Origin of the sequence: Pasteurella sp. XG20, from assembly GCF_018968665.1 — a bacterium.
Classification (GTDB): Bacteria; Pseudomonadota; Gammaproteobacteria; order Enterobacterales; family Pasteurellaceae; genus Pasteurella; species Pasteurella multocida.
Map to the genome: position 1 here is coordinate 1,730,144 of NZ_CP076656.1, position 461,373 is coordinate 2,191,516.

Annotated in this window: 432 protein-coding genes, 8 tRNA genes, 10 rRNA genes, 1 other RNA gene, 5 pseudogenes and 1 riboswitch (2 of these 457 only partly in view); of the genes and pseudogenes, 211 read left to right on the forward strand and 245 right to left on the reverse strand. The window is 41.4% G+C overall.

Going from position 1 to position 461,373, the window contains the following annotated elements; genetic code table 11:
* The 32 genes from ileS to hemB form a co-directional block, all read left to right on the forward strand.
* Positions 1-1,556, forward strand: partial view of an isoleucine--tRNA ligase gene (gene ileS / locus KPF51_RS08025; protein WP_061406390.1) — the 3' portion only. It extends 1,243 nt beyond the left edge of the window; 1,556 of the gene's 2,799 nt are visible here — the last part of the coding sequence; the start codon falls outside the window, past its left edge; the stop codon is at positions 1,554-1,556.
* 110 nt (positions 1,557-1,666) lie between these two features.
* Complete coding sequence (gene lspA / locus KPF51_RS08030) at positions 1,667-2,164, forward strand: signal peptidase II (protein WP_005724521.1); 498 nt, start codon at positions 1,667-1,669, stop codon at positions 2,162-2,164.
* 12 nt (positions 2,165-2,176) lie between these two features.
* Positions 2,177-3,121 (forward strand): 4-hydroxy-3-methylbut-2-enyl diphosphate reductase, encoded by a 945-nt coding sequence (gene ispH / locus KPF51_RS08035; RefSeq protein ID WP_010907279.1) that lies wholly within the window; start codon positions 2,177-2,179, stop codon positions 3,119-3,121.
* 278 nt (positions 3,122-3,399) lie between these two features.
* Positions 3,400-3,747, forward strand: a complete 348-nt coding sequence (locus KPF51_RS08040; protein WP_005724530.1) for a ComEA family DNA-binding protein — start codon at positions 3,400-3,402, stop codon at positions 3,745-3,747.
* Between the two features lie 120 nt (positions 3,748-3,867).
* Positions 3,868-4,476 carry an RdgB/HAM1 family non-canonical purine NTP pyrophosphatase gene (gene rdgB, locus KPF51_RS08045; protein WP_005724531.1) on the forward strand — a complete coding sequence of 203 codons (609 nt, stop codon included), beginning with the start codon at positions 3,868-3,870 and terminating at the stop codon, positions 4,474-4,476.
* A gap of 2 nt (positions 4,477-4,478) precedes the next feature.
* Positions 4,479-5,159 carry a hypothetical protein gene (locus KPF51_RS08050; protein WP_005724532.1) on the forward strand — a complete coding sequence of 227 codons (681 nt, stop codon included), beginning with the start codon at positions 4,479-4,481 and terminating at the stop codon, positions 5,157-5,159.
* A gap of 9 nt (positions 5,160-5,168) precedes the next feature.
* Positions 5,169-5,492 carry a YbjQ family protein gene (locus KPF51_RS08055; RefSeq protein ID WP_005718569.1) on the forward strand — a complete coding sequence of 108 codons (324 nt, stop codon included), beginning with the start codon at positions 5,169-5,171 and terminating at the stop codon, positions 5,490-5,492.
* Between the two features lie 5 nt (positions 5,493-5,497).
* A complete protein-coding gene (gene hemW / locus KPF51_RS08060) occupies positions 5,498-6,646 on the forward strand; it encodes a radical SAM family heme chaperone HemW (protein WP_095261644.1) in 1,149 nt (382 codons plus the stop codon).
* A 151-nt stretch (positions 6,647-6,797) separates the two neighbouring features.
* Positions 6,798-7,457, forward strand: a complete 660-nt coding sequence (rpiA, locus tag KPF51_RS08065) for a ribose-5-phosphate isomerase RpiA (RefSeq protein ID WP_005718572.1) — start codon at positions 6,798-6,800, stop codon at positions 7,455-7,457.
* A 17-nt stretch (positions 7,458-7,474) separates the two neighbouring features.
* Positions 7,475-8,707 (forward strand): phosphoglycerate dehydrogenase, encoded by a 1,233-nt coding sequence (serA, locus tag KPF51_RS08070; protein ID WP_005718573.1) that lies wholly within the window; start codon positions 7,475-7,477, stop codon positions 8,705-8,707.
* Between the two features lie 132 nt (positions 8,708-8,839).
* Positions 8,840-9,886: an endolytic transglycosylase MltG gene (mltG, locus tag KPF51_RS08075; protein WP_061406388.1), complete on the forward strand. Its 1,047-nt coding sequence runs from the start codon at positions 8,840-8,842 to the stop codon at positions 9,884-9,886.
* Between the two features lies 1 nt (position 9,887).
* On the forward strand, positions 9,888-10,517 hold the full coding sequence (tmk, locus tag KPF51_RS08080; RefSeq protein ID WP_005718577.1) for a dTMP kinase: 630 nt from the start codon (positions 9,888-9,890) through the stop codon (positions 10,515-10,517).
* Positions 10,518-10,521: 4 nt separating this feature from the next.
* On the forward strand, positions 10,522-11,505 hold the full coding sequence (locus KPF51_RS08085; RefSeq protein ID WP_042742731.1) for a DNA polymerase III subunit delta': 984 nt from the start codon (positions 10,522-10,524) through the stop codon (positions 11,503-11,505).
* Between the two features lie 3 nt (positions 11,506-11,508).
* Entirely contained in the window at positions 11,509-12,291 is a 783-nt protein-coding gene (locus KPF51_RS08090; RefSeq protein WP_005718583.1) for a YchF/TatD family DNA exonuclease, read from the forward strand.
* Between the two features lie 44 nt (positions 12,292-12,335).
* Positions 12,336-12,860 carry a DUF1523 family protein gene (locus tag KPF51_RS08095; RefSeq protein WP_005718585.1) on the forward strand — a complete coding sequence of 175 codons (525 nt, stop codon included), beginning with the start codon at positions 12,336-12,338 and terminating at the stop codon, positions 12,858-12,860.
* A 90-nt stretch (positions 12,861-12,950) separates the two neighbouring features.
* Entirely contained in the window at positions 12,951-14,255 is a 1,305-nt protein-coding gene (locus KPF51_RS08100; RefSeq protein ID WP_005724544.1) for a hemolysin family protein, read from the forward strand.
* Between the two features lie 307 nt (positions 14,256-14,562).
* Positions 14,563-15,654: an anaerobic sulfatase maturase gene (locus KPF51_RS08105; protein WP_005752200.1), complete on the forward strand. Its 1,092-nt coding sequence runs from the start codon at positions 14,563-14,565 to the stop codon at positions 15,652-15,654.
* A 129-nt stretch (positions 15,655-15,783) separates the two neighbouring features.
* A complete protein-coding gene (locus KPF51_RS08110) occupies positions 15,784-16,743 on the forward strand; it encodes a tripartite tricarboxylate transporter substrate binding protein (RefSeq protein ID WP_005724546.1) in 960 nt (319 codons plus the stop codon).
* A 64-nt stretch (positions 16,744-16,807) separates the two neighbouring features.
* Complete coding sequence (locus KPF51_RS08115; RefSeq protein WP_005724548.1) at positions 16,808-17,260, forward strand: tripartite tricarboxylate transporter TctB family protein; 453 nt, start codon at positions 16,808-16,810, stop codon at positions 17,258-17,260.
* Between the two features lie 8 nt (positions 17,261-17,268).
* Positions 17,269-18,765 (forward strand): tripartite tricarboxylate transporter permease, encoded by a 1,497-nt coding sequence (locus KPF51_RS08120; protein ID WP_005724552.1) that lies wholly within the window; start codon positions 17,269-17,271, stop codon positions 18,763-18,765.
* Positions 18,766-18,778: 13 nt separating this feature from the next.
* Entirely contained in the window at positions 18,779-20,140 is a 1,362-nt protein-coding gene (locus KPF51_RS08125; RefSeq protein WP_005752203.1) for a sulfatase-like hydrolase/transferase, read from the forward strand.
* A 231-nt stretch (positions 20,141-20,371) separates the two neighbouring features.
* Positions 20,372-22,321 (forward strand): LTA synthase family protein, encoded by a 1,950-nt coding sequence (locus KPF51_RS08130; protein WP_211599563.1) that lies wholly within the window; start codon positions 20,372-20,374, stop codon positions 22,319-22,321.
* Between the two features lie 179 nt (positions 22,322-22,500).
* On the forward strand, positions 22,501-23,682 hold the full coding sequence (nhaA, locus tag KPF51_RS08135) for a Na+/H+ antiporter NhaA (RefSeq protein WP_005724556.1): 1,182 nt from the start codon (positions 22,501-22,503) through the stop codon (positions 23,680-23,682).
* 129 nt (positions 23,683-23,811) lie between these two features.
* Entirely contained in the window at positions 23,812-24,513 is a 702-nt protein-coding gene (locus KPF51_RS08140; RefSeq protein WP_061406387.1) for a pirin family protein, read from the forward strand.
* Positions 24,514-24,587: 74 nt separating this feature from the next.
* The gene (ubiE, locus tag KPF51_RS08145) at positions 24,588-25,394 is read left to right on the forward strand and encodes a bifunctional demethylmenaquinone methyltransferase/2-methoxy-6-polyprenyl-1,4-benzoquinol methylase UbiE (protein WP_005718653.1); all 807 of its coding nucleotides are present in this window, start codon (positions 24,588-24,590) and stop codon (positions 25,392-25,394) included.
* Positions 25,395-25,412: 18 nt separating this feature from the next.
* Positions 25,413-25,568: a hypothetical protein gene (locus tag KPF51_RS08150; RefSeq protein ID WP_162879359.1), complete on the forward strand. Its 156-nt coding sequence runs from the start codon at positions 25,413-25,415 to the stop codon at positions 25,566-25,568.
* Between the two features lie 160 nt (positions 25,569-25,728).
* Positions 25,729-26,361, forward strand: a complete 633-nt coding sequence (locus KPF51_RS08155; protein WP_015691114.1) for an SCP2 domain-containing protein — start codon at positions 25,729-25,731, stop codon at positions 26,359-26,361.
* Between the two features lie 17 nt (positions 26,362-26,378).
* The gene (ubiB, locus tag KPF51_RS08160) at positions 26,379-27,962 is read left to right on the forward strand and encodes a ubiquinone biosynthesis regulatory protein kinase UbiB (RefSeq protein WP_061406386.1); all 1,584 of its coding nucleotides are present in this window, start codon (positions 26,379-26,381) and stop codon (positions 27,960-27,962) included.
* Between the two features lie 108 nt (positions 27,963-28,070).
* Positions 28,071-28,301 carry a Sec-independent protein translocase subunit TatA gene (tatA, locus tag KPF51_RS08165; RefSeq protein WP_005724565.1) on the forward strand — a complete coding sequence of 77 codons (231 nt, stop codon included), beginning with the start codon at positions 28,071-28,073 and terminating at the stop codon, positions 28,299-28,301.
* Positions 28,301-28,876: a Sec-independent protein translocase protein TatB gene (gene tatB, locus KPF51_RS08170; protein WP_005724566.1), complete on the forward strand. Its 576-nt coding sequence runs from the start codon at positions 28,301-28,303 to the stop codon at positions 28,874-28,876. The genes tatA and tatB overlap by 1 nt, the downstream gene beginning before the upstream one ends.
* Positions 28,876-29,613, forward strand: a complete 738-nt coding sequence (gene tatC, locus KPF51_RS08175; protein WP_005724568.1) for a twin-arginine translocase subunit TatC — start codon at positions 28,876-28,878, stop codon at positions 29,611-29,613. Before tatB ends, tatC begins: the two co-directional genes overlap by 1 nt.
* 71 nt (positions 29,614-29,684) lie before the next feature.
* Complete coding sequence (hemB, locus tag KPF51_RS08180; RefSeq protein ID WP_005724570.1) at positions 29,685-30,710, forward strand: porphobilinogen synthase; 1,026 nt, start codon at positions 29,685-29,687, stop codon at positions 30,708-30,710.
* Between the two features lie 75 nt (positions 30,711-30,785).
* Here hemB and cysK read toward each other — a convergent pair whose 3' ends face one another.
* Together cysK and cysZ are read right to left on the reverse strand one after the other, a co-directional pair.
* Complete coding sequence (gene cysK, locus KPF51_RS08185; RefSeq protein ID WP_005724573.1) at positions 30,786-31,733, reverse strand: cysteine synthase A; 948 nt, start codon at positions 31,731-31,733, stop codon at positions 30,786-30,788.
* A 109-nt stretch (positions 31,734-31,842) separates the two neighbouring features.
* Positions 31,843-32,646, reverse strand: coding sequence for a sulfate transporter CysZ (gene cysZ, locus KPF51_RS08190; protein ID WP_005724575.1), 804 nt, complete (start codon positions 32,644-32,646; stop codon positions 31,843-31,845).
* 120 nt (positions 32,647-32,766) lie between these two features.
* Between cysZ and zipA the strand changes: the two genes are divergently transcribed.
* Positions 32,767-33,789, forward strand: coding sequence for a cell division protein ZipA (gene zipA, locus KPF51_RS08195; RefSeq protein WP_370597396.1), 1,023 nt, complete (start codon positions 32,767-32,769; stop codon positions 33,787-33,789).
* A gap of 55 nt (positions 33,790-33,844) precedes the next feature.
* On the opposite strand, the gene plsY is transcribed toward zipA, so the two are convergent.
* On the reverse strand, positions 33,845-34,450 hold the full coding sequence (gene plsY / locus KPF51_RS08200; RefSeq protein WP_005718674.1) for a glycerol-3-phosphate 1-O-acyltransferase PlsY: 606 nt from the start codon (positions 34,448-34,450) through the stop codon (positions 33,845-33,847).
* A 105-nt stretch (positions 34,451-34,555) separates the two neighbouring features.
* Here plsY and folB point away from each other — a divergent pair, with 105 nt between their 5' ends.
* Together folB and KPF51_RS08210 are read left to right on the forward strand one after the other, a co-directional pair.
* Positions 34,556-34,912, forward strand: coding sequence for a dihydroneopterin aldolase (gene folB / locus KPF51_RS08205; protein WP_010907294.1), 357 nt, complete (start codon positions 34,556-34,558; stop codon positions 34,910-34,912).
* Positions 34,909-35,814 (forward strand): DMT family transporter, encoded by a 906-nt coding sequence (locus KPF51_RS08210; protein WP_005724581.1) that lies wholly within the window; start codon positions 34,909-34,911, stop codon positions 35,812-35,814. Before folB ends, KPF51_RS08210 begins: the two co-directional genes overlap by 4 nt.
* A 21-nt stretch (positions 35,815-35,835) precedes the next feature.
* Here KPF51_RS08210 and KPF51_RS08215 read toward each other — a convergent pair whose 3' ends face one another.
* The 5 genes from KPF51_RS08215 to dapF form a co-directional block, all read right to left on the reverse strand.
* The gene (locus KPF51_RS08215) at positions 35,836-36,258 is read right to left on the reverse strand and encodes a nuclear transport factor 2 family protein (RefSeq protein WP_005724583.1); all 423 of its coding nucleotides are present in this window, start codon (positions 36,256-36,258) and stop codon (positions 35,836-35,838) included.
* 22 nt (positions 36,259-36,280) lie between these two features.
* Positions 36,281-36,991, reverse strand: coding sequence for an HAD-IA family hydrolase (locus tag KPF51_RS08220; RefSeq protein WP_005724584.1), 711 nt, complete (start codon positions 36,989-36,991; stop codon positions 36,281-36,283).
* A 9-nt stretch (positions 36,992-37,000) separates the two neighbouring features.
* Positions 37,001-37,888, reverse strand: coding sequence for a tyrosine recombinase XerC (gene xerC, locus KPF51_RS08225; protein ID WP_005718677.1), 888 nt, complete (start codon positions 37,886-37,888; stop codon positions 37,001-37,003).
* A gap of 42 nt (positions 37,889-37,930) precedes the next feature.
* Positions 37,931-38,629, reverse strand: coding sequence for a DUF484 domain-containing protein (locus KPF51_RS08230; protein ID WP_005724587.1), 699 nt, complete (start codon positions 38,627-38,629; stop codon positions 37,931-37,933).
* Positions 38,630-39,156: 527 nt separating this feature from the next.
* Positions 39,157-39,981 (reverse strand): diaminopimelate epimerase, encoded by an 825-nt coding sequence (gene dapF, locus KPF51_RS08235; protein WP_005724589.1) that lies wholly within the window; start codon positions 39,979-39,981, stop codon positions 39,157-39,159.
* A gap of 278 nt (positions 39,982-40,259) precedes the next feature.
* Between dapF and clpB the strand changes: the two genes are divergently transcribed.
* From clpB to KPF51_RS08250, 3 genes are all read left to right on the forward strand, one after another.
* The gene (gene clpB / locus KPF51_RS08240; RefSeq protein ID WP_211599562.1) at positions 40,260-42,827 is read left to right on the forward strand and encodes an ATP-dependent chaperone ClpB; all 2,568 of its coding nucleotides are present in this window, start codon (positions 40,260-40,262) and stop codon (positions 42,825-42,827) included.
* A gap of 155 nt (positions 42,828-42,982) precedes the next feature.
* Entirely contained in the window at positions 42,983-43,357 is a 375-nt protein-coding gene (locus KPF51_RS08245; protein ID WP_005718682.1) for a thioredoxin family protein, read from the forward strand.
* A 15-nt stretch (positions 43,358-43,372) separates the two neighbouring features.
* Positions 43,373-44,101, forward strand: a complete 729-nt coding sequence (locus tag KPF51_RS08250; RefSeq protein WP_005718684.1) for a cytochrome c biogenesis CcdA family protein — start codon at positions 43,373-43,375, stop codon at positions 44,099-44,101.
* A 92-nt stretch (positions 44,102-44,193) separates the two neighbouring features.
* On the opposite strand, the gene KPF51_RS08255 is transcribed toward KPF51_RS08250, so the two are convergent.
* From KPF51_RS08255 to KPF51_RS08265, 3 genes are all read right to left on the reverse strand, one after another.
* On the reverse strand, positions 44,194-45,336 hold the full coding sequence (locus KPF51_RS08255) for an N-acetylneuraminate epimerase (protein ID WP_005724596.1): 1,143 nt from the start codon (positions 45,334-45,336) through the stop codon (positions 44,194-44,196).
* Positions 45,337-45,464: 128 nt separating this feature from the next.
* Positions 45,465-47,348 (reverse strand): TRAP transporter large permease subunit, encoded by a 1,884-nt coding sequence (locus KPF51_RS08260; RefSeq protein WP_005752220.1) that lies wholly within the window; start codon positions 47,346-47,348, stop codon positions 45,465-45,467.
* A 68-nt stretch (positions 47,349-47,416) separates the two neighbouring features.
* Positions 47,417-48,400 carry a sialic acid TRAP transporter substrate-binding protein SiaP gene (locus KPF51_RS08265; RefSeq protein ID WP_005724599.1) on the reverse strand — a complete coding sequence of 328 codons (984 nt, stop codon included), beginning with the start codon at positions 48,398-48,400 and terminating at the stop codon, positions 47,417-47,419.
* A gap of 243 nt (positions 48,401-48,643) precedes the next feature.
* Here KPF51_RS08265 and KPF51_RS08270 point away from each other — a divergent pair, with 243 nt between their 5' ends.
* The 6 genes from KPF51_RS08270 (at position 48,644) to nanA (ending at position 53,298) form a co-directional block, all read left to right on the forward strand.
* Positions 48,644-49,258, forward strand: coding sequence for an SGNH/GDSL hydrolase family protein (locus KPF51_RS08270; protein WP_005724601.1), 615 nt, complete (start codon positions 48,644-48,646; stop codon positions 49,256-49,258).
* 166 nt (positions 49,259-49,424) lie between these two features.
* Positions 49,425-50,111 (forward strand): N-acetylmannosamine-6-phosphate 2-epimerase, encoded by a 687-nt coding sequence (locus tag KPF51_RS08275; protein WP_005724602.1) that lies wholly within the window; start codon positions 49,425-49,427, stop codon positions 50,109-50,111.
* 21 nt (positions 50,112-50,132) lie between these two features.
* Positions 50,133-51,026 (forward strand): N-acetylmannosamine kinase, encoded by an 894-nt coding sequence (locus KPF51_RS08280; protein WP_010907298.1) that lies wholly within the window; start codon positions 50,133-50,135, stop codon positions 51,024-51,026.
* Between the two features lie 9 nt (positions 51,027-51,035).
* Positions 51,036-51,503: an N-acetylneuraminate anomerase gene (gene nanQ, locus KPF51_RS08285; protein ID WP_005724604.1), complete on the forward strand. Its 468-nt coding sequence runs from the start codon at positions 51,036-51,038 to the stop codon at positions 51,501-51,503.
* Positions 51,504-51,529: 26 nt separating this feature from the next.
* Positions 51,530-52,396 carry a MurR/RpiR family transcriptional regulator gene (locus KPF51_RS08290; protein ID WP_005718698.1) on the forward strand — a complete coding sequence of 289 codons (867 nt, stop codon included), beginning with the start codon at positions 51,530-51,532 and terminating at the stop codon, positions 52,394-52,396.
* Positions 52,397-52,416: 20 nt separating this feature from the next.
* On the forward strand, positions 52,417-53,298 hold the full coding sequence (gene nanA, locus KPF51_RS08295) for an N-acetylneuraminate lyase (RefSeq protein ID WP_005718701.1): 882 nt from the start codon (positions 52,417-52,419) through the stop codon (positions 53,296-53,298).
* Between the two features lie 92 nt (positions 53,299-53,390).
* On the opposite strand, the gene ligA is transcribed toward nanA, so the two are convergent.
* The gene (gene ligA / locus KPF51_RS08300; RefSeq protein WP_005724606.1) at positions 53,391-55,412 is read right to left on the reverse strand and encodes an NAD-dependent DNA ligase LigA; all 2,022 of its coding nucleotides are present in this window, start codon (positions 55,410-55,412) and stop codon (positions 53,391-53,393) included.
* Between the two features lie 196 nt (positions 55,413-55,608).
* On the opposite strand from ligA, the gene KPF51_RS08305 reads away from it, so the two are divergent.
* Positions 55,609-58,167 (forward strand): autotransporter outer membrane beta-barrel domain-containing protein, encoded by a 2,559-nt coding sequence (locus KPF51_RS08305; RefSeq protein WP_064972586.1) that lies wholly within the window; start codon positions 55,609-55,611, stop codon positions 58,165-58,167.
* Between the two features lie 84 nt (positions 58,168-58,251).
* Here the strand turns inward: KPF51_RS08305 and pgeF are convergent, their stop codons facing one another.
* Positions 58,252-58,986, reverse strand: coding sequence for a peptidoglycan editing factor PgeF (gene pgeF / locus KPF51_RS08310; RefSeq protein ID WP_005724616.1), 735 nt, complete (start codon positions 58,984-58,986; stop codon positions 58,252-58,254).
* Positions 58,987-58,997: 11 nt separating this feature from the next.
* Entirely contained in the window at positions 58,998-59,972 is a 975-nt protein-coding gene (rluD, locus tag KPF51_RS08315) for a 23S rRNA pseudouridine(1911/1915/1917) synthase RluD (RefSeq protein ID WP_005724618.1), read from the reverse strand.
* Positions 59,973-60,077: 105 nt separating this feature from the next.
* Here rluD and KPF51_RS08320 point away from each other — a divergent pair, with 105 nt between their 5' ends.
* The gene (locus KPF51_RS08320) at positions 60,078-60,860 is read left to right on the forward strand and encodes an outer membrane protein assembly factor BamD (RefSeq protein ID WP_005718725.1); all 783 of its coding nucleotides are present in this window, start codon (positions 60,078-60,080) and stop codon (positions 60,858-60,860) included.
* 59 nt (positions 60,861-60,919) lie between these two features.
* On the opposite strand, the gene KPF51_RS08325 is transcribed toward KPF51_RS08320, so the two are convergent.
* The 3 genes from KPF51_RS08325 to KPF51_RS08335 form a co-directional block, all read right to left on the reverse strand.
* Entirely contained in the window at positions 60,920-61,492 is a 573-nt protein-coding gene (locus KPF51_RS08325; protein ID WP_005724621.1) for a 5-formyltetrahydrofolate cyclo-ligase, read from the reverse strand.
* 17 nt (positions 61,493-61,509) lie between these two features.
* Positions 61,510-61,691, reverse strand: a non-coding RNA gene (ssrS, locus tag KPF51_RS08330) — 6S RNA.
* Positions 61,692-61,771: 80 nt separating this feature from the next.
* Complete coding sequence (locus KPF51_RS08335) at positions 61,772-62,074, reverse strand: cell division protein ZapA (RefSeq protein WP_005718731.1); 303 nt, start codon at positions 62,072-62,074, stop codon at positions 61,772-61,774.
* 143 nt (positions 62,075-62,217) lie between these two features.
* On the opposite strand from KPF51_RS08335, the gene KPF51_RS08340 reads away from it, so the two are divergent.
* Genes KPF51_RS08340 through KPF51_RS08355 form a run of 4 tightly spaced genes read left to right on the forward strand, consistent with a single transcriptional unit; the run spans position 62,218 to position 66,504 of the window.
* Entirely contained in the window at positions 62,218-62,766 is a 549-nt protein-coding gene (locus KPF51_RS08340; protein WP_005724622.1) for a YecA family protein, read from the forward strand.
* A 23-nt stretch (positions 62,767-62,789) separates the two neighbouring features.
* Positions 62,790-64,115: a Xaa-Pro aminopeptidase gene (gene pepP / locus KPF51_RS08345; protein WP_061406383.1), complete on the forward strand. Its 1,326-nt coding sequence runs from the start codon at positions 62,790-62,792 to the stop codon at positions 64,113-64,115.
* A gap of 11 nt (positions 64,116-64,126) precedes the next feature.
* Positions 64,127-65,332: a 2-octaprenyl-6-methoxyphenyl hydroxylase gene (gene ubiH / locus KPF51_RS08350; protein ID WP_005724626.1), complete on the forward strand. Its 1,206-nt coding sequence runs from the start codon at positions 64,127-64,129 to the stop codon at positions 65,330-65,332.
* A 2-nt stretch (positions 65,333-65,334) separates the two neighbouring features.
* A complete protein-coding gene (locus KPF51_RS08355) occupies positions 65,335-66,504 on the forward strand; it encodes an FAD-dependent 2-octaprenylphenol hydroxylase (RefSeq protein WP_005724628.1) in 1,170 nt (389 codons plus the stop codon).
* Between the two features lie 267 nt (positions 66,505-66,771).
* Here the strand turns inward: KPF51_RS08355 and KPF51_RS08360 are convergent.
* The 8 genes from KPF51_RS08360 to gmhB form a co-directional block, all read right to left on the reverse strand.
* Positions 66,772-66,847, reverse strand: a tRNA-Trp gene (locus KPF51_RS08360).
* A 34-nt stretch (positions 66,848-66,881) separates the two neighbouring features.
* A tRNA-Asp gene (locus KPF51_RS08365) sits at positions 66,882-66,958 on the reverse strand.
* A gap of 12 nt (positions 66,959-66,970) precedes the next feature.
* Positions 66,971-67,086 (reverse strand): 5S ribosomal RNA (rrf, locus tag KPF51_RS08370).
* A gap of 52 nt (positions 67,087-67,138) precedes the next feature.
* Positions 67,139-67,254: ribosomal RNA gene (rrf, locus tag KPF51_RS08375) — 5S ribosomal RNA — on the reverse strand.
* A 164-nt stretch (positions 67,255-67,418) separates the two neighbouring features.
* Positions 67,419-70,324: ribosomal RNA gene (locus KPF51_RS08380) — 23S ribosomal RNA — on the reverse strand.
* A gap of 225 nt (positions 70,325-70,549) precedes the next feature.
* Positions 70,550-70,625: transfer RNA gene (locus tag KPF51_RS08385), tRNA-Glu, on the reverse strand.
* A gap of 93 nt (positions 70,626-70,718) precedes the next feature.
* A 16S ribosomal RNA gene (locus KPF51_RS08390) occupies positions 70,719-72,260 on the reverse strand.
* Together the 16S, 23S and 5S rRNA genes with 3 tRNA genes alongside form the textbook arrangement of a ribosomal RNA operon.
* Positions 72,261-72,597: 337 nt before the next feature.
* Positions 72,598-73,152, reverse strand: coding sequence for a D-glycero-beta-D-manno-heptose 1,7-bisphosphate 7-phosphatase (gmhB, locus tag KPF51_RS08395; RefSeq protein WP_005755313.1), 555 nt, complete (start codon positions 73,150-73,152; stop codon positions 72,598-72,600).
* Positions 73,153-73,344: 192 nt separating this feature from the next.
* On the opposite strand from gmhB, the gene metN reads away from it, so the two are divergent.
* From metN to KPF51_RS10890, 4 genes are all read left to right on the forward strand, one after another.
* The gene (gene metN, locus KPF51_RS08400; RefSeq protein WP_005718783.1) at positions 73,345-74,379 is read left to right on the forward strand and encodes a methionine ABC transporter ATP-binding protein MetN; all 1,035 of its coding nucleotides are present in this window, start codon (positions 73,345-73,347) and stop codon (positions 74,377-74,379) included.
* The gene (locus KPF51_RS08405; protein ID WP_005718785.1) at positions 74,372-75,061 is read left to right on the forward strand and encodes a methionine ABC transporter permease; all 690 of its coding nucleotides are present in this window, start codon (positions 74,372-74,374) and stop codon (positions 75,059-75,061) included. Before metN ends, KPF51_RS08405 begins: the two co-directional genes overlap by 8 nt.
* Before the next feature lie 43 nt (positions 75,062-75,104).
* Positions 75,105-75,935, forward strand: a complete 831-nt coding sequence (locus KPF51_RS08410) for a MetQ/NlpA family lipoprotein (protein WP_005718787.1) — start codon at positions 75,105-75,107, stop codon at positions 75,933-75,935.
* Positions 75,936-76,276: 341 nt separating this feature from the next.
* Positions 76,277-76,528 carry an alkaline phosphatase PhoX gene (locus KPF51_RS10890; RefSeq protein ID WP_371743789.1) on the forward strand — a complete coding sequence of 84 codons (252 nt, stop codon included), beginning with the start codon at positions 76,277-76,279 and terminating at the stop codon, positions 76,526-76,528.
* 132 nt (positions 76,529-76,660) lie between these two features.
* Here the strand turns inward: KPF51_RS10890 and glmS are convergent, their stop codons facing one another.
* The 9 genes from glmS to rplJ all read right to left on the reverse strand — a co-directional run bounded on the left by glmS (position 76,661) and on the right by rplJ (position 91,302).
* Positions 76,661-78,493: a glutamine--fructose-6-phosphate transaminase (isomerizing) gene (gene glmS, locus KPF51_RS08420; protein ID WP_005718791.1), complete on the reverse strand. Its 1,833-nt coding sequence runs from the start codon at positions 78,491-78,493 to the stop codon at positions 76,661-76,663.
* Between the two features lie 203 nt (positions 78,494-78,696).
* Positions 78,697-78,969 carry an HU family DNA-binding protein gene (locus KPF51_RS08425; protein WP_005724684.1) on the reverse strand — a complete coding sequence of 91 codons (273 nt, stop codon included), beginning with the start codon at positions 78,967-78,969 and terminating at the stop codon, positions 78,697-78,699.
* A gap of 151 nt (positions 78,970-79,120) precedes the next feature.
* Positions 79,121-79,711, reverse strand: coding sequence for a YjaG family protein (locus tag KPF51_RS08430; protein WP_005718796.1), 591 nt, complete (start codon positions 79,709-79,711; stop codon positions 79,121-79,123).
* A gap of 14 nt (positions 79,712-79,725) precedes the next feature.
* On the reverse strand, positions 79,726-80,790 hold the full coding sequence (gene hemE / locus KPF51_RS08435; protein WP_005736025.1) for a uroporphyrinogen decarboxylase: 1,065 nt from the start codon (positions 80,788-80,790) through the stop codon (positions 79,726-79,728).
* A complete protein-coding gene (nudC, locus tag KPF51_RS08440; protein WP_005724685.1) occupies positions 80,787-81,581 on the reverse strand; it encodes an NAD(+) diphosphatase in 795 nt (264 codons plus the stop codon). The genes hemE and nudC overlap by 4 nt, the downstream gene beginning before the upstream one ends.
* 142 nt (positions 81,582-81,723) lie before the next feature.
* Complete coding sequence (gene rpoC, locus KPF51_RS08445) at positions 81,724-85,977, reverse strand: DNA-directed RNA polymerase subunit beta' (RefSeq protein WP_005724687.1); 4,254 nt, start codon at positions 85,975-85,977, stop codon at positions 81,724-81,726.
* A 110-nt stretch (positions 85,978-86,087) separates the two neighbouring features.
* Positions 86,088-90,116 carry a DNA-directed RNA polymerase subunit beta gene (gene rpoB / locus KPF51_RS08450; RefSeq protein WP_005724689.1) on the reverse strand — a complete coding sequence of 1,343 codons (4,029 nt, stop codon included), beginning with the start codon at positions 90,114-90,116 and terminating at the stop codon, positions 86,088-86,090.
* Positions 90,117-90,390: 274 nt separating this feature from the next.
* On the reverse strand, positions 90,391-90,759 hold the full coding sequence (gene rplL / locus KPF51_RS08455; RefSeq protein ID WP_005724690.1) for a 50S ribosomal protein L7/L12: 369 nt from the start codon (positions 90,757-90,759) through the stop codon (positions 90,391-90,393).
* A gap of 51 nt (positions 90,760-90,810) precedes the next feature.
* Positions 90,811-91,302 (reverse strand): 50S ribosomal protein L10, encoded by a 492-nt coding sequence (rplJ, locus tag KPF51_RS08460; RefSeq protein WP_005718814.1) that lies wholly within the window; start codon positions 91,300-91,302, stop codon positions 90,811-90,813.
* Positions 91,303-91,856: 554 nt separating this feature from the next.
* Here rplJ and KPF51_RS08465 point away from each other — a divergent pair.
* Together KPF51_RS08465 and KPF51_RS08470 are read left to right on the forward strand one after the other, a co-directional pair.
* A complete protein-coding gene (locus tag KPF51_RS08465; protein ID WP_005724691.1) occupies positions 91,857-93,233 on the forward strand; it encodes a GntP family permease in 1,377 nt (458 codons plus the stop codon).
* A 12-nt stretch (positions 93,234-93,245) separates the two neighbouring features.
* Complete coding sequence (locus KPF51_RS08470; RefSeq protein ID WP_005724693.1) at positions 93,246-94,391, forward strand: glycerate kinase; 1,146 nt, start codon at positions 93,246-93,248, stop codon at positions 94,389-94,391.
* Between the two features lie 66 nt (positions 94,392-94,457).
* Here the strand turns inward: KPF51_RS08470 and rplA are convergent, their stop codons facing one another.
* From rplA to fkpA, 13 genes are all read right to left on the reverse strand, one after another.
* Positions 94,458-95,147: a 50S ribosomal protein L1 gene (rplA, locus tag KPF51_RS08475; RefSeq protein ID WP_005718821.1), complete on the reverse strand. Its 690-nt coding sequence runs from the start codon at positions 95,145-95,147 to the stop codon at positions 94,458-94,460.
* Positions 95,148-95,151: 4 nt separating this feature from the next.
* The gene (rplK, locus tag KPF51_RS08480; RefSeq protein ID WP_005718823.1) at positions 95,152-95,580 is read right to left on the reverse strand and encodes a 50S ribosomal protein L11; all 429 of its coding nucleotides are present in this window, start codon (positions 95,578-95,580) and stop codon (positions 95,152-95,154) included.
* Between the two features lie 158 nt (positions 95,581-95,738).
* Positions 95,739-96,290 carry a transcription termination/antitermination protein NusG gene (gene nusG, locus KPF51_RS08485; protein ID WP_005718825.1) on the reverse strand — a complete coding sequence of 184 codons (552 nt, stop codon included), beginning with the start codon at positions 96,288-96,290 and terminating at the stop codon, positions 95,739-95,741.
* Position 96,291: 1 nt separating this feature from the next.
* Entirely contained in the window at positions 96,292-96,702 is a 411-nt protein-coding gene (gene secE, locus KPF51_RS08490) for a preprotein translocase subunit SecE (protein WP_005718827.1), read from the reverse strand.
* A 258-nt stretch (positions 96,703-96,960) separates the two neighbouring features.
* On the reverse strand, positions 96,961-98,145 hold the full coding sequence (gene tuf, locus KPF51_RS08495; RefSeq protein WP_005751979.1) for an elongation factor Tu: 1,185 nt from the start codon (positions 98,143-98,145) through the stop codon (positions 96,961-96,963).
* Between the two features lie 60 nt (positions 98,146-98,205).
* Entirely contained in the window at positions 98,206-100,308 is a 2,103-nt protein-coding gene (gene fusA / locus KPF51_RS08500; RefSeq protein ID WP_005717860.1) for an elongation factor G, read from the reverse strand.
* A 101-nt stretch (positions 100,309-100,409) separates the two neighbouring features.
* Positions 100,410-100,880, reverse strand: coding sequence for a 30S ribosomal protein S7 (gene rpsG, locus KPF51_RS08505; RefSeq protein ID WP_005717859.1), 471 nt, complete (start codon positions 100,878-100,880; stop codon positions 100,410-100,412).
* 136 nt (positions 100,881-101,016) lie between these two features.
* On the reverse strand, positions 101,017-101,391 hold the full coding sequence (rpsL, locus tag KPF51_RS08510) for a 30S ribosomal protein S12 (protein WP_005717858.1): 375 nt from the start codon (positions 101,389-101,391) through the stop codon (positions 101,017-101,019).
* A 209-nt stretch (positions 101,392-101,600) separates the two neighbouring features.
* Complete coding sequence (locus KPF51_RS08515) at positions 101,601-101,888, reverse strand: DsrH/TusB family sulfur relay protein (RefSeq protein ID WP_005723963.1); 288 nt, start codon at positions 101,886-101,888, stop codon at positions 101,601-101,603.
* Between the two features lie 9 nt (positions 101,889-101,897).
* Positions 101,898-102,257, reverse strand: coding sequence for a sulfurtransferase complex subunit TusC (gene tusC, locus KPF51_RS08520; protein ID WP_016533029.1), 360 nt, complete (start codon positions 102,255-102,257; stop codon positions 101,898-101,900).
* Positions 102,257-102,637 carry a sulfurtransferase complex subunit TusD gene (tusD, locus tag KPF51_RS08525; RefSeq protein ID WP_005723957.1) on the reverse strand — a complete coding sequence of 127 codons (381 nt, stop codon included), beginning with the start codon at positions 102,635-102,637 and terminating at the stop codon, positions 102,257-102,259. The genes tusC and tusD overlap by 1 nt, the downstream gene beginning before the upstream one ends.
* Entirely contained in the window at positions 102,637-103,308 is a 672-nt protein-coding gene (locus KPF51_RS08530; RefSeq protein WP_005723955.1) for a transcriptional regulator, read from the reverse strand. The genes tusD and KPF51_RS08530 overlap by 1 nt, the downstream gene beginning before the upstream one ends.
* Positions 103,309-103,381: 73 nt before the next feature.
* Positions 103,382-104,098, reverse strand: a complete 717-nt coding sequence (gene fkpA, locus KPF51_RS08535) for an FKBP-type peptidyl-prolyl cis-trans isomerase (protein ID WP_005717853.1) — start codon at positions 104,096-104,098, stop codon at positions 103,382-103,384.
* Between the two features lie 91 nt (positions 104,099-104,189).
* Between fkpA and KPF51_RS08540 the strand changes: the two genes are divergently transcribed.
* A complete protein-coding gene (locus tag KPF51_RS08540) occupies positions 104,190-104,411 on the forward strand; it encodes a SlyX family protein (protein WP_005717852.1) in 222 nt (73 codons plus the stop codon).
* Between the two features lie 56 nt (positions 104,412-104,467).
* Here KPF51_RS08540 and KPF51_RS08545 read toward each other — a convergent pair whose 3' ends face one another.
* Positions 104,468-105,193 carry a glutathione peroxidase gene (locus tag KPF51_RS08545; RefSeq protein ID WP_005723952.1) on the reverse strand — a complete coding sequence of 242 codons (726 nt, stop codon included), beginning with the start codon at positions 105,191-105,193 and terminating at the stop codon, positions 104,468-104,470.
* 135 nt (positions 105,194-105,328) lie between these two features.
* Between KPF51_RS08545 and oxyR the strand changes: the two genes are divergently transcribed.
* Together oxyR and fabR are read left to right on the forward strand one after the other, a co-directional pair.
* Positions 105,329-106,225 (forward strand): DNA-binding transcriptional regulator OxyR, encoded by an 897-nt coding sequence (gene oxyR / locus KPF51_RS08550; protein ID WP_005723950.1) that lies wholly within the window; start codon positions 105,329-105,331, stop codon positions 106,223-106,225.
* A 24-nt stretch (positions 106,226-106,249) separates the two neighbouring features.
* The gene (gene fabR, locus KPF51_RS08555; RefSeq protein WP_005717847.1) at positions 106,250-106,861 is read left to right on the forward strand and encodes an HTH-type transcriptional repressor FabR; all 612 of its coding nucleotides are present in this window, start codon (positions 106,250-106,252) and stop codon (positions 106,859-106,861) included.
* 38 nt (positions 106,862-106,899) lie between these two features.
* Here the strand turns inward: fabR and deoR are convergent, their stop codons facing one another.
* Together deoR and deoC are read right to left on the reverse strand one after the other, a co-directional pair.
* Complete coding sequence (gene deoR, locus KPF51_RS08560; protein WP_005754870.1) at positions 106,900-107,652, reverse strand: DNA-binding transcriptional repressor DeoR; 753 nt, start codon at positions 107,650-107,652, stop codon at positions 106,900-106,902.
* Between the two features lie 18 nt (positions 107,653-107,670).
* Positions 107,671-108,342 carry a deoxyribose-phosphate aldolase gene (gene deoC, locus KPF51_RS08565; RefSeq protein ID WP_061406381.1) on the reverse strand — a complete coding sequence of 224 codons (672 nt, stop codon included), beginning with the start codon at positions 108,340-108,342 and terminating at the stop codon, positions 107,671-107,673.
* A gap of 439 nt (positions 108,343-108,781) precedes the next feature.
* Between deoC and rfaD the strand changes: the two genes are divergently transcribed.
* The 5 genes from rfaD (at position 108,782) to KPF51_RS08590 (ending at position 114,912) form a co-directional block, all read left to right on the forward strand.
* Positions 108,782-109,714 (forward strand): ADP-glyceromanno-heptose 6-epimerase, encoded by a 933-nt coding sequence (rfaD, locus tag KPF51_RS08570; RefSeq protein ID WP_005723946.1) that lies wholly within the window; start codon positions 108,782-108,784, stop codon positions 109,712-109,714.
* Positions 109,715-110,042: 328 nt separating this feature from the next.
* Positions 110,043-111,422, forward strand: coding sequence for a hexose-6-phosphate:phosphate antiporter (gene uhpT / locus KPF51_RS08575; RefSeq protein ID WP_005723944.1), 1,380 nt, complete (start codon positions 110,043-110,045; stop codon positions 111,420-111,422).
* A 70-nt stretch (positions 111,423-111,492) separates the two neighbouring features.
* Entirely contained in the window at positions 111,493-112,092 is a 600-nt protein-coding gene (locus KPF51_RS08580; protein ID WP_005723942.1) for a response regulator, read from the forward strand.
* Entirely contained in the window at positions 112,055-113,620 is a 1,566-nt protein-coding gene (gene uhpB, locus KPF51_RS08585; protein WP_015691039.1) for a signal transduction histidine-protein kinase/phosphatase UhpB, read from the forward strand. The genes KPF51_RS08580 and uhpB overlap by 38 nt, the downstream gene beginning before the upstream one ends.
* Positions 113,620-114,912: an MFS transporter gene (locus tag KPF51_RS08590; RefSeq protein ID WP_005723939.1), complete on the forward strand. Its 1,293-nt coding sequence runs from the start codon at positions 113,620-113,622 to the stop codon at positions 114,910-114,912. Before uhpB ends, KPF51_RS08590 begins: the two co-directional genes overlap by 1 nt.
* A 46-nt stretch (positions 114,913-114,958) precedes the next feature.
* Here the strand turns inward: KPF51_RS08590 and KPF51_RS08595 are convergent, their stop codons facing one another.
* The 12 genes from KPF51_RS08595 to KPF51_RS08650 form a co-directional block, all read right to left on the reverse strand.
* Complete coding sequence (locus tag KPF51_RS08595) at positions 114,959-115,540, reverse strand: cation diffusion facilitator family transporter (protein WP_005723937.1); 582 nt, start codon at positions 115,538-115,540, stop codon at positions 114,959-114,961.
* Between the two features lie 280 nt (positions 115,541-115,820).
* Complete coding sequence (gene mnmA / locus KPF51_RS08600) at positions 115,821-116,972, reverse strand: tRNA 2-thiouridine(34) synthase MnmA (protein ID WP_010907131.1); 1,152 nt, start codon at positions 116,970-116,972, stop codon at positions 115,821-115,823.
* A gap of 131 nt (positions 116,973-117,103) precedes the next feature.
* A complete protein-coding gene (nqrM, locus tag KPF51_RS08605; RefSeq protein ID WP_005723934.1) occupies positions 117,104-117,358 on the reverse strand; it encodes a (Na+)-NQR maturation NqrM in 255 nt (84 codons plus the stop codon).
* A 9-nt stretch (positions 117,359-117,367) separates the two neighbouring features.
* Positions 117,368-118,408 (reverse strand): FAD:protein FMN transferase, encoded by a 1,041-nt coding sequence (locus KPF51_RS08610; protein WP_174823087.1) that lies wholly within the window; start codon positions 118,406-118,408, stop codon positions 117,368-117,370.
* 168 nt (positions 118,409-118,576) lie between these two features.
* The gene (nqrF, locus tag KPF51_RS08615) at positions 118,577-119,800 is read right to left on the reverse strand and encodes an NADH:ubiquinone reductase (Na(+)-transporting) subunit F (protein WP_005717819.1); all 1,224 of its coding nucleotides are present in this window, start codon (positions 119,798-119,800) and stop codon (positions 118,577-118,579) included.
* A gap of 15 nt (positions 119,801-119,815) precedes the next feature.
* The gene (gene nqrE / locus KPF51_RS08620; protein ID WP_005717818.1) at positions 119,816-120,412 is read right to left on the reverse strand and encodes an NADH:ubiquinone reductase (Na(+)-transporting) subunit E; all 597 of its coding nucleotides are present in this window, start codon (positions 120,410-120,412) and stop codon (positions 119,816-119,818) included.
* 3 nt (positions 120,413-120,415) lie between these two features.
* A complete protein-coding gene (locus tag KPF51_RS08625; RefSeq protein WP_005717817.1) occupies positions 120,416-121,042 on the reverse strand; it encodes an NADH:ubiquinone reductase (Na(+)-transporting) subunit D in 627 nt (208 codons plus the stop codon).
* Positions 121,035-121,817, reverse strand: coding sequence for a Na(+)-translocating NADH-quinone reductase subunit C (locus KPF51_RS08630; RefSeq protein ID WP_005723929.1), 783 nt, complete (start codon positions 121,815-121,817; stop codon positions 121,035-121,037). The genes KPF51_RS08625 and KPF51_RS08630 overlap by 8 nt, the downstream gene beginning before the upstream one ends.
* The gene (locus tag KPF51_RS08635) at positions 121,810-123,042 is read right to left on the reverse strand and encodes an NADH:ubiquinone reductase (Na(+)-transporting) subunit B (protein ID WP_005723927.1); all 1,233 of its coding nucleotides are present in this window, start codon (positions 123,040-123,042) and stop codon (positions 121,810-121,812) included. The genes KPF51_RS08630 and KPF51_RS08635 overlap by 8 nt, the downstream gene beginning before the upstream one ends.
* 2 nt (positions 123,043-123,044) lie before the next feature.
* Entirely contained in the window at positions 123,045-124,385 is a 1,341-nt protein-coding gene (locus tag KPF51_RS08640; RefSeq protein WP_005723925.1) for a Na(+)-translocating NADH-quinone reductase subunit A, read from the reverse strand.
* A gap of 545 nt (positions 124,386-124,930) precedes the next feature.
* On the reverse strand, positions 124,931-125,959 hold the full coding sequence (locus KPF51_RS08645; protein WP_005723924.1) for an ABC transporter permease: 1,029 nt from the start codon (positions 125,957-125,959) through the stop codon (positions 124,931-124,933).
* Positions 125,960-125,966: 7 nt separating this feature from the next.
* Complete coding sequence (locus KPF51_RS08650) at positions 125,967-127,463, reverse strand: sugar ABC transporter ATP-binding protein (protein WP_005751967.1); 1,497 nt, start codon at positions 127,461-127,463, stop codon at positions 125,967-125,969.
* Positions 127,464-127,607: 144 nt separating this feature from the next.
* On the opposite strand from KPF51_RS08650, the gene KPF51_RS08655 reads away from it, so the two are divergent.
* Positions 127,608-128,549, forward strand: coding sequence for a sugar ABC transporter substrate-binding protein (locus KPF51_RS08655; RefSeq protein WP_005723919.1), 942 nt, complete (start codon positions 127,608-127,610; stop codon positions 128,547-128,549).
* Positions 128,550-128,618: 69 nt separating this feature from the next.
* Here the strand turns inward: KPF51_RS08655 and KPF51_RS08660 are convergent, their stop codons facing one another.
* Entirely contained in the window at positions 128,619-128,930 is a 312-nt protein-coding gene (locus KPF51_RS08660) for a BolA family transcriptional regulator (protein ID WP_005723917.1), read from the reverse strand.
* A gap of 136 nt (positions 128,931-129,066) precedes the next feature.
* On the opposite strand from KPF51_RS08660, the gene KPF51_RS08665 reads away from it, so the two are divergent.
* Positions 129,067-129,660, forward strand: a complete 594-nt coding sequence (locus KPF51_RS08665) for a YajG family lipoprotein (protein WP_005723915.1) — start codon at positions 129,067-129,069, stop codon at positions 129,658-129,660.
* Positions 129,661-129,822: 162 nt separating this feature from the next.
* Positions 129,823-130,652: pseudogene (locus tag KPF51_RS08670) on the forward strand (class I SAM-dependent methyltransferase).
* A gap of 190 nt (positions 130,653-130,842) precedes the next feature.
* On the opposite strand, the gene KPF51_RS08675 reads toward KPF51_RS08670, so the two are convergent.
* The 6 genes from KPF51_RS08675 to KPF51_RS08700 all read right to left on the reverse strand — a co-directional run bounded on the left by KPF51_RS08675 (position 130,843) and on the right by KPF51_RS08700 (position 134,256).
* A tRNA-Asn gene (locus KPF51_RS08675) sits at positions 130,843-130,918 on the reverse strand.
* Positions 130,919-130,922: 4 nt separating this feature from the next.
* Positions 130,923-130,998 (reverse strand) — tRNA-Phe (locus tag KPF51_RS08680).
* A 218-nt stretch (positions 130,999-131,216) separates the two neighbouring features.
* The gene (gene mltC, locus KPF51_RS08685; RefSeq protein WP_005723912.1) at positions 131,217-132,293 is read right to left on the reverse strand and encodes a membrane-bound lytic murein transglycosylase MltC; all 1,077 of its coding nucleotides are present in this window, start codon (positions 132,291-132,293) and stop codon (positions 131,217-131,219) included.
* A gap of 6 nt (positions 132,294-132,299) precedes the next feature.
* Positions 132,300-132,572: an oxidative damage protection protein gene (locus KPF51_RS08690; protein ID WP_010907124.1), complete on the reverse strand. Its 273-nt coding sequence runs from the start codon at positions 132,570-132,572 to the stop codon at positions 132,300-132,302.
* Complete coding sequence (mutY, locus tag KPF51_RS08695) at positions 132,550-133,686, reverse strand: A/G-specific adenine glycosylase (RefSeq protein ID WP_061406378.1); 1,137 nt, start codon at positions 133,684-133,686, stop codon at positions 132,550-132,552. The genes KPF51_RS08690 and mutY overlap by 23 nt, the downstream gene beginning before the upstream one ends.
* A 78-nt stretch (positions 133,687-133,764) precedes the next feature.
* Positions 133,765-134,256: a cytochrome b gene (locus KPF51_RS08700; protein WP_005754843.1), complete on the reverse strand. Its 492-nt coding sequence runs from the start codon at positions 134,254-134,256 to the stop codon at positions 133,765-133,767.
* 123 nt (positions 134,257-134,379) lie between these two features.
* Between KPF51_RS08700 and trmB the strand changes: the two genes are divergently transcribed.
* From trmB to yggU, 5 genes are all read left to right on the forward strand, one after another.
* Positions 134,380-135,147, forward strand: a complete 768-nt coding sequence (trmB, locus tag KPF51_RS08705) for a tRNA (guanosine(46)-N7)-methyltransferase TrmB (protein ID WP_064661054.1) — start codon at positions 134,380-134,382, stop codon at positions 135,145-135,147.
* Positions 135,148-135,229: 82 nt separating this feature from the next.
* A complete protein-coding gene (locus tag KPF51_RS08710) occupies positions 135,230-135,574 on the forward strand; it encodes a YggL family protein (RefSeq protein ID WP_005717803.1) in 345 nt (114 codons plus the stop codon).
* Between the two features lie 405 nt (positions 135,575-135,979).
* Complete coding sequence (corA, locus tag KPF51_RS08715) at positions 135,980-136,930, forward strand: magnesium/cobalt transporter CorA (protein ID WP_061406375.1); 951 nt, start codon at positions 135,980-135,982, stop codon at positions 136,928-136,930.
* A gap of 17 nt (positions 136,931-136,947) precedes the next feature.
* Positions 136,948-137,514: a YggT family protein gene (locus KPF51_RS08720; protein WP_005717801.1), complete on the forward strand. Its 567-nt coding sequence runs from the start codon at positions 136,948-136,950 to the stop codon at positions 137,512-137,514.
* A gap of 32 nt (positions 137,515-137,546) precedes the next feature.
* Entirely contained in the window at positions 137,547-137,846 is a 300-nt protein-coding gene (yggU, locus tag KPF51_RS08725; RefSeq protein ID WP_061406374.1) for a DUF167 family protein YggU, read from the forward strand.
* A gap of 129 nt (positions 137,847-137,975) precedes the next feature.
* Here yggU and KPF51_RS08730 read toward each other — a convergent pair whose 3' ends face one another.
* Positions 137,976-138,410, reverse strand: a complete 435-nt coding sequence (locus KPF51_RS08730) for a hypothetical protein (RefSeq protein ID WP_016504381.1) — start codon at positions 138,408-138,410, stop codon at positions 137,976-137,978.
* A gap of 177 nt (positions 138,411-138,587) precedes the next feature.
* Between KPF51_RS08730 and tpiA the strand changes: the two genes are divergently transcribed.
* Entirely contained in the window at positions 138,588-139,373 is a 786-nt protein-coding gene (tpiA, locus tag KPF51_RS08735) for a triose-phosphate isomerase (protein WP_005717798.1), read from the forward strand.
* 68 nt (positions 139,374-139,441) lie between these two features.
* Here the strand turns inward: tpiA and KPF51_RS08740 are convergent, their stop codons facing one another.
* The 5 genes from KPF51_RS08740 to KPF51_RS08760 all read right to left on the reverse strand — a co-directional run bounded on the left by KPF51_RS08740 (position 139,442) and on the right by KPF51_RS08760 (position 143,949).
* The gene (locus tag KPF51_RS08740; protein ID WP_216711811.1) at positions 139,442-140,254 is read right to left on the reverse strand and encodes a class I SAM-dependent methyltransferase; all 813 of its coding nucleotides are present in this window, start codon (positions 140,252-140,254) and stop codon (positions 139,442-139,444) included.
* Positions 140,247-141,002: an ABC transporter ATP-binding protein gene (locus tag KPF51_RS08745; RefSeq protein WP_005723880.1), complete on the reverse strand. Its 756-nt coding sequence runs from the start codon at positions 141,000-141,002 to the stop codon at positions 140,247-140,249. Before KPF51_RS08745 ends, KPF51_RS08740 begins: the two co-directional genes overlap by 8 nt.
* The gene (locus tag KPF51_RS08750; RefSeq protein WP_005723877.1) at positions 140,999-141,991 is read right to left on the reverse strand and encodes an iron ABC transporter permease; all 993 of its coding nucleotides are present in this window, start codon (positions 141,989-141,991) and stop codon (positions 140,999-141,001) included. The genes KPF51_RS08745 and KPF51_RS08750 overlap by 4 nt, the downstream gene beginning before the upstream one ends.
* Before the next feature lie 6 nt (positions 141,992-141,997).
* Positions 141,998-143,026 (reverse strand): iron ABC transporter substrate-binding protein, encoded by a 1,029-nt coding sequence (locus KPF51_RS08755; RefSeq protein ID WP_005723875.1) that lies wholly within the window; start codon positions 143,024-143,026, stop codon positions 141,998-142,000.
* A 158-nt stretch (positions 143,027-143,184) separates the two neighbouring features.
* Positions 143,185-143,949: a glycosyltransferase family 2 protein gene (locus KPF51_RS08760; RefSeq protein WP_005723874.1), complete on the reverse strand. Its 765-nt coding sequence runs from the start codon at positions 143,947-143,949 to the stop codon at positions 143,185-143,187.
* An 82-nt stretch (positions 143,950-144,031) separates the two neighbouring features.
* On the opposite strand from KPF51_RS08760, the gene waaA reads away from it, so the two are divergent.
* Together waaA and coaD are read left to right on the forward strand one after the other, a co-directional pair.
* Positions 144,032-145,315, forward strand: coding sequence for a lipid IV(A) 3-deoxy-D-manno-octulosonic acid transferase (gene waaA, locus KPF51_RS08765; RefSeq protein ID WP_005723871.1), 1,284 nt, complete (start codon positions 144,032-144,034; stop codon positions 145,313-145,315).
* A complete protein-coding gene (gene coaD / locus KPF51_RS08770) occupies positions 145,312-145,788 on the forward strand; it encodes a pantetheine-phosphate adenylyltransferase (protein WP_005723869.1) in 477 nt (158 codons plus the stop codon). Before waaA ends, coaD begins: the two co-directional genes overlap by 4 nt.
* A gap of 37 nt (positions 145,789-145,825) precedes the next feature.
* Here coaD and KPF51_RS08775 read toward each other — a convergent pair whose 3' ends face one another.
* Positions 145,826-146,548, reverse strand: a complete 723-nt coding sequence (locus tag KPF51_RS08775) for a 3-deoxy-D-manno-octulosonic acid kinase (protein WP_005723866.1) — start codon at positions 146,546-146,548, stop codon at positions 145,826-145,828.
* A 91-nt stretch (positions 146,549-146,639) separates the two neighbouring features.
* Between KPF51_RS08775 and KPF51_RS08780 the strand changes: the two genes are divergently transcribed.
* The 5 genes from KPF51_RS08780 (at position 146,640) to KPF51_RS08800 (ending at position 156,235) form a co-directional block, all read left to right on the forward strand.
* Complete coding sequence (locus tag KPF51_RS08780; protein ID WP_061406439.1) at positions 146,640-147,683, forward strand: glycosyltransferase family 9 protein; 1,044 nt, start codon at positions 146,640-146,642, stop codon at positions 147,681-147,683.
* 70 nt (positions 147,684-147,753) lie between these two features.
* On the forward strand, positions 147,754-149,598 hold the full coding sequence (locus KPF51_RS08785; RefSeq protein WP_061406373.1) for an ABC transporter ATP-binding protein: 1,845 nt from the start codon (positions 147,754-147,756) through the stop codon (positions 149,596-149,598).
* A 144-nt stretch (positions 149,599-149,742) separates the two neighbouring features.
* Complete coding sequence (locus KPF51_RS08790; RefSeq protein ID WP_005719820.1) at positions 149,743-150,219, forward strand: hypothetical protein; 477 nt, start codon at positions 149,743-149,745, stop codon at positions 150,217-150,219.
* A 10-nt stretch (positions 150,220-150,229) separates the two neighbouring features.
* The gene (locus tag KPF51_RS08795) at positions 150,230-152,236 is read left to right on the forward strand and encodes a TonB-dependent siderophore receptor (RefSeq protein ID WP_005725294.1); all 2,007 of its coding nucleotides are present in this window, start codon (positions 150,230-150,232) and stop codon (positions 152,234-152,236) included.
* A gap of 252 nt (positions 152,237-152,488) precedes the next feature.
* Positions 152,489-156,235, forward strand: a complete 3,747-nt coding sequence (locus tag KPF51_RS08800; RefSeq protein WP_005725293.1) for a hypothetical protein — start codon at positions 152,489-152,491, stop codon at positions 156,233-156,235.
* 84 nt (positions 156,236-156,319) lie between these two features.
* On the opposite strand, the gene KPF51_RS08805 is transcribed toward KPF51_RS08800, so the two are convergent.
* From KPF51_RS08805 to rpsP, 6 genes are all read right to left on the reverse strand, one after another.
* Positions 156,320-157,588, reverse strand: a complete 1,269-nt coding sequence (locus tag KPF51_RS08805; protein ID WP_061406372.1) for a M20 family metallo-hydrolase — start codon at positions 157,586-157,588, stop codon at positions 156,320-156,322.
* Positions 157,589-157,608: 20 nt separating this feature from the next.
* Complete coding sequence (gene dcuC / locus KPF51_RS08810) at positions 157,609-158,907, reverse strand: C4-dicarboxylate transporter DcuC (protein WP_005723851.1); 1,299 nt, start codon at positions 158,905-158,907, stop codon at positions 157,609-157,611.
* Positions 158,908-159,274: 367 nt separating this feature from the next.
* A complete protein-coding gene (gene rplS, locus KPF51_RS08815; RefSeq protein WP_005717782.1) occupies positions 159,275-159,625 on the reverse strand; it encodes a 50S ribosomal protein L19 in 351 nt (116 codons plus the stop codon).
* Positions 159,626-159,661: 36 nt separating this feature from the next.
* Positions 159,662-160,399, reverse strand: coding sequence for a tRNA (guanosine(37)-N1)-methyltransferase TrmD (gene trmD, locus KPF51_RS08820; protein WP_064661055.1), 738 nt, complete (start codon positions 160,397-160,399; stop codon positions 159,662-159,664).
* Between the two features lie 53 nt (positions 160,400-160,452).
* Entirely contained in the window at positions 160,453-160,980 is a 528-nt protein-coding gene (gene rimM / locus KPF51_RS08825) for a ribosome maturation factor RimM (protein ID WP_061406371.1), read from the reverse strand.
* 46 nt (positions 160,981-161,026) lie between these two features.
* Positions 161,027-161,275 carry a 30S ribosomal protein S16 gene (rpsP, locus tag KPF51_RS08830; RefSeq protein WP_005717779.1) on the reverse strand — a complete coding sequence of 83 codons (249 nt, stop codon included), beginning with the start codon at positions 161,273-161,275 and terminating at the stop codon, positions 161,027-161,029.
* Between the two features lie 255 nt (positions 161,276-161,530).
* Here rpsP and KPF51_RS08835 point away from each other — a divergent pair, with 255 nt between their 5' ends.
* On the forward strand, positions 161,531-162,577 hold the full coding sequence (locus KPF51_RS08835) for a glycosyltransferase family 9 protein (RefSeq protein ID WP_061406370.1): 1,047 nt from the start codon (positions 161,531-161,533) through the stop codon (positions 162,575-162,577).
* Here the strand turns inward: KPF51_RS08835 and KPF51_RS08840 are convergent.
* On the reverse strand, positions 162,521-163,189 hold the full coding sequence (locus tag KPF51_RS08840) for a YitT family protein (protein WP_010907114.1): 669 nt from the start codon (positions 163,187-163,189) through the stop codon (positions 162,521-162,523). The two genes, KPF51_RS08835 and KPF51_RS08840, sit on opposite strands and share 57 nt — an antisense overlap.
* Positions 163,190-163,422: 233 nt before the next feature.
* Between KPF51_RS08840 and KPF51_RS08845 the strand changes: the two genes are divergently transcribed.
* A complete protein-coding gene (locus KPF51_RS08845; RefSeq protein ID WP_010907113.1) occupies positions 163,423-164,685 on the forward strand; it encodes a NupC/NupG family nucleoside CNT transporter in 1,263 nt (420 codons plus the stop codon).
* A 205-nt stretch (positions 164,686-164,890) separates the two neighbouring features.
* Complete coding sequence (deoD, locus tag KPF51_RS08850) at positions 164,891-165,607, forward strand: purine-nucleoside phosphorylase (RefSeq protein WP_005717770.1); 717 nt, start codon at positions 164,891-164,893, stop codon at positions 165,605-165,607.
* A gap of 75 nt (positions 165,608-165,682) precedes the next feature.
* Here deoD and metJ read toward each other — a convergent pair whose 3' ends face one another.
* The 5 genes from metJ to uspA form a co-directional block, all read right to left on the reverse strand.
* A complete protein-coding gene (metJ, locus tag KPF51_RS08855) occupies positions 165,683-166,000 on the reverse strand; it encodes a met regulon transcriptional regulator MetJ (protein WP_005723835.1) in 318 nt (105 codons plus the stop codon).
* A gap of 168 nt (positions 166,001-166,168) precedes the next feature.
* A complete protein-coding gene (gene galU / locus KPF51_RS08860) occupies positions 166,169-167,056 on the reverse strand; it encodes a UTP--glucose-1-phosphate uridylyltransferase GalU (RefSeq protein WP_005723833.1) in 888 nt (295 codons plus the stop codon).
* Between the two features lie 275 nt (positions 167,057-167,331).
* A complete protein-coding gene (gene csrA, locus KPF51_RS08865; RefSeq protein WP_061406369.1) occupies positions 167,332-167,520 on the reverse strand; it encodes a carbon storage regulator CsrA in 189 nt (62 codons plus the stop codon).
* A gap of 133 nt (positions 167,521-167,653) precedes the next feature.
* Complete coding sequence (gene alaS, locus KPF51_RS08870) at positions 167,654-170,278, reverse strand: alanine--tRNA ligase (RefSeq protein WP_211599561.1); 2,625 nt, start codon at positions 170,276-170,278, stop codon at positions 167,654-167,656.
* Positions 170,279-170,517: 239 nt separating this feature from the next.
* Positions 170,518-170,943, reverse strand: a complete 426-nt coding sequence (gene uspA, locus KPF51_RS08875; protein WP_005717764.1) for a universal stress protein UspA — start codon at positions 170,941-170,943, stop codon at positions 170,518-170,520.
* 185 nt (positions 170,944-171,128) lie between these two features.
* On the opposite strand from uspA, the gene mazG reads away from it, so the two are divergent.
* Entirely contained in the window at positions 171,129-171,929 is an 801-nt protein-coding gene (mazG, locus tag KPF51_RS08880; protein WP_061406367.1) for a nucleoside triphosphate pyrophosphohydrolase, read from the forward strand.
* 28 nt (positions 171,930-171,957) lie between these two features.
* Here the strand turns inward: mazG and ilvC are convergent, their stop codons facing one another.
* A complete protein-coding gene (gene ilvC, locus KPF51_RS08885) occupies positions 171,958-173,433 on the reverse strand; it encodes a ketol-acid reductoisomerase (RefSeq protein WP_005757467.1) in 1,476 nt (491 codons plus the stop codon).
* Positions 173,434-173,685: 252 nt separating this feature from the next.
* On the opposite strand from ilvC, the gene ilvY reads away from it, so the two are divergent.
* Positions 173,686-174,567, forward strand: coding sequence for an HTH-type transcriptional activator IlvY (gene ilvY, locus KPF51_RS08890; protein WP_061406366.1), 882 nt, complete (start codon positions 173,686-173,688; stop codon positions 174,565-174,567).
* 59 nt (positions 174,568-174,626) lie between these two features.
* Here ilvY and KPF51_RS08895 read toward each other — a convergent pair whose 3' ends face one another.
* A complete protein-coding gene (locus KPF51_RS08895) occupies positions 174,627-176,963 on the reverse strand; it encodes a TonB-dependent receptor (RefSeq protein WP_061406365.1) in 2,337 nt (778 codons plus the stop codon).
* Between the two features lie 147 nt (positions 176,964-177,110).
* On the opposite strand from KPF51_RS08895, the gene rarD reads away from it, so the two are divergent.
* A complete protein-coding gene (rarD, locus tag KPF51_RS08900; RefSeq protein WP_005723811.1) occupies positions 177,111-177,986 on the forward strand; it encodes an EamA family transporter RarD in 876 nt (291 codons plus the stop codon).
* 48 nt (positions 177,987-178,034) lie between these two features.
* Here rarD and KPF51_RS08905 read toward each other — a convergent pair whose 3' ends face one another.
* From KPF51_RS08905 to lsrA, 7 genes are all read right to left on the reverse strand, one after another.
* Positions 178,035-178,730, reverse strand: a complete 696-nt coding sequence (locus tag KPF51_RS08905; protein ID WP_061406363.1) for a ribulose phosphate epimerase — start codon at positions 178,728-178,730, stop codon at positions 178,035-178,037.
* Positions 178,717-179,031 carry a (4S)-4-hydroxy-5-phosphonooxypentane-2,3-dione isomerase gene (gene lsrG, locus KPF51_RS08910; protein WP_005723808.1) on the reverse strand — a complete coding sequence of 105 codons (315 nt, stop codon included), beginning with the start codon at positions 179,029-179,031 and terminating at the stop codon, positions 178,717-178,719. Before lsrG ends, KPF51_RS08905 begins: the two co-directional genes overlap by 14 nt.
* Before the next feature lie 91 nt (positions 179,032-179,122).
* Positions 179,123-179,995, reverse strand: a complete 873-nt coding sequence (gene lsrF / locus KPF51_RS08915) for a 3-hydroxy-5-phosphonooxypentane-2,4-dione thiolase (protein ID WP_005723806.1) — start codon at positions 179,993-179,995, stop codon at positions 179,123-179,125.
* A gap of 14 nt (positions 179,996-180,009) precedes the next feature.
* Positions 180,010-181,026 (reverse strand): autoinducer 2 ABC transporter substrate-binding protein LsrB, encoded by a 1,017-nt coding sequence (lsrB, locus tag KPF51_RS08920; protein WP_005723803.1) that lies wholly within the window; start codon positions 181,024-181,026, stop codon positions 180,010-180,012.
* A 29-nt stretch (positions 181,027-181,055) separates the two neighbouring features.
* Positions 181,056-182,048: an autoinducer 2 ABC transporter permease LsrD gene (gene lsrD, locus KPF51_RS08925; RefSeq protein ID WP_371743745.1), complete on the reverse strand. Its 993-nt coding sequence runs from the start codon at positions 182,046-182,048 to the stop codon at positions 181,056-181,058.
* A gap of 22 nt (positions 182,049-182,070) precedes the next feature.
* The gene (gene lsrC, locus KPF51_RS08930) at positions 182,071-183,063 is read right to left on the reverse strand and encodes an autoinducer 2 ABC transporter permease LsrC (protein WP_005754805.1); all 993 of its coding nucleotides are present in this window, start codon (positions 183,061-183,063) and stop codon (positions 182,071-182,073) included.
* Positions 183,064-183,075: 12 nt separating this feature from the next.
* Positions 183,076-184,593 (reverse strand): autoinducer 2 ABC transporter ATP-binding protein LsrA, encoded by a 1,518-nt coding sequence (gene lsrA, locus KPF51_RS08935; protein WP_061406362.1) that lies wholly within the window; start codon positions 184,591-184,593, stop codon positions 183,076-183,078.
* 252 nt (positions 184,594-184,845) lie between these two features.
* On the opposite strand from lsrA, the gene lsrR reads away from it, so the two are divergent.
* Positions 184,846-185,811 (forward strand): transcriptional regulator LsrR, encoded by a 966-nt coding sequence (gene lsrR / locus KPF51_RS08940; RefSeq protein ID WP_005723795.1) that lies wholly within the window; start codon positions 184,846-184,848, stop codon positions 185,809-185,811.
* Positions 185,812-185,857: 46 nt separating this feature from the next.
* Positions 185,858-187,426, forward strand: a complete 1,569-nt coding sequence (lsrK, locus tag KPF51_RS08945; protein ID WP_005754801.1) for an autoinducer-2 kinase — start codon at positions 185,858-185,860, stop codon at positions 187,424-187,426.
* Positions 187,427-187,491: 65 nt separating this feature from the next.
* On the opposite strand, the gene aroE is transcribed toward lsrK, so the two are convergent.
* Genes aroE through KPF51_RS08965 form a run of 4 tightly spaced genes read right to left on the reverse strand, consistent with a single transcriptional unit; the run spans position 187,492 to position 190,033 of the window.
* Entirely contained in the window at positions 187,492-188,301 is an 810-nt protein-coding gene (gene aroE, locus KPF51_RS08950) for a shikimate dehydrogenase (RefSeq protein ID WP_059246443.1), read from the reverse strand.
* Between the two features lie 3 nt (positions 188,302-188,304).
* On the reverse strand, positions 188,305-188,856 hold the full coding sequence (locus tag KPF51_RS08955) for a Sua5/YciO/YrdC/YwlC family protein (protein ID WP_005723790.1): 552 nt from the start codon (positions 188,854-188,856) through the stop codon (positions 188,305-188,307).
* A complete protein-coding gene (locus tag KPF51_RS08960; protein ID WP_005723789.1) occupies positions 188,856-189,413 on the reverse strand; it encodes a type I DNA topoisomerase in 558 nt (185 codons plus the stop codon). The genes KPF51_RS08955 and KPF51_RS08960 overlap by 1 nt, the downstream gene beginning before the upstream one ends.
* 17 nt (positions 189,414-189,430) lie before the next feature.
* Positions 189,431-190,033: a nucleoside triphosphate pyrophosphatase gene (locus KPF51_RS08965; RefSeq protein ID WP_005723788.1), complete on the reverse strand. Its 603-nt coding sequence runs from the start codon at positions 190,031-190,033 to the stop codon at positions 189,431-189,433.
* Positions 190,034-190,139: 106 nt separating this feature from the next.
* On the opposite strand from KPF51_RS08965, the gene rmuC reads away from it, so the two are divergent.
* The 10 genes from rmuC to KPF51_RS09015 all read left to right on the forward strand — a co-directional run bounded on the left by rmuC (position 190,140) and on the right by KPF51_RS09015 (position 200,005).
* A complete protein-coding gene (gene rmuC / locus KPF51_RS08970) occupies positions 190,140-191,777 on the forward strand; it encodes a DNA recombination protein RmuC (protein ID WP_061406361.1) in 1,638 nt (545 codons plus the stop codon).
* 87 nt (positions 191,778-191,864) lie between these two features.
* Positions 191,865-191,968, forward strand: a riboswitch (TPP riboswitch).
* Between the two features lie 80 nt (positions 191,969-192,048).
* Positions 192,049-192,777, forward strand: coding sequence for an ABC transporter ATP-binding protein (locus KPF51_RS08975; RefSeq protein ID WP_005723787.1), 729 nt, complete (start codon positions 192,049-192,051; stop codon positions 192,775-192,777).
* Positions 192,767-193,519 carry an ABC transporter permease gene (locus tag KPF51_RS08980; RefSeq protein ID WP_005723785.1) on the forward strand — a complete coding sequence of 251 codons (753 nt, stop codon included), beginning with the start codon at positions 192,767-192,769 and terminating at the stop codon, positions 193,517-193,519. Before KPF51_RS08975 ends, KPF51_RS08980 begins: the two co-directional genes overlap by 11 nt.
* 72 nt (positions 193,520-193,591) lie before the next feature.
* A complete protein-coding gene (gene tenA / locus KPF51_RS08985; RefSeq protein WP_005717734.1) occupies positions 193,592-194,245 on the forward strand; it encodes a thiaminase II in 654 nt (217 codons plus the stop codon).
* Between the two features lie 22 nt (positions 194,246-194,267).
* Positions 194,268-195,215 (forward strand): ABC transporter substrate-binding protein, encoded by a 948-nt coding sequence (locus KPF51_RS08990; protein WP_005723783.1) that lies wholly within the window; start codon positions 194,268-194,270, stop codon positions 195,213-195,215.
* 486 nt (positions 195,216-195,701) lie between these two features.
* A complete protein-coding gene (gene thiM / locus KPF51_RS08995; protein ID WP_061406360.1) occupies positions 195,702-196,505 on the forward strand; it encodes a hydroxyethylthiazole kinase in 804 nt (267 codons plus the stop codon).
* Complete coding sequence (thiD, locus tag KPF51_RS09000) at positions 196,498-197,319, forward strand: bifunctional hydroxymethylpyrimidine kinase/phosphomethylpyrimidine kinase (protein WP_005723780.1); 822 nt, start codon at positions 196,498-196,500, stop codon at positions 197,317-197,319. The genes thiM and thiD overlap by 8 nt, the downstream gene beginning before the upstream one ends.
* A 9-nt stretch (positions 197,320-197,328) precedes the next feature.
* A complete protein-coding gene (thiE, locus tag KPF51_RS09005) occupies positions 197,329-197,994 on the forward strand; it encodes a thiamine phosphate synthase (protein WP_015691009.1) in 666 nt (221 codons plus the stop codon).
* Positions 197,984-199,288, forward strand: a complete 1,305-nt coding sequence (locus tag KPF51_RS09010) for an MFS transporter (RefSeq protein ID WP_005754787.1) — start codon at positions 197,984-197,986, stop codon at positions 199,286-199,288. Before thiE ends, KPF51_RS09010 begins: the two co-directional genes overlap by 11 nt.
* Before the next feature lie 138 nt (positions 199,289-199,426).
* The gene (locus KPF51_RS09015; protein WP_005717722.1) at positions 199,427-200,005 is read left to right on the forward strand and encodes a TIGR00645 family protein; all 579 of its coding nucleotides are present in this window, start codon (positions 199,427-199,429) and stop codon (positions 200,003-200,005) included.
* Between the two features lie 76 nt (positions 200,006-200,081).
* Here KPF51_RS09015 and KPF51_RS09020 read toward each other — a convergent pair whose 3' ends face one another.
* On the reverse strand, positions 200,082-200,891 hold the full coding sequence (locus KPF51_RS09020) for an IclR family transcriptional regulator (RefSeq protein ID WP_005723771.1): 810 nt from the start codon (positions 200,889-200,891) through the stop codon (positions 200,082-200,084).
* Between the two features lie 216 nt (positions 200,892-201,107).
* Between KPF51_RS09020 and yiaK the strand changes: the two genes are divergently transcribed.
* The 13 genes from yiaK to araD all read left to right on the forward strand — a co-directional run bounded on the left by yiaK (position 201,108) and on the right by araD (position 213,836).
* Complete coding sequence (gene yiaK / locus KPF51_RS09025; RefSeq protein WP_005717718.1) at positions 201,108-202,106, forward strand: 3-dehydro-L-gulonate 2-dehydrogenase; 999 nt, start codon at positions 201,108-201,110, stop codon at positions 202,104-202,106.
* A gap of 9 nt (positions 202,107-202,115) precedes the next feature.
* Entirely contained in the window at positions 202,116-202,592 is a 477-nt protein-coding gene (locus KPF51_RS09030) for a YhcH/YjgK/YiaL family protein (protein ID WP_005757426.1), read from the forward strand.
* A complete protein-coding gene (locus KPF51_RS09035) occupies positions 202,589-203,071 on the forward strand; it encodes a TRAP transporter small permease (RefSeq protein ID WP_005748645.1) in 483 nt (160 codons plus the stop codon). Before KPF51_RS09030 ends, KPF51_RS09035 begins: the two co-directional genes overlap by 4 nt.
* Positions 203,068-204,348: a TRAP transporter large permease subunit gene (locus KPF51_RS09040; protein WP_005723763.1), complete on the forward strand. Its 1,281-nt coding sequence runs from the start codon at positions 203,068-203,070 to the stop codon at positions 204,346-204,348. The genes KPF51_RS09035 and KPF51_RS09040 overlap by 4 nt, the downstream gene beginning before the upstream one ends.
* Positions 204,349-204,367: 19 nt before the next feature.
* Positions 204,368-205,354, forward strand: a complete 987-nt coding sequence (locus tag KPF51_RS09045; protein WP_005717703.1) for a TRAP transporter substrate-binding protein — start codon at positions 204,368-204,370, stop codon at positions 205,352-205,354.
* Between the two features lie 77 nt (positions 205,355-205,431).
* Positions 205,432-206,949 carry a sugar ABC transporter ATP-binding protein gene (locus tag KPF51_RS09050; protein WP_005723761.1) on the forward strand — a complete coding sequence of 506 codons (1,518 nt, stop codon included), beginning with the start codon at positions 205,432-205,434 and terminating at the stop codon, positions 206,947-206,949.
* Positions 206,950-206,992: 43 nt separating this feature from the next.
* Positions 206,993-208,039, forward strand: coding sequence for an ABC transporter permease (locus KPF51_RS09055; RefSeq protein WP_005723759.1), 1,047 nt, complete (start codon positions 206,993-206,995; stop codon positions 208,037-208,039).
* A gap of 39 nt (positions 208,040-208,078) precedes the next feature.
* On the forward strand, positions 208,079-209,188 hold the full coding sequence (locus KPF51_RS09060; RefSeq protein ID WP_061406358.1) for a substrate-binding domain-containing protein: 1,110 nt from the start codon (positions 208,079-208,081) through the stop codon (positions 209,186-209,188).
* Between the two features lie 62 nt (positions 209,189-209,250).
* Positions 209,251-210,138: an SMP-30/gluconolactonase/LRE family protein gene (locus tag KPF51_RS09065; RefSeq protein WP_005723756.1), complete on the forward strand. Its 888-nt coding sequence runs from the start codon at positions 209,251-209,253 to the stop codon at positions 210,136-210,138.
* Positions 210,139-210,147: 9 nt separating this feature from the next.
* Positions 210,148-211,599 carry an FGGY-family carbohydrate kinase gene (locus KPF51_RS09070; RefSeq protein WP_061406357.1) on the forward strand — a complete coding sequence of 484 codons (1,452 nt, stop codon included), beginning with the start codon at positions 210,148-210,150 and terminating at the stop codon, positions 211,597-211,599.
* Between the two features lie 18 nt (positions 211,600-211,617).
* Complete coding sequence (locus tag KPF51_RS09075) at positions 211,618-212,262, forward strand: 3-keto-L-gulonate-6-phosphate decarboxylase UlaD (protein WP_061406356.1); 645 nt, start codon at positions 211,618-211,620, stop codon at positions 212,260-212,262.
* Between the two features lie 24 nt (positions 212,263-212,286).
* Positions 212,287-213,147: an L-ribulose-5-phosphate 3-epimerase gene (locus KPF51_RS09080; protein WP_061406355.1), complete on the forward strand. Its 861-nt coding sequence runs from the start codon at positions 212,287-212,289 to the stop codon at positions 213,145-213,147.
* Positions 213,141-213,836 (forward strand): L-ribulose-5-phosphate 4-epimerase, encoded by a 696-nt coding sequence (gene araD / locus KPF51_RS09085; RefSeq protein WP_005723749.1) that lies wholly within the window; start codon positions 213,141-213,143, stop codon positions 213,834-213,836. Before KPF51_RS09080 ends, araD begins: the two co-directional genes overlap by 7 nt.
* Positions 213,837-213,894: 58 nt before the next feature.
* On the opposite strand, the gene KPF51_RS09090 is transcribed toward araD, so the two are convergent.
* Positions 213,895-214,710, reverse strand: coding sequence for a pyridoxal phosphatase (locus KPF51_RS09090; RefSeq protein WP_005751916.1), 816 nt, complete (start codon positions 214,708-214,710; stop codon positions 213,895-213,897).
* Between the two features lie 171 nt (positions 214,711-214,881).
* On the opposite strand from KPF51_RS09090, the pseudogene tkt reads away from it, so the two are divergent.
* The 3 genes and pseudogenes from tkt to KPF51_RS09105 all read left to right on the forward strand — a co-directional run bounded on the left by tkt (position 214,882) and on the right by KPF51_RS09105 (position 219,421).
* Positions 214,882-216,887 (forward strand): annotated as a pseudogene (gene tkt / locus KPF51_RS09095) (transketolase).
* A gap of 329 nt (positions 216,888-217,216) precedes the next feature.
* Entirely contained in the window at positions 217,217-218,326 is a 1,110-nt protein-coding gene (asd, locus tag KPF51_RS09100) for an aspartate-semialdehyde dehydrogenase (RefSeq protein WP_061406353.1), read from the forward strand.
* 141 nt (positions 218,327-218,467) lie between these two features.
* Positions 218,468-219,421 (forward strand): alpha/beta fold hydrolase, encoded by a 954-nt coding sequence (locus tag KPF51_RS09105; RefSeq protein WP_005718501.1) that lies wholly within the window; start codon positions 218,468-218,470, stop codon positions 219,419-219,421.
* On the opposite strand, the gene crcB is transcribed toward KPF51_RS09105, so the two are convergent.
* Both crcB and KPF51_RS09115 read right to left on the reverse strand, forming a co-directional pair.
* Entirely contained in the window at positions 219,399-219,785 is a 387-nt protein-coding gene (gene crcB, locus KPF51_RS09110) for a fluoride efflux transporter CrcB (protein ID WP_005724493.1), read from the reverse strand. The two genes, KPF51_RS09105 and crcB, sit on opposite strands and share 23 nt — an antisense overlap.
* A gap of 33 nt (positions 219,786-219,818) precedes the next feature.
* Positions 219,819-220,637 (reverse strand): Cof-type HAD-IIB family hydrolase, encoded by an 819-nt coding sequence (locus KPF51_RS09115; RefSeq protein WP_211599560.1) that lies wholly within the window; start codon positions 220,635-220,637, stop codon positions 219,819-219,821.
* A gap of 359 nt (positions 220,638-220,996) precedes the next feature.
* Between KPF51_RS09115 and ilvG the strand changes: the two genes are divergently transcribed.
* From ilvG to ilvA, 5 genes are all read left to right on the forward strand, one after another.
* The gene (ilvG, locus tag KPF51_RS09120) at positions 220,997-222,646 is read left to right on the forward strand and encodes an acetolactate synthase 2 catalytic subunit (protein WP_005724491.1); all 1,650 of its coding nucleotides are present in this window, start codon (positions 220,997-220,999) and stop codon (positions 222,644-222,646) included.
* A gap of 37 nt (positions 222,647-222,683) precedes the next feature.
* Entirely contained in the window at positions 222,684-222,914 is a 231-nt protein-coding gene (gene ilvM / locus KPF51_RS09125) for an acetolactate synthase 2 small subunit (RefSeq protein ID WP_005718478.1), read from the forward strand.
* An 18-nt stretch (positions 222,915-222,932) separates the two neighbouring features.
* Entirely contained in the window at positions 222,933-223,625 is a 693-nt protein-coding gene (locus KPF51_RS09130; RefSeq protein WP_005724490.1) for an aspartate/glutamate racemase family protein, read from the forward strand.
* Positions 223,626-223,884: 259 nt separating this feature from the next.
* Positions 223,885-225,720, forward strand: coding sequence for a dihydroxy-acid dehydratase (ilvD, locus tag KPF51_RS09135; RefSeq protein WP_061406352.1), 1,836 nt, complete (start codon positions 223,885-223,887; stop codon positions 225,718-225,720).
* 109 nt (positions 225,721-225,829) lie between these two features.
* Positions 225,830-227,371: a threonine ammonia-lyase, biosynthetic gene (gene ilvA / locus KPF51_RS09140; protein ID WP_005718461.1), complete on the forward strand. Its 1,542-nt coding sequence runs from the start codon at positions 225,830-225,832 to the stop codon at positions 227,369-227,371.
* A gap of 67 nt (positions 227,372-227,438) precedes the next feature.
* Here ilvA and KPF51_RS09145 read toward each other — a convergent pair whose 3' ends face one another.
* The 4 genes from KPF51_RS09145 to rpe form a co-directional block, all read right to left on the reverse strand.
* The gene (locus KPF51_RS09145) at positions 227,439-228,074 is read right to left on the reverse strand and encodes a hypothetical protein (protein ID WP_010907260.1); all 636 of its coding nucleotides are present in this window, start codon (positions 228,072-228,074) and stop codon (positions 227,439-227,441) included.
* Positions 228,075-228,172: 98 nt separating this feature from the next.
* Complete coding sequence (gene trpS / locus KPF51_RS09150) at positions 228,173-229,174, reverse strand: tryptophan--tRNA ligase (RefSeq protein WP_005724484.1); 1,002 nt, start codon at positions 229,172-229,174, stop codon at positions 228,173-228,175.
* Positions 229,175-229,183: 9 nt separating this feature from the next.
* Complete coding sequence (locus KPF51_RS09155; RefSeq protein ID WP_005724482.1) at positions 229,184-229,858, reverse strand: phosphoglycolate phosphatase; 675 nt, start codon at positions 229,856-229,858, stop codon at positions 229,184-229,186.
* A gap of 31 nt (positions 229,859-229,889) precedes the next feature.
* Positions 229,890-230,558, reverse strand: coding sequence for a ribulose-phosphate 3-epimerase (gene rpe / locus KPF51_RS09160; protein WP_005718449.1), 669 nt, complete (start codon positions 230,556-230,558; stop codon positions 229,890-229,892).
* A 103-nt stretch (positions 230,559-230,661) separates the two neighbouring features.
* Between rpe and KPF51_RS09165 the strand changes: the two genes are divergently transcribed.
* From KPF51_RS09165 to dtd, 4 genes are all read left to right on the forward strand, one after another.
* On the forward strand, positions 230,662-231,294 hold the full coding sequence (locus tag KPF51_RS09165; RefSeq protein ID WP_005724481.1) for a LysE/ArgO family amino acid transporter: 633 nt from the start codon (positions 230,662-230,664) through the stop codon (positions 231,292-231,294).
* A 95-nt stretch (positions 231,295-231,389) separates the two neighbouring features.
* On the forward strand, positions 231,390-231,863 hold the full coding sequence (locus KPF51_RS09170) for a YchJ family protein (RefSeq protein ID WP_005724480.1): 474 nt from the start codon (positions 231,390-231,392) through the stop codon (positions 231,861-231,863).
* On the forward strand, positions 231,860-232,810 hold the full coding sequence (locus tag KPF51_RS09175) for a virulence factor BrkB family protein (RefSeq protein ID WP_005735753.1): 951 nt from the start codon (positions 231,860-231,862) through the stop codon (positions 232,808-232,810). The genes KPF51_RS09170 and KPF51_RS09175 overlap by 4 nt, the downstream gene beginning before the upstream one ends.
* Positions 232,807-233,241, forward strand: coding sequence for a D-aminoacyl-tRNA deacylase (gene dtd, locus KPF51_RS09180; RefSeq protein WP_061406351.1), 435 nt, complete (start codon positions 232,807-232,809; stop codon positions 233,239-233,241). The genes KPF51_RS09175 and dtd overlap by 4 nt, the downstream gene beginning before the upstream one ends.
* A gap of 66 nt (positions 233,242-233,307) precedes the next feature.
* On the opposite strand, the gene nlpD is transcribed toward dtd, so the two are convergent.
* The 10 genes from nlpD to icd all read right to left on the reverse strand — a co-directional run bounded on the left by nlpD (position 233,308) and on the right by icd (position 240,789).
* The gene (gene nlpD / locus KPF51_RS09185; RefSeq protein WP_061406350.1) at positions 233,308-234,711 is read right to left on the reverse strand and encodes a murein hydrolase activator NlpD; all 1,404 of its coding nucleotides are present in this window, start codon (positions 234,709-234,711) and stop codon (positions 233,308-233,310) included.
* A gap of 37 nt (positions 234,712-234,748) precedes the next feature.
* Positions 234,749-234,910 (reverse strand): hypothetical protein, encoded by a 162-nt coding sequence (locus KPF51_RS09190; protein WP_005724476.1) that lies wholly within the window; start codon positions 234,908-234,910, stop codon positions 234,749-234,751.
* Positions 234,911-234,923: 13 nt separating this feature from the next.
* Positions 234,924-235,499, reverse strand: coding sequence for a YqaA family protein (locus tag KPF51_RS09195; RefSeq protein WP_005724475.1), 576 nt, complete (start codon positions 235,497-235,499; stop codon positions 234,924-234,926).
* Between the two features lie 39 nt (positions 235,500-235,538).
* Positions 235,539-236,279, reverse strand: a complete 741-nt coding sequence (surE, locus tag KPF51_RS09200) for a 5'/3'-nucleotidase SurE (protein ID WP_005724474.1) — start codon at positions 236,277-236,279, stop codon at positions 235,539-235,541.
* 71 nt (positions 236,280-236,350) lie between these two features.
* Positions 236,351-236,869, reverse strand: coding sequence for a tetratricopeptide repeat protein (locus tag KPF51_RS09205; protein WP_005724472.1), 519 nt, complete (start codon positions 236,867-236,869; stop codon positions 236,351-236,353).
* A gap of 29 nt (positions 236,870-236,898) precedes the next feature.
* Positions 236,899-237,906, reverse strand: a complete 1,008-nt coding sequence (truD, locus tag KPF51_RS09210) for a tRNA pseudouridine(13) synthase TruD (protein WP_005724471.1) — start codon at positions 237,904-237,906, stop codon at positions 236,899-236,901.
* The gene (gene ispF, locus KPF51_RS09215) at positions 237,906-238,382 is read right to left on the reverse strand and encodes a 2-C-methyl-D-erythritol 2,4-cyclodiphosphate synthase (RefSeq protein WP_005724470.1); all 477 of its coding nucleotides are present in this window, start codon (positions 238,380-238,382) and stop codon (positions 237,906-237,908) included. Before ispF ends, truD begins: the two co-directional genes overlap by 1 nt.
* 8 nt (positions 238,383-238,390) lie before the next feature.
* Positions 238,391-239,107, reverse strand: a complete 717-nt coding sequence (ispD, locus tag KPF51_RS09220) for a 2-C-methyl-D-erythritol 4-phosphate cytidylyltransferase (protein ID WP_061406349.1) — start codon at positions 239,105-239,107, stop codon at positions 238,391-238,393.
* Complete coding sequence (gene ftsB, locus KPF51_RS09225) at positions 239,107-239,385, reverse strand: cell division protein FtsB (protein WP_005718421.1); 279 nt, start codon at positions 239,383-239,385, stop codon at positions 239,107-239,109. Before ftsB ends, ispD begins: the two co-directional genes overlap by 1 nt.
* 156 nt (positions 239,386-239,541) lie before the next feature.
* The gene (gene icd / locus KPF51_RS09230) at positions 239,542-240,789 is read right to left on the reverse strand and encodes an NADP-dependent isocitrate dehydrogenase (RefSeq protein ID WP_005757808.1); all 1,248 of its coding nucleotides are present in this window, start codon (positions 240,787-240,789) and stop codon (positions 239,542-239,544) included.
* A 188-nt stretch (positions 240,790-240,977) separates the two neighbouring features.
* On the opposite strand from icd, the gene KPF51_RS09235 reads away from it, so the two are divergent.
* Genes KPF51_RS09235 through KPF51_RS09245 form a run of 3 tightly spaced genes read left to right on the forward strand, consistent with a single transcriptional unit; the run spans position 240,978 to position 243,037 of the window.
* The gene (locus KPF51_RS09235; protein ID WP_061406348.1) at positions 240,978-241,703 is read left to right on the forward strand and encodes a pseudouridine synthase; all 726 of its coding nucleotides are present in this window, start codon (positions 240,978-240,980) and stop codon (positions 241,701-241,703) included.
* 12 nt (positions 241,704-241,715) lie between these two features.
* The gene (locus KPF51_RS09240; RefSeq protein WP_005718418.1) at positions 241,716-242,168 is read left to right on the forward strand and encodes an NUDIX hydrolase; all 453 of its coding nucleotides are present in this window, start codon (positions 241,716-241,718) and stop codon (positions 242,166-242,168) included.
* A gap of 20 nt (positions 242,169-242,188) precedes the next feature.
* The gene (locus KPF51_RS09245; RefSeq protein WP_061406347.1) at positions 242,189-243,037 is read left to right on the forward strand and encodes a PIN domain-containing protein; all 849 of its coding nucleotides are present in this window, start codon (positions 242,189-242,191) and stop codon (positions 243,035-243,037) included.
* Positions 243,038-243,174: 137 nt separating this feature from the next.
* On the opposite strand, the gene tal is transcribed toward KPF51_RS09245, so the two are convergent.
* Entirely contained in the window at positions 243,175-244,128 is a 954-nt protein-coding gene (tal, locus tag KPF51_RS09250; protein ID WP_005755204.1) for a transaldolase, read from the reverse strand.
* Positions 244,129-244,285: 157 nt separating this feature from the next.
* On the opposite strand from tal, the gene KPF51_RS09255 reads away from it, so the two are divergent.
* Together KPF51_RS09255 and lptD are read left to right on the forward strand one after the other, a co-directional pair.
* Positions 244,286-244,837: a DNA-3-methyladenine glycosylase I gene (locus tag KPF51_RS09255; protein WP_061406346.1), complete on the forward strand. Its 552-nt coding sequence runs from the start codon at positions 244,286-244,288 to the stop codon at positions 244,835-244,837.
* Between the two features lie 63 nt (positions 244,838-244,900).
* Positions 244,901-247,249, forward strand: a complete 2,349-nt coding sequence (gene lptD, locus KPF51_RS09260; protein ID WP_061406345.1) for an LPS assembly protein LptD — start codon at positions 244,901-244,903, stop codon at positions 247,247-247,249.
* Positions 247,250-247,354: 105 nt separating this feature from the next.
* On the opposite strand, the gene dprA is transcribed toward lptD, so the two are convergent.
* The 8 genes from dprA to napF form a co-directional block, all read right to left on the reverse strand.
* On the reverse strand, positions 247,355-248,476 hold the full coding sequence (gene dprA / locus KPF51_RS09265; RefSeq protein ID WP_061406344.1) for a DNA-processing protein DprA: 1,122 nt from the start codon (positions 248,474-248,476) through the stop codon (positions 247,355-247,357).
* 152 nt (positions 248,477-248,628) lie between these two features.
* Positions 248,629-249,222 (reverse strand): cytochrome c3 family protein, encoded by a 594-nt coding sequence (locus KPF51_RS09270; protein ID WP_005718382.1) that lies wholly within the window; start codon positions 249,220-249,222, stop codon positions 248,629-248,631.
* Positions 249,223-249,237: 15 nt separating this feature from the next.
* Positions 249,238-249,663, reverse strand: coding sequence for a nitrate reductase cytochrome c-type subunit (locus KPF51_RS09275; protein WP_005718380.1), 426 nt, complete (start codon positions 249,661-249,663; stop codon positions 249,238-249,240).
* Between the two features lie 5 nt (positions 249,664-249,668).
* The gene (napH, locus tag KPF51_RS09280; RefSeq protein ID WP_005724438.1) at positions 249,669-250,544 is read right to left on the reverse strand and encodes a quinol dehydrogenase ferredoxin subunit NapH; all 876 of its coding nucleotides are present in this window, start codon (positions 250,542-250,544) and stop codon (positions 249,669-249,671) included.
* Positions 250,544-251,296, reverse strand: coding sequence for a ferredoxin-type protein NapG (napG, locus tag KPF51_RS09285; protein ID WP_005752143.1), 753 nt, complete (start codon positions 251,294-251,296; stop codon positions 250,544-250,546). Before napG ends, napH begins: the two co-directional genes overlap by 1 nt.
* Positions 251,297-251,359: 63 nt before the next feature.
* Positions 251,360-253,846: a nitrate reductase catalytic subunit NapA gene (gene napA, locus KPF51_RS09290; RefSeq protein WP_005724436.1), complete on the reverse strand. Its 2,487-nt coding sequence runs from the start codon at positions 253,844-253,846 to the stop codon at positions 251,360-251,362.
* Positions 253,847-253,886: 40 nt separating this feature from the next.
* Positions 253,887-254,162 (reverse strand): chaperone NapD, encoded by a 276-nt coding sequence (locus tag KPF51_RS09295; protein ID WP_005718372.1) that lies wholly within the window; start codon positions 254,160-254,162, stop codon positions 253,887-253,889.
* A complete protein-coding gene (gene napF / locus KPF51_RS09300; RefSeq protein WP_005724435.1) occupies positions 254,163-254,702 on the reverse strand; it encodes a ferredoxin-type protein NapF in 540 nt (179 codons plus the stop codon).
* A 195-nt stretch (positions 254,703-254,897) separates the two neighbouring features.
* Here napF and narQ point away from each other — a divergent pair, with 195 nt between their 5' ends.
* From narQ to KPF51_RS09345, 9 genes are all read left to right on the forward strand, one after another.
* Entirely contained in the window at positions 254,898-256,604 is a 1,707-nt protein-coding gene (gene narQ / locus KPF51_RS09305) for a nitrate/nitrite two-component system sensor histidine kinase NarQ (RefSeq protein WP_005724434.1), read from the forward strand.
* Positions 256,601-257,224 carry a peptidase E gene (locus KPF51_RS09310; RefSeq protein WP_064972588.1) on the forward strand — a complete coding sequence of 208 codons (624 nt, stop codon included), beginning with the start codon at positions 256,601-256,603 and terminating at the stop codon, positions 257,222-257,224. Before narQ ends, KPF51_RS09310 begins: the two co-directional genes overlap by 4 nt.
* A gap of 3 nt (positions 257,225-257,227) precedes the next feature.
* The gene (gene murB, locus KPF51_RS09315; protein WP_010907240.1) at positions 257,228-258,253 is read left to right on the forward strand and encodes a UDP-N-acetylmuramate dehydrogenase; all 1,026 of its coding nucleotides are present in this window, start codon (positions 257,228-257,230) and stop codon (positions 258,251-258,253) included.
* 12 nt (positions 258,254-258,265) lie between these two features.
* Positions 258,266-258,577 carry a DUF2322 family protein gene (locus KPF51_RS09320; RefSeq protein ID WP_005718363.1) on the forward strand — a complete coding sequence of 104 codons (312 nt, stop codon included), beginning with the start codon at positions 258,266-258,268 and terminating at the stop codon, positions 258,575-258,577.
* Complete coding sequence (gene tehA / locus KPF51_RS09325) at positions 258,574-259,533, forward strand: dicarboxylate transporter/tellurite-resistance protein TehA (RefSeq protein WP_042742725.1); 960 nt, start codon at positions 258,574-258,576, stop codon at positions 259,531-259,533. Before KPF51_RS09320 ends, tehA begins: the two co-directional genes overlap by 4 nt.
* Before the next feature lie 187 nt (positions 259,534-259,720).
* Positions 259,721-261,265 (forward strand): phospholipase D family protein, encoded by a 1,545-nt coding sequence (locus KPF51_RS09330; protein ID WP_005724429.1) that lies wholly within the window; start codon positions 259,721-259,723, stop codon positions 261,263-261,265.
* 263 nt (positions 261,266-261,528) lie between these two features.
* Positions 261,529-262,854: a DASS family sodium-coupled anion symporter gene (locus KPF51_RS09335; RefSeq protein ID WP_005718359.1), complete on the forward strand. Its 1,326-nt coding sequence runs from the start codon at positions 261,529-261,531 to the stop codon at positions 262,852-262,854.
* Between the two features lie 230 nt (positions 262,855-263,084).
* Positions 263,085-263,930 carry an RNA polymerase sigma factor RpoH gene (gene rpoH, locus KPF51_RS09340; RefSeq protein ID WP_005724428.1) on the forward strand — a complete coding sequence of 282 codons (846 nt, stop codon included), beginning with the start codon at positions 263,085-263,087 and terminating at the stop codon, positions 263,928-263,930.
* Positions 263,931-264,058: 128 nt separating this feature from the next.
* Positions 264,059-264,673, forward strand: a complete 615-nt coding sequence (locus KPF51_RS09345) for a hypothetical protein (protein ID WP_005752133.1) — start codon at positions 264,059-264,061, stop codon at positions 264,671-264,673.
* A gap of 48 nt (positions 264,674-264,721) precedes the next feature.
* On the opposite strand, the gene KPF51_RS09350 is transcribed toward KPF51_RS09345, so the two are convergent.
* Positions 264,722-266,644, reverse strand: coding sequence for an ABC transporter ATP-binding protein (locus KPF51_RS09350; protein ID WP_061406343.1), 1,923 nt, complete (start codon positions 266,642-266,644; stop codon positions 264,722-264,724).
* A gap of 71 nt (positions 266,645-266,715) precedes the next feature.
* On the opposite strand from KPF51_RS09350, the gene KPF51_RS09355 reads away from it, so the two are divergent.
* Positions 266,716-267,333, forward strand: a complete 618-nt coding sequence (locus tag KPF51_RS09355) for a MarC family protein (RefSeq protein WP_005718347.1) — start codon at positions 266,716-266,718, stop codon at positions 267,331-267,333.
* 101 nt (positions 267,334-267,434) lie between these two features.
* Here the strand turns inward: KPF51_RS09355 and KPF51_RS09360 are convergent, their stop codons facing one another.
* The 4 genes from KPF51_RS09360 to KPF51_RS09375 form a co-directional block, all read right to left on the reverse strand.
* Positions 267,435-269,417: a TRAP transporter permease gene (locus tag KPF51_RS09360; RefSeq protein WP_061406342.1), complete on the reverse strand. Its 1,983-nt coding sequence runs from the start codon at positions 269,415-269,417 to the stop codon at positions 267,435-267,437.
* Positions 269,407-269,886, reverse strand: coding sequence for a DUF1850 domain-containing protein (locus KPF51_RS09365; RefSeq protein ID WP_061406341.1), 480 nt, complete (start codon positions 269,884-269,886; stop codon positions 269,407-269,409). The genes KPF51_RS09360 and KPF51_RS09365 overlap by 11 nt, the downstream gene beginning before the upstream one ends.
* 9 nt (positions 269,887-269,895) lie before the next feature.
* Positions 269,896-270,915: a TAXI family TRAP transporter solute-binding subunit gene (locus tag KPF51_RS09370; RefSeq protein ID WP_061406340.1), complete on the reverse strand. Its 1,020-nt coding sequence runs from the start codon at positions 270,913-270,915 to the stop codon at positions 269,896-269,898.
* 182 nt (positions 270,916-271,097) lie between these two features.
* A complete protein-coding gene (locus KPF51_RS09375) occupies positions 271,098-271,958 on the reverse strand; it encodes a MurR/RpiR family transcriptional regulator (RefSeq protein ID WP_005724422.1) in 861 nt (286 codons plus the stop codon).
* Positions 271,959-272,077: 119 nt separating this feature from the next.
* Here KPF51_RS09375 and murQ point away from each other — a divergent pair, with 119 nt between their 5' ends.
* Both murQ and murP read left to right on the forward strand, forming a co-directional pair.
* Positions 272,078-272,983, forward strand: a complete 906-nt coding sequence (murQ, locus tag KPF51_RS09380) for an N-acetylmuramic acid 6-phosphate etherase (RefSeq protein ID WP_005724421.1) — start codon at positions 272,078-272,080, stop codon at positions 272,981-272,983.
* An 11-nt stretch (positions 272,984-272,994) separates the two neighbouring features.
* On the forward strand, positions 272,995-274,425 hold the full coding sequence (gene murP / locus KPF51_RS09385) for a PTS N-acetylmuramic acid transporter subunit IIBC (protein WP_005724420.1): 1,431 nt from the start codon (positions 272,995-272,997) through the stop codon (positions 274,423-274,425).
* 182 nt (positions 274,426-274,607) lie between these two features.
* On the opposite strand, the gene asnA is transcribed toward murP, so the two are convergent.
* Entirely contained in the window at positions 274,608-275,600 is a 993-nt protein-coding gene (gene asnA, locus KPF51_RS09390) for an aspartate--ammonia ligase (protein WP_005724417.1), read from the reverse strand.
* A 157-nt stretch (positions 275,601-275,757) separates the two neighbouring features.
* Between asnA and asnC the strand changes: the two genes are divergently transcribed.
* The 6 genes and pseudogenes from asnC to KPF51_RS09420 all read left to right on the forward strand — a co-directional run bounded on the left by asnC (position 275,758) and on the right by KPF51_RS09420 (position 283,511).
* Positions 275,758-276,210, forward strand: a complete 453-nt coding sequence (asnC, locus tag KPF51_RS09395; protein ID WP_005718316.1) for a transcriptional regulator AsnC — start codon at positions 275,758-275,760, stop codon at positions 276,208-276,210.
* 22 nt (positions 276,211-276,232) lie between these two features.
* Complete coding sequence (gene udp / locus KPF51_RS09400) at positions 276,233-276,991, forward strand: uridine phosphorylase (protein WP_005718315.1); 759 nt, start codon at positions 276,233-276,235, stop codon at positions 276,989-276,991.
* 195 nt (positions 276,992-277,186) lie between these two features.
* On the forward strand, positions 277,187-278,527 hold the full coding sequence (rimO, locus tag KPF51_RS09405; RefSeq protein WP_005724416.1) for a 30S ribosomal protein S12 methylthiotransferase RimO: 1,341 nt from the start codon (positions 277,187-277,189) through the stop codon (positions 278,525-278,527).
* A gap of 178 nt (positions 278,528-278,705) precedes the next feature.
* Positions 278,706-282,617: pseudogene (locus KPF51_RS09410) on the forward strand (YadA-like family protein).
* Positions 282,618-282,731: 114 nt separating this feature from the next.
* Positions 282,732-283,202: pseudogene (locus KPF51_RS09415) on the forward strand (low molecular weight protein-tyrosine-phosphatase).
* A 96-nt stretch (positions 283,203-283,298) separates the two neighbouring features.
* Positions 283,299-283,511: a YdcH family protein gene (locus tag KPF51_RS09420; RefSeq protein ID WP_005718289.1), complete on the forward strand. Its 213-nt coding sequence runs from the start codon at positions 283,299-283,301 to the stop codon at positions 283,509-283,511.
* Positions 283,512-283,564: 53 nt separating this feature from the next.
* Here KPF51_RS09420 and slyD read toward each other — a convergent pair whose 3' ends face one another.
* The 14 genes from slyD to KPF51_RS09490 all read right to left on the reverse strand — a co-directional run bounded on the left by slyD (position 283,565) and on the right by KPF51_RS09490 (position 297,091).
* Positions 283,565-284,164: a peptidylprolyl isomerase gene (gene slyD / locus KPF51_RS09425; RefSeq protein WP_005724401.1), complete on the reverse strand. Its 600-nt coding sequence runs from the start codon at positions 284,162-284,164 to the stop codon at positions 283,565-283,567.
* 63 nt (positions 284,165-284,227) lie between these two features.
* Complete coding sequence (locus KPF51_RS09430; RefSeq protein WP_005724400.1) at positions 284,228-284,941, reverse strand: SIMPL domain-containing protein; 714 nt, start codon at positions 284,939-284,941, stop codon at positions 284,228-284,230.
* A 119-nt stretch (positions 284,942-285,060) separates the two neighbouring features.
* Positions 285,061-285,486 (reverse strand): ribonuclease E inhibitor RraB, encoded by a 426-nt coding sequence (gene rraB, locus KPF51_RS09435; RefSeq protein WP_005718277.1) that lies wholly within the window; start codon positions 285,484-285,486, stop codon positions 285,061-285,063.
* A 134-nt stretch (positions 285,487-285,620) separates the two neighbouring features.
* Positions 285,621-286,022 (reverse strand): large-conductance mechanosensitive channel protein MscL, encoded by a 402-nt coding sequence (gene mscL, locus KPF51_RS09440; RefSeq protein ID WP_005718275.1) that lies wholly within the window; start codon positions 286,020-286,022, stop codon positions 285,621-285,623.
* Positions 286,023-286,104: 82 nt separating this feature from the next.
* Positions 286,105-287,481, reverse strand: a complete 1,377-nt coding sequence (trkA, locus tag KPF51_RS09445; RefSeq protein WP_005724399.1) for a Trk system potassium transporter TrkA — start codon at positions 287,479-287,481, stop codon at positions 286,105-286,107.
* A complete protein-coding gene (locus tag KPF51_RS09450; RefSeq protein WP_005724398.1) occupies positions 287,481-288,305 on the reverse strand; it encodes a glycosyltransferase family A protein in 825 nt (274 codons plus the stop codon). Before KPF51_RS09450 ends, trkA begins: the two co-directional genes overlap by 1 nt.
* Complete coding sequence (gene rsmB / locus KPF51_RS09455) at positions 288,302-289,642, reverse strand: 16S rRNA (cytosine(967)-C(5))-methyltransferase RsmB (protein ID WP_005724397.1); 1,341 nt, start codon at positions 289,640-289,642, stop codon at positions 288,302-288,304. The genes KPF51_RS09450 and rsmB overlap by 4 nt, the downstream gene beginning before the upstream one ends.
* Entirely contained in the window at positions 289,642-290,595 is a 954-nt protein-coding gene (gene fmt, locus KPF51_RS09460) for a methionyl-tRNA formyltransferase (protein ID WP_211599559.1), read from the reverse strand. The genes rsmB and fmt overlap by 1 nt, the downstream gene beginning before the upstream one ends.
* A 62-nt stretch (positions 290,596-290,657) precedes the next feature.
* Complete coding sequence (def, locus tag KPF51_RS09465; RefSeq protein WP_005718266.1) at positions 290,658-291,170, reverse strand: peptide deformylase; 513 nt, start codon at positions 291,168-291,170, stop codon at positions 290,658-290,660.
* Positions 291,171-291,764: 594 nt separating this feature from the next.
* Positions 291,765-291,880, reverse strand: a 5S ribosomal RNA gene (gene rrf, locus KPF51_RS09470).
* A gap of 154 nt (positions 291,881-292,034) precedes the next feature.
* Positions 292,035-294,934: ribosomal RNA gene (locus KPF51_RS09475) — 23S ribosomal RNA — on the reverse strand.
* Positions 294,935-295,253: 319 nt separating this feature from the next.
* A tRNA-Ala gene (locus KPF51_RS09480) sits at positions 295,254-295,329 on the reverse strand.
* 61 nt (positions 295,330-295,390) lie between these two features.
* Positions 295,391-295,467: transfer RNA gene (locus KPF51_RS09485), tRNA-Ile, on the reverse strand.
* 83 nt (positions 295,468-295,550) lie between these two features.
* Positions 295,551-297,091 (reverse strand): 16S ribosomal RNA (locus KPF51_RS09490).
* 684 nt (positions 297,092-297,775) lie between these two features.
* Here KPF51_RS09490 and KPF51_RS09495 point away from each other — a divergent pair.
* Positions 297,776-298,417: a TfoX/Sxy family DNA transformation protein gene (locus tag KPF51_RS09495; RefSeq protein WP_061406337.1), complete on the forward strand. Its 642-nt coding sequence runs from the start codon at positions 297,776-297,778 to the stop codon at positions 298,415-298,417.
* A 57-nt stretch (positions 298,418-298,474) separates the two neighbouring features.
* Here KPF51_RS09495 and nfuA read toward each other — a convergent pair whose 3' ends face one another.
* The 13 genes from nfuA to yrfG all read right to left on the reverse strand — a co-directional run bounded on the left by nfuA (position 298,475) and on the right by yrfG (position 309,816).
* Positions 298,475-299,059, reverse strand: a complete 585-nt coding sequence (nfuA, locus tag KPF51_RS09500) for a Fe-S biogenesis protein NfuA (protein ID WP_005724395.1) — start codon at positions 299,057-299,059, stop codon at positions 298,475-298,477.
* 97 nt (positions 299,060-299,156) lie between these two features.
* The gene (locus KPF51_RS09505; protein ID WP_005724393.1) at positions 299,157-299,843 is read right to left on the reverse strand and encodes a ComF family protein; all 687 of its coding nucleotides are present in this window, start codon (positions 299,841-299,843) and stop codon (positions 299,157-299,159) included.
* A gap of 107 nt (positions 299,844-299,950) precedes the next feature.
* Entirely contained in the window at positions 299,951-300,763 is an 813-nt protein-coding gene (locus KPF51_RS09510; protein ID WP_005724391.1) for a Cof-type HAD-IIB family hydrolase, read from the reverse strand.
* A gap of 206 nt (positions 300,764-300,969) precedes the next feature.
* A complete protein-coding gene (gene gnd / locus KPF51_RS09515; protein WP_005752107.1) occupies positions 300,970-302,424 on the reverse strand; it encodes a decarboxylating NADP(+)-dependent phosphogluconate dehydrogenase in 1,455 nt (484 codons plus the stop codon).
* Between the two features lie 87 nt (positions 302,425-302,511).
* Positions 302,512-302,904, reverse strand: coding sequence for a GNAT family N-acetyltransferase (locus tag KPF51_RS09520; protein WP_005724388.1), 393 nt, complete (start codon positions 302,902-302,904; stop codon positions 302,512-302,514).
* A 259-nt stretch (positions 302,905-303,163) separates the two neighbouring features.
* Entirely contained in the window at positions 303,164-303,502 is a 339-nt protein-coding gene (locus KPF51_RS09525; protein ID WP_061406336.1) for a hypothetical protein, read from the reverse strand.
* Positions 303,503-303,685: 183 nt separating this feature from the next.
* Entirely contained in the window at positions 303,686-304,294 is a 609-nt protein-coding gene (locus tag KPF51_RS09530) for a glutathione S-transferase family protein (protein ID WP_010907224.1), read from the reverse strand.
* A gap of 165 nt (positions 304,295-304,459) precedes the next feature.
* Entirely contained in the window at positions 304,460-305,158 is a 699-nt protein-coding gene (gene pgl, locus KPF51_RS09535; RefSeq protein ID WP_014668466.1) for a 6-phosphogluconolactonase, read from the reverse strand.
* A gap of 62 nt (positions 305,159-305,220) precedes the next feature.
* Entirely contained in the window at positions 305,221-306,711 is a 1,491-nt protein-coding gene (gene zwf / locus KPF51_RS09540; RefSeq protein ID WP_005757743.1) for a glucose-6-phosphate dehydrogenase, read from the reverse strand.
* Between the two features lie 67 nt (positions 306,712-306,778).
* A complete protein-coding gene (cysQ, locus tag KPF51_RS09545) occupies positions 306,779-307,606 on the reverse strand; it encodes a 3'(2'),5'-bisphosphate nucleotidase CysQ (protein ID WP_061406335.1) in 828 nt (275 codons plus the stop codon).
* Positions 307,607-307,779: 173 nt separating this feature from the next.
* Positions 307,780-308,646: an Hsp33 family molecular chaperone HslO gene (hslO, locus tag KPF51_RS09550; protein WP_061406334.1), complete on the reverse strand. Its 867-nt coding sequence runs from the start codon at positions 308,644-308,646 to the stop codon at positions 307,780-307,782.
* An 84-nt stretch (positions 308,647-308,730) separates the two neighbouring features.
* Complete coding sequence (hslR, locus tag KPF51_RS09555; RefSeq protein WP_059245872.1) at positions 308,731-309,153, reverse strand: ribosome-associated heat shock protein Hsp15; 423 nt, start codon at positions 309,151-309,153, stop codon at positions 308,731-308,733.
* A 6-nt stretch (positions 309,154-309,159) separates the two neighbouring features.
* Positions 309,160-309,816 carry a GMP/IMP nucleotidase gene (yrfG, locus tag KPF51_RS09560; RefSeq protein ID WP_005724374.1) on the reverse strand — a complete coding sequence of 219 codons (657 nt, stop codon included), beginning with the start codon at positions 309,814-309,816 and terminating at the stop codon, positions 309,160-309,162.
* Between the two features lie 86 nt (positions 309,817-309,902).
* Here yrfG and nudE point away from each other — a divergent pair, with 86 nt between their 5' ends.
* From nudE to pckA, 3 genes are all read left to right on the forward strand, one after another.
* A complete protein-coding gene (gene nudE / locus KPF51_RS09565; RefSeq protein WP_005718226.1) occupies positions 309,903-310,454 on the forward strand; it encodes an ADP compounds hydrolase NudE in 552 nt (183 codons plus the stop codon).
* A gap of 191 nt (positions 310,455-310,645) precedes the next feature.
* The gene (locus KPF51_RS09570) at positions 310,646-311,344 is read left to right on the forward strand and encodes an outer membrane beta-barrel protein (RefSeq protein WP_016533597.1); all 699 of its coding nucleotides are present in this window, start codon (positions 310,646-310,648) and stop codon (positions 311,342-311,344) included.
* 184 nt (positions 311,345-311,528) lie between these two features.
* Entirely contained in the window at positions 311,529-313,145 is a 1,617-nt protein-coding gene (gene pckA, locus KPF51_RS09575) for a phosphoenolpyruvate carboxykinase (ATP) (protein WP_005724363.1), read from the forward strand.
* A gap of 175 nt (positions 313,146-313,320) precedes the next feature.
* Here pckA and KPF51_RS09580 read toward each other — a convergent pair whose 3' ends face one another.
* The 13 genes from KPF51_RS09580 to hpaA all read right to left on the reverse strand — a co-directional run bounded on the left by KPF51_RS09580 (position 313,321) and on the right by hpaA (position 325,899).
* Positions 313,321-314,766 carry an NAD-dependent succinate-semialdehyde dehydrogenase gene (locus KPF51_RS09580; protein WP_005724353.1) on the reverse strand — a complete coding sequence of 482 codons (1,446 nt, stop codon included), beginning with the start codon at positions 314,764-314,766 and terminating at the stop codon, positions 313,321-313,323.
* 18 nt (positions 314,767-314,784) lie between these two features.
* Positions 314,785-315,591, reverse strand: coding sequence for a 4-hydroxy-2-oxoheptanedioate aldolase (hpaI, locus tag KPF51_RS09585; RefSeq protein WP_005724351.1), 807 nt, complete (start codon positions 315,589-315,591; stop codon positions 314,785-314,787).
* A 19-nt stretch (positions 315,592-315,610) separates the two neighbouring features.
* Complete coding sequence (hpaH, locus tag KPF51_RS09590; RefSeq protein ID WP_005724348.1) at positions 315,611-316,414, reverse strand: 2-oxo-hept-4-ene-1,7-dioate hydratase; 804 nt, start codon at positions 316,412-316,414, stop codon at positions 315,611-315,613.
* A 13-nt stretch (positions 316,415-316,427) separates the two neighbouring features.
* On the reverse strand, positions 316,428-317,627 hold the full coding sequence (locus KPF51_RS09595) for a Bcr/CflA family multidrug efflux MFS transporter (RefSeq protein ID WP_211599558.1): 1,200 nt from the start codon (positions 317,625-317,627) through the stop codon (positions 316,428-316,430).
* 42 nt (positions 317,628-317,669) lie between these two features.
* Positions 317,670-318,053, reverse strand: coding sequence for a 5-carboxymethyl-2-hydroxymuconate Delta-isomerase (locus tag KPF51_RS09600; RefSeq protein WP_005724344.1), 384 nt, complete (start codon positions 318,051-318,053; stop codon positions 317,670-317,672).
* Positions 318,054-318,131: 78 nt separating this feature from the next.
* The gene (gene hpaD, locus KPF51_RS09605) at positions 318,132-318,977 is read right to left on the reverse strand and encodes a 3,4-dihydroxyphenylacetate 2,3-dioxygenase (RefSeq protein ID WP_005724341.1); all 846 of its coding nucleotides are present in this window, start codon (positions 318,975-318,977) and stop codon (positions 318,132-318,134) included.
* 18 nt (positions 318,978-318,995) lie between these two features.
* On the reverse strand, positions 318,996-320,456 hold the full coding sequence (hpaE, locus tag KPF51_RS09610; RefSeq protein WP_005724339.1) for a 5-carboxymethyl-2-hydroxymuconate semialdehyde dehydrogenase: 1,461 nt from the start codon (positions 320,454-320,456) through the stop codon (positions 318,996-318,998).
* A gap of 20 nt (positions 320,457-320,476) precedes the next feature.
* On the reverse strand, positions 320,477-321,241 hold the full coding sequence (locus KPF51_RS09615; protein WP_005724337.1) for a fumarylacetoacetate hydrolase family protein: 765 nt from the start codon (positions 321,239-321,241) through the stop codon (positions 320,477-320,479).
* 13 nt (positions 321,242-321,254) lie between these two features.
* Complete coding sequence (locus KPF51_RS09620; RefSeq protein WP_005724335.1) at positions 321,255-321,929, reverse strand: fumarylacetoacetate hydrolase family protein; 675 nt, start codon at positions 321,927-321,929, stop codon at positions 321,255-321,257.
* Positions 321,930-321,940: 11 nt separating this feature from the next.
* Positions 321,941-323,269, reverse strand: coding sequence for a TRAP transporter large permease (locus tag KPF51_RS09625; protein ID WP_005724333.1), 1,329 nt, complete (start codon positions 323,267-323,269; stop codon positions 321,941-321,943).
* Positions 323,270-323,273: 4 nt separating this feature from the next.
* Positions 323,274-323,801: a TRAP transporter small permease gene (locus KPF51_RS09630; RefSeq protein WP_005724331.1), complete on the reverse strand. Its 528-nt coding sequence runs from the start codon at positions 323,799-323,801 to the stop codon at positions 323,274-323,276.
* Positions 323,802-323,819: 18 nt separating this feature from the next.
* Entirely contained in the window at positions 323,820-324,842 is a 1,023-nt protein-coding gene (locus KPF51_RS09635) for a TRAP transporter substrate-binding protein (RefSeq protein ID WP_005724329.1), read from the reverse strand.
* 154 nt (positions 324,843-324,996) lie between these two features.
* Complete coding sequence (gene hpaA, locus KPF51_RS09640) at positions 324,997-325,899, reverse strand: 4-hydroxyphenylacetate catabolism regulatory protein HpaA (protein WP_005755118.1); 903 nt, start codon at positions 325,897-325,899, stop codon at positions 324,997-324,999.
* Between the two features lie 267 nt (positions 325,900-326,166).
* Between hpaA and hpaB the strand changes: the two genes are divergently transcribed.
* A complete protein-coding gene (hpaB, locus tag KPF51_RS09645; RefSeq protein ID WP_061406333.1) occupies positions 326,167-327,765 on the forward strand; it encodes a 4-hydroxyphenylacetate 3-monooxygenase, oxygenase component in 1,599 nt (532 codons plus the stop codon).
* Positions 327,766-327,795: 30 nt separating this feature from the next.
* Positions 327,796-328,302, forward strand: a complete 507-nt coding sequence (gene hpaC, locus KPF51_RS09650; protein ID WP_211599557.1) for a 4-hydroxyphenylacetate 3-monooxygenase, reductase component — start codon at positions 327,796-327,798, stop codon at positions 328,300-328,302.
* Between the two features lie 75 nt (positions 328,303-328,377).
* Here the strand turns inward: hpaC and ftsX are convergent, their stop codons facing one another.
* The 3 genes from ftsX to ftsY are packed head-to-tail and all read right to left on the reverse strand — an operon-like array spanning position 328,378 to position 331,405.
* Positions 328,378-329,313: a permease-like cell division protein FtsX gene (gene ftsX / locus KPF51_RS09655; protein ID WP_061406332.1), complete on the reverse strand. Its 936-nt coding sequence runs from the start codon at positions 329,311-329,313 to the stop codon at positions 328,378-328,380.
* A gap of 11 nt (positions 329,314-329,324) precedes the next feature.
* Positions 329,325-329,975 (reverse strand): cell division ATP-binding protein FtsE, encoded by a 651-nt coding sequence (ftsE, locus tag KPF51_RS09660; RefSeq protein ID WP_061406331.1) that lies wholly within the window; start codon positions 329,973-329,975, stop codon positions 329,325-329,327.
* A gap of 50 nt (positions 329,976-330,025) precedes the next feature.
* On the reverse strand, positions 330,026-331,405 hold the full coding sequence (gene ftsY / locus KPF51_RS09665) for a signal recognition particle-docking protein FtsY (RefSeq protein WP_061406330.1): 1,380 nt from the start codon (positions 331,403-331,405) through the stop codon (positions 330,026-330,028).
* A gap of 217 nt (positions 331,406-331,622) precedes the next feature.
* Between ftsY and KPF51_RS09670 the strand changes: the two genes are divergently transcribed.
* The 4 genes from KPF51_RS09670 (at position 331,623) to KPF51_RS09685 (ending at position 336,132) form a co-directional block, all read left to right on the forward strand.
* Positions 331,623-332,654 carry a hypothetical protein gene (locus KPF51_RS09670; RefSeq protein ID WP_061406329.1) on the forward strand — a complete coding sequence of 344 codons (1,032 nt, stop codon included), beginning with the start codon at positions 331,623-331,625 and terminating at the stop codon, positions 332,652-332,654.
* Between the two features lie 235 nt (positions 332,655-332,889).
* On the forward strand, positions 332,890-333,900 hold the full coding sequence (locus tag KPF51_RS09675; RefSeq protein ID WP_061406328.1) for a hypothetical protein: 1,011 nt from the start codon (positions 332,890-332,892) through the stop codon (positions 333,898-333,900).
* Positions 333,901-333,950: 50 nt separating this feature from the next.
* A complete protein-coding gene (rsmD, locus tag KPF51_RS09680) occupies positions 333,951-334,553 on the forward strand; it encodes a 16S rRNA (guanine(966)-N(2))-methyltransferase RsmD (RefSeq protein WP_081106276.1) in 603 nt (200 codons plus the stop codon).
* 58 nt (positions 334,554-334,611) lie between these two features.
* The gene (locus KPF51_RS09685; protein ID WP_061406327.1) at positions 334,612-336,132 is read left to right on the forward strand and encodes a surface lipoprotein assembly modifier; all 1,521 of its coding nucleotides are present in this window, start codon (positions 334,612-334,614) and stop codon (positions 336,130-336,132) included.
* 54 nt (positions 336,133-336,186) lie between these two features.
* Here KPF51_RS09685 and KPF51_RS09690 read toward each other — a convergent pair whose 3' ends face one another.
* On the reverse strand, positions 336,187-336,513 hold the full coding sequence (locus tag KPF51_RS09690; RefSeq protein WP_005757699.1) for a HigA family addiction module antitoxin: 327 nt from the start codon (positions 336,511-336,513) through the stop codon (positions 336,187-336,189).
* A 107-nt stretch (positions 336,514-336,620) separates the two neighbouring features.
* On the reverse strand, positions 336,621-336,947 hold the full coding sequence (locus KPF51_RS09695) for a type II toxin-antitoxin system RelE/ParE family toxin (protein WP_061406326.1): 327 nt from the start codon (positions 336,945-336,947) through the stop codon (positions 336,621-336,623).
* Positions 336,948-337,104: 157 nt separating this feature from the next.
* Between KPF51_RS09695 and trmL the strand changes: the two genes are divergently transcribed.
* Positions 337,105-337,581: a tRNA (uridine(34)/cytosine(34)/5-carboxymethylaminomethyluridine(34)-2'-O)-methyltransferase TrmL gene (gene trmL, locus KPF51_RS09700; RefSeq protein WP_042742721.1), complete on the forward strand. Its 477-nt coding sequence runs from the start codon at positions 337,105-337,107 to the stop codon at positions 337,579-337,581.
* 73 nt (positions 337,582-337,654) lie between these two features.
* Here trmL and KPF51_RS09705 read toward each other — a convergent pair whose 3' ends face one another.
* Positions 337,655-338,524, reverse strand: coding sequence for a VirK/YbjX family protein (locus KPF51_RS09705; RefSeq protein ID WP_061406325.1), 870 nt, complete (start codon positions 338,522-338,524; stop codon positions 337,655-337,657).
* 110 nt (positions 338,525-338,634) lie between these two features.
* Here KPF51_RS09705 and yihA point away from each other — a divergent pair, with 110 nt between their 5' ends.
* The gene (gene yihA, locus KPF51_RS09710; protein ID WP_005724253.1) at positions 338,635-339,252 is read left to right on the forward strand and encodes a ribosome biogenesis GTP-binding protein YihA/YsxC; all 618 of its coding nucleotides are present in this window, start codon (positions 338,635-338,637) and stop codon (positions 339,250-339,252) included.
* Between the two features lie 108 nt (positions 339,253-339,360).
* Positions 339,361-340,890 carry a YifB family Mg chelatase-like AAA ATPase gene (locus KPF51_RS09715; RefSeq protein ID WP_061406324.1) on the forward strand — a complete coding sequence of 510 codons (1,530 nt, stop codon included), beginning with the start codon at positions 339,361-339,363 and terminating at the stop codon, positions 340,888-340,890.
* Positions 340,891-340,943: 53 nt separating this feature from the next.
* On the opposite strand, the gene KPF51_RS09720 is transcribed toward KPF51_RS09715, so the two are convergent.
* From KPF51_RS09720 to envC, 3 genes are read right to left on the reverse strand one after another with little or no spacing between them, the layout of a single operon-like run.
* Positions 340,944-341,630: a hypothetical protein gene (locus KPF51_RS09720; RefSeq protein ID WP_061406323.1), complete on the reverse strand. Its 687-nt coding sequence runs from the start codon at positions 341,628-341,630 to the stop codon at positions 340,944-340,946.
* Positions 341,631-341,650: 20 nt separating this feature from the next.
* Entirely contained in the window at positions 341,651-342,493 is an 843-nt protein-coding gene (locus KPF51_RS09725) for a divergent polysaccharide deacetylase family protein (RefSeq protein WP_061406322.1), read from the reverse strand.
* Entirely contained in the window at positions 342,490-343,719 is a 1,230-nt protein-coding gene (envC, locus tag KPF51_RS09730) for a murein hydrolase activator EnvC (protein WP_151244430.1), read from the reverse strand. Before envC ends, KPF51_RS09725 begins: the two co-directional genes overlap by 4 nt.
* A 182-nt stretch (positions 343,720-343,901) precedes the next feature.
* Between envC and KPF51_RS09735 the strand changes: the two genes are divergently transcribed.
* Positions 343,902-344,585 carry a 2,3-diphosphoglycerate-dependent phosphoglycerate mutase gene (locus KPF51_RS09735; RefSeq protein ID WP_005718066.1) on the forward strand — a complete coding sequence of 228 codons (684 nt, stop codon included), beginning with the start codon at positions 343,902-343,904 and terminating at the stop codon, positions 344,583-344,585.
* A 100-nt stretch (positions 344,586-344,685) separates the two neighbouring features.
* Here the strand turns inward: KPF51_RS09735 and carB are convergent, their stop codons facing one another.
* From carB to carA, 4 genes are all read right to left on the reverse strand, one after another.
* Positions 344,686-347,892 (reverse strand): carbamoyl-phosphate synthase large subunit, encoded by a 3,207-nt coding sequence (gene carB / locus KPF51_RS09740; protein WP_061406320.1) that lies wholly within the window; start codon positions 347,890-347,892, stop codon positions 344,686-344,688.
* 71 nt (positions 347,893-347,963) lie between these two features.
* On the reverse strand, positions 347,964-348,587 hold the full coding sequence (locus KPF51_RS09745; protein WP_061406319.1) for a DJ-1/PfpI family protein: 624 nt from the start codon (positions 348,585-348,587) through the stop codon (positions 347,964-347,966).
* Between the two features lie 28 nt (positions 348,588-348,615).
* A complete protein-coding gene (locus KPF51_RS09750; RefSeq protein ID WP_061406318.1) occupies positions 348,616-349,485 on the reverse strand; it encodes a PhzF family phenazine biosynthesis protein in 870 nt (289 codons plus the stop codon).
* Between the two features lie 84 nt (positions 349,486-349,569).
* Complete coding sequence (gene carA / locus KPF51_RS09755; protein WP_005752067.1) at positions 349,570-350,727, reverse strand: glutamine-hydrolyzing carbamoyl-phosphate synthase small subunit; 1,158 nt, start codon at positions 350,725-350,727, stop codon at positions 349,570-349,572.
* Positions 350,728-351,074: 347 nt separating this feature from the next.
* Here carA and KPF51_RS09760 point away from each other — a divergent pair, with 347 nt between their 5' ends.
* The 3 genes from KPF51_RS09760 to KPF51_RS09770 all read left to right on the forward strand — a co-directional run bounded on the left by KPF51_RS09760 (position 351,075) and on the right by KPF51_RS09770 (position 352,934).
* Complete coding sequence (locus tag KPF51_RS09760) at positions 351,075-351,815, forward strand: VacJ family lipoprotein (RefSeq protein ID WP_061406317.1); 741 nt, start codon at positions 351,075-351,077, stop codon at positions 351,813-351,815.
* Positions 351,816-351,827: 12 nt separating this feature from the next.
* On the forward strand, positions 351,828-352,322 hold the full coding sequence (locus KPF51_RS09765; protein ID WP_005718061.1) for a YfbU family protein: 495 nt from the start codon (positions 351,828-351,830) through the stop codon (positions 352,320-352,322).
* Positions 352,323-352,493: 171 nt separating this feature from the next.
* Positions 352,494-352,934: a hypothetical protein gene (locus tag KPF51_RS09770; RefSeq protein WP_005724242.1), complete on the forward strand. Its 441-nt coding sequence runs from the start codon at positions 352,494-352,496 to the stop codon at positions 352,932-352,934.
* Positions 352,935-353,172: 238 nt separating this feature from the next.
* On the opposite strand, the gene rrf (KPF51_RS09775) is transcribed toward KPF51_RS09770, so the two are convergent.
* The 7 genes from rrf (KPF51_RS09775) to KPF51_RS09805 form a co-directional block, all read right to left on the reverse strand.
* Positions 353,173-353,288: ribosomal RNA gene (rrf, locus tag KPF51_RS09775) — 5S ribosomal RNA — on the reverse strand.
* 154 nt (positions 353,289-353,442) lie between these two features.
* Positions 353,443-356,340: ribosomal RNA gene (locus KPF51_RS09780) — 23S ribosomal RNA — on the reverse strand.
* 225 nt (positions 356,341-356,565) lie between these two features.
* Positions 356,566-356,641: transfer RNA gene (locus tag KPF51_RS09785), tRNA-Glu, on the reverse strand.
* Between the two features lie 93 nt (positions 356,642-356,734).
* Positions 356,735-358,275: ribosomal RNA gene (locus KPF51_RS09790) — 16S ribosomal RNA — on the reverse strand.
* 419 nt (positions 358,276-358,694) lie between these two features.
* Entirely contained in the window at positions 358,695-359,207 is a 513-nt protein-coding gene (hemG, locus tag KPF51_RS09795) for a menaquinone-dependent protoporphyrinogen IX dehydrogenase (RefSeq protein ID WP_005718059.1), read from the reverse strand.
* Positions 359,207-360,670 carry a TrkH family potassium uptake protein gene (locus KPF51_RS09800; protein ID WP_010907193.1) on the reverse strand — a complete coding sequence of 488 codons (1,464 nt, stop codon included), beginning with the start codon at positions 360,668-360,670 and terminating at the stop codon, positions 359,207-359,209. The genes hemG and KPF51_RS09800 overlap by 1 nt, the downstream gene beginning before the upstream one ends.
* A gap of 3 nt (positions 360,671-360,673) precedes the next feature.
* Positions 360,674-361,282, reverse strand: coding sequence for a YigZ family protein (locus KPF51_RS09805; protein ID WP_005749369.1), 609 nt, complete (start codon positions 361,280-361,282; stop codon positions 360,674-360,676).
* Positions 361,283-361,359: 77 nt separating this feature from the next.
* Here KPF51_RS09805 and tusA point away from each other — a divergent pair, with 77 nt between their 5' ends.
* A complete protein-coding gene (gene tusA / locus KPF51_RS09810; RefSeq protein ID WP_005718056.1) occupies positions 361,360-361,599 on the forward strand; it encodes a sulfurtransferase TusA in 240 nt (79 codons plus the stop codon).
* A gap of 57 nt (positions 361,600-361,656) precedes the next feature.
* Here the strand turns inward: tusA and KPF51_RS09815 are convergent, their stop codons facing one another.
* The 13 genes from KPF51_RS09815 to zapB all read right to left on the reverse strand — a co-directional run bounded on the left by KPF51_RS09815 (position 361,657) and on the right by zapB (position 372,450).
* Positions 361,657-362,085 carry a F0F1 ATP synthase subunit epsilon gene (locus KPF51_RS09815; protein WP_005718055.1) on the reverse strand — a complete coding sequence of 143 codons (429 nt, stop codon included), beginning with the start codon at positions 362,083-362,085 and terminating at the stop codon, positions 361,657-361,659.
* A 40-nt stretch (positions 362,086-362,125) separates the two neighbouring features.
* Positions 362,126-363,499: a F0F1 ATP synthase subunit beta gene (gene atpD, locus KPF51_RS09820; protein ID WP_130561999.1), complete on the reverse strand. Its 1,374-nt coding sequence runs from the start codon at positions 363,497-363,499 to the stop codon at positions 362,126-362,128.
* A 17-nt stretch (positions 363,500-363,516) separates the two neighbouring features.
* A complete protein-coding gene (atpG, locus tag KPF51_RS09825) occupies positions 363,517-364,386 on the reverse strand; it encodes a F0F1 ATP synthase subunit gamma (protein WP_005718053.1) in 870 nt (289 codons plus the stop codon).
* 26 nt (positions 364,387-364,412) lie between these two features.
* Entirely contained in the window at positions 364,413-365,954 is a 1,542-nt protein-coding gene (atpA, locus tag KPF51_RS09830) for a F0F1 ATP synthase subunit alpha (protein WP_005724203.1), read from the reverse strand.
* A 12-nt stretch (positions 365,955-365,966) separates the two neighbouring features.
* Positions 365,967-366,500: a F0F1 ATP synthase subunit delta gene (atpH, locus tag KPF51_RS09835; RefSeq protein ID WP_005752058.1), complete on the reverse strand. Its 534-nt coding sequence runs from the start codon at positions 366,498-366,500 to the stop codon at positions 365,967-365,969.
* Between the two features lie 13 nt (positions 366,501-366,513).
* Positions 366,514-366,984: a F0F1 ATP synthase subunit B gene (gene atpF / locus KPF51_RS09840; protein WP_005718050.1), complete on the reverse strand. Its 471-nt coding sequence runs from the start codon at positions 366,982-366,984 to the stop codon at positions 366,514-366,516.
* Between the two features lie 79 nt (positions 366,985-367,063).
* On the reverse strand, positions 367,064-367,318 hold the full coding sequence (gene atpE, locus KPF51_RS09845) for a F0F1 ATP synthase subunit C (RefSeq protein WP_005718049.1): 255 nt from the start codon (positions 367,316-367,318) through the stop codon (positions 367,064-367,066).
* A 56-nt stretch (positions 367,319-367,374) separates the two neighbouring features.
* Positions 367,375-368,169 (reverse strand): F0F1 ATP synthase subunit A, encoded by a 795-nt coding sequence (gene atpB, locus KPF51_RS09850; protein ID WP_005724193.1) that lies wholly within the window; start codon positions 368,167-368,169, stop codon positions 367,375-367,377.
* 10 nt (positions 368,170-368,179) lie between these two features.
* A complete protein-coding gene (locus KPF51_RS09855; protein WP_005718047.1) occupies positions 368,180-368,587 on the reverse strand; it encodes an ATP synthase subunit I in 408 nt (135 codons plus the stop codon).
* 137 nt (positions 368,588-368,724) lie between these two features.
* On the reverse strand, positions 368,725-369,357 hold the full coding sequence (rsmG, locus tag KPF51_RS09860; RefSeq protein ID WP_005724190.1) for a 16S rRNA (guanine(527)-N(7))-methyltransferase RsmG: 633 nt from the start codon (positions 369,355-369,357) through the stop codon (positions 368,725-368,727).
* Positions 369,357-371,246, reverse strand: a complete 1,890-nt coding sequence (mnmG, locus tag KPF51_RS09865) for a tRNA uridine-5-carboxymethylaminomethyl(34) synthesis enzyme MnmG (RefSeq protein ID WP_005724188.1) — start codon at positions 371,244-371,246, stop codon at positions 369,357-369,359. The genes rsmG and mnmG overlap by 1 nt, the downstream gene beginning before the upstream one ends.
* Before the next feature lie 487 nt (positions 371,247-371,733).
* Positions 371,734-372,177 carry an FMN-binding protein MioC gene (gene mioC / locus KPF51_RS09870; RefSeq protein ID WP_005724185.1) on the reverse strand — a complete coding sequence of 148 codons (444 nt, stop codon included), beginning with the start codon at positions 372,175-372,177 and terminating at the stop codon, positions 371,734-371,736.
* A 54-nt stretch (positions 372,178-372,231) separates the two neighbouring features.
* Positions 372,232-372,450, reverse strand: coding sequence for a cell division protein ZapB (gene zapB, locus KPF51_RS09875; RefSeq protein WP_005718043.1), 219 nt, complete (start codon positions 372,448-372,450; stop codon positions 372,232-372,234).
* 215 nt (positions 372,451-372,665) lie between these two features.
* On the opposite strand from zapB, the gene glpX reads away from it, so the two are divergent.
* Positions 372,666-373,679, forward strand: coding sequence for a class II fructose-bisphosphatase (gene glpX / locus KPF51_RS09880; RefSeq protein WP_005724182.1), 1,014 nt, complete (start codon positions 372,666-372,668; stop codon positions 373,677-373,679).
* 80 nt (positions 373,680-373,759) lie between these two features.
* Here glpX and KPF51_RS09885 read toward each other — a convergent pair whose 3' ends face one another.
* The 5 genes from KPF51_RS09885 to KPF51_RS09905 all read right to left on the reverse strand — a co-directional run bounded on the left by KPF51_RS09885 (position 373,760) and on the right by KPF51_RS09905 (position 377,515).
* A complete protein-coding gene (locus KPF51_RS09885) occupies positions 373,760-374,047 on the reverse strand; it encodes a helix-turn-helix transcriptional regulator (RefSeq protein WP_005757665.1) in 288 nt (95 codons plus the stop codon).
* A 305-nt stretch (positions 374,048-374,352) separates the two neighbouring features.
* Complete coding sequence (locus tag KPF51_RS09890) at positions 374,353-374,877, reverse strand: rhodanese family protein (RefSeq protein WP_005724180.1); 525 nt, start codon at positions 374,875-374,877, stop codon at positions 374,353-374,355.
* Positions 374,878-374,895: 18 nt separating this feature from the next.
* Positions 374,896-375,774 carry an MBL fold metallo-hydrolase gene (locus KPF51_RS09895; RefSeq protein ID WP_014668425.1) on the reverse strand — a complete coding sequence of 293 codons (879 nt, stop codon included), beginning with the start codon at positions 375,772-375,774 and terminating at the stop codon, positions 374,896-374,898.
* Between the two features lie 16 nt (positions 375,775-375,790).
* On the reverse strand, positions 375,791-376,153 hold the full coding sequence (locus KPF51_RS09900; RefSeq protein ID WP_005724176.1) for a DUF5368 domain-containing protein: 363 nt from the start codon (positions 376,151-376,153) through the stop codon (positions 375,791-375,793).
* A 12-nt stretch (positions 376,154-376,165) separates the two neighbouring features.
* Positions 376,166-377,515 (reverse strand): NAD(P)/FAD-dependent oxidoreductase, encoded by a 1,350-nt coding sequence (locus KPF51_RS09905; RefSeq protein WP_061406316.1) that lies wholly within the window; start codon positions 377,513-377,515, stop codon positions 376,166-376,168.
* Between the two features lie 305 nt (positions 377,516-377,820).
* On the opposite strand from KPF51_RS09905, the gene gyrB reads away from it, so the two are divergent.
* The 4 genes from gyrB to cydC all read left to right on the forward strand — a co-directional run bounded on the left by gyrB (position 377,821) and on the right by cydC (position 384,704).
* On the forward strand, positions 377,821-380,241 hold the full coding sequence (gene gyrB, locus KPF51_RS09910) for a DNA topoisomerase (ATP-hydrolyzing) subunit B (RefSeq protein ID WP_005724172.1): 2,421 nt from the start codon (positions 377,821-377,823) through the stop codon (positions 380,239-380,241).
* Positions 380,242-380,319: 78 nt separating this feature from the next.
* Positions 380,320-381,180: a DMT family transporter gene (locus KPF51_RS09915; protein ID WP_005724170.1), complete on the forward strand. Its 861-nt coding sequence runs from the start codon at positions 380,320-380,322 to the stop codon at positions 381,178-381,180.
* Positions 381,181-381,304: 124 nt separating this feature from the next.
* Positions 381,305-383,053 carry an ABC transporter ATP-binding protein/permease gene (locus KPF51_RS09920; RefSeq protein WP_061406315.1) on the forward strand — a complete coding sequence of 583 codons (1,749 nt, stop codon included), beginning with the start codon at positions 381,305-381,307 and terminating at the stop codon, positions 383,051-383,053.
* Positions 383,046-384,704: a thiol reductant ABC exporter subunit CydC gene (cydC, locus tag KPF51_RS09925; protein ID WP_005757657.1), complete on the forward strand. Its 1,659-nt coding sequence runs from the start codon at positions 383,046-383,048 to the stop codon at positions 384,702-384,704. The genes KPF51_RS09920 and cydC overlap by 8 nt, the downstream gene beginning before the upstream one ends.
* A gap of 128 nt (positions 384,705-384,832) precedes the next feature.
* Here the strand turns inward: cydC and KPF51_RS09930 are convergent, their stop codons facing one another.
* Complete coding sequence (locus KPF51_RS09930; RefSeq protein WP_005724164.1) at positions 384,833-385,375, reverse strand: NADPH-dependent FMN reductase; 543 nt, start codon at positions 385,373-385,375, stop codon at positions 384,833-384,835.
* Positions 385,376-385,525: 150 nt separating this feature from the next.
* Between KPF51_RS09930 and KPF51_RS09935 the strand changes: the two genes are divergently transcribed.
* Positions 385,526-385,882, forward strand: a complete 357-nt coding sequence (locus tag KPF51_RS09935; RefSeq protein WP_005752046.1) for a helix-turn-helix domain-containing protein — start codon at positions 385,526-385,528, stop codon at positions 385,880-385,882.
* A 49-nt stretch (positions 385,883-385,931) separates the two neighbouring features.
* Entirely contained in the window at positions 385,932-386,429 is a 498-nt protein-coding gene (locus KPF51_RS09940) for a YbhB/YbcL family Raf kinase inhibitor-like protein (protein ID WP_005724161.1), read from the forward strand.
* Between the two features lie 91 nt (positions 386,430-386,520).
* Here the strand turns inward: KPF51_RS09940 and KPF51_RS09945 are convergent, their stop codons facing one another.
* Complete coding sequence (locus tag KPF51_RS09945) at positions 386,521-388,254, reverse strand: DUF4153 domain-containing protein (RefSeq protein WP_064661057.1); 1,734 nt, start codon at positions 388,252-388,254, stop codon at positions 386,521-386,523.
* Between the two features lie 367 nt (positions 388,255-388,621).
* Here KPF51_RS09945 and KPF51_RS09950 point away from each other — a divergent pair, with 367 nt between their 5' ends.
* Positions 388,622-390,574: a site-specific recombinase gene (locus KPF51_RS09950; protein WP_061406437.1), complete on the forward strand. Its 1,953-nt coding sequence runs from the start codon at positions 388,622-388,624 to the stop codon at positions 390,572-390,574.
* A gap of 52 nt (positions 390,575-390,626) precedes the next feature.
* Here the strand turns inward: KPF51_RS09950 and KPF51_RS09955 are convergent, their stop codons facing one another.
* The 4 genes from KPF51_RS09955 to KPF51_RS09970 all read right to left on the reverse strand — a co-directional run bounded on the left by KPF51_RS09955 (position 390,627) and on the right by KPF51_RS09970 (position 393,122).
* The gene (locus KPF51_RS09955; RefSeq protein ID WP_005718023.1) at positions 390,627-390,971 is read right to left on the reverse strand and encodes a hypothetical protein; all 345 of its coding nucleotides are present in this window, start codon (positions 390,969-390,971) and stop codon (positions 390,627-390,629) included.
* A gap of 139 nt (positions 390,972-391,110) precedes the next feature.
* Positions 391,111-391,500, reverse strand: a complete 390-nt coding sequence (locus KPF51_RS09960; RefSeq protein WP_005718022.1) for a RidA family protein — start codon at positions 391,498-391,500, stop codon at positions 391,111-391,113.
* 62 nt (positions 391,501-391,562) lie between these two features.
* The gene (locus KPF51_RS09965) at positions 391,563-392,144 is read right to left on the reverse strand and encodes an aminotransferase class IV family protein (RefSeq protein WP_005724155.1); all 582 of its coding nucleotides are present in this window, start codon (positions 392,142-392,144) and stop codon (positions 391,563-391,565) included.
* A 3-nt stretch (positions 392,145-392,147) separates the two neighbouring features.
* Positions 392,148-393,122, reverse strand: a complete 975-nt coding sequence (locus KPF51_RS09970; protein ID WP_005724154.1) for an aminodeoxychorismate synthase component I — start codon at positions 393,120-393,122, stop codon at positions 392,148-392,150.
* A gap of 108 nt (positions 393,123-393,230) precedes the next feature.
* Here KPF51_RS09970 and KPF51_RS09975 point away from each other — a divergent pair, with 108 nt between their 5' ends.
* Entirely contained in the window at positions 393,231-393,797 is a 567-nt protein-coding gene (locus KPF51_RS09975) for an anthranilate synthase component II (RefSeq protein ID WP_005757641.1), read from the forward strand.
* Between the two features lie 214 nt (positions 393,798-394,011).
* Complete coding sequence (locus KPF51_RS09980) at positions 394,012-394,563, forward strand: hypothetical protein (protein WP_015690934.1); 552 nt, start codon at positions 394,012-394,014, stop codon at positions 394,561-394,563.
* Between the two features lie 459 nt (positions 394,564-395,022).
* On the opposite strand, the gene KPF51_RS09985 is transcribed toward KPF51_RS09980, so the two are convergent.
* From KPF51_RS09985 to KPF51_RS10000, 4 genes are all read right to left on the reverse strand, one after another.
* The gene (locus tag KPF51_RS09985; RefSeq protein ID WP_061406313.1) at positions 395,023-396,033 is read right to left on the reverse strand and encodes a YeiH family protein; all 1,011 of its coding nucleotides are present in this window, start codon (positions 396,031-396,033) and stop codon (positions 395,023-395,025) included.
* A gap of 167 nt (positions 396,034-396,200) precedes the next feature.
* Entirely contained in the window at positions 396,201-397,454 is a 1,254-nt protein-coding gene (locus KPF51_RS09990) for a sigma-54 dependent transcriptional regulator (RefSeq protein WP_005752036.1), read from the reverse strand.
* Entirely contained in the window at positions 397,447-399,429 is a 1,983-nt protein-coding gene (locus KPF51_RS09995) for an ATP-binding protein (protein WP_005752035.1), read from the reverse strand. Before KPF51_RS09995 ends, KPF51_RS09990 begins: the two co-directional genes overlap by 8 nt.
* The gene (locus KPF51_RS10000) at positions 399,426-400,661 is read right to left on the reverse strand and encodes an ABC transporter substrate-binding protein (protein ID WP_061406312.1); all 1,236 of its coding nucleotides are present in this window, start codon (positions 400,659-400,661) and stop codon (positions 399,426-399,428) included. The genes KPF51_RS09995 and KPF51_RS10000 overlap by 4 nt, the downstream gene beginning before the upstream one ends.
* A 379-nt stretch (positions 400,662-401,040) precedes the next feature.
* On the opposite strand from KPF51_RS10000, the gene KPF51_RS10005 reads away from it, so the two are divergent.
* From KPF51_RS10005 to KPF51_RS10020, 4 genes are read left to right on the forward strand one after another with little or no spacing between them, the layout of a single operon-like run.
* Entirely contained in the window at positions 401,041-402,030 is a 990-nt protein-coding gene (locus KPF51_RS10005; protein ID WP_005724123.1) for an ABC transporter substrate-binding protein, read from the forward strand.
* Positions 402,031-402,044: 14 nt separating this feature from the next.
* Positions 402,045-403,133, forward strand: coding sequence for an ABC transporter ATP-binding protein (locus KPF51_RS10010; RefSeq protein WP_010907172.1), 1,089 nt, complete (start codon positions 402,045-402,047; stop codon positions 403,131-403,133).
* Between the two features lie 2 nt (positions 403,134-403,135).
* On the forward strand, positions 403,136-404,830 hold the full coding sequence (locus KPF51_RS10015) for an iron ABC transporter permease (RefSeq protein WP_005752033.1): 1,695 nt from the start codon (positions 403,136-403,138) through the stop codon (positions 404,828-404,830).
* A gap of 21 nt (positions 404,831-404,851) precedes the next feature.
* A complete protein-coding gene (locus KPF51_RS10020) occupies positions 404,852-405,910 on the forward strand; it encodes an ABC transporter ATP-binding protein (RefSeq protein ID WP_211599595.1) in 1,059 nt (352 codons plus the stop codon).
* A gap of 110 nt (positions 405,911-406,020) precedes the next feature.
* Here the strand turns inward: KPF51_RS10020 and adhE are convergent, their stop codons facing one another.
* Entirely contained in the window at positions 406,021-408,645 is a 2,625-nt protein-coding gene (adhE, locus tag KPF51_RS10025) for a bifunctional acetaldehyde-CoA/alcohol dehydrogenase (RefSeq protein WP_005724120.1), read from the reverse strand.
* Positions 408,646-408,890: 245 nt separating this feature from the next.
* On the opposite strand from adhE, the gene KPF51_RS10030 reads away from it, so the two are divergent.
* Both KPF51_RS10030 and KPF51_RS10035 read left to right on the forward strand, forming a co-directional pair.
* On the forward strand, positions 408,891-409,457 hold the full coding sequence (locus KPF51_RS10030; protein WP_061406310.1) for an acetate uptake transporter family protein: 567 nt from the start codon (positions 408,891-408,893) through the stop codon (positions 409,455-409,457).
* A 205-nt stretch (positions 409,458-409,662) separates the two neighbouring features.
* Positions 409,663-410,472: an alpha/beta hydrolase family protein gene (locus tag KPF51_RS10035; RefSeq protein ID WP_059246360.1), complete on the forward strand. Its 810-nt coding sequence runs from the start codon at positions 409,663-409,665 to the stop codon at positions 410,470-410,472.
* 33 nt (positions 410,473-410,505) lie between these two features.
* Here KPF51_RS10035 and greB read toward each other — a convergent pair whose 3' ends face one another.
* Positions 410,506-410,982: a transcription elongation factor GreB gene (greB, locus tag KPF51_RS10040; RefSeq protein WP_005724117.1), complete on the reverse strand. Its 477-nt coding sequence runs from the start codon at positions 410,980-410,982 to the stop codon at positions 410,506-410,508.
* 139 nt (positions 410,983-411,121) lie between these two features.
* Between greB and KPF51_RS10045 the strand changes: the two genes are divergently transcribed.
* Genes KPF51_RS10045 through yqfB form a run of 3 tightly spaced genes read left to right on the forward strand, consistent with a single transcriptional unit; the run spans position 411,122 to position 414,367 of the window.
* Positions 411,122-411,664, forward strand: a complete 543-nt coding sequence (locus tag KPF51_RS10045; protein ID WP_211599556.1) for a hypothetical protein — start codon at positions 411,122-411,124, stop codon at positions 411,662-411,664.
* Between the two features lie 60 nt (positions 411,665-411,724).
* Positions 411,725-414,043: a Tex family protein gene (locus KPF51_RS10050; protein ID WP_061406436.1), complete on the forward strand. Its 2,319-nt coding sequence runs from the start codon at positions 411,725-411,727 to the stop codon at positions 414,041-414,043.
* A gap of 9 nt (positions 414,044-414,052) precedes the next feature.
* The gene (gene yqfB / locus KPF51_RS10055; RefSeq protein ID WP_005749202.1) at positions 414,053-414,367 is read left to right on the forward strand and encodes a N(4)-acetylcytidine aminohydrolase; all 315 of its coding nucleotides are present in this window, start codon (positions 414,053-414,055) and stop codon (positions 414,365-414,367) included.
* A 70-nt stretch (positions 414,368-414,437) separates the two neighbouring features.
* Here yqfB and glpK read toward each other — a convergent pair whose 3' ends face one another.
* From glpK to glpT, 4 genes are all read right to left on the reverse strand, one after another.
* Positions 414,438-415,946 carry a glycerol kinase GlpK gene (gene glpK / locus KPF51_RS10060; protein WP_064972579.1) on the reverse strand — a complete coding sequence of 503 codons (1,509 nt, stop codon included), beginning with the start codon at positions 415,944-415,946 and terminating at the stop codon, positions 414,438-414,440.
* Positions 415,947-415,977: 31 nt separating this feature from the next.
* Entirely contained in the window at positions 415,978-416,766 is a 789-nt protein-coding gene (locus KPF51_RS10065) for an MIP/aquaporin family protein (RefSeq protein ID WP_005724110.1), read from the reverse strand.
* Positions 416,767-416,929: 163 nt separating this feature from the next.
* On the reverse strand, positions 416,930-418,006 hold the full coding sequence (gene glpQ, locus KPF51_RS10070; protein ID WP_005724108.1) for a glycerophosphodiester phosphodiesterase: 1,077 nt from the start codon (positions 418,004-418,006) through the stop codon (positions 416,930-416,932).
* A gap of 148 nt (positions 418,007-418,154) precedes the next feature.
* The gene (glpT, locus tag KPF51_RS10075) at positions 418,155-419,600 is read right to left on the reverse strand and encodes a glycerol-3-phosphate transporter (RefSeq protein WP_005724105.1); all 1,446 of its coding nucleotides are present in this window, start codon (positions 419,598-419,600) and stop codon (positions 418,155-418,157) included.
* A gap of 300 nt (positions 419,601-419,900) precedes the next feature.
* Here glpT and glpA point away from each other — a divergent pair, with 300 nt between their 5' ends.
* The 3 genes from glpA to glpC are packed head-to-tail and all read left to right on the forward strand — an operon-like array spanning position 419,901 to position 424,142.
* Positions 419,901-421,592, forward strand: coding sequence for an anaerobic glycerol-3-phosphate dehydrogenase subunit A (gene glpA / locus KPF51_RS10080; protein ID WP_005717979.1), 1,692 nt, complete (start codon positions 419,901-419,903; stop codon positions 421,590-421,592).
* Positions 421,582-422,868 carry a glycerol-3-phosphate dehydrogenase subunit GlpB gene (glpB, locus tag KPF51_RS10085; RefSeq protein ID WP_005724104.1) on the forward strand — a complete coding sequence of 429 codons (1,287 nt, stop codon included), beginning with the start codon at positions 421,582-421,584 and terminating at the stop codon, positions 422,866-422,868. Before glpA ends, glpB begins: the two co-directional genes overlap by 11 nt.
* On the forward strand, positions 422,865-424,142 hold the full coding sequence (glpC, locus tag KPF51_RS10090; protein ID WP_005724102.1) for an anaerobic glycerol-3-phosphate dehydrogenase subunit GlpC: 1,278 nt from the start codon (positions 422,865-422,867) through the stop codon (positions 424,140-424,142). Before glpB ends, glpC begins: the two co-directional genes overlap by 4 nt.
* Positions 424,143-424,193: 51 nt before the next feature.
* Here glpC and KPF51_RS10095 read toward each other — a convergent pair whose 3' ends face one another.
* Positions 424,194-424,952, reverse strand: a complete 759-nt coding sequence (locus KPF51_RS10095) for a DeoR/GlpR family transcriptional regulator (protein WP_005724100.1) — start codon at positions 424,950-424,952, stop codon at positions 424,194-424,196.
* A 59-nt stretch (positions 424,953-425,011) separates the two neighbouring features.
* A complete protein-coding gene (locus KPF51_RS10100; RefSeq protein ID WP_005724098.1) occupies positions 425,012-425,887 on the reverse strand; it encodes a rhomboid family intramembrane serine protease in 876 nt (291 codons plus the stop codon).
* A 57-nt stretch (positions 425,888-425,944) separates the two neighbouring features.
* Between KPF51_RS10100 and KPF51_RS10105 the strand changes: the two genes are divergently transcribed.
* Positions 425,945-426,256 carry a DUF5389 domain-containing protein gene (locus tag KPF51_RS10105; protein WP_005717973.1) on the forward strand — a complete coding sequence of 104 codons (312 nt, stop codon included), beginning with the start codon at positions 425,945-425,947 and terminating at the stop codon, positions 426,254-426,256.
* Here KPF51_RS10105 and glpE read toward each other — a convergent pair.
* Positions 426,253-426,576: a thiosulfate sulfurtransferase GlpE gene (glpE, locus tag KPF51_RS10110; RefSeq protein WP_005724096.1), complete on the reverse strand. Its 324-nt coding sequence runs from the start codon at positions 426,574-426,576 to the stop codon at positions 426,253-426,255. The two genes, KPF51_RS10105 and glpE, sit on opposite strands and share 4 nt — an antisense overlap.
* A gap of 176 nt (positions 426,577-426,752) precedes the next feature.
* Between glpE and KPF51_RS10115 the strand changes: the two genes are divergently transcribed.
* Positions 426,753-428,252 (forward strand): helicase HerA-like C-terminal domain-containing protein, encoded by a 1,500-nt coding sequence (locus KPF51_RS10115; RefSeq protein WP_061406306.1) that lies wholly within the window; start codon positions 426,753-426,755, stop codon positions 428,250-428,252.
* A 105-nt stretch (positions 428,253-428,357) separates the two neighbouring features.
* On the opposite strand, the gene KPF51_RS10120 is transcribed toward KPF51_RS10115, so the two are convergent.
* Positions 428,358-429,671 carry an anaerobic C4-dicarboxylate transporter gene (locus KPF51_RS10120; protein ID WP_005717965.1) on the reverse strand — a complete coding sequence of 438 codons (1,314 nt, stop codon included), beginning with the start codon at positions 429,669-429,671 and terminating at the stop codon, positions 428,358-428,360.
* 211 nt (positions 429,672-429,882) lie between these two features.
* Here KPF51_RS10120 and KPF51_RS10125 point away from each other — a divergent pair, with 211 nt between their 5' ends.
* The 6 genes and pseudogenes from KPF51_RS10125 to KPF51_RS10150 all read left to right on the forward strand — a co-directional run bounded on the left by KPF51_RS10125 (position 429,883) and on the right by KPF51_RS10150 (position 436,313).
* A complete protein-coding gene (locus KPF51_RS10125; protein WP_005717964.1) occupies positions 429,883-430,323 on the forward strand; it encodes a rhodanese-like domain-containing protein in 441 nt (146 codons plus the stop codon).
* 17 nt (positions 430,324-430,340) lie between these two features.
* The gene (gene secB / locus KPF51_RS10130) at positions 430,341-430,853 is read left to right on the forward strand and encodes a protein-export chaperone SecB (RefSeq protein WP_005717963.1); all 513 of its coding nucleotides are present in this window, start codon (positions 430,341-430,343) and stop codon (positions 430,851-430,853) included.
* Between the two features lie 105 nt (positions 430,854-430,958).
* Positions 430,959-431,972 (forward strand): NAD(P)H-dependent glycerol-3-phosphate dehydrogenase, encoded by a 1,014-nt coding sequence (gpsA, locus tag KPF51_RS10135; RefSeq protein ID WP_061406305.1) that lies wholly within the window; start codon positions 430,959-430,961, stop codon positions 431,970-431,972.
* 27 nt (positions 431,973-431,999) lie between these two features.
* Complete coding sequence (cysE, locus tag KPF51_RS10140; protein WP_005717958.1) at positions 432,000-432,794, forward strand: serine O-acetyltransferase; 795 nt, start codon at positions 432,000-432,002, stop codon at positions 432,792-432,794.
* Positions 432,795-432,871: 77 nt separating this feature from the next.
* Complete coding sequence (locus KPF51_RS10145; RefSeq protein ID WP_061406304.1) at positions 432,872-433,684, forward strand: shikimate 5-dehydrogenase; 813 nt, start codon at positions 432,872-432,874, stop codon at positions 433,682-433,684.
* A 211-nt stretch (positions 433,685-433,895) separates the two neighbouring features.
* Positions 433,896-436,313, forward strand: a pseudogene (locus KPF51_RS10150) (TonB-dependent receptor).
* Positions 436,314-436,411: 98 nt separating this feature from the next.
* On the opposite strand, the gene recQ reads toward KPF51_RS10150, so the two are convergent.
* From recQ to cyaY, 3 genes are read right to left on the reverse strand one after another with little or no spacing between them, the layout of a single operon-like run.
* The gene (gene recQ, locus KPF51_RS10155) at positions 436,412-438,310 is read right to left on the reverse strand and encodes a DNA helicase RecQ (RefSeq protein WP_005724086.1); all 1,899 of its coding nucleotides are present in this window, start codon (positions 438,308-438,310) and stop codon (positions 436,412-436,414) included.
* Positions 438,300-439,172 (reverse strand): phospholipase A, encoded by an 873-nt coding sequence (gene pldA / locus KPF51_RS10160; RefSeq protein ID WP_005724084.1) that lies wholly within the window; start codon positions 439,170-439,172, stop codon positions 438,300-438,302. The genes recQ and pldA overlap by 11 nt, the downstream gene beginning before the upstream one ends.
* Positions 439,173-439,185: 13 nt before the next feature.
* Entirely contained in the window at positions 439,186-439,494 is a 309-nt protein-coding gene (cyaY, locus tag KPF51_RS10165; protein ID WP_005735315.1) for an iron donor protein CyaY, read from the reverse strand.
* Positions 439,495-439,615: 121 nt separating this feature from the next.
* Here cyaY and KPF51_RS10850 point away from each other — a divergent pair, with 121 nt between their 5' ends.
* Both KPF51_RS10850 and lysA read left to right on the forward strand, forming a co-directional pair.
* Positions 439,616-439,732, forward strand: a complete 117-nt coding sequence (locus tag KPF51_RS10850) for a lipoprotein (protein ID WP_005717943.1) — start codon at positions 439,616-439,618, stop codon at positions 439,730-439,732.
* Positions 439,733-439,745: 13 nt separating this feature from the next.
* Positions 439,746-440,996 (forward strand): diaminopimelate decarboxylase, encoded by a 1,251-nt coding sequence (gene lysA / locus KPF51_RS10170; RefSeq protein WP_005757601.1) that lies wholly within the window; start codon positions 439,746-439,748, stop codon positions 440,994-440,996.
* Positions 440,997-441,118: 122 nt separating this feature from the next.
* On the opposite strand, the gene KPF51_RS10175 is transcribed toward lysA, so the two are convergent.
* Genes KPF51_RS10175 through KPF51_RS10185 form a run of 3 tightly spaced genes read right to left on the reverse strand, consistent with a single transcriptional unit; the run spans position 441,119 to position 444,513 of the window.
* On the reverse strand, positions 441,119-442,423 hold the full coding sequence (locus tag KPF51_RS10175) for a sodium ion-translocating decarboxylase subunit beta (protein WP_042742713.1): 1,305 nt from the start codon (positions 442,421-442,423) through the stop codon (positions 441,119-441,121).
* A gap of 10 nt (positions 442,424-442,433) precedes the next feature.
* Entirely contained in the window at positions 442,434-444,242 is a 1,809-nt protein-coding gene (gene oadA, locus KPF51_RS10180) for a sodium-extruding oxaloacetate decarboxylase subunit alpha (RefSeq protein WP_005724078.1), read from the reverse strand.
* Between the two features lie 19 nt (positions 444,243-444,261).
* On the reverse strand, positions 444,262-444,513 hold the full coding sequence (locus tag KPF51_RS10185) for an oxaloacetate decarboxylase subunit gamma (protein WP_005724076.1): 252 nt from the start codon (positions 444,511-444,513) through the stop codon (positions 444,262-444,264).
* Between the two features lie 402 nt (positions 444,514-444,915).
* Between KPF51_RS10185 and tnaC the strand changes: the two genes are divergently transcribed.
* The 3 genes from tnaC to KPF51_RS10200 all read left to right on the forward strand — a co-directional run bounded on the left by tnaC (position 444,916) and on the right by KPF51_RS10200 (position 447,802).
* A complete protein-coding gene (tnaC, locus tag KPF51_RS10895) occupies positions 444,916-444,993 on the forward strand; it encodes a tryptophanase leader peptide (RefSeq protein WP_223251351.1) in 78 nt (25 codons plus the stop codon).
* A 94-nt stretch (positions 444,994-445,087) separates the two neighbouring features.
* Positions 445,088-446,503, forward strand: coding sequence for a tryptophanase (gene tnaA, locus KPF51_RS10195; protein ID WP_005754976.1), 1,416 nt, complete (start codon positions 445,088-445,090; stop codon positions 446,501-446,503).
* A 72-nt stretch (positions 446,504-446,575) separates the two neighbouring features.
* Positions 446,576-447,802 (forward strand): aromatic amino acid transporter, encoded by a 1,227-nt coding sequence (locus KPF51_RS10200; protein WP_005752009.1) that lies wholly within the window; start codon positions 446,576-446,578, stop codon positions 447,800-447,802.
* A gap of 120 nt (positions 447,803-447,922) precedes the next feature.
* Here the strand turns inward: KPF51_RS10200 and dusA are convergent, their stop codons facing one another.
* Positions 447,923-448,906, reverse strand: coding sequence for a tRNA dihydrouridine(20/20a) synthase DusA (gene dusA / locus KPF51_RS10205; protein ID WP_014668392.1), 984 nt, complete (start codon positions 448,904-448,906; stop codon positions 447,923-447,925).
* Positions 448,903-450,273, reverse strand: coding sequence for a chloride channel protein (locus tag KPF51_RS10210; RefSeq protein WP_005757596.1), 1,371 nt, complete (start codon positions 450,271-450,273; stop codon positions 448,903-448,905). Before KPF51_RS10210 ends, dusA begins: the two co-directional genes overlap by 4 nt.
* Positions 450,274-450,299: 26 nt before the next feature.
* Here KPF51_RS10210 and KPF51_RS10215 point away from each other — a divergent pair, with 26 nt between their 5' ends.
* From KPF51_RS10215 to rpsQ, 12 genes are all read left to right on the forward strand, one after another.
* A complete protein-coding gene (locus KPF51_RS10215) occupies positions 450,300-450,461 on the forward strand; it encodes a hypothetical protein (protein ID WP_162879358.1) in 162 nt (53 codons plus the stop codon).
* A 146-nt stretch (positions 450,462-450,607) separates the two neighbouring features.
* The gene (rpsJ, locus tag KPF51_RS10220; RefSeq protein ID WP_001181005.1) at positions 450,608-450,919 is read left to right on the forward strand and encodes a 30S ribosomal protein S10; all 312 of its coding nucleotides are present in this window, start codon (positions 450,608-450,610) and stop codon (positions 450,917-450,919) included.
* A gap of 16 nt (positions 450,920-450,935) precedes the next feature.
* A complete protein-coding gene (rplC, locus tag KPF51_RS10225) occupies positions 450,936-451,565 on the forward strand; it encodes a 50S ribosomal protein L3 (RefSeq protein WP_005724032.1) in 630 nt (209 codons plus the stop codon).
* Positions 451,566-451,579: 14 nt separating this feature from the next.
* Positions 451,580-452,182: a 50S ribosomal protein L4 gene (rplD, locus tag KPF51_RS10230; RefSeq protein WP_005717930.1), complete on the forward strand. Its 603-nt coding sequence runs from the start codon at positions 451,580-451,582 to the stop codon at positions 452,180-452,182.
* Positions 452,179-452,481, forward strand: coding sequence for a 50S ribosomal protein L23 (gene rplW / locus KPF51_RS10235; protein WP_005724030.1), 303 nt, complete (start codon positions 452,179-452,181; stop codon positions 452,479-452,481). The genes rplD and rplW overlap by 4 nt, the downstream gene beginning before the upstream one ends.
* Positions 452,482-452,500: 19 nt before the next feature.
* Positions 452,501-453,322 (forward strand): 50S ribosomal protein L2, encoded by an 822-nt coding sequence (gene rplB, locus KPF51_RS10240; RefSeq protein ID WP_005724028.1) that lies wholly within the window; start codon positions 452,501-452,503, stop codon positions 453,320-453,322.
* 25 nt (positions 453,323-453,347) lie between these two features.
* The gene (gene rpsS / locus KPF51_RS10245; RefSeq protein WP_005539416.1) at positions 453,348-453,623 is read left to right on the forward strand and encodes a 30S ribosomal protein S19; all 276 of its coding nucleotides are present in this window, start codon (positions 453,348-453,350) and stop codon (positions 453,621-453,623) included.
* Between the two features lie 10 nt (positions 453,624-453,633).
* Positions 453,634-453,966 carry a 50S ribosomal protein L22 gene (rplV, locus tag KPF51_RS10250; protein ID WP_005724025.1) on the forward strand — a complete coding sequence of 111 codons (333 nt, stop codon included), beginning with the start codon at positions 453,634-453,636 and terminating at the stop codon, positions 453,964-453,966.
* A 17-nt stretch (positions 453,967-453,983) separates the two neighbouring features.
* Complete coding sequence (gene rpsC, locus KPF51_RS10255) at positions 453,984-454,691, forward strand: 30S ribosomal protein S3 (RefSeq protein ID WP_005717926.1); 708 nt, start codon at positions 453,984-453,986, stop codon at positions 454,689-454,691.
* 13 nt (positions 454,692-454,704) lie between these two features.
* Positions 454,705-455,115, forward strand: a complete 411-nt coding sequence (gene rplP / locus KPF51_RS10260) for a 50S ribosomal protein L16 (RefSeq protein WP_005717925.1) — start codon at positions 454,705-454,707, stop codon at positions 455,113-455,115.
* On the forward strand, positions 455,115-455,306 hold the full coding sequence (gene rpmC / locus KPF51_RS10265; RefSeq protein ID WP_005717924.1) for a 50S ribosomal protein L29: 192 nt from the start codon (positions 455,115-455,117) through the stop codon (positions 455,304-455,306). Before rplP ends, rpmC begins: the two co-directional genes overlap by 1 nt.
* Entirely contained in the window at positions 455,306-455,560 is a 255-nt protein-coding gene (gene rpsQ, locus KPF51_RS10270; protein WP_005754956.1) for a 30S ribosomal protein S17, read from the forward strand. The genes rpmC and rpsQ overlap by 1 nt, the downstream gene beginning before the upstream one ends.
* 128 nt (positions 455,561-455,688) lie before the next feature.
* On the opposite strand, the gene araA is transcribed toward rpsQ, so the two are convergent.
* The 5 genes in view from araA to KPF51_RS10295 are tightly spaced (at most 13 nt apart) and all read right to left on the reverse strand, a layout consistent with a single transcriptional unit that may run on beyond the window.
* Positions 455,689-457,179, reverse strand: a complete 1,491-nt coding sequence (gene araA, locus KPF51_RS10275; RefSeq protein WP_226887989.1) for an L-arabinose isomerase — start codon at positions 457,177-457,179, stop codon at positions 455,689-455,691.
* A 13-nt stretch (positions 457,180-457,192) separates the two neighbouring features.
* A complete protein-coding gene (locus KPF51_RS10280; protein WP_061406301.1) occupies positions 457,193-458,788 on the reverse strand; it encodes a xylulokinase in 1,596 nt (531 codons plus the stop codon).
* A 13-nt stretch (positions 458,789-458,801) separates the two neighbouring features.
* Positions 458,802-459,749, reverse strand: a complete 948-nt coding sequence (locus tag KPF51_RS10285; RefSeq protein WP_061406300.1) for an ABC transporter permease — start codon at positions 459,747-459,749, stop codon at positions 458,802-458,804.
* 9 nt (positions 459,750-459,758) lie between these two features.
* Positions 459,759-460,718 (reverse strand): ABC transporter permease, encoded by a 960-nt coding sequence (locus KPF51_RS10290; protein WP_005754948.1) that lies wholly within the window; start codon positions 460,716-460,718, stop codon positions 459,759-459,761.
* Positions 460,705-461,373 carry the 3' portion of a sugar ABC transporter ATP-binding protein gene (locus KPF51_RS10295; RefSeq protein ID WP_061406299.1) on the reverse strand. Its footprint extends 819 nt past the window's final position, so the window shows 669 of its 1,488 coding nt (coding positions 820-1,488); its start codon lies beyond the right edge, outside the window; the stop codon is at positions 460,705-460,707. The genes KPF51_RS10290 and KPF51_RS10295 overlap by 14 nt, the downstream gene beginning before the upstream one ends.

Genomic DNA, 461,373 nt, shown 5'->3' on the forward strand with positions numbered 1-461,373 from the left:
TCTTCCGCGCCACACCACAATGGTTTATCGGCATGGAAAAACAAGGCTTACGCCAACAAGCCTTAAGTGAAATCAAAAAAGTGCGTTGGATTCCAGATTGGGGTCAAGCGCGAATTGAAAAAATGGTGGAAAATCGTCCAGATTGGTGTATTTCTCGTCAACGTACATGGGGCGTGCCGGTTGCGTTATTTATCCACAAAGAAACAGAAGAACTGCATCCACGCACCGTTGAACTTGTCGAAGAAGTAGCAAAACGTGTTGAACAAAAAGGGATTCAAGCATGGTGGGATTTAGATACGGCAGAATTATTAGGTGCAGATGCCGACAACTACATCAAAGTACCGGATACCCTTGATGTCTGGTTCGACTCGGGATCAACCTATTATTCCGTGGTGAAAGATCGTCCTGAATTTAATGGTCAAGAAGCGGATATGTATTTAGAAGGTTCTGACCAACACCGTGGTTGGTTTATGTCTTCCTTAATGCTTTCTACCGCAACCGACAATAAAGCACCTTATAAACAAGTCTTAACGCATGGTTTCACCGTTGATGGTCAAGGTCGTAAAATGTCAAAATCTATCGGTAACATTGTGACGCCACAAGAGGTGATGGATAAATTCGGTGGCGATATTTTACGTTTATGGGTTGCTTCCACTGACTATACCGGCGAGATTTCTGTGTCGGATGAAATCTTAAAACGTGCAGCCGATGCTTATCGTCGTATTCGTAACACCGCACGTTTCTTACTGGCGAACTTAAATGGTTTTGATCCAAAACGTGATCTGGTTAAGCCTGAAGAGATGATGGTGCTCGATCGTTGGGCGGTGGATTGTGCATACCAAGCACAGAATGAAATTAAAGATGCCTACGATAACTATCAATTCCATGCAGTAATTCAACGTTTAATGAAATTCTGCTCAATTGAAATGGGTTCATTCTATTTAGATATTATTAAGGACCGTCAATATACCACTAAAGCAGATAGCCTTGCACGTCGTAGCTGTCAAACGGCGTTATGGCATATTGCAGAAGCGCTTGTTCGTTGGATTGCCCCAGTGTTATCCTTCACTGCGGATGAAATCTGGCAGTATATTCCGGGTGAGCGTGGTGAATTTGTGTTTACTGAAGAATTCTACAACGGTTTATTTGCGTTAGATGCAAATGAACAAATGAATGATGCTTACTGGCAACAAGTCATCACTTTACGTAATGAAGTTAACCGCGTATTAGAGCAAGCACGTAACGATAAAATTATCGGGGCTGCCCTTGAAGCGGAATTGACCATTTATGCGAATGACACTTATGCTCCACTCTTAGCCAAATTACAAAATGAATTGCGTTTTGTGTTACTTACCTCAAAAGCAGAAGTCAAACCATTGGCAGACGCTGATGTGGCGGAAGGTGAAGTGAAAGGCTTTGCAGTAAAAGTGGTACGTTCAGCGAATCACAAATGCCCTCGTTGTTGGCATTATTCTGACAGCAAAGATGCTGAATCGCTCTGCTCTCGCTGTGATGAAAACGTCAACGGTCAGGGCGAAGTCAGACAATTCGCATAATCTTGCACAAAGGCAGTTTATCCTGCCTTTGTTGTGCATGCTCGAATTTATTCTTACAGGCGAACATGAACGTTCGCCTCTTGCAATATTGAAACGATGTAAAGGTTATTATGACAAAATCGAAAAGTGGGCTTTCATTTCTTTGGTTAAGTGCGGTGACATTTTTATTAGATTTAAGCAGCAAATATTTCGTCGTAAAAAATTTTGAACTGTATGAAAGTATCAATATTCTTCCCGTGTTTAATTTAACTTATGTGCGGAACTATGGCGCAGCATTTAGCTTCTTAGCCGATCACGATGGTTGGCAAAAATACTTTTTTATTGTGCTTGCCATCGCGATTTCACTGATGTTGTGTTATTTTCTCGCAAAAAATCAAGCAACACAGAAATTACAGAATATTGCCTACGCACTGATTATTGGTGGGGCATTAGGTAATATGATTGATCGTTTATATCATGGTTTTGTTGTCGATTTCTTTGATTTTTACTGGGATATTTATCACTACCCAGTTTTCAATGTTGCCGACATCGCCATTTCCCTTGGTGCAGGATTGATGATTCTTGATGCGTTCAAAAATCGCCATGAACCTGAACAACGTACAGAATAATAGAGGACGATGATGAAAATTATTTTAGCCAATCCACGTGGTTTCTGTGCCGGTGTTGATCGTGCGATTAGTATCGTAGAATCTGCGTTAGAGATTCACGGTTCACCTATTTATGTGCGTCATGAAGTGGTACACAACCGCTTTGTTGTTAATGGGTTACGCGAACGTGGGGCAATTTTTGTAGAAGAATTACATGAAGTACCGGATGGTGCGATTGTGATTTTCTCAGCTCATGGTGTTTCACAAGCGGTCCGCCAAGAAGCCAAAAATCGCAATCTCAAAGTGTTTGATGCGACCTGTCCTTTGGTGACAAAAGTCCATATGCAAGTGGCAAGGGCAAGCCGTAAAGGCACCAAGGCGATCTTAATTGGTCACGAGGGGCATCCAGAAGTCGAAGGCACGATGGGGCAATATGACAACCCTGAAGGGGGCATTTTCTTGGTGGAAAGTGTAGAAGATATTGCTAAGTTAGGGTTAAGACAAGAAGATGATTTAACTTTTATGACGCAGACTACCTTGTCAATTGACGATACCAGTGAAGTGATTGAAGCACTCAAACAAAAATACCCAGCTATTCAAGGTCCGCGTAAAAACGATATTTGTTATGCCACCACCAACCGCCAACAAGCTGTGCGTGAACTGGCACAACAATCCGATTTAGTCATTGTCGTTGGTTCTAAAAATTCGTCTAACTCTAACCGGTTAGCTGAGCTTGCCTCTCGTATGGGCGTCGTCTCCAAACTGATTGATGATGCAAATGACATTGATCCAACTTGGCTAGAAAATGTAACTACCATTGGGATTACTGCCGGTGCCTCTGCCCCAGAAGTGTTAGTCCAATCGGTCGTCAAACGTTTGCAAGAGTTAGGTGTTACCCGTGTAGAAGAGCTACAAGGGTGTGAAGAAAATACGGTGTTTGAAGTGCCGAGAGAACTGCGTATTACCGAAGTCAATTAGCCTCCCTCATTGCTTAATTTATCCAGACATGATGAAAACCACGGATTGAATACCCGTGGTTTTTTTATTGGCTCAACAACATGATTCAATCCTATCATCAGATGGCGATCTTTCACTCAAGGATGAAAAATTCTGGCAACAATAATTTTCTTTTTCGATCTTCATCTCAAAAAAACACCCTATTTTAGTCAAAGACCTTTCTGATCGAGAAAATAGCCCCTGTTGAATTTGTTCAACACCTTCTTCTTATTAACCTCAAATATTTTTAAGGAAGACTTATGAAATTAAAATCTCTTTTATTTTCTGTTTTTGTCTTTGTTTCTCTTTCTAACAGTAGCAATGTATGTGCTGAATCAGCAAACATGACAAAAGCGAAAACAGAACACGCTGTAGTACAAAACATACAAAGCAAACCACAGGATACGCTTAATGAAAAAGTGAATATTAATACAGCCAGCGCAACTGACTTGCAACAAAAGCTACTTGGCATTGGCACGAAAAAAGCTGAAGCCATTATCCAACACCGAGAAAAGCATGGTCCGTTTACTGACATTGAACAATTACGTGATATTCAAGGTATTGGTCAAGCTATCTTGGAAAAAAATAAAACACGCCTTCAACTCTAACCCTCCTCATCACCTCATTTTATTCACATGCGGAATCTTAGGATTCCGCTTTTGTCATTTGGCTTTATGTCGTAGAAAAGCGTATAATTTCCTCACATTTTCTTCAGTACAAGGTCTCAAATGAAACAAAAAATCGTCTTAGCAACAGGTAACTTAGGAAAAGTCAAAGAAATGTCAGATGTCCTGGCTGATTTTGGTTTTGAAGTGATTGCTCAAACAGAACTCAACATTGAAAGTCCAGAAGAAACTGGTTTGACATTTGTGGAAAATGCACTATTAAAAGCACGCTATGCCAGTAAAATGTCAGGCTTACCCGCCATTGCTGATGACTCAGGGTTAGTCGTGCCTGCCCTTGGTGGCGCACCAGGTTTATACTCTGCACGCTATGCGGGGGTAGATGGTCCTGATGCAGATGCGAAAAACCGTGCAAAATTATTACACGCGCTACATCATATCGCGCCAACACATCGACAAGCAAAATTTGTCAGCTGTATCGTCATGTTACAACACGAACACGATCCTTCTCCAATTATTGCCGAAGGAGAATGTTATGGTGAAATTGGCTTTGCAGAAAAAGGCGAAAATGGCTTCGGCTATGACAGCCTGTTCTTTAGTCCTGAAGTAAACTGCACTTTTGCAGAGTTAGCAACAAGTGAAAAGAAAAAAATTTCCCACCGAGCAAAAGCGCTATCTGTGTTACAAACTAAATTAGCAACAAAAGGAGCTTAGTTATGTGGAAAAAGTGCAGTCTATTTTTAATGAGCTTTACTTTATCTCATACAGTTTATGGACTAGATTATTTACCTGAGCAAATTGAATTACTAAAAGAGGCTCAGAAAGGCAACCCAGAAGCACAATACGATTTAGCCATGAGTTTGCAGACAACTACTGATATGGCACACTTAAAACAAAGTGACTTTTTCTACTGGTTGGAACAAGCTGCCAATAATAAATACGACGTTGCGCAAGATTTATTAGACGATATTTTGGCAGAATATGATCCGAAATTATTACAAGACTTGGCACCAAATGGGAGTCAAAAAATCTTCGATGAAGTGTATCAATTAGATAAGCAGCAACCTAAAAATTACGCGCTGATTGTGAGCAAACTCAAACAAGCCGCAGAATTAGAAAACTACACGGCACTTGCCCAATTGAGCTGGATTTACGGTGACAGTCGGCTAGCCAAAAATTATGGTGTAGCATTTTCTACCATTAAGGCCTGCACTCTAGCAACGTATAACAATTTGCGCCATGGTGATATCAATAAAGAAGATATGGAGTATTTATGCAGTGGCGATGTCCTCAATCGGGCTGATTGGCCACAAGCACAAAAGCTAGCCAACAAAATGGCAGTTGAAATTAAACAAAAACCAACCGCACTTTTTTCACTGTTAGACCAACTTAAATAAGGAATACCTATGCTTATTACCACGACGCCAAGCATTGAAGGAAAACAAATCATTGAATACAAAGAGGTGGTATTCGGTGAAGTGGTTGCAGGCTCAAACTTTATCCGTGACTTTTTTGCGGGCATTACTGATATCATTGGTGGACGCTCTGGGGCATACGAGTCCAAAATTGCGCGTGCTCGCAAAGAAGCCTTAGAAGAATTACAACAGCAGGCAAAACGTTTAGGCGCCAATGCGGTTGTGGGTGTCGAAGTCAATTACACATCAATCAATGGTGAAGGCAAAAGTATGTTTATGATTGTGGCAAGTGGAACAGCCGTGGTGGTACGTTAGTGAATATAAACCGCCTTCCCCCACTGAGCCTGTATATTCATATTCCTTGGTGTGTACAAAAATGCCCTTATTGTGATTTTAATTCTCATGCACAAAAAGGACATATTCCTGAACAAGACTATATTGCCCACTTATTGCAAGATCTACATCAAGATCGGCAACGTTTTCAAGACAGTATTCAAGATCGTTCTCTCCATTCGATTTTTATTGGGGGAGGGACGCCTAGTCTATTTTCTGCGGAAGGAATTCATACGCTCTTATCTGGCGTTGCACAATGTCTCCCTTTTCAACCCGACATTGAAATTACGCTTGAAGCTAATCCCGGTACAGCCGAAGCAGAACGTTTCAAAGGTTATGTCCAAGCAGGTGTCACCCGCATTTCATTGGGTATTCAAAGCTTCAATGATGATAAATTAGTACGTTTAGGTCGCATCCATAATGCACAAGAAGCCAAAAGTGCGGTTGGTTTTGCCAAACTTTCCGGGCTAAAAAGTTTTAATTTAGATCTGATGCACGGGCTACCTAACCAGACCTTAGAAGAAGCGCTCTCTGATTTACAACAAGCGATTGCGCTCGAGCCTCCCCACCTTTCTTGGTATCAACTCACTATTGAACCTAATACGATGTTTGCCTATCGTCCGCCCGTTTTGCCTGATGATGACGCACTCTGGGATATTTTTGAACAAGGTCATCAACTATTAACGAAGGCAGGTTATGTGCAATATGAAACCTCTGCTTATGCGAAACCCGCTTTTCAATGTCGGCATAACCTGAATTATTGGCGTTTTGGTGATTATTTAGCAATTGGTTGTGGTGCACATGGTAAAATCACACAACCAAACGGCGAAATTAAACGTTATTCAAAAACCAAACATCCAAAAGGTTATATGCGTGGGGACTATTTGTACGAAGAAAAAACCGTTGCCACAGAAGATCTGGCTTTTGAATTTTTTATGAACCGTTTTCGTTTATTAGAAGCGGTCCCCAAAACAGATTTCACCCGACTCACTGGACTGTGTGAAGAAAGTATTCAGCCACAAATTCAATGGGCATTAGCCAAAAAATATCTTGTTGAAACGGAAGTTGCATGGCAAGTGACCGAACAAGGCAAGTTATTTTTAAATGAATTGTTAGCAGAATTTTTACCAAAATAGGCTTGTTAATCCGCTTGAATAAGATTAAAGTAAGGCGTTATTACACCATGCGCAAACGATTACGCAAGTTATATATCAATCAAAAGATGTCGTGCTACATTGCTTTTAGCACGACGTTAAACAGGATTATTTGCAATTTAAAGGAATCAACATGGATCAACTTGAAATGAAAAAAATGGCTGCGGCAGCCGCACTGCAATACGTGAAACCCGATTCAATCATTGGGGTAGGCAGTGGCTCAACAGTCAATTGTTTTATTGAAGCGCTAGGGAGTATGCGAGATCAAATTAAAGGGGCGGTGGCGGCCTCAAAAGCCTCAGAAGCCTTATTAGCAAAACAAGGGATTGAAGTGTTTAGTGCCAATGAGGTTTCAAGCCTTGATATCTATGTCGATGGTGCCGATGAGATTAACCCACAGAAAATGATGATCAAAGGCGGAGGTGCCGCACTAACCCGTGAAAAAATTGTGGCAGCGTTGGCAAAAAAATTCATTTGTATCGTTGATACAAGCAAACAAGTTGATGTGCTCGGCTCAACTTTCGCCTTGCCGGTTGAGGTGATTCCAATGGCGCGCTCTCAAGTGGCGCGTAAATTAGTCGCCTTAGGTGGCTCACCAGAATACCGCGAAGGTGTTGTTACAGATAATGGTAACGTGATTTTAGATGTCTATCATTTTGCTATTATGAATCCTGTTGAAATGGAAAAAGAATTAAATAATGTGCCGGGCGTGGTCACCAATGGCATTTTTGCTCTACGCGCAGCAGATATTATTATTGTCGGCACGCCTGAAGGTGCCAAAGTCATTGAATAACAAAAAGGAAAGCAAACATGACGACCAAAGTGTCTTTAGATAAATCTAAAATTAAATTTCTCTTATTAGAAGGGGTCCATCAAACGGCATTGGAAGTGCTACAAAATGCTGGCTATACCAACATTGAATACCATAAAAAAGCCTTAGATGATGATGAATTAAAAGAAGCCATTAAAGATGCGCACTTTGTGGGTATCCGCTCACGCACGTTCTTAACAGAAGAAGTACTTGCCCATGCACAAAAATTAATTGCGATTGGTTGTTTCTGTATCGGTACTAACCAAGTCAATTTACAAGCGGCAAAATTACGTGGTATTCCAGTGTTTAATGCGCCGTTTTCAAATACCCGTTCTGTAGCAGAGTTAGTGTTAGGGGAAATTCTCTTGTTAATGCGTAACGTTCCCCAAGCCAATGCCGAAGTACACCGTGGGATTTGGAATAAATCAGCCAATGGTTCACATGAAGTACGTGGTAAAAAACTGGGTATCATTGGTTACGGGCATATCGGTTCACAGTTAAGTATTATTGCGGAGTCACTCGGGATGCGCGTATTCTTCTATGATATCGAGAATAAATTGCCATTAGGCAATGCACAGCAATTACGCACATTAGAAGAACTTCTGTCTAGCTGTGATGTAGTGTCATTACATGTGCCTGAAAATGCCTCAACCAAAAACCTCATCAGTGCAGAACGCATCGCACAATTAAAAGAAGGCGCCATCTTAATTAATGCGGCAAGAGGCACAGTAGTAGATATTGATGCCTTAGCACAAGCCTTAGAGGCTGGCAAAATCCGTGGCGCAGCCTTAGATGTCTTCCCAGAAGAACCCGCCTCCATTCAAGAGGAATTTGTTTCACCGTTACGTGCTTTTGATAATGTGATTCTTACGCCGCACATCGGTGGCTCCACGTCAGAAGCACAAGAAAACATTGGTGCAGAAGTATCAGGTAAATTTGTCAAATATTCAGATAATGGTTCTACCCTTTCTGCGGTCAACTTCCCTGAAGTGTCACTCCCTGAACATGTTGGTACTAAACGCTTATTACATATTCACCACAATAAACAAGGGGTACTCAATAAGATTAACCAAGTGTTTGTGGATGCTAATGTGAATATCGCCGCACAATATTTACAAACAGACCCAGCGATCGGTTATGTCGTGATCGATGTTGAGACAGAAGACACACACAGCTTATTAACGCAATTAAAAGAGATTGAAGGCACGATTCGCGCACGCGTCTTGTACTAGTGATAAACTTCATCTCATGCAAAGTGCGATCATTCAGATCGCATTTTGTCTTTTAGGGCTTATCAATTTCTGCCCGGCTTTATGCTATAATCGCCAAACTGTGACTTTACTGTGGACGGATAATTCGTATCGATGAAAAAATGGCTTACTTCGTTTTTCCTGCTCATTCTCGTGGGGTTAGGGATTTTGTTTGTTGCTTACCAACATATTCAGCAATTTATGGACACGCCGGTCAACGTCAAAGCGGATCAGCTTTTAACCGTCGAACGCGGCACCACAGGCAATAAACTTGCTACGCTTTTAGAACAAGAGCATATCCTCGATAACGCCAATTTGCTCACTTACTTGCTTAAATTAAATCCCCAACTCAATAAAATCAAAGCGGGAACGTATTCAATGCAAGGGGTCAATACCGTCGCAGATTTGATTCATGTACTCAATCAAGGTAAAGAAGCCCAATTCAGCATTCAATTTATTGAAGGTGATAACTTTGCGAATTGGCGAAAAAATTTGGAAAAAGCACCGCACTTAGTACAAACCTTAAAAGGCAAAACGGAAGCCGACATTTTTGCGTTATTAGAGTTACCTCACGACGTAAAACAAATTCAAGAGTGGAAAAAAGTGGAAGGCTGGCTTTATCCAGACACTTACCACTACACGCCCAATTCTACGGATCTTGCATTACTTAAACGTGCGTCAGAGCGGATGAAAAAGGTTCTGGCACAGGCATGGGAAAAACGAGATGCTGATTTACCCCTTGCGAATGCCTATGAGATGCTCATTCTTGCCTCTATTGTGGAAAAAGAAACTGCGATTGAAGCGGAACGCGGTAAAGTTGCCTCCGTGTTTATCAATCGTTTAAAACAAAATATGCGCTTACAAACGGATCCCACTGTGATTTATGGTATGGGCGAAAAATATGATGGCAATATCCGTAAAAAAGATTTAGAAACCCCAACTGCGTATAATACTTACATCATTAGCGGCTTACCGCCAACCCCCATTGCAATGCCGAGTGAAAGTGCCTTATTCGCGGTGGCAAAACCAGAAAAAACCGATTATTTATACTTTGTTGCCGATGGTTCTGGCGGACATAAATTCAGCAAAACGCTGGCTGAACACAATCGTGCCGTACAACAGTATTTACGCTGGTATCGTAGTCAAAAAAATGGAAATTAATATGACAACAGGAAAATTTATTGTACTTGAAGGCATTGAGGGCGCAGGTAAAACGACGGCGCGTGATAGCATAGTGCGTGCATTGCATGCTCATGGTATCCATGACATTGTGTTTACGCGAGAACCTGGTGGAACCCCCTTAGCAGAGAAATTACGCCAGCTGATTAAACACGAAACAGAAGAACCCGTGACCGACAAAGCAGAGCTCCTCATGCTGTATGCCGCACGTATTCAATTGGTTGAGAATGTAATCAAACCTGCTTTAGCACAAGGAAAGTGGGTAATTGGTGATCGTCATGATATGTCATCACAAGCCTATCAAGGCGGAGGACGCCAACTCGATCAACATTTGCTCCATACCCTCAAGCAAACTATTTTAGGTGAGTTTGAACCCGACTTAACCCTTTATTTAGATATCGATCCTGTCCTCGGCTTAAGCCGCGCAAAAGGGCGTGGGGCTTTAGATCGTATCGAACAACAAAATTTGGATTTTTTCCACCGCACTCGCCAACGCTACCAAGAGTTGGTGCGCCATAACCCGAAAGCCGTGACCATTGATGCCTCCCAGACGATGAGCAAAGTGGCAGAAGATGTGGAAAGCGCGATAGAGACTTGGTTGACTACACGTTAAACAGATGATGACATTGTATCCTTGGCTGTTGCCTTACTATCAACAACGTATTGATGCCTTCCAACAAGGACATGGGCATCATGCGCTCTTGTTTCAAGCCGAGCAAGGCTTAGGCACTGAACAGCTATTATTTGCCTTAGGTCATTGGCTCATTTGCCAGCAACCGCAAAACCAACAACCTTGCCAACAATGTCATCATTGTCATTTGTTTCAAGCCCAAACTCATCCTGATATCTATACCTTGACCCCGATTGAAAATAAAGATATTGGTGTGGATCAAGTGCGTGAAGTGAATGAGAAAATTAATCAACATGCCCAACAAGGGGGCAATAAGATCATCTATGTGCTGGGTGTTTCGCGTTTAACCGAAGCCGCTGCCAATGCGATGTTAAAAACCCTTGAAGAACCACGTCCAAATACTTATTTTCTGCTATACGCAGAAGCATCCAACTCAGTGATACCGACGATTTATAGTCGCTGCCAAACGCAAAAATTGGCGCTCCCAGCTGAAACCAGTGCGATCGCTTGGTTACAGCAACAAACGACACAAGAAATTGCAGCAATCCAGACCGCACTTCGTATTAGCTATGGGCGACCATTGCATGCCTTAACGGTACTACAACAAGATTTATTGGAAAAACGTCGTGAGTTTTTGCGTCAATTCTGGCTATTTTATCGGAAACGTTCTCCGTTAGAACTGTTACCTTTTTTTGATAAAGCCATTCTCCTCCACCAACTTGACTGGTTACTCGCTTTTTTAAGTGATGCTCTCAAAGCAAAATTACAGATTAAAAGCGATTGGTTATGTCAGGATCTCGCTGCTGGCGTACTGCAATTAAGTCAACAACAAAGCGCACAGGCATTACTTCATGCCACACACATCATACAGAAAGTACGTACCGATTTAACGCAAATTAATGCCGTCAACCAAGAACTCATCTTATTAGACGGTCTCACTCAATTAATTACCGATGTATTTGAAGGATAAAATATGTTTATTGTCGATTCCCACTGTCATCTTGATGCACTGGATTATGAAAACTTACACAGCAGTGTTGATGACGTGGTTAACAAAGCCATGGAAAGAGAAGTGAAACATTTACTTGCTGTAGGGGTTACCTTAACTCGTTTTGAGCAAATTTATGCCACATTGGCTAAATTTAAGAATGTTTCTTTAGCATGTGGTGTACACCCCCTCGATCTGGATGATGAGCCGTTTGATGCCGATCGTCTGTTGAAATTAGCGGATGATCCCAAAGTTGTCGCGATTGGTGAAACCGGATTAGATTACTATTACAGCGCAGAAAATAAAACAACCCAACAGGCGATTTTTGCCAACCAAATTCAAATTGCTAACCAATTGAATAAACCGGTAATTGTGCATACTCGCAGTGCCCGAGAAGATACCATTCGTTTGCTGGCTGAAAACCATGCGGATAAGTGCGGTGGCGTATTACATTGTTTTACTGAAAATTGGGACATGGCGAAAAAAGGCTTAGATTTAGGACTGTATATTTCGCTGTCGGGTATCATCACGTTTAAAAATGCAGAAGAAATTCGTGATGTGGCACGCCGTGTACCTCTTGACCGTTTATTAATCGAAACAGATTCCCCTTATTTAGCGCCAGTCCCTTATCGTGGCAAACAAAATCAACCTGCTTATGTACGCGAAGTCTGTGAGTATGTGGCGACATTAAAAGGCGTGTCTTTTGAAGAGTTTGCCCAACTCACTACACAAAACTTTGAACGTTTGTTCAAAATTAATGTACAATAAATCAACTATATACTGGGTGGATAATACTTATTAAGGGAAATACGATGCGAAAATTTTTTAAATACTTTTTTCTGACGGTGATTTTTGTTTTTCACCTCGTCTTATTCGCAACCGTGAATTTCGTCACACCAAGTTATGAAGTGACTAAAGTGACGGGGGTCGAGGTGAAACGGGTCGATAAAGATGGTCCGATCACGAAAGCCAATCCAGCCGATGGTCCAACCCGTGACGTCTATTTTATTAATACACAAAACCAAGATGGCAAGATTATGGTTTACCGCAATGAGGACACGCGTTGGGGTTTCCCATTCTATTTCAAATTTGGCTCAGCCAATTTACATGCTGAGGCAGAAGCATTAATTAAAGAAGGACAGAAAGTACAAATTAAATACTATGGATGGCGTTTAGTGATGTTTGATGAATTCCGTAATGCACTCAATATTAAAGCAGTGGATGAACATGCCTCACCATCACATCCAATTTTCGCCTACATTTTGTATTTTATATTACTCATTACGCTTTTCTTTTCAGTCCAATTCATTCGTGGCTGGTTTGATAGCGAAAACTAGCGCCTCTTTTCTCTCACGTGGTTTAATCTCACATTAAGCCACGTTTTGTTTCTTCCTAGCCTCCCTTACCGTTCAAAACAGAGATATTTTATGAGTTTATTTGAAGCAATTCTAAGTTTAGGCATACTGATCATTATCAGTGCGGTGATTTCAGCCGCTGAAATGTCACTCGCCGGTGCGCGAAAAATCAAACTACAAAGTTTAGTCAACGACGGTGATGCACGCGCGCAATTAGTACTTGAGCTACAAAGCCAACCGGGGCGCTTTATTACTGTTGTCCAAATTGGCTTAAATATGGTCGCCATTTTAGGCGGAATTATTGGCGAAAGTGCGATTCGCCCCTACTTAGCCCTCGTCTTAACCCAACACGTCAGTGTCGAATGGCTAGATAGCGCCGCCTCTTGGTTGGCATTCGCTTTAGTCACAACCTTATTTGTGCTGCTTGCGGATCTCGTGCCTAAACGTTTAGCGATGATTAATCCTGAAAAAGTGGCACTGCGTACTGTACGTATTATGTCCGTCTGTATTTTCTTACTCAAACCCTTGGTGATGATTTTTGATTCTATTGCCAATGGCTTTTTTAAGCTCTTTAGAATTTCGACCATACGTGAAGAAAATATGACTCCAGAAGATATCGTCGCGATTGTCGGGGCAGGAGCAGAAGCTGGGGTTGTTAATGCACAAGAACATTATTTGATCGAAAATATTTTTGAGATGCAACAACGCACAGTCACTTCAACGATGACAACGCGTGAAAATATTGTGTTTTTAGACCGCTCTTTTGATCGCCAAGCCGTGCTAGATACCCTCACGCACAATTCGCATTCTAAATTATTAATTTGTGATAACGGCTTAGATCGCATTCTCGGTTATGTAGAATCGCACACATTACTGACAATGTATCTCCAAGTTGAAAAAGGGGTCTCATTGACAGACAGTCGCCTTTTACGTAAAGCCCTGTTTATTCCAGATACGCTCTCGTTATTTGAAGTGCTTGAATTATTCAAATCGACAGGGGAAGATTTTGCTGTGATTGTTAATGAGTACGCACTGGTGGTCGGGATTATTACTTTAAATGATGTGATGAGCATTGTTATGGGTGAATTAGTGTCAAATGAAGAAGAACAAATCGTGCGCCGTGATGAAGACTCTTGGTTGATTGATGGTGCAACGCCCTTGGAAGATGTTATGCGCGCCCTCAATTTAAGTCATTTTCCGGGCGAAGAAAATTACGAAACAATCGGTGGCTTTATGATGTATATGCTGCGTAAGATTCCGAAAAAAACCGATTTTGTATTGTATGATAAATACAAATTTGAAATTATTGATACCGAAAATGTGAAAATTGACCAACTGTTAGTTTCTCTCAGAAAGGACATTGACCCTACCGTTTAAATGCTCACATTCCCACTGCAACAGAAACAAATAGATCATAATGCTTATCCGGTCTAAGTGTTTTGTTGCAGTACTCAGGGCGAAAGGCGTCGGTTAGCGAAAAATCCCACCACCAAATGCCTTTCCTCTCCATTTCCTGAGAACAATCCCTTGAGACTATTTCTCACTTGAAAAGAAAAAATCCCTACAAAGCATAAACAGCGTCATTTGATAGTACGACAGTTTTTTCATGTTGTTATGATCACTATCATATTAAAATGTCCGTTCTCTTTGTATGATGAATTCATTTTCTCGGATTGAGGTGGTAATGCAAACTCCTTTTCAATTAATGGCAAAGCCAACAGGCTCATTGTGTAATTTAGATTGTAAATATTGTTTCTATCTCGAAAAACCACATCTACAGCAACGCGCGATGAGTGATGACATGCTTGAAGCGTATGTCAAAAAATATTTACAACTTGCCCCACAAAAAGAGGTCACTTTTCTCTGGCAAGGTGGTGAGCCAACACTTGCGGGCATTGCGTTTTACCAAAAAGCCGTTGAATTCCAACAAAAATATGCTAACGGTAAAACAATCTATAATGCCCTACAAACTAATGGTGTCCTCTTAGATAAACAATGGTGTCAATTTCTGCAACAAAACCAGTTTTTAGTGGGCTTATCTATTGATGGTCCCGAACATTTGCATGATGTGTACCGCGTAACTAAAAGTCAAAAAGGCACCTTTCATCAGGTCATGCATGCACTGGAAAATCTGATTGCCTTCAACGTGTCTTTCAATACCCTCACTGTTGTCCATAAACAAAATGTGTTACATGGTAAAGCGGTTTACCAATTTCTAAAACAAATTGGCTCGACGTATATGCAGTTCATCCCTTTAATGGGTGAATGGGAACAGCAAGCGGGGGCGAAAGAATACGGTCAATTTATGATTGAGATTTTTGACGAATGGTATGCGCATGATATTGGTAAGATTGGGGTGCAGTTTATTGAGCAGTGGCTCATGGCGTTTTTAGGCATGCAGCCGAGTTTATGTATTTTCCGTAAAACCTGTGGTGATCAAATGATCGTCGAACAAAACGGCGATATTTTTAGCTGCGATCACTATGTGTATCCTCACTATAAAATCGGTAATTTAATTGAAACCCCACTCAAACAAATTGTTTACTCCGCACAACAACAAAAATTCGGCGCAGATAAACAAAAGGTGTCCCATAAATGTCAGCAATGTCAATTCTACTTTGCTTGTCATGGAGGCTGTCCTAAGCATCGCACAGTGCAAGGTTTCGGTGAAGCACATAATATTTTATGTGAGTCTTACTACAGTGCATTAAGCCATATGTCGCCTTACTTGAAGAAATTAGCCATTTTTTTAACAAAAAAACAAAGATTGTTATGATTTTGTGATCCAGTTCACCCTACAGATATGACAATAATCATACTCATTTTGGTGTTTCTTTTATATGCTATTTACAACTTTTCAAAAATACCCTCTTATTTAACCGCTCATAATATAAGGAGAAGTGAAATGAAAACGTGGAAATCCGCAATTAAAGCGAGCTTAATTGGTTTATTAGGTCTCGTTTCAATCAATTCTATGGCGCAAACAAATTGGCCAACAGCCCCCGTCACAATTATTACGCCTTGGGCGGTAGGCGGACTTGCAGACCAAATTAACCGTGCAATGTCAGAATATGGAAAAGAGCAATATGGTCAACCATTACTGGCAGATAATATTCTGGGCTCAGGTGGTGCAGTCGCATTAACAGAATATACAAAAGAAAAACCAAACACACACAAATTAATTTTAGGGGGTGAAGGGAGCTTTGCTATTGCACCTTTAACAATGAAAGTGGCATACAAATTTGAAGATTTCGTACCAGTCATTAACATTTACTCTTCCACTTTTGTGTTAGTCACCAATCCAAGAACAAAAGTAGACAGTATCCCAAGCTTAAAAGAGTACATTGCAAAAGGGAAAAAAATCAAAATTGCGACCAACGGTACAAACTCCTCTGAAGCATTACAATCTGCCGCTTTATTCAATGAAATGGGGGCAAAATACCAAATCATTCCTTATGACGGTGCGAATGAAGCCTTAACCGCTGTCATTTCAGGGGAAGTTGATTTTGCAACAACACACGCCTCTTTAGCAAAAGAGTTCGTCAAAGCAGGAAATGCAAAAGCGGTCGTGGCCTTTGATGAGAAAAAATTGGTTGATGACGTGTATAACTTAGACAGTGTTGTCGATCACGGCTATGATACTTGGATGATCAACACTTGTGCGGTCTTTATTCGTGCCGGCACCGACCAAGCGATCATTGATAAAAACTATCAAGCTCTTAAAAACATCTTAGAAAATCCAAAACTACAACAAACCGCGAAAAATATTGGTATCCGTTTAGATATCAAAGATGGCGCAGCAGTCAAAGCCTATATTGACTCCACCATGGATAAAGCGGCTAAATATTCTAAACTCGTTAAATAACCCACAATAGCCAGCATAGTGTTGACTCTCCCACTATGTTGGTTATTTTTTTGGAGATATTGTGATGAAAATAACTTTTCGCCAAGATTTAGTCGGTGCTGCCGTTTTCCTTATTTTATCCATCACATTATGGTTGTTAGTCCCTTTACAAATTGTCATTGATGAAGATGATGGTATTACTGCACAAACCTTTCCTCGCCTGATTATTGGTCTGATGGCACTTTGTAGCTGTATTTTGCTTGTCAAAGAAATCATCAAAATTATTCGCAAACAACCAAGCAAGATGGTGACCTTAACCTTAAGCGAGGAGTTAAACGCCTCGATTGTTATTCTATTATTGGTATTGTACTGGTTTATGTTGTATTGGTTACCTTTTATGGTTTCCTCCATTATCTTTGCCTTCTTAATGTTACTGTTCTTCCGTTGCCGGAATTGGCAATACTACGCCATTGTTGCCACGGTGATTACGGCTGTTTCTTTTATTTTCGAGTATTTACTTAATATTTCGTTACCGTAGGAGTGTTTATGTTTGACCAAATCATTGCGGGATTTAACGAGTTCTTTACTTGGGGAAGCTTTCTTTATATTAATCTAGGCCTATTTTTAGGTATCGTCTTTGGTTCGATTCCGGGACTGACTGTCATGCTTTGTTTAGTCCTCTTTCTCCCCATTACGTATTCTTTAAATGCGATTCATTCTTTTATGTTTTTATTGGGCATTTATTGTGCGGGAAGCTATGGGGGATCCATTTCTGCGATTCTCATCAAAACCCCCGGCACCCCACACGCTGCCGCCACCATGTTAGATGGTAATCCATTAGCGAACCGAGGTATGGCACAAAAAGCCTTAAACGTTGCCCTGTACGCATCATTTGTAGGAGGAATTGTCAGTGCGCTGGTATTGCTCTTCTTGGCACCAGAAGTCGCCAAAGTCGCCCTCAAAATGGGTTCACCTGAATACTTTCTGATTTGTGCCTTTGGCTTAACCATTATTGCCGGTGTCAGTGGAGAAAGCTTATTAAAAGGCATTATCTCAGGCTGTTTGGGTTTATTCCTGTCCTTCATCGGCATGGATCTGATCAGCGGCAGTACAATGCGTTTTGCCTTTGATAACATTAATTTATATGGTGGTTTTGATCTGGTTGTGGTCTTAATTGGGTTATTTGCCTTAATCGAAATTATCAATAAAGGGCGTGATCTAAAAAGCCATGGAAATAAGCAAGTCGAACCGCCTAAACTCGATAAAGGCACCGTGTCGAAAAGTGAATGGTTGCGTTTACCGAAACCCCTTGCCATTGGTTCATTATCGGGTATTTTAGTCGGTATCATTCCCGGAACTGGCGCCTCTATCGCGTCTTTCCTCAGCTATGACTTTTCCAGAAAAGTTTCTAAAAAGCCCGAAGAGTTTGGCAAAGGCTCTGTCGAAGGAATTGCTGCTGCTGAATGCGCTAATAATGCGATCACAGGTACCGCACTTGTTCCCTTATTAACCTTAGGTATCCCGGGCGATGCCGCAGTTGCTTTAATGTTAGGCGCTCTCATGATTAACGGCTTAACACCTGGTCCAAACTTATTCCAGAATCATGGCACGGCGGTCTATGCGATTATGATTGGACTGATTTTCGTTAATATTTTCATGCTTATCCAAGGCAAATATTTACTGAAATTCTTTGCCAAAGTGGTGAAAATCCCGCAACAAATTTTAATTCCTATCATTGCGGTCTTCTGCTTTGCTGGCGCTTATTCCCTCAAAGAATCCATGTTTGATGTCGGTGCTGCATTGGTCTTTGGCATTATTGCTTATCTGATGGATAAGCTCGGGTTCTCCGCAGTACCAACCTTACTTGGTCTGGTATTAGGCGCATTGACTGAAAAAAATCTCCGGCGTGCGTTACTCATTTCTGACGGAGACTGGACCCTCTTTTTAGAAAGACCGTTCTCACTGGCGTTCTGTATCTTAATCTTAGTAACCATCATGAGCATTGTGTTCAATAATTACAAAAAAGCGAAAAAGGGCTATTAAACGAGGAAGCATTATGACTAGACCTAATATTATTTTTTATTTCACTGACCAACAGCGTTGGGATACCGTGGGTGCTTATGGGCAACCACTTGATATTACACCAACATTAGATAAATTAGCCGAGGATGGTGTGGTGTTTGAAGAAGCCTACTCTTCACAACCGGTTTGTGGTCCTTGTCGTTCAATTTTCCAAACGGGATTATACCCAACCGAAACGGGCTGTTTCCGTAATAATATTGCTCTTCCAGAAGGGGTTAAAACCATCGCGGATTATTTTAATGAAAATGATTATGACACTGCCTATATTGGCAAATGGCATTTAGCTAGTGATGGCGAACTTGAAGAAGAGCCAACGATTGATTACACCACCAGTGCGATTCCACCAGAACGTCGTGGCGGATATAAAGGCTTTTGGCGAGCCTCAGATGTCTTAGAATTCACCTCTCACGGCTATGACGGTTATGTTTTTGACGAGAATATGAACAAGTGTGAATTCAAAGGCTATCGCGTTGATTGTATTACCGACTTTGCGCTGGAATATCTCGATCAATATCAAGGCGATAAACCGTTTTTCATGACCATCTCACATATTGAACCTCATCACCAAAACGATCGTCATTGCTATGAAGGACCGGATGGCTCAAAAATCCGTTTCAAAGATTTTGAGTTACCAAAAGATTTAGCAGAATTAAAAGGTAATGCGGCAGAAATGTATCCTGATTACCTTGGCTGCTGCCGTAGCTTAGATGACAACTTAGCGCGTTTAATTGAGAAATTAAAAGAGAAAGGACTCTATGACAATACCATTATTGTCTTCGCCTCTGATCATGGTTCGCACTTTATGACTCGCAACACTGATGAAAACCTCAATGGTTATGATGACTATAAACGCTCTTGCCATTCTTCTGCGTTGCATGTCCCGCTGGTCATTGCTGGCGGCGCATTTAAAGGCGGAAAACGTGTCAAAGACTTAGTCAGTACCGCAAGTTTGCCAAAAACCTTCCTTGCCATGGCGGGCATTGATGTGGGCGATGCGATGATTGGTGAAAACCTACAAGACGTGGTAGAAAATAACATTCCAAACCGAGTAAATGAAGTGTTCGCACAAATCAGCGAAAGCCGAGTAGGTCGCTGTATCCGCACAGAAAAATACTTATATAGTGTTTTCGCACCGAATAAACATGGTGGTGTACACGCGGGCAGTGATGTATATCAAGAAGACTTCCTCTATGATTTAGAGAAAGACCCTTATGAGCTTAATAACCTCGTGCGTGATCCTGCCTACGAGCAAGTACGTGTTGAATTACGTGAAAAACTCTGTGAGCATATGCTAAAAGCAAAAGAAGAACGTCCAACGATTCTTCCTGCCGCGTAGCACGATAATAAAAGAAGATCATGCTGATCCAAAAAGCCTGATCTTCTTGTCTTTTCGACATTTCATCTCCTCGGATGTCTATCCATTTTGCGCTTATCTACAGCAAACCACACTGAAAGCACATGGAATAAAATTGCAGAACATAAAAAAAAGTTTAATAATACATGAATACCTACAAAGCGCAGATCCAATCTGTTCCTTTGTTTTTATCCCAATTCGTTAGGTTCTGTTATGTATTCAAATTCTGAAAAAAATCACCGCACTTTGCTGTTCCCCATTTTCTTTTTTGTCTTCGTTAATCTCATCGTTTTCACGCTTTCGCGTTTAGGGCTGTCACTCTGGCAAGCAGAGCGTGTGAGCGCGGTCAATGGCTGGGTCGAGCTATTTGTGCAAGGGCTACGCATTGATATTGTGTCACTGTGTTATTTATTTGGCGTCCCTGCCTTATTCACAGTATTACTTTATCACCATAATGCGCTCGGTCGCGTTTGGCAAAAAATATTACGTGTTTGGTTAACCTTTGGCAGTGTCTTTATCTTGTTCATGGAAATTGCCACACCTGCATTTATTGAGACCTATGATTTCCGACCAAACCGTCTTTTCATTGAATACCTCATTTATCTAAAAGAAGTGTTTACTATGCTATTTGAGGGGCATTTGCTCTCCATGGTAATTAGCTTAGTTGTCACTGCCACTGCAACACTCTGTTATTGGAAATTAGCGGGGTGGGCAGTGAAAAACTTATCTTCACCGAGTTGGAAATTCCGTCCAGTTATTGCTCTGTTAGTGATCGCCATTGCCTTTATCGGTGCCCGATCAACTTTTGCGCATCGCGGTATTAATCCGGCGATGGTTGCCTTCTCTTCCGACGGTTTAGTCAATTCATTAGTCCTCAACTCAGGCTATTCTGTTATTTATGCTGCACAACAATTTAAAGATGAAGACAATGCTGCCTCTTTATACGGCAAAATGGCAGATGATGAAATGCTACGTATTGTAAAACAAACGCGTGGTCGTCCAGAAAGTGACTATATTTCTAGTCAATATCCAACCTTAACCAGAAACCAAGCCACTTACCAAGGCAAACCTAAAAATATTGTGATTATTTTAGAAGAAAGTCTTGGCGCACAATTTATTGGCAGTTTAGGCGGATTACCTCTTTCTCCAGAATTCGATAAATTAGCACAAGAAGGCTGGTTATTTGAGAACCTGTATGCGACAGGAACCCGTTCTGTGCGTGGGATTGAAGCCGTTACCGCGGGCTTTACTCCAACACCGGCACGAGCCGTCGTCAAACTCAGTAACAGCCAACATGGTTTCTTTACCATTGCCGAATTATTAGCTAAACAAGGTTACCACACCTCGTTTATTTACGGTGGTGAAAAGCATTTCGATAATATGGCAAGCTTCTTCTATGGCAATGGCTTCCAATACATTATTGATGAATTGGATTACGTCAATCCTAAATTCAAAGCGACATGGGGAGTGAGTGATGAAGACTTATTTGATAAAGCCCATGAAACTTTTACCGCCTTACATAAAGAAGGTAAACCGTTCTTTAGTTTAGTGTTTAGCTCAAGTAACCATGATCCGTTTGAGTTCCCTGACGGTAAAATTGAACTTTATGAACAACCAAAACAAACCCGCAATAATGCGGCGAAATATGCAGACTATGCGATTGGTCATTTCTTTAAATTAGCTAAACAAGCAGATTACTGGAAAGATACGCTGTTTTTAGTCATTGCTGACCATGATTCTCGTGTCGGCGGTGCTGCGTTAGTACCGATTAAGCACTTTCATATCCCAGCTTTATTGCTAGGCGATCATGTAGAGGTAAAACGTGATGCCCGTCTCGTCAGCCAAATTGATATGCCTACAACGTTGCTGTCTTTAGCTGGCATCAGTGGCGATTATCCGATGATTGGTTATGACTTAACCAAAGAAGACAATCCAAATCGTGCTTTTATGCAATATGATCAAACTCTCGCCATGATGAAAGGTAACGAGGTTGTCATCCTTGCCCCCAAAGTTGAAGCCAAAGGTTATCTCTATGATAAACAAACCAATCGTTTTACAGAGGCGAATTTATCAGAAGCGCTAAAAAAAGAAGCACTGGCACATTCACTCTTGGGCAGTTATTTATATAAAAATAGGTTATATAAATCAGAGGATAAAAAATAAACAACACTAAGCAATAATAGGACAAAAATCGTCCTACATACTGAATTTTATCTTTTAGAAAGGCTTATTAATTGAAATAAAATGAAAAATTACGGCGTAATCGATCATTTTATTTCATTTTTCAGCACAAAAAGTGATATAAATATAATCATCATAAAAAAAAGATATTGAGGGGAAAAATGTTAACACCAATTCAAAACTTTCTGAAACAAGAAGCGGCAGGTGGTATTCTGCTGTTCATTTTTGCAACCTTAGCCATTATTTTAGCCAATACCCCATTAAGTTATTTATACTTTGATTTTTTGCAAACACCAGTGAGTGTCCAAATTGGTGCATTCATCATCAATAAACCGCTTTTAATGTGGGTCAACGATGGTCTTATGGCCGTGTTTTTCATGCTCGTCGGAATGGAAGTTAAACGTGAATTACTAGAAGGCTCGTTATCCAGTTATCAACGTGCTGTTTTTCCCGCCATTGCGGCAACAGGCGGTATGGTTGTTCCTGCAATTGTCTTTCTTGTGTTTAACGCAACACATCCTGAATTTCAAGAGGGATGGGCGATTCCGATGGCAACGGATATCGCTTTTGCCCTTGGCGTCATCGCCTTATTAGGTAAACGTGTTCCACTCGCGCTGAAAATTTTCTTGTTGGCACTGGCGATTATTGATGACTTAGGGGCGATTGTTGTTATTGCGCTATTTTTCTCTCATGATTTAAGTCCACAAGCCTTTATCTTCGCGGGGGTTGCTGTGGCAATTTTGATCACAATGAACCGTTTAAAAATTACCGCACTCTCGGCTTACGGCATTGTCGGTATTATTCTTTGGGCATCCGTACTCAAATCAGGTGTACACGCCACTTTGGCGGGAGTGATTATCGGTTTTTGTATCCCATTAAACGGTAAGAAAGGCGAGCGCCCACTAGATGACTTTGAACATACTTTATCACCTTGGAGTGCCTTTGCGATTCTCCCACTGTTTGCTTTCTGTAATGCTGGGGTTTCATTAATTGGTATGGGAATGGATAACTTAACCTCTACGTTACCAATGGGGATTGCCCTTGGCTTACTCTTAGGTAAACCTCTGGGGATTTTCTCATTCTGTTTTGTGGCAGTAAAATTAGGCATTGCTAAGCTGTCTGAAGGCATTAATTTCAAACAAATTTTTGCTGTGTCTGTACTCTGTGGAATTGGATTTACCATGTCCATGTTCCTTGCTGGTCTCGCCTTTGGTGGAGAAAGTGATAGCGAAAATGTCACTGCACTCGCCCGTTTAGGTATTCTGATTGGTTCTGGTTTCTCCGCGGTGTTAGGTTATTTACTGTTGAAAATGTCCACAAAAGACCCCATTGAGGCACAATAAATCAAATAAAAAACACCACCAACAAATATAAGAGTGGTGTTTTTTTATCCATTAGAAAAAAGAGCATTGACGACAGGCATGCTGCCAATCAGACAAGCCTCCAGTGCTTCACAAACACAGGAATAGATTATGTTACGCGTACGCTATGCACATGAAAGAGGAAAAAGTCATCCCGCAATCCACTGGCTAAGGGGATATCATAGTTTTTCCTTTGCTGATTATTATTCTCCCCAACATATACACTTCTCACATTTACGTGTGATTAACGAAGATATTATTGCCCCACAACACGGTTTCGATATGCATCCGCATCAAGATATGGAAATTTTAACCTATATCTTGTCTGGCACAATTGAACATCAAGATAGCATGGGTAATCACACCCAATTACATGCTGGCGAATTTCAAATTATGTCGGCAGGATCAGGCGTGCATCACGCTGAAATCAATCCAAGTAGTGAGCATGATGTCCATTTATACCAAATCTGGATCTTACCGAAGTCAAAAGGCATTGCACCGCGTTATGAGCAAGGTCGCTTTGCTGACACAGAAGGAGCAACCTTAATTTTATCCCCTGAAGCAAAAGACGGCGCCTTTTATATTCATCAAGACATGTCTTTATGGCGTTGGCAACTTAGTTTAGAACAAAGTGCGGTCAAAACGATTCCACTTTTGCCAACGCGACGCTATTGGCTACAACTGGTAAAAGGACAACTCCGTGTGAATGACGTCCTACTCAACACCAGTGACGGTCTGGCAATTACACACGAAAATGTCTTACAGATTGAACTGATTCAAAACAGCGAATTTTTATTGTTCGATTTAGTATAACACAAGAAAAATAGCGGAATTCTCCGCTATTTTTTGTTATCCTTAGTCTAATTTAAGCTCTATGGATATTTGCTATGACAGATCAACACGCTTTTGCGACCGAACAAGTGCAACTCGACCCGACTTTATCTCCTACCACAGAAGAAACCACGCATTTTGGCTTTAAAACCGTGGCAAAATCGGAAAAACAAAAAATGGTTGCCAATGTCTTCCATTCCGTCGCGGGCAAATACGATTTAATGAATGATTTACTTTCATTTGGTATTCACCGCGTTTGGAAACGCTTTACCATTGACTGCAGTGGAGTACGTAAAGGACATAAGGTGTTAGATCTGGCGGGTGGAACAGGAGATTTTACGGCAAAATTCTCGCGCCTTGTAGGACCTAGCGGTGAAGTGATCCTTGCTGATATTAATGATTCGATGTTACGGGTCGGTCGGGAAAAACTGCGTAACCTCGGCGTTGTCGGCAATGTTAATTATGTACAAGCTAATGCTGAAGCACTGCCTTTTCCTGACAACACTTTTGATTGTGTGATCATCAGCTTTGGTTTACGTAACGTCACAGACAAAGACAAAGCACTACGTTCTATGTTTCGCGTGTTAAAACCCGGTGGTCGCTTATTGGTGTTGGAGTTTTCCAAACCGATTTTAGATCCACTCAGTAAAATTTATAATTTCTACTCTTTCAATATTTTGCCTAAAATTGGCGAAGTGGTGGTCAATGATAGTGAAAGTTATCGCTATCTTGCTGAATCTATCCGTATGCACCCCGCACAAGATGTTTTAAAACAAATGATGATCGACGCGGGCTTTGAACAAGTTAATTACTATAATTTAAGTGCAGGCATTGTGGCATTACACCGAGGTTATAAGTTCTAACATTGAGGGGAGACCCACATGAAATATCGAGCTAAAAATCATTCAAAACAGGTCTTGATATTACTAGGACTCGATATTCTGATTTATGTGGTACAAATAGGGCTAAGCCGTGAAATTATACAAGCAACTGATGCGCTCTTATTCGTAAATAAAAACATCGCTAACATGATTTAGCGACAATCACGATGTTTGACAGTATATTAGCAATTCCCCTTGCCTTGCTATTTTCTTAATTGTCATCCAGGTACAACAAATTCAGAATAAATATCAACCCAAAGAAGAAAACAGCAACAAAAAAATCACCCAGAGTGCCTTAGTGAGCTAAAGAGTATCTATGCAATTCACCTTTTTTCAGCAACTGATGTTGCCACAATATCTATGCGCAGGTGTAGAAACACTGCTTAATAAATTGATTCAACAGACCGCTTATTGTGCTCCCTATTTACGCAAGCTCAATAACAAGGTTTTAGTAGTCAAATTACAAAAAATAGACTTACCAATCTATTTTTTCTTTTCTTCACAACGGATTGAGTTACTCAGCCGATATGAAGGTGAAACTGACTGTGCTGTGGATATTGCGCCAAGCTTACTGTTTCATTTGCCGAAGAAATCGCAGTTAAGCCAATTTATTAATGATAAGTCCATTTACCTGCAAGGCGATTTACAGGTGTTACAAGATTTTGTCGCCCTGATTGAATTTTTAGAGAAAGATCCCGCAGAATTGCTTTCTCCTTATCTTGGCGATGTCCCTGCACAAACGGCAGTAGATTTTCTGACGAAATTAACCCGTTCGATAAAATACAAACTTAACCAAAGCCAACAATTTTGGGGTGAGCGCTTAACGGAAGAATGGCAAGTTATTTCACCAAGTTTGGCTATCGCGGATTTTTGTGATCAAGTTAAACACTTAGAACACCAAACCGCGCATTTAGAACAAAAAATTGAAATGCTTTTCAAAAAGAAATAGCCCAATAGGGACAACCCATGCAAATTAAAGATATTTCCCACTTATATAACATCATTAAAACTTTCTTACTTTACGGGATTGATGAGGCCCTACCCCAGCACCGCTATACACGTGCAATCCGCTGCTGGCGAAAAACCCTATTTTGGCTACGAAATCAACATAAGGACAAAACATTTGGTTTGCGTTTACGCCTTGCGCTACAAGAGTTGGGACCAGTTTGGATCAAATTAGGACAAATGCTTTCCACGCGTCGTGATTTATTCCCCCCTGACATTGCTGATGAATTAGCGTTGTTACAAGATCAAGTCGATCCCTTTGATGGCAAGATCGCCAGAGCACAAATTGAAAAAGCGCTAGGCGCACCACTCGAAACATGGTTTGATGAATTTAACGAAATCGCCTTAGCTTCAGCTTCGATTGCACAAGTCCATACGGCAAAATTTAAGCAAAACGCACCGCACTTAGAAAGCCGTTTGGCAGGAAAAGAAGTGGTATTAAAGGTTTTACGCCCTAACATCCAACAAATGATTAATGCTGACTTAAGTTTAATGTACAAAGTGGCAAGTTGGATCCCGCGCATAAAAGCAGAAGGACGCAGACTACGCCCTGTGGAAGTCGTGCGCGAATATGAAAAAACCCTACGCGATGAATTAGACCTACGCCGTGAAATGGCGAATGCGATTCAATTACGTGCCAATTTTGAAAACAGCCCAATGTTATACATTCCCGAAATGTATAAACAATTTTGTCATCAAACCGTCATCGTCATGGAACGTATTTATGGGATACCGGTTTCCAATATTGAAGAACTCCATGCTAATGGCACCAATATGAAATTACTGGCGGAGCGTGGTGTACAGGCATTTTTTACTCAGGTTTTTCGTGATAGCTTTTTCCATGCCGACATGCACCCGGGTAATATTTTTGTCAATCGAGCACATCCTGACGATCCCCAATATATTGGGATCGATTGTGGTATTGTGGGACGCCTCAATGATCATGATAAACGTTATTTAGCGGAAAGTTTTGTGGCGTTTTTTAATCGCGACTATCGCCGTGTGGCGGAAATGCATGTTGCATCGGGTTGGACGCCCAAAGACACGAATATTGATGATTTTGAGCAGGCTTTTCGTGAGGTGTGTGAGCCAATTTTTGCTAAACCCTTATCCGAGATTTCCTTTGGACATGTGCTCTTAAACCTGTTTAATGTGGCACGCGAATACAATATGGAAGTCCAGCCACAATTGGTGTTACTACAAAAAACGTTACTTTACATTGAAGGGTTAGGCAGACAGCTTTATCCGCAGCTAGATTTATGGGATACCGCGAAGCCCTTCTTACAAAAATGGCTCGATGAGCAAATGGGCATAAAAGCCTTTACCAAATCAGTTAAACAAAAACTGCCATATTGGCGTGAACATTTGGTTGATTTACCAGAAAATGTGATGGATGCCCTCGCGCAACAAAAAATTATCGCTGATGAGTTAATCCATTTAAATCGCACCTTAGCCAAAAAACGTAACATTCCTCACTTCACCTCCTTTATTCTGGGGTTATGCACTGGCTTAGCGATCTGGCTTTTAATTTACTTACTAAGCTGATCAAACGCAAAAGAAGAGAAAATAATGTGAATTGGCTATTGTTCAAACGCAGTAAAAAAGCTATATTCACCAACATTCATTTTTCAACATACTAAAGAAGGATAAAATATGGGTGGCATTAGTATTACGCAACTACTTATCATTGTAGCAATCGTTGTTTTATTATTTGGTACAAAAAAATTGAGAACATTAGGGTCTGACTTGGGCGAATCCGTAAAAGGTTTCAAAAAAGCCATGGCAGATGATAACAAAGAAAAAGATGCAGAATTCAAGTCATTAAGCGATGACAGTGAAACTACAGCAAAAACTGAAAAAGCAAAAGACAAAGAACAAGCATAATGTTTGATATTGGGTTTTCTGAGTTATTTCTTATTTTAGTCATCGGTCTGCTTGTGCTCGGACCGAAACGTTTGCCTGTGGCAATTCGCACCGTCATGGGCTGGGTTGCAACAATTCGTGGTTTAGCCTCCAATGTGCAAAATGAACTAAAACAAGAACTGAAATTACAAGAGCTGCAAGAAAGCATAAAAAAAGCAGAAGAACTCAATTTCCAACAACTCTCGCCTGAACTCAGTAAAACGGTTGAAGAATTGAAAGCCTCGGCTGAAAAAATGCGTACCGCGCTAGAACAAAAAGCCGCAGCGACCAATACAACACTGGAAGAACAGATCAAAGAGATAAAAAATGCAACAGAGAGCACATCACAAACACTGACGGAGCAACTCACCCCGTCTGAACAAGTGACGGAGGCAACAACCGATGATGTCCTGTCTCCTGCAGAACAAGCAGAACTTGCCGAAGAAAACGATGAAATGGCTTATATCCAGCAATATTATCCCGATGACGATGATGAGCCGGTATTTGCCTCAAAAGTAAAACCTCAAACAGAAGAAATACAAGATAAGAAAGCCTAATGCGTGTTGAAGATTCTCAACCTCTGATCAGCCACTTAATGGAGTTACGTGATCGCCTACTACGAGCGATCATTTTTGTTGCGGTCGTTTTTTGTGCCTTAGTGTATTTTGCCAACGACATCTATAACTTTGTGGCTTCGCCTTTAATTGATGTGTTACCGGCTGGCGCCAGTATGATCGCCACCAATATTGCTACCCCTTTCTTCACACCAATCAAATTAACTGCGGTGGTTGCCGTCTTTCTCTCCGTGCCTTATTTACTCTATCAAGTCTGGGCATTTGTGGCACCTGCCCTCTATCAACATGAAAAACGCTTGATTTACCCGCTCCTGTTTTCCAGTACTGTCCTGTTTTATCTTGGGGTGGCTTTCGCTTATTATGTTGTCTTTCCTCTCGTGTTTGGTTTCTTAACCAAAACCGCCCCAACAGGTGTCGCGATTGCTACAGATATCAGTAGCTATTTGGATTTTGTATTGACGATCTTCTTAGCATTTGGGGTCTGTTTTGAAGTGCCTGTGGCGATTATTTTATTATGTTGGACAGGCGTCACTACACCCGAGGATCTTAAAGGCAAACGCCCCTATATTATTGTTGCTGCTTTTATTATTGGCATGCTATTAACACCACCCGATATTTTCTCGCAAACCCTACTTGCTATCCCAATGTGGTTATTGTTTGAGGTTGGTGTGATTTTTGCACGTTTTTATCGCCCTAGAGAGGATGAAGAAACGCAATAGTTCACGAGGCAGACCAACGTGTCTGCCTTATTTTTAGCGCGAAGACTGACTTAAACACGAGGACGCTATTCATGACACAACAAATTTTTGCCAGTTTCCCTCAACGTCGCCTACGCCGTATGCGGAAACAAGCTTTCAGTCGCCGTTTAATGGCAGAAAATAAACTCAGCGTAGAGGATTTAATTTATCCCGTTTTTATTATTGAAGGCGAAAAGCAAAGGGAACCCGTACCTTCCATGCCTGGTGTAGAACGCTTAACCATTGATGAGCTATTAATTGAAGCCGAACTTTTAGTCAAATATGGGGTACCGGTGATTGCACTTTTCCCGGTGATTGCACAAGAGAAAAAATCCTTAATGGCAGAAGAAGCTTATCATCCTGATGGCTTAGTACAGCGCGCGGTAAAAGCATTAAAGGACAAATTCCCAACTGAACTTGGCATACTTACTGATATTGCCCTCGATCCCTATACTACACACGGACAAGACGGGATAATTGATCAACATGGCTATGTGTTAAATGATGTCACTAGCGATATTTTGGTCAAACAAGCGCTTTCCCATGCGAAAGCGGGCGCAGATATTGTAGCACCAAGCGATATGATGGACGGTAGAATTGGCAAAATTCGCCATGCCCTCGAGGAAAAGGGGTTTATCAATACACTCATTATGGCGTATTCTGCCAAATATGCTTCTCATTATTATGGACCTTTCCGCGATGCCGTCGGTTCTGCCACCAATTTAAAAGGGGGCGATAAAAAAACTTATCAATTAGATCCGGCCAATAGTGATGAAGGACTACAAGAAGTGGCATTAGATTTACAAGAAGGGGCAGATATGGTGATGGTCAAACCCGGCATGCCGTATTTAGATTTAGTTTATCGCGTGAAAACTCATTTTGGCGTGCCAACTTTCGCTTACCAAGTATCGGGTGAGTATGCCATGCATCAAGCTGCGATCCAAAACGGCTGGCTCAAAGAAAAAGAATGTATTATGGAATCTTTATTGTGCTTCAAACGTGCTGGCGCCGATGGGATTTTGACGTATTACGCCAAACAAGTAGCAGAATGGCTATATTGGGAAAAACAACATCAATAATGTCTCTTGCAATAAAAAGTGCGGTCAAAATTTCATACGTTTTGACCGCACTTTGCTTGTAATAAAGGGAAGGAATTAAGCCTCAATGCCTTCAAATAATGCCGTACTTAAATAGCGTTCTGACGCAGACGGTAAAATCACTACGATTAATTTCTCGGCAAATTCAGGTAATTTTGCCAAACGATCTGCGGCAGCCACCGCCGCCCCTGATGAAATCCCCCCTAAAATGCCTTCTTCTGCCATTAATCGACGTGCAGTTTGCATGGCTTCCTCACTACTCACGGTTTCAACACGATCCACTAATGCAAGATCTAAATTTTTAGGGATAAAGCCCGCGCCAATGCCTTGAATTTTATGTGGGGCAGGCTTGATCTCTTCACCGGCTAAAGTTTGACTAATCACCGGTGATTCCGCAGGTTCAACTGCCACAGAGAGAATCGCTTTACCTTTATCTTGTTTAATATAACGGCTAATCCCTGTAATCGTCCCACCGGTGCCAACGCCGGCAACCAGCACATCAATTTGACCATCCGTATCACGCCAAATTTCCGGTCCGGTTGTTTGTTGGTGAATGGCTGGATTAGCCGGATTTTCAAACTGCTTTAACATCACATAGCGTTGTGGATCAGACGCGACAATTTCTTCTGCTTTGGCAATTGCCCCTTTCATGCCCAATGCACCTTCCGTTAAAACTAAATTGACGCCCAATCCACGTAATAAACGTTTACGTTCTGCACTCATAGTTTCTGGCATCGTTAAAGTGATTTTATAACCGCGTGCAGCTGCCACATAGGCTAAGGCGATCCCTGTATTTCCACTGGTAGCATCGACAATTTCTTTTTCTTTCGTCAAGATACCGTCTTTTTCTGCTTGCCATACCATATTCGCCCCAATACGGCACTTCACACTAAAACTGGGATTACGCCCTTCCACTTTGACCACAATATTGCCTTGACCAAAGTGTTTCAAGCGCACAAGTGGTGTATTACCAATTGAATAAGAATTATCTGAGTAAATGGTCATCTTGTATTCCTTCTGTGTTCAATCCATTGAGTAATTAAGCCATAGCTTAGTTCTACCATAATTCCAATCCCCACAAAAATAGCCATTTGCTATATTTTATAACAAAATACTATTTTACAATGCTGACCGTACTCGCTCGACTTACGCCTTCCTGATTAACCGGTTTCATGGCTAAATGCTCGCGAAAATGTGTCACCCACATCGCCGTCGCACCACAAACGGCAACAGGAATCACCACCAAATTCACTAAAGGAATAAAAGTACACAGCATTACCAAACCACCGAAACTTAAGCTAAGTGCTCTCTTTTCTGCTAATTCTGCTTTCATCACAAAAAAAGGCACTTTATGGTTATCAAAAGGATAATCACAATATTGAATTGCCATCATCCATGCCGTAAATAATGTCACAATAATCGGAATAACGCTTTGCCCTAAAACCGGCACAAAACCTAATAAAAATAAAATAATCAGTTTCGGTAAACTATACACTAACTTTTGCCATTCTCGCCCAAGCATCCGTGGAATATCTTTCATAAAATCCCATACACTGCCCTCCACCAGATTTTCACCTGTCAGCATTTTTTCGACTTTCTCCGCTAACAAACCATTAAAAGGTGCAGCAATAAAGCCTGACAAGGTCGTGAAGACAAAATAAAACAGGACTAAAATCATCAAAATAGCAAAGATCAACAAAATGCTACTCAACCAACTTAACCAATCTGGAATCGAGAGCATGAGCATTCCAATCATTTTTTCAATTTGTGTAATAAAAAGCCAAAATAATCCGCTTAGTAACACGATGTTTAGTAGGATTGGCATAATCACAAAACGGCGTAGCCCTTTCTGAGTAATTAAATGCCACCCCATCATAAAATAATGAAAGCCTTGCTTCAGTTCAGCATGCGATAACATAAGTTCTCCCGATAAATTAACAAAGCGCTAGCATACAAAGCGAGCACTCAAAAAGCAATTTTTTGCTGTTTTTTTCATCCTTGGATTGTCATAACAAATGATCAACAAGCCCTAGAAAATATGATAAGCTTATGCGAGTTTTATCCTTTTAATAATGATGAGGAATGGATAATGGATTTGAATACAATTTTAATTATTTTAGGCATTATCGCATTAATTATTTTAGTGGTTCATGGCTTATGGGCCAATCGCCGCGAAAAGTCACAATACTTTAAAAGTGCGAATACCTTTACGCGAGATTCTCGTCTAAGAGAACCTCCAGCGCATATCCAATCAGCATCAGAAGAAAAAAAGGATGCGAACACCAGTACGCCTACCGCCGAGGTTTCTCCGGCACAACGTACCTTTGCTTTTGAAGCAGAAAAACAATTCGCCCATGAACAACAAGCTGTTGAACAAGCGATTGAAAATATCAAAATTACTTTGCCTAAAGAAGAGCAACCTTATCAAGCTAAAATTGAACCCGATACCCCACCAACCTCTCCCGCGTTAACCACCATTGCAGAGGTTGAGAATTATGCAAATCAAGAAGAAGGGATCGATACTCATTCCGAACAATTACGCCAACAATTGGCTGATCTCGCACAACAATCACCTTCCGTGACATTAGCTGCATTACAGGAAGAACAAGCCTTAATGGAAAGTCAAGCTCAGCAACAAGCAAGCGAAGATGTACGCCAAGACACGGATGCCACTTTTATTATGATGTACGTCGTTGCACCTGAAAATTATCAATTCCAAGGCGCAAGACTGGCTAAAATTTTAGATGAATTAGGTTTCTTATTTGGTGAACATAATATTTATCACCGCCATTCTGATTTAAGTGTCAACAGCCCAGTCTTATTTAGTGTTGCCAACATCGAACAACCAGGGACATTTGATTACAATATGCATGACTTTAGTACCGTTGGGATCGCCCTCTTTATGCAGTTGCCATCAGAAGGCAATGATCTGATGAATTTACGCATGATGATCCGTGCAGCGAAAAGTATCGCGGAAGATCTTGGTGGCTTTGTCTTAACTGATCAACAAGCCATTTTTGATGACCAAGCGGAAAAAGCCTATCTTGATAAAGTCAGATAACCTAAAACGCGCAATAAAAAAGGACCGTCTGGTCCTTTTTTGTTACTTAGCTAAATTAATCTTTTTTGTTTTTCAGTTTATTCCACACTTTGTCTTCTTGCCCACGCCACAAACGCTGAATATTGTCATGATGGCGATAAATCAACAAGCAACACACTAAAGCGACAGGGAAAGTAAACTCGGGCTTAAACCACCACACATAGAAAGGTACCAGAAGCGCGGTCATCACTGCACTGAGCGAAGAATAACCACTCACGAAGAAAATCAATAACCAAGTGCCTAGCATACTGCCTGCGACACCCCATGAAATCGGCGCAATAGCACCAAATGCCGTTGCCACCCCTTTTCCGCCTTTAAATTTAAAGAAGATTGGGAAAATGTGCCCTAAACAAGCACCTAATGCCACCATCCCTAATTCAAAATGAGTCAAACCAAGATAATAGCCTAACCAAACAGGTAACATACCTTTGAGCATATCAAACAGGAGTACACTCAATGCCACCCAACGCCCACCAATACGCAAGACATTGGTTGCACCGGGATTATGAGAACCACTTTCTCTTGGATCAGGCAACCCCGCTAAACGACACAATAAAATTGCACTAGAAACAGATCCTAATAAATACGCCAGGAACAGATAGAAAATCGCAAATAGGCTCATTTTTTGTCCTTTAGAGTGGTCGGCATGGAAAAATTTTATTCGTCTATTGTACATAAAGTTGATAGCATAAGCCTAATGAAATTTCATATTGGAAGGAATAAATGAATGATTGATCACATTTTCATTGAGGAACTGACCGTTTTCGCTCAAATTGGGGTATATGACTGGGAACAGCAAATTAAACAAAAATTAGTGTTTGATCTGGAAATGGCATGGGATTGCCGTCAAGCTGCCGAAACTGACGATGTGCAATATTGTTTAAATTATGCTGAAGTGAGTGCGTTTATTCTTGATTATGTGCAATCAAAACCCTTCTTATTGATTGAACGCGTGGCATATGAAGTGGCGGAGCAATTACAACAACGCTTTGGCATCCGCTGGTTGCGTTTAAAATTAAGTAAACCGAAAGCCGTGGCACAAGCACGTAATGTCGGCATCATTATTGAGCGCGGAATACGATGACAAACAAACAAGGTTATGGCTATTTTTGCTTACTGTTAGCCACCCTCTTTTGGGGCGGTAACTACCTATTTGGCAAAATACTCAGCACGGACATTCCACCCATTGTGTTAAATTATGCTCGTTGGTTTCCGGCTGCCTTAATCTTATTGCTATTATTTAGTAAACGTAGCTGCCAATTTACACCCATGATCCGTCAACATTGGCGAATTTTGACCGCACTTTCTCTGCTGGGTATTGTGATTTTCCCAGTATTTTTATATCAAGGTTTACAAACCACAACGTCGCTCAATGCCAGTATTTACCTCGCGGTAGTCCCTATTTTTGTCTTATTTCTCAACCGCCTTGTCTTTGGTGATCCTATTGATTTTACGGGATTGACTGGTGCATTGTTTAGTTTTGTTGGAGTTCTTTGGCTACTTAGCCGAGGCGATATACAACGTCTAACTCAATTAGAAGTGAATCAAGGGGATTTATGGGCACTCGGCTCTGCACTGAGTTGGTCTATTTATTGTTGTCTGATTCGTCTTAAACCAGCACACTTACCCAATACGGTGCTGTTAACTACGTTAGTTTGTATGGCAATGTTACTTTTTACCCCGCTCTTCATTTGGCAATATCAACAATTGCCACCTGCATTTTTCTCTACGTTAACACCAACACAATATAGCATTATTGCTTATTTAATCATCGGTCCATCGATCCTGTCTTATGGCTTTTGGAACTATGGGATTTCACTAGTGGGTGCGGATAAAGGCGCTGCCTTTACAAATGCTACACCATTATTCGCAGCGTTATTAGGGGTATTAGTGTTAAATGAAACTCTTGCGTTCTACCACATGATCAGTGCGGGTTTAATCATTGCTGGGCTATTACTTTGTAACCGAAAATCGTGCTCGTCCTAGAGATGCGTTTCTACTTAATCGTTAAAACCAGTGCTTTTTGTCTTCTCGAAATTGGGGAATGTCGCCCTGTTCATAAGGATTATAATGTTCACGATGACAACCAAATTCTTGTAAATAGCAAATTTGATTGTGCTCAGACCATTTAATTAGCGACATACCATCAAATGCCTCTTTCCTGCCATCTTGCATTTGATCATGAAAGGTCCACTCTACAATCGTTTGATTACCTTTATGAAAATACTGCTTGATTGCCCAAACCTGTACTTTACCACGCTGGTTCCACTCGCTAAACCAATGCTTGAGCGTTGCGAGATCAGTATATTTCGGTCCCCAGCTTTCAATATAAATCACATTTTCCGTAAAGATCCGATCAATACCTAAATCTTGTTGTTGCAGCCACATCTCAAACCATAAGGCTATCGTGGCTTCTCGTTGTTGTTGCATATTTCCTCCCTCACTACGATGTTTACGCCACCAACATTAACAACTGTTTCAACTCGGTAATTTCTAAGGTTGGCATTAATCTTGCTTCTGGGAAATCCCGTAGCACTTTGCCTGAAAGATTAATCCAAACCGCCTGACAATCAGCCTGAATCGCGCCTTGTACGTCTGTCATTAAATTATCACCGACGTGTAAAATCTCGTGCGGCTGAACGCCAAAGTGTTGTGCGGTTTGATGGAATAAATCTTGATGGGGTTTCGCTCTGCCCTGTTCACCGCCCCGTAGTACGAGATCAAATTGCGATAAACCTATACGTTGTGGCTCAACATTACCGTTAGTAATCGCCACCAGTGGATATTTTTGTTTTAGTAAATTCAGCACCTGTTGACTTTGCGCCGGCACATCAATTTTATGACGCCATTCCACAAATAACGCCATCGCTTGCTGACAAACTCGCTCAATCTCTGCCGCACTTTTCTGATAATTTGCTAAAAGTTGGTGCAAGGTTTCAATCCGCCACGCCACTACATCTTCACACAACATAGGATGACGTTGTTCGATACGTTGCTTCCAGGCTCGCCATTCTTCTGATGAGATATTTAACTGGCTTTCAAGTTTGACTTTTTCAATAAAATTTTCTTCCGCGAGGCGAATCACGTCGCTGTTATCGTACAGGGTGTCGTCCAAATCAAAACTGATTAATTTGAAAGGGCGTAAAGTGCGGTAGAATTTCATACAATTTTCCTATTTTTTGCGTTTCGCACGCGGATGTGCTGAATCATACACCTCCGCAAGATGTTGAAAATTTAAATGGGTATAAATTTGAGTGGTGGATAAATTACTGTGACCTAATAATTCTTGTACCGCGCGTAAATCAGAGCTCGCCTCGAGCATATGTGTGGCAAAGGAATGGCGCAGTTTATGTGGATTTAAATGACTGCTTAGTCCTTGTTTAATTCCCCAAACTTCGAGCCGTTGTTGAATAGCTCTGTGAGTAAGGCGATTGCCTAATTGGCTGACAAACAGCGCTTCATCTTTTGGGTTAAACAAGATACGCACTTTTAACCACTGTTGAATTGCATGAGAGGCATAACGCCCGAAAGGCACAATACGTTCTTTATTACCTTTACCCATCACCCGCACTTCTCGTACTCGAGTATTAATACTGTTTAAATTCAAACTTTGTAATTCGGATAAACGTAAACCGGAACTGTATAACAACTCTAAAATCGCTCGATCCCGAATATCAATTGGTTCCTTGCTATCGTTGTTCAGTAATTGCTGTACTTGTTCAGCGTCAATATTCTTCGGTAAGTGTCGATTTTGTTTTGGGGCAGACACGCCAGTAGCGGGATTAACGTTAATGTCTTGTTGTTGGACTAAATAGGTAAAAAAACGGCGTAATACCGACAAACGCAATGCTAAACTGCGTTCTTTTAAACCATCTTTATTACTTTGCGCCAAAATAAAACGTACAACACTGGGGGTCACGGCTTGCCAACTTGTGATCCCATTTTCCGCCAGAATGTCCACAATGCGATAAAGCTGACGCTGGTAATTCGTCAACGTATGCGGGCTTACTTGTCTTTCAATGCGCAGATAATTCCAATATTTGTCTAACTGTTCTTGCATTCCACTCCCCGTTACCCCACTTATTTTTTAACACAAGCCAACTTAGGCTTTTTTAAAACTGTCCACCCATCGTCCCAAATGTAAGGTGACAATATCCACTAAATGTTTCAAAAATTCAGTATCTTGCCCATTATGAAAATGACGCTCATCTCTGGCAGAAAATAACAAAAGTGCGGTCGGTTTTTGCGAGGTTTTTCCACCTAACAAACAACAGGCGACCGAACCAATCGGAAATTCTTCTGGTAAAAATAGCATGGTTTTTTCTTTATGTGTCATTTGCCCCAAATAAAAACGGCGTAAACCAAAACGCTCTAAGCGTACTATCTCAAACGCTTTACGATCAAGCCACACTTCATCCGTTAAACTTTCACCTTTCTGCCACGCATCAGTAAATAAGAGGATTTTGGCTTGTTGCAATTCAAATTTTTTCACCCACTGATCAAGTTTCTGAATCCCTTCTGTGAGATTATGTGCTTGAGAAAGCTGTTGTTGTAACGGCAATAACCCCAGAAAAATATCACTATTTTGAATAGCAAGTTGCGTGAATTTCTCCAGCTCCGCTTCTAATTCTTGAATACGATGACGCTGACGGTCAAGCTGCATTTCCACTAAAGACAGGGTATTGTTCTGTGTGTGATGGAGGTTAAGTTCATCCAGTATTTCTGGGTGATGAAGGAAAAAATCCTTGTGTTGTGTCAGGTAGTCGATGATGTCAGTTGGGGTGAGGGATTGTTTTTGCATAGTATGTTATTTTTTCGTTAGGAATTAATCGTGCTTTCGCTCCGATGAGCGATCTACTTTTCTCTGTCACTTTTCTTTGCTTCGCCACAGAAAACCAAAAGAAAAGCGAACCGCCAGTGTTGCGCTTTCCTCTGGTAAAGTAAAATTTTTTAACGCCAAGTTAGCAGACTACGCACTGCGTGCTTCGCTAGCGTAACTTGGCTAAAGTTTTCTTTTCCCTTCGGGCAACATTCACGGAAAAAAGTCACTATGACTAAACAAAAATCATTGCTATGACAGCGAGAATAATGCTCAAACCATAGCCCCATGTAAGCAACCTGAATGAAGGGCTTATTTTTAGAAAAGTTACGCCAGCGAAGCACGCAGTGCGTAGTCTGCTAACTTTTCGTGAAAAAATAAGCACGAAATGAAGAGCAGTTGCTTAGTTGGGGTGTATTTTCTTTGCCTACTTTCTTTTGTACAAGCAAAAGAAAGTAGGTGGCTTTTGGTTACTTTTCTTTGGCGAAGCAAAGAAAAGTGACAAATGACTATAACCGAATCACTCCATCATACACGTGTGTCGCATCACCTGTCATAAATAATGGTTTACCTACGCCTTCCCACTCAATAATCAAGCTCCCACCTGGAAGATCCACTTGCACTTTACTGTCCAATAATCCTTGCATCACACCCACTGCCACCGCAGCACAGGCGCCACTACCGCAAGCTTGGGTTTCACCAGCGCCTCGCTCGTACACACGTAGTTTAATATGTCCTCGATGAATCACTTGCATAAAACCAGCGTTTACGCGCTCTGGAAAACGTTCGTGGTTTTCCAATAAAGGTCCTAATTGCTCAACATTGGCAGTTTGAATATCGTCCACTTGCACTACACAATGGGGGTTGCCCATCGACACGGCACCACATAACACCGTCTGAATAGAGGTACGTAAGATATAGTTTTTTTCAAATTTATTGGCAGTAAAGGGGATTTTCGCTGGTTCCCAAATCGGCTCTCCCATATTAATGCGGATCATGCCGTCATCTTTAATTGATAAAATCATTTTGCCTGTTTGCGTACTGACCGCAATGTCTTTTTTATCGGTCAACCCTTTCAACGTCACAAAACGGGCAAAACAACGTGCACCATTACCGCATTGCGACACTTCACTGCCATCTGCATTAAAAATGCGATAATGAAAATCGAGATCAGGATCATATGGTGGTTCAACGATCAACATTTGGTCAAAACCAATACCACGATGGCGGTCTGCCAAACGCTTAATGGTTTCTGGAGAAAAATAGAGGTTTTGTGTAATGGCATCCACTACTACAAAATCATTACCTAAGCCGTGCATTTTGGAAAATTGCATTTTCCTGTCCTTTAGTTGAAACGCTGAATGACTGGCATTATAACAGGCAAGAAAAATCAGTAAATCATTACAGCGTGATGACTCTCACAAAAACTCATAAAAAATGACCGCTCTTTCTTTGCTGTAACCTATTGAAAATATGACATTTAATAGGTTTGAATTAAATATATCGCTTAAATACTCTTGAAAATGGTAAAAAGGGGCTTATTTATTCCTTGTAAATCGAAGGGATATTTGAACATTCCTTAACCCGATTTAATTTTTACAGGAGAGCAAATATGAATATCGAAAAATTTACGACAAAATTTCAACAAGCGCTGCAAGAGGCGCAATCTTTAGCCATTGGCAAAGATAACCAATTTATTGAACCCGTCCATTTACTCACCGCCTTGTTAAATCAACAAGGTGGTTCCACTGCGCCAATTTTAACAGCAAGTGGGGCAAACTTACCTCTCTTGCGTAATGAATTAAATGCCGAGCTCAGTAAATTACCACAAGTGTCAGGCAGCGGTGGTGATGTACAAGTTTCACGGAGTTTAGTGAATCTATTAAACTTGTGCGACAAGTTAGCACAGCAACGCCAAGATAAATTTATTTCCTCTGAATTGTTTTTACTGGCAGCGTTAGAAGACAAAACACTTGGTGATGTGTTGAAAAAGTGCGGTGTGAAAAAAGAAAATTTACAACAGGCAATAGAGAAAGTCCGTGGCGGACAAAATGTAAATGATCCAAATGCGGAAGAAAGTTGCCAAGCGTTAGAAAAATATACGATTGATTTAACGGCGCGTGCAGAAAGCGGCAAACTTGACCCCGTGATTGGGCGTGATGAAGAAATTCGTCGTGCCATTCAAGTATTACAACGCCGTACCAAAAACAACCCAGTGTTAATCGGTGAACCGGGCGTGGGGAAAACTGCGATTGTCGAAGGGCTGGCGCAACGCATTATTAATGGTGAAGTACCCGAAGGCTTGAAAAATAAGCGCGTTCTGTCTTTAGATATGGGGGCATTGATTGCCGGTGCGAAATACCGTGGTGAATTTGAAGAACGTTTAAAAGCGGTGTTAAATGAACTGTCAAAAGAAGAAGGACGCGTGATTCTCTTTATTGATGAAATTCACACCATGGTGGGGGCAGGGAAAACCGATGGCGCGATGGATGCCGGTAACTTGCTCAAACCAAGCTTAGCCCGTGGGGAATTACACTGCGTGGGGGCGACAACACTAGATGAATATCGTCAATACATAGAGAAAGATGCCGCCCTTGAGCGTCGTTTCCAAAAAGTGTTTGTTGGTGAGCCAACGGTGGAAGATACCATTGCGATCTTACGTGGGTTAAAAGAACGTTACGAAATCCACCACCATGTTCAAATTACTGACCCTGCGATTGTGGCGGCCGCGACCCTTTCTCATCGTTATGTATCTGATCGTCAGCTACCTGATAAAGCGATTGATTTAATTGATGAAGCAGCATCGAGCATTCGTATGGAAATTGACTCTAAACCTCAGCCGTTAGATCGTTTAGAGCGCCGTATCATTCAATTAAAATTGGAGCAACAAGCGCTACAAAAAGAAGATGATGATGCGAGTCGTAAACGTTTAGCAATGCTTGAAAAAGAATTAGGTGAAAAAGAACGTGAATATGCGGAGTTAGAAGATGTTTGGAAAGCTGAAAAAGCCGCCCTTTCAGGTACACAGCATATTAAAGCGGAGCTAGACAGTGCCAAAACACAAATGGAACAAGCGCGCCGTGCCAGTGACTTCGCAAAAATGTCGGAATTACAATACGGTGTGATCCCTGCGCTAGAAAAACAACTAGCGCAAGCAGAATCCGCTGAAGGCAAAGAAATGACCCTGCTCCGCTACCGTGTGACCGATGAGGAAATTGCCGAAGTGCTTTCGCGCGCAACTGGTATTCCTGTGGCGAAGATGATGGAAGGGGAAAAAGAAAAACTCTTGCGTATGGAAGAAGAATTGCACAAACGAGTGATTGGTCAACATGAAGCCATTGAAGCAGTATCGAATGCAATTCGCCGTAGCCGTGCCGGGTTATCCGATCCAAATCGTCCAATTGGATCGTTCTTGTTCTTAGGTCCAACCGGGGTCGGGAAAACAGAACTTTGTAAAACCCTTGCCAATTTCCTGTTTGATGACGAAAACGCGATGGTGCGTATTGATATGTCAGAATTTATGGAAAAACACAGTGTTTCACGCTTAGTGGGCGCCCCTCCGGGTTATGTGGGTTACGAAGAAGGCGGCTATTTAACCGAAGCCGTTCGTCGTCGCCCTTATTCCGTGATCTTGCTTGATGAAGTGGAAAAAGCACACCATGATGTGTTTAACATTTTATTACAAGTGTTAGATGATGGACGCTTAACCGATGGACAAGGGCGCACCGTGGATTTCCGCAATACTGTGGTAATCATGACATCTAACTTAGGCTCACACTTGATCCAAGAAAACAGTACATTGGATTACCCAAATATGAAAGAGTTAGTGATGTCTGTGGTGGGACAACATTTCCGCCCAGAATTTATCAACCGTATTGATGAAACCGTCGTCTTCCACCCATTAGGTAAAGAAAACATTCGTGAGATTGCGACAATCCAACTTGCTCGCTTAATCAAACGTATGGAAAGCCATGGTTATCAATTACACTTCACCGATGCTTGCTTAGACTTCATTGGAGAAGTAGGTTACGATCCGGTGTATGGCGCACGTCCGTTAAAACGTGCAATTCAACAAGAAATTGAGAACCCGTTGGCACAACAAATTCTGTCAGGCAAATTATTACCGAATCAATTAGTCACCATTGACTATGTTGACGGAAAAGTGATTGCCAATCAGTAAATCTGTGTTTCATCTCTCAAGCCCAATGCTGATGCGTTGGGCTTTTTTATCAAGTGCGGTCATCTTTTACAAAGTTTCTGTAAGGATTTCTCTCTTCCTTCGTCTAAATCACCATATCACTACCATTTATGTTTAATTTACTTTAGGAGAACTTTATGAAAAAACTTTTGACCTTCGTTGCTACTTGCTTACTGTCCGTTCAAGCTTTTGCGGTGGATTTCAAACCATTTGAACAAGCAGCATTTGATGTAGCCTTACAAAGCGATAAACCGGTTTTAGTCGATGTTTATGCCAATTGGTGTCCAACTTGCAAACGTCAAGTCAACGTACTTGAGCCAATGTTAAAAGAGGCACAATTTAAAGATTACACTGTCTTTAAAGTGGATTATGACGAACATAAAGATGCTTTAAAACATTTCAATGTCACTCGTCAAAGTACCTTAATTCTGTTTAACCAAGGCAAAGAAGTACGCCGCAGTATTGCTGAAACAAGCGAAGACGGTTTGCGTCGTTTTATCACCCTCCCATAAGGAAACTGACATAATATGGATATCAGTGTCACCGTTTTAGGCTTAAGTTTACTGGCAGGATTGCTTACTACTCTTTCCCCATGTGTTTTACCTATTCTGCCAATTGTCGCCTCTTCCGCCATGGCAAAACGGAAAGTCGGCTTATTTACCCTAGCCTTTGGTATGGCAATTTCTTTTACCCTAGTTGGTACGGTCATTGCGTCTATCGGTTTAGCATTAGGTCTCAATAGCGAATATTTACGTTATGGCGCGGCGATCTTGATGCTGTTAGTCGCTTTCTGGCTACTCAGCTCACGCTTACAAGCCTTGTTGAGTCGTTACACATCACTGCTCACTGGAAAAGGGGAAGCTTGGTTAAGTGGCTTTAACCCAGAGTCCGCGACAGGACAATTTTTTGTTGGTTTATTGCTAGGTATTGTTTGGGCGCCTTGTATTGGTCCTACTTTAGGTGCCGCAATAGCGCTTGCTAGCCAAGGAGAAGCCCTTGCCAGTGTAGCAATTGTGATGGTGATCTTCAGCTTAGGCGCGGTGATTCCATTAATTGCGATTGGATTACTCTCTCGCCAATTTTTCCGTGAAAAACGTGAAAGCCTCGCTAATGCGGGACAAAAAGGACGTATTGTGATGGGGTGGAGTTTGTTAGTGGTAGGCTTATTGGTCTTAACAGGCTTTGATAAACAAATTGAAATCTGGCTCGTTGAATTAAGTCCAGAATGGCTAACTAACTTAACAACCCGCTTTTAACTCTTAAAAAGTGCGCTACGTTTTTTCACATTATGATTAACGCAACGAAAAAAAGGGCTGTTTATACAGCCCTTAAATCACGAATAAAACGATTATTCTACTGTTAATTTCTTACCATCATAACTCATTGTTTGTACAGCGCTTAATGGCTTACCACCATCAGTTTCACCGCCAATTAACAATACTTTATTATTATAAGAAACCGCTAAACCATAACCAATTGTTGCTGGTAATTCACCCACAATTTTCCAGTTACCAGTTTTGCCATCCAACGCATAAACTGCTTTATGATAGGTTTTCTTCAAGCCACCTGTACGGTGCGCATCCATAATCCCTTTTTCATAGTTTGCTAATGCACCAGGGAAGTTCGCACCACCTGTCACGATATAATGACCATTGGTATAACCACCCATACCGCCTGCAATACCATCTTGTTTGTCATAGCCTGTTGGTGCTGGTAAATCACCGAGTTTTTTCCAAGTAACGCCATCTTTACCAATCGTACCTAACGCAGTACCTGGCGAGCGTAAACCTGCTTTCACTTCACCATTCACGACTAATAATTTACCATCTTTAATCGCAACCGCAGCGCCTGCACGACCTGAATATGGGAAGTAGCCTTCGTTACGCCATACATTGTTAGCTGGCTCATAACTGATGATTTCTGGTGAGAAGAAGAAATCTTGTGCGCGTAAATTGAAATACGGGTCAAAGATCGCTTTTTCTTTCTCTTTATCACCACCTGCAGCTTTAACATCTTGGAATAAACCATTCCAAATTTCGTGGTTTACCCCACCTACGAAGTAAATTTTACCGCCATCTGCTGCAACACTCGCTCCCACAGATGTAGAACGAGGAGAACGTGTGCTTAATTTTGTCCACGTATTATCTGCCGGATTATACTCATAAGCATCATTGATAATTTGATTTTTCGCGACATCTGTATCTTGGAAACCACCAAACACATAAAGCTTACCATTCACACCCGCAGCAACAGGCTGATTACGTTTACCACCAGGGAATTCTGCAATTTCTTTCCACTCTTTTGGATCTTTCAAATTTAATGAATAGAATTTTGTTGTGCCAGTACCACCTAACCCCACATAAACGGTATCACCAATTAATGCACCTGCACCGGCTTTAATGCCTTCTGGTAAATCTGGATACTGACCTGCTTGTGCGGCAAATGCCGTTGCTGCTAATACCGTAAATAACGCTGTTTTTGTAAATTTCATTTTATTACCTCAATTAATTAGGTTAGTAAGAATGAATACCGATTCAGATAGCATAATACTGAATGGCAAGTTTTTTAAATTAAAGCCAACCGAGTCCGATTGGCTTTGAATGCCATTTCTTCACGCCATTATGGCATCAGAAGATTTGGTATAAAGGTGATAATTTGTGGGAAAATTGTAATCAACACCAGTGTCACAAAAATTGGTACTAAGAAAGGTAAAACCCCTTTTGCGACTGTACTCACCGGCATATTACCAACACGTGCCACAACAAATAATGCCATTCCCATTGGTGGAGTCAAAATACCAATCATCATATTTAATGTGGTCATGACACCAAAGAAAATTAAGTCAATGCCAAAGTGAACCGCAATTGGAATTAACATCGGTAACACCAAGAATTGCAATGCTAAAGCATCAATAAACATACCAAGGAACAAGAGCAATAGGTTGATCATGACTAACACCATCGTTGGTGAATCGGCTACTGCAACAAAGACTTCTGCAATTTTCATAGCCACTTGTTCACGTGCAATCATGTCACCAAAGAAAGTGACCGTCATCACCATTAATGCTGTTACCCCTGTAATCGCCATTGCTTCAATACAGCTTTTGAACAACATTTGTAAATTCAACTCTCGGTAAACAAACATCCCGATAATAATGGAATAGAAGGCTGCAATCACCGCGGCTTCTGTTGGTGTAAAGAGACCAGAGAAAATACCACCGATAATCAAAATTGGGGTTAACACTGCCCAAATGGCCTTTTTAAATGCCTGACAACGTTGTTCAAGGGTCGCTTTAGGTGTTCTTGGATAACCACGTTTTTTCGCCACATAATAGTTCATGGTCATTAACGCAATGGTTACGAGCACACCAGGAATAAAACCCGCAATAAATAATTTTGCAATAGATTGGTTAGAAATAACCCCATAGATAATCATCGCAATACTTGGTGGAACTAATGGACCGATAATACAAGAAGCAGCGGTAATCCCACCACAGATGTCATCGTCATACCCAGCATCACGCATGGCTTTAATTTCTAACTGGCCTAAACCACCTGCATCGGCAAGTGCAGAACCAGACATACCTGAGAAAATTAAACTTGCCCCGATATTCACGTGTCCCATACCACCACGGTAATGACCGAGCAAGGCACGTGCGAAATCAAAAATACGTTCTGTAATTCCGCCCGTATTCATTAAAATACCGGTTAAAATAAAGAACGGCACACTCAGCAATGGGAAACTATTTAAACTGTCAGTGAGCTTGGTTGATGCTGAGTTAACAATATTCCAACGCGTCATCGCAAAATAAAGCAACGTCGCAATAAATAATGACCAACCTACCGGGGTTCCCACAAACATAATGACAAGCCAAATCACTAATGTGATATACACCGCATCACTACCAAATTTCACATAATTTGAAATACGGAGGACTTTATACCAATCTGGCTCAATCAATAAAATCGCAAAAATAATGACCGCACCAATCACAAATGCCGTGACAGGAATATAACTTAACTTATTTCTATAATTTTCAACTTGCGCTTGGAAAAAGCGGAATAACATTAAACAAGAAATAAAAGGCAATGCCGCATACATCCATTTTTCAGGCACAATCGTCTCGCGCCCAATTAAATCTGAAGCGAAAGCAGTTAATGCTTCCATTTTAAAACTGGAGTCGAGCCAAACTTTAAAGCCTAAATGAATGAAAATAATGATGGAAATAAAGATGAGAACTTGAACAAAGGAGTTTGTCACCTTTCTCACTTTCTCGGGCATAAAGTTAGTTAAAAAATCAATATAAACATGCTGTTGACTACGGATACCCATGCTGATACCAAGTAGCCCGACATAGATAAATAGCAATCTTGCGAGTTCTTCACTCCAAATAAACGGTGACTGAAACACTTGACGAGCAATGATTTGTGCTAACAGAATTAAGAAAATTCCAATGAATAGCACACCGCCAATCCACTCTTCTAATTTATTTATTATTTTCATAGATACCTCAAGACAACCCAATAAAAAGGAACCTTATCCCTTAAGGCGCAGGGATAAGGTTACTATATTTATTTAGCGAGATTAGAAATTTCTTCAATCGCCATTTTACCGACTTCACCATTTTTCTTGAGATATTCATCATAGTATGGTGTAAGTGCTGCTTTAAATGGTTTTAAGTCTGGTTGTGTAACTGTCACACCTTGACTTTTGAAGAATTCAACTAAGCTGTTCTCACCGTCAACGAAGAGTTTAGTGTGATATTCAGCGGCTTTCGCTGCTGCATCTTTAACCACTTTTTGTAAATCTTCTGGTAAATCTGCCAACGTATCGTTACTGATTAAGTAAAGTTGGTCATTTAAGATGTGGTTAGTTAATGCTAAGTATTTTTGTACTTCATAGAATTTTTGTGCTTGGATTGTCGGTAATGGGTTTTCTTGACCATCCACAGAGTTTGTTTGAAGCGCAAGGTAAACTTCAGAGAATGCCATTGGTGTTGGCGCTGCACCCACGTATTTTGCATAAGCAAGGTTGGTTGCCGCGTTAGGTACACGTAATTTTAACCCTTTCATGTCTTCAATGCTGTTGATTGCACGGTTAGAAGTTGTTTGACGTGTACCGTTATACGCCACAGATAACACTTGTACGTTTAACTCTTTATCAATTTTTTTCAATAAACCTTGACCAAATTTTGTGTCGAGCAACGCTTTTTTAGAGGTTTCAAAATTAGGAATCATATAAGGCAACGCAAATACTTCTGCTTCTGGGAAGTAAATTTGGAAACGTGCTGATTCACCTAACGTAAAGTCTAATGCACCGTCTTTTAATTGTTTAATCATCACACGGTCATCACCTAACTGTGAGCTAGGGAAAATAGCCACATCAATTTTGCCATTGGATTTTTCTTTCACTTCTTTCGCAAAGAATTCTACTGCTTTATATTCGTTTGAGCTTGGACCCGCAACCATACCGAATTTAAGATCGTAATCTGCTGCAAATACAGAAGCTGAAACACCTAAACATAAAGATGCAAGTAGTAGTTTTTTAAATTTCATTATGAGTTCTCCTCTATTGGTTACGTTGGGATTACGTTAAAATGATGATGAAATAAATTTCACACGTTTGGCATTCTAAAGTGAAAAAACTATTTTTTATATAGAAAATGAAGTTTTATTTCATAAATGATAGGTTCGTCACAAAATTGAATATTTACCCCTACGGAAGATAAGTTTACTGTTTACCGGCATATCAGGTTTTATATAATACTTAGCGTTTTATTTCAAAATAGAGGTCCACGCATGCTAAGTGATCAGGATATTTATCAACGCTATCAGAGCAAAATGGCGGAATTTTCCAAACCTGCCAATATCAGCTTAATTGGTCATTCACTCTTTGACATGTGGGACGAACAGGTAGCAGGCACACCACAATTAGCGGGACAAACCGTCGCCAATTTAGGACTTTCTGGCGTCAGTACGCGACAATATTTGGATGTTATCGTTAAACCTAAACGGATTCAACAAGTTGGACAATCTGTTTTTCTTTTTTTAGGCGTCAATGATATTTGTAAGGAAGAAACGTATTCACCGGCGCAAGTCATGCGATGGTTAAATGACATTCTGACTCACCTACACACCATTTCTCCTACGTCCCACTACTTTTTATTAGAAGCCACACCGGTCAATCAGATTAATACGGTCACTAACGCACAAATTCACACGCTCAATACCTATTTAAAACAGCATTGTCCGTCAGACGTGACTTACGTTGAAACACAAAAATACTTTTGTGATCCTAACGGTGAACTGGATTTACGCCTTTGTACCGACGGATTACATTTTAATGAGCAAGGTTATCAAGTGCTCAAAGCAATATTAGAACAGTGTATCGCAAACCAGCAAACACAAAAATAGCAAGGATTGACAAATCATAACTAAAATTAAGCTGTCTATTCCCTATGAATAAATATGCGACAAAGATCTCAAATTTTTATTATTTTGGTTGTTATTTTTTAATTCTAAGATTAACCTATGCAAATTGGAGTCAATCTTCTTTTGATAAATTTAGACTGGAGTTAATATGTCAAAACTATCACATCCGCAAGTTTTAGAACAAATTAAATATGGCTTAATCGCATCTTGCCAGCCTGTAGATAATGGGCCAATGGACTCGCCAGAAATTGTTGCCGCCATGGCGCAAGCATCCGTTATCGGTGGTGCTGCTGGGTTACGTATTGAAGGGATCGAAAATTTAAAAGCCACGCGTAACGTCGTCAATGTACCGATTATTGGTATCGTTAAACGCGATTTACCTGACAGTCCCGTTCGTATTAGCCCATTTTTACAAGACATTGAAGAGTTAGCCGCAGCAGGCGCCGATATTATTGCTTTTGATGGTACCGATCGCGTCCGTCCAACCACACGTGAAGCCATTATTAAACGAATCAAAGAATTAGGTTGTTTAGCCATGGCGGATTGTTCTAATTTTGAAGAAGGAATGTATTGCCACAACTTAGGGGTAGAAATTATTGGTAGCACCATGTCTGGTTATACTGGCGGTGAAATTCCAGCTGAACCGGACTATCAGTTAGTCAAAGATTTAAATGCTGCTGGCTGCCGAGTGATGGCAGAAGGGCGCTATAACACCCCAGAATTGGCGAAAACCGCAATTGAGATTGGTGCTTACTCTGTCACCGTAGGATCTGCGCTGACTCGCCTCGAACATATCGTAAGCTGGTTTGCCGATGCCGTCAAATCGGCAAAATAAGTCATCACAGAAGGAGAGCCTATGCGCTGTTTAGCATTAGATATTGGTGGAACAAAAATTGCCTCGGCTATTGTAACAGACGGCAAAATAGAACAACGCCAACAGATTGCAACGCCACAAGCTGATGCTGCCAATGCGATGCATGACACACTGGCCAACATTCTTGCTTTGTATGCCGGACAATTCGATTACGTTGCAGTGGCCTCAACCGGCATCATTAATCATGGTGTGTTAACCGCCTTAAATCCAAAAAATTTAGGTGGTTTGGCGGAATTTCCCTTAAAAGAAAGCATTGCGCGTCATACGGATAAACCGATTGGCTTACTAAATGATGTGCAAGCTGCCGCGTGTGCGGAATATAAAGACGAAGATAAAAATGCGGTACAAAATTTTGTTTTTATCACCGTATCCACTGGGGTGGGTGGTGGCATTATTTTAGAACGCCGTTTATTGACAGAACCTAACGGCGTTGCCGGGCATATCGGACATACATTAGCAGACCCAAATGGTCCGGTTTGTGGTTGTGGGCGTGTAGGTTGTGTTGAAGCCGTCGCGGCTGGACGCGCAATTGAAGCCGTTTCTAGCCAATGGAATCCACCTTGCACACCAAAACAAGCTTTCGAGTTATTTAGAAAAAATGATGAAAAAGCGACCGCACTTATCCAGCGTTCAGCTAGCGCGATAGCCAACCTGATTGCAGATTTAGTGATTGGTTTAGATGTACAAAAAGTGGTAGTTGGCGGTAGTGTTGGTTTAGCGGAAGGTTACCTCCCCTTAGTCAAACAGTACCTCAACATGATGCCACATTTCTATCATTGTACCGTTGAACAAGCACGTCACGGACAAGATGCTGGGCTACTGGGTGCCGCTTGGTGGGTAGCCGATTGCCTAAAACAAGGCGTTCATTTGAAATAGGAGAATCATATGTTTATTGGGGACTTAACAAGAAACGATTTCAAATTAGGCTTACCTCCTGTTATTGCTGAGGTATGTGACTATTTAAATACATTAGATTTAGCTGCTTTAGAAACTGGGCGTCATGACATTACGGAGCAAATTTATATGAATGTCATGGCATTTGATACCGCGGCGGCAGAAAGTAAACAAGCTGAGTTACATCGTCAATATATTGATGTACAAGTGTTGATCTCAGGACAGGAAAATATCGAGTATAGTGTCGCTTATCCTACATTAGCCAACTATACCGAATACGATGAAAAAGACGATTATCAACTGACCCCAGAAATCGAGTATAAAAGTACACTCACATTAAAACCGAAAATGTTTGTGGTGTTCTTGCCTTATGAACCACATAAACCTGGCTGTAATGTGGATAACCAAGTGATAAGTTTGAAAAAACTTGTCGTAAAAGTGCCGGTTGAATTGCTGTGATTCACCCCACATTGTAAGGAGCCTCTATGTTAATTAGTGGAAAAATTTTAGACACGATTGGTGCACTACATGATAGTTTAACCAAAACAGAAAAAAGAATTGCAGCGACAATTCTCGCCTCACCTGATTTATTAAGTCAGTCTTCACTGTCTGATATTGCTAAACATCTTGATGTGGGCGAAGCCACTTTCATTCGTTTCTGTCGTACATTAGGCTTTAGAGGCTTCACTGACTTTAAATTAGAACTTGCTATTGAATTAGCCACAAGAGAAAAGCAATATCATTCTTTACTTGATACGGACATTTCACCTTCTGATGATCCTAAAAATATCGCGGCGAAATTACAGGGTGCAGTGACGAATGTCATTGCTGAAACCATTAACTTACTCGATTTTAATGAGTTAGAAAAAGTGGTGAATACCATGATGAAAGCCAAACGCATTTTTCTCTTCGGCGTGGGCTCATCTGGAATAACCGCAGAAGATGCAAAAAATAAATTCATGCGCATCGGTTTACAAGTGGATTCCACCTCAAATAACCACTTTATGTATATGCAAGCTGCACTCATGCAAGAAGGTGATGTTGTAGTCGGTATTAGTCATTCTGGTTATTCGAAAGAAGTCATTCAAGCACTAAACATCGCGAAAAAGAATAGCGCAACCACTATCGCGATTACGCATAATTTGCGTTCACCCATTACGCACGCTGCGGATTATGTCCTGATTAATGGTAATCGCCAAGGGCAACTACAAGGTGATTCAATGGGAACAAAAATTGCTCAGCTTTTCGTTTTAGATTTGATCTACACCTTAATCGTACAAGCGACGGAAGATACAGCCACTAAAACGAAGCAAAAAACCGTTAACGTCATTCTCGAACAACGTGTTAAATAACACATCTATAGGAGTATCCAATGAAAAACTTAAAAGGTATCTTCAGTGCATTGTTAGTTTCTTTCAACGCTGATGGTTCAATCAACGAAAAAGGCTTACGTCAAATTGTTCGCTATAACATCGACAAGATGAAAGTGGATGGTCTTTACGTTGGCGGCAGTACAGGCGAAAACTTCATGCTTTCCACTGAAGAGAAAAAAGAAATCTTCCGTATTGCTAAAGATGAAGCGAAAGATGAGATCGCCCTCATTGCTCAAGTGGGAAGTGTGAACTTACAAGAAGCGATTGAGCTAGGTAAATATGCCACTGAACTCGGTTATGACAGCTTATCTGCGGTAACGCCATTCTATTACAAATTTAGTTTCCCAGAAATTAAACACTATTACGATAGCATTATCGAAGCGACTGGTAACTACATGATTGTTTACTCTATCCCATTCTTAACTGGCGTAAACATCGGTGTCGAACAATTTGGTGAACTTTACAAAAATCCAAAAGTTTTAGGGGTGAAATTTACCGCGGGTGATTTCTACTTATTAGAGCGCTTGAAAAAAGCCTATCCAAATCACTTAATCTGGGCTGGCTTCGATGAAATGATGTTACCTGCCGCCTCATTGGGTGTAGATGGTGCAATTGGTAGTACCTTCAACGTCAATGGTGTGCGCGCTCGTCAAATCTTTGAATTAACACAAGCAGGCAAATTAAAAGAAGCCCTTGAAATTCAACATGTGACAAATGACTTAATCGAAGGCATCTTAGCAAACGGTTTATACTTAACTATTAAAGAGTTATTGAAACTCGATGGTGTCGAAGCAGGTTACTGCCGTGAGCCAATGACAAAAGAATTAAGTCCAGAGAAAGTCGCATTTGCGAAAGAATTAAAAGCCAAATACCTTTCTTAATTTTGGAAAAAAGCAACCGCACTTTGATGTGTCAAGTGCGGTCAAAAAAGAGAAAAAACCGTTTAGTTAACGCTAAACGGTTTTATTTCATCTTACAAGTACGGTTTGCTCCACGCCAAGAAGGTGTTTTCATCAATCACTTTGACGCCAAGCTCATTGGCTTTTGTCAGTTTTGAACCTGCGCTGTCACCTGCCACCACCAGATCCGTTTTGGCAGAAACACTGCCACTGACTTTTGCCCCTAACTGCTGGAGTAAGGCTTTCGCTTCAGTCCGCCCCATTTGCGTTAAGGTGCCAGTTAACACCACTGTTTTCTCTTTAAATGGGTTATCTCCAACATCTTTGACTTCTACGGTTTCCCAATGGATGCCCTGCGCAATCAGATCATCGACTACTGCCACATTATGCGGTTCACGCCAGAACACAAAAATCCGATTAGCAACCACTTCGCCTACATCTTGTACTTCTTGTAGTTGCTCCAGCGTCGCTTCTTTTAATGCCTCTAAGGTCTTAAAATGATTGGCTAAGTTGAGTGCGGTGGCCTCGCCCACTTCACGAATACCTAGCGCAAAAATAAAACGCGCTAAAGTCGTTTTTTTCGCTTTCTGTAAACTGTCGAGGGCATTTTGCGCAGATTTAAGCCCCATGCGCTCTAAACGAGCCAACGTGTTGAGATCCAATTTAAATAAATCCGCTGGGGTATGAATTTGTTCTCTGTCCACCAACTGTTCAATAAGTTTTGCCCCAACACCATCAATATCCATGGCTTTACGTGAGACGAAATGTTTCAATGCTTCTTTACGTTGTGCCGCACAGAATAAACCGCCCGTACAACGAGCAACGGCCTCACCTTCAATACGTACAATCACCGAACCGCAAACTGGACATTCTGTCGGAAAAACGATCTTCTCTGCATTGGCTGGGCGTTTTTCATGTAGCACACCAATAATTTGTGGAATCACATCTCCCGCGCGGCGAATAATCACCGTATCACCAATTGCCACATCCAAACGTGCAATTTCATCGCCATTATGCAGTGTTGCATTACTGACCGTCACGCCTGCGACGAACACAGGTTGTAACTTCGCGACGGGTGTAATTGCACCGGTTCTCCCCACTTGAAACTCCACCGCATTTAATACTGTCAATTCTTCTTGTGCTGGGAATTTATAGGCAATTGCCCAACGAGGCGCCTTCGAAATAAAACCTAATTCCTCTTGTAAAGCAATATCGTTGACTTTAATCACTGTCCCATCAATGTCATAGCCCAAAGTGCTCCGTTTTTGCATAATCGCACGGTAGAAATTGAGCACATTTTCCGTTCCTTCACATAACTGAATCTCATTATTTACTGGAATACCAATGGATCTTAACCATTGTAAGCGTTCAAAATGGGTATCAGGTAAATCAATCCCCTCTGCGACACCAATGCTATACGCGTTTAATAGCAACGGACGTTGGCTAGTAATTCGCGGATCTAACTGACGCAATGATCCCGCTGCCGCATTACGTGGATTGGCAAAGGTCTTCTCCCCTCTGGCTAACGCTTTTTCATTTAATGATTCAAAGCCCGCTTGCGACATAAAGACTTCTCCACGTACTTCCAAACGCGTCGGTGGATTTTCCATTAACAATTGCAAAGGGATATTACGTACTGTGCGAATATTTAACGTAATGTCTTCTCCTGCACTCCCATCACCACGGGTCGCTGCTTGTGTCAATTTTCCATCTACATACAAAATACTGACCGCCAACCCATCTAATTTCGGTTCGCAACAAAATTCAAGTAATTTAGGGGAAAAAACCAGACGGTCTTGAATACGTTTGACAAAAGCATGCAACTCTTCATCTGAAAATGCATTATCCAAGGACAGCATAGGCATTTCATGTTGCACTTGCGCAAACGCAGAAAGGGGTTTCGCGCCCACTCGTTGTGTAGGAGAGTCCGAGCTAAACCATTGTGGATATTGTTGTTCCAGCATTTTTAAACGATGAAATAAACGATCGTATTCCGCATCAGGAATTTGTGGATTATCTAAGACATGATATTGATATTCATGATAACGTAGCGTTTGGCGTAATTGTTCTATTTCTAATTTAATACTGTCTGTCATATAAAACCCTGATAAAAATCACCGCACTTTTGCAGATTCGACGCGTAATTTTACAATACTTTGAGCCTATTGATTAAAGAAATTTAACACCTATTATTTTTACGCAATTTTAGCTCAATTATTGAACTAAAAATCTATTTTGTATAAAATTCATACATAACAAAAAACAAAATTACGTTAATACAGGACGTTTAACATGACTCATCTAAAAAAGTCTTCTTTACCACTAATTCTCACCTCCCTTTGTTTATCGTCAAATGTTTGGTCATCTGTTAATACAACATCTTGTGGTGAGGGATGCACAGTTACAGAAGAAATAGACACGGCAACTGACACACATATCATTACCATAGATGGCGATAAAAGCCGATCTTATTCCCGCCACCTAGCCGTTTTAGAAGATAATAAAAGATACCGTCTGACAAATCATCTACATTTAGAAAATGAAAACTATAAAGTCTATGTATCAGAAGGAAATAATGCGCGCAGTGCGGAAATTATTAACCATGGCAAACTGATTAGTTCAACCCCTGCTGGTGCCACCAGTGCAATTGATGCACAATGGGGCAATATTACTGAGAAATTGCACGTTACAAATTATGGCGAAATTCGAACAGATGGCTTAGGTGGCAATGAGTGTGCGATATGCTCTCGTTATTTTAAACGAGCAGCCACACTTGCTGAAAGTACTTTAAAAACGCCAACAGAAGTGGTTTACGAAGTACATAATCTCGGTAAAGAGGCACAACTCTTAGCGAATGGCGGACCGAGTATTTGGTTAGACAATGGTAAATTCACTCATATCAATAATGAAGGCACTATTCTTTCTAAAAGTAAAGTTATCCCTTCCGTCGCAATTAGATACACGACTCATGCTGATTTACAAAATCGTGGCACTATCAAATCGCTTGGTCACAGTGCTGTTTTTATCCAAAATGCGAATAAGATAGACTTCATGAATAGTGGTAACCTCGAAAGCAGTGATCCCACTAAAACTATCGTATCATTGGGCGGAGAATCTGTTTCTCTCGTCAATGCAGGCAAGATCAGTTTTAGCCAGAACGACCCAACCAAACAAAGCCGTGCTATTGGGTTAACGGGCAGTGAAAAAGTAGAACTGATTCTCAAAACCGGGTCAAAAATTGACGGGTTCGTGGCTACGAGTGCTAACGGTAAAAACAATCAATTAATTTTGACAGAAACAGGGGAAGAACAGGGATTATTGTACGGTAAAAATAAATTCCAGAATTTTCATGCCCTTACGATGCGTGGCGAAAAATGGACATTGTCCGATCCTTTTATTTTTAAAGAAACAATGTATGCCGAATCAGGGCAACTCGTCTTGAAACAAGGTAGCTTAACGGCTGCAAATATCATATTAGGTGAAAAAAGTGAATTGCTGTTTGCCAGTGATTATGAATTAAATGGTAAATTCACCCATCAGGGTAAGTTTACATTCGCACATCATAAACCGACACCAGTGTTTAAAAATGTGACTATCAATGAGGATTACCAAGGACATAACGGTACGCTCCATTTATCTGCGGATTTTAATGGTACGACAAATCCAACCGACACTTTATTCATTCGAGGCAATGCAACTGGGAAAACACGCGTCGCGATTCACCATATTGGCGCTGATGCAGAAAACGCAGTCAACGGTGTCAAAATTATTGAAACAAACACCTCCACAGACAATGCGTTTGTCATCGATAATTATCTGTCAAAAGGTGCGTTTGTGTATCATCTTGAGAAACGACATGAAACCAACCAAGATAATTGGTATTTGACTAGCTACATTGGGGGGACGCCAAGCTATCGCGCAGAAATGGCAAGCTATGCTAATAACCTCTATGCTGCCCACCAGCTTTTTCAACTACGTCTTGAAGACCGTTTATCTCGTCATCATTTTTTAAATCAATCTGCCGACAAAACATTTTGGATACGTGCTGTTGAAGGAACAAATCATAATCGAATGCGTGATAACCAAAACACAACAAAAGCCCAACGTTATGTCACGCAATTAGGCAAAACTGTTATTAATCAAGCACATTATCATGCCGGTGTGATGTTCGGCTACGCCAAACAAAGCAGTAAAACACGCTCATCTCGTGTCGGGACTTCACGCGGCAAAGTACAAGGTTATGCACTTGGTGTTTATGGTACTTGGTATCAAAACCCAAATGATGACACCGGCTTATACATTGACAGTTGGCTACAATATCAATGGTTCAAAAATCAAGTGATCAATCCAGCCTCATCTAACGATAACTATCGTACACAGGGACTGAGTGCCTCACTTGAGCTAGGCTATCACTTGCCACTCGTTCAATATACCGTAGCAGATCTGAAACATAGCTTCAATATTCAGCCTCAAGCACAATTTATTTGGCAAAAGCTAAATAGCAAACAGCTTAGAGATCCACAACAGACGCTGATTCATTATATAGGGCAGCAAAATACACAAACACGTCTTGGTGTCAGATTCAGTTTAGATAGCCATTTCTTAAACACGCAATGGAATTTAAAACCTTACTTTGAGGTGAATTGGCTACATCACGCAAAAGACTACGGCATCACCATCAATGACGTAGTAAACTATATTGAAGGAGCAAAACAGCTATTTGAGTATAAGGCGGGTATCGCGTCTCAATTTGGTCGTCATCTGCGCTTTTGGCTAGACACCACACACCAAAGAGGAAAACAACAATTTAAAGATAATCAGCTTAATGTTGGTTTCAATATTCTGTTTTAACGAAATAATCAGGCTATTGAAATAAAAAGTGCGGTGAAAAAAAACGGGATTTTTCACCGCACACGCTTATTGAGGTAATGCTTGTTATTCAAACCAAATTAAACTTGCCATACGACCAGTTCGTTGCTCACGTCGATATGAAAAAAATTTCTCTTTCTGTGCGAATGTACAATAGTCACCACCGCTGACTTGGCTAATGCCTAGTCTATTGAGGCGTTGTGTAGCTAATAAATATAAATCTGCTAAATATCTTTCTTTAACATCAGGATCTGGTAAAAAAGCGTGCTCAGCATCAGGATCTTGCTGTATAAATTGTTCCCGTACTTCTTTGCCCACTTGAAAATGAGGCTGACTAATCGCCGGTCCCAACCAAGCAATAAGTTGCTCGGCAGGCGTATTAAATTTCTCCACCGTTCGCTCTAAAATTCCATGACATAGTCCTCGCCAGCCTGCATGTGCCGCTGCAACTTCATTTCCCGCTGTATTTGTCAACAACACTGGTAAACAGTCAGCTGTCATAACTAAACAGACTTGATTTGCTTGGTTGCTATACACGGCATCTGCTTCGACATTATGCGCTGTTGTAGGTAGAGTCAGTACATGTGTGCTGTGTATCTGGTTTAAAAAACGTGGGAATTGGGGTAATTTTAACGTGTCGACCAATAAAGTGCGGTTACGTTCCACTGTTTTTGGATCATCGCCTACATGATCACCTAAATTCAAACTAGCATAAGGTGGCGAGCTATATCCACCTTGCGTTAAAGTACTAAACGCACGAACATGCGTTGGCGCATGCCAATTGGGTTTGAGTACATCCATTCGATCACCTATTAATAATCTAAATCGTCTTGATGTAATTGATAATCCGCTTTTAATGCTTCGACTAATTCCACGAAATCTGTTGGCAAAGGCGCATGCCATTCCATCAGCTCACCTGTAATGGGGTGTGCTAAACGAAGCATAATCGCGTGCAATGCTTGACGTTTAAAATCACGCAAAGTTTGCATCAATTCTTCACTGGCATTTTTCGGCGGTCGTGGACGTCCACCATAGGTTTGATCACCTAATAAAGGATGGGCAATATGTGCCATATGCACACGAATTTGGTGGGTTCGCCCGGTTTCAAGACGTAAACGCAAACGGGTATAGTTACGAAAGCGCTCCATAATGCGATAATGGGTCACCGCCGGTTTCCCCATAGGGTGTACTGCCATATGTGTACGTTTCGTCGGATGACGTGCCATCGGTTGATCCACCATGCCGCCTTTCGTCATAATGCCACAAGCAATGGCTTCATATTCGCGGGTAATTTTACGCTTTTGTAAATCTCGTACTAATTTTGTTTGTGCAGGAATGGTTTTCGCAATCACCATTAATCCCGTTGTATCTTTATCTAAACGGTGTACGATGCCCGCACGAGGTACTTCTGCAATAGCAGGATAATGATAAAGTAAAGCATTTAATACGGTCCCAGAGGCATTACCCGCACCGGGATGCACAACGAAATCCTTAGGTTTATTAATCACTAAGATATCGTCATCTTCGTACACAATATTTAGCGGTAAATTCTCAGGCTCAAAACGGGTGTCATCTTCAATCTCCACCACAATTTCAATTTGCTCGCCTCCATAAACCTTGGCACGCGGTACGTTCACAACGTCGCCATTGACGTGAACTAAATCCTGTTCAATCCACGTTTTTAAGCGAGAACGAGAATAATCTGGGAACAATTCAGCTAAAGCTTGGTCTAACCGTTGTCCCAGTTGAGATAGCTGAATTTCAGCTGAAAGGGTGATTTGTGCCATAAATAAAAAAATCCATGAATGAGGTTTGCTTATTTAATAATGTTATATACAATAATGAGTCATTGTAACTCATTTATCATTGCTCGTAAAAATAAGGATTATCTAATGCGTAAATTAAAATCGTTCACGTTTATTGCTTTAACCGCATTTGCTATCACTGCGTGTTCCGGCTCTAAAGATGTTGAACAGCGTCCAGAACAAGAGCTTTATAATGTTGGTCAAACGCATTTACAAAACGGAGATTATTCACAAGCAATCCGTTATTTGGATGCTGTCCGTAGCCGTTTCCCTGGTAGTAGTTATAGTGAACAAACACTATTAAATTTGATTTATGCAAATTATAAAACGCAAGATTATACACAAACTTTAGTCTTAGCTGATCGTTTTTTCCAACAATATCCGACAAGCCGAAATTTAGATTATGTCCTTTATATGGCAGGCTTAACGAATGCAGCATTAGGTGATAACTATATTCAAGATTTATTTAGAATCGATCGCGCTACACGTGAAAGTAGCTCAATCAAAGCCGCATTCGCGAACTTCCAGACCCTAGTGCAAAATTTCCCAAACAGCCCTTATGCACAAGACGCGCTTGCTCGCATGGCGTATATTAAAGCCAGCCTTGCTCGTCATGAATTAGCGATTGCCAAATTCTATGCGAAACGTGATGCACATGTTGCTGTGGCAAATCGTGTTGTAGGCATGCTACAACAATATCCAGATACACAAGCAACTTATGAAGCTTTACCGCTGATGCAAGAGGCTTACGAAAAAATGAATTTAAACGATCTGGCTGCCAAAACTGCCGCGATTATCGAAGCTAATAAAGGCAGAACCTTTGCTGAAATCGAAAAACCAGCGGAGCCTGAAGGCTTATTAAAACAATAAACCACTTATGATTTAAAAATAGGACGAGTGTTACACTTTGTCCTATTTTTTTATGTCATTTATTCTGCAATCAAAATCTGTGCAAGTGGCATATCCCAAGCTTGGCTAGGTAAATGGTCAACAAATTGACAGGCATGTGCAAGTCCTACAGGGATAAAAGATTTTTCCTGCCAACCTTGTAACGTGCGATCATAAAATCCCCCGCCCATTCCAAGACGATTCCCTTGTTTATCGAAAGCAACAAGAGGCGTAAAAATTATCTCTAGCGCGCTTATTGGCACAACGTCTTGAACATTGAGTTGAGGTTCTAAAATACCAAATGAATTCTTATACATAACCGATTCTGGATGATAGCGTAAAAACAACAAATGCCCCGGACAAAAAGGATGCAAAACAGGTACAGCAACTTGTATGCCTTGCTGCCATAAACACGTAATGAGCTGCTGAGTAGATACTTCTCCATCGAAAGATAAATAAAGCGCTACTGTGTTTGCTTTTTTCTGTGCAATCAACTGCAATGCTTGTTGTGTAATAGACTGTTCGGCTTGTTGTTGCTCAAGTGCGGTGAGTTTTTGACGACGTTTTCGAATGTCATTTCGAATTTTTTGGCGAAGCAGAGAATCAGTATTCATGAATATTGGTTGTAAGGGAAGAACCCGAGATGCCGCTGCAAGTCTCAGTCCTTGAACCCAACGGTTCAAGGGAATCAGTTATAACTATTTTTAGGCTTCTTAGTCAAGCTAAGCATGCACACCAACAATTAGAAACCGATTCATAAAATAAAAGTATCGGCTCAGGGACATAACCCACTGGCAAACACCTCAGGTAATCTTTACTTAATACTAGCTTAATTTAAGGTGATTGACTAGCGATAATTCACACATCTCACTTTCCGTCACCCTAATCGCAAATTAATTGTTCACTTTTTGGGTTAAAATGCTTTCAAGAGAATGATCAAGTTGTTGAATGCGGTGCTGTAATAACGCCTCAATTGAGGTGGTCTTTTGCTGTGCTTGTAATAATTCATAGCTTAAATTTAACGCAACAATCGACAACACGCGTTCTAACTGTAAAATCCCTGTGCGTTCTTTCATTTCACTGACACGTAAATCAAGCTCTCTTGCTGCTTGTTTTAATGCTTCATGCTGCTCTTCTGGACAATTTAAACGTAAAACCTGCCCTAATACAGGTAACTCAATACTTTTAGACGACATCTCGCCTCCATTCAGCGTAATTATCAGGATTTAGGATGGCGACATTATGCCATAGCTAAAAAAATCCGTCTAATTATTGGTTGCCTAGTCGTAGAGTGGTAAACTGAACAGAATTTATTACAGCATAACCTAAGGATACAAGTATGTCGTCGTATTCCGACTTTTCTCAACAATTAAAAACCGCCGGTATCGCTTTATCTGCCGCAGAATTACATGGTTTTCTCACAGGTCTAATCTGCGGGGGCATCCACGATCAAAGTTGGCAACCCCTGCTTTTCCAATTTACGAATGAAAATCACGCTTATCCCACCGCACTGTTGCAAGAAGTCACTCAAATACAGCAACGCATCAGCAAGAAATTAGCCGATATTGATGGTTTTGACTTTGAATTATGGTTACCTGAAAATGAAGATGACGTCTTTACTCGTGCCGATGCATTATCCGAATGGACAAACCATTTTTTACTTGGTTTGGGGCTCGCCCAACCGAAATTAGATAAAGAGAAAGGTGATATTGGTGAAGCTATTGATGACTTACACGATATCTGTCAACTCGGTTACGATGAAAGTGACGATAAAGAAGAACTCAGCGAAGCATTAGAAGAAATCATTGAATATGTCCGTACTCTAGCTTGTTTGTTATTCACGCATTTTCAACCCCAACTCCCTGAACAAAAACCCGTATTACATTAAGTGAGATGATAAAGGAGAATAAAATGGATTTAGCTTATATGGCTGCGATGCCTCAAGAAGAATTTGCTGAACGCCGCCATCGTGTCTTTCAACAAATGCAAGAGGATGCTGTACTTATCGTTTTCTCTGAAATTGAAAAACGCCGTAGCAACGACTGTACTTATCCTTTCCGTCAAGACAGCTATTTTTGGTATTTAACTGGGTTTAATGAGCCCAATTCCGTATTGATTCTGGCTAAACATGGACAAACAACCGAAAGCATTATTTTTGTTCGTCCTTCCGATCCCTTACGTGAAACTTGGGATGGTCGCCGTTTAGGTGTAGCCAATGCTCCCCAAAAGCTGCAATTAGATCGTGCCTTCTCAATTGAAGATTTTCATACCGAGTTGCCTAAAATTTTAGCAAAAAGTACCGCACTTTATCATGTTAACGCACTTCACCCTTGGGGCGATGCACTATTAGTTGAAAATGATATCAATTTAGAAACAACTCTTTGTTGGAAAGGCATGTTAGATGAAATGCGCCTATTCAAATCTGACAACGAAATCGCCCTTATGCAACAAGCCGGACAAATCAGTGCCTTGGCCCACATTCGAGCTATGCAAAAAACACGTCCAAATCGCCTTGAATATGAAATTGAAGGGGAGTTATTGCATGAATTTAACCGTTTTGGTGCGCGTTTTCCATCTTATAATGCGATTGTTGCCGGTGGTGAAAATGCCTGTATTCTGCATTACACTGAAAATGATATGCCACTAAAAGATGGTGATTTAGTGCTGATTGATGCGGGTTGTGAGTTTGCGATGTATGCAGGCGATATTACACGCACTTTCCCTGTGAATGGAAAATTTAGCCAAGCACAACGAGAAATTTATGACATCGTGTTAAAAGCACAAAAACGGGCGATTGAATTATTAGTACCAGGCAATTCTATCCAACAAGCTAACGATGAAGTCGTTCGGATCAAAGTGGAAGGCTTAGTGAAATTAGGTATTTTACAAGGTGATGTAGAAACCCTGATCCAAAATGAAACCTATCGCCAATTTTATATGCATGGGCTAGGTCACTGGCTAGGGCTTGATGTCCATGATGTTGGTAGCTATAGCAAAGATCAGCAGAATAATAACCGCAATAGTAAAGTACGTGACCATCCACTTGAAGTCGGTATGGTATTGACAGTTGAACCGGGGCTTTATATTTCAGAACAAGCAGATGTCCCTGAGCAATACAAAGGAATTGGTATCAGAATTGAGGATAACCTGCTAATCACCGAATACGGTAATAAAAATCTCACTAGTGCTGTACCAAAAGAAATCGATGAGATTGAAAAATTAATGGCGGGCAAATAAAGGATCATTTTATGCTTGAAGCAGCAAACTACGATGTGATTATTGTAGGTGGGGCGATGACGGGAACAACGCTAGCCCTTGCACTCAGTAGCAAAACAGCGGGGAAAATGAGAATTGCTGTCCTTGAAAAGCAAGTAACTCATCATCACCAACAAAGTGGCTTTGATGCGCGTTGTATTGCTTTATCTGACGGTAGTTGCCAGCGTTTTGCGCAAATCCAATTACCTCAGTCACTGCATCTTTGGTCACGTTTGCAGCCCGTCAGCACCCCCATTCATAAGATCCACGTGTCTGACAAAGGGCATAGTGGTTTGCTGGAATTCAGGGCACAAGAGTTTAATTTGCCCCAATTAGGTGCAGTCATTGAATTAACCCAAGCAGGGCAAATACTCCTCAATGCCATTCAAGAATACACGCATATTGACTACCTTGCACCGATTGAGATTGAGAACATCACACGAAATGACGCGCATGTCGAAATCAAGCTGAAAAATCACCGCACTTTACGTGGTCAACTTTTAGTTGGCGCAGATGGTACACAATCCTTGGTCGCCAAAGCCGCTAATATCGCACAGAAAGTCGTACGCGAATATCGCCAAACAGCGATCATCACCAATATCTTGGTACAACATGATCATCAGTATCGCGCTTTTGAGCGTTTTACTGATGAAGGACCGCTCGCTTTATTGCCAATGCAAGATAATCTGATGTCATTAGTTTGGTGCGTTAAAGATGCTCAACAATTAATGACACTCAATGATCAGGCGTTTTTATCTGCCTTACAAGATCGTTTCGGCTGGCGTCTAGGTAAACTGCTACAATGTGGACAACGTTTTACTTATCCATTGAATCTATATCAAGCCGAACAACATATCCAACCGCGCATTGCCTTAATTGGCAATGCCGCCCAAACGCTGCATCCGATTGCGGGGCAAGGTTTCAATTTAGGCATTCGCGATGTGATGACCCTCGCCGATGTGGTCGCCACACATTATCTACAACAAAAAGATATCGGTACTTACGCACATTTACAAGCATATGAAAAACAACGTCAGTCAGATCAACAGCAAACGCTACGCTTAACTGATGATTTACTTTCTATCTTTGCAAATCATTTATTACCATTACAATTTGGACGAACACTTGGCTTAATGACACTGTCGCAATCAACCTTATTGCGACAACATTTTGCCAAACTGGCATTAGGGTGGACTTAAACATGAAAACATTTGATCTGGTTATTGTCGGTGGTGGCATGGTTGGGCTCGCTCTCGCTGCTCGCCTCGCTAACGCACCACTACACATTGCGCTGATTGAGGCATTTCCGCCAACAACCTCACTAGAAACAGTTACTCATCGCGTGAGTGCGTTAAACCTGGCGAGCCAGCATTTACTGACTCAACTCGGTGTCTGGCAAGACATCACCCACATACGAGCAACGGAATACAATGCCATGCACGTATGGGAAAAAGATAGCTTTGCTCATATTCATTTTACGACCGCAGGATTAGGCATTTCTCACTTAGGGCATATTGTTGAAAACCACGTAATTCAGCAAACATTATGGCAAAAAGTGAATCAACAAAAAAATATCGAAATACTCACCGCACTTCCACAAACATTAGGCTTAACCGAAAGCCACGCCATGCTCTCACTCAATGATGGTCAAATGGTCGCCACCAAATTACTAGTGGCTGCCGATGGTGCAAACTCTTGGGTACGCAAACAAGCAAACATTCCACTTGTTTTTAGAGATTATGGACATCATGCATTAGTTTGTAATGTGGCAACCACAGAACCGCACCAACATTGCGCACGCCAGATATTCTCAAAAGACAGTATCCTTGCCTTCTTACCCTTACATCAACAACACCTTTGTTCGATAGTTTGGTCACAACCTGGAGAACAAGCAGAGCACCTTGCACAATGTGATGAAGAAGAATTTAATCGCGCATTATCTGTCGCCTTTGATATGCATCTGGGATTATGTCAAGTTCAAGGGGAAAGACAAGCGATTAAGTTAACAGCACGTTATGCCCGTGATTTTGCTCAAAATAGAATTGCGCTCGTAGGTGATGCAGCACACACTATTCATCCTCTAGCAGGTTTAGGGGTCAATTTAGGCTTACAAGATGTTATCGAATTGGCGCGGACAATAGAAGAAAATATAAAAGCAGATGTGGATATTGGACAATATCGTTATTTACGCCACTATGAACGTAAACGGAAGAAAGAGGCCATGAAAATGTTACTTGTCATGCAAGGCTTAAAAGATCTTTTCCATGGAGATCATCCAATCAAGAAAATGATCAGGGGCATTGGATTGAGTGCAACTGATAAATTTAGCCTTGTCAAAACAGAATTAATGAAACAAGCCTTAGGATTATAATGACACATATAAAAAAAGCGTGGTTTGATATTTATCGAACCACGCTTTTTTATCCCTTCTCATTTATCATAGCATGCTGATCAGATACTACCTAACAACATTTCTATAAAAGAGACCGCACTGGAACACTCGGATTAAGTCAAATTTTCGTCATACTATCTTATACACACGAAAGATAAGTTGTGAAAATGATAATATTGAGACGATTTTTAGAAAACAAAAAAGCCGTAAGTTAATGATTTACTTACGACTTTATCTACATAATAATGGCAGGGGCGGAGAGGCTCGAACTCCCAACACCCGGTTTTGGAGACCGGTGCTCTACCAATTGAACTACGCCCCTAGAAAGAAAGCGAAACCTAATTCGCTTAAATAAGTGGCGGAACGGACGGGACTCGAACCCGCGACCCCCTGCGTGACAGGCAGGTATTCTAACCAGCTGAACTACCGCTCCGCGAAATTTGATATTTGGTAGTGACCTACTCTCACATGGGGAACCCCCACACTACCATCGGCGTTACAACATTTCACTTCTGAGTTCGGCATGGGTTCAGGTGGGTCTGCTGCACTATGGCTACCAAAAAATTTTTATTTGATTAATTCACTTATCATTAAATGAACTAATCAAATAATGACCTGGCGGTGTCCTACTCTCACATGGGGAAGCCCCACACTACCATCGGCGTTACAGCGTTTCACTTCTAAGTTCGGCATGGAGTTAGGTGGGTCCACTGCACTATCGCCGCCAAGATATTCGGTTGATGTCTTCTCTTGTCTTCTCTATTCTTCTGTTCTTCCTTCGTGCTTTCTTCACTCTCGCACTTTAATCAAAAACAAGCTGTCTAAAGTAATTTTCTCTTCTTCGTCTTTTCGTCTAACGTCTCACTCAACACCCAAAAACACTTGAGCGTTGTATAGTTAAGCCTCTCGGGCAATTAGTATTGGTTAGCTCAATGTATCACTACACTTACACACCCAACCTATCTACGTCGTAGTCTACAACAACCCTTACTGACTTAAAGTCAGGGATGACTCATCTCTTGGCAAGTTTCGTGCTTAGATGCTTTCAGCACTTATCTCTTCCGCATTTAGCTACCCAGCAATGCCTCTGGCGAGACAACTGGAACACCAGTGATGCGTCCACTCCGGTCCTCTCGTACTAGGAGCAGCCCCAATCAATCATCCAACGCCCACGGCAGATAGGGACCGAACTGTCTCACGACGTTCTAAACCCAGCTCGCGTACCACTTTAAATGGCGAACAGCCATACCCTTGGGACCTACTTCAGCCCCAGGATGTGATGAGCCGACATCGAGGTGCCAAACACCGCCGTCGATATGAACTCTTGGGCGGTATCAGCCTGTTATCCCCGGAGTACCTTTTATCCGTTGAGCGATGGCCCTTCCATTCAGAACCACCGGATCACTATGACCTGCTTTCGCACCTGCTCGACTTGTCTGTCTCGCAGTTAAGCTTGCTTATACCATTGCACTAACCTGACGATGTCCGACCGTCATTAGCAAACCTTCGTGCTCCTCCGTTACGCTTTGGGAGGAGACCGCCCCAGTCAAACTACCCACCAGACACTGTCCGAGTACCCGTTTCAGGCACTTCGTTAGAACATCAAACGTTAAAGGGTGGTATTTCAAGGTCGCCTCCACAATGACTGGCGTCACTGCTTCAAAGGCTCCCACCTATCCTACACATCAAAATTCAATGTTCAGTGTCAAGCTATAGTAAAGGTTCACGGGGTCTTTCCGTCTAGCCGCGGGTACACCGCATCTTCACGGCGATTTCAATTTCACTGAGTCTCGGGTGGAGACAGCCTGGCCATCATTATGCCATTCGTGCAGGTCGGAACTTACCCGACAAGGAATTTCGCTACCTTAGGACCGTTATAGTTACGGCCGCCGTTTACTGGGGCTTCGATCAGGAGCTTCTCTTTCGATAACACCATCAATTAACCTTCCAGCACCGGGCAGGCATCACACCCTATACGTCCACTTTCGTGTTTGCAGAGTGCTGTGTTTTTAATAAACAGTTGCAGCCAGCTGGTATCTTCGACTTACTTCACCTTCATCCGCAAGGGACTACAATTACTGTAAGCGCACCTTCTCCCGAAGTTACGGTGCTATTTTGCCTAGTTCCTTCACCCGAGTTCTCTCAAGCGCCTGAGTATTCTCTACCTGACCACCTGTGTCGGTTTTCAGTACGGTTTAGATAAACCTGAAGCTTAGTGGCTTTTCCTGGAAGCAGGGTATCAGTTACTTCAGTCCCTTAAGACCTCGTCATCAGCTCTCAGTGTTTATAAAGACCCGGATTTGCCTAAGTCTTCCACCTACCACCTTAAACAGACATCCAACAGTCTGCTAACCTAACCTTCTCCGTCCCCACATCGCAGTTTATCCAAGTACGGGAATATTAACCCGTTTCCCATCGACTACGCTTTTCAGCCTCGCCTTAGGGGCCGACTCACCCTGCCCCGATTAACGTTGGACAGGAACCCTTGGTCTTCCGGCGAACGAGTTTTTCACTCGTTTTATCGTTACTTATGTCAGCATTCGCACTTGTGATACGTCCAGCAACCCTCTCGAGCCACCTTCATCCGCTTACACAACGCTCCCCTACCCAACAGAATAAATTCTGATGCCGCAGCTTCGGTGCTATATTTGAGCCCCGTTACATCTTCCGCGCAGGCCGACTCGACTAGTGAGCTATTACGCTTTCTTTAAATGATGGCTGCTTCTAAGCCAACATCCTAGCTGTCTAAGCCTTCCCACTTCGTTTCCCACTTAATATAGACTTTGGGACCTTAGCTGGCGGTCTGGGTTGTTTCCCTCTCCACGACGAACGTTAGCACCCGCCGTGTGTCTCCTGAGTATCACTCTTCGGTATTCGCAGTTTGCATCGGGTTGGTAATCCGGGATGGACCCCTAGCCGAAACAGTGCTCTACCCCCGAAGGTGTCCGCTCAAGGCTCTACCTAAATAGATTTCGGGGAGAACCAGCTATCTCCCGGTTTGATTGGCCTTTCACCCCCAGCCACAAGTCATCCGCTAATTTTTCAACATTAGTCGGTTCGGTCCTCCAGTTAGTGTTACCCAACCTTCAACCTGCCCATGGCTAGATCACCGGGTTTCGGGTCTATACCTTGCAACTCAACGCCCAGTTAAGACTCGGTTTCCCTTCGGCTCCCTTATTCAGTTAACCTCGCTACAAAATATAAGTCGCTGACCCATTATACAAAAGGTACGCAGTCACAAGGTTGCCCTCGCTCCTACTGCTTGTACGTACAGGGTTTCAGGTTCTATTTCACTCCCCTCACCGGGGTTCTTTTCGCCTTTCCTTCACAGTACTGGTACTGGTTCACTATCGGTCAATCAGGAGTATTTAGCCTTGGAGGATGGTCCCCCCATCTTCAAACAGGATTTCTCGTGTCCCGCCTTACTTATCGTAAGCTTAGTTCCACTAACATACTTTCGAGTACGGGATTATCACCCTCTTTGATTTGGCTTCCCAGCCAATTCCTCTAATATGCTAGCTAAAACTTACTGGCTCTTCCGCTTTCGCTCGCCGCTACTCACAGAATCTCGGTTGATTTCTTTTCCTCGGGGTACTTAGATGTTTCAGTTCTCCCGGTTCGCCTCAATAAACTATGTATTCATTTATTGATAGTAGATTCTTCATCTACTGGGTTTCCCCATTCGGATATCTTGGATTAAACGCCTCTTATCGACTCATCCAAGCTTTTCGCAGATTAGCACGTCCTTCATCGCCTCTGATTGCCAAGGCATCCGCCCTGTACGCTTAGTCACTTAACCATACAACCTCAAGTATTCTTACTTAATCTCAATTAATCCATTAACCTTTGCTAATGCATTAATCAAGTTTCATCACCTTGATGTTGTGTTTAAACGCTAAACACTTGCATGCCTTTTTTCATGCAAGATTTTTCTACTCAGACTTTCTTTCGAAAATCTCTTCAGTTTTTCAGCTTGTTTCCAATTTTTTAAAGAACAGTAAAGACAACAAAAGTCATCTTTAAATGGCGTCCCCACGGGGATTCGAACCCCGGTTACCGCCGTGAAAGGGCGATGTCCTAGGCCTCTAGACGATGGGGACAACATGTAAAGATGCTCTCCACTTTGCCATATGTTTTATTCATACAATCTACCAAACAATCTGTGTGAACACTTGCAGTCGCTTCATTTTAGGTAAGGAGGTGATCCAACCGCAGGTTCCCCTACGGTTACCTTGTTACGACTTCACCCCAGTCATGAATCATACCGTGGTAAACGCCCCCCCGAAGGTTAAGCTATCTACTTCTGGTACAACCCACTCCCATGGTGTGACGGGCGGTGTGTACAAGGCCCGGGAACGTATTCACCGCAACATTCTGATTTGCGATTACTAGCGATTCCGACTTCATGGAGTCGAGTTGCAGACTCCAATCCGGACTTAGATGCACTTTCTGAGATTCGCTCAAGCTCGCACTCTCGCTGCCCTCTGTATGCACCATTGTAGCACGTGTGTAGCCCTACTCGTAAGGGCCATGATGACTTGACGTCATCCCCACCTTCCTCCAGTTTGTCACTGGCAGTCTCCTTTGAGTTCCCGACCGAATCGCTGGCAACAAAGGATAAGGGTTGCGCTCGTTGCGGGACTTAACCCAACATTTCACAACACGAGCTGACGACAGCCATGCAGCACCTGTCTCTAAGTTCCCGAAGGCACAAGCTCATCTCTGAGCTCTTCTTAGGATGTCAAGAGTAGGTAAGGTTCTTCGCGTTGCATCGAATTAAACCACATGCTCCACCGCTTGTGCGGGCCCCCGTCAATTCATTTGAGTTTTAACCTTGCGGCCGTACTCCCCAGGCGGTCGATTTATCACGTTAGCTTCGGGCACCAAGCATATAGCCCAATCCCCAAATCGACAGCGTTTACAGCGTGGACTACCAGGGTATCTAATCCTGTTTGCTCCCCACGCTTTCGCACATGAGCGTCAGTACATTCCCAAGGGGCTGCCTTCGCCTTCGGTATTCCTCCACATCTCTACGCATTTCACCGCTACACGTGGAATTCTACCCCTCCCTAAAGTACTCTAGACTCCCAGTCTGAAATGCAGTTCCCAAGTTAAGCTCGGGGATTTCACATCTCACTTAAAAGTCCGCCTGCGTGCCCTTTACGCCCAGTTATTCCGATTAACGCTCGCACCCTCCGTATTACCGCGGCTGCTGGCACGGAGTTAGCCGGTGCTTCTTCTGTAATTAACGTCAATGATGCTATCTATTTAACAACATCCCTTCCTCATTACCGAAAGAACTTTACAACCCGAAGGCCTTCTTCATTCACGCGGCATGGCTGCGTCAGGGTTCCCCCCATTGCGCAATATTCCCCACTGCTGCCTCCCGTAGGAGTCTGGACCGTGTCTCAGTTCCAGTGTGGCTGGTCATCCTCTCAGACCAGCTAGAGATCGCAGGCTTGGTAGGCCTTTACCCCACCAACTACCTAATCCCACTTGGGCTCATCTTATGGCAGGTGGCCCTAAGGTCCCACCCTTTCCTCCTCAGAGAATACGCGGTATTAGCTGCAGTTTCCCACAGTTATCCCCCTCCATAAGCCAGATTCCCAAGCATTACTCACCCGTCCGCCACTCGTCAGCAAAGAAAGCAAGCTTTCTTCCTGCTACCGTTCGACTTGCATGTGTTAAGCCTGCCGCCAGCGTTCAATCTGAGCCATGATCAAACTCTTCAATTCAAAGTTCAATCGCTCAATAAACTGCTTAGCTAAAAGTTTACATTTACTTCAAAAGTATCATGAATTTTCAGTATTAAGCACCTATTAAGACTTCAATTTTAAAATTTTTTAAATGAAATCAATCAACAAGTGCCCACACAGATTGTCTGTTAGATTGTTAAAGAACAAAAAACAACGACGCGAGGTGTATCTACTATCTCGTACAACGTCGCGTCGTTGTGTGGGGCGTATTATAGGCATTTTAAAACCCTTTGCAACCCCTTTTTACAAAAAAAATTAAATTTTTTATTAAAAGATTATTTTTTAAACTTAATGTGTAAATCTTGTTAGATTTTTGTTAACTTTTTAATCCTTTTATCAGTTTTGGTAGATCCGCAATGGACGCTAACAAATAATCTGCTTGTTTTACACCTTCTGCTGTAATCGGTTTTCCTGTTTTCACTAAAACAGTATTTTTGATATTTGCTGCTTTTCCTGCTAACACATCCTCAACTTTGTCACCCACCATAAAAGAAGCACTAGGATCAATCTTAAGTTCTTTGATCGCTTGTAATAGCATACCCGCTTTTGGTTTACGACAATCACAAACTTGACGATACTCTCCTTTTCCGTCTATATGATGTGGACAATAATAAATGCCATCAAGATCAACGCCTCGATCTGCCAGCGACCAATCCATCCATTCTGTCAGCTGTAAAAATTGATCTTCGCTAAAATATCCACGCGCAATACCTGACTGATTTGTTACAAGTACCAATAAATAGCCCATCGCTTTCAGTTGTTGTAACGCTTCAATGCTACCGTCAATAAATTGAAACTGATCAATTTCATGAACATAGCCATGATCAATATTTAATGTGCCATCTCGATCTAAAAAAATTGCTTTTTTCATATGAGAGCCTTCCTTTTATTTAAATGTGCTTTAAATTATCCCTTTTCTTGACTCACTTCGCAAATAAAGTCGCGATTATTTCTATCTCATAACAAATTGTACTAAAAATATTAAAATTACATATTGACATGGAAATCTAGACGTCTAAAATACACAGCCAATGTAACAAAAAATGATAAACAAAGGGCTTATATGATTAAGCTAGAAAAGATTAGTAAAATTTTTGATGTGTCAGGTAAAAAATTGACCGCACTTGATAATGTTTCACTGCATGTACCTAAAGGGCAAATCTGCGGTGTGATTGGTGCATCTGGCGCGGGGAAAAGTACTTTAATTCGTTGTGTCAACTTACTTGAAACCCCTTCTTCTGGTGCTGTCATTGTTGATGGTAAAGATTTAACACAGTTAAAAAATGCGGATTTAGTGCACGAGCGTCGCCATATTGGCATGATTTTCCAACACTTTAATTTATTAACATCGCGCACAGTATTTGGCAATATCGCGTTGCCATTGGAATTGGAAAATACACCAAAAGAGAAAATTCATCAAAAAGTGAATGAATTACTTGCATTAGTGGGTTTAACTGACAAAAAAGATGCCTATCCCTCAAATTTATCAGGGGGACAAAAACAGCGAGTCGCTATTGCTCGTGCACTGGCAAGTGAGCCAAAGGTTTTATTATGTGATGAAGCCACCAGTGCTTTAGATCCTGCAACAACGCAGTCTATTTTGACATTATTGAAAGAAATTAACCGCACATTAGGGATCACGATTCTTTTGATCACCCATGAAATGGAAGTCGTAAAACGTATTTGTGATCATGTGGCTGTTATCGACAAAGGACGTTTGATCGAGCAAGGTTCGGTGAGTGAGATATTCTCGAATCCTCAAACTCAACTGGCAAAAGAGTTTATCCGTTCCACATTCCATATTAGCCTGCCAGAAGAATATATGGAAAAATTAACCGAAACACCAAGAAATGCGACATCTTGGCCAATTGTAAAATTTGAATTTACTGGTCGTACTGTCGATGCCCCTGTATTATCGCAAGCATCTAAAATGTTTGGGGTTGATCTGAGTATTTTAACTTCGCAAATCGACTATGCAGGCGGTGTTAAATTTGGTTTTGTGATTGCTGAAATGGAAGGTGATGACGAAGCGATTACCAGAACAAAAACCTATTTAATGGAACATAATGTAAAAGTTGAGGTATTAGGCTATGTTTGATCAATTATGGGCAGATTTCACCCAAGAAATGACACCAAGAATTTGGGAGCTCGTTGGTCTTTCGACTCTTGAAACACTTTACATGGGATTTATTGCCACCTTATTTGCTATCGTGATTGGGTTACCCATTGGTTTATTAGCTTTTCTAACAGGTAAAGGTGAAATTTTAGAAAATCGTCGTGCCAATCAAGTATTAAATGTAATCATCAATATTGGTCGTTCAGTACCTTTTATTATTTTACTGATTATTTTACTTCCTTTTACTCGTTTAGTGGTTGGAACGACATTAGGGACAACAGCGGCTATCGTGCCATTAAGTGTGTCTGCCATTCCCTTTTTCGCACGTTTAACTGCAAATGCATTATTGGAAATTCCAAGTGGCTTAACAGAAGCCGCAAAATCCATGGGAGCGACAAACTGGCAAATTGTCACCAAATACTATTTACCAGAATCGATCCCAATTTTAATTAATGGCATTACGCTTACCTTAGTCGCTTTAATTGGTTACTCTGCGATGGCGGGTGCTGTCGGCGGTGGTGGCTTAGGTAATTTAGCCATTACTTATGGTGAACACCGCAATATGATCTATGTAAAATGGATCGCAACCATCATTATCGTCCTGATCGTTATGTTAAGCCAAAAGTTGGGCGACCACTTAGCAGAACGTTTTGATCACCGTTAATTGAAATATAATTTACACAACATCATTTTTTAGAGGATTTTCTATGAAATTAACAAAACTTTTTGGTCTAGCAACACTGGTTTCTGCTGTCGCACTAGCAGGTTGTAAAGATGATAAACCAGCAGCCGCTGCTGCACCACAAGAACCTGCTGCGCGTAAATTAACTGTTGGAGTGATGACAGGTGCTGAAGCGCAAGTGACAGAAGTTGCTGCCAAAATTGCGAAGGAAAAATATAACATTGATGTGAAATTAGTTGAGTTTACGGAATACACTCAACCAAATGATGCATTAACGAAGGGCGATTTAGATGCTAATGCCTTCCAACACAAACCTTACATGGACAAAGAAGTTGAGCAACGTGGTTATAAATTGGCGATCGTAGGCAATACTTTTGTTTTCCCAATTGCAGCGTATTCTAAAAAAATCAAAAATGTCTCTGAGTTACAAGACGGGGCAACTGTTGCGGTACCAAACAATCCAAGTAACTTAGGTCGTGCGCTATTACTTTTAGAAAAACAAGGCTTAATTAAGTTAAAAGATCCAAGTAACTTATTCTCAACCTCAATTGATGTGATTGAGAATCCAAAAAATCTCCAAATCAAAGAAGTTGAAGGTTCACTACTTCCACGTATGTTAGATGATGTCGATTTCGCGATCATCAACAATAACTATGCTGTACAACAAGGTTTAACCGCTGAAAAAGATGGTATCTTTGTCGAAGATAAAGATTCACCTTATGTTAACTTAGTGGTGAGCCGTGAAGATAATAAAGACAATGAAGCGATCAAAGATTTTGTGAAAGCATTCCAAACCGAAGAAGTGTATCAAGAAGCACTTAAACACTTCCAAGGTGGTGTGGTTAAAGGTTGGTAAGACGCAACTATTACTTACATTTCAGTACTCCCCGGTCAACTTGACTGGGGATTTTTTTATTCTTTTTCGCCTTCTATGACATAGCGTTTAATCTTTCTTTTCAATTCATCCTTTAAATTTTCATTACACTGTTAACATCTCTTTATAGATAGCCCTTCTATATAAACTTTCCCCCTTACTTTCGCAACAGGCGCATATTATAACTAACTCAGTACAAGAACATATTATGATGAACTCTTCTGATACCCGTATTATGTCAGATGTGATAAAGCTCATCTTTCTAGGCGAAGCATACTCAAATTAGGTGGGACAAAATAAATCACCCAGAATGGATTGCCGTTATCCCTGAACAAGGCGAATTTAAACGTTTCTTAACCGCACCTAATGGAAGTGAAGTCACCGGTATTGCCTTTACACCGGATAATAAAACCATGTTTATCAATATCCAACATCCTGGTGAGCCTGATAGTGGCGTGACCGAACCGGACCAAGTGACCGCGATCTCAACTTGGCCAGATAGACAAGGAAAAACACGTCCACGTTCTGCTACCGTGGTGATTCAAAAAGAAGACGGTGGGGTTATTGGTTCATAAGGGAAAGATAGGGACCGTAAAAGTGCGGTTGATTCTGAGAAAAATTTTATAACTCACCGTAAGGTTGAGAGATAAAAGGCAGAGAAGTCGTATTCTCTGCCTTTGACATTTATGCTATTCCCCACACCGCAATTATTCTACAGTAACGGCTTTTGCAAGGTTTCTCGGTTGATCCACGTCGGTTCCCTTAATTAAGGCAACGTGATAAGCCAACAATTGCATTGGAATGGTATAAAAAATCGGGGCAATCACTTCATTGACTTTCGGCATAGTCATAATTTTCATGCCTTCCGTTTCAGTAAAGCCAGCTTCTTTATCAGCAAACACGTAAAGCTGTCCGCCACGAGAACGCACCTCTTCAATATTGGATTTTACTTTTTCTAAAAGATCATTGGTTGGTGCGACCACGATCACTGGCATATCCGCATCAATTAACGCAAGTGGACCATGTTTTAGCTCACCCGCGGCATAGGCTTCTGCATGAATATAAGAGATTTCTTTTAACTTTAACGCGCCTTCCATCGCAATCGGATAATACTCTCCTCGTCCTAAAAACAAGGCATGGTGTTTATCTGCAAAATCTTGCGCGAGACTTTCAATTTGTTGATTAAATGCTAATGCTTTCTCTATCTCAGCAGGTAAAGATTGCAGGGCCTTAACCAGTTCTTCTTCCTGCGACAGAGAAATGTTCCCTGTGACTTTACCAATAGCAATCACTAGCATCAGTAAGGTTGCCAATTGTGTGGTAAAAGCCTTTGTTGATGCCACGCCAATTTCTACTCCCGCGCGAGTCATAAAGGCAAGATCTGATTCTCGTACCAGTGAAGAGCCCGCTACATTACAAATCGTCATCGCACCCATATAACCTTTTTCTTTAGCTAAACGTAATGCGGCTAACGTATCAGCAGTTTCACCTGATTGGGAAAGGGTAATCAATAAACTCTTAGGACGCGTCACAAATTTGCGATAACGAAACTCTGAAGCGATTTCCACATCACAGCTTATTCCTGCCAAATGTTCAAACCAATAACGCGCTACCATACCTGCATTGTAAGAGGTGCCACAAGCCACAATCTGAATATGTTCAACCTGCTCTAATAATCGTTCTGCGCCATTACCGATGCTGTCCACCAAGACATTATGCTGATGCAATCTGCCCTCAAGGGTATTTAAGATAGCACGAGGTTGTTCAAAAATCTCTTTTTGCATGAAGTGACGAAATGTGCCTTTTTCCGTTGCATCGTGTGTAAGATGAGAGTCTTGGCTGTCACGTTGAACGGGATGTCCATTCACATCGTAAATATCGACGGTGCGTCGAGTAATTTCTGCTACATCCCCTTCTTCTAAAAAAATAAAACGACGTGTCACATTTAACAAAGCAAGTTGATCTGAGGCTAGGAAATTTTCCCCTATCCCTAAACCAATCACTAATGGGCTACCTGAGCGAGCTGCAACAAGATGATTTGGTTGTTCACAGTCCATCACAACCATCCCATAAGCCCCTTTTAGCTGTTTTACGACCTGCTGCACAGCCCGTAACAACGAAGTTTCGTTACGCATTACCCAATGCACTAAATGAGCAATCACTTCAGTATCGGTTTGAGAGAGAAATTGATAACCCTTCTGTTGTAAATCAATGCGTAATTGTTCATAGTTTTCAATAATTCCATTGTGCACTACCGCAAACTGACCTGATACATGAGGGTGTGCATTATCTTCAGAAGGCGCACCATGTGTTGCCCAGCGGGTATGAGCGATCCCTGTGCCCCCTGTTATTTTTTCAGCCGCAACGGCTTCAGCTAATACCTGTACTTTTCCTAAACAGCGAACACGTTGCAATCGTTTCTCTTGATCGACAATGGCTATCCCTGCTGAATCATAGCCCCGATACTCCAAACGATGTAAACCATTCACTAAAATTTCTGCTACATCACGTTGTGCAATTGCACCAACAATACCACACATAGTATTCTCCTTTTTATAAAAAGTTTAATGTGTTAAGTTTACGCTAAAGAAAATTAAAACATGAGGCTCATTATAGTTAGCAGGTCAGTTTATGCAAATATTAAATACAGAAAACTGATTCATTTGGAGTGTTTGTGTACATATGAAAAAGCTCTGTGAACGCATCACAGAGCTTTTTAGAAATATGAAAAAGTATGACTTAATTATTTAACAGCGTCTTTTAAGGCTTTACCGGCAACGAAAGCAGGCACTTTAGAAGCAGCAATTTTGATTTCTGCACCTGTTTGTGGGTTACGCCCTGTACGCGCTTTGCGTGAATTTACTTTGAATGTACCAAAGCCGATTAATTGCACTGGTTCACCCGCTTTTAAACTACCAGAAATCGCTTCTAGAGTTGCTTCTAATGCTGCTTTTGCTTGCTTCTTGTTTAACTCAGCCGCACTTGCAATCGCATCAATTAAATCCGTTTTGTTCATAAATAAATACCTTCTACTTTTTATTTAAATCGTGAGGAAAGACATGATGTGTTTCCGATAAAATGATTACTGTAGACACAGCAATGCCAAGCTTAATCTAAGTTCGCCATAAAACAAAGCAAGATTTTCAAATTTTGTTATAAACATCACATTATTGCTCAGTTTCTATACCGATATTAGAGATTCCCGTGCTGCGCAGCTCATTTTTTAAGTCTAAAATCAGCGCAATATCACGCTTCTCACACGCGTTCAAAGTGCGGTAAATAAGCCACTGGAGGTCCAATTCTTGCTGAATTTCCTCACTTTCTTTTAAGGCTTTTTCAGATAATGCTTGTTCAGCTTGCTGTTCTAAAAAAGTCGCCACAGTTTGTAATGATAATTGGCTTATTTTTATGGCTTGTTCTAAACTGGAACCCGCAATCAGTGTATGCAAAAGCTCAGAAAGGGCTTCACAGGCATCTGCAGCTGGAAGAGCACCATAAAATTGGTGTTCATTTAAATCTGGAATAATATTTTCTAATTTTTCTAACTGGTTCTCAAAATTGATTTTGGCGCCTTTCACCGTCAAATGTTCCCAAACCAAGTTCAAAATATTCTGATATAGTTTGCCGTTTTCCTCTTGCTCAACGACCTGACAGAATAATTGAAAGTTCGGTAACATACGTTCACAAAGGCACGCCATAAAAGTGATATGTTGCCACGTTTCAAGATTTTCTAAGCGTTTATGAATAGGGTTTCGCATAATTCTCCTGCGTATTATTTATGATAAGGTTGAGAAAATTGATGAATCGCGTTAACAAACACCGCTGGGCTTTGTTCTGGCACATCTTGATGAATACCATGACCAAGATTGAACACATGACCAGATCCCTCACCAAAATCCGCCAAAATGGACCGCACTTCTTGTTCAATACGAGCAGGTGAGGCATATAGTACCGATGGATCCATATTGCCTTGTAACGCCACTTTATGTCCGACTCTGGCTTTGGCTTGTGCCAAATTAACTGTCCAATCAACGCCCAACGCATCGCAACCAGTTTCTGCCATGGCTTCTAACCACATGCCACCACCTTTCGTAAACAAGGTTACCGGCACTTTACGTCCTTCATTTTCTCGTATTAATCCTGCGACAATTTTGTGCATATAGTGCAATGAAAAATCTAAATACTCACGATGCCCTAACACACCACCCCATGTATCGAAGATCATCACTGACTGTGCGCCTGCTTTAATTTGTGCATTCAAATAGAGTATGACAGCATCCGCCAGTTTATCTAATAATTGATGCAATAATTGGGGATCAGCATACAGCATTTTTTTTATTTTAGTGAAGGCTTTACTGCTGCCACCTTCTACCATATAGGTTGCTAATGTCCAAGGGCTACCTGAGAAACCAATCAACGGCACTTCCCCTTTTAATTCACGGCGAATGGTGCGTACTGCATTCATCACATATTGTAATTCACCTTCAGGATCGGGAATGGGTAAATTTTGCACTGCACGTTGCGTTTCAATTGGATGCGCAAATTTCGGTCCTTCGCCCACCCCAAAACTTAAGCCTAACCCCATAGCATCTGGGATAGTTAAAATATCAGAAAATAAAATGGCGGCATCCAACGGGTAACGACGTAGAGGTTGTAACGTGACCTCACAAGCTAGCTCTGCATTGCGACATAAAGACATGAAGTCCCCCGCGACGGCTCTCGTCGCACGGTATTCTGGTAAATAGCGCCCCGCTTGACGCATCATCCAAACCGGTGTCATATCGACAGGCTCACGCAATAATGCTTTTAAATAGCGATCATTTTTTAATGCAGTCATGTTGCTTTCCTTTCTTCCTCAGCACACAGTTGCAATGTATGCTCAATTAATTTTAACGCGATAGTGCCTTTCGGTGGTAACTCTGGGAGGGGCGCATTATAATCAAACCATTGCGCATCATGAATTTCCATTTCTTGTACACAAATCTCTCCTCCTGCATAATCGGCTAAAAAGCCAATCATAGCAGAATTAGGAAAAGCCCAAGGTTGGCTCCCGAAATAACGTAAATTCTGAATCTGAATGCCTGTTTCTTCCAACACTTCTCGATGTACCGCCTGTTCAAAGGTTTCACCTACTTCAACAAATCCCGCTAAAGTCGTGTAAATGCCGCCCTTATGACGTTGGTGGTTAGCCAATAGAATTTGTGCACCACGGCGTACCGCGACAATAATACAAGGACAAATCACAGGGTAAGTGCGGTGTGAACAAGATGGATTCTGACATTGAATCGCCCATTCCTGCTGCACAAGGTCAGTAGGATGTCCACATTTGCCACAAAAACGATGAGTTTTAAAGAAATGGTTTAGCTCAACACCACGGTTAAGCAGATTAAAATGCGCTTCTGGTAACGCTAATAAGCTACGTAAAGAGAAATAGGTTCGCTGATCGTCCGCTATCTCCTCCACCAACCATAAAGGCCGCCCATTGAGCTCACCAATTATCATCCCATTATAGCCTTGTAACTGAAAATCAGCCGCCTTACCTTGAGGTAGCTCCCCATTAATCAAATATAAGGCTGAATCTTGGGTTAATAACCAATAACCGGCATCATCAGGTTGAATCGCATTCATATAGGCTCACAAAATATAGCAAAAAATGACCGCACTTTTTGCTGTTTGGAATGGAATAAAGTGCGGTCATTATAAAGGGAATTTTACAATTTAGCGAATAAAAAACCCGAACCTAAGGCTCGGGCTTTTTGCTTAATCAGGCTTATTCTGCATCATCAGCCATATTTAACATTTCTGCTAAACTTGCTGTGGCGTCTTCTGCAGTCACCGTAAATTCTGCTGCGATTTCTTCTTCATCTGCGGCAGATAATTTCACTGGCATTTCATCACTCATCACCACTTTCTTCTGACGATTTTGGTGGTAAGCAAAACCGGTACCGGCAGGGATTAAACGACCCACAATTACGTTCTCTTTCAAGCCACGTAATTCATCACGTTTACCTGCCACTGCGGCTTCGGTTAACACACGTGTGGTTTCTTGGAACGACGCTGCTGAGATAAATGACTCAGTTGCAAGAGACGCTTTAGTAATACCAAGCAATTCACGTTCAAATTCCACTAATGGTTTACCTTCAGCTTCACGCTTACGATTCACAATTTTCACGCGTGCCACTTCAACTTGCTCACCCTCTAAGAATTCAGAGTCATAAGCTTTCGTGACAATACCTTTACGTAACATTTGGCGAACGATCACTTCGATGTGTTTATCGTTAATTTTTACCCCTTGTAAGCGGTAAACTTCTTGTACTTCGTTAACGATATATTCTGTGACTGCGTGAACGCCACGTAAGCGTAAGATATCATGTGGGGTTTCTGCACCATCCGAGATCAAGTCACCACGTTCCACCATTTCGCCTTCAAATACGTTGAGCTGACGCCATTTTGGAATCATTTCTTCGTAGGTCTCACCTTCAGCCGGGGTGATCAATAAGCGACGTTTACCTTTGGTTTCTTTACCGAAGGACACGATACCTGAAATTTCCGCCAAAATAGCTGGCTCTTTCGGTTTACGTGCTTCAAATAAGTCTGCCACGCGTGGAAGACCACCGGTAATATCTTTCGTTCCTACCGATTCTTGTGGAATACGTGCTAATGGTTCACCGATATGGACTTCCGCATTGTCGTCTAAAGTCACGATCGCTTTACCTGGTAAGAAGTACTGTGCTACCACGTCTGTCCCTGGAATTAAGATATCATTACCTTTCGCATCCACTAATTTGATAGCTGGACGTAAGTCTTTACCTGCTGTCGCACGTTCACCCACATCTTGTACCACGATAGAAGATAAACCAGTCAACTCATCGGTTTGACGTGTCACGGTTAAACCGTCAATAAGGTCAATGAATTTCACAAAACCACTTACCTCAGACACCACTGGCATAGTATGTGGATCCCAGTTTGCTACGGTTTCACCGGCTGTCACTTCTTGCCCATCACCTTTGCTTAAGATCGCACCGTAAGGCACTTTATAGTGCTCTTTTGTACGACCAAAGGCATCAATAATGGTTAATTCGGTGTTACGTGATGTTAACACTAACTTACCTTCGTTATTGGTGACAAATTTCACGTTGGCTAAACGTAAGGTACCCGTGTTTTTCACTTGGATACTGGATTCTTTCGCTGCTGCAGACGCCGCACCACCGATATGGAACGTACGCATCGTTAACTGTGTACCCGGTTCACCGATAGATTGTGCCGCAATAACACCCACGGCTTCACCTTGGTTAATCAAGTGACCACGTGCAAGATCACGTCCATAACATTTGGCACACACACCGAAGTCTGTGTTACAGGTTACAACGGAACGCACTTTGATGCTATCCACAGAATTACTGTCGATCACATCACACAATTTCTCATCTAATAAGGTATTGCGTGCAATCAACACTTCTTCTGTGCCTGGTTTCAACACGTCTTCTGCCACCACACGACCTAATACACGATCACGTAGTGCTTCTTTCACATCACCACCTTCGATTAATGGGGTCATCACGATACCTTCGTGTGTACCACAGTCATCTTCGATGATCACTAAATCTTGTGCCACGTCCACTAAACGACGGGTTAAGTAACCGGAGTTCGCTGTTTTTAATGCCGTATCCGCAAGACCTTTACGCGCACCGTGGGTTGAAATAAAGTACTGTAATACGTTTAGACCTTCACGGAAGTTTGCGGTAATTGGGGTTTCAATGATCGAACCATCTGGACGCGCCATCAAACCACGCATACCCGCTAACTGACGAATCTGTGCCGCAGAACCACGCGCACCCGAGTCCGCCATCATAAAGATACTGTTGAAAGAGGCTTGTTTCTCTGGTTGACCTTCACGGTTGATCACTTCTTCAGTCGATAGGTTTTCCATCATGGCTTTCGCAACACGTTCGTTTGCGGCTGCCCAAATATCGATCACTTTGTTATAACGTTCGCCCGCTGTCACTAAACCTGATTGGAACTGCTCTTGGATTTCCGCTACTTCGTCTTCTGCTGCAGAAATAATTTCGTATTTCTTGGCAGGAATGACCATATCATCGATACCGACAGAAGAACCAGAACGTGCCGCATACGCAAAACCGGTGTACATGATTTGGTCCGCAAACAAGACGCTTGGTTTCATCCCTAAGCGACGATAGCTCTCGTTGATTAACTTAGAAATCGCCTTTTTACCTAAGGTTTGGTTAAACAAGCTAAATGGCATTCCTTTTGGTGCGATCATCCAAAGAATCGCACGACCAATAGTCGTATCCACTAAGTTAGTTTGTGGCTCAAACTCGCCTACCGCATTTTTCACGTATTCTGTGATACGCACTTTGACACGAGAATGTAATTCGACTTGACCGGTGCGATACGCTTTTTCCGCTTCACGTGGGTCTTGTAACAACATGCCTTCACCTTTACCGTTCACTTTATCACGGGTCATATAGTAAAGACCTAATACCACGTCTTGTGAAGGAACGATAATCGGCTCACCGTTTGCAGGTGATAAAATGTTGTTGGTTGACATCATTAATGCACGCGCTTCTAACTGTGCTTCTAATGTCAATGGCACGTGAACCGCCATTTGGTCACCGTCGAAGTCCGCGTTGAACGCCGCACAAACAAGTGGGTGTAACTGGATCGCTTTACCTTCGATCAATAAAGGTTCAAAGGCTTGGATACCCAAACGGTGCAACGTTGGTGCACGGTTTAATAAAATTGGGTGCTCACGAATTACGTCCGCTAAGATATCCCATACGATCGCATCTTCACGCTCAACCATTTTCTTCGCGGCTTTAATAGTTGAAGCGAAGCCACGGCTTTCTAATTTTGCATAGATAAACGGACGGAATAATTCCAATGCCATTTTCTTCGGTAAACCACATTGATGTAGGTGCAAATATGGTCCTACGGTGATTACGGAACGACCTGAATAGTCAACACGTTTACCTAATAGGTTTTGACGGAAACGACCTTGTTTACCTTTGATCATATCCGCAAGTGATTTTAATGGACGACGGTTAGAACCCGTAATTGCACGACCACGACGACCGTTATCTAATAACGCATCTACTGATTCTTGTAACATACGTTTTTCGTTACGCACGATGATATCTGGTGCGATTAAGTCTAGAAGACGTTTTAAACGGTTGTTACGGTTAATCACACGACGATATAGATCGTTCAAATCTGAGGTCGCAAAACGACCGCCATCAAGTGGTACTAACGGACGTAAATCTGGTGGTAATACCGGTAATACGGTCATTACCATCCATTCAGGCTTGTTACCAGATTGAATAAAGGCTTCTAACAGTTTTAAACGTTTAGTGATTTTCTTACGTTTGGTTTCTGAGTTCGTTTCTTGTAATTCTTCACGTAAGTTTTCACATTCTTGCGGTAAATCCATATCGCGCAATAAGGCTTGGATAGCTTCCGCCCCCATTTTCGCGTCAAATTCATCACCCCAACGATCTTCCGCATCGATATATTGTTCTTCGGTTAATAACTGACCTTTATCGAGATCCGTCATTCCCGGCTCGATCACAATATAAGATTCGAAGTATAAAACGCGTTCGATATCACGTAATGGCATATCAAGTAATAAACCGATACGGGACGGCAGTGATTTTAAGAACCAAATGTGCGCCACGGGTGAGGCAAGTTCAATGTGACCCATACGCTCACGACGTACTTTGGTTTGAGTGACTTCCACACCACATTTTTCACAGATCACACCACGGTGTTTTAAGCGTTTGTATTTACCACATAAACATTCGTAATCTTTTACTGGTCCGAAAATACGTGCACAGAAAAGACCGTCACGCTCTGGTTTAAAGGTGCGGTAGTTAATGGTTTCAGGTTTTTTAACTTCACCAAATGACCAAGAACGGATCATGTCCGGTGAGGCTAAACCAATTTTGATCACATCAAAATCTTCACTTGTTTTTGATTGTGCTTTTAAAAACTTAACTAAGTCTTTCACAGATTTGCTCCTGTCGGAGTTAAACTTATTCAAGTGCGGCTGAAATTTTAAAAATTTTTACCGCACTTGCGCGTACATTGCTTTACACCAAGCTTGGTTATGATGTCAGATTAATCTTCATCTAAATCAATATTGATACCAAGCGAGCGAATTTCTTTCATAATGACGTTGAAAGATTCTGGTGTGCCTGGATCCATTTGATGTGTGCCACCGACGATATTTTTATACATCTTCGTACGACCGTTCACGTCATCAGATTTCACCGTCAACATTTCTTGTAAAGTATAAGCTGCACCGTATGCTTCAAGTGCCCACACCTCCATCTCACCGAAACGCTGACCACCGAATTGGGCTTTACCACCCAATGGTTGTTGTGTTACCAAGCTGTAAGAACCGGTTGAACGCGCATGCATTTTATCGTCAACTAAGTGGTTCAATTTGAGCATATACATGTAACCTACGGTAACTGGACGCTCAAACTTCTCACCAGTACGGCCGTCGAATAAGGTAATTTGACCAGACGTTGGCAAGCCACCTAATTCTAATAAGCCTTTGATTTCGCTTTCGTGCGCACCGTCAAATACTGGGGTGGCAAGCGGTAAACCTTTACGTAAGTTTTGTGCTAAACGCATCACTTCTTCATCAGTGAAGGTACTTAAATCCACTTTTTGTGAACCGTGACCCAAGTCGTAGGCTTTTTGCATGTATTCACGCAATTTCGCCACATCTTGTTGTTGTTTGATCATCGCATTGATCTTGTCACCAATCCCTTTCGCGGCTAAACCTAAGTGTGTTTCTAAGATCTGACCAATGTTCATACGTGATGGAACACCTAGCGGGTTCAACACGATATCCACTGGTTGACCGTTTTCATCGTATGGCATGTCTTCCACCGGGTTGATTTTTGAGATAACCCCTTTGTTACCGTGGCGACCCGCCATTTTATCACCTGGTTGGATCTGACGTTTCACCGCAAGATACACTTTCACCACTTTCAATACGCCCGGTGCTAAATCATCACCTTGGATGATCTTGCCACGTTGTACTTCCAACTTACGTTCAAATTCTTTGCGTAATTCTTCGTATTGTTCAGCAAGTTGCTCTAATTGGTTTTGTTGTGCTTCATCGCTTAATGATTGTTCTAACCATTTAGTGCGGTCTAATTTATCTAAGTTTTTCGCGTCGAAACCACCTGCAATCAGAAGGCTACGAACACGCGTAAACAAGCCTGCCTCAAGGATTTCTAATTCTTCCACAAGGTCTTTTTTCGCTTGTTTTAATTGCATTTCTTCAATTTCAAGCGCACGTTTGTCTTTTTCTACACCATCACGGGTAAAGACTTGCACGTCGATAACGGTACCAGAAACACTGTTTGGCACACGTAATGAAGAATCTTTCACATCCGAGGCTTTTTCACCGAAGATTGCGCGTAATAATTTTTCTTCTGGGGTTAATTGGGTTTCACCTTTTGGTGTTACTTTACCCACAAGAATATCACCACCTTTTACTTCCGCACCGATGTAAACGATACCGGACTCATCCAGTTTGCTTAATGCGGCTTCACCGACGTTTGGAATATCCGCAGTGATTTCTTCTGAACCTAATTTGGTATCACGTGCCACACAAGAAAGTTCTTGAATGTGAATAGTAGTGAAACGATCTTCTTGTACTACACGTTCAGACACTAACATAGAGTCTTCAAAGTTATAACCATTCCAAGGCATGAATGCTACGCGCATGTTTTGACCAAGCGCTAATTCACCTAAGTCTGTTGAAGGACCATCAGCTAATACTTCACCACGGCCGATAGGCTCACCTAAAGACACGCAAGGAATTTGGTTGATACAGGTATTTTGGTTTGAACGGGTGTATTTCACTAAGTTATAAATATCAATACCCGCTTCACCTGGGATGGTTTCATCTTCGTTCACTTTCACCACGATACGTGACGCATCAACGTATTGCACCATACCACCACGTTTTGCGATTACTGTTACACCAGAGTCAACCGCTACGGCTTTCTCAATACCAGTACCGACTAATGGTTTATCCGCACGTAATGTTGGTACCGCTTGACGTTGCATGTTCGCCCCCATTAACGCACGGTTCGCATCGTCGTGCTCAAGGAACGGAATTAACGCTGCCGCCACAGATACTACTTGTTGTGTAGAAACGTCCATATAGTGAATTTCATCTGGACGATATAAACCAGACTCACCGTGTTCACCACGACAGGTAACAAACGCATCGGTAAAGCGTAATTCTTCGTCAAGATTCGAGTTCGCCTGAGCGATAACATATTTACCTTCTTCAATCGCTGATAAATATTCGATCTCTTCTGTTACTTGACCATTAACCACTTTACGATATGGGGTCTCTAAGAAACCGTAGTCGTTGGTACGTGCATAAACAGACAATGAGTTGATCAAACCGATGTTTGGACCTTCAGGCGTTTCAATTGGACAGACACGACCATAGTGGGTTGCGTGAACGTCACGCACCTCAAAGCCTGCACGTTCACGTGTTAAACCACCCGGACCTAATGCAGAAATACGACGTTTGTGTGTTACTTCTGATAACGGGTTGTTTTGATCCATGAACTGGGAAAGTTGTGAAGAACCAAAGAATTCTTTCACTGCCGCAGAAATTGGTTTGGCGTTGATTAAATCTTGTGGTGTCACTGCATCTAAATCACCTAAAGATAAGCGCTCTTTCACCGCTCTTTCTACACGCACTAAACCAATACGGAATTGGTTTTCTGCCATTTCACCCACTGAACGAATACGACGGTTACCTAAGTGGTCGATATCATCGACTTCACCACGACCGTTACGGATCTCGATCAGTTTTTTCATCACACCAATGATGTCATCGTTGCTTAAAATGCCGCTACCTGTCTCTTCATCAATGCCTAAAGAGCGGTTGAACTTCATACGACCTACCGCAGATAAATCATAACGGTCTGATGAGAAGAATAAGTTATCAAATAAGCCTTCTGCCGCTTCTTTTGTTGGTGGCTCACCTGGACGCATCATACGGTAAATTTCCACTAACGCACTTAAACGATCGTTTGATGGATCAACGCGTAAGGTTTCCGAAATGTAAGGACCGTAATCTAAATCGTTAGTGAACAGCGTTTCGATGGTTTTGTAACCCGCTTGCGCAAGTTTGGCTAACATCTCTAATGAGATTTCCATATTCGCAGGGCAAACAATTTCACCAGACTCTAAATCCACATAGTCTTTTGCTGCTACTTTGCCCACAATATATTCTGTTGGGACTTCAACTTGCGTAATTTGATCTTTTTCTAAAGCACGGATATGGCGCGCGGTAATACGACGACCACGTTCAACATACACTTTGCCGTTTGCTTCAATATCGAAAGTTGCGGTTTCACCACGGAGTCTTTCTGGTACTAATGTCATCAACAATTTGTTATTGCTGATTTCAAAAACCACTTTATCGAAGAAAATATCTAAAATTTGTTCGGTGGTGTAATTTAACGCACGTAAAATGATAGTTGCCGGTAATTTACGACGACGGTCGATACGCGCATATAAGTTATCTTTTGGATCGAATTCAAAGTCTAACCATGAACCACGGTAAGGAATAATTCTTGCGTTATATAAGACTTTACCTGAAGAATGTGTTTTACCTTTGTCAGAATCAAAGAAGACACCTGGGCTACGGTGTAATTGCGACACGATAACACGCTCTGTACCATTAATCACAAAGGTACCGTTATCGGTCATTAATGGGATTTCACCCATATAAACTTCTTGTTCTTTAATATCTTTGATTGTGCCCGGTGCGGCGTCTTTGTCATAGCTGACTAAGCGTAATTTCACACGTAATGGCGCAGCATAAGTGGTACCACGGATTTGACATTCTCTGACGTCAAATACAGGCTCACCCAATTGATAGCTTACATATTGTAATTCTGTGTTGCCGTTATTGCTGACAATCGGGAATACGGAGCGGAATGCTGCTTCTAAACCTTGTTGACCTTCAGGATCTCTTTGAATGAATTTATCGAAAGAATCGAGTTGGATAGTTAATAAATAAGGTACATTTAAAACTTGCGGACGTTTGCCGAAGTCTTTACGAATACGTTTTTTCTCTGTGTAGGAGTAAACCATAGGGTTCCTCTGCTTGTGTTTCAGTGAACCAAATACACAATGCTGATGTTCTTGAAATAGCATTATGTATGCGTGTAAAGATACCGTTTCCAGATGCCGCACTCTGAACCTTACTTCTGATGAGCGGTATTCCCAAATTAGGTGAACATAATTAATTTGAGAAGAAAAACAGAAAAATTAAACGGAAAAATTTGTTCTGTTTTGATAGCACAAAATGGCTGATGGAAAAACCACCAGCCATCGAGCCTTAGAAGGGCTTACAAGTCAGTCAAAATTATTTAACTTCGACTTGTGCACCAGCTTCTTCTAATTCTTTCTTAAGTGCTTCAGCTTCAGCTTTAGAGATACCTTCTTTCAATACTGCTGGAGCAGATTCAACTAAGTCTTTCGCTTCTTTTAAGCCTAAACCAGTTGCACCACGTACCGCTTTGATTACTGCAACTTTGTTCGCACCTGCGCCTGCAAGTACTACGTCGAATTCAGTTTTCTCTTCAGCCGCTTCAGCTGGACCCGCTGCTACTGCTACTGCTGCTGCCGCTGCAGAAACACCAAATTTTTCTTCCATCGCAGCGATTAATTCTACGATTTCAGTGACAGATTTAGAAGCGATCGCTTCAATGATTTGTTCGTTAGTTAATGACATAACAATCAATTCCTAAAGTAAAAAAGTTAAACGAGTTAAGAAACCGCTGGATTAAGCTGCTTCTTGTAATTTGTCGCGTAATGCCGCAAGAGTGCGAACAAGTTTGCCTGCCGCAGCTTCTTTCATTGTGCCCATTAAACGTGCAATTGCTTCGTCGTAAGTTGGTAATGTTGCTAAGAATTCAACATCTTGAATCTTACCTTCAAAGGCTGCACCTTTAATTTCAAACTTATCGTTTGCTTTAGCAAAGTCTTTGAACAAACGGGCTGCTGCACCAGGGTGTTCAGTCGAGAATGCGATAAGTGTTGGACCTACAAACGTATCTTTTAAGCACTCAAATTCAGTACCTTCAACCGCACGACGTAATAATGTATTACGTACAACACGCATTGAAACACCGTTTTCACGAGCTACTTTACGTAATTCAGTCATTTTATCTACTGTTACACCGCGTGAATCCGCGATCACAGCTGATAGGGCACCTTTGGCTGCTTCGTTTACTTCAGCAACAATTGCTTGTTTGTCTTGAAGATTTAATGCCATTGGCTTTTAGCTCCTGAATACACTCCGCCTAAGCGGAATTTACAAAAAATCTCAAAAAATGACCGCACTTTGGTACGACTATTTTGTGAGGCTAAGGTGTCCAGAAGCAGAAAATTCTGTCTGTTCACCATCTACGTAGGCCAAATTAAGAGATGATATCCATCATTTCACCTACGGTCTCGGACGGGGCTTGAATGTGGTCAAGCACCATCAACAATTTCATCACCTAAAAATGACAAAATTCAGGAGCGAAATTTTAATAGAAATCCCCTTTCTTGTAAAGTGATTTATATAAATAATTCTGTCATGACCTTTCCTTTTCTTCGCATAAAAGCAACCGACACAAAACAACATTGTTTTTAGTGAAATATTTACTTACCTAACAAGATAAATATGATATATAAGAGATAGCTTGAATGACATGTTTGTTTTCAAGAATGCGCCTTCTTTCATAAACCCTCGGACGAATATTCTTGTGTTGATGGGCTGACTTAAAAGAAGTCACTCATCAAGAATCAATCCGCTTTGTTCTTCTACAACATTAGGAGGTTACTATGAGTGGTATTGCATTAATCTGTGTTTTTGTCATTGCAATTATTGTCATGATTTGGCTGATTGCAAAAGTCAAAGTTCACCCTTTTCTCGCTTTGATGTCCATTTCTCTTGCTCTCGCCTTTATTGCAGGTATTCCATTAGCTAAAATCCCCGCCATGATTGGTGATGGGTTTAGTGGCACTTTCAAAAGTATTGGGATTGTGATTATTTTCGGTGCCATTATTGGTATGGTGCTCGAAAAAACCGGTGCAGCGTTAAAATTAGCCGATATGGTCGTCAAATATGTTGGGCATAAAAGACCTGAACTGGCCATGTTAATTATGGGTTGGGTTGTGGGTATCCCCGTTTTTTGCGATAGTGGCTTTGTAGTATTAAATCCTATCAGAGAAGCATTACGTAAAAAAATTTCCGCGAATCCTGTTAGTATGGCAGTGGCGCTTAGTGCAGGTCTTTATGCTTCCCATGTCTTTATTCCACCGACACCCGGTCCTATTGCAGCCGCAGGGGCTGTCGGATTAAGCCATAACTTATTATTAGTTATCGGCATGGGCGTAGTGGTATCCATTCCTGTTCTGTTTGCCAGCTACCTGTTCGCTAAATGGGTAAGCCGTAATATGACCTTGAATGAAGAGGACAGTGATACTGTCATTGAGAAAAGTTATGAAGCATTATTAAAACAATACGGCACCTTGCCGAGCGGTCGCTTAAGCCTTGCCCCAATTTGTGTACCAATTTTGCTCATGGCTTTAGGTTCTATCAGTAAGATTCTCGGTCTAGAAGGCAATGTTGGCATTCTATTGCAATTTTTAGGTCACCCAATCATTGCTCTCGCCCTTGGTGTGATTTGTGCTGTGGTATTGTTAATCAAAACAGAGAAAATCAGTGGCTTTGATCAGCTTACAAATGATACCTTAAAAATCGTTGGTCCGATTCTCTTTATTACTGCAGCTGGTGGTGTATTGGGTAAAGTCATCACGCAAGCAGGTTTTGTCGAATACATTAAGCAAAATGCACACATCATTAGTACCGCAGGCATTTTCTTTCCATTCTTAATTTCAGCCATTTTAAAAACTGCACAAGGTAGCTCAACTGTCGCCATTATCACCACGGCTTCAATTATGGGCATGTTTAGTGCGCAAGATTCTTTAATGAGCGCCTTAGGCTTAACCTCTGAAATTGCCGCCGCCTTAACCGTGATGGCGATCGCTGCAGGGGCAATGTGTGTTTCTCATGCTAACGACAGCTATTATTGGGTGGTTACGAATTTTACCAAAATGACCCCACAACAAGGTTACCGTACACAAACTGCTTTAACACTGATTATGGGTATCGTTGGGATTATCACCGTATATCTACTTTCACTTATTTTATTGTAAAAGGATAAGATTATGCGAATTGTGATTGCACCAGATTCTTTTAAAGAAAGTCTTACAGCGCTTGAAGTCGCGCAAGCCATTAAAATAGGCTTTCAAAAGATCTTACCTCACGCGGAATATGTGCTTGTTCCAATGGCAGATGGCGGAGAAGGCACGGTACAATCTTTGGTGGATGCCACACAAGGTGAGATCATTAATACAGAGGTCATTGCCCCCTTGGGGAATCCAATCCAAGCATTTTTTGGATTATCTGGAGACAAACAGACCGCCATTATCGAAATGGCGGCAGCATCGGGTTTGCATTTAGTGCCTGTCGAACAGCGTAATCCGCTAAAAACCACTAGCTTTGGGACGGGACAATTGATAAAAGCTGCGTTGGATTTGGGGGTAAAAAAAATCATACTGGGCATTGGTGGTAGTGCCACTAATGATGCGGGTGTGGGCATGTTACAAGCACTTGGCGCATTATTTCTCGATCAACATCAGCAACCAATTGGGTTTGGCGGTGAACAGTTGCAAGATATTATGCATGTCGATTTATCTCAATTAGATCCCCGTTTATCTTCTGTAGAATTAGAAGTGGCTTGTGATGTCAATAATCCGTTGTGTGGACCTCGAGGGGCTTCTGCCATCTTTGGTCCACAAAAAGGAGCAAGCGTAGAAATGGTTGAGAAATTAGATAATGCATTACTTCACTTCTCACATGTGGTAGAGCAACAATATCAACGCAATATTCGTGATCATGCTGGTGCCGGCGCAGCCGGGGGAATGGGAGGTGGCTTATTATTGTTACCTAATGTTTCTCTAAAAGCTGGTGTCGAGATTGTTATCAAGGCTGTCAAACTCGATACCCTTGTTGCCAATGCAGACTTAGTGATCACAGGAGAAGGGAGAATGGATAGTCAAACAGCACAAGGGAAAACCCCAAGTGGTGTGGCAAAAACTGCCAAACAGTTTCAGAAACCCGTGCTTGCTATTGTGGGGAGTCTAAAAGAGGATTATGAAGTGGTTTATCAAGCAGGCATTGATGCCGTTTTCCCGATTATACGTCAGGTAGAGAGTTTGGAAGCGACCTTAAAGTGCGGTCGAGAAAATTTAATTTCTGCGGCACAGAATATTGCTCGCTTCTATTTGCTTGCTAAACATATACCAGATTAACCTAGAAAACAGATATAAAAAAAGTGCAATGAAAACATTGCACTTTTTCTTTTTTAAAGCAATGAATTATAGTGAAGCTTGATCAATCGCTACACCAGCACCCATTGTTGTAGAAAGACTTACTTTCTTGATGAATACACCTTTAGACGTTGTTGGTTTCGCTTTCGCTAATGCCGCTAATAAGGCTTGTAAGTTTTCTTTTAATTGTTCTTCGCTAAAGTTAACTTTACCGATTGTGGTGTGGATGATACCGTTTTTATCATTGCGGTAACGAACCTGACCAGATTTCGCATTTTTCACTGCATCAGCAACGTTTGGTGTAACAGTACCTACTTTAGGGTTTGGCATTAAACCACGTGGACCTAAAATCTGACCTAATTGACCTACAACACGCATCGCATCTGGAGAAGCGATAACAACATCGAAGTTCATTTCACCTTTTTTCACTAATTCAGCTAAATCTTCCATACCGACTAAATCCGCACCCGCTTCTTTAGCTGCTTCTGCGTTTGCACCTTGAGTGAACACAGCAACACGTACAGAACGACCTGTACCGTGTGGTAATACAGTTGCACCACGTACGTTTTGGTCAGATTTACGCGGATCGATACCTAAGTTCACTGCAACATCCACGCTTTCAACAAATTTAGCTGTCGCAAATTGTTTTAATACTGCGATTGCTTCATTGATTTCATAGGCTTTTGTAGAGTCGACTGCCGCCTTGATTGATTTCATTTTTTTAGTCAATTTAGCCATCGTATTATTCCTCCACCACTAAGCCCATTGAGCGAGCTGTACCAGCGATTGATTTCATTTTCGTTTCGATAGAAGAACCTGTCATATCTGCTGCTTTGGTTTCAGCGATTTGACGAACTTGTTCTAATGTTACTTTACCCACTTTATCTTTGTTTGGTTTACCTGAACCAGACTTGATACCTGCAGCTTTTTTCAATAATACTGCTGCTGGTGGTGTTTTCGTAATGAACGTGAATGAACGGTCTGCATACACAGTAATAACAACTGGAATTGGTAAACCTTTTTCTAAACTCTCAGTACGAGCGTTGAATGCTTTACAGAATTCCATGATGTTCACACCTTGTTGACCTAACGCAGGACCAACTGGTGGTGAAGGGTTAGCCATACCAGCTGCAACTTGCAACTTAACATAGGCTTGTACTTTTTTTGCCATTTTTAGCTTCCTCTAGAATGGGTAATAGCGCTATTGCTAGCTCCCCTGTTTACGAAAAGGCTGTATTGTAATTAAACACAACCCAAACTTCAAGTAAAAATTACTCAAAAGCTCACCGCACTTATCTATTAAGTAGAATAGCTAAGTGCGGTTAAAAATTAATTTGTTTTCTCAACTTGGCTGAATTCAAGTTCAACAGGTGTTGCACGACCAAAGATAGAAACAGACACTTTTAAGCGACCTTTTTCATAATCCACTTCTTCCACTGTACCATTAAAGTCAGCGAATGGTCCTTCAGTGACACGAACTTCTTCACCAGGCTGAAATTCTTTTCTGTGGCGAGGTTTTTCTGAACTCTCTTGTAAACGATTTAAAATACGATCCGCTTCACGCTGTGAAATTGGCGCTGGTTTATCTGCTGTACCACCAATAAAACCCATAACACGTGGTACACTACGTACTAAATGCCAAGTTTCGTCATTCATTTCCATTTGCACTAATACATAACCTGGAAAAAATTTACGCTCACTTTTACGTCTTTTTCCGGCTACGTTTTCTACGACTTCTTCTGTCGGCACAAGCACTTCACCAAATTGATCTTCCATTTGGTGTAACTTAATATATTCACGCAATGTTGTTGCAACACGACCTTCAAAACCAGAAAAAGCCTGTAACACATACCAACGTTTTTTGGTTGTTGTTTCTGTCATCTTAGAACCTCAAATCTGTTAAGAAAGTAATTAACGCAACAATCACTGAATCTAATCCCCACAGGATTAAAGACACAACAATCGTTACACCTGCCACAATTAATGTCGTTTGCATCGCTTCTGGACGCGTTGGCCAGACAATTTTTCTTAATTCAATTCTTGATTCACTAAAGAAATGACGTGCTTTCACACCTTGGTTTGTTAATGCAGCAAGACCTAACGCAATCAACAATAAAACCACGACTCCAACCACACGAATCGGAGTAGAAAATTGTTCTACAAAATAAATATTACCTAATGCTGCAGTTGCAATAACAACAATAACGAGCAACCATAAAAAGCGATTCAAGCCTTTTGACTTTTGGTTCTCGACTTCATGCGCATTTTTCTTTTTCTCAATTTCTAACGCCATAATTTAATCCATTACTTAACTTAAATAGGGGATTCGTTTCTGAACGCGTGATTGTAGCACTTTATTTAAAAAATGCATATTAAAATTACAGCAGAAGCCTAAATTTTTCATTGGCATTCCTGCTCAATTTTGCTAGCAAAGAACAAAGGCATACTCTCAGTTAAATCGTGTTGAGATCCATTTGATGCTCATTTCAAATCTCATAAAAACACAAAAGGCGTATCTTTCGATACGCCTTCTTTCGCATGTTAAGCCAAATTATTTGATAATTTTCGCTACAACACCCGCACCTACTGTACGACCACCTTCACGAATCGCAAAGCGTAAACCTTGGTCCATCGCGATTGGGTGAATCAAACTTACAGTCATCTTGATGTTATCACCAGGCATCACCATCTCAACACCTTCCGGTAATTCGATTGTACCTGTTACGTCCGTTGTACGGAAGTAGAACTGTGGACGGTAACCTTTGAAGAATGGTGTATGACGACCACCTTCTTCTTTTGATAACACGTAAACTTCTGATTCAAAATCAGTGTGTGGCGTAATTGAACCCGGTTTCGCTAACACTTGACCACGTTCGATTTCTTCACGTTTAGTACCACGTAATAAAGCACCAACGTTCTCACCCGCACGACCTTCGTCTAATAATTTACGGAACATCTCAACACCTGTTACTGTGGTCTTCGTTGTCGCTTTAATACCAACAATTTCAACCTCTTCACCTGTACGGATGATACCACGCTCAACACGACCTGTTACTACTGTACCACGACCAGAAATTGAGAACACGTCTTCAATCGGAAGAAGGAACGGTTGGTCGATTGCACGTTGTGGCTCTGGAATGTAAGTATCTAAGTGGTTGGCTAACTCAAGAATTTTCTCTTCCCACTCAGCAACGCCATTTAACGCTTGTAACGCTGAACCACGTACGATTGGTGTATCATCACCTGGGAAATCATATTGAGAAAGAAGTTCACGCACTTCCATTTCAACTAATTCTAATAATTCTTCATCATCCACCATGTCGCATTTGTTTAAGAATACGATGATGTAAGGAACACCTACTTGGCGACCTAAAAGGATGTGCTCACGTGTTTGTGGCATAGGACCGTCAGTTGCCGCAACAACTAAGATAGCACCGTCCATTTGAGCTGCACCGGTAATCATGTTTTTCACATAGTCCGCGTGTCCTGGACAGTCAACGTGTGCGTAGTGACGAGTTGGTGTATCGTATTCAACGTGTGATGTGTTGATGGTGATACCACGCGCTTTTTCTTCTGGCGCGTTATCGATTTGGTCGAATGCACGAGCTGCACCACCGTAGTGTTTTGCTAATACGGTTGTGATTGCTGCGGTTAAAGTTGTTTTACCATGGTCAACGTGGCCGATTGTACCCACGTTTACGTGCGGTTTTGTACGTTCAAATTTTTCTTTAGACACGATTAAGTTTCCTCAGTAGAGACCACAAGCTATTACAGCTTGTGGTTTTGTTAAACAAAATTATTTTTTGCGAGCTTCAATGATTGCATCAGCAACGTTTTTCGGCGCTTCTGCATATTTCAATGGTTCCATTGAGTATGAAGCACGACCTTGAGTTTGTGAACGAAGGTCAGTTGCATAACCAAACATCTCTGAAAGTGGTACTTCTGCATTGATCTTCACAACAAATTCATTTGCTTCTTGACCGTTAACCATCGCACGACGACGGCTTAAGTCACCAATTACATCACCAACGTAGTCCGGTGGCGTTTCAACTTCTACTTTCATGATTGGCTCAAGAAGCACTGGGTTTGCTTTATTAAATGCAGCTTTAAAGGCTAAAGATGCAGCTAATTTAAACGCAAGCTCAGATGAGTCAACATCATGGTATGAACCGAAGTGTAAACGAACACCTAAATCCACTACTGGATAACCCGCTAATGGACCCGATTTAAGTTGTTCTTGAACACCTTTATCTACTGCAGGGATGTATTCACCAGGGATCACACCACCTTTGATTTCGTTCACGAATTCATAACCCGGACCTTCTGGATCTAACGGATATAAGTCGATAACAACGTGACCATATTGACCGCGACCACCAGATTGTTTTGCGTGTTTACCTTCAACATCATTAACGCGAGTACGGATAGTTTCACGGTAAGATACTTGTGGTTTACCAATGTTCGCTTCAACTTTGAATTCACGACGCATACGGTCAACGATAATATCTAAGTGTAACTCACCCATACCAGAGATAATAGTTTCACCCGACTCTTCATCAGTATGAACACGGAATGAAGGATCTTCTTGTGCTAAACGACCTAATGCAAGACCCATTTTTTCTTGGTCTGCTTTCGTTTTTGGCTCAACAGCAACAGAAATTACTGGCTCTGGGAATTCCATGCGCTCAAGAATAATTGGCGCATCTTGTGCACATAATGTATCACCAGTACCTACATCTTTCAAACCAATTGCGGCTGCGATATCGCCTGCACGCACTTCTTTGATTTCTTCACGTTTGTTTGCGTGCATCTGTACGATACGACCAAAACGCTCACGTTTATCTTTTACAGAGTTTAATACAGTATCACCTGAATTAATTACACCAGAATAAACACGGAAGAACGTTAAGTTACCTACGAATGGGTCAGTTGCGATTTTAAACGCAAGTGCAGAGAAAGGTTCATCATCACTTGCATGACGCTCACCTTCTGTTTCATCTGGATTAATCCCTTTGATCGCTGGGATATCTGTTGGTGCTGGTAAATAGTCGATTACCGCATCAAGCATAGCTTGAACACCTTTATTTTTGAAGGCAGAACCACAGCATACAGGAATAATCTCACCGGCTAATACGCGTTGACGTAAACCTGCTTTAATTTCTTCTTCTGTTAATTCTTCACCGCCAAGGTATTTTTCCATTAACTCTTCTGACGCTTCTGCAGCTGACTCAACTAAATTTTGACGCCATTCTTCACAAGCATCAACCATATCAGCTGGGATCTCTTCATAGGTAAATGTCATACCTTGGTCAGCTTCGTTCCAGTTAATCGCTTTCATTTTAACAAGGTCAACAACACCTTTGAAATTATCTTCTGAACCGATTGGTAATTGTAAAGGAACAGAGTTACCCCCTAAGCGAGTTTTAATTTGTTCAACTACACGTAAGAAGTTAGCACCAGTACGGTCCATTTTGTTTACGAAAGCAACACGAGGAACTTGGTATTTGTTTGCTTGGCGCCATACGGTTTCTGATTGTGGTTGAACACCACCCACCGCACAGTAAACCATCACCGCACCGTCAAGTACACGCATTGAACGTTCAACTTCGATCGTGAAGTCAACGTGTCCCGGAGTATCAATCACGTTGATACGGTGTTGTGGATATTGTTTAGACATACCAGACCAGAATGCGGTTGTTGCCGCAGAGGTGATTGTGATACCACGCTCTTGTTCTTGCTCCATCCAGTCCATAGTAGCTGCACCATCGTGCACCTCACCAAGTTTGTGACTCACACCTGTATAGAATAGGATACGCTCGGAAGTGGTTGTTTTACCTGCGTCAATGTGAGCACTGATACCAATGTTACGGTATCTTTCAATAGGGGTTGTACGTGCCATTATTATTTCCTTGCTGGAATTAAATATGAAATTTTAAATATGTATAAGGCTTCACCACATAATTAAATGAGATGAAGCCTGAAAACGTAGTTGCTAAAAAATTACCAACGGTAATGTGCAAACGCTTTGTTAGCTTCAGCCATACGGTGAACGTCTTCACGTTTTTTCACTGCTGCACCTTTATTTTCTGATGCATCAGATAATTCGTTAGCTAAACGTAAAGCCATTGACTTATCACCACGTTTACGTGCTGCGTCAACAATCCAACGCATACCTAATGCGTTACGACGTACTGGACGAACTTCTACAGGTACTTGATAAGTAGAACCACCCACACGGCGAGATTTTACCTCAACGGTAGGACGAACATTATCAAGCGCAGCTTCAAAAGCTTCTAACGCTTCTTTACCTGTACGTTGTGCTAATGTGTCTAATGCACTATAAACGATTTTTTCTGCGATAGATTTTTTACCATCTACCATTAAAACATTAATAAATTTAGCAAGTAATTCTGATCCGAATTTTGGATCTGGAAGAATCTTGCGTGGTTCAATACTACGACGACGTGGCATTGCGAATTTCTCCGTAATTAATCTTCAGGATTTCCCAAAACTCTACATTTTGCGATAAATATCGCCTTTTGACTGGAGTTTATGGTTTAAATAGTTTTACTAATTTAGACGTTTGGCCTTACTCAACGGAGAACCATTAAGATTTAGGACGCTTAACGCCGTATTTAGAACGACCTTGTTTACGATCTTTAACGCCAGCGCAGTCTAATGCACCGCGTACAGTGTGATAACGCACACCTGGTAAGTCTTTAACACGACCGCCACGGATAAGCACAACACTGTGCTCTTGAAGGTTGTGACCTTCACCGCCGATATAAGAAGTTACTTCGTAACCGTTAGTTAAGCGAATACGGCATACTTTACGTAATGCTGAGTTCGGTTTTTTAGGTGTAGTTGTGTATACACGGGTGCACACACCACGTTTCTGCGGGCAAGCCTCTAATGCAGGAACGTTACTTTTTACAACCTTTTTCACACGCGGTTTGCGTACTAGCTGGTTGATAGTTGCCATTAAAAAAGCTCCAGTTTTAACAATTATTCATAAAAGAATGTTTTTATACGTATTCTATTTCACACAGAAATAGACGTGCTATTATAATGAAGTCATTCAAATAATGTCAAGAATTAGACAAATCTAATTTCAGCACAGTGATTGGGGTAAGCTGTGCAAAATGCACACAATACACTATCGAATTATAGGCAAACCCATCTGCCTTAAATTTACAGTGCAAGTTGAGGAAAGTACTGTTCCGTCAATTCAACTAATTCCGTTAAAGAAATCGTCTTGACGCTCTCTATCGAAGAGACGAACTGATAAAGATTTCGTGCTATCACATCAATATCTAACGCATAACAAGACGTGTTGAGTGACGAAAAAACCTCAGGGTATTTGACACAGAGATAAACGCCATCTTGCCATAACACGATGGCATCTTGCGAGGTCGTTTGCTGGAGATAAGCAAGCAACACGCCTTCAGGATAAGATGCTTCGGCAAAAGTATATAACATGAAACTTTCCTAAAACGTGAGCACGCGTTCTGCTTTACCTAATAACGTAAGCAAAGCCCCACGCGCCATTTTTTCACAAGTAATAATACAGTCAGATGCTGTCATTTTTGCTGTCGCAAGTGATTCCAAGCAAATATAACGTTGCTCGATATCATATAAATCCAGTAATTTGAACATATTGACCACATCTTTTTGTAAAATTTGTGCAGGATCCTGATGATTTAATAGGGAAAAAACCCCATCATCAAGAAAAAAGACCGCAATATCTTGTTCATCACAAAAAGCTGTTGCTGCCAATAAAGCATCAAGACCTTCGCGCGTACTGGCGCGACCAAAGGGCGTTGAACGAAAAACAAATGCCAATTTCATCACAAACACACCACCCTGTCCGCTTCTAGACTGGCTTTCATAAATTCACCTAATCCTGCTAACACGAAACAAGAAGCCAGATTATTTTGTTGCGTTGTCGAGGAGGTCAACGGTTCGACGACACCGCGACGCTGTGCTGCTGCTACACACAAATGGAGAGGCACATGATAATCTTGCGCTAAACGTTGCCAAGCGTGTTGTAAATTAAATTCATCACTCGCGGGATAAAGGAACGCATTGCCATGTGTGACCCCTTCTTGGAAAAAAAACACCTGCGTAATTTGATGTCCCTTTTCCAACAGGGCTTTCGCCAATTGATAGGCTAAGAATCCACCTTGCTTACCATAAGCAGGTTGTTTTACACACAACACATAACGCATTATTTTGCTTCATCCGAATCTTGTTTTAACTGACGAATGTATAAATACACCGTATGACGCGAAATATCTAACCGTTCCGCCACCAAATTGATCGCATCTTTAATATCAAAAATTCCCTTCTCATATAATGAGATGACAATTTGACGATTTTTATTATTGTTTGCCACTAAACGATCCGCTGTGACTTCTTCAATCGTTTTCTCAACAGTTTGTGCAACTAACTCTTCAACAGAACTCGCAAAATTGACACTAGATGCTTCCGCTTCTGCCTGTGTTGGCATAAAGGCTTGCATAAATTCAGAGACAGGGACATCCAAATTGATATTAATACATAATAGACCAATAATACGTTGACGCTTATTGCGGATAGCAATCGTGACCGATTTCATTAATCCCTGATTTTTGGCACGTGTAAAATAAGGTTTTGACACGCTATCCGTTTGCATATTATGTAAAGATTTCAGTGCAAGATCCGTTAGCGGAGAGCCAATTTGCCGATTGGTATTATGCCCATTTGCAATACAGATAGTTGAATGTTCTAAATCTTCTAAAGAGTGCAATACAATTTCACAATGACGTCCAATTAATGCGCTGACACCATCTACTACCGCTCGATAAGAGTGTAAAATCGTTTTGTCTTCCTCTGTAAAAGGTTGTTTATCCGTTAACATTGCCTTACTCTCATTTATTCACAAAGACATGACCGCACTTGATGATTACTGACAAAGTGCGGTCGTTTTTTCATTACTTTTGTGTATCCGCTTTCACATCGATGACTTCAACATCAAAGTGTAAAGTCGCATTTGGTGGAATCTGTCCAGCCCCTTGCTCCCCATACGCCAATTCTGGTGGGAGAACGAGTTCGATTTTTCCACCTTTTTTAACAAGTTGTAAACCTTCTGTCCAACCCGGTACCACTTGGTTCAATTTAAAGGACACCGGTTTACCACGCGAACTGTCAAATACCTCGCCATTAGGGAGTTTGCCGGTATAATTAACAGTAACAGTGTCAGTTGGCTTAATCGTATTTCCTGTCCCTGCTTGTTCAATGCGATATAACAGACCAGATTGGGTTTTCTTCGCTCCCGCTTTTTTCTCAAATGCTTGGCGATATTGGTCGCCATCTTGTTTCGCTTGTTTTGCAATATCGGCGAGTAACTGAGCTTGCGCTTGTTGCATTTTCTCTTGTACGCGTTGTAATGTTTGTGCAATTTGTTCATTTGAATCAAGATCTACCTTACCATTTAATACATCTTGCACCCCTGCCAATAAACGCGTATTGTCATATTCAATAATGCCTTTTTGCGATTCTACAATTTGTTTAACATTTGATCCTAATAACACCCCTACTGCGTAAGATGCTTCATCGTTAAATTTAGCATCCGTATTCGCTAACGCATTGCCAGAAATAACCGCACTCACCACAAGGGTAATAAGAGAAAGCTTTTGAATTTTAAACATAAGATTGAATCCTTTATAATGAAAAAATGAATTATGATAGGTTAAAACGGAATGAATAATTTCACAACATTTATTTTTTTGGAGTTAAATGATGCAAAATAAAGAAACCCTCGAACAGCGAATTGCTGAGTTAGAAATGAAAACTACTTTTCAAGAAAAACTCTTAGATGAGTTAAACCAAGTGATTGTTGAACAACAATTTGCCATAGACAAAATCCATGTACAATTGCGTTATTTAGTCAATAAATTCAAAGATATGCAACCTTCCAACATTGCGAGCCAAGCCGAAGAAACTCCACCACCACATTATTGAGTCACACAAGAAAAAAGTGCGGTCAAGTTTACCGCACTTGTTCTGTTGATTTAAGCTTAAGCAAAATACTTTTCTAACTCTTCACTGCCACCGATGTATTTTCCACCGATAAAGACTTGAGGTACGCTTGTTTTCCCTGTAATCGCACGAACAGAAATCGTACTGGCATCACGTCCTAACACAATTTCTTCAAAGGTATAGTCTTTCGCTTTTAACAACGCTTTTGCTTTGGCACAATATGGGCAACCAGGTTTAGTGATCACTGAAACAGAAGGCTTAGCTTGCCATTCTGGTTTAAGATATTTAATCATCGTGTCTGCATCAGAGACTTTAAATGGATCACCGGGTTCTTGTGGCTCAACAAACATTTTCTCCACAATACCATTGCGCACTAACATCGAATAACGCCAAGAGCGTTTACCAAAGCCTAAATCTTCCTTACCGACGAGCATCCCCATACCTTCGGTAAATTCACCATTACCATCCGGAATGACAATCACATTTTCACATTCCTGATCCGCTTTCCACGCATTCATGACGAACGTATCATTCACTGACATACAAATGATACTGTCTACCCCTAATGCTTTAAATTCACAAGCTAATTCATTATAGCGAGGCAAATGAGTGGAAGAACAAGTGGGTGTAAATGCTCCCGGTAATGAGAAAAGTACAACAGTTTTATTATCAAATAATTCCGCACTGGTTACATCTACCCATTGATCGCCCTGACGAGTATGAAATGTCACTTGAGGTACTTTTTTTCCTTCCATTAATGTCATAAAAAATCTCCTTTAGACTAATTAATAAACAATAAAATCTATCTTACTCCTTTATGAATTCTAGTCAAATTTATGATATAGTTCTAAGCAATTGATTTAAAAATTTTAATTGTTTCTATCAATAACGAGGTCAAAATGAATATCCGCGACTTAGAATATCTCGTGGCGCTTGCGGAGCACAAACATTTTCGCCGTGCCGCCGATGCATGTCATGTCAGCCAACCCACATTAAGTGGTCAAATTCGCAAATTAGAAGATGAATTAGGGATTATTTTATTAGAACGCACTAGCCGCAAAGTGTTATTCACTCAATCAGGCTTACTCCTTGTCGATCAAGCAAAAAACGTCTTAAAAGAAGTCAAATTACTTAAAGAAATGGCAAGTAACCAAGGTAAAGATATGACGGGTCCTATACATATTGGCGTCATTCCCACAGTGGGACCTTACCTACTTCCTTATATCATGCCGGTACTCAAAGAAACCTTTCCTGATTTAGAACTTTTCTTATATGAAGCGCAGACTAATCAATTATTAGAACAATTAGAAACAGGTCACTTAGATTGTGCCATCGTCGCCTCTGTACGCGAAACAGAAGCTTTTATCGAGGTCCCCATCTTTCATGAAGCCATGCTATTAGCTGTCAGTGAAAATCACCCTTGGGCGAATGAACGTACTATTGCAATGAATAGATTAAATGGCTGTGAAATGTTAATGCTCGATGACGGGCACTGCTTGCGCGATCAAACGATTGGTTACTGCTTCAGTGCAGGAGCAAAAGAAAATGCGCATTTTCAAGCCACTAGTTTAGAAACGTTGCGCAACATGGTTGCTTCGAATACCGGCATCACACTGATGCCTAAACTTGCAGTGATCAATGAAGGAAATCGTACAGGGGTCAAATATATTCCTTGTCATTCACCCGCCCCTTCTCGTGCAATCACATTAGTTTATCGCCCGGGTTCTCCGTTACGAAATCGCTACGAGAAAATTGCACAGACCATTAGTCATTCAGTACAAGACGTATTGGATTAATTCTGAAGTCAGGAAAATATCAATATGGGTGTGAGAGCATTACAAAAAGAAAAAACCCGTCGCGCATTAATTGATGCCGCTTTTAATCAGCTGACCGCGGATAAAAGTTTTTCCAATTTAAGTTTGCGTGAAGTGGCGCGCGAAGCGGGTATCGCAGCCACTTCTTTTTACCGCCATTTTAGAGATATGGACGAGCTTGGTTTAACCATGGTTGATGAGGCAGGTTTAGTATTACGTCAGTTAATGCGTCAAGCTCGAAAACGCTTAGAAAAAGGCGGAAGTGTGATAGCCATTTCCGTCGAAACTTTTTTTGAATTTATCGCCAATAATCCCAACATGTTCCGTCTTTTACTCCGTGAAAGTTCAGGTACTTCACAAGCATTTCGCACGGCCACAGCACGCGAAATAAAACACTTTGTTGACGAACTAAGCGAATATATCGCACAACGTAATAGCCACTCACAATATGTGGCACAAGTACAAGCGGAAGGCATGGTCACCATTGTGTTTACTGCTGGCGCCAATGCTTTAGACATGGAAAAAACAGAGCGAGAACAGCTCAAACAAAGAGTCATTTTACAATTGCGTATGTTAGCTAAAGGGGCAGAATATACACATCACAAAGAGAGCTATTAGCTGTTAGAGCACGATAAAAGACATGAAGGGCTACTTGATTACTTGAAAATTAACGTCGGCAGTTTGTCGATGAATGCCGTTGGTGCGGGTTTATCACAAATCACAGTATCAAAAGCAGAAAGATCCGCAATATATGCCTGCTCAACTCGATTAAATTTAGAATGGTCCACCACTAAAAAGGCTTGTTGTGTTTTCTCCATAACACGCTGTTTTGCTTTCGCTTCATCAAAATTAAAACATGTCACGCCTTGTTGGATAGCCACACCTGCCGCAGAAATGAAGGCTTTATTGGTACAAATCATATCCAATTCACTATGACGCTGAATACGATTTAAAAACGCATTATGTCGAGAATACCGTCCCCCACATAGAATCAAATCACAATTGGGTTTTTCCTGTAAGGCTAAAAATGCATTAATTGAGCAACACAGTGCGGTAAATTTGATGTCATCATTAATTTGTGTCGCGATAAAAGGCACTGTTGAGCCACAATCAAAAAAAACAACATCGCCATCTTCAATCAGAGAAGCAGCGAGCTTTCCTAAATACATTTTCTCCGCGGTGTTTTTTTCTTGTTGTTCAAAGATCCGATAACCTTTCTGTGCATGAGTTTTTGGATCTTTAACGATATACCCACCTAATAAAATCACTGAGCTTGCACAGGAAACCAGATCCCGTCGAATCGTCATTTCAGACACATTCAACATTTCTGCCGCATCTCGCAGATGAATTTTGTCCATTTGCTTAAGTAGAAACTCCAATTTCTGAATGCGAGACGTCATTTTTTCCATAGCAAGCTCAGTGATTTATTAATAGGTACTGCTTACGTCCTGTAAACCATGGATAATCGCAATCCCTGCACTTGCACCGATACGGCTAGCCCCCGCATTAATCATCGCGATTGCGGTCTCCGTATCACGCACGCCGCCAGACGCTTTGACTCCAATATCGCCTACGGTTCGTTTCATCAAAGCAACATCTTCCTTTGTTGCCCCACCACGATTGAAACCAGTTGATGTTTTGACAAACGCCACATTGAGCGTTTTACAAATTTCACATGCTTTTACAATTTCTTCTTTACTTAATAAGCACGTTTCTAAAATGACTTTTAATGGTTTTCCTGCACAAGCAGCTAACACGGTCGCAATATCTTTTTCTACCGCATCCCATTTATTTGATTTAATCCAACCGACATTAATCACCATATCAATTTCATCTGCCCCGGCTTTGATCGCTTCTGTCGTTTCAAAGGCCTTAACCGTGCTTAGATTTGCACCCAATGGAAAACCCACTACAGTACAGATTTTGACTGGCGTCCCAGCTAATTTTTGTTTGGCTAACGGAATATAGGCAGAATTAATACAAACTGACCAAAACTGATGTGTAATGGCTTCATCACATAATTGAATAATATCTTGTTCCGTTTTCTCCGCGGTTAACGCAGTATGATCGATAAACTGTGCAATTTGCTTTGCATCCATACTTCTTTCCTCATTGACAATTTAACTATAGCTGAACGATATGCTCATATTATACACGAAAATAATACATAAAATGTGACAAAGTTAACAAAAAAATAATTTTTTGTGATAAAAATAACAATAATTTAATGAAATGACAAAAAAACTCCATTTTCCTAGATATCCGCCGACCCTATGCTGTTACAAATTAAGTTAAAATCTTCCGGCTACTCAAATTAGTAATTCTTCTTTGCTTTGGTTAAAACAAAGACTCACGCCTCGATACAACCCCTTGTTTTTCTTCACAATGTAAATGAAAGGTTTACAATCAAAATATTTCATCAATAATTGCATCAAAAGTCTCCTTGAGAATTTTCCAGCTAAAGAGAAAATACTTAAACACAACCCACTGAAAATCCATTACAATACCCGTAATATTAACCAACAGAGGACAAGCTTTATGATTATCGTAACTGGCGGTGCTGGCTTTATTGGAAGTAACATTGTAAAAGCCTTAAACGAATTAGGGCGTACGGATATTTTAGTGGTAGATAATTTAAAAGATGGTACAAAGTTCGCTAATTTAGTGGATTTAGATATTGCAGATTATTGTGACAAAGAAGATTTTATTGCCTCGATCATCGCTGGTGATGATTTAGGGGATATTGAAGTCATTTTCCACGAAGGCGCCTGTTCTGCTACTACTGAATGGGACGGCAAGTACATCATGCACAATAACTATGAATATTCCAAAGAGTTATTGCATTATTGTTTAGATCGTGAAATTCCGTTCTTTTATGCTTCATCTGCAGCAACTTATGGTGATAAAACTGAATTCCGTGAAGAACGCGAATTTGAAGCACCATTAAATGTTTACGGCTATTCCAAATTCTTATTTGATCAATATGTACGTGCTATTTTACCAGAAGCTAACTCACCTGTTTGTGGCTTCCGTTATTTCAACGTGTACGGTCCACGTGAGAATCACAAAGGCGCGATGGCAAGCGTGGCATTCCACTTAAATAACCAAATCTTAAAAGGGGAAAAACCAAAATTATTTGCAGGCAGTGAACATTTCCGCCGTGACTTTGTGTATGTGGGCGATGTGGCTGCTGTGAATATTTGGTGTTGGCAAAACAACATTTCTGGCATCTATAACTTAGGAACAGGAAATGCGGAATCTTTCCTTGAAGTAGCAAAAGCCGTCGTGAAGTTCCATGGTAAAACGGAAGCAGATATTGAAATCATTCCATTCCCAGAACATTTAAAAAGCCGTTACCAAGAATACACACAAGCCAATTTAGATAAATTACGCGCCACTGGCTATGACAAACCGTTTAAAACGGTCGCACAGGGTGTAGCAGAATATATGGCATGGTTAAACCGTAAATAATAAATAAGCGGCTTCATCACATAGCGTCCAACGTTGGGCGCTATTTTTTTGCCTAACTAAACGTATAAAACAGCAACAGCACTTCGAGTATGCCAACTCGGCTCATACTATTTCCTCACCAAACACCATAACCCATTGCTCACATAACCAAGTGCCAACTGAAAATCGGCTTTCCTAGCACGGCACTTTTGTGATCTATCTCACAAAAAAACCTTACTTTCGCAAAAACTAAGGATTATTCCTAGATCAATTAAAGCATCTTCTCACGCCAGCAGAACGTGATTTTCTTATAGTGACAACAATATTTTTTTATTTAATGAGGTAAAGCATGCTTAGCTTTTTACAAGAAGTTAGAAAACCGACGCTGGAACTGCCAGTGGAAGAACGTCGTAAACTGTGGTTTAAACCCTTTATGCAATCTTATTTGGTGGTATTCATCGGTTATATGGCGATGTATTTAATTCGCAAAAATTTCAACATCGCACAAAATGATTTAATCGAAACCTATGGATTAAGCAAAACCCAGCTCGGTATGATTGGCTTAGGCTTTTCCATTACTTACGGTGTCGGCAAAACGTTAGTCTCTTATTATGCGGATGGCAAAAACACGAAACAATTCGTACCGTTTATGCTGATTTTATCTGCCATTTGTATGCTCGGTTTTAGTGCCAGTATGGGTGGTGGCAGTGTCAGTTTATTCTTAATGATCGCCTTTTATGCGTTAAGCGGTTTTTTCCAAAGTACAGGTGGTCCTTCAAGCTACTCCACTATCACTAAATGGACTCCACGTAATAAACGCGGCACCTATTTAGGTTTTTGGAATTTATCTCACAATGTGGGTGGGGCTGCCGCGGCGGCTGTTGCCTTATTCGGCGCCAATGTGTTCTTTAATGGGCATGTGATCGGGATGTTCGTGTTCCCGTCAATCATTGCCTTAATTATTGGTTTCTGGGGCTTGCGTTATGGTAGTGATTCACCAGAAGCTTATGGTTTAGGAAAAGCAGAAGAATTATTTGGTGAGCCATTAAGTGAAGAAGATTTAGCGACTGAACAAAATCAATTAACCAAATGGCAAACTTTCGTACAGTATATTTTGAAAAATAAGGTGATTTGGCTGTTATGTTTTGCCAATATTTTCCTGTATATCGTGCGGATTGGGATCGACCAATGGTCACCGGTTTATGCTTACCAAGAATTAGGCTTTTCTAAAGACGCTGCGATTTCAGGTTTTGCCTTATTTGAAGTAGGGGCATTAGTTGGTACATTCTTATGGGGCTATTTATCCGATTTAGCCAATGGTCGCCGTGGCTTAACCGCTTGTGTGGCGTTAATTCTGATTGTCTTTACTTTAGAATTTTATCAATTCGCTACTAACGAAGTCATGTATTTATGTGCCTTGTTTGTATTAGGTTTCTTGGTGTTTGGTCCACAATTATTAATTGGGGTGGCGGCTGTGGGCTTTGTACCGAAAAAAGCCATTAGTGTGGCAGATGGTGTAAAAGGCACTTTTGCTTACCTTATCGGTGATAGCTTCGCTAAATTAGGCTTAGGCATGATTGCAGACGGTACACCAATCTTTGGTTTAACGGGTTGGGCAGGCACTTTTGCCGCACTCAATATCTCTGCAATCGTTTGCATGGTATTACTTGCCTTTGTTGCCATTGCAGAAGAGAAGAAAATCCGTAAAATAAAGGCTCAAGCTAGATAAACAGGTAAATAACATGACACAAAAGTGCGGTTAAATTGACCGCACTTTTTCATTTTTGAGGATAATAAAGATGATTAAAGTAGCGTTGATTGATGATCATATCATTGTCCGCTCAGGCTTTGCTCAATTGCTTGCGTTAGAAAATGATCTTCACGTTGTCGGTGAATTTAGTTCTGCTAAAGAAGCACGCCAACATCTGCCCAGTGTGCGTCCTGATGTGTGTATTATTGACATTTCAATGCCTGATGAAACCGGCTTAGCATTGCTCAAAGACATTCCCTCGGGTATCCACTGTATTATGCTCAGCGTGAATGATTCCGATATCATGGTACGCAAAGCCTTGGAATTGGGTGCCAAAGGCTATTTAAGTAAACGTTGCCACCCTGATGAACTGATTCAAGCCGTACATGCCGTATTTGCTGGTGGGCTTTACTTAATGCCTGAACTGACTTCAAAACTACTTAATCCTACCGCCTCTTATACCCAACAGCTCACACGAAGAGAAATGGAAGTATGTGAATTATTAACAACTGGCTTAGATGCAAAAGAAATTGCTCAACAGCTGAATGTAAGCTTTAAAACAGTGCACGTGCATCGTGCTAATGCCATGAGTAAGCTCAACCTAAAAAATAATGTGGAACTCACGAATTTCTTTCATCAAACATATTAACTTGAACAAGTTGTTCACCTTCATTTACAGTTGGTTTCTGCTCACCTGCTCCTATTTCTGCTTATGGGGCGTGGCAGATTATTTGTTACATGACTCGCGCTTAGCCTTTCTCTTTTTGCCTTTTGCATTGCGGCTTGGACTTTGTCTGCATCTTCGCCCCACATTGTGGTTGGCTCCACTGTTAGCCGAAATCAGCGTGCTCCTGTTGGTTTCTTGGGCAGAACACAGCGCAGCTTACTTGCCCTTACTCTTATTAAGTGCGGTCAGTTTTCCCATCGTATTATTTAGCCAATCCTATTATCAAGGCAAACAACGCTCCAAATTACGCCTACAAGGCATACTGGCATTGAGTATCAGCGTGCTCAATGGATTGGTGCTTGTTTGTTTGGATGCCCCTTTTGCTTACACGATGCTAGTCAGTTTTACTGGTGCGTTATTGTTGTTGCCGATGTGTTATTTATTACAAGATTTCTTATTTGCACGCCAGTGGATTCCACTTACTGCAAGCTTTATTCATCACCCGATCGCCCTGCGCAGCAAACACATTGTGGTTTATACACTGTTATTAATCTTAAACATTCTGATCCAAACCTATCTGCCCGATGAGTTTAACCGCTTTAGCCTGTTCTTTTTAGCAATTCCGATTATTTTATTAGCCTATTATTATGGCTGGCAGGGCGCCTTACTCGGCTCACTAATCAATAGTGTGGCATTAATTGCTTCCACACAGCACTTCTCCCATTTAGATCTGTCTGATTTACTCCTATCTCTGTGTGCACAAACCATAACAGGAATTTTTCTAGGACTCGCTATTCAACATCAACGCGAACTCAATCAGCATTTAGGCATGGAGCTCATGCGTAACCGCGCTTTAACACAGCAATTGATCAGCAGTGAAGAAAGCATTCGCCAAGAAATTGCCCGTGAATTACACGATCAAATCGGGCAAAACATTACCGCTATTCGCACCCAAGCCAGTATTCTGAAACGGCTCAATCCACACCCGCAAGAACAGAACAATGCCAATATGATCGAACACTTATCACTCAATATTTACGATACGGTCAAAGGACTATTAAACCGCTTACGTCCTCGCGTATTAGATGACTTACCATTACCACAAGTCCTCCAAAATGTATTAGACGAATTAGGTTTAACGCAACAGCACATACACTGTCAGTTTGACTGGCATAATCCTCAACAATTGCACCTCGATCCGCGCTTAGAAATCACCCTTTACCGCCTCTACCAAGAAGCCTTAAACAACATCATCAAGCATGCACAAGCCAGTCAAATTCACATTGCGATCCACATTGATCAGCAGGTCATCTTATCGATTCAAGATAATGGCAAAGGCTTTGATATTCATCAGCCAGTGACAGGATTAGGGCTACGTGGTATGCAAGAACGGGTTGCCTTACTCGGTGGCGAATTTCAGCTCTCTTCAAGCACGGCGAACATGCATTCCTCTTCAATTCAACCTTTGACACAAGGCACTTCCCTTGTGATCACTCTCCCTCGATTTTAATGATGCCAATACAAAATTTTTCGCAAATTGACCGCACTTATCGCTACTGGCGCATTCACTTGATGATTGCCATGTACGTAGGCTATGCCGGTTTTTACCTCAGCCGTAAAAGCTTGAATTATGCCATGCCCGCCTTAATCAGCGATTTGGCTATGGATAAAAATGCCATTGGACTCATGGCAACTTTGTTTTATCTCACCTATGGTTTATCCAAATTTTTCTCTGGACTTTTTTCTGATCAAGCCAACCCCCGTTACATTATGGCTATCGGCTTGATGATGACAGGGATCACGAATATTTTATTCGGTTTATCCAGTTCCGTGTTTCTGTTCACTTGCCTATGGGTCATCAATGCGTGGTTTCAGGGGTGGGGCTGGCCTGCGTGTTCTAAATATCTCACTACGTGGTATTCCCGTAGCGAGCGAGGTTTATGGTGGTCTATCTGGAATACTGCGCACAATGTGGGAGGCGCCTTAATTCCGCTAATTGTTGGCTATCTCACTTTACATTACAGCTGGCGACACGGCTTTATTGTGGCAGGCATAATCGTCATACTCATCAGTGTATTTTTACTGTGGCGTTTACCTAGCACGCCAGATGCAATGGGGTTGCCTAGTATTGGACAATGGCGTCATGATCCTTTGGAATTAGCGCAAGAAAAGGAAGGACAAGATTTACCATGGCGGCAAATCTTGCGTGATTATGTGTTCTACAATAAATATCTTTGGCTACTCGCAATGAGCTATGCATTGGTCTATCTCGTACGGACCGCCATTAATGACTGGGGTAATCTCTATCTAAGTGAACGTTATCACTATGACTTAGTCAGTGCGAACAGCGCACTCTCTTTATTTGAAATCGGTGGTTTTGTGGGCTCACTAGTCGCCGGTTGGGGATCAGATAAACTGTTTTCTAGCAATCGAGGACCTATGGCATTGGTGTTTGCCATTGGCATTTTCTTTTCGATTACCGCGCTTTGGCTGATGCCAAAAGAAAACATGCTATTACAGTCTGGCTTATTTTTCTGTGTCGGCTTTTTTGTGTTTGGTCCGCAAATGTTAATCGGCATGGCTGCTGCGGAATGTGCCCACAAAAAAACCGCAGGCACCGCCACGGGTTTTGTTGGCTTGTTTGCTTATCTGGGGGCAGCCCTCGCTGGCTACCCACTGGCACTCATCACACAAACGTTTCATTGGACCGGTTTTTTTGTCGTAATTTCTTGCTGTGCATTTGCTATTGCGTTACTGCTACTGCCTTTTTTAAAAGTACAGCCAAATCAATCGCCTTGTTGAATGAAAATGTGCGGTTAAAAAGTGTATGATGTTGAGCCCTGTTTTATTATTCCAAATTCAAAATCGCCTCTTTTGTCACGGCATAACCACTTTTTAAAATAAATAAACTCAGGATCAAACTGGCTACAGTATCAACCCACATCCAGCCCAAAAAGAAAATGCTTAATGCCGCGACAATCGCCACAATTGAGCCAAGTAAATCCGCCAATACATGCAAATATGCTGCGCGAAGATTTAAATTATGCAAATCACCTTTCAGCAGTAACCATGCCACTAAGGTGTTTACACATAGTCCTAATATGGCCACAACGAGCATTGGCAGCGATTGAATCATTTGCGGTGATTGCCAACGTTCAATTGCCTCCCAAATAATAAATAGCGCAACGACGATCAACGAAAATCCATTCAACACAGCAACACGACGTTGATTCTTTGGACTTAAATAAAGCGCAATCAACGCAACTAATAAGGCAAAACTGTCATTTGCCATATGCCCGGCGTCTGCAATGAGTGCTAAACTTTTAAAATAATAACCACTTAAAAACTCCACTAGCATAAATACACTAACAAGCGCAAAACTGATTGCTAATACGCTACGATTGCTTGTATGCGGATGTTGATGTGCCATAGTGTTTCCTTTTCATCAAGGATAAGGCGTGATGCCATTGAAGGGTAAAAGACAAGTCAATTTACCTCGCTAACTGAGACATAATAGACGTCATATCATGATATTTAACAATACATCTGCTCAAAACAGGGACAATCCAATTTATCATAGCAGTCTGTCGCGAGAAAGCACAGCGAAAGGAAAGATCATCTTCTCATCTTTCCTCTAGCATAAAACAAATCACATAAAAAAGCGGTTAAAATCTTAAAGACGTTAACCGCACATTCTAAAATCTTTCCGCCTATTTGATTTGGGTTTCAATAACCCCACCACCAAGACAGATCTCACCTTGATAGAAAACCGCAGATTGTCCCGGCGTCACAGCAATTTGTGGTTCATCAAACACCACCCGAATGGTTTCATCGTTAATCGGTTGAATCTCGCAGGGAATATCCTCTTGACGATAACGGGTTTTGACAGTGCAACGGACTGGCTGGCGAATCGGTTGACGATCTACCCAATGTAATTGGCTGGCGATTAAGCCTGAAGACAATAAAGCAGAATTATCATGCCCTTGTGCCACGACTAACACATTATTCACCAAATCTTTTTCTACTACATAGAACGGATCTTCGCCCATGCCTTTCACTCCACCAATGCCAAGCCCTTTACGTTGACCTAACGTGTGGTACATCAAGCCATCATGGCGCCCCACCACTTTTCCCTCAACCGTTCTAATCTCACCCGGCTGAGCAGGTAAATAACGAGCTAAAAAATCTTTGAATTTGCGTTCACCAATGAAACAAATCCCTGTGGAATCTTTTTTCTTCGCAGTGGCTAGACCTAAATCTTCCGCAATAGCACGTACAATCGGCTTTTCAATTTCCCCGACAGGGAATAAGCTCTGTGCCACCTGATCTTTGCTCAAGGTATATAAAAAATAACTTTGGTCTTTATTATTATCTAAACCGCGTAAAAGCTGGCATTGCCCGTCTTTCTCACCACGACGCACATAATGCCCCGTTGCAATATAATCGGCACCTAAATCTTCCGCGGCATAGTCTAAAAACGCTTTGAATTTAATTTCTTTGTTGCACAAAATATCAGGATTCGGCGTACGTCCGGCTTTGTATTCTTGTAAAAAATGCTCAAAGACATTATCCCAATATTCTGCGGCAAAATTAATTTTATGTAACTTGATGCCCAGTTTATCGCACACCGCTTGTGCATCGGCAAGATCGGCTGCCGCCGTACAATAATCAGTGTCGTCATCTTCTTCCCAGTTCTTCATAAACAAGCCTTCTACTTGATAGCCTTGTTGTTGCAAAATAAACGCAGAAACAGACGAATCCACCCCGCCAGACATGCCACAGATGACTTTTTTCTTGCGATTTTCCGCCAATTGCTCTGCACTTAATGGCGGGAAATGCGTTTCATAAGTTTTTGATTTCATATTACTTTCATATTTAGGTTAGTGTCGTGATCACGCCACAAAAGATGAGGTAAGGGCTTTGTATCTTATGCTACCGATACAAAGCCCCAAGTTTCATTGAGCCTTTCACCCAATGTTGATACTCACATGGATTACTTCACTTCATAAAAGTGCGGTTCATTTTTAGCAAATTTTGCGTTGTATTCTTGCTGGGCTTCTTCATCGCCCGCCTCTAGTTTTGCTTTGAGATTATCGCAAGGCTCTTCACAGTCACAGACTTTTTTCAAGCCTAATGCCGAAATGCCACCACAACTCCCGGCTATCGTTTTACGCTGAATAATATAACCAATCGCCATTCCTGCAATAATCAATAAAAAGATACCAAACGTGATTAAAAAAAGTTGCATGGATTTATCCTAATGTTGTTCATTTAATAATTTCTCAAATGCAGAGGACATTTTTGCCTCAAACCCTTTTTCGGTTTTGCTAATGAGATACACCAATAAATTGTATTTTTCCGCGACTTCTAAGGCTTTCTCTTCTCCGAGCACATAAAGACCTGTCGATAATCCATCTGCGGTCATGGTGGAATCCGCTAACACGGTGATTGAAGCCAATCGGTGTTCAATCGGGTAACCAGTTTTAGGATCGATTTCATGAGAGAAATGGCGACCATTTTCTTCAAAATAGTTACGATAATTGCCCGATGTTGCCATAGAAAAATCTTTCAGCCCAATAATTTGTGACACCGCGCGGCTCCCATCAAAATTCGGCTTTTCAATCGCGATTTGCCAATCTTTGCCTTCAATATTTTTTCCTTTCGCGTTAATCTCACCACCAATTTCCACCAAATAATTAGCAATGCCTTTTGTAGCTAAATGTGCAGCCACTTTATCGACACCAAACCCTTTGGCAATCGAAGAAAGGTCAATATATAACTGGGGAACTGTCTTAGCGAGATAAAACTTATCGCCTTGTTCGGTTAATTTCATTTTTTCAATCCCGACCCAAGCGCGACGTTTTTCCACTTGTTCTTCTAAGGTTTCATTCGGTTGACGCTTTTCAGGTCCAAACCCCCATAAATTCACAATTGGTCCCACAGTCACATCCAATGCTCCTTCTGTGACGCCATGTAAACGAATCGCTTCTTTTAAGACAAAGGCTAAATCAGCCGAAATTTCAACGGGCGTATCAATTTGTGTATTTTGATTAAATTGACTCAATTCAGATGTGGAAAGGTAAGTAGACATTTTATTGTTCACTTCTTTCAAAATCTCTTCAATTTGCCCGTGCATCTCAATCGGTTTAATCTTAATCTGACCATCATCAATGTATTTCACACTATACGTTGTCCCCATGGTCTTACCCGTGATCGTCACAACTTCAGGGGATTTATGACAAGCCAATAAACATAGTGAACAAAAGCCAATGATGATACTACTAAGAATGTGTTTTATTTTCACTGTAAATCCTTTCTATTTTAAAAAGTTTGCAAGTTTGGATTTTCCAATATGGATTGCAATATAAAAACCAAATTTTCAAATTTTCTGAAATGGAAGTGCGGTCAACCTTTACAAAATTCGTAAAATCCGACCGCACTTTAATCATGCTAAGAGCAAGCTGGCTTAACCACCAAAGTCATCTAATAAGATGTTTTCATCTTCCACACCAAGATCTTTTAACATCTTAATCACGGAAGCATTCATGATTGGCGGTCCACACATATAGTATTCACAATCCTCTGGCGCTTCATGATCTTTCAGATAGTTTTCATAAAGCACATTATGAATAAAGCCAGTGTAGCCGTCCCAATTATCACCCGGTTGTGGATCGGAAAGTGCCACATGCCATACGAAGTTATCATTTTCGGCTTGTAAGGTGTCAAAATCTTCCACATAGAACATTTCGCGTTTAGAACGTGCACCATACCAGAATGACATTTTACGTTTAGATTTCAAACGTTTTAATTGGTCAAAAATGTGTGAACGCATTGGCGCCATACCCGCACCACCGCCGACGAACACCATCTCGGCATCGGTTTCTTTCGCAAAGAATTCACCGAATGGACCAGAAATAGTCACTTTATCACCCGCTTTGAGTGACCAAATGTACGAGGACATTTGACCAGGAGGCGCGTCTGGGTTATTTGGTGGTGGCGTTGCAATACGCACGTTCAACATGATGATGCCTTTTTCTTCCGGATAAGAAGCCATGGAGTATGCACGAATAATATGCTCATCCACTTTAGACACATAACGCCATAAGTTATATTTATCCCAATCTTCATGATATTCTTCTGGGATATCAAAGTCTTTATAAGCGACAGTGTGCGGTTCTGCTTCAATCTGAATATAGCCACCTGCACGGAATGGTACTTCTTCCCCTTCAGGAATCGCTAATTTCAGTTCTTTGATGAAAGTCGCTTTGTTATCATTAGAAATAACGGTACATTCCCATTTTTTCACCCCAAAGACTTCTTCTGGCAATTCGACCTTCATGCTGTTTTTCACATTCACTTGGCAAGAAAGGCGATAACCTTCTTTTGCTTCACGTTTTGAAATATGTGAAAGTTCAGTCGGTAGAATATCGCCACCCCCTTCGGTGACTTTAACGATACATTGCCCACAAGAACCACCACCGCCACAAGCGGAAGAAACGAAGATGCCTTGACTCGCCAGCGCACCTAATAATTTGCCCCCCGCAGGCAAATGAATTGCTTTGCTTGGATCGTCATTAATTTCAATTGTAATGTCACCCGAATTAACCAATTTTGATTTAGCAAACAAGATAATGACTGCTAAAGCCAAAACGATAACGGTGAACATTGCAATACCAAGAGTAATTTCCATTCTGTATCCCCTTTCTTACAACTGAATACCTGAAAATGACATAAAACCAAGTGCCATCAGACCTACAGTGATAAAGGTAATGCCTAAACCACGTAACCCTGCTGGTACATCAGCATATTTCATTTTTTCCGTGATGCCTGCAAGCGCAACAATGGCTAACATCCAACCCGTCCCTGCGCCAATACCGTATACAACGGATTCAACAAAGGTATAATCACGTTGAACCATGAAGGATACCCCACCAAAAATCGCACAGTTTACGGTAATTAATGGTAAGAAGATCCCCAACGCGTTATAAAGTGCAGGGAAATACTTATCCAATACCATCTCAAGAATTTGAACTAATGCGGCAATCACACCGATAAAGGTAATGAAGTTTAAGAAACTGAGATCAATACCTTGAACTAATGCACTGTCTTTTAAGATAAAGCTATACACTAATTGGTTTACAGGTACCGCAATACCTAATACCACGATAACCGCAATCCCCAAACCAAATGCAGTAGACACTTTTTTCGATACAGCAAGGAAAGTACACATCCCTAAGAAGAAAGAAAGTGCCATGTTTTCGATAAAAACGGATTTAACGAAAAGGCTAATATAATGTTCCATAAACTACTTCTCCACCTGATTTGGTTTTAAGGTACGAATACCCCAAATAATAAAACCAATAATAAAGAACGCACTTGGTGCAAGTAGGAATAAACCATTGGTTTGATACCAACCACCATCTTGGATAGTTTGGAATACCGTCATACCAAATAATTTGCCTGAACCAATTAATTCACGGATAAAGGCAACTGACACTAAAATTGCGCCATAACCTAAGCCGTTACCAATCCCATCAACGAAACTTTCTAGTGGTTGTGATTTCATCGCAAAGGCTTCTGCTCGTCCCATAACGATACAGTTAGTAATAATCAAGCCCACGAAAACCGAAAGTTGTTTTGATAAACCATAGGCATAAGCACGTAAGATTTGGTCAACTAAGATAACCAACGAGGCGATAATCGCCATTTGCACGATAATACGTACACTGTTTGGAATATAGTTACGGATCAAAGAAATAAATAAGTTTGAGAATGCCGTAACGAAAATTACCGCAAACGTCATTACAATTGCCGTTTCTAATTTAGTTGTTACCGCTAACGCAGAACAAATCCCTAAAATTTGTAACGCAATCGGGTTGTTGTCCATCACAGGCGATAGCAACAAGCCTTTTAACTTTTTAGTATCAGCCATTGTTCAACACTCCTGCTTTCAGTTTTGCTAAGAAAGGACCAAAACCTTTTTGACCTAACCAGAATTTAAATGAATTGTTGACACCATTACTGGTTAATGTTGACCCTGAAATTGCATCAATCCCATGTTCAGCATTTGCTGAGGCACCTTTACCCACATATAAACCGACTTGGTTATCTGCGGTGTATAGTTTTTTACCTGGGAACTGTGCTTGCCATTTCGGGTTTTCGATTTCACCACCCAATCCCGGTGTTTCACCTTGATCATAGTAAGTGATGCCATTAACTGTGTTGCCATCTGGCTGAACGGACATAAAGCCATACATCATTGACCATAAGCCTTTACCGTAGAACGGTAAAACCACTTGTGTCACTTGACCCGCATCATTTTTGACCAGATACACTTCCGCGAAGTTAGCACGTACACGGATACCCGCTACATCATCTTCTGCGGAAAGTGCGGTACTTTCTGCTGGATTTTTCACTGCTTTTGCCGCATCAAAACCCGGTTGTGCAGGAGCAAAATCCCCCGTGTTTAAATCCACTAAACGGGCTTCAATATTGTTTGCATAAATCGTTTTGATTTCGCTATTTTTGGTTGTTGGCTGTAATAAACCGGCAACACTTAAAATATTTTTCTGCTTATCCAGTTCTTTTTGTTCGATTTGTGTTGGTTTCAGCAAAACGGCTGAACCTGCCACAATAATAGAACAAGCTAAGCTTAAAAGGATAATGACGAGAAGTGTTCCGCCAACGCTATCTTTATTCTTAAACATTGCGAGCTCTCCGACGTTTGATATTTGCTTGGACCACTAAATAATCGAATACTGGTGCAAACAAGTTAGCAAATAAAATAGCCAGCATCATACCTTCTGGATACGCTGGGTTCACCACACGGATTAATACCGCCATCGCACCAATTAAGATACCGTACCACCATTTTCCTTTGTTGGTGAATGCCGCAGAAACGGGGTCCGTTGCCATAAAGAACATCCCTAATGCGAAACCACCTAACACAAAGTGCCAATACCAAGGCATTGCAAATAATGGATTTGTGCTTGAACCAATAAGATTAAATAAGGCAGAAGTGGCAATCATGCCGATCATCACACCCGCAATGATGCGCCAAGAGGCAATACGTGCAAACACAATAATCGCCGCACCAATAATCAATGCTAGAGTCGATACTTCACCGATAGATCCCGGAATGTTACCAATGAAGGCATCCATCCAGGTGATTGGTTGACCTGTTACCACATGTTTCAAGCCAGCTTCACCACCCACAGCCCATTGTGAAAGCGCGGTTGCACCAGAAAAACCATCTGCGGCAACCCATACCGTATCACCTGAAATTTGTGCTGGATAAGCAAAGAATAAAAAGGCACGCGCAGCTAATGCAGGGTTCATGAAGTTTTTACCGACACCACCAAAAATTTCTTTTGCCACAACCACACCAAATGTCGTTGCTAACGCAGCTTGCCATAATGGCAAAGTTGGTGGAACGATAAGTGCTAACAGGATAGAGGTCACAAAGAAACCTTCGTTAATCTCATGCTTGCGTACCATCGCAAAAAGCACTTCCCAGAAACCACCCACTAAGAAAATAGTCAAGTAAATCGGTAAGAAGTAAGTTGCCCCTAACAACATCTTACTTGCCCAACCCGCTGACAGGGTCAAATCTGCACCTAACGCATGACTTAACGCATATTGCCAATGACCTGAAATGGCTTGTTGCAGAGTGCCTAACGCGTCTGTCGCCAAAATCGCTTGCGCACCCACGTTATACATACCGTAGAACATCGCAGGGAATAAAGATAACCACACTAACACCATCATGCGTTTCGAGTCTAACGCATCACGTACGTGAGAAGCTTTGTGCGTGACTGTCCCTGGGGTATATAAGAAGGTGGCGGTTGCTTCAAATAATGCATACCATTTCTCATATTTACCACCCGGTAAAAACGCAGGTTCAATTTTTTCAATAAAATGTTTTAAACCCATTTTTAACCTTCCTTCTCGATCTTATCTAAGGCTTGACGTAAGAGCGGACCATATTCATTTTTACCTGGGCAAACAAAGGTACAAAGGGCTAAATCTTCTTCATCTAGCTCTAAACACCCTAACGCCTGTGCAGAATCGGTATCGCCTGCTGCCAAATCACGCAGTAATAATGTTGGAATAATATCCAATGGCATCACACGCTCATAAGCACCGATAGGTACCATCGCACGCTCACCGCCATTAAGTGCGGTGGTAAAATTAAATAACTTTTTAGAGAAATGTCCTAACACCGTGCGTGAAAGTGAGTATTTATTCGCACCCGGCATGATCCAACCTAAAAATTCTTTCTCACGACCTTCTTCAAGTACTGAAACTTGCAATGCGTAACGACCTAAATAATCAACAGGACCTGCAGCTTTTGCACCACTTAATACTGAACCTGAAATCACGCGATTTTCACCGTCTTTCACTTCATTCTCTGTTAATTGGGAAAGGTTTGCACCTAATACGGTACGTACTAATCTTGGATTTTTCACTTGTGGACCAGCTAAGGACACTACGCGTGAAACATCTAATTCACCTGTGGTAAATAATTTACCCACCGCTATCACATCTTGGTAATTGATATACCAAACAAATTTGGTTGCACTCACAGGATCAATAAAGTGAATATGCGTACCACTTAACCCAGCTGGATGTGGACCTGCAAATTCTTTCACGTCAAGATTGGCAATGCTTGGGCTTGGAATGCTCGCATTCGCCGCTTTACACAGGTACACTTTCCCCTCATGTAAACGACTTAATACAGTCAGACCCGCTTCAAAAGCTTGCGCAGATTGTTGCACGATCACTTGTGGATCGGCACATAATGGATTGGTATCCATCGCATTCACGAAAATCGATACGGGTGTGGCATCGACGGCAGGCACTTTACTGAACGGCCGCGTACGAAGTGCGGTCCATAATCCAGAAGTTTGTAAATTTTGACGAACTTGCTCTGAAGTAAGTTGGTTTAATTGTTCTGTTGTATATTTTTCAAAAGTAATTTGTTCATTACCTTCAATTTTAATTACTACAGATTGTAAAACTCGCTTAGCACCACGATGAATCGCAGTTACAGTACCACTTGCAGGGGCTGTGAAAACCACACCAGGGTTCTTTTTATCTTCAAAAAGCACTTGGCCTTTTTTCACAACATCACCTTCACGCACCTTCATTGAAGGGCGCATTCCCACATACTCTTCACCAAGCAAAGCAACTTCAGTGATAGCATTGCCATCACGGATTACCTGCTCTGGGCTTCCCGAAATAGGAAGATTCAAGCCTTTTTTAATCGTAATCATATTGTTTGCACTACTTTTAGTCAGATTAAAAATATAGTTACAGTGACTAGCACTATAACCTCGTCTTGAGTAATGATTTCAGCAAGATCATGCAAACGCTTTCAAAGCAACTACAATCACTCACCTCATTTCACATAAATTAAAACTCAAATTCTGTTTGTCGTCCCTATTTTGAACGGTTTAGCCAAAGAAAATTGTTCAAAATACAAACGTTAAAATTTTGATAAAATAAAACGCCTTATTTTAACTAAATAATAACCTTGGTGCCACTTCCGCACCCTATTTTTCTGAATTTTTAGTAAAAAAAATCTTTTTTTTTGAAGAAGGTCAAGTTTTACTCTTAATGAGTACAAGTAATTTACTTATAAAGGGTTAGATAAGAAAAAAGAAGCGTTCAGATACATTTTGTTATCTCAACACACATTTTTCATGGAATACGCACGCTTTCGTTACCGATGAAAAGTAAAATTTGGCAAAATAAAAAAGCCTAGCTCACTGACATATCATTAGCTAGGCTGACAAATTTGTCTTTGCTGAACAAAACATTATTCTCTAAAAAATAACCGTTTCAAACGGCGTGTTGATACTTCGCCACGACGTAATTGATCTAAAAATACCGCTAAAATAATCACTAAACCAATAATCAAGCGTTGCAAATACGAGGTGACGTTCAATAACGTCAGCCCATTTTGTAACACCCCCATAATAAGCGCCCCAATAGAAGTACTGACGACTGAACCCACGCCACCCATCAAACTTGTCCCGCCTATCACTGTTGCAGCGATAGCATCTAATTCATAACCGTTTCCAGCGATAGGCTGTGCCGCATTTAAACGTCCAACTAAAATGATGGCACCAATTGCCGCTAATGCGCCATTAATCACATAAGCTTTAATTTCAAGTTTCTCAATATTAATACCGGACAATCGAACTGCTTCACGGTTTCCGCCTAACGCATAAATCTGTCGACCAAACATCGTTTGGGTTAGCACGTAAAAACTCACTAACACGACAAGTAACGCAATAATAACGGGTACCGGGAGCGCAAATGTTTCCGTCAGTGCAATACGCCCATTTCCTAAAAAACGCAATGTATCTGGAAAATTATAGATAGTTTTGCCATCTGATATGGTTAACGCAAGTCCTCTCGCAATACCCATCATGCCCAATGTTGTGATAAAAGGCGTCACTTTACCATACACAATCACTAATCCATTAACATAACCACAAAGGATACCAACAAAAATTGTTGCGATAATCGCGCTAATGACCATCATTAAGACAGAAAAGCTGGAAGGATTTTCACCTAACCAATCCATTCCCCAATGTGTAAAAACCCCTAAACAAACGGCACTGAGTGCGACAATAGAGCCAACTGACAGATCAATGCCACCGGTTAAAATGACATACGTCATACCAACAGAAATGACACAAATAATCGAAACCTGTAATAAGATATTGATAATATTATTCGTGGACAAAAACACATCGGAACTTAACGACATACCAATAATCATTAACAGTAAAATGATACCGATGCCTAATTTTGAGAAAATTTTTCTTAAATTTGTCATACAATACCTATTCATCTACACCAATCATTAAACGCATTAAATTCTCTTCTGTCATTTCTGCTTTATCTTTTACTTCGCGCACAATCTCACCTTGTCGCATCACGATAACACGATCTGACATCGTAATCAGTTCAGGCAGATCCGAAGAAACCATTACAATCGCCCCACCGTTATCGGTAAACTGTCGCATAAGATCATAAATTTCGGATTTCGCCCCCACGTCGATACCCCGTGTTGGCTCATCAAAAAACAGAATGTTAACACCACTTTCGAGCCAACGAGCAATAATCACTTTTTGTTGATTGCCTCCTGAAAGGGTTTGGCTGATTTGGTCTTGGCTATGTGAAACAATCCGGAGTTTTTGCCGATTTTCTTCTGCCACTAAGCGCTCTTGCTTTTTATTTAAAAATAAGCCATTCCAAAAGCGCTTTAAAATCGGTAATGTAATATTTTCTCGAATACTGAGTCCTAAAATTAAGCCTTGTTGCTTCCGGTCTTCGGTAATAAAACCTATTTTCTGTTTCACTGCATCTTCTGGCGAACGAATTTCCACCCGTTGCGCATTGAGATAAATCGCTCCGCTAGCCTCATCTGCACCAAAAATAGCTCGTAATAACTCTGTACGTCCAGCGCCCACTAATCCCGCAAAACCAAGTATTTCACCTTCATATAAAGAAAAAGAACTGCTTTTAATATGTTTATTCGTTAAACTCTCGACGCGCAAAACTTCTCGTGTTGGTAAATAATGACGATGATATTCAGCAAAATTAATTTCCCGCCCTACCATTAATTTGACGATTTCATCAGGAGAAGTGTCGCGATATGCCATGGTACCGGTTCGAATCCCATCTCTTAAAACCGTCACTTGATCCGCAATGTATTGAAATTCATCTAGACGGTGAGAGATATAAATCATTGCAACATTTTTTTCTTTTAATTGATGAATAATTTTAAACAGGGTTTGTGTATTTTTACGCGAAATTGAAGAGGTTGGTTCATCAAAAATAATCACTTTATATTCACTAAATACGGCTTTTGCAATCTCAACCATTTGTTGCTGTGCGATGGAGAGATCCGCTACTTTCGCATCAGGATCAATGTCTAACTCCAATTCACTAATGATTTGCTGCGTTTTATGACGCATCGTTTGCCAATCCATTTTTCCACAAAATACCGTTTTTTCATTCCCTAGAAAAATGTTTTCCAAGACGGATAACTGCGGCACTAACATCAATTCTTGATGAATAAATCCGATGCCTAAAGATTGCGCTTCTTTCACTGTTTTAGGAAAATAAGACTTTCCTTCATAAAACATTTCACCCTGCTCAAATGGATAAATACCTGCAATTATTTTACATAATGTGGATTTTCCTGCGCCATTTTCACCCACTAAACAGTGAACCTCACCCGCATAAATATCAAGATCCACGTTTTTCAATACCGGTACATCAAAAAAGCTTTTGCCGATATTTTTTAACTTTAAAATACAATCTCTCTGCGTCATAACGTCAATCCACATTCTTTACAGGTATTCCCACCCATAGCATAATTTAAACCCTGTCTAAAAAATGTGAATGACATCACAGTTTGATCATTTTAATCTGTCTATACTAAAGTTTCCTTATTTAACGCTGAGAGGAGAGAGATGATGATGTCAACATTTTTGAAGAAAACGATCACGGCAAGCGCCTTACTCATCGCCCTATCCGGTACTACGCTAGCTGCAGAAAAACCTCAAATTGCCTTACTCATGAAAACATTAAGTAATGAATATTTCATTACAATGCGACAAGGAGCGGAAGAAAAAGCAAAAGAGGTAAATATTGATTTAATTGTACAAGTTGCAGAAAAGGAAGATTCAACAGAACAGCTTGTGGGTCTAGTCGAAAACATGATTGCCAAAAAAGTGGATGGCATCATTGTTACCCCAAATGATTCTATCGCCTTTATTCCAGCATTTCAAAAAGCTGAAAAAGCCGGGATTCCGATTATCGATCTCGATGTTCGTTTAGATGAAAAAGCAACGAAGAAAGCTGGGTTAAAATTTAATTACGTTGGTGTCGATAACTTCCATGGTGGTTATTTGGCGGCTAAAAATCTAGCACAAGCCTTAAACGAAATGGGGGATGTTGCTATTTTAGAAGGGATTCCTGGTGTGGATAATGGCGAACAACGTAAAGCAGGTGCGCTCAAAGCATTTTCTGAATCACCAAATATCAAAGTTGTCGCTTCTCAGTCTGCAAACTGGGAAACAGAACAAGCACTTAATGTCACAACCAATATTTTAACCGCACATCCGAATATCAAAGGGATTTTTGCGGCGAACGATAATATGGCACTGGGTGCAGTCACCGCGATTGAAAATGCCGGATTAGCAGGGAAGGTCCTTGTTTCTGGTTACGACGGTATTCCCCTTGCGATTGAATACGTGAAAAAAGGTAAAATGCAAAATACCATCGACCAGCTCCCGAAAAAACAAGTTGCCGTGGCTATCGAAAGTATTTTGAAAAAATTAAACAAACAGGAACTGCCTGATTTTTATTACGTTGATCCGGTAGTCGTTGATAAACAGAAAGCACAAGAATATTAAATAACTTGTTCTACCAAAAACACCGCACTTTTCATCTATACTGAAAGTGCGGTTTTTGATTGCTTGAAATTAGTGTCCAATCCCGACACAATTCGTCGATTTCGGCATGCTTCCTTCTCGGTGGTTCCATTCCTCTTTGGTATAAAGATGTAATGCTAAAGCATGGATACCTTGTGCTAAGTCATCTGCCAAAAATTGATAAAGTTGACGGTGGCGAGCAACTTTGCTTAACCCATCGAAACGTTCACTGACTAACACAATCTTAAAATGAGAATTTGCGCCGCGTCCTGAACTATGCATGTGGCTTTCATTTTCTACGACCAAAAAATGTGGCTCAAATGCTTCCGTTAAGCGTGTAATCAATTCTTGTTGTTTTGACATCTTGTTCCTCACCATTTCAATAAATTTAGGGTATAAAGGCTATACATTCCTCATTAACTTTGCAAGAATAATATCTATCCACTTTTCTCCTTTGCTGTCCCCAAAAGGCAGCGACCGTTTATTTTATGAGGACATTATGAAACGACACCACACTCTTTCTCTTCTTACGATTCTCGCAGGAAGTCTGTTATTCGCAGGTTGTCAAACACAACCTTCTACTTTAACCTTCACCCCACCCGCACCGGTTGCGTCGATGGCAGTCAATCAAAGTGCGGTCGTGTTTGTCACTGTACGCGATAGCCGTCCACAAAGTGAGGTATCGAGTTATGTGGCTGACGGTCGATTAGTTAAACTGTCTGCCGTGCCGAGTGTCAGTGAGTTATTTCAACAAGTCCAACAACAGGATTTAATCAGTAAAGGATTCCGTATTGGCCATGCACAAAATGCTAATGTGTCTGTCACCGTGGACGTGAATCAATTTTACGCCAATGTAGAGCAAGGAAATTTACGCTATAACTTAGATAGTAAAGTACAAGTGACTGTACATGCTCAAAGTGCAAAAGGACATTTTAGTAAAAATATTAATGCCAGTCGCACTTATTCCGGTGCATTTTCCGCGAAAAACCCAGAAATTCAGCGTGTGTTAGGCGAAACCTTTAATGAAGTCGTGCGATCAATTTATCAGGATCGTGAAGTGGCGAATGCGATTACGACCTTAGCAACCCCATAAATTCACTATTTCCTCCCTAAAATCGATTCTGGTCCTGGTTGCGAGAATCGATTTTTCATTCTGAGTCTTTTTACTCCTTCAATAAAAGTATTGAATACGATTTCACCTTTTTCTATGATATCTTGATTATTTGAGAATTATTATCATTAAATAGGAGGTGTTATGTCTGACAAAATTTCACCCAATAAGATATCTGCGCTTTCTTCTACTTTATTAATCACTCTTTGGGCAAAAGCAGTTGAATATGATAAAGCCAATCCATTACTGAAAGATCGCGAAGCAGCAAGAATGAAAAAACAGATTGACTATGACTTTCAAAAGTTTGAATCTGCTCATTTATCACAAGTGGGATGTTGTGGACGCGCAAAATTATTTGATCAAGAAAGCTTAAAATTTCTTTCACAGCACCAAGACGCGGTTGTTGTGCAGCTTGGTGCGGGCTTAGATGCACGCTTTGAACGCTTAGGCAAACCACAAGTCAGTGCGTGGTATGATTTAGACTTACCTGAAGTCATCAATATACGTCGCCAACTTTTACCAGAAACGAGTAATCATTATTTGGCTGACTCACTTTTCAATACAGATTGGATGAAAACGGTTAGTCAACATAACAAACCCGTTTTATTAATTCTTGAAGGCGTATTGATGTTTTTTCCTAAAGAACAAGTCAAACAGTTTATTGCCTCTGTAGCTGAAAACTTACCTAACAGCACAATGATTTTCGATATTGTGCCCCCAATGGCAGTCGGTCGTAGTAAATACCACGATGCCCTCAAAAAATAGACAGTCAAGAACGCCCTGAATTTTCATGGACAATACAAGAGATCAAAGAAATTGAAGCATGGCATGCAGCAATTAGATTACACTCAGTCCATTACATAAGCGATGTCTGTCGGGATCGCTATCCTTGCTGGACAAGATTACTTTACGCTACTCGCTGGGGAAAACACAATTTAGACCCGCGTGTCGTCACAATAAGCTTTGTTACTTAACAAACAAAAAGAACTTGCTCTGCTCCTGAATAACCAATCTAGCAAAAGCGAAACCGAGCATACATTCTCTCCACCAAAAGCAACAACGTTTTTTGGTAACAACATGTCAATATCGCGGAAAATCAACAACGAAATAGGTTAAATGCAGGAATGAAAAAACCCGCTAATAAATTAGCGGGTTTTAAGAATTTGGCTCCTCCTGCTGGACTTGAACCAGCGACATACGGATTAACAGTCCGCCGTTCTACCGACTGAACTAAGGAGGAATCGTGGTGCCTCGAGGCGGAATCGAACCACCGACACGGGGATTTTCAATCCCCTGCTCTACCGACTGAGCTATCGAGGCAACTCATCAGTGGTGCGTATTAAACGTTTTTTTCTGGGTTAAGTCAACACCTAAATTCAAAAAAACTCATTTTTTTTATTCAGTTGGATATTTAACAAACGAAAAGCATAGAAATAACACAATTTCATACATTTTTTATGTTTTTTCATTAAAAATAAATAACAAAATGCTCGCTATTCTTTGGAATAAAGCGAGCATTTTTTCACCTTACTTATTAATTATCGTCTTACGCGATAACTTTTCTGTGCTTGATCCACTTTAAGTAAGTAATTTCTTGCTTGCGCAGATGGATGTTGAGTAGTCAAAATCCGATAAACCTGTTCAGGATAAAGACTATTGATCTTCGCAATCGCCGCATCACGATCTTGGTCAAAAACACGTAAAACCGCGCCTGCACCACTATTGTAAGCAGAAATCATGGCAAAACGTTTAGAGGTTGGATTAGTAATCCCGTCTAAATATTTATTTTGTAATAACCATAAATACGAGGTCCCCGCATCGATATTCTTTTCAGGATCAAATAAATAGGATTTGGACGGCTGTCCCCCTTTTCCTTTCATTTTGAAAATATCACGTCCAGCGGTTGTTGGCACAACTTGCATTAAACCAATCGCATTAGCATAACTAATCGCGTAAGGGTTAAAACTGGATTCTGTTTGCATGATGCCTAAAATCAAACTTTCATCCATATTGTAACGACGTGCCATTTTACGCACCAACGGTAAATATTTTTGTGCACGCACAGCAACGTGGTTGGCAATCATCGGGATCACCACATACTGTACAGTATGTCCATTACTTAAACGACGCGTTTGCAATTTATTCTGTAATAAATAATTCGCAAAGTTACCTGCTGTTGTGGTGTTAGTAATAGATCCTCCTAAATGATCGATCACTTGCCCCACTAAAAAAGGACGCGAGCTAATCGGCACATCACCCGAAGCAAACAGATCGATACCATTTGCATCAGACCCCATTAATAAAATATGTACAATCGCATTTTGTAAGTGACGTAAATCGCTTTGTGTTTCAACCGTAATCAACCCTTCATCAAAACTGACATGGCTACGCGTATAGAAACGATCGGTATATTTTACATAGTCTTTACGGCTCGCAACGAGTAATTCATTCACTCCCCAAATACGATCGATATTATGCGAAAACTGCCCTGTTAAAATATCTAATCCACGAGTATCTTTGGCGAATGCTTCATCAAATTGCGAACTGCGGTGTGTTTTCGTCCCACCACAAGCAAATAAAAAAGGGATTAATGCGTAAATTATGTACTTCTTCATCTTCATTTATTCCGTTGGGGGAACATAACCTTCAATATGAACATCTTTACCTTCAAACAAGAAGTTAACCATTTCTTGCTCAAGTAGTTGTCTATGATCCGCATTCATCATGTTTAACTTCTTCTCATTCACCAGCATAGTTTGTTTTTTCATCCATTCACGCCATGCTTGTTTGCTGATTGAGTCAAAAATACGCTTACCCAACTCGCCTGGATACAGCTGAAAGTCCAAGCCTTCAGATTCTTGTTTAAGGTATTCACAGAATACGGTTCTCGCCATAATAATTCCTTATAAATTGTGTTAATAAATTCTTTACTGGTGTTGCCAGTCCAATTTGTTCTGGATTTTGCGGATCATACCAATATTTGACCGCACTGAATACAGTTGATTCACTCTGTTCGGTCTTTTCTGAGACTTTTTTCCAATCGGTGCGATTTTGATCGAGTTGCGACCGTTGCAACTCAACATAAATAGGGTAAATATCTAAATGGAAATGACTAAACGTATGACGAAATGCGGTCCATTCTTGATAATAACCAATCCCTTGTGCCGCTAAAAATGCCAACAGCGCTGCTTTACTTTCAAACTGAGGAAAACAATAGAGCCCGCCCCAAAGCCCGTTATTTTCACGTTGCTCCAACGCAACTTTGCCATAGGCATTTAAAATCAAAAAATAACTTTCTCTTTCTGGCAGAACTTTTTTTGGTTTTTTGCCCGGATAAGCCTGCCAGTTTTGTTGTAAATATGCTTGGCAATGATGACGTAAAGGACAGAGATCACATTTAGGCTTTGTTCGAGTGCATACCATTGCCCCGAGATCCATCATCGCCTGATTAAAATTGGCGACCTGTTCAGTCGGCGTAACCTGTGCACTATATTGCCATAACTGTTCTTCGACTTTTTTCTCGCCCGCCCAACCAGACACCGCAAAATAACGAGAAAGCACGCGTTTCACATTACCATCTAGAATCGGATAAGGCGCATCAAGACAAGAGGAAAGTACCGCACCAGCAGTGCTTTTCCCCACGCCCGTCAGCGCCCACACCTGTTCAAAATCGGTCGGAAACTCACCCGCATATTGATCACGAATGGTTTGTGCCGCTTTATGTAAATTTCGTGCACGAGCATAGTAACCTAGCCCCGTCCATAAATGTAACACTTCATCTAATGGTGCATTCGCCAAGGCACAGATATTAGGAAATTTGTCGACAAACCGTTGAAAGTAAGGAATCACCGTCGCTACTTGAGTTTGTTGTAACATCACTTCGGACAACCAAACCCCGTATAACGTTTTATTCTGTTGCCAAGGCAAATGTTTACGCCCAAATTTGTCATACCAAGTTAACACGGCATGAGCAAAAGGGGCATGAGGAGAAGATTGAGCAAGTATCATCAATAAAAAAATCCGAAAACAGGTACGATCAAAGCATTTAAAAAAACCGACCGCACTTTGAAAATTCTCTGGTACAGGTTAATGTGGCGACATACTCTTTAACACATTATCTTTTAAGACAACATGATGAAATAGTGCTGCTAAGGCATGCACGCCTGACAACGCAATAAAGCTATTCGCCAAAATCACATGTGCCTTACCTAAAGAAATTTCAAGACTAAAATAAGGCAAGTTCATCCCAAATAACATAAAGTCATCCGCATCAGCAGTCAATGTAAAATACCCAGCAATAGGCGTCAGCAACAGACATAAATAAAGCAACATTTGCACAGAATGTGCGGCAATATGTTGCCAACGCGTTAGCTTATGTGCAGGCAATTGATTACGATAATGCCAACGTAACCCCACACGTAACAGCAACAACATGGCAAGACTTAGACCACTTGCTACATGTATCTCCCCCATCAAGCCATCCGCAGGCGGATAATCCCCTGTAAAATAAGCTATTAACACCAACAATAATGTGAGCCAATGAAGGATAATCATTGGCTTCGGGTATTTTTGAGACATATCACATTCCTTTCCAACCAAGTATAAAATGTCAATAAATACACAAGCCTGCTCGACAAGCTTGGTGTTTTCCAACAAAAACCGTATAATTCGCGGCAAATTAGCCTCATTATAAACAAAAATATGTCATTTAATAATCAAGAATCAGAGAATTTACCAACCTTTGCTGATCAAAAACGTAAAACTGTGGAAGTTGCCGAATTTACCGCAGAGGGGCGCTATAAACGCAAAGTTCGCAGTTTCGTATTACGTACAGGGCGTTTGAGTGAATTTCAAAAAAATGCCATGAATCAACATTGGGGGTTCTACGGTTTAGAGCATCAAAACCAGCCCTTTGATTTTCCTGCTATTTATGGAAACAATAATCCTGTGGTACTCGAAATTGGCTTTGGTATGGGACACTCTTTAGTTGACATGGCACTGCAAAACCCGGAGCGCAATTATTTAGGGATCGAAGTTCACACGCCTGGTGTCGGGGCTTGTATCGCCTATGCGGTGAAAAAAGGGGTAAAAAATTTACGTATCATTTGCCATGATGCCACCGAAATTTTACGTGATTGCATTGCGGACCACAGCTTAGGTGGTTTGCAATTATTCTTCCCGGATCCATGGCATAAAGCAAAGCACCACAAACGCCGCATCGTCCAACCGCAATTTGTGAATACCATTACACAAAAGTTGACAACAGGTGGTTTTATTCACATGGCCACCGACTGGGAAAACTATGCAGAGCATATGTTAGCCGTGTTGCAACAAGCCGAAGGTTTACAAAATACATCAGCGACCCATGATTACATTCCACGCCCGGATTTCCGTCCATTAACTAAATTTGAGCAACGTGGACATCGTTTAGGACATGGCGTGTGGGATCTCTACTACATCAAAAAATAAAAAAACAAGCCCGCACTTTTTGAACAAAAGTCTGGCATAATGTAAGACAAATTTTATCAGCCAACAGAGAGGAGAATCGAACATGGCGATTAAACGTAACAGAAGACAACGTAAAAAAATGCACCTTGCTGAATTCCAAGAACTAGGTTTCTTAGTGAATTGGCAATTTGCAGAAGGTACGGCCATCGAGAAAGTTGATGAAGTGGTTGATCGCTTTATTTGTGAGGTAATCCAGCCAAACGGTCTTGCTTATGAAGGCAGTGGTTACTTACATTGGGAAGGTTTAGTCTGCTTAGAAGCCCTAGGCAAATGTGATGAAAGCCATCGCACCTTAGTCAAAGAATGGTTAGAGCAAAACGGCTTACAACAAATCGAAATCAGCCCATTATTTGATATCTGGTGGGAATATCCAGCAAAAGATGCATAATCCTTTTATGCGAGGCGAACTGTTTAGTTCGCCTTTTTCATTTTGCCATGCATAAGAATTCCACATTAGTACGCATAAAACCTTGACGAAGCCAGTTTTCAAGCGTAACATTCGCCCCGATTTAGTAATATGAGGACACACACTTTGGACAGTCACAGTCGATACCGAATTGAGTTTTTACTGTAACTTTCGCCATTTCCTTAACATCGGCGAGGGTTCGCTGAGAGATCTTTTCTTCCACTGCTTTATTCGGCATCTTTTTTCGGTTATTGAAATATCAATCACCACTAGTCAAACGAATGAAAATTTAACCGCACTTTTATCGTTGAATTCTTTTTAACAAGATTTCGTTTGATCGCTTTTGTTCATAGCGTTGTTCATAATCCAATTAAGGAGTATGACAAAATGATTAATGCTTTCGCTCTCGAAGATGCACGCCTTGTCCGCATTGATGAAAATACCAATGCAGAATTAAATTCCGCCATTTGGCTCGATCTCATCGAACCAAGTAGTGAAGAACGCGAAATTTTACAAGAAGGCTTAGGTCAGAGCCTTGCTACGTTCCTTGAATTAGAAGATATCGAGGCATCGGCACGTTTCTTCGAAGATGAAGATGGTTTACACCTTCACTCTTTCTTTTATTGCGAAGACGAAGAAGATTATGCCGACTTAGCCAGCGTGGCATTTACTGTGCGTGACGGTCGTCTTTTCACACTCCGTGATCGTGAATTACCCGCTTTCCGTTTATATCGTATGCGCTCACGTAGTCAACGCTTGATTGAGTGTAACGCTTATGAAGTTTTACTTGATTTATTTGAAACCAAAATCGAGCAATTAGCCGACGTGATTGAAACCGTGTACTCAGATTTAGAAAAATTAAGTCGTGTCATTTTAGATGGCACACAAGGGGAAGCCTTTGACCAAGCACTCTCCACCTTAACGGAACAAGAAGACACCAGTTCCAAAGTACGTTTATGCTTAATGGATACACAACGTGCGTTAAGTTTCTTAGTGCGTAAAACACGCTTACCAGCAAACCAGTTAGAACAAGCGCGTGAAATCTTACGCGATATTGAATCTCTCCAACCTCACAACGAGTCACTGTTCCAACGTGTCAACTTTTTGATGCAAGCGGCAATGGGTTTCATCAGTATCGAACAAAACCGTATTATCAAGATCTTCTCGGTTGTGTCGGTGATTTTCCTCCCGCCAACACTGGTTGCCTCTAACTATGGTATGAACTTTGATATTATGCCAGAATTAGGCTTTAAATTTGGTTATCCTATAGCGTTAGGCTTAATGGCACTGGCGGCATTTGCACCTTATTGGTATTTCAAACGCAAAGGCTGGTTATAAATCTACAGGACGTTAATATGAATACATTACAATTACTCGTTTTTATCATTATTGATCTTTATGGTCTGATTTTAGTATTACGCGCGTGGTTCCAATTCAGTCGCGTGGATTTTTACAATCCAATTTCACAAAGCTTGGTTAAAATCACCCAACCGGTATTAAGTCCACTAACAACATTTATTCCAACTGTGAAAAATATCAACCTCGCCGCGTTACTACTGGCTTTTTTACTCTTTAGTCTAAAATTCCCACTTGCACATGTGGTAGGTAACTTATTCATCGGCAATGCGGATATCCTAGACTACGCCATTATCGGTATGCTCACTTTAGTCCGTACCGTTGGAAAAGCGATTTTTTACGTTTTATTAATTGGTGCAGTGATGAGTTGGTTTAACCGTGGTGCCACCCCACTCCAATTCATCTTAGCTCAACTCAGTGAACCACTCCTTCGCCCGATTCAACGTATTCTGCCGAATACCGGTATGATTGATTTTTCCCCAATGGTATTAGCCGTTATTCTTTTCCTATTAAATAGTTTATTAGGCGATCTCTTCGATGTGTACTGGGCATTAGCCAGTTACTAAAAAGTGCGGTCGATTGTTAGGAAATTTGCGTTGTGACACAGCTACCCGCAGTAGAAAAACAAGAAGAACACTTACGGTTGCGGATTTTTCTGCAACCGAAAGCCAGTAAAGATCAGATCGTCGGTTTACACGACAATGAACTCAAAATCACCATCACCGCCCCGCCGATTGACGGACAAGCTAACGCCCACTTACTCAAATTTTTAAGCAAAACCTTTAAAGTGCCGAAAAGTAGTATTGTCTTGGAAAAAGGTGAGCTAAATAGACATAAACAGATTCTGATTCCTAATCCGAAAGTGATCCCAACCGAAGTGAATGCCTTATTGAAGTGATTCTGTTTAGAAATCCGATCTCTAGTAGAGCGACACTGTAATAGGCTTGTAACCATGTAAAACGTACTGAAATTGAGCGTCAACGCTGCTTAACATGCTGTTGCATATTTTCTCCTGTTAAAAACAGGCTTATAAACTCAACTCAAAAATACTTTTCTTTGTATTCATTTTAAACCCCTCTGCTTCAAGCATTGCCTGTTGCTGTGGAGCTTGTTCTATCACTAAACGCGTCGATTGCGTATAACGCACAAATTCTTTTGCTTTTGCGATTAACGCAGCATAGATCTCAGTTTTATAAGGACAGGCTTGCACAAAAATATCGGTCAGTTGCCAATAACGTTGTAATTGCAAAGAGGAAAGACGTGGATAAAGCTGAATAAAACCTAACGCTTGGTGTGTGTCATCGACAGCAATAAAAAAAATACTTTCACTAAAACGAATACGATTCGTCAAAAAAGCCAAAGTGCGGTCAGGATTTTCCGACATGCCATGCGAAAGACGATATTGCTCAAAGAGCGGTAAAAGACTCTCTAAATTCCATTGTTCAGCTTTAAATATTTTCATTTTCATCACAAGCGTGCATTTTTTGTCTAATCCATACAGTGGATTGTAGCTTTTTAAAACAAAATAATCACCTTTTCACAAAAAATTTTTTTAAATTTGCCTAAAATCAACAGAATGGAGGAAAAAATTTGCTATAGTAATGCGGTTATTTTTTATTACTTTAATACGGAGAAAATTATGGCTCGTCGTCCTTTAGTTATGGGTAACTGGAAATTAAACGGTAGCAAAGCATTCACCAAAGCATTAATCGAAGACTTAAAAACAGAATTAGCGGGTGTTGAAGGCTGCGATGTGGCAATTGCCCCACCGGTGATGTATTTAGCAGAAGCAGAAGCTGCCTTAAAATGCAGTTGTAGTTGTGGCGGAAAAGCCATTGCCCTTGGTGCACAAAATGTCGATGTGAATGTACAAGGCGCCTTTACTGGCGATATTTCAACAGAAATGCTGAAAGATTTTGGTGCAAAATATATCATTATCGGTCACTCTGAGCGTCGTACTTATCATAAAGAAAGCGATGAATTCATCGCGAAAAAATTCGCAGCATTAAAACAAGCAGGCTTAGTGCCGGTATTGTGTATCGGTGAAAGTGAAGCCGAAAATGAAGCGGGCAAAACAGAAGAAGTATGCGCACGCCAAATTGATGCCGTATTAAATACATTAGGCGCTGAAGCCTTTAATGGTGCCGTTATCGCTTATGAGCCAATTTGGGCAATCGGTACCGGTAAATCAGCAACCCCTGCTCAAGCACAAGCAGTTCATGCCTTTATCCGCGGTCATATCGCGAAAAAAGACAACGCGGTGGCAGAACAAGTGATTATCCAATACGGTGGTTCAGTTAATGATGCGAATGCGGCTGAATTATTTACTCAACCCGATATCGACGGTGCATTAGTTGGTGGTGCCTCATTAAAAGCCCCTGCCTTTGCCGTGATCGTCAAAGCCGCAGCAAAAGCAAAAAACTAATTGATTCGTCAATGTAAAAAGCAGATCAATGATCTGCTTTTTTTATGTTTCAAGTGCGGTAGCTTAGACTATTTTTTCCAACTCACAAACGCCCATGTTTTGAACTCACCACGCGCTGAAGTAAGGTTAGGGTGTGTCGCGTAGTACGCTTTCAATTTTTGTATTTCTTGCTCCGTTAACTGACCAATTGACCACTGAACTGATTGAATAAAACTTTCTTCCGTCATTTTCTCCGGTTCGACTAAACCACAACTCGAAGTAATAAAATCGACACTGGCGTGGTAGCCTTTTTGATGTAGTAAATTGAGTGCGTACATATAATTAGGGAACCCCACAGAATCTCGACCAATATACTGTAGAATGTCACGTGCAATAAAATCTTTCTCTACAATCATGGTCATATACACTGCTTTCTTAGCTTTGGCATTGAGCTTATCAATTGCATCATCTAAATCCGCCACCATAGAAGAACGAGAAGACACGCAAATGTCGCATACAGGAACCTCTTCCCAGCTGTCATCCCACGATTTTTGTATCGCTTGAACGTGCTCAAAACCTAATTTGGTCGCACGTTGTTGTAACACGGATAACATCCCTTCGCTGTAATCTAAACCATATACTTGCTTAACCTGCGGTGCAATCGCAAGACAAATTGCGCCACCACCACAACCTACATCCAGTAAGCTTTCTACGTTGTTCAGATCCATCCGACTGACAAATGCCTGCACATAATGATTATTCAAATCAAACGCTGAATGTTGCATTTTTTCCGCTTTATGATCCCAATCTTGAGCAGTTTTGGGTTCTCTTGATGCCATCTGATAATGATTGCGGTAGAGTTCGGCAAAATCCACATCGCGTAAAGTTTGTTGCTTATTCATAAGATATCCTTAAATTTTTGCGTAATACGTCTTCGTCTAATTGATAAATCTTGGCTAAATTTTGTGTAGTCAGGGTTTGTTTTGGTGTACCGTTTGCAATAATACGACCTTGATGGAACAAGATAGTCCGATCAGCAACATGAAAGCTGTGCTCGGGTTGATGTGTAGTCATTAAAATTGACAAACCTGTTTGTTTTAGCTGTGTAATTTTTTCTAATACGCGAATTTGATTGCCAAAATCCAGATTAGACGTTGGTTCATCCATAATCAAAAAAGCAGGCTGTTGTGCTAAAGCACGAGCAATCAATACTAATTGACGCTCCCCACCACTAATTTCATGGTAAAAACGCTGACTCAAATGGGCGATGCCCAATGTCGAGAGACACTGCTCTGCAATCGCAATATCCTTTTGTTTAGGTGAACTGTACCAAGCAAGGTGGGCAGTCCTGCCCATCAGTACCACTTCTTGTACGGTAAAATGGAACAAATGATGTACTTGTGGCACATAACCAATAAATTGTGCCAATTCTTTTTGCGTCCAGATAAAGTGCGGTCGGTTTTGTAACAATATTTCTCCAGCAAGCGTAGGCAATAGACCTAACAACGTTTTGAGTAACGTGGTTTTGCCACAGCCATTCGCGCCGAGTAAACAGACCACCTGATTTGGCTCAAGCTGTAAATTAAGATCCGAAGCTAACACCTGTTTTTTATAGCCTATACTCACATGCTTCAAGGTGACCAAACTCATCGCTTCCCTCCTTGAATGAGTAAACTCAAAAAGAAGGGCGCACCGACCAGAGAGGTAATAATGCCTAAAGGGACTTCTATGGAGAAAATTGAACGGGCAATGGTATCAGTGAGTAGCAAAAAAGTAGCACCGATAAATAAACTCGTTGGCAATAAACGCCGGAAATCCGCACCAATCCATAAACGCGCAATATGCGGAATGATCAAGCCAACCCAACCAATAATCCCTGTAATAGACACCGCAGCTGAAGTCATGAGTGTTGCGGATAAGATAAAAATAAGCCGTGTACGTTTCGTATTAATACCCAATGTTTCAGCTTCCTCGTCATCTAAACTGAGTAAATTCATCCGCCAACGTAATAAAATTAAAGGAATCAAACTAGCACAAATTAAAGGGGCAACTAAAGCAAGATCATTTAAGGTTGCCATATTTAATCCGCCCATTAACCAAAAAGTGATCGTGGTTAATTGACTATAAGGATCCGATAAGATTTTTAATAACGAGATGCCCGCACTTAATAACGATGCAATCGCAATGCCTGCTAACACTAAGGCTAAGGTCGGTGAGTGATGAGGTGCCGTACGTGAGATTAAATAGACTAAAAATACTGCTAGTAATCCGCCTAAAAATGCAACGACTTGAATCGTGAATAACGAACCGCCAAAATAAATCGCCGTAACCGCCCCCAGTCCTGCGCCTGCTGTCACGCCTAAAATATCTGGGGAGACCAAGGGATTTTTAAACATCCCTTGGTAAGTTGCCCCTGCAACAGATAACGCCGCACCGACAATAATGGCGGTAAAAATACGCGGTAAACGAATATTCCATAAGACCGTTTCGGCATCGGTACGAGGATTATCCGCCGCAATATGTAACACCGCCTGCCACACATCGTGGAAGGCGATGTGATATTGCCCAATCAAACAAGCTGATATGGCGACCAACACTAATAATATCGGTGGTAGCCATAAACGAGCGGTCACATTCATAACGAATTATTTAATGCCAAACTTTGCCTGTGCTTTTTGATCTAATTGATGACTATAGAACAACGCAAAATAGTCATTAATTAACATCGCATACTGTTTCGCATCCACCTTCTCGGCGGCAAAATGATGAGCTAACCATACCGCACCCAATAAACGATTCACACTTGGTGGCTGATCTAACCAACCGAACGGTTCTGCCGGCACTAAATAAAATTGCTTATTTTTGACCGCACTTAATTGCTGCCACACATCTGCGGTTTTCAATAACTCATAGAAATTTTTATCGTGTGTCAAAATCACACTAGGTTGCCACTGTAAAAGTTGCTCCATCGACACACGTGCAATTTTCTTCTCACCTGCCACATCAGCAACATTTTTCATCCCCACCCAATCTAATACTTCACCGTGGATAGACCCAGCTAAACCAGTTTCTAACCCATCCGCGCCACGAGCAAAGTAAACGCTAACCGGCTGTTTCTCATTGCGTACACTATTTTCAGTCAGGGCGAGCACTTTCTCTGCATAGGTAGCGAGTTTTTCACCTTTTTCCTCACTACCAATTAATTTCGCCACTTCACGAATTTGCTGCGCAGTTTGTGGGAATTTACCATCCACTAACACAAAAGGCAGTTGGGTTTGTTGATTAACCCGTTCCGCTGTCGCCAGATAACTTTTACTCACACTACCAACATCTACAATAATATCCGGTTTCAACGCCACCAGTTTTTCCAATGGTGCGGTAGAACCTCGTCCTGCCAAGCGCCCTGTCACCTCGAATTTTTGGACTTGCTCAGAAAAATAAGGCATCCCTTTCTTCGGTAATTCACTGGATACACCTAATAGTTTTTCAGGCGCTAATGCAATCAACAACACATCTGCCACTTTGCCTGCACTTAACACTTTTTGGACCTTTTGCCCTTCCACCTCACCATATTTCCCTGCCACTAATGAGGATTCACTTTGTGCACTGACGACACCCGCAAATAAAGAAAGCACTAAAAGTGCGGTCGATTTTTTAATAAATTTCGTTAACATAGCCACTCCTTTCTGGTTAAGATTTCGCTATATACTATTATTTACATCGAAAGAAATAAATAACTTCACGTCAAACCAAGGAATTAAAAGTGTTTTTTGTGAGAAATGTCGCATAAAAAAGCACAAGGAAAATCCTTGTGCTACTCTCTGAACTTAAATTACTTTTTCGTCTGTGTTCTCACCCATAAGTCTGCATATTTGACAAAGGTCGAATGGGCGGAGAGGACGGCAAGGAGTAAGCCTTGTTTACCGTCAAGGAAACCCGCATTGAAAATATACATCTTAGCAAAACAGCCAATCGCATGAGTGAACGCAGCCAAAAGACTGCCTTTTTTGCCCGCTTTTTCCCGTTTTTCTGCCCAAGCTTTAGCATAACCCGCAGATTTCACTAAGTAGTGGTGCATATCTTTATAAGTGTAATGCTCTAAATCCCCAGCTAATTTTTCCACTTTTGCATGGCTCGGCACCATGACCTTTTCATGCACCGGTTCATCATTATATTGTGTCAGTGCCGTTGGATATAGGCGCAAGACAAAATCAGGATACCAGTTAGAGTGGCGAATTTTGCGTCCAAATACTTCACTTAAACGTGAAATTTTATACACCACATTTTTTTCATTTTTTGCGACCGCGCGTTGAATAGACTCACGCAATTCTGGCGTAACACGTTCATCCGCATCTAGCCATAAGACGTAATCAGTAGTCACATATTGTTGCGCGATTTGACGTTGGCGCCCAAAACCAGGCCACTCACAATGCGCATAGAACTTTGCACCATAACTTAACGCAATTTCTTTTGTGTTATCCGTACTCCCCGAATCTAAAATCACAATGTCATCCACCCAATCTTTCACTGTATCTAAACATTGTGCTAAATGCTCGGCTTCATTTTTAACAATCATCGCAACGCTAAGTGTTGGCATACTTTAATCCTTTATGTCTTGAGTGCAACAGTTTATACTAAGGGCAATGTCTGTCATTTTAACATAACCGAATATTTATGCTATGTTACGTTTCGTCTATACCGTCTTAATGTATTTGATTCAACCTTTGGTTGTCTTATTTATGCTAGGACGTAGCTTAAAAGCCCCAAATTACCGTAAACGCCTTAATGAACGTTATGGCTTTTATTGTGGTGTAGTGCCACCAAAAGCAAATGGTGTTGTCATCCATGCGGCTTCTGTGGGCGAGGTTATTGCAGCAACGCCACTGATTAAGCGTCTGCAAGCCCTTTATCCGACGTTACCTCTGACAGTCACCACGGTGACCCCCACCGGCTCTGATCGAGTGAAGGCCGCCTTTGGCGACAGTGTTACTCACTTTTACTTGCCTTACGATTTACCGGATGCCGTTAACCGTTTTATTGCCTTTGTGCAACCGAAAGTGTGTATTGTGATTGAAACTGAAATTTGGCCCAATTTAATTGTGCAACTCAAAAAACAAGCCATTCCGTTTATTATTGCTAATGCGCGTTTATCCACACGTTCAACACAGCGTTATCACTGGTTCAAAGGCGCACTACATCACATTTTTGACCACATCAGTCTAATTGCATCACAAGATAACGTCAGTGCTCAACGTTATTTATCGCTCGGTTATGATGCGCAACGTTTAAAATTAACCGGCAACATCAAATATGATTTAGTACTCAACGATACACTGATGCAACAAGTTGCGTCACTCAAACAGACTTGGGTTGACCAACGTCCGGTGTGGATCGCGGCAAGTACACATGAGGGAGAAGAAGATCTTATCTTAGAAACTCATCGTCTCTTACTACATAAATATCCAAATCTATTGTTAATTCTTGTCCCTCGTCATCCAGAACGCTTTAATATGGTGGCGGAATTAATTAAAAAACATAAATTGACTTACGTTCGTCGTAGCGATCATGTTACGCCCGATGGCTCAACTCAAGTTGTACTCGGTGATACCATGGGTGAGCTGATGTTGATGTATGGGCTTGCCGATATTGCCTTTGTGGGAGGCAGTTTGGTTAAGCATGGGGGACATAATCCACTCGAACCACTTGCCTTTAAATTACCTGTCATCAGTGGTAAATACACCTTTAACTTCCCTGAAGTGTTTACAAAACTGTTGCAAGTACAAGGCGTATTAGAAGTGAATGAAAACACCAAAGCCCTGACCAATGCAGTCGAAAAATTTTTAGATTCACAAGAATTACGTGAGCGTTATGGCAATGCGGGTTATGAAGTCCTGATTGAAAATCGTGGCGCCTTACAACGTTTGTTAGATTTATTAGATCCTTATTTAAGTAAAACAGTATGATTACGGTTATTTACCCTGGCACCTTTGATCCCATTACGAATGGACATCTGGATATTATTCAACGTACCGCACGTTTATTTCCCAATGTGTTAGTCGCCGTGGCGTCCAATCCGAATAAAAAGCCTTTGTTTGATTTAGCAACACGTGTGGAACTCGTCAAGCAAGCCGTCGCTCACTTACCGAATGTGACTGTCGTGGGTTTTTTAGATTTACTGGCGGATGTGGTCAAGGAACGAAATATCACAGCGATTATTCGTGGTGTACGCAGTGCAAGCGATTTTGACTATGAATTACAGCTTGCTCACTTAAATCGCTTATTAACCAATGGGGTAGAAAGTTTATTTTTCCCACCGTCTGAACGCTGGTCTTATGTGTCCTCCACCATGATTCGTGAAATCCATTTACATCATGGCGATGTAAGTCAACTCGTACCCGAAGTCGTTTTTCACGCCTTACAAAACTTAAAAAAATAGTTCACTACGATGAAAAAAGGGGAAATATGTTTTCCCCTTATGCTTGATATCCCGCTAACAAAGCTTGCCAGTCTTGTTCACTGAATTGAATTTTCATCCGCGTCACTTCTTTCATAAAAGAGCGGTGTAATCTGTTTAAATTTTCACTTTTCCAACGTTCACCAAGCTGATGTGCACATTTATCAAAATCAATTAACCAGAATTTACGCCCATCTTCTCGTTGTTGTACCAAAATATTGTGCGCATTTAAGTCGGTATGGCACACTTGCAAACTGTGTAATTGATGAATGAGTTGTCCGACTTTGTGCCAATCTTGTTCCGTCAGCTTACCTTGTTGTAAATAGACAGTGAGATCTTGTGCATGCTCAATTTTTTCTGTTAACAAATCAGCACGATAAAAACCAAATGCGACTTTTTCCACACAAGCGCCAAGAGGCTTTGGAACAGCGAGTCCTGCTTCATGAAGTTGTTTTAACAACGAAAACTCCGCAAAACTACGCGCATTAGATAAGGTTGAGAAACGATAATAATCTCGATTAATTTTGCCCCATAACCCGCCACGGTAATAATGTTTTAATGCTGCGTTGACACCAAACAAATCTTTTGTTTGTAAAAACCACGTTACGCCTCGTCCCTGTGCGGAACCAAGAATACGCGCTTGTTTTTTCCAAAATGAAGATCGAAAAAAGCACGCCTGCTGTGCTTTAGGTTGTTTAAAGTTAAACAAGAAAAACGTATTTTTGTGTTTAAATTCAAGCATATTTTTATTAGATGAAATCAGAGATAGCGAATGGCCACATTCTACTTTAAAATAGTTAAAATTCACACAAGATTTATTGGACGAGATAATGATGCCGCTGTTTAGTACGCCCCCCCACTCACTTTGTATTTTACGTTTATCAGCTATTGGTGATGTTTGTCACGCATTGGCTGCGGTACAACAAATTCAACGCCATTGGCCAGATACAAAAATCACGTGGATCGTCGGCAAAACAGAGGCGCAGTTACTGGCTGGTATTCCTGATGTTGAATTAATCAGTTACGATAAAAAAACTGGCTGGAAAGGCATCTTTGCCCTGTGGAAACAATTAAAATCACGCCATTTTGATGCGTTATTAAATATGCAAACGGCCTTACGCGCCTCCATGATTTCACTCGGGATCAATGCCACTTATAAAGTGGGTTTTGGCAAAAAACGAGCAAGAGAAGGACAAGGGTTGTTTACCAATCGGAAAATTCACGAGCCACAAAGTCCGCATGTGCTTGATGGTTTTATGGCATTTGTAGCCTATCTCGGCGTTCCTATCACTGCACCACAATGGCAACTTGCTATTAGCGATGCAGACCGCAATGCTGTCGCCCAATATGTGGATAAAACACGAAAAAATTTATTGATTTCACCTTGTTCCAGTAAAACTGAAAAAGATTGGTTGGTTGAACGTTATGCCGACATTGCCAATATCGCACATCAACACAACATTCATGTTATTTTTTGTGCTTCACCAGCAAAACGCGAAAAAGAAATGGTACAAAAAATCCTCGCCCAATGTAAGTTCACACCTACTGATTTATCTGGCAAAACTAACCTCAAACAACTTACTGCATTGATCGGTATGGTCGATGTCGTGCTTTCCCCCGACTCGGGACCTGCACATCTCGCCACCACGCAAGGTACCGATGTCATTGGTTTATATGCGTATCACAATCCCTTGCGTACAGGTCCTTACAACAATCTAGCCAATGTCGTGTCGGTCTATGAACAAAATGTACAAAAAGAGTTCGGTAAGCTGTCTAATCAATTACCTTGGGCAACTAAGTTAAAAGGGAAAAATCTGATGGCAGAAATTGAGGTTGCGGACGTTGTTGCCCAAATGAAAGCACTCAATCTGTTTTAAAGTGCGGTCTGTTTTTTATAAATTTTATGACGTTCAATGATGAACCTCGCAATGTTATAAAGGAATGCTTATGTTAGATAAGATTTTTACATGGTTTGAAAATCGGGTGAATCCTTATCCACCTGAGGCCCCCAAAACGGCACCCAAAACGCTGATCCGCTTTATTTGGGCAAATTTGGAGGGCATGCGCGGTTGGATCTTTTTATTAGCGTTCCTCACGATTGGTATCGGCATTGTGGAAGGGGTACTCTTTCGTTTTATGGGTATTCTGGTTGACTGGTTAACCGAATATACCCCGCTCACACTGTGGCAAGAAAAAGGACCATTACTATTGGCGATGGCAGGCTTGCTGCTGTTTAGTATTGTATGGGCATTCATCGCCTCCGCAGTCCGCTTACAAACCCTGCAAGGGGTCTTTCCAATGCGCTTACGTTGGAATTTCCATCGCTTGATGCTCGGTCAAAGTTTATCGTTCTATCAAGACGAATTTGCTGGCAGAGTGTCTGCTAAAGTGATGCAAACGGCACTGGCGGTACGTGATACGGTACTCACATTAGCGGATATGGTGGTGTATGTGTCGGTGTATTTTATTACTTCTGGTGTGGTGTTAGCCAGCCTAGACGGCTGGTTACTGTTACCCTTTGTACTTTGGTTAATCACTTTCGGCACGATTTTACGTATTCTTATCCCGAAACTGGCAAAAACCGCAGAGCGCCAAGCTGATGCACGTTCTCTGATGACTGGACGTATCACGGATGCCTACGCAAACATTACGACGGTAAAACTTTTCTCTCATGGCACACGAGAAGCCGCGTATGCGAAACGTTCAATGGAAGAATTTATGCTTACCGTACACGCACAAATGCGTTTAGGCACAGGTTTAGATATTCTGACCTACGCTGCCAATATCGCCTTGACATTGGGGACCGCAATATTAGGCATTTTTCTCTGGCAACAAGGAAGTATTGGCGTCGGTGCGATAGCCACGGCTGTAGCCATGGCGTTACGCGTCAATGGTCTATCCCATTGGATTATGTGGGAGTCTGCACGTTTATTTGAAAATATCGGTACGGTCAATGACGGTATGCAAACCCTCAGCAAACCCCATACGATCGTGGATAAACAAGACGCGAAACCCATTCAAATTCAGCAAGGAGAAATTCGCTTTCACAACGTACATTTCGCCTATTCGCCTGATAAACCGTTGCTCACCGACTTTAATTTAACCATTAAACCGGGTGAAAAAGTCGGACTCATTGGGCGTTCCGGCGCAGGCAAATCCACTATTGTCAATTTATTACTGCGTTTTTATGAAGCACAACAAGGGACAATTACCATTGATGGACAAAATGTATGTGATGTCTCGCAAGAAAGTTTACGTAGTCAAATCGGCTTAGTCACTCAAGATACCTCACTCCTACATCGCTCCGTGCGAGAGAACATTGTTTATGGGCGCCCTCATGCGACGGAAGAAGAAATGTACTGTGCAGCACAACGTGCTGAAGCAGCGGATTTTATTCCGCAACTTAGTGATGCCAAAGGTCGTACGGGCTATGATGCCCATGTGGGTGAACGAGGAGTCAAACTTTCAGGTGGACAACGCCAACGCATTGCGATCGCCCGCGTGATGTTAAAAGACGCCCCGATTTTATTACTTGATGAAGCCACCAGCGCTCTCGATTCTGAAGTCGAAGCCGCCATTCAAGAAAGCCTCGATAAAATGATGGAAAATAAAACCGTCATTGCTATTGCTCATCGCTTATCGACAATTGCTGCCATGGATCGCTTAGTAGTATTAGATAAAGGGCAAATTGTCGAACAAGGGACACACCATGAATTGCTTGCCCAAAATGGTTTATATGCCAAACTGTGGGTCCATCAAAGCGGTGGTTTTTTGACAGATACAGATCACTAAAACGTTTCTTTTCTTCAGTTCAAAAGTGCGGTAAATATTTTAGCGATGTTGACCGCACTTTAAAAACCTCTATCGTTATATTTATTTTTATATAATGATACTCTATAATCTGCGCTAAATTTATTCACTTTACTCACTCAAATTATGCAAAAATTCAGTGTTATTTATAAATTTAGTTTGACTATGCTGATGTTAATCAGCGTTTCTGCCATAATCTTGTCAGGGCTTTTTCTCTATTTTGGGATCAACTTCCCTGTTGCACTTTCTACTCACCTGATTTTTGCCCTTCTTTTCATTTGCAGTATTGTGCTGCATCTTATTCATCGACGTAGTAAATTAAAGAAAATCCATACTCAATTTTTTGATTGGCTTTATCACAGCAAATACCCCAGTTATTGTACTTTAGAGCGCTTAATTCAAACGTTTGAAAACCTGACTGTGCAACAACTCATCGAAGAATTTCAATTATCTGAACCGCACTTTTTGGACGAATTACGTCAAGTGCGAATTCAGGTGCTCAGCACTCGCCAAACCTTACGCCAAGCTTGCCATAACAATGATGAAAAAATCTTTTTGTGTATTGATATTGCAATGCGGCTTAAATTTTCCCCTAACTCTTAAAGGATCTCTTATGCAAAAAACTTTTCTTTATAGTGTAATTACGCTCGTTTGCGCATCAAGTTATGCACATGTCTTTCAACTTGGACAAATTGAAGTCATTGCGGATAACAGTAGCGATCTCACCACGACACGCCTTGAATACCAAGCGCTCGAGAAAAACAATATTACGAATGTTGCTAAAGTCGCCAAAATAACACCAGGAGTAAGTTTTGAACGTATTGGCGCACGCAGTGAGCAAAACATTAATGTACGAGGCTTTGATGCTCGTCGTGTCCCTATATACATTGATGGTATCCCTGTATATGTGCCTTATGATGGCAATATGGACTTAGGTCGTTTCAGCACTTTTGATCTCTCACGTATTGATATTTCTAAAGGCGCAAGCGCCGTGCTATATGGTCCAAATACGATGGGCGGGGCAATTAATTTAATCAGTCGTAAACCAACTAAACCACTAGAAGGTACACTTGGTTATGGCTTTCAAAAAGGACGCGATGCCAAAACAAGTACCAACCAAACTTATTTCAGCCTAGGTAGCAAGCAAGAACAATTTTATGCTCAGATCAACGGCAGCTTTGTTGAGCGACAAGGGTTACAACTTTCTCATCACTATAAACAGCAAGGTAAAAGCTTGGAAGACGGTGGACGAGCTGAGCAATCGGTGCATCGTGATAAAAAATTAAGTTTAAAACTGGCTTATACGCCAAATAATACCGATGAATATGCTTTCGTGCTAAGCACACAAAAAGCAAAAAAAGAACAGCCCTTCTATGCTGGCGAACACCAAAGTGCAGGGCGTTTTTGGCGTTGGAATGCATGGGATAAAGACAGCCTCTATTTCTTATCACATACTCAATTTGCCCCACATAATGCCTATATCAATAGCAAAGTATTCTATGATACTTTCAAAAATGACTTAGACATGTTTAAAGATGCGACTTTTACTACTGCTGATACTAGCTACTACCGCGATTATTCCTATGGCGCAGGTATTGAATTGGGCGCGGACTTAACCACACAACACACCTTAAAATTGGCACTAAACTATAAAGCAGATATACACCGAGAACATGACAACAATGATCCGGTGACAAAAAATAAAGATCAAACTTACAGTATTGGACTAGAACATACCTATCAATTAGCAAGCAATACGCAATTGATATCAGGGATCAGCTATGATTATCGTCAAGCCAATCGTGCTGAGAAGTTTGATGTAAAATCAAAAGGCAAAAATGCCCCAAAATCAATTAATCCATTCAAACTGGGTAATCAACACGCACTGAATTATCAAATCAAATTAAGCCATCGCTTTGATAAAAATGATGAGTTTGCTGCCAGCTTTGCGAAAAAGACACACCTACCCACAATGAAAGAACGCTATTCTCGTCGATTTGGTAGTGTAGAACCTAATCCATTCCTTGGACCTGAAACAGCCTATCACTATGAAGTAAGTTATTTACGTACTTTCAATGACTGGTTACGTTTAGAAGGCGCATTGTTCTATAGCGATGTTCATGATGCGATTGAAGAAGTAGTTATTCCTAATCATCCAGATAATTTAAAACAAAATCAGAATTATGGTAAAGAAATTCGCAAAGGGATTGAGTTGGCTGCCACAGCTTTTGTCACGGATAACCTGACTTTAGGGGCAAACTATACGTATTTACGGGCGAAAAACCGTACGCATAAAGAGATGATTATTCACCATATCCCAAGACATAAAGTCTTTGTATATGCCGATTGGAAAGTCTTACCAAACCTTTCACTTTATGTCAGTCAAGAAGCTGAAACTGGACGTTATAGTCTTGACCGTATCCCTAATAGACAAATCAAAGCGAATACAACCAAAGTGGCTGGATTTGGAGTAACCAATACTAAATTGACTTATCAAGCTACATCCAACTTTGTCATTGATGCAGGAATCAATAATATTTTTGATAAAAACTATTACTACACTTATGGTATGCCAGAAGAAGGTCGAGTGTACTTTGCTAATGTCAAATATATGTTCTAACTTGTTATAGAAAAGTAGCCACTTTGTTGGCTACTTTCTCACAATTTTTTGGTTATTTTGTGATCTATTTAACAAATCCATAACACTCATCTTGACATTCATAGCACAAGAAATAGGATCGCTATATATAATTTTATATATCGACCCTATTATTAATTGGAGTGAGCTATGAACAACAGACAATATCAACGAACTTACCTTTCCCTCTTCATTTCAACGTTTTTTCTGCCTTTCACAACTCACGCTGAATCAATGACACCGACATTACTAACAAATGATATAAACTCAGCTAAAAACTTTTACTTCTCTAGCGCACGTGCCATTTCTGGTGACGGTAACGTGATCGGCGGGATTGGCGAAGGTAGCCATGAGCGCGCAGGTGCTGCCGTCATTTGGCAAAATGGAACCATAAAAGAATTCATGAATTTTGGGAGAGCCTACTACGACGAAACAAAGGTACACCCAACATCCTATAAAGCAAATAATGCGGCCATTTGGGCAGTTAGCCACGATGGTTCAACTTATGCCGGTGAAGCACTGTATAGCTATCGAGGAAAAGCAGGTTTTACAACAAGGGATTTCAAAGCAAGATTTCCGGCTATTTGGTTAGCCGACAATGACAAACCAATTCGTCTAGCGACAATAAGACAAGGGGGGCTAGGTACCATCGGCAATCGAGCAGGTGACAATACAACCGTATCAGGCAAAGTCAATGCGCTCAGTGCAAATGGATCGATTGCGATAGGACAGAGTATTCCAGAAAAAGACAGCTACAATGAAAGTAGCACAACATTGGCGGTACTTTGGAAACGCGGAGAAAACGGTTGGATAACAGGTACGAAACCAGAAATATTGCCTACTCCTTATGAAAAAAGTGATTATTACGCCCCAAGTGCCAATGCCAATGCCATTAGTCATGCTGGAAATGTCATTGCTGGTAGCGCAGATTGGATTAAAGCGGTCAATAAAAATACGTCATTTAGTAAAGATCAACGCCCTACTATTTGGACAAGTGAAAATTTAAGCGATTGGAAAGTCACTCGTTTACCTGTTGAAGAGCATGATAATTTTAATGGCATGGCACATGCCATTAGCGCGGATGGCATCACCGTGGCAGGTTATACACAAACCACAACAGATGTAAAACGTAATCAAGCGGTCGTATGGAAAAATAACGGACAAGATAAATCCGTCAGTGAAAACTGGACTTTTACTTATTTAAAATCCCTCACACATCATCGTGCGGAAGAACATGATGCTGGTTCCAGTTTTGCTTATAGTTTAAATAAAGATGGTTCTATTGTCGGGGGAATTGCCACCACTGAACAAGATTGTGCCACAACTGAAAAACCAGATGATAACTGCATCGCACGTCCTGTTGTATGGTATAACACTACTAGCAAACCGCTAGAATTAAATACCTTAAAAGCGGATGGTTCGGGCAATGGTGCGGTCTATGCTCTCAATGATGATGGTACCATTGCAGTCGGTGTCGCTGATACTGATTTGACAGATGGCTATGCCAGAACACAAAAAGCCGTGGTATGGAAAATTACTTATCCCAAAACACCGCTCCCTGAAGCGCCAACATCACCTAAGCCGACGCAACCAGATACACCAAAGCTGAATACGTTACCATCAACACCTGAGCAAGCACCTATTACTTATACGGTCAGTTCGGTAGAAACTCCGACCTCAAGCGTCCCGGGCTATTCTTTTGCGATGACAATTTCTGGTGATGGACGCGTCATCGGCGGAATAGGTGAAAGCCGTACAGAACGCGGTGGTGCGGCAACCATTTGGAAAGAGGGGCAAACTATTGCGTTACGCAATTTTGAAGGCAACACAAACCATGCTGCTGTGTGGGCGATCAGCCATGATGGGCTCACTTATGGTGGTGAAGCACGCGGTCATTACTTCCGCAAAGCAGACAACCGAAAAGTGATTTCTAAGTACCCTGCAATTTGGCAAAACGGTAACGACCGCCCAATTCGCCTCGATACACTTGGGCTAAATGGGATGGGTGCGGTAAATAATCTGATTGATAATCCAACGCAAGTATCCGGGAAAGTGAGTGCATTAAGTGCTGATGGTGCCTTTGCTGTCGGACAAAGTATTGCCCCAATCGATTACACTTTTGATCCACGAGCGAAACAAGCCGTATTATGGAAACGAGAGGGAACACAATGGCAGGAAGGTAGTAAACCGATTCGCTTAGAAACACCTTTTAGCAATAGCACTTACTATACACCATCCGCTGATGCCCGAACCATTAGTCATAACGGTCAAGTGATTGCAGGCAGTGCCGATTTTATCGGCAAACGCTTAGAAAGAGCATCAATTAAAAATCAACGTCCTGCGATTTGGACAGATGATGGTTCTGAGGACTGGAAAGTCACGCGTTTAAACGTGGACACCCCACACAATTTTAATGGTGCCGTACATGCATTGAACGCAGATGGCTCAGTGGCAGTAGGTTATACACAAGTCAGTGCAAATGTGAAACAAAACCAAGCTGTCTTATGGAAAAATAATGGACAAGACAAAGGACAAAGCGAAAACTGGCATCATACCTATTTAAAATCCTTAACCAACTATACGTCCGATCAACATGATGCGGGTTCGAGTTTTGCTTATGCCTTGAATGCACAAGGAAATATTATTGGGGGTACCGCAGCCATTGATCAAGGTTGTGCAACCACAGATCGACCAGATGATAATTGTGTTAGTCGCCCAGTGATATGGTATGACAGTGCCCAAAAACCTGTTGCGCTCAGCACACTAAAAACGGAAGGCATCGGTGAAGGGGCAATTTACGGACTCAATCACGATGGAACAATTGCTGTTGGGGTGTCAGAAACAGACTTAACGGATGATTTTAATCGTCCAATTCAAAAAGCAACCGTGTGGAAACTTGATTATACACAGGCTATCCCTAAAGTGAGCGATCCAGTGTCAATTCAAGACACCAGAGAGACAATGGGACGGTTAGGTACTCGTGCATTGGCAACGATTTCTAGCCAAAACCGACTACTCAGTTCATTAACTGAGAGTTTTTCTGGCTTTGATGCAATAGATTCCAATGCTTATGCCTTAGCCGATTACAGTCGTATTGATTTCAGAAATACTTTCGTTGAAGCGAAAAGCACTTTACCAAGTCATCTCAATCGTCAAACTCAGCCAAGTAAATTGTACGCAGCAGGTCAGGCTGGGCGCATTTTTGTACGTACTAAAGCTACTGTCGATGCAGAGAAACAAGATCGTAGCTTGCTCACTCAGCTCAATATTGGTTATGTCATGAATGAAAATTTTGCACTTGGTACCGCACTTTTCCATACTCCATATAGTAAACAAGTCAATGGTTACAAACGGACAAGTGATAACTTAGGGATTGGTTTATATGCACAATGGAAACAAACAGTAGAAAACGGACATTGGTATCTCCGTGCGACAGGTGCAGTGAATCGTTATCAGGTTGAGATTGAGCGTCAGGCAATTGAGGGCACAGAACAAGCGAAGGGTAAAACAAACGTTTCTAGCCAATCTGTCGCATTACTCGCCGGTGCCAATGCCCATATTTTGAGTGGTGGTCATGCAGGTTTATACACAGGGTTAAAATATACGGAAGTAAAACAACATGGCTATCAAGAAGAAAGCGTGGCTTTTCCAGTTTCTTATGCACCACTTAAATTCCGCCATACAGCTGCCATGTTGGGTATAACAACGTCGATTCCGTTAACAAACCAACTCTTTTGGGAGCCTAAAGCCGAAATTGAATATGCGCTTTCATTAAAAAATCCACACTATCACGCTAAAGCTGATGGCATTGGTGATGTGAAAATGCAAGGCGATTTTAAACGGTTACATGGGGACATTAGCAGTACACTACGTTATAACATTAGCGCCAAAAGCAGTATTGATCTCACACCTTATGTAGGTCGTGGATTATCAGGAAATGCATACTGGGGTGGTAGTGTTGGGCTCAATGTCACGTTCTAAAATAAACACAAAAATAGCTGTGTAAAACACAGCTATTTTTTTATACATACCAAGCATTAAAACAGATAATACGCCCGGTCAATATTAAGCCAGTAAATGTTGAAGCAATGCCGTGTAGATATTCACACCAGTTAATAACTGTGTTTCATCAAAATCAAACTCAGCTTGATGATGTCCGGCAGTACGATCTGCACCAAGGATAAAATAAATGGCTTTACCCCCTTGCTCTTGTACACGACGTCCTAAAATCGTCGCATCTTCACTCGCATTAAAGGCATAATCTGCATTAACTTGTTTAATATCCGCTTGCTGTAATGCAATATTCTCGACAAGTTGAATAAGCTCTTCATCATTCACCATATCGACGGCTTCTCCCATGATTTCCGTGTCATAGCTAACATCAAAGCCGATCGCGATCCCCTTAGCCATTTGCATGACTTGCGCCACCATATATTCATTAATGGCTTTATTTTCGCCTCGCACTTCTAATTGAAGTTGTGCGGTTGCTGGGATAACGTTGCGTCCTTCACCCGCATTGAGCACGCCCACATTAATCCGTGTCATCCCTTCACCATGGCGTGCAATACCATGAAGCTGAGTGACTGTGTGTGCCGCAGCCAGTAACGCATTATGACCTACATGTGGCGCAGCGCCAGCATGTGCCGGCTTACCTTGATAACGAATGTCAATTTTAGTCGTCGATAAGAAATTTCTAGGATTTGAGATGACTGTCCCCGTATCCGCACAGAAACTAATATGTGAGCTAGCGAAATAATCCGCATCATCAATGATGCCACTCGCTGCAATCGCGGCAGCCCCCCGTACTCCTTCTTCAGCCGGCTGAAAAACAATTTTAATTTTACCACGCAGTTTATCTTTGTTTTCGGCTAACCATTTAGCCGTACCTAATCCAATGGTAATATGAGCATCATGTCCACAAGCATGCATAAAACCATCATTCAACGAAGCAAAACCATATTGATTTGGTATATGTTCAGGATGGGTGGTTTCGCTAACATTAACACAGTCAATATCAAAACGTAATGCGACTGTTTTACCCGGTTTGCCTGTATCTAATACTGCTACACACCCCGTATAACCTTTCATTTGGTCAAGCCATTTTGCTTTTGCGCCATACGCTATTGCTTTGGCTAACCCTGCTTCGACAACCGCTTGCTGGCGACCACGTACAAATTCAGGATTGATAATTTTATCACCCAATAAAATGTCAAATCCCATTTCCTCAAGATAATCTGCAATACGACTCGTCGTCCAAAACTCAGACCAACCAATCTCTGGAAAACGGTGAAATTCACGACGCCATTGGATGAGTTGTTCAAGTGTTATACTCATTGAATCGCTCCTCTTTATGATTACAACATAAACAATGCTAAAAATAAGATCGCGAGAATCATGCCTGGTGCAGTGCGTTTGACCATTTCAACCGGACTAACCATCGCTAAACCTGCACAGACAATTGTCACGCCAGCAATTGGAGAGGCTGTACGTCCAATTGCCCCCGCAATCGCGGCAGCCATACCTAAATTAACGTGGGTATAACCTAATTCGACTGCATGAGGCGTCACCGCGGTATTGAACGCAATCGCGGCAGCATCTCCCGATCCGGTCACAATGCCCATTAAGAATGGTCCAATGGTTGCTCCCCAACGCACAAATTCATTTGAATGTTTCAGGAATTCAATCGCGCTATCAATGGCTCCTGTTGATTTTAAACCCGCAACAAAGACGCTTGCCGCAATGATGATACCTAACACATTCGCATAAGAATTACCCATTCCATTAAAGAACTCATTTGTAATTTTGACCGGTGAAATGCGTGTCATCACAACAGCATATAATGAACCAATTAACATCGCTTGTGGTACACCCATTTTCGTCCATTCTAAACCCGGCATTTTTTGTAAAGATGTTCCACCAATAACTAAAATCACTAAAGGTACTAATGGTGCTAATGCATAAAAAATATTCACTTTCATATTTTCTGCATTTTGCTCACTCTCTTTATTTTCAAGTAAATACGCTTGACGGTGTTCTTCCCCATAATCTTTAAACACAATCGCTAAAATCGTTAACATCACGGCCCCGATCGCCCCTGCAATCATCGTATAAGGCGCATGAGATAAGTTAACTTGTGTCACCGTTAAACCTGACATTTCACTTAACATGGCTGAATGCGACGATCCCGGACTCATCATCGATCCAAACGTTCCCGCAAGAATTGCTGCTCCAGCTGTTGCTGGACGAACACCGGAACTTTTTAATACTGGAATGAGCGTCGCCCCCACGGCTGCCGCACAACCTGCTGCAGAAGGAATCGCAATGTTAATAAAGAAGGTAATGATTGTGGCGATAGGAATTAAGAAAAACTTCAAGCCACTTAATGGTTTTGTTAATAAATGGACTAAATGCGTATCGCATTGCGTATATTTCATCACATAAGCAAAGCCCATACTCGAACAAATTGCCATAATTAGCCCTGCCGATGTCATGCTTTTCGCAAATGCATCGAGTGCCCCCATTGGGTTAAGTGTTGCAATCGCCATGAACAACCCTACACCAATTAATACTGTGCGTGTTTCATATTTCTTTATTAATAAATAGACAGCAACAATAATGCCAGTAAGCGCAATAATTGCTTTCAATGCCACCATAATCAGCTCCTCAATGTCTTAAATGTTAACTACTGACCAAAACAAGATATTTTTTAATAATCTTGACACTTTACTATCAAAAAAATCTTGCACTCAGTATGCGTGGTTCAGCTTAATTTAGGAATTTAAAAATCATATTTTATTGATAGGGATCACGAAATAAAATGAGAAAAGAATCTTAAGCAAAGGAAAATGAACGCAAAGAGCGTAGAATGAAGGAGCTAAGCAAGGTTTAGTACTGATCACAACAGCCCATAGCAAGACATTAAGGCGATACCGCTGGATAATAAAATTTTATAAAAATAAACCGCACTTTTATGTGTAAGTAAGAAAAAAGGCTTGGATAACCAAGCCTTTCTTTTGGGAATTAATCGCCCAAACGCTCTTTGATACGAGCAGATTTACCTGAACGCTCACGTAAGTAGTAAAGTTTCGCTTGACGTACCGCACCTTTACGTTTCACTGTAATGCTATCAACGATTGGTGAATGTGTTTGGAAAACACGCTCAACACCGACACCGTTAGACACTTTACGTAATGTAAAGGCAGAGTGCAAGCCACGGTTACGAATTGCAATAACCACGCCTTCGAATGCTTGCAGACGACGTTTGCTCCCTTCTACTACCCATACTTTCACTTCTAACGTGTCACCAGGGCGGAAGCTCGGTAAGTTTTGTTTTAACTGTTCTTGTTCAAGTTGTTTAATGATGTTACTCATAATAATTAACCTTTCTAATCCTAGATTGAACTGATATTAACTGTGTTCTGCTTTAATTTGCTTCAACAGTTTACGTTGTTCGTCAGTCAGAGCTAGGCTTTCTAATAGCTCAGGGCGTCTTAACCATGTACGCTCAAGCGATTGTCTCAATCGCCATTTACGAATTTCTTCATGATTACCAGACATCAGCACAGGTGGTACAGCTAAACCATCTAACACTTCAGGACGCGTATAATGTGGACAATCAAGCAAGCCTTCAGCAAACGAATCTTTATCGGCTGAGGCTTGTTTACCAAGCACACCTGGGATAAATCGTGCTACTGCATCAATTAATGTCATAGCCGGCAATTCACCGCCAGTCAGTACATAATCACCGACTGACCATTCTTCATCCACTTCTGTTTCGATCAATCGCTCGTCAATGCCTTCGTAACGTCCACACAGTAAAATCAATTTCTGATGCTGTGCGAGTTCTTTTACGCCTGCTTGATCGAGTTTTCGTCCTTGTGGCGAAAGGTAAATAACTTTCGCCCCCTCTCCTACTTCAGCTTTTGCTGCTTGAATCGCATCCCGTAAAGGCTGCACCATCATCAGCATACCTGGACCACCGCCATAAGGGCGATCATCCACTGTTTTATGCTTATCGTGCGTAAAATCACGGGGATTCCAACAACGCACCTGTAAGAGATTCTGTTTGACAGCTCTACCTGTGACCCCAAATTCCGTAATGGCTTTGAACATTTCGGGGAACAAACTAATAATCCCAACTAACATAAGTGACCCTTATATCAAAATGCTACAGCCAAAGCTAAACGGCATACCTGAGGTTAGAAACCAGCGTCCCAATCCACGACAATTGTCTTCGTGTTGAGATCTACTCTTTTAACTACTTGTTCATACAAAAACGGAATTAACCGCTCTTGTTTTCCAAAAGCATCTTTGCTTTTTGCACGCACAACCAATACATCGTTAGATCCTGTTTCCATCATTTCGGTCACTGTGCCCATCGCATAGTTTTCAAGGTTAACCACATTACAGCCGATTAAATCATGCCAGTAATAATCCCCTTCTTCTAGCTCAGGGAAAACCGCCAAATCAACGCCAATTTCAATATTGGCTAAAGTTTGTGCGGTTTCTCGGTCGTCCACATGTTTCAATTTAACGATTAAATCGTTATTGTGGTAACGCCAACTCTCTAACGCTGTAGGCTGCCATTGCCCTTTAATTTTTAAAAACCAAGGTTGGTAATCAAAAATGCTTTCAGCATATTCTGTCGATGAATAAATACGTAACCAACCGCGAATGCCATAAGTTGAGCCTAATTTGCCAACTACTTCAATTCTTTGCTGTTCCATATTTACCACCTATCTCGTTTTACTACTGCTAATAAATTAGCGGAAATTACGCTGCTTTTTGCGCTTCTTTAACTAAAGCTGAAACGCGATCTGATAAAGATGCACCTTTCTCTACCCAAGCATTAACACGGTCTAAGTCTAAACGTAAACGTTCAGCATTGCCTGTTGCTAATGGGTTGAAAAAGCCTACGCGCTCAATAAAGCGACCGTCACGTGGTGAACGGCTATCTGCGACAACGATTTGATAGAATGGGCGTTTTTTAGCTCCGCCACGAGATAAACGAATGGTTACCATAACCTTCCTCTAAATGTTTGATTACAAAAAGAAAACCCTCAATTATCGAAGAAATCTTGAGAGTTAAACTTACTTTTTTCTCTGTATATATAGACAAAAAGCCTGTGGATCATACTCTTTTTTAAGAAAAAAGCAAGAAATAAGCGGTTTTCTCTCCAAGAGACCATCAACTGACAAAGGTAACATTTACAATTAAATTTTGTGCAGAAAAAGAGTAGAATATTGAAACATGTTCCCTTTAATTGAGAATAAAAAATGCAAAAATTGTTAGTCGTGCGCAACGATAAACTCGGCGATTTTATGTTAGCTTGGCCGGCATTTGCGATGCTTAAGCAATCGAATCCTAGCTTAAAACTGACCGCACTTGTACCGAACTATACCGCAGACCTTGCTCGTCTGTGTCCTTATTTAGATGACGTGATTATTGATGCGGGTAAGAAGGCAGATAAAGCCGACCAACTGAAAACCTTACAAGCCATTAAAGCTGTGAAATTTGATGCATCGATTAACTTTTTTTCAGATAAATACAATGCATTGTTAGTCTGGAAAGCAGGGATTCCTTTCCGTTTAGCGCCAGCCACCAAATTAATTCAATTTTTATACAATCATCGCGTCACGCAACGCCGTTCAAAATCGTTAAAACCTGAATTCGAATATAATTTGGATCTTGCTCGTGCATTTTTACAAAAAACGCACTGCCCAATCGTGGAACCAACACCGCCGTATTTAACCTTTGAGCAAAATGCCGTACAACATCAACGCGAAATGCTCAGTCAAACGCTTGGTCTAGCGTTAGAAAAAAAATGGATTTTTGTTCATAGTGGATCAGGCGGTTCAGCGACGAATTTATCGTTAGATCAATATGCACAACTCATTTTGGGTTTATTAAGTCAATTTGATTGCCAAATCGTGCTGACAGCAGGTCCTAATGAAAGTGAAAAAGCGCATGAACTCGCCTCATGCGTCAATCATAACAATGTGGTAGTGTATGATAAAAATGCGGGACTGGTAGATTTTGCTCACTCGTTAGCTTGCGCCGATCTGTTTATTGCTGGTTCCACAGGACCATTACACTTGAGTGCGGCCTTAAATATCCCCACCATTGGATTTTATCCGAGTCGTCGTTCTGCAACTCCTTTACGTTGGCAACCAATTAATGATCCCACTAAACATCTCGCTTTTTCCCCACAAACACAGGATAGAGAGAAACAAATGGATCTGAGTCTCATTGATATTGATCAGGTATTAACACAAGCGATTCCCTTTGTGAAGACAATGTGGAAGCTTGAGCAAGCACAGTAATGTGGCTTGCACGACCCAACCAATTGACACTGCAAACAGTACGGTGCCAATTCCCAGTTTGCCTCCTAATAGAAACCCCAATACGCAAACACTGACCTCCATTGTCGTGCGGACCATGCCAACTTTCAGCCGGAAACGTTGGCATAATCCCACCATTAATCCATCTCTTGGTCCTGCACCTTGATGACAGGTCAAATAAAACGCCGAGCCAATACCGAATAATAAAATGCCTACAGTCAAATAAAAATAGCGACTCAAAAGTGCGGTCGGTTTGGGCATAAATTCTACGCTTAAGCCTAAAAAGAGGGCAATCACCAGAATATTTAATACGGTGCCTAACCCTACGCGCAATCTCAATGGAAACCAAAATAGCATCACCACACAACTGATAAGGAAAGATGCCCAACCGACACTAAAATCGCCTTGAATAGCAACACCTTGCGAAAGCACCGTCCAAGGTGCCGATCCTAAATCAGACAATAAAATCAGCCCTTCACCCAGTCCAAGCGTCGCCAGTGAAATAAAAAGCACCCCCAATGGTTTCATTTCTACTGCCCATAAGGAAGACGCACTCCACGCAGTTTGAGGTAAGACATTAAATTTTTTTTGCATAAAAAGAAAACAATTCCGTGTATAACATTGCCTATCATAATAAAAAAATACGTTTACCCCAACAATATCGGGCAATGGGCTATTTTCATCCAAATTGAGAGCCATATCACATTTTAGCTAAAATTTAATACAATTTGCTTATTTATGCTCCAATAAAACAAGATTTTTCGTCTAAAACACAGTAGAATCAACAACTATCATTTCATTCTAACTTAGTAAAGGACTTTACAATTATGGGTACATTAATCAGTATTCTTGGTATTGTTGTATTGTTAGGGATTGCTTTCTTATTATCCAACAATCGCAAAGCCATTAACTTCCGCACAGTATTAGGTGCACTGGCAATTCAAATTGGTATTGGAGCATTAATTCTCTATGTACCCGCAGGACGCGATGCACTTGATTGGTTAGCGGGTGGTATTCAAAAAATCATTAACTATGGTAACGAAGGTATCAGCTTCTTATTCGGTGGTCTAGTCAGCGATAAAATGTTTGAAGTCTTTGGCGGTGGCGGTTTCGTCTTCGCAGTGCGTGTTTTACCGACTATCGTTTTCTTCTCTGCCTTAATTTCATTGCTTTATTACATCGGTGTGATGCAATGGATCATCAAAATCATCGGGGGCGGTTTACAAAAACTATTAGGTACTTCAAAAGCAGAGTCTATGTCTGCTGCGGCTAACATTTTCGTAGGTCAAACTGAAGCGCCTTTAATCGTCAAACCTTATATTAGCAAAATGACCGAATCTGAGCTTTTCGCCATCATGTGTGGTGGGTTAGCGTCAATTGCTGGTTCTGTCATGGCAGCATATGCGGGATTAGGTGTACCACTTCCTTATTTAATCGCGGCATCTTTCATGGCAGCGCCTGCGGGTTTACTCTTCGCTAAAATTCTTTACCCACAAACAGAAAAATTCAGTGATAATTTAGAACAAGTGGATGCGGAGAAACCGGCTAACATTCTTGATGCAGCTGCTGGTGGTGCTCTATCTGGTATGCAATTAGCCTTAAACGTCGGTGCGATGTTAGTCGCGTTCGTAGGCTTAATCGCATTATTAAACGGTATCTTAGGCGGTATTGGTGGGCTATTTAATATGCCTGAATTAACGCTCGGTATGCTGTTAGGTTGGATCTTCAAACCGCTTGCTTGGTTAGTGGGTGTGGAATGGTCAGAAGCCGAAATCGCTGGACGAATGATCGGTACAAAATTAGCGATTAACGAATTTGTGGCTTATTTAGATTTTGCAGCCTATTTAGGTGGTGAAGCCCCTGCTGTATTAAGTGAAAAAACCAAAGCGATTATTACTTTCGCACTCTGTGGTTTTGCTAACTTCAGCTCGATTGCAATTCTTATCGGTGGTTTAGGTGGAATGGCACCAAATCGTCGTGGTGATATCGCTCGCTTAGGTATCAAAGCCGTTATCGCGGGTTCATTATCTAACTTAATGAGTGCGACTATTGCCGGCTTATTTATTGGTTTAGGTGGTGTCGCGTTATAATGAAGCGTACAGCATCATGTCTTTAACTACGTTTGCTCAACACCACGACTTGTTCGTGGTGTTGTCGTCTAGGGTACAAGTAAACGTTTGCGTTTCACTTCATCATTTTAAGAGCAAAAGTGAAACACAACAGATAAATTTCAGATATAAGGTATAATGTCTTGTATCATCATTTCCCTTCACTATTAACAAAGAGGAATTCACTATGACTCCACATATTAACGCACCTGCCGGTGCATTTGCCGATGTTGTTTTAATGCCGGGTGACCCATTACGTGCCAAATACATCGCAGAAACCTTCTTACAAGATGTGAAAGAAATCACGAATGTCCGTAATATGCTTGGGTTCACGGGAACCTATAAAGGCCGCAAAATTTCTGTTATGGGACATGGTATGGGGATCCCATCTTGTTCGATTTACACAAAAGAATTGATTACGGAATATGGCGTGAAGAAAATTATCCGTGTTGGTTCTTGCGGTGCTGTCCGTATGGATGTCAAATTACGTGATGTGGTGATTGGATTTGGTGCCTGTACCGATTCCAAAGTTAACCGTATCCGTTTTAAAAACCATGACTTTGCTGCGATCGCGGACTTTGACATGACAATGGCGGCAGTGCAAGCGGCAAAAGCAAAAGGCTTAAATGTCCATGTTGGTAACTTATTCTCTGCAGACTTATTCTATACACCAGATGTGGAAATGTTTGATGTAATGGAAAAATATGGCATCTTAGGTGTTGAAATGGAAGCTGCGGGAATTTATGGTGTGGCCGCAGAATTTGGTGCCAAAGCCTTAACAATCTGTACTGTGTCTGATCACATTCGTACACACGAACAAACAACACCAGAAGAACGCCAATTAACATTTAATGATATGATTGAAATCGCATTAGAATCCGTTCTAATTGGCGATAAGGCGTAATTCTACGTATTAGACACATAAGAAAGTGCGGTCAGAATTTTCATTATTCTCACCGCACTTTTTCAATTCTTTAAATTAGTATTCCCATTTTTCTGGATCGATACCCAATTCGCGCATCACTTGCTTTGCTTGCTCAGGAATTTCGTCATGGCGCTCTTTCAATAAGTCTTCATCCGTTGGCAACGGTTGACCGGTAAAGGCATGCAAAAAGGCTTCACAGAGCAATTCACTGTTCGTTGCATGACGTAAATTACGAATTTGTCTGCGTGTCCGTTCATTGGTTAAAATTTCCAATACTTTAATCGGAATCGATACTGTAATTTTTTTGACTTGCTCACTCTTCTTGCCATGCTCTGCGTAAGGGCTAATATATTTACCGTCCCAATTTGCCATTTTTTGATCCTGTTAATAAATAGACATAATAATTATGGGGCATTTTAATGAAAAATAAGCACAATGACAATCTAGACGTTAAGATTGCTAGATATCCGTCACAATTTTTATAAATAGGGAAAAGAAAAGGCATCACCACAGTGATGCCCTTTCAAATAAACAGAGGAATTAAAAACTTTTGACGAGCTGTTGCAAATACGCTTTGAATTGCTGACCTAATTTATCATGCTGCAATCCATACTCCACAAACGCTTGCATATAACCAATTTTATCACCACAATCGAAAGATTTTCCTGTCATATGGAACGCTTCAACGACTTCTTTTTCAATTAACATATCAATCGCATCGGTTAATTGAATTTCATCGCCGACACCAATCGGAGTTTTTTCCAACAAGTCCCAAATTGCCGCTGAGAAAACGTAACGTCCAACCACCGCTAAATTAGAAGGGGCTTTGTCTAAACTCGGTTTCTCAACAATGCTATGAATTTTTGTACTTTCGCCACCTTTTAAATCAGCTCCGCCACAATCTACGATACCGTAGCTACTGACCTCTTTTTCAGCAACAGGCGCAACCATAATCTGGCTCGTTTGTGTTTCCTCAAAACGTTTGACCATTGCAGCCAGATTCTCACGTTTTTGATCCGCTGAAAAATCAGCCAATAGTACATCCGGTAGAATCACAGCAAATGGCTCATTTCCAACTAATGGTCTGCCACATAAAACGGCATGTCCTAAGCCTTTCGCATTACCTTGACGGACATGCATAATTGTCACATTTTTTGGACAAATCGAGCGAACCTCATCTAAAAGTTGACGTTTAACACGTTTTTCTAGCATTGTCTCCAATTCAAATGAGGTATCAAAATGGTTTTCAATGGCATTTTTTGAAGAATGTGTCACCAAGACAATTTCCTTCATACCAGCAGCCACGCATTCATTCACAACATATTGAATTAACGGCTTATCCACCAGCGTTAACATTTCTTTAGGAATCGCCTTTGTCGCGGGTAACATTCGTGTCCCTAAACCTGCGACGGGGATAATTGCTTTCATTTTTTTTCCTTCTTTAGTCTAGCCAACAAATACATTTTCTATTCTTTAGAAAAATGCGCTCAAGACTACTCTGTCTTTCATCGGTTTTGAATTATATCAATTCACATAGAACAACAACATAGAATAATCAGTTTAAACGGTAATCCAAAATGGGCTATTTAATTATTGTCAATAGCTCTTGCCAATAATCGAATACCTATAGGGTATTACTTTCCGCTAACGGCTCACCTAAATACGAATAACAACGAATCATCTCTAACATATTAACGAAACACTCACTCACCCACATGAGGTGCTTCTAATGCTTGTTTAATATGTTGATAAATTTCCTCTCTATGTACAGAAACGTCTTTAGGGGCTTTGATTCCAATTTTTACCTGATTTCCACGTATATTTAGAATCGTGATAGAAATATCATCACCGATAAGTAAGCTTTCGCCAACTTTACGGGTTAAGATTAGCATATGAACTCCTCACCTTTTTATCGTTTATGCAGAACGTCCCTATTCCCCTACAACATCCCTATCTCAAATTTGAAACTATTCACTCCACGCTATTGCACTCCAGACAATCGCGTGACGCCATGAATATGTGATATTACAAGTTTTCTTTTAACCACGTTGTGGCAAAAGATAAGGCATGATCAACATTCTCAATTTGTGTACCGCCAGCCATTGCCATGTCTGGACGACCACCACCTTTACCACCAACTTGTTGTGCTAACAGATTGACTAACTCACCCGCTTTCACTTTGCTCGTTAAATCACTTGTTACACCCACAATTAAATTGACTTTTTCCTCTACAACAGAGGCAAATACAATAACCGCAGAACTCAGCTGATTTTTTAAATCATCTACAACAACACGTAATGATTTTGTATCAACGCCATCAAGTTTTTGCACAATGACAGAAACATCATTGATTTTCACCGCACTTCTCGCCAAATCGGAACCCGCTTGCATCGCGCTTTTTTCCTTTAAGACTTGCAATTCTTTCTCGGCTTTTTTCGCTTTATCTTGTAGCTGTTGGATTTTTTCGACAATTGAATTCACATCAGATTTCAATAAATCGGCACTTTGCGCTAAAAGTGCTTGTTGGTGATGCAACCAAGACATCGCATTTTCACCGGTAATGGCTTCAATACGACGGATACCAGCAGCAATCGCCGTTTCCGTTGTAATTTTGCACAAACCAATATCACCGGTACGCTTCGCATGAATTCCCCCACACAACTCAATAGAGAAATCGCCCATCGTTAGCACACGAACTTGATCCGCATATTTTTCACCAAATAATGCCATTGCACCTTTGGCTTTCGCTGCCTCTAATTCCATTAACTCAGTCTGGATAAGATGGTTAGCGCGAATTTGTTGATTAACAAGGCATTCAATTTCAACTAATTGTGCCTTCGTAATCGCTTCATGGTGAGCAAAGTCAAAACGTAATGCCACGTCTGACACCAAAGACCCTTTCTGCACTACATGCTCGCCTAGCACTTGACGGAGTGCCGCATGTAATAAGTGCGTTGCTGAATGGTTCAATGAGGTATTATGACGACGTTTTACGTCCACTACTGCATTAACGGATTTCCCCACAGTTAAACTGCCACTCACCAACTCACCAATATGCCCAAACACTTGACCATATTTTTGTGTGTCTTTAACCTCAAATGAGAAACCTTGCCCATTTAAATACCCACTGTCACCGATTTGACCGCCTGACTCTGCATAAAATGGTGTATTTTCTAAAATCACCACCGCACTTTGACCGGCTTCAATACGTTCAACTGGTTTGCCATCGGCAAAAAGTGCGGTCACTTTTGCAAGTGATTCTGATGCCGTATAGCCCTCGAAAGTCGTGCAACCTTCAACACGAATTATATTATTGTAATCCATGCCGAATTGGCTCGCCGACTGAGCACGTAAACGTTGTGCTTCCATTTCACGATCAAAACCTACTTCATCGATCGTAATATTGCGTTCGCGGCAAACATCTGCCGTCAAATCCAATGGGAAACCATAAGTATCATAAAGTTTAAACGCCACTTCGCCTGACAATTCGCCGTTTTTCACGTTGGCTAATGCCTCATCTAATAGGGCTAACCCTCGCTCCAAGGTTCGCGCGAATTGTTCTTCTTCTAAACGTAACAATTTTTCAACGGTCGCTTGCTTTTCTTTTACGCCGATGCCGGCTTCCGCCATAACGTCAATAAGGGTTGGCACTAACTTATAGAAAAAGGCTTCTTTTGCCCCTAATAAGTTACCATGACGTACTGCGCGACGGATGATGCGACGTAAGACATAACCACGCCCTTCATTAGACGGAATCACACCATCTGCAATTAAATAAGCACATGAACGAATATGATCCGCAATCACACGCAAAGATTTATTGCTAAGATCTTTCTCACCGGTTAATTCCGCGACTTTCGCAATTAATTTTTGGAAAATATCGATTTCATAGTTGGAGTTAACATGCTGTAGTACCGCGCTGATACGCTCCAGCCCCATACCCGTATCAACTGACGGTTTTGGTAATGGCTCCATTGTTCCATCTGCGTGACGATTAAATTGCATGAAAACAATATTCCAGATCTCGATATAGCGATCACCGTCTTCTTCAGGTGATCCCGGCGGTCCACCCCAAATATGCTCACCATGATCATAGAAAATTTCAGTACAAGGACCACAAGGTCCTGTATCACCCATCGCCCAAAAATTATCAGATGCGTAAGGTGCACCTTTATTATCGCCAATACGGATAATACGCTCTGCTGGTACACCAACTTCTTTGTTCCAAATATCATAGGCTTCATCATCGGTTTCATACACGGTGACCCACAATTTTTCTGCCGGTAATCCTAACCATCTTGGTGACGTTAAATACTCCCAACCAAAATGGATGGCATCTTTTTTGAAATAATCGCCAAAACTGAAATTACCTAACATTTCAAAAAAAGTATGGTGACGCGCGGTGTAGCCGACATTTTCTAAGTCATTATGTTTTCCCCCAGCACGAACACAGCGCTGTGCCGTCGTTGCTCGGGAATAGGGACGTTTATCCATACCTAAAAAAACGTCTTTAAATTGGTTCATCCCTGCATTGGTAAATAATAAAGTTGGGTCATTCTCAGGTACTAAAGCACTACTTGCGACAATTTGGTGCCCTTTAGTATGGAAAAAATCAAGAAAAGATTGTCTAATTTCTGCTGTTGTTTTCATTTATATAAGCCTTGCTTTCCTATTTTTTGGTCACTCATAATACGATTAAAAGTTAGTCTACTTATTCTTGCATATTTTTGATATTTATAAAAAAGCTTTTTCGATTCACTGTGAAGATTTTCGCGCCTCTCACCTAAAGCCTACAAAAAAACCAACCGCACTTCAATGGGATAATCAAAGTGCGGTTCAAGCTTTACAAACCTTTTACAAAAGTTTAACTATCAATAAAAGGACGACGCTTATTCATCACGCAATGGCACGACTAACATATCAACGGCAATGTTATTCATCACTTGACGAGTCGATGACATTAGTTTACTCCAAAAGTCTTGATGATGACCAGTCACAAGCAAATCAACATCGTATTTTTCGATTGCATCGGCTAATACTTGACCTAAATCACCACTACCACTTAATTTTTCTGCTACTGGATAGCTTGAATTTTCGGCTAATTGCACCAAAGATTGTTGTGTTTCTGTGGAAATACGATCTTGCATTGACGCCATATTCACATCAATTAACCCTGTATAAAGATCAGAGAAGTTTACATCAACGTGAATAATTGACAACTTCGCTTCATTCCGTCTCGCTACGCCAGCTGCTTTTTCCAACAAAAATTGGCTTTCATCAGAAAGATCTACCGCTACTAATACGTGTTTATACATAATAAACTCCTTATCCGATCAGGGGGTTGATAACACTTTCGATTTATCATAGCACCACTCCATAAAAAAAAATATGCCTTAGATCACGTTTTAAAAAACTTTTCAATACACAAACACATTTCCATGGCGCAAAAGAAAATTATGCTATGATAAACCTCATTATTTTTTCTGTAGGAATCATCAACATGGCTTATGCAATCGACGATTTTATTCATCTCATCGCCCAGTTACGCAATCCAAATGGAGGATGCCCGTGGGATCTTAAACAAACGTATCACAGCATGATTCCCTGTCTAACGGAAGAAACCTACGAAGTGATTGAAGCCATCCAACAACAAAATATGCACGATCTGAAAGAAGAATTGGGTGATCTGTTATTACAAGTTATTTTCTTCAGCCAATTAGCAACCGAAGATCAACATTTCACCTTTAACGATGTCATCGCGACTGTCGCTGAAAAGATTATCCGTCGACACCCTCATGTTTTTGGTGAGAAGATCGCAAATAACGAACAAGAAGCGTTACAAAACTGGAACGCCATCAAAGCACAAGAACATAAAGAAAAAGGGCAACATTCTATTTTAGATAATGTACCACATGCTTTCCCTGCCCTGATGCGCGCGGAAAAACTGCAAAAACGCTGTGCTAAAGTCGGGTTCGACTGGGATGATAGCCAGCAAGTTATTGACAAAATCAAAGAAGAATTAACAGAAGTTCAACAAGAAATGGCAAAAGCTGACAAACAACAAGCCAAAATTGAAGAAGAAGTGGGTGATTTATTGTTTGCGGTGGTCAATCTGTGTCGCCATTTAAACTGCCAACCAGAAGAAAGTTTACGCAAAGCTAACCATAAATTTGAGCAACGTTTCCGCGCCGTTGAAAACAAACTCAAAGCTCATCATAAAACCCTTGAACAAAGTTCGTTAATGGAAATGGACTTATTATGGGATGAAGTCAAACGAGAAGAAAAAAATAAGGTGCTCTAAGCACCTTATTTTTAGACTATTTTTTCGCTTAATGAGAGGAAATACGTTTCATATCTGTCATATAACCACGTAATTCTTGCCCGATCAATTCAATTGGATGATTGCGAATCGCGTCATTCACATCACGTAGCGTAATATTATCAATCTCAACCGTAGGCGTAGGTTCACCTAAATCCCCTTTTTGTAAGGTCGGCATAATCTCTTTTGCCAAAATTGGCGTCGCCACATTAGCAAATAAGTAGTTACCATATTCTGCCGTATCAGAAATCACCACGTTCATTTCATATAAACGCTTACGCGCAATCGTATTAGCGATTAGTGGTAATTCATGCAATGACTCATAATAAGCTGACTCTTCATAAATCCCGCTCGCGACCATGGTATCAAAGGCTAACTCTACGCCCGCTTTCACCATTGCCACCATCAATACACCGTGATCAAAATACTCTTGCTCGCTGATTTTACCTTCATATTTTGGTGCATTTTCAAATGCCGTTTTGCCGGTTTCTTCACGCCATTTTAAAAGATTTGCATCACCGTTTGCCCAATCCGCCATCATCGTGGCAGAAAATTCGCCACTGATAATATCGTCCATGTGTTTTTCAAATAAGAACGTTAATTTCGCTTTGATTTGCTCTGAAAGTTCGAAAGCACGTAACTTCGCAGAATTGGATAAACGATCCATCATCAACGTAATCCCACCTTGTTTCAGCGCTTCAGTAATGGTTTCCCAACCGTACTGGATTAATTTACCGGCATACGCAGGATCTTTGCCGTCCGCCACAAGCTTGTCATAACAAACGATAGAACCCGCTTGTAACATACCACACAGAATGGTCTGTTCACCCATTAAATCCGATTTCACTTCTGCAACAAAAGACGACTCAAGCACGCCCGCACGATGACCACCCGTTGCTGCCGCCCAGGCTTTAGCAATTTCTAAACCATCACCATTTGGATCATTTTCTGGATGCACCGCGATCAAGGTCGGTACACCAAAGCCACGTTTATATTCTTCACGTACTTCCGTGCCCGGACATTTTGGTGCCACCATCACCACTGTAATATCTTTACGGATTTGTTCACCTACTTCCACGATATTTAAACCATGTGAATAACCGAGTGCGGCACCTTGTTTCATTAACGGCATGACATCTGCCACCACTTTCGAGTGCTGTTTGTCAGGGGTTAAATTCACCACTAAATCTGCACTTGGAATTAATTCATCATACGTCCCCACTTTAAAGCCATTTTCCGTCGCACGTTGGAAAGACGCGCGTTTTTCTGCAATGGCTTCTGCACGTAAGGCATAGCTAATATCTAGCCCCGAATCACGCATGTTCAAGCCCTGATTCAAGCCTTGTGCCCCGCAACCGACGATGACAATTTTTTTGCCTTTTAGGTAATCTGCTTCATTCGCAAATTCATTGCGATCCATAAAGCGACAACGCCCTAATTGATCTAATTGTTGGCGTAAATTTAATGTATTGAAATAGTTAGCCATGCTTGTGTCCTTAACATTGATGTTGTGTATTCATATGAGATTGTGTTTGCACATTATTTGTACTTTGTTCTGATTATAACGATTTTTATCATTGCGTAAATTGATATTATTGAAATTTTATGTTGCAATAAATGCAATATATATTTTGGATATTGTCATAAAGCGCTATAAATTTTTGAAAAATCGACCGCACTTTTTATTGAGTAAAACGCAAAGCTGAATGTGTCCACCACCCAAATAGGAAATCCCATTTTGAACTTCACTGATCTCAAACTCTTTCTCCACTTATGTGAAACGAAAAACTTCGCCAAAACGGCGGCACAAAATCACATGTCGCCCTCTACTCTCTCACGCCAAATTCAGCGTATGGAACAAGACGTAGGACAAATACTGTTTTTGCGTAACAATCGCCAAGTTGAATTAACCGATGCAGGTGAAAAATTGCTACCTTTTGCACAACAAAGCTGGATGCAATGGCAACAGTTCAAACAGCAACTGCGTGATGGTGCTCAGCAAGAACTCAACGGGGAATTAAAATTATTTTGCTCGGTCACCGCTGCTTATAGCCACTTACCAGCGATTTTGGAACGTTTTCGTACACGTTATCCGAAAGTAGAAATCCAGCTCACCACAGGTGACCCTTCGCTTGCCTTACAACTGGTAGAAACACAACAAGTGGACCTTGCACTAGCAGGGCAACCCAAAAATTTACCCAACCACATTGCATTTCACTATATTGACGATATCAGCCTGTCTCTAATTGCACCACGTATTGCCTGTTCTGCTACACAATTATTGCAGCAAACCCCAATCAATTGGCAACAAATCCCCTTTATTTTGCCGGTAGAAGGACCTGCGCGCCAACGCATTGACCAATGGTTTAAACAACAAAAAATCAAACACCCTAAAATCTATGCCACAGTCGCTGGACATGAGGCGATCATGCCAATGGTCGCACTCGGTTGTGGGGTCGCGATGTTACCCGATGTCGTCATTAAAAACAGCCCGATGAATAGCCAAGTTTCTATTTTGCATCTCAAAACCCCAATCACGCCCTTTGCTCTCGGAATTTGTGTGCAGAAAAAAAGCTTAACGCAACCATTAGTGCGAGCATTTTGGCAAATACTCCAATGATTAATTAAAAAAGGTGGTCAACAGAATGCGACCACCTTTACTGTACAAGATAACCTCACTTAGAACATCAATTTCACACCTAAACGTGCATTTCTACCAGGTAAAGGCGCAAGGAAACGTAAAGGTGAGTTATTCAATCTTGCTTCCCTATTCGTGAGATTTTGGATATTCAAAGATATCTCTAATGTTGCTCGAGTAAGCGGATAAACATAAGATAAACCTAAATCCACTAACGTAAATTTTTTTGCTGGTAATTCATCATCGACTTCTTTGGTCACTCGTTTTTGCTTAACGTAATGTGTCACAGAAGTAAATCCTCTCCAACGTTGCCACTGTACTGTCAAATCTCCCCCAATCCTAGACGTTGGAAGATGTGGTAAATAACCAATTCTTTTCGCATCAATATGATCTGGCGCTAATGTCAATTTGTGATGAACATAATCAGCAAAAAGATGCCATGTCAAATCACCAAAATGGGAAGTTTGATGTTGATAAGTTAAATCTAACTCTACACCATTCATTCGCAAAGGAGCTTGACGCCATTCTTTCACTGCCAAACCGGCGCGCGAAATCCCGGTATAGCCTAAATAATGAAAATTATCAAAATTACGTTGGAACCACGTTAATTCAGCATTAAACTGCTCAAGGTTAACACCTGTGGAGAGTTCCCAATTATCACTCTGCTCTTTTTTAAGGCGGCCATCACCATTTTCTTCAATGAGTAAAGCATAATGATTATTATCTGCATATAATTCATTAACTTCTGGTGCCCGTTCTTGCCAGCTACGCTGTAGTTTCAAATACCATGTATCGACGGGTTGAAATAAAAGACCTAAATGTGTATTTTGCACAAAGAAAGTTCTATTCTTTGAATAAGCACCACCTTTACCACGAGAAGAAATATGATTGGTCGTATCTACGACATATTTCACTTTGTCCCAACGTTGACCAAGCTCAACAACAAAAGGAGAGACATCTATTTTCTCAAGAATAAACAGCGATTTCGTATCCATATTAACATTTGGTAAATAACTATCTTTACCACTTGAAAATATTTTCTGTCTATTCCATTCAACACCAATGGTTCCTAATACGTGATGATTAAACAGTGGTTGATGCTCAAAAGAGGAGCGATAATAGTCATTGTATGTATGAAATGCATTAGATAAATGTGATCCTAGCCATTCTTTATCCCGACTTTTTTGGAAACCTAATTGAATTTCAACTTTTGAAATAGGCGTAAATAATGTATTTAATTGACTTTTTAAATTCAATCTATTGGTTTCATTCGTCACAGAAACGGGTAAATAACTTTTACGTTGTGATGCTGCTCGACTAGCCAAATAAGAAAATCCCGGCACGCCATAACGAGTATTAAAATGAGAAAAAGATGCTCCAGTATAGCCTTTATCATGAAGATAGCTAGCTCCAACAGTCAGCTGTTTTGTACTTGAATGCGCATTTGGAATACGACCATTTGGATAAGGTACATATTCTTCAAGAGGACCAAATTTTTCTGCATAATAAGGACTCCCCTCTACATATTCTGGGTTCAGTGGATTTTTACCTCCCGCTGACATATTGGTATATTGATCCCCTTCAGATAAGCCGTAGTCAGGATTTTTATAATGATCTAAATAGAACTGACTGATATATTTAAAATATTTCGGATTAATTGAAGAGAGTTTCTCAATATTTACCTGACATTGACTACGCAGTTTTGTATTGGTTTTCAAATATTCATAGTCATAACAAATCCCGTCTTTGCTACGTCCTGGAATCTTACGAGAAGAAATCTCACTTAAAGAAGCATCAAGATACCAAGCAAAATTTACTTGGTTGTTACCTTGTAATTGAACTTGGTAAGTATTGGGGGCATTCAATCCCGCTCGCCATTCAACTTCGCCACGAAATGCTTTTTCTGCTATGTGTTGAGGGATCGCATCATCAGTCAAATTTACTGCCCCACCAAGACTTTTCCCTCCATACAATACAGAAGCAACGCCACTTTTGATAATTTGAATTTCTTTTACTGAAGCCAGATTAGCTGATATGGCAAGATTACTCGAAACAGCGGCCATATCATGGATTGGCATATCATTTTGCATAATTTGGACACGTTGACCAGATAGTCCACGAATCATTGGACGCCCAGCATTCGGACCAAAATAATTATTTTGCACACCAGAAACGTTAGTTAATATTTCTCCGAGCGTTCCAGATTTAACATTATCTAATTTCTCCTTAGAAATGCGCACTTGAGAAGCTAATGCCGTTAAACTTGCTTTACCATTAACAACCGATTCTACAACATGAATTTCATCTAATTGTGTGTCTGCGAATACAACTTCTGAAATTAACAACAATAAACCCAAATGGTTAGGCTTACATAACATCATTACCACCTTACTTATTTTTCAATGAAAAAAAAAGATTCTATCTCAAAAAACGACATAAGAACAAAGAAATAATGAATTTCTTTTAAAAATAAGATAGGCTTTGACATTCATCTAACAACATTGCGATATTATTGGAGAAATAAAATGATAAAAGGCATCTTGCTTTCGTTATCAGCCTCAGTGCTGTTTGGTTATCTTTATTATTTCTCAACCCTTTTACAGCCACTTGGTGGGGAAGATATCTTCGGTTTTCGGATTATTTTTACGCTACCTTTTGTTATTGCAGCTGTCTTTCTCTTCAAACAAAAACAGGCTGTGGGTCAATATTTTGTGCGCATTAAACAACAACCCTTATTGATCTTTGGTTTCTTGTTTAACTCTGCCATGATGGGCATTCAAATTTGGCTATTTTTATGGGCGCCGAATAATGGCAGTGCATTAAGCGTGTCGTTTGGTTATTTGTTACTCCCTTTAACGATGGTACTTGTCGGGCGTCTGGTCTTTAAAGAACACATTTCTAGAGTGAAATTTCTTGCTGTAGTCATCGCTGCCATTGGCGTCTTTTCTAATATTCTGCTAAAAGGGGGACTTTCTTGGGAAGCGCTGTTAGTGAGCTTCGGTTACAGCACCTATTTCGCCACAAGAAAAATATTGAAAATTAACGATTTAGCCGGCTTTTGTTTGGAAATGTCATTATTATTGCCAGTATGTATTTACTTCGCATGGCAAGTGGATCTTCAGGCGGTACAACAAGCCAATGAAAATATTTTGCTGTTATTGGTGTTATTAGGCTTAATTAGTGGCGTAGCGTTGAATACCTATATCGTGGCAAGTAGCCTATTACCGATCAATGTCCTCGGCTTACTCGGCTATGCCGAGCCGATTATGATGTTGTTTGTGTCTTTTCTGATTGGCGAACAACTTGACAGCGAAACCATTCCCCTCTTTATTTGCTTAATGATCTCGATGCTTTTATTTATGAGTGAAGGCTTGGTGAGATTAAAGCGGCGTTATAAATAACATGATCTGCACCTAAAACTAGGTGCAGAAAAATACGCAAAACACTGATTAGCGACAGAGATGGGTCTTCCATTCTGATAACGTGGCATCTACATCTGCTTGGCTAAACAACGCACTACCCGAGACGACCCAATCAATCCCCAAAGGAAATAATTGGCTTGCCAGTGCTAAATTCATTGAGCCATCAACAGAAATCAATTTTTGATCGCGATGCTCCCCTAACATATTACTTATTCGCGTAATACGTTTAATGACGGCATCTGTTTCCGCTTTTACACCCGTTCTCGGATCAAGGGTCAGAATCTGAATTAAATCGATTTGCGTTAAATAAGGGGTTAACAAATCAATCTCTGTATCAGGACAAAGTGTCAGTCCGATAAGTAAATCGGCATAATGTTCCCGTAGATAACCTATCGTTTCAGCCAGACAGTCTGTCTGTTCCACTTGCAATGTAATGATATCCGCCCCCGCATCAGCACAGGCTTTAGCTACATGAAAAGGATCGTTTACCATTAAATGTACATCTTTAAGCCAAGGGGACGGGAATTGTTTCACCGCAAGCGCACCCACAGTAAAGAAAGGCGAAAATTGCCCATCTCCAATATCAAAGTGCAACAAACGCAAATGATGTCGCGATAAAGTCGTGAGTGTATCGGCGAATTTCAACCAATCAGAAGCCAAAATGCCCACGCTTATCGGTTGTGTTTTTAATTGTTGAATTAGCTGTTTTTTATCCACATTCATTCGTTAAGTTCTCAGGCATGACCCAATCAAACAGTTTTTTACTTCTCGCCCCCGTCATCAAAGGTTCTAATTCTGCGACACAACGATGGTAATGTGCCGTTTGACGATGCGCCTCTAAGGCTTGTTCATTGACGTACACTTCATAAGCATAAAAACGTGTTTTGATTTCAGGATCGCGTAATACATCAAAACGCAAGTTACCCGGTTCTTGTCTTGTACCAATATGGTTGCGTGCAAAAACCTCTAGGAATTCTTGTTCTTTACCTTCTTTAATATTGATTTCCACTAACATTGCAAACATAGTCGACTCCCTAACATAAAGAAAAACATCATGAAAAGAGCGGTTGGTTTTCACCGAATTTCAACCGCTCTTTGATAGGCTTATTCACGCGTTATTTTTCATCAAGGTAAAGTTGATAAGCTTTTTCTGCTGTTTCACCGCCATGTACCACAGCATGAACCGCTTTCAACATCGCAATCGGTGCTTCAGATTGGAAAATATTACGTCCCATATCCACACCTAATGCGCCCTGATCAATGGCTTGATAACACATTTCAAGTGCCTCGCGTTCTGGTAGTTTTTTACCACCTGCAATCACAATTGGCACTGGGCAACCCGCTGTAATACGCTCAAAACCTTTATCCACATAATAGGTTTTAATGATATGCGCCCCCATTTCGGCAGCAATTCGCGTCGCCAATGAGAAATAACGTTGATCACGCGCCATATCCTTACCCACGCCTGTTACTGCCATGGTTGGCATACCATAACGCGTACCTTGATCCACTAATTGAATAATGTTTTTAATGGATTGATGCTCGTGCTCAGAACCAATATACACCTGTGCCGCCATTGCTGACACATTCAGACGTAATGCATCTTCAACGGAGACAGCGACCGCTTCATTCGATAACTCTGTCAAGATCGAGTTTGCACCAGAGGCTCTTAACACAACTGGTTTACGGGTTTCTGGTGGCACAACACTACGCAAAATACCACGTGTACACATTAACACATCGGTGTACTCAAACAGCGGTGCAATATGTAAATCAATACGCTCTAATCCGGTCGTCGGACCTTGGAAATAACCATGATCAAATGCCAACATGATAGTTTTACCGGTCTTCGGATTAAAGATATCGGCTAAACGTGATTGCATGCCCCAATCCAGTGCGCCCGATCCCTTCAAATAAAACGCCTTATGTTGTTGCGGGCGATCTAATCCAAAATCTTTACCGTCTTTAATATCATCTAAATCTGCCATTGACTTCTCCTCAACTAGAAATTGTAATTATCGATATTTTCTTTCGTAAACACGACGCGCTCTGGTAATAAGATAATGCCATTACCTTTCGCCTCATATTCATAACCTTGTACTTTATTTGGTGACACTTCGACCGTACCAATACCTTGTACATCCACTTTATCACCGACATTCAATGCTTTGCCTTTTAATAACTCATTCGCCACTGCAATGGAAATTTTGCCTTGTTGGACCACATCCCATAAACCAAATTGTTTCACTGTGCCACGTTGCACGTAAGGGCGCATCACATTTGGTGTACTAAAGCCTACAATCACCACATTGTTCACTTTCAAATTTTCCGCTGCTTGCGCGGCGGCTGGCAATGCATTAGCATCTGGCGCGATAATTGCATCTAAATCTGGATAGGCTTTTAAAATACCTTCTGCTGTTTGTAAGGATTTAATCGCATCGTTATAACCAAATTGGGTCGTCACGATTTCCCATTCTGGATGATCTTTAGCGATCTTCGCTTTCGCTTCTTTTACCCATTGGTTTTGGTCAGTTACTGTTGGGCTAGAATAGAAGAAGGCAACTTTGGCTTTTGGTTTGCTCATTTGACTTGATGCCATGTCAACTAACATAGAACCTAACTGTTCTGGCGTACCTTGGTTAATATAGTGACTACGACATTCAGGTTTCGTATCGGAGTCCCAAGTTAATACTTTCACACCACGTTTCATCGCACGTTGTAAGGTAGAACACAACCCATCTGGTGATACCGCAGAAACAACAATGGCGTTATAACCTTGGTTCACAAAGTTATTGATTAATTGTACTTGGTTAGACACACTCGGTTCTGTTGGACCATCGTAAGTCACATCTACCCCTAATGTTTTGCCCATTTCTGTTGCACCTTGTCCACCACTGGTAAAAAATCCTACCCCGACGAGCTTTGGAATAAAGGCAATACGATCGGCGGCTTGCGCTGTCCCTAAAGCAGATAATCCAACAGCAATGGCAAGTGCGGTAGCTTTTAATTGATTTTTCATAGTTAATTCTCCTTCTTCGGATAGAAACATTAATGAGTTGACTCGCTTTTCGTTTTTCGATGAATCCATTGCACAATGGCACCGTAGTGCAAACTAATAGATTTTCCGATTAAAACAATAATGAGTAACGCACCTGATAATGCACTGGATATTTCATTTGAAACACCGACCATTTGTAGTCCTTGTTGCAAATACCCAATCAGAAGTGCGGCAATTGCTGTGCCAATGATAGAACCTGAACCACCATAAATATTCGCACCGCCCAGTACAACCGCCGTCAAGACGGGCATTAAGAGAGAACTGCCAAGATCAGAACGCGCAGAGCCAAAATAGGACACTAACAAAATCCCCACAAACGCTGCCACGACACCGATCGCTGAATAAATAATATACAATGTGCCTGTGATCGGCACGGCACTATAACGCGAAGTCCGTTCACTCTGCCCAATTAAGAAAATACTGCGTCCAATAATGGTTTTATGCATCAATAGCCAAAAGACCAGCGTCATCAATAAAAAGTAGATAATCGGGGTCGGAATACCAAATAGGGTTTGGTTGGCAAATTCTAATAAGCTTTCAGGAAAACCTCCGATGCCTTCATAACCAGTGGCACCTGCAAAACCAGACAATAATAATGCCCCGCCCCCAAATAAATACATGGTTCCTAATGTAATCACTAACGGGTTGACTTTGGTATAAAGAATCAGACTTGCATTCACTACCCCACATAAAATACCTACTAAGAAAGTTAATGGAATCGCCAAGCTGAGTGGGACATCCGATTTAAACAATACCCCCAAAAAGATCGCACATAACCCGACTGTTGAACCAAACGAAATATCCATCCCCCCTGACACAATAATCATGGTCAGCGGTAAAGCAAGCATACCGATATAAATAAAATCACTGGTACTATAGAGCAGCACATTGAGATCCAACATGCGCGGATTAAACATACCAAAGCCTAAAATTTCAATAATCACTAAGCAAAATAGGGCGATTTCCCAACTGTATTTTTTCATGTTAAACATCCTTTGCTTCCCCTTATTTCACCGCATCTTGATCGTCTTTTAAGAAACGGGCATAACGCTGAAGTTTAATATTATTGTTAATCATCACGCGAATACGTCCATCAAACACCAAGACCGCTAAGAGCACTAAACCTGCTACAAAGTTATTCCAATAAGCAGGCACTTTTAACAACACCAAAATAGAGTCAATTTGGATCAGGAAATAGGCACCTAAAACAGCACCAATAATGTTCCCCGCCCCACCAAGTAAGCTAATCCCACCTAATACACAAGCGGCAATCGCTTTCATTTCTAATCCATTCCCCGTTGAGTTAGGCACAAAGCCGATTTGTGAGGCAAACACAATACCGGCTAATGCCGCCATCGTACCGTTAATCGCAAATGCAGCGATGCGGACTTGATTCACGCGCACTCCCAGTTGTAATGCCCCTTGCAAATTGTCACCCACCGCGTAAAAATCACGCCCTGCTTTCATTTTGGTTAAAAAGAAATACGTTAAGCCAATCAAGCCTAAAAGTAGCCAACCGATCGGCGAAATGTGCAAAAATGCTGGCGCAGACAAGGTTTTTAAATCCTGTGGTAAGCCCTCAATCCATTTACCACCTGTAATTAGCAACATAATACCTTTATACAAGCCAAGTGTTCCTAAGGTCGCCACAATGGCAGGGATACGTAGTAGTGTGACTAAAATGCCATTAAATAAACCAGCCAACAGCCCACAACATAAAGTAATCACAAAAGCGCTCGCACCAAATCCGGCATTAAGTAAACTACCGGCAATGACGGCACATAAGCCCATCGTTGAACCCACCGACACATCAATATTGCGCGTCAAAATGACAAACGTGGCACCAATCGCCAGCAAAATCACAATTTGTGCCGAGTTAAAAATCATTGCCAACGTTTGTAAATGAAAGCCGCTGCCTCCAAGACTGAGTAAGGTAAACAGCAACCCGATCGCAAAGACAATGGTTAATTCACGGTTATCTTGTATAAATTTCCACATACCTTATGCCCCTTATGCCTTTGTCGCGCCAAATGCCATATTCATAATATTCGCTGTATTGATCGCCGATCCCACTAGCGATTCACTAAGCTGCCCATCATGCATCACTAGCACGCGATCAGACATTTTTTCAATTTCCTCCAGATCTGAAGAAATAAAAAGCACCGCCACATTTTGCTTCGCCACACTTTGAATTAATTGATAAATATCGGCACGCGCCCCCACATCTACACCACGTGTTGGTTCATCGACAATCAATAAAGCCGGATCGGCCTCTAAACACTTAGCAATTAACACTTTTTGTTGATTTCCACCCGATAACGTTCTCGCCGCTTGTTGTTCATTGCTAAACTTAATTCCGATAGCACGATGGTAACGTTCTAAAATGGCGCTTTCTCGTGCCGTATTAATCCACAATCCCATGTTGTTATAGGTTAAAGCACAAGCATTCCAGGTCAGTGGCGCATCTAAATAAAGACCAGATGCTTGTCTGTCTTCTGGTAAATAGACAATCCCTTCCTCCAATCGCTGCTTGATGCTCATTTGACTAATCTCTTGCTGGTTGAAAACAATTTCACCCGATTTTTTTTGGCGCAAACCATACAGGGTTTCAGCCAGCTCGGTACGTCCCGCCCCCACGACACCTGCTAACCCTAAAATTTCACCGGGATAAATTGAAAAGGAAACATGCTTAAACCCTTCGCCTGTCAGGTTCTCAACACGAAGAATGGGTTGATCTGTTGATTTAACCCGATGATGCCCCGGTAGCTCTAACCACAGTTTCTGTGCTTCCGTTAAGCGAGTCGATTTGGCTTTCGGCGTAATCGCACTGATAACCTCATCACGATTGAGTTCATCTGTTTTTCCAGCTAAGGCAATATAACCATCTCGCATCACACTAATACGATGTGAAATTTGCCAAACTTCGGGTAATTTATGAGAAATAAACACAATCCCCACACCTTTATTGAGTAATGAGTTAATTTTGCGAAAGAAGTTATTTGTTTCAGCCGGTGTCAACGACGCCGTAGGCTCATCCAAAATCAAAATCTCGGCATTACGCATTAAACCACGCATGATTTCCACAATTTGCTGATCCGCCACTTCAAGCAAACCGGCTTGCATATCTAATTTGAAATGTGAGTTCAATTCAGATAAAAGTGCGGTCAGTTTTTTCTCATTTTCCGCCGTGTTCGCCAGCCCAAATAAAATATTCTCTTTCACACTTAAATTTGGAAACAATAAAGGTTCCTGTGGTACTAAATAAATACCGAGTTGATGTGCTTTATTTGGTGAAAGCCCTGCCTGTCGTTTGCCTTTAATGAGCAATTCGCCACTATCTGGCGGCTGAATCCCAGCAATTATTTTCATTAAGGTGGACTTACCTGCCCCATTTCCACCTAATAAGGCATGCACTTCACCGGCATACAATGAAAAATCAATGGCTTTTAATACTTCTACACCGGAAAAAGACTTGCTGATATGACGCGCATCTAATAAGCATTTCGTTTCTAAATTGTCGGATTGCATAATGTTCTCTTCCCTACAAATTGAACAAATGATTTTTTAATTTATCATTTGTTAATTATCTTAATCACTAAATAGCAAGATTTCCGCGATCAAGATCACAAAAACAGATCAAAAGTTGTGATAAAATAGCGCAAAATTGCTTATTTATTATGAAAAAGTGATCTTCCTCACAATTAAATAAAAAAGTAAAATGAACAGTTGATAATAAAATTAAACAAATGAATAATGCATTAAGCTATTGAGAATATAACTATGACAGACAATAAATTTGAAACCCTTGATGCTAGCCAAACGATGAGTGAAGAGGAGCTACTTGCACGAATTGCGTGGTTCTATTACCACGATAATCTCACACAAGGGGAAATTGGTGATAAATTGGGTTTACCTCGTTTAAAAGTATCACGTTTATTAGAAAAAGGACGACAACAAGGCATTATTAAAGTCCAGATTAACTCACGTTTTACCGGTTGCCTTGAATTAGAAGAAGCACTGAAAGAACATTTTCAGTTAAAACACATACGTATTTTGCCGGCGTTAGAAAAAAACGAAATCAATGAACGTTTAGGGATTGGAGCATCACAAATGCTGATGTCGATGCTAAAGCCCAATCAGCGCTTAGCGATTGGTTTTGGTGAAACCATTATGCAAACAATTAAGCACAGTAATGAGTTTATTACACACAATCATCTGAAGTTGATTACGTTATCTGGTGGGGTGGGACCTTATATGAAAGGGATAGGTCAGTTGGATGGCTCTTGTTCCGTCAGTATTATTCCCGCACCTTTACGCGCGTCTTCGATTGAAGCAGCAAAGCTCTTTAAACGAGAAGCTTGTGTTAGAGATATTATGCTTGCGGCCTGTCATGCCGATGCTGCCATTGTTGGCATCGGCGCCACGCGCCAGAAAGGGCAAGCCACATTGCTGCGCACTGGTTACATTACCGAAGAAAAACAACGTTTAATACGTGAACAAGGTGCGGTAGGTGATATTCTCGGCTACTTTATGCAAAAAGACGGACAGCTCCAGCCGGATATGCCCTTACACGAAGAACTGATTAGCGTCACGCTCGATAATTTGAAAAAAATCCCAAATGTGATTGGCATTGCGGGTGGTGAAGACAAAGTCGAAGCCATCCTAAGTGCCTTATATGGACAACATATTAATTCATTAGTAACGGAAGAAAAAACAGCTCGAATGATGTTAGCCGCCTTAGTGTGATGCGATAAGAGCTCCTTTTACTTCCTTACAGCGAAAGGAGAAATCAATGAGCAATCAATATCTTATGGCACTTGATGCTGGGACCGGGAGTGTACGTGCGGTCATTTTTGACTTAGACGGGAATCAAATTGTCGCTGCCCAACGGGAATGGACGCACCTCGCTGATCCCAATATTCCCGGATCAATGGAATTTGATCTCAACACGAACTGGCAACTTGCTTGTGACTGCATCCAACAAGCACTCCAAAAATCCCAGATTCCAGCACAACAGATTGCCGCCATCTCAACCTGTTCCATGCGTGAAGGCATTGTGTTATATGATGAAAATAAACAACCGATTTGGGCTTGTGGTAATGTGGATGCCCGCGCCACAGAAGAAGTCAATGAATTAAAAGCACGCTGTGATCACCGCTTTGAAGAAAAATTGTATGCCATTTCAGGGCAAACCCTTGCCCTGAGTGCGGTCCCTCGTTTATTGTGGCTCGCCCACCATCGTCCTGATATTTATCAACAAACGAAAGCCATGACCATGATCAGTGACTGGCTTGGCTTTATGCTAAGTGGTGAACTTGCCGTAGAACCATCTAATGCAGGCACCACCGGCATACTCAATCTTAAAACACGACAATGGGCACCTGAACTACTGGCTATGGCAGGGCTCAATAGCGATATTTTAACTCCAGTAAAAGAAACCGGTGAGATCCTCGGCAACGTCAGCACGCTTGTCGCTCAACAAACCGGTTTACATGCTGGCACCCCTGTCGTAGTAGGTGGCGGTGATGTGCAATTAGGCTGCATTGGATTAGGCATTACAGAGCCATCTCAAGCTGCGGTCATTGGTGGAACATTCTGGCAACAAGTTGTCAATTTACCTGAACCCGTCACGGATCCTGAGATGAATGTCCGGATTAACCCCCATGTTGTCGCACCTTTAGTACAAGCAGAATCCATTAGTTTCTTTACTGGTTTAACGATGCGTTGGTTTAGAGATGCGTTTTGCCAAGAAGAGAAAATCCTAGCGGAACGCTTAGGCATTGATACCTACACTTTATTAGAACAAATGGCAGAACGTGTGCCTGTCGGCGCAAATGATGTCATTCCGATTTTCTCCGATGCCATGCACTTTAAATCTTGGTATCACGCGGCACCGTCTTTTGTGAATCTCTCCATTGATCCAGAAAAATGTAATAAACCAGTCTTATTCCGTGCGTTAGAAGAAAATGCCGCCATAGTGTCTTCTTACAACTTAGATCAAGTAGAAAAATTCTCGGGGGTCAACCTCACTTCCATCGTCTTCGCTGGCGGTGGATCAAAAGGCAAACTTTGGAGCCAAATTCTCGCCGATGTGACTGGCTTAGTAGTAAATATCCCAGTGGTCAAAGAAGCCACCGCACTGGGCTGTGCGATTGCTGCAGGTGTCGGGGTCGGACTCTACCCGTCACTCAGTGAAGCAGGCAAGAAATTAGTCAAATTTGAACGTCAACACCAACCGAATCCAGAGAATTATCAACTTTATCAGAAACATAAAGCAAAATGGGCTGATGTCTATGCCAAACAGTTACAGCTAGTTGATAGCGGATTAACCACTTCGCTGTGGAAAGCGCCGGGTCTCTAATCCTCGCTTGGCAATAAAAAAACCACCGCCTTTGTATAAAAGTGCGGTGGTTTTTTGCAGTTTTTTTAAAGCCACTCTTGTTCTAGCAACGCCTCAAATTCTGGCATCACCCCTCGCCATAAATGAAAAGCGTGAGCGGCTTGTGCCACCAACATACCAAAGCCATCGCTGACGTTTTGCTTGCCTAATTGTTTGCATAACGCCACAAACGGCGTATCGGCTTGTTTAGCATATTGCATATCGTAAAGTGCGGTGGCGTTTTGCAAAATTTCAGGGGTTATCTGCACCGTTTGCCCGTGCAAGCCTGATGAGGTGGCGTTGATGATTAAATCGAAGGATTGCACGGGGATATTATCCAGCTCAACCGCTTGGATTTGCCCATATTGCGCAAATTTTTGTGCCAAATCCTCTGCCTTACTTAAGGTACGGTTAGCCAACACAATATGTTGCTTGGCTTGTAATAAAGGTAACAACACACCTTTTGTCGCACCACCTGCGCCCAAAATCAAAATGGTCTGTTCTGGCTTAAGCCAGCCTAAACGTTGTAAATCACTGACTAAACCTGCTCCATCAGTGTTATCGGCATAGAGACGCCCGTCGTCTAATTTTTTCAAGGTATTACAGGCTTCCGCCGTCAAACAACGCTCGCTGTGAAGATCCGCTAACTGAAAAGCCCGTTCCTTAAACGGGGCGGTAATGTTGCAACCTTTGGCACCTTTTTCAAAGAAAACGCGCAATTGCTGTTCAAAATCTTGTTCATCTCCTAGCATTGCCACATATTCCATCTGTTGCTGAGTTTGATTGGCAAAGATTTGATGAATTTGTGGTGATTTACTTTGGGCGATTGGATTGCCCCATACCGCGTATTTATCCATGGTTTAACCTTGTCTAAACAGTTGATGAGTAAAAAGATCACGAATTTCAGAAGGATTGGTTGCCTCTCCTACAGGCAAATCCAATACCGGAAAATCCGCCCCGAATTGTGTTTTGACTTCTTCTGCCGTACGACAAGGTGGCAAAGTCGTCAAATTTGCACTGGTTGAAGTCAACGCAAAACCGGCTTGTTCACACAGCTGTTTCACTGCCGGGTGATCACATAAACGCACCGCAATGCTGTCAAACTGTCCTGTTAAAAATTTGGGCGTCGTCGTTTTCGCTGGCACAACCCACGTCGTAGGGCGATCATATTTAGCCTGTAAACGATCCCAATCGGCTTGGCTAAATGCTGTGGTGTCTATAAAGGGCAAGAAATAGTCCAAACAAGGCGCGACTAAAATCAGCCCTTTTTCGACGGGGCGTTGTTTCAACACCAATAATTTTTGCACCGCACTTTCGCTATTGGGATTACAACCTAAACCAAAGACCGCTTCGGTCGGATAGGCGACGACTTCATTTTGTTTAAGTTGTTCGACGATTTGTTGAATGTTCATTAAGATGCGATTTCCGAGTTAAAAATATGGCGACAACGTTTGTTCGCACATTGAAAAGTGCGCTGAGTGTCCGTTTCTTTTTTCAAGGTACAAACCGAACTCCCACACGCTGGACACGCGACCAAATAGGGCTTAGCCGCTAAGGTAAATTTGCAATGAGGAAAGCGATCACAGCCATAAAAGACTTTGCCCTGACGACCACGACGAGCCACCAATCCGCCTTGTTGGCAATCGGGACAAGGGATCGTTTCTTCCGCTTGTTCCTCGGGTTCGTCATGCACCACAAAATGGCATTCTGGATAGTGGCTACAACCAATAAACATGCCAAAATGCCCTTGTTTCAATACCAAAGGATGCCGGCATTCAGGACAGGTTTCCTCTAAGACTTTAATGATTTTACTTTCTGATTGAAATGAAAGTGGCTTAATATAATCACATGCTGGATACGCCGAACAGCCCAAAAACAACCCTTTTTTGCCTTGCTTCAGCTGTAATACAGCATCGCAACGAGGGCAATGTTCTTGTTGTTTTTTGTGTTGAAAAAGGCGTTCGCTCATGGTGTTCCTCAATGAAATTAAAACAATTCTACCCCAAAGGCTTTCAACAATGCCACCGTTTCACACACCGGCAACCCCATCACCCCGCTAAAACTGCCCTCAATGTGTTCAACAAAAACGCCACCAAGTTGTTGAATACCATAGGCACCAGCTTTATCCATCGGCTCACCAGTGGCTATGTAGCCTTGAATTTCCTTTTCCGTCAGCACTTTAAAACGCACGTGGCTCGTTTGTATCACCGTTTGCATTCGGTTTTCATCTGCCACACATACTGCTGTGATCACTTGATGTGTTCTCGCCGATAAGGCTCGCAACATCGCTCTCGCGTCAGCTTCATTTTTAGGTTTACCTAAAATTTTATCCCCTAAAATCACCGATGTGTCGGCGGAAAGGAAAGGCAAGTGAGGTCTATTTTGCGAAAATTTTGCCTGTTGCCACTGTTGGCGTGCGGCGTTGTTTTTTTCGATTGCCATACGCAATACATAATCAGCACCTTTTTCATCAGGCAACGGGGTTTCATCAATCTCGCAACAACACAAAGCAAAGCGAAAACCTAACTGTTGTAAAATTTGCGCTCGGCGTGGGCTGTTAGAGGCAAGATAAAATTGAAAATCTGTCATAAGATCACCGACTAAATAAAAAAGATTATAACCTGTTAGGATAAATCCACCAGATTCCTTTATACTTTAAACGCTAATTAACTTTCTTCAAAAAATGGTCAATCGCATGTCTGAACTCACTACCACACAATATTTGCTCATTATCGCTGTCCTTATCATCAGTTGCGTGGTGCTATTTTTTATCAGCGCGCGTCGTCAACGTGACAGCCAAGAGCTACAACAGGATCTCAATAAAACCATTGAGGATTTTAATCAATTATTAAGCAAATTTGAGGCGGTTCAACAAGCCAAAAATCAATTGGAACAACATGTGGTGAAATATCAAACCACCGCAGAAGGTTTACAAGTGCGTTTGATTGAGCGTGATGACAAATTAGCCTATTTGCAAAAAGAGTTAGATGAGGAACAAGCTCGCCATAATGACATTGCGGAAAAAATCACCGCACTCAAAGAACGCTTTGGGATTGCCTCTGCTCAAGCGGAAAGTTTGGCAAAACAACTTGAACATAGCCAAGCCAATTTCACCCGTAAAGAACAAGAAAATCAGGAATTAGTGGCAAAATTGACCGCACTTTCGCAAGAATTGACGGAACTCAAAACTACCTTAAGCGAAAAAGAAAAACACTTTGCTGAGCAACAACAACATATCGAACAAAGTAAGCAACAACTGAGCACCGAATTTCAAAACCTCGCTAACCGCATTTTAGACGAAAAAAGCCGTAGCTTTAGCCAAAGCAATCAAACTGCACTAGATAGCTTGCTTAAACCGTTCCGTGAACAAATCGAAGGGTTCCAAAAACGGGTCAATGAAATCCATTCTGAATCGGTGAAAGGCAATGCCGGCTTAGAAGCGGAAATCAAAAAAGTGTTAGAAATCGGCTTAAATATGTCGCAACAAGCAGATAACCTCACCTCAGCCTTAAAAGGTGAAAAGAAAACCTTAGGCAACTGGGGCGAGGTACAACTGGAACGTGCCTTGCAATTAGCGGGCTTATTAGAAGGAGAACATTACAGCGCCCAAGCGCATTTCAAAGACGGCGAGGGGAAACACAATTACCCCGATTTTGTGCTGAATTTACCTGATAACAAACATTTAATCATCGATAGCAAAATGTCGCTCGTTGCTTATGAAAGTGCGGTCAATGCAGAAGATGATCTCAAACGCCAAAATAAATTGCGAGAACATATTAAAGCGATCAAGACCCATATTGATGACCTTTCACGCAAGGATTACAGCAATTTAATTGGTATGCGTAGCCCGAATTTTGTACTGATGTTTATTGCCGTCGAACCTGCCTACATTGAAGCCATGAAAATGGATCCAACGTTGTTTAATTACGGTTATGAGAAAAACGTCATTTTAGTATCCCACACGACCCTTATGCCAATTTTACGCACCGTGGCAAACTTGTGGCGAATTGAGCGAGGCAATGCCGAAGCGAAAGAGATCAGCGCGCGGGCGGGTGATATTTACAACCAAATCTGTGTCATTGCTGAACGCTTAGGCAAACTGGGCAACACCCTGTCCTCTGCGAGCAGTCATTACAACAGCACCGTGACGGCATTGGTTGGGCAGCAAGGTCTGGTCGGTAAAGTCGAACGTTTTAAAGATCTTTCTGCTAAGGCCAACAAAACTATGCCCAATGTCGAACTGCTACACCATGCCGTAGAATCAGAACGTTTAGACGTGATTAAAGCCGATATCCCAGAGGCACAACCACAGAAAGACAACACCGCACAATAAACAAGCAACATAGGATTAATTCCGTGACAAAGATCACAATTTTTTAACAAAATTCTTCTCTTTTTGGCGAAAAAAGGTAGTCTTATTGCACTTTAGTCGGGGTGCTTTGTAACCAAATTGTACAAAGCTGAGATGATACCCGTGAACCTGATACAGCTAACACTGACGTAGGAAACTAATTATGCCAATAATCCGATCATATTTTTTCATTCTTCATTCCGATCTCATTTCATTTTTTCAACGCTAAGCGCTAACCTCTTGGTTTCTGCCCATGTCTGCCGTTGAGATCCGTGATTTACGCCTAAGCTATAATCAGCAACCTCTCTTTGCTGGTTTTAATTTCGTGTTACCTAAAGGGAAATGGACTACCCTATTAGGCGCATCAGGCATCGGAAAATCCACTTTAGTCCGTGCTATTGCTGGATTAGAAAATCACGCTATAACGGAAGGTGAAATTGTACTGTCACCCACACAACAGATTAGCTATATAGCGCAACAAGATGCGCTTTATCCTTGGTTATCCGTGCTTGACAATGTGCAATTGCATTTACACTTACAAGGAAAAAAAAATAAACAAAGTGAGGAAAAAGCCAAAGCCCTGCTCACCGCAGTCAAAATGGCAAATCACTGGCATAAACCTTGCTATCAGCTTTCTGGCGGTCAGCGTCAACGTGTCGCCTTAGCGCGCACGTTAATGCAAGACGCCAATACCATTTTAATGGATGAACCTTTTTCGGCATTGGACGCCGTCACCCGTATTCAATTACAAGATCTGGCTTGTGATCTACTCAAGCATAAAACGGTGTTGCTGATTACCCATGATCCGCAAGAAGCGATCCGTTTAAGCGACACGATTTATGTCCTGAAAAACCAACCAGCTCGCTTGTCTGAGCCTATCGAACTTAGCAGTGCGCCGCCAAGACAACTTGGTCAACAGGATCTTTGGCTATTACAAGAACAATTATTAGCACAACTGATTGAGGGGCAACATGAAAATTAAGCCGCTTATCCATGTTGTGCTATTAAGCTTGATGTTGTTAGCGCTATGGCAAAGTGCGGTGTTTTTTTTCGACATTCCACGCTACATGTTGCCACCACCGAATGATGTGCTTGCGCAATTACACAATCGCTATGATTTATTGTGGCAACACAGCCAAATTACCTTACTTGAAATTGGTTTAGGCTTATTCCTTGGCGTGTCTTTGGGGCTTATCTCCGCTCTGTTACTCAGCGCATCTGATTATTTATCTAAATTATTATTACCCCTGTTAGTCATTTCCCAAGCTATTCCAGTGTTTGCCATTGCGCCTTTGCTGGTGCTTTGGTTTGGCTATGGGTTAGCGTCTAAAATTGTGATGACGATTTTGATCATTTATTTCCCCGTGACAGCTGCCTGTTACGACGGCTTACGTAATACCTCGATGCAATGGTTGGAATTGGCAAAAACCATGCAGGTTTCAGCAAGCGCAATGTTATTTAAAGTGCGCCTTCCCGCCGCGCTACCTTCCTTTGCTTCTGGCTTACGTATTGCCGTTTCTGTGGCACCGATTGGCGCGATTGTCGGCGAATGGGTGGGGTCTTCACAAGGATTAGGGTATTTAATGTTACACGCTAACGCCAGAATGCAGGTGGATTTAATGTTCTCCGCCTTATTAATTTTGATGGTCATCAGCCTCGTCTTGTATTTCAGCGTGGATTATTTCCTCAGGAAGTGGCTACCTTGGGTGCAATACATTAAATAAAACACAGATCATGGCGATGCCAGATAAAGTGCGGTCTATTTGAAAAACGTTTTAGCAAGAAAAGGAAAAACCATGTCCACAACACAACAACTTATCAACAATTCAGGGCGCTATTGGCTGGATTATATCCACCACCCTTTTGTGCAACAGTTAGCCGACGGTACCTTGCCGAAAGCGTGTTTTCAGCACTATTTAAAACAAGATTATTTATTTTTATTTCAATATAACCGTGCTTTGTCCTTAGGGATTTACAAAGCAGACAACTTTGCACAAATGAAAGCCGCACAAGACGCCATTGGCGCTCTGTTACATGAAATTCAGCTACACATTCAATACTGTGAAAGCTGGGGTATTGATGAAAACACCTTATTTCGCACGGAAGAATCTGCCGCTTGTGTGGCTTACACCCGTTATGTCTTAGATGCGGGTATGACGGGCGGTTTAGCTGAACTTTATACCGCGCTAGCCCCTTGTGCGATTGGTTATGCCGTGATTGCAAAGCATATTGTAGAAAGTGGCAAAAGCCCAGCAAACAACCCTTACCAAGCATGGATTGATACCTATTCTGGCGAAGAATTCCAAAATGCAGCACAAAACGCAATCGCTACCTTAGATGCACTTTGTGCGGATCGCTCTGAAGCACAGCTTGCTAAATTACAACAGATTTTTAATACTGCCACACGCATGGAATCGGCGTTTTGGCAAATGGGATTGGATTTAAGTTAAAAAATAAAAAAGGAGACAAAAAATGCAAAAACTCGTGAAAAAAACCCTTACTGTCGCATTTGCCATGGGAGTAAGCCTGTCGGTATCCGCCAAAGAAAAACTCACCTTATTACTTGATTGGTTCGTCAACCCTGACCATGCAGCAATTATCGTAGCACAACAAAAAGGCTATTTTGCTCAACAGGGGTTAGACGTTGAAATTGTAGAGCCAGCTGATCCCTCTCTACCACCTAAATTAGTGGCTGCAGGAAAAGCGGATTTAGCGGTGGATTATCAACCCCAGTTACAAATTCAAGTGGCAGAAGATTTACCACTCACCCGTGTTGGCACCTTAGTGGCAACGCCGCTTAACAGCTTAATTGTGTTAGAAAAAAGTGCAATTAAAAGCCTTGCCGATTTAAAAGGCAAAAAAATTGGTTATTCCGTCAGTGGTTTCGAAGATTCCTTATTAAAAGCGATGTTAGGTTCGGCAAACTTAACGGATAAAGATATCGAAATGGTCAACGTTAACTGGTCACTTTCACCGTCATTAATAAGTGGTCAAGTGGATGCTGTAATCGGCGGTTTCCGTAACTTTGAATTAAACCAAATGAAATTAGAAAAACAACCGGGACGGGCGTTCTATCCGGAAGAACATGGCGTTCCAGTGTACGATGAGCTCATTTTGGTTGCGAATAAAAATACGATGCCGACAGAGAAAATCAGCAAATTTTTAACCGCACTTGAGCAAGCCACCATCTATACCTTAAATCACCCGCAAGCCGCGTGGGAGGCTTTTGTGGCTTACAAGGAAAAAGAATTAAACAATGATCTCAACCGTCTTGCGTGGACAGATACTTTACCCCGTTTAGCTTTACGTCCAAGAGCGTTAGATAGCCACCGCTATGAGCGCATGGCAGAATTCCTGAAAGCGAACGGGTTGACGAAAGTGGTGAAACCATTATCCGATTATGCGGTAGAGATTAAATGATTTCTTACTTTCTTTGCTTCGCCAAAGAAAGTAAGCAAAGAAAAGCGACCCGACTAAGTTGTTGGTCCTCATGTCAAAGCCATTTTTTTAACAGAAAATAAGTTGTCTTCACTTCGTTGCGCAACGTTATTTTCTTAAAAATGTCTTTTCCCTTCGGGCAACTTACACGGGGAAGTGGTTCACCCAAAAATAATCGAAAGTGCGGTGCATTTTTGGAAAGTTTCTGATTAAACACGTAACAAGACACTTTCCACCTGTACGCTGCCCATACGGTAGCATGATTGTTAGGAAAGTGGCACCAATGTAGTAGTACGTAGTCTGCTCACATTCTATGAATAAAATGAGGGTGAAATGAGGACCAGCCACTTAATCGGGGGTGCCTTTTTCTTTGCCTTCTTTCTTTTCGGCAAACAAAAGAAAGAAGGTCGCCCATCGGGCGAAACCCGATAAATAATACAAAAACCTAACCCAAAAGTAACAAACAACATGCTAAACCCAACATACTTACAACAAATCCGCTCCCAAAATCCCCTTATCCACAATATCACTAACGTGGTAGCGGCGAATTTTTCCGCTAACGGACTGTTAGCGATTGGTGCCTCACCGCTGATGTCTGCGGCAATGGAAGAAATGCACGAAGTACCTCGTCTTAGCCAAGCGCTAGTGATCAACATTGGCACCTTAATGAGCAAAGAAGTCGATGCCATGGTCTTAGCGGGTAAAACAGCCAATGAAGTAGGTATTCCCGTGGTGCTTGATCCGGTTGGTGTTGGCGCAACCACCTTCCGCAAACAAACGGTGGCAAAGCTACTAAAAGAAGTCAAATTTACCGCCATTCGTGGTAATGCTGGTGAGCTAGCGACAATCGCAGAGGTGAATTGGCAAGCGAAAGGAGTGGACGCGGGATCGGGCGAAGCCGATTTAGCACAGATTGCGCATATCGTGGCAAAAACATACCAATGCATTGCCATGATAAGCGGCGCGACTGATTATCTTAGTGATGGCGAACACCATGCGCAAATCCATAATGGTACGCCCTTATTTCCAAAAATCACCGCGTCAGGTTGCTTATTAAGTTCGGTGTGTGGTGCCTTTTTAGCGGTAGCGAAACCTGAACAGTATTTTGATGCCATGTTAGAAGCTTGCACTGCCTATGCCATTGCTGGTGAACTTGCTGCGCAAGGATTAAAAACAACACAACATGGACAATTTTATGTGGGCTTGCTGGATCAACTTGCCCACCTTTCACCTGAAACAATCAATCAATATGCAAGGATTTCTTATGAGTAACATTCCTATCGCCTTAACCATCGCTGGCTCAGATAATTGTGGTGGCGCAGGTTTCCAAGCGGATTTAAAAACTTTCCAGATGCAACGTGTTTTTGGCATGACCACCATTACTGCCATTCCCGTGCAAAATAGTCTTGGTGTATATGATATTCATCCGGTGCCATTGAATATTATTGAAGGGCAATTAAAAGCCATTGCAGACGATTACCAAGTGAATGCATTCAAAATCGGCATGTTAGGCAATACGGCGATTATCGAATGTATCGCTCACGCACTCAAAAAATATGATTTTGGCAGAATGGTATTGGATCCCGTCATGTACGCCAAAGGCGGTGCTGCCTTGTTAGAACCTGATGCCGTGGAGGCATTGCGCACCTTATTGGTGCCAAACGCTGAAGTCATCACACCCAATTTACCCGAAGCAGAAGCACTCACAGGCATCAACATTGTCGATGATAACACCGCCTGCGAAGCAGCAGAAAAATTACGCGCAATGGGTGTACGCCATGCGGTGATCAAGGGGGGACATAGTGAAAACTCACAAAGTGATGTCTGTCGTGATTGGTTGTTCACCCCAACGGAAATCTTGCATTTCGACAGTCCGCGCTTTAACACGCGCCATACTCACGGGACAGGTTGTACCTTCTCAGCCTGTATTGCCGCGGAATTAGCCAAAGGAGCACAAGTGGTGGATGCAGTAAAAACCGCGAAAGCCTTTATAACCGCTGCGATTAGTCATCCGCTCAATATCGGTCATGGTCATGGACCGACAAACCATTGGGCTTATGCTGAATGTAATCAAAAAAGCCGTTAAGGAGAAAAGATGAAACCAGTCCACGCCTTTATGCGCTTATATTTCATCGCTGGTACACAAGATTGTTTACATCTTGACGGTGATCCTGCCCAAAATTTACTCAACATTTTACAACAAGCGCTGCAAAGTGGTATTACTTGCTATCAATTCCGTGAGAAAGGCAAAAAAGCCCTACAAGACCCCGACAAAATCAAAGCATTAGCCATTCAATGTCGCGACCTTTGCCGTCAATATCAGGTGCCATTTGTGGTCAATGATGATGTGCAATTAGCCATTGACATTGGCGCAGATGGAATTCATGTGGGGCAGACGGATATGGCGGTGGCGGATGTTGCCGCACTTTGCCATAGTCATTGTTTTATTGGCACCTCCGTCAATACCCTTGAGCAAGGCATCGCAGCACAAGCCAATCCATTGATTGATTACTTTGGTACAGGTCCTATTTTTCCCACACAATCAAAAGAAGATCCTAAACCGGTGGTCGGTGTGGATTTTGTGTCAACTATTCGGGCACACGGCATTGACAAACCAATCGTGGCAATTGGCGGTGTGACGGCACAGACTGCCGAGGAATTACGCCAACGTGGCGCGAATGGCGTAGCGGTGATTTCTGCGATCACACAATCCGCCGATATAGCTAAAACTGTAAAGGAGTTACTGGGTAATGCGCAATAATCCACGTAATGTAGCCCTTGCCACAATGGTTGGAACCGCCATTGAGTATTTTGATAATTACATTTATGCCATGGCAGCAGTCTTGGTGTTTAACCAACAATTTTTCCATGGCGATGATCCTGTTTCCAATCAGTTAGCGGCACTTTCGACCTTGGCATTGGCGTTCTTTGCCCGCCCGATTGGCGCCTTATTATTTGGGCATTTTGGCGATAAAATTGGGCGTAAAAAAACCTTGATTGCCTCACTGGTCTTAATGGGCGTTTCGACAGTAGCAATTGGCTTACTGCCGACATATCAAAGCATTGGAATTTGGGCGACAGTGTTACTTTGCCTTTGCCGAATTGGGCAAGGTATTGGATTGGGAGGAGAATGGGGCGGTGCGGCCTTAGTGGCAATTGAGAATGCCCCCGCCGAAAAACGTGCAAGATATGGTATTTTCCCACAGCTCGGTGCGCCGATTGGCTTATTACTTGCCAATGCTGCATTTTATCTGGTTGGGCAACTGTTTGGACAAGCGGCATTGGTGGAATGGGCGTGGCGAATTCCTTTTATTGCGTCTGCAGTATTAATTGCGATTGGTTGGTATGTGCGCGCGAAAATTCACGAAAGTGCGGTATTTTTTCAAGTCGAAAAAGAAGGCAAAACGCATGCATTTCCGGTTCGTGTGGTGTTTCGCCAACATCTTAAACCTTTCCTAAGTGGAGTATTTTTAGCAACTGCAGGCTATGTGCTGTTTTATATCTTAGCTGCCTTTGCCCAAATTTATGCCAAAAGCCCAACCACATTATCACCCGCCGGGCATCCAATGGGATTAGGTTTACCAGCAAAAACCTTCACCGCTTTTTTATTAATTACTTCGGTGATCTTTGCCATTTCTATTGTTTTCTCGGGCATTTATGCGGATAAAATCGGACGCCGTCGCTTAATGCTGTGGGTCAGTTTCGCCACCTGCCTTTTTGGACTGGCATTACCCCTCTTTTTAAGCGAAGGAAGCGCAACAAGCGTTTTCATGTTCTTAGCTGTTGGTTTTATCATTATGGGGATGTCTTTTGGTCCAATGGCCGTATTACTCCCCGAACTGTTTCCGACGGAAGTGCGTTACTCTGGTGCCTCATTAGCCTATAACCTCGCGGGCATTTTAGGCGCCAGTGTCGCGACCATGGTGGCAATGAAAATCAATGCGCACGTTGGTTTGATTGGTGTGGGCATTTATTTAGCGCTCAATGCCCTAATCTCTTTCTTTGCAGTTATGCAAATCAAAGAAACGAAACATCTTTCTCTCAGCCACCACTGATCACCCGAAATGTGATTTACCTGCCTCAAGGTGAATCACATTTCATTTTGTGGCTAACACAAAAATTCGTTGAACTTTGGCTAAAAAACAGGTACTTTGCACACTTCTTTTGATTTAGCTGAAAAACGATAAATAAATATGGAACAACCTATTCAACCTTCACAACACAATACAAAACAAAAACGCCATAAGTCACGCCAACGCCAAGCTGCGCCAAATGTCATCAGCCAAATTATCTTTGCCAGTCGTTGGTTACAATTACCTATTTATTTAGGATTAATTGTCGTACAAGGTCTTTATGCCTATAAATTCATGAAATCTTTATGGGAATTAATGACTAATTTACAAAGTATGGACGCGAATATGATCATGTTAGCCGTACTGAACTTAATCGATGTAGTGATGATTGCTAACTTGCTAGTGATGGTGATCGTCGGGGGGTATGAAATTTTCGTCTCCAAGTTACGTACTAAAGATCACCCTGATGAACCAGAATGGCTTAGTCATGTAAATGCCTCGGTCCTCAAAGTGAAACTGTCGATGTCGATTATTAGTATTTCGTCAATCCATTTACTCCAAACTTTCGTCAATGCTGCCAATATGGACGAAAAAACCATGATGTGGCAATTATTCCTGCACCTCGGTTTCTTGGTTTCTGCGGTTGCCATGGCATATACCGATAAAATTTTGTATAGCACAAGCCATAAAGGACATTAAGGCATTACACTACCTGACTAAAAAGCAAAAACCTGTCAATACACACTGTGTTGACAGGTTTTTTACTTTTATGCGATTAACTCGGCATAACTGCACCCAATTCTTGTGAAATTGCTTGAGTCGTTTGTTTTAAATGGCGCAACAACGTGTCTTGACCAATTTGTTTCAAACGTGCGGTAGATAAGGAAATAGAAACCGAATAGGTGACATTGCCATGAATGTCAAACACAGGGCATGCTAAGCAAGTGACACCTCTTTCATTTTCTTCATTATCCATGGCGTAACCTAATTCGCGAATTTTCGCCAGTTCCAATGCCATTGCTTCTTGTGTCACAATCGTATTCACGGTCAGTTGCTGAATCGTCGCTTGATTCTTTTCCCAATAATCATCTAGCGCATGCCCTTTTTCATACGCCATAAAAATTTTGCCCATGGCAGAACAATAGAGTTCTAAACGCTGCCCAATATAGGCACGTGTACGTAACATACCTGTGGTCGGTTCTAACTTATAAATCATGACCGCATGGTGATGATCACGGGTCGATAAATTAACGGTTTCCCCTGTTTCTAAATTCAACTGCTCCAAATAAGGTGCGGTAAGATTCAAAATATTTAATGAACTCAGCGTTTTTTGCCCGAGAGTTAAACATTTTGTCGTTAAGCGATAAGCCCCTAGCGTATTTGCAGGTTTTACATAGCCACAAGACTGTAACGTTTGCAACATACGATGTGTGGTACTTTTATTCAAATTTGATAATTCTGATAATTTTGCGAGTGGGCAACCGTTTGGAAAATTACTCAAAATATCTATCAGGAGTAAGCCCCTAATCAGACTTTGATTACTGCCTGCTTTCTTCGTTTTATCCTCTTCTTTCATCACATCCATCCAAAAATTAATCGATTCTATCTTTCGCTATTCTAAATAGATATCGGAAAAATAAAAATGGGATCTTGATCACAAAACGCGCTAAAAATTCCTATCTCATTGATTTATATTATTTTTTATTCTGCTTTTTAATTTGCTAACCCGCATAAATCCGATTATAATTTTTTAAAACGTCGTTTCAATATGTGAAATAAAACACTGAATTGTGAGGATAATATGAAAGTCAGTTACGAAGCCCTTAAACAAGAATTTAAACGCGTATTACTCGCTCGAAATGTCCGTGAAGACATTGCGGAAGAATGTGCAACTATGTTTGCTGACACCACGGAGTCTGGTGTGTATTCACATGGTGTAAACCGCTTTCCACGTTTTATTTCTCAACTTGAAAAAGGCGATATTGTACCCGATGCAGAACCCACGAAAGTGCTGTCTTTAGGCGCAATTGAACAATGGGATGCGCATCAAGCAATTGGTAACTTGACGGCCAAAAAAATGATGGATCGTGCTATGGAAATTGCGGACCAATTTGGTATCGGTGTGGTCGCACTGAAAAACGCTAACCACTGGATGCGTGGTGGTGGATACGGCTGGCAAGCCGCCGAAAAAGGCTATATCGGCATCTGTTGGACAAACTCCATCGCAGTTATGCCACCTTGGGGCGCAAAAGAATGCCGTATTGGAACAAACCCCTTGATTATTGCGGTGCCGACAACCCCGATTACAATGGTCGATATGTCTTGCTCTATGTATTCCTATGGCATGTTAGAAGTACACCGTTTAGCAGGTCGCCAAACTTTTGTGGATGCCGGTTTTGATGATGAAGGGAACTTAACGCGTGATCCAGGCACCGTCGAAAAAAATCGTCGTTTACTTCCAATGGGCTTCTGGAAAGGCTCCGGATTATCCATTGTACTCGATATGATCGCGACTTTACTTTCTAATGGCTTGTCTGTTGCGGAAGTGACCGAAGAAAAAGACGATGAATACTGTGTCTCACAAATCTTTATTGCGATTGAAGTTGATCGCCTCATTGACGGTAACACCAAAGACGAAAAACTAAACAAAATTATGGATTACGTCAGAACCGCTGAACGCGCCGATCCCGATGTAGCTATTCGCTTACCAGGTCATGAATTCACAGCGATTCGGGCTGAAAACAAAGCCAATGGTATCCCTGTTGATGAAACGGTATGGGAAAAAATTAAATCGTTATAAGGAAAGAATATGTTTTTTGGTCATCTCTCTCAGGTTGACAAAAAGCAGTATCCTGAAGCAATCAATATTGCTTTAGATTATTTGTCAAACACTGACTTTAACCAGTTAGCGGCGGGACGTTATCCTATACGCGGTGATCGTATCTATGCCCAAGTTTTAGATTTAGAAACCCAAGAACCGTCGATGCTTTATCCCGAAGTCCATCGCCATTATATTGATGTGCAATATTTGCATTCTGGTTTCGAACGTATTGGCGTCGCCATTGATTTAGGTAACAACGACATTGCAAAGCCGTATGATGCAACGCGAGATATCCTGTTTTATCAGAATGTCGAAAATGAAGTACAGCTCATTATGCGTCCTGGTCATTTTGCTATCTTCTTTCCAAGTGATGTACACCGCCCGGCTTGCATTGATGGTCATTCCACGTCGATCCGTAAAGTTGTGGTGAAAATTGCGGTCAGTGAATTAGAGGTGTCACCATGAAATCACTCAGTATATACGTCACCAAACTCTTAGAAAGCCTAGTGGTCGTTATTTTAGCCACCATGTCTTGCCTTGTCTTTCTCAATGTTGTGTTGCGCTATGGCTTCAATAGCAGTATTAACATTACCGAAGAAGTGTCCCGTTATTTATTTGTCTGGCTAGCTTTTCTTGGCGCTATTTTGGCGTTTAATGAAAATCGTCATGTTAATGTCACGATCTTTACTTCTCGTCTATCTTTGGCTAAACAAAAAATACTACATTTAGTCACAGATAGTCTCATGTTATTTTGTTGCTGTCTGCTCATTCAAGGTAGTTGGGTCCAGTTCCAATTAAATCTCAATAATATGGCGCCTATCTCAGGGATACCGATGGGCATCACCTATTTAGCCAGTTTCATTGCAGGCTGTGCTATTGCACTACTACTTGTCATCCGACTTTTTTCCAATGCCAATAGATTGATTAAAGGAGAACAACAATGACCGTCGTTATTTTCCTTTCCGTCTTATTAGGTGCTATTTTATTAGGTATTCCCGTTGCGTTTGCCCTGTTATTGTGCGGTGTCGCATTAATGTTACATTTAGATTTATTTGATGCGCAAATTCTTGCTCAACAGCTCGTCAGTGGTGCAGACAGTTTCTCGTTAATGGCGATTCCTTTTTTCATTTTAGCTGGTGAAATTATGAATGAAGGGGGCTTATCAAAACGGATCATCGATCTGCCAATGAAATTGGTCGGACACAAACGGGGTGGCTTAGGCTTTGTTGCCATCCTTGCGGCAATGATCATGGCAAGTTTATCCGGTTCCGCCGTCGCAGACACCGCTGCAGTGGCCGCGATGTTACTGCCAATGATGAAAACCACGGGTTATCCGCTTGATCGCTCCGCAGGATTAATTGGGACAGCGGGCATCATCGCCCCGATCATTCCGCCTTCCATTCCTTTTATTATCTTTGGCGTCGCCAGCGGTGTGTCTATTACCAAGTTATTCTTAGCAGGTATCGCACCGGGCATTCTCATGGGGATTTGTTTAGGGGCGCTTTGGTGGTGGCAAGCGAAACGCTTAAATCTGATGACCTTTTCAAAAGCCACAAAAGAAGAGCTGTGTATTTCCTTTAAAAATAGTATTTGGGCGTTGTTACTGCCCGTCATTATCATTGGTGGATTCCGCTCCGGGATTTTCACGCCGACGGAAGCAGGGGCTGTCGCTGCATTTTATGCGCTAGTTGTGTCCTTATTTATCTATAAAGAGTTGAAATTCAGACAATTATATCGGGTCATTCTCGCTGCTGGGAAAACCACTGCCGTGGTCATGTTCTTGGTTGCGGCTGCACAGGTCACAGGTTGGCTCATCACTATTGCGGAATTACCGCAAATGATGACGGAATTACTTGAACCATTAATTGACACGCCAACCCTATTATTAATCGTGATTATGATCTCTGTCTTCGTCATCGGCATGGTGATGGATTTAACACCTACTGTATTGATTTTGACACCTGTGTTGATGCCATTAGTCGAAGAAGCCGGCATCGACCCTGTTTATTTTGGTGTGCTCTTTATTCTGAATACGTCAATTGGGCTTATTACACCGCCTGTCGGCAATGTATTAAATGTCATCACCGGTGTATCTAAGTTACCTTTTGATCAAGCGGCTAAAGGCATACTCCCGTATTTATTTATGATGATTATTTTGCTGTTTTCATTCATTTTCTTCCCATCATTGATTTTAACGCCACTTAGCTGGCTACAACCTTAAACTTTAACAGGAGAATATTATGAAACGCTTCAATCTTAAAATGCTCGCAGCTTTAGTGGCTGGTATGGCAGTATTCACCGCGTCAGCAAATGCCGCAACCACATTACGCTTTGGTTACGAGGCACCGCGCAGTGATACGCAACATGAAGCTGCAAAGAAATTCAATGAGCTTCTCAAAGAAAAAACCAAAGGCGAAATTAAACTCAGTCTTTTCCCTGACAGTACGTTAGGCAATGCACAAACTATGATCAGTGCGGTACGCGGTGGCACAATTGATTTAGAAATGTCAGGTTCACCAAACTTTTCAGGTTTAGTGCCTAAATTAAATGTGATTGATATTCCGTTTATTTTCCAAAATCGTGAGCATGCTTATGCAGTGTTAGACGGCGAAATTGGACAAGGCTTATTAAAAGAATTAGAAGCACAAGGCTTAAAAGGGTTAGCCTTCTGGGAAGTGGGTTTCCGTTCATTTACTAACTCAAAACATCCCGTGAAAACGCCAGATGACATTAAAGGATTGAAAGTACGTACTAATCAAAACCCAATGTATATTCAAGCGTTCTCTATCTTAGGGGCAAACCCTGTACCAATGCCACTTTCAGAGCTTTATACTGCGTTAGAAACACGTGCTGTTGATGCTCAAGAACACCCTGTCGGTATTGTTTGGTCTGCTAAATTGTATGAAGTACAAAAACACTTAAGCTTAACCAATCATGGATATACCCCACTTATCGTGGTGATGAATAAAGCCAAATTTGATGGGTTGTCACCAGCACTACAAAGCGCTATTCTTGAAGCCGCGAAAGAAGCCGGCGCCTATCAACGAAAACTCAATTTGGATAATGAAAAAGGCATTATTGAAAAAATGCAAAAAGCAGGCATCCAAGTGATTGAAACGGTTGATACCAAACCATTCAAAGCAGCAATCGAAAGTGAAGTACGTAAAGCTTTCATTGAGAAAAATGGTGATGACCTCGTCAAACAAATTGATGCGCTTGCTAAATAAGCGAAATTCGCGGTCGATTTAATATTTCATGCGGATCGACCGCACTTTTGCTCCTTCCTCATACCTCAGGAGGAAACATGGTGATAACTGAACAATCTCCAATTCTTAGCCTACAGAACATCGTCAAACGATTCGGTAGCCATACGGCAGTAAATCAGGTGAGCCTTGATATTCATCGGGGTGAAATCGTGGCTTTACTTGGTGAAAATGGTGCGGGAAAATCCACACTCATTAAGATTCTGGCGGGCATCTATCCCCGAGATGAAGGCGACATTACTTTTCATGGACAAAAAATCCAATCTGCCCAATCGCTCTCACATACCAATAAACAGCCCATTGCGTTTATCCATCAGGATTTAGGCTTGATTGAATGGATGACAATTGCAGAAAACATGGCATTTGTTATGGGATTTCCTCGTCGTTTTGGATTAATTGATTGGAAAAAAATCAATCAACAAGCACAAGAGGCATTAGACTTTGTCGGTATTCAATTGTCCGCTGAAACACGCGTCTTTGATCTGAGCCGAACAGAAAAAGCTTTACTGGCAATTGCCCGCGCGATCGCTGTCAATGCAGAAATTTTAGTCTTAGATGAACCTACCGCTTCGTTACCTGCTAGCGATGTGGAACACTTGTTTGTCGTGTTAAATCGCCTACGCTCGCAGGGGGTAGGGATGATTTATGTCACTCACCGTCTCGATGAAGTCATTACTATCTCTGATCGTATATTAGTCATGCGAGATGGTTATCCTGTCGCACAAGGTGAAACACAGCATTATGACGTCAAAGCATTAGTGAAAGCGATTGTGGGTGAAGAAACGCGCGGAAAACAAAGAGAACCATTGCCACACAATACACCAGAAGTATTGCAATTAAATCATATTGTTGTCGGCGATACCGGTCCTGTTTCCTTCAGGTTACATGAAGGTGAAATGATCGCGCTCGCAGGGTTACGTGGCGCAGGTCAAGAAGAAATTGGGCGCCTTCTCTTTGGTATGCGTGAATTAGAAAGCGGTAATATCCTTTTCAATAACCAAGACTATCATGCCACATCACCAAAAGAAGCCATTCAAAAAGGCATCGCTTTGGTTGCTGGTGATAGAGTAAAAGAAAGTCTCGTTATGTCCATGACAACATCTGAGAATTTATTTATTAATCCTGTCCTAAGTGGTCATTCACCACTGAAAAATTATGCGCGGAAACAAGAATGGGCTGAAAGTTGGTACAAATTCCAATTATTCGATATTCGTCCCAAAAATTTATTTATCGATGTCAGTGCGCTATCCGGTGGAAACCAACAAAAAATCGTGCTTGCCCGTTGGATGCACCTTAATACGCCCGTGCTGATTTTAGAAGATCCCACCGCTGGGGTAGATGTCGGCGCAAGGGCAGAAATTTATGATCTCTTAAATCAGGCGTTGAAAAAAGGGATAGCCATTATTGTGATTTCAAATGACTTCGAAGAAATTGCCCATTTATGTAATCGAGCTCTCGTCTTTAACCGTGGTGAGATCGCAGGTGAATTGTTCAATGAACAAGTCACGTTCGCCAACTTACTGGCACTCGCTTCAGATTCCAAGTCGAGCATCAATTAATTTTTGCATTTTAGACCGCACTTACACTCAATAGGAGCGCACTATGGCTCAAACAAATATCAAATCAACTGCACTAGAGCATCCCGTCTCTATTGCGCGTGATGGATTTGCCGCTTGGTTTTCCCAAATGCTCACCAGATACGGATTATTATGGTTGTGCTTTTTGCTTGTTATCATTTTCTCGTTAACCACCGACTCCTTTGCGTCGATGCTAACGTTAAATGCTATTTTAGAAAGTAAATCCAAAATTGCCTTACTTGCACTCGCTGCCACCACCACAATGATTGTGGGCAAAATCGATTTAAACGTCGGTTTCGGTATTGTCCTGTGGCATATTCTCGCCATTACATTACAAGTCCAGTTTGGTTTCTCTTGGCAAATGGCTACCGTAACCGTATTGATTGTCGCCGCCATTTACGGACTCCTTAATGGTATTCTGGTCGCACTGGCGGATATTGATAGTTTCGTGGCAACCTTAGGTTCAGGCACAGTCCTTTATGCGATTGCTTTATGGCATTCTGGTGGACGCCAAATTGTCGGTGACTTACCTGATGGTTTCATTGCCATTAACAGTACCGAAATCTTTGGCATTCCGATTTCCGCCTTTTATGTCCTCATTATTGCGATTGTGATGTGGCTAGTGACAGAACATACTCCAACAGGACGCTGTATGTATGCAGTGGGAGGCAATCCTACCGCTGCCCATCTCAATGGCATCTCCATAAAAAAATACACCATTGTCCCTTTCATTGTCTCCAGTTTAATCACTGGCTTTACTGGCGTGTTAATTGCCGCGCAACAAGGTGTTGGACAAGCGAGCGTAGGAATGGACTATTTATTGCCTGCACTTGTTGGCGCATTTTTAGGGAGTACTACCATCAAACCGGGGCGGATCAACGTATGGGGAACCGTGGTAGGGATTGCTATCCTTGCGATTGGTATCTCCGGTATCCAACAATTTGGTGGGGCATTCTGGGTGGAACCATTGTTCAATGGCGCAACACTTTTACTGTCCATTACGATTGCTGGCTATGCACAGCGCAAACGTTTATTAAATCAAAAAGCAGTACACAAAAGAGCAACAAAATAACTTTGTTGTTGATACTCATCTAATATCGAGGAGAACTTTATGAAACAGCAATTTCATCGTGGTTTAAGCGCACTCGCCGCGTTAGTCACACTCTCTTTTGCGACGCAAGCGCTCGCTAACGATCCTTTTGTGGCAGAAGCCAAACAACATGTCGCTGCCGCAACGGCACAACAAACGGTCTGGGACGGACCTACCACTGGACCTAAATTACAACCAAGTAAAAATGTGATTTTTGTTGCTTCCGACATGAAAAATGGCGGTGTACTTGGCGTGATTGATGGCATGAAAGAAGCCACTGCGGTCGCGGGTTGGAAATTTGATGTGCTTGATGGGGTGGGTTCTGTGAACAACCAACTTTCTGCCTTGAACCAAGCGATCGCACGTAAACCTGATGCGATTGTGATTGGCGGTTGGAACCCTAATGTAGCAAAAATTCCTTTAAGCAAAGCCAATAAAAATGGAATTACTCTTGTTGCTTGGCATGCAACACCAGAGCCAGGTCCAATTGATAAATATAATATTTTCTACAATGTGACATCAGACTCCGACCAGATTGCTAAACTCTCTGCACAACTTGCGGTCGCAAATTCAGATGGGAAAGCTAAAGTGGTTATTCTGACCGACTCGTTATATGAAATCGCGTTACGCAAAGCAAATGTGATGAAAGATGTCATTGAGCAATGCAAAGAATGTAAAGTATTGGAATTTATTGATACACCATTGGCAGACACCTCAAGCCGTATGCCGAGCTTGACCTTTAGCTTATTGCAAAAATATGGCGATGATCTGCAATACACCTTAGCGATCAACGACCTCTACTTTGATTTCATGGCGCCATCATTACGTTCTGCTAATAAAGGCGAGATGCCTTATAACATTTCGGCTGGCGACGGTTCGGTGACCGCTTACCAACGTATTCGTACCAACAATCATCAATTTGCAACCGTACCAGAACCGTTAAATTTACATGGCTGGCAGCTTGTCGATGAGCTAAATCGCGCCTTTGCCAAAGAGAAACCGTCTGGTTATATCACCCCAGCTCACCTCGTCATTAAAGACAACGTGGCATTTGACGGTGGTGAGAAAAATCTTTACGACCCACAAAATGGTTATAAAGATGCTTATAAACGCATTTGGGATGTGAAGTAATTCGTCATGGCGGTCGTGAAAATTTGTAAAAAACGACCGCACTTTCCTCATAAGGAGAGCTTATGTTACCCGCAAAAATTGAAATTTATGATCCACGTTTCTACGACTTCGTTGGCTCAAATTTACACATTGAAGAACTGTTTGATCAGGCTATTTGGGCTGAAGGACCGGTCTGGTTAGCGGAAGAAAATGCGGTGATTTTTAGTGATGTCAAAGGCAATACGATGTACCGCTGGACAGCAAACGAGGGAACACAAATTTTTCGTTCTCCCTCCTATTTTGCGAACGGGAATAGCGTCGATGCGATGGGCAACCTAATTACTTGTGAACATGAAATGCGTGGCATTAGCTTGACAGATAAACAAGGTCATCGTCGGTTACTGGTCGATAAACTCGAGCAAAAGCAACTTAATTCACCGAATGACGTGGTGGTGAAATCCGATGGTACAATCTGGTTTACCGATCCCCCCTATGGTATTTTAAGTGATGCTGAAGGGAAAAAAGCCGCCAGTGAAATCATCGGCTGTTATGTTTATTGCTATGACCCAGCCACAACAGCGCTACATGTGGCAAGCTTTCATGTTATGCGCCCAAATGGTTTGGCCTTTTCTGCCGATGAATCGCAATTGATTGTCGCAGACATGTCTGCCGTCGAGTTTGAAAAATCAGGTTTACACCATCTTGTTGCGTTTGATGTGGTGGGTAAACAACTTGAAAATAGACGCATCATTGCAGAAATCTCACCGGGGATTCCCGATGGTTTTTGTATTGATCAACAGAATGTGATTTATTGTAGCTGTGAAACGGGATTGGTCATTTTATTAATGGATGGCACCCTTTTAGGACGTGTCCTCCTAGATAAAACCACCTCAAATTGTACATTTGGTGCCGACCAAAAAACCTTATTCATTACAGCGACAAATAGTCTTTATCGGTTAACTTGTTATTAAGGATGGACTGTGAATTATTACTTAGGCATAGACTGTGGTGGGACGTTTATCAAAGCAGCACTCTTTGATAAAACGGGAAAAATGTTTAGTTGTGTCCGTGAAAATGTGCAAGTCATCAGTGAACAAGCGGGCTATGCTGAACGTGATATGGATGAGTTATGGCAAATTTGTGCTCGTGTCATTCGTCAAACGATTGAGCGTAGCCAAGTTTCCCCTCAACATATTAAAGGGATAGGAATCTCTGCACAGGGCAAAGGGGCTTTCCTATTAGATCAAGAAAATAAACCGCTTGGTCGAGGAATTTTATCTTCCGATCAGCGTGCGTTAACGCTTGTCAAACAATGGCAAGAACAAGGGATCCCTGAGCAATTATATCCACATACACGACAAACGCTCTGGACAGGTCATCCTGTTTCTATATTACGTTGGTTAAAAGAACATGAGCCGGAGCGTTATCAACGAATTGGTTCAATTCTGATGTCACATGATTACTTGCGTTTTTGTTTAACTGGTGAGCTACACTGTGAAGAAACCAATATATCTGAATCAAATCTCTACAATATTCATAGCGGTCAATACGATCCCAAACTTGCCGAGCTGCTCGGGTTAGAAGGCATTATTGCGAAGCTCCCACCGGTTATCGCGGCTAACCAAATTGCGGGATATGTCACGCCCAAAGCAGCTGAACTCACCGGATTGGCTGTAGGAACCGCTGTCGTCGGTGGTCTTTTTGATGTGGTATCAACCGCACTTTGTGCCGGTCTGGATGATGAAACCAAACTGAATGCTGTATTGGGCACTTGGTCGGTGGTGAGTGGGGTGACTCAACATATCGATCAGCAACAAACACTGCCTTTTGTTTATGGATGTTATGCGGAAGCTGGCAAATTCATAGTCCATGAAGCCAGCCCGACTTCCGCAGGAAATTTAGAATGGTTCGTCAAACAGTGGCATTTGGATTATGCACACATTAATCAGCATGTTGCATCCCTCGAACCTGCCTCAAGCTCTGTCTTATTTTTGCCATTCCTATACGGTTCCAATGCGGGACTAGGTATGCAAGCTTGTTTCTATGGTATGCAAGCTCACCATACCCAAGCACATCTACTCCAAGCCATTTACGAAGGGGTACTGTTCAGTTTAATGCATCATTTAGAGCGCATGCGAAAACGCTTCCCACAAGCAAACCTGTTGCGTGTCACAGGCGGACCAACCAAGTCCCCTATTTGGTTACAAATGTTGGCTGATTTCACAGGAATGCGATTAGAAATTCCACAAATCGAAGAAACCGGCTGCTTAGGGGCGGCATTAATGGCAATGCAAGGGGTAAATGAATCAGCAGATGTCTTTCAAGCACAATCTATGCTGCATGTGGAACCGAATCCGGCTTATTTTGCAGCCTACCAAGCTAAATATCAACGCTATCAACAACTTACTACTGCCTTAAAAGCAATGCTTTAATTGATAATGAGGAACAATATGGCAAAACCACTTATTCAACTTGCACTAGATTCGCTTGATTTAGAAAGCGCGGTTGTCACCGCAAAAAATGCGGCTGATTCTGTCGACATTATTGAAATCGGCACCATTCTTGCCTTTGCAGAAGGAATGCGCGCAGTCCGTACATTGCGTGCCTTGCACCCAGATCACATTTTAGTCTGTGATATGAAAACCACTGATGCAGGAGCAATTTTAGCGGAAATGGCATTCAAGGCAGGAGCAGACTGGCTCACCGTTTCTGCCGCGGCTCACATTGCTACTATTGCGAGCTGTAAAAAAATTGCGGATAGTTACAACAAAGAGATTCAAATTGAAATCTATGGTAACTGGACATTTGACGATGCAAAAGCGTGGGTTGATTTAGGCATCACACAAGCCATTTATCATCGTTCACGCGATGCGGAAGCAGCAGGCAAAGGTTGGAGCGAAGACGATCTGAACACGATGAAAAAACTGTCCGATATCGGTCTGGCGCTTTCTATTACAGGCGGCATTGTCCCTGAAGATATTCATTTATTTAAAGAAATCAATGCTAAAGCCTTCATTGCTGGCAGAGCCTTTACAGGTGAAGCGGGCAAATTAACTGCAGAAAAAGTGCGGTCAGAAATTAATAAATATTGGTGATAATACAGAAATACGGAGCAAATAGTGAGAAAACATAAAATAGGGATTTATGAAAAAGCCCTCCCTAAAAATATAAGCTGGCAAGATCGTCTCTCCATTGCCAAAGCCTGTGGCTTTGACTTTGTTGAAATTTCCATTGATGAAACTGATGAACGACTTGCACGCTTAGATTGGACAAAAAAAGAGCGCATTAAATTAGCAAAAACCATTATTTCAACAGGCATCACGATTCCTTCCATGTGCTTATCGGCTCATCGTCGCTTCCCATTTGGTAGCCGAGATGAAACCACGCGCCAAAAAGCTTATGAAGTGATGGAAAAAGCCATCCAACTTGCTGTTGATTTAGGTATTCGTACTATTCAAATCGCAGGTTACGATGTGTACTATGAAGAACAAGATGAAGGAACGATTGCCCGTTTTCAACAAGGGATGGAATGGGCGGTGGCACTTGCCGCTAGCAATCAAGTCACCCTTGCGGTCGAAATTATGGACACAAAATTCATGAGTTCGATTAGCCGTTGGAAAAAATGGGATGAGTTAATTCGCTCCCCGTGGTTTACCGTTTACCCTGATTTAGGCAATCTGTCGGCGTGGAATGATAATGTTGCAGAAGAACTGAAATTAGGTATTGACAAAATTTCGGCGATCCATTTAAAAGACACCTATAAAGTAACAGAAACCTGTCAAGGACAATTCCGTGATGTGCCATTTGGTGAAGGCTGTGTTGATTTTGCGCAATGTTTTAAAACACTAGCCGCGTTAAATTACCGTGGTGCTTTTTTAATTGAAATGTGGACGGAAAAAGCGGAAGAACCCATTGCTGAAATTATCAACGCACGTCGTTGGATCGAACAAAAAATGAAAGAAGGTGGTTTCCAATGTTAGAAGAATTGAAACAAAAAGTGTTTGAAGCCAATTTGGCATTACCCAAATACAAGTTAGTGACCTTTACTTGGGGTAACGTGAGTGGCATCGACAGAGAAAAAAATTTGGTTGTGATTAAGCCCTCCGGTGTAGAGTATGACACCATGACAGTGGAGGATATGGTAGTAGTTGATCTCTTTACAGGGCAAGTGGTGGAAGGCAACAAAAAACCTTCCTCAGATACCGCGACCCATTTAGAACTTTATCGTCAATTTCCAAGCTTAGGCGGGATTGTTCATACTCACTCACGCCACGCTACGATTTGGGCGCAAGCCGGTGAAGATTTGATTGCGGCGGGGACAACTCATGCTGATTATTTCTATGGTTCAATTCCTTGTACACGTAAAATGACCCCTGCCGAAATTCAAGGCGAATATGAGCTTGAAACCGGCAAAGTGATTGTGGAAACATTCCGTGTGAGAGGAATCGATCCGAAAGATGTACCAGCAGTATTAGTGCACTCTCATGGTCCTTTTGCTTGGGGTACCGATCCTGATAATGCCGTACATAATGCAGTAGTTCTGGAAGAGATTGGCTATATGAATTTATTTAGTCGTCAACTGCGTCCAAATTTAGCGTCGATGCAGCAAGAATTGCTAGATAAACACTACTTACGTAAACATGGGAAAAACGCGTATTACGGGCAATAAAACGCGCTAAGCAAAAGAGCTAAAGGAGGTACTTTAGCTCTTTATCCTTAAAAGGTGATTAGTCGAGAACGGTAGCAAGGACAGACGCGATTCCGTCTTCATCATTGCTCAACGTGATCAAATCCGCCTGTTGTTTAACCTCGTTTTCAGCATTGCCCATTGCGACACCGAGCCCTACAGCACTTAACATAGAGATATCGTTATGATTATCCCCGAACGCAATCACATGTTGAGGTGCAATGTGCCAGGAGTTCAGTAATTCTAATAGTCTGGCGCCTTTCGTGTTACCTGCATTGGCGATATCAACACGATCAACCCAAGACCATTCGCAACTAAACTCCGTTGGTGAAAGTGCTTGGACAGCCTTGAGCATTGTGTCACGTTCAGGATGACTGATCACGAATTTCCAGATAGTTTCCTTATCATCAAGCAACGCGTGGAAATCTGAAACCTGACATAAATGCGGGCGTACGTGAGGAGGACAATGTTGGACCCATTGAGAAAATTTTCTCATGTGTTCATTTAATACAGCGTAGTTCATAGCATCACGCGAATACATGAGTAAATGAAGCCCATACTTTTCAGCCAGTTGCACTACTGTTTTCGCTTGCGATAAAGAAAGCGGGTTTGCACTGAGCACTTGATCGGTTTGTGGTTGATAAACATAAGTCCCATTACAACAAATCATCGGCGTGGTTAAATTCAGTTCATGATAATAAGGGTATGCTGCAGTGTGGTGTCGCCCGGTCACGAGCATGACTTTGAGCCCTTTATCCAGACAATGCTGAATGATTTTTTTACTGGTGGGAAGAATTTGACCTTGGCGATTTAATAAGGTGCCATCAAGATCAAATGCAATGACTTGATATTTCATCTTTTTTCCTGTATTGAATATAAGTTACTTAATACAGTATAGAGTGTTTAATAAAAAAAGAAAATGAATCTTCAAGCCTCATAGACAAGCAAGAAATTCATTATCCTTTAGCAGTAAAATAGCGTAAAATACTGCTCAAATTTGAGTCTTAATTACTTAGGAGTAATCACTATGGCAACACGTAGAGAACTGGCAAATGCCATTCGTTTTTTAAGTATGGATGCAGTGCAAAAAGCAAAATCAGGGCATCCAGGCGCACCGATGGGGATGGCAGATATTGCAGAAGTCTTATGGCGTGACTTTTTAAAACATAACCCAAGCAATCCACACTGGGCCGATCGCGACCGTTTCATTTTATCCAATGGTCATGGTTCAATGCTGATTTACAGTTTATTACATTTAAGTGGTTATGACCTTTCTATTGAAGATTTAAAACAATTCCGTCAATTACATTCCAAAACACCGGGACACCCAGAATACGGTTATGCGCCGGGTGTTGAAACCACAACAGGACCATTAGGTCAAGGGATTACGAACGCAGTGGGTTTTGCGATTGCGGAGAAAACCCTTGCCCATCAATTTAACCGTCCAGGTCATGAAATTGTTGACCACCACACCTATGTGTTCTTAGGTGATGGTTGTTTAATGGAAGGGATTTCTCATGAAGCCTGTTCTTTAGCGGGTACTCTAGGGTTAGGTAAACTAATTGCCTTCTATGATGACAACAATATCTCAATTGATGGTCATGTGGATGGTTGGTTCACTGATGATACGCAAAAACGGTTTGAGGCCTATGGTTGGCATGTGATTCCTGCGGTGGATGGTCATAACCCAGAGCAGATTCTTGAGGCGGTGAAACAAGCCAAGCGGAGACAACCAAACCAACCTTAATTATTTGTAAAACCATTATCGGTTATGGTTCACCGAATAAAGCCAACTCACACGATTGTCATGGTGCTCCATTAGGTGATGATGAAATTGCGGCAGCACGTGAATTCTTAAAATGGGAGCATGCCCCGTTTGAAATTCCTGCGGAGATTTATGCACAATGGGATGCGAAAGAAAAAGGTCAAGTTGCTGAAAAAGCGTGGGAAGAAAAATTGGCAGCTTATGCCAAAGCTTACCCAGAATTAGCGGCAGAATTTACTCGTCGTGTGAATGCGGAACTCCCGGCAAACTGGGCGGCAGAATCGCAAGCCTTTATTGAACATTTACAAGCGAATCCGGCGAGCATTGCCAGCCGTAAAGCGTCACAAAATGCGATTGAAGCCTATGCTAAATTATTACCGGAGTTTTTAGGCGGGTCAGCGGATTTAGCCAGCTCAAACTTAACCCTCTGGTCAGGTTCCAAACCAATCCGTGCAGTAGAAAATGCCGATGGTAACTACATCAACTACGGTGTGCGTGAGTTTGGTATGTCGGCGATTATGAACGGTATCGCGTTACATGGTGGTTTCATTCCTTATGGTGCTACTTTCTTGATGTTTATGGAATATGCACATAATGCGGTGCGTATGGCGGCATTAATGAAACAACGCTCATTATTTGTTTACACCCACGACTCTATTGGGCTTGGTGAAGACGGTCCAACTCACCAACCGGTTGAACAAACGTCTGCTTTACGTTTAATTCCAAATTTGGAAACATGGCGTCCATGTGACCAAGTGGAATCGGCGGTGGCGTGGAAAGCGGCAGTGGAACGTAAAGAGGGACCTAGTGCGTTAATTTTTACTCGTCAAAATCTTGCGCAAATGGACCGCACTGCTGAGCAGTTAGCCAATGTGGCACGTGGTGGTTATGTTTTACGTCATTGCTGTGAAAACCAAACTTGCCCAGATTTAATCTTGATTGCGACGGGTTCCGAGGTGGAATTAGCGATGAAAGCGGCGGATGTTTTAGATGCAGAAGGTGTGAAAGTACGTGTTGTCTCTATGCCGAGCACCAATGTGTTTGATAAACAAGATGCGGCTTACCGTGAAAGCGTGTTACCAAGCAAAGTGACGAAACGTGTTGCGATTGAAGCGGGTATTGCGGACTTCTGGTACAAATATGTGGGCTTTGAGGGGCGTGTTGTGGGGATGAACAGTTTTGGTGAATCCGCACCAGCTGACCAATTGTTCAAACTCTTTGGTTTCACCGTTGAAAACGTGGTCGCGAAAGCCAAAGAAATTCTCTAATCTGTCTTTTAGCTCAACACACAATCTGCACATTAACATAGTTTAATGTGCAGATTTTTTATATGTATCCAACTAAAGATAGCGCTCATCCCTGACAGGTGCAGAAACAAAGCACCCCAAAAAATCCATTGATTGTATGCAATACGATGTTTACCCGACTTTTACTAAATATCCTTCAAAAAAATCAATGCGCTATTTACAAAAAGCAAAAAATCATTAACTTTGATTATTTTATAGATAAAAAGGCTTGCATTTATTGAAACGATCTTGTAATTAATTAGCTTTATTCAAACACAATATCATTCATATTTTTAGATAAGGAAAATTTTATGCAAAACGTTGGTTTTATCGGTTGGCGTGGGATGGTGGGGTCCGTCTTGATGGATCGTATGCAAGAAGAAAATGACTTTGCCAATATCAATCCTGTGTTTTTTACCACATCACAAGCGGGTCAAAACGCCCCCGTATTTGGTGGCAAGCAAGCAGGTGAGCTGAAAGATGCTTTTGATATCGCTGAATTACAAAAATTAGACATTATCGTGACCTGCCAAGGTGGTGATTATACCAACGAGGTGTATCCGAAATTACGTGCAGCAGGTTGGAAGGGATATTGGATTGATGCCGCGTCCACATTACGCATGGAAAAAGACGCGATCATTGTGCTTGATCCAGTAAACCAAAATGTCATCAGCGAAGGCTTAAAAAATGGCATTAAAACCTACGTTGGCGGTAACTGTACTGTGAGTTTAATGTTAATGGCGTTAGGCGGTTTATTTGAACGTGATTTAGTGGAATGGGTGTCTGTGGCAACATACCAAGCAGCAAGTGGTGCGGGTGCGAAAAACATGCGCGAATTATTGGTACAAATGGGTCAACTTGAAGACAGTGTGAAAGTGGATTTAGATAATCCAGCCTCCTCCATTTTAGACATTGAACGTAAAGTAACAGCAAAAATGCGCGGTGATTTACCGATTGAAAACTTTGGTGCACCACTGGCAGGGAGCTTAATTCCATGGATTGATAAACTCTGGGAAGATGGTCAAACCAAAGAAGAATGGAAAGGCTATGCGGAAACCAATAAAATTCTTGGCTTAGACGACAGTCCAATTCCTGTTGACGGTTTATGCGTGCGTATCGGCGCATTGCGTTGCCACAGCCAAGCTTTCACTATCAAAATGAAAAAAGATTTACCACTTGAGGAAATCGAACAAATTTTAGCAAGCCACAATGCCTGGGTGAAAGTCATTCCAAATGAAAAAGACGTGACCTTACGTGAACTGACGCCAACCAAAGTGACAGGGACTTTATCTGTGCCCGTTGGTCGTTTACGTAAACTCAAAATGGGACCGGAATATTTAGCCGCGTTCACAGTGGGCGACCAATTACTCTGGGGTGCCGCTGAGCCACTTCGCCGTATTTTAAAACAACTTGTGGCGTAATCCCCTTTCCTATCATAAAGAGCAGGCAACACGCCTGCTTTTTTCCTTTCTACGCCTCATCCTAACTGCCTGGCACATAGTCGGTAAACCGATTTTATGCTAGAATAATGCTCTTTCCACTCTCAATAATTGGTAAGTGCTATGATCCGTGAACCCCATTTTACTCACTTTGCCTTGGCTGAATTACATCCTTTTGCAGCACAATTTCCGTTGCAAGACGTACAAGGGAAAAAAGGGGTACGTATTACCTATCGGCATTTTGTACAAGACAATCCCGTACAGCGTAATTTGGTGATTTTAGTCAATGGACGTGCAGAAAACTTATTGAAATGGACTGAACTGGCTTATGATTTCTATCAACAAGGCTACGACGTCTTGGTATTTGATCATCGTGGGCAAGGCTATTCACAGCGTTTATTGCCAGATCATGAGAAAGGTTATATTGATGAGTTTCGTTTTTATGCGGACGATATGGCGATTTTATTAGCGAAAATCAGCGCACTTTATCCTTATGAAAATCAACATATTCTCGCCCATTCCTTAGGTGCATTGATTAGTACTTATTACCTTGCCAATTACGATCATCAGGTGAAAAGTGCGGTCTTTTCTGCGCCATTTTATGGCATTCCTCTCAAACATTCTTTCCGAGATGAGCTCATTATTAATCTAATGATGTTATTAGGTCAGGGTTCACGCTATGTGTTTGGCAAAGGACGTTATCAACCGGCGGATTTGGATAATAATGATTTAAGTTGTTGTCGAACTCGTATGCGCTGGATGAATCGAATTAATCGTCGGTATCCGCATATTCATTTAGGGGGACCGACCTTCCGTTGGGTGCATTTATGTTTTAGTGCCATTAAAAAATTACCGACTATTTTGCCGCGTATTGAGATTCCTGTGCTGATTCTACAATCGGAGAAAGAAAAGATTGTGGAAAATAAAAATCTGCGCAAACTCACCGCACTTTTACCACGAGGAGAGTTAACACAAATTGCGCAAAGTAAACACGAAATTTTATTTGAGCGTGATCTTATCCGCTCCGAGGCACTCAAGAAAATTAGCCAATTTTTTACTGCCAATAGCGCCAAATAAACACGCCTAAGGCAGTAAACAACAGACAACCTAATAGGTGACCTGAAGCAAGCATAAGACCTGCGAGCCATTTCTGTTGTATCAGGTTTTCAATCACTTCAGCAGAAAAGGTGGAAAACGTAGTCAAGCTCCCTAAAAAGCCTGTCACAAAAAATAAACGCCATTCAGCAGAACATTGTGGATATTGCCAAAAAAACGCTAAAAATACACCAATAATCAAACAACCAAGATAATTTGCTACCAGTGTACCTAATGAAAATGCGCTAAAAAGCGGATTCAGTAATAACCCCAATCCCCAACGTGACAACGCGCCCAGTGCAGCACCGCTGCTAATGAATATGATTTGTTGTCCGACACTTATCACACTTCGACTCCCAGCTATGTGGCAAAGGGGTACTCATTCAATATCAAATATAGTACGAATATAATTTGCCACTGATTCTTGTGCATTCATGCCAATTACTTCGAGATGTGGGCACGCCTCTTTTAATCGAGGATCGGCATTGCCCATTACACAACCTTTACCAACGCGACTGAGCATTTGCACATCGTTCATCCCATCACCAAAAGCCAAGCAATGTTGTAAGTCATAATCCCGATCGGCTAACACTTTTTCAAGTGCACTCGCTTTTGAGACATTTTTATTCATTATTTCTAAACACACCGGCGTGGAATAAGTAATACTGGTGGTATCCGCATAGTTAGCTTGTAAGTGTTGCTCTAAGCTGACAAGATCTTGCGGTTCACGTCCGATAAAAAAGACTTTCTCTGTTTCACGACCATGGTGCTGTGTAAAATCCACCACCTCATACATAAAGCCTGAATCTTGATGATATTTACGCAGTTGTGGCACATCAATATTAATAAACCAGTCATCCCCTTGATACGCACTGACACACACACGTTGGCGATCAAAATCCAAATTCATAATGTCAAAAGCAATTTGTTCAGGTAAATAATCACGCACTAACAAATTGCCTTGTAAATCCTGTGCTCTTGCGCCATTGGACGTAATCATTACCGCCTTTTCAATATTCACTTTTTTTAAAATTGGTAACAAATCCGTGTGGTTACGCCCCGTTGCCAACATAATATCGATCCCTTTGGCAGCAAGCTGTTGTAATGTTTGAATCGTAAAGTCACCGATCATATGGTGAGCATTTAATAAGGTACCATCTAAATCGGAAACAATGGCACGGAAAGGAAAAAATGACATATACCATCCTACTGTCTAACTGTTTTGCCTATCATACCATAACCTGAGTTGGCATTCTGGAAAAACACATAACGAAAACGTTTTCATATTTTTTAACATTTTGTAAAAAAAAAGTTTGCGCTAAAAAAAAAATATGATATGAATATAAAACACACAACAACATACTCAACGATTTGGAATTGACGTTATGGCATTACGCCCTGTACTTAGCATTATTATTAACCTCGTGGTGATTATTATCACTGCGGGGCGAGCGCGTTAATGTTTGACTGTCAATAAACAAAGAAGATCAAATTTAACCCTCGTCTGATAGCAGATGAGGGTTTTTTTTACTTACCAATTATGCAAGGGTGATAAAGATGAATGGGGCAAGATTAGTAACCGAGAGTTTGAAAACACATGGCGTAACCACCGTTTTTGGCTATCCCGGTGGGGCGATTATGCCAGTTTATGATGCGCTGTATGATGCGGGCATAGAACATTTATTGTGTCGTAATGAGCAAGGTGCAGCGATGGCAGCCATTGGCTATGCACGTTCAAGTGGCAAAGTTGGCGTGTGTATCGCCACTTCTGGTCCGGGTGCAGCAAACCTGATCACAGGCTTAGGGGATGCTTTAATGGATTCGATTCCGGTTGTTGCGATCACTGGGCAAGTGGCTTCTCCCTTGATCGGTACGGATGCGTTCCAAGAAGCAGATGTGCTCGGTTTATCTCTTGCTTGTACCAAACACAGCTTTTTAGTGCAAAGCATCGAAGAATTGCCAGACGTGATTGCTAAAGCCTTTGAAATTGCTGCCAGTGGACGTCCGGGTCCAGTTTTGATCGATATTCCAAAAGACATCCAAATTGCCCCAACCGATGTCACGCCGTTCACTTATTCTGTGGCAAAACCCACCGCACTTTCACAAGCGCATTTAACAGATGCACTTACGTTACTCAAACAAGCAAAACGCCCCGTGCTGTATGTCGGGGGCGGTGTAGGTATGGCGCAAGCCGTACCAGCGTTGCGTGAGTTTCTTGCAGTAACGCAAATGCCAAGTGTGTCCACCCTAAAAGGTTTAGGTTCAGTTCACCCGGATAATCCTTATTATATGGGCATGATTGGTATGCACGGCACCAAAGCCGCAAACTATGCGGTGCAAGAATGTGATTTATTATTGGCATTTGGTGCACGCTTTGATGATCGTGTAACAGGTAAGCTGGATACGTTTGCCCCCCATGCCAAAGTGATCCATGCCGATATTGATATGGCTGAAATCGGGAAATTACGTCGTCCAGATGTGGCATTGTGTGGGGATATTGTTCAGGCTTTCAATGCCCTAAGCGTCCCGTTGAACATTGCTGAGTGGCAAGCACATATCAAACAACTCAAGCAAACACACGATTTTTGTTACTCGACAAACCAAGGGGATACCTTTATTAATCCGTTATGGTTGCTGAATTCCTTATCAAAGAAGAAACCACAAAGTGCGGTGATTACCACCGATGTTGGACAGCATCAAATGTGGTCAGCCCAGCATATGCAACATTATGCTCCTGAAAACTACATTACCTCAGCCGGTTACGGCACCATGGGCTTTGGTTTGCCAGCAGCAATTGGCGCGAAAAAAGCCCGTCCTGACGATGAGGTGATCTTAATTTCTGGCGATGGCTCTATCATGATGAATATTCAAGAATTAGGCACCTTCAAACGCGGAAAAACACCGGTGAAAATTGTGTTGTTAGACAATCAACGTTTAGGCATGGTTCGTCAGTGGCAAGAGCTGTTCTTCAACGCCAGATTTAGTAATACGATTTTAGATGACAACCCCGATTTCGTGATGCTTGCCGCTGCGTTCGGTATTCAAGGCGAACGCATCACCAAAGGCGAAGAAGTGGAAGGTGCACTCGATCGTTTATTAGCGAGCAAAGAAGCGTATTTCTTACATGTGTGTATTTCTAGTAATGAAAACGTTTGGCCATTGGTACCACCGAATGCCTGCAACCTTGATATGGTTGAACAAATGTAAAGTGCGGTCTGTTTTGACGAAATTTTAAGGAAAGATTATGCAAACCTATCAATTCACCCTCGACGTTAATCAACGTCCTGAAACCCTAGAACGTATTTTACGTGTGATTCGTCATCGTGGTTTTTATGTCGTCGCGATGAATATGACTGCACAAGGCGAACAAGCCAACATTGATTTTACTGTGAAAAGTGACCGCGCTTTCGCTTTACTGACGAATCAATTAAGTAAAGTGTACGATGTGTTAGCTATTCATCAAGTACGTGCATAAAAATATAAGAGGACGAGCATGAAAACTCTCGGTATTATCGGCGGTATGTCGCCTGAAAGCACAGTGACTTATTACCGTTTAATCAACCAGTTAATTAACCAAGCCAAAAGTGGAAATCACAGCGCACCATTAGTGATGGTTAATGTGGAATTTGAACAAATTGTATGTTTACAGAAACAAGGTGAATGGCATAAGGCGGGGGAAATACTAGCCACTGCGGCAAAAAAATTGACACAAATAGGTGCCGAAGGGATTTTATTAGCCACCAATACTATGCACAAAGTTGCACCACAAATTATTGACGTAATTGATGTGCCTTTTCTCCATATTATTGATGCCACAGCAAAAGCCATTAAAGTAAAAAATTTGACGCAAGTCGCGTTATTAGGCACGCAATTTACAATGCAAGATCCGTTTTATCGTGATCTTTTACTGCATCATGGTATTACGCCTCTTGTGCCAAACCAGAAACAGCAACAAGAAATTCATCGTATTATTTTTACAGAACTTTGTGTCGGACAAATCAAATCTGAATCGAAACAATTTTATCTTGATGTCATTAATGACTTAGCCAAACAAGGTGCCCAAGGTGTGATTTTAGGTTGTACCGAAATTGGCTTATTGATTAATCAACAAGACGCAACACTGCCATTTTTCGATACAACAACATTACATGCACAGGCTGCAGCTGAATTTATTCTGACGGAATAATTTCTGATCAACCGAGCAAAGAGGACACATCGTTGCGCCTATAGAGAAAGTGATACACATTTTTTATTAATACTTAGTCAATATTGGTGGAATATTGATTTTGTTCGAGCTTTTTAGGATTTAACGATTTTAGCCCTTTATTTGAGGTCATTGAGCGCATAAAGACGCTTAAAGATAACTATTAACATACAACAGACAAATTGGCTCATTGTTACAGAAAGATGAGCCATCATACCTACTTACTGTACTTGGAGAGATTATGCCTAAATTACGTTCAGCGACCAGTACACAGGGTCGTAATATGGCGGGTGCCCGTGCCTTGTGGCGTGCCACGGGAATGAAAGAAAACGACTTTGGTAAACCGATTATTGCCGTCGTCAACTCCTTTACCCAATTTGTGCCCGGTCATGTGCATTTAAAAGACATGGGGCAACTTGTCGCCCGTGAAATTGAAAAAGCCGGTGGGGTGGCGAAAGAGTTTAATACCATTGCGGTGGATGATGGGATTGCCATGGGGCATGGTGGGATGCTCTATTCTTTACCAAGTCGTGATTTAATTGCCGATAGTGTGGAATATATGGTCAATGCACACTGTGCCGATGCCATGGTGTGTATTTCTAACTGCGACAAAATCACCCCAGGGATGCTCATGGCTGCGTTACGCTTGAATATTCCTTGTGTGTTTGTCTCGGGCGGACCGATGGAAGCGGGCAAAACGAAACTGTCTGATAAAATCATCAAACTGGATTTAGTAGATGCAATGATCCAAGGTGCCAACCCAAATGTATCAGACGAAGACAGCGCCCAGATCGAACGTTCTGCTTGTCCAACCTGTGGCTCTTGCTCGGGTATGTTTACCGCAAATTCAATGAACTGCTTAACAGAAGCCCTTGGCTTAAGTCTGCCGGGCAACGGATCCTGCCTTGCAACCCACGCAGATCGTAAACAACTGTTCCTTGATGCGGGGAAACAAGTGGTCGAATTGTGCAAACGTTATTATGAACAAGAGGATGACAGCGTCTTACCTCGTTCTATCGCCAACAAAAAGGCCTTTGAAAATGCCATGAGCTTAGATATTGCCATGGGCGGGTCAACCAATACCGTCTTGCATTTATTAGCCGCGGCACAAGAAGCGGAAGTGGATTTCACCATGGCCGATATTGATCGCCTATCACGTCAAGTGCCTTGTTTAAGCAAAGTCGCGCCAAATACACAAAAATACCACATGGAAGATGTACACCGTGCGGGAGGTATTATGGCAATTTTAGGGGAATTAGATCGTGCCAATTTATTACATAACGATACTCGCACAGTATTAGGCATGAGTCTCGCTGAGCAAATTGCCAAATATGACATTGTGCTCACTAAAGACGAAGCCGTACACAAATTCTTCCGTGCAGGCCCTGCGGGGATTCGTACGACCGAAGCTTTTTCACAAGATTGCCGTTGGGATACGGTGGATGATGATCGTGAAAATGGCTGTATTCGTAGTAAAACATTTGCCTATAGCCAAGATGGCGGGCTTGCCATGTTATCAGGCAACTTAGCGATGGACGGTTGTATTGTGAAAACCGCTGGGGTAGATGAGAGCATTTTAAAATTCACCGGTAATGCCATTGTGTTTGAAAGCCAAGAAGATGCGGTGGCAGGGATTTTAGGTGGCAAAGTACAAGCAGGTCATGTGGTCGTGATTCGCTACGAAGGACCAAAAGGCGGACCGGGTATGCAAGAAATGCTGTATCCCACCAGTTATTTAAAATCCATGGGCTTAGGTAAAGCCTGTGCCTTATTAACAGACGGGCGTTTCTCTGGCGGGACATCGGGGTTATCTATTGGGCATTGCTCACCAGAAGCCGCTGCGGGTGGATTAATTGGCTTAGTAAAAGACGGTGATAAGATTGAAATTGATATTCCAAATCGATCCATTCAATTGTGTGTCGCGGAAGAAGAACTCGCTCAGCGCCGAGCAGAACAAGACAAACTGGGTTGGCAACCTGTAAACCGACAACGTGAAGTGTCCTTTGCATTGAAAGTATATGGTCATTTTGCGACCTCGGCAGATAAAGGCGCGGTAAGAGATAAAACCAAAATTTAAATCTTTAAGTCGGGTGGGTAAGCTTGCCCACCGTTTTCTCATTGATAAATTGATTACGATTTTTTTCTTGCTGAAACAAGAAAATTTAAAAAAATAACGGACAACCTCTATGGTCAATAACCTCCATTCAGCTCACCCAACAGGTGCAGAATACCTCAAAGCCGTGTTGAGTTCTAAAGTCTATGACGTGGCGCAAGTAACTCCGCTTCAAGACATGGCAAAACTGTCTGAACGTTTAGGTAATAAAGTGTTTATCAAACGTGAAGATCGCCAACCCGTACACAGTTTCAAACTGCGTGGTGCGTATGCCATGATTGCTGGATTAAGTGCCGAACAAAAAGCCTCGGGCGTGATTGCCGCCTCAGCGGGAAACCATGCACAAGGCGTGGCGCTGTCTGCCAAACATCTTGGCTTGCGTGCCTTAATCGTGATGCCACAAAACACCCCAAGTATCAAAGTCGATGCCGTGCGTGGATTTGGTGGTGAAGTGCTATTACATGGCGCCAATTTCGATGAAGCCAAAGCCAAAGCGATTGAGCTGGCGGAAAGCAAAAATATGACATTCATTCCACCTTTTGATCACCCCGCGGTGATTGCAGGGCAAGGCTCGATTGCCATGGAATTGTTACAACAAAACAGCCAAATCGACCGCATTTTTGTCCCTGTTGGTGGCGGTGGCTTAGCCGCAGGCATTGCTGTATTAATTAAACAATTAATGCCCGAAATCAAAGTAATTGGGGTTGAGTCGAAAGATTCCGCGTGCTTGTATCGTGCTCTCAAAGCAGGTAAGCCCATTGATTTAGATCGCGTTGGCTTATTTGCTGACGGGGTCGCAGTGAAACGTATTGGCGATGAGACTTTCCGCGTTTGTCAGCAATATATTGATGATGTGGTGTTAGTAGATGGTGATGAAATCTGCGCTGCGGTCAAAGATATTTTTGAGAATGTGCGCGCCATTGCTGAACCGTCGGGGGCATTATCGCTTGCTGGTTTAAAAAAATACGTGAAAGAGCACAATATTCAAGGTGAAACCTTAGTGAATGTATTATCTGGTGCCAATTTAAATTTCCATACCTTACGTTATGTGTCAGAGCGTTGTGAAATTGGTGAACAGCACGAAGCCCTTTTAGCCGTGACCATTCCTGAACAACCAGGGAGTTTCTTAAAATTCTGCCATATTTTAGGTCATGTCCCTGTTACTGAATTTAAATACCGTTATGCCGACGACAAACAAGCTTGTATTTTCGTGGGGGTACGCATTACAGGGCAAGAAGAAAAACAAACGATCATCAATCAATTACAACAAAATGGTTATGATTTAATTGATTTGTCTAATGATGATATCGCCAAAACGCATGTACGCTATATGATTGGCGGACGTTCAAACAGTCCCTTAAAAGAGCGTTTATACAGTTTTGAATTCCCAGAACAAAAAGGTGCCTTATTAAAATTCCTCGAAACTTTGGGGCAAACACATTGGAATATTTCCGTGTTCCATTATCGTGCGCACGGGGCAGACTATGGTAACGTGCTTGCCGGCTTCCAATTAAATGATGAAGATCTCGACGCCTTTAATCAGCATTTGGAAAAACTGGGTTATGTCTATCAAGACGTGACTGAAAGCCCTGCCTATCGTTATTTCTTAGTGTAAACCAAGAAAAAAGTGCGGTTATTTTGACCGCACTTTTTAATACGCTTTGCAACCTTTGTTACATGTGTTATTTCACAAACCCACTAAACTCTAATTCGTAGTTATCCCCATCGCGATTATAGGAAATAAAACGTGGGAATTGTTCACCCGCCAATTTTTTGACCACGATATCTTTATCACCGGTTTTAAATTGATAAGTAATCTGTACGGCTTCTTGCTTATCCACTTTCACTTTTGCTTCGCTTTTCTTCACAAACACATTATGCATGGGATAAAGCTTTTTACCATTGGTGATTTGAAAATTGATCGGTAATTTATCGTAATAACTTAATTGAAATGCCATAGTAAACAAATCAAAAGTCGGCAATGCCAATGCTTTTTTCGTTAAACCATTTTTGACTTTGCCATATTCAATGCTATCGGCTTGAATTTTTGATGTGGCATAAGGCTTGCCATTCCGTATATCTTGATAGTCCACCATATTAAATTGCTTAGCATCTTGCGTGCCGGTAGATAAAAATTGAATATTATACAAAGGCACATTAATCTTCGCATCCACGGCATATTGCGCACCGTCTGCTTTAAAATGCACATAAGCTGGCATTAAATAGTTTGAACTGTATTTAATATTCAAATCCACATTCGCCCAAGCCGTGGGCAAATAACACAACACAGAACATAATAAAACGCTTAAAAATTTCACCGCACTTTCCTTTTTTAATATGAATAATCGTGGAAACTTAGATTAAGTTTAAGAAAAGAAGTTCCCTCTAGCGTACTCTAAAGGGAACTGAAATGAGATTACAAAGACACAAAACCCACAGCTTGGTAAACGGCATCTAAGGTGGCTTTAGCACGTTCACGTGCTTTTTGTGCACCTTCACGAGCAATGTCGTTAAGGAGTGCTTCGTTGTTGCGGAAGTGGTGGAAACGTTCTTGTAAGATGGTGAGCATCGCGGAGACTTCATCCGCCACAGTCCCTTTTAAATGCCCATACATTTTGCCTTCAAACTCCGCTTCTAATTCCGCGATAGATTTACCAGTGACACCAGAAAGAATATCTAACAAGTTCGATACGCCTGCTTTGTTTTGCACATCATAACGGACTACTGGAGGCTCATCAGAGTCAGTTACCGCACGTTTGATTTTCTTCGCGACAGCTTTCGGATCTTCCAATAAGCCGATCACGTTATTGCGGTTTTCATCTGATTTCGACATTTTCTTTTCAGGCTCAAGCAATGACATCACGCGCGCGCCTGCTTTAGGAATAAAGGGTTCTGGTACCGCAAATAAATCGCCATATAGTGCGTTAAAACGATTAGCGATATCACGAGTAATTTCCAAATGTTGTTTTTGGTCTTCCCCTACAGGCACTTGGTTAGCTTGATATAACAAAATATCTGCCGCCATCAACACGGGGTAAGTAAATAAGCCGACGTTGATATTTTCCGCATGGCGCGCCGATTTATCTTTAAATTGGGTCATGCGCCCCATTTCACCAAAATAGGTGTAACAGTTAAGCACCCAAGCCAGTTGTGTATGTTCTGGCACATGGGATTGGATAAAAATAGTGCTTTTTTCCGGATCAATGCCACAGGCTAAATATAACGCTAACACATCAAGGGTGGCTTTGCGTAAGCTTTCAGGATCTTGACGGACAGTAATAGCGTGTAAATCAACAATACAAAATAAGCATTCATAATCATCTTGCATCTTGACCCATTGGCGTAATGCGCCAAGATAATTGCCAATCGTCAGTTCGCCAGAAGGCTGTACGCCACTTAATACAACAGGTTTACTCATCGTTGTTCCTTATTCTAAAATCGTCAAAATCTGTGCAAAATCATCAAACACCCAATCTGGTTTGGATTCTGCTATGGGAATATTGTAGTTATAGCCGTAGGTTAAGCCAACCACAGCACAACCCGCAGTATGTGCGGCTAAAATATCATTTTTGGAATCCCCCACAAAGAGCACCTGTTTTGGGTATAAACCAAATTTACCACATAAATAATACAGCGGTGCGGGGTGAGGTTTAATCGCGGGCAGAGATTGTCCACCTAAAAGTTCGCTGAATAAGTGATCAATACCAAAGGCTTGCAAAACCGGTTGCACATGTTTGGTTGGCTTATTCGTCACCACTGCTAAAAGATAGCCTTTTTGTTTCAACGTTTCTAAAGTGGATTTAACATTTGGATACAGTACACTCAAGTTGCACAGGTTTTCACCATAATAAAACCCAAAACGTCGCTTAAGCGCTTTAATTTGTTCATCATTCAGGGTTTTCCCCGTTTGAGCCTTCGCCCATGCCAGAGCACGCGCAATTAAAATATCCGCACCGTTACCAATCCAAGTCAGCACCAAGTCTTCTGGTGCTTGGGGTAAATCAAACTCCGCAAAAGCAGAATTTACCGATAGCGCCAAGTCAGGCAAGCTGTTGACTAAGGTGCCATCGAGATCAAAACCAATGAGTTTAAACTGTGTCATTTTTATACCGCACTTTCTATTAAGTTAGTTATTATACTGTCGCCAATTGTTGACGCATTTCATCGATCACTTTTTGGTAATCTGGCTGATCAAAAATCGCCGATCCCGCCACAAACATATCCGCACCCGCTCTTGCGATATCCGCAATATTGCTAACTTTTACGCCACCGTCCACTTCTAAACGAATGTCAAAACCACTTTCGTCAATACGCTGACGAGCTTCGCGTAATTTATCTAAGGTGCTAGGAATAAAAGATTGTCCACCAAAACCCGGATTGACTGACATAAGTAAAATGACATCCACTTTATCCATTACATAGTCTAAATAGCTTAATGGCGTGGCTGGATTGAAGACTAAACCTGATTTACAACCACAATCCCGAATCAGTTGTAAAGAACGATCAATATGCTCCGTGGCTTCAGGATGAAAAGTAATATAGTTGGCACCGGCTTTCGCAAAATCAGGAATAAGACGATCCACTGGCTTGACCATTAAATGCACATCAATCGGTGCTGTAATACCATAATGACGTAATGCCTGACAAATGGCAGGACCAAAGGTTAAATTAGGCACATAATGATTATCCATTACATCAAAGTGAATCACATCTGCACCGCACGTTAATACTTGCTCAACATCTTCGCCTAAGCGGGCTAAATCCGCAGATAAGATTGAAGGGGCAATTAAATAGGGTTTCATCATTGACCTCACTGGTAAACAAGTTGTTAAATTAAACACTTGCAAAGAGAAAATATTGCGTTTAGTGTACTACTTTATGTTTGAATTATTAAGGAAATTCTTTATGGAACACCTTTTACAAGGCTTTTTTGTGACGGCAGGGTTGATTATCGCCATTGGGGCGCAAAATGCCTTTGTATTAAAACAGGGATTACTTAAACAGAATATTCTGGCTGTGATTTTAACCTGTTTTTTCTGCGATATTGTATTAATTTCCTTAGGGGTATTGGGATTAGGTTCCCTAATCAGCCAAAGCACTATGGCAACTGTCGCCTTAGCCTTTGTCGGAGGTGGTTTTTTATTGATTTATGGTTTAAAAGCCTTTTTATCTGCTTATCGAGGCAACGCGTCATTACAATTAGCAAAAGCGGATAAACAACCACAAACCACTTTACATGCGATCATTGCTACCCTACTGATTACGCTGTTAAATCCACATGTCTATTTAGATACTGTGGTCATTATTGGTGGTATTGCCGGCACACTTGCTTTTGACGAGAAGCTGTTTTTTCTGGTTGGTGCCTTGTTAGTATCGGCTCTTTGGTTTTTTAGCTTGGGCTATGGCGCACGCTTATTAAGCCGATTTTTCCAACGACCAGTAACATGGCGAATTTTGGATTTGGTGATTGGGGTAATTATGTGGGCAATCGCAATTAGCTTGATACATTATGGCATCACTTTATTCCCCACAGTGTAAAGATAAAACGCTTCAACTGATTGAATAAAACATTATTCAAGTAAAAAGAGCGTTTGGAAATAAGTTTAGCTTGAAATAACGATGACTCTGTAAAAATGACTGAAAAATTAACCGCACTTTGTCCTTGTCAATCGGGACAACCCTATCAAGCCTGTTGTCAACCATATCATCAACAGCAACAATTTCCTGCTAATGCGATGTTATTGATGCGTTCCCGTTATGCCGCGTATGCCTTGAAAAATATTGATTACATTGTGCAAACTACTGTGCCAAATCAACAAGCGTTGTTGCCCGTCGCCGCATTACAAGACTGGGCGGACAAGACAACTTGGGTGGGACTCGATATTTTGCAACATGTCTCCCTGTCTAAAACACATAGCCAAGTCGAATTTAAGGCTTTCTTTGTTCAACAAAATCAAACACAAGTGCATCATGAAATCTCTTTATTTGTGAACATTGCACAACGTTGGTATTTTGTCGATCCCACGGTGACATTACCGAATATGAAACAACCTTGCCTGTGTGGCTCAAATAAAAAATTTAAACATTGTTGTGGAGGTTTACTGTGAACAACGTTTTAAAAAACGCTGGACTTTTTTTAAGATTATTTTGGCTTCGTTTTCAACAAAACAAATTAAGCCAAGCAGCTGGCTACTTAACTTACAGCACTATGCTCGCCTTGGTTCCGTTAGTCATGGTCGTCTTTTCAGTCTTCTCCGCCTTTCCGGTTTTTAATGAAGTTACTGATGAATTAAAAGGTTTTATTTTCAATAACTTTGCACCACAAGCCAGTGATATGGTCGGACAATATATTGATGAGTTCGTGAGTAACTCTAAACAAATGAGCGCAGTTGGTGTGATCAGTTTGGTCGTGGTGGCATTAATGCTGATTAACTCCATTGATCGTACGCTCAATTCGATTTGGCATGATACGACTATTCGCCCCCTCGTTTTTTCATTTGCTATTTATTGGCTCATTTTGACTTTAGGTCCATTATTAATTGGGGCAAGTATCGGTGTAAGTTCTTACATTGCTGCTATGTTGAATGAAAATATTTCCTTGCCATTCGGTTTGAAAATATTGAGTTTTGTGCCGTTCTTTTTAACTTGGTTAATTTTCACCTTGATTTACACGGTCGTCCCGAATAAAAAAGTCAAAATTATGCACTCTGCCATCGGTGCACTCGTCGCAGCCGTATTCTTCACATTAGGGAAACAAGCTTTCCTTTGGTATGTCACCACCTTCCCGTCCTATCAACTGATTTATGGTGCAATGGCAACCTTACCCATCATGCTATTGTGGATTCAATTAAGCTGGGTCGTCATTCTAATTGGCGCACAATTAGCATCTGTGCTTGCCGATTACACCTTATGTACGCAAGGTAAAATCCGTGTTGAAGAGCTTGTCGCAGCAGATACACACGAACCCGCGTTACAACAAAAAATGGAAAAAACAGAACAAACACTCAAAACAGAAATAACTCAGCAAAAACAACGATTGGAGAAACAAGGATGATTGCATTAATTCAACGTGTCAGCCAAGCGAAAGTGGACGTGGATAAGCAAACAGTAGGCGAAATTGGGCATGGCTTATTGGTGCTACTGGGTGTGCAAAAAGACGATGACCACGTCAAAGCAGATCGCTTGATTGAGAAAATGCTGAATTATCGTGTGTTTAGCGATGCAGAAGGCAAAATGAATTTAAATGTGCAACAAGTCAAGGGACAAGTATTAGTCGTTTCACAATTTACCCTAGCAGCTGATACACAAAAAGGGTTGCGTCCAAGTTTTTCGCGTGGCGCAAGCCCTGATATGGCAGAAGCATTATACGACTATGTGGTCAAAAAGTGCGGTGAAAAAATTCCAACTTTCAGTGGGCAATTTGCCGCAGATATGCAAGTCAGCCTAACCAATGATGGTCCTGTCACGTTCTGGTTAGAAATATAAATAAAAAAAACTGCATCGGATATCCGATGCAGTTCTTCACTATTGTGACGTCAAAACGTCAGAGAATTAACGTTTTGGTAAATAACGGGTTGGATCAACTGATTTGCCTTTATAGCGAATTTCAAAGTGAAGTTTGACACTATTGGTACCAGAGCTACCCATTTTGGCAATCTGTTGACCCGCACGAACTTCTTGCTGATCTTTGACTAAAATACTTTCATTGTGAGCATAGGCACTTAAATAGTCATCATTGTGTTTAATGATAATTAAGTTGCCATAACCACGTAATGCATTACCCGCATAAACCACTCTGCCTGCGGCGGCGGCATTCACCGCTTGACCACGTGAGCCAGCAATATCAATCCCTTTATTACCACCGTCTGCGGTTGAAAAGCCTTGTACAATATTGCCTTTGGTTGGCCATTGCCAAGTTACATTCGAAACCATGTGTTTACTGCTCGTGCTTGGCACAGGTACAGACGTGCTTTCAACAGGCTTAACCACTGGTTCAGGTTGGGCTGGAACAGGGGCGGAACTGACACCTGATTTAATTGGTCCAATGATAGTACCATCCGAACCGTATTGTGTACCATGTGGACCCGGGGTATAGGTTACTTCATTGCTCTTCGGTTGTGAAACGGGTACCGTCACAGGTTGTGTCACTGGTTGTGAAGAGGTGCTTGCCACACGTCCATTCGACACACGTAAGGTTTGCCCAACACTTAGACGATAAGGTTCAGACATATTGTTTAATGATGCCAATTCTTTGACATCTAAGCCTGAAATATAGGCGATGAGGTACATTGTATCGCCTTTACGCACCGTGTAAGTTTCCCCTTTATAAAAACCTTTATCGATCTTGCTATAATCTGGGCGGTTATCCGCTGGATTACGCGGGATCTCAAAATGTTGTGTTGTCGGCTTTACATTTGTACCTACCTCTCCTACCGCGGTTGAAGGTGACATGGTAGAGGTTGTTGACACTTTATTCGACAGTTTTAACACTTGTCCCGTCGCTAAAGTATAAGGCTCTGATAGATTATTTAACGCGGCGATCTCTTTGATACTTAAACCGGAAATGTAAGAAATCAAATACATACTGTCGCCCTTACGCACCGTATAGCTTTCACCTTGATAAGAGCCTCTGGCAATTTTGCTGTAATCTGGTTCGCCGGTGACCGGTTTACGCGGAATATCGAAAGAAGATGATGTCGGTGGCGTTGGTTGATGGCTTACTGGCAAACTTGGTTGCGAGGTAGAAGGAGAATAGACGGACTGATCCATTCCCGCTGGCATGGTATTTTGTTGTTGAATTTGTGGCTCCCATGTGCCACCACTTGATGCATCAACGGGTTGCATCATCCCCGGCGATAAACTGCCATCTGCACTCTCTACCGGCGCAGGCGTATTTGAACTACAGGCAGCCAATACGGCAACACTGATTGGCAACAGTAAAAACGGCTTTTTCATTTGCTAGTTTCCTCTTTCTTATCTCTGAATACTTAAATTAATGTTTTATTATTTCAGGTAACCAACTGCCACCCTCAACAGCTCCAGTGCCAGCCACGGCCTCCATGATCCCCGGGCTTAATGCATTTTCATCTTGAATGTTTGTTGTACAAGCACTTAACACTAAAAGCATAGACAACAAGAAAAGTAATTTATTCATTTTTTACTTTACCTTATCTTAAAATTAAATACGCGATAACGGCAATCAGCACGACAGACCAACCAATCAATTCAATAGAACGGCGCAACTTATCCGCAAATTTTTCGCCACCCCATGCAGCAAGTTTTGCGACCAAAATAAAACGTGCTGCACGCGAAATAAATGCCGTCAGCACAAATGGGAGAAACAGCATTTGCATCACACCTGCACAAATGGTGAAAACCTTATAAGGAATCGGCGAAAAACCTGCCACAAAAACCACTAAGATACCCCATTTCTCAAACCATGAAATCGCAGTTTCCCAATGTTGTTGGTAACCAAATTGCTGAACATAATGTTGCACAAAATCAACGGCATAATAGCCTAAACCATAACCAATCACACCACCTAATACAGAAGCAACTGCCGTATAAAACGCCAGTTTCAAGGCACGTTGTGGTTGAGACATTGACATGGGAATCAACATCACATCCGGCGGAATCGGGAAAAAAATCGCCTCAATAAAACTCGTCAACGCTAAAAAAAATGTGGCATAACGATGCTTTGACCAAGCCATCGTTTTATCATACATCGCACCAAAAATTTTCAACGCGCACCTTCCTCATCATAAAGAATAAAAAACGGATTATTATTCACTTTCTAACCAATCTTGTAAAGATTGCAATGAATGATAAGCGGTCATATCTGCTTGAATTGGCGTAATCGCGACATAGCCATTTTTCACTGCATGAAAGTCTGTACCTTCTTGTTCATTTTCCGCTAAGCCCGCCGGTCCAACCCAATAAATCGCCTCACCTCGTGGATCTTGTTGCTTCACCACCTCTGCGGCAGCTGCACGATAACCTAAATGACACACTTTCACTCCTTTAATCTCTTCATAAGGAATATCCGGGACATTAATATTGAGAATTTCACGCCGTTGTAAAATTTGTCCATGCAATCGAGGAATTAACTCACAAACCACACGCGCCGCGCTCTCATAATGTTGACGTCCATCAAGAGAAACCGCAATCGCAGGCAACCCTAAATAACGCCCTTCTAATGCCGCAGCGACGGTGCCTGAATAAATCACATCATCCCCCAAATTCACGCCCGCATTGATCCCCGACACCACCAAATCCACTTGTCCAGATAAAAACCCATTTAATGCTAGATAGACGCAATCGGCGGGGGTGCCATTGAGGCAATAATCCCCATTCGGCAAGCGTAAGGGACGTAATGGTTCAACTAATGTTAAAGAACTGGACGCTGCACTGCGATTACGGTCAGGGGCGACAAGTGTGACATCAGCAAATTTACGTAACTCACGAGCCAGTATTTGAATGCCTTCAGCGTGAATCCCATCGTCGTTGCTGAGAAGAATTTTCATGGTGTTGTCCTTATTCTTTGTTATATGCTTTGAATGCGTTTGTTTAAAGTGCGGTGTTTTTTAGAAACGTTTTACTCCCAATCACACCCTTCTGGCAAACCCGCTTTGCAAGCTTGTTTAAAATACATTTTCGCTCTGTCCCAATCACGTTCGATTCCTTCGCCATTCGCATAGAGTGTACCTAAATTATAGAGCGCACGCGCATCGCCCTGTACGGCAGCTTGACTATACCATTTGTAGGCTTGTTTAAAGTCTTGTGCAATGCCGTCGCCTTCACTGTACATCAGCCCTAAATGATACTGTGCATCGGGGTGATTTTGCTCAGCGGATTTTTGATACCATTTCAAAGCTTGTTGCTTGTCTTGTTCAACACCGTCACCATCGTCGTACATTCTCCCCACATTAAATTGAGCGCTCATCTCCCCTTGCTCGGCTCGTGATAGCCAAAGTTTAAACGCAGTAGCATGATCACCGCGTTTATAGGCTTCAACACCTTGTTCAAAAACCGGGTCTTCTTCTCGTTGAGCGAAGACATTCATTGTACTCACAAGCAACATAATACTGAGCAGTGTTTTGATCCATCTTTGCATAGCCATTCCTTTTAAATGCTGGGTTGAAATTAATCTTCTTGCACATTCACCACTTCTCTCACCAAGGCAGTGGCATAACTGCCCGCGGGTAAGTAGAAGGCAAGTTTAAGTCCTTCTGTAACAAATGCCCATTGCAACGCTTGCGCTTGCATTAACATTGGGCGACGAGCAGCTTTCATACGTTCTTTCGCCATCAGGGTTAACAAGGCTTGATGTTGTTCAACCAATTGATTTTCGATGTCAGTGGCAGGAGGATTTTGCTCACCAATTAGCGGTGCCGTGAGTAAAATATCTTGTTGTTCTAAACGGGCTTGTAAGGCATTCAGATCTTCTTTTTCGTCGGCTTGAAACCAACTGTGTGAGCCTTGTAGTTGTAACATATCGCCACGTAGTACTTGTTGCGCAAGCTGTAATGCAATGCGTTCTGATACGACAAGATTGAAGACTTCACTGCGTGCAGCGGAAAGATAAAAACTGCGTTTTTTGCGATCTTTGACGTTAATTTCACCTTGTGCCCAACGTAAGGCTTGCGTCAGGTTATGCCCATCGCGCCCAAAACGCTGCTCGGTAAAATAGTTTGGAAAACCACATTGTTTAATATTGTTTAAACGCACGTTGAGTTCATCGGTCTCTTTTGCACCACGTAGCAAAATCTCAAAATGATTCCCCTCAAGACTCCCCGTACGGATTTTGCGATGATGGCGCGTCACTTCGAGGATATCGACCCCCTCTAACTGGAATGAGCGGAAATCAGGTGTGGGTTGCCCCGGCATGTGTAAGCAGAACCATTGCTCTGTCACGGCTTTGCGATCTTTTAAGCCCGCATAACCCATATTACGTTCAGAAATACCGACGAATTGGGCGAGTTTTTCACCGACAAACAGCGTGTTGCAATCCGTTTTGCGTACTTTTACCGCCACAAATTCTCCGTCACCAGACATTTCATAACCGAGGTTTTCTTTGACAATAAAATCCGCACATTCGGCTTTCAAACGTGCGTATTGCTCTGGACGAGTATGTAAATAAGCCAGTTCCATTAACTTTTCACCACTAACGCCACAGCTTCACAGGCAATGCCTTCACCGCGTCCGGTAAAGCCTAAACGTTCACTGGTGGTCGCTTTCACGTTCACTTGTTCAATATCACAGGCTAAATCTTCGGCAATTGCCGCTCGCATCGCATCAATATGCGGACGCATTTTCGGGGCTTGTGCGATGATAGTGACATCTACATTACTCACTTTGTAACCTTTGGCTTGCACTTGTGCGTAAGCTTCGCGCAATAACCCACGGCTATCTGCACCTTTGTATTGCATGTCAGTATCTGGGAACAGTTTGCCAATATCACCTAATGCGACCGCACCAAGTAGCGCATCGGTTAAAGCATGTAATGCCACATCACCATCAGAATGAGCAAGTAACCCCTTTTCATAAGGAATTGCCACGCCGCCAATAATGATTGGACCTTCGCCACCAAAGGCGTGTACATCAAAACCATGACCAATTCGTATCATCTTTTTTCCTATTTTGTTCTGCTTAAATAAAATTCTGCTAACGCGAAATCTTCTGGACGGGTCACTTTAATATTATCGCTACGCCCTGCTACTAAGTGCGGTCGGAATCCAGCAAATTCCATGGCAGAGGCTTCATCCGTCACCTGTAAACCTTGCACCAATGCCTGTTCTAAGGCTTGTGCTAAGGTTGCTATGGGAAAAAATTGTGGCGTCTGCGCTAGCCAAAGTTGCGAGCGATCTTCGGTATAATGAATTTGCTGATTGTGTAAAGCACGTTTAATGGTATCGGTGGCGGGAATAGCCAGAATCGCCCCGTTTTGATCTTCCACTTGCACCAATTTATCTAAATCTTGATGTGTTAAACAAGGGCGTGCCGCATCATGCACCATCACCCAAAAATCTTCACTATTTTGTACCGCACTTTTGACTGCGTTAAGCCCATTGAGCACCGAGTCAGCACGACTGCTGCCCCCTTCGACCAGCTGAATTTTCGGGTGTGTTAATAAAGGGCAAGTGGAAATATAGGGATCGTTTGCTGCCACCGCTAAAATAATTTTTTCAATTAACGGATAACCTAACAGCACAGATAAAGTATGTTCTAAGATCGTTTTGCCATGAATGTGCAGATACTGCTTCGGTTTATCCATTTGCATGCGGCTACCTATGCCCGCCGCAGGCACAACAGCAACAATACGACGTGTAGATTTAGCAATCGGCGTTGTCATTATTTCTGCTCTTTAACAATGTGATAAAAAATTTCATCGGGTTTCACCATATCATGCTGGAATCTGGCACGTTCTTCGATAGCTTCTACCCCTTGTTTTAAATCTTTAATTTCTGCTGCCACTACTTGATTACGTTGTGACAGTTTTTCGTTTTCTTGTTTATGTTGAGCAATTTGCTGTGCGGTTCGTTTGTAATCCAAATAGCCATTCTTACCAAACCAAAAATCATATTGGAATAGCAATAACACAGCGACTAATAAAAAAATAAATAAACGCATCGTAGTTCTGCCCGTTAATCATAAAGTCTTTAGTTTACCGTGAAATCAGAAAAAATACCGCACTTATCAGGCAAATTAAGGTAAATTTTTCCCCCGTAAAGAAAAGAAAACCCCATCATTCCGCAGAATCATGGGGAGATTTTATCAATGTAAGACTTACATATTCGCTACAATATCTTGAGCAAATTCCGAAGTGGAACGTAATGTGGCACCTTCTAACATTTCAGCAAAATCAAAGGTAACGGTTTTATCAGCAATGGTTTTCGATACTGCTTTGACCACTAAATCCGCCGCTTCCAACCAACCTAAGTGACGTAACATCATTTCACCACTCAAAATCAAAGAACCCGGATTACCTTTATCTTGTCCTGCAATTTTTGGTGCGGTGCCGTGGGTGGCTTCAAAAATCGCAGCTTCTGCACCAATATTCGCCCCCGGTGAAATCCCGATCCCCCCCACCTGCGCGGCTAACGCGTCAGAAATGTAATCCCCGTTTAGGTTTAAAGTCGCAATCACATCGTACTCCGTTGGGTGAAGCAGAATTTCTTGTAAAAACGCATCGGCAATGCTGTCTTTAATAATGATTTCTCTGCCTGTTTTTGGATTTTTTAATGTCATCCATGGACCACCATCTAGCAATTCGGCACCAAACTCTTGCGCCACTTGATAACCCCACTCTTTGAATGCGCCTTCGGTAAATTTCATGATGTTCCCTTTGTGCACTAGAGTAAGCGATTTGCGATCATTATCAATCACATATTGTAGTGCCGCACGAACTAAACGCTGCGTCCCTTGTTTAGAAACTGGTTTGATACCAATGCCACAATCTTCAGTGAAACGGATTTTTTTCACTCCCATTTCTTGTTGTAAAAACGCAATCACTTTATTCGCTTCGGCAGATCCTGCCACCCATTCTACACCCGCATAAATATCTTCGGAGTTTTCACGGAAAATCACCATGTCCACTAATTCAGGGTGTTTAACAGGACTTGGGGTACCGTCATAATAACGAATTGGACGTAAGCAATTATATAAATCTAAGCCTTGACGCATCGCCACATTCAAGGAACGAATGCCACCACCGACTGGCGTCATAAGCGGTCCTTTAATCGCCACATGATAATCACGGATAAATGTCATGGTTTCATCGGGTAACCAAGTATTTTCGCCATAGACCTCATTTGCTTTACCACCAGCATAGATTTCCATCCACGAAATTTTACGTTTGCCGCCATAGGCTTTTTCCACCGCCGCATCAATGACTGTGCGCATCGCGGGCGTAACGTCCACACCAATACCATCGCCTTCAATAAAGGGGATAATCGGATGATCAGGTACAATTAATGCTCCTTTGGCATCCAGTTGAATTTTTTCACCTTGTGGGATAACGACTTTTGATTGCATATCATTTCTTCCTTATTTTCTTGCCTGTGGTAGGATAGTTGTTCGACAGTAATCTACGTGATGACATGAGATTATCCTTACAAAACTATTGGAACTGGCGCAAGTTCGCAAGCATTTATTAAATTTTTGTTAAAAAATTTCTTTATTTTTCGATCTAGATCCCATTTTCAACTGACCACCTTTAACATATGAAACCAAACACCAAATTTAACCAAAAAACGAAACCACGTCCTTCGTCACTACGATCCGTGAATAAAAGAAAAGCAGCAGAAATTAAACCGAAAAAGCGTCCTTTATCCTTTCGTCAGAAAAAAACGGTGAATTTTGCCGAAACCCAAGTCATTTTGTTTAACAAGCCTTATGATGTATTGACACAATTTAGCGATGAGGAAGGACGTGCCACCTTAAAAGCGTTTATCCCGATTCCTCATGTCTATCCCGCTGGGCGTTTAGATCGCGATAGTGAAGGCTTAGTGTTACTGACCAATAACGGCGAAATCCAACATCGTTTGGCAGAACCCAAATTCAACACAGAAAAAACTTATTTCGCCCAAGTGGAAGGCATTCCGCAAGAGACGGATTTAGCACAACTGCGTCAAGGCGTGATCTTAAACGATGGTAAAACATTACCCGCCAAAGTGCGCTTAGTGCCTGAGCCAAACTGGTTGTGGCAACGCAATCCACCGATCCGTGAACGCAAGCAGATTCCGACCAGTTGGTTGGAAATTAAAATACATGAAGGGCGTAACCGCCAAGTGCGCCGCATGACGGCACATATTGGCTTTCCTACTTTGCGTTTAATTCGTTATCAAATGGCATTGTTTAATTTAGCCAATCTTGAACAAGGGCAATATCGCCAACTTTCTGAAGTAGAATTGACCGCACTTTATCAACAATTAAAGTTAAAAAAATAATAAGGACAGGCTATGCATAAACCCAACGTAACCCTTGCCTGTGTGGTGCATTGCAAAGGCAAATTTTTATTTGTAGAAGAACTGGAACACGGCAAACTGACCTTAAATCAACCCGCCGGACATTTAGAAGCGGACGAGAGCTTGCTTGAAGGGGCAAAACGTGAGCTCTTTGAAGAAACGGGTATCCACGCGGATATGCAAAGTTTGATTAAAATCTATCAATGGCACGCCCCTCGCAGTAAAACTGATTTTCTTCGTTTTACCTTTGCCGTCGAACTGGACGATTGGCTCCCAATTCAGCCCCAGGATCCTGACATCACTCGTGGCTTATGGCTGAGCTTAGAGGAATTTTATGACTACATTCAACAAGCGGGGCAATGTGAGCGTAGTCCGTTAGTAATTGAATCCGTGAAAGATTATTTAAAAGGCGAGTTTATTTCTGTACAATTATTGAAGGCTTTTTAATCACTCAAGGATGATCTTAAATGAAATATGCGTTTATTGATTATGAAAATATCCATTCGTTAGATAATATCAATTTAAAAGAGTACGAGAAAATATACTTATTCCTTGGTGCACAGCAGCAGTACATTAGTTTATCTGAGAAGTTTAATGATTTGCTGAATATTAACCTGATTACAATAAAAAATATTGCTAAAAATAACCTTGATTTTCATCTTGCTTATTTCTTAGGGAAAGTGGACCAAGAGGTTGATAAACAAATTGGCTTCGAGGTTATTTCTAAAGATAAAGGTTACCAAGGAATTTGTGATTATATTCAAAACCAAAAGTGTGCGAGAAAATGTAAACTTATCTCTATTACCTTGAATAATACAGAAAAAAATGTACCAACAGTAACAGAAAACAAGTCTGAGAAAACTGAACAAGAGATTGAAAAATATACAAATGAATATCAAGCATTTATGTTAAGAACAGCGATTCGAAACCTTCCAACAACAGTCGAGAAACTCTTTAAACATATTTGCTCCCAAACAAGTGTACAAAAACTACCACAAACGACAATCAACATCATTGTGCCTCAAATCATAGAACAATTATCAATAAAAAAACTTATCGTCATTAACAAAACAAAGATAACTTATGGCATAGCAGGTTCAGAAAAACTTTATACGCAATACGCCGCGTTCTTACTAAAAAGAGAAAAACTGAAAAGACCACAAACATTATCCAGTTTAAAAAATGAAATCGCGTCGAAATTAAATCTTCGGGGAAATACCGCTAAAATAAATGAAATTCTCGATTTGCTTAAAACAAATGACATGATTACCTATCAGGATAATACCGATAATCCTAAGTTAGTTTATAAAAAATAAGCCATCGATGAATAACAATATTCGTCTTTTTCAATCGGAAATATCATACAAAAGTAACATATCGTATCGAATCAATTCGATACGATAAAAAATGCGGTCAAAATTGACCGCACTTTTTCTATTTGTGCAACGTAAAATTAGAATTTTGCTAATAACATCGCTTCTAATTTTTCTTGGTCTGCCGCAAATTTACGGATACCATCAGCCAGTTTTTCCACTGCCATTGCATCGCTATTGTGTTGCCAATAGAATTCTGCTTCAGTTAATGGTTGTGGTTTTGCTTTCACTTCGCCCGTGTAGCTTAATTTACGCGCAAGTGGTGCGTTGTTTTCTTGTAACTCTTTCAACAAGGCTGGTGCAATGGTTAAGCGGTCACAGCCGGCTAATTCGGTAATTTCACCGACATTACGGAAACTTGCGCCCATGACGATCGTGTTATAGCCGTGTTGTTTGTAATAGTTATAGATTTTAGTCACGGAAATCACACCCGGATCTTCTGCCGGCGCATAGTCTTTTTTATCGCTGTTGGCTTTGTACCAGTCAAGAATTCGACCCACAAATGGCGAAATTAAGTAAACCCCGGCTTCCGCACAAGCACGCGCTTGCGCTTCAGAGAATAAAAGGGTTAAGTTACAGTTAATACCTTGTTTTTCTAATTCTTCTGCCGCACGAATCCCTTGCCAAGTTGAAGCAATTTTGATCAAGATACGATCGTTTGAGATACCAGCTTCGTTATAAAGTGCGATTAATTTTTTCGCTTTTTCGATTGTTGCTTGTGTATCATAAGAAAGACGAGCATCCACTTCTGTTGAAATGCGTCCCGGCACAATTTTCAAGATTTCCAAGCCGATGTTAACGGCTAATTTATCTTCTGCATCAATTAATTGTTGTTTTGAACAGTTGCTTTTTGATTTGGCATAAGCAATGGCTTCATCAATTAATGAGGCATATTGTGGCAAGGCAGACGCGCTGAGAATTAAAGATGGGTTCGTTGTTGCATCTTCAGGTTGGTATTTTTTGATGGCTTCAATGTCACCAGTATCAGCAACCACCACCGTCATATTACGTAGAGAATCAAGTTGTGTTGTCATAATTTCCCTCTATTTTGAATTACAATGTCTTCGTTGTGAACTTATATACAATAGCATATCAAAAGGAAAATGGAATGATCTTTTCTTGCACTGTTGCTAAGCAAACGCTTGCTTGAAAAGACAGAAAAAAGAGAGCGTACTGACAAAGGAGAAACACATGAAAACACGTTGCAGTTGGGTAGGTAATAGCACAATTTATCGTGATTATCACGATCACGAATGGGGCAAGCCAGAATATGATAGTCTCAAATTATTTGAAAAAATCTGCCTAGAAGGGCAGCAAGCTGGCTTATCTTGGCTGACAGTCTTAAAAAAACGTGAGAATTACCGCCACGCTTTTCATCAATTTAACCCAGAAAAAATCGCGAAGATGACCGCACTTGATGTGGATAAGTTAATGCAGGATCAAGGACTCATTCGTCATCGCAAAAAACTTGAAGCGATTATTACTAACGCCAAAGCGTATTTAGCCATGCAAAAGTGCGGTGAGAATTTTAGCTATTTTATTTGGTCGTTTGTCAATCACCAACCCCAGTTCAATGACGTCCCTAACTTAGCAAGCGTCCCCACGAAAACACCAACTTCCATTGCTATGTCTAACGCGTTGAAAAAACGGGGCTTTGTTTTTGTTGGAGAAACCACTTGTTATGCCTTTATGCAGTCGATGGGATTGGTCAATGATCACCTGAATGATTGTTGCTGTAAATAATATGCCTTTCCCCTGATTTTCCAGTATAATCAGGCTAATTTTTGATTATGTATGGTTTATCCGATGAAAAAGAATTCTTACACACGCCTTTCTATCGCTATCTTGAGTACCCTTTATAGTGTATCCAGTTTAGCTGACTTGAAATCACAATGTTTAGCTGGTGTCCCACATTTTACGGGCGAATTGGTCACGGGTAATCCAAATGACTTGCCTGTTTACATCGAAGCTGATCAGGCAAGATTAAACCAATCTGTTAGTGCCAGCTATGAAGGCAATGTAGAAATTCAACAAGGTAACCGCCAATTCCGTGCCCAACGTGCAGACATCAGTCAACAAAAACAGCCCAATGGATTACAGCGTTTAGCGCATGTCCGCGGAGGATTTGAGTATCAAGATCATCAAATCCAGCTAAAAGGTGAAGAAGCGCAAGTGCAGCTCAATACGAAAAACACTGATATCAAAAACGCAGATTACCAACTAGTCGATCGTCAAGGACGAGGCAAAGCAGAATCCATTGCGCTACGCGAAGATTATCGTCTCATGACAAATGCGGTGTTTACATCTTGCTTACCACAAGATAATGCATGGTCAATTGAAGCGAAAGAAATGCGACAACATATTCAAGAAGAATACGCGGAAATGTGGCATGCACGTTTTAAAGTGCATGGTGTACCGATTTTTTATACCCCTTATTTACAGCTACCGATTGGGGATCGCCGTCGTTCAGGTTTATTATTACCAAATTTTGGGACGTCAAATCGTGACGGTTATTTCTATGAGCAACCGTTTTATTGGAATATTGCCCCAAACCTTGATGCCACCATGACCCCAAAATATATGTCAAAACGTGGTTGGCAACTTAATGGTGAATTCCGCTATTTAAGCCCAATCGGGGAAGGAAAAATTGCAGGCGAATATTTAAAGCAAGATCGACTAACCGATTACCGCAATCGCGATCGTTCTCGCCACTTATTTTATTGGACACATCATTCCAGTTTCTTACAAAATTGGCGTTTAAATTTGGATTATACCCGTGTTAGCGATCAACGTTATTTTTCAGACTTTGATTCAGCTTATGGCTCAAGCACCGACGGCTATGCGGATCAAAAATTCCGTGTTGCCTATTACCAACCGCATTACAATATTGCGATTTCGGCTAAACAATTCCAAATTTTCAACGAAGTGGATATTGGTCCATACCGCGCTCTGCCGCAAGTCGATTTCAACTATTACCAAAATGCCCTGTTCGATAGCCCTTTGAATTTCAAACTCTTTTCACAAGCAGTTCACTTTGATAATAAAAGTCCATTAATGCCAAAAGCATGGCGTTTTCATGCTGAACCGAGCATCAATTTACCGCTATCGAATCGTTATGGTAGTTTAAACATTGAAACGAAACTCTATGCAACCCACTACCAACAAACGCAAGGGCGTGCGGCAGAAGCAGAACAAGTAGAACGAAAAATCAATCGTGTCTTGCCACAAGTCAAAGTGGACTTACAAACAGTTTTGGCTAGCCAGCAAACGTTTATTGAAGGTTACACACAAACTTTAGAACCTCATGTGCAATATTTATATCGCCCTTACAAAGACCAAAGCAATATTGGTTCAAAATTAAATAATGCCTACTTAGGTTTTGGTTATGACTCTTCTCTCTTACAGCAAGACTATTTCGGCTTATTCCGTGATCGTCGTTACAGTGGATTAGACCGCATCGCCTCCGCCAATCAATTCACGGTAGGTGGTACCACGCGTATTTATGATAAAAAAGGCAATGAACGCTTTAATTTCTCTGCGGGGCAAATTTACTATTTGCAAGACTCGCGCATTGATAACAGTAAAGAAAACAGCACCTATGGGCGCTCCTCCTCTTGGTCACTTGCCTCCAACTGGAAAATCAATGATCAATGGCGTTGGCAAGGCAGCTATCAATATGATACACGCCTAAATAAGTCCTCATTGGGCAACTTTACTCTAGAATATAACCCAACGGGAAATAATATTATTCAATTAAGTTACCGTTATGCAAGTCAACAATATATTGACCAAAACCTCACCTCAGCGGCAAACCGCTACGGACAAGACATAAAACAGCTTGGTCTAACTGTGGCATGGGCGCTCACGGATCAATGGGCGGTGGTAGCACGTCATTATCAAGATCTTGCGTTGAGAAAGCCTGTTGAGCAATATTTGGGACTAGAATACAGCACTTGCTGTTGGGCGATTAATGTTGGTGCCCGACGTAGTGTGACCAGCAAAGAAAACCAAACGGCGAATCAAATTTTTTATGACAAAAGTATTGGTATCAATATTGAGCTACGAGGCTTAGGTCGTGATGATCACAAAGGCAATATTGAGAAAATGCTACAACGAGGCAAACTACCGTATTTACAAGCGTTTAGTCTCTATTAATCTCATGAAACTGCCGTCTCGTGTCATATGAGATAATATACTGCAAGGACTGATGTTGATAGCCGTTTCAACACAGTCCTTTCTCATTTGTGGTTACTCTTTCCGTTATTTACGCTGATATAATCCATTTTCAGCAACAATCAAGTCTTGCAATTCCAAGGTTAAAAGCTGTACTAATAAAGTATCAATAGGTAGATTGACTTGTTGGGCTAATACATCAATACTGACGGGCATATAGCCAATTTTGGCATATAATTCCGGATGTTCTGGCGTTATCCGCGCAGTATTGATGGTTGATGTGTCTGTTACCTGTTGAGAAAAGGCGTTCTCCGTACGAGGCAACGCTGGCATGGCACAATGCGAATAAGGCGAGAGATGTTCTAAAATATCCTGAATACTTTCGACTAATATTGCCCCCTGTTTAATCAGTTTATGACAACCTTGGCTAAATCCATGCTGAATCTGCCCCGGTAACGCAAAAACATCTCGATTTTGCTCTAAAGCATAGCGGGCAGTAATTAAAGAACCACTGTGTTCTGAGGCTTCAATGACTAATGTCCCCAAAGATAAACCACTAATAATGCGATTACGACGTGGAAAATTTTCTGCCACAGGGGGTTGGAAAGGTAAAAATTCAGACACTAACGCACCTTGATGTTCAATAATTTTTTCGGCTAAACCTCGGTGTTTTTTCGGATAAATGACCTCTAAACCACTGCCTAATACTGCAATCGTCTTCCCGTGGATATCCACCACCGCTTGATGTGAGAAACCATCAATACCTAACGCTAAACCACTGGTCACCACAATATCGGCATAAGCCAGTTGGGTGGCGAAATAGTTTGCCCAGTATTCCCCATAACGTGAACAATGACGACTGCCCACGATCGCCACTTGCTGTGCAGATAGCGTAGCCACTTCCCCTTTCACAAACAAGACAAGTGGAGCCCCTTCTGTTTGCTTTAACAAGGGAGGATAATGAGGATCAAACCAATCCACAATATGTTGTTGTTCGTTTACCCAGGCTAACGTGGGATCAATATAACGGTTCTCAGGCGTAAACCAACGCTGAATCTGCTGTGTCGTCCAGCCTATCTGTTGAAAGGCTTTTGTATCATATTCCATTAATTCCGCTGGACTGACGTGCTCCAATAAACGCTGGATCGCCAGCGAACCCAAACGCGGAATTTGTAACAAACGTAATAAAAGAGGCAGATAAGATGACATAATCCCTCACAACAACACAAAAAGCAGCAAGATAGCGTGTAGCTGGCGTTGTATCCTACTTATCAGCGAAAAGGTTGTGAGGATGATCGTAAAAATAAAAAAATCTGCACCTGAATACGATGCAGATTTCCTGTGGGAGAACAAGAAAAGTGTTATTTTTGTTCCGTACTAAAACCCGACTCAACACCGCTCATATCCGGTAATTGGTGCGCAATCCCTTTGTGACAGTCAATACAGGTTTTTTCTTCTTTTATAGCAAGTGCATGCATTTTTTCCGCCACTGTTTTTTGCTGACTAAAATCCATATTCTCAAAGTTATGGCAGTTACGGCATTCCTGCGAGTTATTGGCTTTTAATCGTGCCCATTCACGTTCTGCCATATGCAAACGACGGGAGTTAAATTTATCAATGGTATCCGTATAACCCATAAGATGCGCATACACTTCTCGACTGGCTTGGACTTTACGGATCATTTTTGGAATAAATTCGTGCGGTACATGGCAATCAGGACAAGTGGCTTTTACCCCACTGCGATTTAAATAATGCGCCGTATGTAAATATTCTGGATACACATCATTACTGTGACAACTAACACAGAATTCCTCTGTATTGGTTTGCTCTAAGCCATAATTAAACCCAACCCAAGAGACAATACCTGCAATAAAAGCAAGGGTAATCAAGGTACCAACGGCAATACGACTGGGCGAGCGAAACCATTTCCAAAAGCGTTTAATTAAGTTCAACATAGTTCCGTCCTTAACTTATTTACCAAAACCAGCCATCGGTTTAAATTCATTTTGAATAATCGGCTCAACATCAGATTGAGAGACATGGCATTGTAAACAGAAGTAACGGCGAGGTGAGGTGCCTCCGACAATGTTACCATCACGATCCATAAAGTGGGTTGGACTGATGCGTGTTGCACCAGTAACACGTGAGGCTTCTGGGCTATGACAAGTTAAACATTGGTTGATATTTTTCGTCACCTGATAGTTTTTCGTCGCGTGTGGCACCATCGGTGGTTGGTTCACATAGTTTAACGGCGCCAAGCCACTTTCTTTTGGTGTATTGTGGAAGGCTGGCGCGATATTTTCAGGTGAATCTTGTAAACTTTTGCCCACTTTGACTTCATTGGCATTGACCGTGAAGGCAAAAAGTGCGGTCAAAATTAGCATTGTTTTTTTCATTTTGATCACTCCCCCGAATGATTAACTGAATGATTAAATCGTGTTGTAAAAATAAATACTTTTTCAGGGCAAACGTCGATACAACGTCCACAGCTGATACAATCTTTTGAAAGCACAAGTGGGCTTTCACTCTTTTTTGCATGTAATGGATCGCGTAACACTTGTGGTTCTGGACAGACGTTATAGCAATCCATGCAATTATCACATTGTTGGCGATGCTCAACTTTGATACGAAAAAGACCTTTCGCACCAATCACACCATAGGCTGCACCTATTGGGCATAAATGCCCACACCAACCATGCTCGACAATAAATAAATCAAATAAAAACACCGCAAGAACAAGCCAAACTGTCGCACCGAAACCGTAAATTAACGCACGACCTAGTGCTGCAACCGGATTGAGCCATTCCCAAAGTAATAACCCGCTTAGCGCACTGCCTAACAAAATCATCACTAAGATCGCATAGCGTAAACTTCGTGGGAGTTTTGCCGATTGACGAATTTCTAATTTACGTCTGAGCCAAGCGGACGCATCTGTCACGATGTTTAACGGACAAACCCAAGCACAGAAAACGCGACTCCCTAAAATGGCATAAAGCACCACCACAATCAGGGCACCCAACAACGCGGTCATGGTAGGCATAAAACCGGTCGCGAGACTTTCTGCCATAATCAAAGGATCCGTCATCGGGATCAAATCAAGCAAAAGACTACTACTGTAATTGCCTTTCAAGATCCATACCCCCAAATAAGGTCCGCTTAAAAACATGGCAAGAATACTCAGCTGGGTTAAACGTCGCCAGAACAAAAAGCGATTGGCGTACCACCAGCCTAACTTTTCTCGTGCTTCTTTACCCGCATATTTTGGTGAATTTGCCATTACAAGCTCTCCGGTAACCGAGTCGGGAGAGAAATAATGCCTTCTGGCGCAAGGGAATGCCCGGCTTTTTCTTTCTCTTCCCAACCTAAACGGTAATGTTTACCTAACATGCCTTTCGCTAATGCCATCGGTAACACTTTGATTGCCGCTTCTTCTAGAACGCAAGCTTCTTCACATTTGCCACATCCTGTACAGGCTTCGGAATGCACTGTTGGGATAAAGACGGCGTGCTTACCCGTACGCTCATTACGATGCATCACTAACGTAATCGCTTTATTAATCAGTGGACAGACGCGATAACACACATCACAGCGTAAACCTTGCCAGTTCAGACAAGTTTCATGATCTAGCAGGACAGCTAACCCCATACGTGCATTATCGATTTCTGTTGCTTGATTATCCAATGCACCGGTTGGGCAGGCTTTTGCACAAGGAATATCCACGCACATTTCACAGGGCTTATCGCGCGCAATGAAATACGGTGTACCTGCTTCCATCGGTGAAATCAGAGAGGCAAGATGCAACATCTCATGTGGACAGGCTTGTACACACTGACCACAACGAATGCACGCAGCAGAAAACGCTTTCTCATTCTCAAGGGCAAAAGGTGGGCGTAACGCCACGCCTTCGCGCGCAAGACTTTGCTTTTGTTGCAAACCAAGGAGCAAAGTCACCCCTGCCAACCCGCCTGCAGTGCGCGTAGCCTCTTTAAAAAATCGACGACGTTCAGGATTCACAACTGGTTTTTTCATTCGACTTTCCAACCGCACTTTACTGAAAGCAAAGTGCGGTCGTTCCTCATTAAATTTAACGTGTTACGCTTTTTCCACTTTGACCGCACATTTTTTGAAGTCCGTTTCTTTTGAAATTGGGTCTGTCGCATCTAAAGTGAGATAGTTTGCTAACTGACCTGCATCAAAGAAAGTGGTGTAAACTAAGCCTTGTGGGACTTTATTACGTCCACGGGTATCTAAGTGAGAAATCATTTCGCCACGACGTGAGCTGATCTTCACTTTATCACCATGACGTAAACCACGTTTTTTCGCATCTAATGGATGCATCCAAACCAAGTTATTTGGGAAGGAGCGATGGAGCTCTGGGACACGGCGTGTCATCGTACCCGTATGCCAATGTTCTAAGACCCGTCCCGTCGTTAACCACAAGTCATATTCCGCATTCGGTGCTTCTGCTGGTGGCTCATAAGGAACGGCAAGAATAATTGCTTTTTTGTCTGGATAGCCATAGAACGCCACCCCTTCGCCTTCTTTGACGTAAGGGTCATAACCTTCACGATAACGCCATAAGGTTTCTTTGCCATCCACCACTGGCCAGCGTAAGCCACGTGCTTTATGGTAAGTTTCAAAGTCTGCTAAATCATGACCATGTCCGCGACCAAACACAGCATACTCTTCAAACAAGCCTTTTTGTAAATAGAAGCCAAAATGTTCTGCTTCATCATTCATGTAACCTGGTTTATCCGTTGGTACTTGGAATTTATCCACTTGACCATTACGGAATAACACTTCATACAAGGTTTTACCTTTATATTCAGGGTTCGCCGCAAGTACTTCCGCTGGCCACATTTCATCGGTAGTGAAATATTTAGAAAACTCCACTAATTGCCACACGTCCGATTTTGACTCACCCGGTGCTTTAACTTGTTGATACCAGAATTGCGTACGGCGTTCTGCGTTACCATAAGCTCCTTCTTTTTCTACCCACATCGCTGTCGGTAAAATTAAGTCAGCGGCAAGAGCAGAAACCGTTGGATAAGGATCAGATACAATCACAAAGTTTTCTTCGTCACGCCAACCCGGGAAACGCTCTTGGTTGATGTTTGGACCGCCTTGCATGTTATTGGTACACATTTGCCATAACACATTCATTTTCTTATCTTTTAACGCACGGTCTTGTGCTACCGCGTGATAACCTACTTGAGTTTGAATCACGCCTTTTGGCAACTTCCACAGTTTCTCGGCTTTTTCAACGTGTTTAGGATTAGTGACCACCAAATCTGCGGGTAAACGGTGTGCAAAGGTGCCGACCTCACGTGCGGTACCACAGGCAGAAGGTTGACCCGTTAGCGAGAACGGTCCACACCCCGGTTTAGAGATTTTGCCGGTTAATAAATGAATGTTATAGATTAAGTGGTTTGCCCACACACCACGTGTATGTTGGTTGAAACCCATGGTCCAGAAAGACACGATATTCAGTTTTGGATCGGCATACATCTTAGCCAGTGCTTCAAGTTGTTCTTTCGGTACCCCTGAAATTTCATGGGCTTTTTCTAAGGTGTATGGTGCGACTAATTTTTTATATTCTTCGAAATCACTGTCGTGCATTTTGCCCGCAGTTTTCACGTTTTTCGCCGCTTTTTCTAATTCGTGGGTTTCACGCAAGCCATAACCGATATCTGTTTCGCCACGCTTGAATTTGGTGTGTTTTTGAATAAAGTCATGATCAATCGCATCATGTTGAATCAGGTAATTGGCAATGTAGTTCATGATCGCCAAATCAGATTGTGGCGTAAAAATGACACCCAAATCAGCTAATTCAAAAGAACGGTGCTCAAAGGTAGATAAGACAGCGACTTTCACATCTGGATGAGATAAACGGCGATCCGAAATACGCGACCACAAAATCGGGTGCATTTCTGCCATATTTGATCCCCACAACACAAATGCATCGGCTTTTTCGATGTCATCATAACAACCCATTGGTTCATCCATACCAAAAGTACGCATAAAGGCAACCGCTGCCGATGCCATACAGTGGCGCGCATTCGGGTCAATATTATTTGAACGGAGTCCCGCTTTAAACAATTTGGATTTGGCAATCCCTTCAAAAATGGTAGATTGTCCAGAAGTGAACATGCCGGCCCCATTTGGTCCTTTTTCTTTCAAGGCTTTTTTGAATTTTTCTGCCATGATCGTAAAGGCTTGATCCCAAGACACCGGAGTAAATTCGCCGTGTTTATCAAACTTACCGTTTGTCATCCGTAACATCGGAGAAGTTAAGCGGTCTTTACCGTACATGATTTTTGGTAAGAAATAACCTTTAATACAGTTCAACCCACGGTTCACATCCGCATCAGGATCTCCTTGCGAAGCAACAACGCGTCCATTTTGTGTCCCCACTAACACGCTACAACCCGTACCACAGAAACGGCAAGGCGCTTTATCCCATTTAATAATTTTATCTGGCGACGCTTCCACATTCTTAACTGGAATAGCCAAGCCAGCGACCGCTGCAGCTGCAACCGCCGCATTGGTTTTCATAAAGTCACGACGACTTAAATTCATCTTCATAGCGTTCCCCCACTATATTGAATTATGTGATGTTTTATTCGTTTTCGTCTTGTTGATGGTAAACCAAGGACACGTCAATGACGCCGTCAATATCGCGTGTCGCTTCCATTTGTTGATGTAAAAGATGTTGATCGTGCGATTGCATCACCACAACAAGCTTACCGGTTTCCGCGTCCAATGCAGGAATTTCCGTATACGGTATTGCTAAAAGTGCGGTCTGAATTGCTTCTAATTTTTGGGGATTCCCTTGAATCACAAGCCCACAGACATGCCAATTTTTCGCATTTTCCATTGTGATTTGTTCAGTCATTTATTTTTCTACTTGATGTTGTTGTCCCAATGACAAGGTAATCGCTGACACCGGACAACTGCGTAAACAGGCGCCACAGCCATTACAGTTTTCTAACGCTAATAGGGGTTGTGAAATGCCGCCAAGTTGGCGTTTAAAATAAATCGCACGCATTTCACAACTGTCTTCACAGCTTCGACACTCTACAGCTTTTGATGTTAAACATTGCTTGTTAATTGCAACTTTATGTGTCCAAGCCAGTTCACTGAGTGGTCTAAACACCGGTTGCTGACAAACATCCACGCATTTATGGCAAAAGGTGCATTCACCATGACGAAATTGCACTTCTGGAAAACCACCTTCTCCTTTGATAAGAATTTGTGTTTCACAGACAGCAATACAATCGCCACAGCGATCACAATCTTGGATAAAGCGCTGCTCATCAACACTCCAAGGAGGGCGAATCCCCTGAAAACCTTGGATTTTGACTTTTTCTGACTGTAAAGAAGTTAAAAACTGCCCGCGCAGAAAATGGCGACGAGATACGTTTTCAACAGTCATGCGCGATTCCTTCAATTTGCCTTTCTTTAGATCCGCCATTATGGAGAGAGAGGTCAAAATTCATACTACCCAAATTGAGTATTTAAACAGGAAATCCGCTTTTTCTTGTGCTAGATCAATTTTTATTTATCAGTAAAAAAATAGCGGTTTTTTTGCTACACTAGCTAAGTTATTTCTAAGCTGAAAAGGGACGCCGTGAAAATCAAGCACTCTGTTTCTACTAAAATCGCAAATTACCTCTTTATCATCATGATTTTTGCGGGCGTCATTACGAGTCTCAGCTTGATGATCATGGCTAGCAATAAATCTGATGCCGAATCCATTAACGTGTCCGGTTCATTACGTATGCAAAGCTATCGTTTATTACATGAGCTGGAACATCATCCCGAACTGGTCGAAACCGGTTTACGCCAATATCGCATCAGCTTACATTCCCCCGCCCTACTGGAAATTGATCAATGGTTTGTTCCTGACGAAGTCAAACAGTCCTACCATCAGCTGATTAAGCGCTGGGAACGCATGGAGCGTTATGCGAAACAACGTGAAATCAACGCCTATAAAAACGAAATTGCAAATTATGTGGCACAAGTCGATCAATTTGTCTTTACCCTACAACGCTTTGCAGAGAAGAAGTGGATTATCGCGGTCTTGATCATGTCATTATCCATGCTGTCGATTATTGCGATGGTGGCTTATGTGGTGTGGTATGCGCGTAAAGAAGTCGTTATGCCCCTTAAACAACTCACGCAAGCCAGTATTCAAGTGCAAATGCGCCAATTTAGCCATGTCAAAGTCGATACACAAAAAGAAGATGAATTGGGTAACTTAGCCCGGGCGTTTAGCCAAATGTCGAGTGAACTGGAAAAGCTCTATTCCTCATTAGAAGAGAGTGTGAATGAAAAAACCCAAAAGTTACGTCAAACAAACCGCTCTTTAACTATGCTGTATGAAAGTTCGCAACAGCTTACTACCACGAATGTGGATGAAAGTATCTTGCAGCACGTGTTAAAAAATATCTTTATTAGCGAGCATTTACGTTATATGGCATTAGTGGTCGAAGGGGCTGAGCACTGGAATATCCGTTTTGGGCAAAAACAAGCCAATCAAGATTGCCAAGAAGTGACATTACAAATTGAAGACGAAAAACTGGCAGTGCTGTATTGGCAAGCTGGATTTCCCTGTCCTGACCCACGGACCATGCGCAATATTGCACAAATTTTAAGCCGTACTCTGTATTTCCATAAAACTCAACGTCAACAACAACAATTGCTGTTAATGGAGGAACGCGCCATCATTGCACGGGAATTACACGATTCTTTAGCGCAAGTGTTAGCATTTTTGCAAATTCAGCTAACGTTGCTCAAACATAACATCAATCAAAAAAGTGAAGAAGCAGCTCAACAAAGCATCAATATTATTGCCAGTTTTGAACAAGCCTTGCGTGATGGCTATGTGCAACTGCGCGAATTGTTAGCCACTTTCCGTTTGACCGTACAAGAAGCCAATTTGAAATTAGCGCTCGAGCAAGTGGTTGACTCTTTACGAAATCAAACCGACATTCAAATGTGCGTGCAATGTTCACTGCCCGCACAAAGTTTTAATGCGAAGCAATTAGTCCACATTTTACAAATCGTACGTGAATCGGTCTTAAATGCGATTAAGCATTCAAAAGGCAACAGGATCGAGGTCATCGCTCACATCAATGAAGACGGTGAATATGAGTTTATTGTGCGCGACGATGGGATTGGTATCCCCAGTTTAGAAGAACCAGAAGGGCATTATGGTTTAAATATCATGCACGAACGTGCTACACAACTTAATGCACATTTACGCATTGCAAACCGCCCGTCTGGGGGAACTGAAATCAAACTGACATTACATCAAAATAGGAATCTGACATGAAGAAATTATTTTTAGCCTCTTCTTTTGCTGATGTCTTCGATCTCTTTCTTGATTTTGCGGGTAATATCCAAAATAAAAGCATCACGTTTATTCCCACAGCGAGCAAAGTCGAAGAGGTTAAGTTTTATGTTGATGATGCAAGAAATGCCTTCTTACAACAAGGTGCGTTCATTGATGAAGTTGATCTCTCGACAGCAAGCCTTTCCGAAATCACGGATAAATTAGCCAAAAACGAGATGATCTATGTCAGTGGCGGTAATACCTTCTTTTTACTGCAGGAATTAACACGCACAGGGGCAGCACAGCTCATTCAACAACACATTCAAGCTGGCAAAATGTATATTGGCGAATCCGCAGGTGCCATGATTACCGCACCAAATATCGACTACGTCAAATACATGGATAGCCTAGACCAAGCACCGATGTTACGTGATTTTACAGCACTTAATTTAGTCGATTTTTACGTTGTACCACACTATACCAATTTTCCTTTTGTCGAGGCAGCACAAAAGATCATTGACACTTATTCTACGACATTGCCGTTACAACCCATTGACAATCACCAAGCAATATTGGTCAATAACGAAACAAAAATCATCAGAGGAAACCATAAAGGATAACCTATGCAAAATCTCCAACCCTTTCATACTTTTTCTCTGCCCGTACAAGCACAGAAAATTATTGAAATTACCGATATTGAGCAACTGAAACAACAATGGGCTGCATGTCAGACCAATAAACTACCGGTGTTATTGTTAGGTCAAGGCAGTAATGTCCTTTTCTTACGCGATTTTCAAGGTGTTGTCTTGCTTAATCGCTTAATGGGCATTCAACATACACAAGATGCTGATTTTCATTATTTACATGTCAATGGAGGAGAAAATTGGCATCAATTGGTCGCGTGGTCAATACAGCAAGGCATCTTTGGGCTCGAAAATCTCGCACTGATTCCGGGTTGTGCAGGTTCAGCACCAATCCAAAACATCGGGGCTTATGGTGTGGAATTTAAAGATGTGTGTGACTATGTGGAAGTACTCAACTTACACACGAATGAAATCTTTCGCCTTAGTAATGAACAATGCCAATTTGGTTATCGCGACAGCATTTTTAAACACGCCTATGCCACGGGCTATGTAATCATTGCCGTAGGTTTGAAACTCAGCAAAAACTGGATACCCGTTTTAAAATATGGGTCACTGGCTAATTTGGAGAAAAGTGCGGTCAATGCCCAGCAAATTTTTGACGAAGTGTGCGCAATACGACGCAGTAAATTACCTGACCCTGCAGAATTCGGCAATGCCGGTAGTTTCTTCAAAAATCCGGTCATTAGTAAAGTGGATTTTGATCACTTACAGCAAGAATATCCTGACATACCGCATTTTCCGCAAGCTGACGGACGTGTCAAATTAGCCGCAGGTTGGCTCATTGATCAATGTGGTTTGAAAGGATATCAACTGGGTGGTGCAGCAGTCCACCAGCAACAAGCGCTGGTTCTGATCAACCAACAGGATGCAACGAGTAGTGACGTGGTAGAGTTAGCACACCACATTCGCCAAAAAGTCGCTCAACGCTTTGCTGTCTGGTTACAACCAGAAGTTCGCTTTATTGACGAAGACGGTGAAGTGGATAGTGAACAAGCCATTTGTTAAAGGAGCCATCAGATGAATTTCAATACGCTATTAAATACCTTGCCACCAATTGAAGACTTAGTTGGGCTTGCTATCATGGACGGTGAAACACAAATCCATTACATTCCTGCGATTGCGGGCAAATTAGGCTCTTTACGTGTCTATAATGCACTTGCCGAAGCCTTCCACGGCAGACTCGACCGCACCTCTGCGCAACAAGGCATACAATTATTTGCTGAGCATAGCGAAGATGCCAAACAACATCCCGGCAAACACCCAAACATTGATTTACTCTTCCAGATTATCGAGCAGGATCTGCATTACCAATTAGTGCCACAAAAATGATAGAACAAAAATCAAAACCGTTTCCGCTGCCGATAAACTATTTTGGGATAATCCTTGGGTTATCGGCATTAAGCCTCGCTTGGCGTTACGCCACCCCTTTGTGTGAAGGCGCTACCCTCGTGAGCGAAAGCCTTTTCGCTGTTTCTGCCATGATTTGGCTCGCGTTTATTGGTGCCTACGCTTACAAATGGTTTAAATCACATCAGCAATTGAAGTCCGATTTACAACATCCGCTGTTAGGCAATTTTGTCAGCCTCATTCCCATTACAACGATCTTAATCGGTATTGGGCTTGTGCCTTATAACATGCTATTCGGGATTGTACTCATCAGCCTAGGTATTGCGATACAGTTAGCCTTTGCTGCCTACTATATTCCCGCGATGTGGCGCGGCATTCATCAAGCAGAAATGACACTTCCTGCCATTTATCTCCCGACAGTTGCAACCAATTTTGTCAGTGCCACCGCACTTGGCGTGCTCGGTTACAGCGAATTAGGCATGGTGTTTTTAGGCGCCGGCTTTTTTTCTTGGCTAGTATTAGAGCCGATAGTATTACAACGTTTACGTACATTACAGCCCGTCCCCGAACCGTTGCGCCCCATGATAGGGATCCAACTTGCCCCTGCGTTTGTAGGTTGTTCAGCCTATTTAACTTTAAATGGGGGAAAACTCGACCTGTTCGCGCTAATGTTACTAGGTTACGGTGTATTACAGCTACTATTTTTAATCCGCTTATTGCCTTGGATTTTTGTTAACGGCTTTACGCCTGCCATGTGGGCATTCTCCTTTGGTTTAGCCTCCATGGCAAAAGTGGCATTACTCTTTTATCAAAATACTGCCGATAATTTGTTAGCCACGTTAAGCTTAGCGCTGTTTATTTTCGCGAATTTCAGTATTGGTCTGATGTTGTTGAACACGGGCTATTTGCTCTTAAAAGGACGATTTTTCATCAAATAATACACAAGGCGTTTTCAACAAATAGGAAAACGCTTTTTTGTTCTGCACTCATTGTACAATCACCTGCACAAAAAAGATGCAATTCATACCAGACAAGTTACAATGGCAAAAGCTTGAAATGATATTCATACCCGCGCGGAGTAATCGCATGTAAACATTGCTCTCGCACTCTCAAAAGGTAACTGACATGCTGATCGTGATTATCAAAAAACTGTTTCTTTTACTCGCCCTGATTCTGTTTAGCCTCGTGATACTTGCCCTCATAAGCTACCAACGATTACCCACATCCGATCGTCCAATCAGTACGCACCCTCCCCTTAATCCCAACGGGCTGTTAGCACGCCATATCTTGCCGCAAGTTGCCCAACATCCCAACTTAACGGGATTGTATCCTTTAGGCGATGGGAAAGATGCCTTTCTCGCTCGCTTGGCGCTCAGTGAACATGCCGAACATACACTCGACTTACAGTATTATATTTGGCATAACGATGTGTCTGGTCACTTACTCTTACAAAGCCTATATAAAGCTGCAGTCCGTGGAGTAAAAGTCCGTTTATTATTGGACGACAATAATACCAAAGGCATGGACACGATCTTGGCTTCACTCAATGCACACCCTAATATCCAAATCCGCTTATTCAATCCCTTTATGCAGCGTCAATATCGTTGGTTAGGCTTTTTGAGCGACTTTTTTAGGCTCAATCGTCGTATGCACAATAAGTCCTTCACCGCAGATGGCGTCATGAGTATTCTTGGCGGGCGTAATATTGGTGATGAATATTTTGATGTGGGTAATGGTGTATTATTTGCTGATCTTGATGTTGCCGCAACCGGCGCCGTCGTTACACACATTCAGACTGATTTTGATCGCTATTGGAATAGCCCATCAAGTTATCCTTTAGAAAGCATTATCATACGCGATCCTATTACGCCTTTTAATCCGTTGCCTGCATTAGATGATGAAACCCAAACTTATTTAAAACAACTCACTGAACTGCCCTTTGCTAAAAGCTTAAAAGCAGGCACCTTAGCTTTTACATGGGCAGAGGCAGAATTAATCAGCGATGATCCTAAAAAGGCACTAGGCAAATCATTGATTCAAGACAGTGTCTTAGCACATATTGCTCCCACAATGTTAAATGCGAAAAACAACTTAATCATTGTGTCGCCTTATTTTGTACCAACCCATGTTGGTGTGGATTTCTTAAGCCGTATCAGCCAGACTGGCACACAGGTTTCCATTCTAACCAATTCACTGGAAGCAACCGATGTTAGCATTGTACATTCTGGTTATGCTAAACACCGCAAAACATTGTTACAAAAGCAAATCCAACTGTATGAGCTGAAACCTCATGCAACCATTCAAATGGAATCCTCAGGGCATTTATTAAAAGGAGCCAGTAGCGCCAGTTTACATGCCAAAACATTTACTCTTGATAATCGCTATTTATTTGTTGGTTCCTTTAATATGGATCCGCGCTCTGCCATGTTGAATACGGAAATGGGATTACTCATTGACAGCCCTGAATTGGCTCGCTTACTCAGTGATGGACTGCAACAAAATCAAGCAAATTATGCTTTTTCGGTTAAGTTAAATGAGGCGCAAGCACTGTATTGGGAAACGCAAGAAAATGGGCAATGGATTCGCTATGAAAATGAGCCACACACCAGTTGGTTTAAGCGTTTTAGTGTGTGGTGTTTATCTTGGTTACCTGTTGAACATTTGCTATAACCTCATCTTTTCCAATGGACATCACATCGGCAAAAAAGATAACCATCATTTTTGGAAAAAATGATGAAAAAATACTCCAATTTTGGTTTAAAATACGTACTTTCTTTGAACAAGATCAGAAAATACGTTTTTATTTTTGATTACAATCAGATCGATTTTAATTCTATTTTAAGAGGTCAACTATGAAGTACTTACAAATAATAACAATGGTAAAAAGTAGGCGTTTCCTGTTTTTCTGTGTTTCTATCCTATTTGCTTTGCTGATGACAATCTTACTTTCGGATGCCAGTTTTACGAAAGTGCAAAACTATGTACTTTTCCTGCTTTTCTTTGCGATCAGTTTATGGGTCACTGAAGCCATTCCACCGTTTTCTGTCAGTATCTTAATTGTTGGCTTTTTAGTTTTTGTGATGGGTAAAAGTGAGGCTTATGATGCCATTCAGTACCTACAAACATGGTCTGATAGTGTGATTTGGCTATTTTTAGGGGGATTTTTCCTCGCTGAAGCCATGAAAAAAACCAAACTCGACCTTTTATTATTAAAAGCTGTCTTACCAAAATTTGGCAACAACCCGGTGTATGTACTTTGGGGATTGATGTTAGTCACAGCTATCATGTCCATGCTGATGAGTAACACCGCTACGACCGCCATGATGATCGCGACGATCAGTCCGCTCTTTACTCGTTTAAATGAAAGTTCAAACCTCTCCAAAGCACTCCTCCTTGGTATTCCAGCCGCCGCCTCTGTCGGTGGTATGGGGACAATTATTGGGTCAGCACCCAATGCGATTGCAGTCGGTGCACTGGAGAAATTAGGTCACCCAATTTCCTTCTTAGAATGGATGATGGTAGGTACCCCGTTAGCTTTAATCTTATTGTTCATTTTCTGGCGTGTTTTAGTGAAAAAATATGAGATTAATAAGACTGAAAGTTTAGATTTTAGTTTTTTACAAGAAACGCCTGCGATTCACTCCAACCGTGTCGAATTCTTACACAAAATCATTGTATTAGTGATTTTAGCTGTCACACTTTTCTGCTGGCTGATGTCTAAATGGATTGGCATCCCTGTGGCGGCGGCCTCTGGTATTCCAATCGTGGGATTAACCATTACTGGTGTGCTCAGTGAAAAAGATATTCGCCAATTACCTTGGGATACCTTAATGCTCGTTGCCGGAGGTTTAGCACTTGGTTTAGCCATTGAAGAACAGCGTATTGCCGCACACTTTGTCGAGCAAATTAGTCACATTCAGGTGAGTTTTATCATGTTACTCAGCCTATTTGGTTTCATTACAGTGATTCTGTCTAACTTCATGAGTAACACGGCAGCCACAACGATCTTGATCCCAATGGGCGTTTCTTTACTGGCAATGGTTGGAGGTAACGATATTCACCCAATGATTTTACCGTTAGTGATTGGATTAAGCGCATCCTGCGCGTTATTCTTACCAGTATCAACACCACCAAATGCGATTGCATTCAGTACGGGTTTAATTAAACAGTCTGAGTTCCGTTTAGGTGGGGTGATTATTGGTTTCCTAGGACCAATTCTCAGTATGTTGTGGATTTTAGCTATTTCTCCTCTACTCTAACAAAATTTAACGGTATCCACTTAAAACTCACCGCACAAGAAAAGTTAATGTGCGGTGAGTCCTTTCATTCAAAGGTATTAACATGCTTTTTTCGCAGCAAGATGGAACTTTATCCAGAATACCGAGTCCAAGTTCTGCCAACAGGAAAGCTCCATAATCATTGGCGCCAGTTGGATTTTTATGCTATAACTAGTTTGAGATGTTATCTTCATTTTTTAAGAAGGAAAGCAATGAACAAAGACACACAAACCATGATGTTGGTTCCACAAGGCAGTATCGAAGCTTATATTCGTGCGGCAAATGAATATCCTATGCTTACCGCTGAGGAAGAAAAGGAATTGGCGGAGCGTTTGTATTATCAAGAAGATTTGGAAGCAGCGAAAAAACTGATCCTTTCTCATCTTCGCTTTGTTATTCATGTCGCACGTGGCTATTCAGGCTATGGTCTTCCACAAGCCGATTTGATCCAAGAAGGCAATATTGGCTTAATGAAGGCGGTGAAACGTTTTAACCCAGAAGTAGGGGTACGTTTAGTGTCCTTTGCGGTGCATTGGATCAAAGCAGAAATTCATGAATACGTTCTGCGCAACTGGCGTATTGTGAAAGTAGCAACGACCAAAGCACAACGTAAATTATTCTTTAATCTACGCAAAACAAAACAACGTTTAGGCTGGTTTAACGAAAACGAAGTAGAAATGGTTGCTAATGAACTTGGTGTTTCGCCAGCAGATGTGATGGAAATGGAGTCCCGTATGACGGGTGCCGATGTGGCATTTGATTTGCCAACAGATGACAACGAAGAAACCTATTCACCATCTCTATATTTAGAAGACAAAGGTTCCAACTTCGCGGCGGAACTTGAAAATGAAAATTATGAAGCCCAAGCCACAGAACAATTAAGTGTGGCGCTTGAGGGACTGGATGAACGTAGTCTTGATATTATTAAAGCGCGTTGGTTAGATGAAAACAAAGCTACTTTGCAAGATTTAGCCGCCAAATACAATATTTCTGCTGAGCGTGTACGCCAATTAGAAACGAATGCACTGAAAAAACTCAAAAGTGCGGTCAATTTCTAATCCTGTTTTATCAAGTAAAAGCCAAAGTGATCGACTTTGGCTTTTTTGTTTTCATACAAATAGATTATAAAATATCAGCAAGAATGGTATAGTAATCCCTCTCTAATCTCGGCTTATTGGAGCAATTTATGCCTATCAATACATTTTGCAAAATCAGTTTATTCATCTGTGCGTTATTCTGTTCAACAGTAACCCTCGCTAATCCCAATGTTTATGTAGAAGGTCCCTCTATTGAAAATGTGATGCGTGCAAGCTCGTATGTTTCCTATACTTATCGCACAGAAGCAAAACGGCATCAATGGGTGGGAAATGATGACCTATTTTTTATTCGCTTATCGAGTATTGATACGTTTGGCGACCAACGCTCCGCCTTAATTGCAAGCCTCGCCCCACATAGCTACAGTATTGAACGCGTTAGCACAAACTGTAAAACTAAAGACACCATTATCAACACCCGAACCCGTTATGATGTTAACGGCAAAGTATTAGAATCCAATAAAGAAGAAGAGAAAATCGGACGACCTATTCCAGATAGTTATCTGGCTGAGGCCGTGATTGTGATGTGTGATGCCCTTGCCATTATCCCTGCTAATCCCAATGTAGATGGTGAAAAAATCACCGCCTCGGCGCCTTTTATGAATGTCATCAATGAGCATGTCCGCGCCAAAGGCGTGACTCGCCGTGCGATAACAGTAGAGCAAATTGAAGCACATTTCAAAACTACATTAAATCAACGAAAATAAACAAAAAAGGACGTGCCAATCCACGTCCTTTCCTGTTCCCACGTTTACTTACTCCAGTAGTCCTTCGAGTTCCTCTTGTAACGCGAGCCAATCCATTTCAAGCGTTTCTAAGTGTTTTTTATTGCTCACTTGCTCATTTAAAAGTGCGGTCAATTTTTCTTTATTTTCCGCTAAATACAAATCCGATTCGACCAGTTGCGCTTCGATTTGCCCTAAGTGGCTCGATACGGTTTCCATTTTTTGTTCAAGTTGCTGCAATTTTTTGCGTAACGGGGCAGTTTGTTGTCGCAATTCTGCCTCACGGCGTTTTTGTTCTTTGCGATTCGCACTGCTATTGGCATTATCAACCAGCGCATTGGTATCCGCTTTTTCTTCCGTATTGCGATTAACATCAGTTAACCATTTCTGGTAATCCTCTAAATCGCCACTGAAAGGCTCAACCTTTTTATCATGTACCAGATAAAATTCTTCCACTGTATTACGTAATAAATGGCGATCATGCGATACCACGACCAACGACCCTTGATAATCTACTAAGGCTTCCGTCAGCGCTTGGCGCATATCTAAATCTAAGTGGTTAGTCGGCTCATCGAGTAACAATAAGTTTGGACGCTGCCACACAATCAAGGCTAACACTAAACGGGCTTTCTCCCCACCAGAAAAGGACTTCACCGCCTCATTCACCTTATCGCCTTTGAACGCAAAACCGCCCAAATAATCCCGTAACTGCTGTTCTGTATGTTGCGGTGCTAGCTTTTGTAAATGCCAAAGTGGGCTTTCATCGAGACGTAACGTTTCTAATTGATGTTGAGCAAAATAGCCAAGCTGGACACCTTTCGCCAACTGAACCTGACCCGAAAGCGGCGTTAATTCACCTGCCAATAATTTAATCAGTGTCGATTTCCCCGCGCCATTTTTCCCTAATAGTCCAATCCGAGATCCTGGTACCAAGTTCAATTTGATTTTTTCTAAAATTTCGACCGCACTTTGTCCCTCTGCGCTCGGATAGCCTGCGCTTACTTGCTGCATAGTTAACAACGGATTCGGTAAAGACAAGGGTTCACGAAAGGTAAAATGAAACGGATTATCCACATAAGCTGGGGCGATTAATTCCATCCGTTCCAAGGCTTTCACCCGACTTTGCGCCTGTTTAGCTTTGGAAGCTTTTGCCTTGAAACGATCAATATATTTTTGTAAATGTGCGACTTTTTGTTGCTGTTGACGATAAAGTGCATTCTGCTGTGCCAGTTTCGTGGCGCGTTGAACTTCAAAGGAAGAATAATCACCGGTATATTCATTCAACTTCTGATGTTCAATATGGATAATTTTATTGACGATAGGATCCAGAAAATCACGATCGTGTGAAATTAACACTAAGGTGCCTTTGTATTGTACCAGCCAACGCTCTAACCACATGACCGTATCTAAATCTAAGTGGTTAGTCGGCTCATCCAATAATAATAAATCAGAAGGACAGAGTAATGCTTGTGCTAAATTTAAGCGCATACGCCAACCACCTGAAAAGGCTTTGACTGGCTGCTGTAATTCGCTTTGACTAAAGCCCAAACCGTGCAATAGTGCGGCAGCGCGTGCTTGAATTGTCCATGCATCAATCGCATCTAATTGCGCATGCAGATGAGCAATTTTATGTCCATCGCCTTGTTCATTGGCTAATACTAACTCACGTTGTAAGCGGCAATATTCCCGATCACCTTCAATCACATAATCGATTGCCGAGGTCATTAAGGCAGGCGTTTCTTGATTGACCCAAGATAACGTCCAATTGGCAGGAAAACTGACGTCACCGCCTTCTGCGTTAATCTCTTTTTTTAATAACGCCAATAAAGATGACTTGCCACACCCATTTTTTCCGACTAAGCCCACTTTTTGTCCGGGGTTAATTGCAACCGATGTATTTTCGAGCAACACGGATTGCCCGCGCTTTAATGTTAAATTTGTAAAAAAAAGCATGCGTTCTCGTATGTCTTGTTCAACTTTTATTATAGAATGAGCTATTCTCTACTTTTTTATCGGAGTTGCCAATGTTTGATTCGTTAATCGTGCAATTTGTTGTATTGTGGGCAGTAATCGACCCAATTGGATCCGTACCGGTTTATTTGACCAAAACCGTAGGGCTATCGCTAGAAGATAGACGTAAAATTGCCTTAAAAGCGGTAGTGATCGCAACGGGGATCTTAATGTTCTTTTTGATTCTAGGTCAGGGGCTATTAGAAGCGATGCAAATTCCGCTCACAGCGTTCCAAATTGCCGGGGGCTTAGTGTTACTGTTATTCGCCTTAACCATGATTTTTGGTGAAGGTAAGCCAGAACATGAAATGCGTATGACATCCAGTTTAAGTGAGCTGGCGGTTTATCCTCTTGCGGTGCCGTCCATTGCTTCACCGGGTGCGATGATGGCAATCGTATTATTGACCGATAATCATCGGTTCAGTTTTTTCGATCAAGTTATCACCACTGTGATTATGCTTTCCATTTTATTTATCACTTACCTGCTTTTCTTGATGGCAAACCGTATTCAACGTTTAATTGGTAACACTGGCGCTGCCGTAATAAGCCGGGTCATGGGGTTAATCCTTGCCGCCGTAGCGATCAATAATATGTTAGTGGGAATTCGTGACTTTTTTACGCAAGTGGTGTAATCACAAAAACGGCGAACATACGGTGAATTCATACCGATTTCCCCCTGCATTCCAACAACAAAAAGGCGATAGATAATCGCCTTTTTGTTTATGTACTCGCGTTACTGCAATGAAGGTCGACGGAAATTCAGCCATATCATGACCGCCACCACTGCGATACCAATCAAATCTGTCATTAGTTCTGGAATAATTAACATAAAGGAACCAATAGCTAATATTACGCGTTGCCAAATTGGCATTGCCTGTTTGAAATATCCTTCTGTGGCAGCTGATAAACCTAATACACCAATTGTCGAAGAAATCAACACACTGATAATGTCAACGATATGAGGGAGTGGGAACGTTTTTGCTGTCACCGCGACATTGCTCACATCAATCATCAGCATATTCGGGTTATACACAAACATAAACGGCACAATAAAACCCGCCACTGCCAAACGTAGCGATTGCCAGCCTGTTTTCATCGGATCGCCCTGTGCAATCCCCGCCCCCGCAAACGCAGCTAAGGCGACCGGAGGCGTAATATTGGCGAAAATACCAAAATAAAACACAAACATATGTGCCACTAACACAGGGACATTAAACGTGGCAAGTGCGGGTGCTGCCATAGTCGCCGTGATGATATACGCAGGAATAGACGGCAAGCCCATGCCTAAAATCATAGACGCAATCATGGTTAAAAATAAGGTGAATAATAACGAGCCTGCCCCCAAAGTTACAATAGACGAGGTAATTACTGTGCCAAAACTGGTTAAATTCACCACACCAATCACAATCCCGACGACCGCACAAGCCGCCATGACCGACAGTGATTGTTTCGCCCCATCTTCCAACGCAGCAATAATTTCCTTTATTCCCATACGTGTTTCTTTACGCAATTGGCTAATTAATACCGTAATCCCAATGGTATAAACCGCCGCATAACCAATCGGCACTGATTCAATCAAAAACCACACCAATGCAACAATCGGCAATAACATATGCCCACGCGCTTTCATGATCGCTTTAAACTGTGGTAATTGATCTTTTGACAATCCTTTCAAGTTTTGTTTACCCGCACGGAAATGCACTTGCGCAATCACTCCGAGATAATACAACACCGCAGGAAAAAGTGCGGCAAGTGCAATCGTGCCGTAACTCACGCCCGTTGTTTCCGCCATAATAAACGCACTCGCACCCATAATCGGTGGCAGAATTTGTCCACCTACCGAAGCACTTGCTTCTACTGCCCCGGCAAAATTGCGGTGATAGCCGATTTTTTTCATTAAAGGGATCGTAAACGCGCCCGTGCTGACCACATTTGCCACTGCCGCCCCATTAATACTGCCCATAAAGCCACTTGAAATCACCGCCACTTTCGCCGGTCCCCCTTGTTTATCGCCGGCAATGGCTAACGCGATGTCATTAAATAACTGTCCCATCCCCGATTTAGCGAGAAAGGCACCAAACAAAATAAACAAGAAAATGAACGTCACCGAGGCGCCGATTGCTGAGGAATATAACCCTTCGGTTTTGAGATAAAGTTGACCAAAAATATCCCCCACATCATAAGGGCGGGTCAGTAAACGGTCAGGAATAAAATCCATTGAACTCACAAAAGGATACGCGAGGAAAAGCAAAGCAAAAAGTACGAGAATCAGTCCGGTTATACGACGAGTGACTTCTAACACCGCCAATACCGTCAGAATAGCCACCATAATATCTGCCGTATTTGGAATCCCACCGCGAATCGTCATAATGTCGTTATACTGATGGACTAAATACCCCATGCCAAGGCTAGCAATCCCGACCCATAGCCAGTCATACCAAGCGACACCACCCTGCCGATGTTTTTGTGTCGCAGGATAAATTAAAAAAATCAAAATTGCCCCAACGCCAACATGAATCGCACGTTGTAATAAAGTCGGTAGAGGATAAAACGTAATGTAGAGATGAAATAAGGAATAGCACACGGCAATGACCGTAATGAGCCCTTTTTGCAAAGGATTGGTCTGTCGGGTCACCGATTCGCGATCATATTTTTCTAAGATCGCTTGTTCTCGGCTACCGAGATTAGTGGTATCTGTTTGGATTTTATCCGTCATTACATGCACTCCCTAACAAAAAAAGAATCAAAGGCGATTGTGTTGGTTTAATATTGACAGTGGAATAATCGGGTAAGGTTTGATAAATCGGGAAATGCCAATTCGCGCTATTAATGGTGCCTTCCATACGACGAGAAACCACCCAATCTAATTCCGCGAATGTAACCTGTTGTTCATAACCAATATAACCCGGCGGAACATTAACGAGAGAGGTTCCCTGAGAAGGCGTGCCAGCACCAAAGGTTTGTAACCACGTTTGGTACAAAAATAGCCTTTTGCCGTCATGCCGATAATGCTCCTGCCACAATTGGTGCTCTACAGAATGTCGCCATTGCAAACTAAATTCCGGTGCACGCAAATAGCAATGGGTCTGCGCTGTCGTCACCACCAAATAATTAACTGGCAATAACCCAGCAAGCAGTGTGAAAGCTGCTAATCCCCACATCAGCTTGCTGCATTTGCTCAACATAGGTTGATCTTATTTTTTACTCACTTCGTCATAATATTTTTGCGCACCAGGATGTAATGGTGCCACCAAGCCTTGCTGCGCCCCCTCTAAACTCACGGCCTTCGCAGCCTGATGTGCCGTTTGTAATTGCGCTAAACTGTCAAAGAAGGTTTTCGTCAATAAATACACATCCGCCTCACTCATATCTTTACGCACTACTAAGGCATTTTTAATTGCCGCGGTTGGAATCGGCTCTTCGTTACCATAAGTATTCGCAGGAATTTCCATCGCGTTAAAATACGGCTTAGACTCGGCGAGTTTTTGTACACCTTCTACTGGAATCGCCACCAATTGCAAATCAAAACTTTGTTGTAATTCAAGTAATGAGGAGTTTGGCAACCCACTGGTTAAGAATGCTGCGTCAATCGCTCCCGCTTTTAACGCATCCGCGGCTTCGGCATACCCTAAATAATCCACATTGATATCAGAATAAGTAATGCCAAAGCCCGCTAATAAATTGCGCGCATTCACTTCCACCCCTGAGTTTTGTGCGCCTGTGGCGACACGTTTTCCTTTTAAATCGGTAATGGTTTTAATGCCAGAACGTTTAGACGTGACAATTTGTACGTAATTAGGATATAACGCCGCCATTTGAGTGACATTTTCTAATTTCGCTGGAAAGCTCCCTGTCCCATTAAGTGCATCGTTTAAGGCATCACTCATCACAAATGCCATTTCCACTTTTTTCTGTGCCATTAAATTCAAGTTTTCCACTGAGGCACCTGTGGTTTGCGTTTTTGAATTGGTTTTTAAAGATTTGCTGTAAATATCTGATAACGTGGTCGCAATAATATTGTACGGTCCTGACGCACCACCTGTTGCAATTGTCACAAACTTACTTTGTACACTCACAGGGGTCTCTGTCGCGGTGGTTGGATTATTACTTGAAGCAGTCGAAACCGTTGCGGTCTTCTTGTCATCACAAGCAGAAAGTGAAAGCGCAAATAATGCTGTTGCTGCAATGCTGAGCGTAAATTTCATTTTTTTCATACGTGGCTCCTGTGTTGTTGGGAGAGGCAAGCGAAATGATGTCGTTGCAATTCATGATTTTCCATGTGCAAACGTTTGCTTTTTATCATGCTCCTGCTTTCTTGTAAAGAAATTGTTAAAGAACACATACCTCTTGCACTTAACAAAAAAATCCAAAAAAACACCGCACTTTTTGGCTTGTCCTAACGTCCTTTGTTCAGTTGACCAATCAAGGCACGGCTTTCTAAAATCAGGTCATTGGCATGTTCTTTCTGTTGCAAGATACCCATAAATAACAAGTCTGTTATTGCATGCTGTGCTGTTCGTGAAGCAATGGACGAACTACGAAACGTGGACTCATCGGCAACCGAATAGAGTAAATAATCCGCTAATTCATGCAATGGATTGGTCGTTAACGCCGTCAACGCGATTATTTTAATCTGGCGAGCTTTGGCATTCTCTGCCGCCAATAAAATTTCGCGGTGGCGTCCAGAAAACGAAATCAAAAAAAGAATATCTTGTGGCGTTAAACTCTGGCTCATTGCTAAAGAAGCATGAGTATCCGTTTCGGTCACAACGGGCAAACCAATTTTCGTTAATTTATAAAAGAAATCTTTAGCTACTAACGCAGAATTCCCAATGCCCATCAACTGAATACGTTTCGCCTGCATGAGCTGCTCAACTACACGCGCAACATAAGGAATCGCGTTCAAACTTAAACTTTCTTTCAATGCCTGTTGTTTTTCTACAAACAGTTTTTCTGCAATTTCACTTAAATCGTCTTTATCGGTAATACTGTCGTGTAAATGGACACGCGGTTCTGACTGTGTCTCTTGACGAATCAATGCCTCACTAATCGCCAGTTTGAAATCACTAAATTTATCCGCGCCTAACTTCTGGCTAAACTTAATGATCGCAGATTGGCTCACGGCAATTTGATTTGCTAACGCTTTTGATGAAGAAGATTTTACTTCGTGTGGGTGTTTTAAAATAAAGTCTGCAATTCGCTGTTCATTCGGGGAAAGCGAAGGATAAGTATGTTTCAGCTTAATTAAAAATCCCATAGGGCAGCTCCCGTATAAGAATAAAAAGTGAGCAAGCTCACAGAATGAATAAATAATCTCCATTATTGAGGTATTTTGGAATAAAATAATCCAAAGTAAAGTCATTGGAGGAATTTTTTATGCCAAATGCCATACATGCGCTCGTCACCGAAAGTCGGAATCCATTTAGTACACATATCGACCAGCTTTCAACTTTAGACATGTTAGCAGTTATTAATCAGGAAGACCAAAAAGTTCCTTTTGCTATCGAAAAAGTTTTACCAGAAATCGCCCAAGCGGTCGATGCCATTGCTGAAACCTTCATGAAAAATGGGCGGTTAATCTATTTAGGCGCGGGCACATCAGGACGCTTAGGCATTTTAGATGCAAGTGAATGCCCACCAACGTTTGGAACCCCCCATGAACAAGTTGTGGGACTCATCGCAGGTGGACAACAAGCCATTTTAAAAGCGGTTGAAAATGCCGAAGATGACCGTAGCGCCGGTGAGCAAGATCTACGTAACTTAGCGCTGAATGAAAAAGATGTGGTTGTTGGTATTGCCGCCAGTGGTCGCACCCCCTATGTCCTCGCTGGCATCGAATATGCAAATCACGTTGGCTGTGTCACTGTAGGCATTAGCTGTAATCCGGATTCCGCTTTAGGCGCGCTTGCTAACATTGCGATCACGCCTATTGTTGGTCCTGAAGTGATTACGGGTTCTTCACGAATGAAAGCAGGTACCGCACAAAAATTGATTCTCAATATGCTCACGACAGGGGCGATGATTAAAACAGGCAAAGTTTTTGGTAATTTAATGGTCGATGTAGTGGCAACCAACGAGAAATTAGTCGAGCGCCAAAAAAACATTGTCATGGAAGTGACGCAATGTGATCGCCAACAAGCGGAACAAGCCTTATTACAATCAAACGGACAATGTAAAGTGGCGATTGTCATGCTATTGCTGAATATGTCGGCAGAAGAAGCAAAAAACTGCTTGGCGCAAGCCAATGGTTTTATTCACCAAGCATTAACTTTGGTTAAATAAAGGAGAACGTTATGGCAACAATTGATAATGCGATGATCCACTCGCTCATCCAGCACCTAGGTGGAAAAAGCAACATCCAAAGTGTCACTAATTGTATGACACGTTTGCGTGTCACCTTGCACGATTCGTCCGTTGTTGATAAAGACGAGTTAAAAAAAATCCAAGGTGTGCTAGGTGTTGTCGAAGCGGATGAGCAACTCCAACTGATTCTTGGTCCAGGTAAAGCAACAAAAGCCGCGGAAATGATGAAAGCCAGCTTAGGAGATAACATGAGTTCGCCTTCTCTCCAAGAGATTGCACGCACCCAAAAACAACAAATTAAGTCTGCTCAAACGAGTAGTATCCATCAATTCTTTGCGAAGTTTGCTACTATTTTTACCCCGCTCATTCCGGGTTTTATTGGCGCAGGCTTACTCCTAGGCTTAGCAACCGTATTGCAACAAGCCTTTGTGGCTGGGGTAGAAAATCCAAATGCGTTTTTAGTGGATTTGATTGCGTACATGAAAGTGTTCAGTAAAGGCCTATTTAGCTTTTTAAGTATTCTGATTGGTTATAATGCAGCAAAAGCCTTTGGGGGTTCGGGTGTCAACGGCGCAATCCTTGCCTCTTTATTTATCTTGGGCTATAACCCAGAAGCGACCAAAGGGATTTATTCTGGATTAAGCAATTTCTTTGGCTTAACTATTGACCCACGCGGTAACATCATCGGGGTTTTAATCGCAGCAATTGTTGGGGCAAAAGTCGAACGTTGGGTCAGAAAATTCATTCCTGATAGCTTAGATATGGCATTAACTTCCACGGTTACGCTATTAATTATGGGCTGTTTTACCTTCTTATTTATCATGCCAATTGGGGTGTATCTCTTTAATGGAATGTCTTGGTTATTCTCTAACTTAAATGGCAATCCATTGGGTACCGCAGTTCTAGCAGGCTTATTCCTTATCTCCGTTATGCTCGGTATTCACCAAGGTTTTGTCCCGGTCTATTTTGCCTTAGTGGAAACACAAGGCTTTAACGCGCTCTTCCCAGTGCTTGCTATGGCAGGCGCAGGACAAGTGGGTGCCGCGTTAGCGCTTTACTTCAAAGCAAACAAAGGTGCCGTCTTGCGTGATCAAATTAAAGGGGCAATTATTCCGGGCTTTTTAGGTATCGGCGAACCGCTGATTTACGGGGTAACCTTACCGCGAGTAAAACCGTTTATTACAGCCTGTATCGGTGGTGCTGCGGGCGGCTTTACTATTGGGTTAATCGCCTACTTAGGTTTCCCAATGGGGTTAAATACAGTCTTTGGTCCATCTGGATTACTTGCGATCCCATTAATGACTTCGCCGAATGGTGTATTGCCGGCTATCGCTACCTATTTATTAGGTACCGTTGTCGCTTACGCAACAGGCTTTATCACAACCTATTTCTTTGCGACGAAAGATGTCGATTTAAGCTAAACATTTTTGCTAAGCCGTACTTTTTCTCATAGGAACATTATGGATATCTAAATTTGGGTGGCGCAGTCCACCCTTTTTTTATCGCTTTACTTTCCTTTCAGAATAAGAAAGAAAAAAGTGCGGTGGAAATTTTGCAAAAAACCACCGCACTTTTGGTTCAAGAGGGAAACAAATAACGATAATTAAAGAATATTATCAAACTGCTCCATCACCCATTTTGGCCACACACTGGATTGGACTTCACCAATGTGTTTTTTCTGTAATAGCAACATCACTAAGCGTGAGCGCCCAATCCCACCACCGATAGATAACGGTAAACGACCATTGACTAAATCTTGGTGCCAATCAAATTTTAAACGGTCTTCATTGTTGGTTAAAGCAAGCTGTTTACGTAATGCGGTTTCATCCACACGGATCCCCATGGAAGATAATTCAAAAGCACGTTCTAAAATTGGGTTCCAAACCAAAATATCCCCGTTTAATCCTTTGTATTCACCTTCTGATGGCGTTGTCCAGTCATCATAATCAGGTGCACGTACATCATGTGGTTTCCCATCAGATAATTTGCCACCAATCCCGATTAAGAACACCGCGCCATATTCTTTACAAATCGCATTTTCACGCTCTTTATCATTCATGTTCGGAAAACGTTGTACTAATTCTTCACTGTGTACAAACTGAATATCCTTTGGCAAAAAGGTGGCTAAACCGAATTTTTTACTTACCGCTTCTTCCGTTTCTAAAATCGCGGCATAAATAGCACGGACAGTTTCTTTCAAATAAGCAAGGTTACGTTGCTCTGCTGAAATCACTTTTTCCCAGTCCCATTGATCTACATACACAGAATGGGTTTGATCTAAAGAATCTTCATCTGGACGAAGTGCCGTCATATGCACAAATAACCCTTCACCTTGTGCAAAATTAAAGCGCGCAAGTGTATGACGTTTCCATTTGGCTAAAGAGTGAACAACCTCAAAGGTGGCATCTGTGATCTGTTTCACATTTACTTGCACCGCTTTCTCTGCACCTGAAAGATTATCTTGAATACCATTACCAACTTGGCTTAGGATAGGACCTTGAACTTCAACAATACCCAAATGTTCTGCTAATTTTTCTGTGAACGTGTTCTTCGCAAAACTAATTTCTTGTTGTTGTAAAATAAATGATTTCTTCATTTTCGATACCTTAAAATATATACTACATCAAATTCACTGAATATTATTTAATACAAAAGCCCTATAACTCAATACTTTTTTTGAAATAAGCGATATACTTTGAATTTTATACAATATAACGTATTTATTTTTGAAAAAATTCTAAAAAAGGTCAGCTATGCACAATATTGATAATCTTGATCAGCAAATATTGCGGGTTTTAACTAAAGATGCACGCACGCCTTATGCTGAAATGGCAAAAAATTTCGGTGTGAGCCCAGGAACTATCCATGTACGTGTGGAAAAAATGCGCCAAGCAGGCATCATAGAAGGCACAAAAGTGCGTATAAATGAACGTAAACTGGGCTACGATGTATGCTGTTTTATCGGGATCATTTTAAAAAGTGCAAAAGATTACGATAAAGTAATCAAAAAACTGGAGGGCTTTGATGAAGTTGTTGAGGCTTACTATACCACGGGAAATTACTCGATTTTTATTAAAGTGATGACCCACACAATCGCAGAGTTACATTCTGTATTAGCCTCAAAAATTCAGTTAATTGATGAAATTCAATCGACTGAGACCTTAATCTCAATGCAAAATCCAATTTTGCGTGATATTAAACCCTAGCATAATAAAATAAGGAGATATTATGTCAGAAGTATTCCATCTAGGTTTAACCAAAGCGATGTTAGAAGGCGCCACTTTAGCGATTACCCCAGGCGCCCCAGAACGTGTCGAAAAAATTGCCAAGCTTTTAGACCGTCCAAAATTTTTAGCATCGACCCGTGAATTCACCTCTTGGCTCGGTTATATCGGAGATAAAGCTGTTGTCGTCTGTTCCACAGGGATCGGTGGACCTTCAGTTTCTATCGCCGTTGAAGAACTGGCACAATTAGGTGTTCGCACCTTCTTACGCATTGGCACAACCGGCGCAATTCAACCACACATCAATGTTGGCGATATTCTTGTCACCACAGGCGCAGTACGCTTAGACGGCGCAAGTTTACACTTTGCCCCGATGGAGTACCCTGCGGTTGCTAATTTTGAATGTACTAATGCGCTTTACAAAGCTGCTACAGAATTAGCCAACCAAAAAGTATATGTGGGTATTACTGCTGCATCAGATACATTCTACCCAGGTCAAGAACGTTATGATACGTACAGTGGTAAAGTCTATCGCCACTTCCAAGGTTCATTAAAACAATGGCAAGATCTTAATGTCATGAACTTTGAAATGGAATCTGCCACTTTATTTACGATGTGTTCTGCGTTAGGTTTACGCGCTGGTATGGTAGCGGGTGCCATTGTTAACCGTACACAGCAAGAGATCCCAAATGAAGCCGCAGTGAAAGATATTGAAAAAAATGCAGTTGAAATTGTCGTCAAAGCCGCGGCGTATCTACTTTAATTTTTCATTCCCTTTACATAAAACGCTTAGCCATCGTCTAAGCGTTTTTTATTTCAAGAAATTGTCGAATTTCAGTGATTTTATCGCCACTCTTTGCTTTTTTTAGACTTTTTCTGCTCATTTCGTAGCCTTATCTAGATAAATTCTGTACAATAAAGAATTACTCGAATTTATTCCTTTTTTGAGATCTTTTTTATGACATCTTCTTTACCCAATATTGGTTTTATTAGTCTCGGTTGCCCTAAAAATTTAGTAGATTCTGAACGTATTCTGACAGAGTTACGTTCAGATGGTTACAATATTATTCCAAGTTATGAAAATGCAGATCTTGTCATTGTCAACACTTGTGGTTTTATTGACAGCGCAGTACAAGAATCCCTCGAGGCGATTGGCGAAGCGCTGGAAGAAAATGGCAAAGTGATTGTGACGGGTTGCTTAGGTGCCAAAGAAGATCGTATTCGCGAAGTCCACCCGAAAGTGTTGGAAGTAACAGGTCCACATAGTTACGAAGCTGTCATGCAGCAAGTGCATAAATATGTACCTAAGCCTGCCTATAATCCGTATGTCAATCTTGTACCCAAACAAGGTGTAAAACTGACGCCAAAACATTATGCCTATTTAAAAATCTCAGAAGGCTGTGATCATCGTTGTACCTTCTGCATTATTCCTTCCATGCGTGGTGACTTAGACAGTCGTTCCATTACACAAGTATTAGATGAAGCAAAACGCCTTGTTGAAGCGGGAGTAAAAGAAATCTTGGTCGTTTCACAAGATACTTCTGCCTATGCGTTAGATCGTAGCAAAGAAGAACAAAATAAAACGGTATTCTGGAATGGCATGCCAATTAAAAATAACTTAATTAGCCTCTGTGAGCAACTGGGTAAACTCGGTGTATGGGTACGCTTACATTATGTTTACCCTTACCCACATGTTGATCAATTAATTCCATTAATGGCGGAAGGTAAAATCCTGCCTTATTTAGATATTCCCTTACAACATGCTAGCCCTAAAATCTTAAAAGCCATGAAAAGACCCGGTTCAATTGAGCGAACCCTAGAACGGATCAAAAAATGGCGTGAAATCTGTCCTGATCTCACATTACGCTCAACCTTTATTGTCGGATTTCCGGGTGAAAGCGAAGAAGATTTTCAACTTCTTTTAGATTTCTTAAAAGAAGCCCAACTTGATCGTGTTGGCTGTTTCAAATTCAGCCCAGTAGAAGGAGCTATTGCAACAGAAATGCCCGATCAAGTCCCAGAAGAGGTGAAAGAAGCACGTTTTCACCGCTTTATGCAGTTACAACAAGAAATCTCTGCAGCGCGCCTACAACAAAAAGTAGGCAAGGTCCTCACTGTGCTCGTGGACGAAGTAGATGAAGAAGGCATCATTGCACGTTCCATGGCAGATGCACCAGAAATAGATGGTGTGGTTTACATTGATAATCCAAATCGAGTGGCTGTTAAAGCGGGACAATTTATTGAAGTCAAGATCACACGGGCTGACGCCTACGATCTTTACGCGTCGCTAATAAACTAGTTATTTCTTTTAATAACTTTACATTATAAGCATAGTGTTCACTTCGCCATCGTCGTAGAATTAGCAACCAATTTTTTTACGTCCTTGTTTCATAGCAGTATCCAAAAATGAGGATAGCAAACACCAGAACTGTCGCTCTTCTGACGTTCTACTTTTGAAATAAATAAGGAAAAAATAAATGAACAAAATCTATCGTACATTATGGAATGCAGCGACTCAAAGTTAGGTTGTGGTTTCAGAATTGGCAAAAGCGAGTGGCAAAAGCGCGTCAGGTAAATCAGCGTTAGTGAACAGCGTAAGTGGCTTTAGTTTTACATTAATCGCAGCGTCGGTTGTATTAGGTAGTGGACAAGTAAATGCTGCTGAGGTGACAGGTAATACTGGTGTGTCAGGAGACGGTAATTACTGCTTTTTTGATGCAAATAGTAAAACCGTTATTTGCGGAGATGTGACCACAAAAACTGAAGATAAAGCAGATAACAAGCCCGCTAAATCTGTTGTAATGGGTGTCGGGGCTACAAATAAAGGTGAATCAAATGTTGCTATAGGAGTTAATTCTAAGACAGAAAATGCTACTGCTGCGATCGCTGTTGGTTCTTCTGCGTCAGCTAAAGCCAATTATGCGATTGCTGTTGGTTTCGAGGCTGAAGGTAACAGTCAATGGGATATTTCCATCGGTCGCTTTGCAGGCAAAGGAGCCACAACTGAAAAAGGAGAAGGGAGAAATATTGCAATTGGCGATGGTGCATTAAAAAATGGTAAAAATGTCAATAACAATATTGCCTTAGGCACTGGTGCAGGAGACCAATTTGAAGGTACGCATAGCCTAATTATAGGTACTTATGCGAATACAAATCTTGCTGTAACATCAGCAATTACAGCGGGAACAAAAGAAAGCGAATTTGGTAATGGTATCATAAAAACCACCGATAACAATAAGGATACTTATCATGTAAAAGCAAATAATGTCGTCGCTCTTGGTCATCGCGCATTAGCCGCTAACCTAGCAGCTATTGCAATCGGCCAACAAGCAAAAGCATTTGGAAATCAATCTGTTGCAACTGGTAATGGAGCAAAGGCAAGTGGAGAGACCGCTATTGCAACGGGGAGTAATGCCTATGCGACTGGCGCTTCTGCAATCGCTATTGGTGGTTCGGTAAATGCTACAGATGCTGCAAGAACGTTTGCATCTGGCAATTTCTCAATTGCGATGGGACGCACTGCACAAGCAACCCAATCGGATACAATTGCATTTGGTCGTAATGCAACAGCAGCAGGAAACAATACAATCTCTATTGGTTATAACGCTGGAGTGACTAAAACAGCTAATGAAGCTCAAAGTGACCCTAATAATAAACTAGAACCAGCAACTGATGCTGTCTTTATTGGTAATAAGGCAGGTTATAAATCCAATCAGAACCGTATGCAAGTTTCTCTCGGTAAAGATTCTGGTGAAGGTGTTGTTGGTACAGAGAACGTAACTATCGGTAATAGTGCAGGTAAAAATACTAAAGGCAATACCAACGTGGCGATTTCAAGTCGCGCAGGACAAAATGTTGAAGGGCACGATAACTTTGCTGCATTAATTGAAGCAGGACAGAATATCAAGGGTAGCGATAATATTGCGATTGGTAAACATGCCGGACGTAGTGCAGATCCTAATACAAAATTAAATATCAATAATACGATTTCCCTCGGTAAAGAATCCGTTTCTTTAAAAAACTTTGGTATTGCGCAAGGTCATAAGGCTAAAACAGATGGTGTAGCCTCAATTGCCATCGGTCTTAATGCACAAGCAGTTGGTGGTGAAACAGCCAACATTGCTATTGGTGAAAATGCTAAAGCAGATGCAAGTGGCGCAATCGTCTTAGGTAAAGATGCAGAAGCGAGAAGCTTAAAAGTAGGTGATAAAAAATTGGGTGCTTACTCAGCTATCGTCATTGGTACTTCTGCCAAAGCGATTGCACAAGAAGGCAAAAATGAAAATCCAAAAGACGCTATCGCAATTGGTACTCAAGCCGAAGCACATTATGCAAGTACTATTGCATTAGGTTTTGGTGCGAAATCGGATACGAAAGCCCAAGCCGTTTCAATTGGCTACAATTCTAACGCGAAAGGTTACCAGGCTATTGCTTTCGGTTCTGAAGCAAAAACCACAGATAATGCAGGAAGCTCGATTGCATTTGGTACCAAAGCACAAACGAGAGCCTCAGCATCCATTGCTATTGGTATGGGCGCAGAAACAGGCTTTGATGGCGGAAATGCGCTTGATGGGGCTGATGCAGTTGCCATAGGTAAAGAAGCAAAAGCGAAAAAACAAAATGCATTAGCTTTAGGTAACGGTGCTATCGCAAACGACAAAGATGCCGTTGCCTTAGGTGCTGGTGCAGAAACTGCAGCAGCAGAAGGAACAAATGAAGCGACAGTAAATACATTTAAGTACAGTGGTTTTGCAGGTACTGCGCCTATCGCGACAGTCAGTGTTGGTAAAGCAGACGCAGAACGGACTATCACTAACGTCGCAGCTGGTCGTATTAATGCGACAAGCACCGACGCAATTAACGGTAGTCAATTATATTTAGCCTTAAATACGCTAGGTTATGTAGGTGACACCTTAGTGACCAATGTATTGGGTGGTGATGCCGCTATCGTCAAAGAAGGAGATAAAGCCGGAACCTTAACCATGTCAAATATTGGTGGCACCGGTAAAGGTACAATCCATGATGCGATTGAAGCTGTAAATAATACAGCTAAAGCTTCTAAAACCACTGTAGTTGCTGGTGATAATATGCAAGTTGACGAAGTTGTTGCCGCTGATGGTAGCAGAACTTACACTGTCGCCACCAAAAAAGATGTGAAATTTGACAGTGTTGTTGCAGGTGGAACAAAAATTGATGCAAATGGTTTAACTTTTGTTAATGACCAAGGCACTAAAATTGATAATACACCAAGTATCAGCAAAACCGGCATTGACGCAGGTAACCAAAAAGTGACCAATGTCCAAAATGGTACTGTGGAAAAAGACAGCAAAGATGCTGTAAATGGCGGACAATTATTTGCGCAAGGTGAAGGCGTGAAAAATATTATCGGTGGAGATACTACTTACAATCCAGAGACAGGAGAGTATGCCAATACAAATATTGGGGGTACAGGTGCCTCAACAATTGATGAAGCTATCAAAGCTGTCAATACAACAGCTAAAGCCGCCAAAACGGAAGTTGTTGAAGGTGATAATATTGTTGTAACATCTACAGATGGAGCTAATGGCAATAAAATATATAAAGTTGCAACGGCTAAAGAAGTGACGTTTGACAAAACCACAGTAGGTAGCGTGGTAACAGATAAAACTACCAATGATATTAAAGGGCTAAGTAACACAGCTCTAGGCGGAGATAACTTTGCTAAAAACGGCAGAGCGGCATCTGAAGAGCAGTTAAATGCCACACAAACCAATTTAGCAACGTTGTTAGGTGGTAATGCTCAAAATACCAATGGTAATGTGGCGATGACTGACATCGGCGGTACTGGCAAGAACAATATCAATGATGCAATTAAAGCAAGCCGTAACGAAGTGAAACAAGGCAAAAATATGGTCGTTACACCAACCACTGGTGCTAATGGACAAACGATCTATGAAGTAGCAACTGCCGATAAAGTGGCATTCGACGAAGTCAAAGTTGGCGGTATTACTATTGATGGTACAACCAATAAAATTAGCGGTATTGCGAAAGGAGAAGTGTCTGAAACCAGTACCGATGCGGTAAATGGTAGTCAGTTACATGAGTTGAGCAAACAAATCATGAACCAAAGTGGTCAAGGCTATAACATTCTAAATAACCGTATCAATAAAGTGGATAAAGATCTCCGTGCGGGTATTGCAGGCGCGAATGCAGCGGCTGGTTTACCACAAGCGTATATCCCTGGTAAGAGCATGGTTGCGGTTGCAGCGGGCACTTACAAAGGACAAAACGCAATTGCATTGGGTATGTCCCGTATTTCTGATAACGGCAAAGTCATCATCAAATTAACGGGTAACACAAACTCGCGTGGTGACTTTGGTGCAAGTATCGGTGCAGGTTATCAATGGTAATCCTTAGCGAAGGCTAAAAACATGTAACCTAAATTCGGCTCTATTCGATTTTATTGAATAGAGCCGAATTGTATTTTATTACGATAAAAATAATGTCAGGAAAAGGAAAGTAACATGACGATTCATCTTTTATTTGTTTGCTTAGGTAACATTTGTCGTTCACCTATGGCGGAGTTTCTGATGCGTGAGAAAATTAAGCAGGCTGGATTGGAAACGGTAATAAAAACCAGTAGTGCGGGAACATCTGGTTGGCATGACGGTGAAGATATGCATTGTGGAACGGCGGATATATTAGATCAATGTCATATTGATAGCACTGGCTTTCGTAGCAAAAAGGTTCAGCGCCAGCACTAGCAAGAATTTGATTATATTATCGCGATGGATAACAGTAATCTGCAAGACTTAGAGCGCCTTTTCGGTCATCATCCTGATAAGCTTTTCAAAATAACCGAGCTTTGTCCTGATTTAGGTTATGATCATATTCCTGACCCTTGGTATAGCAAAGATTTTAACCAAACCTATCAGCTACTCAATCCATGTTGCGATGCCCTGTTAGCGAGGCTACGTGAAAAACATCATCTATAAATTTGTGATCTCTAACACAGTAATTGAGAACGAATTTCGATAAGATAACAATGTGTATAGTTTTTATACTTTAACCTGATATGAAAGGAGCAACCTATGTTTCCAGAATTTCGTGATTTAATTTCTAAACTCAAACTCGAAGATGCACATTTTAATCGTTTATTCGAAAAACATAACGAACTTGATCATCGCATTAAAAATATTGAAGCCAATATTGAGCTCGGTACCCCGCAAGAAGTGGAAAACCTCAAAAAAGAAAAACTCCGCTTAAAAGATGAAATCTATGTGATATTAAAGAAACATAAATAAATATAAAAAAACCGCACTGTAAAGTGCGGTTCTTTTTTATCAAATTTCTAGAATTAGTGCTTACAGCCACCATTGCCACAACAGCCATCATGTGCATGATGCTCATGTTCATGATGGTGATGACTTCCACAGCCACAGCCATGTCCTTCTTCATCACTGTCGTGATGATGACCACCACAACATCCACCTTCTTGATGGATATGACCATGGGCGATTTCTTCTAATGTTGCTTCACGTGTCGCCACGACTTCAACACTAAATAGTAACTCTTGACCTGCTAACATATGGTTACCGTCCACAACAACATCGTTTTCTGCCACTTCGGTAATCACCACTGGTAATGGACCAATGTCTGTGTCCGCAATAAAACGCATGCCCACAACAAGCTCATCTACGCCTTGGAAAACGTCTTTTGGTACACGTTGTACCATGTTTTCGTTATATTCACCGTATGCTTCTTCTGGTTTAACGCGAACTTCAAATTTATCACCGACTGCTTTACCTTCGAGTGCATTTTCTAAACCAATCACTAAATTATTATGACCTTGTAAATATTCTAAAGGTTGGTTTACTGGCGCCTCATCAACTAATACACCGTCTTCTGTGCGCACTTGATAAGCAATGCTCACTACAACATTTTTTGCAATTTTCATTATTACTCCAATTTTTCGCGAATGAATTCGTGTATTGTATAAGAAATATCATTGCTTAGAAAGCTAATCGTTGATTAATTCAATTTTCGCTTGCACAACGGCTCTTAATTTTGTTTTGCCACCTTCAAGGGCCATTTCGTGATCGGCAGAAGAACTATAAAAAGCGTCTTTACTTTTCATCGATACCGCATAGCTTCTTGTTGAGCCCATCACATCATGAGGAGATAAATCCAATTCAATTAAACGATAACCTTTTGCTTTCATTAAAGACTGAATCAATTGTGCTTTTTGCTCAAACTTTTGCAATACAGCTTCGGTCATTTCTTTTTCCACACGCGCTAAACTTTCTTCAGACACGGTGGCATACATACCGCCAATTTTAAAATGCTCATTTAACTCTGCCACCAGTTTCGACAACATTGGCATATCTTGACTTTTCAGCACGATTTCAGCGCGATCAATCCAACCATTTTGTTTCCCCTCTTTTCCATAACGCACTTGCGTGTAACGTTGTTGAGAAACAACCTGTACTGTACTGTGTTTTTTCACGGCATCAAGCGCCTGATTCATACGTGCCACAATGAGTTGATTTAATGCGCTCGCATCTTTCCCTTCTTCTTGTAAATAAAGTGTTACTTGCAGCTCATCTTTATCAATTTCTTTGACCACTTCAGCACTGAACTGAACTTGATTATGTTGTAGTTTATTGTCTACAGGTTGCGCATTCAGCGCAATTGGTAACGCAAGGAATATCCAAGCAAGATGTTTTAATGTCATAACGTTTTTCCTATGATGTAAAGTCACTCTTTGTTAGGCAGAAAGTAAACAAAATAGTTCAAAATAAAACCGCACTTTCAACAGGTTGCCAAAAGTGCGGTCTTATTCTTAAATGTTTTTTAATGACGTTCGTTAAGCTCATCATCTAGCTCGTCGTCAAAGAACTCACCATCTTCACCGTATTCGTCATCCTCTGCATTTGGATCTTCAAAATAAGTTCCCCAACCATCATAGGTACCACCACATTTTTCAACTAACGGGAGTAATTCTTTTTGCTGTGCATCAATGATTTCAGGTGTCAATTTCACTTCGCTAATAATATCAAAGCAAAAAATAACATGACCTTTCTCATCTTCAAACTCTTCCGCTTCTGAGACTTCATAACCTAACTTAAACGCATCCAGCGCAATTTTCTCTAATTTATCAAAATCGTGGTGAACAATGTGATGCTCAATAATGTATAACGCATCGGGATCACTACCGTCATTTAAGAGATCGGTGATAATCTCTCTGGTTTCTGTTTTTAGCGCGTTGAAGTCGATCATGTTGGTTACCTCTAAGGAATAAAATTGACTGTATTGTAAAGGGTATAAATGGCTTATACAAGTTGCGACGATTGGAGCCCGGTTGAAATAAAAAAATCTTCCACTAGGGAAGATTTTTCGACGAGTCAAAACGATTATTTCTTCAATAAATCGCGAATTTCCGTTAATAGGACTTCTTCGTTTGATAGTTTTGGCTCTGCAGGTTCTTCTACTTTTGGCTCTTCACGTTTCAATTTATTTAACGCTTTGATCATCAAGAAAATCGCAAAGGCAATAATGACGAAGTCGAAGACTGTTTGGATAAATGCACCGTAATTTAACGTGACTGCAGGCACTTCACCCGCTGCTTCTTTCAACACAATACTTAAATCTTTGAAATCCACACCACCAGTTAAAATACCTAATACTGGCATCACCACATCACCAACTAAAGAACTGACAATTTTACCAAATGCACCACCGATGATCACACCGACTGCCATATCGACAACATTGCCTCGCATTGCAAATTCGCGAAACTCTTTAACAAAACTCATAAAAACTCCTAAATAAAATGTTAGCTAAAATCCTAGCCATTATAAGAACTTTTGATTTTTTGTACAGTTTATTTACGCTACTTTAAATAAAGAATACACTTGGCTGAAAAAGTTTCTCGATATCAGACACAAATTTCTTATCACTTAAATACACAATGACATGATCATTATCTTCAATCACGAGATTTTTCTTCGCCATAATCACCTCATTACCACGCAATATCGCTCCCACAATCGCCCCTTGTGGTAACTTCAATTCAGAAATTTTACGTCCAATCACAAGCGACGAACTTTCTTCGCCATGCACAATAATCTCTAACGCTTCAGCAACCCCGTGTCGTAAAGAGGCCACATTCACTGTATCACCTTTACGAACATGACTTAACAACGCAGAAATCGTCGTCTGTTGTGGTGAAACGGCAATATCAATGGTGCCACCTTGGATCAAGTTAATGTATGCCATACGTTGAATTAACACCAAGGCTTTCTTCGCCCCAAGTCGTTTTGCTAACAATGCTGACATGATATTCGCTTCATCATCACTGGTAAGCGATAAAAACACATCCACATTTTCGATTTGCTCTTCTAACAAAAAAGACTGATCAGAAGCATCACCACAGAAAATCAAAGTATTCGATAATTTTTCAGCCAATGCCGTCGCGCGTTCTGCATTACGTTCAATTAATTTGACGGAACATTTTCCTTCTAAATTCTTCGCAACACCAATGCCGACATTCCCTCCGCCTGCGATCATAATGCGCTTATACGGCTTCTCTAAACGCTGTAATTCACTCATCACAGCTTTAATATGAATGGTTTCACAGATAAAGGTAATCTCATCACCTGCCTCAATAATGGTCGATCCTTGCGGACGAATGACTTTATCTTGACGCAAAATAGACACAATACGACATTCAATATGTGGCATATGATCTTTCAAAGCAGAAATCGCATAGCCGACTAAAGGACCACCATAATAGGCTTTCACAACGACCAAACTAATACGACCATTCGCAAAATGTGCCACTTGTAACGCACCCGGATAATCAATCAAACGTGTAATTTCGTCAGTGACTAATTTCTCCGGTGAAATAATATGATCAATAGGTAACACATTGGTTTGGAATAATTTATCTTTTTCACGTAAATATTCCGCATTACGGATACGCGCAATTTTAGTGGGTGTATTAAAAAGCGTATAACTAATTTGACACGCTACCATATTGATTTCATCAGAGCTCGTAACCGCCACTAATAAATCCGCATCTTGCGCACCAGCTTCACGTAACACTCTTGGTGAAGAAGCAGAACCATTAACGACTCGTAAGTCATGCTTACTTTGTAAATTTTCTAATCGCAGTGATTGATTATCGACTAATGTAATGTCGTTATCTTCACTGACTAAATTCTCAGCAAGCGTTTTACCAACCTGCCCTGCACCAAGAATGATAATTTTCATTATTCTGTTCTCTCAATCACCAAAGGTTTAACACCCACCTCTTGTACATCCAATAGTTTCTTCAACTGTTCCACATGTTTACAAATATTCTCCGTGACTTGTTCTGCAACTTGAATATCGTTTGGTAAACTATTTTTCGGTTTTTTACCGAATAAAACAGCATCTAATAAACGTTCTGCTTTCATCCCTTCATGGCAATAATATAAAACACCAACATCTTCAAAAAGCGTTGCAACACGCCCTAATTTCACCACCGCTTCACCAAGTGCATTATCATCACCACCCAAACGGTTAAAGAGTGACTCTTGTGGAAAACCACCACATGCTAATAAAAATGCGCGACGAAACACAACGTTTCCCGCTAATGACATTTGCACAGTTTCCCAAGCGCTTTCAAAGTCGGGGTGTTCCGTATATTCTTCTGACAGACCAACTGGTTTCATAGCCAGTCTCACTAATACGGTTTCAGGACGGAAATGAAAAACGCAGCTAGCCACTTTAAGCGCTTCAGGCTCATAAGCATCATCCGCATCTAAGAACGCAATTAGCTCCGCATTACTTTGAACAGCACCCCAGTTTCTGGCTTTAGCAACACCACCATTACGAGAGAGTCGCTCAACAGTCACTTTTTCTGGAAAACGTGCAGCAATTTGATTGGCAAGCTTGAATGAATTGTCTGTAGAACAATCATCAATAATCCATAAATGATTCAGTAACTCTTGATTTAAGACGGAGTTTACCGCACGAATGAGCGTTTTCTCCGCGTTATAACAAGGAATCACAACATCGATTTTTGAAAATGACATTTTATTAAAGTTCATCATGAAACTACCTTCCTTAACTTAGCATAATAAAAACCGTCACCCCCATTCTCAGTTGGAAGAAACTGATACCCAACAGCCCCTTCTACAACCGTAAACGGGAGTGGCTCTAATTTCGCATCTACATTGTTCGTTAAAAATTGTTCAATTTGTAATGCATTTTCCTCTGGTAAAACCGAGCAAGTTGCATACAATAAAATTCCATTTGGTTTTAATACTGTCCAGAGCGCTTGTAAAATTTGTTTTTGTAGTGTCACTAATGCACTAATATCCGATGCTTGCCTTAACCACTTAATATCGGGATGGCGTCGAATCACGCCGGTTGCCGAACAAGGTGCATCCAATAAAATTCGGTCAAATTGTACCGCACTTTCACTTAGTTGCTTTAACCATTGTGCTGGCTGTGTGGCATCACCACAAATCACCGTTGCCTGCTGTTGCATTCGTGCTAAATTTTCATGCACACGTTTAAGGCGAGTAGCTTCAACATCTAGAGCAACCACATGCGCTTGTGGGGCTTGCTCTAAAATATGCGTTGTTTTCCCACCGGGTGCCGCACAGGCATCTAAAATGAATTCACCATTTTCTGGTGCCAATAACAAGGCTGACCATTGGGCATTCACATCTTGTACACTCACCGCACCTTCATGAAATGCTGGCAATTGAGATACTGCCACAGGTTGCAATAAACGTAATGCGCACGGATTATCTGCCTTTTCTGCCTCAATTCCTTGTTCTGCCAATAAAGTGCGGTACGTTTCTGTGCTATTTTTTTGCTGATTGACACGTAACCACATCGGCGGTTTGTGATTATTCGCTTCAACAATCTCACGCCAATTTGGATAAGCTTCTTTCAAACGATTAACTAACCAATCAGGGTGCAATGTGTGCCAATGTTTATCAACTTTCACCAATAAGGTTTCTTGTTCACGTAAAAAACGACGTAACACACCATTCACTAAACCACGGAAATGTTCCACTTTTAACGCGTTTGTTGCATTGACAACTTCATCAACTGCCGCGTGAGCAGGAATGCGAGTATAAAGGAGCTGATACAAGCCAACTAATAATAAGCAGTGGACAATGCGTGTTTTTCCTTTTAATGGCTTGTCCACAAGTTGCTTGATAATCAGTTCTAAACGAGGTAATACACGACATACCCCAAAACAAATTTCTTGTAATAAAGGTAAATCTTGTGTTTTAACTTGATGTTGTGTGTCTGGAATCAAGGTTGATAGCGATTTACCTTGATCCAGAACTTGTAAAATGATTTGTGCAGCAATGGCTCTTGTTGAAAGAAGTACAATTTGCTTTTTCACGTTTTTTACGAATTTCTGCATCATAAAACCTTACCGACAGGAAACCATTCTGCACGCCCATTCAGCAAGTCCCGCGCATCCATTGGCTTTTTCCCCGCGGGTTGTAATTGCAACAAATTTAATACACCTTCTGCAGTTGCAATTTGAATACCATTTTTATCCGCACTTAAAATCGTCCCAGCCACTTTATCAACATGAGGTAAAACAGCGGCTTTATAGACTTTTATCACCTGGGTATTGCCTTGGAGATCGCGTGTAGAAAAATAACTCACTGGCCAAGGATTAAACGCACGGATATGACGTTCTAACTGCTCTGCAGAGACATGCCAATTTAATTCTGCTTCTTCTTTAGACAATTTTTCTGCATAACATGATTCTATATCATCTTGTTTCTCAGATGCAAATTTTCCTTTATCTAATCCATCGAGGACATGTAATAAGGCGGGGGGGGCAATTTCCATCAATTTAGCATATAGACTAGAGGATGTTTCATCCTGCGCAATATCACAATACACTTTATACAACATATCACCCGTATCCAATCCTTCATCCATTTGCATAATAGTGATACCCGTTTGTTTATCCCCAGCCCAAATGGCACGTTGAATCGGCGCCGCCCCACGCCAACGCGGTAACAGCGATCCATGCACATTCAAACAACCTAAACGAGGCATAGCTAATACGGTCTGCGGTAAAATCAAACCATAAGCCACAACAACCATCACATCTGCATCAATGGCACGCATTTCTTCTTGTGCGTCTACTTTACGCAAGGATTTCGGTTGATAAACGGGAATATTATGCTGCTCTGCTAATTGTTTCACTGGACTGGCTTGTAACTTTTTGCCTCGCCCTGCAGGTTTGTCAGGTTGCGTGTAAACAGCAACCACTTGATGATGAGAATTCAATAAAGCTTGTAAATGCTGGGCAGCAAACGCTGGCGTACCCGCAAAGATAATTTTGAGTGATGTCATATAAAATAATGTTCTACGTTATGAATAAAACAACCCACGCTAACTGACGTGGGTATCAATAATTACTTCTGTCTTGCTAATTGTTTTTGGAGTTTCAGCAATTTTTCTTTCATACGTTGACGTTTCAACGGTGATAAATAATCAGCAAACACAATGCCATTTAAGTGATCGATTTCATGTTGAATACAGATCGCCAATAGCCCCTCCGCGCTCAACGTATATTCTTCGCCATGACGATCCAACGCTTTAATCGTGACTTTTTCTTTACGTGGCACAAAACCGCGGAATCCAGGTAAAGATAAACAGCCTTCCTCAATCCCTGTTTCACCACAGCTATCAATAATTTCAGGATTAATTAACACATACTGGTTTTCTTTCGTACCTTCCACATCAATCGTAATAATACGTTGATGAATATTAACCTGTGTTGCTGCTAATCCAATCCCTTCTTCAAGGTACATTGTTTCAAACATATTATCCACAATTTCACGAATTTCGTCATTTACCTCTACAACAGGTTTCGCAATGATTTTCAAACGTTCATCTGGATAAACAAGTACATTTAATCGCGCCATAATTTCTCTTTGTGTAAAATGCAATAAAAAAATTTTAATTATTCTACTCTTTTTTTGATTTTTTACAAAAACTTTCCCCAAACTAAAAATATCAAATATGCTACCAAATTAGCCTTGCTAAAAGGATTAAATCAGCTTTCTAGCTGACTTGAAGATGCAAAAAATAGAAAAAGCTATGTATTTTCACATTTCTCTCTTTCTCTGTATTGACTGTATTTGCTTTACTTGCTGTATTGATTGTAGTTAACTGACATGCTATCACTTTCAACAACAAACTCGTCACCTTATACAGCCAATCAATCGGATCTCATGCTTGATACCCCAATACACGGTAATCCTGATTTATGTCTAATTCCAACACAAAGCGACGACTCCCCCAAACAACCCGTCTGATTGCCTATTAACTGCTCATTAATTGCTGTGTCTTAATTGCTTCTTAGTTGCTTCTTAATTACTGTATTACTGCTTGGTGCTACTTGATTTTTGGTCATGACTATACTTCTTGTTATGCGAATGACACTCTCCCCATATCCTCACTCTCCCCAAACACAAAAAAACCTCAAGTATCTCTACTTGAGGTTTCTTCTCATTCAGACCTGGCGGTGTCCTACTCTCACATGGGGAAGCCCCACACTACCATCGGCGTTACAGCGTTTCACTTCTAAGTTCGGTATGGAGTTAGGTGGGTCCACTGCACTATCGCCGCCAAGATATTCGGTTGATGTCTTCTCTATTCTTCTGTTCTTCCTTCGTGCTTTCTTCACTCTCGCACTTTAATCAAAAACAAGCTGTCTAAAGTAATTTTCTCTTCTTCGTCTTTTCGTCTAACGTCTCACTCAACACCCAAAAACACTTGAGCGTTGTATAGTTAAGCCTCTCGGGCAATTAGTATTGGTTAGCTCAATGTATCACTACACTTACACACCCAACCTATCTACGTCGTAGTCTACAACAACCCTTACTGACTTAAAGTCAGGGATGACTCATCTCTTGGCAAGTTTCGTGCTTAGATGCTTTCAGCACTTATCTCTTCCGCATTTAGCTACTCAGCAATGCTCCTCTGGCGAGACAACTGGAACACCAGTGATGCGTCCACTCCGGTCCTCTCGTACTAGGAGCAGCCCCAATCAATCATCCAACGCCCACGGCAGATAGGGACCGAACTGTCTCACGACGTTCTAAACCCAGCTCGCGTACCACTTTAAATGGCGAACAGCCATACCCTTGGGACCTACTTCAGCCCCAGGATGTGATGAGCCGACATCGAGGTGCCAAACACCGCCGTCGATATGAACTCTTGGGCGGTATCAGCCTGTTATCCCCGGAGTACCTTTTATCCGTTGAGCGATGGCCCTTCCATTCAGAACCACCGGATCACTATGACCTGCTTTCGCACCTGCTCGACTTGTCTGTCTCGCAGTTAAGCTTGCTTATACCATTGCACTAACCTGACGATGTCCGACCGTCATTAGCAAACCTTCGTGCTCCTCCGTTACGCTTTGGGAGGAGACCGCCCCAGTCAAACTACCCACCAGACACTGTCCGAGTACCCGTTTCAGGCACTTCGTTAGAACATCAAACGTTAAAGGGTGGTATTTCAAGGTCGCCTCCACAATGACTGGCGTCACTGCTTCAAAGGCTCCCACCTATCCTACACATCAAAATTCAATGTTCAGTGTCAAGCTATAGTAAAGGTTCACGGGGTCTTTCCGTCTAGCCGCGGGTACACCGCATCTTCACGGCGATTTCAATTTCACTGAGTCTCGGGTGGAGACAGCCTGGCCATCATTATGCCATTCGTGCAGGTCGGAACTTACCCGACAAGGAATTTCGCTACCTTAGGACCGTTATAGTTACGGCCGCCGTTTACTGGGGCTTCGATCAGGAGCTTCTCTTTCGATAACACCATCAATTAACCTTCCAGCACCGGGCAGGCATCACACCCTATACGTCCACTTTCGTGTTTGCAGAGTGCTGTGTTTTTAATAAACAGTTGCAGCCAGCTGGTATCTTCGACTTACTTCACCTTCATCCGCAAGGGACTACAATTACTGTAAGCGCACCTTCTCCCGAAGTTACGGTGCTATTTTGCCTAGTTCCTTCACCCGAGTTCTCTCAAGCGCCTGAGTATTCTCTACCTGACCACCTGTGTCGGTTTTCAGTACGGTTTAGATAAACCTGAAGCTTAGTGGCTTTTCCTGGAAGCAGGGTATCAGTTACTTCAGTCCCTTAAGACCTCGTCATCAGCTCTCAGTGTTTATAAAGACCCGGATTTGCCTAAGTCTTCCACCTACCACCTTAAACAGACATCCAACAGTCTGCTAACCTAACCTTCTCCGTCCCCACATCGCAGTTTATCCAAGTACGGGAATATTAACCCGTTTCCCATCGACTACGCTTTTCAGCCTCGCCTTAGGGGCCGACTCACCCTGCCCCGATTAACGTTGGACAGGAACCCTTGGTCTTCCGGCGAACGAGTTTTTCACTCGTTTTATCGTTACTTATGTCAGCATTCGCACTTGTGATACGTCCAGCAACCCTCTCGAGCCACCTTCATCCGCTTACACAACGCTCCCCTACCCAACAGAATAAATTCTGATGCCGCAGCTTCGGTGCTATATTTGAGCCCCGTTACATCTTCCGCGCAGGCCGACTCGACTAGTGAGCTATTACGCTTTCTTTAAATGATGGCTGCTTCTAAGCCAACATCCTAGCTGTCTAAGCCTTCCCACTTCGTTTCCCACTTAATATAGACTTTGGGACCTTAGCTGGCGGTCTGGGTTGTTTCCCTCTCCACGACGAACGTTAGCACCCGCCGTGTGTCTCCTGAGTATCACTCTTCGGTATTCGCAGTTTGCATCGGGTTGGTAATCCGGGATGGACCCCTAGCCGAAACAGTGCTCTACCCCGAAGGTGTCCGCTCAAGGCTCTACCTAAATAGATTTCGGGAGAACCAGCTATCTCCCGGTTTGATTGGCCTTTCACCCCCAGCCACAAGTCATCCGCTAATTTTTCAACATTAGTCGGTTCGGTCCTCCAGTTAGTGTTACCCAACCTTCAACCTGCCCATGGCTAGATCACCGGGTTTCGGGTCTATACCTTGCAACTCAACGCCCAGTTAAGACTCGGTTTCCCTTCGGCTCCCTTATTCAGTTAACCTCGCTACAAAATATAAGTCGCTGACCCATTATACAAAAGGTACGCAGTCACAAGGTTGCCCTCGCTCCTACTGCTTGTACGTACAGGGTTTCAGGTTCTATTTCACTCCCCTCACCGGGGTTCTTTTCGCCTTTCCTTCACAGTACTGGTTCACTATCGGTCAATCAGGAGTATTTAGCCTTGGAGGATGGTCCCCCCATCTTCAAACAGGATTTCTCGTGTCCCGCCTTACTTATCGTAAGCTTAGTTCCACTAACATACTTTCGAGTACGGGATTATCACCCTCTTTGATTTGGCTTCCCAGCCAATTCCTCTAATATGCTAGCTAAAACTTACTGGCTCTTCCGCTTTCGCTCGCCGCTACTCACAGAATCTCGGTTGATTTCTTTTCCTCGGGGTACTTAGATGTTTCAGTTCTCCCGGTTCGCCTCAATAAACTATGTATTCATTTATTGATAGTAGATTCTTCATCTACTGGGTTTCCCCATTCGGATATCTTGGATTAAACGCCTCTTATCGACTCATCCAAGCTTTTCGCAGATTAGCACGTCCTTCATCGCCTCTGATTGCCAAGGCATCCGCCCTGTACGCTTAGTCACTTAACCATACAACCTCAAGTATTCTTACTTAATCTCAATTAATCCATTAACCTTTGCTAATGCATTAATCAAGTTTCATCACCTTGATGTTGTGTTTAAACGCTAAACACTTGCATGCCTTTTTCATGCAAGATTTTTCTACTCAGACTTTCTTTCGAAAATCTCTTCAGTTTTTCAGCTTGTTTCCAATTTTTTAAAGAACAGTAAAGACAAGTCAAAATGGCTTCGCCATTTTTCGCTCATCATTGCTAAATATTCTTAATGTAAGAACCATTAATCTATCCAGACTAATGCCATTTACACAAAACACTTAGCAATGATGATTTGGTGGAGATAAGCGGGATCGAACCGCTGACCTCCTGCGTGCAAGGCAGGCGCTCTCCCAGCTGAGCTATATCCCCATTCACATCATTACAATGCGCCGTCATCCCTTTTCGCTTCACTCTTTTGCTTTCGCTTGAGTGGTGGGTCTGAGTGGACTTGAACCACCGACCTCACCCTTATCAGGGGTGCGCTCTAACCACCTGAGCTACAGACCCAAAAGGATTTCGGTTTTTTGTCTCTTCATTGACACAATCTACCAAACAATCTGTGTGAACACTTGCAGTCGCTTCATTTTAGGTAAGGAGGTGATCCAACCGCAGGTTCCCCTACGGTTACCTTGTTACGACTTCACCCCAGTCATGAATCATACCGTGGTAAACGCCCCCCCGAAGGTTAAGCTATCTACTTCTGGTACAACCCACTCCCATGGTGTGACGGGCGGTGTGTACAAGGCCCGGGAACGTATTCACCGCAACATTCTGATTTGCGATTACTAGCGATTCCGACTTCATGGAGTCGAGTTGCAGACTCCAATCCGGACTTAGATGCACTTTCTGAGATTCGCTCAAGCTCGCACTCTCGCTGCCCTCTGTATGCACCATTGTAGCACGTGTGTAGCCCTACTCGTAAGGGCCATGATGACTTGACGTCATCCCCACCTTCCTCCAGTTTGTCACTGGCAGTCTCCTTTGAGTTCCCGACCGAATCGCTGGCAACAAAGGATAAGGGTTGCGCTCGTTGCGGGACTTAACCCAACATTTCACAACACGAGCTGACGACAGCCATGCAGCACCTGTCTCTAAGTTCCCGAAGGCACAAGCTCATCTCTGAGCTCTTCTTAGGATGTCAAGAGTAGGTAAGGTTCTTCGCGTTGCATCGAATTAAACCACATGCTCCACCGCTTGTGCGGGCCCCCGTCAATTCATTTGAGTTTTAACCTTGCGGCCGTACTCCCCAGGCGGTCGATTTATCACGTTAGCTTCGGGCACCAAGCATATAGCCCAATCCCCAAATCGACAGCGTTTACAGCGTGGACTACCAGGGTATCTAATCCTGTTTGCTCCCCACGCTTTCGCACATGAGCGTCAGTACATTCCCAAGGGGCTGCCTTCGCCTTCGGTATTCCTCCACATCTCTACGCATTTCACCGCTACACGTGGAATTCTACCCCTCCCTAAAGTACTCTAGACTCCCAGTCTGAAATGCAGTTCCCAAGTTAAGCTCGGGGATTTCACATCTCACTTAAAAGTCCGCCTGCGTGCCCTTTACGCCCAGTTATTCCGATTAACGCTCGCACCCTCCGTATTACCGCGGCTGCTGGCACGGAGTTAGCCGGTGCTTCTTCTGTAATTAACGTCAATGATGCTATCTATTTAACAACATCCCTTCCTCATTACCGAAAGAACTTTACAACCCGAAGGCCTTCTTCATTCACGCGGCATGGCTGCGTCAGGGTTCCCCCCATTGCGCAATATTCCCCACTGCTGCCTCCGTAGGAGTCTGGACCGTGTCTCAGTTCCAGTGTGGCTGGTCATCCTCTCAGACCAGCTAGAGATCGCAGGCTTGGTAGGCCTTTACCCCACCAACTACCTAATCCCACTTGGGCTCATCTTATGGCAGGTGGCCCTAAGGTCCCACCCTTTCCTCCTCAGAGAATACGCGGTATTAGCTGCAGTTTCCCACAGTTATCCCCCTCCATAAGCCAGATTCCCAAGCATTACTCACCCGTCCGCCACTCGTCAGCAAAGAAAGCAAGCTTTCTTCCTGCTACCGTTCGACTTGCATGTGTTAAGCCTGCCGCCAGCGTTCAATCTGAGCCATGATCAAACTCTTCAATTCAAAGTTCAATCGCTCAATAAACTGCTTAGCTAAAAGTTTACATTTACTTCAAAAGTATCATGAATTTTCAGTATTAAGCACCTATTAAGACTTCAATTTTAAAATTTTTTAAATGAAATCAATCAACAAGTGCCCACACAGATTGTCTGTTAGATTGTTAAAGAACGTTGCACTAAGCAAGGACGAAAATGATAATCAAATCTCTATTCTATGTCAAGCCATTTTATTTTAAAGACTGCTTACCTTTTAAAACAACAAAAAGCATTATGCTTTCCTTTCGCTTGCCTCCCTTGCGCTGCGGAGGTGCATTATAGGGATTTCAAATTTAGGATCAAGATCTTTTTTGATGTTTTTCTATTTTCTCGGATCAAGTGCTATTTTTTTAATCAAAAAAAGCAAATATGCTATGACTTGTTCACTGTTTATACATGTTATGTGTCAAAAAGTAAGCAGTAATATCCTTTGCCTCAATTTATTCCATCACCTTGCTTCATCAAATAATACATTATCATCTCATTTCTTTATGTGCAGGCATTACTCAATTGACCACAAAAACATCATGTTATTTATGCCTAATCATAATTTTTTTCTCAATAAAACAAAGATATGTTATAACGTTCATCGCTCAAGGTTATGAGCATGAGATACATTATTGTCAGCAATATAACTATAGGATGAGTTACTATGACGAAAACAGAAAAAGAAACATTAGAGATCCGAAAAATATTGAGTGAACTGATTGGAGAAGTAACAGCAAAAGGTTTATTTGCAAGCTACGGATTATTTCATGAAAAAATAATGTTCGGTTTGTATCAAAATAATGTGTTCTACCTGAAGGCAGAAGGAGACCTAGCCTTATTTTTAGAATCACAGGGGGCAGCAAGTTATTTAGCAAAACAAGCGTCTTCTAAATTAAACATATCCAGTTATTATCGCCTTCCTCGTAAAATTACCTCAGATAAATCCCTTTACAAACAAATCCTAGAGCAATCTCTCCGGCAAATAAAAGATCAAAAACGGGCTGAAGCACTGGCAAAGAAAAATCGCATTAAAGAGTTGCCTAACTTATCGATTAAACATGAACGATTATTAGAAAAAGTGGAAATTTATGATGTTGCCACTTTCCAGGCATTAGGTGCAAAGAATGCTTACATCCGTTTAAAAAAGAAAGGGATTACTGCCGATATTGGCATCTTCTGGGCATTTCATGCTGCACTAGAAAATAAAAATGTCAATTTAATCACTGTGGCAGAAAAACAACAGCTTTTAGTGCATTTTAATCTTGCTTTAGATGAAGCAGGATTACGCAAAATTAAACAAATCTAAATAAAGAAGGCTGGTTTGATAAGAAACCAGCCTTACTTCAAAGAATATCGCTCAGGATCAGTAGTAAGAATGTTCACCACGTTGATGCTCTGTAACATCTTTCGCACCTTGCAACTCTCCCGGGAATAAACTGAGTAATTGCTTTTCAATGCCATCTTTTAATGTCACATCCACCATAGAACAACCATTACAGCCACCACCAAATTGTAAAATGGCATAACCATCTTCAGTGATTTCAATTAATGTAATACGTCCGCCGTGTCCTGCAAGTTGTGGATTAATTTGTGTCTGAATCACATATTCAACTCGTTCAAGCAAAGGGGCATCATCAGCCACTTTACGCATTTTGGCATTCGGAGCTTTTAATGTTAACTGTGCGCCTAATTCTTCAGTGACATAGTCAATTTCTGCCTCATCTAAAAAAGGTAAGCTGATTTCATCCACAAAGGCTGAAAATGAAGCATATTGCATTTCCGTATCCGTTGCTTCTACTGCATTGGGCGGGCAATAAGACACACCACATTCAGCATTGGGGGTGCCTGGGTTAACCACAAAAATGCGAATGTGAGTTCCTTCTTCTTGCTGATCAAGCAAACGGCGAAAATGCGCTTGAGCCGCATCGGAAATCATAATTTTTTGCATAAACTATCCTAAAGAATGTGAATACTTGAGTAAGATTGTCAAGAATGATACTCCGAGTTCGTTTTTTTTTCTACCTTTTACAGTAATAAATCTTTCCTTACGTTTTTGCTAATCCCCAAACTTGAATATGCTCAACACCTGCTTTTCTTAATAAGAGTGCCAACTCATTCAACGTTGCACCTGTTGTAATTACATCATCAATTAATGCAACAGATTGATAGCGATGCGTTTGGCTTTTTGGATGAAGACGAAATGCGTGGCGTAAATTTTTTCTTCGTTCCGTTGCACTTAAACCACGTTGCGTATGAGTATGTTTAATACGTTGTAGAAAATCATGATCGCAGGGTATCTTTAGCCAATGCGCAAGATAGTTTGCAATCAACGCAGATTGATTATAACCACGTTGCCAATGGCGTAAACGATGTAAAGGCACCGGCAAAAGTATTTCTGGCCAAATAAGTCCATGAGTACGTCTTGCATGGTAGAGCGCTAATAACAGCAGGCGTGCTAAAGTACGGTCTAAAAAGAAGGCATGTTGGAATTTAAAACGGTGAATTAAACAAGATAAGGGATCGACATAGTGACCAACGATCACCATGCGATCCCAACTGGCTTTATGTTGTAAACAATGCCCACAACGTAGTGCATCTCGTGTTAATTCCTTACCACAATGGCCACAATAAGCAAAACGTCTGATTTGCTGATTACAGCGACTACATAATCCATGATGTGCAATGGCTAACGGTTGCTGGCAGTGAACACAACAAAAACCAAATCCCCGCATAGGTATCCTTTGCTTGACATAAAATGACTACAGACTAAAGCACAGGATATTAAAAGGGCAAAAGAATAAGTTACTTTTGCGACACGCATCGCAAAAGTAAAATAAATTTAGTCAATCAATTTAGCTTGTTTTAAGAAATACTCAATGCCATGTTCTTTGATCGGTAAGGTGACATGATCGGCTACTGTTTTTAGCTGATGATGTGCATTCCCCATTGCAACACCCACTCCTGCCGTGCTTAACATTTCAATATCATTCAAGCCATCACCAAATGCCATCACATTTTCCATTGCAAAGCCAAAATGTTGAATTGCACAAGCGATACCCGTAGCTTTTGAGATTTTTTCATCAAATAAATCAACCGAGTATTTATGCCAGCGTACCGATTGTAATCCTTTCAGTACACCAGAATCTTGGACAAATTGATCTTGCGTAGCATCATAAAAAGCCAGTATCTGAAAAACATCATGATGTTTAAAATAGTCTTTATCTACATGATAATGCCCTTTTAGCGGATCCAATGCATCACGAACTTGATCGGTTATCGCTGAAACTGCCGTATCTGTCGGTGACACTTGCGCATAAACAATCTGATGTTGATCACAAAAATCAACGAACTCTTGGATTTTTGCTTTAGATAAAGGATGCTTCCCGATTGGCTCATTCTGATAACTCACATATTGACCATTCATTGTTACAAACAAATTCATGTCCGTTTGCTCAATCAATCCTTTAATCTTAGGCGGAAAGTTAGACAAGGTACGCCCCGTTGCGATAGCAGGTACAATGCCATTTTCTTTTAATTTTCGAATAGCGGGGACCACCGTCGCAGGAATATAGTCTTCGTCTTTAACGAGTAATGTTTCATCAATATCAAAAAAGACAATTTTAATTTGGTCACGATAATTAGGAATGCGCATACTCTTCCTTCTAAATTGAATGAAAATACAGCTTCAGGAAAGTATTGTGGCGTGAAAGAAGATGAGTGGGACTTTATCGTTTGCTCTGTTCGCCCTGAACTTTCCTGCTCAACTTGTTCATCTGATTCACAGTATGAAACTTTTTTAAAAAGCACCGCACTTTTAAGATTCAGCATAAAAGTGCGGTATGATATCAGTAAATTTACTTACACATCATAAGTGGTCGATGCGGCATCACCACCACGACCTGTCCAATTAGTATGGAAGAACTCACCACGTGGTTTATCCGTACGTTCATAAGTATGTGCACCGAAATAGTCACGTTGTGCTTGGAGTAAGTTCGCTGGTAAACGTTCACTCGTATAGCTGTCTAAGAAAGTGATCGCAGACGCCATACAAGGCATTGGAATACCCACTTCGATCGACTTCGCCACCACTTTACGCCATTCGCCTAAGCTATTTTCTAAGATACCTTTGAAGTAGGCATCTGAACCTAAGAAAATCAGATCCGGATTGGCTTCATAAGCATCCCGGATATTACCTAAGAAACGGCTACGGATAATACAACCTTCACGCCATAATAATGCTGTACCGCCGTAGTTAATGTGCCAGCCAAAGTTTTCTGACGCTTCACGAATCAGCATAAAACCTTGAGCATAAGAAATAATTTTGGAGGCTAATAAGGCTTTACGCACCGCTTCAACCCAAGCTGCTTTGTCGCCTTCTACTTTGCCGACCACTTTATTGAATAAGCGAGAGGCTTGCACACGCTGTTCTTTGAAAGACGAGACGCAACGGGCAAAGACAGATTCCGTGATTAAAGTCAATGGAATGCCGAAATCAAGGGCATTAATCCCCGTCCATTTACCGGTTCCTTTTTGACCTGCGGTATCCAAAATTTTGTCGACTAAACGGCTGCCATCTTCATCTTTATAGCCAAGAATATCCGCCGTGATATCAATTAAATAGCTATCTAATTCGGTGTTACGCCACGCTTTGAAAGTTGCTTCTAATTCGTCATCAGATAAGCCTACGCCTTCTTTTAAGAATTGATACGCTTCGCAAATTAATTGCATATCGCCGTATTCAATCCCGTTATGCACCATTTTGACGAAATGCCCAGCACCATCACGACCAACCCAATCACAACAAGCTTCGCCTTTATCTGTTTTGGCTGAAATCGCTTGTAAAATTGGTTTCACGTGTTCCCATGCAGATTCATCACCGCCCGGCATAATAGAAGGTCCGAAACGTGCCCCTTCTTCACCACCAGATACGCCCGTTCCAATAAAACGGATCCCTTTTTCACGTAAATACGCGACACGGCGGTTTGTATCTGGGTAATTCGTGTTACCACCATCAATAATGATGTCGCCTTCTTCTAAGTGTGGTAATAATGCCTCAATGAATTGATCCACGACTTCACCGGCACGCACCATCAGCATCACTTTACGCGGTTTCTCCAATTTATTGGCAAGATCTTCCAACGAATACGCACCAATAATATTCGTGCCTTTTGCCGCACCTTGCAAAAACTCATCGACTTTCGAAGTCGTACGGTTAAATGCCACTACTTTAAAGCCGTGATCATTCATATTTAAAATTAAGTTTTGACCCATTACCGCTAAGCCGATAACGCCGATGTCACCTTTTACTGACATGTTGTTCTCCTGTAACCATAAGAATAATTAAAGTGCGGTCTGATTTTAAAACATTTTATTACGCAGACCGCTAATGTTTGTATATGACTATATTTTCGTCCAAGCACTTGGATGCTGTACAAAGCCAATATGTGGGTAATAATCCACGGCTTGTGGCGCAGCCAGTAAAATAATTTTACAAGTGGGCTCAAGCGCTTTTTGGGTCTCAAAAATGAGTTGTCTCCCGATCCCTTGTTTTTGCCACTGCTCACTAACGGCTAAGTCGCTCAAATAGCAACAGTAAGCGAAATCTGTCACCGAGCGAGCAAGTCCAACTAAAGTATCCTGATACCACGCTGTCACTAAAACGTCGGTTTGTTTTAGCATCATTTCAATTTGCTCAGGCTTATCAATAGGTCGTCTTTCACCTAAGCTCGTTTGTTTCAATAAATCGGTATATTGCTGTACTGAAATGAGTACGTTCGTTTTATATGTAATCATTTAATTACCACTAGACTGCTCTCGTCTTAAACGAGTGCCTTAAAATCTAACTCTCATCGGTGGACGAGAATACCCGCTCTATGGTGATTTTTATTTTTCGGTTATAAAGGAGAATCTTCAAGAGATTTTGCAAAATTTCAATATCAAGGCTTTTTGTCGAATCTTTGTTCAAAATTCGCTCTTTTACACCATTTTCCCCTTTAAAAGCACTATTTTTGTCAAAACGTTGAGAATCTCACCACTTGTTATTTATCATAGCCTATTCAATCTCAATAATCTGAGATTCACCTTTCTCTAAAGTATCAAGCCATTGCCAACGTTCTATACCGAGCAATTTACTTTGTTCGGTATATTGAAATAAGGTTACACAACGCCCAAAACGATTTTCCAGTTTCTTATTTAGATGTTGATAGGTAAATTCAATGTGGGTTTCATTTATCCATTTGCCAATCAAAAAGCCTTTCTCAATTTCACCGCCCCCATATTCTGCCCAAATCATTTTACCTTGCTGGAAATAGTGGAAACAGGTTTGTTGACTGACTTCACCATTCTCACTGTTTTGTAAAGCAATGAATTTTTTATTATTCAAATCAATCATTTAAACTCATCTTTTTTATCATTTTAACCTTAAACTACCTGTTTATGCTCGTCTCAGACCGCAACTTTATCATCTAGATTACCAGCAAGTAAGAATGCTCGCACTCAATAATGTTTTAGATGACAATCTGTAATCTTAAAAGTGCGGTAGTTTTTGAAAAAGTCTTGTAAAACTACCGCACATTTATAACGTAAGCCAAGTTTGGAAACTCGCTGAATTTACTAACATCTTCTGATATTCAAGCACTTGTGGGCTAAAATACTGATGCAACGCATAGGTTTCAATTCTTGCCATAACGGGCAGAAAAAAAGCATCTACTGCGGTAAAACGATCGCCCGCTAAAAACGCACCACCAAACGCGGTTAACCCTTCTTCTAATAATTGATTAAGCCTTGCTAGCTCTTGGCTTAACACAGCGGGTATTTCTTGTAACGGTTTGCGAGCTAAAGGGGCAAAATCACACATTTCACGCAAATTTTCAAAGCCAGAGTGCATTTCAGCACAAGCAGAACGTGACCACGCTCTTGTCGCCTTATCTTGCGCCCACACATGTGGATAACTTTCTGCCAAAAACTCAATAATCGCTAAACTGTCCCAAATGACAACACCATCAGCATGCAATACTGGGATTTTTGAAGTCGGCGAAAACGCCTTAAATTGTTGGCGTTGTTCACTTAAATCATCCAAATAACGTACAATTTTAGGCTCAAAAGGAATTGCCAGTTCTTTCAATAACACCCAAACGCGTAATGACCATGAAGATTTTGGTGGATTAAAATAGAGTTGATACATTCTTTTACCCTTTTGATAGCGCTGTCTGAGCGAACCTTAAGCTTGCCCACTAAATGGCGCCATTTTCAACGAGAGCCTTCATTTTCAGCACTCCTTGAAAACGAACGCTATGGTCTATTTTATTTCAAGTCTCTTTGCAAAAATGTTGAAAAATCTCACGATGCATTACAGTAACTTTGCCGCATCCTTATCCAAATACCATTCCGTCACCCCATGCTTCGCTTTGATTTTCGCAGCAGGATAAGGCAGTTGTTCTGCCGGCGTAGTTTGAATTTCTTTTAAGATCTCGGCTTTACTGCTACCTGTCACCAAATAGGTCACCCGCTTTGCTTGTTCAATCAATTTCGCTGTTTTTGAAATACGAATTTGCCCTGTTTCAGGGTGTTTAGCGATCACGGCGAAATGAGGGTCGTCAAAATCGGTTTGATGCGGGAATAATGAGGCGGTGTGCCCGTCCGTTCCCATGCCCAAAATAATCCAATCAAAAACTTGCCCAGGAATGACCGCACTTAGCGCTTGTTCAAAACGTTGAAGTTCACTCTCAACGGGGGCTTCACCACGAATACGGTGAATATTTTCTGCAGGGATCTGAATATGATCGAATAACAATTTTTGCACCTCGCCGTAATTACTTTCTGGATCGGTTGGTGGCACCATACGATCATCCCCCCACCAAAAATGCAAATTTTGCCATTGAATCTCGGTGTTATACGGTGCTTGAGCTAAAGTTTTAAATAACAATTTCGGCGTTGAGCCTCCGGATAAGGAAATATGCACAGGGCGACCTTCTAAGCTATACGCTAATAATTCTTGTGCAATTTTCTCTACGGCATGCTGTGCACTGTCAAAAATGATTGTATTCATGATCTTTCCTTACTCAATCTGCTCACACTAGCCCCTCGCATTTCTTACGAAAGGGGCGGACATTACACTTTCTTTTTCATTAATCCACTTGGTTTACGCCAAACACGACCCGTTTTCGCGATCAGTTTGTCGGCTTCTGTCGGTCCCCAAGTACCGGCTTCATACTCATAAACACGCCCATTTTGTGCTTTATATTGTAAAATCGGCTCCACAAACTGCCAACAGGCATGTACCGCATCAGTACGCGCAAACAAAGTGGCATCGCCTTTCATAGAATCCAATAATAAACGCTCATAAGCGGTCAGTAAGCTTGGTGAGGCAAGATCCGCATAACGGAAATCCATCGACACTTCTTTTGCTTCAAAACCTGCTCCCGGTTTTTTCAAACCAAAACGCATCGAAATCGCTTCATCGGGTTGAATACGGATAATTAATTTGTTTTCTGGTGCTTTTTGGCTAAATACCGGATGTGGTGTGGTTTTGAAATGAATCACAATTTCGGTCACTCGACTTGGTAACCGTTTCCCAGTACGCACATAAAATGGCACACCCGCCCAACGCCAGTTGTCAATTTCACAGCGTAATGCCATGTAAGTTTCCGTATTAGACTCCGCCGGCACACCTTTTTCCTGTAAGTAGCCCTTAACCGCTTCACCTTCAACTGTGCCTGCCGTATATTGCCCTAAGACTAAATGATTTTCTAAGTCATCCTCACTTAATGGATGTAAACAATACAAGACTTTTGCCACTTCATCACGCATCGAGTCGGCATTAATAATTGCTGGTGGCTCCATCGCAACCATGGCTAACACTTGCAACAAATGGTTTTGGAACATATCACGCATTGCGCCAGAATCATCGTAATAACCACCACGCTCTTCTACACCGATAGATTCTGCGCCCGTTATTTCAATATAATCAATGAAATTACGGTTCCAGAGTGGTTCAAACCATCCATTAGAAAAACGCAACACAAGCAGATTTTGAACCGTTTCTTTACCAAGATAGTGGTCAATACGATAAATTTGGTGTTCATCAAAGAAACGGTGAATTTGAACGTCCAATTCTTTTGCCGTGCGGATATCATAACCAAACGGTTTTTCCACAATTAACCGCTTCCAACCAAATTCTTCGGTATTCAGTCCGTGCGCAGCAAGACATTCTGGAATCACACCATAAAGACTTGGCGGCGTGGATAAATAGTAAAGTGTGTTACCACAGGTTTGATATTTATCATGTAAATCATCAAGACGAGGAATTAACTTGCCATAATCGGCAGCATCTGCGGTATTTAATGCCTGATAATAAAGGTGGCTACAAAATTGATCGAGTGTTTCGCCATTCGCTTTTTCACTTTTGATCAACGCTTGGCGCATTTTTTCACGGAAACCCTCATCACTTAATTCCGTTCTTGCCACACCTAACACGGAGAAATGCTCAGTCAAACGACCGATTTTATATAAGTTATACAGTGCAGGAATCAATTTACGATAAGTTAAATCACCTGATGCACCAAAAATTACAATACAATTGTTGTCTGCTTCAATTTTCATTTTTTTCCTGAAATCCGTTTGTTAAAAATAGAGGTCATAAGATATCGCATCTTATAATAAATAATGCCTAGTGCGAATGAAATTGAAAAATTTTCTGCCAATCAAATTCTGTATTCGCCACCATCACAAAATTGGGATTAATAAAACTTTCTCTCTGATTATAGCTAAGCGGTTGAAAAGCAAAGTCAAACACAGCACCTCCCATTTCACGTAAGAGGATTTCAGCCGCCCCAGTATCCCATTCACCCGTTTTTCCTACTCGAATATAGCAATCACAAGTGCCATCGGCCACTAAGCCGCCTTTTAAACCACTTGAACCATAAACCAAAAATTCATATTGATAAGCTGGATTTAACAAGGGCTGAATTTTCCGTTCAACGCCCCCGACTCCCACAGCAATTTTGATTTTTCGCTGCTCAGGTCGCGCTTGGTTGTTTAGCTTTTCTTGTTGATTGCCCTGCCTTCTGTAAGCACCAAAGCCCTGCATAGCATAATAGGTCGTTTGTAAAATAGGGGCATGGGTAATGCTTAAGACGGGTTGATTGTGTTGGACAAGTGTAATCAAAATGGAAAATTGATCGGTGCGATTAATAAATTGTTGGGTTCCATCGAGTGGGTCAATTAACCAATATTCTGCCCAATGTGAACGATCTTGTAAGGGAATTTTACAACTCTCTTCGGAAAGAATCGGGACCTCAGGTGTCAGTGCGGTCAATTTTTCAATTAAAAATTGACTCAAAAATAAATCCACGGCAGTCACTGGCGTGTTATCTTGTTTGGTTTGAATTGCTAACGCATTTTGCCCTGAGTCGGTATAAAATCGCGTTAAAAAATCCCCTGCTTGATCCGCGATTTCAAGTGTTTTTTCAAGTAATGATGGTGAAAGTGCTAACATAGATAACCTTTTTAAACAGACAAGCGCCAAACATAGTTTCCCGCTTCATGCTATGCAATACCTAAACTACTGTGTGAGAAGACGGCGTTTTTCTCATAAAATCGTTTGCTGCAAAGGAAAAACAGGCTATCAAATATCTTGATAGCCTGCAACAAAATCCATAATACCAAGACTTATTTTTCTACTTTCAATTGCATAATCGCTGCTTTATTGAAGAAATAATGCGTCCCACAACATTCACACTGCATATCAATGGTACCGTTATGCTCTGCCAAGACTTCATCCAATTCTTCATCAGAAATCAACAACAATGCGGCACCAGAACGCTCTTGTGAGCAGCCACAGAAAAATGAGATCGGCTGTGAAGGGAAAATTTCAACACGCTCTTCATGATATAAACGGTACAATAATTCTTCTGCTGTTAAACCAAATAGTTCTTCCTCTTTCACCGTCGCTGCCAATGTTGCTAAGTGTTCATAATCCTCTGGAGAACCTGAACCGTCCGGCATAATTTGTAACAACATACCGGCTGCCACAGGTTGTCCTTCAAATTCGCCAGCACGAATAATAAGCTGGGTTTGCAATTGTTCTGAACGCACAAAATAATCTTCAAGACAGGCAGTAATGGTTGGCTTATCTAACGCAATCACACCTTGGTAACGCTCGCCTTCTGTCGGTGCAATCGTAATCACTAATACCCCTTTCCCGACTAATTGCGCCAAACTCATATCATCACTGACATCCGCTTGTAAACGCGCTAATGCGCGAATTTGCTGCTGATGATTGCCATTAACTAATGCTAATTTTAACGGTCCATCACCTTGTACTTGAACAGTAATATCCCCTTCAAATTTTAACGTCGCCGTCAATAAACTGGTCGCCACCATCATTTCACCGAGCAAGTTTTGGATGACTTTCGGATATTGATGTGTATTTAACGTATCAGTAAACGTTTGGTTTAACCGTACCCATTCACCACGCACCGCGCGATCTTGGAAAAGGTAGCGATACAGTTTGTCATTGTCTGTGTTATCTGTCATAAAAAGCCTTTATTCAGGTTAAGGGCAAGCACACAGCTTCCCCATATTCCTTTCTTTAATAAGAAAAGTAGGTAAATCACATCATCAAGATGAAAAGCTATCTTGATGTTTAAATTTCAATAAATCACGCCGCTCTTTTTTATTCGGGCGACGATCAGGATGCGGCATCGTTAATGCATTAATCTTACGTGCAATCGCCATTTTCGCACGTTGTTCAATGCTTTTTTCTGTTTCTTGGTACAACAATTGTGCTTCTGGCGCCCCACGACGTTGCGTAGAAAGCGCAAGCACTTCCACTTCTTTTTCGTCATTACCTTGACGAAGTTTGATCACACCACCAATTTCAACCGTTTTATTGGGTTTCGTGCGCTGCCCATTATAATGCACTTTACCGCCATCAATCATGTCTTTTGCTAAAGTACGTGTTTTATAAAAACGGGCTGCCCAAAGCCATTTATCTAGGCGAACATCATCCTCTTTTTCATGCCCGTTATTCTTTTTCGCCATTGTTATTTACTCCACTAAAGTGCGGTAATTGTTGACTGAAAAATGTCGTTTGAACCGTTTGTCTGGCAAACTGCTGTCTGGATTTTCCACGCCAACTGTATAAGCAATACCAAATTGTTTCGCGCTATCCAATACGTTTTCGGTATCATCAATAAATAATGTCCGTGCGGGGTTAAAATAATGCTTTTGTTGTAAATTGTGCCACAGTGGTTGCTCAATTTTCGGGGCGCCAAAGTGATGACTTGACAGCAATAAATCAAATGTCGCAACAAAATCGCAATATTGTAACTTAAGCGCTAAACTAAATGGATTACTGTCCGTAAGTAATATCATTTGCTTGTTCATCTTACGCACAGCTTGTAAAAAGGGCGCCACATCTGACCGCACTTTCAGTGTTGGTCCTTGTGCCTGATATAACTCACGTAACGGCAAATCCAACGTTTTTGCCCAAAAATCTAAACAATACCAATCTTTACTGTGCTCAATCGCATCATAACGTTGTTTTAACAGCTGACGACTCGTGGCAAGATCCAAATTACATTTTTTCGCATACGCTTGTGGCACCACTGTTTTCCAAAAATGATGATCGAAATAGAGATCAATCAAAGTACCGTCTAAATCTAAAATTACCGTATCAATTTGTTGCCAATTCATGTCTATCATGCACATCACTTTCCTTTTGGTGTCATGCGGTTTATGGTATCGTTATTCCCTAATTTTGTAAAATTGCACTTATCCACGAGGTGAATATGCATAAAAAACCGGAAATCCTCTCTGTGTCAGTGGTTGCCAAATCACGTATTTTTGAGATTCAATCGGTCGAACTCCAATTTTCGAATGGGATTCAGCGTACTTATGAACGCTTTAAAGGGACTGGACGTGCTGCGGTCATGGTGCTACCCATTGAAAATGACCAATTACTGATGGTGCGAGAATATGCGATGGGCACAGAGCAATACGAACTGGGTTTCCCTAAAGGTTTAATGGATCCCAATGAAACACCTGAAGAAAGTGCTAATCGAGAACTCAAAGAAGAAGTGGGATTAGGTGCTAACGAATTCATTCATTTACGCACAGTCAATACCTCACCAAGTTACATGAATAGCGTGATGCATATCTTTTTAGCTCGGCACCTTTATCCCTGCAAACTGGAAGGCGACGAGCCTGAACCCCTAGAACAAATCAGATTCCCTCTCTGTCAATTAGACGACTTATTGCAAGATCCTACATTCCGTGAAGCACGTAATTTAGTTGCACTGTATGCACTACGTGACTTTTTAACAAAGAATAAACATCGTTAAAAAAATGAGTGGTCGATATCATCACATCTCTCTCAATTAAGCTGTCTTATTTTATGGATTCGCTTAATTTATATTAAAAAAACGTATTGTTTTAAATCAATAAATGATTCAGAAACAAACTGAACTCGATTGTTTTTTTAGTGCTAATAAGTATAATTCTCAGCCGTTTATCAACTAAAATGGAGTTTAAAATGCAAAAAATTATCTTAGGAATGCTTGTTGTTACAGCAAGTAATGCGATGGCACTAAACAATAATTTCAATGTGTACGGAAAAGTTGGGGTGGATCTCGTTTCTCGTTTTGATACCATTGCTATTACACGACATGATACTCAAGCCCCGAAAAACACAGCACGTTTCTCACCAAGTCTCTTTGCAGAAATCACATATAATGCAACACCTAAGACTGAAGTCGGATTAGGTTTAGGTTATATTCATCGTAAAAGCAGTCATCACATAATTAAACAAAAAACAGATAATGGAAATCGTGCATTAATTGATGTTATAGAAGAATATCCAGTTAATCGGTACAATTCCATACCACTTTATTTCCTTGTTAAACACAATTTTTATAGTCAATCGGATCTCCGCTCTTACCTCAAAGTTGACTTTGGTTATGCATTCAATAAAACAAAATCAACGCTCAATTTAACAGAATCAACTGATGCTGCTGGCAATAATCAGTATTATATTGAAAAACATAACATCTCGCTTAATGTAGAAAATGGTAACTACTACGGCATCGGATTTGGCGTTGAGTATAAGAATATCCTTGCTGAAATTGCTTATACACATACGGACTCACGTTTAACTTATTCATCTAAACTCATTCGAGGAGAATCAGAATATAAAAATGATGCCCTCCGCTTCTCAGTAGGTTATCGATTCTAACCTTATTACGTTGAAAACCGTTCTATTATCGAACGGTTTTTTTCTTTGACATAAATCATATAACGTTAAAAATTTTTCGCCATTTTTCAAAATTTTGATCAAGCTAACAGTTTTTAGGTAGAAATTTGATTAGAATGCTCGCATTATTTTTCAACATTTAAAACTTAACTCTATGAGGTAACGTATGACTGACTTAAATAAAGTAATCAATGAACTTGGTGCACTTGGTATTCATGATGTAAAAGAAATCGTTTATAACCCAAGTTATGAGCAATTGTTCGAAGAGGAAACCAAACCAGGTTTAGAAGGTTACGAAAAAGGTATCGTGACACAATCAGGCGCGGTGGCGGTTGATACCGGTATCTTTACAGGTCGTTCGCCAAAAGATAAATACATTGTGCTTGATGACAAAACCAAAGACACTGTTTGGTGGACAAGCGATGCGGCGAAAAACGATAACAAACCAATGACACAAGATACGTGGAAAAGCTTAAAAGGCTTAGTGACAGAACAACTTTCTGGCAAACGTTTATTTGTGATCGATGCATTCTGTGGTGCAAACGCTGACACCCGTTTATCAGTGCGTATCGTGACAGAAGTAGCATGGCAAGCACACTTTGTGAAAAACATGTTCATTCGTCCAACAGAAGCAGAATTAGTCGGCTTCAAACCAGATTTCGTGGTAATGAACGGTTCTAAAGTCACTAACCCGAACTGGAAAGAACAAGGTCTAAATTCTGAAAACTTTGTGGCATTTAACTTAACTGAAGGCGTGCAATTAATCGGTGGTACTTGGTACGGCGGTGAAATGAAAAAAGGTATGTTCTCAATGATGAACTACTTCTTACCATTAAAAGGCATCGCATCTATGCACTGTTCAGCCAACGTGGGTGAAAAAGGCGACGTTGCTGTGTTCTTCGGTTTATCAGGTACAGGTAAAACCACCCTTTCAACAGATCCAAAACGTCAATTAATCGGTGACGATGAGCACGGTTGGGATGATGATGGCGTATTCAACTACGAAGGTGGTTGCTATGCGAAAACGATCAAACTGTCTCCAGAAAACGAACCAGATATCTATAAAGCCATCAAACGTGATGCCTTATTAGAAAACGTTGTAGTACGTGCAGATGGTTCAGTGGATTACGATGATGGTTCAAAAACAGAAAACACCCGTGTTTCTTACCCAATTTACCACATCGACAACATCGTAACACCGGTATCAAAAGCAGGTCATGCGAAAAAAGTGATCTTCTTAACTGCGGACGCATTCGGTGTGTTACCACCAGTATCTAAATTAACGCCAGAACAAACCAAATACTACTTCTTATCTGGTTTCACCGCGAAATTAGCCGGTACTGAGCGTGGTATCACAGAACCAACACCAACGTTCTCTGCATGTTTCGGTGCAGCGTTCTTATCACTTCACCCAACACAATATGCGGAAGTGTTAGTGAAACGTATGGAAGCAGCGGGTGCGGAAGCTTACTTAGTGAACACAGGTTGGAACGGTACAGGTAAACGTATCTCAATCAAAGATACGCGCGGTATCATCGATGCAATCTTAGACGGTTCAATCGAAAAAGCAGAAATGGGCAAATTACCAATCTTTGATTTAGCGATCCCAACTGCATTACCAGGTGTTGACCCTGCAATCTTAGATCCACGTGATACTTATGCAGACAAAGCACAATGGCAAGCGAAAGCAGAAGACTTAGCTTCTCGTTTCGTGAAAAACTTCGAAAAATACACCACTAACGATGAAGGTAAAGCATTAGTGGCAGCAGGTCCAAAAGCGTAATTAAACGCTTAACGTGATAAATAACCAAACAGCTCGATGAAAATCGGGCTGTTTTTTATGCCGACCAACTTAACAAAACGTTGGTGAAAATGACCGCACTTTTACTCGTATCTTCACAAAATTGAATAACAAAAAAGCACAAGCAATCACTTGTGCTTTTTCATTTAATGCAAATTTACACTTTCAAGCAAAGGTATTTGATTTCTAAAAACTCGTCGATGCCGTAGCGGGAACCTTCGCGACCTAAGCCAGATTCTTTGACGCCACCAAAAGGTGCCATTTCATTGCTGATCAGACCTTCGTTGATACCGACAATACCGTATTCTAATGCTTCGGAAACTCGCCAGATGCGAGAAATATCTTGGGTGTAAAGATACGAGGCTAAGCCAAATTCAGTATCATTTGCCATCTCAATCACTTGCGCTTCGGTGTCAAATTTAAACACCGGTGCCAATGGGGCGAAGGTTTCGTCTTTTGCCACTAACATCGCTTGGGTCACATCTCGCAATACGGTCGGTTCAAAGAACGTACCGCCTCGCGTATGAGGCTTACCGCCGATCACCAAATTTGCCCCTTTTGCGGTGGCATCGTCGATATGTTCTTGGATTTTATTGACCGCACTTTGACTGATTAATGGTCCAATGTTGACACCGGCTTCATTGGCACTGCCCACTTTAAAGGCCGCCACTTTGGCGCTGAATTGCTCCACAAAACGGTCATAAATGCCGGCTTGCACATAAATACGGTTAGTACAGACGCAGGTTTGTCCACTGTTGCGGAATTTCGAGGCGATAATGCCCTCGATAGCATTCTCTAAATCCGCATCATCAAACACAATCGACGGGGCGTTGCCACCCAATTCTAATGACAATTTTTTCACTGTACTCGCCGATTGCGCCATCAGGATTTTGCCCACACGGGTCGAACCGGTAAAAGTCACTTTACGTACCGTTGGATGTTCGGTTAGCACTTTGCCAATTTCAACGGAGCGAGTTGAAGTAATCACATTAAATAGCCCCGCAGGTAAGCCCGCTTGGTGTGCCAGTTCTGCCAACGCTAATGCAGAAAGTGGGGTTTCCTGTGCGGGTTTTAATACCATTGCACAACCTGCCGCAAAGGCTGGCGCAGCTTTACGAGTAATCATCGCATTCGGGAAGTTCCACGGAGTAATTGCTGCCACCACCCCAATGCCTTGTTTAATCACTAATAAACGATGATTTTCTTTATCCTGTGGTAACACGTCGCCATAAATACGTTTGGCTTCTTCAGCGAACCATTCAATAAAACTGGCGCCATATAAAATCTCACCACGACTTTCGCTGATCGGTTTACCTTGTTCTAAACTCAGTAATTGGGCTAATTCTTCTTGGTTTTCAATGACTAAGTTATACCAACGGCGTAAGAGATTCGCACGTTCTTTCGGCGTGACTTTTTGCCATTTTTTCTGGGCTTGTGCCGCGCAAGCAATCGCATATTCGGTTTCTTCTGCGCTTAAATCTGGCAACTCACAAATGATTTGTTGGGTCGCTGGATTAGTAACCGCAAAGGTTTTGTGATCCTTTGCCTGTACATACTCGCCATTAATATAGGCTTTGGTTTTTAATAGGGAAAATTGTTGCATTGAAATACCTCCCAACAATTAATAAATTTGGTTCGCACTAGCTGTGTTTTCTAGTGCATTCGATGACTTAAACTTCTGTGAAAGATCGTTTAATGCACGCATTAACAAAGAGGTATCGACGCCTACCGCCACAAACGTACAGCCGAGTGCTAAATAGTGTTTTGCCATTTTTTCATCGGCATACAAAATACCGGCAGCTTTATCCGCAGCACAAATGGTGGCAATCGCTTGTTCAATCGCTTGTTGCACTTCTGGATGCGATGGATTGCCTAAATGCCCTAATGACGCACTCAGATCGGCAGGTCCAATAAAAACGCCATCGACCCCATCGACTTCAGCAATCTCTTTCAGGTTCTGTAAGCCGGTTTTGTTTTCCACTTGCACCAATAAACAGATTTCTTCATCCGCTTGTTGTAGATAATGAGGAATACTATTCCAACGCGACGCACGTGCTAAGGCACTGCCTACGCCACGCACACCTTTTGGTGGATAATGTATGGATTTCACCAATTCGCGCGCTTGTTCAGCGGTTTCCACCATCGGGACCAATAAGGTCTGCGCCCCAATATCAAGCAGTTGTTTAATGGTATGCGTTTGTCCAATCACGGGGCGAATAATCGGAGTAGTAGGATACGCGGCTAAGGTTTGGAGCTGATGTAACAGGGTGCGTAGATCATTCGGGGCATGCTCACCATCGAGCAATAACCAATCAAATCCGGCAGTGGCGGCAAGCTCACAAGCATAGCCATCCGCTAAGCCGACCCATAAGCCAATTTGCGGTTTTTTCTCTTTTAACGCTTGTTTAAAGTGATTTTTCAGTTGCATTGTACGCCTCACGTTGCCATTACACAAACTGCATCGAAATACTGCCTAATTCATGGTAATCCACATGGAATGTATCACCACGACGGGCAGCGACGGGGCGTGTAAAGGAACCGCCCAAAATAACTTCACCGGCTTTAAGCGTCACGCCATAAGGATGCAGTTTATTGGCTAACCACGCCACGCCCTTAATTGGGTTATTTAAAACTGCCGCAGACACACCGGATTCTTCCACCACACCATTGCGGTATAACACCGCCGCTACACGGCGTAAATCCACGTCCATCGGTTTAATTGCACGTCCGCCTAACACCACTCCAGCGTTAGCAGCATTATCTGAAATGGTATCAAATACACGACGCGGCACTTTAGTTTTACTGTCAAATTGTTCAATGCGCGCATCAATGATTTCTAACGCAGGGATCACATAATCGGTAGCATCCAACACATCAAAAATAGTGCAATTTGGTCCAGATAAGTCTTTTTTCAAAATAAAGGCTAATTCCACCTCAACGCGCGGCACGATAAAACGATCAAAAGGGATTTCACTGTTTTCCTCAAAAAACATATCATCCAGTAAGGCACCATAATCTGGTTCATTAATTTGTGAGCTATTTTGCATCGCTTTTGAGGTTAAGCCGATTTTATGCCCTTTCAACACGCGTCCTTCTGCAATTTTCATCGCCACCCACGCTTTTTGAATTTCATACGCATCTTCAATGGTAATCTCTGGATACGCTAACGAAAATTGTGAAATCTGCGTGCCTGTTTTTTCTGCTTCATTAAGACGTTGTGCCGCCTGTTGAATAATCGCTTCGGATAACATAGAAAATCCCTCTTTAAGATGAAATTGAATTTGGTTTTAACGTAATCATAAAGCCCACAATGGCAACACCTGCGCAAGTACTCATGACCCAAAGCATGGTTTGCGGACTGTTGTTAAAAAAGTAAGACAATGCGCCACTTGCCACAAAACCACCGGCAAACTGCATCGAAGCCACAAGTGCCATCGCCGCACCTGCTGCATGGCTATGCTGTTTTAATAAACTGGTCATCACATTAGGCGTGATCGCCCCCGTTAACCCGACAAAAATAAAAAGCGGTAACATTATGGCAAATAAGGAATCGGGGTCTGCCAGAAAAAACGCCATGCCAGCCAATGCCACTAAGCCCATTTCCGCCATTAACACACGCTGGACGGCATAACGTTTAACACAATAGTTATTAATTAAAGTTGCTAACACAATACCAGCCACATTGATGCCAAAGTAAAATCCGTAGTCCTGAGGCGGAATATGGAAATAATCAATGTAAACAAAGGGCGTACCGGCTACATAAGCAAACATGCCGCCAAACATGGCACTTAAACAAAGAATATTGCCGAAAGATTGTGGTTGTTTCAAAATCCCACAATATGCTTGAAAAAATGTGCCAAGATTTAACGGACGTTGATGGCGGTCTTGATTGGTTTCCGCTAAGAAAAAATAAGCAATTAACCAACAAACCACCCCAATTAACGCTAAAAGTAAGAACTGAGTTTCCCAGCCAAACCATAACAACACAATACCGCCGATAAAAGGCGCTAAGAGAGGGGCAAGCATCGTGACTAACTGCATCATAGAAAGCACGTGCGTAATACGCTGTGGCGGGAAACTATCACGCACAATCGCCCGCCCTAATACGGGACCTACCCCACCGCCAAAGGCTTGTAAAAAACGGGCGACTAACAGCTGTTCAATGCTAGTAGCAATACTGCACGCAATGCTCGCCACGATATAAATTGCCATGCCGATCAGCAAAATAATACGGCGCCCATATTTATCGGATAAGGGACCATAAAACAACATGCCCACACAAAACCCCGTCAGGAAGGTACTAACGGACAGTTGTACCCATTCAATACTGGTATGTAAAGCTTGCGCAATGGTCGGTAAAGATGGCAGATACATATCAATGGAAAGCGGTCCAAAGCCCACCAACGTGCCTAAGAAGCAGATAAGTGCGGTCTGATTCCACGTCGTATTGGTTGCTACTGGCATAATGACGCCTCCATGACACTCTGTTAAATCGCCTCAATTGGCTTATTTCTTAAATCTCAAATGCACATTGTTTTTCTTGAAATTTAAGGTCGGATGCAATTCCGCCATTTCAAATGACAGCGCAAAATAGCGTTTCTCAAATAGCGGTTGAAAGTAATTCGTTAACAGTGTAAACACCTGTTCGCCGACAGGTTTTAAACTGGCTTCATCACGTCCCGCACCAATCTTTAACGTGATATGCACAAAAGCATCATCTTCTATCCCATCCGCCATACGATACACATCCACCCAATGCACGCGACTGCGAATGCCGCCTAAAGGGAAAATACCGGTACTGGCAAGATAATCGTGCACCTGTTTAAATAATGGTTGCCAATCCACCTCATCACGCAAATTTTCGGTGGCTTCAACAATAAAGTGTGGCATGCATGTTTTCCTTTTTATGAAGAGAAAAGTGCGGTCTGTTTAGCAAAAAGTGTCAGAAACCAACCGCACTTGTGCGGATTACACCGGGAAGACGGCGTTAATTTGTCCCGTACCGGAACTTGGGAATAAATCCGTCAAGATTTCAACTGGCTTATCGTATTTATCCCAACCTAGCATACCGAGCAACATCACTGTATCGTGCATATTGCCCTCGCCGCGACAGAATTCCGCGTATTCCGGTAACATTTTGCAAAAGTCTTTGAAATTGCCTTTACGCCACATATCCACTACATGCAAATCAATTTGGCGTTCAAATTCACGGGTATAGCTGTTCATCCCGTCTTTGGCTAAATGATCGGGAATAAAGTAGTGTGATAACGAGCCGCTAGCTAACACGGCAACAATGCCATCGTATTCTTTAATGGCGTCTAATACCGCCTCACCGAGCTTGCGACTATCTTCGAATGAATGCGAGGTGCAGAATGCCGCAATGGAAATCACTTTAAAGGCTTTATCTTCGTTCATATAACGCATTGGAACCAACGTGCCGTATTCCAATTTCAAGCTATCAATCTCATGTGCCTGAGCGCGCACCCCTTTCGCCACCGCATGTTTGACGATCATGTGACCTAATTCAGGATTGCCTTCATAATTAAAAGTGATATCACGAATAAAGTGTGGGAGCTCATTACTGGTATAAACCCCTTCAAAATGCGAACAACAGTTCACATGATATGCACTATTCACCAGCCAATGTGTATCAAATACGATGATCGTATCGACCCCCAAATCACGACAACGTCGGCTAATTTCTTTGTGACCTTCAATGGCGGAAGCACGGCAACCATAATGTTTGCCCGGTTGTTCTGACAAATACATTGACGGAACATGTGTAATCTTGGCAGCTAAAGCGAGTTTACCCATATTGTTGCTCCTTTAATTTTATAATCCCCAGCGAGGAATTGGATGATCGTGCATTGAGATGCACACATTTTTCAATTCAGCAAAGACTTCAAAGCTGTATTCGCCGCCTTCGCGTCCAATACCTGAGGCTTTGATGCCACCGAACGGTTGACGTAAATCACGTACGTTTTGACTGTTGACGAAGACCATCCCCGCTTCAATGCCATTGGATAAACGCAATGCTTTCGCAATGTCTTTTGTCCAAATGTAAGAAGCCAGACCGTATTCCACGTCATTTGCCAAACGTAATGCCTCTGCTTCATCTTTAAATTTCATTAAACACACCACCGGACCAAAAATTTCCTCTTGTGCAATACGCATACGGTTATCGACATCGGCAAAGACCGTTGGTTGAATAAAGTGACCTTTTTGTAAATGTGCTGGTAAGTTTTGCGGACGTTCTAAACCGCCAGCAAGTAAGGTGGCGCCTTCTTCCAGACCAATACGGATATAACCTGTCACTTTGTCATAATGTTGACGGGTAATCATGGAACCTACTTGGGTATTGAAATCTTGCGGATCGCCCACGATTAACCGTTTTGCACGTGCTGCAAATTGTTTCACGAACTCGTCATACACTGTTTCTTGAATAAAAATCCGTGAACCCGCAGTACAACGCTCGCCATTGAGCGAGAAAATGGTGAACAATGCCGCATCTAAGGCGCGATCTAAATCCGCATCATCAAAAATCAACACTGGGGATTTGCCCCCTAACTCCATTGAATATTTTTTCAAACCGGCATGTTTTAAAATATGCTTACCTGTCGCCGTGCCACCGGTAAATGAAATCGCACGCACGTCATCGTGTGTGACTAACGCATGACCTGCTGTTGAACCGAAACCTTGCACTACATTGAAAACCCCTTCAGGAATACCTGCCTCCAAGGCTAAACGCCCTAATTCATTTGCGGTTAAAGGTGAAAGCTCGGACATTTTAAGTACCGCAGTATTGCCTAATGCCAAACAAGGTGCGGTTTTCCACGTTGCTGTCATAAATGGCACGTTCCATGGGGAAACCAAGCCACATACCCCAACCGGTTGATAAAGGGTATAGTTAAGCATTTTGTCATCGACTGGATAGCTATGCCCATTCATGCGCGTACAAACTTCCGCAAAGAAATCAAAGTTATGCGAGGCACGAGGAATGAGCACGTTTTTGGTTTGATGAATGGGTAAGCCCGTATCTAAAGTTTCCAATTCGGCCAATTTCGCCACATTTTGATCAATTAATTCACCTAACTTACGCATCAAACGGGCGCGTTCTTTGGCTGGTGTTTTTGACCATTTTGGGAACGCGTCTTTTGCTGCTTGAACTGCCGCATTAATTTCTTTTTCACCGCCAGAGGCAACCTGACAAATCACATCACCTGTTGCAGGATTAAAGTTGTCAAAGGTTTCCTCACTGGCGACTTCTTTACCATTTATCCAATGCTTAATCATAAGGTTGTCTCCTTTTATATTTATACGTTTTGCGCAAAAAAGGCCGTTTCACTCACAATGTAGTTCGTCAATTTGCCAATTTGCTCAATTTCAATTTCTACGCAATCACCCGGTTTCACATCCGCTAACCCTTTTGGTGTGCCTGTGGCGATCATATCGCCCGGTTGTAATGTAGTAATATGGGAGAGGTGTTCAATGAGGTACGCAATATCAAAGATCATGTCTTTGGTATTCCCTTCTTGACACAACTCGCCATTGACCCATGTTCTTAAAGTTAAGTTCATCGGATCTTTCACATCCGCTTTATCCACAATCCAAGGACCAACAGGGGTCGTGCCCACACGATTTTTCACGCGTAAATTTGGGCGATAATAGTTCTCCAAATAATCACGAATCGCATAATCATTACACAGGGTATAACCCGCCACATAATCCATCGCCTCATCCCGTTTTACATTTTTTGCTGTTTTACCAATCACCACTACCAGCTCACATTCATAATGCATATAGTCCACATTATCAGGGCGCCACGTGGTGCTGTTGTGACCGGTGTAAGTGTGATGGGTTTTCACAAACACAAGGGGCTTTTCAGGTGGCTTAAAATCTAATTCAGAGGCGTGATCGGCGTAATTTAACCCTAAGGCATACATCATGCCACTGGCTGGCGGTAACCAGGTTACCGCTTCACTCGGCAATAATTGTTGTTGATCGGTTAACAAGCCATTTGGTCGCACTTCTACGCTATGGATTTGATTTTGATACATCACTTTTGCATATTTACTCATAATCCTGCTTACCTCATTCAGTTACCGTATTGGTTAAACAACCCAGTTGAGCAAACTCAACGGATACCTGATCGCCAGCGCCCACAAGGAGTGGCATATCCTCTGTGCCGGTCAGCAAAATATCGCCCGCTTTAAAAGCAATAAATTGGCTTAAAAAACTGATCAACTCAGGAATCAAATGTTTCATGGCTAAATGCCCATAGCTTTTCTTCACAGAACCATTAACCGTAATATTGACTGTCAATTCCGCCGGATTTTGTACCGCACTTTTTAACACTTCTTGCCCTAAAACACAGAAGCCCTCTTGGCAACGCCCCTCAATATCGGGACGGTAATAGCTGTCATGGGGTAAAGAATAGAGTGCCACCGGCAGATACCCGGATACGTAGTGCATCGCCTGTTCCACACAAACTCGTGAGGTATCTCGACCAAACACCACCGCCAAGTGCGGTTCAATTCTGAGCTGTTTTTTCCCCGCAGGGAGCGACACGTTCGCCCCACTGCGATTATGTGTCGCTTCAGGCAACACATAAATAACTGGGGTTTTCGGTAACGCTTGATAAGGCGCTTGTTCAAACTGTGCTTGGCAACGTTGCAATAATTGAGTTGAGTTCAACGCAATGACAAACACCGTAGGTTTATGCGCAGTATTGAGTTGGGTAATCTGTTTAGCTAAAGAGACAGACATAATTTCCTCACTTAAAATAAATGGACGAGCCACAGCGCAATGCCCGGAACGCAGGCAATCACAGCAATACGAATAAGATCAGAGGCAATAAATGGCAACACCCATTTTGATGTGGCTAATAATGGGGTGTCTTTATCCATCTTATTGATAATAAATAAGTTCATGCCGACGGGTGGGGTGATTAAGCCAATTTCCACCACCATCAATGCCACAATGCCAAACCAAATGGTTTTATCTTGTGCTGACAGCCCCCAGAAATCTAAACCGAGAATAATTGGATAAAAAATCGGAATGGTTAACAAGATCATGGCAAGGGAGTCCATGACACAACCTAAAACCAAATAAATCATTAAGATACAAAACAACACCAACAACGGCGCATATTGCTGTTCAACCACCCAATTTGCTAATTGGGCTGGCATCTGAGTAAGGGCTAACGCAGAGTTCAATAAATCCGCGCCGATCAACACCATAAAAATCATCGCACTTGCCATGGCGGTCTGTAAGATACTGTCAACTAACCCTTTCCAAGTTAACCCACCAGAAAGCCAAGAAATAATGCCACAAGAGGCAGCGCCAATAGAGGCGGCTTCAGTTGGATTTGCCCAGCCACCATAAATACTGATAATCACCACCGCAAACACGATGAAAATTGGTAATACTTTGACTTGTGATTTTAAGGCTTGTAAAAAGGGGACTTTTTCCGACGTTGGACCTGCTTCAGGGTGTAAACTGACTAACACCTTGATCACAAACACATAGCCTAACAGCGCTAAAATTCCCGGGATAATCGCCGCCACGAACAGTTTCCCAATGGATTCTTGTGTTAGTACCGCATAAATAATAAGCGGTACGGAAGGTGGAATTAAAATCCCGAGTGTGCCGCCCGCAGCTAAGGTTGCTGTACTTAATTCACCGGAATAACGGCGTTTTTTCAATTCGGGAATGGCAACTTGTCCCATGGTTGCTGCGGTAGCTAAAGATGAACCACAAATCGCCCCAAATGCGGCACAACTGCCAACAGAAGCCATAGCGAGACCACCTCGCCAGTGACCAATAAAGCTACTCGCTGCTTGGAATAAGGCTTTCGACATCCCACCATGTGAAGCAAGTTGTCCCATAAAGATAAATAAAGGAACAACCGCTAAGTCGTAATTAGACAAACGTGCATAAGCTAAACCGTTTAAGGTGTACATCAGGGCATTCAGATCCCCTTGACCTAAATAGGCGTACAACCCGGCTGCCGCTAAAAACATCGCGATACTAATATGAATTCGAATTAATAAGAGGGTCAGTAAGATAAAAAAACCCACAATACCCATTTCTAAGCCACTCATCATAAGCTTAATCCTTTGAAGTTAAATGGATATAAAAATGGAAAAAAGCACACAATCCCATCACAATAAAACCCAACATGATGGCGGCATTGGGTATCCATGTTGGAAAAGAAAGCAAGGCCGTCACTTCTTCATATTCTTTTAACGTCTCACTTTGTAAGGCAATGCGCCAAACTAATAAAAAGGACACCAAACCAAGCAATAAATCAGCAAGTGCATCCATCTTATTGCGTAAGACAGGCGGAAATTTTGCAGTAAAAAAATCCACTTTTAAGTGCTCTGACATCAGGGTACAAAACGGGAGGAAAAGGGAGGCGGCGACCGCACATCCCATTTGCATGATTTCAATATCCCCAAGAACACCGCCATTACCTAATTTACGTCCCACTAAGGAATAGCACGACATCACGATCAAAGCGATGAATAAAAACCCACCCACAATCGCCATGCCTTTTGACACTTGGTATAACCCCATGCCAATCGCACTCTTCCTGACGTTTTCTGGCATCATGACAGCTTGAGTTGATCCGCTCATCGGTCGTCTCCTCGCAGATTATTGGTGTTTTTTCACCATTTCACGTAAATCATCAATTAATTGCTGACCGTTTTTACCTTGTTTATTCATGCTTTCGATCCAATCTTTGGTTAATGAATCCGTCATGGCTTTCATTTTTGCTGTATGTTTTGGACCAAACTCAGTAATCACACCACCATTGGCAAGCACTTTTTTACGCGCATTGTCTTCGGTTTTTTCCCATGCCACCGTAATACGTTCAAGTAAAGCGGGACCAGAATGTTTATCAAGAATCGCTTTTAAATCGGCAGGTAATGAATCGTATTTTTTCTGATTCATCACTAAAGCAAGTACGGTTACGGTTGGGAAAGGCTCACCCGCCGCAGGCATCACATGATATTTCGTCACTTCATCTAATTTAGTTGGTGGCACTACTTCCCACGCCCCCATCGCACCATCGACGACACCTTTTGAAATACTTTCAGCCACTTGTGAAGGGGCAATAGAAATCGCTGCACCACCTAAGGCTTGAATCACTTGGGAGGCTAAACGCGTTGGGGTACGTAATTTGTTATTTTTTAAATCCTCAACTTCATTTAAAGGCTTATTCGAATGGAAAGTCACCCCTCCATCACTTTGAATAGACAGCACTTTAAATTGCTTAAATTCGGTATCTTTGGCGTATTTTTCAAAAAACTCCCACGCCACTTTGTTGCCCACACGTACATTCGGTAATAAGAACGGGGTTTCTAACGCCTCAATGATTTTGAACCGACCCGGCGAATAACCTGGTGCAGTCCACACAATATCCGCCACCCCGTTACGCACCTGATCAATCAATTGACCTGCGGTCCCACCGAGTTGATTTGAAGGATATAATTGACATTCGATACGACCTTTTGATTCCGTATTCAGATCCTGACACCAAGGGACTAACACATCATTGTGCATGGTTGAAAGTGCGGGTAAGAAATGACCGATTTTTAATACGACTTTGTCATTTGCCATGACTGAGGCAGAAGCCGCTAAAGTTAAAGCGAGTAAGAGTTGACGTGTCTTCATAAAAAGTCTCCTTCACATTCGTTGGGAAAAGGCATTTAAGAACAAACAGCAGTCCAATGTAACCAAATTGTTAATAGGTTGTTACAGTTATAATGGAGTTAAACCGAGTTTTAAATGTACTTTTCAGGTGAAAAATTGTACTTTTCACAAAAAATCACGATGGATTCGAAGATATGTGATCTTGATCGCGAAATGCTTTTGGTGACAATTGCGTTTCTTTTTGGAAAAAACGCGAGAAATAGGCAGGATCTTTAAAACCGAGATCATAGGCGATTTGATAGATCGAATGCTGGGTAAATAATAGCTTCCGTTTCGCTTCTTGAATTTGGCGCTCAATAATAAGACGTTTTGGTGAGGTAGCTGAGAAATGCTGACAAATGGCATTCAATTTACTTTCGCTAATACATAAGCGATCTAAATAATCATTAATGCGCCAATTATTTTTAAAATTATCTTCAATCAGGAAGTTAAATTGATTAAATAAATACAACTCGTTGTTACGTGGACTGTACTTTTTCTCATTGCTTTTCGACAAACGATAAATTTCTAATAAAATTAATTTCGCACTTAAACGCAGTGCGGTCTGTTTTTCGTCCGTATGTTGACGGTATTCTCCCGCCAATAAATTAAATAAATATTCAAATTTAAAAATTTGTTGTGCTTCTTCTTGCGGAGATAACTCAATACACATGGGATAAAAATAATTGATATCGCGTTTTAACGATTCTAATAACTGCCAAACAAACTCTTGTGGAATGGTTAAAACGTGCCCATGCGTATCTAAGTCGGTGTAAAAGCCATGAGGAATAGAAGGCGGAGTAATAAAAAAACAAGGGGCATACAGGCGGTATTCATGTGCATCTAACTGTAATGCAATGCTTCCTTCAGTTAAGTAGTGCACTTGATAAAAGCGATCATGAAAATGCACCAACGATTTCCGTCCATAAAATAAGGCAAGATTATCAAAGGTTTCATAGTGGATGATGCTACTGCTTTCCTGTCCACCATAGGTTTTTTCAATATTAATATTTTGTGTTTCAAAGGATTGATCTCGCATAACCTCCCTCCAATTTACTTCCGCCTTATCCTTTTTGCTTGAATGTAAACTATGCTTTTTCGCCTGTATAGTTTTGATCCTTAAAACAGCGATAGAGATCACATTTTATTCATTTTTCCCGTCTAAATACGGAAAAGTACATTTTTTGACACGAAAATTGCATTTTCTCTTGCGCAGAGATCCACTATAAATTTAACAAATTCGCAACATGCCAGCGATTTTGCCCGAAATGCTATTCAACCCTTATTTATTCAAAAGGAGTAAATCATGACGCAAGCAGAAAAAAAACAGCACAAATTACCGGATGATTACCGCAAAGAAAAAAATCGTCCATTCACCGGTGAAGAATATTTAGCAAGTTTAAGAGATGGGCGCAAAGTCTATATTTATGGTGAGTTAGTCGATGACATGACAACCCACCCTGCATTTCGTAATGCCGCCGCCTCTGTGGCAAAACTCTATGATGCGTTACATGATCCCGCAACCAAAGACGAATTGTGTTGGGAAACAGATACTGGCAATGGCGGTTATACCCATAAATTCTTCCGTTATGCCCGTACCGCAGAAGAACTCAAAGCACAACGCGATGCTATCGCAGCTTGGTCACGTTTTAGCTATGGCTGGATGGGGCGTACTCCAGACTATAAAGCCGCATTTGGTAGCGCGTTAGGCGCCAATCCAGAATTTTATGGTAAGTTCGCCGATAATGCACGCAATTGGTATAAACGTATCCAAGAATCTTGCCTCTATTTCAACCACGCTATTGTTAATCCACCGATTGACCGCAATAAACCTATTGATCAAGTTAAAGATATCTACGTGAAAATCGAAGAAGAACGTGCTGACGGGATTATCGTGAGTGGCGCGAAAGTAGTGGCGACTAACTCAGCACTCACTCACTATAACTTTATTGGATTTGGTTCCGCACAAATTATTGGCGATAACGACGACTTTGCCTTGATGTTTATTGCACCCATGGATGCCGAAGGTGTCAAACTGATTTGCCGTCACTCTTATGAACTTGCCGCAGGCGCGACTGGTTCACCGTTTGACTTCCCACTTTCTACTCGTTTCGATGAAAACGATGCCATTTTGGTGTTAGACAACGTCTTTATTCCTTGGGAAAACATTTTAATCTATCGTGATCTAGAGCGTTGTCGTACTTGGGCACAATATGCCGGCTTTGCGACGCTTTTCCCAATGCAAGCTTGTACCCGTTTGGCGGTGAAATTAGATTTCATTACAGGTTTATTACATAAAGCATTACAATGTACCGGCGTGATTGAATTCCGTGGCGTCGCGGCGCAAATGGGCGAAGTGATGATGTATCGTAACCTCTTTTGGACACTTACTGATGCCATGGCGGGATCTTCTTATCAGTGGAAACATGGTTGCCAAATGCCAAGTGCACAAGCAATCCAAACTTATCGTGTGATGGCTCCAATGGCTTACCATACGGTGAAAAAAATCATTGAACAAACGGTAACAAGTGGGTTAATTTATTTGCCTTCACATATTCGCGATTTCAATAACCCTGAAATCGACCAATATTTAGAAAAATACGTGCGTGGTTCAAACAATATTGAATACCGTGATCGTATCAAAATTTTAAAACTTCTGTGGGATGCCATTGGCACGGAGTTCGGTGGTCGTCACGAACTTTACGAAATCAACTACGCCGGTAGCCAAGAAGAAGTGCGTTTACAAGTACTCGGGCAATCCACTGGTAACGGTACATTACAGCGTTGTTTCGATTTAGTGGATAAATGCTTGGCTGACTATGATGAAAAAGGTTGGAAAGTGCCACATCTGAATAACTCAGAAGACATTAATATTTTGCATAACCTCAACCGTTTTTCAAAATAACGTACGTCGTAAAACATAAGGAAAATCAATATGCTTACGCCAATTCAACAACACTTTCGTAATTCCATGGCAAAATTGACCGCTGGCGTGAATATTATTACGACCAATGGTATCGCTGGGAAATGTGGTATTACGGCGACGGCGGTCTGTTCCGTTACCGATACACCGCCAACGATCATGGTATGTATTAACAAAAACAGTGAAATGAATCCTGTCTTCCAGACCAATAAACGCCTTTGTGTCAATGTATTGAGTGCAGAACAACTCGAACTCGCACAACACTTTGCCGGTTTCATGGGCAGCTGTATGGATGAGCGTTTTGAGTGGGCTGTGTGGCATGAAAAACAAGACCCGGTGGCACCACTGAGTCTTAAGAATGCACTCGCCAATTTAACGGGCACCATTGTGGATAGTCGTGATATTGGCACGCATTCGATGTTTTTAGTGGAGCTTGAAGAAATTCAAGTCAATGAAGAACAAGAACACGCCTTAGTCTATTTCGCGCGTCAATTCCATACCGTCGGGACCTCAGCGTAAATGCATAAAATAAGAAAGGCAGATCAATCATTTGATCTGCCTTTTGTTTCTGCATAAAAAGTGCGGTCTATTTTTTTAATTTTTTCGCTCAAGCATTTTAATATGGCGAGTTGCCGCTAACCAAGCACCAAGGTAGCCCACCAATGTGCAAATGATCATCAGAAATGAAAACTCCGCCAGATTTACCCCGTTTAACTCAAAATGTACCGCAAAAATATCGGTCACATACTTGACGGCACTGGTGAAATAACCAATCACTAAACTACTTAACACACAGGCAAAAAAGCCGCCTAACAAGGCATAAATCATGCCCGTATATAAGAAAGGGCGTAACACAAATTGATCGGTGGCACCAAGCAGTTTCATCACTTCAATGGTCGCTTGGCTACTGTACACATCCGAGCGAATACTGTTACCAATTACCAAGAAAACCGCCAAGGTCATCAGTACCGCACAAAAGATCGCCACATGTGCCACTAACCAAGTCAGTGCGGTCAATTTTTCCAACCAATCATTGTCTAAACGCACTTCTTGTACACCTTTAATTTTATCTAAATTTTGGCGTAGCTCATTGCGCTTTTGCGATTCATTATATTCTTTCGTCGGTCTGATCATCACTACCGCAGGCAAAGGGTTATCATCTAACACATCTAACTCATTGCCAAAACCCGACCAATCACGAAACGCATTCAAACTCTCTTGACGTGAAATATAATTTAATGAGGCAACGCCGTTTTGTTGGCGAATTTTTTCCACCACCAAATTGGCATCTTCTTCACTCAAAGTTTTGTGTAAATACACCGTGAGCTCACTTTCCGGATAAAACTGGGTCGTAGCTTGGTGAATATTTTTCCACAATAAATAGCTTACTGTTGGAATAGTGAGGGAAACACTGATCACTAAAATTGTCAGTAAGGTGCCAAAACGGCGCTTTAATAAATCAGCCCATACAGCTTTTAACACATATTGTATTTGCACCCAAAATGGCGCATGCACACGGCGCGAACTCATCACAACTTTCCTCAGCGTAAGTAGCCTTGTTCAAGGACAAGACAAGGTTTTGGTTTTTGTTGAATAATATTGAGGTCATGTGTGGCAATCAGCACCGTCATCCCCATTTGATTTAATTCTTCAAACAAACTGAAAATTTCAAAAGACAAGCTATTATCCAAGTTACCTGTTGGCTCATCGGCAAGCAATAATTGCGGTTTATGCACAATCGCGCGGGCAATATCCACTCGCTGCTGCTCACCACCGGACAAATGCACAGGTAAATGATTGGCACGATCACGCAAGCCCACACGATCTAAGGTAGCGAGCGCTCGACTTTCCGCTTCGTTAGGATGCATCCCCGCAATAATCAGGGGTAACGCCACATTATCCACAATCGAACGATCTGCTAACAGACGGTAATCTTGGTGTACCATGCCAATTTGACGACGTAAGAACGGAATTTCATGTGCCGCTAAACGGGTAATATCATGCCCATTAAACCAAATCTGCCCACCATTTGCCCTTTCCATACCCATTATCAATTTCAACAGCGTACTTTTCCCTGCCCCAGAATGCCCAATGACATAGGTCATACTACCCACGGGCAAATGAAAACTGATATTTTGTAATGCAGGCTTACCACCGAGATAGGCTTTACTCACATTGGAAAATCTAATCATGTTATGCTACTTTTACTCTCTTTTTAGGCTCAGCCATCACTGAGCTCACTTTAATTTGCTACGCTGCTTTCGTCTTCATGCACAAATAACGCGTCAATAAATTCATCTGCATTAAATGGACGTAAATCTTCGATTTTTTCACCCACGCCAATATAACGAATCGGTAAATTGAATTGATCAGCAATCGCAAAAATCACACCGCCTTTTGCGGTACCGTCTAACTTGGTTAAGGTAATCCCCGTTAAGCCAACGGCTTCATGGAATAATTTCGCTTGGCTAATTGCATTTTGTCCCGTCCCGGCATCGAGCGTTAACATAATTTCATGTGGTGCTGTTTCATCATATTTTTTCATCACACGCACAATTTTTTTCAACTCGTCCATTAGATTATTTTTATTTTGTAAACGTCCTGCTGTATCTGCAATCAACACATCAACATGACGTGCGGCAGCAGACTGCATCGCATCAAAAATAACGGAAGCAGAATCGGATCCTGTGCTTTGTGCCACCACTGGAATACCATTACGCTCACCCCACACTTGCAATTGCTCAACCGCCGCCGCACGAAACGTATCGCCTGCCGCTAGCATTACTGATTTACCTTCATGTTGGAACTGACGCGCTAATTTACCAATGGTCGTGGTTTTTCCCACACCATTCACACCAACCATTAAAATCACATAAGGTTTTTTGCTTTGATCAATCACGAGTGGCTGGGCAACCGGTTTAAGAATCTCTGCCATTTCCACTTTTAGTTGTTGATACAACAAATCTGCCTCTTTTAATTGTTGGTGACTAGCATGTTGCGTTAAGTTATTGATGATTTTTGTCGCAGTCGGTACGCCTAAATCGGCGATGAGGAGCTGTTCTTCTAATTCCTCAAATAATGCATCATCAATTTTTTTACCAAAAAAGAAACTGCGAAAACCCGCACCAAGATTTTGTTTCGTTTTTAATAACCCTTTCACTAAACGGCTAAAAAACCCACCTTCACTCTTTTTTTCTTGTTCTTGAGGCTGGGAAGGTGTTGGCGCAGCCAGTTTGACGTCCTCATCAGATGTTAGCGCACTGGCAAAAGAATCCGTTTCTTCAAGGCAGTCTTCCGTTTTCATCTCCTCTTCAGCCTGCTGAAACAAACTCTGCACATCGTCACCCTCATCAGTCTTCACATGTTGCGCGTCTGTTTTGTCTAATGTTGGGGAGAATGCTACCGGTGTATCGGATGTGGTCGAAGATGATATTTCATCAGAAATCACCGCACTTTCTGTTTGCTCAATTTGGGGTTCAATCTCTGATTTGATTTCTTCGACTTGCTCAATATTGTCGGACGTTTCTGTACTCGGTAACGTCTTTGTCGCCTCTGGGGTTTCTTGCTTTTTTCCCAAACCAAGCCAAGACCAAAAGCCACCTTTTTTATTTTCCGTTGACATAATTTTTTCTCATTGCCTAAACATATTTTGAATTCAAAAATTGATTGCTCATTTTAACATTGAATACTTCAACGATGAAAAAAATCTCCTTGCTTTCCCTAAAATTTGCAAAATTTATACAAATTTAGCTGTATAAATAATAAAAACGTGTAAAATATACACATTTTTAATAAGGAAATAAGCAATCTGCTTATGGAACATGTATAGGGAATACACTATGAAAAAAGCAATCATCAAATTAACAACTGTCTTCGGATTATCTTGCCTTTTAATCGCTTGCGGTGGCGGTGGTGGCGGTGGTGGCAATGGCGGAAACAATGCGCCCCCACCAGTACAGCCGATTCAACCTGCACCACCAGCACCTCAACAACCAGATGCTGCACCAAATATACCGGCACCACCTAAAAACCAAGCACCAGATAATGGCGCAAAGGAAGCACCACCTCCACCAGCAAATGACAATATGGGGATGTCCCCTCCTCCTTCTTCTACACAAGAAAAGTGGGAAGGCGCTTGTGAGGCAAAATCATTCTGTACTGCAAAAAATGAAAATAAAAATCGTGTAACAGTTTATAAACTAGAACATGTGGAAAATGCAGATAAACACAGTGGTACACCTGATAAATACACTAAAAAAGAAGAGCATATCACTCTTAAATTAAAGGATACTTCAGGAGGTGAGTATAAATTTACTTTATTAGGGACTGAGGGGCATGAAGTCGGCTATTATGGTTATCGTCACAATGTTGATGATAGTCGCGCGCATAAAAATGTGGAATTACTTTATGCCATCAACACGGATTTTAAAAGCGCTGACCAATCTGCTCAATTCAAAGCTTATTATAGAAAAGAAAAAGGGTTTATTTATGCGCCTATTAGTAATACTGAATTATCTAATAATGGCTTAATAAATTATGGTGATGTGAATATTCTCTATGACAACGGTAATATATCAGGTTCTATTTATCGCTCTGAAAATGGCAATAGTCGAGAAACTAACAAAGAAGAAATCTTTAAAATAGAAAAAGGTAATAATGGTAGTTCAACTATTGAACCTGTCTTAGAAAATCTTCTTGGTACAATTAAAAAAGGCGATAAAACTAATCTGAATTATGTATTAGCGGATTCAAAAAAAGGAAATGGTGATCATAAATATCTTTTTGGTAACGCTAAAGCCGAAACATGGATTGGGGTATTAGCCGCTGAAAAATCAGATGAAAAACCAGCAGAAAATCCTACGGGTAAATAAAAGATAAAAGGCGTTTAAAAACGCCTTTTTTGTCTTTTCTTATTTAAAAAATACTCTCTGTTACGAAATAATATAATTCATAGACAATAACAGCATAAAAACCAAGCAAATAAAACGATCTTGTTTATTAAAAATAATAAATCCCTTCTTAACTGAGAAAAAAACGATAAAATAACACCGCATCATAAAGGATATGATGTGACCTATTTTTGATCTAGGCAGTACAAGGATAAATATGAAAAAAATCGTTTTAAAAACAAGCTTATTGATGACCCTCTCTTCATTATTAGTGGCATGTAGCGGTGGTGGCGGTAGCGCTGGAAATCGTGCTGACCGTGTAGAGGAAAAAGCACAACCGGTTCAATCAAATAGTGAGCCTTCTTCCACTCCAATCAAACATCCTATGACTAATAGTGCTACGAATACTTCTCTTCATGACAAACTTTCAATGTCTTCTCATGACACATCCAAAGAAAATAGTCAACAATCCTCCTTTCAAGCCCCTCTAGAACAAGAAAAAAACCAACCTGCACAAGAAAATCTTACTTGGACAGGTTATCATGTTTCAGAATGGGGAAATGCGAGTAATAATGTAGATAAAGATAATGTTACGGTATTCACTTTCGTAAAATATAATTCTCAATATAATGATGATCCAGTTTTTGATAAAACAAAAACACAAAGTAAAACGATATCATTAGTTGACGGAAAAAATGAAAATAAAGAGCATTATTATCACTTTACGCTAAAAGACGATTTATTTTATTATGGCAGTTATGGACAACCTTCATCAGATTATAAAAAAATAGAAGAAAACTATATTTATGCAATCAAACCAGATGCAATAAATAATGAGAACATCAATGCACTAACTGCAACTTACCATCAAGAAGATGGTTTTATATATTCCGTATTAAGTGATGTAAATCGAGTTGGTTCAGAATATATTCCTCAGTATGGCAATGTGAGTCTTACTATACAAAATGGTAAAATTTATGGTGAGATTTATAGGCATAACCGAGGGTACGATGATCTATTTAAGCTCTCTGGAGAAGGTCGGAATTTAATATTAACACCACATAAAAATAACCCTTATGATCTTTCCCCTACAGGACCCGACAACATGACAATGGAGCTGAATTTTATCAACGCAGAAAAGACTGATAAAAAATACGTTGTTGGTGTAGGAAAAGCTGAAAAATATTATGGGTTATTATTTGCTGAAAAAAGTCACCAAGCACAATAAACACATGATGATATGGTATTTTCGCATACTGCTATTTATTTTATAACCTTATGAAAAAACCAATACAAAAACTCAAATCTAGCACACCAAAAGGTGAAGTACGTATCATTGCAGGATTATGGCGCGGGCGGAAATTGCCCGTGCTTTCTGCGGATGGATTACGTCCAACAGGTGATCGGGTTAAAGAAACCTTATTCAATTGGCTCATGCCCTACATTGTCGATGCGACCTGCCTTGATTGCTTTGCTGGCAGTGGTGCATTAGGTTTTGAGGCACTTTCACGTCAGGCAAAACAGGTGACGTTTTTAGAGCTAGATAAAAATGTTGCGACACAACTCAGCAAAAATCTTGCTACGTTAAAATGCAATGCAAAACAGGCTAACGTCATCAATCAAAATAGCCTGCAATTTTTAAATCAACCACAAACTGCACCGCACTTTGACATTGTGTTTATTGATCCGCCTTTTCACTTCGGTCTAGCACAGCAAACAGTTGATTTATTAGCTCGACATAATTGGCTAAAACCTGACGCATTGGTTTATGTGGAAACAGAAAAAGACAAACCGATTATTGCCCCAGAGAACTGGACCATACTCAAAGAGAAAATAACCGGTCAAGTCAGTTACCGCTTGTATGCCATTGCAACGACTTAATCGCGAAAGCCCACACCCATAATAAACAGAATATCATAACTTTTTTCAGATGAACTTAATGATGAATTTAAAACCACTTACTTTTTTACCTTTTTTCGGTCTCCTTGTTTTTCTCTCTGGCGTTATTTATAACACCGCGTGGGCAAATACTGTGATTCCTGTAGATAATAGCCGACCAGATGAAACCTTTTCCCAGACGTCACCTAAACAGCATCTCTTTTCTCAAAAACCGAAACCGGCTGAACCCACATCAAGTGCAAGCAGTCAACAAATTTCATTGACTATTGAACAACTTGCTAGCAGACCTGATTTGGTGCTTCGTGCCTTAATCCCGGCGTTAAAAAATAATGATATGCGCGGTGTTGAAATCCTCTTACCTATTTATGCTAAACAATCACCGGATCCCTTCTTATTAAAATGGGCACAGGCAGTTGTCGCACGTAAACAAGGAAAATTAAATGAATCTGTGCGTTTATATCGCCAAATTATTGCAGAAAAGCCCAATTTACAACCTGCACGCTTACAACTCGCTATCGCCTTAACGCAAAATCGTGAAAATGAAGCTGCGAAAGCACAATTTAACCAACTGCGTTCAGAAAACTTACCTGCGCCTTTACTGACCCTCATTGATAGCTATATTGATGCGATTAACCAACGCGATAGTTGGAATGTTTATGGCGGAGTAAATTATTTGCATGAGAACAATGTCAATAATGCACCGCCTAAAGGCACCAAAGTGGAAGGGTTTACCCCGTCAAGCCAACCAGAAAAAGCACATGGTTTAAGTTATTTTATTAATTTCAGTAAAAATTGGTCATTAGCTCACGGCTTTTTCACAGAATTCAGTGCCGATATCAATGGAAAATATTATTGGGATAATCATAAGTATGATGAGTTTTCGACTCGCCTCAATCTAGGTGGTGGTTACCGTAATGCCAAAACAGAAGTGAAACTTATGCCTTTCGTGGAACAATTTTGGTATGTGGGCGGTGAAAATGCGACAAAGGATGCACGTACATTACACCGCTATTCTAAAAGCTCAGGTATCAACCTTGAGATGGATTATTGGTTGACACCCAATTGGAAAATGTCAACGGTTCTCGAATATACCGAACAACGCTATATCCAACCTCAACGGCAAAACTCAAATGGAAATAGCTATTCCGTTAGCAATACCCTGATATATATGCCAAATAGCCAACAATTTTGGTTTGTTGGACTCGATTATTATCAAAAAAATACTCAACTAAAAGCCTATGCCTTTGAACGTCAGGGAATACGTCTAGGTTGGGGACAGGAATGGTCGAAAGGCATTTCAACACGTTTACAAACAAGCTATGCCACACGCACTTATCAAGCACCTTCAGCAGAAAAGAATACGATTTTCGCACCAAGTTTCTTTAAAGTTGTGCAAAAAAATCGCGAATACGGTGTCAATTTTACGATTTGGCATCGTAGCGTTCACTGGCTGGGGATTACGCCTAAAATCACTTGGGCATATCAAAAAACCACCAGTAACAATCCTTTTTCCGAATATGACCGGAATCGGATTTATTTAACCTTCAGTAAGAATTTTTAAACGATAAAAAATGCTCAAGCTACAAGGTTGAGCATTTTATTTTGTTCACTATCATCAAGCGATTTTTTCTAACAGATTATGCTGATCAATAGACGAAATTTTCTTTAAACTTTCTTGAAACCTAGCATTGTTTTCAATTTCCCATAAGTCTAATTTCATTTGTAAATTTAACCAAAACTCAGGACTTGTATTAAATAGTTTTGCTAGTTTCAGTGCCATTTCTAAAGACAATTTAGTATTATTATTAACGAGTGCACTCGCTGTATTACGATGAACATCTAACATTGTAGCTAAATCTGCAATTTTCAAATTTAGTGGAACTAAATATTCATCTAATAAAATATCACCCACTGTTGATGGCTTTCTTTGTACTCTACTCATAATAAATCCTATGTTCTATGTTCTATGTTCTATGTTCTATGTTCTATGTTCTATGTTCTATGTTCTATGTTCTATGTTCTATGTTCTATGTTCTATGTTCCAAATAATTATAATCTATATTGATGTTTATCTAATCTCAACTCTGTTATTTTTGGAAAATTACTTTCTTTATATTTAAATATTAAACGATATTTCACATTCACTCTGATAGAATATAGCCCACTCGTTTTAGGCTCCAATTTTTCCAATTTATTACCTGGTTGACTTCGCAAATCGCTCAAAGTATTTGCGCTATCTAACATATCTAATTTATGCGCTAGCGTATTTTCTATATCACTTGGAATATTTTTATGCTTACTTCCATATAAAAAATACTCATACAGATACTTGTCTTGGAAGCTATCTTCCGTAAGATTAAATCGGACTCTGTCCATAGATGCCCCTTAAAAAATAAAATACGATTGTAATTGTAATACAAATGATTGCACTGTGCAACTGTGCACTCATAAATTCCCTCTCACGAATATCGCACGGTAACTGTGAGCAAAATATGCTAAAATCAGCCCACTTTTTCTTTTTTGTTAAAAAATTATGCTAGATATTGTTTTATACGAACCTGAAATCCCACAAAATACCGGCAATATTATTCGTTTATGTGCTAATACGGGTTTTCGCTTACACTTGATTGAACCACTGGGCTTTACTTGGGATGATAAGAAATTACGTCGTTCCGGCTTGGATTATCATGAATTTGCCGAAATCAAACGGCATAAAACCTTTGAGACATTTTTAGCCACTGAACAACCAAAACGTCTGTTTGCGTTAACCACGAAAGGATCACCAGCACACAGCCAAGTGCAATTTGAGTTAGGGGATTATTTGATGTTTGGTCCAGAAAGCCGAGGAATTCCAATGTCCATTTTAGACAGCTTGCCAATGACACAAAAAATTCGAATTCCGATGACGGAAAATAGTCGTAGCATGAACCTCTCTAATTCCGTTGCGGTCACCGTCTATGAAGCATGGCGACAACTAGGTTACGGCGGTGCGGTAAATCTCCCACGTTAAAAAATACGAAAAAACCACCGCACTTTCTAACAAAAAGGTCGCTTATTTGATTAAGCGACCTTTTCTCTTGGCATTAATGTTGCAATTTCTGCTTCATACTGGCTTGTAACTGTTCAAGCATCGCATAGCGCTTACGATACATAGAGCGTTTGTTACTTGGAATACTGTCCATGTCTTTCATCGCAAATTGCACTGGCAACTCCCAATAATCTTTCAGTTCGCCAGCAGATTCCGCAAAAATCGCATCATAATCCACCACATAGCGCTTACTTTGGACCAAGCGAGATTTATTTTGATACTTGTGTGGAATGCCTAATAATTTGTCATACCCCAAAGCATTCGTGAGCGCTTTCATCGCCTCCACCATCAAATAGGCTGGACGTAAACCATGACATTTTTTCGTCAACACTTTCACTAACTCTTTTGAACCCTCAAAGTTTGGACCTTGAATCACGGCAATAAGTAATGATTGCTCAACTTTACCAAAGGTTAATAAATAAATTAATTGCCCCGTCGGTTTATAACGCAGTTCTAATGCCCAATACCCTTCCATTGCCTGATGATAATTTAGACACAGATAAAGCTCAAAATCCTCAATAACCTCACCAAAGCACATTTCCTTTTCCCATAACTGAGGCAGACCAAGTGCGGTGAATTTTTCGGGTAAAAAACGTAAATTCTCACAAATTGCTGCAAAACGTTGTTTGGTGCTAAAACGCTTGTCTAAAAAACGGTGTGCCAACGGATAACTAAAGCTAGGACGGCTGTTTAATAACCCTGCTAAGGTAGGATGCTGATTAATAAACTGTTCAAAACGCTTAATATTGCCCTGATGCAATAACGAACGTAAATGGAAACGAAAACGTTTCAAACGATAGGATTTTTTGCCCTGATCAGGATATAAACGTATGGGATCAGGCCATTGATAAAAGTTATCTGTCATATAATTCAGCTAATTAGAAATAAAGAGCGCTTATTTTCGCATAAATTCGGCATTTTTTCATTTTTTTATGTGTGCTTATAAGGTATTCTAAGACACTTAAAGGAGCCTCTATGTCTGATATAAAACTGAATTATCATAAAACCCATTTTCTCACCAGTGCACCGGATATTCGTGCCTTGCCAGAAGACAGTGGCATTGAAATTGCTTTTGCGGGACGTTCAAATGCGGGAAAATCCACCGCACTGAATGCCTTAACCAACCAAAAAAGTTTAGCACGTACTTCAAAAACCCCCGGTCGCACCCAGTTAATCAACTTATTCGAAGTGGAACCCCAATGTCGTTTAGTGGATTTACCCGGTTATGGCTACGCCGCGGTGCCTGAACAAATGAAAATTCAATGGCAAAAAGCTCTCGGCGAGTACCTACAAAAACGTCAATGTTTAGCTGGCGTGGTGATCTTAATGGATATTCGTCATCCGTTGAAAGACTTAGACCAACAAATGATAGAATGGGCGGTCGCCTCTAAGTTGCCAGTTCTTCTTTTACTCACCAAAGCAGATAAACTGAGCCAAAGTGCCAGAAGTAAACAAGTAAAAATGGTACGTGAAGCCATTCTCCCTTTCCAAGGGGATGTGCAAGTTGAAGCCTTTTCCGCTTTAAATAAAACGGGCATTGATCGTCTTGCTGCAAAATTAGACAGTTGGTTTGCCCCTGTTTTGAGTGAATAGAAACATCGTTTCTGCGATCTAGATCGTAAAAAAGTGCGTTCTTCCTGCCAAAGGAAACGCACTTTTTTATTATCCAGCGGTTTTCTTTTTTTATCAGTGGAATGAACGATGTCACTTGCAATTGTTTATAGTCGCGCCTCAATGGGCGTACAAGCCCCTTTAGTCACCATTGAGGTGCATTTCAGTAATGGTAAACCGCAATTCAACTTAGTCGGCTTACCCGAAAAAACCGTCAAAGAAGCACAAGATCGCGTACGCAGTGCCTTGCTCAATGCCCAATTTAAATACCCAGCTAAACGGATCACCGTCAATCTCGCCCCCGCCGATTTACCCAAAGAGGGCGGACGTTTTGATTTACCGATCGCCATTGGTATGCTCGCCGCTTCTGGTCAAATTGACCCACAAAAGTTACAGCAATTTGAATTTGTGGGTGAGTTAGCGCTAACGGGTGATTTACGTGCAGTACATGGCGTCATCCCCGCGATCCTTGCTGCACAAAAAGCCAAGCGGAAATTGATTATCGCCAGTCAAAATGCCAATGAAGCTTCGTTAGTTTCCCACCAAGACACCTATTTTGCTCAACATTTACTAGAGGTCGTCAATTTCCTCAATGATCATACTACGTTACCTTTAGCCTCAGATCTGCCCACACAACATGATCCGGCCCTTTTAGCAACAACACAAAAAGATTTAACCGATATTATCGGACAATCCCATGCTAAACGCGCTTTAACCATTGCTGCCGCAGGGCAACATAATCTGCTTTTTTTGGGTCCGCCTGGTACAGGAAAGACCATGCTCGCCAGCCGATTAACTACCTTGTTACCGGAAATGAACGATCAAGAAGCCATTGAAACCGCCGCAGTGACAAGCCTTGTTCATCATGAATTGAATTTTCATAATTGGAAACAGCGCCCATTTCGTGCCCCTCATCACAGTGCTTCAACACCGGCTTTAGTAGGGGGCGGCACCATACCCAAACCCGGAGAAATTTCGCTCGCACACAATGGGGTGTTATTTCTTGATGAGTTACCGGAATTTGAACGCAAAGTATTGGATGCCTTACGCCAACCTTTGGAAAGTGGTGAAATTATCATTTCGCGTGCCAATGCAAAAATTCAATTCCCCGCTCGTTTTCAATTAATTGCCGCCATGAATCCTAGCCCAACGGGACATTATCAAGGTACTCACAATCGCACCTCACCACAACAAATCTTACGTTATCTCAATCGCTTATCCGGTCCATTTTTAGATCGGTTTGATTTGTCAATCGAAGTCCCTTTACTCCCCAAAGGCGCGTTACAACAGCAAACGGATCGGGGCGAAAGTAGCGCACAAGTGAGAGAAAAAGTATTAAAAGTACGCGACATACAACTGGCGCGCGCGGGAAAAATTAATGCTTATTTGACCAGTAAAGAAATTGAGCGAGACTGTAAGATCAGTGATCAAGATGCGTTATTTTTAGAGAATGCCTTAGCCAAATTGGGGTTATCCGTGCGCGCCTATCATCGTATTTTAAAAGTAGCACGCACCATTGCAGACTTAAATAATGAACGTCAAATTCAACAATGCCACCTCGCCGAAGCACTAGGTTATCGGGCGATGGATAGGTTGTTACAGAAGTTATCTGCGATATAGGCTCGTGCGGTGACAAAACAGCGTTAAAAAGCACCGCACTTGTTTTGAAAACGCTATTGGCACACAATATTCGTCAGTAACGTGACTTTTTCTTTTAAATTCATCTGTGCCACTCTCTCTCCATCTTGTTTCTCTAAAGCTTGGGTCATGGCAAGCGCTTTCGTGTCGACAATCGAAAACACCGGTGTATAAGCGAAATCGGTATGTTGCCCATTGTGTCGGATAATGGCATGAATAACGCTGACGTAATAGCCTTTATAGCTGTCATCGGTATAGTAATTTGTTGCCATTTTTAATGCGACACCGCGTTTTGATTTGAAATCCTGACAAAGTCCTGTTTTGGCGCTAAATACCGCGTGTGCAATACGTCCTTTGCCAAACTCATAGAAATCAAACTGGGTTGCTTTACTTAATTGAGCCATGTCTTGTGCATTATGCGGATTCAATGAGCGCTGCGTTTTCGTATCAAGGAAAATCACATTCATAGGTATATGATTCGCATCATAAATGTGGTAAATCTCGCCTAATGGCGTTGATGTCGCCAGATGAGTCAAATTATCACGTTGATAAACCGTCCCCTTAACATCAGAGGGAGAGTTAAACTGTTCTCTTGACCAGAAACTCACTTCTTTGACAGACTGATCAATATCTTTATATTGGATCCAATACTTGTTGCTTTCTGACATACTCCCGCAACCCGCTAGTGCCATTGAGGCAATAAAAAGATACTTTTGTTTCATGTAGTCTCCTGAATAAGAAATTATTGTGGTATGCCTCTCAACATCGGGATAGCCTGATAAGGCATGCTCGATGTTGGTGCTGGTATGGTATTAAAGAGAGAAATAAGCGGTTTCAGCGCCGTCCCTGTTTCACTACGCCACAAACTCCCCATGCCGACTAACTGTACATTATCGGGTAAGTGTTTTAATCCGGCTTGTAATACGGCCACCGTATTTTTACGTGGATGACCAATCGCGATTGCCGTACCGTGCTTTTGTGCATAATGCACTGCACGTTGAAACTGACGTTCAACATCCGCATAAGTGTCTTTGTCATCCAAAAAAATGTGGCGATCGAGGCTTTGTACCCCGTACTCTTTGGCTATTTTGCCTGCCACACTGCGTCCAATGGTACGACTATCAAGAAAGAACAAATCTTGCACTTTCAGTTCTTGCATTAATTTACGCATTAACTCCGCGTCAGCAGTCGCGGCACTGCCCATGTGATTATTCATGCCAATGGCATGAGATACAATCGCCTTGGCGGTTTGCACACGTTGTTGTACGTCCTCTTGGCGCATGCCAACATGTAATCCTCCCGCTTCAATGCGCTGATGACTTAACGGTTGCATGGGCATATGGATTAAAATATCACGACCTTGTTGATAGGCTTGTTCATTACGTTGGCGAGCATGTGGCGCAGACGGGATAATCGCCACCGAAATTTCTTTTGGTAGCGCATAAATTTGTGCGTCTTCTTTCTGGTGATACCCAATATCATCGATCACAATGGCTAACTTGGCAGGCTGTGCCAACGCCATGCTGATCCACAATCCCCCAAAAAGTAGCACACTTTTCACCTTTTTGACGCCAATTGTTTTCATTTCAACCAACCTATTGGATTCACTGCCACCCCTTTGCGACGAATTTCAAAATACAAGGAAGATTGTGATTGTCCACCACTACTACCAACTTCAGCAATTTTCTGACCGGCTTTGACAAATTGTCCCTCTTTGACAATCACAGACTGATTATAGCCATAAAGACTTAAATCATTTTCACCATGCTTGATAATCACCATGAGCCCGTAGCCTTGTAGCCAGTTTGCTAAAATTACGCGTCCATCTGCGATGCTCTTCACTGCAGTACCCGCATTCGCACCAATGACCATTCCTTTCCAGCGTAATTCGCCCATTTGGGTTGCACCAAAACTATTTAATAGTTTGCCTGAAACAGGGTAAGTGTATTGCTTATTCGGCTTACCCAAACCACTTGAACTTGCCATTAATTGCTTTTCTTGTGCTGTCGGCTGATACGGTTTTTGGGTTTTCTTTTCTTCCGCTTGCTTTTTTTGTGCGTAAGCTTCACGCTCACGCTGCTCCTGCTGGCGTGCCGCTTGTTCTGCGCGTTGAATCTCTTGGCGTAGGGCATTTTCATTCGCGCGTAGGGTTTCCAAGCGGGTTTCATCACGGGATAAATTTCGATTTAATTGTTTTAACGTGGACTGTCGCTCTTGTTGCACTTTTTGCAGATCTTGCTGCTGTTTTTTCTGTTGTGATAATTGGCTCTGTTGCGCTTTTTGTTGCGCAATCATCGTGGCTTTTTCTTGTGCTAATTGCGCTTGTGTTGCTTTGAGATCATCAATTAACGCCAAACGTGCTTGGTTCATATGCGCATAATACTGTTTAAGGCGATCAGCATTTTTTGCTTCCTCAGACAGCATGCGCTCTAGCGCAGAAGGATTAGCCGCCGAACGGTAAGCTGAGTCTAATTGTTCAGCCAATTTTTGTTTTTGTTCACGTTCTTGCTTCTCTAAACGCTGGATTTGCTTTTCTGTGTCGCTAATCATTTTGCGACTTTCTTTTAGCTCTGTTTCCGTTTGACGTAGCTGTGTTATGACTTGATTAATTTGGGTTTCTTGATTTTTTAAATGTGATTGTAATTTTTGCTGCGCTTTCTTTTGCTCCGCAATTTTTTGTTCTTGCTGTTTGATTTGTTGTTGAATTTTAGATAAATCATTAGCAAATACATTGACCGACATGCACAATAAGCCGCAACAAAGTGCGGTGAGTTTTCTTCGAGTTTTCACGTTATTCAATCTCAACCACATTGCAAAACCTTCCGTTAAAATCACGTTGATTAAATATAACATTATTTGAGCAAGGGCTCTAAATCTAATTTTTTATTAAATTTTTGCGACAGATCAGAAAAGCAAAGTATTTCCCTTTTAAAGCCGGCTGTTTTTTGCTATAACTTGCCATAGTTTTTTTATTAACATTGAGGAGATTTTTTATGGAATTGGTCTTTATTCGCCACGGTTTCAGTGAGTGGAATGCCAAAAACCTATTCACAGGTTGGCGTGATGTCAACTTAACAGAACGCGGTATTGAAGAAGCAAAATCAGCAGGCAAAAAATTACTCGAAGCCGGTTTTGAATTTGATATTGCTTTCACGTCTGTTTTAACGCGTGCAATCAAAACCTGTAACATTGTGTTAGAAGAATCTAACCAACTTTGGATCCCGCAAGTGAAAAATTGGCGTTTAAATGAACGTCATTACGGTGCATTACAAGGCTTAGATAAAAAAGCCACTGCAGAACAATATGGTGATGAGCAGGTCCATATTTGGCGCCGTTCTTACGATATTTCTCCTCCAGATTTAGATCCTCAAGATCCGCATTCTGCCCATAACGACCGTCGTTATGCTCACTTACCAAGCGATGTGGTACCTGATGCAGAAAATTTAAAAATCACCCTTGAGCGTGTTTTACCTTTCTGGGAAGACCAAATTGCCCCAGCTTTACTGGCAGGTAAACGTGTCCTTGTGACAGCACACGGCAACTCATTACGCGCACTGGCAAAACACATTGAAGGTATTTCTGATGCAGACATCATGGATTTAGAAATCCCAACCGGTCAGCCACTAGTGTACAAATTAGATGACAATTTAAAAGTCGTGGAAAAATACTACCTTTAATTGAAATCAAGAAAAAATCGGGGCAATTGTCCCGATTTTTTATGAAACTTAACCTAAAAAAGTGCGGTCCTTTTTACCGCACTTTTTTATCAACAGTCGATTACAGTAAACGTTGGTGTAAATCCTGTAACGAATACACTTCAGAATCAGCAAGGTATTCCACACTGCCCGCTAAGGCTTCCGCCCCCGCAAGGGTAGTTTGTAAAAATACTTTTTGTTGCAACGCACTGCGACGAATGGCGTGTCCATCCGTCACGGTTTCAGCTAACCCGCTCACTGTATTGATCACCATCGCAATTTCACCATTTTTAATCGCGTCAACAATATTCGGGCGACCTTCACGCACTTTATTAATAATTTGTACCGCAACACCGTGCTCACGCAGGAATTTTGCCGTACCTAAAGTCGCACATAAGCCATAACCTGATTCTTGTAATTGACGTGCAATAGGTAATAAACGTGGTTTATCAGCATCATTCACCGACAAAAACACTTTACCGGTTTTTGGAATACGTTCGTTGGCACCAAGCTGGGCTTTTAAGAACGCTTCAGCAAAAGTTGTCCCCACGCCCATCACTTCACCGGTTGAACGCATTTCAGGACCTAACACCGTATCAACGCCCGGGAATTTGATGAATGGAAATACGGCTTCTTTCACCGAATAGAATGGTGGAATCACTTCCCCTTGAATACCCTGTGCTTTCAGGCTTTCACCCGCCATCACACGTGCCGCAATTTTGGCAAGTGGGCGCCCTGTTGCTTTACTCACAAAAGGAACCGTACGACTTGCACGTGGATTGACTTCTAATACATAAATCACGCCGTCTTGTACCGCAAATTGTACGTTCATTAACCCTTTCACCCCTAACGCAAATGCCATCTCTGCCGTTTGGCGACGAATTTCATCTTGTACCTCTTGGCTTAAGGAATAAGGGGGTAACGAGCAAGCGGAATCCCCACTGTGAATACCCGCTTGTTCAATATGTTGCATAATCCCACCGATCACGACCTCCGCACCGTCACAGATACAATCCACATCCACTTCAATCGCATTATTTAAGAAGTGATCCAATAAAATTGGGCTGTCATTGGAGACTGATACCGCTTCACGCATATAACGTTTTAATTCTTCCACGTTATACACGATTTGCATCGCCCGCCCACCTAACACATAAGACGGACGCACCACCAACGGATAGCCTACTTCTTCAGCGAGTTTCACTGCTTCTTCCGCATTGCGTGCTGTGCGGTTGGTTGGTTGTTTCAGATTTAATTTATGCAAAATTTGTTGGAAACGTTCACGGTCTTCTGCCGCATCAATGCTGTCTGCGGATGTCCCAATAATGTTCACGCCATTGGCATGTAGATCATTGGCAAGTTTAAGTGGTGTTTGACCACCATAATGCACAATCACGCCATGTGGTTTTTCTACATGGATAATTTCAAGGACATCTTCTAGCGTCAATGGCTCAAAATAAAGACGATCAGAAGTATCAAAATCCGTCGATACGGTTTCTGGGTTACAGTTCACCATAATGGTTTCAAAGCCCGCTTCACGTAGCGCAAGTGAGGCGTGTACACAGCAATAATCGAATTCAATGCCTTGTCCAATCCGGTTCGGTCCCCCACCTAAAATCATGATTTTTTTCTTATCTGACGGACGGCTTTCACATTCTTCCTCGTAAGTGGAATATAAATAGGCGGTATCCGAGGTAAACTCACCCGCACAAGTATCCACTCGCTTATAAACAGGGTGTAAGTTTAAAGAAACGCGCTTATTTCTGACCGCACTTTCCGCTGATTTAGTCAGTTGTGCAATACGTTTATCTGAGAAACCTTTGCGCTTTAAACGGCGTAGTTCTGCATAATCCAACTCATCTAAGGTACGTTTCTCAAGGGCAAGCTCTTCTAGTACTAAATCTTGAATTTGGATCAAAAACCATGGGTCAATTTTACTGTAATGATGGACTTCGTCTAAAGTGAAGCCTGCACCAAACGCATCGGCAACATAAAGAATACGGATAGGTCCCGGATTACCCAATTCTTGACGAATTTTTTCCGGCTCTTCTGACATTAAATTAAAGCCACAAATACCCGTTTCTAAACCACGCAAGGCTTTTTGTAAGGATTCTTGGAACGTCCGTCCCATTGCCATCACTTCCCCCACTGATTTCATTTGTGTGGTTAAGCGATCATCCGCTTGTGGGAATTTCTCAAATGCAAAACGTGGGACTTTCGTCACAACATAGTCAATAGAAGGCTCAAAGGACGCAGGAATTAATCCTCCCGTAATATCATTACGGAGTTCGTTTAAAGTGTAACCGACGGCTAATTTCGCTGCTACCTTGGCAATCGGGAAACCGGTCGCTTTAGACGCAAGGGCGGAAGAACGGCTAACACGCGGGTTCATTTCAATCACGATCATTTCTCCATTTTCTGGATTAATCGCAAATTGGACGTTTGAGCCTCCCGTATCTACGCCGATTTCACGTAATACCGCAATCGAAGCGTTACGCATGATCTGGTATTCTTTATCGGTTAAGGTTTGTGCTGGTGCAACGGTGATCGAATCCCCTGTATGTACGCCCATTGGATCGAAATTTTCAATCGAACATACGATAATGCAGTTATCTGCTTTATCGCGTACTACTTCCATTTCATATTCTTTCCAGCCTAATACAGATTGTTCAATGAGTAATTCATGGGTCGGTGAAGCATCAAATCCTCGTTCACAAATGGCATAAAATTCATCTTTGTTATAGGCAATCCCACCACCAGAACCACCCATAGTAAAAGACGGACGAATCAAAGTCGGGAAACCCACTTCAGATTGTGCCGCCCACGCCTCTTCCAAGCTATGACAAACAAAGGATTTTGGTGTACTTAAACCGATTTTTTCCATTGCCTCTTTGAAACGCCCACGGTCCTCTGCTTTATCAATGGCATCTTCTTTCGCACCAATAAGTTCCACATTGTACTTTTTCAATACACCGTTTTTGGATAAATCCAACGCGCAGTTCAACGCGGTTTGTCCACCCATGGTGGGTAAAATGGCATCTGGACGCTCTTTCTCGATGATTTTTTCAACTGTTCGCCACTCTATCGGCTCAATATAGGTCACATCCGCCATATCGGGATCGGTCATGATGGTGGCAGGGTTAGAGTTCACCAATACCACTTTATAGCCTTCTTCACGCAACGCTTTACACGCCTGCGCCCCCGAATAGTCAAACTCACACGCTTGCCCAATCACAATCGGACCTGCGCCGATGATTAATATGGTGTTTATATCTGTACGTTTTGGCATCTTTTTCTCTCTCTGTAAAACGATTAAAAATTTAACCGCACTTTTGGATATACTGACATCACTTCAACTTGTTATGCTTTTGTCATGTTACTTTTAGCGGAATAACCATATAATGAAGCAAATTCATCTTTATTAGGATCAGCGTTCCAAATATATTCCGTTTGATTCGCTATCTGTTGTGCTAAACCTTGACTGTAATGATCACAAATAAAACCTAAAGTCATATCCATGCCAGCAGACACACCCGATGAAGTATAAAACTTACCATCTCTTACCCAACGAGCGACAGCTTTCCACTTCACATCTGGATTTACCTGACGAACCCATTCAAACGCTAATTTATTGGAAGTCGCCCATTTTCCGTCAAGTTGTTTCGTGGCAGCCAATAAAGCGGAGCCTGTACAAATACTCAGACAAAACTCAGCCTCATCCACAAGTTGGGTTAACCAAGTTAAAAACGGCATATCTTTGACCAGTTGTCGTGTCCCTTGCCCACCAGGAATCAGCAATATACTTTTTTCTGGCAAACATGTGATAGAAACTGTATCTGTTTTAAAGCCTTGATAACTTTTAATCAATCCACCTTGCTTGGAAATATAATGAAGTTGTATATTTGGAAGTCGAAACAAAAACTCAATCGGTCCCATTAAGTCCAGTGTTTCGTAATCATCAAATAATAAGCAATAAATATTCATTTTTTCGAGTTCCTCACTGTACACAAGCTTAACGACTTCCTTGACTTGGTTCACCCTCTCCACTCGGCACAAACAACTCTCCACATCCTACCGCAATCACTTTACCGCCCACATAAATGGTTTCAGATTCATCGACTTGTAAGGTTAAACGGTTCGGGCGTTGGATTTCATCACCTTGATAAATGCGCCAATTGAGTGGTTTTAAGCCGTTTTTAAGACATAAGCCCCCTAAATTTGCAGCCGCTGAACCCGTCCCAGGATCTTCGACAACCGCACCGTTTGAACCAAAAAAGAGTCGCACATTGGCTTGATTTTGTTCTACAAACCAAAGATAAAGTGCAGATTGTTTCACAATTTGATGAAAAAGTGCGGGATGAATTTGGCAAGTTTTAAGGGCGTTGAGAGAGGTCAATTGGATCAGTAATTGGCGACTGCCGGTATTAACCCACGCAATTTGAGCAATATCTGACTCGCTTAAACCTAATAATTGCGTATATTGAGGAAGATTGTCATCAATCATATCCACTTCAATATGGTTTTGTAAACCAAAACAAATTTGCTTCGCTTCATGAAACAACTTCACCAAGCCCGCCTGTGTTTGTAAAAGATAAGTTTCGGGTAGGTTTAACTGCTGATGTAACACAAACGCCGCACCAATTGTCGGATGTCCTGCAAAAGGTAATTCATAATCAGGGGTAAAAATACGTAATTTTCTTACCGCACTTTTTTCTGTTGTTTGATGGACAAAAACGGTTTCGGATAGGTTAAATTGACGTGCAATTAACTGCATTTGTTGATCAGTCAGTCCATCAGCTTGAGGAAAAACCGCTAACGGATTGCCGCCAAAATAGGTTTCGGCAAACACATTAACCAAGTGATATGCATAAGGGGTTAACATCATCGAGCCTCAAAAGTTGAATGAAAATGCGGTCATGATTTAATAAATAAGGCGTAGTACTACCTCAACCTACGCATAGCCTCACTAATGGTGCGCGACATAAGTCGATAACTGACTTAAATTTGCCTTGCGCATTTCATTAATAAATTTATCAAATAAATAAGCCACATCATTTGGACCTGGACTCGCCTCAGGGTGCCCTTGGAAAGAAAACGCAGACTGATCACTGAGTTCAATACCCTGTACAGAATTGTCAAATAATGAACGATGTGTCACACGCACATGACTTGGCAAGCTCGCTTCATCTACTTCAAAACCATGATTTTGACTCGTGATAAACACTTTTTGTGTATTCAAATCTTGTACGGGGTGATTAGCACCATGATGCCCAAATGCCATTTTTTTAGTTTTACCACCTGCGGCTAAACCTAATAACTGATGACCTAAACAAATACCAAAAATGGGTTTCTTTGAGGCTAATAAGGTTTGAATAGCGGAAATGGCATAATCACAAGGTTCCGGATCGCCTGGTCCATTAGACAAGAAAATGCCATCTGGATTTAATGCTAACACTTGCTCTGCACTGGTTTTTGCCGGTACGACGGTGATTTTACAACCACGCTCAGCGAGCATTCTTAAAATATTGTGTTTAACACCAAAGTCATAAGCCACCACATTAAATTCCGCTTGAGTTTGTTCAATAAACCCTTTACCCAATTGCCATTGACCGGATGTCCAAGTAAAAATTTCACCCGTACTCACTTCTTGTGCAAGATCTTTGCCCGCCATAGACCCAAAACTTTTCGCTAACTCAAGGGCTTTGGCTTCATCAATCTCACCGGTCATGATACAACCCGCTTGCGCACCTTTATCACGTAAAATACGGGTTAAACGGCGTGTGTCGATATCCGCAATAGCAACCACATTATGGGTTTGAAGATAATCACGCAAACTCATGGATGAACGGAAATTGCTGTGTAATAAGGGTAAATCGCGAATAATCAGTCCTGAGGCATAAACGTGATTCGCTTCGCAATCTTCTAGATTTGTACCGGTATTGCCAATGTGAGGATAAGTTAAGGTGACGATTTGTCGAAAATAAGAAGGGTCCGTTAGAATTTCCTGATAGCCTGTCATAGCGGTATTAAACACCACTTCGCCTACGGTGTGGCCTTTTGCTCCAATAGAGCTGCCATGGAAAACACTCCCATCAGCCAATACCAAAATTGCTGGTTCAGACATAAATTACTCCTAATTTGTTTTGGTTGAACACTTACGAATGTTCATTAACCACAATCTAGTAAAGTTTGCGAAAATTCACCGCGCTTTCGGGTTTCGCTGAGCAAACTAAATCGTGTCTGAAAATTAACTTGTGGAAGAAAATCCTTTGCCAAAAGTTAAACCTCGCAATTCTAATGGACAATACGTAATTATTCAAGCTATTTCGCAAATGTTAAAATGAATATTTATACAACAATATTGCATAAAAATACAAAAAAGTACACATTTTTTCCGCTACAATAAATTGTCTTGTAGTTATGCATTAACTTGCTAAAATGGTATTTCTTTTCATCTTATAGAGAGCGGATATGAAAAAAAACAAACGTCTCGTAACCTTGTTCTTAGCTGCCACAGTATTAAGTGGCTGTGCGACTATTGATTCAAAAACAGGTGAGCGTAAAGATCCATTAGAAGGCTTTAACCGCACAATGTGGGATTTTAACTATAAAGTAGTTGATCCTTATCTGTTAAAACCTGTTGCGACAGGTTGGAAAGAGTATGTTCCAACACCTGTAAAATCCGGTTTAACGAATGTTGCGAATAACCTAGATGAACCAGCCAGTTTTGTAAACCGCTTACTTTCAGGTGAATTTAAAAAAGCGATGACTCACTTCAATCGTTTTTGGATTAATACGGTATTTGGTATCGGTGGGTTAATTGATGTGGCAAGCTATAGCCCACCGTTAAGAGTAGAAAATCAAAGCCGTTTTGGTGATACACTCGGACGCTATGGGGTTGAAACTGGTTCTTATGTCATGCTACCACTTTATGGACCAGCCACACCACGCCAAGACATTGGTAATTTGGCGGATACCACCTACCCAATGTTATCTTTATTAGGACCTTGGTCACTCTTAAAATCTGGCGTACAAATTATTGACAGTCGCGCTAAAGCATTAGATAAAGATGCCTTATTAGAACAATCACAAGATCCGTATATTACTTTCCGTGAAGCTTATTTCCAAAACCTTGAATATCGAGTGAAAGACGGCAAAGTAAGCACACCAAAACAGGATCTCGCTCAAGATATCTTAAATGAAATTGATTAAAAGGAATACATTATGGAAATGACATCGACACAACGTTTAATCTTGGCCAACCAATATAAATTAATGGGCTTATTAGATAGTCAAAATGCACAAAAATATCAGCGCCTCGAAGCCATTGTAAAAGGCGGATTTGCCTTAGAACTCAAAGAATTAGATAAAGAATTTTCCGATGTGTCAGAACAGGAATGCCAAACTGTATTAGATACCTTAGAAATGTACAACGCCTTACAAACGTCTTACAACAACCTGAGTGATAAATCAGCTCTCACACCACATCGTTTACAATTTGCGGGTTATTGTGCCGTACGTGAGAAAAAATATTTAAATTATTTGCGTTTCATCACTGGTGTAGAAGGAAAATATCAAGAATTTATGCGTTGTGAACACGGTTGTGACTCACAAGTCCCAATGTGGGATAAATATATGCGTATGTTAGATGTTTGGCATGCTTGTCCACATGGTTACCACTTAAGTATGACTGAAATTCAAAATATCTTAAATGCATAGCATCAAACAACAACGTATTAAACAAAGGGGAAGCAATGGCTTCCCTTTTTTATCCACAAAAATGGATATATCAACACAGCGTACTTTTATAACATCTAAAAAATAAACGTTTTTGTTTAAAGAAAAAATGCATATACTTTCTATGATCCCATAATAAAAAAGGAGCATAATATGAAGTCAGTATATTTTTTCCTTCCATTCGTCTCTGCCAGCTTTTCTCTTAATGCCGCTAATACAAGTATTCCTATGTTGGATAAATCTTATCAGGAATCTTCTCAACAACAAGAAGACCCCATCTTTACTTGCAGAACAAATCAAGGAAAAATCATTCAATTAAACAAATATGATGAAGTCTATATCTATCGCTTTGGTGCAAATCTTAATAATCCAGAACTTACACTAACAAGTCATATTGAAAACATCACAAAAGGGGTTATCACGAAAGGCGCAATCGAAATAAAACGTTTCTACGAGCTAACAAGTGGTAATTATACGTATCATATTTTTTATACCAATCCTAAAGCTTATGATGAAAATGGTGTGGAAGTATTTAAAAATAACCAATCGGTAGCAAAAGTACTTTGTTCTGGTGGCATTGAGATTTATGAATAAAGTAAAAAGCGACGACTCCCCCAAACAGCCCGTCTGATTGCCTATTAACTGCTCATTAATTGCTGTGTCTTAATTGCTTCTTAGTTGCTTCTTAATTACTGTATTACTGCTTGGTGCTACTTGATTTTTGGTCATGACTATACTTCTTGTTATGCGAATGACACTCTCCCCATATCCTCACTCTCCCCAAACACAAAAAAACCTCAAGTATCTCTACTTGAGGTTTCTTCTCATTCAGACCTGGCGGTGTCCTACTCTCACATGGGGAAGCCCCACACTACCATCGGCGTTACAGCGTTTCACTTCTAAGTTCGGTATGGAGTTAGGTGGGTCCACTGCACTATCGCCGCCAAGATATTCGGTTGATGTCTTCTCTATTCTTCTGTTCTTCCTTCGTGCTTTCTTCACTCTCGCACTTTAATCAAAAACAAGCTGTCTAAAGTAATTTTCTCTTCTTCGTCTTTTCGTCTAACGTCTCACTCAACACCCAAAAACACTTGAGCGTTGTATAGTTAAGCCTCTCGGGCAATTAGTATTGGTTAGCTCAATGTATCACTACACTTACACACCCAACCTATCTACGTCGTAGTCTACAACAACCCTTACTGACTTAAAGTCAGGGATGACTCATCTCTTGGCAAGTTTCGTGCTTAGATGCTTTCAGCACTTATCTCTTCCGCATTTAGCTACCCAGCAATGCCTCTGGCGAGACAACTGGAACACCAGTGATGCGTCCACTCCGGTCCTCTCGTACTAGGAGCAGCCCCAATCAATCATCCAACGCCCACGGCAGATAGGGACCGAACTGTCTCACGACGTTCTAAACCCAGCTCGCGTACCACTTTAAATGGCGAACAGCCATACCCTTGGGACCTACTTCAGCCCCAGGATGTGATGAGCCGACATCGAGGTGCCAAACACCGCCGTCGATATGAACTCTTGGGCGGTATCAGCCTGTTATCCCCGGAGTACCTTTTATCCGTTGAGCGATGGCCCTTCCATTCAGAACCACCGGATCACTATGACCTGCTTTCGCACCTGCTCGACTTGTCTGTCTCGCAGTTAAGCTTGCTTATACCATTGCACTAACCTGACGATGTCCGACCGTCATTAGCAAACCTTCGTGCTCCTCCGTTACGCTTTGGGAGGAGACCGCCCCAGTCAAACTACCCACCAGACACTGTCCGAGTACCCGTTTCAGGCACTTCGTTAGAACATCAAACGTTAAAGGGTGGTATTTCAAGGTCGCCTCCACAATGACTGGCGTCACTGCTTCAAAGGCTCCCACCTATCCTACACATCAAAATTCAATGTTCAGTGTCAAGCTATAGTAAAGGTTCACGGGGTCTTTCCGTCTAGCCGCGGGTACACCGCATCTTCACGGCGATTTCAATTTCACTGAGTCTCGGGTGGAGACAGCCTGGCCATCATTATGCCATTCGTGCAGGTCGGAACTTACCCGACAAGGAATTTCGCTACCTTAGGACCGTTATAGTTACGGCCGCCGTTTACTGGGGCTTCGATCAGGAGCTTCTCTTTCGATAACACCATCAATTAACCTTCCAGCACCGGGCAGGCATCACACCCTATACGTCCACTTTCGTGTTTGCAGAGTGCTGTGTTTTTAATAAACAGTTGCAGCCAGCTGGTATCTTCGACTTACTTCACCTTCATCCGCAAGGGACTACAATTACTGTAAGCGCACCTTCTCCCGAAGTTACGGTGCTATTTTGCCTAGTTCCTTCACCCGAGTTCTCTCAAGCGCCTGAGTATTCTCTACCTGACCACCTGTGTCGGTTTTCAGTACGGTTTAGATAAACCTGAAGCTTAGTGGCTTTTCCTGGAAGCAGGGTATCAGTTACTTCAGTCCCTTAAGACCTCGTCATCAGCTCTCAGTGTTTATAAAGACCCGGATTTGCCTAAGTCTTCCACCTACCACCTTAAACAGACATCCAACAGTCTGCTAACCTAACCTTCTCCGTCCCCACATCGCAGTTTATCCAAGTACGGGAATATTAACCCGTTTCCCATCGACTACGCTTTTCAGCCTCGCCTTAGGGGCCGACTCACCCTGCCCCGATTAACGTTGGACAGGAACCCTTGGTCTTCCGGCGAACGAGTTTTTCACTCGTTTTATCGTTACTTATGTCAGCATTCGCACTTGTGATACGTCCAGCAACCCTCTCGAGCCACCTTCATCCGCTTACACAACGCTCCCCTACCCAACAGAATAAATTCTGATGCCGCAGCTTCGGTGCTATATTTGAGCCCCGTTACATCTTCCGCGCAGGCCGACTCGACTAGTGAGCTATTACGCTTTCTTTAAATGATGGCTGCTTCTAAGCCAACATCCTAGCTGTCTAAGCCTTCCCACTTCGTTTCCCACTTAATATAGACTTTGGGACCTTAGCTGGCGGTCTGGGTTGTTTCCCTCTCCACGACGAACGTTAGCACCCGCCGTGTGTCTCCTGAGTATCACTCTTCGGTATTCGCAGTTTGCATCGGGTTGGTAATCCGGGATGGACCCCTAGCCGAAACAGTGCTCTACCCCGAAGGTGTCCGCTCAAGGCTCTACCTAAATAGATTTCGGGAGAGCCAGCTATCTCCCGGTTTGATTGGCCTTTCACCCCCAGCCACAAGTCATCCGCTAATTTTTCAACATTAGTCGGTTCGGTCCTCCAGTTAGTGTTACCCAACCTTCAACCTGCCCATGGCTAGATCACCGGGTTTCGGGTCTATACCTTGCAACTCAACGCCCAGTTAAGACTCGGTTTCCCTTCGGCTCCCTTATTCAGTTAACCTCGCTACAAAATATAAGTCGCTGACCCATTATACAAAAGGTACGCAGTCACAAGGTTGCCCTCGCTCCTACTGCTTGTACGTACAGGGTTTCAGGTTCTATTTCACTCCCCTCACCGGGGTTCTTTTCGCCTTTCCTTCACAGTACTGGTTCACTATCGGTCAATCAGGAGTATTTAGCCTTGGAGGATGGTCCCCCCATCTTCAAACAGGATTTCTCGTGTCCCGCCTTACTTATCGTAAGCTTAGTTCCACTAACATACTTTCGAGTACGGGATTATCACCCTCTTTGATTTGGCTTCCCAGCCAATTCCTCTAATATGCTAGCTAAAACTTACTGGCTCTTCCGCTTTCGCTCGCCGCTACTCACAGAATCTCGGTTGATTTCTTTTCCTCGGGGTACTTAGATGTTTCAGTTCTCCCGGTTCGCCTCAATAAACTATGTATTCATTTATTGATAGTAGATTCTTCATCTACTGGGTTTCCCCATTCGGATATCTTGGATTAAACGCCTCTTATCGACTCATCCAAGCTTTTCGCAGATTAGCACGTCCTTCATCGCCTCTGATTGCCAAGGCATCCGCCCTGTACGCTTAGTCACTTAACCATACAACCTCAAGTATTCTTACTTAATCTCAATTAATCCATTAACCTTTGCTAATGCATTAATCAAGTTTCATCACCTTGATGTTGTGTTTAAACGCTAAACACTTGCATGCCTTTTTTCATGCAAGATTTTTCTACTCAGACTTTCTTTCGAAAATCTCTTCAGTTTTTCAGCTTGTTTCCAATTTTTTAAAGAACAGTAAAGACAACAAAAGTCATCTTTAAATGGCGTCCCCACGGGGATTCGAACCCCGGTTACCGCCGTGAAAGGGCGATGTCCTAGGCCTCTAGACGATGGGGACAACATGTAAAGATGCTCTCCACTTTGCCATATGTTTTATTCATACAATCTACCAAACAATCTGTGTGAACACTTGCAGTCGCTTCATTTTAGGTAAGGAGGTGATCCAACCGCAGGTTCCCCTACGGTTACCTTGTTACGACTTCACCCCAGTCATGAATCATACCGTGGTAAACGCCCCCCCGAAGGTTAAGCTATCTACTTCTGGTACAACCCACTCCCATGGTGTGACGGGCGGTGTGTACAAGGCCCGGGAACGTATTCACCGCAACATTCTGATTTGCGATTACTAGCGATTCCGACTTCATGGAGTCGAGTTGCAGACTCCAATCCGGACTTAGATGCACTTTCTGAGATTCGCTCAAGCTCGCACTCTCGCTGCCCTCTGTATGCACCATTGTAGCACGTGTGTAGCCCTACTCGTAAGGGCCATGATGACTTGACGTCATCCCCACCTTCCTCCAGTTTGTCACTGGCAGTCTCCTTTGAGTTCCCGACCGAATCGCTGGCAACAAAGGATAAGGGTTGCGCTCGTTGCGGGACTTAACCCAACATTTCACAACACGAGCTGACGACAGCCATGCAGCACCTGTCTCTAAGTTCCCGAAGGCACAAGCTCATCTCTGAGCTCTTCTTAGGATGTCAAGAGTAGGTAAGGTTCTTCGCGTTGCATCGAATTAAACCACATGCTCCACCGCTTGTGCGGGCCCCGTCAATTCATTTGAGTTTTAACCTTGCGGCCGTACTCCCCAGGCGGTCGATTTATCACGTTAGCTTCGGGCACCAAGCATATAGCCCAATCCCCAAATCGACAGCGTTTACAGCGTGGACTACCAGGGTATCTAATCCTGTTTGCTCCCCACGCTTTCGCACATGAGCGTCAGTACATTCCCAAGGGGCTGCCTTCGCCTTCGGTATTCCTCCACATCTCTACGCATTTCACCGCTACACGTGGAATTCTACCCCTCCCTAAAGTACTCTAGACTCCCAGTCTGAAATGCAGTTCCCAAGTTAAGCTCGGGGATTTCACATCTCACTTAAAAGTCCGCCTGCGTGCCCTTTACGCCCAGTTATTCCGATTAACGCTCGCACCCTCCGTATTACCGCGGCTGCTGGCACGGAGTTAGCCGGTGCTTCTTCTGTAATTAACGTCAATGATGCTATCTATTTAACAACATCCCTTCCTCATTACCGAAAGAACTTTACAACCCGAAGGCCTTCTTCATTCACGCGGCATGGCTGCGTCAGGGTTCCCCCCATTGCGCAATATTCCCCACTGCTGCCTCCCGTAGGAGTCTGGACCGTGTCTCAGTTCCAGTGTGGCTGGTCATCCTCTCAGACCAGCTAGAGATCGCAGGCTTGGTAGGCCTTTACCCCACCAACTACCTAATCCCACTTGGGCTCATCTTATGGCAGGTGGCCCTAAGGTCCCACCCTTTCCTCCTCAGAGAATACGCGGTATTAGCTGCAGTTTCCCACAGTTATCCCCCTCCATAAGCCAGATTCCCAAGCATTACTCACCCGTCCGCCACTCGTCAGCAAAGAAAGCAAGCTTTCTTCCTGCTACCGTTCGACTTGCATGTGTTAAGCCTGCCGCCAGCGTTCAATCTGAGCCATGATCAAACTCTTCAATTCAAAGTTCAATCGCTCAATAAACTGCTTAGCTAAAAGTTTACATTTACTTCAAAAGTATCATGAATTTTCAGTATTAAGCACCTATTAAGACTTCAATTTTAAAATTTTTTAAATGAAATCAATCAACAAGTGCCCACACAGATTGTCTGTTAGATTGTTAAAGAACGTTGCACTAAGCAAGGACGAAAATGATAATCAAATCTCTATTCTATGTCAAGCCATTTTATTTTAAAGACTGCTTACCTTTTAAAACAACAAAAAGCATTATGCTTTCCTTTCGCTTGCCTCCCTTGCGCTGCGGAGGTGCATTATAGGGATTTCAGATTTTCAAGCAAGCGCTTTTTTCATTTTTTTTACTAACAGCTCTTTTATTAACCAAAAATGATTTTTCCGCTATAAAAACAAACAAAACATGTACTTTATTTAAGCTTCTCAAATTGCTCTGTGAAAAATTCAACTTTCTGCCAATCAGTGTATTCAATTTCTTTGCTGGTATCTGTTTCTCCACCTGTGATTTTCATAATCAAGCGAATCATTGTACGATCAAAAAAAGAATAGCGTGGATAATATAATGCTCCAGCAAAAACCGCCGCTAAATGCGGTTGCCAATCAATACGCTGTAAAAATTTTCTGACATAGACATTCGTTTCTGGCGTATCTTTTCCAGCCTTGCGCGCAGTAAGATTAACTGCAAAAAATGCATTTGGCTTTTGGCTCAAAAGTGCGGTCTGTTTTTTCACAAATTTATCAAGTACTTTATCAAAATGCCCATAGCGAATGGAGGCACCTATTACGATGCGATCGGCTTTCGTAATATCTGTCTTTTCTGTCAAAGGTTGTGTTTGTACATCACCACTTAATTTCGAAGCAATAAATTCTGCGATTTTTTTCGTTTGCCCATCACGGCTTGAATAGAGAATCAGTGTTTTCATTATTCTTTCCAAAAAGTAGGAGTAAAGAGAACCAATAAAGAAAAAATTTCTAAACGGCCACAAATCATGGCAAATGCAAAAACAATCTTGGCGCTTTCAGGGACATTAAGAAAATCTTGGTGGATCACACCAAGCCCTGGACCCGCATTGGTTAATGTTGCAAAAACAGATCCCATAGCATCAAACACATCCATACCACAAAGAATCACGGCAAAAACACAGACCCAATACACCAAAATAAAAATCATAAGAAAAGCCCAAATACTTTCTAACATCCGAATAGGTAAAATATTTTGTCCTAGTTTTATTGGTTGAACTAAATTTGGGTGGACAAGACTACGTAATTCTCTTTTAACTTGTAGCCATAAAATTAAAACGCGGATAGTTTTTAAGCCACCTGTTGTTGAACCACCACATCCGCCGATGACACTAGCAATGACTAATAACATAGCAGAAAATGCAGGTAAGTTATTCATATCAAAAATACTATAACCTGCGGTCATTGACATTGATGTCAATTGTAATGAACCCTGAATAAAAGCATCACTTAAATTTGTGAGGACGTCATAAAAATATAAAGAGAGAGAAAATAATAAAATAAACAGTACTTGTATCGCTACGAAAAAACGAAATTCAGGATCTTTCCAATAATTTTTCCAAAGACTTTGTTTACCGAGATACGTCAGCGCGGAAATATGCAAATTAAAATTAACCCCCGCAATCAGCATAAAGAAGGTTGTAATCAAATAAATAGTCGCATTATTGAAATACCCCATACTTGCATCATGGGTTGAAAATCCACCATTCGCTACCGTAGAAAAACTGTGTCCAATGGCATCAAATGCATTCATGCCAGCAAACCAATACGCTATTGCACAAAGAACTGTTAGAGAGAAATATAAAATCCACAGAAGTTTTGCTACTTCAGCAATACGTGGGCGTAATTTTTGTTCTTTTAAAGGACCGGAGGACTCTGCACGATATAACTGTGTACCACCTATACCTAATAAAGGAATAATCGCTACCGCTAATACAATGATCCCCATCCCGCCTAGCCATTGGAGTAACTGTCGATAAAATAAAATCGCTTTTGGAAGTTGGTCTAAACCTTCGATGACAGTAGCACCCGTGGTAGTTAAGCCAGAAAATGACTCAAAAATTGCCGAGGAAAAAGACAGGTGCGGTTTCTCAAACAACATGAATGGAATGGCCCCGATGCTGCCGAGTACTAACCAAAATGCCACCACAATTAAAAAGCCATCTCGAGAACGTAATTCTTCTTTATGGTGATGACAAGGCCACCACAATAACATACCAACAATAGCACTCATTACAAAAGTCTGCATAAACGCTTTACCGCCTCCATCACCATAGAGTAATGCCACAAAAGCAGGTGCTAACATGGTGAGGGAAAAACACATCACAAGAATGCCAACAATACGGATAATGGATAATATTCTCAAAATTTACTCTCTTTCTAATTGTAACTGTCCACTAAAACGTTCAATTAAGGCTTGTTCAAATGCTGTCAGTTTATCATCTCTGATCCCTAACTCAAATGCTACACGATCAACAAAATGTTGATTTATGATTATCACATCCTGTTTTTCACAAAGCAGTTGTAACGCATTAATATGACTATAATCACAGTGCACTTTGTAAGATTGACGTTGCACTTTTACTGCGGTTTCTAATAACGTCAGTGCTTGTTGCACACCGTTGCCATAAGCACGGACTAACCCTCCCGTTCCCAATAAAATGCCGCCATAATAACGCACAACCACAGCACAAATTTCACCAATCTTACTGCCTTGTAAAGCAGACAACATCGGCTTACCCGCTGTACCAGCCGGTTCGCCATCATCGGAAAAACCAAATTGTTGTGAATCATTGGGCGCGCCAGCAATGGTTGCCCAACAATGATGACGTGCTTGAGGGTGTTGAGATTTGATTTGTTGCCAAAATGCCTTTGCTTGTGTTAGGTTTTCTACATGTTGAAGATAAGTGATGAAACGGCTTTTTTTGATTTCTTCTTCAAAAATGACCGCACTTTTTGGGATTTTATATTCAATCATTGTTTTATTGAACTTCTACGCAATTTGAGTTTGGTGTATTATACCGCCTAAATATAGCCAACCAATGATAAAAATCAATGAATGAGATTAGGGTAACACAAACATTAGATACATTAGGCCTACGCTGTCCTGAGCCAGTTATGCTGGTGAGAAAACACATCCGTTTTTTAGAGGAAGGCGATGTTTTATTAGTTATCGCGGATGATCCAGCAACAACAAGAGATATTCCCAGTTTTTGTCAATTTATGGAACACACACTGTTAAAAAGTGAGATTGAACATATTCCCTTTCAATATTGGGTAAAAAAAGGCAAATAAAATTGAAAAAGAAAGACCACATGATGTGGTCTTTTTGGTATTTAAAGTGCGGTCAAATTAGCGTTTATTTTTGACTAATTTTTCCGTTAATTCATAAGCACGGAGTTTCGCTAATTCTTTAGACAGTTTCGACGCCAACATTTCATAATTAGCATCGCCATGACGCGTACGAATATTTTCTTCTGCACGTTTTTTAGCAGCTAAAATACGATCGCCATCTAATTCATCACCACGAATCGCCGTATCCGCTAATACGGTAACCACATTGGGTTGAACTTCTAAAAAACCACCCGAGACATAGATCACTTCTTCTTTTCCGTCTTCAAGAGTTAATTTCACAATACCGGGTTTAATCGCCGTAAGGAGTGGGGTGTGACCAGCTAAAATACCCAGTTCACCCTCAATACCTGTTGCTTGAATACTCTCTACTTGACCAGAAAAAATCTGTTGCTCTGCACTTACTACGGTTAAGTTAAATACTGACATTTTTTCTCCTTCAAGCCTGATTAGTTGCTTTCAGAAGCAATTACAATTTTTTCGCTTTTTCTAATACTTCGTCGATGGTACCCGCCATATAGAACGCTTGTTCTGGGATATGGTCATATTCACCGTCTAAAATACCTTTAAAGCCGCGAATTGTTTCTTTTAATGGAACATATTTACCTGGCGTACCATTAAATACTTCCGCAACGAAGAACGGTTGTGATAAGAAACGTTCGATCTTACGTGCACGAGCAACCACTAATTTATCTTCTTCAGATAACTCATCCATACCAAGAATTGCAATAATATCTTTCAATTCTTTATAACGTTGTAAGGTTGTTTGTACACCACGTGCAACGTTGTAGTGTTCTTCACCCACGACTAATGGATCTAACTGACGAGAAGTTGATTCTAATGGATCCACTGCAGGATAAATACCTAATGACGCGATTTGACGACTTAATACTACAGTAGAGTCTAAGTGTGCAAAAGTTGTCGCTGGCGATGGGTCAGTCAAGTCATCAGCAGGCACGTAAACGGCTTGAACAGAAGTAATAGAACCTGTTTTGGTTGAAGTAATACGCTCTTGCAGAACACCCATTTCTTCTGTAAGGGTTGGTTGATAACCTACCGCAGATGGCATACGACCTAATAATGCAGAAACTTCTGTACCAGCAAGAGTATAACGATAAATATTATCAACGAAGAATAAGACATCACGACCTTCATCACGGAATTTTTCCGCCATGGTTAAGCCTGTTAATGCCACACGTAAACGGTTACCTGGTGGCTCGTTCATTTGACCATAAACAAGAGACACTTTATCTAATACGTTAGAGTCTTTCATCTCATGATAGAAGTCGTTACCTTCACGCGTACGCTCACCTACCCCCGCAAAGACAGAGTAACCTGAGTGCTCAATTGCGATGTTACGGATTAATTCCATCATATTGACGGTTTTACCAACACCCGCACCACCGAATAAACCTACTTTCCCCCCTTTCGCAAACGGACAAACTAAGTCGATAACTTTAATTCCCGTTTCTAAAAGTTCAGTACTGTTAGATTGTTCTTCATAACTTGGTGGCGCACGGTGAATAGACCAATTCTCTTCTGCACCGATTTCACCTTGCTCATCGATTGGTTCACCCAATACGTTCATGATACGACCCAATGTTTTCGTTCCCACTGGAACAGAAATTGGGTTATTCGTATTTGTTACGCTTAAACCGCGTTTTAATCCATCAGATGATCCCATTGCGATACAGCGAACTACACCACCACCTAATTGTTGTTGAACTTCAAGCACTAAACCTGTTTCAACATTTAAGGCATCATATACTTTTGGTACTGCATCTTGTGGGAATTCAACGTCAATAACCGCACCGATGATTTGTACAATTTTTCCAGTTGCCATTACCGATCCTCTATTTGTTAAATTGCTGCTGCACCGGCAACAATTTCATTTAATTCATTTGTAATACTTGCTTGACGAGCTTTGTTATAGACTAACTGTAACTCATTAATTAAGTTACCTGCGTTATCTGTTGCTGCTTTCATGGCGACCATTCGAGCGGCTTGCTCAGAAGCAAGGTTTTCAACTGCTGCTTGATAAACCTGAGATTCTAAATAACGAACCAATAAATTATCTAATAATACTTTCGCATCAGGTTCGTAAATATAATCCCAAACTTGTTTTCTTTCGCCTAATTCATCATTATCTAATTCTGGTAATGGAATTAATTTTTCCAATACTGGCTTTTGCGACATCGTGTTAATAAATTTGTTATAAACTAAATACACAACATCTACTTCCCCTTTTTTATAAGCATCAATCATAGAATTGACTGAACCAATTAACTGCTCAACAGAGGGAGTATCACCAATACCTGAATCTTGGGTTAAAATTTTAATTCCCAAAGATTGGAAAAAGTTGATAGATTTAGAACCGATTAAACTCAATTGAACAGAAACATCTTTTTCTTTCCATTCTTTCATTTCATTTAATACAGTTTTAAACAAGTTCACGTTTAAGCCACCACAAAGACCACGATCTGTGGACACAACAATCATGCCCACTTTTTTTACTTCGCGATCCACTAAAAATGGATGCTTGTAACCAATCGTTGCTTTGGAAACGTGGCTAATCACGTTACGTATTGTTTCTGAATAAGGGCGTGAAGAAGACATGCGTTCTTGCGTTTTACGCATTTTCGAGGCAGCAACCATTTCCATCGCTTTAGTAATTTTTTGTGTACTTTTTACACTCGCGATTTTGGTTCTTATCTCTTTAGCACCTGCCATTTTGTCTCTCCATTTAAAGTGTTAACTTACCACGCACTGTTTGCTTTGAAGCTATCCAAAATGCCTTTTAATGACTCTTTAATTTCATCATTGTAATTGCCAGATTGGGTTAACTCACGCATAAAATCAGCATAGTTATGGTTAGCATACTCTAAAAGTGCTGATTCAAATGAACCAATACGATCTAAGTCCACTTCTTCTAAGTAACCAAACTCTACTGCAAATAACACTAATGCTTGTTGTGCTACAGATAACGGAGAGTATTGTTTTTGTTTCAATAATTCAGTTACTTTTTGACCATGTGATAATTGCTTACGTGTTGCATCATCAAGATCCGAAGCGAACTGAGCAAATGCCGCTAATTCACGATATTGTGCAAGTGCAGTACGAATACCACCTGCTAATTTTTTAATTACTTTAGTTTGCGCTGAACCACCTACACGAGATACCGAAATACCTGGGTTTACCGCAGGGCGAATACCTGAGTTAAATAAATTAGATTCTAAGAAAATCTGACCATCAGTAATCGAAATCACGTTAGTTGGAACGAACGCAGAAACGTCACCCGCTTGAGTTTCAATAATTGGAAGTGCGGTTAAAGAACCCGTTTTTCCTTTTACTTCACCATTCGTGAAACGCTCAACATATTCTTCATTTACGCGAGAAGCACGCTCAAGTAAACGAGAGTGTAAATAGAAAACATCCCCTGGGAATGCTTCACGACCTGGTGGGCGACGTAATAATAATGAAATTTGACGATACGCAACGGCTTGTTTTGATAAATCATCATAAATGATTAATGCATCTTCACCACGATCACGGAAATATTCACCCATCGCACAACCAGAATATGGTGCTAAATATTGTAAAGCAGCAGATTCTGATGCTGATGCAACAACAACGATTGTATTTTGTAAGGCACCATGTTCTTCTAATTTACGTACTACGTTAGCAATAGTTGATGCTTTTTGACCAATTGCAACATAAATACATTTGATACCTGAATCACGTTGATTGATGATGGCGTCAATGGCTAATGCCGTTTTACCGGTTTGACGGTCACCGATAATTAATTCACGCTGACCACGACCGATTGGTACCATGGAGTCAACCGCTTTATAACCAGTTTGTACTGGCTGATCAACCGATTTACGATCGATAACACCTGGTGCGATCACTTCAACTGGTGAAAAACCATCGTTTTCGATCTCACCTTTTCCATCGATTGGCTCACCTAATGTATTGACGACACGACCTAGTAAGCCACGACCAACTGGGACTTCAAGAATACGACCTGTACATTGAACTTCCATTCCTTCAGCAAGATCTGCATAAGGTCCCATTACTACTGCACCCACAGAATCTCTCTCAAGGTTAAGCGCCATCGCATAGCGATTGCCTGGTAATGCAATCATTTCCCCTTGCATCACTTCACTTAAACCGTGAATACGGATAATTCCGTCACTCACAGAAACGATTGTCCCCGTATTACGAGCTTCACTCACAACATCGAATTGGGCAATGCGTTTTTTAATCAATTCACTAATTTCTGTAGAATTTAGTTGCATTTTTTATTCCTCTTATAATTGCAGCTCATTTGCTAGACGAGACAGTTGTCCGCGACTACTTCCATCGATAACAAAATCATCTGTACGAATAATTACACCTGCGATCAGTGAACTATCTAAGCTACAATTTAATTTAACTTTACGAGCCAATCTTTTTTCCATTGCGCTAGCAATTTTTTGCTCTTGCGTTGCATTTAATGGTTGTGCTGATATGACCTGAACTTCTGCTACTTTTTGGTGCTCTTCAACATAATGTTGAAATGCTTGATAGATAGCAGGAAGCACTTCCAAACGCTTATTTTCAGCCATTAACCGAATAAGATTTTGCCCATATTGATCAAGTTGTTCGCCACAAATTGAAATTACTGTATCGGCAAGTTTACTAGCAGAAAGCGAGCTTTTTAAAAAAGTTTGCATTGTTTCATCTTTGATTAATTCGGATGAAAAATGCAACATATTCGCCCATTTTTCTACTGTATTTTGCTCAATAGCAAAATCAAATGCTGCTTTGGCATAAGGGCGAGCTATTGTAGTTAATTCTGACATAAGCCCAACCTTCTTATAGTTCTGCAACTAATTTATCAATAATGTCACTGTTTGCCGCTTCATCAACTGTACGACCCACAATTTTCTCAGCACCCGCAATCGCAAGCGATGCAACTTTAACACGTAATTCTTCTTGAACACGTTTACGCTCTGCTTCTACTTCAGCATAACCTTGTTCAATAATTTTCGCTTTTGTTGCTTCAGCTTCTACTTTGACTTCTTCTAAAATTTCATTGCGACGTTTATTAGCTAAATCAATAATTTGCTGCGCTTGCATTTTGGCTTCAGTAATTTCTTGCTCAACTAAAGCTTTCGTATCTGCTTGCTCTTTTCTCGCCGCTTCTGCCGATGCTAACGCATTTGCAATTGAACGTTGACGCTCTTCAATCGCTTTAATAATTGGCGGCCAAACAAATTTCATACAGAACGCAACAAAAATTGCGAACGCGATAAGTTGACCAATTAGTGTTGCATTTAAATTCACAACCACTCCTCCTTATATAATCATTGTTTATATTACTCTGTAACAGAGTAATTATTTGCACCTATTCGCAAATCAATAATTATTTTAATAGGTCGATGAATGGGTTAGCAAAGATAAATAACAACGCAATACCTACAGCAATCATTGAAATCGCATCTAAAAGACCTGCAACAATAAACATTTTGATTTGTAAGCTGCTTGCTAATTCTGGCTGACGAGCTGATGACTCTAAGAATTTACCCCCTAAGATAGCAAAACCTAAAGCCGTTCCTAATGCTGCTACAGCAAGAAGAATTGCAGATGCGATGATTGTTGTAGTAATTACAGTTTCCATAATGTTCTCCATAAGATTGAAATTTAGACCCAAGGTCTGGTTTTGTTTATAAAAAATTAATGTTCTGCTTTGTTATAACCCATACTCAAATAAACCACTGTAAGCATCATAAAAATAAATGCTTGTAAGGTAATCACAAGAATATGGAAAATAGCCCAAGCCAAATGCATGAAAATGCCCATTGAATTAAGTGCAAAATTATTTGCCATGTACATCACTGCAATAAGAATAAAGATAAGTTCACCTGCATACATATTCCCGAAAAGACGGAACGCCAAAGAAACAGGTTTTGCTAATAATGTGACTGATTCAAGCGCTAAGTTAACCGGAATTAACAAAGGATGATTAAAAGGATGAAGCGTATATTCTTTAACAAAGCCACTCATACCTTTTGATTTGATTGTATAGAAAATAATTAAGAAGAAGACACCAATTGATAAGCCTAATGTTCCACTGATATCTGCTGTTGGAACAGCTCTTAAGTATTCAATACCAAATAAATGGGCTAATTGAGGTAGGAAATCCACTGGGATCAAATCGATAGCATTCATAATGAATACCCAGCAGAAAATAGTTAATGCTAATGGTCCAACAGCATGACGAGGACCATGGAAATTTTCTTTTACGATCCCATCAATCCAATCAACCATTATCTCAACAAAACATTGCATCTTGCTAGGCACACCCGGTGTTGCTTTTTTTGCAACTTTTGAAAAAACAAAAAGAAAAATTGCACCTGAAATAATTGAAAATAGAAGGGTATCTAAATGAACATGCCAGAAAGAATCCCCTGTTTTCAAGAATGCTAAATGGTGCCCAATATATCCCGCTGTTGTAAGCTCTGCTGCCATAACTAATCCTTTATTGATATTTATGAAAATGCTTTATATTTAAGTACTTACTTATAAAAAATGGAAGAATATTGTTTAAAACTATTGTTATAAAATATCCAACAAAAAATGCAATAAAATGCATTGAATTGAACAGTTTAAAAGCAAGTACAATCAAAAAAATTGTGGATATAAATTTAACGGCCTCTCCACCATAAAATGTTGTTAACTTATTCGAAAATTGTTGTTTTTTTGTAAAAAAAACGAACCAAACAAATAAACAATGTGGAATAAATATCGCCAATGACCCCAATATAAAAGATATCGCGACTTGCCATTGATAACCCAACAAACAAATCAAACTAGCTAACAATACGCCCAGTTCAATACCCAGTGCAATTTTATATTGCTTTTTAGCTTGATAGATTACTTTCGACATTACCTGTATTCACTGCATTGAAACAGTATAAATAAAAACAAAATTGCTGTGGATTATACGCTAGTTTTAATACTATTAGAAATTAAAATATGTGAACAAGATCACAAAATTATATTTTTTAAACATTCCTTTAAAGTTTACTTAACAATCACTAAATGTCTTTCTCCAATCAGCTCTGGCACTTGTAGTCGAATCACTTGTTGAATAGTAAACTTTTCACTTAATTCTTCCACTTCTTCTTGATGGTAAAGCCCTTTTAAGGCATAAAAATAACCATCTTGTTTTGGTAAATGTTGACACCAATCCGTCATATCTTTTAAAGAAGCAAAAGCACGACTTAATACACCATCAAATGGTTGTTCTGGATGATATTCTTCAACTCGGCTTAGTACGGTTTCAACATTATCTAAACCTAACTCACGAATCGCATTACGAATAAAACTAATTCGTTTACCCAAACTGTCTAAAAGTACAAAGTGTTTATTAGGATTAACAATAGCAAGCGGTAATCCCGGTAAGCCAGGACCTGTACCAACATCAATAAAATGTTTACCTTGTAAATGAGGGCTCACCACAACACTGTCTAAGATATGCTTTACCAACATTTCCATCGGATCACGTACAGAAGTGAGATTATAGGCTTTATTCCACTTATTTAATAATAAAACCAATTTTATTAACTGCTCTTTTTGTTGATCGGTTATCGAAAGTGCGGTCTGTTTTAATAAAATTTCTAATTTTTGGCTAAGTTGTTGCTCAAGGTTAGTCATTATTCACCACGCTTTAACATGCCTTGTTTTTTCAAGCTTACTAATAAAATTGAAATCGCCGCTGGAGTTACACCAGAAATACGCGAAGCTTGTCCAATCGAAACAGGGCGATGTTGCTCTAACTTAGCACGTACTTCATTGGATAAACCAGATACGACAGTATAATCAAAATGAGCAGGAATCGCGGTACTTTCATGCCGTTTTTGACGTGCAATTTCTTCTTGTTGATGTTCAATATAACCTTGATATTTAATCGCAATTTCTACTTGTTCTACCGCCTCTTGATCATCCATTGCTGGTTGGAATGGCGTTAATGAAGTTAAAATCTGATAATTCATTTCTGGGCGACGTAATAAATCTTCCCCACTGGCTTCACGCACTAATGGACTACCTAAGACCTTATTTGCTTCGTCTAAATATTCAGAACGTGGGTGGAGCCAAATTTGGCGTAAACGTTGTCTTTCTAATTCAATATTTTCCATTTTTTGATTGAATCTTGCCCAACGTTTTTCATCAATTAAACCTAATTGATGAGCAATTGGTGTTAAACGACTATCAGCATTATCTTCACGCAACAATAAGCGATATTCTGCACGAGACGTAAACACACGATAAGGTTCTTTCGTCCCTAAAGTACAAAGATCATCAACAAGAACACCGATATATGCTTGATCACGACGTGGGAACCAAGCTTCTTTTTCTTGTACAAATAACCCAGCATTAATTCCTGCCAGTAACCCTTGCCCTGCGGCTTCTTCATAACCTGTGGTTCCGTTAATTTGACCAGCAAAAAATAAACCACGGATCGATTTTGTTTCTAAAGTGGGTTTGAGATCTCTTGGATCAAAATAGTCGTATTCAATTGCATAACCTGGCTTGATAATGCGTGCTTTTTCCATCCCTTTCATTGAATTAACGATCTTCATTTGAACATCAAAAGGTAAACTAGTGGAGATCCCATTTGGATAGATCTCGTTACTGGTTAACCCTTCAGGTTCAAGGTAGATTTGATGAGAATTACGCTCAGAAAAACGCATTACTTTATCTTCAATAGAAGGGCAATAACGTGGACCGATCCCTTCAATGATCCCAGCATACATTGGGCTGCGATCTAAGTTATTACGGATCACTTCATGCGTTTGTTCATTTGTATGGGTAATAAAACATGGAATTTGACGTGGGTGTTGATCAACAGATCCCATGAAGGAAAAAACAGGTAATTTTTCATCGCCATGTTGTTTAGCCAGTACTGAGAAATCAATAGTACGTGCATCAATACGGGGCGGTGTACCCGTTTTTAAACGATCTACACGTAAATTCAGTTCTCTTAAACGATCGGCTAACATCACTGAAGCAGGATCACCTGCGCGTCCACCTGTATAATTTTCTAAACCAATGTGGATCTTACCAGAAAGGAAAGTACCGGCTGTTAAAATCACTGCTTTTGCGTGAAATTTTAAACCCATTTTAGTGACAACACCGCAGACGCGATCCTGATCTAAAATAATATCGGTCACTTCTTGTTGAAAAATATCTAAATTTTCTTGATTTTCTAATGCAATACGTACTGCTTGGCGGTATAAAACACGGTCAGCTTGCGCACGTGTAGCACGTACCGCCGGTCCTTTACTACTGTTTAAGGTACGAAATTGGATTCCTGCTTGGTCCGCAGCAGTTGCCATTAAACCGCCCATCGCATCAATTTCTCGGACTAAATGACCTTTACCAATCCCACCAATCGCAGGATTACAAGACATTTGCCCTAGTGTATCAACATTATGGGTCAATAATAGGGTCTTGAGTCCCATGCGTGCCGGTGCAAGTGCAGCTTCAGTGCCTGCGTGTCCGCCACCGATCACAATAACATCATAATTTTCAGTATAAAACATAGTAACCTTGTTAATTTATCTCGGATTTTATGGATCTTTTGATCCTTTTTGCTGGTTGGCTATTCTACTGAAATTTATGGATCCATGAAAGAAACATTTTTGATCGAGACTGTACGATGATCGTGAAAAAGATCGTGAGTTAATAAAGATAGGATCTTTTTATATAAAGAGATCTTATTATTATGATTATTAGGATCCTATAGTGCTGTGATTAAGATCCTTTTCTTTTTTTAAATGAATAACTTAGATCATTTTTTAAGTTGTTAAGATCTCAATTTGGCACCAGAAAAAACTGTGAATAACTTCTTTAGTTATCCACAGAATAAAAAACATTCAATCTTATTCAGGGAATAAAAACAGCTTTTATACAATTTTGATCTTAGTTATCCACAGAAAAAATATTGATTTGATTGGTTAAATATTATGCTTGATCGAGATGAAAAATGGCATATTTGATTTACATATGCCATTGTATAGGAAATAAATATTATAATTGACTGAGAAATTGTGGGAGCCATTGTTCGGCCGTGTGTTCAGGATCAGTAATAGTTAGCATATCCATTCTTAGCGATTCACACAGTTGTAAAGCATCTTTGCTTAGCAGTAATTGTTCCACATGATCCACTGCGTGACAGAAGGTATCATAATCCGAATTACCTAACCCGATCACTGCAAAGCGTAAGTCAGCTAACTGTTTTGGGTGAAATGCTAATTTTTCAAACAGAGGTTTAATATTATCCGGTAATTCACCTGCACCATGGGTAGAGGTGACAACAAGCCAACATTTTTCATCGATCACTTCTTCAAAATTTGGTCCATGTTCTAAACGTACAGGATAATCTTGTTGTTCTAATATTTCAGCAATATGTTCTGCAACATATTCTGCACCACCAAGCGTACTGCCAGTGATAATACAAATTTTTGCTTTCATTAATTTCTCCTAAAAAATAAGGCTTAGAAAAACTAAGCCTTAATAAGAAGTGAATTATACGTTATCAATTTTGCCTAATAATGAGCGTAAACGTTCTTGCCAGTTTTGGTGCTCACTCTTTAGTTGTTCATTTTCACTGCGTAATGCGTCATTTGCTTGTTGAGATTGGTTATTTTTTTCTTTTAATTCATCAATTTCCAATTGAAGTAATTGGATAGTTTCAACCGCTTGTTTAATTTTTTCTTCTAACTGATCTAAAATTTCTAAAGACATAAAAGGATTCCTCTACAATGTAATTAAGTGTGTCTATTTTACTCTAGTTAACAGGGATGTTAAACAGATGAGTATCATTTTGCTTGCCACCTTAACATAATTTCTTATTTGGTTCGAAAAAATTCTGTGCATTTTTGTATTTTTTCGTTACGCAATCGTTTGCTAGGTGCTAAAATAACGCGGAATTTTCATCAATCAACCCAAAGGATAATAAAATGAATAGAGCATTAGCGATTGAATTTTCAAGAGTCACTGAAGCTGCCGCCCTTGCAGGTTTTGCATGGTTAGGTCGTGGCGATAAAGAAGCCGCGGATAATGCTGCAGTACAAGCCATGCGTTTGATGTTAAATCAAGTTGAAATGGATGCCGAAGTCGTGATTGGTGAAGGTGAAATTGATGAAGCGCCTATGCTTTATATCGGTGAAAAAGTGGGAAATGGTAAAGGTGAACAAATTTCTATTGCAGTTGATCCTATTGAAGGCACAAGAATGACTGCCATGGGGCAGGCAAATGCCTTATCTGTTTTAGCTGCCGGTGGGAAAGAAACCTTTTTAAAAGCGCCTGATATGTATATGGAAAAATTAGTGGTGGGTCCTGAAGTCAAAGGTATGGTGGATCTCAATTTACCACTAGAACAAAATTTACGTCGAGTGGCATCAAAAATGGGGAAATTACTTTCTCAACTTACAGTGATTACTTTAGATAAACCCCGTCATCATGAGATGATCAAAAGAATGCAACAATTAGGTGTGAAAGTATTGGCTATACCAGATGGTGATGTAGCAGCCTCGATATTGTGTTGTTTACCAGATGGTGGGGTAGACATGCTATACGGTATTGGTGGTGCGCCTGAAGGCGTCATTGCAGCGGCGGCTGTGCGTGCTTTAGGTGGCGATATGCAAGCCCGTTTATTACCACGTGATCACGTAAAAGGAGATACACCTGAAAATCAAGCACTTGCTGCAGAGGAAATTCGTCGTTGCCAAGAAATGGGCATTGAAGTTAATCAAGTATTAAAACTAGAAGATCTGGTACGTGATGATAATTTAGTCTTTTCTGCCACAGGTATTACTAACGGGGATTTGTTGAAAGGGATTCACCGTAAAGGCAATCTTGCTACGACGGAAACACTACTTATTCGTGGTCGTTCTCGCACCATTCGTCGCATCCAATCAGTACATTATTTGGATAGAAAAGATACCGCACTTTATCGTATTATTGGTGCTTAATAAGAAAGAAACCCATTTTTGCACCTTAATTCAAAAGAGATTATTTTTAAGGTGCAAAAAAGTTATTTTTATTATTTATTTTATTGACAGAAGAATTTATGTAAGAGTTGCATAATTTCAAGCACTCTTGGATCGGCAATATAATATAATCTTTCACGATGGCGTTTTTCACAATCAATCAGTTTATTTTCTCGTAATAAAGCAAGTTGATTGGAAACAGAGGCTTGTGGTAATCCTGTAAGTTGTGTAATTTCAGTTACATTGCGTTTTTGATCTAAAATACAACATAAAATAATTAATCGATTTTGATTTGAAAAAGATTTTAAAAATTTCGTTGCTTCATCACATTTTGAAAATATTTCGTCCATTATTTTTTCCCAACAGATATTTATTTTAAATAAATTTTTATTTATATTTAATTAAAAATGTAAAATAAAAAGTAATAATTTAATTAAGAATAAGAAAATTTATAAAAACCAATTAAATAGTAAATGTTATCTAAAATTGACTTATGTACTTAAACGCATTCAGACAGGTATGATATGTCATTTTTGTTGATTTGCCTATTTTTTGATTAAATCGCTTATTTAGGCAGCATAAAAAGAAAGGCTCATTTTCATTATAGGACAAGAAAGGAAGTAGAAAATATTACTTTCTACTTCCAGCAAGTTGGTTATTGACGATTCCAAGGCATGAGAGCAAGTAAACGAGCCATACCACAGAATCCCGTCGCACCCGCGAGTAATAATCCCGCACCAACAAATGCACATAAACCATAGAATGCAGGTGAAACTAACCAACCTAAAAGCGCACCAATTAAGGTTAAACTTCCCGCGGCAATTTGGACTTGACGCATCATTTCTAAAGGTTGAGAACGATTTAAGCGAGTAGGTTGATGATTGGCTTTCCAACCGTCTAATCCACCTTCCAAAATAAACGCTTCTTTACCAACAGAAATCGCGGTTAATAATTCACTGGCTTGCTGTGTGCGGCGACCAGAACGGCAATGAAAAATAATAACATTTGCACTCACAGCATTGCCTTGTAACCCCTCTTTTTCAAGCTGTGCAAGTGGTTGTAGTTCTGCCCCTTCAATATTTTCTCTTAAATATTCATCAGGTTGACGAATATCAACTAAAATTGCCCCTTGCTTCAGTTTTTCACATACATCATTGACACAGATGGTTTGAATTGTCATAGCGCTTTCCCCTGTAAATTATGATTTAAATAAATTAATCGGCACTTTTAAATAGACTTGCCCATTTTCTTCTGCTGGCGGTAAATGTCCTGCTCGCATATTGACTTGTACCGAAGGAATGATCAATTTCGGCATAGATAATGTCGCATCACGCGATTGGCGCATTTGAACAAATTCTGCTTGCTTAACCCCGTGGTGAATATGAATATTTTGTTCTTTCTGTGCTTTAACAGTGGTTTCATAGCAATATTCTTGACGATGTTTAGGTAAATAATCGTGGCATAAGAACATCCGTGTTTCTTCAGGTAAAGCAAGTAATTTTTGTACAGATTGATATAACACATTGGCATCCCCGCCAGGAAAATCACAACGTGCAGTCCCATAATCTGGCATGAATAAAGTATCCCCTACGAAAACGGCATCTCCAATTAAATAACTGACACAAGCTGGAGTATGCCCAGGGGTATGAATGACTTTAACAGGAAGGCGACCGAGAGTGAATTCATCTCCATCATGAAACAAGCGATTAAATTGACTACCATCACGGGCAAATTCCGTACCGGCATTAAATGCCTTACCAAATACATTTTGTACAGTTGTGATATGTTGACCAATACCTGTTTTTCCACCTAATTTTTCTTGTAAATAAGGCGCAGCGGATAAATGATCGGCATGCACATGCGTTTCTAAAATCCACTCAACAGTCAATTGCTGTTGTTGAATATACGCAATAATGGCATCTGCAGATAAGGTGCTGATTTTTCCTGCCGCATAATCTAAATCCAAAACAGAATCAATAATAGCACAAGCTTGCGTATCAGGATCGTGAACAACATAACTGTATGTATTCGTTGGTTCATCAAAAAATGCTTTGATTTCAGGTATCGCAATTTTCATGATACTTTCCATTAAGTTAATTTTTTTGACAAGCACAACTTCTTGGTTTGACAAAGCCCATAATACTATAAAGTAGCATTGTGCTTGCTAAGAAACCACCAAAATAGGCTAAAACCACAAGAATCAGATCGATTGGTCCGCCTATGTCGCTAATTGATGCTTGTGAAATTGAAAACAAAAGATATAAAGCAAGTATGCCGCCTAATAATCCGACAAGACTACTGCCTTTTAAACGACAAGCAACAAGCCCCTTTTCTTTGACTAATAAGTAACAAAAAGCCGTGATTGTTAAAATTATGACGATTAAGGTAGGCCAGAAAAATGCCCCTAGCATGATTTGCATCACAGCCCATAAAGTGTCAAATTGAAATTCTTTCATTGTTAACGCTCCTTAAGCTAATCCACGTAACATACCTAAATAAGTGGGTTTTAAACCTAATGTTTTAATTGCCCATGTTGCCCACAGTTCTTCTAATGGCGCTATTACACCGGGGAAAGAAGGTGTTAAGTGGTTGTTATAATCAAATTCTACTAGCATCCCCTTTCCTAATTGAGTAATTAATGGACAAGATGTATAACCGTTGTAAATTTCATCACAAGGTTTGCCCTCTAATTCTGCGAGTAAATGTGCCACTGCAACAGGAACTTGCCATTTGACACTGGCAGCTGTTTTGCCTTTTGGGACCCCTGCCACATCACCCACAGCAAACACATTGGCATAACGACGGTGACGCAAGGTATGTTTTTCTACTTCAACCCAACCATCGTTAGCCCATTTTCCTTCTTGCCACGCGAGTGCTGATTGACGAACGGCATCAGGTGCTCGCATTGGGGGTACCACATTAATAAAATCATAAGGGACTTCTACAACTCCTTCTGGGCTATTAAAGGTCGCAATACGTTTACTCAGATCAATTGCTGTAAGGCTACGATCGTAATTGACTTGGATATTTTTTTCAGCAAACAGCATTTTGACTTTTGCATCAACGATAGGCACGCTGAATAAGGTTTTATTATGTGCGTTATAAAATAATCTTGATTTATCTAAGGTATGGCGTCTGAGCAAATAATCACGCACGATAAAGGTATATTTTAAAGGTGCACCTGCACATTTCATTTCTGTTGCAGGGCGTAGGAAGACCGCATCTCCGCCTTTGTTGGCAAATTGATCAAGCAATTGCCATGTTTTATAAGCACTGTCTGGGCTGTGATAAATGCTGCCTAAGCCATTTTGCCCTATCAAGTTAACATCCATGCCTTCAATAGCGTCATAATCAAGTTTTAGACCTGTTGCAACAAATAAATAATCGTAAGTGATGTGCTCACCCGTTGATGTCGTCAGGCGATTGCTATCGGGATCAAATTCATTTACAGCGGCTTTAATCCATTTCACATTGTCAGGTAAATATTCCTCAGTTTGTGAAACAACATAGTGTTTAGGTTTAATGCCAGCGGCCACGAGCGTAAACCCGGGTTGGTAATAATGCGCGATTCTTGAGTCAATTAAAATAATTTGTGCACTTGGTTCAAGCCGCGCAGCGAGTTGAGAAGCAATTGTAAGACCAGCCGCCCCGGCACCAGCAATCACAATTTTTGCTGAAGAACTGATTTTAGGTAATGCGGCAGTTGCTGTTTTAGGTAAGAAAAAACCAGATGTACCAATTGCCCCAGCTGCAATACTGGCTGCACCCGTACGCAGAAATTGGCGCTTACTTTGATTAATATAATTGGATTTACGCATTATTTTCTCCTTTATATTTTATCTTTTTTATATGTTATTTATTAAATATGAAATATATAGGATATAAATAATAAATCAACTGAAATGTAATAAAATTGTATAAAAATTGTTATAAATTTTATTAAGTGGAGAAAATCATCTGCTTTGCGTTACTTTTTTGGACTCAAAATTACGTAGTGGAAGGCACTTAAAACCGTTTTAGTTAGAAAAATATCAACCAAAATCGACCGCACTTATTCTTAGCCAATTCGCCAAAAATTTGCTATAATCTCAGCAATTTTTTATGGTTTAAAAAGAGAGATACGATGTCAAATAATACCCCTGAAAATTATGGTGCGAATAGTATTAAAGTCTTAAAAGGACTTGATGCCGTGCGTAAACGTCCTGGTATGTACATTGGGGATACGGATGATGGTACGGGTTTACATCACATGGTGTTCGAAGTGGTGGATAATTCCATTGACGAAGCTTTGGCGGGCTATGCTAAGGATATAACAGTCACTATTCACACCGACAATTCGGTGTCTGTACAAGATGATGGTCGTGGTATTCCTGTTGATATTCACCCAGAAGAAGGGGTTTCGGCTGCTGAAGTCATTATGACGGTATTACATGCAGGCGGTAAATTTGATGATAATTCGTACAAAGTCTCGGGCGGTTTACATGGTGTGGGGGTGTCAGTGGTTAATGCCCTTTCCGATAAATTGCAATTAACCATTCGTCGTCAAGGCAAAGTGCATGAACAAATTTACCATTTAGGTGAACCTCAAGCACCATTAGCCGCGATTGGTGAAACGGATCAAACCGGAACTGCCGTGCGTTTCTGGCCGAGTCCAACCATTTTCAATAACATCGAATTCGAATACGATATTTTGGCGAAACGCTTGCGTGAATTGTCTTTCTTAAATTCAGGTGTGTCGATTAAATTATTTGATAAGCGCAATGACAGACAAGATCATTTTCATTATGAAGGTGGCATTCAAGCGTTTGTAGAATACCTAAACCGTAACAAAAATCCGATTCATCAAAAACCTTTCTATTTTTCGACAGAAAAAGACGGCATTGGCGTGGAAGTGTCAATGCAGTGGAATGATAGCTTTAACGAAAACGTGTATTGTTTCACCAATAATATTCCACAACGTGACGGCGGTACGCACTTAGCGGGTTTCCGTGGTGCCTTAACTCGTAGTTTAAATAACTACATGGATAACGAAGGTCATAATAAAAAATCGAAAGTGGCGACTTCGGGTGACGATGCTCGAGAAGGTTTGGTAGCGATTATTTCGGTCAAAGTACCTGATCCTAAATTCTCCTCGCAAACGAAAGACAAATTAGTGTCTTCGGAAGTGAAAAGTGCGGTGGAATCGGTAATGAATGAATATTTACAACAATATTTATTAGAAAACCCGTCCGATGCCAAAATCATTGTTGGTAAAATCATTGATGCTGCCCGTGCGCGTGAAGCTGCGCGTAAAGCGCGTGAAATGACACGCCGTAAAGGGGCATTAGATTTAGGTGGCTTGCCGGGTAAACTTGCTGACTGCCAAGAGCGTGATCCTGCATTATCGGAATTATACCTCGTGGAGGGGGATTCTGCGGGCGGCTCAGCAAAACAAGGGCGTAATCGTAAAAACCAAGCCATTTTACCGTTAAAAGGGAAAATTCTGAACGTAGAAAAAGCCCGTTTTGACAAAATGCTTTCTTCTGCTGAAGTGGGGACATTAATCACCGCACTGGGTTGTGGGATTGGTCGTGATGAATATAATCCAGAAAAATTGCGTTATCACAGCATTATTATCATGACCGATGCGGATGTGGATGGTGCGCACATTCGAACCTTATTATTAACTTTCTTCTATCGTCAAATGCCAGAGTTGATTGAACGTGGTCATGTGTATATTGCGCAACCCCCACTTTACAAAGTGAAAAAAGGCAAACAAGAGCAATATATCAAAGACGATGAAGCCATGGTGCAATATGAAGTCGCACTTGCGTTAGAAAATGCGGCACTGTATGTCAATGAAAATGCCCCTGCTATGAGTGGCTTGGCGTTAGAAAGTTTAGTGTCAGAATATAATGCAGTACAAAAAATGATAGGTCGCTTAACTCGCTATTATCCAGAAGCGGTGTTAAAAGAATTGATTTATCATCCAGAGTTAACCAGTGAATTAATGGCGGACCAAAAAGAAGTGGAAAACTGGATTGCAACCCTCGTCGATAAACTGGTGGCAAAAGAAAGCAACGGTAACCATTATAGCTATCGTACTGTGTTTAACAGCGAACGTCATTTACATGAGGCGGTGTTAACGGTTCGCACACATGGGATTGATACGGATTATTTCCTTAACTTCCAATTTGCGACAGGCAGTGAATATGCCCGCATCGTGAAATTAGGCAAACAATTAACCGGTTTAATTGAAGAAGGCGCTTATATCATGCGTGGTGAGCGTAAACTGGAAGTGAGTTCATTTGAACAAGCGATTGAATGGTTAGTGAAAGAGTCGCGTCGTGGGTTAATGGTACAGCGCTATAAAGGATTGGGGGAAATGAATCCAGAACAGCTTTGGGAAACCACAATGGATCCGAATGCACGTCGTATGTTAAAAGTTTCGATTAAAGATGCGGTGGCGGCAGATTTACTGTTTACCACTTTAATGGGTGATGAAGTCGAGCCACGTCGTGAATTTATAGAAAGCAACGCATTACATGCAAATTTAGATATTTAGACAAAAAATCTGCTTTTCATTTCATCAAGTGCGGTTAAAATAAAGTTCATTTTAACCGCACTTTTTCTTTATAAATCCATGATATACCAAATTATTGCACTCTTTATTTGGGCAAGTTCTTTTGTTGCTGGGAAATATGCTTTTACAATGCTCGATCCAGTATTAACCGTTCAAACTCGCTTAATGATAATTGCGTTACTTGTTTTTCCACTCTTTTTACGTCATTGGAAAAAAGTGGATAAGAGGTTGCGTCCACAATTATGGTGGCTCGGCTTTTTTAATTATCCTGCAGTATTTTTATTACAGTTTGTTGGACTTCATTATACGTCCGCGGCAAGTGCTGCCACTATTATTGGTTTAGAACCTTTATTGATTGTTTTTGTGGGGCATTTTTTCTTTAAAGATAAAGCCAGTTGGTATCACTGGTTATTTGGTACATTCGCATTTATTGGTGTCGCAATTTTAATTGCTGGTGGAAGTCACGAAGGCGAAATCACCGTCCTTGGTTGTCTTTTAGTATTATTTGCAGGGATTTTATTTTCTGTTTGCTTACGTTGGACAAAAACCATGATTAATCAGATCACCGCCTCTGCTTATACTGCGATTTCTGTGGTGTTAGGGGCGATCACTTGTTTACCTTTCACTGCGTTATTAACTCAAAATTGGACTGTCAATTGGAACTGGCAAGGTGTAGCAGGATTACTTTATCTGGCTATTTTTTGCAGTTGGATTGCTTATTGGTTATGGAATAAAGGACTGAATGCCACCCATACCAACTTTACTGGGTTATTGACCGCACTTGAGCCTATATTTGGCGTAGGTCTAGCGATTTTATTATTAGGTGAAATGATTTCGCTTGTGTCTTGGCTAGGCATTTTTATCATCGTATCTTCTACGGTAATGGCCAGTATGATGCCAAAATTTACCGCGAAGGAATAGCTAGGGTTTCTTTGTCGCTACGGAATTTATAATTTTCCGTTGATACTTTAATAAATCTTATTCTCATTTGTGTTAAACTATCGCACTTGATAGTTAGATATGTTTTTTAAAGGATGACCCTTTTATGATGATCGATAAACGACTGATTAACACGGTAACCGATAGCAAAAAATGGGTAGCAAAAACAGTGCTTTGGAACTGGATTGCGCTTATTGCTAGTATTGTCAGTGCCGTGATTTTTGCCCTTTGTTTGGAACAAGCCTTTGAACAAACACTTACCTTGGGCACTTTGTTTAGCTATGCTATCAATTTAGTTGCCGCCCTTGCGGTACGTGCCATGGCAGGCAAAATGGCTGTGAAAGCCTCTTATCAAGCCAGTACGCATGTAAAACATAAACTACGTACCTTGATTTTTCAAAAATTGGCGTCGATGCCATTAAATCAAGTGAATCAACAATCCACCTCTTCTATTATTCAAGTGGCATCAGAAGGTGTGGAACAGCTTGAAATCTATTTTGGGCGCTATTTGCCACAACTGTTTTATAGCTTGCTGGCACCGCTCTCTCTCTTTGTGTTTTTAGTCTTTTTCAATGCACCGACTGCACTGATTCTCTTGATCTGTGTACCACTGATTCCTTTTTCTATTATTGCGGTCAATAAAATCGCTAAACGTTTATTACATAAGTATTGGTCGATCTATGTCGGGCTTGGTAGCAGCTTTTTGGATAATTTACAGGGCTTAATTACCTTGAAGATTTATCAAGATGATGCTTACAAAGCCAAACAAATGGATCAAGAAGCCGAGAAATTCCGTACTATCACCATGAAAGTGCTGACCATGCAGCTCAACTCAGTGTCAATCATGGATTTATTGGCATACGGTGGATCCGCTATCGGCATTTTGACTGCCCTTTTACAATACCAAGCAGGCAGTTTAAGTATTTTTGGCGTGATTTTATTTATTCTACTCGCCTCCGAATTTTTCATTCCATTACGCTTATTAGGTTCATTTTTCCATGTGGCAATGAATGGCAAAGCCGCTTCGGATAAGATTTTTACTTTGTTAGATACCCCTGTTGAAGTCAATCCAAATGCAGTGGCATTTCCAGTCGAAAACCAACTGCGTGTGGAAATTCAAGATCTCCACTTTGCCTATCAGGCTGAAAAACAAGCGATTAATGGTTTAACGCTCACAATTGAGCCGAAAAAACTCACGGTTTTTGTCGGTAAAAGTGGTTGTGGTAAATCGACTTTAGTGTCGCTTTTAATGGGCTTCCACAAAGCGCAGCAAGGCAAGATTTTATTTAACCAACAAGACATTCAAGATCTTGATCGTCATGCATTCTATCGTCATGTTTCACTGGTGAGCCACAGTTCTTATATTTTCAAAGGGAGCTTGCGTGAAAATATGCTAATGGCAAATTTAAGCGCAACCGATGAGCAGATTTATGCGGTGCTAGAACAAGTCAATCTTGCCAATTTCGTGCGTGAAAACGGCGGTCTAGACATGATGTTATTAAGCCGTGGTAGCAATTTATCCGGCGGACAAATTCAGCGTCTCGCGCTTGCCCGTGCTTTATTGCACAATGCGGATTGCTATATTTTTGACGAAGCGACCAGCAACATTGATGTGGAAAGTGAAGAAATTATTCTGCAATTTATTCAACGTTTAAAAGCAGAGAAAACCCTTGTGATGATTTCGCATCGTTTAGCCAATGCGGTGAAAGCCGATCAGATTTATGTTTTGCAGGCGGGACGTTTAGTTGAGCAGGGCAATCATGATAGCTTAATGGCTGAGCAGGGAATGTATGCTGAGATGTTTACGCAACAGAAAAATTTAGAAAATATCCGCCACGGAGGTGAGCATGCGTAAGAATGGTTTTGTGATTATGTGGCAATTATTGAAGTTAGTCACCCCTCTCGCGCATATTATGGCGTTTACCATTATCATGGGTGTACTTGGCTTTTTAGCCGCAATCTTTATTATGGTATTGGGTGCTATGGGCTTGGTGAACTTGCTCGATTTCCCTGTACACCTCAGTTTTTCACAAATTTTGACCGCACTCATTGTCTTGGCGGTGGCCCGTGGCATCTTGCGCTATCTTGAGCAAATGTCAGGGCATTATATTGCATTCAAATTACTCGCCCTTTTACGTGATAAAGTGTTTAGCGCATTGCGTAAATTAGCCTTTGTAAAACTGCAAGGTAAACAATCTGGGCAATTACTGTCGTTAGTTACCAACGATATTGAACTGCTTGAAGTGTTTTATGCCCATACCATTGCACCGATTATGATTGCCTTTTTAACTTCAAGCATTTTGCTGGCGGTGTTTGCCCATATTTCACCTTGGTTCACCTTAATTGGCTTATTGGCGTATCTCACTATTGGTGTGATTTTACCAATTTTCACCACCAAAATGGCACGAGAAGACGGGCGAGTGTATCGTGAACTGGTGGGCGAAATGAACGATTATTTCCTCGATAGCGTACGAGGCATGAAAGAGTTACAACTGTTTGGCAATGAGCAGGAACGCTTAGCCGGCATTCATCAACGCAGTGAGCAAATTGATAAAGCTTTCTTAAAAATCAAACAACAAGAAGGTAAAGTGCGTGCTTACACAGAAATTGCTGTTTCTGCATTTAATATTCTGATGTTAATGACGGGTGTTGCACTCTATTTAAATCAACAAGTTAACTTTGCTGGGCTATTAATTGCGGTGATTTTATTGATGTCGAGTTATGGTCCGGTGATTGCGTTGAGTAACTTGTCAAATAACCTACTACAAACTCTCGCCAGTGGTGAGCGTGTGCTAGGCTTACTCAGTGAAGAACCGCATCTCAAAGACGTGGTGAAAGGCGTGGATTTGCAAGATGTTGAAAACATAGAAGTCGAAAATTTAAGCTTTGCTTATGCAGATGAACAGATCCTGTCAAATCTTAATTTGCGCTTACAAAAAGGACAAATTCTCGGGATTCATGGTCGTAGTGGGAGTGGTAAAAGCACATTGTTAAAACTGATGATGCGTTTTTATGATCCACAAACGGGCGTAATCCGCATCAACGGTACTGATCTGAAGCAGATTAATACCCTCAGTTTGCGTGATCATATCGCTTACATCACCCAACAAACCTATATTTTCAACGAAACCATCTATGAAAATATTTTGATGGCAAATCGTACTGCTAGCAAAGCACAGGTGATCGAAGCGGCAAAAAAAGCCTCGATTCATGACTTTATCATGAGTCTTCCGGAAGGTTATGACACCCAAATCAATGAGCTTGGTAGTAATTTGTCCGACGGGGAAAAACAACGTATCGGTATTGCACGTGCATTCTTACACAATGCCCCGATTATCTTGCTTGATGAGCCAACCAGTAATTTAGACAGCTTAAACGAAGCGATTATTTTGCAATCGTTGTTAACGGTGAAAGCAGAAAAATTGATTGTGTTAGTCAGCCACCGTGCTTCGACCATGGCGATTTGTGATCAAGTGATCCAGATTGAAAATGGGCGTATGTCATAAATTTTCTGGATAAACGATTCTCGATCACCCAAACTTATGTGCGGTCTGTTTTTTAAAATTTTTAACAAACAGACCGCACTTTTTGCTTTCTCACACAAAATAGTAGCAATTTGTGTAGTTTGAAAAACCTAGGCTAAGGCTTGTTGTAAGTCATCTGCCGCAGCTTGTAGAATTTGATTAGCTGCTGGTGTTGGTTGACCATCAACAAAGTTGTCGTAATATTTTCCTATGCTATAAGCGCCAACCACCGTTGCACCATGAAATGGCGTGATATTTTTTAAATAGGTTTGTACTGTGAGTCCGCCACGTTCACCACCTGAAGTGGTTAAGATCAGTAGCTTACGTTGATTAAATAGAGTGGTCTCTTCTGCTTTTGCTGCACGTGTTCCCCAGTCGTATAAATTTTTGAAAATAGCTGGTGGTGCGCCATTATGCTCTGGACAAGCTAAAATAACAGCGTCATGTTTGTGTAAGAGTGCCACAAAATCTTTTGCTGCTTGTGGATAACCTTGCTCGTTTTCCGCATCTTCACTATAAAAAGGTAAATCAAAATCGAGACTGGATGCATAACACAGTTTGTGGGTGGATAATAAAGGGGTAATAGCGTTTAAGAGGTTTTGGTGGATAGAGCGAGAGCTATTGCTTGCGTTAAAAAGTAAAATAGTTGACATATTTATCTCCGAATAAATGGATTAATTAGGTAAGATGACAAAATCAGGTTATTTTTGTTATGTTACCAAACAGAATGTCATAATATATGCGATGTTTTCGCGAAACAAGTACGCACTTTTAAGTTATATACTCTCCTTAAGGAAAGCATGATGAATGAAAATGAAGACAGTTATTTAATTGATACTGGGGTAGAAATTAAGGATACCAACTTTGGCTATACATTAAGTTTGATTGGTGGGAAATGGAAAATGATGATTTTATATTGGTTATTTACGTACCCGCCAGCGATCCGTTTCAACGAATTAAAACGCTATCTTGGTTCCATTTCCTTTAAAACACTCAGTACCACATTAAAAGAATTAGAAAAAGATGGCTTGGTCCATCGTGAAGAATATCCTCAAATTCCACCTAAAGTAGAATACAGCTTAACTGCACGTGGACAATCACTGATGCCCGTTTTGCGAGCTATGTGTGAATGGGGAAGGAAACATAAAGAGACAGAATAATTTCTGTCAAAAGATGTTGATATTTTAACCATGAATGAAGGAGGAAGTGATGAAAGTGACCAGTTCAGCCATTAAAAATGGTGCATTTGAAGATAAATACGGCAAACGAGGCAAGCAATTTAGCCCAAATGGTATGCCGACCTATTCGATTCCTTTTGACATTAGCGAGGTGCCCGTAGGCACGAAATCTTTTGCGGTGGTATTGGAAGATAAAGATGCGATTACGGCCAGTGGGTTTGTCTGGATTCATTGGTTAATCGCAAATTTAGAACGTACCTCTGTGCAAGAAAACGAAAGTTTAACCGCAACGGATTATGTGCAAGGGGCAAATTCTTGGGCAAGTGTGTTGGGTAAATTTGATATTGCAGAAGCCTCTTTTTATGGGGGTATGGCACCACCTAACTGCTTACATCGTTATGAACTCATCGTATATGCATTAGATTGTAAGTTGGATCTCAGCGCAGGTTTTCGTTTTAACGACCTGCATTTTGCGATGCAAGGGCATATTTTGGATCAAGCCGTCATCATGGGCACTTATGATGTGTAGTGTGACCAATACACGTCATAGGTAAAGTTGTTTTAACGCGCGGTCTATTTTGACAAAATGTTAGTAAAATAGACCGCACTTTTTTGTGATGTTATGGGGCGAGATAAAACTCAATATAACCACCCTGATAAACATAGCCTTTTATGTCACCATGGACTTCATATTTGAAATCCATGTCACGAAAAATGAGCAATCCTCCTTCCCTTGTGGGTACTTGGGTCAGTTCTTTCGCTAACGGCAGTAACGTATCTTGTGAATATTTTTGGTGAATATCTAAACCTGCTGCTTTAAAAACCTCGACAAAATAGTGTTCATCAAAACTGTACTTGTTATGCTTATCAATCAGATCAAATTGACGTTGAAAGAGTGTGGATTGTTCTAGTGTCTCACGCTCATTTGGATCGCCACTATTAACATAGCCATTAATCAAATGTAGTGTCTGATAAGGTGCGATATCAATGGTATAGTTATCCTGTCGACGAGTATCGTAAGCATAAAAGGTGATCGAGGCTTCTTCATCTTGATATGGCGTATTATAAATAATCTGGTTGTAGTAAAAACCATGTAAATAATTGAGTTTTTCTTGACCATATTTGGCGACAGCCGCTGGATTGGTCTTGATATACCCCCCAATAATTTCTTCTAATTGTTTATATTTTTCGACTTGTTCACTGCTTAGTTGTTTAGCGAACTGACTGTCAAAGATGGTTGCGCTAATTTGTTGCTGTTCATCCAAGATATTCAGTTCACTGAGCAACCGTTCAAAACGTGCTAATTGATGTTGCTGTGCCAAATAATAGGGAGACGTGAGTATTGTGCTGATAAAAAGAAGCAAGCAGGCAGTAAGGCTAAATAAGCGATATTGTTGCAAGCGCTGCGTCATGGAAAATAAAATAAACAAGGTCATCATACTGGCGAGCACGACAAGCATAACGCGGATTTCGGTTAAACCATAAGTGGTAATACGCGTGTGGATGCCTACCCAAAGTAAAACCAGTGGCGCAATAGAGAGATAAGCAAAAATGCGATAGAATCCTGTCCATTTTGCGTCAATCAGCAGTAAGCGTAGTCCTTGACAACATAAGCCTAACGCGATGTATGGCATGATAATATACGCCACACCACCTTTCGGTAGTTCGAAATAAAACAGAATTTTAGCCAAATACAGGTACACGATCAGGGTATAAAGGATAACAACCGGTGAAAAAATAAAGTTGACGATCAATTCGATCACATAATGAAACCGTTCACCTTGAAAGTTTTGGGCTAAGCGCTGTTCAAAAATCAGAAAGAAAACCGGTGTAAAAAAGCACATGATAAAAAGGAGCGTTTTCGGCACGATACGGTAGCTTAATAGATTGATATTAAACAAGTATTCTATACTGTTCAAAACCAATACAGCACATATACAAATGATGCCTGCTAACACAATAGCCAGGGCAAGTTGAGTCAAACGTGACACCGTGTTATACACAAAAAGTCGGTTCTCTTTTGCCAGTGGATAGGTAACAAACAGCACAAAATGAATGAGCAATAGTCCCCAATAAGCGTCATTATCATAGATAGGTCGCTCAGCAAAATAAAAGGCAAGCGTAATAAGAATGGTATAAGCAATAGCAAGCCCATTCGCGTATTTGCGCTTGTTTAGCAGTAACACTGTGGAGAAATAGATCGGTAGCAATAAAACGACAATCATATCTCGGGAAATACTTTCATCTTGTATCCACGGAATAAATGCCGTACTGATGAAAATAAACGACATCGCGAGAGGGTATTGTTTGATTAAATCGCTTAATCTGTGCGTGAACGATTGTATGATATTCATGTTATTTCCTTCCCTTCCTTTAAATAAACAAGTAACACAAAATCACCTCATTTTAATGTTTTTATAAGTCGTTGAATAGCGCAAATAAAAAGCCATAATTCGCGGTATATTGACAGAATTCTGTTGTAAGAAAAATGAGTGTGGTGGCTGTACAACAAGTTCTTATGTTGTATTCAGCCGGTTTATTGCGTAATGAATGTGATTTTTTTCAATTAAAGTCGCGAAGCGTCAGTAACAGGTGTGTTTGATTTACATGCAATAAACTGGCACTTTTTATACATAATAGGCATCTACAACTTTGTTTTTTTTAATGATTCCCTTATTATGCTCAAACAAAAATCACATTGTTTACTGTTATATCCTATATATGATCGAAAAATACCCTTTAAACGAAAACAATATTCTCCCTTTTTTGACCACACAGATTGAGCAACAAAATGCCTTTACTTTGTTAAATGCCGCTTGTCAGTGGATGCGTGCCGGAGGCAAAAAAGAGGCAGCACAACGTTTTCATTACATCACGCAACTATTTTATGATGACAAGGTATTGGCGCAGAAAACCGCCAGTCTTTTGTGTCAATGGATTTGCCAACTTCGTTTATATCCCCTGTTTATTAGTTGTGGGATTTTAGGCAGAGAAGGCTTTGGACGCGAAATTCAAAAACGTTTATATGAACGTTTAAACCCCTCTTTCAAAGATTTAAACGATTTACGTGATATTTTCTTTGTCCTCTTTTGTGAAGAAAAGGATGCCGACTGGTTACAAGCAGTCGCCATTCAAGACTGGGTGAGGTTATTGGACGTATTACAACAGCACTGTACGGATCGTGATCGGGAAAATGTGCATAACCACTTGCGTTATGAGGGCTTGTTCGCCATTGAAATGCTTGCCATTTGGATTGCGGCGGAAGAATTAGAGCCTGAATTGATGCGCTTAGATCCTTCGTTATTGGATGCCGATTCGCCTTTCGTCGCATTACAACGCGAAGTATCACACTGGGTCAGCGCACGTCGTCAACACTGTCATTATGATGATGCACATTTACAAGTGATGTTTACACAATGTCGTGAACAAATCGATCGCTTACATAAGCGTGGTTCAAGTGCAGGATCCACCCTCGGTGTTGCCCATTTATTAACCCGTTTAGATCAAACGCTCGATCGTTTAGCTACACTGATGGATCTCTTTCAACAGGATCAGCTTCCGCCACGACGTATTTTGATGTTTACCGGTGAATTAGCCGTGGCATCGGCACAAACTCACAGTGCAGTGGATTTATGGAAACAAAGTGTCAAAATGCTCGCACGCAGTATTACGCAAAATAAAAGTGATCATGGCGAACACTATATTACGCGCGATGCAAAAGAATACCGTGCGATGTTTTTTTCGGCGGCTGGTGGGGGCATTTTAATTGCCTTAATGGCGTTATTTAAACTGTATTTAGGTGATCTGATTGAAGATCGTGTCTGGCGAGGTATTGCTGAAGGGCTGAATTACGGTATTGGTTTTACATTAATTTTTATGTTGCATTGTACTGTGGCGACTAAACAGCCCGCAATGACTGCAGCACGTTTTGCAGAAACGGTGGATAATGGACAAGGCAAATCCGTTAATTTGCAATTAGCTCAACTGCTGATCGATGTGTTTCGCTCGCAAACAGTGGCAGTTTTGGGTAATGTCACTTTAGCGATTTCTGTGGCTTGTTTGCTTGCGCTAGGCTATCAACATTATGTTGGTACACCTTTATTGAGTGAGGCGGAGATTGCCTACCAACAAAAATCCCTTGATCCGATGAAAGGGTCCTTATGGTTTGCCGCCATTGCGGGTTTCTGGTTATTCTTTTCTGGGATTATTTCTGGTTATTTTGATAATCGTAGTAATTATTTGAATCTAAAAATGCGACTACGCAATCACCCTATTTTACGCCGTCTGTTGACCCGTAATATGCGCTACAAATTTGCAGAATACTGGCATGATAATTACGGTTCGATTATGGGAAATCTGTGTTTTGGTTTATTGCTTGGTTTAACGGGGTTAGTCGGGTACTTGCTTAATTTACCGTTGGATATTCGCCATGTGGCGTTTTCTTCTGCGAATTTGGGCTATATGGCGATCAGTGGCGCGTTCACTTGGCAGATGTTCTTACAAGGTTTAGTGTTCGTGTTATTGATTGGTATTGTGAATTTGATTGTCAGTTTCTTTATCGCGTTATGGGTTGCGTTGCGTTCTTTAGAAACAGAAATTGAGAGCTGGTGTGATATCGCGCAATGTGTTTTGAAATTGATTAAACAACGTCCACTATCGTTGTTTTTCCCTTAGCACTGAAAAAGTAAGAAAAAATGACCGCACTGATTGGGTGCGGTTGTTGATTTTATTGAGGATAATGGTTGCGTAGTGCATGGATTGCCTGTGTCGGGAGCATGATCACCGATTTTAAACTGCTTTCAATCAGGCGAATGATACTTTCTCTTGGTCCATCACGCCAATCATCACTGGCATAAAAAGCATCGAGCTGCTGTTGCAATTTGGTTTCTGTCTCAAATGCACGGATTAAATAATAGCTGTCAATATCATGTAATGAATTTCCATACGCAATGACATCAATCCCATGTTGTTTATGGAGTGGAACACTGATCTCACACATAATTTGGTGAAACGTTTGTCCTGATTGTGGTTTTAAACGGTATTGTAGAATCTCGATGACTTGATTTTGCATAGTTTATTCTCTATCAGTAAAGGGCGTTTTTGGCTATCAATAGAAAAACGCCCAATAAAAATCACTTATCAACTTGCTTTGAAGAGAGCAAGTGAAAAGAGATTGTTTTGCTACGACTAAGATAAATGCAAGCTATTTATTAGGCTTTTACAGCGATTGCCTCGATTTCAATCCCCACATCTTTCGGCAAACGTGCCACTTCCACACATGAACGAGCAGGGAAGCTAGGGTGATTGTTCTCTTTAAAGAAACGTTCATATTCCGCATTGACCGCTGCAAAGTCATTTAAATCTTTCACAAACACCGTGGTTTTCACGATATTTGCGACTTGTAATCCCGCTTGTTCCACAATCGCTTTCACGTTTTCTAACGATTGACGTGCTTGTGCTACGATATCCGCTGGCACTTCACCGGTTTTTGGATTCACTGGAATTTGCCCAGAGGTTAACAGCATATTACCTAAATCTACTGCTTGTACATAAGGACCAATGGCGGCTGGTGCATTGTCAGTATGAATTACTTTCGTCATGTCGTTTATCTCCTTTTATCTGACTGAAAAAGTTGTTTTATTTTACGCTGTTCAAGGAAAATTTACAGCGGATTTAGTGCATTAATTAACCGAATTTCTTCAAATTGTGCGATCTCTTGCAATAAGATGGAACGGGCTTGAATTTTGCCTTTTTGTAATAACCAGGCTCGTTGTGTGCCGTAAAATAACGGGCTATCTGGGGTGAACCATTGCTCACCTTGGCGAAACACCAGATTACCAATACTGCAATCTGTCACCTTGCCGTGTTTGATAATCATAATCTCATCACAATCCCCACGCTGAGCAAATAACTGATTTAATAATGCCCGATCAGCATATTTCAGATCATAGTTAATTTCATCGCAAATGACAGGCTGAAAAGTGCGGTAAATTTTGCGTTGATAGGGAAAATAATGCACGTCACAGTCTTGCTGATTGTAATCAATCCGACAACGGATTATCGGCGCATGTTGAGTGTGTTCAAGTGCGGTCGGAATCTGAATAATTTTCGCAAGATCCTGTACTTTCGCTCCTTTCTCGCCGTAAAAGGTCGCCAAACTTGCCGCATAACGTTGTTGATGCAGGGAAAGGTGCTGAATTTCACCGTTCACAATAGCGATCGTCTCAAATAAAGGAAATGTCATCGCTTATCCTACTGGTGCATACACTTTTTGGATCAATTCTTGGTACTCGTCTTCTAGCTCGCTTAAGATCGTAATCCCGCCACCGCTGCGGAAAATCAATTTCTCGTCCACTTGCTCAATAAAACGAATTGCCACCGCACTTTGTAACGACTCACCATCGAACAGACCAAAAATCCCCGTGTAATAACCGCGTGGCTGCTGTTCTGCGGCGTGAATAATTTGCACGGTTTTTTCTTTCGGTGCCCCACTAATCGAGCCTGCAGGCAACAACGTGGCTAATATCGTGCCAATGCGGGCTTGCCAATTTTCCGCAAGATCGCCGCGAATTTCCGAACTTGTCTGCAAGATTGCCCCTTTTTGTGTCTGAATCTTTTCCACATAACGAAAGCGCGTCACTTCCACCTTCTCGGCGACCGTTGCCAAATCGTTGCGCATTAAATCCACAATAGTGTAATGTTCTTGCCGCTCTTTGTCAGAATCTAACAAGCGTTTTTCCGCCTCAGGCAACGTAGCATCAATGGTACCTTTCATCGGGTAAGTATAAATTTGATTGTGATGAATATTGACAAAGCATTCAGGCGAAAAGCACACAAAGCGATCCCGATAGTACAATTTATAGGGAGCTGTCGTTTGTTGAAAAACCTGTTCCAGACGCCAATTCATGTTAATTTCGGTCGGATAGGTGAGATTCAACAAATAAGAATTGCCTTTTTGTAGCTCTTTTTGCACTAAGTCAAAGCCACGCTGATAAGCTGCTTTTGAGATAGGAAATTTGTGCAGTTCAAAAGGCTTGTGAGGCATTTCAGTCTGCCAATTGACATTCTGCTGCCCTCGTATCGCAAAAAATAACCCTAATTCTGCCGCCTGAGCTAACGGACAAATAATCGGTTGCTGTTGTTCAAAATCAATCAAAAAGAAAAACGGCTGACGTTGTTCACCAAACTGATTCGCCTGTTGAATAAAAGCATGGAAGGACATAAGTTATCTACATTTGAAAAAAATTAGGGAAAGTTTAACGGAAAATGAAACAAAAATCCGCATTTTCCTTTATACTTTGCCTCTTTCTCCACAGAATATGGCGCAGATATGAAACGACTTCTTATCATCAATAATCAAGATTCTTTTACCTACAATTTAGTGGATATGATCCGCCGATTAGCGGTGCCTTTTGACGTGGTCAACGTGCAAGAATTGGATGTGGACGAGGTCGCTAATTACAGTCATATTCTGATTTCCCCTGGTCCTGATGTGCCACGCGCCTATCCGCAATTGTTTGCGATGTTGGAACGCTACCACCAATCAAAATCCATTTTAGGGGTATGTTTGGGTCATCAAACGCTGTGTGAATTTTTTGGCGGCGAATTATACAATTTAGACAAGGTACGTCATGGGCGTAGTCAACGCCTGCAAGTGCGCTCACCTTCTGTCCTATTTCGAGGACTACCCACCGAGTTTCAAATTGGGCTATACCATTCTTGGGCAATTCGTGAGCACAATTTCCCCGCAGCGCTCACTATTACCGCGCATTGTGCCGAAGAAGTAGTGATGGCATTTCAGCATAACCACCTACCCATTTACGGAGTGCAATTTCATCCAGAATCCTTTATGACGGAACATGGCGAACAGCTATTACGCAATTGGCTGGAAAATTAACTTCTTGAGAAAAACAAACCGCACTTTCTAGCGAGTATGATAGTGTAGAAGTTCGTATACATACTTCTCTGTATGTGATAGATCATGGTTACTTTTAGTTAGATTATGAAATTTAAGTTTCTTTAAGAGGAATCATTGATTTTATTGTTTTAATTGAGTATAAATATTGCTCAGTAATAAATATAATTATTTATTTAATAATTAGGATTTAAAAATGAGGGCATTTTTAAGTAGTTATCGAGAGTTAAAGTTTACGGAAAAGTTTTATTATACTTCAGCTTTTCTTTGGGTCTTACCAATTTTTATTTTTGCTTTTACCTTGCCTTCTTATCCAGATACGCCATTTTACTTTGCATTAAATGAATATTTAAACCAATTTCTTTTTGATGATATTTTTGTTCAGTCAAAAAAATTTCCGTTTGCTGCTAAAGTAATCGGGAATTATATGGGGTTAACCATTCCTATTGCCAATGTTATTTATATATTATTTTATATTCTATTTGATAAACGGCGTGTTGATTCTTTTTTTAAGTGTAATTTGAAAGGAATTTATGTAGTAACAGTATATTTAATGATTATGGCGTTTTTTTTATATAACGTTTATGTTCCTCAAGGTGTTAGTTCTGGGTTGAGTCAAAGATATGATAGTTTTAGATTAGGATATGCGATAATTGCATCAGGTGTTTATTATATACTAATATGTTCACCATCTTTCTTTATAGTACACTTAATAAATAAATTAAGAAATTTGATATCAGTTAATTAGTGAGCTTTAGTTTGTAATATAAAGTGAGATTCGTTATATAAATAATATTTGATTTAAGTGAGTGAATAAGAGGGATTTGTGGGTCATATAGAGTTAGGTGAAATTACTTGTATTATTGCAGATACTTCTAGTGGATGTTTGGATAGCTCTAAAAATAAAAAATAATCACTATGATTATTTAATTAATTACTCTCCTTTTTAAATAAAAAACAAGTTAACCCTCGACCTGACGAATGTGATTCCAATTTCTGATATCCTCTTATCTGACAAAAAACGGATAATTTTTCAAAGCTGACCACTCCAATCGTCATCCTTAACAAATGCTTGAAAAACCGCACTCGTGTGGACTCGAGCGTGATCGGAATTGATGATATCACCTTATCTAATACAAAAGCGGTCAATCTCTCAAAGTGCAAAACGTTTTTGAAATTGACCGCACTTTTCTGATTTTTCGGCTAGCTAGAGTAGTTGGCTAATGCCCACATTCACGAAAAATCCACCGATGACCAACCAGCATAGTACGAGTGCGCCCAAAATCAGTGGTTTGATGCCAGCCTGTTTAATGGCGCTGATATGTGTGGTTAAGCCTAGAGCGGTCATCGCGGCGATCAGTAATAAGCCGTCAATTTCCACAATCCAAGCGACGATATGGGCGGGGATGAGAGAAAAGGAATTGATCACCGCCATGAAAATAAATAAAAAGGCAAACCAGGGAATAGTGATTTTGCTATTTTGTGGATTGTCACTTTGCTTCGCCAGTAACCAAGACACCAATAGTAAGAATGGGGCGAGCATCATCACCCGGATCATTTTGGAAATCACGGCGGTATCTGCCACCGCAGGACTAATATTGCCACCCGCCGCGTACACTTGCGCCACTTCATGCACACTTGAACCAATATAAATGCCAAATTGATGTTCACTTAGCCAAGTAGTGAGATAAGGGTACATTAACGGGTACAAGAACATGGAAAGGGTGCCAAAAATCACAATGACGGCTACCGCAATCGACACATGATGGGATTCCGCTTTGGTGACCGGTTGCATGGACATAATCGCAGCAGCACCGCAAATGCTACAACCACCGGCAGTTAAATACACAATTTGTTTATCCATTTTTAAATAACGAATCCCTAGCCACAAGGTGAGCAAGAAAGTGCTAATCAGCATAATGGTATCCGTCGCAATAGCATTTATGCCAACGTTACTAATGTCTTGTAGCGTGAGGCGAAAGCCATACAAAATAATACCTAAGCGTAATAAGGTGCCTTTGGCAAAAATCACGCCTTGCGCGGTGTATTGAGAAATTTTGGGGTAAAAAGTGTTGCCGAATAAAATACCTAACAGAATCGCAATCGTCAGTGCACTGAGGTTGGCATTGAGAGCGAAAGGCGTTTTCGCCAAAAGATTCACTAGAAAAGTTAAGATGCCAATAAAAACTAAGCCAAGAAAGAGTGTATTTTTTTTCATCATCGTTATTTTTGATACAAGCTATGGGAGCTAAAAAGGATAAAGTGATTTTGGCGAGATGTAAAATAGATTGTGATAAGAAGCAGGATTTATATTTATGCAGGACGCGAACAAAGAATAGCCCACATTGAGCGCAGGCATCACATCCTATTTTCTTAGTTTTTTGCCTAACATTTATAGTGCTTTTTATCGATATGGTGTTTTTTCATACGCAAATAGAGTTTTTTACGTGGAATATTCAGATAAGTCGCCACATCATTAATTCGCCCTTGATAAAAAATTAACGCATCTTCAATGATTTGTTTTTCATATTCATTGATCTGTTCATCAAGCGGTTTGATATGCTCTGTTTTAAGGGCAAGGGGATTGCTCATTGGCGTTTGTTCTGCCAGTAAGCCAATCGCATATAACTCTGCCACATGGATAAGCTCTTTGACATTGCCTTGCCAAGTTTGTGTGAGTAAATGTTGTATTAATTTTTTATTGGGTTCGACGTACTCTTTATTTAATCTGGCGCAACTTTTATGCACATAATGGCAGAAGATAGGCAGAATATCGCTGGGGCGTTTTTTGAGTGGCAATAATTCAAATTGCGTATGTAAAAATAAATAATACAGTTCTGAGCAAATCCGTTGTTCTTGAATGAGCGTGAGCAGTGCGAAATCACTGATTAAGATCAGCCTAAAGGCGCATCCTTCCATATTTAAGGCTTTGGCTAAATGTTGTTGTTCCGTTTGTGCTAAATGGTGGATATTTTTTAACACCAGTGTGCCCTGCTGTACATCGTCTAGGCATTTGTCTAGGTTGCATTGTGCTTGCGGTAAACATTCATGATAAATAAACGGAGCGTTCTGACGGGCACTGAGTTTATGTAAGTAAGTAGCAGAAAGATAACGTCCGGTGCCCGTTTCTCCCCATAAAAAGAGGGGGACATCAATGTCGGCGAGTTTTTGTAGCTGGTGGCGCATAGCGATAATCCATTCACTTTGACCAATAAAGCTTTCGCTCAGCTTTTCTAATTGCCATTGACGATTTTCCATTAAGGCAGCGCGTTTTTCTAATGCTTGTGCGACTTGAATCAGTAAATTTTCTGCTGAGATGGGTTTTTCAAGAAAATTTGTGGCGCCTTTTTTGACAGCCTCCACTGCCATGGGAACATCACCGTGACCCGTGATCATAATCACAGGAATCTGTGCATCGCGTTGAATGATATCTTCTAAGATTTTTAAACCTGAAATATTGGGCAACAAGACATCACAAAGGATGACCCCAATCCAGTTTTCTGGAATTTGCGCCACAATATCTATCGGGTCTGCACAGGTGATCACTTGATAGCCTTCTTGTCGTAATAAATCCTGATAAGAATCGAGAATATCCATGTCGTCATCAATTAAGAGTACGTTATAGGCAGGATTAAACATGTTGAGCCACCTTAAATTTTAATATCACTAATGCATTATGGGTGAGAGTAGAGGCAATGGTCAATGATCCTTGACATTGTTCCATGATGGATTGACTAATGGACAGTCCTAAACCTAAATTGATCGATTTACTGCTCGAAAAAGGTTGCAATAACTTGTCAGTTAAGGGCCAACCTTGACCATTGTCGGTGATCCATAAACAGAGGTCTTCCGCATTATCGCTGTCAACGTCAATATGAATTTGGGGTGGTGTGTGTTCAATGGCTTCTAAAGCATTGAGGAAGAGATTGACAAACACTTGTTCGATAAGGACATCTTCACCTAATACGAGTGGTAAATCTGTGGGCGTGATGAGCTGACTTTGACGCGGTTTATGTTGTGATTCCAATAATTCCCACGCGCTTTGAATACAATCCATTAAATTGACAGCTTGTATTTTGCCGCTCCCTTGGCGTGAGAATTGCCGTAAACGTTTGACAATCAGCGCCGTGCGTTCAACTAAATGATTGATTTTATTTAAGTATTCAAGTGCTGCCTCACTGTTTTGTTTACTCACGGCTTTTTTCGCACTAAACAAATAAGCGTTCATGGCATTAAGTGGTTGTGTAATTTCATGGCTAATCGAAGTCAAGGTTTTACCGACAGCAGCCAGTTTTGCGGCTTGGGTTAGTTCATTTTGGGCATTTTCTAATGCGGTTTGTACTTCAATACGGTGTTCGATTTCCTCTAAGAGAACTTGATTACGCGATTTTAACTCTTCTGTTTTGTGATTCATTTCGAACAGAAATAAGCGCAATAATTTAGCAATCCGCCCTAATTCATCATTGCCATAAATGGCGATTTTGACGTTGGGCTCGCCATTGGTTAATTGAACTACGGCGTGGTTAAGTTGTTGAAAACGTTTTAAGAGACGTAAACGAATATAAAAGAAGTTAATACCGATGACAAAAATTCCCGCAAATAGCATCACCAATAAAATTAATGCGCCGTTGAATGTAGTACTTTTTTCGACAATATTATGCAGTAAATGTAATTGTTGTTTACTGTTACCAATTTGAGTACTGATTTGCTCGCGAAATGCCTCGAATATCTTATCACTTTGTTGAATCAGCTGTTCTCGTTGTTGGTTCAGTTCGGTACGGATTGCAAATAGGGCGGGGAGTGCTTGTGGGTTTAAGCCAAAGTTAATCAGTTCATCTAAAATTTGTTTAATGGTTGACGTGGAGGAATGAAGACCAAGCAACTGAATTCGGTTAGTAATTAATAACGATAAATAGCTCAAATAATTGTGTAGTCGAATGACATTGCTTTCAGTTGGCTCTGTTATCTGAGTGCGTAATTCCGTGATAATTTGCTCTTCATAAGTGGTGAAATCGTAAACTAACAATAATTCTTGTTGTAGTTTTTTTAATTGTTCGATTTTTTGTTTGTTGTGTGGCTGTTGAACAATATTGTTAGCCAGAGTAGATTGTTGCCAGCTCATTTCTTGCAAAAGTGCGGTGAATTCATTGTGAAAATCATTATGTAACCAGTTGATTTGAGAAATGGTTTTATTCAATTCATCGTTTAACGTAAGCGTACCTGTGATATTTTGTGATATTTGTTCTAAAAGTGAGGCTTGTTGCTGTAATAATGCCATCAAATCCTCATCTAAATTTTCGTCTAATTCAATGATCAGTTCCTTTAACGTCGAAAGCTGTTGCTTTGCATGGTTGTAGCGTTCGACTTTCTCATTGGTGTTTTTGACATTGACCAAATGGATAAAGGCATGATGGAGGATATTAATTTGTTCTTCTGTTTGAAACGCGGCTTGCACTTTAGGAAAATCTTTATCGAGTGCGAAATTGATTTCCGTGCGTTGTTGCTGCCAAGTATAAAGCCCCACGCCACCGACAAACAGACAAAGTAGCCCACTGATCAGAAAAGACAGTTGTAAGCCTGTGCTCAAATCTAAATGTTTCAACCATTTTTTCATTCTTGATTTTCCAATGCGTTAACGAAAGCAAGTTGCTGGGCAATAAAAAAATGTTGCCAATTAAGTAATTCTTGGCTGCGATTAAAATGGGTTAAGTAATCATCATTTTCTGCTTGTTCTGCGGATACTGGTAAGGCAGTGAGAATTTGGCGTAGCTCAGGAAGCGGTCGATTCAACGCGCGTTCTTTTTGGTGTAATAAATGCCAATGTTCTTTCAATAAACTTAAACGGTGAGTAATTTGTTGTTCAAATAATAATTTGACTAATTCTTGCCGCTTAATTAACAGATGATAGTTCAGTGGAGGTTGAGCGAAGAGTTGCTGTTGTAGTGCGGCTTGAGGATGACTTGCAGGCAGTGGGGTAATCGGGTATTTGCTCATCTGCGGATCGGTTAGGATTTGTTGACCTGTGGCACTGAGTAAAAAGCGAATAAAGCGGAATGCGTGTTGCTTTTTGCGACTTTCTGCTACGACAGCAATAAAGGTTGGCGAAATTGGAAAATCAGGAAAATAATGGAAAGCTAAATGTGATTGATCCTGTGTTGTTAAAATATGTGCATAGTTATCAATAGTAATGCCCACCGCGCCTAAATTCGCTTGCACTTTATCCACCACCCCAAAACTGCGTGATGAAATTGTCCCCACATTCAACATAATTTTTTCAATTAATTCCCACCCTTGTTGCCAACCATAGCGCTGTAATAGCGCTTCTACCATGATGTGATTTGTGTCTGATCGCGTAGGGCTACTGATAATCACGAGCCCTTGTAAATCCGGATGCGTAAGATCTTGCCAAGATTGCGGGAAAGGTAAGTGATTTTGTTGTAATAACGGGATATTAAAAAGCATGCCGTAACCTGACAGTGCAAAAGCAATCGTGGTCGGTTGCAGGAGATCGGGGAGGAAGCGTGTGTCATGCTCAATGTTAGGAGGTAAGGGGGCTAGCTTGTTTTTATGCTGTAAATTATAAAACAGCATCGGAGATGAACTCAGAATGAGATCAACTTCACGCGCTTTTTCAGTAGAAAGCAGCTGATTTAATGAGGCACTCGTGCGGTTTAAGGTAGTAATTGGGAAACTATCGGGTTGTTTATTCCATTCCTTGATGAGATGTTGCACACCCTCTAAAGCAAATGTTGTACCGATCACGAGCTCCTCTGCTTTTATTGGATGAATAAAAGCCAATAAGGTGACGACAAAGTATATGATGTAATTTTGTCTTTTGGAGCGCATAGTGATCACATCGATTAACCCATCTTACTGTGTCATCTTACCCAAAATAGTGGCGGAATAGGGGCTTTTTTTTGTGATCTATCTCAAAAAAAGAGAATTTATATTTTAAAGACTTATCGGATATTTTGAGTCATTTATAGGGCTTTTTTTCATAAATCATTGGAAGCGACGTATCGCTTGAGAAAATGTGTCAATTTTGACAGCCATATCATGTCAAAATGAGTTAAATTTGACTGATTTGTCGCACATTGACGAGACTTTTATTTTGTGTTTTTGGGGGGTATTGTAGGTTAAATTTCATACGATAGATGAAATCAGTTTAGTGGTAACTCCCCCTCATAATCATTCTCATACATCACAAAATAGGAAGGATCAGATCATGAAAAAAACATTCTCTTCAGCCCTGATTGCACTCGGATTAAGTATGACAATTGCAGGTGTTGCGCATGCAAATGAAAAACTCATTGTTTATACCTCGATGAAAGAATCGTTAATTGGTGCGTTAAAAACAAAATTTAACGAAAAGCATCCTGACATTGCGATGGATTATCAATCTGCTGGTGCAGGCAAACTCATGGCAAAAATTGCTGCAGAAAAAGAATCAGGACAAATTATGGCAGATGTCATTTGGACCAGTGAAGTACCGGATTTCTTTAAAATGAAAGCTAATGGCATGCTAGATGCGTATGTGTCACCTGAAGTTGAGCATATTGTGAACCCGATTCCAGATTTTGATGGTTCCTTTACGCCGATTCGTTTAGGTACCTTAGGCATTGCCTATAACACGCGTTTTGTGAAAGAGCCACCGACAAGCTGGGATGATATTACGGGCGCAAAATACAAAGGGGCTTTTGGTATTGCTAACCCGGCTTTATCGGGAACGGCGTATATGAGTGTTGCCTTGTTGAAATCGACTTTTGGCTGGGAGTTTTTTGAAAAAATCAAAGCTAATAAAGGTAAAGTGGGGAAAGGATCGGGTCAAGTCGTGGATGATACTGCCTCGGGTGACTTATTAGCGTCGTTAGCGGTGGATTATATTACCAACGACAAAATCAAAAAAGGTGCGCAGCTTAAATTGGTCTATCCAAAAGAAATGTTAGTGATTCCAAGCCCTGCTGCGATTTTCAAAGGCACCAAAAACCCAGCTGCGGCTAAAAAATTCATTGATTTCTTATTGTCTGAAGAAGCACAACACATTATTGCGCATGAAGGTACGTTACCAGTGAGAAAAGGTGTTGCAACCTTAGAAGGTATGCCAACAGTAGAAGATGCGATTAGTCGTGCTATTCCGATTGATTATCAAGCAATCTTGACGGAGAAAGAAGAGATTGTGAAGAAATTCACCCAAATCCTCCAAGGACGTCAATAAAACAGGAGTGCACTATGGCAACAATCACATTCGAAAAGGTCAGTAAAGCGTTTGGTTCGAATGAAGTGCTAAAAGATTTATCTCTTGTAGTGAAAGATGGTGAATGTTTTACCTTACTTGGACCATCTGGCTGTGGTAAAACGGTCTTACTTCGTTTGTTAGCCGGGTTTGACGTTCCTGATAGCGGACGCATTTTAATTGACGAACATGTGGTGTCTGATCCAGCAGAAGGCATTGATATCCCCCCTGATCAACGAAGTCTGGGGGTGGTATTTCAAGATTATGCGGTTTGGCCGCACATGACCGTTTTCGACAACATTGCGTATCCATTAAAGCTGAAGGATTTAGATAAAGCCTTAATTCAGCAACAAGTGATGGAAGTGGTTAATTTGGTCAATTTGACGGGATTGGAAAAACGTTTACCTTCCCAACTTTCCGGTGGACAGCAACAACGTGTCGCACTAGCACGTGCGTTAGTGGCGAAGCCCTCTTTGATGTTATTAGATGAACCATTAAATAATCTCGATGCGAATTTACGAGAAGAAATGCGTTTTGAAATCAAAGAGTTACAAAAGAAATTGGGTATTACGATTTTATATGTGACTCACGATCAAGAGATTGCCCTCGCGATTTCCGATCGTTTAGCCATTATGGATAAAAACGGTGATATTCAACAAATTGGCACCCCTTGGGAGATTTATGAAAAATCTGCTAATGAAATGGTGTTTAAATTCATGGGGTTAGCTAATTTTATCCATGTGCGCTATGAAGAAGGACAGCATTTCATTGGGCAAGGTAAGCAAGCATTACAGTGGCAAAATCTGCCTGCGGAATCCGGCAAATTAGGTTGTCGCCCTTCAGATATTATTTTGAGCAAATCTGGGGAAGGATTAAAAGGTAAAGTGGCGCGAGCCAGTTTTCTTGGCGCCGTAATGGATTACATGATTAATATTGACGGCGTGTCTTTACGAACAGAAATTTCCACCAATAAAGCATTGCAACATAATTTGATGTTCCAAGAGGGGGAAGACTGTTACGTTAATTTCCATGATTTGCTTTGGTTTACTGATAATCAACAACATGTTCAGCAAACAAGGGGGTAGCAATGGCCGCAGTGATTCAAAAAAGTCCATTTAATGTGGCGAATGCGATTTTAGCGTTATCAATTGGGATTTTGGTGATTGTGGTTGCTGTCCCGGTGTTATTGATTTTTATTAATTCCTTTTGGGTAAATGGGCAATTTAATGTTACCGATGTCGTCAATATTTTGAAACAGAAAGAAACCTACGAAGCCTTATTGAACTCATTATTCATTGCCGTTGGTGTGACGATCATGAGTACGATCGTGGGGACATTTTTTGCCTGGTTAGTGACACGTACCGATTTGCCTTATAAAGGGCTGATGAAAGTGATGTTTCTCGTGCCTTTTATGTTGCCGTCTTTTATTGGGGCGTTAGCTTGGAAAATGTTACTTTCCCCTCGTGCCGGCTATATTAACCGTTTCTTTATGGATACGTTTGGTTTAGAGGAACCGATTTTCAATATCTACAGTTATACGGGCATTATGGCGGTAGAAACCATGTATTTGTTCCCCTTCGTCTTTATTCAAGTATGTGGCGCACTTGAGCGTATGGACCCGACGTTAGAAGAATCAGCGCGTATTTCTGGTGCCAGTCTTTTTACCATTACACGTAAAATCACGATTCCATTAGTGATGCCGAGTATCGTGTCGGGTGCGTTATTGATTATGCTTTACTCTATGGCTCACTTTGGTACGGTGGCTGTATTAGGGGTGGAAAATGGGATTTTCAATATTCCGACCTTAATTTATGAACGTATCCATCAAAGTGCGGGGAGTTTTGAGGCAATTCGGACCGGAACAGTGTTAGCGACAGTATTAGTGGTGACGGCTGCGTTGATTATTTGGTTGCAAAATAAAATTCTTAATCGTGGACGTTTCCAAATTATTGCGGGTAAAAGTTTCCGTCCTGTTGAGGTGAAACTCAGAGGATTAAGAATGCCATTATTGTTTATTTGTGTGTTCTATATTGCGTTTACCATTGTGTTACCAACGGTCACGATTTTTATCGTGGGAGGGTTAAAAACTTATGGTCTGCCAATTACTTGGGAAAATCTCACCTTTGATAACTACAAATTTATCTTGTTTGACTGGCAGCTCACTAAAGATGCGATCCGTAATAGTGTGCTATTAGGTTTAGCCGCGGCGGTGATAACGATGTTTGCTGGGGTAATGATCTCTTATGTCATTGTGAAGATGCGAGTGAAAGGCAAAGGGATTCTTGAATTCTTGGGTATGTTGCCATTCTCAGTACCTGGCTCGGTGATTGCGTTAGGGGTTATTTTAGCGTGGAGCGGTAAATTTGGTATTAATTTATACAACACAGTATGGATTATTTTGATTGCCTATATTGCGCGTTACATGGCGTTCTCACTAAAAGCCAACTCCGCAGCGCTAGAACAAGTACATGACTCTTTAGTTGAAGCAGCACGTGCTTGTGGTGCAAGTATGTGGCAATCGCTGAAAGATATTGTCGTGCCGTTAGTGCGTCCGGGAATGATTGCTGCTTTCTTCCTCATTTTCTTACCGGCATTAAGAGAATTAACGGTTTCGGTAATGCTATATGGTCCGTCAACACGTACGATCGGGGTGGCGATTTATACCCTGAATGAAGATGGCGAAACGGTTTATTCTGCAGCATTAGCGGGTATTGCATTAATTATTATTGTGTTTGGGCAAACCGTGATTAAACGTTATGCCGAGAAGAAAACACAGAAATAGCCGAATATTAAGGAGAAAATGATGAGCTATATTCAACTTAATCATGTGATGAAAAAATTCGGCGATGTCATTGCCATTCCTGATCTGAGCCTCAGTATTGAAAAAGGGGAATGTTTTTCTATGTTAGGACCGTCTGGTTGCGGTAAAACCACGACATTACGTATGATCGCAGGATTTGAAGATTTAGACGGCGGAGAAATTCGTGTAGGCGATCGTTTACTTTCTTCCAAAATCACTAATTTCTATTTACCGCCAGAGAAGCGTAATTTTGGGATGGTGTTTCAGGCTTTTGCGGTCTGGCCGCATATGACGGTATATGACAATGTGGCATTTCCTCTCACCTTGAAAAATGTGTCAAGACAGGAAATCGAAAAGCGGACGAATGACGCGTTAAAACACACTAATTTGCTGAATGTTGCACAAAAAAGCCCAGATGATTTATCCGGCGGGGGAAAACAGCGTGTGGCATTAGCACGTGCTTTGGCGTTAAATCCAGATGTGATGCTACTTGACGAGCCGTTATCCAGTTTAGATCCCCATTTAAGGGAAGAGATGCGCTTTGAAATTAAAGCCCTGCAACGTAAATTTGGTTTTTCCATTATTTATGTGACTCACGACCAAGCCGAAGCAATGGCATTATCGGATCGGATTTTGGTGATGAGGAAAGGGCTCATTGAACAAATTGATGCGCCATTGAATGTGTACAATAACCCAAGCAATAAATTTGTGTTTAATTTTATTGGGTTATCGAATCAATTACAGGTCAATTTATCTCCCCAAGGGGTGTCTTTTGCAGGACTGGATGGTACTTTTCATATTCAACCTTCGCCTCCAATAGCACTGGTGCAACAAGGGAAAGCGATTTTAGCCACGCGCCCGTCAGAAATTGATTTTGTCAATGAAGGCGGCGTAGCAGGCGTTGTGAAACGGCGTTCTTATTTAGGCGAAGTAATTGATTACAATATTGTTGTGGGTGATCAGGAACTCCGTGTGCAGAAAGGGCGTCGAGATCCCGGACCAAAAGAGGGTGAAAGTTGCCAACTCGTATTTACTCGATTACATTGGTATCCCGTGGAGTAGCGGTTTGGACAAATAAAAGCGCTGTAAAGACAGCGCCTTTTTTCATTGCTTGAGTGAACGTGCTATCAAAACGTTTTCAGTATTGATCGCACTTCGGGGTTAAGAGGTAATTAGTATTGATTGGCATCATAACCATAGTAGGCATTGGTTAAGATCACCTCCATATCGCTTACTACAGGTAAACGTGGGTTGGCTGGCGAACATTGGTCTTCAAAGGCGAGTAACGCGACTTGGCGACGAGCGTCCATCCATTCTTTTTCATCAATACCTTGCTCTTTGAAGGACATCTTGATACCCACGCGAATGGCTAAGTCATAGCACGCTTGTGCAAAGGATTTCACCCCTTCTTCTGGTGTGGCACAAGGTAAACCGAGCATACGCGCGATATCTTGGTATTTCACATCCGCTTTGTAGTAATTGTATTTTGGCCACGTTGCCGTTTTTTGTGGACGTGTGCCGTTATAACGAATCACATGTGGCATTAAGACCGCATTGGTACGACCATGTGGAGTGTGGAAACGCCCGCCAATTTTGTGTGCAAGGGAGTGGTTCATGCCCAAGAAGGCGTTAGCAAATGCCATCCCTGCCATGGTGGACGCATTGTGCATTTTTTCACGCGCTTCGGGATCTTTGTCTTTCACGGAGCGTTCTAAATGTTCAAACACGAGCTTGATCGCTTGTAGGGCTAAACCGTCGGTAAAGTCGTTGGCGAGCACTGACACATAAGCTTCCGTGGCATGGGTTAACACGTCTAGTCCGGTATCCGCAGCGACATGTGCCGGCACACTCATCACAAAAGCCGGATCCACAATGGCGACTGTTGGGGTGAGCGAGTAGTCAGCGATAGGGTATTTTTTATCGCCTTCGGTGATGACCGCAAATGGCGTGACTTCTGAACCTGTGCCTGAAGTCGTTGGAATGCCGATAAAGCGCGCTTTGCGCCCTAATTGTGGGAATTTGAACGCCCGTTTGCGAATATCCATGAATTTTTGGACTAAATCACGGAAATCCACTTCAGGTTGTTCATAGAACAACCACATGACTTTTGCCGCATCCATTGCCGATCCACCACCTAACGCAATAATCGTATCGGGTTGGTAGTTGCGAATTAATGCTGCGCCACGGCGTACCGTTTCGATAGATGGATCAGGTTCTACATCAGCAAACAATTGGTAGGTCACATGGTTACCACGCGCGGTAATTTGTTTAGCAATTTTTTCCACAAAGCCTAGATCCACCATGGTTCTGTCAGTGACAATCACCACGCGTTCCATGCCTTTCATTGATTGTAAATATTGAATTGAATCGCGTTCAAAATAGATTTTTGAAGGCACTTTGAACCATTGCATGTTATTTCTCCGTCTTCCCACACGTTTAATATTTAATAAATTGGCTGCACTGACATTGTTACCGACGGAGTTTTTCCCGTAGGAACCACAACCGAGTGTGAGTGACGGGAGGAAGGCATTATACACATCGCCAATGCCCCCAAAGGTCGCAGGCGAGTTCCAGATCACACGAATGGCTTTCACGCGTTCGCCAAAGGCTTTGGCAATGCTTGCCTCTTTAGTATGAATGGCGGCGGAATGTCCTAAACCATGGAAATTCACCATGGCTTCAGATAACGCAAAGCCATGTTCTGTTGACGTGGATTTTAATATCGCGAGGACTGGGGAAAGTTTTTCACGGGTAAGGGGTTCGTTTTCGCCCACTTCTTGACAGGCTGCCACCAAAATATTGGTTTTTTCTGGCACTTTGAAGCCCGCTTGTTCGGCGATCCATGTGGCAGGTTTTCCCACAACCGCGGCATTTAATTTTGCGTTAGCACAATTTGTACTGTTGGCTTTGACGCCGAAAAGAAATGTTTCTAACAAGGCTTTTTCTTTTTTATTTACAAAGTAAGCACCATAAGACTGCATTTCTGCCACAAATTCATCGTACACCTCTTTATCGACAATGGCGGCTTGTTCAGAGGCACAAATCATGCCGTTATCAAAGGCTTTTGACATCACAATATCATGCGTAGCTTGTTTGATATTTGCGCTTTTTTCCACATAAGCAGGTACGTTACCCGCTCCTACGCCAAGAGCTGGTTTACCACAAGAATACGCCGCCTCAACCATCGCATTGCCGCCCGTAGCAAGAATGGTAGCAATGCCTGGGTGTTTCATCAGCGCAGCGGTGCCTTCCATCGACGGGGTTTCAATCCATTGAATACAATGTTCTGGCGCCCCCGCTGCAACGGCTGCCTCATAGACTACGCGTGCCGCATGAGCAGAACATTGTTGTGCGGAAGGATGGAATGCAAAGACGATGGGGTTACGGGTTTTTAGTGAGATAAGGGCTTTGAAAATGGTGGTGGACGTCGGGTTGGTCGTTGGGGTAATTCCACAAACCACGCCAACAGGGTCTGCAATTTCGGTGATCCCTGTGACATCATCCTCACTGATCACCCCCACGGTTTTCAAATTCCGCATATTGTTGACTACATATTCACAGGCAAACAGATTTTTGGTGGCTTTATCTTCAAATACCCCGCGCCCTGTTTCTTCATAAGCATGCATAGCAAGCACCCCATGTTGATCTAAAGCAGCTACTGAGGCTTTTGCCACAATGTAATCCACTTGCTGTTGATTAAGCTGACGGAATGCTTCTAATGCCAGCAATCCTTTTTCAACCAGTACATTCACTTCTGCTTGTGCTGGGCTGATTTCAATTTCAGCAGTATGACTCATCATAATTTCTCCTAATTTTCCAAATATAAATTATTTAAACTGAAAAAATTATATTCAATTAACTACCTGAAAAGTAGTAAATTTGGCAAAATCCGCCCAAAGTGTGATTTTGATCAACTTTTTTTGGTGTGCTTGTTTTCTGTACAATATTTTTTCTCTCCCCCCCTTTCTTTCTTGGCAAAGATCGAGGATACTATCGCCCCTTTTCATCAGCTTATTTTTATTTACATTTAAGGAAATTTTTTATGCCATCATCAAAAGATAAATACGCCAATCCGGGTCCATTAGGTTTATGTGGTTTCGCGTTAACAACCTGGTTACTGTGTTTAATTAACGGGGGCTTTTTTGATACACAAAGTATTGGTTTAGTGCTTGGTATGGCGTTTGCTTTTGGCGGTACGGCACAAATGATTGCAGGTATGTTTGAATATAAAAAAGGCAATACTTTTGGTTTTACTGCATTTATTAGCTATGGTGCATTTTGGTGGTCATGGGCACTATTTACGGTCTTCTTCAAAGGTAATACGCCAGCAACCTTTATCGGTTGGTATTTAGCCGTTTGGGGTACCTTCACACTCATGATGTTTTTCGCTACGTTTAGTAAACCGCGTGCATTACAAGCGATTTTCTTTTTCTTAACCTTAACTTTCTATGCGTTAGCCATTGGTGATGCAACTGGTAATCACAGTATCGTGAATATCGGCGGATATTTAGGGCTAATCACCGCACTTTGTGCCTTCTATTTAGCCGCTGCAGAAATGTTCATTGACTCTTACGGTCGTGAAATTTTACCTATCGGTGCGAAAAAATAAGATAACCAACTGAAGGGAGTAATTACTCCCTTTTTCTTTGTTCTTCTCATCAGACTAAACTTGATGATCACTTCCCTTTTCTGCTCTAATCCGCATCATTAAACTGTTTGCTTTCCCATTACTGTCGGACTATATTGATGATTGAGAATGTACGCCGTATCTCATTATTGGATGTCAATTCTTTAATAAGTAGAGGGTCGTATTTATGAAAAAATGGATACTCATTTCAAGTTTAAGTTTAGGGCTTTGTTATTCAGTTTCTGCGGTTGCATTTAGTGAAAAAAATGTGGAAGTCTATAGTCAGGCAATGAATAAAAATATTCCCGTCACGATTGTGTTACCGGAAGGTTATGCAAGCAGTAACAAATATAGCACCATTTATACCTTACACGGTTGGTCAGGGAATAATCGTAATTACCCCGAGAAAACCGGGCTTGGCGAGTTAGCAGATCAATACAATGTGATTTATGTGTCACCAGACGGCAATTATGACAGTTGGTATGTGGATAGCGAACTGAAAAAAGAGTCAAAATATTATACCTTCGTGTCAAAAGAATTAGTGGATTATGTCGATAAACACTACGCGACTCACACAGATAAAACACAACGCGCGATTACGGGATTGAGTATGGGCGGCTTCGGTGCCTTGTATATTGGGATTAAAAATCAAGATCGCTTTGGCAATATCGGCAGCATGAGTGGTGGCGTGAATATTGAACAGTATAAAAACAATTGGGGGATTAGTGCAGTCGTGAATAGCAATTGGCAAGATTACAATATCAAAGATCTCGCTCATGGTCTCATTTTTACCAAGAGCAATATCATTTTTGACTGCGGTGTCGATGATTTCTTTATTGAGCCAAACCGAGCATTACACCAAAAACTATTAGATTTGAATATTCCTCATCATTACACTGAGAAACCGGGCGGACATTCGTGGGTTTATTGGAAAGATTCTATTGCGTTACATACACATTTCTTTAGTCAGAAATTTGCACAAGCTAAAGAGAAATAAGTAAGTGAAAAAAGAGGCAGATTTCTGCCTCTTCTATTTTTCGTACCAAATTTGGTTGATATACAGTATCACCAAGCCGGAGGGCGTCTCGACTTTAATCTCATCATCAATAGATTTGCCAATTAAGGCACGTGCCACCGGTGAGTCAATCGAGATCCAATTTTTCGCGGGATCAAATTCATCACAGCCGACGATACGGTAGTGTTTTTCTTCTCCCGCTTCATTTTCGAGGGCGACCCACGCACCAAAAAAGACTTTGCCTTCTTGTTTAGGGTGATAATCGACGATTTGCAAGACTTCTAAGCGTTTGGTTAAAAAACGCACACGACGGTCGATTTCGCGTAAACGGCGTTTGCCATAAATATATTCCGCATTTTCACTACGATCGCCTAACGCCGCGGCATCTGACACCGCTTGGGTCACTTTCGGACGTTCATCTTTCCATAAGAATTTGAGTTCTTGATCTAAGGCATTCCAGCCAGAACGTGTGATGTAATTTGATTTTGCCATACTGTCCACCCATCTAAAAAGATAGGATTATTCTACCGCATTGGACGCCTTTGGGGTAAGTGCGCAGGCTATTTTTTATTTTCCGCTTTTCTGTATAATGACCCTTTTATGATAAGTAACGATTTGACAAGGAATCTGAATGAAACAATGCATTGCATTCATGGCAATTTTAGCCTTATCGCTCAGCGCAATCAGTGAGGCGAAAGGCAGTCGTGGAGTGCGTTCGAGTGGGTATTCTCGCCCCGTTGCGACAAAACCTGCGCCAGCACCGAAACAAACGCAAACCCAACAACAAAGCCAGCAACCTGATGCGACCTTTGGTCAACAAAATATGCAAAATACGGCGACGAATACACCAAACAACCCAAATAATCGTTTAGCTAGCTTTGCGACGGGGGCCGCAGCGGGTTACTTATTAAGTGAAGTGTTGTCACCAACAGAAGCCCAAGCGCAAATGGCAACAGATCAACCTTTACAACCGCTGAATGCACAGCCCAACCAGAGTGCTGTTGCCACCTTTAAAGCCTTGGATCAGAGTAATCCCGCTTGGGTTGGTATGGCGGGCGAACAAAATTTATTTTGCTTAAATGGCGCACTGTATTTGGTCAACAAAAATAACCATCAAATAGGTGCAGTCACGGATAATCAGGCACAAGCGATTGCTTGTCAGGTCACACAATAACCTATGCTAAAAGCGGGCAGCAGCTCGCTTTTCTTACTTTTATTTTCTGAGTGTTACATTATGCTTAATCAACAAATCAGCCAAATTATTGCCACAGAACTCACTGTTCAACCGCAACAAATTCTCGCCGCTATCCAATTAGTCGATGACGGCAACACCATTCCGTTCATTGCACGTTATCGTAAAGAGGTAACGGGGGGGTTAGACGATACCCAATTGCGCCATTTTGAAACCCGTTTAATTTATTTGCGTGAATTAGAAGATCGTCGCCAAACCATTTTGAAATCCATTGAAGAACAAGGCAAATTAACTGACGAGCTACGAAGCCAAATTCAACAAGTCCAAAGCAAAACCGAATTAGAAGATTTATATCTCCCCTACAAACCAAAACGCCGCACCAAAGGACAAATTGCCATTGAAGCGGGGCTAGAGCCTCTAGCGGATTTACTTTGGTCACAGCCTGAAAATGACCCAGAAACTACCGCACTTTCCTTTGTTGATGCCGAAAAAGGCGTGGCGGACAGCAAAGCCGCATTAGACGGGGCAAAATACATTTTAATGGAGCGTTTCGCCGAAGATGCAGCCTTACTCGCTAAAGTGCGTGCTTATTTACAACAAAGTGCGGTCATTTTTTCTAAAGTTCTGGAAGGCAAAGAAGCAGAAGGGGCAAAATTCCAAGACTATTTTGACCACCAAGAATTACTGAAAAATGTGCCGTCACATCGTGCCCTGGCGATGTTCCGTGGTCGTAACGAAGGCGTTTTACAATTAGGTTTAAATGCGGATCCAGAGCAAGAAGAAGGCGTACGCCAAAGTTATTGTGAAGAAATTATCCGTGACCATTTGGGCGTGCGTTTTAGCGGTCAACCTGCGGACAAATGGCGTGAACAAGTGATCGCTTGGACGTGGAAAATTAAAGTCGCCTTACATTTAGAAACCGAATTAATGGCAAGTTTGCGTGAAAAAGCGGAAGACGAAGCCATTGATGTGTTTGCTCGCAATCTGACCGCATTGTTAATGGCAGCACCGGCGGGAGCAAAAAATACCATGGGCTTGGACCCGGGCTTGCGTACTGGGGTGAAAGTTGCGGTTGTGGATAACACGGGGAAATTACTTTCTACCGACACAATTTATCCACACACTGGACAAATGGATAATGCAATGACCACCCTTTACCGTTTGATTAAAGCACATCAAGTAGAACTGATTGCAATCGGTAACGGCACCGCATCTCGTGAAACCGAACGCTTTGCCAAAGAGATGATTAAAGCCATTGAGGGCAACAAACCACAAACAGTGGTAGTGAGCGAGGCGGGGGCGTCTGTGTATTCTGCCTCTGAATTAGCGGCAGCGGAATTCCCTGAGCTCGATGTGTCCTTGCGTGGTGCAGTGTCCATTGCACGTCGCTTGCAAGATCCGTTAGCCGAATTAGTCAAAATCGAACCGAAAGCCATTGGCGTGGGGCAATATCAACATGATGTTAACCAAAGCCAATTAGCGCGCAAACTTGATGCGGTGGTGGAAGACTGTGTGAATGCCGTGGGTGTGGATTTAAACACAGCCTCTGCGCCATTATTGGCACGTGTGGCGGGGATGACCAAAACCTTGGCGCAAAATATCGTGGCATACCGTGATGAAAACGGGCGTTTCGACAGCCGAGATCAACTGAAAAAAGTGCCACGTTTAGGACCAAAAGCCTTTGAGCAATGCGCAGGCTTTATGCGAATTGCAGCAGGGAAAAATCCTCTCGATGCCTCGGGCGTACACCCTGAAGCCTATCCTGTGGTGGAAAAAATCCTCCAAGCCACCGAGCAATCTATCCACGATTTGATGGGCAATGCCAGCGCCGTGCGTCAGCTTGATGCGAAAAAATTTATTGATGACCAATTTGGTTTACCAACGGTACAGGATATTTTCAAAGAGCTTGAAAAACCGGGACGTGATCCACGTGGTGAATTTAAAACTGCTACCTTTATGGACGGCGTAGAAGATATCAACGACTTGAAAGTGGGGATGATTCTAGAGGGTACCGTGACTAATGTGACCAACTTTGGTGCTTTTGTGGATATCGGTGTGCATCAAGATGGCTTAGTGCATATCTCCTCACTTTCTGACAAATTCGTGGAAGACCCACACCAAGTGGTGAAAACCGGCGATATCGTCAAAGTGAAAGTGCTAGAGGTTGATGTCCCTCGTAAACGCATCGCCCTCACTATGCGTTTAGAGGAAAAGCCGGTGGATAAAAACGTGGCGAAAACCGACCGCACTTTATCCGCCAAACCTCGCAGCAATCCAGCAACCAAAGGGCGTGATCGCAACACCGCTAACAGCGCGATGGGTAATGCTTTTGCCGATGCGTTGAAGAATTGGAAGAAATAAGGGGATTATATGGATTCAAACAAAATCACCTTCTTCACCCGCTTTGAACAGGATATTCTGGCGGGTCGTAAAACTATCACCATTCGTGATAAATCTGAATCGTCTTTTCAGCCAAATCAAATCTTGGCAGTTTATACCAATGAAACGGATCGCTTTTTTGCCAATATCAAGGTGTTATCGGTGACCCCGATTCATTTCGAGTCGTTATCAGAGGCACACGCGCAACAGGAAAATATGACACTCCCCGAGCTTCGTCAGGTGATTAAGGAAATTTATCCACAAGAGGATTGCTTTTGGGTGATTGCGTTTGAGTTGGTAGATTAATACCCTATATAAACAAAGTGCGGTCAATTTTGTTAAAATATCGACCGCACTTTTTCACGATTAAGGCGTACTACTCTTCCTCTTTTTCCCATTCGAGCGCACGTTTGACTGCTTTTTTCCAGCCTTTATAACGGCGAGTGCGTTTGGCTTCATCTCCATCGGGAACAAAAGTTTTCTCGATGCTGGCTTTATCACGCAATTCACTGAGATCTTTCCAGAAACCCGTCGCAAGACCCGCAAGATAGGCGGCGCCTAATGCCGTGACTTCTTTCACTTTTGGTCTTTCTACTTTGGTGGCGAGGATATCCGCTTGGAACTGCATTAAGAAATTATTTTCCGTTGCTCCACCGTCCACGCGGAGCGCTTGCAGTGTTTGTCCTGAGTCAGATTGCATCGCCTCTAGCACATCGCGAGTTTGGTATGCAATGGATTCTAAGGTAGCGCGCACAATGTGGTTGCGATTTGCACCACGTGAGAGCCCAAAAATGGCACCGCGCGCATAGGGATCCCAATAAGGGGCACCTAATCCGGTAAAGGCAGGTACCACATAGACACCATTACAATCAGGTACTCGGGTGGCAAAATATTCTGAGTCATAGCTATCATGCACAATTTTGAGTTCATCGCGTAGCCATTGAATGGATGCCCCGCCCATGAAGATGGAGCCTTCGAGAGCATATGCAGGCTCACCTTTGGCATTACAGGCAATGGTGGTTAATAAGCCATTTTGTGATTGTACGGCTTTGTCGCCCGTATGCATTAACATGAAACAACCGGTACCATAAGTGTTTTTCGCTTGTCCCGCATTAACACAAAGATGACCATATAAGGCCGCTTGTTGATCCCCTGCCATACCGGCTACAGGAATACGTACGCCACCTTTGCCACCGATATTGGTTTGACCATATATTTCAGAAGAATTACGCACCTCAGGCAACATAGCACGTGGGATACCTAAAATCGCCAGTATGTTATCGTCCCATTGCAGAGTATGAATATTAAATAACATCGTCCGCGAGGCGTTAGTGTAATCGGTGACATGTGCACGCCCTTGAGTTAATTTCCATACTAGCCAAGTATCCACCGTACCAAAGAGTAATTCGCCACGTTCTGCTTGCTCCCGTGCCCCTTCCACGTTATCCAAAATCCATTTAATTTTGGTTCCAGAGAAGTAAGGATCTACCACTAAGCCTGTCGTTTGACGTATATAGTCTTCGTGACCATCTGCTTTCAGTTTATCGGTTATCTCAGTCGTACGCCGGCATTGCCACACAATCGCATTGTAAATTGGCTTACCGGTTTCTTTTTCCCATACAATCGTGGTTTCACGCTGATTAGTGATCCCAATTGCCGCGATTTGATCAGCAGTGATACCGGCTTTCGCGACCACTTCATTTAAGGTGGAACTTTGTGTTGCCCAAATCTCCATGGGATTATGTTCAACCCAGCCAGCCTGTGGATAAATTTGCGTAAATTCACGTTGGGCAATTTCAACAATATTCGCATCGTGATCAAGAAGAACCGCTCTTGAACTTGTTGTACCTTGATCTAGGGCAATGATATATTTTTTATCCGTCATCATGTTTTTCCTCTGTTTAAATGAACGTGAATTATTCGCAATGACAAGGTAAGTTTTTGCCGACGAATTTAGTGTAAATCCAACCACCAAAAAGCCCACCCAGGATTGGGGCGATAACCGGGATGAAAATATAAGGTATTTCTCTTCCCCCTGTCAGGGCGATTTCTCCCCAGCCGGCAAGTGAAGCAAAGACTTTGGGTCCCAAATCGCGCGCGGGGTTCATGGCAAAGCCAGTTAAAGGTCCCATCGCACCGCCAATGATAGCAATGAGAAAGCCAATTAATAATGGTGCGAGGGGGCCTCTTGGTAACCCATTACCATCATCCGTAAGGGCTAGAATTAATGCCATGAGTACAGCTGTAATCACAAATTCCACGATAAAGGCGTGTAACACGCTAATACTTGGATGGGGGTAGGTTGAGAAGGTGCTGGCGAGTGAAAGACTCTCCGGCGTACCACGTACCATTTGCTGGGCGATTTCAACATCAATGAAAAGGTTATGGTATAAAAAGTACACTAAAGCAGCGGAACAGAAGGCGCCTGCAAGTTGTGCTAAGATGTAAGGAACGACTTTTTTACCGTCAAAACAGGCAAACTGCCATAACGCGATCGTGACGGCGGGATTGAGATGTGCACCAGAAAGACCGGCGGAAGCGTAAACCGCGATTGCGACCCCTAACCCCCACATGATACTGATTTCCCACTGTCCAAAGTTTGCTCCCGCGACTTTTAATGCCGCGACACAACCTACACCAAAGAAGATAAGTAATGCGGTACCTAAGAATTCGCCAATACAGGCGGCTTTTAATGATTTATCCATGTTGATACTCCTAACAGGATTGTAGTAGAAAATAAATGTGAATGTATGAGATTGGTTAACGTTTTTATCATGTGAAAAGCGGTCATTTCCGACAATAAACAACATTGTGAAAATTGACCGCTCTTTGTACCTCCTTGTTTAATCAAGACAACGTATTCTTTGATTATTTGTTTCTTTTTAAGAACTCAACACCTGTATCTGGGAAGTCTGTGAAGACGCCTGTTGCACCAGCTTTATTTAACAGGGCATCGTACATTTGATCCACATCAGTGAAGAAGGCAGGTAACGCATCTTTACGGACGGTATAAGGATGTAATTCTAGCTTGTAGTTGGCAAGTTCTTTGACTAATGGGGTATAAACGATATTGCCCACTTTCGATTTTTCGTTGTCGATGAGCATATACCAGCCCGGTCCTACACCATCGGCATATTTGGCGACTTCCGCCATCGCACCCGGTTTGAACATCCAGTCATAATCATAGTTGACCCATTTACCTTGTGCATTTTTCTCTTCGGTTTCATGCCAATCAGTGTATGCGACTAACTGAACTAACTTGATATCCATGCCCATTTTTGGCAACAATTCAGTTTTAATCCGTTTTAGCTCATTAAAGTCGAAGGTTTGTAAATAAACCCGCGCGTCTTTTGTGTCATAGCCATATTTTTTCAGCACTTTTAAGGTTTCTGCCGCGATGTCTTTTCCTTCTTTATGGTGTAACCAAGGGGCTTTGATTTCAGGATAGATACCAATTTTTTTGCCAGTGGATTTTTCTAAACCTTGAATAAATTCAATTTCATCTTCAAAGGTGTGAATACGGAAATGGGATTGCCAAAGGGGGAAACGGTTTGGGTAAACTTGTACTTGTTTGCCGTTTTCAACTTTGAAGTTTTCTGTCATCTCTAAACTTTGGATTTCTTTTAAGGTGAAATCCACAACATAATAGCGTCCATCTTTTCTCGCTCGATTTGGGAATTTTTTTGCTACATCAGTTAAGCCGTCTAAGAAATGATCATGAATTACAATCAGGCGGTTGTCTTTCGTCATTGCGAGATCTTGTTCTAAATAATCAGCTTGTTGACCAAAAGCGAGGGCTTTGGATTCTAGAGTATGTTCGGGTAAGTAACCACTTGCACCACGGTGTGCAATAATCAATTTATCATCATTTTTCATCATGCTTGAGCTTGAACAGGCAGTTAAGGTCGATAGGGCTAATATTGCCACAAGGGTTTTTAGTTTCATAGAAGCATCCTTTTGAATGAGTGAATAGGCATCCTGTTGTGTCACCAGTACTGCTGTGTTAAACAGAATGAAGTGTAAAATGATTTCATTGCAATGCGATGAGAAAGAAAAAAAGGAAGAATAGTGATTCTTCCTTTTTATTCATTTTTTATTTGCCGTAATGATCTTCTAAACGGGCTTTATGTTTACTTTCTTCAATCATAGTGATGAACATTAATAAGATAGCGAGTACCCCACCTGCGATCATGACGTAGAAACCACCGTCCCAACCATAATATTCGGCAGCCCAACCCACTACGGCTGATGCAGATACAGTACCACCTAAGTAACCAAATAAACCGGTGAAACCTGCAGATGTTCCTGCCGCTTTTTTCGGCGCAAGCTCAAGCGCATGTAAACCGATAAGCATCACAGGACCGTAGATTAAGAAACCAATGGTTGTCATGAGAATGAAGTCCATTAACTGATATGGGTTTTCATACCATGCATGACCTGCATATTTAGCTAATTCAGCTTCTGGTGTTGCTGGGTTTAACCATAATGCTACGACGGCGGCAGTGGTTAAAATCATGAAAATGAAACCGGTTAAACCACGTTTACCTTTGAACACTTTATCAGAGACCCAACCACATAATAAAGTCCCCGGAACCGCGGCTAATTCATAAATAGTGTACGCCCAAGCAGTCCCTTTGATGTTGAAGTGTTTCACTTCGCCAAGGTACACTGGCGACCATTTTAAGACACCGTAGCGGATTAAATACACGAATACGTTAGCAATCGCGATATACCAAAGTAGGCGATTTTTTAAGACGTAAGTCACGAAAATATCTTTTGTGCTTAAATCATGCTCATAGGTTTTTTCGTTGTAATCGTCTGGGTAATCATTACGCCATTTTTCGATAGGAGGTAAACCACAAGATTGTGGTGTGTCTTTCATCATAAAATAAATTGGAATCGCCGCAATCATGGCTGCAATACCTGGATAATAAAGAGCTTGTTGCCAAACGTCTTTTGCGGTCGCTTCAACACCATGTGTGCTGAAGTAAACGGCACTGGCGAGTAACACCATCGCCCCTGGTACCATTCCCCCTAAGTTATGCGCGGTATTCCAAATTGACACGATCGAACCACGTTCAGATTTAGACCACCAATGCACCATTGTACGACCACATGGTGGCCAACCCATACCTTGGAACCAACCGTTTAAGAAAATCATGATGAACATCACGGCAATCCCTGAGGTTGCCCATGGCATGAGACCCATCATCGTCATACACAAACCAGATAAGAGCAAACCGAAAGGTAAAAAGACTTTTGGGTTTGAGCGATCGGAAATGGATGCCATAAAGAATTTAGATAAGCCGTATGCCAAACCCGCCCCTGTACCGATAATCCCAAGTTCAGCTTTGTTATACATACCAGCTTCAATCAAGCCTTTTTGTGCTAAATCGAAGTTTGCACGGACGAAATAATAAGCGGCGTAACCAAAAAAGATGCCAGCAAACACTTGCCAACGTAAGAAACGATAGCGTGCATCAATTTTATCCGCGGGAAGTTCCGCAATATGCGGTGCGGGTTTAAATGGACCAATCATACTCTTCTCCAATAGGGTTTAATTAAGATTTTTGACGTTGTTATACTGCGTTCTTTTTACAAGAATCTCGCATAAATAATAAGGGAAAAGAAAAAACTGAAAAGCGAAATTGTGCTAATTTGTGAGTGATTTCACAAAAAACATCGCTTATTTGAACTGATTAGAAAATAATTTGTGATATCTGTCACAATTAAACTTTCTTTTTCAATCAAATGATTGTTTGTTTGTGCGTGTTTAGCCTAAAATGACAGCAGAAGTAATGTTTTTTTGATTGTTTTTTGTTTATGTGGGAGAGGAAAGATGACAATATCACCTCAGATGTATAAAAGTACCGCAGATACAAGCCCGATGACGACGGATGTGATTATTATTGGTGGTGGTGCCACCGGTGCCGGGATTGCACGAGATTGCGCGCTGCGTGGTGTGAACTGTGTCTTATTAGAACGGCGGGATATTGCAACAGGCGCCACAGGACGGAATCATGGCTTGTTACACAGTGGCGCGAGATATGCGGTAAACGATCCAGAATCTGCCAAAGAATGTATTGAAGAGAATAAAATTTTACGTCGTATTGCCCGCCATTGTGTTGATGAAACAGAAGGCTTATTTATTACCCTCCCCGAAGATGATCTGTCTTACCAAAAGCAATTTATCCAAAGCTGTACGCAGGCTGGCATAGACGCCATTGCGATTGATCCTGATCTTGCGAAACATTTAGAACCTTCTGTTAATCCTGATTTAGTCGGTGCGGTCGTGGTACCAGACGGCTCTATTGATCCTTTTCGCTTAACGGCATCCAATATGCTCGATGCAACGGAAAATGGCGCGCGTATTTTTACCTACTGTGAAGTGAAAGACCTCATTCAAGAAGGCGGTCGTGTCATTGGTGTGAGCGTTTACGATCATAAATATAAAATTAATCGTCAGTTTTTTGCCCCAGTAGTGGTCAATGCCAGTGGGATTTGGGGACAAGGTATTGCCGCTTATGCAGATTTGAACATTCGTATGTTCCCAGCGAAAGGAGCACTACTGGTGATGGGGCACCGTATTAATAAAATGGTGATTAACCGCTGTCGTAAGCCTGCTGATGCGGATATTTTGGTGCCGGGTGATACCATTTGTGTGATCGGAACGACATCGAGCCGTATTCCTTATGATCAAATTGACAATATGGTGGTCACCCCTGAAGAAGTGGATATTTTATTCCGCGAAGGTGAAAAGTTGGCGCCTTCATTACGTCATACTCGTGTATTACGGGCTTATGCCGGAGTACGACCGCTCGTCGCCACCGATGACGATCCTTCTGGTCGTAACGTTAGCCGTGGCATTGTGTTGCTTGATCATGCAGAACGGGATGGGTTGGAAGGCTTTGTCACCATTACGGGTGGAAAACTGATGACTTATCGCTTAATGGCTGAATGGGCAACAGACTTGGTATGTAAAAAATTGAATAAACATGCTGAGTGTGTGACAGCAACCCAGCCCTTACCCGGCTCAAGTGAAAGCCGTTTAGAAACGAATAAACGGGTTATTTCATTACCGAGTACGATTCGCTATTCCGCGGTTTATCGACATGGCTCACGTGCAACGCGATTATTACACTCAGAACGTCTTGACCGCTCTTTAGTGTGCGAATGTGAGGCAGTGACCGCTGGGGAAGTGCGTTATGCGGTTGATGAACTGAGTGTCAATAATTTAGTCGATTTACGCCGCCGTACACGTGTGGGCATGGGGACTTGTCAGGCGGAGTTGTGTGCTTGTCGTGCAGCTGGCTTAATGGCACGTTTTGGGGTAGCGACACCACGTCAATCAACCACACAGCTTGCCTCTTTTATGGAAGAGCGTTGGCGTGGTATTGAACCAATTGCATGGGGCGAAGCCATGCGAGAAGCGGATTTTACCTCATGGGTGTATTACAGCTTACTCGGTTTAAATGATGTAAAACCGCTTGAACAACAAGCACAGCAAGGGACGGATGACAATGAATTTTGATGTCGTAATTATTGGCGGTGGTCTTGCAGGTTTAACATGTGGCATCGCGTTACAAACACAAGGCAAGCAGTGCGTGATCATTAACAATGGTCAGGCCGCGATTGATTTTTCCTCTGGATCGCTCGATTTATTGGGGCAGTTACCAAGTGGGCGTCAAATCCAACATTTTGAGCAAAACTATACAGCACTTTATCAACAAGCAGCACAGCATCCTTATGCCTTAGTGGGTAAGGATAAAGTGATTGAAAAAGCACGTCAGTTTGAACAACTCGCTCAAACCTTAAATTTAGGACTTGTGGGCACCTGTGATAAAAATCACTTTCGGGTGACGCCATTGGGGGGGCTACGTCCAACCTGGTTATCGCCCAACAGTGTACCGATTGTGACAAATGAAGAGATGTTTCCACATCGTAAGATTGCGGTACTTGGGATTGAGGGATATCACGATTTTCAACCACAATTGTTGGCAGAAAATTTAGTACAACATGCTCAGTTTGCCCATTGTGAGGTGACAACGGGTTATTTAAATATTCCAGAATTAGATCATCTTCGTCATCAATCACGGGAGTTTCGCAGCGTCAATATCGCGCAGTTACTGGAGCATAAATTAGCATTTAGTGATTTAGTGCGCGAAATTCGTGAAGCGGTCAACGGTGCATCTGCGGTGTTTTTGCCCGCGTGCTTTGGGTTAGAAACGCAAGAATTTTTTAGCGCACTTAAACAGGCTACGCAGCTTGAACTTTTTGAGCTCCCAACCCTACCACCTTCTTTATTAGGAATGCGTCAGCATAAGCAATTAACTCAGCATTTTAAACAGTTAGGCGGCTTGATGATGAACGGAGATAAGGTGATCGCAGCGGATGTACATCATCAGCGTGTGACACAGGTTTATACTCAGTTACACCAAGAGATCCCTATTCAGGCGAAAGACGTTGTATTAGCCAGTGGCAGTTTCTTCAGTAAAGGTCTTGTGGCGGAATTTGAGAAGATTCGTGAACCTATTTTTGCGTTAGATTTAGTGGAAAACGATCGTTTCAACTTACAAGATCGAATGACTTGGACGCATTCGCGTTTTTCTGCCCCTCAGCCTTACCAGCAGACCGGCGTTGTCATTGATGAGCATTGCCGCGCAAGAAAGAGCGGTCAATTTTTTGAAAATTTATATGCCATTGGCAATATTGTGGGCGGGTTCAATGGGATTGAGCTCGGTTGTGGTTCTGGTGTTGCGATAGTCACGGCACTTGTGGCGGCAGAACAGATTGGAGGTGAGAAATGAATCTTCAACGCTTGATTGATAACGCCAGACAAGATATGTCGGCTCCGCTCGTTCATCATATAGATGAGAGCTTTGAGAGTTGTATTAAATGTACGGCATGCACGGCAGTTTGCCCGGTTTCGCGTCAAAATCCCGTTTACCCGGGACCGAAACAAGCGGGACCGGATGGCGAACGTTTGCGGCTCAAAAGTGCAGAACTCTATGATGAAGCACTCAAATATTGTACGAATTGTAAACGCTGTGAAGTTGCCTGTCCGTCCGATGTAAAAATTGGTGATTTAATTGTACGTGCCAGAAATAACAATCTTGAACGGCAAAATAAGCCTTTGATGCATAAGTTGCGTGATGCAGTATTAAGCCATACCGATATCATGGGCAAAATGAACACCCCATTTGCACCGATTGTCAACACCATTACTGGCTTAAAAGCCACACGCTTTTTGTTAGAAAAAACCTTAAATGTCAGTAAACATCGTACGTTACCAAAATATTCCTTTGGTTCATTCCGAGGCTGGTATTTGAAAAAAGCCGCTGAACAACAGCAGCTTTATAAAGACAAAATTGCGTATTATCACGGCTGTTATGTGAATTATAACAACCCACAATTAGGCAAAGAATTAATTCAGGTATTTAATGCGTTAGATATTGGTGTGATGTTGTTGGAAAAAGAAAAATGTTGTGGTTTACCTTTATCAGTTAATGGTTTCCCGCAACGTGCCAAAAAACAAGCAGAGTTTAACCTTAAATACCTTGGTAAAACCATTGATGAACGGGGTTTAGAAGTCGTAGGCACATCCTCAAGCTGTACCATGAACCTACGTGATGAATATCATCATATTTTAGGAATGGATAACCAAAAAGTGCGACCGCATGTTCATATTGTGACTCGTTATCTTTATCAGCTTATTCAACAAGGACGCCAATTCCCGTTCAAAACGTTACCGCTTCGGATTGCGTATCATACTGCGTGCCATGTGGAAAAAGCCGGCTGGGCACCGTATACGTTGGCGGTGTTGAAACAGATTCCGGGGATTGAGATTGTTATGTTACCGTCACAATGTTGTGGTATTGCAGGAACCTACGGCTTTAAATCAGAAAATTATGATGTCGCACAAGCCATTGGTAATCCGTTATTCGATCTGATTAATCAAGGTGGCTTTGATTATATTGTTTCGGAGTGTGAAACCTGTAAATGGCAAATTGACATGTCAACCAATGTGACTTGCTTACATCCAATCAGTTTATTAGCTATGGCATTAGATGCGAACAAATAGGAACTATGCGCTCATGCAGAGCGCTTTTGGGGGGACATTGTCCCCCTTTTTTTATTGGCAAATATGTAATTTGACGTGGTTTGCTTTTAAGATTTCTAAGATCGGCTCAGGTGGCATTTGATCAGTAAAGACCTGCTCAATGTCCGCAATAGAGCCTAAACGCACCATGGCACGTCGTGAGAATTTTGAGTGATCCGTCACTAATAAGGTTTGGCGAGAACTTTCGATAATGGCGCGTTTGACCTGTACTTCATGGTAGTCGTAGTCTAACAGTGAGCCATCTAAGTCAATACCACTGATACCTAAAATACCAAAATCTAAACGGAATTGTGAAATAAAGGCAACGGTTGCCTCACCAATAATCCCCCCGTCTTGACGTAATGAACCACTCGCCAAAATAATATCAAAGGTTTCATTTTGCATTAGGATATAAGCGGCATTAATGTTATTGGTCACAATGCGTAATTTTTGATGATTTAAGAGTGCCTTCGCTACCGCTTCTGGTGTGGTACCAATATCAATAAACAAGGAAGCACCGTTTGGAATTAAGCTGGCAACTCGCTGAGCAATGCAGTTTTTCCCTTTCAAGAAGAAGTTTTTCCGATCTTCATAATCACTGTTTTCTGCCGTAGAAGGCGAGGCAGCGCCACCATGATGACGACGAATTAAATTTTTCTCAGCCAGCTCATTTAAATCACGACGAATAGTCGGGGGACTGACATCTAAGAGGCTAACCAGCTCTTCTGTACTGACGTAGCCTTTTTGTGTAACGAGATCAAGAATTTTTTGGTGGCGAATAGATTGTTTCATGTAGTGCCTTCATGTTGTGGCTAGTTTTGATTGCATTTTATGCTATTTTTATTTGCTGATCATCTTTTTAGTGTGGGCTTTATCGTTGCCCAACCGAGCAGTAAGCCGACAATTAAGCCAGTAATGTGGGCTGTATTACCCATTTCAACTCCAAAGAGTGGGCTGATAAATCCACTGACAATCCCGACAATCAGCATTAAGGAAAACCCGCTAGGGAGAGTGAAGTCCGCGTTTTTCCCCCACTTATCATAAATTAACACATAGCCTAAGACGGCATACACCACGCCAGATAAGCCAAAAAAGTAAGGTCCGGAGGCAATATTTTGCGCAAAACCACTAAGTAAACCAGCGATTAAGAAGAGCTGAAATAATTTTCCTGTACCAAAATGGTGTTCAATTGTATGACCAAACAACCACCACCATAACAAATTAAACAGAATATGCAGGGGAGAAAGATGCACGAAAGTATGTGATAAATAACGCCAAAATTGTGTATCTTGCTGTGTATTCTCAGGATAATGCATCAAGGTGAGAATACTGTCTTGATAGCCTGTCAGCTGGAAAATATAGATCACAAGGCAGAGCGTAGTAATAAAAAGGGTGAAAGGACCTGTACGCGATCGGCTACGTAATGCACTGAGGGTGAGTCCAGATTGCTGCAACATTCCTTTTAGTGAGGTCGTGGTTGACTGCGTATCTCCACGTTGCCAACTTGCCTGTTCATATTTGGTATGAAAAGGGTCTGCGAGAAAAAGCGGTACTTCCGCAAGGATAGCCTCAAAGTGCGGTGCATGTTGAGGTAAAAAAAGTTGAATTTGTTGACCGTTTTCGTCTTGTATCTCGCGCAGTTCTACTTCCACGTTAAATTGTGCACGAATATAATCTCGAAAACGAAAAGCCAATGTGGGGATTTCACTACCAAATAAATATCGCATTTGTTATATTCCATAGCTGTATTGAGATGTCATTATTGTAACGAGATGGAGTAAAGAATGGAAAGAGAAAATAAGCCAAAAGGATTTAGTGGGTTTAGTTGGGGGATTGCACTATTTTGTTTGCCAATTTTGCTGTGGCCGTTAGCCTTAACCATTTCACCGAATTTGTTGAAAAATCCTCGCCTGAGTGAAACGGAAACCACGTTGATGTCCGTTTTTTTATGGGCATATCCTTTTGGCTTAGCGTTAATCGCACGGCTTGCGTATCGTCTTAATCAACACAAACCACCTTTTGCACGCGGGTTGTTAGGGCTTAGTGCGGTGGCGTTTTATGGGATGCTGTACTATGTGGCAGGTGGGTTTCATTAACCTATGCGTTCAATTGGTAACCCATCTCGTTCCCAAGCCTCAAACCCGCCGGTTACACTGTACACTTGGGTGTAACCCTGTTCGATCAAATACATTGCTGCACCACGGCTACTGACGCCATGATAGCAAATGACAATGACGGGATGATCATCTTCATATTGCATCTCAAATTCGCCATAGGATTGATGACTCAAGTGAAATGCTTGGGCTGGATGAGCGAGAGCAAAGTGTGTTTCATTGCGGATATCTAACAAAGCAGCAGCGTGTTGTTGCACCAGTTGCCAAGCTTGTTGTGGTGAAATTTCAGAGAATGCAGACATAATGATTTTTCGTTGATGTTTAAAAGTTCGGCAATATAACATCTTTCTTGCGAAAGACAAAATGACAAGAGTGCACTCAATTTGTGAGTCATTCGTGATTTTTGCTTTTCACATTTTGACCCGCTTGTTTTTTTTCCTTATGATGAACCGATCATTTTTTGTTTAAGGGCAATTTTATGCAATATCTTTTATCGCAAACAGAACAAGGACAACAACTGGGGATCACCGCCAAAATGGCAAATCGACATGGTTTAATTGCGGGAGCAACCGGGACTGGGAAAACGGTTACCTTACGTACTATGGCAGAAGCTTTTAGTGATGACGGTGTGCCAGTCTTTTTAGTGGATGTCAAAGGCGATTTATCTGGTTTAGTCAAAGCCGGTCAATTTCAAGGAAAAATTGCTGAGCGTATTGAGCAATTTGGCTTGGGTGGCGAAGGCTACCTTAATGGCTATCCTGTTTCATTTTGGGATGTGTTTGGCGAAACGGGTATTCCGCTTCGTACTACAATTTCAGAAATGGGACCTTTACTGTTATCGCGTCTTTTAAATCTGAATGCCACGCAAGAAGGGCTATTGAATTTAGTGTTCCGTGTTGCAGATGATAAAGGGTTATTGCTGATAGATTTAAAAGATTTACGCGCGATATTGAAATATGTAGCAGACAATGCCAAAACGTTCCAATTGGAATACGGTAATGTTTCAGCTGCCAGTGTGGGGGCGATTCAGCGTGCCTTGCTTACCCTTGAAAATCAAGGGGCCGCAAATTTGTTTGGCGAGCCGGCTTTGAATTTAGAAGATTGGTTACAAACGCGAGATGGGCGTGGTGTCATCAATGTGCTGAATTCGGAAAAATTAATTAATTCACCAAAAATGTACAGTGCCTTTTTACTCTGGCTCATGTCAGAGTTATTCGAGACTTTACCTGAAGTCGGTGATCCGGAAAAGCCGAAATTTGTGATGTTCTTTGATGAAGCACATTTATTGTTTGATGGCGCACCCGCCGTGTTGGTGGATAAAGTGGAACAAGTGGTGCGTTTAATTCGTTCTAAAGGCGTTGGTGTGTATTTTGTGACGCAAAACCCGTTAGATTTGCCGGATACGGTGTTAGGTCAGCTTGGTAACCGTGTACAGCACGCCTTACGTGCCTTCACGCCACGAGATCAAAAAGCGGTAAAAGCTGCCGCCGAAACGTTCCGCACTAATCCAAAGATTAATGTAACGGAAACGATCACCAGTCTTGGTGTGGGACAAGCGTTGGTGTCTTTTTTGGATGAAAAAGGGATGCCGACCCCCGTCGAAGTAGCGTTTATTTTCCCGCCACGTAGCCAGCTAAAACCGATTGCACAAGAAGAACGCGATGCTTGGGTTAAAGACGATGATATTTATCCTTTTTACCGTGAATTGATTGATAATGAGTCTGCCTTTGAAGTGTTAAATCAACAAGCAGATCTTGCCGCTGTTGCGCAAAAGCAAGCAGAGCAAGCACAACAAGAAGAGGAAAGTGGTTTAATGGGCAGTTTAAGTCGCATGATTTTTGGTACGAAAAAACGCGGTGAGAAACTGACTGTGACGGAAGAAATTGTCAGTGGTGTGGCGAAATCAGTTGGACGTAGCATCCGTACTCAAGTGACCAAGCAAATCATGCGTGGTATTTTGGGGGCATTGAAGAAATAAAGTGCGGTCATTTTTAAGCAAGTTTTACGAGACTTGTTGAAGTCATCGACAAAAAAACGCGGTTTGATTCAATATCAAACCGCGTTTTTGTCTTCTAATGTTTACTTAAAGAATAAAATTGGCAAACAGTAAACCAAAACCTAAGCTAAATGCCATGCTTAATAGACCAGGGAGCATAAAGCTGTGGTTGAAAATGAATTTACCAATGCGTGTTGTTCCAGTGGTATCAAAATCAATAGAAGCAATGATTGGACCGTAGTTTGGAATAAAGAAATAACCGTTTACTGCCACAAAGGTACCAATCAAGATCGGTGCTGGGATACCTAATGCAATACCAAGTGGGAATAAGGTGGCGACTGTTGCCCCTTGGCTATTCACTAATACAGATAAGGCAAAGAGTGCAAATGCAAACGCCCATGGTGCCGTTTCAACGAGATATTTTACTGAATCTTTGACTTCCACAATATGGGCTTGCATAAGCGTATCACCTAGCCATGCGATACCGAAAATCGCAATGACAGCACGCATACCTGCATGGAAGACCGATCCTTTAGTCACCGCTGTGCCATCAGGTTTACACAATAACATAATGAGTGCACCTGCAGAAAGCATCACGATTTCAATGGTGTGTGCCATCCCCATTGCTTTGCCATCAAAGGTTGGGCGTAAGCTTGGGAACGTCCCCATTAATACTACTAATAATGCAGCAAACAAGAAGATACCTACAGATACTTTTGCTTTATCTGAGATGTCAGCTTCACCAATGGTAGATTGTGCTTGGCTTTCTTTAACGTATTCTGGATCTTGTAATTTGGCTAAATAAACAGGGTCTTCATGTAATTCTTTCCCCATTTTATTAACAAATAAACACGCCACAAAAAGTCCTAATACCGTGGCTGGAATGGTGACAGATAAGACATTCCCTAAGGTGATGCCCTGTGGCTCGAGAAAGTTCACTACAGCAACCACGGCTGCCGCGATAGGACTAGCCACAATGGCGAATTGTGAAGCAATCACAGCCATAGACAGTGGGCGTTCTGGGCGTACGCCATTATGGCGACTGACTTCCGCGATAACCGGTAGTACAGAATAAGCCACGTGTCCGGTACCCGCTAATACGGTGAAAGTCCAAGTGACAGCAGGTGCCATAAAAGTAATGTATTTAGGATTTTTACGTAAAATACGCGCCGCAATTTTGATCATATAATCTAAACCGCCTGACGCTTGCATCGCTGCGGCGGCAGAGACGACTGCCATGATCATAAACATAACGTCGATAGGTAAGCCGGCTGGTTTTAAACCAAACCCAAAGGAGAGAATAGCAAGTCCTAAGCCCCCCATAACTCCGAGCCCGATACCGCCAATACGTGCCCCGACTAAAATACATAGTAAAACTATGCCAAATTGAATGAAGAACATAATGTATCCTTATGTGATAAGTTTGAATGAAGATTGCAGAAAAGAAATGATCCGTTGCCTTCCTACTTTCGTAGAATCGGGATTAATATAGCAATAAATAGGTAGGCTATCTATAATGTAGATCAATTAAAATTTGAATACTTTGCTTTGAAAGATATTTAAAGTGCGGTTATACTTAAGCTCTTATTTTAAACTTAATCCTGAGAAAAAAATGCAAGAATTTATTCCAATGGCAAAAGCCTTTGCCCAAAATCATACTTTAATGGTACTTGCGTGGGTAATGGTCTTTTTTATGGTCATTTATACTTTTGTGAAAGATTTCACCTCAAAAGTCAAAGTGGTGACAAATGCGGAAGCGGTAAGCTTGATGAATAATGAAGATGCCGTTGTGGTGGATTTACGCTCTATTGATGAGTTTGAGCGTGGTCATATTATTAACAGTTTGAATATTTTACCCGCAGAAATCAAAAAGAATAATGTCGGTAAAATTCATCATCATAAAGACACGCCTGTGATTCTGGCTTGTGCAACCGGTATGAGTGCCGGTGCGTCTGCCGAGTTATTAAGTAAACAAGGATTTAACCGTGTTTATACCCTAAAAGAAGGCATTACAGGTTGGCGTTCTGCAAATTTACCTTTAATTAAAAAATAGATCATAAGGATTTAAACATGTCTGAAGAAAATCAAGTGAATGCGGCAGAGACACAAGCAACACAGCAACCAGTACTTCAAATCCAACGCATTTATGTGAAAGATGTGTCGTTTGAAGCACCTAATCTTCCACATATTTTCCAACAAGATTGGGAGCCAAAACTCAGTTTTGATTTAAGTACAGAAGCGAAACAAGTCGGTGATGATTTATACGAAGTTTGCTTAAATATTTCTGTGGAAACCACCATGGAAAGTTCAGGTGATGTTGCTTTTATCTGCGAAGTCAAACAAGCTGGGGTTTTCACCATTAGTGGTTTAGAAGAGATGCAAATGGCACATTGTTTAACTTCACAATGCCCAAATATGCTTTTCCCTTATGCGCGTGAATTAGTATCAAGCTTAGTGAATCGCGGTACATTCCCTGCATTGAATCTTTCCCCTGTGAATTTTGATGCGTTGTTTATGGACTATTTACAGCGTCAAGAACAAGCTGAACAAACCACAGAAGAAGAAAATAAAGACGTTCATTAATCTATCTCTTTTCGCTCTCGCTGTGAGAGCGAAATTTTATCACTTAATTTATTAAGATGATGTCCAATTGCCTCACTTAGTTTCATCATTTTTCGGGAGTATAACATGAATACGACTGTAGCCACTTCTCCAATTACGGTACTTGGTGCAGGTTCTTATGGTACCGCATTAGCGATTGCGTTTTCTCGAAATGGTTTCCCTACTTATCTTTGGGGACATGATCCTGTTCACATGCAACGCTTAAGTGAAGAACGTCAGAATAACGCCTTTTTGCCGAATATTGCTTTTCCAGATGCCTTGCATATTGAATTTGATTTAGCCAGTGCCTTAAGCCAATCACGTGATCTGTTAATTGTGGTGCCAAGTCATGTATTTGGGGAAGTGATTGATAAAATTAAGCCTTATTTACGCCCTGAACATCGCATTGCTTGGGCGACGAAAGGGTTAGAGCGCAATACGGGGCGTTTATTGCAAGAAGTGATTGAGGAAAAGCTCGGTACACAACACCCGTTAGCGGTATTATCTGGACCGACATTTGCGAAAGAGCTTGCTGCCGGTTTACCGACCGCAATTGCCCTAGCCTCCAATAATGAACAATTTGCTTTGGAATTCCAAGCTCGTATCCATTGCAGTAAACATTTCAGAGTTTATATTAATCAAGATATGATCGGTGTGCAGCTAGGTGGTGCGATTAAAAATGTGATTGCGATCAGTGCTGGGATGTCGGATGGTATGGGCTTTGGTGCTAATGCACGAACAGCCTTGATTACTCGTGGTATTGCGGAAATTAGCCGTTTAGGCGCCTCATTAGGCGCGAATCCAAATACTTTTATGGGCATGTCTGGCTTAGGTGATTTAGTGTTAACCTGTACTGACGATCAATCGCGTAACCGCCGATTTGGTATTATGCTCGGTCAGGGCTTTTCAGCCCAAACAGCAATGGACAATATCGGGCAAGTGGTAGAAGGCTTTTATAACGCGAAAGAAGCCTATTTATTAGCGCAACGTCAAGGGATAGAAATGCCGATCACAGAACAAGTTTATCAAGTTTTATTCTGTGGTAAAAATGCACAAGACGTGGCGGCAAGCCTACTCGGACGTGAGCGCAAAGGGGAATAATAAGGAAAACAGAACGAGGTAAGTAACATGCCATTAGCGGTTTGGACTGACATCCGTCAGGAAGCAAAAACCTTAGCAGAAAATGAGCCAATTTTGGCCAGTTTTTTTCACGCAACGATTTTGAAACATCATAATCTTGGTAATGCATTAAGCTATATTTTAGCCAACAAATTGGCAAATACGATTATGCCCGCCATTGCTTTGCGAGAAATTATTGAGGAAGCTTATCAGGCGGATCCTGACATCATTGCCAGTGCTGCCTGTGATATCCGTGCGGTGCGTCAACGCGATCCCGCGGTGGAATTATATTCTACGCCACTGTTATATTTAAAAGGTTTTCATGCCTTGCAAAGTTATCGGATTACCCATTATTTATGGCAACAAGAGCGGAAAGCCTTAGCTGTTTATTTACAAAACCAAATCTCGGTCGCCTTTGATGTGGATATCCATCCTGCTGCTAAAATTGGTTGTGGCATTATGTTTGACCATGCGACAGGCATCGTGGTGGGAGAAACCTCGGTGATTGAAAATGATGTGTCGATTTTACAAGGCGTCACCTTGGGGGGGACGGGTAAAGAGTGTGGTGATCGTCATCCTAAAGTACGCGAAGGTGTGATGATTGGCGCTGGGGCAAAAATCTTAGGTAACATTGAAGTGGGACGTTATGCCAAAATTGGGGCAAACTCGGTTGTTTTACAACCTGTCCCTGAATATACCACCGCAGCGGGGGTACCGGCACGTGTGATTGCTCGCGATCAAGCGGCGAAACCCGCTTTTGATATGAACCAATATTTTAATGACGATCATGCCTCTAAGGTGTAATTTAGCAGTGAGTTAAAAAGTGCGGTCATTTTCCGCACTTTTTTCTTACTGAAGACACGTGAGCACAAGGATATTTTATGATTAATAAAGAAACGCAGCTTTGTATTTCACTGGCGGGTAAACCGGGTAATTTTGGCACGGCGTTCCATAATTACTTATATCAAAAGCTAGGGCTAAACTATATTTATAAAGCGTTCACCACCTCCGATATTGAACATGCCGTAAAAGGAGTTCGTGCGCTCGGCATTCGGGGCTGTGCGGTATCCATGCCTTTTAAAGAAAGCTGTATGCCGTTTCTTGATGAAATATCCGAATCTGCGAAAGTCATTGAGTCAGTGAATACGATTGTCAATGAAAATGGTTATTTAAAAGCCTATAACACCGATTACATTGCGATCAGCAAATTGATTCAACAGTATCAACTTGATAAACATCACAAGGTGATTGTGCAGGGGAGCGGTGGTATGGCGAAAGCCGTTGTTGCAGCATTTAAACATGCGGGCTTTCACGATTTGAGTGTGTATGCACGTAATGCAACTACAGGGCAGTATTTAGCGAATCTATATGGATATCAATATATCAATCATTTAGAAGGCAATGAAGCATCGATTTTAGTGAATGCAACCCCGATTGGGATGTCTGGTGGAGAGGAAAATACGCTCGCTTTCCCTGAAAGTCTGATTGAGCAAGCCAGCAGCATATTTGATGTTGTTGCTTTGCCCGCAGAAACACCATTAATTCAATATGCGAAACAGCAAAATAAGCAGACCATTTCAGGTGCGGAAGTGATTGTCTTGCAAGCGGTCGAACAATTCGAACTCTACACGCATCAACGACCAAGCGAAACTTTGATTGCCGAAGCCGCTGAGTTTGCGCGTTCAATCCGTTAATTTTTACATTCTGATTCAATAGGGCACAGTATTGTGCCTTTTTTGTGCTTTTTAGCGAATAAAAAAGCAATCTGATTATCTTCCCTTTCCTTTCTTGTTTTAGGCTTGTAATATGATGAATCTTATTTTTTATTGAAAAATAAGATTCATCGCTTTAAGTAAAGTGATTTCCTTTGTTTTATCCTGAAATCGAGAAAGGAGTTCTATTTAAATGATTTCAAGAGGTTGTAAAGTAAATAAATTTTTTGCTGTTTTGATGATGTGTTGCATTCCGCAAGTAGTTTGGGCAAATACAGAAAAGAAGCAAATTGTTTTTTTAGATGAAATTAGTGTGGAGTCGAAAGGTGCTGCTTTTCGTAGCGATCCCCTTTCCGGCTTACCAAAACAAAATGACATTTTAGTCAGTAAGCAAAAATTAAAAACAGGCTCCAGTACATTAGGTAATGCGTTAGCGGGTGAACTCAGTGTACATAGTAATCAATTTGGTGGTGGATCCAGTGCACCTGTCGTTCGAGGACAGGAAGGCATGCGTTTAAAAATCTTACAAAATGGTTCTGATGTCATTGACATGTCTCAACTTTCTCCTGACCATGCGATTGGTGTCGATACGTTATTGGCAGAGCAAGTCGAAATTGTACGAGGTGCCTCAACATTGTTATATGCCAATGCGTCACCTGCTGGTGTGATTAATGTAGTAGATAAACGCATTCCAACACAGCTTCCTCAAAAGGGCTATGAAGTGGATTTCAATACGCGTTATAACACGAATAGTCATGAAAAATTGGTAACGGCTGCACTGACTTTCGGGTTAGGTAAGCACATTGCTTTACGGGTAGAAGAACTGTTACGTGGCTCAAATAATTACCATGTGCCAGCATTTAAGCTAGACAAAACATTAAATTATGTCCCCGATACTCAAAATAAAACGAAGTCAGGTAACTATGGGGTGGCTTTTATCGGTGAGCGAGGTTATGTCGGTTTTGCCTACAATCTTCGTCGTGAGAAATATGGGTTACCGGGACATAACCATAAGCTAGATAGTTGTGCTGCGCATATTTGGGGTGGCAATGTACGTAATGACTATTATTTAGGGCTTTATCCTCATTTAATGCATGATACGGATCTAGTAAATACGCATTTCCATTGTGGATCAAATCATGACATGGATGGAAAACACAGTCATAATCATCCTTACGGTCACGATCATGACCATTCTATTGCCGGTCCATTGATTGATTCTTATGCTAAACGTTATGACATACGTACTGAAGTCAAGCAGCCGATGAAAGCGATTGAGAAAATCAAACTCAGTTATTCGGAAACCCGTTATAAACACGATGAAAAAGATGGCAATATCTCCGTGAATTTATTTAAAAATAATGGATATAACCTGCGCGTAGAGATTTTCCATACGCCCATAGCGGGGTTGAGTGGCGTTATAGGGGCGCAGTATCAAACACAAACCAGCAGTGCGAATATTCCGCGTATTGCACCATGCTCAAATAATGCAAGCGATCCTTGTCATAAGAAAAAGCAACGCGATCCGTCCAAAATCACTAAGGGTGATCGTAAGTCATGGGCATTGATTGAAAATACTCAATCACAAATGAGTTTTTTTGCTATAGAACAATTGCGTTGGCAAGATTTTTTATTTGAAATTGGTGTACGTACGGAAAAACAACGCATTGATATTGAATATGATCGCGCTTGGCTGTTTAAAGTAAAGCGAAAGCTGGAAGGCTGTGATCCTAATTCGTTCTTTTATCGCCCATCAGGATGTCGTCAAGGCAGTTATCCAGCACCTGATTTTGCCTCTTATCATGATCGCGCGACCTCTTATTCTGGTGCTATCAGTTAGAATATGACACCTGACTACACCCTTTCTTTGACTTACTCACATAACGAACGTCACCCAACACCGATGGAATTGTATTACCACGGCAAACATTTAGCGACGGTGTCATTTGAACATGGTAATCGTAATCTGAAAAAAGAAGTTTCTGATAACTGGGAAGTCGGTCTTGCGTATCTTGGTGACAAGCTAAGTTATAAAGTGAATGTATATTACAATGATTTTAAAAATCGGATTTTTAATCAAACATTGAACAAATCCGGTAATTTATCTTTGAATCGTTATAATCAATCCAAAGCGAAATATTATGGTGTGGAAGGGCGTATTGACTATGCGTTGACACCTGAACTGCACATGGGACTTTTTGGTGATTATGTGCGTGGAAAACTGTATGATTTACCGCCAACGTACCGTGTCGATCATGTGGCGAATAGCTTAGAACCCGTTCCTCAGCCTGATCAAGACGCACCACGTGTCCCGCCAATGCGTTTAGGCTTTCGTGTGAATATGGAGATGACTGAGAGTTTAACAAGTTCACTCGAATACACTTACGTTTATCAACAAAAGAAAGTAGCGCCGTTAGAAAATCAAACGGCTGCATATAGTTTATTAAATATCGGAGTGGATTATTCACGCCAAATAGCTGGGGTAAATTATCAATTATTTGTTCAAGCAAATAATGTGTTAAACCGTAAAGTTTATTCTCATACTTCTTTTTTACCCTTTGTACCGCAGATGGGGCGTAATGTGACTTTAGGATTAAACATCCATTTCTAAATCAGCAGTTTGGTTTGCTAAAAAAGCACAGTATGCCAGTCCAGCTACTGTGCTTTTTCATATTTAACTCGGGAAATGCTTACCTCAATGCAAACATATCATGACTCTAAAGAGAGTGGCGGCTCATGTTGTGTGAGTACTTTTTTATGTTGTTGAATAATCTGCATAAAGGGTTGCGCAAAGCGTTCAAACTTAGTCGCCCCTACCCCATTGATTGCTAACATTTCCGCTTTGGTGGTGGGTTGATATTGTGCCATTTCTTGTAAGGTCGCATCATTAAATACAATATAAGCAGGGATATTTTCCTTGTCTGCGATTTGTTTACGTAAGAAGCGGAGTCGAGCAAATAAGTCTTTGTCATATTGTGCCATGGCGTAGCGTTGAGGCGCTACCACGGAGGTAAGTGATGAAATACGTGGCATCGCAAGGGATAAAGGTTGCTCACCGCGTAAAATCGGTTTGGCATTTTCGGTTAATTGCAACGTGGCATTAAAATGGTCAAACACTTGTTTGATAAAACCTAAATGAATGAGTTGACGGATAACAGATTGCCAATGTTCTTTGCTTTTGTCTTTACCAATGCCATAAACGCTTAATTGCTCGTGTTGATTGTCTTTGATTTTTTGACTACTTAAACCTCGTAGGACGGCAATCACATAATGCACACCAAAACGCTGACCAATGCGGTAAATGGTTGACATGACTTTTTGTGCATCAATTAAGCCATCATATTGTTTAGGTGGATCAAGGCAAATATCACAGTTCTGACAAGGTTTTTGTTGGTGTTCACCAAAATAATTGAGTAAGACTAAACGTCGGCAGGTTTGACTTTCGGCAAATTCGCCAATCGCTTGTAATTTCAATGCTTCGATTTGGCGCTGCGGTGATTCGGGTTTCTCTAATAGGATTTTATGTAGCCAAGCGTAATCTGCAGGTTCATAAAATAAAACCGCTTCCGCAGGCAAATCATCACGTCCCGCTCGTCCTGTTTCTTGATAGTAAGACTCAATACTGCGTGGCAAATCAAAATGCACGACAAAGCGCACATTGGATTTATTAATCCCCATACCAAATGCAATAGTCGCAACCACAACTTGGACATTATCGCGTTGAAAGGCGCGTTGAACTTGCTCACGTTGTGCAGTTTCTAGCCCTGCATGGTAGGCTTGTGCGGACACCCCTTTATTGCGCAAACTTTCTGCAATACGTTCTACTTTGCTACGGCTATTACAGTAGATAATGCCACTTTTGCCTTTTTGCCCCAAAACAAAACGACAAAGTTGCTCCATGGGTTTAAATTTTTCCACTAAAGTATAGCGGATATTCGGGCGATCAAAACTGCCAATATACACATGCGGGGATTGTAAGTTTAAGTGGCGTAAAATATCTTGTCGTGTGGCATGATCGGCAGTCGCCGTGAGCGCCATTATGGGGGCGTGTGGAAAACAGCTTTTTAAGCCACCAAGTTGGGTATATTCTGGACGGAAATCATGCCCCCATTGTGAAATACAATGAGCCTCATCAATGGCCACAAAACTCACTTTGCAGTGTGAGATCAAATGGAAAAAGCTGGTTGTCATCACTTTTTCTGGCGACACATAAAGTAATTTTAAGGTGCCAGACATCAGTTTATTTTGTACTTGTTGTTGCTCAGTAAAGGTTTGGCTAGAGTTGAGATAATCGGCTTCAATTCCATTCGCAAGCAGCTGGTCCACTTGATCTTTCATTAACGAGATCAGTGGTGATATGACCAAGGTAAGCCCCTCAAAACAGAGGGCTGGAATTTGGTAGCATAAAGATTTGCCATTCCCCGTCGCCATAATCACTAGGCTATCTTTGCCCATTAACGTCGCATCAATGACTTCCTCTTGCCCTTTACGGAAACTTTGGTAACCGAAAACAGCATGCAACACGTCAAGTGCGGTCTGTTTTAACGGAATTTCGTGAAAATCCACCGCACTTTTATTGTCTTTTGAGAGGAGAGAACTAGAAAACATTGTTCAAGGAAATGCCGATACCAATACGTTGGATACGTTGTTGATAATCAATTAAGGATTCACCATAGCCATTATAGTATTGAGTGTAGAAACGAATGTTTTTTGTGATTGGGTAACTATAACTTGCCTCTAATCCCCCTTTGTTTGAGATCGGATTATAGTGACCTGAAAGTTTAAATTGATGATCGCGATAGTAGTACCCCAACGCTATATCAAAATGACCGCGGTATTTAGTGATGTCTGGGTTATCATCATTTTTGGCTTTCTCAGGAATACGCCACCAAGGTTTGATTTCAACTGTCCAATTCTGTTTTATGGCAGAGGCACGCACATAGAGGCGATTCCAACTGCGAGAGAGTTTTTCCGCATCATCGCGCCCATTGGATTGATGATTTATCCCGGTTTCCACATCCTGTAATGTCCAGCCAAAAGGTAAGGAATATTGCGTTTTCCAAGCCAAAAATAGCTGAGGTTCGTAATTGGTTTCGCGGAAAGGAGAAGAATCATCAACATTACTTAGCTGAAACCAGGACTTTTGTGTATAAGAGGCGGCTAATACGGAATTATTGCCCAAAATACCCCGCCAAAGGGGAAGTGCTAAGCTAATTTTGAACTTAATCTCATCTTTTTGCGTTTTTTCGCGTTTAAGAAAATGCCTGTTTGAATAGGTCCCCATCAGATAGTTTTCTTCGTAGCCAAGTAAGCCGATGAAGGCATCAGATTTGGTTAATAAGACTTCTGCTTTACTTTTATAGGGACGCGCGTCACTTTCATTTGCCTGTGTACCATGGCTAACAAAGACGCCTAACACTGCTAAGATAAGGCATTTTTTGTACAGGTTAATTCCTTTTGCTTTGTACATTCTGATTACTTCCTTAACTAAAGTGAACAATTTCACCATGAGCGGCACAAGCTTCTTCTAAACACGCCCAAAAGTCTTTTCCATCATTGCTTGTCCAATTGTTATTTTGATAACGAAAATGGAAACCACCCACACGGCTTGCTAACCATAATTCTAATAAAGGTTCTTGTTTGTTGATCACCACTTGGCTACGATCTTGAAAGGTAATGCTGAATACCGAACCTTGTGTATCACAATCCACATCACAGTCTTGTGCTTCTAATTGTTCTTCGATTTTTGCCCATACCTGTTCAATATTTTGATGAAATTCTGTTACGTTCATAAAGGCCTCTTTATCGTCATCCTAAAATAAGGATTATAAAGATTTTCGCATTATTGTGATAGCACAAAGGCGGATTTAATGGTAAAAAGTGTTATCGAATTGAATGAGTAAGGATGATGGTATGAAAAAATGGGTTTCAATTTTCTTATTAGGGATGGTTTGTGCCTTAAGTGTGGCTTGTGGTGTGAAAGGTCCTTTGTATTTCCCTGAAAATGAGACAGTACAAAAAACACAATAATAGCAGGTAAGAAATGGATTATTTTCAATATCAACAAGCACAACTGATGGCAGAACAAGTGCCGGTAAAACACATTGCACAGCAATATGGTACCCCTTTGTATATTTATTCTCGTGCCACGTTAGAACGTCATTGGCATGCCTTTAATAACGCACTTGGCGATCATCCGCATTTGATTTGCTTTGCGGTGAAATCCAATCCTAACATCGCGATTTTGAATATTATGGCGCGGTTAGGTTCAGGTTTTGATATTGTGTCCCAAGGGGAATTGGAACGTGTCCTAGCGGCGGGTGGCGAGCCGAGTAAAATAGTGTTTTCTGGTGTGGCGAAAACAGAAACAGAAATTGCCCGAGCGTTAGAGGTGGGCATACGCTGTTTTAATGTGGAATCGGTTGCTGAGTTGTATCGCATTAATCAGGTAGCGGGTGAAATGGGGAAAACTGCGCCTATTTCATTGCGCGTTAATCCTGATGTGGATGCGCGCACGCATCCTTATATTTCAACTGGTTTAAAAGAAAATAAATTTGGTATTAGTGTGGCGGAAGCCCGTAACGTTTATCAATTAGCAAATCAATTACCTCATATTCAAATCACAGGTATGGATTGCCATATTGGGTCACAATTAACTGAATTACAACCTTTCTTAGATGCCACAGATCGTCTAATTGTGTTAATGGAACAGTTGAAACAAGATGGTATTCAGCTTAAACATTTAGATTTAGGCGGTGGTTTGGGTGTACCTTATACTAATGAAAACCCACCACATCCGAGTGAATATGCCAGTGCATTGTTAGATAAATTAAAGGCCTATCATGAACTTGAGATTATTCTTGAGCCGGGTCGTGCAATCACCGCGAATGCAGGGATTTTGGTCACTAAAGTGGAATATCTCAAACATAATGAAGATCGCCATTTTGCGATTGTTGACGCGGGGATGAATGATATGATTCGCCCAGCATTGTATCAGGCGTATATGAATATTATTGAAGTTGATCGCACGTTAACACGTGATAAAGCGGTTTATGACGTTGTAGGACCAATTTGTGAAACCTCGGATTTTCTCGGCAAACAACGGGAATTGGCGATTGCGGCTGGTGATTATTTGGCACAACGTTCCGCAGGGGCTTATGGCGCCAGTATGTCCTCCAACTATAATTCACGTTCGCGTACCGCGGAAGTGATGGTGGATGGAGATCAAGTGCATTTAATCCGCCGCCGTGAAACACTGGAAGAACTGTGGGCATTGGAACGACTCTTGCCATAAATACCATCACCTATCGCTGAGATGTAACATGAAAAGAAAAATCCTCGTTAGTATTATATCTAACGAGGATTTTTTATCGGAAAAGTGTGTTTTTATACCGCACTTTATCGGCATTTAGCCATTTACATGAGCGCAGAGACGTATTTCAACATCACACCTGCGGCAATGGCAGAACCAATCACACCTGCCACGTTAGGTCCCATTGCATGCATCAATAAGAAATTTTGGTGATCTTCTTCTAATCCGACTTTATTGGCAACACGTGCAGCCATAGGCACAGCCGATACCCCTGCAGCACCAATCAGTGGGTTAATTGGGTGTTTACAAATTTTATTCATAAATTTCGCCATGATGACCCCACTGGCAGTACCAATACAGAAGGCGACCACACCAAGCAATAAAATCCCTAAGGTTTGCGGTTGCAAGAATTTATCCGCGACCAATTTAGATCCCACTGCTAAACCTAAGAAAATGGTCACAATATTGATCAAAGCATTTTGTGCTGTATCATTGAGGCGTTCTACTACACCACTGGTACGCAGTAAGTTACCAAAACAGAACATCCCTAATAAAGGTGCGGCATCTGGTAAAAGCAAGGCGACTAAAGTGACTAACACGATAGGGAATAAAATTTTCTCACGATTACTGACATTGCGCAGTTGAACCATTTTAATTTTTCGTTCTGCTTGGGTGGTGAGAGCGCGCATAATTGGTGGCTGAATTAAAGGCACGAGCGCCATGTAAGAATATGCCGCAACAGCAATCGCACCCAATAACTCTGGCGCTAATTTACTGGAGAGATAAATCGCTGTTGGACCATCGGCGCCACCAATAATACCGATAGCAGCCGCTTGTGGCAGGGTAAAACTAATAATGCCTGTCCAGTTGAGGAGTAAGGCGCCAATAATCGTCGCAAAAATACCAAATTGTGCAGCAGCTCCCAACAACAAGGTTCGTGGATTCGCCAGCAATGGACCAAAGTCGGTCATGGCTCCTACGCCCATAAAGATGATAAGTGGTGCAACGCCGTAGCCAATGGCTACTTTATAAAACAGTGCCAAGACTCCCGCATTGTAGCCCATATCCCCCGCCATCACCTCAAGCTGATTTTGTACAGAAGGGACGGCATTAGCTAAAGCCTCTTTAATTGCAATAGGATCCGCGACTGTATTGAGCTTCGCGGCGATGATCGCAATTTGTTCAGCACTGCCTTGATGTAGTAGGCTTTCTAAGGCACTCATCGCTAGCCCTGCTTCTGGAATGTTGGATAATAATCCACCAAATCCAATGGGGAGAAGGAGCAAAGGCTCAAATTTTCTGGCGATGGCAAGCCACAAGAGGACAAGGCTTATTAGCATCATGAGAGCTTGACCCAACTCCAGATGCATGATGCCCATTCCTCTTAATAATGACAAAATACTTTCCATATTGACCTCGTTAGCTTAATGTCATTAAGGTATCGCCAACGGCAACAGTATCGCCGGCTTTTACATGAATACTTTGTACGGTACCTGCTTGGCTTGCACGAATTTCAGTTTCCATTTTCATGGCTTCTAAAATGAGTAACACATCCCCTTCTGCCACTTTTTGCCCTTCTTTTGCTACCACTTTCCAGATATTGCCAGACATTGGGGCGCTGACAGGTGTACCACTCGTAGATGCCGGGGCAGGTTGTGGCGCTGTTTGTGCAGTTGGTTGTGCTGCAGGGGCAATCTCACCGACTTCTCCCCCGTCTGTGACTTTCACTACAAAGGATTTGCCCTCTAATTCCACGGTGTAAACGGCAGGTCCTGAAACTGGTGTTTTCGCCACAGGTGCAGCTGGTTTTTCTGCCGGTTTTGCGGTTTCTAAGGTTGGTGCAGGTTCAAAGGCATCTGGGTTGCCACGATTTTCCAAGAATTTCCAACCGATTTGTGGGAATAACGCCACAATCAATACATCATCAATTTCATTTTCAGCCAGTTTAATGCCTTTTTCTTTGGCTTGTTGTTTGATTTCTGTGGCTAATTTTTCCATTTCTGGTGCAATATGATCGGCTGGACGATCAGTGATAGGTTGCCCACCGTCTAACACTTTGGCTTGTAATTCAGCATTGACCGGGGCAGGTGTACGACCGTACTCACCTTTCAAAATACCCGCTGTTTCTTTAGCAATGGTTTTATAACGCTCACCCATTAACACGTTAATCACGGCCTGTGTACCGACAATTTGTGAGGTAGGGGTAACTAATGGAATAAAGCCTAAATCTTCACGTACACGTGGAATTTCTTTCAATACCTCATCTAATTTATCCGACGCATTTTGTTGTTTGAGCTGGCTTTCAAGGTTCGTCAACATCCCACCTGGTACTTGTGCAACTAAGATACGGCTATCTGAACCACGTAATTGACCTTCAAATTTAGCGTATTTTTTACGTACTTCGCGGAAGTAGGCAGCAATATGTTCTAATTTATGGATATCTAAGCCGGTGTCATATTGTGTACCTTGTAAAGTCGCGACTAAGGCTTCAGTTGACGGGTGACCATAAGTGCCACTCATAGAGGAAATGGAGGTGTCAATGCCATCAATACCCGCTTCTACGGCTTTTAATAGCGCCATTTCTGCCATTCCCGTCGTGGCGTGGCAATGTAAATGGAGTTGAACATCGTAGCGTTTTTTAATTTCACTGACTAATTTGTAGGCTTCTACTGGGGTTAGAATCCCGGACATATCTTTAATCACCACGGAATCGACACCGATTTCTAATAATTGCTCAGTAATCTCCAACCAGGTTTCTAAGTTATGTACTGGGCTAGTGGTATAACTTAATGTCCCTTGGGCATGTCCACCGTTACGTTTTACGGCTTGCAAGGCTTGTTTCATATTACGCGGGTCGTTCATGGCATCGAAGACACGGAAAACGGACATCCCATTTTTCACGGAGCGTTCTACAAAGCGATCCACGACGTCATCCGCATAATGACGATAACCTAATAGGTTTTGACCGCGCAACAGCATTTGTAACGGCGTATTTGGCATGGCTTGTTTTAATTCACGTAAACGTACCCAAGGATCTTCCCCTAAAAAACGAATACACGCATCAAAAGTCGCGCCCCCCCAGGCTTCAAGCGACCAATAGCCAATTTGATCTAACTCATGTGCAATAGGCAACATGTCATCAAGGCGCATACGCGTGGCAAAGAGAGATTGATGAGCGTCACGTAACACAACATCAGTAATGGCAATTTTTTTGTTTTGAGTAGTCATTTCTAATTTCCTTTGTGAGTTATTTTAGCCCTTGTTGGCGGCAATGATGTGTAATCGCGGCAACGATAACGGGACGTAAACGTTCTAAGTCATGATTTTCAGTTTGAATCGGTTTGGTAGAAGGTGCTTTGACTGGTTCTGGAAAGTAAGTATTGACCAGCTTAGACATAAATTCGATAGCGTAGATAAGAATAAACAAAAATAGCATCACAAATCCAACGCCAGCAAACATTAAGTTGATGCCTTCCTGCAGAAGTTCTGCATTTGTCATTTTTAGCTCCTTTTTTTGCATAATAATGTGGGATATTACTTCTTTTCGGCTATAAAAAATTTGATATGAGTCACAAAAAAGAAGTGCGGTCGATTTAATCAACGTTTTCTTGGTCTAGGTCAAAATTTCTACTTCATTTGCCTAAAAGTAAGTCAGTATAACATTTAAGTATAACTCACCTGATTATTTATATCATTTTGAAATAAAAAGCATTTTCTCTTTATATACTATTTTAATATTAGAGTGAAATTTTTCTTTCTTTGGCGCTTATTTTTGTGATTCCACTCACAACTCTGGCATTTTCGAGGTGACAAATTCTGTACAGATGGTTACTTTATGTTCGAGAGCAATTCTCAAGCATAAGTTATTATCTCTTCTTACTTTAAAAAGGATAATTCTATGATGTCGATTTTATCTCCTAATCAAGTTTGGATTATTGTTGATCCAAAACTGTCATTCTTTTTTCCCATAATACGCTAATCCTTTACGTTTCAAACTCGAGATATTTTTTTATTTGGAATAAATCCTGATTTATTTCTTCCTCATCTTTTAGCTTACTTTTAAGGATTTTATTATGGAAAACTTCAAACATTTACCAGAGCCGTTTCGTATTCGTGTAATTGAGCCAGTGAGAAGAACCACACGTTCGTACCGTGAAGAAGCCATTTTAAAGGCGGGAATGAACCCATTTTTACTAGACAGTGAAGATGTGTTTATCGATCTCTTAACTGACAGTGGAACAGGTGCAGTAACACAGGAAATGCAAGCGGCGATGTTACGTGGCGATGAAGCATACAGTGGTAGTCGTAGCTATCATGCGTTAGCGAATGCGGTGAAAGAGATTTTTGGTTATGAATATACAATTCCAACTCACCAAGGTCGTGGTGCAGAACAAATTTATATTCCCGTATTAATTAAAAAGCGCGAGCAAGAAAAAGGCTTAGATCGTAGCAAAATGGTGGTGTTCTCTAACTATTTCTTCGATACCACACAAGGTCATAGCCAAATTAATGGTGCGACAGTGCGCAACGTTTATACAAAAGAAGCGTTTGATACCAGTGTTAACGCCGATTTCAAAGGGGATTTTGATCTTGAAAAATTAGAACAAGGGATTCAAGAAGTCGGTGCTGAAAACGTCCCATATATTGTTTGTACCATTACGTGTAACTCTGCGGGTGGTCAGCCTGTATCATTAGCCAATATGCGAGCGATGTATGAGATTGCGAAAAAATATGATATTCCAGTCGTTATGGATTCTGCCCGTTTTGCAGAAAATGCCTATTTCATCCAACAACGTGAACCTGGCTATAAAGAGTGGACGATCGAACAAATCACTTATGAAAGCTATAAATATGCTGATGCTTTAGCGATGTCTGCGAAAAAAGATGCGATGGTGCCAATGGGTGGCTTACTCTGCTTTAAAGATAAATCCATGGAAGACGTGTATAACGAGTGTCGTACACTTTGTGTCGTACAAGAAGGCTTCCCGACCTATGGCGGTTTAGAAGGGGGCGCAATGGAGCGTTTAGCAGTGGGGCTACGTGATGGTATGCGTCAAGATTGGTTAGCGTATCGTATTAATCAAATTGAGTATTTGGTGAATGGTTTAGAAGCGATTGGCGTCGTATGTCAACAACCTGGTGGTCACGCGGCATTCGTTGACGCAGGAAAATTGTTGCCACATATTCCAGCCGATCAATTCCCTGCGCAAGCCCTTGCTTGTGAACTTTATAAAGTGGCGGGAATTCGTGCAGTGGAAATCGGTTCGTTCTTATTAGGTCGTGATCCAAAAACCGGTAAACAATTGCCTTGTCCTGCGGAGTTATTACGTTTAACGATTCCTCGTGCAACTTATACTCAAACGCACATGGACTTCATTATTGAAGCATTTAAGCAAGTCAAAGAAAATGCAGAAAATATTAAAGGGTTAACCTTTACTTATGAGCCAAAAGTTTTACGTCACTTCACGGCACGCTTAAAAGAAGTATAACAAGCTTAATGCAGTTTCTGAGCGATCAGGAACTGCATTTTTTATTGATTTTATTTTGAAAGGAAATGCATTATGAAAAAGACGCCTTCAATTTTCGGTGGTGCCTGTATTATTGCCAGTGTGTGTGTCGGCGCGGGTATGTTAGGGTTACCAAGCTCGGGTGCCGGTGCTTGGACAATTTGGTCTATTTTGACGATCTGTTTTACGATGTTTACCATGACAATTTCAGGTTGGTTATTATTAGAAGCTTACAAGCATTATGATCTGCGTGCTTCGTTTAATACCGTGACCAAAAGCATGCTCGGGAATTCCGTCAATACGATCAATAATCTTGCAGTTTATTTTGTCGGGGGGATTTTATTGTATGCTTATACTACCGCGTCTGGGGGTATCTTAAGCGGACTTGCGGCACCGTATTTTGCCTTAGATTCACGGATTTGGTCAGTGATTTTTGTCTTTGTTTTTTCCTTCTTTGTTTGGCATTCAACGCGTATTGTTGACCGTGTTTCCGTTTTACTGATCATCTTTATGGCGCTTTCATTCCTTTTTAGTGTCTTTGGTTTAACTGTAAATATTGATTTAAGCACTTTATTTGATACGAAAGGTACAGAATCACATTATGCGATGTATGCAATGGGATTATTACCCGTGGCATTAACTTCCTTTGGCTATCATCATTCAGTTGCAACAATGCGAGCTTACTATGGTGATGAGCGTAAAGCGAAATATGCGATCCTTGGCGGTACCGGTATTGCGTTAACTCTTTATCTATTATGGGTAGTATCGATTTTTGGGAACTTACCACGCGATCAATTCGCGCCAGTGTTAGCCAGTGACGGAAATTTAGATGTATTACTTGGCGCTTTGGGTAATGTGATTGAGTCTGCTTCAGTCAAACAAGCGATTAATGCGTTTTCAATTGCGGCGATTTTATCTTCATTTATTGGTGTGGGATTAGGGGTGTTTGATTTCTTAGCAGATTTCTTTAAATTTGATAACAGCAAAGAAGGACGTGCGAAGTCTTGGGCAGTAACCTTCTTACCACCACTAATTCTTTCTGTCGCCTACCCACTCGGTTTCTTAAAAGCGATTGGTTATGCTGGCGCGGTAGCCACTATTTGGACTTGTATTATCCCTGCCTTATTAGCAAGAAAATCACGTAGCTTACCAAATGGACAAACGGGCTTTATGGTCGGTGGCGGCAATATTACGATTGTTGTGGTCATGGTATTTGGTATTGTGACTGCATTATTCCACTTCCTTGCCATGTTTGGCATGTTACCTGCATTTAAAGGGTAATTTGATAAAGATACTAAAAGGGGCGAGTAACGCCCCTTTTTGTTGATAAAGTGCGGTGTATTTTCAAAACATTTCAAAAAATGACCGCACTTTTGTCTATTTTATGCTTGTTTTTTAGTGTTAACTTGCTACAAAACTTAACGCTTTTTCGACCACTTCCAAGCCAGCTCCGGCTTTGTGCGCATTTTCGCTTAAATAACGGCGCCATTGGCGTGCCCCTTTACAGCTTTGGAATGCACCAAGCATATGGCGAACCACATGATTTAAATACACGCCTTGGCTCAGTTGTTGTTCGATATAAGGAAACATTTTTTCTACGGCTTCTCTTGGGGTAACCACAGGACAGGTTGGATCAAATAAGGCTTGATCAATATAGCCCAATAAGCTCGGATTTTGATAGGCTTCACGCCCCACCATGACGCCGTCCATATACTGCAAATGTTGTTGCATCTCTTCAAGGGTTTTAATGCCACCATTAATGCTCATGTGTAAATGCGGAAAATCCCGTTTGAGTTGATACACGCGTTCATAATCTAAGGGGGGAATTTCGCGGTTTTCTTTCGGGCTTAAGCCAGAAAGCCACGCTTTGCGGGCGTGAATGATAAATTCTTGGCAACCAGCTTCATGTACTTTCTGCACAAACTCACACAGGAATTCATAGCTGTCGAGATCATCAATACCAATGCGAGTTTTTACCGTGACGGGAATGCTGACTTCCGTTTGCATCGCACTGACACAGTCGGCGACTAAATCGGCTTTTGCCATTAAACAGGCACCGAACATGCCATTTTGCACCCGATCAGAAGGGCAACCAACATTGAGATTGATTTCTGTATAGCCTCGCTGTTGTGCGATTTTTGCACATTGGGCGAGTTGGGCAGGATCGCTTCCGCCTAATTGTAATGCTACGGGGTTTTCTGCTGGCGAAAATTCAAGATGGTCATACTTAGCATGAATAATCGCCCCTGTTGTCACCATTTCGGTATAGAGCAAGGCGTGTTGGCTAAATTGACGATGGAAATAGCGACAATGGCGAGTGGTCCAATCGAGCATTGGGGCAACGGAAAAGCGCCCACGGTAAAAGTGCGGTTGGTTTTGGATCATTTTTCTTGTTCTCTTGTGTCTTCTTGAATGCGTTGGCGAAAACGTCCAGCCGCAAAATGATAAAAGGGTTTTGGGTGAAATTGGCGTGAAATAATGGACGAAACCAAGCAACAAATCAATAACCAAAATAAGACAGGCTGACATCCCGTCATTTCCATCACGACTACGCTTGCTGTCACAGGCGATTGGGTCGCTCCGGCTAAAAAGCCCGCCATGCAGAGTAAAACCAGTAAGCGTTGATCAACGATACCGCCAGTCATTGCCCAAATTTGTGCACCAATCCCAGCGCCGGTAGTTAATGCTGGTGTAAAGATACCGCCAGCGATGCCCGTCCAATAAGTAGCGACAGTGGAGAGAAGTTTTAATAAACCAAATTCACTGCTTAAAGGTTGTCCATCTAACGCGTCTGCCACCACATAATAACCGGTACCATAGGTTTTGCCTTGGGTATAAGTCCCTAAGGCCGCGAGGAACAGCCCTAAAATGAATGCCACATAAATCGGATGACGGCGAATCCAACCGCGTATTTTGGACGGAGAAAGCCCCGCTAATCCTTTGACTAATAAACGCGCAAAGATCCCGCCAAAGAAACCACATACAACGCCACATAAACTGACCCATAAAAACAGATAAGGTACAGAGGTTTCACCATGGTATTGTGGAAAGTAAGGGTTGTTACCTTCAATCGCCACTAAAATAAAGCCGGCGGCTAACACACCCAATAAGACACGTCGTTCCCAGCGTAATAGCACGCCACGACCAAGTTCTTCGATGGCAAAGATCACGCCAGCCAAAGGCGCATTGAATGCTGCGGCTAGTCCGCCAGCGGCACCAGTCGCCATTAATTCATTAGCGCTGAGTCCGTTAAAGGCAATGCCTTTTTTGCGACAAAGATTACCCCAAGCGAGCATCACGGCGGCACCAACTTGCACGGAAGGACCTTCACGCCCTACGGATGCCCCAATCAGCATGGCAAGAAACGTGAGCGGAATTTTCCACAGAGTCTGCCAAAAGGCGACCAGACGACTCTTATTATTCCCATGTGGTAAACTTATCGCCGCGATAACTTGTGGAATGCCACTGCCTGCCACATAAGGGGTGTATTTTGCGGTAAACCACGCCAATAAAGCTAAGCCGCCCGGTAACACAAGCCAAACAGCAAGGGGATATTGTGCACTCCAGTGCGCATTCCACTCGAGACCGAGATCTGCCAATTTGGCAAAACCAAGAGAAAAAAGGGCGACGAGCGCTGCACCAATCAGGAGTGCGCTAAATTCTAAACTTTTACGAGAAATACGGTGTGTTTGGCGTAATTTTTTATGTAAAACATACCGCACTTTGCTATTCAATTGCGTTGGAAAAAACATAGATGCTTGATTGAGTCAGGAAGAGAGTGGCAAATTATAACGTAAAATCCTGTTTAGCTAAATATTCAGTAGACAATCAAGCGGATTTCTTTGATTTAGTGATCAAAAAAGACTTGCAAAGTGCGGTGCTTTTCAGTAAAATTCGCAAGCTTTCTCACAGAGAGCCGTTTAATGTAATCATTTATTAAACGAGTATTACAATAGGTAATACGTAAAATGTTTCCGATTGGGAAACTATAAACAGGTCAACTTGCACCCCTTTTCGTTTTTAGAAGTAAGAAAAGTGTTGGTGTTAGTTTTTTATTAGCTAAATTTTGATTGGAGCTCTGGTCTAATGCAGAACCAAAGAATCCGTATCCGCTTAAAAGCATTTGATCATCGTTTGATTGATCAATCTACTGCGGAGATCGTAGAAACAGCTAAACGTACTGGTGCACAAGTTCGTGGTCCAATTCCGTTACCAACTCGTAAAGAGCGTTTCACTGTGTTGATTTCTCCACACGTGAACAAAGACGCGCGTGATCAATACGAAATCCGTACTCACAAACGTTTGGTTGATATTGTTGAGCCAACAGAAAAAACTGTTGATGCATTAATGCGTTTAGATCTAGCTGCCGGCGTTGACGTGCAGATTAGCCTAGGTTAATTAAGAGGTTATTACAATGATTGGTTTAGTCGGTCGCAAAGTTGGTATGACTCGTATCTTCAATGAAGATGGCGTTTCAATTCCAGTTACCGTTATCGAAATCGAAGCCAACCGTGTTACTCAAGTTAAAACTGTAGAAACAGATGGCTATTCTGCAATTCAAGTTACTACTGGCTCTAAAAAAGCAAGTCGTGTAACTAAGCCAGAAGCGGGTCATTTCGTGAAAGCAGGTGTTGAAGCTGGTCGCGGTTTATGGGAATTTCGTACTACTGAAGGTGAAGAATTCACTTTAGGTCAAGAAATTAATGTTGACATCTTCGCTGATGTTAAAAAAGTTGATGTTACTGGTACATCTAAAGGTAAAGGTTTTGCTGGCGGTGTTAAACGCTGGAACTTCCGTACTCAAGATGCTACTCACGGTAACTCTTTATCACATCGTGTACTTGGTTCGATTGGTCAAAACCAAACGCCAGGTCGTGTGTTTAAAGGTAAAAAAATGGCAGGACACTTAGGTAATGAGCGTGTAACCGTTCAATCACTTGAAGTTGTTCGTGTTGATGCTGAGCGTAAATTACTATTAGTGAAAGGTGCTGTTCCAGGCGCAACTAATGGTGATGTTATCGTTAAACCAGCAGTTAAAGCATAAGTCAGGAGATAGAGATGGAATTACAAGTTGTAGGTGCAAACGCACTAACTGTTTCTGAAACTACCTTCGGACGTGAGTTCAACGAAGCATTGATTCACCAAGTTGTTGTTGCTTATGCAGCAGGTGCTCGTCAAGGTTCTCGTGCGCAAAAAACTCGTGCTGAAGTGTCTGGTTCAGGTAAAAAACCTTGGCGTCAAAAAGGTACTGGTCGTGCTCGTTCAGGTGATATCAAATCACCAATCTGGCGTTCAGGTGGTGTTACTTTCGCAGCGAAACCACAAGATCACAGCCAAAAAGTGAACAAGAAAATGTACCGTGGTGCAATCAAAAGCATTCTTTCTGAACTTGTTCGTCAAGACCGTTTAATCGTGGTTGAGAAGTTCGAAGTTGAAGCGCCAAAAACGAAAGTTTTAGTACAAAAATTAAAAGAATTAGCACTCGAAGATGTGTTAATTATCACAGCAAGCTTAGATGAAAATCTATTCTTAGCCGCACGTAACCTTTACAAAGTAGATGTACGTGATGTGCAAGGTATCGATCCAGTCAGCCTAATCGCATTTGATAAAGTTGTTGTCACTGTTGATGCTGTGAAACAAATTGAGGAGATGTTAGCATGATTCAACAAGAACGTTTGCTAAAAGTGTTAAAAGCACCACATGTCTCTGAAAAAGCAACAAATAACGCTGAGAAGTCTAACACAATCGTTTTCAAAGTGGCTTTAGATGCAAATAAAGTTGAAATTGCTAACGCTGTTGAGCAATTATTTGAAGTGAAAGTGGATTCTGTTCGCACTGTTGTGGTGAAAGGTAAAACTAAACGCCACGGTGCAAGAATGGGACGTCGCAGTGACTGGAAAAAAGCTTATGTAACTCTTCAAGAAGGTCAATCACTTGACTTCGTTGAAGGTGCAGAGTAATTCGGAGGAGTAGAAAATAATGGCTATCGTTAAATGTAAGCCGACCTCCGCTGGTCGTCGTCACGTTGTTAAAATCGTGAACCCTGAATTACACAAGGGTAAACCTTACGCACCACTTTTAGATACAAAATCTAAAACCGGTGGTCGTAACAATTTCGGACGTATTACTACTCGCCATATTGGTGGTGGTCATAAACAACATTACCGTTTAATCGATTTCAAACGTAACAAGTTAGATATTCCAGCGGTTGTTGAGCGTCTAGAATATGACCCTAACCGTTCTGCAAATATTGCTTTAGTGCTTTATAAAGATGGCGAACGCCGTTATATCTTAGCACCTAAAGGTTTGTCTGCAGGCGATACAATCCAATCTGGAGCGAATGCGCCAATTAAAGTTGGTAATGCGTTACCAATGCGTAATATTCCAGTTGGTTCGACTGTACATAACGTTGAATTAAAACCAGGTAAAGGCGGTCAAATCGCGCGTTCAGCTGGTGCTTATGTACAAATTATCGCTCGTGAAGGTAACTATGTTACTTTACGTCTTCGCTCAGGCGAAATGCGTAAAGTTTTAGCTGAGTGTACAGCGACCATTGGTGAAGTTGGTAACTCAGAACACATGCTTCGCGTATTGGGTAAAGCAGGTGCTAACCGCTGGAGAGGCATTCGCCCAACAGTTCGTGGTACAGCAATGAACCCAGTAGATCACCCACACGGTGGTGGTGAAGGTCGTAACTTTGGTAAACACCCAGTCACACCTTGGGGCGTTCAAACTAAAGGTAAGAAAACTCGCCATAACAAACGTACTGATAAATTCATCGTACGTCGTCGTGGTAAATAATATTAATTAATAAAGAGGATTAGCCATGCCACGTTCTCTCAAGAAGGGTCCTTTCCTTGACCTACACTTGTTGAAGAAGGTAGAGAAGGCGGTGGAAAGCGGGGATAAAAAACCAATTAAAACTTGGTCCCGTCGTTCAATGATCATTCCGTCAATGATCGGATTGACCATCGCAGTCCATAATGGTCGTCAGCACGTTCCTGTTTATGTATCTGATGAAATGATCGGTCATAAATTAGGTGAATTTGCACCGACTCGTACTTACCGCGGTCACGCTGCGGATAAGAAAGCTAAGAAGTAAGGGGTAAAAGATGGAAACTATTGCAAAACATCGTTACGCTCGCACTTCAGCGCAAAAAGCTCGCTTAGTTGCGGATTTAATCCGTGGTAAGAAAGTGAATCAAGCATTAGACATCTTAACTTACACTAACAAAAAAGCGGCAGCTTTAGTGAAGAAAGTGCTTGAATCAGCAATTGCTAACGCAGAGCACAATGACGGTGCAGATATCGATGATCTTAAAGTAGCGAAGATTTTCGTAGATGAAGGTCCTAGCATGAAACGTGTTATGCCACGTGCTAAAGGTCGTGCAGATCGTATTTTAAAACGTACTAGCCACATTACTGTGGTTGTGTCAGATCGTTAATAAGTAGAGGAATAGCAATGGGTCAAAAAGTACATCCACATGGTATTCGCCTAGGTATTGTTAAGCCTTGGAGCTCTACTTGGTTTGCGAATACACAAGATTTCGCTGATAATTTAGACGGCGATTTCAAAGTACGTAAATTCTTGAATAAAGAATTAGCGAATGCTTCAGTTTCACGTATCACTATTGAGCGTCCAGCGAAAAGCATCCGTGTCACAATTCACACAGCTCGCCCAGGTATCGTTATCGGTAAGAAAGGTGAAGATGTTGAAAAATTACGTAACGCAGTTGCGGCTATCGCAGGCGTTCCAGCTCAAATCAACATTGCTGAAGTGAAAAAACCTGAATTAGATGCAAAATTAGTTGCAGATAGTATCGCTTCTCAATTAGAACGCCGTGTTATGTTCCGCCGTGCTATGAAACGTGCAGTACAAAACGCAATGCGTTTAGGTGCTAAAGGTATCAAAGTTGAAGTAAGCGGTCGTTTAGGTGGTGCAGAAATTGCACGTTCTGAATGGTATCGTGAAGGTCGTGTACCTCTACATACATTACGTGCGGACATCGACTATAACACTGCTGAAGCCCATACTACATACGGTGTAATCGGTATTAAAGTATGGATCTTCAAAGGTGAAATCCTCGGTGGAATGGCTGCAATTGCGCAACCAGAACAACAACCTGCTGATAAGCCTAAAAAGGCACCACGCGGCAAAGGTCGTAAGTAAGGAGAATCGCTAGATGTTGCAACCAAAACGTACAAAATTCCGCAAAGTCCACAAAGGTCGTAACCGTGGTATTGCAGCGGGTACAGAAGTTAGCTTCGGTACCTTCGGTTTGAAAGCAGTTGGCCGTGGTCGTTTAACAGCTCGCCAAATTGAGGCAGCACGTCGTGCAATGACTCGTGCGGTTAAACGTCAAGGTAAAATCTGGATCCGTGTATTCCCAGATAAACCAATTACTGAGAAACCATTAGAAGTCCGTATGGGTAAAGGTAAAGGTAACGTTGAGTACTGGGTAGCCTTAATCCAACCGGGTAAAGTACTATATGAAATGGATGGTGTGTCTGAAGAGATCGCAAGAAACGCATTTGCATTAGCAGCGGCGAAATTGCCTATCAAGACCACTTTCGTAACTAAGACGGTGATGTAATGAAAGCTCAAGAACTACGTACAAAAAGTGTTGAAGAGCTGAATGCTGAATTGGTTAACTTGTTAGGTGAGCAATTCAAGTTGCGTATGCAAGCAGCCACCGGTCAGCTTCAACAAACCCATCAGTTAAAACAAGTGCGTCGTAGTATTGCACAAGTAAAAACTGTATTAACCGAAAAGGCGGGTGAGTAATGACTGATAAAATTCGTAGCGTGCAAGGTAAAGTTGTAAGCGACAAAATGGACAAATCGTTCGTTGTTGCGATTGAACGCAAGGTTAAACACCCACTTTATGGTAAGTTTATCCGTCGTACAACGAAATTACACGTGCATGACGAGAACAACGAAGCTAAATTAGGTGATGTCGTTGAAATTAAAGAGTGTCGTCCACTCTCTAAAACGAAATCATGGACTTTAGTTCGTGTAGTTGAAAAAGCAATCGCTTAATCAAAAATAAATTAAAACCCCCTAGTACCAATTCAGGGGGTTTTTGTTTTTTTATTTATATAAAGTGCGGTGGAGTGTTTTAAAATTCTAATCGCACTTTTATTATTATATCTACTAGATAGTATGTCTTATTGGTATGCGATTTCATTCCAGCGAAGCTCATTTTTGAGCTTAGTAAGCTGGGTATTTTTATTGATATGAATAAATTCAATGTCAAAGAACTCAGCAAAAATACGTAGCATTTCGGCATCAATATCTAAGCTGAAAACACTATGGTGAGCTCCACCAGCAAGAATCCATGCTTGTGTTCCAATATCAAAATTAGGCTGTAATTTCCAAAAAACATGTCCCACAGGTAAGTTTGGCATGACTTTTGGTTTTTCAATAGCATCAAGATCAGCAACAATCATACGGAAACGATTACCGATATCAACAATAGTGGTATTAATAGCGGCCCCTGTTTTACCCGTAAAAATTAATCTAGGCGGATCTTCTTTGCTTCCGATACTTAGAGGTTTAATATCTAAAATCGGTTTTTCCTGTGCAATTGATGGGCAAACTTCTAACATATGTGCTCCTAATACCACCTCATTATTCTCATCTAAGTTATAGGTGTAGTCTTCTATAAATGAAGTTCCTTTTGATAAACCGTAGCTCATCACTTTAAGGGCTCGAACCAACGCTGCTGTTTTCCAGTCGCCTTCTGCACCAAATCCATAACCTTGTTGCATTAAGCGTTGTACAGCTAAACCTGGAAGCTGTTTTAATCCGTTTAAATTTTCAAAAGTATCAGTAAAGGCATAAAAATCTCCATTTTGTAAAAAGGTCTTAAGTCCTAATTCAATTTTTGCACATTCAAAAAGTGCATTGCGTTTTTCTCCATTTTTTTGCAAACAATCTGCCAACTGGTATTCACACTCATATTCTTTTACTAAAGCATGAATATCTTCTTTTACTACTTGATTTATTTCTTCTACTATTTGATATACTCCATATCCGTTTACACTGTAACCAAATTTTATTTGTGCCTCAACTTTATCTCCTTCTGTAGAGGATACTTCACGCATATTGTCGCCAAAACGAGCAATTTGTAAATGTTTTTGATCATAAATGGCTGCAGTTACTCGCATCCACTTATTAATTTTTTGCTGTACAGCTAAGCTTTTCCAATGACCAACAATAATAGTTCTTGGTTTACGTAAACGGCTAACAAGATAACCAAATTCGCGATCACCATGGGCAGTTTGATGCAAATTCATATAATTCATATCAATATCATCCCAAGGAATATATTGATTAAACTGAGTATGTAATTGTAAAAGGGGTTTATTGAGTTGAGAAAGTCCTGCGATCCACATTTTTGCTGGTGAGAAAGTATGCATCCAAGCAATAATCCCAACGCATTTTTCTTCATTATTCGTAGCTTGACAAACTGATAAAATCTCATTGGGTGTAGTTGCTAGACTTTTCAGTTTGATTTGAATAAAGGGGGTTTGTTGGTTAAGGTAATTTACAATTTGCTCAGCATTGTTTTTAACTTGCTGTAATGTTTCCTGTCCATAAAGATGTTGACTACCAACTACAAACCAAATTTCCAGTTTTTTGATAAATTCCATCATATCCTCCCGATTTTTATTGCACAGTAGTCTGGACATTGACCGCTGTATTCACTACAGAAATATATTGCTGATAACGTTGCATAAATTGTTGATAACCTTGTACCATACTATTATTGGGCTCACTCACAGCAATGTCATTATGTTTGAAAATAATCTGGTCTAGATATTGTTCTAAAGACTGTGTTTGAGAAACCGCAAGATAACTTGCTAATATAGCAATTCCCCATGCACCACCTTCGCTGGCATTTTTCATCACAGCAACAGGTACATTTAATGCAGAAGCCAAGATAGAAGAAGCCACATTAGCAGTTTTAAATATGCCACCGTGAGCAAGAAGCTGTGTAATATGAACTTTTTCCTGCTGAAACAGAATATCCATGCCTAATTTCATTGCCGCAAAAGCTGAATAAAGATGTGTACGAATAAAATTTGCCAAGTTAAAATGACTATTAGTTGGGTGCAAGAACATTGGGTGGCCAGCAGATAGTCCAACGCTGTGCTCGCCAGAATAAAAACCATAGGAAAGTAACCCACCACAGTCGGTATCACCTTCCAGCGCTTTGTTGAAAAGCGTTTCATAAACCTCATCGGGGGTTGTGTTTAATCCAAAAATTTCTAAACATTCAATAAATAGTTTTATCCAAGCATTAATATCTGTAGTACAATTATTAGCGTGTGCCATTGCTACTAATTTCCCAGTTGGCGTTGTTACCATATCTAATTCTGGATAAACTTTAGATAAAGGATGCTCAAGCACAACCATGGAAAAGGCGGAAGTGCCAGCAGAAATATTACCTGTAGTTGACTTAATGCTATTAGTGGCGATCATCCCTGTTCCTGCATCACCTTCAGGTGGGCATAATGGACAACCAGCTTGCAATGTACCTGTTGGATCAATTAATCTCGCACCTTGCTCCGTTAAGTAGCCTGCATTCTCACCAGCAAGCAGAACTTTAGGTAAAATATTTTCAATTTGCCAAGGATAGTGTTTGTGTGTAATAAGTTGATTGAAATCGGCCAACATGAACGGCTCATAAGTTTGTTGCAGTAAATTGATTGGAAACATCCCTGAAGCATCGCCAATGCCGAGGACTTTTTGGTTAGTTAACCGCCAATGCACATATCCAGCCAGCGTAGTTAGATAGTTAATTTGTGAAATATGTTGTTCTTCATTTAAGATTGCTTGGTAAAGATGAGCAATACTCCAGCGTTGTGGTATATTATGCTGAAAAAGTGCAGTCAGTTTTTGGGAAGATTCTGAAGTGATATTGTTACGCCAGGTGCGGAAAGGAACAAGTAAATTCCCTTTATTATCAAATGGCATATAACCGTGCATCATCGCACTAATGCCAATTGCACTAACTTTTGTGATTTGAATCCCATATTTTTTCTGTACCTTATTATTTAACGCACAATAAGCTTGTTGTAAACCATACCAAATTAATTCTTGTGGGTAGGTCCAGATACCATCAATAAATTTATTTTCCCAATTAAATCCACCAGTAGCTAACATATTTCCTTGAGAATCAATTAGCACAGCTTTAATTCTAGTAGAGCCGAATTCTATGCCTAAACTAATATTTTCAAGAATGATATTATCTATATTCATATCTCCTCCAAGATTAAGATTTGCTAAATATTGTATGTTTTTGTAAAAATATGAATAAGATGAGTAATGCCCCCCATAATACCATTGTAATATAGCTACTCACTCCTAGCATATTTAATCCACTTTCAATTATTTGTAATAGAATTAGAGCGAGTATAATACCAAGAAAGCGACCTTTCCCTCCATCAGGATTAAATCCACCTAATACTGTAGCTAGTATAGATGTGAGTAAATAGGAATCTCCATAAGAAGCTTTAGCTGAGTTTAATTTAGACATCATAAGTAAGCCTGCAAAGACACAAAGAATTGCTGAAATTATGTAAACATAAATTAAAACTTTTTTTGTATTAATTCCTGAATAAAAAGTAGCTTTTTCATTATTACCAATAAAATAAATAGATTGCCCTAATGTGGTTTTTTCAAGAAAAATCCATATAAACAGAAATAGAATCAGGAAGATAATAATAGGTAATGGAATAAGGAAAAAAGTAGAAGCATTGATACTTAAAATAATGTCTGGATAATTTGCAATTGTTGAACCATTAGTTACTAAGATGTTTAGTCCATTTATTAATGTCATTGTTCCTAAAGTCGCTAGAATTGGAGATACTCTAATAATTGCAATTAATGTTCCATTAATTAACCCTATAAATAATGCGCATAATAGACTAATAATAAGACCTAGAATGATATAGCTATTATCATAAAATTGAGTCGAAAAATATGCGATTATTAAGGTGCAGGCATTCATTGTTGCAATAATAGATAAATTAATTCCTCCTGTTAATATTGTAATTGCCATGGCAAGAGTTAATATTCCTAATACAGGGATTTGTGAAGCCATTGATTGAAAATTAGAAATAGACCAAAAAATATCTGGTATCAAGATACTAAATGTAGCGATAGCTATAATAAATAAAATAAGTAAATATTTGATCGAATTATCAACAATATTTTTCATATTTACTCCTTAAGAAGAAAAACTTTTGCGGTTTGTTAATGCATTAAGACTAATGCTAAGAATAATAATGCAACCAGTGATAACCATTTGCCAATAAGATGAAACGTTTAGTAAGTTGAGCCCGTTTTGGATTATTGCTAATAATGCGACCCCCATAACTGTTCCTAATAATGTGCCTTTTCCACCTGTTAGACTGGTTCCCCCTAGTACAACAGCAGCTAATACGGTTAATTCATAACCAAGGAGTGAATCTGGCGCAACAGATTGGACAGTATAAGATTGAACAATGCCTGCTAATCCAGACATTAATCCCATATAGCCATAAGCAAATAAATGAAGTTTTAAAATGTTAAACCCTATACGAGAGGCTGCATCTTTGTTACCTCCAAGTGCATAGATTTGTCTTCCTATCGTTAATTTTTTGACGATAATACCAGTTAATAAAACTGCAAATAAGGCAATAATAATTTGGAAGGATAAACCATAAGTAGAGCCATCTTGAGCGACAGATTTAAAGAAAACTAATTCCTCTTGAAACCATTCGGGGTAATCATATAACCAAACACCTTTAGTAATATAAAGTAATGCCCCGTAGAATATATTAAGAGTAGAGATGGTTATGATAATCGAAGGAACATTTAATTTATTGACTAAGATGGCATTAGTAAACCCTAATAAAGTACCAACTACACTAGATATAAGAAAGACATTGATAAAACCAATATCATAATGAGAAATAAATGAAATCATAATATATTGCGAGATGATTGTCATGGCAGGGAATGATATATCGATTCCGCCAGATAATAAGACAATAAATAATCCACATGATAGGATCATAAGCATACTATAGTTGTTTGTAATATCATAAATATTTTCAATTGTAGCAAAGTGATCTGTATATATAGATAAAGTAATTGCTAATGTTGTAAGTATAATAAATAATATTTTATTACTAGTTGCTTTCATAAATAGCCTCCTCTATATCTTTTTCTGAACATTTGGCTGAATACAGCTCATGAGTAATTTCTCCTTTTTTCATAATTAATATTCTGTGGCTATTGTAATATGCTTCTTCAACTTCATCAGTAATAAAAATAACAGAAATACCCTGTGTAATCATGGCTCTAATTATATTAAAAATTTCTTCTTTATTAGCAATATCTACACCAATTGTAGGTGAATCTAAAATGATAATTTGAGGTGAAGTTGCTAGCCATTTTGCAATAGACACTCGTTGAGCGTTACCTCCTGACAGAGTATTAACAGGGAGATCAGAATTACTTAATTTAATTTTTAATGATTGAATAAGCTGATTGCTTTTTTGATATGCTCTGGTCTGATTAATTAAATTAATTTTATTTGATATTTTATCAAAAATAGTGGATATAATATTGTTATGGATACTTTCCTCCATAATTAAACCAGTATTAAGTCGATCTTCTGAAACGTAAGCAATTCCATTTTTTATTGCATGGCGGTTATTTTTAAGTTTTATTTTTTTTCCGTTTATTAATATTTCCCCCGTAGTGGGTTGAGTAATGCCAAATAAACTTAAGCATAGCTCGGTTCTGCCAGATCCTAATAGTCCAGTTAATGCAATAATTTCACCTTTCTTTAGAGA

Excerpts from the sequence above, each read along its gene's own strand:
- KPF51_RS08990 (WP_005723783.1), top strand. The coding sequence starts at position 194,268 with ATGCAAAAACTCGTGAAAAAAACCCTTACTGTCGCATTTGCCATGGGA.
- napG (WP_005752143.1), bottom strand. The coding sequence starts at position 251,296 with ATGAAAAAACCAGTTGTGAATCCTGAACGTCGTCGATTTTTTAAAGAG.
- rpsQ (WP_005754956.1), top strand. The coding sequence starts at position 455,306 with ATGACTGATAAAATTCGTAGCGTGCAAGGTAAAGTTGTAAGCGACAAA.
- KPF51_RS09155 (WP_005724482.1), bottom strand. The coding sequence starts at position 229,858 with ATGACACAGTTTAAACTCATTGGTTTTGATCTCGATGGCACCTTAGTC.
- KPF51_RS09310 (WP_064972588.1), top strand. The coding sequence starts at position 256,601 with ATGAAGAAATTATTTTTAGCCTCTTCTTTTGCTGATGTCTTCGATCTC.
- zipA (WP_370597396.1), top strand. The coding sequence starts at position 32,767 with ATGATAAGCTTATGCGAGTTTTATCCTTTTAATAATGATGAGGAATGG.
- atpB (WP_005724193.1), bottom strand. The coding sequence starts at position 368,169 with ATGGCAGCAGAGCTTACAACAGCGGGATATATTGGGCACCATTTAGCA.
- KPF51_RS09855 (WP_005718047.1), bottom strand. The coding sequence starts at position 368,587 with ATGTCGAAAGTAATCTATCAAGCTAAAAAGCAATATAAAATTGCACTG.
- gpsA (WP_061406305.1), top strand. The coding sequence starts at position 430,959 with ATGAATACGACTGTAGCCACTTCTCCAATTACGGTACTTGGTGCAGGT.
- KPF51_RS08155 (WP_015691114.1), top strand. The coding sequence starts at position 25,729 with ATGCAATTCACCTTTTTTCAGCAACTGATGTTGCCACAATATCTATGC.
- ilvD (WP_061406352.1), top strand. The coding sequence starts at position 223,885 with ATGCCTAAATTACGTTCAGCGACCAGTACACAGGGTCGTAATATGGCG.
- KPF51_RS10050 (WP_061406436.1), top strand. The coding sequence starts at position 411,725 with ATGCTTAATCAACAAATCAGCCAAATTATTGCCACAGAACTCACTGTT.
- KPF51_RS09955 (WP_005718023.1), bottom strand. The coding sequence starts at position 390,971 with ATGCAAAATCAAGTCATCGAGATTCTACAATACCGTTTAAAACCACAA.
- rplW (WP_005724030.1), top strand. The coding sequence starts at position 452,179 with ATGATTCAACAAGAACGTTTGCTAAAAGTGTTAAAAGCACCACATGTC.
- KPF51_RS09105 (WP_005718501.1), top strand. The coding sequence starts at position 218,468 with ATGATCCGTGAACCCCATTTTACTCACTTTGCCTTGGCTGAATTACAT.
- hpaH (WP_005724348.1), bottom strand. The coding sequence starts at position 316,414 with ATGTTATCCGAAGCGATTATTCAACAGGCGGCACAACGTCTTAATGAA.
- KPF51_RS08630 (WP_005723929.1), bottom strand. The coding sequence starts at position 121,817 with ATGTTTAAGAATAAAGATAGCGTTGGCGGAACACTTCTCGTCATTATC.
- uspA (WP_005717764.1), bottom strand. The coding sequence starts at position 170,943 with ATGTATAAACACGTATTAGTAGCGGTAGATCTTTCTGATGAAAGCCAA.
- KPF51_RS08115 (WP_005724548.1), top strand. The coding sequence starts at position 16,808 with ATGAAAATAACTTTTCGCCAAGATTTAGTCGGTGCTGCCGTTTTCCTT.
- KPF51_RS08785 (WP_061406373.1), top strand. The coding sequence starts at position 147,754 with ATGTTAGATAAGATTTTTACATGGTTTGAAAATCGGGTGAATCCTTAT.
- KPF51_RS09510 (WP_005724391.1), bottom strand. The coding sequence starts at position 300,763 with ATGCGCATTCCTAATTATCGTGACCAAATTAAAATTGTCTTTTTTGAT.
- KPF51_RS08250 (WP_005718684.1), top strand. The coding sequence starts at position 43,373 with ATGGATATCAGTGTCACCGTTTTAGGCTTAAGTTTACTGGCAGGATTG.
- KPF51_RS10290 (WP_005754948.1), bottom strand. The coding sequence starts at position 460,718 with ATGAAAGCAACTAGTAATAAAATATTATTTATTATACTTACAACATTA.
- KPF51_RS09090 (WP_005751916.1), bottom strand. The coding sequence starts at position 214,710 with ATGAAATATCAAGTCATTGCATTTGATCTTGATGGCACCTTATTAAAT.
- rpsP (WP_005717779.1), bottom strand. The coding sequence starts at position 161,275 with ATGGTAACCATTCGTTTATCTCGTGGCGGAGCTAAAAAACGCCCATTC.
- KPF51_RS08100 (WP_005724544.1), top strand. The coding sequence starts at position 12,951 with ATGAGTTTATTTGAAGCAATTCTAAGTTTAGGCATACTGATCATTATC.
- KPF51_RS08545 (WP_005723952.1), bottom strand. The coding sequence starts at position 105,193 with ATGACATTAATGGAAGGAAAAAAAGTACCTCAAGTGACATTTCATACT.
- hpaI (WP_005724351.1), bottom strand. The coding sequence starts at position 315,591 with ATGCAACTGAAAAATCACTTTAAACAAGCGTTAAAAGAGAAAAAACCG.
- ilvA (WP_005718461.1), top strand. The coding sequence starts at position 225,830 with ATGGTCAATAACCTCCATTCAGCTCACCCAACAGGTGCAGAATACCTC.
- coaD (WP_005723869.1), top strand. The coding sequence starts at position 145,312 with ATGATTACGGTTATTTACCCTGGCACCTTTGATCCCATTACGAATGGA.
- KPF51_RS08720 (WP_005717801.1), top strand. The coding sequence starts at position 136,948 with ATGAATACATTACAATTACTCGTTTTTATCATTATTGATCTTTATGGT.
- KPF51_RS08840 (WP_010907114.1), bottom strand. The coding sequence starts at position 163,189 with ATGCAAAAAAAATTTAATGTCTTACCTCAAACTGCGTGGAGTGCGTCT.
- KPF51_RS09330 (WP_005724429.1), top strand. The coding sequence starts at position 259,721 with ATGCTGATCGTGATTATCAAAAAACTGTTTCTTTTACTCGCCCTGATT.
- zwf (WP_005757743.1), bottom strand. The coding sequence starts at position 306,711 with ATGAAAATTGAAGCAGACAACAATTGTATTGTAATTTTTGGTGCATCA.
- greB (WP_005724117.1), bottom strand. The coding sequence starts at position 410,982 with ATGGCAAAATCAAATTACATCACACGTTCTGGCTGGAATGCCTTAGAT.
- KPF51_RS08530 (WP_005723955.1), bottom strand. The coding sequence starts at position 103,308 with ATGTTAACGGATAAACAACCTTTTACAGAGGAAGACAAAACGATTTTA.
- KPF51_RS09695 (WP_061406326.1), bottom strand. The coding sequence starts at position 336,947 with ATGGACAGAGTCCGATTTAATCTTACGGAAGATAGCTTCCAAGACAAG.
- KPF51_RS08580 (WP_005723942.1), top strand. The coding sequence starts at position 111,493 with ATGATTAAAGTAGCGTTGATTGATGATCATATCATTGTCCGCTCAGGC.
- rsmD (WP_081106276.1), top strand. The coding sequence starts at position 333,951 with ATGAAAAAACCAATACAAAAACTCAAATCTAGCACACCAAAAGGTGAA.
- surE (WP_005724474.1), bottom strand. The coding sequence starts at position 236,279 with ATGAAAATTCTTCTCAGCAACGACGATGGGATTCACGCTGAAGGCATT.
- KPF51_RS09725 (WP_061406322.1), bottom strand. The coding sequence starts at position 342,493 with ATGAAAACAATTGGCGTCAAAAAGGTGAAAAGTGTGCTACTTTTTGGG.
- KPF51_RS09950 (WP_061406437.1), top strand. The coding sequence starts at position 388,622 with ATGATCGAAAAATACCCTTTAAACGAAAACAATATTCTCCCTTTTTTG.
- mscL (WP_005718275.1), bottom strand. The coding sequence starts at position 286,022 with ATGAGTTTTGTTAAAGAGTTTCGCGAATTTGCAATGCGAGGCAATGTT.
- KPF51_RS08265 (WP_005724599.1), bottom strand. The coding sequence starts at position 48,400 with ATGAAATTTAAAAAACTACTACTTGCATCTTTATGTTTAGGTGTTTCA.
- deoR (WP_005754870.1), bottom strand. The coding sequence starts at position 107,652 with ATGGAAAAAATGACGTCTCGCATTCAGAAATTGGAGTTTCTACTTAAG.
- nqrE (WP_005717818.1), bottom strand. The coding sequence starts at position 120,412 with ATGGAACATTATATTAGCCTTTTCGTTAAATCCGTTTTTATCGAAAAC.
- lptD (WP_061406345.1), top strand. The coding sequence starts at position 244,901 with ATGAAAAAGAATTCTTACACACGCCTTTCTATCGCTATCTTGAGTACC.
- corA (WP_061406375.1), top strand. The coding sequence starts at position 135,980 with ATGATTAATGCTTTCGCTCTCGAAGATGCACGCCTTGTCCGCATTGAT.
- KPF51_RS08410 (WP_005718787.1), top strand. The coding sequence starts at position 75,105 with ATGAAATTAACAAAACTTTTTGGTCTAGCAACACTGGTTTCTGCTGTC.
- atpD (WP_130561999.1), bottom strand. The coding sequence starts at position 363,499 with ATGGCAACTGGAAAAATTGTACAAATCATCGGTGCGGTTATTGACGTT.
- tpiA (WP_005717798.1), top strand. The coding sequence starts at position 138,588 with ATGGCTCGTCGTCCTTTAGTTATGGGTAACTGGAAATTAAACGGTAGC.
- fabR (WP_005717847.1), top strand. The coding sequence starts at position 106,250 with ATGGGTGTGAGAGCATTACAAAAAGAAAAAACCCGTCGCGCATTAATT.
- KPF51_RS10065 (WP_005724110.1), bottom strand. The coding sequence starts at position 416,766 with ATGGATAAATCATTAAAAGCCGCCTGTATTGGCGAATTCTTAGGTACC.
- KPF51_RS09670 (WP_061406329.1), top strand. The coding sequence starts at position 331,623 with ATGAAAAAAGCAATCATCAAATTAACAACTGTCTTCGGATTATCTTGC.
- araD (WP_005723749.1), top strand. The coding sequence starts at position 213,141 with ATGTTAGAAGAATTGAAACAAAAAGTGTTTGAAGCCAATTTGGCATTA.
- KPF51_RS09965 (WP_005724155.1), bottom strand. The coding sequence starts at position 392,144 with ATGACATTTCCTTTATTTGAGACGATCGCTATTGTGAACGGTGAAATT.
- KPF51_RS09975 (WP_005757641.1), top strand. The coding sequence starts at position 393,231 with ATGAAACGACTTCTTATCATCAATAATCAAGATTCTTTTACCTACAAT.
- KPF51_RS08220 (WP_005724584.1), bottom strand. The coding sequence starts at position 36,991 with ATGAAATTCTACCGCACTTTACGCCCTTTCAAATTAATCAGTTTTGAT.
- KPF51_RS09365 (WP_061406341.1), bottom strand. The coding sequence starts at position 269,886 with ATGTTGAGCAAATGCAGCAAGCTGATGTGGGGATTAGCAGCTTTCACA.
- KPF51_RS09595 (WP_211599558.1), bottom strand. The coding sequence starts at position 317,627 with ATGCCAGTAGCAACCAATACGACGTGGAATCAGACCGCACTTATCTGC.
- KPF51_RS08660 (WP_005723917.1), bottom strand. The coding sequence starts at position 128,930 with ATGTCAAAACAACAAGAATTGATTACACGCTTAACGGAAGCATTTGAG.
- KPF51_RS09745 (WP_061406319.1), bottom strand. The coding sequence starts at position 348,587 with ATGAATATTTATTGCTTATTATTTGATGATTACGAAACACTGGACTTA.
- atpE (WP_005718049.1), bottom strand. The coding sequence starts at position 367,318 with ATGGAAACTGTAATTACTACAACAATCATCGCATCTGCAATTCTTCTT.
- KPF51_RS09350 (WP_061406343.1), bottom strand. The coding sequence starts at position 266,644 with ATGCTTTTTTTTACAAATTTAACATTAAAGCGCGGGCAATCCGTGTTG.
- KPF51_RS09915 (WP_005724170.1), top strand. The coding sequence starts at position 380,320 with ATGATATACCAAATTATTGCACTCTTTATTTGGGCAAGTTCTTTTGTT.
- KPF51_RS09945 (WP_064661057.1), bottom strand. The coding sequence starts at position 388,254 with ATGAATATCATACAATCGTTCACGCACAGATTAAGCGATTTAATCAAA.
- KPF51_RS09900 (WP_005724176.1), bottom strand. The coding sequence starts at position 376,153 with ATGAAAGAATTTCAATTTGACACTTTATGGGCTGTGATGCAAATCATG.
- serA (WP_005718573.1), top strand. The coding sequence starts at position 7,475 with ATGACGACCAAAGTGTCTTTAGATAAATCTAAAATTAAATTTCTCTTA.
- csrA (WP_061406369.1), bottom strand. The coding sequence starts at position 167,520 with ATGCTAATCTTAACCCGTAAAGTTGGCGAAAGCTTACTTATCGGTGAT.
- KPF51_RS09430 (WP_005724400.1), bottom strand. The coding sequence starts at position 284,941 with ATGACATTAAAACATCTTGCTTGGATATTCCTTGCGTTACCAATTGCG.
- galU (WP_005723833.1), bottom strand. The coding sequence starts at position 167,056 with ATGAAAGCAATTATCCCCGTCGCAGGTTTAGGGACACGAATGTTACCC.
- KPF51_RS08050 (WP_005724532.1), top strand. The coding sequence starts at position 4,479 with ATGTGGAAAAAGTGCAGTCTATTTTTAATGAGCTTTACTTTATCTCAT.
- dapF (WP_005724589.1), bottom strand. The coding sequence starts at position 39,981 with ATGCAATTTTCCAAAATGCACGGCTTAGGTAATGATTTTGTAGTAGTG.
- KPF51_RS08595 (WP_005723937.1), bottom strand. The coding sequence starts at position 115,540 with ATGGCACATCAACATCCGCATACAAGCAATCGTAGCGTATTAGCAATC.
- KPF51_RS08110 (WP_005724546.1), top strand. The coding sequence starts at position 15,784 with ATGAAAACGTGGAAATCCGCAATTAAAGCGAGCTTAATTGGTTTATTA.
- KPF51_RS09960 (WP_005718022.1), bottom strand. The coding sequence starts at position 391,500 with ATGACGAAAGTAATTCATACTGACAATGCACCAGCCGCCATTGGTCCT.
- KPF51_RS09885 (WP_005757665.1), bottom strand. The coding sequence starts at position 374,047 with ATGGACGAAATATTTTCAAAATGTGATGAAGCAACGAAATTTTTAAAA.
- KPF51_RS08515 (WP_005723963.1), bottom strand. The coding sequence starts at position 101,888 with ATGTTATATACTTTTGCCGAAGCATCTTATCCTGAAGGCGTGTTGCTT.
- KPF51_RS08635 (WP_005723927.1), bottom strand. The coding sequence starts at position 123,042 with ATGGGTTTAAAACATTTTATTGAAAAAATTGAACCTGCGTTTTTACCG.
- KPF51_RS08275 (WP_005724602.1), top strand. The coding sequence starts at position 49,425 with ATGTCAAAACTATCACATCCGCAAGTTTTAGAACAAATTAAATATGGC.
- rpsC (WP_005717926.1), top strand. The coding sequence starts at position 453,984 with ATGGGTCAAAAAGTACATCCACATGGTATTCGCCTAGGTATTGTTAAG.
- KPF51_RS08745 (WP_005723880.1), bottom strand. The coding sequence starts at position 141,002 with ATGAGTTTGGTCACCTTGAAGCATGTGAGTATAGGCTATAAAAAACAG.
- rpmC (WP_005717924.1), top strand. The coding sequence starts at position 455,115 with ATGAAAGCTCAAGAACTACGTACAAAAAGTGTTGAAGAGCTGAATGCT.
- KPF51_RS09030 (WP_005757426.1), top strand. The coding sequence starts at position 202,116 with ATGTTTTTTGGTCATCTCTCTCAGGTTGACAAAAAGCAGTATCCTGAA.
- KPF51_RS09895 (WP_014668425.1), bottom strand. The coding sequence starts at position 375,774 with ATGAAAATTGCGATACCTGAAATCAAAGCATTTTTTGATGAACCAACG.
- KPF51_RS09320 (WP_005718363.1), top strand. The coding sequence starts at position 258,266 with ATGAATTTCAATACGCTATTAAATACCTTGCCACCAATTGAAGACTTA.
- rplS (WP_005717782.1), bottom strand. The coding sequence starts at position 159,625 with ATGAGTAACATCATTAAACAACTTGAACAAGAACAGTTAAAACAAAAC.
- ftsY (WP_061406330.1), bottom strand. The coding sequence starts at position 331,405 with ATGTCAACGGAAAATAAAAAAGGTGGCTTTTGGTCTTGGCTTGGTTTG.
- hpaC (WP_211599557.1), top strand. The coding sequence starts at position 327,796 with ATGCTTACGCCAATTCAACAACACTTTCGTAATTCCATGGCAAAATTG.
- nqrF (WP_005717819.1), bottom strand. The coding sequence starts at position 119,800 with ATGGAAATTACTCTTGGTATTGCAATGTTCACCGTTATCGTTTTGGCT.
- KPF51_RS08655 (WP_005723919.1), top strand. The coding sequence starts at position 127,608 with ATGATGTCAACATTTTTGAAGAAAACGATCACGGCAAGCGCCTTACTC.
- trmB (WP_064661054.1), top strand. The coding sequence starts at position 134,380 with ATGTCATTTAATAATCAAGAATCAGAGAATTTACCAACCTTTGCTGAT.
- rplB (WP_005724028.1), top strand. The coding sequence starts at position 452,501 with ATGGCTATCGTTAAATGTAAGCCGACCTCCGCTGGTCGTCGTCACGTT.
- KPF51_RS09815 (WP_005718055.1), bottom strand. The coding sequence starts at position 362,085 with ATGTCAGTATTTAACTTAACCGTAGTAAGTGCAGAGCAACAGATTTTT.
- KPF51_RS10095 (WP_005724100.1), bottom strand. The coding sequence starts at position 424,952 with ATGAAACAATCTATTCGCCACCAAAAAATTCTTGATCTCGTTACACAA.
- glpK (WP_064972579.1), bottom strand. The coding sequence starts at position 415,946 with ATGACGGATAAAAAATATATCATTGCCCTAGATCAAGGTACAACAAGT.
- dusA (WP_014668392.1), bottom strand. The coding sequence starts at position 448,906 with ATGATCCAAAACCAACCGCACTTTTACCGTGGGCGCTTTTCCGTTGCC.
- envC (WP_151244430.1), bottom strand. The coding sequence starts at position 343,719 with ATGTGGTTGAGATTGAATAACGTGAAAACTCGAAGAAAACTCACCGCA.
- rsmB (WP_005724397.1), bottom strand. The coding sequence starts at position 289,642 with ATGCAGAAATTCGTAAAAAACGTGAAAAAGCAAATTGTACTTCTTTCA.
- atpG (WP_005718053.1), bottom strand. The coding sequence starts at position 364,386 with ATGGCAGGTGCTAAAGAGATAAGAACCAAAATCGCGAGTGTAAAAAGT.
- tusD (WP_005723957.1), bottom strand. The coding sequence starts at position 102,637 with ATGCGTTATGTGTTGTGTGTAAAACAACCTGCTTATGGTAAGCAAGGT.
- KPF51_RS09255 (WP_061406346.1), top strand. The coding sequence starts at position 244,286 with ATGAAAACACGTTGCAGTTGGGTAGGTAATAGCACAATTTATCGTGAT.
- trkA (WP_005724399.1), bottom strand. The coding sequence starts at position 287,481 with ATGAAAATTATCATTCTTGGTGCAGGGCAGGTTGGTAAAACGCTTGCT.
- KPF51_RS08690 (WP_010907124.1), bottom strand. The coding sequence starts at position 132,572 with ATGGCGAGAACCGTATTCTGTGAATACCTTAAACAAGAATCTGAAGGC.
- trpS (WP_005724484.1), bottom strand. The coding sequence starts at position 229,174 with ATGAGTAAACCTGTTGTATTAAGTGGCGTACAGCCTTCTGGCGAACTG.
- KPF51_RS08280 (WP_010907298.1), top strand. The coding sequence starts at position 50,133 with ATGCGCTGTTTAGCATTAGATATTGGTGGAACAAAAATTGCCTCGGCT.
- rplJ (WP_005718814.1), bottom strand. The coding sequence starts at position 91,302 with ATGGCATTAAATCTTCAAGACAAACAAGCAATTGTTGCTGAAGTAAAC.
- KPF51_RS08540 (WP_005717852.1), top strand. The coding sequence starts at position 104,190 with ATGCAAAATAAAGAAACCCTCGAACAGCGAATTGCTGAGTTAGAAATG.
- plsY (WP_005718674.1), bottom strand. The coding sequence starts at position 34,450 with ATGAGCCTATTTGCGATTTTCTATCTGTTCCTGGCGTATTTATTAGGA.
- nfuA (WP_005724395.1), bottom strand. The coding sequence starts at position 299,059 with ATGCAAAAAATTATGATTTCCGATGCGGCTCAAGCGCATTTTCGCCGT.
- waaA (WP_005723871.1), top strand. The coding sequence starts at position 144,032 with ATGTTACGTTTCGTCTATACCGTCTTAATGTATTTGATTCAACCTTTG.
- fkpA (WP_005717853.1), bottom strand. The coding sequence starts at position 104,098 with ATGTTTAAAATTCAAAAGCTTTCTCTTATTACCCTTGTGGTGAGTGCG.
- yqfB (WP_005749202.1), top strand. The coding sequence starts at position 414,053 with ATGGATTCAAACAAAATCACCTTCTTCACCCGCTTTGAACAGGATATT.
- mazG (WP_061406367.1), top strand. The coding sequence starts at position 171,129 with ATGGCTTATGCAATCGACGATTTTATTCATCTCATCGCCCAGTTACGC.
- KPF51_RS08215 (WP_005724583.1), bottom strand. The coding sequence starts at position 36,258 with ATGCAACAACAACGAGAAGCCACGATAGCCTTATGGTTTGAGATGTGG.
- KPF51_RS09980 (WP_015690934.1), top strand. The coding sequence starts at position 394,012 with ATGAGGGCATTTTTAAGTAGTTATCGAGAGTTAAAGTTTACGGAAAAG.
- KPF51_RS08965 (WP_005723788.1), bottom strand. The coding sequence starts at position 190,033 with ATGACAGATTTTCAATTTTATCTTGCCTCTAACAGCCCACGCCGAGCG.
- KPF51_RS09375 (WP_005724422.1), bottom strand. The coding sequence starts at position 271,958 with ATGGGATTTTTAATTAAGCTGAAACATACTTATCCTTCGCTTTCCCCG.
- xerC (WP_005718677.1), bottom strand. The coding sequence starts at position 37,888 with ATGCAAGAACAGTTAGACAAATATTGGAATTATCTGCGCATTGAAAGA.
- KPF51_RS10005 (WP_005724123.1), top strand. The coding sequence starts at position 401,041 with ATGAAAAAAACATTCTCTTCAGCCCTGATTGCACTCGGATTAAGTATG.
- KPF51_RS09690 (WP_005757699.1), bottom strand. The coding sequence starts at position 336,513 with ATGAGTAGAGTACAAAGAAAGCCATCAACAGTGGGTGATATTTTATTA.
- ubiH (WP_005724626.1), top strand. The coding sequence starts at position 64,127 with ATGCTTGAAGCAGCAAACTACGATGTGATTATTGTAGGTGGGGCGATG.
- KPF51_RS09240 (WP_005718418.1), top strand. The coding sequence starts at position 241,716 with ATGCATAAACCCAACGTAACCCTTGCCTGTGTGGTGCATTGCAAAGGC.
- murQ (WP_005724421.1), top strand. The coding sequence starts at position 272,078 with ATGCCAAATGCCATACATGCGCTCGTCACCGAAAGTCGGAATCCATTT.
- rplA (WP_005718821.1), bottom strand. The coding sequence starts at position 95,147 with ATGGCTAAATTGACTAAAAAAATGAAATCAATCAAGGCGGCAGTCGAC.
- glmS (WP_005718791.1), bottom strand. The coding sequence starts at position 78,493 with ATGTGTGGTATTGTTGGTGCAATTGCACAACGTGATGTAGCAGAAATT.
- rplV (WP_005724025.1), top strand. The coding sequence starts at position 453,634 with ATGGAAACTATTGCAAAACATCGTTACGCTCGCACTTCAGCGCAAAAA.
- metN (WP_005718783.1), top strand. The coding sequence starts at position 73,345 with ATGATTAAGCTAGAAAAGATTAGTAAAATTTTTGATGTGTCAGGTAAA.
- nanA (WP_005718701.1), top strand. The coding sequence starts at position 52,417 with ATGAAAAACTTAAAAGGTATCTTCAGTGCATTGTTAGTTTCTTTCAAC.
- lsrK (WP_005754801.1), top strand. The coding sequence starts at position 185,858 with ATGAGCAATCAATATCTTATGGCACTTGATGCTGGGACCGGGAGTGTA.
- ilvG (WP_005724491.1), top strand. The coding sequence starts at position 220,997 with ATGAATGGGGCAAGATTAGTAACCGAGAGTTTGAAAACACATGGCGTA.
- KPF51_RS09505 (WP_005724393.1), bottom strand. The coding sequence starts at position 299,843 with ATGCGGGGATTTGGTTTTTGTTGTGTTCACTGCCAGCAACCGTTAGCC.
- KPF51_RS09675 (WP_061406328.1), top strand. The coding sequence starts at position 332,890 with ATGAAAAAAATCGTTTTAAAAACAAGCTTATTGATGACCCTCTCTTCA.
- KPF51_RS09705 (WP_061406325.1), bottom strand. The coding sequence starts at position 338,524 with ATGACAGATAACTTTTATCAATGGCCTGATCCCATACGTTTATATCCT.
- KPF51_RS09075 (WP_061406356.1), top strand. The coding sequence starts at position 211,618 with ATGGCAAAACCACTTATTCAACTTGCACTAGATTCGCTTGATTTAGAA.
- thiD (WP_005723780.1), top strand. The coding sequence starts at position 196,498 with ATGAGTAACATTCCTATCGCCTTAACCATCGCTGGCTCAGATAATTGT.
- KPF51_RS08085 (WP_042742731.1), top strand. The coding sequence starts at position 10,522 with ATGATGACATTGTATCCTTGGCTGTTGCCTTACTATCAACAACGTATT.
- KPF51_RS08120 (WP_005724552.1), top strand. The coding sequence starts at position 17,269 with ATGTTTGACCAAATCATTGCGGGATTTAACGAGTTCTTTACTTGGGGA.
- lsrR (WP_005723795.1), top strand. The coding sequence starts at position 184,846 with ATGACAGACAATAAATTTGAAACCCTTGATGCTAGCCAAACGATGAGT.
- icd (WP_005757808.1), bottom strand. The coding sequence starts at position 240,789 with ATGCAATCAAAAGTCGTTATCCCACAAGGTGAAAAAATTCAACTGGAT.
- oxyR (WP_005723950.1), top strand. The coding sequence starts at position 105,329 with ATGAATATCCGCGACTTAGAATATCTCGTGGCGCTTGCGGAGCACAAA.
- KPF51_RS10020 (WP_211599595.1), top strand. The coding sequence starts at position 404,852 with ATGAGCTATATTCAACTTAATCATGTGATGAAAAAATTCGGCGATGTC.
- pckA (WP_005724363.1), top strand. The coding sequence starts at position 311,529 with ATGACTGACTTAAATAAAGTAATCAATGAACTTGGTGCACTTGGTATT.
- KPF51_RS09190 (WP_005724476.1), bottom strand. The coding sequence starts at position 234,910 with ATGAATAAATTACTTTTCTTGTTGTCTATGCTTTTAGTGTTAAGTGCT.
- lysA (WP_005757601.1), top strand. The coding sequence starts at position 439,746 with ATGGATTATTTTCAATATCAACAAGCACAACTGATGGCAGAACAAGTG.
- ftsE (WP_061406331.1), bottom strand. The coding sequence starts at position 329,975 with ATGATTAGATTTTCCAATGTGAGTAAAGCCTATCTCGGTGGTAAGCCT.
- KPF51_RS09805 (WP_005749369.1), bottom strand. The coding sequence starts at position 361,282 with ATGATTGAATATAAAATCCCAAAAAGTGCGGTCATTTTTGAAGAAGAA.
- KPF51_RS09625 (WP_005724333.1), bottom strand. The coding sequence starts at position 323,269 with ATGATGAGTGGCTTAGAAATGGGTATTGTGGGTTTTTTTATCTTACTG.
- KPF51_RS10185 (WP_005724076.1), bottom strand. The coding sequence starts at position 444,513 with ATGACAAATGCAGAACTTCTGCAGGAAGGCATCAACTTAATGTTTGCT.
- KPF51_RS10145 (WP_061406304.1), top strand. The coding sequence starts at position 432,872 with ATGATTAATAAAGAAACGCAGCTTTGTATTTCACTGGCGGGTAAACCG.
- hpaE (WP_005724339.1), bottom strand. The coding sequence starts at position 320,456 with ATGATTAAGCATTGGATAAATGGTAAAGAAGTCGCCAGTGAGGAAACC.
- KPF51_RS09115 (WP_211599560.1), bottom strand. The coding sequence starts at position 220,637 with ATGTCATTTTTTCCTTTCCGTGCCATTGTTTCCGATTTAGATGGTACC.
- mutY (WP_061406378.1), bottom strand. The coding sequence starts at position 133,686 with ATGATACTTGCTCAATCTTCTCCTCATGCCCCTTTTGCTCATGCCGTG.
- KPF51_RS08355 (WP_005724628.1), top strand. The coding sequence starts at position 65,335 with ATGAAAACATTTGATCTGGTTATTGTCGGTGGTGGCATGGTTGGGCTC.
- gnd (WP_005752107.1), bottom strand. The coding sequence starts at position 302,424 with ATGTCAGTAAAAGGTGACATCGGCGTTATCGGCTTAGCGGTAATGGGT.
- tenA (WP_005717734.1), top strand. The coding sequence starts at position 193,592 with ATGTCCACAACACAACAACTTATCAACAATTCAGGGCGCTATTGGCTG.
- KPF51_RS09620 (WP_005724335.1), bottom strand. The coding sequence starts at position 321,929 with ATGTCTGTCTCTTTAGCTAAACAGATTACCCAACTCAATACTGCGCAT.
- KPF51_RS09010 (WP_005754787.1), top strand. The coding sequence starts at position 197,984 with ATGCGCAATAATCCACGTAATGTAGCCCTTGCCACAATGGTTGGAACC.
- KPF51_RS08805 (WP_061406372.1), bottom strand. The coding sequence starts at position 157,588 with ATGAGTATAACACTTGAACAACTCATCCAATGGCGTCGTGAATTTCAC.
- KPF51_RS08260 (WP_005752220.1), bottom strand. The coding sequence starts at position 47,348 with ATGAAAATAATAAATAAATTAGAAGAGTGGATTGGCGGTGTGCTATTC.
- KPF51_RS09715 (WP_061406324.1), top strand. The coding sequence starts at position 339,361 with ATGTCACTTGCAATTGTTTATAGTCGCGCCTCAATGGGCGTACAAGCC.
- glpB (WP_005724104.1), top strand. The coding sequence starts at position 421,582 with ATGAATTTTGATGTCGTAATTATTGGCGGTGGTCTTGCAGGTTTAACA.
- napH (WP_005724438.1), bottom strand. The coding sequence starts at position 250,544 with ATGGCAAATTCACCAAAATATGCGGGTAAAGAAGCACGAGAAAAGTTA.
- KPF51_RS08835 (WP_061406370.1), top strand. The coding sequence starts at position 161,531 with ATGCAAAAATTGTTAGTCGTGCGCAACGATAAACTCGGCGATTTTATG.
- glpC (WP_005724102.1), top strand. The coding sequence starts at position 422,865 with ATGAATCTTCAACGCTTGATTGATAACGCCAGACAAGATATGTCGGCT.
- KPF51_RS08090 (WP_005718583.1), top strand. The coding sequence starts at position 11,509 with ATGTTTATTGTCGATTCCCACTGTCATCTTGATGCACTGGATTATGAA.
- KPF51_RS08895 (WP_061406365.1), bottom strand. The coding sequence starts at position 176,963 with ATGTTATGTAAGCCTAACCATTTGGGTTTATTGTTGTTAATTTCAGAA.
- rpoB (WP_005724689.1), bottom strand. The coding sequence starts at position 90,116 with ATGGTTTACTCCTACACAGAGAAAAAACGTATTCGTAAAGACTTCGGC.
- rluD (WP_005724618.1), bottom strand. The coding sequence starts at position 59,972 with ATGGCACAAATCACCCTTTCAGCTGAAATTCAGCTATCTCAACTGGGA.
- tatC (WP_005724568.1), top strand. The coding sequence starts at position 28,876 with ATGCGTGTTGAAGATTCTCAACCTCTGATCAGCCACTTAATGGAGTTA.
- mnmA (WP_010907131.1), bottom strand. The coding sequence starts at position 116,972 with ATGAAATCAAAAACTTATGAAACGCATTTCCCGCCATTAAGTGCAGAG.
- KPF51_RS10175 (WP_042742713.1), bottom strand. The coding sequence starts at position 442,423 with ATGGAAAGTATTTTGTCATTATTAAGAGGAATGGGCATCATGCATCTG.
- mnmG (WP_005724188.1), bottom strand. The coding sequence starts at position 371,246 with ATGTTTTATACTGAAAATTATGATGTTATTGTGATCGGTGGCGGACAC.
- dtd (WP_061406351.1), top strand. The coding sequence starts at position 232,807 with ATGATTGCATTAATTCAACGTGTCAGCCAAGCGAAAGTGGACGTGGAT.
- KPF51_RS09635 (WP_005724329.1), bottom strand. The coding sequence starts at position 324,842 with ATGAAGACACGTCAACTCTTACTCGCTTTAACTTTAGCGGCTTCTGCC.
- KPF51_RS09995 (WP_005752035.1), bottom strand. The coding sequence starts at position 399,429 with ATGAAAAAATGGTTGAAACATTTAGATTTGAGCACAGGCTTACAACTG.
- cysK (WP_005724573.1), bottom strand. The coding sequence starts at position 31,733 with ATGACCATTTACTCAGATAATTCTTATTCAATTGGTAATACACCACTT.
- rimM (WP_061406371.1), bottom strand. The coding sequence starts at position 160,980 with ATGGAACAGCAAAGAATTGAAGTAGTTGGCAAATTAGGCTCAACTTAT.
- KPF51_RS09905 (WP_061406316.1), bottom strand. The coding sequence starts at position 377,515 with ATGCGTAAATCCAATTATATTAATCAAAGTAAGCGCCAATTTCTGCGT.
- clpB (WP_211599562.1), top strand. The coding sequence starts at position 40,260 with ATGAATATCGAAAAATTTACGACAAAATTTCAACAAGCGCTGCAAGAG.
- KPF51_RS09750 (WP_061406318.1), bottom strand. The coding sequence starts at position 349,485 with ATGTTAACCCCTTATGCATATCACTTGGTTAATGTGTTTGCCGAAACC.
- KPF51_RS08210 (WP_005724581.1), top strand. The coding sequence starts at position 34,909 with ATGACAAACAAACAAGGTTATGGCTATTTTTGCTTACTGTTAGCCACC.
- ispD (WP_061406349.1), bottom strand. The coding sequence starts at position 239,107 with ATGACAACGCCGATTGCTAAATCTACACGTCGTATTGTTGCTGTTGTG.
- metJ (WP_005723835.1), bottom strand. The coding sequence starts at position 166,000 with ATGGCAAATTGGGACGGTAAATATATTAGCCCTTACGCAGAGCATGGC.
- tatB (WP_005724566.1), top strand. The coding sequence starts at position 28,301 with ATGTTTGATATTGGGTTTTCTGAGTTATTTCTTATTTTAGTCATCGGT.
- KPF51_RS08320 (WP_005718725.1), top strand. The coding sequence starts at position 60,078 with ATGCGTAAATTAAAATCGTTCACGTTTATTGCTTTAACCGCATTTGCT.
- KPF51_RS08405 (WP_005718785.1), top strand. The coding sequence starts at position 74,372 with ATGTTTGATCAATTATGGGCAGATTTCACCCAAGAAATGACACCAAGA.
- lsrD (WP_371743745.1), bottom strand. The coding sequence starts at position 182,048 with ATGAAAAAATACAGTTGGGAAATCGCCCTATTTTGCTTAGTGATTATT.
- KPF51_RS09065 (WP_005723756.1), top strand. The coding sequence starts at position 209,251 with ATGTTACCCGCAAAAATTGAAATTTATGATCCACGTTTCTACGACTTC.
- KPF51_RS10010 (WP_010907172.1), top strand. The coding sequence starts at position 402,045 with ATGGCAACAATCACATTCGAAAAGGTCAGTAAAGCGTTTGGTTCGAAT.
- KPF51_RS09245 (WP_061406347.1), top strand. The coding sequence starts at position 242,189 with ATGAAATATGCGTTTATTGATTATGAAAATATCCATTCGTTAGATAAT.
- rsmG (WP_005724190.1), bottom strand. The coding sequence starts at position 369,357 with ATGACTAACCTTGAGCAACAACTTAGCCAAAAATTAGAAATTTTATTA.
- uhpB (WP_015691039.1), top strand. The coding sequence starts at position 112,055 with ATGTGGAACTCACGAATTTCTTTCATCAAACATATTAACTTGAACAAG.
- thiM (WP_061406360.1), top strand. The coding sequence starts at position 195,702 with ATGCTAAACCCAACATACTTACAACAAATCCGCTCCCAAAATCCCCTT.
- KPF51_RS08430 (WP_005718796.1), bottom strand. The coding sequence starts at position 79,711 with ATGCGAAACCCTATTCATAAACGCTTAGAAAATCTTGAAACGTGGCAA.
- KPF51_RS09765 (WP_005718061.1), top strand. The coding sequence starts at position 351,828 with ATGGAAATGACATCGACACAACGTTTAATCTTGGCCAACCAATATAAA.
- KPF51_RS09205 (WP_005724472.1), bottom strand. The coding sequence starts at position 236,869 with ATGCAAAGATGGATCAAAACACTGCTCAGTATTATGTTGCTTGTGAGT.
- hslR (WP_059245872.1), bottom strand. The coding sequence starts at position 309,153 with ATGGCGAAAAAGAATAACGGGCATGAAAAAGAGGATGATGTTCGCCTA.
- tatA (WP_005724565.1), top strand. The coding sequence starts at position 28,071 with ATGGGTGGCATTAGTATTACGCAACTACTTATCATTGTAGCAATCGTT.
- ilvM (WP_005718478.1), top strand. The coding sequence starts at position 222,684 with ATGCAAACCTATCAATTCACCCTCGACGTTAATCAACGTCCTGAAACC.
- KPF51_RS10285 (WP_061406300.1), bottom strand. The coding sequence starts at position 459,749 with ATGAAAAATATTGTTGATAATTCGATCAAATATTTACTTATTTTATTT.
- rmuC (WP_061406361.1), top strand. The coding sequence starts at position 190,140 with ATGTCTGAACTCACTACCACACAATATTTGCTCATTATCGCTGTCCTT.
- KPF51_RS08470 (WP_005724693.1), top strand. The coding sequence starts at position 93,246 with ATGCGAATTGTGATTGCACCAGATTCTTTTAAAGAAAGTCTTACAGCG.
- mltC (WP_005723912.1), bottom strand. The coding sequence starts at position 132,293 with ATGAAGAAGTACATAATTTACGCATTAATCCCTTTTTTATTTGCTTGT.
- rplL (WP_005724690.1), bottom strand. The coding sequence starts at position 90,759 with ATGTCATTAACTAACGAACAAATCATTGAAGCGATCGCTTCTAAATCT.
- rarD (WP_005723811.1), top strand. The coding sequence starts at position 177,111 with ATGATAAAAGGCATCTTGCTTTCGTTATCAGCCTCAGTGCTGTTTGGT.
- KPF51_RS09035 (WP_005748645.1), top strand. The coding sequence starts at position 202,589 with ATGAAATCACTCAGTATATACGTCACCAAACTCTTAGAAAGCCTAGTG.
- KPF51_RS08905 (WP_061406363.1), bottom strand. The coding sequence starts at position 178,730 with ATGAATGTGGATAAAAAACAGCTAATTCAACAATTAAAAACACAACCG.
- rraB (WP_005718277.1), bottom strand. The coding sequence starts at position 285,486 with ATGATCGACTTCAACGCGCTAAAAACAGAAACCAGAGAGATTATCACC.
- KPF51_RS08125 (WP_005752203.1), top strand. The coding sequence starts at position 18,779 with ATGACTAGACCTAATATTATTTTTTATTTCACTGACCAACAGCGTTGG.
- nlpD (WP_061406350.1), bottom strand. The coding sequence starts at position 234,711 with ATGAAAAAGCCGTTTTTACTGTTGCCAATCAGTGTTGCCGTATTGGCT.
- KPF51_RS08980 (WP_005723785.1), top strand. The coding sequence starts at position 192,767 with ATGAAAATTAAGCCGCTTATCCATGTTGTGCTATTAAGCTTGATGTTG.
- KPF51_RS10035 (WP_059246360.1), top strand. The coding sequence starts at position 409,663 with ATGAAAAAATGGATACTCATTTCAAGTTTAAGTTTAGGGCTTTGTTAT.
- glpX (WP_005724182.1), top strand. The coding sequence starts at position 372,666 with ATGAATAGAGCATTAGCGATTGAATTTTCAAGAGTCACTGAAGCTGCC.
- fusA (WP_005717860.1), bottom strand. The coding sequence starts at position 100,308 with ATGGCACGTACAACCCCTATTGAAAGATACCGTAACATTGGTATCAGT.
- hpaA (WP_005755118.1), bottom strand. The coding sequence starts at position 325,899 with ATGCGAGATCAATCCTTTGAAACACAAAATATTAATATTGAAAAAACC.
- ftsX (WP_061406332.1), bottom strand. The coding sequence starts at position 329,313 with ATGAGTTCGCGCCGTGTGCATGCGCCATTTTGGGTGCAAATACAATAT.
- KPF51_RS09600 (WP_005724344.1), bottom strand. The coding sequence starts at position 318,053 with ATGCCACACTTTATTGTTGAAGCCACCGAAAATTTGCGTGATGAGGTG.
- KPF51_RS08290 (WP_005718698.1), top strand. The coding sequence starts at position 51,530 with ATGTTAATTAGTGGAAAAATTTTAGACACGATTGGTGCACTACATGAT.
- KPF51_RS10280 (WP_061406301.1), bottom strand. The coding sequence starts at position 458,788 with ATGAATATAGATAATATCATTCTTGAAAATATTAGTTTAGGCATAGAA.
- nusG (WP_005718825.1), bottom strand. The coding sequence starts at position 96,290 with ATGACAGAAACAACAACCAAAAAACGTTGGTATGTGTTACAGGCTTTT.
- zapB (WP_005718043.1), bottom strand. The coding sequence starts at position 372,450 with ATGTCTTTAGAAATTTTAGATCAGTTAGAAGAAAAAATTAAACAAGCG.
- hemE (WP_005736025.1), bottom strand. The coding sequence starts at position 80,790 with ATGACTGCATTAAAAAATGATCGCTATTTAAAAGCATTATTGCGTGAG.
- pldA (WP_005724084.1), bottom strand. The coding sequence starts at position 439,172 with ATGTACAAAGCAAAAGGAATTAACCTGTACAAAAAATGCCTTATCTTA.
- rdgB (WP_005724531.1), top strand. The coding sequence starts at position 3,868 with ATGAAACAAAAAATCGTCTTAGCAACAGGTAACTTAGGAAAAGTCAAA.
- KPF51_RS09170 (WP_005724480.1), top strand. The coding sequence starts at position 231,390 with ATGACTGAAAAATTAACCGCACTTTGTCCTTGTCAATCGGGACAACCC.
- cysE (WP_005717958.1), top strand. The coding sequence starts at position 432,000 with ATGCCATTAGCGGTTTGGACTGACATCCGTCAGGAAGCAAAAACCTTA.
- KPF51_RS10015 (WP_005752033.1), top strand. The coding sequence starts at position 403,136 with ATGGCCGCAGTGATTCAAAAAAGTCCATTTAATGTGGCGAATGCGATT.
- lsrF (WP_005723806.1), bottom strand. The coding sequence starts at position 179,995 with ATGGCAGATTTAGATGATATTAAAGACGGTAAAGATTTTGGATTAGAT.
- lspA (WP_005724521.1), top strand. The coding sequence starts at position 1,667 with ATGACAAAATCGAAAAGTGGGCTTTCATTTCTTTGGTTAAGTGCGGTG.
- lsrC (WP_005754805.1), bottom strand. The coding sequence starts at position 183,063 with ATGTGGAAATTTATACAAGATAACCGTGAATTAACCATTGTCTTTGCG.
- KPF51_RS09630 (WP_005724331.1), bottom strand. The coding sequence starts at position 323,801 with ATGAGCGGATCAACTCAAGCTGTCATGATGCCAGAAAACGTCAGGAAG.
- KPF51_RS09935 (WP_005752046.1), top strand. The coding sequence starts at position 385,526 with ATGAATGAAAATGAAGACAGTTATTTAATTGATACTGGGGTAGAAATT.
- hemB (WP_005724570.1), top strand. The coding sequence starts at position 29,685 with ATGACACAACAAATTTTTGCCAGTTTCCCTCAACGTCGCCTACGCCGT.
- rplD (WP_005717930.1), top strand. The coding sequence starts at position 451,580 with ATGGAATTACAAGTTGTAGGTGCAAACGCACTAACTGTTTCTGAAACT.
- KPF51_RS09720 (WP_061406323.1), bottom strand. The coding sequence starts at position 341,630 with ATGAAACAAAAGTATCTTTTTATTGCCTCAATGGCACTAGCGGGTTGC.
- asnA (WP_005724417.1), bottom strand. The coding sequence starts at position 275,600 with ATGAAGAAATCATTTATTTTACAACAACAAGAAATTAGTTTTGCGAAG.
- KPF51_RS09450 (WP_005724398.1), bottom strand. The coding sequence starts at position 288,305 with ATGATGAACTTTAATAAAATGTCATTTTCAAAAATCGATGTTGTGATT.
- nqrM (WP_005723934.1), bottom strand. The coding sequence starts at position 117,358 with ATGCAACTTTTTTTAATCACGTTTGGTATCTTTTTATTGATTATTGCA.
- KPF51_RS09985 (WP_061406313.1), bottom strand. The coding sequence starts at position 396,033 with ATGAAAAAAAATACACTCTTTCTTGGCTTAGTTTTTATTGGCATCTTA.
- KPF51_RS09360 (WP_061406342.1), bottom strand. The coding sequence starts at position 269,417 with ATGACGGATAAAATCCAAACAGATACCACTAATCTCGGTAGCCGAGAA.
- tusC (WP_016533029.1), bottom strand. The coding sequence starts at position 102,257 with ATGAAATTGGCATTTGTTTTTCGTTCAACGCCCTTTGGTCGCGCCAGT.
- KPF51_RS08130 (WP_211599563.1), top strand. The coding sequence starts at position 20,372 with ATGTATTCAAATTCTGAAAAAAATCACCGCACTTTGCTGTTCCCCATT.
- oadA (WP_005724078.1), bottom strand. The coding sequence starts at position 444,242 with ATGACTACTCAAAACAAAAAAATTGCCATTACTGATGTTGTGTTACGT.
- KPF51_RS09055 (WP_005723759.1), top strand. The coding sequence starts at position 206,993 with ATGGCTCAAACAAATATCAAATCAACTGCACTAGAGCATCCCGTCTCT.
- KPF51_RS08270 (WP_005724601.1), top strand. The coding sequence starts at position 48,644 with ATGCTAAGTGATCAGGATATTTATCAACGCTATCAGAGCAAAATGGCG.
- rplK (WP_005718823.1), bottom strand. The coding sequence starts at position 95,580 with ATGGCAAAAAAAGTACAAGCCTATGTTAAGTTGCAAGTTGCAGCTGGT.
- trmL (WP_042742721.1), top strand. The coding sequence starts at position 337,105 with ATGCTAGATATTGTTTTATACGAACCTGAAATCCCACAAAATACCGGC.
- tnaC (WP_223251351.1), top strand. The coding sequence starts at position 444,916 with ATGTCGATTTTATCTCCTAATCAAGTTTGGATTATTGTTGATCCAAAA.
- uhpT (WP_005723944.1), top strand. The coding sequence starts at position 110,043 with ATGCTTAGCTTTTTACAAGAAGTTAGAAAACCGACGCTGGAACTGCCA.
- rplP (WP_005717925.1), top strand. The coding sequence starts at position 454,705 with ATGTTGCAACCAAAACGTACAAAATTCCGCAAAGTCCACAAAGGTCGT.
- tmk (WP_005718577.1), top strand. The coding sequence starts at position 9,888 with ATGACAACAGGAAAATTTATTGTACTTGAAGGCATTGAGGGCGCAGGT.
- KPF51_RS08665 (WP_005723915.1), top strand. The coding sequence starts at position 129,067 with ATGAAACGACACCACACTCTTTCTCTTCTTACGATTCTCGCAGGAAGT.
- KPF51_RS10030 (WP_061406310.1), top strand. The coding sequence starts at position 408,891 with ATGCCATCATCAAAAGATAAATACGCCAATCCGGGTCCATTAGGTTTA.
- slyD (WP_005724401.1), bottom strand. The coding sequence starts at position 284,164 with ATGAAAATTGCAAAAAATGTTGTAGTGAGCATTGCTTATCAAGTGCGC.
- KPF51_RS08640 (WP_005723925.1), bottom strand. The coding sequence starts at position 124,385 with ATGATTACGATTAAAAAAGGCTTGAATCTTCCTATTTCGGGAAGCCCA.
- glpA (WP_005717979.1), top strand. The coding sequence starts at position 419,901 with ATGACAATATCACCTCAGATGTATAAAAGTACCGCAGATACAAGCCCG.
- def (WP_005718266.1), bottom strand. The coding sequence starts at position 291,170 with ATGGCGCGATTAAATGTACTTGTTTATCCAGATGAACGTTTGAAAATC.
- KPF51_RS09930 (WP_005724164.1), bottom strand. The coding sequence starts at position 385,375 with ATGTCAACTATTTTACTTTTTAACGCAAGCAATAGCTCTCGCTCTATC.
- KPF51_RS08425 (WP_005724684.1), bottom strand. The coding sequence starts at position 78,969 with ATGAACAAAACGGATTTAATTGATGCGATTGCAAGTGCGGCTGAGTTA.
- pgl (WP_014668466.1), bottom strand. The coding sequence starts at position 305,158 with ATGAATACAATCATTTTTGACAGTGCACAGCATGCCGTAGAGAAAATT.
- KPF51_RS08740 (WP_216711811.1), bottom strand. The coding sequence starts at position 140,254 with ATGAATAAGCAACAAACTTTACGCGATGTGGATTTTGCCGAACTCTAC.
- cyaY (WP_005735315.1), bottom strand. The coding sequence starts at position 439,494 with ATGAACGTAACAGAATTTCATCAAAATATTGAACAGGTATGGGCAAAA.
- KPF51_RS09050 (WP_005723761.1), top strand. The coding sequence starts at position 205,432 with ATGGTGATAACTGAACAATCTCCAATTCTTAGCCTACAGAACATCGTC.
- ubiB (WP_061406386.1), top strand. The coding sequence starts at position 26,379 with ATGCAAATTAAAGATATTTCCCACTTATATAACATCATTAAAACTTTC.
- KPF51_RS08335 (WP_005718731.1), bottom strand. The coding sequence starts at position 62,074 with ATGTCGTCTAAAAGTATTGAGTTACCTGTATTAGGGCAGGTTTTACGT.
- KPF51_RS08305 (WP_064972586.1), top strand. The coding sequence starts at position 55,609 with ATGACTCATCTAAAAAAGTCTTCTTTACCACTAATTCTCACCTCCCTT.
- glpQ (WP_005724108.1), bottom strand. The coding sequence starts at position 418,006 with ATGAAACTAAAAACCCTTGTGGCAATATTAGCCCTATCGACCTTAACT.
- KPF51_RS08775 (WP_005723866.1), bottom strand. The coding sequence starts at position 146,548 with ATGCTTGAATTTAAACACAAAAATACGTTTTTCTTGTTTAACTTTAAA.
- KPF51_RS10200 (WP_005752009.1), top strand. The coding sequence starts at position 446,576 with ATGAAAAAGACGCCTTCAATTTTCGGTGGTGCCTGTATTATTGCCAGT.
- napF (WP_005724435.1), bottom strand. The coding sequence starts at position 254,702 with ATGACTGTTGAAAACGTATCTCGTCGCCATTTTCTGCGCGGGCAGTTT.
- gmhB (WP_005755313.1), bottom strand. The coding sequence starts at position 73,152 with ATGAAAAAAGCAATTTTTTTAGATCGAGATGGCACATTAAATATTGAT.
- KPF51_RS10210 (WP_005757596.1), bottom strand. The coding sequence starts at position 450,273 with ATGTTTTTTCCAACGCAATTGAATAGCAAAGTGCGGTATGTTTTACAT.
- KPF51_RS09270 (WP_005718382.1), bottom strand. The coding sequence starts at position 249,222 with ATGTTGAACTTAATTAAACGCTTTTGGAAATGGTTTCGCTCGCCCAGT.
- KPF51_RS08800 (WP_005725293.1), top strand. The coding sequence starts at position 152,489 with ATGACACCGACATTACTAACAAATGATATAAACTCAGCTAAAAACTTT.
- tusA (WP_005718056.1), top strand. The coding sequence starts at position 361,360 with ATGAATGAGATTAGGGTAACACAAACATTAGATACATTAGGCCTACGC.
- KPF51_RS08105 (WP_005752200.1), top strand. The coding sequence starts at position 14,563 with ATGCAAACTCCTTTTCAATTAATGGCAAAGCCAACAGGCTCATTGTGT.
- KPF51_RS08465 (WP_005724691.1), top strand. The coding sequence starts at position 91,857 with ATGAGTGGTATTGCATTAATCTGTGTTTTTGTCATTGCAATTATTGTC.
- KPF51_RS08975 (WP_005723787.1), top strand. The coding sequence starts at position 192,049 with ATGTCTGCCGTTGAGATCCGTGATTTACGCCTAAGCTATAATCAGCAA.
- trmD (WP_064661055.1), bottom strand. The coding sequence starts at position 160,399 with ATGTTAGTTGGGATTATTAGTTTGTTCCCCGAAATGTTCAAAGCCATT.
- KPF51_RS08645 (WP_005723924.1), bottom strand. The coding sequence starts at position 125,959 with ATGACAAATTTAAGAAAAATTTTCTCAAAATTAGGCATCGGTATCATT.
- KPF51_RS09015 (WP_005717722.1), top strand. The coding sequence starts at position 199,427 with ATGGAACAACCTATTCAACCTTCACAACACAATACAAAACAAAAACGC.
- KPF51_RS08700 (WP_005754843.1), bottom strand. The coding sequence starts at position 134,256 with ATGTCTCAAAAATACCCGAAGCCAATGATTATCCTTCATTGGCTCACA.
- yihA (WP_005724253.1), top strand. The coding sequence starts at position 338,635 with ATGTCTGATATAAAACTGAATTATCATAAAACCCATTTTCTCACCAGT.
- KPF51_RS08340 (WP_005724622.1), top strand. The coding sequence starts at position 62,218 with ATGTCGTCGTATTCCGACTTTTCTCAACAATTAAAAACCGCCGGTATC.
- atpH (WP_005752058.1), bottom strand. The coding sequence starts at position 366,500 with ATGTCAGAATTAACTACAATAGCTCGCCCTTATGCCAAAGCAGCATTT.
- KPF51_RS08625 (WP_005717817.1), bottom strand. The coding sequence starts at position 121,042 with ATGGCTGATACTAAAAAGTTAAAAGGCTTGTTGCTATCGCCTGTGATG.
- KPF51_RS09165 (WP_005724481.1), top strand. The coding sequence starts at position 230,662 with ATGGAACACCTTTTACAAGGCTTTTTTGTGACGGCAGGGTTGATTATC.
- atpA (WP_005724203.1), bottom strand. The coding sequence starts at position 365,954 with ATGCAACTAAATTCTACAGAAATTAGTGAATTGATTAAAAAACGCATT.
- KPF51_RS09295 (WP_005718372.1), bottom strand. The coding sequence starts at position 254,162 with ATGACTGAACAAATCACAATGGAAAATGCGAAAAATTGGCATGTCTGT.
- KPF51_RS08040 (WP_005724530.1), top strand. The coding sequence starts at position 3,400 with ATGAAATTAAAATCTCTTTTATTTTCTGTTTTTGTCTTTGTTTCTCTT.
- carB (WP_061406320.1), bottom strand. The coding sequence starts at position 347,892 with ATGCCAAAACGTACAGATATAAACACCATATTAATCATCGGCGCAGGT.
- KPF51_RS08960 (WP_005723789.1), bottom strand. The coding sequence starts at position 189,413 with ATGAGCGAACGCCTTTTTCAACACAAAAAACAACAAGAACATTGCCCT.
- rpsG (WP_005717859.1), bottom strand. The coding sequence starts at position 100,880 with ATGCCACGTCGTCGTAGTATTGAACCACGCAAGATTCTTCCAGATCCA.
- KPF51_RS08760 (WP_005723874.1), bottom strand. The coding sequence starts at position 143,949 with ATGCCAACACTTAGCGTTGCGATGATTGTTAAAAATGAAGCCGAGCAT.
- carA (WP_005752067.1), bottom strand. The coding sequence starts at position 350,727 with ATGTCTGAACCAGCAATTTTGGTATTGGCTGATGGGAGTGTTTTCCAT.
- KPF51_RS08650 (WP_005751967.1), bottom strand. The coding sequence starts at position 127,463 with ATGACGCAGAGAGATTGTATTTTAAAGTTAAAAAATATCGGCAAAAGC.
- rpiA (WP_005718572.1), top strand. The coding sequence starts at position 6,798 with ATGGATCAACTTGAAATGAAAAAAATGGCTGCGGCAGCCGCACTGCAA.
- KPF51_RS09345 (WP_005752133.1), top strand. The coding sequence starts at position 264,059 with ATGCCTATCAATACATTTTGCAAAATCAGTTTATTCATCTGTGCGTTA.
- lsrB (WP_005723803.1), bottom strand. The coding sequence starts at position 181,026 with ATGAAAAATCAATTAAAAGCTACCGCACTTGCCATTGCTGTTGGATTA.
- KPF51_RS08750 (WP_005723877.1), bottom strand. The coding sequence starts at position 141,991 with ATGAATGTGACCGCTCGTTTATGGCTACCACCGATATTATTAGTGTTG.
- KPF51_RS08955 (WP_005723790.1), bottom strand. The coding sequence starts at position 188,856 with ATGAACATTCAACAAATCGTCGAACAACTTAAACAAAATGAAGTCGTC.
- KPF51_RS10115 (WP_061406306.1), top strand. The coding sequence starts at position 426,753 with ATGCAATATCTTTTATCGCAAACAGAACAAGGACAACAACTGGGGATC.
- KPF51_RS09615 (WP_005724337.1), bottom strand. The coding sequence starts at position 321,241 with ATGAGTAAATATGCAAAAGTGATGTATCAAAATCAAATCCATAGCGTA.
- mltG (WP_061406388.1), top strand. The coding sequence starts at position 8,840 with ATGAAAAAATGGCTTACTTCGTTTTTCCTGCTCATTCTCGTGGGGTTA.
- thiE (WP_015691009.1), top strand. The coding sequence starts at position 197,329 with ATGAAACCAGTCCACGCCTTTATGCGCTTATATTTCATCGCTGGTACA.
- recQ (WP_005724086.1), bottom strand. The coding sequence starts at position 438,310 with ATGTTTTCTAGTTCTCTCCTCTCAAAAGACAATAAAAGTGCGGTGGAT.
- rpe (WP_005718449.1), bottom strand. The coding sequence starts at position 230,558 with ATGAAACCCTATTTAATTGCCCCTTCAATCTTATCTGCGGATTTAGCC.
- KPF51_RS08230 (WP_005724587.1), bottom strand. The coding sequence starts at position 38,629 with ATGCAAAAACAATCCCTCACCCCAACTGACATCATCGACTACCTGACA.
- KPF51_RS08150 (WP_162879359.1), top strand. The coding sequence starts at position 25,413 with ATGAAATATCGAGCTAAAAATCATTCAAAACAGGTCTTGATATTACTA.
- hslO (WP_061406334.1), bottom strand. The coding sequence starts at position 308,646 with ATGACAGATAACACAGACAATGACAAACTGTATCGCTACCTTTTCCAA.
- cysQ (WP_061406335.1), bottom strand. The coding sequence starts at position 307,606 with ATGTTAGCACTTTCACCATCATTACTTGAAAAAACACTTGAAATCGCG.
- KPF51_RS08055 (WP_005718569.1), top strand. The coding sequence starts at position 5,169 with ATGCTTATTACCACGACGCCAAGCATTGAAGGAAAACAAATCATTGAA.
- KPF51_RS10850 (WP_005717943.1), top strand. The coding sequence starts at position 439,616 with ATGAAAAAATGGGTTTCAATTTTCTTATTAGGGATGGTTTGTGCCTTA.
- ligA (WP_005724606.1), bottom strand. The coding sequence starts at position 55,412 with ATGACAGACAGTATTAAATTAGAAATAGAACAATTACGCCAAACGCTA.
- pgeF (WP_005724616.1), bottom strand. The coding sequence starts at position 58,986 with ATGGATGTACTCAAACCCAATTGGCATGCGCCAACGCATGTTCGTGCG.
- glpT (WP_005724105.1), bottom strand. The coding sequence starts at position 419,600 with ATGATTGGTCCATTTAAACCCGCACCGCATATTGCGGAACTTCCCGCG.
- KPF51_RS09685 (WP_061406327.1), top strand. The coding sequence starts at position 334,612 with ATGATGAATTTAAAACCACTTACTTTTTTACCTTTTTTCGGTCTCCTT.
- tehA (WP_042742725.1), top strand. The coding sequence starts at position 258,574 with ATGATAGAACAAAAATCAAAACCGTTTCCGCTGCCGATAAACTATTTT.
- ispF (WP_005724470.1), bottom strand. The coding sequence starts at position 238,382 with ATGATACGAATTGGTCATGGTTTTGATGTACACGCCTTTGGTGGCGAA.
- KPF51_RS09020 (WP_005723771.1), bottom strand. The coding sequence starts at position 200,891 with ATGGATGTGATGAAAGAAGAGGATAAAACGAAGAAAGCAGGCAGTAAT.
- KPF51_RS09335 (WP_005718359.1), top strand. The coding sequence starts at position 261,529 with ATGACAATCTTACTTTCGGATGCCAGTTTTACGAAAGTGCAAAACTAT.
- KPF51_RS09970 (WP_005724154.1), bottom strand. The coding sequence starts at position 393,122 with ATGTCCTTCCATGCTTTTATTCAACAGGCGAATCAGTTTGGTGAACAA.
- cysZ (WP_005724575.1), bottom strand. The coding sequence starts at position 32,646 with ATGTTATCGCATGCTGAACTGAAGCAAGGCTTTCATTATTTTATGATG.
- KPF51_RS09355 (WP_005718347.1), top strand. The coding sequence starts at position 266,716 with ATGTTTGATTCGTTAATCGTGCAATTTGTTGTATTGTGGGCAGTAATC.
- adhE (WP_005724120.1), bottom strand. The coding sequence starts at position 408,645 with ATGAGTCATACTGCTGAAATTGAAATCAGCCCAGCACAAGCAGAAGTG.
- KPF51_RS08710 (WP_005717803.1), top strand. The coding sequence starts at position 135,230 with ATGGCGATTAAACGTAACAGAAGACAACGTAAAAAAATGCACCTTGCT.
- KPF51_RS10045 (WP_211599556.1), top strand. The coding sequence starts at position 411,122 with ATGAAACAATGCATTGCATTCATGGCAATTTTAGCCTTATCGCTCAGC.
- KPF51_RS09045 (WP_005717703.1), top strand. The coding sequence starts at position 204,368 with ATGAAACGCTTCAATCTTAAAATGCTCGCAGCTTTAGTGGCTGGTATG.
- KPF51_RS10000 (WP_061406312.1), bottom strand. The coding sequence starts at position 400,661 with ATGCGCTCCAAAAGACAAAATTACATCATATACTTTGTCGTCACCTTA.
- KPF51_RS08140 (WP_061406387.1), top strand. The coding sequence starts at position 23,812 with ATGTTACGCGTACGCTATGCACATGAAAGAGGAAAAAGTCATCCCGCA.
- rfaD (WP_005723946.1), top strand. The coding sequence starts at position 108,782 with ATGATTATCGTAACTGGCGGTGCTGGCTTTATTGGAAGTAACATTGTA.
- asnC (WP_005718316.1), top strand. The coding sequence starts at position 275,758 with ATGCACAATATTGATAATCTTGATCAGCAAATATTGCGGGTTTTAACT.
- murP (WP_005724420.1), top strand. The coding sequence starts at position 272,995 with ATGGCAACAATTGATAATGCGATGATCCACTCGCTCATCCAGCACCTA.
- KPF51_RS09520 (WP_005724388.1), bottom strand. The coding sequence starts at position 302,904 with ATGATTACATATAAAACGAACGTACTCATTTCAGTACAGCAATATACC.
- nanQ (WP_005724604.1), top strand. The coding sequence starts at position 51,036 with ATGTTTATTGGGGACTTAACAAGAAACGATTTCAAATTAGGCTTACCT.
- KPF51_RS08755 (WP_005723875.1), bottom strand. The coding sequence starts at position 143,026 with ATGTTAACGAAATTTATTAAAAAATCGACCGCACTTTTAGTGCTTTCT.
- rpsL (WP_005717858.1), bottom strand. The coding sequence starts at position 101,391 with ATGGCAACTATCAACCAGCTAGTACGCAAACCGCGTGTGAAAAAGGTT.
- KPF51_RS09370 (WP_061406340.1), bottom strand. The coding sequence starts at position 270,915 with ATGAAAAAAATGAAATTTACGCTCAGCATTGCAGCAACAGCATTATTT.
- tnaA (WP_005754976.1), top strand. The coding sequence starts at position 445,088 with ATGGAAAACTTCAAACATTTACCAGAGCCGTTTCGTATTCGTGTAATT.
- rplC (WP_005724032.1), top strand. The coding sequence starts at position 450,936 with ATGATTGGTTTAGTCGGTCGCAAAGTTGGTATGACTCGTATCTTCAAT.
- KPF51_RS09890 (WP_005724180.1), bottom strand. The coding sequence starts at position 374,877 with ATGACAATTCAAACCATCTGTGTCAATGATGTATGTGAAAAACTGAAG.
- KPF51_RS08325 (WP_005724621.1), bottom strand. The coding sequence starts at position 61,492 with ATGAATACTGATTCTCTGCTTCGCCAAAAAATTCGAAATGACATTCGA.
- rpoH (WP_005724428.1), top strand. The coding sequence starts at position 263,085 with ATGAACAAAGACACACAAACCATGATGTTGGTTCCACAAGGCAGTATC.
- KPF51_RS09580 (WP_005724353.1), bottom strand. The coding sequence starts at position 314,766 with ATGCAACAATTTTCCCTATTAAAAACCAAAGCCTATATTAATGGCGAG.
- KPF51_RS08780 (WP_061406439.1), top strand. The coding sequence starts at position 146,640 with ATGCCGCTGTTTAGTACGCCCCCCCACTCACTTTGTATTTTACGTTTA.
- KPF51_RS09770 (WP_005724242.1), top strand. The coding sequence starts at position 352,494 with ATGAAGTCAGTATATTTTTTCCTTCCATTCGTCTCTGCCAGCTTTTCT.
- mioC (WP_005724185.1), bottom strand. The coding sequence starts at position 372,177 with ATGAAAGCAAAAATTTGTATTATCACTGGCAGTACGCTTGGTGGTGCA.
- yrfG (WP_005724374.1), bottom strand. The coding sequence starts at position 309,816 with ATGATAGACATGAATTGGCAACAAATTGATACGGTAATTTTAGATTTA.
- hemG (WP_005718059.1), bottom strand. The coding sequence starts at position 359,207 with ATGAAAACACTGATTCTCTATTCAAGCCGTGATGGGCAAACGAAAAAA.
- glpE (WP_005724096.1), bottom strand. The coding sequence starts at position 426,576 with ATGTCTGCATTCTCTGAAATTTCACCACAACAAGCTTGGCAACTGGTG.
- KPF51_RS08245 (WP_005718682.1), top strand. The coding sequence starts at position 42,983 with ATGAAAAAACTTTTGACCTTCGTTGCTACTTGCTTACTGTCCGTTCAA.
- rpsS (WP_005539416.1), top strand. The coding sequence starts at position 453,348 with ATGCCACGTTCTCTCAAGAAGGGTCCTTTCCTTGACCTACACTTGTTG.
- hpaD (WP_005724341.1), bottom strand. The coding sequence starts at position 318,977 with ATGGGTAAACTCGCTTTAGCTGCCAAGATTACACATGTTCCGTCAATG.
- KPF51_RS08255 (WP_005724596.1), bottom strand. The coding sequence starts at position 45,336 with ATGAAATTTACAAAAACAGCGTTATTTACGGTATTAGCAGCAACGGCA.
- murB (WP_010907240.1), top strand. The coding sequence starts at position 257,228 with ATGCAAAATCTCCAACCCTTTCATACTTTTTCTCTGCCCGTACAAGCA.
- dprA (WP_061406344.1), bottom strand. The coding sequence starts at position 248,476 with ATGTCATCTTATCTGCCTCTTTTATTACGTTTGTTACAAATTCCGCGT.
- KPF51_RS09940 (WP_005724161.1), top strand. The coding sequence starts at position 385,932 with ATGAAAGTGACCAGTTCAGCCATTAAAAATGGTGCATTTGAAGATAAA.
- KPF51_RS09920 (WP_061406315.1), top strand. The coding sequence starts at position 381,305 with ATGATGATCGATAAACGACTGATTAACACGGTAACCGATAGCAAAAAA.
- hpaB (WP_061406333.1), top strand. The coding sequence starts at position 326,167 with ATGACGCAAGCAGAAAAAAAACAGCACAAATTACCGGATGATTACCGC.
- KPF51_RS09420 (WP_005718289.1), top strand. The coding sequence starts at position 283,299 with ATGTTTCCAGAATTTCGTGATTTAATTTCTAAACTCAAACTCGAAGAT.
- gyrB (WP_005724172.1), top strand. The coding sequence starts at position 377,821 with ATGTCAAATAATACCCCTGAAAATTATGGTGCGAATAGTATTAAAGTC.
- napA (WP_005724436.1), bottom strand. The coding sequence starts at position 253,846 with ATGAATTTAAGTCGTCGTGACTTTATGAAAACCAATGCGGCGGTTGCA.
- KPF51_RS09275 (WP_005718380.1), bottom strand. The coding sequence starts at position 249,663 with ATGAAAAAAACAATGCTAATTTTGACCGCACTTTTTGCCTTCACGGTC.
- rimO (WP_005724416.1), top strand. The coding sequence starts at position 277,187 with ATGACATCTTCTTTACCCAATATTGGTTTTATTAGTCTCGGTTGCCCT.
- KPF51_RS08730 (WP_016504381.1), bottom strand. The coding sequence starts at position 138,410 with ATGAAAATATTTAAAGCTGAACAATGGAATTTAGAGAGTCTTTTACCG.
- nudC (WP_005724685.1), bottom strand. The coding sequence starts at position 81,581 with ATGAATGCGATTCAACCTGATGATGCCGGTTATTGGTTATTAACCCAA.
- araA (WP_226887989.1), bottom strand. The coding sequence starts at position 457,179 with ATGATGGAATTTATCAAAAAACTGGAAATTTGGTTTGTAGTTGGTAGT.
- alaS (WP_211599561.1), bottom strand. The coding sequence starts at position 170,278 with ATGAAAACAACAGCAGAAATTAGACAATCTTTTCTTGATTTTTTCCAT.
- secE (WP_005718827.1), bottom strand. The coding sequence starts at position 96,702 with ATGGCGTTAGAAATTGAGAAAAAGAAAAATGCGCATGAAGTCGAGAAC.
- deoC (WP_061406381.1), bottom strand. The coding sequence starts at position 108,342 with ATGGATGCAAAGCAAATTGCACAGTTTATCGATCATACTGCGTTAACC.
- fmt (WP_211599559.1), bottom strand. The coding sequence starts at position 290,595 with ATGACATCACTCAAAATTATCTTTGCGGGTACGCCAGCGTTTGCTGCC.
- KPF51_RS10125 (WP_005717964.1), top strand. The coding sequence starts at position 429,883 with ATGCAAGAATTTATTCCAATGGCAAAAGCCTTTGCCCAAAATCATACT.
- ilvC (WP_005757467.1), bottom strand. The coding sequence starts at position 173,433 with ATGGCTAACTATTTCAATACATTAAATTTACGCCAACAATTAGATCAA.
- KPF51_RS09760 (WP_061406317.1), top strand. The coding sequence starts at position 351,075 with ATGAAAAAAAACAAACGTCTCGTAACCTTGTTCTTAGCTGCCACAGTA.
- ftsB (WP_005718421.1), bottom strand. The coding sequence starts at position 239,385 with ATGCGTTTATTTATTTTTTTATTAGTCGCTGTGTTATTGCTATTCCAA.
- rpsJ (WP_001181005.1), top strand. The coding sequence starts at position 450,608 with ATGCAGAACCAAAGAATCCGTATCCGCTTAAAAGCATTTGATCATCGT.
- lsrA (WP_061406362.1), bottom strand. The coding sequence starts at position 184,593 with ATGCAATCCGACAATTTAGAAACGAAATGCTTATTAGATGCGCGTCAT.
- dcuC (WP_005723851.1), bottom strand. The coding sequence starts at position 158,907 with ATGGTGGCATTGAAAGCAATTATTGCGCTTACTGGCATTATTGTTGCT.
- nudE (WP_005718226.1), top strand. The coding sequence starts at position 309,903 with ATGCATAAAAAACCGGAAATCCTCTCTGTGTCAGTGGTTGCCAAATCA.
- tal (WP_005755204.1), bottom strand. The coding sequence starts at position 244,128 with ATGACAACACAACTTGATTCTCTACGTAATATGACGGTGGTGGTTGCT.
- KPF51_RS09040 (WP_005723763.1), top strand. The coding sequence starts at position 203,068 with ATGACCGTCGTTATTTTCCTTTCCGTCTTATTAGGTGCTATTTTATTA.
- KPF51_RS09525 (WP_061406336.1), bottom strand. The coding sequence starts at position 303,502 with ATGATTGATTTGAATAATAAAAAATTCATTGCTTTACAAAACAGTGAG.
- cydC (WP_005757657.1), top strand. The coding sequence starts at position 383,046 with ATGCGTAAGAATGGTTTTGTGATTATGTGGCAATTATTGAAGTTAGTC.
- KPF51_RS08790 (WP_005719820.1), top strand. The coding sequence starts at position 149,743 with ATGCAAAAATTCAGTGTTATTTATAAATTTAGTTTGACTATGCTGATG.
- KPF51_RS10105 (WP_005717973.1), top strand. The coding sequence starts at position 425,945 with ATGGAAAGAGAAAATAAGCCAAAAGGATTTAGTGGGTTTAGTTGGGGG.
- aroE (WP_059246443.1), bottom strand. The coding sequence starts at position 188,301 with ATGGATAAATACGCGGTATGGGGCAATCCAATCGCCCAAAGTAAATCA.
- asd (WP_061406353.1), top strand. The coding sequence starts at position 217,217 with ATGCAAAACGTTGGTTTTATCGGTTGGCGTGGGATGGTGGGGTCCGTC.
- KPF51_RS09735 (WP_005718066.1), top strand. The coding sequence starts at position 343,902 with ATGGAATTGGTCTTTATTCGCCACGGTTTCAGTGAGTGGAATGCCAAA.
- ubiE (WP_005718653.1), top strand. The coding sequence starts at position 24,588 with ATGACAGATCAACACGCTTTTGCGACCGAACAAGTGCAACTCGACCCG.
- yiaK (WP_005717718.1), top strand. The coding sequence starts at position 201,108 with ATGAAAGTCAGTTACGAAGCCCTTAAACAAGAATTTAAACGCGTATTA.
- KPF51_RS10120 (WP_005717965.1), bottom strand. The coding sequence starts at position 429,671 with ATGTTCTTCATTCAATTTGGCATAGTTTTACTATGTATTTTAGTCGGG.
- KPF51_RS09495 (WP_061406337.1), top strand. The coding sequence starts at position 297,776 with ATGACGAAAACAGAAAAAGAAACATTAGAGATCCGAAAAATATTGAGT.
- KPF51_RS09235 (WP_061406348.1), top strand. The coding sequence starts at position 240,978 with ATGAAACCAAACACCAAATTTAACCAAAAAACGAAACCACGTCCTTCG.
- deoD (WP_005717770.1), top strand. The coding sequence starts at position 164,891 with ATGACTCCACATATTAACGCACCTGCCGGTGCATTTGCCGATGTTGTT.
- KPF51_RS08095 (WP_005718585.1), top strand. The coding sequence starts at position 12,336 with ATGCGAAAATTTTTTAAATACTTTTTTCTGACGGTGATTTTTGTTTTT.
- pepP (WP_061406383.1), top strand. The coding sequence starts at position 62,790 with ATGGATTTAGCTTATATGGCTGCGATGCCTCAAGAAGAATTTGCTGAA.
- KPF51_RS09130 (WP_005724490.1), top strand. The coding sequence starts at position 222,933 with ATGAAAACTCTCGGTATTATCGGCGGTATGTCGCCTGAAAGCACAGTG.
- KPF51_RS10100 (WP_005724098.1), bottom strand. The coding sequence starts at position 425,887 with ATGCGATATTTATTTGGTAGTGAAATCCCCACATTGGCTTTTCGTTTT.
- secB (WP_005717963.1), top strand. The coding sequence starts at position 430,341 with ATGTCTGAAGAAAATCAAGTGAATGCGGCAGAGACACAAGCAACACAG.
- nhaA (WP_005724556.1), top strand. The coding sequence starts at position 22,501 with ATGTTAACACCAATTCAAAACTTTCTGAAACAAGAAGCGGCAGGTGGT.
- KPF51_RS08845 (WP_010907113.1), top strand. The coding sequence starts at position 163,423 with ATGGGTACATTAATCAGTATTCTTGGTATTGTTGTATTGTTAGGGATT.
- KPF51_RS08590 (WP_005723939.1), top strand. The coding sequence starts at position 113,620 with ATGATGCCAATACAAAATTTTTCGCAAATTGACCGCACTTATCGCTAC.
- folB (WP_010907294.1), top strand. The coding sequence starts at position 34,556 with ATGATTGATCACATTTTCATTGAGGAACTGACCGTTTTCGCTCAAATT.
- KPF51_RS09570 (WP_016533597.1), top strand. The coding sequence starts at position 310,646 with ATGCAAAAAATTATCTTAGGAATGCTTGTTGTTACAGCAAGTAATGCG.
- KPF51_RS09990 (WP_005752036.1), bottom strand. The coding sequence starts at position 397,454 with ATGTTTAATCCTGCCTATAACGTACTCTTAATTGATGACGACATGGAT.
- udp (WP_005718315.1), top strand. The coding sequence starts at position 276,233 with ATGTCAGAAGTATTCCATCTAGGTTTAACCAAAGCGATGTTAGAAGGC.
- ispH (WP_010907279.1), top strand. The coding sequence starts at position 2,177 with ATGAAAATTATTTTAGCCAATCCACGTGGTTTCTGTGCCGGTGTTGAT.
- lsrG (WP_005723808.1), bottom strand. The coding sequence starts at position 179,031 with ATGTTTGCAATGTTAGTGGAAATCAATATTAAAGAAGGTAAAGAACAA.
- truD (WP_005724471.1), bottom strand. The coding sequence starts at position 237,906 with ATGGAACTGGCTTATTTACATACTCGTCCAGAGCAATACGCACGTTTG.
- KPF51_RS08795 (WP_005725294.1), top strand. The coding sequence starts at position 150,230 with ATGCAAAAAACTTTTCTTTATAGTGTAATTACGCTCGTTTGCGCATCA.
- KPF51_RS09530 (WP_010907224.1), bottom strand. The coding sequence starts at position 304,294 with ATGTATCAACTCTATTTTAATCCACCAAAATCTTCATGGTCATTACGC.
- KPF51_RS09060 (WP_061406358.1), top strand. The coding sequence starts at position 208,079 with ATGAAACAGCAATTTCATCGTGGTTTAAGCGCACTCGCCGCGTTAGTC.